This is a genomic window from Aurantiacibacter luteus (assembly GCF_001010945.1).
Lineage (GTDB): Bacteria > Pseudomonadota > Alphaproteobacteria > Sphingomonadales > Sphingomonadaceae > Alteraurantiacibacter > Alteraurantiacibacter luteus.
Window position 1 is genome coordinate 387477 of sequence record NZ_LBHB01000002.1, and the last position, 442501, is coordinate 829977.

Genomic DNA, 442501 nt, shown 5'->3' on the forward strand with positions numbered 1-442501 from the left:
CGCGTGTCCGCCGTGGTGCTGGCCGACGGCGAGGAAATCCCCTGCGACGGGGTGATCGTGGGCATCGGCATCGTCCCCTCGGTGGGCACGCTGATGGCGGCGGGCGCAGCGGGTTCCAACGGCCTCGACGTCAGCGACATCTGCCGCACCAACCTCGACGACGTCTACGCCATCGGCGACTGCGCCGCCCATGCCAGCGTCTGGGCGGATGGCGCGGTGATCCGGCTCGAAAGCGTGCAGAACGCGCATGACATGGCAACCATCGTGGCCAAGGCCATCTGCGCCAGCGACGGCGAAGAGGGCCCGGAGCCCTACACGGCCTTCCCGTGGTTCTGGTCCAACCAGTACGACCTCAAGCTGCAGACCGCCGGGCTCTCCACCGGTTACGATGCCACCGTCCTTCGCGGCGACCCGGCGGAGCGCAGCTTCTCGGTGATCTACCTCAGGATGGGCAGGGTGATCGCAGTGGACGCGGTCAACCGCACGAAGGATTACGTGCAGGGCCGCAAGCTGATCGAGGCCCGCGCGGTCGTGGAGCCGGAGCTGCTGGCGGACACCGAGGTGCCGCTCAAGGAGATGGTGTAAGGCGCCCTAGCGCCCAGTCGGCTGCCTCCGCTACAACGGGGTCGGGATCGGCGCGCAGCGCATCGACCTGCTCGGCCAGCGCCGCATCGCCCGAGTTGCCCGCCGCGATCAGGCAGTTGCGCACGAACCTGTCGCGCCCGATGCGCTTGATGGGGGAGCCGGAGAACTTGGCGCGGAAGGCCGTGTCGTCGAGCGCCAGCAGCTCGGCGAGGCGCGGGGCGAGGAGATCCTCGCGCGGGACGAAGGCCTGGTGGCGCGCGGCCGTATCGGCGAACTTGTTCCACGGGCAGACGGCCAGGCAGTCGTCGCAGCCGTAGATGCGCGCGCCCATCGCCTCGCGGAATTCGTGCGGGATCGGCCCCTTGTGCTCGATGGTGAGGTAGGAAATGCAGCGCCGCGCATCGAGGCGGTAGGGCGCAGGGAACGCATCGGTGGGGCAGGCGTGCTGGCAGGCGCGGCAAGACCCGCAGCGGTCCGGATGCGAAGCATTCAACGAAAGCTCAAGCGTGGTGTAGATTGCCGCGAGGAAGAGCCAGCTGCCGTGTTCGCGGCTGACGAGGTTGGTGTGCTTGCCCTGCCAGCCCAGCCCCGCCGCCTCGCCCAGCGGCTTCTCCATTACCGGCGCGGTATCGGTGAACACCTTGAGCTCGGTCCCCGGCCTCTCCTCCACCATCCAGCGCGCCAGAGCCTTGGCCGCCTTCTTCAGCACGTCGTGGTAGTCGCGCCCCTGTGCATAGACCGAGACCTTCGCCTGCTGCGGGCGCAACGGATCGACGTCCGGCGCATAGCTCATGCCGAGCGCGATGACGCTCCGCGCTTCGGGCCACATCGACTGCGGACCCTGCCGCACCTCGGCGCGGTCCTCCATCCAGCCCATGGTGCCGTGGTGGCCCTCGCCGAGCCAGTCGTGCAGCCGCCCCGCCCGCACGGCGTCGTCCTCGGCCGAAGCGATGCCGAAGGCGACGAAGCCCAATTCGCGCGCCTTGGCCTCCAGCCGCGCCTCGAAGGGCAGGGTATCCGGTGAATTAACCATGTTGCGCGGGCGGCTCATTCATTACTGAGCCTTAGGGCAGGCGGGATGGATATGGCGACAGGCGAATTTCAGACGATCGACACCCGTCCGCTCGCTGTCGAGGCGCGCGGCCTGGTCAAGCGCTTCGACCAGACGCTGGCCGTGGACGGAGTCGATCTCGCCATCCCGGAAGGTTCGATCTACGGCGTGCTCGGCCCCAACGGCGCGGGCAAGACCACGACGCTCAGGATGCTGCTCGGCATCATCGACCCCGATTCGGGCACACGCCGGGTGCTGGGGGCGGAGAACCCGCAGGATGTCGCCCGGCTGATCGGCTATCTACCCGAGGAGCGCGGGCTCTACCCCTCGATGAAGAGCTACGAGGCCATCGCCTTCATGGGCGCGCTGCGCGGCGTGCCGCTGGCCGAAGGCCGCGCGCGCGGCAAGGCGCTGATGGAGGAGCACGGCCTCGGCCACGCCATCGACCGGCAAATCCGCCAGCTCTCCAAGGGCATGGCGCAGACCGTGCAGCTGCTCGGCACGCTGGTGCACGAGCCGCGGCTGGTGGTCTTCGACGAGCCGTTCAGCGGCCTCGACGCGATCAACCAAGGCAAGCTGGAGGTGCTGATCCGCGGCCTCGCAGACCGGGGCACGACGGTCATCTTTTCCACCCACGTCATCGCCCATGCCGAGCGCATGTGCGAAGGCATCGCGATCATCGCCGGGGGCCGCGTGCCCTACGCGGGCAGCGTGGAGACCGCGCGCGACCGCATCCCGGCGCAGGTGCGGCTGGAAACGCGGCGGCGCGACGGCGCCTGGCGCGCGGCACTGCCCGAGGACACCCGGCAGGTCGGCGATTTCTGGAGCTTCGCCCTGCCCGAAAGCGGGGTCGAACCACTCTTGAAGGCGCTGATCGAGGGCGAGGCGGGCGTGCTTTCGCTCAGCATCGAACGCGCGGGTCTGCACGATGCCTTTGTCGCCATCGCCGGCGAGGCGGCGGCGGCGGACATGGCCGTGACCGAAGTGGGAGAGCCGGCATGAACCGCGCCGTCGCATCGGGCGGACGCCTGCCGCTGCTGAAGGCCGCCTGGGTCGTGGCCCGGCGCGACTTTTCCGCCATCCTGTTCAGCCGCGCGTTCTTCTTCTTCCTGCTCGGCCCGCTGTTCCCCGTCGTCGTGATGGTGATGGCAGGCGGCGTGGGGGCACAGGTGCAGAGTTCCGCGGCCACAGCCGATATCGGCCTCGCCATGCAGTCCGAGGACGTCGACCGGATGCTCGACGCGCGCGAGGAGCTGGCCCGGCAGCTGGGCGGTGTCGTCCCACCGATGGTCGAGGTCGCCAGCCTCGCAGCCGGCGAAGACTTCGACGCGCGGGCGACCCTGGAAACCACCGAAGGCAGCCTCGCCGCCATCGTCACCGGCACGCCCGAAGCGCCCGTGCTCACCGCGACCGAAAGCCGGGTCGCGCGCTGGAGCGGGCTCGTCGCCACGATCGGAGCCTATGCCAGCGACCCGGGCGCGCGCGCCTATCCCCCGGTTGCCACGCAGGTTGTCGGCACCAGCGGCGCGGTGGAGAATTCGGGCCGGCTGCGCACTGCACAGGGCGGGCAGGTGCTGCTGTTCATGCTCATCATGCTGCTCGCCAGCATGGTGCTCTCCAACCTCGTCGAGGAGAAGGGCAACAAGATCATCGAGATCCTCGCCGCCGCCATTCCGATGGACGCGGTGTTCCTGGGCAAGCTGTTCGCCATGCTCGGCATCTCGGTGGTCGGCATCGCCGTGTGGGGCAGCACGGCGGCGGTGCTGCTGACGGCGGGCGGGCAGTCGCTCAGCGACCTCGCCAATCCCGGCGTCGGCTGGCCCATGTTCTTCGTGCTGTTCGCGCTCTATTTCGCGATGGGCTACCTGCTGCTGGGCTCGATCTTCCTCGCCGTGGGATCGCTGGCGACCACCGTGCGCGAGGTGCAGACGCTGTCGATGCCGGCCACCATGTTCCAGATCATCGTGTTCTTCCTTGCCAGCCTGGCGGTGACCGACCGGGGCGGCTGGCTGGAATGGACGGCGATGGTCTTCCCGCTCTCCAGCCCCTTCGCCATGGTTGCGCGCGCCGCATCGGACGAGGCGCTGTGGCCGCACGCGCTGGCGCTCGGCTGGCAGGCGCTGTGCGTGGCGGTGTTCGTGCGCGCGGGCGCTGGCCTGTTCCGCCGCCGGGTGATGAAGAGCGGCCCGCAGGGCGCGCGGCGGCGCGGCGTGTTTCGCATGCTCGCCTCGGCGTTCAGGAACGGTTCGTCCCGGCCCGTGTAGGGTCACTGTCATGACCCATTCCAATGCAACCCGCCGCTCCGCCCTGTTCTGGCTCGGGGCCGCCGCCTCCGTTCCCGTCCTCGCCGCCTGCGGCGTGGATCCCGCAGCCGCGCAGCAGAGCTTCCGCGTCACCCGCACCGATGCCCAGTGGCGCGAACGGCTGACCGCCATGCAGTACCGCGTGCTGCGGCAGGAGGCGACCGAGCGTCCCTATTCCTCGCCGCTCAACAACGAGCACCGGCGCGGCACCTATCATTGCCGGGGTTGCGGCAACCGCCTGTTCTCCAGCGCGCACAAGTTCGATTCGGGCACCGGCTGGCCGAGCTTCTGGCAGCCGATCGATTCGGGCGCCGTCGGCTACAAGACCGATCGCCTGCTCGGCTATGCCCGCACGGAAGAGCACTGCGCCGATTGCGGCGGGCACCTCGGCCACCGCTTCGACGACGGCCCACGCCCGACCGGCCACCGCCACTGCATCAACGGCGTGGCGCTGGAGTTCCGTCCGGCATAACGCGCCACACGCCCAGCACACCGTTATAGCCCGCCACCTGCGCGGACCTTGCTGATGCCGCCGAACGAGGTTTTCTCCTCTTCGACGATTACGATGCTTTTGCCGGTCTCGTTGGGCTGGTAACCGGCGGTCAGCCCCTGCGCTGCAATGCCTGCGCGATGCGGGCCAGTTCGCCGTACTGTAGCGTGTTCTCGAACACGAGGCCGCAGGTGCCCTCCCGCCGCCAGCGAATCTTGGCAAAGATATCGGGCAGGCCGTCCGCGCGCAGCTTAACCCGCTGGTCGAGCGCGAGGCGGCTGGAGCAGGCGACCTTGGCGCCCTGCTGCGAAATGTCCTGGATGGTGGCGTACTCGCTGCGGCCCATGCACTCGATCTCGGCCTGCGCCGTAAGGTTGAGCCGCACCGGGCGCTTGGAAAAGCGACTCGGGCTCTCGATGATGCGGGCGATGTCGGCCTGCGAGGTGAAGCGGAACCCCGCGCGGTCCTCTTCCTGCCAGCGCAGGTCCACGCCGTAGCGATCGCCGTTCTGCAGTTCGATCACCATGTTCGCCACTTCGGGCAGGGGATGGAAGATGCGCATGGAAATGCCGTTCTCGGAAGCATCGCGGATGACGCACAGGAACTCGCCCTCGCGCGTGACCAGCTTGGCTGCGCGGATCAGCAGCGTATACCGCTGCGCCGCGCGCTGTTCGCTGGTGGCGGCGCGCACCGGCGGCATGGGCTCGTCGTCATCCCAGCGCAGAAGTTCGCCCATGTCACATTCCCCAATGCTTGCGGGGACTTGGCCGACGCTTCGATCCCCGCTTTCGATGGGCAGGCTCTAGCGATGGTGCGCCTATCAACTCGCATCCCGGCCCATCGGCAATTTCCGCAACCGGAGGTAAAAATGCAGTTAATCTCTGCCCGCCCGGGCGGCCTGGTACGGGCGGCGGGACTCGAACCCGCACGAGCAAAGCTCAGGGGATTTTAAGTCCCCGGCGTCTACCATTCCGCCACGCCCGCCCTGCACGCCTGCGCATGGCTCGCCGGTGCCTAGCGCCCGCGATGCCCACTTGCCAATGGGGTGCGTTGTCGGCGGCTGCCAGGATTAATCAAATGCGCGCAGTGCTCGCCATACGAAGTGGCGACCGCAAGCAAACGTGGTTACCGTGATTGCCGCAGTGGGCGTGCCAGCGCATGGTGCGGCGATGCTGTTTCTCTCCGTGCTCCTAGCCGCGCCGCTCGCGAACCAGGCTGTCGACAGCCAGCGCTATTCAGGCGACTGCATCTACCCGCCGGAACTCGCCAAACGCGCGCCCGAGACCTTGCTGCTGACGTGCCAGCGTGCCGAGATAACGGCCACCTCCATCGCTTTCGGCCTCGCCGGATGGGACGTGGAGACGCGGTTTCACGGGCGGTTCGACGGCAACCGGCTCGATCTGGACAGCGTGACGCTGACGAATGGGCGGACGGTGGCAGTGCGCGGGTTGTGTCAGGTTTCCTACGCCAATTCGCGGGTGTCGACGATCGCCTGCACCGCGGTTAGCGATGCGGAAGGGTCGTTGGCGGTAAACTTCGTACGCCTTGGCTAGCCGGAAAGCAGGGCTCCCGAGCCACCGCTTACGGAGGAAGAATGAGCCCGCAGCCATGCGTGGCAACTCTGTTACAGATCAGCCATGACGCGGTCTAATTCAATGCCGAACGCTTCACGAAGCCGGTCCGCGGCCGACGCCCCTGTCGGTCCTTCATCCGGCAACCGGCATCATTCCGGGTTTAGCCGCTCGCGCATTTCCTTGCCCGGCTTGAAATAGGGCACGCGCTTGGCCGGCACGTCCACCGCTTCACCCGTGCGCGGGTTGCGCCCGGTGCGGGCCTCGCGCTCGCGCGTGGAAAAAGTGCCGAAACCGCGCAGCTCGACGCGCCCCCCCTCGGCCAGCCGGGCGGTGATCTCGTCGAAGAAGATGTCGACGACCTGCTCGACCTCGTCGGGGCGCAGATCGGGGTTGTCGGCCTGGAGCGCCTGAAGGAGTTCGGACCTGATCATACCGGTTCCCCGAGTAACTGTGGGTGCGACCCCTCGATCCGCAAGGAGCCCCGGCGAACCGGGACGATGACAGGATTGTAACCTGCCAGATTACGTTGCGGAGCGCAACGCATATGCACCTTTATTAATATAATTGCATTGCAGGCCGGAGCTAGTCAGGTCCGTTCGAGCAATTCCCTCGCATCCAGACCCAGCCTCTCGATGCGACGGCGGATCGCCGGCCACTCCTCGCCGAGAAAGGTTTCGCGCTCGGCCGCGCGCAATTGCGCTGCCGCGCCTTCGCGCACGAACATCCCGACGCCGCGCTGCACGCGGATCAGGCCATCTGCCTGGAACTGCTGGTAGGCCTTGGCCACGGTCAGCGGGTTGGCCCCCTGCTCGGCGGCATAGGCGCGCACGCTGGGCAGCATGGCCCCTTCGGCATAGCGCCCGTCGATGATCGCAGCGGCGATGCGGTCGCGCAGCTTGAGGTAGACGGGTTTGCTCTCTGCCATGACAGGTGCATCAGTGCCATAATACAGCGGGGCGGGTCAAGTGCCTCGGGGGAGGTGCGAATGGCGAGCCTTCAACTTCCGTTCACCCGGTTGCGACTGAAACAATGGCTTCACATAAGCGAAACGGTCGCTAGGGTGGCGCGATTCCGGTCGCCACGGCGATCCAAGAAACACGAGGGACAGGTCACACCGATGGCTTCAGCACCGCTTCCGCACGGCGACAGCGCCGGCACTTTCCTGGGCCACCCCAAGGGGTTGTTCATGCTCTTCTTCGCCGAGATGTGGGAGCGCTTCTCCTACTACGGCATGCGGGCGCTGCTGATTTTCTACCTGACCAAGCATTGGCTCTATTCCGATGCCGAGGCGGGAGTGATCTATGGCGCCTACACCGCGCTGGTCTACATCACCCCGGTGGTCGGCGGCTATCTCGCCGACAGGTATCTCGGCCAGAGGAAGGCGGTGCAGTTCGGTGCCGTGCTGCTCACGCTGGGCCACTTCTTCATGGCCTTCGAAGGCTCGCCAGGGGCAGGCCACACGGACAATCCGGTCATCAACGTGTTCTGGTTGGCGCTGGCGCTCATCATCGTGGGCTCGGGCTTCCTCAAGGCGAACATCTCGGTGATCGTCGGCCAGCTCTATCCGCGTACCGACGTGCGCCGCGACGGTGCCTACACCATCTTCTACATGGGGATTAACCTCGGCGCCGCGCTCGGCTCGCTGCTGTGCGGCTACATCGGCGAGACTTACGGCTGGGCCTACGGCTTCGGCCTCGCCGGCATCGGCATGCTCGCCGGCCTGGTCGTCTTCGTTCTTGGCCGCGGCCTGCTGCTCGGCCGGGGCGAGCCGCCCGCCCTGCTCTCCAAGGGCCGCGAGTTCGCCATGTACGCCGTCGGCATCGGCCTCGTCGCGCTGTGCTGGGTGCTGGTGCAGTACCAGTCGGCGGTCGGCCTCCTGCTGATGGGCTTCGGCGGCCTGCTGGTCGCCTATGTCATCATCGTCGCTGTCACCAAGCTGGCCCCGGACGAGCGCGACCGCATTTTCGCCGCGCTGTTCCTGATCATCACCTCGATCATCTTCTGGGCGTTGTTCGAACAAGCCGGCTCCAGCCTCAACCTGTTCACCGATCGCCACGTCGATCGCGGCGGGGTTCCGGCATCGGTGTTCCAGTCGGTGAACGCCATCTACATCATCCTGCTTGCACCGCTGTTCGCCACGGCGTGGACGTGGATGGGGCGCAAGGGGATCGAGCCTTCGACCCCGTTCAAGTTCGGCCTCGGCATCGTGCAGGTGGGCCTTGGCTTCCTCGTCCTCGTCTGGGGCGCGGCCTCGGTGGGCGTGGACGTGCCGACCCCGGTGATCTTCATCTTCCTTATCTACCTGCTGCACACCACCGGTGAGCTGTGCCTCAGCCCCGTGGGCCTTTCGGCGATGAACCGCCTGGCTCCGGCGCACATGGCCTCGCTCATCATGGGCGTGTGGTTCTTCGCTTCCGCCACCGGCAACTTCGCCGCCGGCCTCATCGCCGCGGCGACGGGCGCCGAAGGCGTGGGCGAGGAAGCGGGCAAGCAGGTCGTGCTCGACGTCTACTCGACGGTCGGCTGGGTTGCGGTGGGCGTGGGCGTTTTTGTCCTCGTCATCAGCCCGCTGATCAAGAAGCTGATGCACCTCGACACGCTGCGCGACGACAACGTCGGCGACGACCTGCTCGGCCAGGCCGAGGGTCCGGGCGAGCCGCAGGGCGCGGGTATCCACCCCGCGACCGAGCCGCGCGCCTGACCGGGGCCGCCACAGGAAACTGACATCGGGGCCGTCGTCGCAAGGGAGCGGCGCGGCCCCATCGACCGAGGGGATTACGATGCATTCGACTGCACGCGCCGTCATCGCGCTTGCCGGGGCCGCGACGCTCGCGGCCTGCACCGCTGCGGACACAAGCTCGCCGCGCAGCGCCTCATCCGCCGAGGCGCACGAATATCCCGATACCCCCTATCCCTCGACCTACGAACGCTATCCCGGCGTGCCGACCGCCATCGTCGGCGCGACCGTGTATGACGGGCTCGGCGGGCAGATCGACAACGGCACGGTGCTGTTCGCCGACGGCGAGGTGGTGGCGGTGGGTGATGCCAGCCTGGCCATCCCGGTCGGCTACACCCGCATCGACGGCACCGGCAAGTTCGTGACGCCGGGCATCATCGACATCCACTCGCACCTCGGCGACTATCCGACCCCCAGTGTGGACGCGCATTCGGACGGCAACGAGGCGACCGATCCCACCACGCCCGAAGTCTGGGCCGAGCACTCGATCTGGCCGCAGGACCCGGGCTTCAGCCGCGCGCTCGCCAACGGCGGTGTCACCGCGCTGCAGATCCTGCCCGGCAGCGCAAACCTCATGGGCGGGCGCTCGGTCACGCTCAAGAACGTGCCCAGCCGCACCGTGCAGGGCATGAAGTTCCCTGGCGCGCCCTACAGCCTCAAGATGGCCTGCGGCGAAAACCCCAAGCGCGTCTACGGCGGCCGCGGCCGGATGCCGTCGACCCGCATGGGCAACTTCGCCGTCAACCGCGAGACCTGGATCCAGGCGCGCGAGTACATGGCCGAGGAAGATCCCGACCGCGACCTCGCGATGGAAACGCTCGCCGGCGTGCTGCGCGGCGAGATCCTCATCCAGAACCACTGCTACCGCGCCGACGAGATGGCGCAGGTGCTCGATATGGCGGACGAGTTCGGCTATCGCGTCAGCGCCTTCCACCACGCCGTGGAAAGCTACAAGATCGGCGACATGCTGCGCGAGCACGACGTGTGCTCGGCCGTCTGGGCCGACTGGTATGGCTTCAAGATGGAAGCCTACGACGCCATCCCCGAAAACGCCGCGCTGCTCTACCAGGCGGGCGCCTGCGTGGTGATCCACTCGGACGACGAGAACGGCATCCAGCGCCTCAACCAGGAAGCTGCCAAGGCGCAGGCCGACGGCGCGCGCATGGGCATCCAGATTGCCGACGCGCAGATAATCCGCTGGATCACCTTCAACGCCGCCAAGGCCATGGGGATCGACCGCTGGACCGGCAGCCTGGAGCCCGGCAAGATGGCCGACGTGGTGCTGTGGAACGGCGATCCGCTCAGCGTCTACTCACGGCCCGAGATGGTGTGGATCGACGGCGCGACCATGTACGACATGAACAATCCGCAGCTGCGTCCGGTGAGCGATTTCGAGCTCGGCCAGCCTGGCGAGGGAGACACGAAATGAGCGCGCGTTTCCTCATCGGCGCCGCCCTGCTGGCGCTCGCCGCTCCCGCCACGGCGCAGGACATGGCGATCACCGGGGCGACGCTTGCCACCGGCGACGGCTCCGACCCGGTCGAGAATGCCACCCTCGTGGTGCGCGGCGGGCGCGTGGTCGCTGCGGGGGCGGGCGTGGCCGTTCCCGCCGGAATGCAGGCCATCGACGGGCGCGGCATGTGGGTGACGCCGGGCATCTTCGCCTCGATCACCAACCTAGGCCTCGTCGATGTCGATGCGGTCAGCGACAGCAACGACGTCGACGCCGACGATTCGCCATTCTCCGCCGCGCTCGACGTCGCCCCGGCGATCAACCCGGCAGCGCAGGACATGGCCATCAGCCGCGCCGGCGGCGTGACGCGCGCGACGGTCACGCCGGGCGCGGGTTCGAGCATTTTCGCCGGCCAGGGCGCGGTGATCGATCTCGGCGCGGACTTCGACGCGGTGACCCGCCGCCGCGCCTTCCAGTACGTCGAGATGGGCGAGCGCGGCGCGCGCCTCGCGGGCGGCAGCCGCACCTCGGCCCACGCGCTGCTCAGGAACGCCCTGCGCGAGGCCGGCACCTACGGCGAGGACGCGCAGCTCACCGGCTCCACGCGCAATGCCGACGTGAACACGGGCGACGACGTGCCGCTCGACCCGCGCCTGACCGGCCGGGCAGAGCGCGACGGCGACGTGCTGCTGACCCGCTTCGATGCCGCCGCGCTGGTGCCGGTGGTGACCGGGCGGCAGAAGCTCTACGTCCACGTCGAGCGGGCGGTTGACATCCTCTCCGTGCTAGCGCTCCGCGAGGAATTCCCGCGGCTCGACATGGTGCTGATCGGCGCGACCGAGGGTTGGATGGTGGCCGACCGCATCGCCGCTAGCGGCGTACCGGTCATCGCCGCGGCGCTGAACGACCTGCCCGTCAGCTTCGAGCAGCTCGCCGCCACGCAGAGCAACGTCGGCCGCATGGTCGATGCCGGGGTGACGGTGGCCATCGCGGGCTACGGCAGCAGCGGCGACCACCCGCGCGGCCTGCCGCAGCAGGCGGGCAACATGGTCGCGCTCAGCCGCATCCCTGGTGCGACGGGCCTGACCTGGGGCGAGGCCTTTGCCGCCATCACCTCGGTCCCGGCGCGCATTGCGGGCCTCGGCGCGGGTGCCGGCACGCTGGCGGCAGGCGCGCGCGGCGACGTGGTGGTGTGGGACGGCGACCCGCTCGAGCTCTCGAGCGCTCCGGTGCGCGTCTTCATCGACGGGATCGAGCAGCCGCTCGACAATCACCAGACGCGCCTGCGCGACCGCTACCGCACGCTGGACGAAAGCCAGCTGCCCCCGGCCTACCGGCACTAGAGGCGATGGTCCCGGCGCTCACCTCGCTGATCGCCGCGTCGCTCGCCTTTGTCGGCACGCATTTCGCGCTCTCGCACCCCCTGCGCGCGCCGCTCGTGCGCGTGCTGGGGGCGACGGGCTTCATGCTGGTCTACTCGCTGGTCGCCTTCGCCTGCCTCGGCTGGATGGCCTGGGCGTTCCGCGCCGTACCGCCTCAGTTCCTCGGCGGAAGCGGGGTCGCCGGATGGATCGTCGCCAGCCTGCTCACGCTGCTGGCGAGCGTGCTGCTGATCGGCAGCTTCGCCCGCAACCCTGCGCTGCCCGCACCGGGCGCGGAGCGGCTGGCCGCCACGCGCGAGCCGACCGGCGCCTTTGCCGTCACTCGCCACCCGATGATGTGGAGCTTCGCCTTCTGGGCGCTGGCGCACATCGCGCTGTGGTGGTCCTGGCGCACCAACGTGGTCGCGATTGCCGTCATCACGCTCGCACTGCTCGGCGCACACCTGCAGGACCGCAAGAAGGCCGCGCTGATGGGCGAGGCGTGGGTCACGTGGGAGGCGCGCACCAGTTACTGGCCCCGCGTCACCGCCCTGCCGCGCGCGGGGCTGCTGCCGTGGCTGCTCGGCACGGCGCTGTGGCTGGCGGCGACATACGGTCACGTCCACGCGGCGGGGGTGCCAGCGGGGCTGTGGCGGTGGGTGGGCTGATCGCTGTCAGCGCGGCGGCGCAACGTCGGAGCGCGGTGCCACCTGTCGACACTTGGCATCGCGCTCTGCGTGCAGATCACCGAAATTGAGACTCATCGTGTAGTCGCCCGATGCCCGGTCGATGAAGATGCCGCCGTCCACTGTGCGATGAAGCACGAACAGCCGGTCGGTCACCTCGGCGATTGGGTTCCACTGCTGGCAGTCATCGGCGCAATATTGCCGCTGGGCAAGATCGATTTCATAAAGAGCGCTCCAGTCCCGGACGGAGGCTGGGGAGTGCGCAGGTCCACTGCGCTCGCTGCCTGTGCAGGAGAGCGCGATGCGATGGTCACCCGAGCCAGATTCAGCCGACACGGCGGTGCATCCCATTATGAGAACGGCAGCCAAGACGGTTGATTGCCGTCGAAAGCCCGGCATCGATCGCGTCCGAGCCCGCCGGACCGTCAAGCCCGCGCTTCCTCCACGCCCGCGCTGTTGTGCCTGAGCGCGCTCAGCACCGTTTCCACGATGTGCGGCGCGTTGAGGCCGGCCTCGTCGTACTGCTTCATCGGATCGTCGTGGTCGAGGAAGAGGTCGGGCAGGCGCATGGTGCGGATCTTCAGGCCGCCATCGGTCAGGCCCTCGTCGCTCGCCATGGTCAGAACATGGGCGCCGAGGCCGCCGATGGCCGATTCCTCGATCGTCACCAGCACGTCGTGGCTGGCGGCGAGGCGGCGGATGAGGTCTTCGTCAAGCGGCTTGGCGAAGCGCATGTCGGCGACCGTGGTGGCAAGGCCCTTGGCTTCCAGCTGGTCGGCGGCCTTTTTCGCCTCTTCGAGCCGGGTGCCGAGCGAGAGGATGGCGACCTTGCCGCCCTTCTCGTCGCCTCGCACAATGCGGCCCTTGCCGATCTCCAGCTTCTCAAGCTGTGCCGGTATCTCCACGCCGATTCCGTTGCCGCGGGGATAGCGGAAGGCGATGGGCCCCTCGTCGTACTCGGCGGCGGTGTAGGTCATGTGCGCCAGTTCCGCCTCGTCGGCGGCGGCCATGACGACGAAGTTCGGCAGGCTGGCGAGATAGGTCACGTCGAAGCTGCCCGCATGGGTGGCCCCGTCCGCGCCCACCAGCCCCGCGCGGTCGATGGCGAAGCGCACGGGCAGGTTCTGGATCGCCACGTCGTGCACCACCTGGTCGTAGGCGCGCTGGAGGAAGGTGGAGTAGATGGCCGCGAACGGCCGCATGCCCTGCGCCGCGAGGCCGGCGGCGAATGTCACGCCGTGCTGCTCGGCAATGCCGACGTCGAAGGCGCGGGTGGGGTGGGCAGCCGCGAACTTGTCCACGCCCGTGCCGCTCGGCATGGCGGCGGTGATGGCGCAGATGCGCTCGTCCGTCTCGGCCAGCTTTGCCAGCGTTTCGCCGAACACGTTCTGGTAGGCGGGCGGGCCACTGGCGGACTTGGCCTTTTCGCCAGTCACCACGTCGAATTTCGGCACGCCGTGATACTTGTCGGCGCTGTTCTCGGCGGGTGCGTAACCCTTGCCCTTGGTGGTCACGACGTGGACGAGGATCGGCCCCTGCTCGCTGTCGCGCACGTTCTCCAGCACCGGGATCAGGTGGTCGAGGTTGTGCCCGTCGATGGGGCCGACGTAGTAGAAGCCCAGCTCCTCGAACATGGTCCCGCCGGTCACCATGCCGCGGGTGAACTCCTCGGCCTTTTCGAGTCCCGAATGGACCCGGCGCGAGAGCTTGCGCGCCACCTTGGAAGCGAGGCTGCGCAGGCCGAGATACTCGCTCGAGGAGACCATGCGCGCCAGATAGGCCGAGAGGCCGCCCACCGGCGGGGCGATCGACATGTCGTTGTCGTTGAGGATGACGATGAGGCGATTGCCCGCCTGTTCGGCGTTGTTCATCGCCTCGTAGGCCATGCCGGCGCTCATCGCGCCGTCGCCGATCACCGCGATGCCGCGGCCGGGCTTGTCCTGCAGCTTATTGGCGACGGCAAATCCCAGCGCCGCGCTGATCGAAGTGCTGGAGTGCGCCGCGCCGAAGGGATCGTACTCGCTCTCGGTGCGCTTGGTGAAGCCCGACAGGCCGCCGCCCTGGCGCAGGGTGCGGATGCGGTCACGCCGGCCGGTGATGATCTTGTGCGGATAGGCCTGGTGGCCGACGTCCCAGATCAGGCGATCCTCGGGCGTGTTGAAGACGTAATGGATGGCCACGGTCAGTTCGACGACGCCCAGCCCGCTGCCCAGGTGCCCGCCGGTGGAGCCGACGGCATCGATCATCTCGCTGCGCAATTCGTCGGAAAGCTGGCGCAACTGTTCCGGCTTCAGGCGGCGAAGATCGGTCGGGGTGTCGACGGTGTCGAGCAGCGGGGTTTCCGGGCGGGAAGACGTCATGGACACAAGCTCTACACGCGAAAATCTGGCGTGTCGATGAACGGTTCATCGACAGAACTGCACGCTTCGTCGGCGGTCAGACCGCGCAATCGCTACACAGGCCGCGCAATTCGACTACCGGGCTGACTTGCGAAAAGCCATGCGCCTTGCCCGCCTCGCGCAGCGCACCCGTCAGCTTGTCGTCGTCGAAGTGATCGGCCTGGCCGCAATCGTCGCAGATCAGGAACACGCAGTCGTGGCGGCAGCCGGGATGCGTGTTGACGAGATAGGCGTTGGCGCTTTCGATGCGGTTGGCGAGGTTGGTGCGCACGAACAGGTCAAGGATGCGATAGACGCTGTTGGCGGCCACGCGCTTGCCGCGCAGCTTGCCCACGTCCTCGGCGATGTCGTAAGCGCTGGCCGGACGTTCCTGCGCGGCGAGCGTGCGAAACACGTCCTCGCGCATGGCGGTCCACTGCTCGCCCGCGCCGGTGAGCGCGGCGGAAGCTTCCTCGATCAGCTTGTCGCCGGAATGTTCGTGGTGATGATGATGCGTGGCCATGCCCCGTTACATAGGGGCACGCCGCCGCATCGGCAATCGCGGCTCAGCCGGTGCGGAAGCGCTCGCGCCAGAGCGAGGGGAACTGCGTGCGCAGCGCCTGCACCTTGGGCGCGTCCCAGCGGCGGATGTAGCCGTGGTTCGGATTGTTGAGCATGAAGTCCTGGTGATAGGCCTCCGCCGGGAAGAATCGCTCGTAGCTCTCGACCCGCACTACGATCGGGCGCTGCCACACGCCGGAGGTACCCATCTGCCTGACGTAGGAGGCGGCGACGGCGCGCTGTTCGGCCGTCGTCGGGACGATGGCGGCGCGGTACTGGGTGCCCCGGTCCGGGCCCTGGCGGTTGAGCAGCGTCGGGTCCGCGCCCACCGAGAACAGGATCTGCAACAGCTGGTCGTAGCGCACCTGGGTGGGATCATAGGTGACGCGCACGGCTTCCGCGTGGCCCGTGCCGCCGGCGCTCACCCGTTCGTATGTCGCATCGGCCGCGCGGCCGCCGTGATAGCCCGAAACCGCGCTCGAAACTCCGCGCACGTGGCTGAACACGCCCTCGATGCCCCAGAAGCAGCCGCCGGCGAAAATCGCCGTCTGCATCCCGCGCTCGCGCGAATGGCGGGTGGCGACGGGAGCGTTGAAAACCTCGTCGGCCAGCGCCGTGGCAGGCAGCGAAAGTGCCGCGCCGCCCAGCGCGGCGGCGAGAAACAGCGACTTGATCCGCATCAGGCGACTCCAAGTTTCGGCAGGATGTCGATCGCCAGGATTGTGGCGGTGATCCCGAAGCCCACGAAGAAGGAGCGGAAGAGGTCGGATTTGAGAAAGGTCATGGCGTTTGTCCGTTGGATATCCGCCCTGTCTAGAAGACGAGGCGTTACCTTCCGCTGAACCCGGTGGTTGTCGCAGGTTCAGGCGGCGGGCCCGACCTAGTGGCGGAAGTGCCGCTTGCCGGTGAACACCATGGCCACGCCCGCCTCGTCGGCGGCTTTGATCACCTCCTCGTCGCGCATCGAACCGCCGGGCTGGATCACCATGATCGCCCCCGCTTCCACGGCAGACAGCAGGCCATCGGCAAAGGGGAAGAAGGCGTCCGAAGCCACGGCGCTGCCTTGCGTGCGCGGCGCGTCCCAGCCCGCCGCTTCGGCCGCTTCCACGGCGCGCTGGGCGGCGATGCGGCTCGAGTCGCGGCGATTCATCTGGCCCGCGCCGATGCCCGCGGTCGCGCCATCCTTCACATAGACGATAGCGTTGGATTTGACGTGCTTGGCAACCTTCCACGCGAACAGCGCATCGGCCATTTCCGCGTCGGTCGGCTGGCGCTTGCTGACCACCGTGAGGTCGGCTTCGCCCACCATGCCGTCGTCGCGCGACTGGAGGAGGTAGCCGCCCGCGATGCTCTTGAGCTCAAGCCCGGGGCGCGCGGGATCGGGCAGACTTTCGACCAGCAGCAGGCGCAGGTTGGGCTTGGCGGCAAAGGCCTTGCGGGCGGCGGCGTCGGCACCTGTCGCGATGACGACCTCGGTGAAGATCTGCGTGATCGCCTGTGCTGTGGCCGCGTCGAGCGGGACGTTGCTGGCGACGATGCCGCCGAAAGCCGAGACGGGATCGCAGGCGAGCGCGGCCTGCCAAGCCTCCAGCAAGGTGTCCGCCACGGCCACGCCGCAGGGGTTGGCGTGCTTGACGATGACCACGGCGGGACGGTCGGCGGGAAACTCGGCGACCAGGCCCAGTGCCGCGTCGGCATCGTTGAGATTGTTGTAGCTGAGTTCCTTGCCCTGCACCTGCTCCGCCTGCGGCACGCCCCTGCTGGAGGGTCCGGCGGGCAGGTAGAGCGCCGCGTGCTGGTGCGGGTTCTCGCCGTAGCGCAGCGTATCGCCGCGCGTCATGGCGAGGCTCAGCGAGGCGGGAAAGCGCTCCTGCTGGTCGGCAAAGGCGAACCACTGGCCGATGGCGCTGTCGTAGGCGGCGGTGGTGGCAAAGGCCTTGGCCGCCATGCGCTTGCGGAAGGCCAGCGTCGTCGCGCCGTCGTGGCCCGCCAGTTCCTCGTAGAGACCGTCGTAGTCCGCCGGATCGGTGAGGATGGTGACATAGGCGTGGTTCTTGGCTGCCGAGCGCACCATGCTCGGCCCGCCGATGTCGATGTTCTCGATCACGGTGTCGCGGTCGGCTCCGCTCGCCACGGTCTGCGCGAAGGGGTAGAGGTTGACCACCACGAGGTCGATCGCGCCGATCTCGTGCGTGTCCATCGCCGCGGCGTGGTCCGGATCGTCGCGCACGGCGAGCAGGCCGCCGTGGATCATCGGGTGTAGCGTCTTCACCCGGCCGTCCATCATCTCGGGAAAGCCGGTCACGTCCGAGACGTCGCGCACGTCCAGCCCCGCCTCGCGCAGGGCCCGCGCGGTGCCGCCGGTGGAGACGAGCTCCACCCCGTTCTTCGCCAACCGGCTGGCGAGTTCGACAACGCCGGTCTTGTCGGACACCGAAAGCAGCGCCCGCCTGATCGTCACGTCGGTCATGTCACTTCTATCCCATTTTCTTGAGCAGCCAGGCAAAGGCCCCGCCCCCGCGCGAGGCAAGGCCCTGGATCACCAGCTGCTGTACCGGATGCGGGCGACCGTTGCCATCGACCCACAGGCTTTCCTCAATCTCCAGCGCCTCCGCGCCGGTGACGAACTGCCACAGCGCGCCGTCGGGCAGCAGGAGGCTTGCGCCCTTGCCGCCATCGGTCAGCGTCGCCTCGACGTGGCGGCCGAGGTGGAAGCGGATGGCGTAGGGCACCTTGCCGCGCTGGCCCTTGCGGCCCGAGGGGACGAGCACGTCCTCGCCGCGCAGCTCGCTGCCGTCGTCGCGCAGGATGAGAACGCGCTTGTGCAGAAGACCGAAGCGGCTGGCATAGCCATCGTGGCTGGCCTCGAGCCGCCGCGCGCCGCCACCAATCGCTGCGTCCTCCAGCTTCACCGCGCGCAGATCCACCTCGACCTCGCCGACCCCGCCGCCGAGCTTGCCGTCGAGCAGCACGGCGGTGGAATTGGCATCCCCCAGCGTCAGCGTGGAATGCGCGGCGGTGGCGCGCAGGCCCTGCTCGATGCGGATCGGCACCTGTCCGCCCGCCACGGCCGCCCCGCCGCAGTTGACGATCAGGCGATGGTCGCCGTGGCTGAACTCGAAGGCCAGCGTGCTGGCGCAGCCGTTCCTCGCATGGCGCCCCAGTGGCGGCGGCGCGGCGTCGACCTGCAGCACGGCGGGCTTGGCGACGAGCCGCTGGTAGCCCCAGCCGCGCGGGTCCTTCAGCGGGCGGGCGCGCACACCGGATGCCTCGACCAAAGCGGCGAGCCTGTCCGCGCTCACGGCATTGGCGCCCTGCCAGCTGCCGAGGCCGCCGTCGCCATGGGTCAGCGCCAGCAGCGGCGGGACCAGCATGGCCTGCACCCGGCCGATGGCCTGCGGGATCTCTTCCCCGCAGGCGCGATAACACGCGGCAAGCTCGATCAGCATGGAAATGGCGGCGATCTGCGCCACGGGCGAGCGCGACAGGACGCCGCCGTCCTCGCCCACCAGTTCGCCCAGCGCGCGGGCGAGGCCCGCCTCGCCGAACAGGCGGCGCGGCTTGCCTTCGGGCAGCAGCAGGCCGGCGGCGGTGATGGCGCACCAGCCGGCGACCTCGCCCAGGCGGTCGTCGGCCTTGCCCACGTTGCGGTCGAGCCAGCGCGCGGTCTGCTCCATCGCCGCCATCGCCCGGCCGCGCAGCTTGCCGTCCTTGCCGGACAGCAGCAGCGGGGCGTGGACCAGCCAGCCGAGCAGGCGCAGGCCCGCGTTCTCGACCCGCCATGCAGGGCCCTTGCCCACGGACTTGCCGTCGGCGGGATTGGCATCGAGCCAGGTCGCGAGCACGCGCTCGGCAACGCCCGTGCACTGAGGGCGCGGGGCGCAGGCGTCGAGGTCGCGCAGCCAGGTGAAACCGTGCACCGTGCGCTCGAACGGCGGGGTCAGCTTGGCGGTCGGGCCGAAATCGACCTGGCCGATGGGCGCCTTCACGCCGTGGACGAGGAAGTGCCCCGCGCGCAGCGCTACGCCCGATGCGCGCTCGCCCTCCAGCGGGCTCTCAACCGTCGCCAGCAGCCGCGGGCGGGCAGGCTTGCGGAAGGGCTTGTGCAGCACCGCGCCGGGCACCCCCAGGCGGTAGGCGAAGCGCACCAGCCGCTCGCCGGGCGTGATTTCGGGCGGAGCGAAGTCGGTGACGACCAGTGCACGATCGGCCGAGATGGTCTCTGGCGCCTCCACGAGGTCTTCGCCCGCGCCGTCGTCCAGCGCAAAGGCCCGCGCCTCGGCATCCTCGCGCCGACGCGCGACGCGCGCCAGCTCCAGCGTCTCGGCATTCATCCGCTTTCCCCCCGCAAGGCGGCAATGTTGCGCGCGTAATGCTCCGGCCCGCCCTTGAAGGTAGCCGAGCCCGCGACAAGCACGTCCGCGCCCGCATCGACGCAGAGCCGTGCCGTCTCGGCATTCACGCCGCCGTCGACCTCGATCAGCACCTCGTGCCCGCCCTTGTCGATCATGGAGCGGATGGCGGCGATCTTGCGCAGCTGGCTGTCGATGAAGCTCTGTCCGCCGAAGCCGGGGTTGACGCTCATCACCAGCACCAGGTCGATCTCCTCAATGAGGTAATCGAGCATCTTGGCGGGCGTTCCGGGATTGAGCGACACGCCAGCCTTGCAACCCAGCGCCCGGGTGGCCTGCACCGTGCGGTGGATATGCGGCCCCGCCTCGGGGTGTACGGTGATGATGTCGGCCCCGGCCTTTGCGAAGGGCTCCAGCCAAAAGTCCACCGGGGTGACCATCAGGTGCACGTCGAAGGTCTTGGCTGAATGCGGGCGCAGGGCCTTCACCACGTCGGGCCCGATAGTGAGGTTAGGGACGTAATGCCCGTCCATCACATCGACGTGGATCCAGTCGCAACCGGCCTCGTCGATGGCGCGCACTTCCTCTCCCAGCCGGGCGAAGTCGGCGGACAGGATCGAAGGCGAGATGAGCGGGCGCGCCATGAGTTAACGAAAAGCGATAGGGGCGCGCGAATCGCGCCTCAAGGCGGACAAGGGCGAATTACCCTTCATCGCCGGGGAAAACTCAGGGCGCAGAGCGCCTCGCGATGCTTAAGGCGCCATTCAGTGCCTTTCCGCCAGAGGCGCAGGCCAAACGCCCGCGCGCCCCTTGTGCGCAGCGGCGATCACGCAAACAGTGCAAAGCAGGATCATGAACAAGCCCATCTTCTCCACCGCAGCCGCGCTCATGGCCGCGGCCTTCGCGCTCGGCCCCCTCGCCGCCCCGGCGAGCGCGCAGCAGTACCGCAACGAGCTGCGCCATTCGTCCGCGCCGTGCCAGGGCAGCGGGCCCGCCGTGTGGCTGACGGTATCAGGCGTCTCCGTTTCTCAGGGCACGTTGCGGGTGCAGCTCTACCGCGGCACCCGTGCCGACTGGCTGGAAAGCGGCCGCTGGCTCAACCGCATCGAGGTGCCCGCGCGCGCCGGGACGATGCAGGTGTGCATGCCCGTGCCCGCCGCGGGCGACTACGCCATCGCCGTGCGCCACGATGTGAACAACAACGGCAGCACCGACCTGCGCACCGATGGCGGGGGCATGTCAAACAACCCCAGCATCAACATCTTCAACCTCGGCCGGCCGAGCGTGGACCGCACCCGGTTCTCGGTGGCGCGCGAAGTGAAGCCCATGTCGATCCGGATGCGCTACATGTGATCCGTCAGGTCTGGCGTTTCGCGCGCCAGACCCGCCACAGCACAGCCGGCCCCAGCACCAGCGCGGCGAGCGCCGGGTGGCGCTCGTGCCAGGGGGCGAGCTCCACTTTCACGCCCGAATGCCGCTCCACCTTCCAGGCGGCGTAGCGGCCTGCGCCCTCGAAGGTATGGGTCGCGCGCAGCAGCCGGGCGAGGTTCATCGGCTTGCCAAGGCGCCGCCGCACGCGCCACCAGCGCAGCACGCGGGCGCGCTCGGCCGGCGGCATCGCGGGGCGGATGATCGCGCCCTCGCACGCGAAGCCAATGCCGGCGCTGCCGAGCGCGGCGGGCAGCAGCCCGTCGAAATGCCGGGCGTTGAGCGTGAGGATGGAGTCCTCGCGGCCCGGTCTTTCCACCCGCAACTCGGCGCGGTAGGTGGCGCGGAACAGCGCGCGCCAGAAGTCGGCCTCGGTCCCGGCGTCGGGCCCCACCGCCACCGCCAGCCGCGCCGCCGTGCGCGCCGCGGCCCCGATCGCCTCCGCCACCTCAGCGCGCGCCGCGTCGTCGCGGCACCAGGCGAGCGCGGCGGGCTGCACGAAGCGCGCCCAGATCGTGGTATCCCGGCTCTCGCCCGCAGCCGCGGCGGCGAACTTGGCGAGCGTCATCGTGGCGATCTTGGCGCGCAGCGTTTCGCCGCCCTCCTCCCACTCGCGGTAGGAAACGCGCGGCCACATCCCGCGCTCCGCCGGGCCGGGCAGCAGGACGTAGAAATCGAGCACGCCCTCGCGCGCGCCGGTCCTGAGGTTGGAGCCGTAGAACAGCACCGCCAGCGCCCCCGCCTCCTCGGCCAGCCGCGCGGCAAAGGCGGTCACCGCCGGGTCGACCGTGCGAGCGAGCGCCTGCCCGACGCGCGCGGCAAGGCTCACGGCGTCACGAAACGCAGCGGCGCTCCCGCACTCAGGCGATAGGTGCCGGGCGGAAAGGCCTCTCCGTCGAGCACGAAGGTATCGCCAAGGTCGATGTCGAAGCTGTCCCCGCCCAGCCGGTGGACCCCGCGCCGCAGGGTCGCCTCGCTCGCCCGCCCGCGCATCACCGCGCCGATCCGCAGCAGCAGGCTGCGCCGAGGGTTGTCGAGCACGATCATCCGCACCTTGCCCGCCAGCCCGCGCATCGGGTCGAGCCCGGCGGGAAGATGCTCCAGCGAGGAGGCGAACAGCAGGAACCGCTCGCCCTCCGGCAGGCCGCCGAAATGCGGCACCTCGCGCCCGTCCGCCTCCGACACGCGCATCGCCGTGCCGCTGCGCCAGCCGTTGTCGCTGCTGCCGAAGAAGGCCTGCAGCACGCTCCATGCCGCGGTGAAGCCGACGACGGCGGCGTTGAAGGCGCCTAGATCGTGGCTCTTCTGCCCAAGCGCGATGCAGCGGTTGAACAGGCCGGCGCCGAAGATGAAGCCGCGCACCTGCGCGCGCGCATCGTCGCGCTGGGCGATCACCAGCGGGCGACGCTCTGTCATGCGCCCGTCCGCCATCGCGGCGAGCGCGGCATCCAGCGTCCAGTCGGTGGGGATGGCGAGGTCGATCGCCAGCGCATTGGTCTTGCCGGCAGGCAACACGATCAGCGGCGGCCAGTCCTCGCCGAAGATGCCCGCGCCGCAGGTCAGCACGTCGCGGATGGTTCCGTCGCCGCCATCGATGGCGATGCCGTCGACCTGCCGCGCGGCGAAATCGGCGAGGATGTCGATCAGCTCGCTGCGCCGGTCGGGACGCGCGACGATCACGTCGTCGCGCTCGGTCGTCGGGGCATCGGCGCTCTCGTTGCGATGGCTGCGGGCGTTGCGGATGAGGCCTACCAGCGGCCGGGCGCGGACCGGCGACGATGCGCGCTCGTTCGCGGGACGGCGGCGCACGCCCGCCTCCTCGCCAACCTGGGGGAGGCGCTCGAATGTATGAATTCCGCCGAGCATCGTGGGCTCGCCCTTACACCGCCGCAACCGTAAATGGCTATGGCGATTGTGCAGCGCGCCCGCAAGTTGTCGCCCCGGCGCAACAGCGGGGAGGCACCCTTGCCGCGTCCGGTGCCGAGGGCATCGCGTTCCGCTTGGCGCTTGCCAGCCCCGCCCGCCGCGGCGTAGTCAGCAAGCCCGATTTCCCTGCGGAGATAGCCATGCTGACCGAAACCCTGCTCGACGCCGCGCGCGGGCACGCCGATGCCATCGTCGCGCTGCGCCGCGCCATCCATGCCGAGCCCGAGCTGGGGCTGGAAACGCCGAAGACGCTGGCCAAGGTCAAGGCCGCGCTCGCCGACCTGCCGCTCGAATGGCACGAGGGGCCGGGCTGCACCGGGTCGGTGGCCGTGCTGAGAGGCGCGAAGCCGGGCAGGAGCGTGCTGCTGCGCGGCGACATGGACGCATTGCCGATGACCGAGCGCACCGGGCTCGACTTCGCCTCCACCATCGAGGGGCGGATGCACGCCTGCGGCCACGATGCCCACACCGCCATGCTGGCGGGCGCGGCGCGGGTGCTGGCGGGCATGCGCGACACGCTGGCGGGCGAGGTGCGCTTCATGTTCCAGCCGGGCGAAGAAGGCTTCCATGGCGCCCGCTTCATGCTGGAGGACGGCCTGCTCGGCGGCAGCGGCGACTACGCCCTCCCCGACGCCGCTTTCGCCCTGCACATCTGGCCCAATGCGCCGCACGGACGGCTCGAGGCGCGCCCCGGCGCGATGATGGCGAGCGCGGACATGATCGAGATCACCGTCACCGGCAAGGGCGGCCACGCCAGCCTGCCGCAGGACACGATCGATCCGGTCCCCGTCGCCGCCGAGATCGTCATCGCGCTGCAGACCATGATCACCCGCCGTTTCGCCGCGACCGAGGCGACCGTGCTCACCATCGGCAAGATCGAGGCGGGCACCACCAACAACGTCATCCCCGACAGCGCCTACCTGCTCGGCACGGTGCGCACCCTGTCGCCCGAGCGGCGCGCGGCGATGAAGGAGGCCGTGCGCGAAGTGGCCGAGAACATCGCCCGCGCCCACCGCTGCACGGCCGAGCTCACCATCACCCCCGGCTTTCCGCCCACCATCAACGACCCACGCGCGGTGGCGCTGGGCGAGGCGGTGGCCACGGATCTCGGCGGCGAGCACCCCTGGCAGACCCGCCCCGCGCCCACGATGGGGGCCGAGGACTTCTCCTACGTGCTGGAAAAGGTGCCGGGCGCCATGTTCTTCCTCGGCGTGGCGGCCGAGGGGGTGGACTGGCAGGGCTGCTGCGGCCTCCATTCCAGCCACATGGTCCTCGACGAAGCGGTGCTGCCCAAGGGCACGGCCTTCCTCGCCGGCTGCGCGACGCGGTTCCTCGAGCGCGGTTTCGACTAGCGACCCGAACGAGCTCTGCGCGATAAAGGATTGGTTGCACTCGTAACCTGTTGCGCGCAAGATTCTGTAGGCAGAGGCGACGTCAGGCCGCCCCGCCGTTGCAAGAAAGGTCGCCTGCGCGATGAGCGTCAGCCTGTTCGAACTATTCAAGGTGGGCATCGGCCCGTCGAGCTCGCACACGGTCGGGCCGATGGTGGCGGCGCGGCGTTTCGGCGAGTGGCTCTACGAGGCCGGCCTGATGGAGGCCGTGGCGCGCGTGCGGGTCGATCTCTACGGCTCGCTTGCGCTGACCGGAAAGGGCCACGCGACCGACACCGCGGTGGTGCTGGGACTGGCCGGCGAGCATCCGGCGACGATTGACCCGGATGCGGCGGACAGCATCGTCGCCGCCGTGTGCGAGAGCGGTCGCATCACACTGTTCGGCCGGCACGAAGCGTCGTTTTCGCCCAATATCGACATCCGCTTCCGCCAGCGCGAACGCAAGCCCTTCCACACCAACGCCATGGCCTTCGAAGTCGCCGACGCGGCGGGCGAAATGCTGGCGCGGCGCATCTACTATTCGATCGGTGGCGGCTTCGTGGTCGACGAAGACGAGGCGGGCATCAACTCCGCCTCGCCGATGGATGCGGGCATCCCGCACGATTTCGAAAACGGCGCGCAGCTCCTCACCATGTGCGAGGCCGAAAAGGTCTCCATCGCCGAGCTCATGCTGCGCAACGAATGCGCGCTGCGCCCGCTTGAAGAAGTCGAGGCCGGGATCGACGCCATCGCTGCGGCCATGACCGCCTGCATCGAGCGCGGCTGCCGCGAAACCGGCGTGCTCCCCGGCGGGCTGGAGGTGAAGCGCCGCGCCCCCGCCATCGCCGCCGAACTGCGCGCGCGGCAGGAGGCCTCGCTCAGCGAGCCCTTGGGCACGCTCGACTGGATCAATCTCTGGGCCATGGCGGTCAACGAGGAGAACGCCGCGGGCGGGCGCGTGGTCACCGCCCCCACCAACGGCGCGGCGGGCATCATCCCGGCGGTGCTGCGCTATTACGAGCGCTGCTATCGCGGATCGACCGAAGGCAAGCGCACTTTCCTGCTGACCGCGGCAGCCATCGGCGCGCTCTACAAGCGCAACGCCAGCATTTCGGGCGCAGAAGTCGGATGCCAGGGCGAAGTGGGGGTCGCCTGCTCGATGGCAGCGGCGGGGCTGACCGCGGTGCTCGGCGGCACGCCCGCCCAGGTCGAGAACGCCGCCGAAATCGGCATGGAGCACAACCTCGGCCTCACCTGCGACCCCATCGGCGGCCTCGTGCAGATCCCCTGCATCGAGCGCAACGCGATGGGCGCGGTCAAGGCCATCGACGCCAGCCGGCTCGCGCTGATGGGCGACGGCAGCCACATGGTCAGTCTCGACAAGGTTATCGCCACCATGTGGCAGACCGGCCGCGACATGCGCGATAAGTACAAAGAAACCAGCAAGGGCGGGCTGGCGGTGAACGTGGTGGAGTGCTGAGTCGTACCTCTGCGGCCCGGGTGGCGGCTCCTCAAGGTGCGAAAAAAACTGGCGCACCCGACAGGATTCGAACCTGTGGCCTCTGCCTTCGGAGGGCAGCGCTCTATCCAGCTGAGCTACGGGTGCCGTCGGGGCCGCGGTTAGCAAGGGTGGGCTATAGCGCCAAGCCAATTCTCGCCAGCATCGCTTTCGGAAGTCGTAACAGCGCTTCGCCTTCGCCGGTGAGTTTGCGCGCACATAGGGGTCAATGCGCTCGCATGACTAACAAACCTTTGTGACGTCCGAGTGAGCCCTAGCTGATCGAGCGCATGACTGGCGGCGAGACCTCCCATCCGCGCGCGGTACGGGTGGCCATGGCCTCGAACCCCTCGCCGCCGAGATTGCCGTAGGTGCGCGACAGCGCGAGCACCAGCCTGCCGTCGCTCGATCGCCCGGCGACGTGCGCGGAATAGAGCGTGGCGGGCGTGCCTTCGCCGAGCACGAAGGGATAGATGTCGAACCCGCAGCGCGAGGCGGGCAGGAAGCGGGTATCGGCCTGCCCCTCGATCCCCTCGAGCATGGCCAGCAAGGCAGGCGTGGGATCATAGGGGGTGTTGTTGCCCTCGTAACCGACGGCCACGCAGGCCACCTCCTGTCGCGGCACGGGTGGATAGCCACCGATTAACCGGGTGAAGGCGGCGCGCCAAAGCGCTTCGTCGATGGGGCGGAAACGCTCGAAATCGGCATCGGCGACCGGCTGCGCCCTGGCCACAACCTCGGCCGGGAGCGGCGGCGGGCCGCTGGTTTCGGGCTGGTCCGCCTGGGCATGCGACGCATCGGCGGATGCCGCCCCGGCGACGACGGCACCGGGGGTCGCCGTGCAGGCGGAAAGCGCCAGCCACGCCATCGCTCCGACCACCATGGTCCGCATCGCTAACCCCTTTTCAACCACTACCGTCCTATGCGCAGGACACGATGAACGCGCCCCAAACAGGCTTCGGCACCGGCCGCCACTCCGCCACCGCGAGCGCCACGGCCATGCGCTGGGCGGCGCTGGGCGAGGCGGGCAAGGTGGTGGCGCTGCTGGCGGGTGTCACGCCCGAGCAGGGCGGCACCGCCATGCGCAATTTCCCCGCGCTCATCCGCGACTGCGCGCCGTGGCGGCGGCGACTGGCCGACAATGGCTGCGTGGACCTTGCCGCGGTGATGGAGCCGGGCATTGCCGCGCTTCTCGCCATCAACGCCCGCGGCGCCGATTGCCGGCCCGCCGCCCTCGCGCTGTGGCGCGAATTCACGGCGGCACGCGAAGCCATGCTCGCCCTGTTGCCGCCGAGCGGCGGATTGGGACCGCGCCGGAGCGCCTGATACGGCGCGCAAGACCATGCACTGGCACGATCGGCGCTTGACCGTGTTCCCATTTCGTTCCAGTTTCGCCGCATGGATGATTCGGCAACCTCGACGCTTGCAGCACCTCTGGCCTCACCGCTTTCGCCCTCGCCCGAGGACGAGGAGTTTGCCCGTCGCTCGCGCGCGGTGTGCCGGGGCATCTGCCGCCTGTTCGCGCGCAACGGCATCTGGGCGCTGACGGAAATGCCGCTGAGGAACGGTCGCCGGGCGGACCTGATGGGCATCGATGCCAAGGGCAAGATCGTCATCGTCGAGGTGAAGACGGCGCGGGGCGACCTGCTGGGCGACGGCAAGTGGCCCGACTATCTCGATTTCTGCGACCGCTTCTACTGGGGCCTGCCGCCCGAGCTCGACAGGGCGGTGCTCGAAGGGCCCGATTACCGCCCCGATTGCTGCGGGGTGATCGTCGCCGACGAATACGACGCGGAGATCGTGCGTCCCGCGCCCAGCCACCCGCTCGCCGCCGCACGCCGCCGGGTCGAGGTGGAGCGGCTGGCGCGCACGGCGCTGCGCCGCCAGCTCGTTGGGCTGGACCCGCACTGCGGCAACTGGGGCGGCGAGCTGGCGGGCTGATTCGCCTGCCGCAGCGCCTCATCGCTCGATGAAGCGTTCCTGCAGCCAGTCGCTGACGATGGCGAGCGCTGAAGGCGCAAACGTTTCCTCTATCTCGGCATATTCGCCCGGACTGCCCGTGGTCGCGGTCTGAAACAGGTGGTTGAGCCCGGGAAGCTCGATCGCCGTCACGTCGGGATTGCCCGCCGTCGCCGCGGCAATGGCGGCGAGGTTGGCCCCGGCCGGCACCTGAAGGTCGAGCGAACCGTTGATGGCCAGCAGCGGCACGGCAATGCGGGCAAGGTTGGGCACCGGATCGTAGGCGAGGAAATAGCGGAACCACGGCGTGCCGTATTCGCTCAGCATCATGTCGGGCGAGGCGCCCGGCGGCGCGCCCATGGCCTCCATCGCCTCGGGCGTCAGCACGGCCCGCGCCGCCGCCAGCGACGCAGCCTCGTCCTCCCCGCTGGCGAGCGCGGCATAGAACCGGTCCAGCACCGGCTCGCCGCGGTCGAGCACGTCCTGCGCCATGCCCATCCGCTCGCCCACCAGCCGCCGCTGCGCCAGCAGCAGCTCGTCCAGCCGCGTGCCCGGACCCGCCAGCATCACGAGGAAGGCGACGGCGGGATTGTCCGCCATCGCGATCGGCCCGATCATCCCGCCCTCGGAATGGCCGATGAAACCCACCGCGTCGGCGCGGATGTCCGCCCGGCTGGCGAGATAGCGCGCCGCGGCATTGGCATCGGTGGCAAGGTCGGCGGAGGTGGCGCTGGCATAGTCCCCGCTCGATCCGCCCACGCCGCGATCGTCGAAGCGCAGCACGGCCATGCCGCTGCGCGTCAGGTGGTCGGCGAGGACGGCGAAGGGCTTGTGCCCCATCAGCGATTCGTCGCGGTCCTGCGGGCCCGATCCGGTGATCAGCACGGCGGCGGGGAAGGGCCCCTCGCCCTCGGGCAGGGTCAGCGTCCCGGCGAGGCGCACATCGGGAAAGTCGGGGTTGCCGAAGGCCACCTCCTCCACCGTGTAGGGGAACGGCGCCTGCGGCATCTGCGGGCGATTGCGCGCGGCCGGACCGGCCAGTTCGCCGCGCACGAGCGTCAGCGGCAGGGGATCGGTGCCCGGAAGACTCCATTCGCCGACGAGCTCGCTGCCGTCCGCCGACAGCGTTCCGCTGAACCCCTGCCCGCCCGGGGCATAGGCGAAGCTGACCTGTTGCCCGTCGCGCGCAAGGCCGGTCAGCGGCAGGCCCGTCGCCGCCTGGTCGGGCGAATCGAGTGTCGCCAGCGTGCCGTTATCCCCTGTGACCACGTTGACGACGAGGCGCAGCCTGGCCTGGTTCATCTGCAGGACGCCGCGCCAGCTGCCGTCGAGCCCCTCCACCACCGGGGCGGAGGGAAGCTCGCCCGGCGCGAAGTCGAGCGGCAGCGTCAGCCCCTGGCTGAGCGTGCCCCGCCAGCTGCCCGTCGCCGCGTCCCACGTGCCTTCCCAGCTCGCCCCGATCGGCGCGACGCGCCAGCGCAGGGTGTCGCCCTCGGCGGCGATCTCGGTCATCTCCATGAGGCTGCCCGGCGCCTGGCTGGCGGGCTCGAGAGTGCCCCGCAGCGTGCCCGCCTCGTCACGGGTAACGCGCATCACCAGCGCCACGGGGCCCTGCGGTGCCTCGACCGTGCCGTGCCAGGTTCCGACCGGATCGGGCGCGACCTCCTGTGCCGACGCCGCCCCTCCGCAGAGCAGCGCGAACGCCGCCAGAGCTGCCATTGCCCACTTCCCCAACCTGCCGACCATGCGTACCGCTCCCGAAACCTGGGCGCAGGATAGCAAAACCGCAGCCGAAGTCAGCCACCTGTCGCGCCGGGACTGTCGGCCACGCCGGCGGCTTGCTATGGCGAGGCACCATGCTCGCCGCCGTCCTCGCCTCCGCGCTCGCCATGACCACCATCGTGGCGGTGCGCTACCTCGTCACGAGCGGGCTGTTCGCCTGGGCGACGGGCAAGGTGCGGCCCGGCCACTACGCCGGGCTCGATGCGCAGATCCGGCGCGAGATCGGCTGGTCGCTGGCCTCGGCGGCGATCTACGGGGTGCCGGCCGGCGTGGTCGTATGGGGTTGGCGGCAGCAGGGGTGGACGCGGATCTATACCGACCTCGCCGACTATCCCCTGTGGTGGCTGCCGGTTTCGCTGCTGGTCTACCTGTTCCTGCACGATACCTGGTTCTACTGGACCCACCGGCTGATGCACCGCCCCAAGTGGTTCCGCATCGCCCACGCCGTCCATCACGCCAGCCGCCCGCCCACCGCCTGGGCGGCGATGAGCTTCCACCCGATCGAGGCGTTGACGGGCGCGCTGGTCATTCCGGCGCTGGTGTTTTTCGTGCCGATCCACGTCGGCGTGCTCGGCCTGGTGCTGGCGATCATGACGGTGATGGGGGTCACCAATCACATGGGCTGGGAGATGTTTCCGCGCGCTCTCGTTCATTCTCGCGCAGGGAACTGGCTGATAACGGCGAGCCATCACCAGCGGCATCACGACGAATATCGCTGCAATTACGGGCTTTATTTCAGATTCTGGGATCGATTGTGCAACACCGACAAGGGCCTGGCCGCCACGAAGGCCGCACCAAACCCCGCCGCCTCGCCGTCCTGAGCGCGCTCGCCGCGCCGCTGGTGGTGTCCGCCGCGCCGCCGCCTGCGGGCGTGGACGTGACGGTGAGCGTCACCAACATGAGGAACACCGACGGCGTGGTGCGCGCCTGCATGACGCGCGACCAGGGCCACTTTCCGCGCTGCCAGGACGCGGCGCAGGGCTATCGCACCGTCGTGCCCGCCGGCGAGGCGCGCGTGCTGGTCTTCCACGATGTCGCCCCCGGCACCTACGGCATCGCGCTGCTGCACGACGAGAACGGTAACGGCCGCGCCGACCGTGCGCTGGGCATGATGCCGCGCGAGGGCTTCGGCTTCTCGCGCGATGCGCCGGTGCACATGGGGCCGCCCTCTTTCGGTGACGCGGCCATCCACATCGGCTCTTCACCAATTCGGCAAACCATCCGCATGCGATATATGCTGTAAGGAATTCAACGCCTTGCGATAAAAGTCGCGACTATTCACCGGCGCAACTTCACCGAAAATTTACCACGTCGCGCCAAAAGGGCCCCAGCCAATCGAAAGGGGCTTTGAGGGCATGGATACTCTGCGCGGCAATTTCGGCTCGCTCGAACCGCACGACCTGGATTCGACTCCCGATGTCTACGATGACGCCGGAATCGCGCGCGACGACGACAGCGACGCGGCGGGCGATGCCACTCCTCCGCCCGCCATCGGCCAGGACGAGCGCCGGATGCAGGTGCGCGCTTACAATTTCTGGGCCGGCCTGCTCGAGGATCGCAACTTTCCCGCGATCGAGGATCTCGACCCCGCCGGGCTGCCGGATTTCGGTCCGCACTCCGTACTGCTCGATTTCACCGACGGGATCGAGAACCCCAGCATCCAGTATATCGGCGACAAGCTTGGCCACGAATGCGCCACCTCGCACGATGAGCTGCCCCGGCGCCTGTCCGAAGTGCCGCCGCGATCGCTGCTCTCGCGCATCACCGACCATTACATGCAGATCCTCGCCAACCAGTCGCCGATCGGCTTCGAGGCGGAATTCGTAAACAATGCCGGCGCCACGATCCTCTATCGCGGCATCCTGCTGCCCTTCTCCAGCGACGATGCGACCATCGATTACATCTACGGCGTCATCAACTGGAAGGAGATGGCGGGCAGCGAAGCGACCGGCGAGCTGATGCTGGAGATCGACCAGGCGCTGGACGAAGCCGCGGAGGAAACCTCGCGCCCGCTGCGCTCCACCGCCCTGACCGACTGGGCAGACGGCCCGGCGAGCCCGCTGGACGAATCCGGCGAGAACGAGGACGAGGGCGGCGATTACGCGCCGCTCGCGTTCAGCGCCCGCCCCTCGTTCGACCTGTCCGGCCAGCCGGGCAGCGAGGACATGGCCCTGGCCGTGCCGCCTGTCGAATCGATGGTCGTGGAACCGATGGCCCTCGAACCGATGGCCCTGGCCGACTGGCTGGCAGCCGCGCGCGAGATGGCGCAGGAAGCCCGCAGCGGCGAGGAGCGCACCCGCGCCGCGCTCTACGAGGCCGTGGGCCGGGCCTGGGACTTCGCGCTGGCCGCCGCCGACGCGCCTGCCGATTTCGCCGAGCTGCTGGAGGATTCGGGGCTGGCGATGCAGGATCGCGCGCCGATGACTCCGGTGGTCAAGCTCGTCTTCGGCATCGATTACGACAAGACCCGCCTCACCGAATATGCCGCCGTGCTCGCCTACGCGCAGCGCCGGGGCATGGCGCGCGGAACGCTCGGCCAGTACCTCAAGACCGTGGACGGCGGGCTCAAGAGAGTCGTCGCGGCGGAGCGCGACTATCGCCGCGGCAATGACGGCGAGGCCCCTGCGCCCGCGCGTGCCCAGCCGCGCAAGGCCATCGCGAAGAAGCTGCGCGCGCTGCCCGCGGCCCGGTTCGATGCCATCGCGCAGGACGGCGAGGAATTCGCGCTGGTGCTGATCCGCCGCACGCCTTCGGGCCACGTGGCCCTGCTCGGCGAAGTGCCGCAGGATGTCTCGCTGGTGGAAAAGGCCGCCCGTCGCTTGATCGGCTGAGGGCCGGGCGTCGGGGCAGTCACCGGGGGTGGGCATGGGACGGGCCGTCGGCTAGTCCGGCGCGCATGGTGTTCTCCCGCCGCGTTTCCACGCGCATCCAGCCCTATTTCGGCCACCGCAGCCGCACCCGCCTGACGCTGTCGGCGCGAGCGCTGCGGCAGCCGCCCGCCACTTTCGAGACCACCTCGCGCTGGCAGGCCATGCGCACCATGCTGCGCCAGTTCGCCAGCCGCGAGGTGCCCGGTGTCGCCGTGCGGCTGGTGATCGAGGGCGCGAACGGCCCGCTGCTCGATACCGCCGCGACGAGCGATGGCGAGGGCTACGTGCATTTCGACGTGGCGCTCGATCCGCCGTGGGACCTGCCCGAATATCCGCTGTGGGAGCAGGCGCACCTGCACTGGACCACGCCCGAGGGTGCGCAGCAGGTGGACGCGCACGTGCTCGCGCCGGGGCGCGCGGGGGGTCTCGCCATCATCTCCGACATCGACGACACCATCGTGGAGACCGGCATCACCGGCGGGCTCAGGAATGTGGTGCGCAACTGGCGGCGGGTCTTCGCCGAACTGCCGCAGGAGCGGGTGGCGGTGCCGGGAGCGGACACCTTCTACGGCGAGCTCGGCGGCGGGTCGGACACGGGCGACGAGACTCGCGGGGCAGAGCACATGCCGGCGACGCGGCGGCCGTTCTTCTACGTGTCCTCCTCGCCGTGGAACCTGTTCGCCTATCTCGTCGCCTTCATGCGGGTGAAGGGCCTGCCGCTGGGTCCGATAACCTTACGCGACTGGGGGCTGAACCGCGCGACCTTCGGCTCGTCCAGCCACGGCGAGCACAAGAGCGCAGCCATCGACGCCATCCTCGCCATGCATCCCGAGCTGCGCTTCGCGCTGATCGGCGACGATACGCAGGGCGACCTGCCCGCCTTCGCCCGGGCCGCGGCCGCCTGGCCGGAACGGGTGGCGGCGGTGTTCATCCGCAAGGCCGCGGCGGAGGATTTCTCCTCCGAGGAACGGGCAGCCGAAGCGGCGCTGAAAGCGGCGGGCATCCCGCTGTGGCTCGGCCAGACCTACGACGAGGGGCACGATTTCCTGCGCGCCATCGGCGTCACTCCCGGCGGGGAGACCGAACAAATCGTGCGCGTGGTGGAAAAGGTCGCCGCCGAGGACGAGCAAGCAGACGGCAGTCCCGCCGGGTGATCTTCATTTCCCGTTCAGCGCCGCCAAGGCTACAGCCGTGGTCGACACGATGACGCGGCTTCCCTCCCTTCTCGCGCGCGCGCTCGCCGTGCTCGCCCTCGCCGGCCTCGTGGCCCAGCCCGTCGCAGCTCAGAGCCAGGGCCCCTCGGTGCTGCGCGACGCGGAGACCGAGGCGCTGTTGCAGGACCTCGTCGACCCGCTGGCCGATGCCGCGGGCCTCGGCAGCGGCGCGGTCGATATCGTGCTCATCAACGATCCCAGCATGAACGCCTTCGTCGCCGGCGGTCAGCGGATCTACATCCATTCCGGCACGATCAACGAGGCCGATTCGGTGGGCGAGGTGCAGGGCGTGCTGGCGCACGAGCTCGGCCACATCACCGGCGGGCACATCAACCGGATGTCCGAAGGCATGGCCAATGCCGGGCGCATCAGCCTGCTGTCCACCCTCCTCGCGGTCGGCGCCGCTCTTGCGGGCGCGGGCGAAGCGGCGATGGGCATCATGCAGGCGGGCCAGCGCGCCGCGCTCGGCAACTTCCTCGCCTTCAGCCGCACGCAAGAGGCGAGCGCCGACCAGGCGGGCGCGCAGTACCTGTCCGAGGCCGGCATCTCCGGGCGCGGCAGCCTCACCTTCTTCGAGCGGCTGCAGAGCTACGAATTCCGCCGAGGCATCAGCCAGGACCGCGAGAACGAGTATGCCCGCAGCCACCCGATGACCGGCCAGCGCCTCGCCACCCTGCGCGAGGGATACGAGGCCGACCGCGCATGGGCCGCGCCCGACGATGCCGCGCTGCAGCAGCGGTTCGAGCGGGTGAAGGCCAAGCTGTTCGGCTACCTCGCCGAGCCCGAGCGCACGCTGCAGTATTACCCGATCTATCTCGACACCGTCCCCGCCCGCTATGCCCGCGCGCTCGCCTATCACAAGGACGCGCGCATGGACGATGCGCTGGCGGAAGTCGGCACGCTCGTCAGCCTCGAGCCGGACAACCCCTATTTCCTTGAGCTCGAGGGCCAGATCTTGCTCGAATCCGGCCAGGTGCCGCAGTCGCTGGCCCCCTTGCGCGAGGCGACGCGGCTGACCGGCTCGAACCCGCTTATCGCCTCGATGCTGGGCCATGCCCTGCTGGCGACCGACGATCCCGCCAACCTCGACGAGGCCGAGAGCGTGCTGCGCGCCGCCGTGGGCCGCGACCGCGAGAATCCCTTCGCCTGGTACCAGCTCGGCGTGGTCTACGGCCTGCGCGGCGACCAGCCCCGCGCGCGCCTGGCAAGTGCGGAACAGCAGGTCATGTCGGGCAATCCGCAGGCCGCGATGATGAACGCGCAGGCCGCCGAGGCCGGGCTGGAGCCCTACACCGCAGACTGGATCCGCGCGCAGGACGTGCAGCTGCAGGCGCGCGGCATGCTTGAACAGATGGCCGAACGCAACTAGCGCCATCCGCAATGCGAACGCTCGTCACCATCGCCCTCTCGCTCGTCGCCGGCGTGGCCGGGGCCGCCGCGTGGGACTATGCCGGCCTCGGGCCCGATCGCACGCGCGACTACCTGATGGAAAATCCCGAGGTCCTGCCCGAGGCGATCGGCGTTCTGCAGCAGCGCGAAACCGCCGCGCGCCTCGCCCCCGTGCGCGCCGAGCTGGAACAGGCTTTCCCGGGGGCCGTCCTGGGCAACCCCAATGGCAGCGTCACGCTGGTCGAATTCAGCGACTACGCCTGCGGGTACTGCCGCATGAGCGTGGAGCACGTGAACCAGCTGATCGCCGCGAACCCCGACCTGAAGGTGGTGATCCGCGAATACCCGATCCTGTCCGAAGGCAGCGCGAATGCCGCGCGCATGGCGCTCGCCGCCGCGCAGCAGGGCAAGTTCGAAGCCTTCCACAACGCCATGTTCGCCGCCGAGAGCCCGAGCCCCGAAAACATCGCCGCCGCGGCGCGCAGTGCCGGGGTCGATGTCGAGCAGGCCAATACCGCCATCGCCGCCGGCGCGTTCGAGGCGCAGTTGCAGAACAACGTGTTCCTCGGCCAGACCCTGCAGCTGTCGGGAACGCCCGCCTTCATCGTCGGCGACACCGTGCTGAACGGCGCGGTCGGGACCGAGCAGCTGGACCAGGCCGTTGCCGAGGCGCGCGATTCGTAAGGCCAGCCGCCTTCTGCGGGAGGCGCATCGTTGCGAAACCCTCTGACGCGCGGCGCCGCATCGGCTAAGGGGCAGCGCATGGCGATGCTGCCGTTCAAGCCGACCCCGTTCTTCGCGGACAAGAACCGCGCCTTCTGGCGCTTGCAGCTGATCGGCTGGACGGGTGCCTTCCTGCTGCGCGTGGTCGGCGGCATCGTGAACGGACAGGAAGCCAGCTTCTACGTCACCGTGCTGATCGAGGCGATCACCGGCTTTTCCATCAGCACCGTGCTGTCGGTCGTCTACAACCAGCTGATCACGAAGAAGGCGCTCGTGACATGGGGCGTGACGGCGCTGGTCCTGCCCGCCGCGGTGCTGCTGTACGCCTTCATCCAGACCTGGGCGATCCAGTTGGGCCGGGCCGAGCCGGGCGGCTTCACCCAGCAGCTGATCGGCTATTTCATCTTTCCCCTCGCGCTGCTCGGCGCGTGGTCGGCGCTGTATTTCGCCATCAACTTCTTCCTGCAGGTGGAAGAACAGGCCGACCGGCTGGAGCGGCTGGAAGCGCAGGCGACCAGCGCCCAGCTCGCCATGCTGCGTTATCAGCTGAACCCGCACTTTCTGTTCAATACACTCAATTCCATCAGCACGCTGGTGCTGCTCAAGCAGACCGCGCCGGCCAACGCCATGCTGACGCGCCTGTCCGGCTTCCTGCGGCACACGCTGGTGACCAAGCCCGGCGCCAAGGTGACCGTGGCGCAGGAGGTGGAGACGCTGAAGCTCTACCTCGACATCGAGCGCATGCGCTTCGAGGAGCGGTTGCGGACCGAGTTCCGCATCGAACCCGAGGCGGCGAACGCCTGCATTCCCTCCTTCCTGCTCCAGCCGCTGATCGAGAATTCGATCAAGTACGGCGTCTCCGCGCAGGAGGAAGGCGCGCGCATCAGCCTGGCCGCCAAGGTCGTGGGCCAGCGCCTGCGGTTGACCGTCAGCGACACCGGGCCGGGCCTGCAGGGCAACCAGAACGCCGCCGAGGCGGTGGCGCGCGGCACGCAGTCCAGCACCGGCGTCGGCCTCAACAACATCAATGAGCGGCTCGGCCAAGCCTACGGCGAGGACCACCGCTTCGACATCGAGACCCCGCCCGACGGCGGCTTCACCGTGATCATCGAGGTTCCCTACGAGAGCCCCGAGGAACCGGACGAGGCCGCCGCCACGCAGAAACTTCCCCGCCCCTCGCGCATTGAGGCGGGGGTGGACCGTTCTTTCGGCAACCCCCCAACCGGAGCCCCCGCATGACCATCCGCACCATCCTCGTCGACGACGAGAAGCTCGCCATCCAGGGCCTGCAGCTGCGCCTCGAGCCGTTTTCCGACATCGAGGTGATCGAGACCTGCGCCAACGGCCGCGAGGCGATCCGCGCGATCAAGACGCTGAAGCCCGACCTCGTCTTCCTCGACATCCAGATGCCCGGCTTCGACGGCTTTTCCGTGGTCAAGGGCGTGATGGAGATCGAACCGCCGCTGTTCGTCTTCGTCACCGCCTATTCCGAACACGCCATCCGCGCCTTCGAGGCCAATGCCGTCAACTACCTGATGAAGCCGGTGGACGAGGACAAGCTGGCCGACACCGTCGAGCGCGTGCGCCAGCGCCTCGCCGAAAAGCGTTCGAGCGAGGAGGCGGACAAGCTGAAGGACGTGCTGGCCGAGGTCAGCCCCGAAAGCCTGGAGGAGATCGATAGCGGCAGCGAGGAGAGCGCGGGCCGGTACGAGAAGATGATCAACGTCAAGGATCGCGGCCAGATCTTCCGCGTCGATGTCGACAGCATCGAGCATATCGAGGCCGCGGGCGATTACATGTGCATCTACACGGGCGACAATTCGCTGATCCTGCGCGAGACGATGAAGGATCTCGAACGCCGCCTCGACCCCAAGAACTTCCAGCGCGTCCACCGCTCGACCATCGTCAACCTCGACCAGGTGCGCCAGGTCAAGCCGCATACCAACGGCGAATGCTTCCTGGTGCTGGACAGCGGGGCGGAGGTGAAGGTCTCGCGCTCCTACAGGGATGTGGTGGCGCGTTTCGTGCATTGATTCATTCGCTTCAAGAAGCCGCCTCCGCGGCTTCGTCCTCGCTAGACGCGCTCCGCTTCGCTACGCGCCCGCTGCGGGCGGGCGGTCACCCTTGCGGTCGCTTTGCGACCGTGTAACCCTTCTCCGCTCATCCTGAGCTTGTCGAAGGATCGTCCTTCTTCCAGGAGCTGACATGCCGTTCGAACTCACCGGCTTCGACCTCGATGCCTTCGTCCGCTCCACGCTCGCCGAGGACTTGGGGCAGGGCCTGCCCGGCGGCGGGCGTGACGTGACCGCCGATAGCGTCATCCCGGCGGACGCGCGCTTTTCCGGCGTGATGGACAGCCGCGATGCCATCCGCGTCGCCGGGCTGCCGGTGGCCGCGGCCTTTTTCCGCGCGCTTGATCCCGACATGGAGATCACGCTGCTGGTGGAGGAAGGCGCGGCGGTGGAGCCGGGCACCGACCTCATGCGCCTCACCGGCAACGCCCGAGCCATGCTGACCGCAGAGCGCAGCGCGCTCAACACCGTGCAGCACCTGTCGGGCATTGCCACAATGGTGCGGCACTATGTCGATGCGATGGCCAATCCGGCCTGCACCCTGCTCGATACGCGCAAGACCATTCCGGGACTGAGACACCTCGAGAAATACGCGGTGCGCATGGGCGGGGGCAGCAACCACCGGATGGGCCTGTGGGATGCGGCGATGATCAAGGACAACCACATCCTCGTCGCCGGCAGCGTGGGCGAGTCGGTGCGCCGCGCGCGCGAAGCGGGCGTGGCCGACATCATCTGCGAGGTCGACCGGGTGGACCAGATCGAACCCGCGCTGGAGGCAGGGGCCACGCGGCTGCTGCTCGACAACATGGGCCCCGACACCCTGCGCGAAGCCGTCGCCCTGGTCGCGGGCCGGGTGCCGACCGAAGCCAGCGGCGGCATCACCCTCGAGACCATCCGCGCCAAGGCCGCCACCGGGGTCGACTACGTGTCGGTCGGTCGCCTGACCCAGAGCGCTCCCGCCGCGGATATCGGCCTCGACTTCACCCCTCTCTGACGCCTAGAACGGCGGCCGAAATCAGGGGAGGGTTCGCATGCGCCCGGATTCGATCAAGAAGTTCGACCTGTTCTATCTCGCCGCCATTGCCATCAGCGTGGCACAGGCGCTGCTCAACTACGATTCAATGAAAGCCGCGCTGGAAGCCGAGCTCGTCGCCGCCGACATGGCCGGACAGGCGGGGACCATGCTCGCCCTTGGCCTAGCCGTCGGCTTCGGGGTGAGCCTGCTGCTGTGGTTCCTCGTCTCGCGCGCCCGACAGGGCTGGGCACGCTGGGTGCTGCTGGCCTTCGTCGTCTACCGGGTGCTGTCGATACCCTCGGCGCTATCGAGCGGCCTGGGCTCGCTCAGCATCACCGGGCTCATCGCCGCGCTGCTGCAGGTGATCGCCATGTGGTTCCTGTTCCGACCGGATGCGCGCGCGTGGTTCGCGTCTCGCGCCACCTGATCGCCGGCCTGCTGGCGCTCGCGCTTTGGCCGCAGCAGGCCATGGCGCAGGCCTACCAGTGCCGCATCCCGCAAGGTCCGATCACACTGCCGATCGCCCAGCGCGACGGGCCCGTGCGCCAGACGCGGGTGACGGGCTATACCCTCGCGCTGACCTGGAGCCCGGAATTCTGCCGGTTCCGGCAGGACAGCGCGCGCCATGCCCGGATGTGCTCGGGGCGCGAGGGGCGCTTCGCCTTTACCGTCCACGGCCTCTGGCCCGAGGGTGCGGGCGGGCAGTGGCCGCAGTGGTGCCCAGCGCGCCGCCAACCCTCGCCGCAGGCCGCCGCCGGGGCCATGTGCATGATGCCCGATGCCGCGCTGATCGCCCACGAGTGGGCGCGCCACGGGTCTTGCATGACGAGCGACCCCGACACCTACCTGCGCGTCACCGGCATCCTGTGGCGGAGCCTGCGCTGGCCCGACTTCGACCGCCTCTCGCGCCACCGCGGCCTGACCGCCGGCGATGTGCGGCAGGTCTTCGCCGATGCCAACCCGCACTGGGAGGCGGAGGACGTGGGCCTCGTCCTCTCGAACCACGGATGGCTGACCGAAATGCGCCTGTGCTACGGCGCGGACTTCATGCCCACGGCCTGCGACGCGCGTCGCTTCGGCCCGCCGGACGACACGCGCGTCAGCATCTGGCGGGGGCTGTAGCATGGGGCGCGGCGGCAACCTCCTCGCCTTCGCGGTCCTGGCGCTCGTCATCGGGCTTGCCATCGCGTGGATCGCGGACCTGCCGTGGTGGATCGGGATCGGCCTTGCGGCGCTGTCGCTCACGATCAACGGCTGGCTCGCCTGGCGCGAGGATCGCGGCAGCTTCAACGAGTGATCGCGTCAGCGCCGCTCTGCGAAAAAGCCGCGCAGCAGCTGGGCCGCCTCGCCCTCGCCCATGCCGGGATAGACCTGCGGCACGTGCAGGCACTGCGGGTGGGCGAAAACGCGCGCGCCGTGGTCCACCGCGCCGCCCTTGGGATCGGGGGCGCCGTAATACAGCCGGGCGATTCGCGCGTGGGCGATCGCGCCCGCGCACATGGCGCAGGGCTCCAGCGTGACGTGGAGGTCGCAGCCGGTCAGCCGCTCGTCGCCCAGCGCCTCGGCCGCGCGGCGAATCGCTACGATCTCGGCATGGGCGGTGGGGTCGCTGGTGCTGCGGGTGAGGTTGTGCCCCTCGCCCACCACTGCGCCCCCGCGCGTCACCACCGCGCCCACGGGCACCTCGCCCACGGCCGCCGCCGCGCGAGCCAGCTCGAGCGCGCGCTGCATGGGCGGGGAGACGGGCCATTTCGCCATGACCTTCGCGCTACCGCGTCGCTTGACGAATCTCCACCCCCCCTGTATGCGCGCGCCTTTCCCGGACCATTGCTGTCCCGATCAACGTTTGAAACGAGAGAATTCGCCATGTCGCGCATCTGCGAACTTACCGGCAAGGGCCGCCAGGTCGGCCACAACGTCAGCCACGCCAACAACAAGACCAAGCGCGTCTTCCTGCCCAACCTGCAGAACGTCACGCTGATGAGCGAGAAGCTGGGCACCAGCCACAAGTTCCGCGTATCGACCCACGGCCTGCGCAGCGTCGAGCACAACGGCGGCCTCGACAACTGGCTGATGAAGACCCGCGACGAGAAGCTCTCCACCCGCGCCCAGAAGGTGAAGCGCGAGCTGAAGAAGGCGGCCAAGGACGCCACCGCCGCCTAAGCGCGCGGACCTTCGAGGAAACACGAAAAGGCGCGGCGGGAGCGATCCCGGCGCGCCTTTTTCATTGCGCCGCTGGCAGGGTGCGCGGGTCGAGAACCAGCTTCGCCAGCAAGGTACGCTGGAACGAGGCCGAGTTGTCGTCGGCGATCAGCCAGAGGTCGATGCGTCCGTCGCCGCGTGATTCGCTGGCGAGGCCTTCCCAGTTCTCCGGCGGAACCAGTGCATCGAGATCGACCAGCAGGCGCACCATCAGCGCATCGCCGCGCTCCAGCTCGGCAGGGTCGGCGATGCCCAGCGCGGCGGTGAAGGGCGGGTAGCCCAGCGCCAGCTTGCGCAGCAGCACCAGCACCCGCCCGTCGGGCAGCGCGGCGAGGTCTGTCGCATCGTAGTCGTGGGGAATGGAGACCGCGAAGCTTTGCGCCGCCCCTTCTTCCGTCGGATCGCCGGAAAACAGCAAACCGGTAGCCCGCGCTTCGGGCAGCACGATAAAGCGCCCGTCGGCCAGGCGCTCCATCGCCTCGGGCCCGGCGTTGCTGCCCCATTCGGTCCATTCCGGGGGCCGCCGCGCCGCCTCGAAGCGACTCGCGGCATCGTACCGCAGCACCGCGTTGGCGTTCTCTAGCGCCAACCACGTGCGCCCGCTCGCGGGATCGCGCATGGCCGCCTCGATGTCGGGAAAGGCGGAGGAGAGCGGGCCGCGATCGTCGACCCTGTCGAACCGAACGCGGCCCTCATCGCCCGATCCGGGGCGGGCAAAGGCCATGCGCATGCCGCGATCCGACCAGGCGACGAGGTCCTCGCCCGGCCCCAGCGTCACCAGCGCCGAGTAGCCGCCGAAATCGATATTCGGGCTGGCGAGCTGCCAGACGCCTTCTCGCGTGAAGCCGCCGATCGCCTTTGCTTCCGGCAGATCGTCGACCGGCGCGATGGCCAGCACCTGCGCCTGCCGGTCGGGCACATGGGTTCGCACGAAGGTCCCCGGCGCAAGGCCGAGCATCAGCGCGGCGATGGCGAGGGCGCGGCGTTTCGGCATGATGATGCGGGGCCGTGCCGCTAGGGCATGGGGCCGAGGAACAGCAGCGGATCGAGCCGCGCCTCGCGCCACTTGAGGCTCCAATGCAGGTGCGGCCCCGTCGCCCGCCCGGTCGCCCCGACGAGCCCGATGCGGTCGCCCTGCGAGACCCGGTCGCCCACGTTCACGAAGATCTGCGAGGCGTGGAGAAAGGCGCTGTTGAGGCCCGCGCCGTGGTCGATGACGATGAGCTTGCCTTCGAGGCTGAAGGGATCGTGCGCCGCCAGCGTGACCACCCCGTCGGCAGGCGCAACGAAGGGCGTGCCCGCGCCCGGCGCGATGTCGAGGCCGGAATGGTAGCTCGCCGGTTCGCCGCGATAGACGCGCTGCGAGCCGAAGCGACCGGAGATGCGGCCCGTTACCGGCCAGGCGAAGTCCTGCGTCCAGCCGTCGGTGTCCGAATTGGCCTGGCGCGCGGCCTCGATGGCGTTCAGTTCGGGCTCGCGGATGCGCCAGAAGGCATCCGTCATCCCGCCGCCCGGCGTGCGGGCGACGTTGATGTGCTCGATGTTCCAGGCGCGGGGGCTGACCGCCACGGGGCTGCGGATGGTGCGTCCGTCGGCGAGGGTGGCGATCAGCTCGGCGCTCGGCTCGGCGTCGCGGTCGAAGGCGGCGAAGAAGCGGCCCTGCGGGTCGAGCTCGAGCGGAGCATCGCCCAGCCGCGCGGACACGGTGCCACCGGGCGCGGTGCCGCGGATCCAGCCGCCCTGCGTCAGCTGCCCGTCGAACAGGAAGGTGCTAGGGCCGTTGGGCGTTGCTCGGGGCGTCGGCGTTGGCGCGGGCAGCGGCTGGACGACCTCCGCGCGCGTGGTGGCGACGGGCGCGGGCGGCGCGTCGGGGGCGGGAATGGCGGTGCACGCGGCGGCCAGCACCGGCAGCGCGGCTATGGCAATCCGCCTCACAGTTGGCCGAGCGCGCGCTTGGTCGACAGTTCGGCGCTCGCGTAGGGCTCCTGCAGGTCCACGCTCCAGTAGCGCAGCTCCTCTAGCGGCACGGGCACCCCGCTCGCGGCGCAGGTGACGAAGTGGCCGGGGCGGATCACGCGAAAGCCGTTGGGGCCGTAGACCAGCGTGGCGGGATTGTCGGAGGAGTTCATCAGCATCCCCGCAATCTAGGGGCTGCGGCCCGCTAAAGCAATTTCGGCTGCGCGTCCGTGGGCTTCGGCTGGACCGGTTTGCGGGGCGGCTTCGCCACGGGCGTGGCCTCTCCGGTCGTCACCTGCATCGTCCCGTCGGCGAACTCCAGCGTCAGCACCGGTTGCTGCTCGGCGAGCGCGCGGGTGGCGACGACCGGGTGGCCCGGCGCGCAGACGAGCGCGTAGCCGCGCTTTAGCGGCGCCTTGGGGTCGAGCTGCAGACGCAGCCGCTCCAGCGCCGCCAGCCGCGTGGCGCGCTCGCCCAGCGGGCGCGTGACCAGCGCAGGCGTCAGGCGCGTCGCGGCGAGGCGTTCGCCGGCGCGGGCGAGGCGCTGCTCTACCGCCGAGGGGCCGAGCCGCACCGCTGCCAGACGTTCGCCGAGCCGCTCCAGCCGGGCGCGCATCATCGCCGGGCGCGGGCTTGCCGCCGCCAGCCTGTCGCCGGCGCGGTCCAGCCGGGCGCGCAGGATCGCGGGCGAGAGACGCAGGTCGGACAACCGCTCGCGCCCCTTGGCCGCGCGGTCCACCAGCGCGCGGCGCAATCGCTCACCCGCCTCGTCGAGCCGCTGCGCGCGCGGTTGCAAGAGGGCTTCGGGCGTGGGCAGGCGGTCGCCGCGCGCCGCCAGTCGCTCGCGCCCCAGCTCCACCGGGCGCATCACGCACTTGCGCTTCCGGAGCGTCAGGTCGGCGAGCGTGTTCGCCAGCTCGCGTCGTACTGGCACGGCCAGCTCGGCGGCGGCGGTGGGCGTGGGCGCGCGCATGTCGGCGGCGAAATCGCACAGCGTCGTGTCGGTCTCGTGCCCCACGGCGCTGATGACGGGGATGGGCGAGGCGGCGACGGCGCGCACCACGGCTTCCTCGTTGAAGGCCCACAGGTCCTCGATCGAGCCGCCCCCGCGCGCCACGATCAGCAGGTCGGGCCGCGCCATGCCGGCGGGCAGCTGGGCGAACCCGCGCACGGCGGCGGCCACCTGCTCGGCGGCGCCCTGCCCCTGCACGATTACCGGCCAGACCATGACGTATGTGGGGAAGCGGTCCTCCAGCCGGTGGAGGATATCGCGGATCACCGCGCCCGTCGGCGATGTCACCACGCCGATGGTGCGCGGGGCGAAGGGCAGCGCGCGGCGATTGGCGAACAGGCCCTCGGCCTCGAAGCGCTGGCGGTTCTTCTCCAGCAGCGCGAGCAGCGCGCCCTCGCCCGCGATCTCCATGCGCTCGACCACGATCTGGTACTTGCTGCGCCCCGGGTAGGTGGTGATCTTGCCCGTCGCGATCACCTCGATCCCGTCCTCGGGCCGGAAGGCGAGGCGCGCGGCCGTGCCCTTCCACATCACCGCGTCGAGCACCGCGCCTTCGTCCTTCAGGCTCATGTAGACGTGGCCCGAGGCCGCGCGCTTGTAGCCCGAGATCTCGCCGCGCAGGCGCACGAAGCCGAAGCGGTCTTCCACCGTGCGCTTCAGCGCGCTCGACAATTCGGTGATGGTCAGGGGCGCGGAATTGTCGCCGTCGCGTCCGCTCGCTAGGAGGCCGCTGTCATCGTCGTCGCCGTAACTGTCGTAGGAGCCTGCCATGAACATCCTGGTGCTGGGATCGGGAGGCCGCGAGCATGCCCTGTGCTGGAAGCTGGCGCAATCCGCCGCCGTGACGAAGGAGGGCGGGACGCTCTACGCCGCGCCGGGCAATCCGGGCATTGCGGAGTGCGCGAAGCTGGTGGCGCTCGATGCGGGCGACCACGCGGCGGTGGTCGATTTCTGCCGCGAGCGCGCCATCGGCCTCGTCGTGATCGGCCCGGAAGCGCCGCTGGTTGATGGCCTCGCCGACAGCCTGCGCGCCGCCGACGTTCCCGTCTTCGGCCCCTCGCAGGCCGCCGCCCAGCTCGAGGGCAGCAAGGCCTTTACCAAGCGATTGTGCGAGCGGGCAGGCATCCCCACCGCGCGCTATGTGGAGGTGACCAGCTATGCCGAAGGGGTGGCGGCGCTGAGCACCTTTACCGCCCCCTTCGTCATCAAGGCCGATGGCCTCGCCGCGGGCAAAGGCGTGACCATTGCCGAATACAATGACGCCGCGCGCCATGCCCTGATCGACATCTTCGGCGAGGGCGAACCGCAGCCCGGCGCCAAGGCGGTGATCGAGGAGTTCATGCACGGCGAGGAGGCCAGCTTCTTCGCCCTCACCGACGGCGAGACCGTGGTGCCTTTCGGCAGCGCGCAGGATCACAAGCGCGTGGGCGACGGCGACACCGGACCCAACACCGGCGGCATGGGCGCCTACAGCCCGGCGCGGGTGCTGACCGAGGCGTTGCAGGCCGAGGCGATGGAGCGCATCGTCCTGCCGACCGTGCGCCAGATGGCCGAGGACGGCATGCCCTATTCGGGCGTGCTCTATGCCGGCCTGATGCTGACGCCCGACGGCATCAAGCTGGTCGAATACAACGCCCGCTTCGGCGACCCGGAATGCCAGGTGCTGATGACGCGGCTGGAGGGCGACCTTGCCGAGATCATGCTCGCCTGCGCCGAGGGCACGCTGGCGGGCCTGCCCGAACCGCGCTTCAGCGACGACACCGCGTTGACCGTGGTGATGGCGGCGAAAGGCTATCCGGGCACGCCCGAGAAGGGCGGCGCAATAGACCTGTCGCAGGTGGGCGGCGGGGTGACGATCTTCCACGCCGGAACCGCGCTCAGCGACGGACACCTCGTGGCAAACGGCGGCCGCGTCCTCGCCGTCACCGCCGCGGGGCGCGATGTGCGCGAAGCCCGCGACCTTGCCTACACCGCCGTCGATGCCATCGATTTCCCCACCGGCTTCTGCCGCCGCGACATCGGCTACCGCGAAATCGCCCGCGAGGAGGAGCGCGAGAGCTAGATCCCCAGCTCGTCGCAGAAAACGACGTATTCGGCATCGATCGCGTCGATCAGCGCCTTGTCCGGCGCGTAGAAATAGAGGTCGGGCGCGTCGATGTCGTCCATGAAGACCGAGAAGCGCACCGGCACGGTGCGGCCCTCATAAGTGAAGTCTCGGCGCATCTCGCGCTCGTCCTCAGGCTCGGTTTCCTCGGCGAAACGAGCGAGCGCATCGACGTCGAGCCCGATGCCCCGGCGCTCGTGCAGGCGTTGCAGGAACGGGCGCACGTTCTCCAGGTCGAAGTTCATCGACGCTTCGCAGGTGGCGGGCGCCAGCGGCTTCGGGTCCTTCTCGCCGCCGCCGCCGAACAGCTTGCCGAACAATCCCATCTCGAGCCTCCCCCAGGCGAATGTCCGCGTCAGTTTGCCTGCTGCAACGACAATGGCAAGCCCGAAGACGCAGGGGGTTTCCTACAGGTTCGCCGGCGCTCCATCGCGCCACGACCATGAAGCGCGCTCCCCTTTCGAACTTTCCCGCGCTTACGTGCAAAGTGTCAACTTCGCCCTGGCAGTCAAACCGTTGACGACATTGCCTTTTCATCCGACAGGCTGCTTGACAGTGTCAACTTCGAGGGTGCGGCCCCGGCGCGCCGTCACCCCAGCTTCTCGTCCATCAGCGCCTTCAGGTCGGCCTCGGGCCGGGCGCCGTAGTGGCTGATGATCTCGGCTGCCGCGATGGCGCCGCGCCTCAGGCACCGTTCGGCATCCTCGCCGCGAGTGTGGCCGTAGAGGAAGCCCGCCGCGAACAGGTCGCCCGCGCCGGTGGTGTCGACGACCTTGTCGATCGGCTCGGCGGCGACCTCGCTGCGCTTGCCATCGGCCATGCAGACCGCGCCCTTCGCGCTGCGGGTGGCGACGACGACGGGCACCTTGCCGTCCAGCGCGGCGAGGCCGGCGTCGAAGTCCGCCTCGCCAGTCAGCGAGGCCAGCTCGTGTTCGTTGACGAACAGGATGTCGATCAGGCCGTCGGCGATCAGCGCGCGGAAATCGTCGCCGTGGCGGTCGATGACGAAGCTTTCGCTGGCGGTGAAGGCGACTTTGCGCCCCGCGCCGCGCGCGACCTCGATGGCCCGGCGCATGGCGCTGCGCGGTTCCTCGGGATCCCACAGGTAGCCCTCGAGATAGAGCACGGCGGCGCTGGCGATCGTCTCGTCGTCCAATGCGGCGGGCGGCAGGAACTGGCTGGCGCCGAGGAAGGTGTTCATCGTGCGCTCGCCATCGGGCGTCACGAAGATCAGGCAGCGCGCGGTGGGCGGGTTGGCCTCGGTGTTGTCGGTGGCGCGCACGGGCGTATCGAAATCGATGCCCATGGCGCGGATGTCGTGGGCGAAGATGGAGCCAAGCTGGTCGTCCGCCACCTGGCCGATGAAGGCGCACTGCGCGCCCATGGCGGCAAGGCCCGCCAGCGTGTTGGCCGCCGAACCGCCCGAAATCTCGCGCGCGCTGCCCATGGCATCGTAGAGCTCGCCCGCACGCGCGGTGTCGACCAGCGTCATGCCGCCCTTGGCGAGGCCCAGTTCCTCCACCAGCTCGTCCGAAGAGGGGGCCATCACGTCGACAATGGCATTGCCGATGGCGATTACGTCGTAACGGGGAGCGGTCATGGGTTCTCCTGAGGAATTATGGGCGGCTGCGGCCGGCGCGGCGTTGACTTGGCGAAAGGCGCGGGCAATCGCAAGCGGCGATGGCAACGGTCCCCACCTCGCTTGCGCTCGGCTTCGGGCAGCTGTTCGACGGCGCGGTGCTGCGCATCCTGCTGAAAAGCGTGGCGGTGACGCTGGCGATCTTCATCGCGGTGGCCGTGGGCGGGGTCTGGCTGATCGACTGGGCGCTGGCGGGCGCGGGGCTGGAGGACACGGCCTTTGCCGGCGCAGGTCCGCTGCGCGAGGCGATCTCGCTGCTCGCCACGATCCTCGGCCTGTGGCTCGGCTGGCGACTGGTGGCCATGGCCGTGGTGCAATTCTACGCCGAGGACGTGGTGCGCGCGGTGGAGCGGCGGCACTACCCGGCCGAGGCGAGCGCGGCGCGCGAGGTGCCGTTCGGCCTCTCCATGCGCTACGCCACTCGCTCGCTTCTGCGCGCGCTGCTGGCGAACCTCGCCGCGCTGCCTGTGGCGGCCGTGCTGCTGGTGACGGGGGTGGGCACGTTTGTTGTGTTCTGGCTGGTCAACGCCGTGCTGCTGGGGCGCGAGTTGCAGGACATGGTCTGGCTGCGCCACCGGCAGGGGGAGGACGATCTCGCCCCGATCTCGCGCGGACAGCGGCTTGCGCTCGGCGGCGTCATCGCGGCGCTGCTGGCCGTCCCCTTCCTCAACCTCGTCGCCCCGGTGCTCGGCGCGGCGAGCGCGACACATCTCGTTCATCGCAGCGCCCGCAGGAGTTGACACCCCTATGCGTCTGATACCCCTCGCCTTTTCCACCTTGCTGCTCGGCGCCTGCGCCACGGCGGTGCCGCAACAGGCTCCGCCCGCGCCCGCCCGCCCGCCGCAGACCAACCAGGTCCCGCCGAGTCGTCCGCCGCAGGTGGCGAGCGCGGCAGGCTTCATCGCGCCGCAGGTGATGGAGGGGGCCGGGCTTTCCGGCGTGATCCGCGAGGGCGAACGCGCGCTCGCAGCCCGCTTCGGCACGCCGCGCCTGAACGTGGTGGAAGGCGACATGAAGAAGCTGCAATTCGCCGGGCAGGCCTGCGTGCTCGACGTGTTCCTCTACCCGCTCTCGCCGGGCGCGGAGCCGGTGGCGACCTGGGTGGAGGCGCGGCGCGCGTCGGACGGGGCCGCGGTGGACCGGGCGGCCTGCGTGCAGGCCTTGTCGCGGCGCTAGTCGGCGTCGAATTCGAGCGGCGCGGCGGCCCCGCCCTGCATCGGCAGCGGATCGCGCGGGGGTTCGGCAGGGACGGCAAGGCCGGACTCGGGCGGCTTGCGATTGGCCCGTCGTGCTTCCCTTGCCTTTTTCGCGCGATACGTCGCCGCGATTCATTGCGGAGGGGTGAAGCCCCTGCTGGGCCGGGGACGATCGCCGGTGGTGTCGTGGAAGGAATGGGTGAATTTCATGCGCCGATCATACCATGAAGCTCTCGCCGCAACCACAGGCGCCCTTGGCGTTGGGATTGGCGAAGACGAAACCGGCGGTGAAATCGTCCTCCACCCAGTCCATCGTGCTGCCGACGAGGTAGAGCACGCTTGCCCCGTCGATGTAGAACGTGCCGCCGGGCGTTGCGATCTTCTCGTCGAAGGCAGCTTCCTCGGTGACGTAATCGACCGAATAGGCGAGGCCCGAGCAGCCGCGCCGCGGGGTCGAGAGCTTGACGCCGATGGCATCGGCCGGCGCCTTGCCCATCAGCTCGGCCACGCGCCCCTCGGCGGCGGGGGTTAGCACGACGGCGGCCTTGGGGGCTGGGCGGGAGCGGGTGGCGGTGTCGGTCATAGCGTCTTCTCCCAGAACTGGGCACTGCCCAGCGCATCGGCAAGGGCGTAGTTGGCAAAGCCATGGCGCGCGTAGAGCGCCTTTGCACCCTCGTTGCCGGAGAGCACCTCCAGCGTGATCTTGCAGGCTCCGCGCGCCCGCGCCTCGTCCTCGACGGCCTTCAGCAGCGCCGTGCCCACGCCGCAGCCGCGCCGGACCGGCACTACGGCGAGGTCATGGATGTTGACCAGCGGCGCGCAGGCAAAGGTGCTGAAGCCCATGAAGCAGTTGGCCAGGCCAATGGGCGTTCCGCCCTCCAGCGCCAGCAGCGAGAAGGCGCCCGGCACCTCGGCCAGCGCGGGGGCGAGCCGCTCGCGGTGCGATTTCGGCAGCGCCTTGCCGCCGCCGTTGACGCTGCGGGCATAGCTGTCGAGCAGCATGAACAGGGCGCCCGCATCGAAGGGGTCGGCATAATCGGCCATGCGTATGCTCAGTGGCTGGCCGAGGCGGCGGGCGGCCTTCTGCTCGCGGAACAACGCGATTTCCTCGCGCGCTACGGGCGTGAAGCCGCTGTCGTCGCCGCTCTCCAGCGTATCGGCGTTGAGCCAGATCGTGCCGATCGAGGTCGCCGCGCGTTGTTGCAGGCCCTCGTCCTCGGAGGCGTCGGAGGCCACTTCGATCAGCAGCGGCAGTCCGGCGGGATCGTCGTCCATGATGCTTACCGCGTACTCACGCTCGTAGGTTTCGCGCGAGCGGTCGGCGAGTATCAGCCTTGCGTCGTCCGGTCCCGTGTCGGGCTGGAGAGGCGGCGAGCCGCTCACAGCATGCCCAGTTCCAGCCGCGCCTCGTCGCTCATTTTCGACGGGTCCCACGGCGGGTCCCAGGTCACGACGACCTCGGCATCGCGCACGCCGGGCAGGCTCATCACGCGCAGCTCGATTTCGCCGGGCATGGTCTCGGCCACGGGGCAGTGCGGGGTGGTGAGCGTCATCGTCACCTTCACGTCCGCGTCCTCTGCCACCTCGACGTTGTAGATGAGGCCCAGGTCGTAGATGTTCACCGGGATTTCCGGGTCGTAGATGTCCTTCAGCGCCTCGATCACGCTGTCGTAGATTTCTCCGCCCGGCTCTCCCGCGGGCACGCTTTCGGGCTTGGCGGCGAGGAAGCCTTCGAGATAGTCGCGCTTGCGCTCGAGCTTGGCACCCGCAGTTTCTTCCGGCTCCACCGCGTCGGAAACGCGAGCGCGCGGCGGTTTCTCAACTACCTGCTCCACTGGCGAAGGAGCGACCACGTAGTCGGTCTTGTCGTCTGGCTTGTCCATCAGCCGAAAATCCTCTTGGTGCGTTCGATCCCGCGGATCAGCGCGGCGACATCGTCCTCGTCGGAATAGATGCCGAAGCTGGCGCGGGCTGTTGCGGGGACGCCGAGATGCGCCATCAGCGGCTGCGCGCAGTGGTGCCCGGCGCGGATGGCGACGTCTTCCTCATCCAATATGGTGCCGAGGTCGTGCGGATGCACCCCGCGAATCGCGAAACTGACGATACCGGCGCTGTCCTCGGGACCGAACAGGGTGACGTCGTTCATCGCGCCCAGCGCCTCGCGCGTGGCTTTCACAAGCCGCCCCTCGTGCGCGTGGATCGCCTCCAGCCCGGCCTTGGCGGTGTAATCGCAGGCAGCGGCGAGCCCGATGGCCTCGACGATGGCGGGGGTGCCCGCCTCGAATCGCTGCGGCGCGGGAGCGTAGGTGGTGCGCTCGAACCCGACCGCCTCGATCATCGCCCCGCCACCCTGCCACGGGGGCATGGCATCCAGCAGTTCGGCCCGGCCCCACAGCGCGCCGATGCCGGTCGGGCCGTAGAGCTTGTGGCCGGAAAAGGCGTAGAAGTCGCATTCCAGCGCGGCGACATCGACCGGCAGGCGCGGCACGGCCTGGCACCCGTCGAGCAGGAGCTTCGCGCCGACCGCGTGCGCCAGATCGGCGGCGCGCCGCGCATCGAGCACGGAACCGAGCACGTTGGAGACGTGGGCGAAGCTCACCATCGCGTGCTCGCGCGTCAGCATGGCCTCGGCGGCGTCGAGGTCGATGCGGCCGTCCTCGGTCAGCGGGCAGACGTCCACCTGCCAGCCGGCGAGCTGCCAGGGCACGATGTTGGAGTGGTGTTCGAGCTGGCTCAGCAGCACGCGGCGCCCATGTCCGACAACTCCGGGGTAGCTGTAGGCGACCAGGTTGATCGCCTCAGTCGCGCCGCGGGTGAAGACGATCTCCTCCTCGCGCCCGCCGATAAACGAGGCCACCCGCCGCCGCGCCGCCTCGTAGCCCAGCGTCATCTCCGCCGAGCGGCCGTAGACGCCCCGGTGAACCGTCGCGTAATCCGCCCCGATGGCGCGCGTCACGGCGTCGATCACGACTTGCGGCTTCTGCGCGGTGGCGGCGCTGTCGAGGTAGTGCCACGGCTTGCCCGCCGCAGTGACGAGGCCGGGGAAGTCGGCCTTGCGGGAGAGGGTCGCAATCTCGCTCACGCTGCATCCCCCAGAGCATCGAGCGCCGCGTCGAGCAGCGCATCGCGCTCGGCCTCGACCGGGTGCGCGGCGTAGGCATCGGCGATGAAGGCGCGCACCAGCAGCTTGCGCGCCGCCTCGGGCGGCAGGCCGCGCGCGGCCATGTAATAAGCCGCCGCTTCGTCCATCTGGCCGATCGCGGCGCCGTGGGCGCATTTCACGTCGTCGGCATAGATTTCGAGTTCCGGCTTGGCGTTGGCGCTTGCGCCGCGCTCCAGCAGCAGGGCGCGGAAGTTCTGCGCCGCGTCGGTCTTCTGCGCGTCGCGGGCGACTGCGAGCTTGCCGAGGAAATTGCCCGTCGCACCGCCCCAGTGAACTGCGCGCACGATCTGGTCGCTGGTTCCATTGGGCTCGGCATGGGAGACGCGGGTGACGAACTCGCGCGTCGCCTCACCGCCGCCGATGGTCACGCCGCCGAACTGGAAATGCGCGCCCCGACCCAATTCCACCTCGACCTCGAGCCGGGTGTAGCTGGAGGCGCTGGCGAGGGCGAAGATTTCCGCCCGCGCGCCCTCGCCCACGGTCAGGCGCACGCGGTGCACGCCGGGGTGGCTGTCGTCGAGGAGCAGGTCCTTGCGCCGCACCTCACCGGGCGCGAGCGTAGCCTCGTGCCAGACGTCGAGATCGGCAGGCGCGAGGCGTTCGAGCTCGGCAGCATCGGCGTAGCGCCAGTCCTCGTCGCGGGTGGTCGGAAGGGCGCTCATGCCGCCAGCTCCCGGCGTTCCTTGCGGGCCGCCTTGTAGATGTCGCCGGCCGCGTCGAGGTTCAGCACGAACAGCGCCGCGCCCACGATCAGGTCGGGCCAGAAGCTGTGCCACAGGCTCGCGGTGACGAGCGCCGCCGCGATGATGGCGACATTGCCCAGCGCGTCGTTCCGCGCCGCGAGCCACGCCGCCGCGCCCAGGCTCCCGCCCGTGCCACGATGGCGTGCGAGCATGGCGGCGCACACAAGATTCACCGCCAGCGCGCCCGCGCCGATCAGCCCGAGCGCGAAGGGTTCGGGCACGCCGCCACCGCTGATCTTGAACCACGCGGTCCACAGCGCGGCAAAGGCGGGCAGCAGCGCAAAGGCCGCGAGCACGACGCCCAACTTGGCGCGCGCCGAAATGCTCCAGCCGAGCGCGAGGACGATGAGCAGGTTGACCGCCGCGTCCTCGAGGAAATCGGCGCTGTCGGCGAACAGCGCGACCGAACCAATGATCGGCGCGGCGACCACCTCGACCGCGAAATACGCGACGTTCAGGCCCGCGACGACCAGCGCGGTGCGGCGCAAGGCGTGCTCGGATGGCATGGCCAGGCTCATGCGGCCATGACCTCGTCGTAGCCCTCGTCCTCCAGTCGCCGCGCGAGGTCCGGGCCGCCGGTCTTCACGATGCGGCCCTTGGCGAGGATGTGGACGTAATCGGGCTGCACGTAGTCGAGCAGGCGCTGGTAGTGGGTGATGAGCAGCACGGCCTTGTCGGGTGCCCGCATGATGGCATTGATGCCCTCGCCCACGGTCTTGAGCGCATCGATGTCGAGCCCGCTGTCGGTCTCGTCGAGCACGGCGAACTTCGGGTCGAGGATGCCCATCTGCACCATCTCGTTGCGCTTCTTCTCGCCGCCCGAGAAGCCGACGTTCACGTTGCGCTTCATCATGTCCATGTCGAGCTTCAGCAGCGCGGCCTTGTCCTTCGCCAGCTTCAGGAACTCGCCGCCCGAGAGCGGGTCCTGCCCACGCGCCTTGCGCTGGCTGTTCAGCGCCTCGCGCAGGAACTGCACGTTGGAGACGCCGGGGATCTCGACCGGGTACTGGAAGCCGAGGAACAGACCCGCCGCGGCACGCTCGTGCGCGTCCATTTCGAGCAGGTCCTGCCCGTCGAAGGTCACGCTGCCGCCCGTCACCTCGTAGCCCGGACGGCCGCCGAGAACGTAGCTGAGCGTCGATTTGCCCGCGCCGTTAGGGCCCATGATCGCGTGAATCTCGCCCGCGTTCACGGTGAGCGAGAGGCCGTTCAGGATGGGCTTGTCGGCGACGGTGGCGGAGAGGTTCTCAATTGTCAGCATGGGGTTTCCTGTAGCCGCGCTCTTTCTCGGCACGGGCATCGCGTTCGAACTGCTTCTGTTCGGCGTGGCGGGTCTTCTTGTCGGCGATCCGGAGGCGCATCCCGGCGGTGATGCGGGCGAGCACATCGTCGATGTTGTCGAGAATATCGGCCGCCTTGATGTGCATCACCCGGATGCCCACGCTCTCGAGGCTCTTGTCGCGGCGGCGGTTGAGCGCCTCGTCGTCGCCGTCCTCGTCGATGACGATGGCCATGCCGAGGTTGTGGCAATTGAAATCGACGATGGCGCTGCCGACCACGGCGAAGCGCTTGAAGGTGTAACGGCCGAGATCCGCCTTGGCGAAACGCTCGGCCAGCGCCTTGTGCGCGGGGGAGGCATGCCGCTTCATCTCGCGCGCCCGGTCGTGCAGCGCATCGAGCCGCGACTCGCTGATCTCCCACCCGCGCCCCTTCTTCTTAAGTGCGGGGGCTTCGGCGTCGTCTGACGAATCGCGGAGCTGGAGGGTCTTGCGGTCAGTCATTACTCGCTTCCGTCAGTTCCGAGGCAAGTGTCTCAGCTTTTCTGAAGCTCTCGTCCAAAACTTGCTCCAAGGTATGAGCGGTCGCGGACGCTGCTGTGTGCTGCTGCCTGCCCTTACTATTATTGTGGCAGACATGGACCGTGGTCTTGCCGTCTTTCGGCTCATCCACCCAGAGCTGCACACTCTTGGCTAACGTGACGAGCCAATAGAGCGTCCTAACGTCCCAGCCTCGGTCGTCTCGGATCCAATCAACCCCCTGCCGGACGGCCCAGCTGTCGAGAATCGGGTCGATGCTCGAGTAATCGGCTGTGACGTAGTTCACCCCACACTCCCCTCGAGCGAAATCGCCAGCAGCTTCTGTGCCTCGACGGCGAACTCCATCGGCAGCTCCTTGAGCACCTCTTTCGCGAAGCCGTTGACGATCAGCGCCACGGCCTCCTCCTCGCCCAGCCCGCGCTGCATGGCGTAGAACAGCTGGTCGTCGGAGATTTTGGAGGTGGTCGCCTCGTGCTCGATCTGCGCGCTGGGGTTCTTCACCTCGATGTAGGGCACGGTGTGCGCGCCGCAGCGGTCGCCCAAGAGCAGGCTGTCGCACTGGGTGAAATTCCGCACGCCGTCGGCATTGGCAGCTACGCGCACCAGCCCGCGGTAGGTGTTGTTCGACTTGCCCGCGCTGATGCCCTTGGAGATGATCGTCGAGCGGCTGCCGCGCCCGTTGTGGATCATCTTGGTGCCGGTGTCAGCCTGCTGGTGATTGTTGGTGACGGCGACCGAGTAGAACTCGCCCACGCTGTCCTCGCCGTTGAGCACGCAGCTGGGGTACTTCCACGTGACGGCGCTGCCGGTTTCCACCTGCGTCCAGCTGATCTTGCTGCGCGCGCCCTGGCACAGGCCGCGCTTGGTGACGAAGTTGTAGATGCCGCCCACGCCCTCCGCATTGCCGGGATACCAGTTCTGCACGGTCGAGTACTTGATCTCGGCATCTTCCATCGCGACCAGTTCCACCACCGCGGCGTGCAGCTGGTTCTCGTCGCGCATGGGGGCGGTGCAGCCTTCGAGATAGCTGACGTAGCTGCCCTTCTCGGCAATGATCAGCGTGCGCTCGAACTGGCCGGTGTTTTCGGCATTGATGCGGAAGTAGGTGGAAAGCTCCATCGGGCAGCGCACGCCCTCCGGAATGTAGACGAAAGTGCCGTCCGAAAAGACCGCGCTGTTGAGCGTGGCAAAGTAGTTGTCGCGCTGCGGCACGACCTTGCCGAGCCATTTTTTGACCAGCTCCGGATGCTCGCGCAGCGCCTCGCTGATGGAGAGGAAGATGACGCCGGCCTTCTTCAGTTCCTCGCGGAAGGTGGTGGCGACGCTGACGCTGTCGAACACCGCGTCCACCGCCACCTTGCGCGCACCCTCGACCCCGGCGAGGACTTCCTGCTCCGCCAGCGGGATGCCGAGCTTGTCGTAGACCGCCTTGATCTCGGGATCGAGCTCGTCGAGCGATTCGATGGTCGGTTTCTTCTTGGGTTCGGCGTAGTAGAAGGCGTCCTGGTAATCGATCGCCGGATAGCCGAGCTTGGCCCAGTCGGGCTCTGCCATGGTCTGCCACAGGCGAAAGGCCTTGAACCGCCATTCGAGCATCCATTCGGGCTCGCGCTTCTTGGCGCTGATGAAGCGGACGGTGTCTTCGGTGAGGCCCTTCTCGGCGAACTCGGTCTCGATCTCGCTCGACCAGCCGTGTTCGTAGTCGGCGGCGCGCGCGGCAGCGTCGTGGGCGTCCTGGTCGCGCAGTTTCACGTCTTCGGTCATGCTGTCTCTCTTGCCTGCGCCAGCTGGGTGAGCGCTATGCTCGCGAGCGCGCCGCGCAGCGCGCCGTTCACGAGGCCTGCGTGCGGCTTCACGCTGCAATCGTGGTCGATCGCGCAATCACCTCCGTCGATGCAGGCGGTAAGCGCGATGGGGCCTTCCACCGCCTCAACGATGTCGGCCACGGTGATGGCCGCCGCCGGACGCGCGAGCTGCAATCCGCCGCCCGCGCCGCGCGTGGAGCGCAGCAGGCCCGCGGCCACCAGCTTGCTCACCAGCTTGGAGACGGTCGGCAGCGGTAGGCCGGTCTCGTTCGCCAGTTCCGCCGCGCTCACGCGCCCGCCGCCGCAATGGCGGGCGGCCGCGCTCATCGTGACGACGGCGTAGTCTGCAAGGTTGCTAAGGCGCATGCGGGCCAAATCGGAGCGAATCGCTCCAGTTTCAACCGAAAACCCCTTGTTGCGAGTCGTTAGCGTGAAGAAGCTACCTAGTTCGGGGTCGGCAAAGCCAGTTCTCCCCAATCCCTTGCTCCATTTCGTATCCATGTTCTTCCAAGACCGTCCGGCAATCCTGGTGGGTGCGATGCGTCGTCTCGATCCACAGGATCGGTCGAGCATCCCGAAGCACGCGCTCGCCGCCTCTAAGAACGGCCACTTCCGCCCCCTCGACATCGATTTTTATCATTGCCGGCGGCTCGCCCGCATCAAGCAGAGTATCAAGGGTCAATGTAGGTACGGTCAGTCTGAAACGTTCGCCGCCACCTTGCGTACTGCCCGTGAATTCGGACAGGTGGTTCGAAGCCCGGCCCCGCTGCGCGATCGTAAAAGACGCCACTCCACATGATGACGACAACGCGCAGTTCAGTACCGCGACGTTTGCGCCGTTCATGTCCACCGATCGGCGTAAGAGATTGCCTAAAAAAGGGTCTGCCTCGACCGCCACGACCCGGGCAGCCCGATTGCAGCTGAAAGCAAACACGCCGCAGTTCGCGCCGATATCCCACACAGTATCGCCGTCCGAAACGTGTGTGTTGGCCAATTCGACGAGATCGTCGTCGAAATGCCCTTTAAGGTACTTCAGTTGGGCATCCGGGCTGACATAGAGTGGAACACCATTGGGTAGACGGCGGCGCAACGTCCTCCCCCGCACGAGCCGCTCGACGAACGTTCGAAAATTCACTGACAGTCCTCGCAAATCTTGCAGCTGATACGGAGCCTATCGCAGCGCCCAACGGGCAACACAAGGCGGTCGCGGAATTGCAGGATCATTGGCGCTTTTGCTCGGCAATCCACCGATCCACTTGCTCCTCTAAGATGTCGAGCGGCACCGGGCCGTTGGTCAGCACGGCTTCGTGGAACTGGCGGATGTCGAAATCGTCGCCGAGTTCCGTCCGCGCCCGCTCGCGCAGTTCCATGATCTTCAGCTTGCCGATCATGTAGGCGGTCGCCTGGCCGGGGTAGACGATGTAGCGCTCGATGGCCTTTTCGATGTCGCCGGGCGGATTGGGCGTGTTGTCGGTCAGCCACTGAATCGCCTGCTCGCGGCTCCAGCGCCGGTCGTGGATGCCGGTGTCGACCACCAGCCGCCCGGCGCGCCACAGCTCCATGCCCAGCCGTCCGAAGTCCGAATAGGGATCGGTGTAGAAGCCCATGTCCTTGCCCAACTCCTCCGAATAGAGGCCCCAGCCTTCCGTATAGGCAGTGAACCCGCCGAAGCGGCGGAAGGGCGGCAGGTCGCCGAGCCCGGTCTGGATCGCGCGCTGCAGATGGTGGCCGGGCAGCCCCTCGTGATAGGCCAGCGCCTCCAACTCGTTGCGGCTCATGTCGGCGAGGTTGTAGAGGTTGACGTAGTAGCGACCCGGCCGCGAACCGTCGGGCGCCGGGCTGGAGTAGAACGCCTTGCCCGCACTCTGTTCGCGGAAGGCTTCGACCGGCTTCACTTCGAGCGGGTATTCCGGCAGCGTCACGAAATAGTCGGGCAGGCGGGCGGTCATCCGGTCGAGCACGCCGGTAACGTCGGCCAGGTATTCCTCGCGCGTCGCGTAGTAGAAGCGCGGATCGGTGCGGGTGTACTCGAAGAATTCCTGCAGCGTCCCCTCGAACCCCACCTGCGCCATGATCGCGCGCATCTCATCGTGGATGCGCGCCGTCTCGCGCAGGCCGATGGCATGGATCTGGTCAGCGGTGAGGTCGGTGGTCGTGTAGTACTGCAGAAGCGCGTTGTAGTATTCGTCGCCGTTCGCAAAGCGCCAGACGCCGTCGTCGGTGCTCGCCATCGCTTGCTGACGCTGCATCTCGGCGCGGAGGCGCTGGTAGGCGGGCACGGCGCTGGCCTGCCACGCCCGTTCGGCATCGGCGATGAGCGCGGCGCTTTCGGCGGCAGGCAGTTCGAGCCGCGCGACCTCGCTGCGGAAGTCCTCCAGCACTGCATTGTCGTTGCCCGCATCGAGCAGATTGGTGATGTCGGACAGCACGTAGGGATAGACCCAGCGCGGCGGCATGACGCTGTTCGCGGCGCGCGCGGCGGAGCGGGCAATGTGCTGGTCCATCAGCGCGCCGATCCCCTCGATCCGGCTGACGTAGGCGCGCGCGTCGGCGGCGCTGGTCACCGTGTGGGTGTTGATGAGAAAGGCCGGGATGCCGCTCTGTTCGCCGTTCATCTGGTCGAAGACGAACCCGTATTCGCGGTAGGGCTCGAGCAGGTCGGCGCGTGCGGCATTGGCCTCGAACAGGCGATAGGACAGCGCATCCTGCCCTTGCAGGTCAGCGAGGTCGTAGTCTGCGCGCATCCGGGCGAGATAGGCGTGCCGCAGCGCCGCCTCTTCCTCGTCGGCCTGCGCCGTGGCATCGCCCCAGCGGCCGTAGTCCTCGTCGCGGATGCCGCGATAGGCCTTGCCCTGCGGCGACAGGGCGAGCTGCGCCGTGTCGTAGGCCTCGAACAGAGAGCCGATGTCCGCCCGCGTGGCGGGGGCGACGGCCACGTCGGAGGATACAGGGACGCTTGCACAGCCGGCGAGAGCCAGCGCCAGCGCGGCGGCGGAGGTGAAACGGATCATAACTGGGCAACCCCTTCGTGTGATGAAAACATGCCTAGGGCATGGCTTCGGGCATGGAAAGGGCACGGGGTAACGCGGACAAAAGGAGGGCGGCGAGGCACCTTGATGCCTCGCCGCCCTTCAAGTGGAGAACTCATCACGCGCGAGGCGTTCCGAGCCCTTCGGGTCGCTAGGGCCCTATGCAACGATTCGACGCAAACAGATTGTAAGAAAACGACAGCCGGAGTGCTGCCAGTGCGAAGAAACAAATGTTTGCATCCGGGCCATGCGTTTTGATTGTTGCGCCGTGACCCGCCTTGCTGCCAAGCGGTTCGCCATGCTCTATCGCCTGCTGCGCCCTGCGCTGTTCACCCTCGATGCCGAACGCGCCCATCGCCTGGCGATCGATGCGCTGCGGCTGGCGCCGTCGCCCAAGCCAACGACAGCCGACGGACCGCTGGCAACGAGCGTCGCCGGGATCGCCTTTCCCAATCCGCTGGGCATGGCGGCGGGTTTCGACAAGGATGCAGAGGTGCCCGACGCGCTGCTGGGGCGCGGGTTCGGCCATGTCGAGGTCGGCTCGATCACGCCGCTGCCGCAGCCCGGCAACCCGCGGCCGCGCCTGTTCCGCCTCGACGATGATCGCGCGGTCATCAACCGCATGGGGTTCAACAATTCGGGTGCCGAGCTGGCTCATGCACGCCTGCGAGCCCGCCGGCACAGACCCGGCGTGGTGGGGATCAACATCGGGGCGAACAAGGATTCGGGTGACCGCGTGGGCGATTACGCGCTGATGGCCGAGCTGATGGCCCCGCTCGCCACCTACCTCGCGGTCAACATCTCCAGCCCCAACACGCCGGGCCTTCGCGCGCTGCAGGACGAGGGCGCGCTGACCGGCCTGCTCGATGCCGTGCTGGCGGCGCGCGGCGCGGACGGCCCGCCGGTCTTTCTGAAGGTCGCGCCCGACCTCGAGCCCGCCGATATCGACGCCATCGCGCGCATCGCCATCGACAACTGCCTGGGCGCGCTGATCGTGGCAAATACCACCATCGAACGCCCGCCGCTCGCCTCGCGCCACGCGGGCGAGACGGGCGGGCTTTCGGGCGCGCCGCTGAAGGCGCGGGCGCTGGAACGGCTGCGCGAGTTCCGAAAGGCGACGGGCGGTGCCATGCCGCTGGTCGGCGTGGGCGGCATCGCCAGTGCGGAGGATGCCTGGGCGCGCATCCGCGCAGGCGCGAGCCTCGTCCAGCTCTACAGCGCGATGGTATACGAGGGGCCTGGCATTGCGCGCACGATCACCCGCGGGCTGGAGGGGCTGATGCGGCGCGACGGTTTCGCCTCGATCGCCGAGGCAGTCGGGACCGAAGCGGCCTAGCGCTCGCCCACCAGCACCACGCCCTCGCGGCGCGGATCGTAGCCGCCGTCCACGCGCCCGCCCTCGCGAATCAGCACGCCGTGGACGCCCGAATCCTCGCCCTGTCCCGGCTGCAGGTCGATCCCGCGCTGGCGCAGACCGGCGAGGATCTGCGGATCGAAGGCGCTCACCTCCCCCTGCGGGCGGTCGCCGCGCGCCACGAGGTTGGGCTGGGCCAGCGCCTCCTGCATCGGCAGGCCCCAGTCGACCGCTGCCACCAGCGTCTTGCCGACGTAGGCAAGGATGGAGTTGCCGCCCGCCGAGCCGATGGCCCCGGCAAAGCGGCCTTCGCGGTCGAGGAGGATGAGCGGCGTCATCGAACTGCGCGGGCGCTTGCCCGGCGCCACCGCGTTGGGCGCTTCCGCGCCGTTCGCCTGCAGGGGATTGAAGGCGAAATCGGTCATCTGGTTGTTGAGGAAGAAGCCGTCGACCATGCGGCCCGAGCCGAAGATTGATTCGACCGTGGTGGTGATGGAGAGCACGTTGCCAGCCCGGTCGCGCACGATGAAGTGCGACGTGCCCGCAGGCTCCTGCGTCAGGTCGGCCATGGCTAGCGGCGCGCCAGCGGGACGCCCGGCGGTAACGCTGGCGGCCGCGCGCGGGCCGATCAGCGCGGCGCGCGCGTCGAGGTAGGCCGGATCGAGCAGGCCCGCGACCGGCACGTCGACGAAATCGCCGTCGCCGAAATAGGCATCGCGGTCGGCGTACATCAGGCGGCTGGCCTCGGCGAAGAGATACCAGGCCTGCGGATCGGCGGGGCCGCGCTCGGCGATGTCGGTGCGCTCGAGCAGGCTCAGCAGTTCCAGCATGGCCGCCCCGCTCGAGGGCGGCGGCGGGGCGCAAACGCTATAGACGCGCCACGGGGCGCAGACGGGCTCGCGCCGCAGCGGGCGATAGTTCGCGAGGTCCGCCATGGTCATGGCTCCGCCCAATGGCGCGGCGCGGGTGCGCTGGACGATTTCCGCCGCCGTGCTGCCGCGATAGAGCGCGTCGGTGCCGTTTGCCGACAGGCGGCGCAGGAAATCGGCGTAGTCGGGATTGCGCAGGGTATCGCCCGCCTGCATCCGCGTGCCGTCGGGCCTTGCGAAATAGGCGGCGGCATCGGGCTGGGCGAGCTGCGGGAACTCGCGCGCCAGAAAGCTGCCCAGTCTCGGCGTGATGACGAAGCCCTGCTCCGCCGTGGCGATGGCATCGTCGAACAGGCCGTTCCACGGCAGGCTGCCGTGCTCGCGGTGAAGCATGGCGAGCGCCGCCACCGCGCCCGGCACGCCCGTCGCCCGCCCGCTGATCACCGCTTCGCCGAAGCCGAGCGGCTGGCCGGCGTTGTTCAGGAACATCGTCCGGCTGGCCTGCGCCGGGGCGGTCTCGCGCCCATCGTAGATCGTGACCGATCCACTCGCTGCATCGTAGTAGTTGAGGAAGGCCCCGCCCCCCATGCCCGAGCTCTGCGGCTCGACCAGCGAGAGCATGGCCTGCACCGCCAGCGCCGCGTCCGCCGCGCTGCCGCCGCGTTCCAGCACCGCCATGCCCGCCTCCGCCGCCAGCGGATTGGCGGCGATGACGAAGGGTTGCACCGCCTGCGCCGGGCGCGTATCCTCGCCGGTTTGCGTCGTCGGGACTGTGGTGCAGGAGGCGAGGACCAGCGCGAGGCCGGCAGCACATTGGCGTAGAAGCGACATGGCACAGACCTTAGGCACGCAGCGCGCGGGTGGCAACGGGGGCGCAGGCCACTTGCCGCCAGCCTGCGCGAAGCCTAACGCCCGGTAACCACGAGCGGAGGGCAAAGCTCTCGCCAGGAGGATCGCCGGACGTGCAACTGACCGATATCGACAATGCGCAAAGCCTCGTCGCGCTGTTCCTGCAAAGGGCTGACCAGCAAGGTGACAAGCCGTTTCTCACCGCGAAGATCGGCGGCACCTGGACCTCGATGAGCTATGCCGAGGCCGCGCGGCAGGTGTGCCTGCTGGCCGAAAACCTGCGCGGCATGGGCCTTGGCGACGGCGACCGGGTGGTGATCGTCGCCGAGAACCGCCCCGAATGGTGCATCGCCGATCTTGCGATCATGGCCGCCGGGCTCGTCACCGTGCCCGCCTACACCACCAACACCGAGAGCGACCATGGCCACATCCTCGACGATTCGGGCGCCTGCGCCGCGATCGTATCGAACGCGAAGCTCGCCAAGGTGCTGTTCCCGGCGATCCTGAAGACCGGCAAGGCGCGCCACGTGGTGGTGATGGAGGGAGTCTCCACGGCACAGTCGGGCGCCTTCGACCTCCACCGCTGGAGCGACATGACGCGCGGCGATGCGGCTGCCGCGCGCGCGGCGGTAGAGGCACGCATCGCGCGGATCGCACGGCGCGACATGGCTTGCATCATCTACACCAGCGGCACCAGCGGCGCGCCGCGCGGGGTCATGCTGCACCACGGCGCGATCCTGCAGAACGTGGAGGCGGCGAGCGAGCTGATCGAGCGCGACCTCGGCTGGGACGACGAGCGGTTCCTGTCGTTTCTGCCCTTGAGCCACGCCTTCGAACACACCGCGGGTTTCTTCCTGCCGCTGGGCCTTGGCGGCGACATCTGGTTCTCCGAGGGGCTCGACAAGCTTTCGAGCAACCTGGAAGAGGCGCAGCCCACCCTGATGGTCGTCGTCCCGCGCCTGTTCGAGGTGCTGCGCGACAAGATGATGAAGGCCATCGCCAAGCAGGGCAAGCTGGCCGAATTCCTGCTCGGTCGCGCGCTGAAACTGGGCGAGAAGCAGGTGGCGGGGACGGACGGCCTGCTGACGAAGCCGGACGAGCTCCTGCTCTCGGTGACGCTCAGACCCAAGATCAGGCAGCGCTTCGGCGGACGGGTGAAGGCGCTCGTGTCGGGTGGCGCGCCGCTCAATCCCGAGGTCGGCGGTTTCTTCCAGGCCATGGGCCTCACCATGCTACAGGGCTACGGCCAGACGGAGAGCGCGCCGGTCATCGCCTGCAACTATCCCAGTGCCGGCATCAAGCTCGACACCGTCGGCCCGCCGCTCGGCGGTGTCGAGGTGAAGATCGCCGACGACGGCGAGATCCTGGTGCGCGGCGAGCTGGTGATGCTCGGCTACTGGAACCGGCCCGAGGACACCGCCAACGCCATTCGCGACGGCTGGCTGCACACCGGCGACGTCGGCCATCTCGACGAGAAGGGCCGAATCAAGATCACCGACCGCAAGAAGGACATCATCGTCAACGACAAGGGCGACAACGTCGCGCCGCAGAAGCTCGAAGGCATGCTAACGCTTCAGCCCGAGATCGCGCAGGCGATGGTGGCGGGCGACAAGCGGCCCTACATGGTCGCGCTGATCGTGCCCGATGCCGAATGGGCGCACGGCTGGGCCAAGGCCAACGGCGAGACCTTCGACATGGCCGCCCTGCAGGACCTCCCCGCCTTCCGCAGCGCCATCAAGGCCGCGATCGACCGCACGAACGCCGATCTCTCCGTCATCGAAAAGGTCCGCAAGTTCGCCTTTGCCGACGAGCCGTTCTCGGTCGAGAACAACCAGATGACCCCGACGATGAAAATCCGCCGCACCTTCATCCGGGATGCCTACGGCGAGCGGATGGACGCGCTTTATTGATGGCTTGTCACGCCGCCTCCGCGTCTACCCGCACGGGATAGAACGCCGGCTCGCGGCGCGACCAGGCCGGCGCGGTGGCGGCGGCTTCGCTGAGCGACTGGAGCAGCATCTTGCGTCGGCACGGGCGGATGTGCGGAAGGGCTGCGGCGCCGCAGAAGACGGCGGGCAGATAGGCCCGCGCCTGCGCGCCGAGCAGGCGTTCGTAGAGGAAGCGGAAGGCGGAGAAACCGTCGAGGCTCTCCTGCGCCAGGTCCTGCGCGGCGATGCGGACGAGCGGGCCGATGAAGCCTTCCACGTTCTCGCCGACACCGTCCTGCGGCACAAGTGCGCGCAGCTGTTTCAGTTCGCGATAGGCGAGGTATTGCTGGCGAATGGCGCGCTGGTCGCAGGCGCTGCGGCTCCAGCTCTTGAAGGCGTCGCCGCGGCCCAGCGCGATGTCGAGCGCCCGCTCGATGAAGCCGCGCTCGGCCTCGGAGAAACTCGCGAACTCGCGCATCTCGGCAATGGTCAGCGAAGCGGTCTGCTGTGTCGCCATGACGTGGCCCCCATCTGTGGTGGGGCCACTTTCGCGCAAGATGGTTAATTTAGGGTTCTTGGTCTGCAAAGCCGCCTCCGCGGCTTTGTCCTCGCTAGACGCACTCCGCTTCGCTGCGTGCCCGCTGCGGGCGGGCGGTCGCCCTTGCGGCCCTGCGGGCCGATGACGCAGGCAGCGAGGCTGTGCTTAAATCAACCCTGCTAGAGGACTGCTGGGGTCGGCGTAGCGCCTGCGCCCCATGCGGCCCGACAGGTAGGCCAGCCGCCCGGCCTCGACCGCCAGCTTCATGGCGTGGGCCATGCGAACCGGTTCCTTCGCCTCGGCGATGGCGGTGTTCATCAGCACGCCGTCGCAGCCCAGCTCCATGGCGACGGCCGCATCGCTTGCCGTGCCCACGCCCGCATCGACCAGCACGGGCACCTTCGCGCCCTCCACGATCAGGCGAATGGTCACCTGGTTCTGGATGCCGAGACCGCTGCCGATGGGGGCGCCGAGCGGCATGATGGCGACCGCGCCCGCCTCCTCCAGCTGCTTCGCGGCGATCGGGTCGTCGACGCAGTAGACCATCGGCTTGAAGCCCTCGCCCGCCAGCACCTCGGTCGCCTTCAGCGTCTCGCGCATGTCGGGATAGAGCGTCTTCGCCTCGCCCAGCACTTCCAGCTTCACCAGGTCCCAACCGCCCGCCTCCCGCGCCAGGCGCAGGGTGCGGATCGCCTCCTCGGCGGTGAAGCAGCCCGCGGTGTTGGGGAGGTAGGTGACCTTCTTCGGGTCGATGAAGTCCATCAGCACCGGCTGGCTGGGGTCGGATACGTTCACCCGGCGCACGGCCACTGTTACGATCTCGGCACCCGCCGCCTCCACCGCGGCAGCGTTCTGCGCGAAGTCCTTGTACTTGCCCGTGCCCACGATCAGGCGACTGGTGAAGCGGTGCCCGGCGACCTCCCAGCTGTCGTCGTCCGGGGCATCCTGCGAGCCGCCGCCCACGAAATGGACGATCTCCAGCGCGTCGCCATCGGCCAGCGCCGCCTGCTCGAGAGTCGAGCGCGGAGCGATCGTGCCGTTGTGTTCGACCGCGACCTTTTCGGGCGCGAGGCCGAGTTCGCGCACCAGCGCGGCGATGGTGGCGGCCTGGGTGCGGCGGGTCTCGCCGTTGACGGTGAGGGAAAGCTGGTCCGGCATGGCCTGCCAGATAGCGAGGATCAGGCGTGACGCAAGTTGAGCAGGTGGCCGCCCGCGACGAGGGTCACGCCGATGATCGTCAGGACCGCCTCGTGCGCGCCGTGCCCGGCGGCCAGCGCGCCGCCCATGAAGGTAAGCCCCATCATCGCCACCACGAAGGGCGCGGCGCGGCGGTGACGCAGGGCGCCGAGGCCGATGGCGACACCCGCCACCACCGTGGCGAGGGCGAGGCCGACCTTGTGGATCGCGGGGTCGAGCAGGAAACTCGCGCCGAGCCCCAGTCCGGCAACCAGCACCAGCGTGCCGACGCAGTGCAGCAGGCACAGCGCCGACAATATCATGCCGACGCGGTCGAGCTTGCCGCGAATCCAGGGGGCGATCTGCGCCATGTGCGACAATGTATGTAATGCTGTAACATTGCGCAAGAGGCGCATCTGTAACTTTTTCGCGCGCCTCCCCGGCCAGGCACAGCCTTCTGGTACCTTGCGGCGGGCGCGGTTTTGGGCAATCGGGCGGCCATGTCCTCCCCTGCCACAGCCGCTCCGTCAACTCGCCTCCGGCCCCGCGCGCTGGCCGCATGGCTGTTCGTCTGCGCCGCGCTGGTGCTGACGATGGTGGCGGTCGGCGGCATCACGCGGCTGACCGAGAGCGGGCTGTCGATCACCGAATGGAAGCCGGTGACAGGTGCCATCCCTCCCCTGACCCAAGCCGACTGGCAGGCGGAATTCGACCTGTACAAGGCCACCGGCGAATACCGCAACGTCACCGGCCCGGCGGGCATGGACCTGGCGGCGTTCAAGTTCATCTTCTTCTGGGAATGGTTCCACCGCCTGCTCGGACGGCTGCTGGGGCTGGTCTTCGCCCTGCCGCTGGCGTGGTTCTGGGTGCGCGGCGCGATCCCCGCAGGCTACAAGCCGCGCCTCGTCGCGCTGCTGCTGCTGGGCGGCCTGCAGGGCGCGTTCGGCTGGTTCATGGTCCGCTCCGGCCTGTCGGGCGAGATGACCGACGTCTCGCACTTCTGGCTCTCGATCCACCTTTTGACCGCGCTCTTCACGCTGGCGGGGCTCGTGTGGACCGCGCTCGACCTGAGGCAGGTGGCGCGAGGCAACGCCGTACCGGCGCGTCTCACTCGGCTGAGCCTCGTGGTGGCCGCGGTGCTGTTCGTCCAGTTGCTGCTCGGCGCTTGGGTCGCGGGTCTCAACGCCGGGCTGGTGTCCGACACCTGGCCGTTGATGTTCGGACGCTTCGTGCCCGATGCGAACTGGTCGCGCGGCGTCTGGTGGACCTTTGCGCATGACCCGTTCTGGCTGCACTTCCTCCATCGCTGGTGGGCTTTCGCCGCCGCGGCCGGGCTGATCGTGCTGGCGCGACGGGTCAAGCCGCTTGAGCGCCGCGCATCGATCGCCATCAATGCCGCGGTCGGAACGCAGATCCTGCTCGGCATCGCCACGGTGATGAGCGGCGTCGCGCTGTGGCTGGCGGTAGCGCACCAGCTCGTCGGCGCGCTACTGGTGGCAACTCTCTCCTGGGGTGCGCACGTGCTCGGCCGCCATCGCGCCTGAGGCTTCGCGCTCCCGCGCTGCCCGCTTGTCACGGCCCGCCGGTTTTGCGAATACGTGCGCGCTAGGGGCTCCCGCAGGAGAGAGGCCGGGTCATGACCACATTCGACCGACGCAGGGCCATAGCGCTCGCCCTGGCCGCTGCGCTCGCACCGGTCGCGGCCAGTCGCGGGGCGCGCGCGCAAGTCATTACCGGTCACCTCATCGCGCCGCCGGCCGCGCCGATGATCTATCGCCGCCAGGTTTCGCGCGAACTGGTCGACGGCAACCGCTTTTCCGTCGCGCGCGACTTCGCCGTGCGCTTCGAACCCTTCGCGGGAGGTTACTCGGTCCGCGGCGAGCAGCTGGCCGTCGCGGTGGAGGCTCCCCCCGCCCTCGCCCGCTTCGCCGACCTGGAGCGTCAACGTGACGAGAGTGGCCTGTTCCCGATCGCGCTCGACGCCTTCGGGCGCATTCTCGAGGAAAATGTCAGCGGCATCGCTGGCGAAGGCAGCGAGATCGAGCGCGCCTTTTCCGAGGCGCTCGCCGCGCTGAGCGCGCTCGGCCTCCCCTCCAGCGAAAGCGAGATGTGGCAACGCTTCGTCGGCGCAGTCCACGCTGCCGGGCAGGGCATCACCGCCTATTTGCCAGTCGACCTGTTCGCGCCCGCTGCCGTCCCCCGGCGCGAAGAGCAGAACATCGCCCTGCCCGGTGGGGGCGAAGGCATGGTCTCGACCATGTTCTCGGGCGAGACCGACCGCGCCACGGGCCTGATGCGCGCCGCAGAGCGCGAGGTGACGACCGAGACCGAGGGCAGCCGCCGCACCACGGTCGAGCATTGGACGCTGGCTCACGCAAGATGATGCGCTGTCGCGGCGAGGTATTATTTTACCTTCTCGCAAACGCCCGGATTTGCTTGACTTCGCGGGCCTGAATCGACAAATGCGCGCCTTCGCTGCGGGTGGAGCGGCTCTCCGGCCGATTCCCGCCCCGCCGCCCATTCGCCAGAACTACAGGATTCGAAAGCCATGAAGGCGCTCAGCAAGGTGACCCGGTCGATCAAGCCGGCCGAGGTCGAGAAGAAGTGGCACATCGTCGATGCGGAAGGCCTCGTGGTCGGCCGTCTCGCCACGATCGTCGCCAACATCCTGCGCGGCAAACACAAGCCGAGCTACACCCCGCACGTCGATTGCGGTGACCACGTCGTCATCGTCAACGCCGACAAGGTGCGCTTCACCGGCAACAAGGCCGCCAAGAAGCACTATTACAAGCACACCGGTTATGCCGGCGGCATCAAGGACATCACCGCCGACAAGGTGCTGGCCGGCCGCTTCCCGGAACGCGTGATCGAAAAGGCCGTGGAGCGGATGATCCCGCGCGGGCCGCTCGGCCGCGCGCAGATGAAGAACCTGCACCTCTACAATGGCACCGAGCATCCGCACGCCGGGCAGCAGCCCGAGGTGCTCGACGTTGCCTCGATGAATCGCAAGAACAAGGTTTCCGTGTAATGGCTACCGAAGAAACGAAGACCGCGACCGATCTCGCCGACCTGAAGTCGGTCGTCGACTCCGCGCCCGCCGCCACCGAGACCGCCGGCGATGCCGGCGAGACCGAGGCCGCCAAGCCCGCCGCTCCCACCGCGCCGCTGCGCGAGCAGGAGCTCGACGCGCAGGGACGCGCCTACGCCACCGGCCGCCGCAAGGACGCCACCGCCCGCGTGTGGCTGAAGCCCGGCACCGGCAAGGTGACCGTCAACGGCCGCGACCAGGAAGTCTATTTCGCGCGTCCGACGCTGCGCCTCGTAATCGACCAGCCGTTCACCATCACCGAGCGCCAAGGCCAGTACGACGTGGTCTGCACCGTTTCGGGTGGCGGTCTTTCCGGCCAGGCCGGCGCGGTCAAGCACGGCATCAGCCAAGCGCTGTCGAAGTACGAGCCTGCCCTGCGCAGCACGATCAAGGCCGCCGGCTTCCTCACCCGCGACAGCCGCGTGGTGGAGCGCAAGAAGTACGGCCGTGCCAAGGCGCGTCGCAGCTTCCAGTTCAGCAAGCGTTGATTTTGGGGCGCTAAAACCGGTTTCCTCGACGGAGGGAAATGCGAAGGGCGGCCCCCACGAAGGGTCGCCCTTTTCGTTTGTGCGTGCCGGAAGTCGTCAGGCTGCCTGCTGGCGTCCGACGAGCGCGTTCACCTGCCCCATCAGCTGGTCGATGGTGAGCGGCTTGGAAAGATAGCCATCGGCCCCGGCGCGGCGGATGTCCTCCTCGTCGCGGCGACCGGCGAAGGCGGTCATGGCCAGGATGGGAATGTGGCTCGTTGCCGGGTTGCGGCGGATCTTGCGGATCAGCTTGCGGCCAGAGACATTGGGCAACTGGATGTCCATCGTCACCAGATCGGGCGCGTAGTCGTCGACCGCGCCCAGCACCTGCGCGCCATCGTCCACGGTCCGCGTCTCGAACCCGTGCTGCTGCAGGACCGCCTCGTAGAACATCCGGTTCAGGAGGTCGTCCTCGACGATCAGGACCTTGGCCATGGTGCTAGGGAAAATACCCGAGGTGCGCGGGGGTTCCGCCGTCTTTGCGCCCAGTCGTCGCTGGCGCGCGACGATTTGCCCTCCAGCGGCCGGATCAGTGCACCGGCGGATCGACCGGCGGCACCTGGTTCACCGGCGCCACGGGCTCGCCGGGCGCGCGCGGCGGCATGGCATCCTCGGGCACGTCGTCGATCTGCATGGCGTCCGTCGCCACGGCCTCGAGGTTGCGCACGCAGACCTCCAGCCGCTCGCCGTCCCAGGTCAGCTCGTTGAAGCTCGGCGGGGTTGAGCGCACACGCTGCGACAGCGTGCCCGCGCCGATCATCCGCACGGGGCCGTGGACGGTCTCCTCCATGATGTCGAAAGCATCGTGCACGTGGCCCGACAGCACCGCCAGCACCGGGCGCCTCGCCAGTTCCTCGAGCGCCTTCTGCCCGTGCCTCGTCAGCGCCGTTCCGGCCGTGCCCACTTCGCGCAAGGGGTGGTGGCAGGTGACCAGCGCGCGCGTGCCCGCAGGCAACGCATCGATGGCCGAGAGGCACCGTTCCAGCGCGGCATCGGTAACCCAGCCCTTCGACCAGTTGAGCCGCGGCTGCCAGCGGCGCACGGTCTTCAACGGCACCACGGCGAGGCCCGGCAGGTCGAGTTCCGCCTCCACCACCCGCTCCACCGCACGCAGCCGCTTGTAGGGGTCGAAGAAGCGTTCGACGGGGTTGAAATAGGGCAGGTCGTGGTTCCCGACCTCGACCGTCACCGGCACGTCGAGCGCCTTGATCCAGCGCGTTGCGGCGTCGAACTCGCGCTGGCGGGCGCGCATGGTGAGGTCGCCGGTGATGGCGACGGCATCGGGCCGCCACGTAGCGATCTCGCCCACTACCCAGTCGAGCGCGCGCTTGTCCTCCAGTCCGAAATGAATGTCCGAGAGGTGAAACAGCAGCTTGCGGTCAGTCATCGGCGACCGTGGCTAGCAGGTCGACCTGGCAGGGCACCAGCCTGAATTCGGTCGGCCCGTCCACCTGGCATTGCTCGCCGTCGAGCAGGACCCCGAAGCCATCGCGCGCGGTGCTCGCGAGCACGAACCGCTCGGCCTTGCCCAGCCGGTCATGCGGGCCATCGCGGAATTCGCGCTTGGCCAAGGCCAGAGCCTGCTCGAGATATTCGCCGGCGGTTTCCGCGTGGTAGGCATCGATTTCTATGCCGGTGTCTGTGGGGGTCAGCAGCAGCAGCGGATAACCCTCGCGCTTGCCCATTTCGGGTTCGTCCACCCGCAGCATTGTGCCGTAGAGCGTCTCGGCGATGGCGGCGCGGGCCTCGGCTGCCATGTCGAGCGGGCCCTTCGAACGCATCGCCTCGCGCACGTCTCCCCAAGCCGTGCCCGGCCCGGCGAGGACCCCGGCAAAGGCGTGGCCATAGTCTGTCTCGATCACGCCGGGGCGGCGGCGCAGGGCGCGTCCCTCCGCCACGGCAGCCAGCGCATCTGCAGTTTCCATGTCGCCGAACAGGCGGTGGTAGAGAAGGTTCATCGTACCGCCGGGCAGCACCAGCACCGCGCCGCTCCAGCCAGCCAATGTCTCGAGCACGGTGTTGATCGTGCCGTCACCGGCAAAGATCGCCACGGTCTCGATCCCGGCGGCATCGAGCACCTCGGCCGTCGGCAGGTCCTGGTTGGGGAACACCGTGCGGTGCGCCACCGTGAGGCCGCAATCGGCGCACGCGTTCTCGAACAGGCCGAGGGCATCCTCGTCGTTCGAGCCCGATGCCTCGTTATTGATCAGCCAGATACTTTGCTTGCCCATCTACTGACAAAAGCGCGGGGCATCGCGGCGGTTCCCCGGTAGGCGTGCTACAGCTTGCGGGCGATCAGCAGCCAGGCGGCGGCCAGGTTGAGCAGCGAATAGCCGGCGTAGGCCCACAGCCAGTGCGCCTGCCCGGCATCGGCGGCATAGAGCGCGCCGCACAGGAGCAGGAACTCGACGACCAGGCTCGATATCCGCGCCGCCCGCAGCGCGGCCGGGTCGAGGTCGCCCAGCACCTTCGCGCCGCCCGCCATCACCGCGCGGTGCAGCGCGAAATTGCCCACGCCAAGCAGGAAGACGAGCACGAGCGCCATGTCGGCGATCCTGCCGCAAGCCCGGCGGCCCTGCAATCGCGCTCCTCGCGCTACCGGCGTTGGTGGAGCCCGGACAGCCGTTCGTCGGACGACTTGACGCTGGTCGAGCCGCTTTCCCGTCCCGTCGAGCCCCGGCTGCATGGCCCGGGCGTCCGGTCTATCTCCATGACTGCGCCGCAGCCGTTCCAGTCCCACCGGCTGCGGCGCATCCCTTCCGCGGGACCGGGAGGGCGGGACTTGCATCAATGCAATCCAAGGAGATGTCCCATGACTAACCGTATCGTACCCCTCCTCGCCGCACTGTTGTGCTCGGGCGTGATCCTCTCGCCGGCCGCCAGCGCGCAAACCGCCGCGCCGGTGGAGACCCGCATCATTGTCCACCACCACGACCTCGACCTGGAAACCGTGCGCGGCCAGACCCAGCTCGACCGCCGCCTGATCCGCGCCGCGCGCCGCGTTTGCCGGGCTGGCGACGTTATGACGGTCAGCCGCCTTCCGAGCCGCGAGGCCCGCGAGTGCTTCGAGCAAGTGATGGCGCGCTACCAGCCGCGCGTCGCCGCCATCGTCGCCGATCGCCAGCGCGGCGGCTGATCGCCGCCATCGCACGACCCCCCCCCAAGGGCGCTCCGGAAAACCGGGGCGTCCTTTTTTGCCAAGCAATCAGCGCCCCGCCATCGCCTTGACGCGCTTGAGATAGGTGCGTCCGATGCGCAGCTCCTCGTCGCCGTCGAGTTCGGCGCACCACACGCCCAGCCCCTCGTGCCGCAGTCCGCGTATGGTATCGCGCCTGAGAATGGTCGAGCGGTGAATGCGGATGAAGTGCTCGGGATCGAGCTTCTCCTCGAGCCCGGCGATGGTCTGCAGCAGCAGGTAGCTGCCGTTGCCGACGTGCAGGCGCACGTAGTCGCGTTCGGCATCGATGCGGCGGACCTCGGCGGCGTCGATCCGCAGCAGTTCGGAACGGTGCGGCACCCAGAATTCGCTCAACCAGTCCCCTGCTGCCCCTTCGCCGTCCTGCGTGCCCTGCCCACGCCGGGCCAGGGCCCGCTCGATGGCGCGCTTGAGGCGGTCGGCGGCGACGGGTTTCAGCACATAGTCGACCGCCTCGAGGTCGAAGGCCTCGACGGCGAAATTCTCGTGCGCGGTGACGAAGATGACCGCCGGACGCGGATCGGCAGCCTGCGCCGCGCGGGCTACCTGCAGCCCGTCCATGCCCGGCATGGTCATGTCGAGCAGCAGCAGGTCGGGCGCGAGCTTTTCCGCCAGGCGCAGCGCCGATTCCCCGTCGCTCGCGGTGCCGACCACGGTCAGCTCTGCAATCTCGGCGCACAGCACCTGCATCCGCTCGATGGCGAGCGGTTCGTCGTCGACGATCAGGGTGCGCAGGGTTTCGGGCGCTTCAGCAGTCATATCAAATCCGATTGCCCTGAGCTCGTCGAAGGGTCATGCGGCGGCACTCTCGCGAATCCGCAGCAGCGGCAGGCGCAGGTGCGTGGTGAAACCATCGGGCGAATGGCCGGAAACCACCGTCGCCTCGTTGCCGAAGCGCGCCTCCAGCCGCTCGCGCACGTTGGTGAGGCCGATGCCGAAGCCGGGCCGAACGTTCTCGGGTGCGATGGCGGTATGGCCGTCGTCGGAAACGGTCACGACCAGCCGCCCGTATTCCTCGCGCGCCGCCAGCGTGATCGTCACCTGCCCCGCGGAGGGCGCGACCGCGTGCTTGACCGAGTTCTCGACCAGCGGCTGTAGAATCATGCCGGGGATCAGCGCGTCCTCCAGGTCCGCCGGGATGTCGTAGCGCGCTTGCAGTCGGAGCGGGAAGCGCACGCCCTCGATGTCGAGGTAGAGCTTCTGCAGCGCGATTTCCTCGCGCAGCGGCACGTCGGCGGTGGGATCGTCGGCCAGTGAGCGGCGATAGAAGGTGCTGAGCATCTGGATCATCCGCTCCGCCCCTTCGACCTTCTTCGTCAGCACGAGTGCGCTGAGCGAGTTCAGCGTGTTGAACAGGAAATGCGGATTGACCTGGTAGCGCAGCGACTTGAGCTCGGCTGTGCGCGCGGCATTGCGGAACTGCTGTTCCCGCCGCTCGGCAAGCCGCGCCTTTTCACCGGTGAGCAGCGCGAAATAGAGCGCGCACCAGGCGAGCAGCATGAAATACCGGCTGAACGTGATCTCGATCACGTATTGCAGCGTGCTCTGCTCGATGATCTGGCTGAGCCCGGCGAGGCGCTCGGTGCCGCCATCATCCTCGCCTTCGACCACGCCGCCGCTCTGCGCCAGTTCCTGCAGCACGCGCTCGTCGTTCTGCGACTGCAGTTCCGCGAAAATCAGGCGATTGGCCTGCATGCAAAGGAGCGCGGCAGGCAGCGCGAAGACCAGCGCGGCGAGGATCTTGATCCACAGGGCGCGCGTGTCGAACGGGCGCAGCACGATCCACAGGCCGAGCGTGATGAGGATGCCGATGACGCTGGAGACGATCCTGAGGCCGAGCACGCCCGCTTCCTCCATCCCCAGGAGCTGCGAGCGCAGCGTCATGAGCAGGGCGTAGGTGATCCACAGTCCGGCGACCGATATCAGCACCGTGCGGAACGGTACGCGCGCGACCTGCGCCCGGAGGTCCTGGCTTGTCATGCCCCCTGCTACTCCGGGGGCCGCGCGCGGGCAATCGCGCCGCGCGCCGCCGGTCGAAGGCGATATGTCGTCGGTCGAACCCTTATTCGGCAGGCAGCGGCAGCAGGCCTTCCTTGCGGATCTTTTCGCGCCAGTGGAGCGGGGCGAGGGTGTGGACGTTCTTGCCGGTCGAATCGACGGCCACCGTCACCGGCATGTCCTTCACCGTGAACTCGTAGATCGCCTCCATGCCGAGATCCTCGAAAGCCACGACCTTCGCTTCCTTGATCGCCCGCGCGACGAGATAGGCCGCCCCGCCCGTCGCCATCAGGTAGGCGACCTTGAAGCGGCTGATGACCTCGACCGCGTTGGCGCCGCGCTCGGCTTTGCCGATCATGGCGAGGAGGCCGAGGTCGAGCATCATCTCGGTGAACTTGTCCATGCGCGTGGCCGTGGTCGGGCCGGCGGGGCCGACGACCTCGCCCATGACCGGGTCGACCGGCCCGACGTAGTAGATCGCGCGGCCCTTGAACTCGACGGGCAGCGCCTCGCCCTTCTGCAGCATGTCGTGGATACGCTTGTGCGCCGCGTCGCGCCCGGTCAGCATGGCGCCGTTCAGCAGCAGACGGTCGCCGATCTGCCAGCTGGCGACTTCCTCGGGCGTCAGGTTGTCGAGATCGACGCGCTTGGCCTCGGCATCGGGCTCCCACTGCACGTCGGGCCACTTGTCGAGGTCGGGCTGCGGCAGGTAGGCCGGGCCGCTGCCGTCCATCGTCACGTGCGCGTGGCGGGTGGCGGCGCAGTTGGGGATCATGCCGACGGGCTTGCCCGCGGCGTGGCACGGCGCGTCGAGGATCTTCACGTCGAGCACGGTCGAGAGCCCGCCCAGCCCCTGCGCGCCCACGCCTTGCGCGTTTACTGCGTCGAAGATGTCGATCCGCAGCTGCTCGATGTCGCTCTGCGCCCCGCGCGCCTTCAGCTGTGCCATGTCGATAGGCTCCATCAGGCTGAGCTTGGCGAGCTTCATGCAATGTTCCGCCGTGCCGCCGATGCCGATGCCGAGCATGCCGGGCGGACACCAGCCCGCGCCCATCGAAGGAATCTGCTCGACCACCCAGTCGACGATGTTGTCGCTGGGGTTCATCATCTTGAATTTGCTTTTGTTCTCGCTGCCGCCGCCTTTGGCCGCGACGTCGATGGAGACCGTGCGGCCCGGCACCATCTCCACGCTCAGCACGCAGGGCGTGTTGTCGCGGGTGTTGCGGCGGGTGAAGGCGGGGTCGGCCAGGATGCTGGCGCGCAGCTTATTGTCGGGATGGTTGTAGGCGCGGCGCACGCCCTCGTCGACGACCTCCTGCAGGCTCATCGCGCTCTCCAGCCGGCACTCCTGCCCCCACTTGACGAACACGTTGACGATGCCGGTGTCCTGGCAGATCGGCCGGTGCCCCTCGGCGCACATGCGGCTGTTCGTCAGGATCTGCGCGATCGCGTCCTTGGCCGCCGGGCCCTGCTCCGCCTCGTAGGCCTCGCCGAGCGCCGTGATGTAGTCCATCGGGTGGTAGTAGCTGATGAACTGCAGCGCATCGGCCACAGTCTCGATCAGGTCCTGCTCGTGGATGGTCACCATGTCCTGCATTGTCTGCTCCTCGCTCTTCGTCGGGGCACATAGGCCGCGCGACGATGTGCGACAATCCACCCATTGCCCCGATACCCGCCAGCAACTAAGGCGATGGCCTGTCGCACACGCAGCCAAGAGATTTCCCGACGTGACGAGCGCCCCCACCCTTTCGCCCGCCGCCGATCCGCTCGACGCAGCGGAGGCGGCAAACCTCACGTCCGATGCCGCGCGCCGGGCCATGATCGACAGCCAGCTGCGCACCAGCGGCGTCAACGCGCCCTTCGTGCTGAAGCGCATGGCCGCGGTCGCGCGCGAAGACCACGTGCCCGCGAACTGGCGCGCCAACGCCTACATCGACCGCGCCATCGCGCTGGAGGGCGGCGGCCACATCGCCGCGCCGCTGTTTTACGGCGCGATGCTGGAAGAGGCCGATCCGCGCGCAGGCGAGGCCGTGCTCGTGATCGACGGCGGATCGGGCTACCTGCCCGCGCTGGTCGAGCCATTGGCGGGCACGCTGACGGTGATCTCTCCCGACGATGCGCTGAAAGGCACCGAGGGCACGGGCGCGACGCTGCTGCTGATCGACGGCGCGGTGGAGGAGGTGCCGGCGAACCTCGCCGCGCGCCTCGCCGAGGGCGCGCGCGTGGTGACCGGCATGGTCGGACGCGGCGGAATCACCCGCCTCGCCATCGGGCGCAAGACCGATGCCGGCGTGGCGCTGCTGCCCGTCAAGGACATGGGCATCCCGCGCCTCAGCGCTTTCGACGCGCCAAAGGGCTGGAGCTTCTGACCATGCGGCATCGCGCGCGTCTTGCGGGGCTGCTGGCGGGCGCCTGCCTGCTGGCTTCGCCCGCCGCGGCGGATACACTGGAGGAAGCGCTCGCGCTCGCCTACCAGAACAATCCCACGCTGGAGGCCGCCCGCGCCCAGCTGCGCGTTACCGACGAGAACGTGGTGATCCAGCGCGCCGCGGGCCTGCCCTCGGCGAACGGCAGCGGCGGCTATACCGAATTCATAACAGGAGGCGGCGGCAACGGCCTCTCGCCCGACCGACAGGCGACCGCAAACCTCAGCCTCGGCGTGCCGCTCTACCAGGGCGGCGCGGTGCGCAACGGCACGCTGGCGGCGGAATACCGCATCGACGCGGGCCGGGCGGACTTGCGCGGCACGGAGAGCTCGCTGTTCAGCCAGGTCGTCGCCGCCTACATGGACGTGATCCTGAACGAGGCGGTCGTGGGCCTGTCGGCCAACAACGTCGACGTGCTGACGGTGAACGTCGAGGCCACGCGCGACCGCTTCGAGATCGGCGATCTCACCCGCACCGACGTCGCCCAGTCGGAAAGCCGGCTGGCGCTGGCGAGCGGCGACCTGCGCACGGCGCAGTCGAACCTGATCTCGGCGCGCGAACGCTATATCCAGCTGGTCGGCAAGGCGCCGGAAAACCTCCAGCCGCCGCGCCCGCTGGGCGACCTGCCCGCCGACGTGCAGACCGCGGTCGAGGTGGCGCTGGCCGAGAACCCGGATCTCATTGCCGCGCAGCAGCTGGCCGAGGCCGCCGATTACGACATCGCCGTGGCCGGGGCCGGTCGCCTGCCGCGGGTCGAGCTGGTCGGCGGGCCGGGCTATACGAACTATCTCGGCTCGCTCGGCACGGTGCCGGGATCGGGCGTGACGGCGGACCAGGACTCGCTGAGCCTGCAGGCGGGCGTGCGGCTGACGCTGCCGATCTTCCAGGGCGGCCGGGTCGCCGCGCAGCAGCGCCAGGCCGGAGCCCGCGCACAGGTCGCGCTGGAGCAGGTCGTCGCCGCCGAGCGCGCGGTGATCTCGCAGGTGCGCGCGGCCTATGCAAGCTGGCGCGCGGCCAACGCCATCATCGCTTCCAGCCAGAGCGCGGTCGATGCCGCCGCGCTGAGCCTCGAAGGCGTGCGCGCGGAAAACACGGTCGGCAACCGCACGATCCTCGACATCCTCAATGCCCAGCAGGAATTGCTGCGCGCGCAGGTGCAGCTCGTCACCGCGCGGCGCAACGCCTATGTCGCGGGCTTCACCCTGCTCGCCGCGATGGGACGGGCCGAGGCGCGCGACCTCGGCGTGGTGGCCGACGGCGAGCTCTACGATCCGCGCGACAACTACAACCGCGTGCGCGATATCATCTGGGACTGGCAGCGCGATCCCGCGCCGGTGGTGCAGAGCACGCGCACCGTTGACATCCCGGCGGCGGACGGTGACATTCCCGGCACCACCAGCGACGACATGGTCTCAGGCACCACAGGCACGACAGGGAACTGAATGCACCGCGACGGCGAACCCTCGGTCGAGGAAATCCTCGAATCGATCAAGCGGGTGATGGAGCGCGACCGCGCCAATGCGCCCGCGCCGATGCCTGCGCCCGCGCCCGCGCCTGCGCCGCAGGCTGCTCCCGCCACAACGCGCGTCACGCCTTCCGCCATTCCGCCGCTCGACCCGGTGGACGAGGATGAGGCCGACGAGGTGCTCGACCTCGGCGAGGCGGGCGAGCCGTTCGACATGGCCGATGACGACGGCGCGACGCTGACCAACGAGGGCGCGGCCGAGGCCATGCGCCAGTCGCTCGCCGCGCTCGCCATGCTTTCCGAACCGCCCGCGCGCCCGCAGATCGTGCGCCAGGGCGAGACCTCGCTCGAAGGCCTCGTGCGCGAGATGCTGCGACCCATGCTGGCGCAATGGCTTGATGCCAACCTGCCCGAGATCGTCGATCGCCAGGTCAAGGCCGAGATCGCCCGGATCGCGGGCAAGAAGCGCTGACCTTTCCGCGCGAATCTGCCCCTCTCGACCTGACCGCGGCCGAGGCGGCGCTGGGCAAGATCGGCGGCGACGCCGTCGAGCGCCACATCTTCCTCTGCGCGCTTTCCGAGAAACAGGCCTGCTGCGACCGTGCGACGGGCGCTGTCTCGTGGGCCTACCTCAAGCGGCGGCTGAAGGAATTGGGGCTGGCGGGAAGGGGCGGGGTACAGCGGACCAAGGCCGACTGCCTGCAGATCTGCGCCGCCGGGCCGGTCGCCGTCGTCTGGCCCGACCGGGTCTGGTATCATTCGTGCACGCCCGAGGTGCTCGAGCGGATCATCCAGGAACACCTGATCGGCGGGATGCCGGTGGCGGATTACCGCCTGTCGCCGCCATCCTGATCCATCGCGTCGAGCGAGTTCTCCACCGCTTCGTCGTGACCGGTGCCGCTGGAGAGGAACACCAGTCCCATCAGCGCCGCCATCAGCGACACCGCGAGCACGATGCCCAGTGCGGTGGCGATGTAGAAGTGGATCGAGACGTTCTCCACCTGCGTGTAGAGATAGGTCATGGCCAGCGCCGCGATCACCACCGAAAACGCCACCATGAAGCGCATCAGCCGCTTGTAGCGGGCCCAGGCGAACTGCGCGTTGTCGGCATCGTCTAGTGGGGAGGGGCGGGTCATGCCTGCCTCCATGCCCGCCCCCACCCCGCAAGGCAATCGCGCCCTTTGGACCACGGCATTTGCGCGAGGCCGCCCTGTCATGGCATGATCGGCGCGCTGGCAGCACGAGGAGAGGCGCTCATGACCATCGGCAGGATCATCGAATCGCGGGACGGAGAGGTCATCAACTGCGCGCCGGGTGACAGCGCGCTCGCCGCCGCGGCCCTGCTCGCCGAGAAGCGCATCGGCGCCATGCCGGTGATCGAAGGCGGCAGGCTGGTCGGCATCTTTTCCGAGCGCGACCTGCTCTACTGCGTGGCGCGCGACGGCGGCGACGCGCTGGACAAGACCGTCGCCGACATGATGACTTCGCCCGCCATCACCATCGAGACCGGGGCCGACGTGCTGAAGGGCCTGTCGCTGATGACCCGCCGCCGCATTCGTCACCTGCCGGTGGTCGATGGCGAACGGCTCGTCGGCTTCGTGTCCATCGGCGACCTGGTGAAATACCGCATGGACCGCATCGAGGCAGAGGCCGAGGCCATGCGCGAATACATCCACACCGCTTGAGAGCGGCGGGCCGAGACCCTACATCGCCCTCATGAGCATGCTCACCCTCAGCCCGGCCGCCGCCGCGCGCGTCGCGAAGATCGCCGAGAAACAGGGCAAGGCTGCCGTGCTGCGCCTTTCGGTGGAGGGCGGGGGCTGCTCGGGCTTCCAGTACAAGTTCGATCTCGACGGCGCGCCGGAAGCCGACGACGCGGTCAGCGAGACCGACGGCGTGCGGCTGGTGGTCGATCCCGTCAGCCTGGAGCTCGTCGCCGGGAGCACGGTGGATTTCGTCGAATCGCTCGGCGGGGCGGCCTTCCGGGTGACCAATCCCAATGCGGCGGCAGGTTGCGGTTGCGGATCGAGCTTCGGCATCTAAGGTCGGCGGCGTGAAAATCGCCACTTACAACATTAACGGCATCAAGGCGCGGCTACCGCGCCTGAAGGAATGGCTGGAGGAAACGCGGCCCGCGGTCGCCTGTCTGCAGGAGATCAAGAGCCAGGACGAGGGCTTTCCCGCCGAGGAATTCGCCGACATCGGCTACCGCGCTATCTGGCACGGGCAAAAGGCCTTCAACGGCGTCGCCATTCTGGCGGACGGGGTGGAGCCGGTGGAGGTGCAGCGAGGCCTCGGCATCGACGGCCCGAACGAGGGCGAGGGCGAGCAGGCCCGCTATCTCGAGGCCGAGGTGAACGGATTACGCATCTGCAACCTCTACCTCCCCAACGGCAACCCGCACCCCGGCCCGAAGTTCGCCTACAAACTGGCGTGGATGGAACGCCTGCGCGCGCGCATGGCGGAATTGCTGGCGGACGAGGTGCCAGCCGTCGTGCTGGGCGATTTCAACGTCATCCCGCACGACCGCGACGTGTGGTCGGTCGATGCGATGAAGAACGACGCGCTGATGCAGCCCGAATCGCGCGATGCCTATTTTTGCATGCTCGGCGACGGGTGGACCGACGCCATCGACACCCTCAATCCGCGCGGCGGGGTGTGGACCTTCTGGGACTACCAGGCGGGCGCATGGCAGCGCGACCACGGCTTTCGCATCGACCACCTGCTGCTCTCGCCCGAATGCGCCGACCGCATGGTCGCGGCGGGCGTGGACAAGGAATACAGGGGCCGCGAAAAGGCCAGCGATCACACGCCGGTGTGGGTGGAATTGAGAGATTAGGCTGGCTGCGAAGCCGCCTCCGCGGCTTCGTCCTCGGCGCTATTCGCTCCGCTTCGCTGCGCGGCACCTGCGGGCGGCCGTTCGGCCTTGCGATCGGCTGGTCGCCGACCGGATCTGGTCGCGACGCAACATCGGCCCTTGGGGCCGCAAGCGCGACCGCGCGCCCGCAGTGCAGCTTGCCTGCGCGTCTAGCGAGGAAGAACCCGTGGAGGCGGGTTCATCTATAAAATATGTGTCGGTTGATGGTCGCACGCGCCGTCATGCGCCCGGCCCAGCGGGGGCGCACGTGGGTGGCGTGGAAATACAGCGCGTCGCCCGCCGGGCTGTCCCACTGGTCGCGGTGGGCGATCCGGGCCACGGCCTGGGCGCGGGTCCAGGCGGCACCGGCGCCAGGCTCGGGGATGCGTCCGCCGCGAACGAAGCTGAACTGCGAGCGCTGGGTGACGACCGAGCAATAGTCGTCGGGAAAGGCATCGCTCTCGGCACGGTTGATGATGACGCGAGCGACCGCGAGCTGGCCTTCCAGCGATTCGCCGCGAGCTTCGAAGTAAATGGCCTGCGCGAGGCAGCGCACTTCGGGCGCCAGCGCGGAGGTATCGGTTTCTGCGACCAGCTCGGCGAGGGTGGCGGCATCGCTGGCGGCGACATCGTCCGCGGCGGCCTGTTCCGGCGTGATCTCCTGCACGGTTTCGCTGGCGACAAAACGCACCTGCGGCTCCGGCGGGGAAAGGGGTTCGACCTGTTCGAGCGGAGTCTGTTCGACTGGCTCAGCCCGATCCTGGGCCTGGGCACCGCTACCGGCGGTGACGATCGGTGTGGCAAGCAATACGGCAGCCAGCGCGCCCGCGCCGACCCGCAAGGGTGTGAACGTCATTGGTTGGTGTACTTAGGGCGGTGAGCGAGCTGGCAGGTCTGCGGTTCGCGGCGCTTTCGCGCGCGGTCACATCACCACGGTCGATCCCAATGGACCTGCAGGTCAACTCCCCGTCTGCGCGCCGCCAGCAATCGCCTCATTGCGAAAGAAGGTCGGCCTACGCTTTCGAAGTCGCGGGCCAGATAGCCGTCGCGGAACGAGAGTCAACCTTTGGCAACGGGCGGGTCGAGGAATCGTTCACCATCTCGGATGTCGATCTCGAGAATCCAGAGATCCGGATCCTGCTGCCGTCGCCGGTCGCACCAGTCGGCGAAATCGCGCGGATCTTCAATGTCTTCCGCCTTGGCGAGGACCCATTTGCGGTCCTTGCCCGGCTGTGGCATCCGCTCGTAGGCACGCAACTTTGTGCCATTTTCGCCACAGATTATTATCAAGGTTCCGGCGTCGCGTTCACCCTTCGCGATAACCGTGGCGAAGCCGCCCGCTGCCTGGACCTGCCGGATCAGGCCCGAAACCTCGAGGTGGACGGGCAGGCGCGCATCCATGTCAGGTGCCCGGCCGGCGGTAACCGGCAAGGCCCGACAACGCGATGTGCGAGCGCATGAAAGTGCCGGTGCCGCGGCCGATCTCCTCGCCGTCCTCGTCGACCAGGTGTGCCTCGGCAATGAACACGCGGCGCCTGCCGCTCACCCAGCGCCCTTCGGCCACCACCTTGCCGCTTTTGAGCGGCTTGGTGAAATGCAGGTTGAAGCCGGTGGTCAACAGGAAACGGTCGGACACCAGCGAATTGGCGGCGTAAAAGGCCGCATCGTCGAGCATCTTGAAATAGAGCGTGCCATGCGTCGCCCCGGCGGCGTGGAAGAAGTCCTCGCGCGTGGCAAAGGTGATGCGCGCCCGGCCCGCACCGATCACTTCCAACTGCGAATCGAACAGGGCGTTCACCGGGGCGGAGGCGTAGAGCGCCTCCAGCGCGCGGAAATGCGCCGCTTCGCCAGCGGCAGCGGCCGCATTGTCGTCAGGCGGCGTCACGGTCCGTCACGTTGGTGATCAGCGCATAGAGCGCCTCGGCATCGGGCGCGTCGGACAGCGCTTCGTGCATGCGTTCGTCTCGCACCATGCGCGAGATCGCCGCCAGTGCGTGCAGGTGGGTCGCGCCGCAGTTCTCGGGAGAGACGAGCCCGAACACGAGATCGACCGGCAGGCCGTCGGCGGCTTGAAAATCGACCGGCTTCTCCAGCCGGATCAGCGCCGCCAGCGGGCGATTTATGCCCGGAATGCGCGCGTGCGGGATGGCGACCCCGCGCCCGAAGCCCGTGCTCCCAAGCTTCTCGCGCTCGTCCAGCCCCTCCAGCACCAGGTCGGCATCGAGATCCCAGGCGGCAGCGAAGCGGCGAGCCAGGGTCTCGAGTATCTCTTCCTTCGACGCGGCGCTTTCGAGCGCCACGGCATCGGGGCTGAGGGCAAAATGGGTGGTCATCGGCGAAAGATCTTCGGTTGTCGCTGTCATGGCCCGGCAGCGCGCGGAAGGCGGCGCCGTGGAAGCAGCGGTTCCAGTAATTCGATCCCGATCGGCCGCGCGAGGGGCAGCCGCCGGGCGTTAGCGGGACGGTTCGACCCAGCCGATCGACCCGTCAGCGCGGCGATAGACCATATTATGTCGCCCGGTGCCAGCGTTTTTGAAGAACATCGCATTGGTATTGCGAAGGTCCAGCATCATCACCGCGTCCGAAACGCTGCATTCGGGGATGTCGACGCGAGTCTCGGCGATGACGGGCGGCGCGTCCTCGACGATCTCGGTCTCGTCTTCGGTGTCGAAGGGCGAGGCGAAGATCGTGTAGGCCGCATCCTCTTCCTGCGCGGCGCGATCATGCGCCTCGTGCCGGTCCTTGAGCCGGCGCTTGTAGCGGCGCAGCTGCTTCTCGATCTTGTCGGCGGCCTGGTTGAACGCCTCGTGCGCGTCGTGCGCCTGCCCGTGGCTCTTGAGGATCAGCCCGTGATTGACGTGGAGGACGATGTCGGCGGCAAAGGCGCTGGACGGCGCCTTGCCGAAAGTGACCGTGGAGGAAAGCGCGCGGCTGAAATGCTTGTCGACGATTGTCGTGAGACGGTCCGAAGCGTGTTCCTGCAAAGCTGCTCCGGTATCGACCTGGTGGCCCGACACGCGAATATCCATGGGCGGTTTTCCTTCCTCTTGTCGTCGTTACCCACCGATGTGGGAGCGACAGGTCAACTAGTCCAGAGGGGAGATTGCAGCGTTGCGAGAAACACTTTGTGCCGGGCCAATTCGTCGGCGGACGGAGCGTGCGGGCGCGGCGGGCGCAGTTTGCCGGTTGTGGGCCGGAATACAGCGACTTCGACGACGTTGTCGCTCGCCACATCGGCCGCCAGCTCCAGCCCGATCTGCCGTCCGCCCGTCAACTCGACATAGACCTGCGCCAGCAATTCGGCGTCCAGCAGCGCGCCGTGGAGCACGCGGTGGCTGCGATCGACTCCGTAACGGCTGCACAGCGCGTCGAGCGAATGCTTGGCCCCGGGATGGCGGCGGCGGGCGATCGCGAGGGTATCGATCATTCGGCTCTGGCACACGGCTTCGCGCTGACACCGGCCGAGTTCGTGGTTGAGGAAGCCGAAGTCGAACTGCGCGTTGTGCGCCACCAGTGGAGAATCGCCGAGAAATTCGAGCAGCTCCTCCATCCCGTCGCGGAACAGCGGCTTGTCGGAGAGGAAAGCGGAAGAAAGGCCGTGCACCCGCTCGGCCTCCATCGGCATGTCGCGCTCGGGATTGTAATAGGCGTGATAGGTGCGGCCCGTGGCGACGCGGTTGATCATCTCGATGCAGCCGATTTCCACCATGCGGTCGCCGGTGGCGGGGTCGAGGCCGGTGGTCTCGGTATCGAAGATGATTTCGCGCATGGGGACTTTATCGAGTCGGCATGGGGCTAGTGCAAGCCTGCCCGAAAGGTTGCCACCAGCGCGGCGACCTGCTGCGCGGTCTCCTCCAGCGTGGTCCCGGTGTCGATGACGTGATCGGCGCGCGCGCGCTTCTCGGCGTCGGGCACCTGCAGGGCGAGGATGCGGGCGAATTTCTCCGCCGTCATCCCGTCGCGCGCCAGCACGCGATCGCGCTGCACCTCGGCCGGGGCGGAGACGACGACGACGGCATCGACCAGCGCCTGCGATCCCTTTTCGAACAACAGGGGGATGTCGAAGACCACCAGCGGGGCATCGGCATGGGCGGCGAGGAACGCCTCTCGCGCGCGGGCAACGGCGGGGTGCACGATCGTCTCCAGCCGGGCGAGGGCATCGCGGTCGCCGAAGACCAGCGCGCCGAGCATGGCGCGATCCACGCCCGCAGGTCCGGTGCTGCCCGGAAAGGCGGCCTCGATGGCGGGAACCAGCAGTCCGCCCGGGCCCTGCATCGCGTGGACTTCGCGGTCGGCATCGAAGACCGGCACGCCCTCGGCCTCGAACATGGCGGCGACCGTGCTCTTGCCCATGCCGATGGAGCCGGTGAGGCCGATGACGTGCGGGCGGCTCACGGCGAGAGCATGGCGCGCAGCTCGGCATCGCCGTGCTCGCGCGGCGGCTTCACGCCGAAGAACCGCTCGAAGGCGGCGGCGGCCTGGCCGATCAGCATGGACAGGCCGTCGACCGTGCGGAAGCCCCGCGCGCGCGCCTCCGCCAGCAGGGGGGTTTCGAGCGGGTGGGTGACGATGTCGTAGATCACGCTGCCGGGCGGCACGTGGCTGAAATTTAGGGCCAGCGCCGGCTGCCCTGCCATGCCGAGCGGGCTGGCGTTGACGACGAGGTCGAGGCAGCCCTCGCGGTCGTCGAAGGCGAAATCGGTCGGCGCGGCGAAGTGCGAGAGCGGGGCGACGTGGTGTTCGCCCTCCGGGTCGATTTCTTCCAGCAGGGCGCGTGCCTTGGCCTCGTCGCGGCCCGCCAGGACGATGGTGAAGCCATGCTCGGCCAGCGCCGCCACGATGGCCCGCGCCGCGCCGCCGGTGCCCAGCACGCGGGCCATGCGGAACCAGTGGGTCTCGGCAAGGTCGGCCGCGAGCGGCTCCAGGAAACCCGCGCCATCGGTATTGCTGCCGATCAGCGCGCCGTTGTGGCGGCGGGTGACGGTGTTGACCGCTCCAACCAGCTCGGCGCCGATCTCCAGCCGGTCGAGCAGGGGCAAGATCGCCTGCTTGTGCGGCATGGTGACGTTGCACCCGCGCCAGTCCGGGTCGTCGCGCCGCGCGGCCACGTATGCGGCGAGGTCCGCGGGCGCCACCCGGTGCGCCTCGTAGCGCGCGTCGACGCCTAGCTTGCCGAGCCAGTGGTTGTGGATCGCCGGCGACTTCGACTGGGCGATGGGATCGCCGATGACCTCCGCATAGGCGCTCATCGCGGCAGTTCGCCGAGATCGCGCAGCGCGCCCAACACTTCGAGCAGCGGCATCCCGAGCACGGTGAAATGGTCGCCTTCGATGCGCTCGAACAGCTGCACGCCCATGGCCTCGATCCGGAACACGCCGACGCACTGGCCGACTTCGGGCCATTCGGCGGCGAGGTAGCGCGTGATGAAGTCCGCGCTCAGGTCGCGCACGTGCAGCCGCGCCTCGCTGACGTGGCTCCAGCGCAGTTGCCCCCCGCTCGAAAGCGCGGCGCCCGAATGCAGCATCATGGTCCGGCCCGAGAAGAAGCGCAGGTGCTCGGCGGCCTGCTGGCGGCTGGCGGGCTTGTCGAACCGCTGTCCCTCGACCGAGACCACCGAATCGCTGCCGAGCACCGGGTAGGGTCCGCCCGGCACCGAGAGCGCCTTGGCCTCGGCCAGCGCGCCGGCGACGAAGGCGGGCGGCACCTCGCCCAGCTCGCGTTCCAGCGCGCGCTCGTCGAGCTGGGCGGGCTGGCACATGAATTCGACGCCCGCGGCCTCCAGCATGGCGCGGCGCGAGGCGGACTTGGAGGCGAGGACGAGCATCGTGCGGCTTTCAGATGGGCTTGGGGCCGAGACGCGGCGGGATGTCGCGCGCAGCGCGCTCCTGGCACAGCTTGATGATGGCAGCCGCGCTTTCCTCGATCGAGCGGCGCGTCACGTCGATCACCGGCCAGCCGTTGTCGGCGAACATCCGCCTTGCAAAGGCGATTTCCGCCTTCACGCGCTCCTCGTCGACATAGGCGGTCTCGGTCCGCTCGTTCAGGGAGAGCAGGCGATTGCGGCGGATCTGGATCAGCCGGTCGTGCGCGGTCGTGAGACCCACCACCATGGGATGGCGCAGGCGGAACAGCAGGTCGGGCGGCGGGCTTTCGACCACCAGCGGGATGTTGGCGACCTTGAACCCGCGGTTCGCGAGGTAGATGCTGGTGGGCGTCTTGCTGGTGCGCGATACGCCCGCGAGCACGATGTCCGCCTCCTCCCAGTTCTCCCAGCCGATCCCGTCGTCGTGGGCGATGGTGAACTGGATCGCATCGACGCGGGCGAAATAGGCATCGTCCATGCGGTGCTGGCGACCGGGGCGGCCGTGCGCCTCCTGCCCCAACTCCTTTTCCAGCGCGAGCGTCACCGTCTCCAGCGCGTCGGCGTGCGGCAGGCCGAGCGCGACGCAGCGTTCCTCCAGCCGGGTGCGCAGGTCCTCATTCACCAGTGTATAGAGCACGAGGCCGGGATTGGCCTTGAACTCGTCGAACAGGCGGCCGAGATGCTGGCTGCTGCGCACCATCGGCCAGAAATGGCGGACAACGCCTTCTTCGTCGAACTGCGCGAGGGCGGCCTTGGCGACCATTTCCAGCGTCTCGCCGGTGGAGTCGGACAGCAGGTGAAGGTGCAGGCGGGTCATGTGGATATGCGGGTGCATAAACCACGGGAGGGGGCTGCGGACAAGCACTGGACCCGAATGTGCCCCCGCTGCCGGCCGATTCGCCCAGCACAAATCCGCAGGGACAGATTCTTGTCCGCAGGCTGTGGGTAGCGGGGAGAAGCTTTGCTTGACGGCGCGGCCACGCGAGTCGATGGCCCCGGAGCGCCGGGGAAACCCGGGAGGATTCCGGTGACATCGCGTTTTCCCCGCAATTCACAGGGCCAACAGAGTCCAGAATCCTTTTATAAATCTATTTATTTATTGGATTGGACCTACCCGAATGCCCGGACCGCTCCTCGATAACCTGCTCGGCACGCGGACCGAGAGGCGGCCCGTCTGGCTGATGCGGCAGGCCGGGCGCTACCTGCCCGAATACCGCGCGCTCAGGGCCGAGAAGGGCGGTTTCCTCGAGCTGGTCTATGACAGCGAGGCCGCCGCCGAGGTGACGGTCCAGCCGATCCGCCGCTTCGGCTTCGACGGGGCGATCCTGTTCTCCGACATCCTGATCGTGCCGCACGCGCTGGGGCAGGACCTGTGGTTCGAGGCGGGCGAGGGGCCGCGGCTGGCACCGCCGCTGGTCGACGGGGCCTGGCAGCAGCTCGAGGCGGCGCGCCATCACTTCGATCCGGTCTACGAGACCGTGCGCCGCACTCGCGCCATGCTGGCGCCCGAGGTGACGATGCTGGGCTTTGCCGGCAGCCCGTGGACCGTGGCCACCTACATGGTGGCGGGCGCGGGCTCGAAGGACCAGGGTGCGGCGCGCAGCCTTGCCTGGCGCGATCCGGGCGCGTTCCAGTCGCTGGTCGACGCGATCGAGGCAGCAACCGTCGAATACCTCATCGGCCAGATCGACGCGGGCGCGGAGGCGGTGCAGCTGTTCGACAGCTGGGCGGGGTCGCTCAGTCCGGCGCAGTTCGAGCGCTGGGTGATTGCCCCCAACGCCCGGCTCGCGGCGGCCATCCACCAAGCGCGGCCCGGTATTCCCGTTATCGGGTTTCCCAAGGGTGCGGGCGCGAAGCTGCCGGCCTATGCGCGCGAGACGGGGGTGGACGCGCTGGGCATCGACGAAACGCAGGACTGCGCCTGGATCGACGCCCAGCTGCCCGCTGACATGCCCGTGCAGGGCAATCTCGACCCCATGCTGCTGCTGGCGGGAGGGCCTACGCTGGACGCGGCCGTGGACGCCATCCTTGCGGCTTTCGCAAACCGTCCCCATGTGTTCAATCTCGGCCACGGGATCGACAAGGAGACGCCGATCCCGCACGTCGAGCGCCTGCTCGCGAGGCTCCGCGGCTGAACCCGCAAGAATCGGATGACGGCGGGCCTGCGTGGGCCTAGACAGCGGGCAGAATGGCTTTCCTCGCGACGATCTATTTCTGGCTCAAGGCCGGGCACATCATCTTCATGGTGTTCTGGATGGCGGGCCTGTTCATGCTGCCGCGGCAGATGATCTACATGGCCCCCGCCGCCGCTGGGTCGGAGGAAGAGGCGCTGTGGGCGAAGCGCAGCGGGCTGCTGCGGCGGATAATCCTCACGCCCAGCCTGATCGTTACCTGGGTGCTGGGCCTGCTGATGGCCGCGCAACTGGGCCTGTTCAGCGGCGCGGGCGGGCTCGGATGGCTCCACGCCAAGCTGCTCTTCGTCGTCATCCTGACCGGCTTCCACGGTTTCCTGGTGGCCAAGGCAAAGGCGATGGCGCGTGGCGAGCGACCTTTGAGCGAACGCCGGCTGCGCATGATCGGCGAAGTGCCCGGTGTGCTGCTGGCGATCATCGTCGTGCTGGTCGTGGTCAAGCCGTTCTGATTTTTCGCCGCGCCGCGCATCTGGCGAATTGACCCGACCCTCTCGCGGGCATAGACCCGCACTCACCACCGGCGAAGGATCGCCCGCGACCAGAGCGGCGATCCGGGTCTGCTTTCTCCAAGCCCCTTAGGCCTGCCGGCATCCCAACGAATACAACGGAATACCAAAGACATGCATCTCAAGGAACTGAAACAGCGGACGCCGGCGGACCTCGTCGCCATGGCCGAGGAATACGAGGTCGAGGGCGCCAGCACGATGCGCCGGCAGGACCTGATCTTCGCGATCCTGCGCGAAGTGGCCGAAGACGGCGAGGAAATCCTCGGCATCGGCACGATCGAGGTGCTGCAGGACGGCTTCGGCTTCCTGCGCAGCCCCGAGGCGAACTACCTCGCCGGGCCGGACGACATCTACGTCTCGCCCAATCAGGTCCGCAAATGGGGCCTTCGCACCGGCGACACGGTGGAAGGCGAGATTCGCGCTCCCAAAGACGGCGAACGCTACTTCGCGCTGACCAAGCTCAAGTGCGTCAACTACGAGGACCCGGACGCGGTGCGCCATCGCACCAATTTCGACAACCTCACGCCGCTCTATCCCGACGAGCGCCTGCAGCTCGACACCAAGGACCCGACGGTCAAGGACAAGTCGGCCCGCGTGATCGACCTCATCAGTCCGCAGGGCAAGGGCCAGCGCGCGCTGATCGTGGCCCCGCCGCGCACCGGCAAGACGGTGCTGCTGCAGAACATCGCCAAGGCCATCACCGACAACCACCCCGAGGTCTTCCTCCTCGTCCTGCTCGTCGACGAGCGGCCCGAGGAGGTCACCGACATGCAGCGCAGCGTGAACGGCGAGGTGATCTCCTCGACGTTCGACGAACCTGCCAGCCGCCATGTGCAGGTGGCCGAGATGGTCATCGAAAAGGCCAAACGCCTGGTCGAACACAAGAAGGACGTGGTGATCCTGCTCGACTCCATCACCCGCCTCGGCCGTGCCTATAACACCGTTGTGCCGTCCTCGGGCAAGGTGCTGACCGGCGGTGTCGACGCCAATGCCCTGCAGCGCCCCAAGCGCTTCTTCGGCGCGGCGCGCAACATCGAGGAAGGCGGAAGCCTGTCGATCATCGCCACCGCGCTGATCGACACCGGCAGCCGCATGGACGAGGTGATCTTCGAAGAGTTCAAGGGCACCGGCAATTCCGAGATCGTGCTCGATCGCAAGGTGGCCGACAAGCGCATCTTCCCCGCGCTCGACGTGGGCAAGAGCGGCACCCGCAAGGAAGAGCTGCTGGTCGAGAAGGACCAGCTCAGCAAGATGTGGGTCCTGCGCCGCATCCTCATGCAGATGGGCACGGTCGATTCGATGGAATTCCTCCTCGACAAGATGAAGGATTCCAAGACCAACGAGGATTTCTTCGCCACGATGAACCAGTAGGTCGGCCGGTCCGGCAGGGCTGCTGGCGGGCCGTCCGCCTAGCGCCCTGCGGACACGAAACTGTCCGCCCGTGCGCCCGCCCAGTCTCGGGCATAGGGCGTGCCACCCGGATCGGCGAGCAGTTCGCCCGGTTCGAGGAAGCGGTAGATGTTGTCGATGGTGTCCGACCGGGCACTGTTCTGACGTTCGAACAGGTGGCGCGGCTGGATCTGCCAGGGCGTTTCCAGCCCCATCGCCACGACCATCTCGCGCAGGGCATGAAGCGTGTGGCGCTGGAAGCGGGTGACGCGCTCCGCCTTGGTCGGCACCACCAGTCCGCGCTGACGGGTGGCGTCCTGCGTGGCGATGCCCGTCGGGCAACGGTCCGTGTGGCACTTCATCGACTGCACGCAGCCCAGCGCGAACATGAATGCGCGGCCCGCGTTGCACCAGTCGGCGCCGAGGCCGAAATTCATCGCCATGCCCGCGCCCGAATGCACCTTGCCCGCGGCCCCGATACGGATTTTGTCGCGCAGGTCCGCCCCCACGAGGGCGTTACGCGCCAGGATCAGCCCTTCGCGCAGGGGCATTCCCACCCGGTTTGAGAATTCCACCGGCGCGGCCCCGGTGCCGCCTTCGGCCCCGTCGATCACGATGTAATCGAGCATGATCCCGGTTGCGCACATGGCCTTGACCACGGCGAAGAATTCGTGCGGTTTGCCCATGCACAACTTGATGCCGACGGGTTTGCCGCCCGACAGTTCGCGCAGCTGCGCCGCCCATTCGAGCAGCCCGGTGGGCGTGGAAAAGGCGGAGTGGCCCGGGGGCGAAACGCAATCCGTGCCGACGGGTACGCCGCGCGCCTCGGCGATTTCCTCCGTCACCTTGGCGCCCGGCAAGACCCCGCCATGGCCGGGCTTGGCGCCCTGGCTCAACTTGATCTCGACCATCTTCACCTGGTCGATCTGCGCGGTATCGGCAAAGCGCGCGGGATCGAAGCGGCCGTCCTGCGTGCGGCAGCCGAAGTAGCCGCTGCCGATTTCCCATACGAGATCTCCGCCGTGGGAGCGATGATAGCGCGACAGGCCGCCCTCGCCGGTGTCGTGATAGAAATTGCCCGCCGCCGCGCCCTGGTTCAGCGCCATGATCGCGTTCGCCGACAGCGAGCCGAAGCTCATGGCGGAAATGTTGAGGAGCGAGGCCGAGTAGGGCCTGGTGCATTGGTCGCCGCCCACGTCCACCCGCCATTCGGATGGCGCATCCGCGTTGGGCACGATGGAGTGGGCCAGCCACTCGTATTCGTCGGAATAGACGTCCAGCTCGGTGCCGAACGGATGCGAATCGAGCTGGCCCTTGCTGCGGGCATAGATCAGCGCGCGTTCGTCGTGATTGAAGGGCCGCCCCTCGAGGTCGCCCTCGACGATGTAGCTGCGCAGGTACGGCCGCATGTCCTCCATCAGCCAGCGCACGCGGGCCAGCAGCGGGTAGTTGCGCCGCAGGGTGTGCTTGCGCTGCACGAAGTCCCACAGCGCCACCAGCAGCAGCGGCACGGTCAGCACCAAGCCCCAGAGCCAGTACCCGCCGGCGGTCACCAGCAGTGCGGTCAGCGCCAGCAGCAGCGCCGGCAGGGCAAAGCGGGTGACGAGTCTCGCGGATTCGCGAAGGTTGGCCCGGTTCTCCATCAGCACCGCACTCCGGGCGATGAGGGTCTGGCGCGGGAGTGGCTGGAATTCGCCGCGAACTCGCTCATATAGGGACTCCCGCTGCGCGCCTGGGGGTCTCGGCGCTCAGCCTCACTACGCGGCAGGCCCGGAAAGGTGTCCCGAGATGAAGCTCCATATCGAGATCGACTGCACTCCCGAGGAAGCGCGCCAGTTCATGGGCTTGCCCGATGTCGAGCAGGCCAATGCGATCTACGTCGATACCATCACCAAGGCGATGAAGGGCGTGACCAACACCGACCAGCTCGAACAGTATGCGAAGCAGCTGGCGCCGATGGGGCAGATGGGCCTGAAGATGTTCCAGAGCTTCGTGGACGGAGCGAGCAAGGCGTCGGGCACTTCCTCGCGGCGGCCGGGTGGCAAGACGGACGACTGAGCGCGGGCGCGTGGATACCATCTTCGCCCTGTCGAGCGGCGCGCCGCCGGCGGGGATCGGGGTAATTCGCATAACCGGCCCGGCCGCGCCGATGGCACTGATGGCGATCGCGGGCAGGGTCCCGGCGCCCCGTCACGCCACGCGGGCGGTCTTTCGCGACGGTAGCGGCGAGGCTCTCGACGATGGATTGATGCTGTTCTTTCCCGGTCCGGCCTCCGCGACGGGGGAGGACCTGGCCGAATTGCATTGCCACGGCGGCCGCGCGGTGGTCGCCGCGATAGAGGCTGCGCTATCCGCGCTGCCGGACTGTCGCCGGGCCGAGCCAGGAGAGTTCACCCGCCGCGCTTTTGCCAACGGCCGGATCGACCTTGCCGAGGCTGAGGGACTGGCGGACCTTCTGGCGGCCGAAACGCAGCTGCAGCGGCGCAGCGCATTGCAGCTGGCCAGCGGTGCGTTTTCGCGGCAGGTCGAGGAGTGGCGTGCTTCGGTGTTGGCGCTCTCCGCACAAGTCGAGGCTGTGCTGGACTTCGACGACGAAGACGATGTGGCCGAGCTTCCGGCCAGTTTCTCCACCTCGGTAAATGAATTGTCGCAAGCCTTGCTGGGCGCGCTGGACGCTCCGCACGCGGAGACCTTGCGCGATGGCTACCGGGTCGCCCTGGCCGGGCCGCCCAATGCCGGGAAATCCACGCTTTTCAATGCCTTGTGCGGGGATGATGCGGCGATTACAGCAGATACCGCGGGCACCACGCGGGATGTTCTTACGCGTCCGTTGGCGCTTGCCGGCATTCCCTTCACGCTGGTCGACATGGCCGGGCTGCGTGCTCCCGGCGACGACGGTATCGAGGCCATCGGTATCGCCCGCGCTCAAGGGGAAATCCAGCGTGCCGACCTCGTGCTGTGGCTGGGGAGGGAGGGCTCCGGTCCGGAGGGGAGCTGGGAGATCGATGCCCAATGCGACCGTCCCGAGCGCGAACCCAAGGTCGCGCCGCGTCTGCGCGTCTCTGCGGTTACCGGTGAGGGCATGGACGACCTGCGCCGCGCCCTGATCGAGCGGGCACGCGAAGAGATGCCGACCCCGGGCGCAACCGCGCTGAACCGGCGTCAGCGCGAGCGGATGGGTGAGGCGCTGGAGGCCTTGGACGGCGCCGAGGGGCTCGGCGATCCGCTTCTTGTTGCCGAGCAGTTGCGGCGCTGCCGTGCGGCCTTCGATGCCTTGGTTGGAAGGACCTCCACGGAGGACGTACTCGACACGCTGTTTGGCCGATTCTGCATCGGCAAATAGCTGTTCCACGTGAAACAACAACCGCGCAGCTAATCCTTTGACCGGGATTTGGCCGGCCACTATCTGCCACTCCATGAGCGCATTCGACATCATCGTGATCGGCGGGGGCCATGCTGGCTGCGAGGCGGCGGCCGTATCGGCGCGCATGGGCCTTGCAATCGCGCTTGTCACCTTCGGTGCTGCCACTGTCGGAGCGATGAGTTGCAACCCGGCCATCGGCGGTTTGGGCAAGGGTCATCTCGTCCGGGAGGTCGATGCCTTCGACGGGCTGATCGGTCGTGCGGCGGACGCCGCGGCCATCCATTACCGGATGCTAAACCGCTCGAAGGGGAGTGCGGTGCAGGGTCCGCGCGTGCAGGCGGACCGCAGGCTGTTCCGCCGAGCGGTTCAGGCAATGCTCGCTGCGCAGCCCACCCTCCGAATCGTCGAAGGAGAGGCAGCCGCGCTCGTCATGCAGGGCGAGCGTGTTACCGGTATCGAACTTGCCGACGGCTCCACCCTGACCGCGAAAGCCGTAATCTTATGCACCGGCACTTTCTTGGGCGGGAAGCTCTTTCGTGGCGAGGAACGGCTCGAGGGTGGACGCATCGGGGAAAATTCCGCGCAATGCCTGGCCGAGCAGCTGCGTAGGGCGAACCTGCCTATGGCGCGCCTTAAGACGGGAACTCCGCCTCGGCTGGACGGACGAACCATCGATTGGGCGCGTCTGGAAGAACAGCCTTCCGATGATGAGCCGTGGACGATGTCGCCGCTTACAGGTGCTCGTGCCAATCCGCAGGTGTTCTGCGCTATCACGCGCACCAATGCCAAGGCGCACGAGATTATCGCGGCGAGCCTCGACCGTTCCCCCTTGTTCACCGGCGCCATCGATGCGGCGGGTCCACGATATTGCCCGTCGATCGAGGACAAGATTCACCGCTTCGCCGACCGCGACGGGCACCAGGTCTTCCTCGAACCCGAGGGGCTGGGGACTCATCTGGTCTATCCCAACGGCATCAGCACCTCACTTCCCACCGATGTCCAGCTGGCGATGCTCCATGCCATGAAGGGACTGAAAGAAGTTCGGATGGAGGTGCCAGGTTACGCGGTCGAATACGACCATATCGACCCTCGTGCGCTGGGTCGGGATCTGCAGGTGCGCGCCATTCCGGGACTGTACTTTGCAGGCCAGATCAACGGCACGACCGGGTATGAGGAAGCGGCCGCACAGGGCTTGTGGGCGGGTCTGCACGCGTCGTGCGATGTGCTAGATCGCGCCCCTCCAGCGCTTGACCGCGCCAACAGCTATATGGCGGTGATGGTGGACGATCTTACGCTGCAAGGGGTCAGCGAGCCGTATCGCATGCTGACGGCCCGGGCCGAGTTCCGGCTGCGATTGCGAGCCAATAACGCAAGTTCCCGCTTGACCCCAATGGCCATTGACGTGGGTTGCGTGGGAAGCGAACGCAGGGACTGGTTCCAGCAGCGCGAATGTGAGCGTTCCACGTGGAACAAGGCTTTTGCCAACAACGTTACCTCCAGCGAATTGCACGACGCGGGTGCACCGGTGCGCCGCGATTCAGGGCGACGCTCAATATCCGAATGGCTTACGTTTCCCGGCATGAACCTGGACATCTTCTCCCCGTGGCTTCCGACGGGACTGGCGCCGCACTCCGCTATCGCGGAAGAAGTAGCGGAGGACAGTTTTTATGCGCCATACCTGGCGCGTCAGGAGGCCGAATTGCGAGACCTTCGGCAAAGCGAGGAGGTGAAGCTGGGGGACGAGTTTCCCTATGCCAATGTTCCCGGTCTCTCGAATGAAATGGTCGAGAGGCTATCGCTGGCGAGCCCTTCCACTCTTGCCGCTGCCAGTCGTGTGCGGGGGATCACCCCTGCCGCACTTGCGGCGTTACTCGTTCACGCACGGCGTCTCTCGAGAGCGGCATGATCACCACGGAAGCGCAGGCGCGATCGTTCAGCGCGGAACGTTGCGATGAGCGAGGGTTGGAACGAATAGAGCGCTTCATCGAGCAACTTCGAGACGAGAATTCGAGGCAAAATCTCGTCTCGTCCGCGAGTTTGGACCATGTCTGGCAACGTCACATCGCCGACAGCCTGCAAATACTCGACCATGTTCCACGTGAAACAGGAACGTGGCTCGACCTCGGCAGCGGTGCGGGCTTGCCAGGCTTGGTTGTCGCATTGGCGCGACCGGAGCAATCGATCATCCTAGTCGAATCGCGTAAGCGGCGGATAGAATGGTTGCGGGCCAATATCAGCCAATTCGGGCTCACGAATTGCTCAGTCGAAGGCAGCAGACTCGAGAACGTGGAGACCCGGCAGGTCTCAATTATTACTGCACGCGCCTTTGCCCCGCTGGGTAAGCTGATGGACTTGTCCACCCGGTTTTCCACACGCTCGACCTTATGGGTGTTGCCGAAAGGCCGTTCGGCAGCGCAAGAACTGGCCGAGCAGCCTCCCTACGTCCGCGCGATGTTTCACGTGGAACAGTCCCGGACCGATCCGGAGGCAGCAATTTTGGTGGGGCAAGGGAGGCCTTCGCGCACATGATCGTCATCGCGATTGCCAATCAGAAGGGCGGGGTGGGGAAGACCACCAGTGCCATCAACGTCGCCACTGCGATGGCGGCCAGCGGTTGGCGCACGCTGCTGATCGATCTCGATCCGCAAGGCAATGCTTCGACCGGGATCGGCGTAAGCGCAGCTGCGCGCGAGGCGTCCAGCTATGACGTGCTGGTTGACCAAGTGCCTGTTTCCGAATGTATTTCGTCCACCAGCATCCCCGGGCTGGATCTCCTGCCCGCTACCGTCGACCTCAGCGGGGCCGAAATCGAATTGGTCGCTGCCGAGAACCGCACCTACCGTCTGCGCGAGGCCTTGGCCGGGCATCGGGGGCACGACGTCGCTTTCATTGACTGCCCTCCGTCGCTGGGGCTGCTCACGCTCAACGCGCTCTGCGCCGCAGATACCCTGCTGGTACCGCTGCAGTGCGAGTTTTTCGCGCTCGAGGGCCTCAGCCAGCTGCTCCAGACCGTTGAGCAGGTCCAGCAACGCTTTAACCCCGATCTCGGCATTGTGGGCGTCGCGCTCACCATGTTCGATCGCCGCAACCGCCTGACGGACCAGGTGGCCGACGACGTCCGGGAATGTCTCGGCGATCTTGTTTTCAACGCGGTCATTCCCCGCAACGTCCGCCTGTCGGAAGCTCCGAGCCACGGACTGCCCGCGCTCGTCTACGACCATTCGTGCATGGGAAGCCGCGCCTACATGGACCTGGCGCGCGAACTGATCGGCAGGCTTCCAAAGGAGAGGGCAGCGGCATGAGCGACAACGAGACCGAGAACGGCGAGGCGCGCCCCGCCGCGCCCCGGCGCAAGCTGGGCAAGGGCCTCGGCGCGCTGCTGGGCGAGGCGCGGCGGGAGGAGCCGCTGGTGGCTTCGCGCCCCACTCCGCGACTGTCCGGCGGGCTCGCCTATCCGGCCGAGAGGGGGGGCGCCACGACCGATGGCCTCGCCACCATCGCCATTGCCGACATCGAACCGCATCCCGATCAGCCGCGCCGGTTTTTCGACGAGGAAGCACTGGCGGAGCTAGCCGCGTCGATCGCCAGCCGCGGCGTGATCCAGCCGGTGATCGTGCGTCCGCTGGCGAACGGGAAGTTCCAGCTGGTGGCCGGCGAGCGCCGCTGGCGCGCTTCGCAAAAGGCGCAGCTGCACGAAATCCCTGCCTTGATCCGCGACCTCGCCGATCGCGACGTGATGGCGCTCGCCCTCATCGAGAACGTGCAGCGCGAGGACCTGAACCCGGTCGAGGAGGCGCGCGCTTATCAGCGCCTCGCCGAATACGAGGACATGACACAGGCAGAGATTGCCGGGCTGGTCGAGAAATCCCGCAGCCATGTCGCAAACCTTCAACGACTGCTGTCGCTGCCCGACGACGTTCTCGATCACATCGAGACCGGGCGGCTCGACATGGGCCATGGCCGCGCGCTGATCGGGCTCGACAATGCATCGGACTTGGCGAACGAGGCTATCGCCAAGAGTCTCTCGGTGCGCGATGTCGAGAAACTCGCGCGCAAGGCCAAGGCTGGCGATACACCGGCGCAGCGCCGCGCTCGCCCGCCGCGCGACCCGGCGCAAGACGCCGACATCGCGGCGGTCGAGAACCACCTCGAGGAATTTCTCGGCCTGCCGGTGAAGATTGCCACGGACAGTGACCCACGGTCGGGCGCGGTGACTGTGCGTTTCCGCACCTTAGACCAGTTAGACCTTATCTGTCAAAGGCTTACGGGCGGCGGCATCTGACACTGCGGCGGCGCGAAAGTCGCGCCGCGCGACTTGTCCGGCTCAGGATCCCGCGATCGGGGTGAGCTTGCCCGGCTCGCGAATAGGGCGACGAATCGTGCGGCGGGCGCGCGGACGCGGGGCCGGTGCGGCCTCCTCGATCTCGACAATTTCTTCCGTCACGATGGTGCGGCAATTGGCGTCGTGGCGATGCCCGCCCATGCCATGCGCCGCGACGGGCATGACCATCATCATCTGCTGCTGGCCGTAGCCCCACGATCCGCCGCCCATCTCGTAGCGGCGCAGATAGGCATCGCAGTAGCGATCGGCCCAGATCTCGCCGCGCGAAGCATAGCCGTCGCCGTCGCTGTCCAGCGCCGAGCCGACCGCGGCCCCGGCCAGCCCGCCGACACCCGCACCGATCAGGGTGCCGGCCGTGCGGTTGCCGTCGGCGACGCGGTTGCCGATCACGCCGCCAGTGACCGCACCCACCAGCCCGCCGATGACTGCGCCGTTGCCGCCGCGCCGGTCGTAATAGCGGTCATCATCGTAGTAGCCGCCGCCGTCGGCCATCAGCAGGCGGCAGTCGGAAAGCCAGGCTTCGCGCTCGGCCAGCGTATAGGCGAGACGGCCATCGGGCGAAGCGGGCAGGTAGCGCGGATCGCGCCTTGCGTCGCCGTGCCCCTCGGCGTGGTAGGTGCCGTCCCATTCGCCTTCGTAGTGGTCGCGGTCGACCCAATGGCCTTCCCAGCCGCCCTGGTAACGCCCGTCGTAGCCGTCGGGATCGGCAGCGATGTCGTGCTCGTAGACCACGGCGCCATCGTCGTAGACGACCTCCTGCGCGAGAGCCGGGGTGGACACCGCCAGCAAGGCGGCGCTTGCGAGCAGCAGGCGGTTACGGGTCGACATCGCGGCAAATTCCCCTGTTCGGTTCGGGCAGATTACCCGTTAACCTGGAATTTACCTTGAATGTCCCGCAAATCCACGGGTTCTGGCGCTGCTGTCCCGATACGGGTCAGTGCACGCGGGGGAGCGCCGCTTAGATGCGATGGGCCAGCACGGCGGCCAGCGCTTCGATCCCGTCGCGGTCCTCGGTATCGAAGCGCGCGAGGCTGGGGCTGTCGAGGTCGATCACCGCCACCACCGCACCATCGCGTATCACGGGCACGACGAGTTCGGACCGGCTGCGCGCGTCGCAGGCGATGTGCCCGGGAAAGGCGTGGACGTCCGCCACCAGCTGCGTTTCGCCCCGCGCGGCAGCACCGCACACCCCCACGCCCAGCGGGATGCGGATGCAGGCGGGCCTGCCGGCAAACGGCCCCAGGACAAGCTCGCCATCGACCATGCGGTAGAAGCCCGTCCAGTTGCAGTCGTCCATCCACTCTCCCATCAGCGCGGCGACGTTGGCCATGTTGGCCACGCCATCGGGCTCGCCTGCGGTCAGCGCATCAGCGGCCTCGACCAGAGCGCGGTAGAATTCGGGCTTGGAAGCGGCGGCATCGGGTTTGAAATCGAACATGACACGGCCCCTAGCCGCCAAATCCGTTGCCGCCTAGCGGCGCGCGCCGTATCACCGCGGCCATGCGCATCCTCAAGAAAATCCTCATCGCCCTTCTCGTCGCCGTCGTGGTGACTGCCATCGCCGTGTGGTGGCTGACCCGTCCCGTCGAGGCGACGATCCCGCTCGACGACACTACGGGGACCGACCCCACGCTGGTCGAGCCCGATCCGCAGACTTTTCCCACCGTCGGCGTCGTCTCGCCAGTGGGCTGGGGCGAGGGCGAGGCACCGACGGCGGCGCAGGACCTGGTGGTCAATCGCTTCGCCGAGGGGCTCGACCATCCGCGCGTGATCTACACCCTGCCCAACGGCGACGTCCTGGTGACTCTCACCAACGCGCCCGATCGCCCGGTGGCGGGCGGGTTCTTCACGAATCTCGTCGCCAAGGCGCTGTTCTCCAAGGCGGGCGCGGCGGTCCCGTCCGCCAACCAGCTCGTGCTGCTGCGCGACGGAGACGGCGACGGAATGGCCGAGGAGCGCCACGTGCTGCGCGAGGCCGACCTGTCCTCGCCGTCCGGCATCGCCTGGGCCGACGGCAAGCTCTACATCGCCAATCACGACGCCATACTGCGCTTCGACTATGCGCTGGGCGACGATGTGGTGACGGGAGAGCCCGAGAAGTTGGCCGACCTGCCCGCGGCGGGCAATCACTGGATGCGCAACCTGCTGTTGAGCGACGATGGCGAGCGGCTGTACGTCGCCGTGGGCTCGGCCTCCAACATCGGCGAAAGCGGGATGGAAGTTGAGGAGAACCGCGCCGCAATTCACGAGCTCTACCTTCCCAACCTCTCCGCACGCCTCTTCGGCGCGGGGCTGCGCAATCCCAACGGGATGGCGTTCAACCCGTGGACCGGCGAGCTGTGGACCACGGTGAACGAGCGCGACATGCTGGGCTCCGACCTGGTGCCCGACTACATGACCAACGTCCCCATCGGCGCCAACTACGGCTGGCCATGGGTCTATTTCGGCGACGTGGTCGACGAGCGGGTGGAGGCGCCGATGCCGCGCTTCCTCACCGACTATAGCCGCAGGCCCGAATACGCGCTGGGCGCGCACGTCGCGGCGCTGGGCCTGACCTTTACCGGCGAAGGCAACCGGATGGGCATGGGGCAGGGCGCCTTCATCGCCCGCCATGGATCGTGGAACCGCGTGCCGCAGTCGGGCTACGACGTGGTCTTCGTCGCCTTCGACGATCGCGGCAATCCCACGGGCAAGCCGGTGCCGGTGTTGACCAACTTCCTGATCGACGATGAGCAGACCCGTGGGCGCCCGACCTGGCTGGCCTGGGACCGTACCGGCGCGCTGCTGGTGAGCGATGATACGGCGAACATCATCTGGCGCGTGCAGTCGCCCACGGCGACCCCCGGCACGGCGATCGAGCGCAACACCGGCGAACGCCTGCCGCCGCGCCGGCAATTGCAGGGCGATCCGCGCCGAGCCTTCGAGGAAGGCGCGATCCCGATGTCGGACGTGATGTAGCTAGAGCTGTCGCCCGGTGCGCCCGGCGACCTCGATGACGTAATGCCAGGCGACGCGGCCCGACCGGGCGCCGCGCCGCTTCGCCCACTCGAGCGCGTCGGCTTCATTCAGCCTGAGCCCGTAGGTTTCGGCATAACTGCGGACCATGGCGAGGTAGTCGTCCTGGCTTGCCGCGTGGAAGCCCAGCGACAGGCCGAACCGGTCGGCGAGGGCCAGCGTGTCGTCCACCGCGTCGCGCGGGTTGAGCGGATCGCCTTGCTCGGCTGCCTCGCGCGGCACCACGGCGCGGCGGTTGGAGGTGAGGGCGATACGCACGTTGGCTGGCCGAGCATCCACCCCGCCGTCGAGCCAGCTGCGCAGGTGATGCGGGGTGACGGTGTCGCCCTCGGCAAAACCCAGGTCGTCGAGGAAGACGAGAAACTCGCGCTCCACGCGCGCCAGTTCGGCGAACAGTGCGGGCAGCGTGCCCACCGCCTCGCTCGCGACCTGCACCAGACCCACCCAGCCGCCGGCCTCGTGGTCCTGCACCACGGCGGCGCGGACGAGGGCGCTCTTGCCCATGCCGCGCGCGCCCCAGAGCAGCATGTCGTGCGCCGCCGAGCCCTCGGACAGCCGCGCGACATTCTCGGTGACCGCCGCCTTCTGCCTGTCCACGCCCAGCAGCAGCTCGAGCGCCGGCGCCTCGATCCGCTCCACTCCGCGCGCGGTCTTGCCGGTCCAGACATAGGCGGGATGCGCCAGCCAGTCCGGCGCAACCGGCGGGGGTGGTACCAATCGCTCGAGCGCGTCGGCGATGCGGGCGAGCAGTTGGGCGTGGTCTTGCATCGGTGCAGGAGCTACAGGCGCTGGCGATGACCGACAAGAGCGTGACCGTGGCCGAGGCCGTCCAGCGCCTGCGCGCCGGCGAGCTCGTGGCTCTGCCCACCGAGACGGTCTACGGCCTTGCCGCGCGGGCCGACAGCGGGGAGGCGGTGGCGAAGATCTATCGCGCCAAGGGCCGACCGGACTTCAATCCGCTTATCGTCCACGTCGCTTCGCTGGCGATGGCGCGCGGCCTGGCGCATTTCGACGCGCGCGCCGAGGCCTTGGCCGCGCGGTTCTGGCCGGGCCCGCTGACGCTGGTGCTGCCGCTGCGCGAGGGCGCTGCCATCGCCCCGGCCGTCACCGCCGGGCTGCCGACCATTGCCCTGCGCCAGCCCGCGCACCCGCTCGCCGCAGAGGTGCTGGCCGGACTGGGCCTGCCGCTCGCCGCGCCGTCCGCCAATCGCAGCTACCGTCTCAGTCCGACGCGGCCCGAACACGTGCGCGCTTCCTTCGGCGAGGCGGCTCCGCCGGTGATCGACGGGGGGGAATGCACGGCGGGGCTGGAATCGACGATCGTCGCGCTGCGTCCGGACGGCGGCTGGTCGTTGCTGCGACCCGGCCCCGTCGGCGCCGAGGAACTTGCGCGGCTCCTCGGTACGGAGGAAAAGTCGCGCGGCGCGACTATCGAGGCGCCGGGGCAGCTGGAGAAGCACTATTCGCCCGGCAAGCCGCTGACGCTCGATTGCGCCGAGCCCCCGCCGGGAAGCTATGTGATCGGGTTCGGCGCTGCGGTTGGAGACACGAACCTGTCGCCGACAGGGGACCTGGCCGAGGCCGCGTCCCGGCTCTACGCATGCCTGCACGAGGCGGCGGCATCCTCTAAGGCGACCATTGCCGTCGCTCCGATCCCGAGGCACGGCATGGGCCGGGCGATCAACGACCGGCTGGCGCGCGCGGCGAAGGCCTAGTCCTCTTCCGGCTCGACCGGGATCGTGGGCAGCAGCGCATCGATCTCGGCACGCAGTTCCACGGCCTCGCGGCAGGCGCGGTCATTGCCGGCGAGGCAGCGCTCCTCTTTATCGGCGTAGTCGCCTTGCAATTCGGCGAGTCGCTCCTCGCGCCGCCGGATCTCGCGCCCGCGCTGCTCGTCGCGTTCGGACTGGCTGACGGTGGCGAGGTCGACCGCGCGGCTGGCGATCCGGACCGGGGCCGTCACCACGTCGACCGCGGTCTTGGCGAGGCATCCACCGAGGCCTGCAACCAGCAGCGGCGCGACGATCAGGATGGTGTGCTTGCGGTTCATCGGCGGGTCTCATGCATGGGGGCGTCTGGTAACCTCGCCGTGCATGGACCCACCTGTCTGAGTACGCAATGAACCTTGACGGGCGCCCCGTCAGGCGGCCTCGTCGCCCGCGGCCTCTTGCGGGATGGTGGTCAGGCGGCCCGATCCGCCGGACTTGAGCGAAACGCGCGGGCTGCCGTGGACGACGATGTCGCCCGATCCGCCGATGCGCGCCTCCACCGCGCCGTCGCAGGCGAAGCTGGCCTTGCCCGACCCGCCGATGCGAACCTCGGCAATATCCACCGCGAGCCCGGGCGAGACGAAATGCCCGCTGCCGCCGATGGCGACCTCCAAGGCTTCGCTGCGGCCGGCAAGCGCGATGCGGCCCGATCCGCCGATCTTCGCCGTGACGAGATCGCAGTCGCATTTATCGATGCGGACTTCGCCCGATCCGCCGATCGCGACCCGGGCCACGCCGGTCAGCCGCGCGGCCTCGACCGTACCGCCGCCGGCAACGGCGACCTCCCGCAGTGCCGGAATGGTGATGCCGACGGTGCACGGCGCGCCGGAGCGGCGGCGACGGATGCGCAGCGTATCGCCGTCGCGGCGGAAGCGCAGAGCGTCGATGTCCTCTCCGTCGACCATAACGACGAAGCCATCGCCGTCCGTCACGCGCACCCGGTCCTTGCCCGACAGCGCGACCTTGAGCTTCGTCGGCGCGCCGCCTTCCAGCGAGAGCGCGTCGAAGCTGCTCCAGCCATCGGCCTCGTTCTCGTTGTCGCCTTGGAAGCGAAACTTGCCGCTTTCGGCCATCGCCTCGCCAAGGGCCTGGCCGATGGTGCGGATCAGTCTATCGAAGTTCATGGCTGCCACCTCCGATTGCGTATTAGGTTACTAATACACGAAAGTGCCGCTCCGGGCAAAGCCGCTCGTCGGTGGACGGCAGCAGTTTGCCGAGGGCTCAACGCGCGGCAATCGCCTGCCCGCCGCAGACCAGCGAGCCGGAACCCGCCGACTCGACCGAACAATCGGCATCGCCGTCGACGGTGACGGTGCCCGACCCGGCGATTGTGGCGCTGACGGTCCCGTCGGAAGCAAAGGCCGCATCGCCCGATCCGCCGACCATGACCTCCGCCCTGCCGACTGCGAGCCGCGCCATGTCCGCGCTGCCGCTGCCCGCGACGACGATGTCCATGTCCTCGGCCCTGCCTGCGAGCCGCGCCGTGCCGCTGCCGCCGATGACGACGCTGAGTTCCCGCGCATCGACGCGCGCGACATCGAGCGAACCGGAGCCGCCGATCACCACGTCGGCATCGCCGGCGACGGCGAAGCTGGTCAGGGTGCCCGATCCGCCGATCACCAGTGCGGAAGGGGCGGGAATGGTCACGGTGACGGTGGCGTAGTCCTCGTCGCGCCAGTCGCCGTCCTCGCGGCCGATCACCAGTGCGTCGTCATCGATGGCGAAGCGCATGCGCTGCTTCGCCCGCTCGCTACCCTCGACGGTCACGCCGAAGCGCGTCCCTTCGACCACCACCACCCGGTCCGGCCCGCCGAGCACCACGCCCTGGGGGATCTCGGCGGGGGTTTCGAGCCGGGCGAGCGGCACGCCGTCGAAATCGCCCGCGACCACCGCGTCGTCGAGCTCGCAGCCGCCAAGACTCAGCAGCGCCGCAGCGCCAAGCCCTATCGAAAATGCCGTGCTTCCCATGTCTCTTCTCCGCCCTGTCTTGTATTCACAATACAGCGGAGCGAGCGCGCCGGCAAAGTCGCCCATCGAGGCGGCTTGGCGGTTGGCGGATACGAGAAGGGGCCGCTCGCACCCGGCGAACGGCCCCTTTTCAGCAGCGACGAGTGACGATCAGGCGTCTTCGGCGGTGTCGTAGTACTGCGGCGCGTGCTCTTTCAGCACGTCGAGGATCTTGGCGAGCGCGGTCGGCTCGTCGGTCTTCTCCATCGCCGCCAGCTCGCGGGCGAGGCGGCTGGAGGCGGCCTCGAAGATCTGCCGCTCGGAATAGCTCTGCTCGGGCTGGTCCTCGGGACGGAACAGGTCGCGGGTCACCTCGGCGATCAGCACGATCTCGCCCGAATTAATCTTCGCCTCGTACTCCTGCGCACGGCGGCTCCACATGGTGCGCTTGACCTTGGGCTTGCCCTTCAGCGTCTCCATCGCTTCCTTCAGGGTCTTGTCGCTCGACAGCTTGCGCATGCCGATCGATTCGACCTTGTTGGTGGGGACGCGCAGGGTCATGCGCTCCTTCTCGAAGCGGAGCACGTAGAGCTCCAGCTGCATCCCGGCGATTTCCTCGTTCTGCAACTCGATCACACGGCCTACACCGTGCTTGGGATAGACGACATAATCACCGACTTCGAAAGCGGGTGCGCTCGCAGCCATAAAGTAAGTCCTTTTGCGTGGGCCTGTCCCGAAAGCGCCGGCAAATGCATGAAGCCCCGCGCGCCGACGTAGCGACGTCCGGGACTATTACAGTACATGTTGCGAGAAGCGGGGACCTGCCTTCCTAATCCGCCTGCCGCCGATGCCGGCTGACAGCCGGGTAAGTATATAACAGATTCGTCTTATAAATGCCACCCCGCGCACGTCATCGGCGAATCGCGCGCGCGAGCGCGGCCCGGGAAGGGGTCAGTCCGCCGCGCCGAGTCGCTGGGCGAAGGCAGTCTCGGCCGGCGCGTTGAGTTCCGCCCCGATGATCAGGACATAGGCGCTCAGGTACAACCAGGTCAGCAGCACGACCACCGCACCGAGCGAGCCGTAGGTCGCATCGTAGCTGGCGAAATTGGCGACGTAGATCCCGAAGCCGAGCGTCAGCAGCGCCTCGCCCACCGCGAAGAACACGGCGCCGGGCAGCTGGCGGGCGGGCGGCGGCGGGCTGCGGTCGGGGGCGAAGCGGTAGAGCAGCCAGGCGCTGCCCATGGCGGCGGCAAAGACGATGGCGTAGCTGGCGATCTTGGCAAGAGTGCTCTGGAGCAGACCGGTGGCCGCCAGCGCGCCGCCCACCAGCGCAAATCCGAGGATCGCGCCCAGCGTCATGCCGAGCGCCAGCAGATTGCGCTTGACGAAGCTGCGCGAATCGGTCCGGTCGTAAGCGATGTCGAGCGCGGTGATGATGGCGCCCGCCCCGTTGCGCGCGCCGAACAGGGCGATGGCGAGGGCCACCAGCAGCCCGAGACCCGCCGTGCCCGTCGCCGCCTGCGTGGCGGATTCGAGCTGGCCGGCGATCAGGTCCGCCGCGCTACCCGGCAATACGCCGGCCAGCGCCTGGGCATCGCGCGCCACGGTCTGGGGGTCGGCGAACAGGCCGTAAAGCAGCACGATCGCGCCGAGCATCGGCACGATGGCGAGGAAGGCGTAGTAGGAGACGCCCGCCGCGACGATGCCGGCGTTGTCCTTCCCCGCCTCGGCAAAGGCGGTCTTCAGGGCGTGGAACCAGCTTTCGGAAGGGTCGGGCGCCGCGGCCTTGTGATCGGCATGCGGCGCTGGAATGTCCGGCACCTAGTCGCCTTCGCCGGGCTCCGGCGAGAAGAACTTCTCGTACTTGCCCTCTTCGCCCTTGTGCTCGTCGGCGTCGGCGGGCGGGTCCTTTTTCTCGGTGATGTTAGGCCATTCGGCGGAGAACTTGGTGTTGATCTCCAGCCACTTCTCGAGGCCGCCCTCGGTATCGGGCAGGATCGCCTCGGCCGGGCACTCGGGCTCGCACACGCCGCAGTCGATGCATTCGCTGGGGTTGATGACGAGCATGTTCTCGCCCTCGTAGAAGCAGTCGACGGGGCACACCTCGACACAGTCGGTGTACTTGCACTTGATGCAGGCGTCGGTGACGACGTAGGTCATGGCGTAGCGGGTCCTCGGGTTTCGCTTGCCCCTGCTATGGCGGCTGGATTCCTCGCGTCAAGCTCCCGGTAATGCGCGCGCGCCTCGGCCGGAGGTCCGCGCCGTTCGGGCAGGGCGTCGATGGCGACGACGCGGACGGCGTGGCCCACGGGCAGCGTCAGCACGTCGCCCGCCTTGATCGCGCAATCGGCCCGCAAGGCGCGCTGGCCGTTCAGCCGCATGTGCCCCTCACCGATCCAGCGCTGCGCCTGGCTGCGACTCTTTACGAAGCGCAGGCGGCACAGCAACAGGTCGAGCCGCATTCAGCTGGTCTTGCCGAATAATTCGGCGAGGCCGGCGAGCGCCTTGCCGGTAGCGGGCCCTGTAACGGCAGGCTTCTCGCGCCGTTCGCCGCGCCCTTCCGGCTTGCCCTTGCCCGACTGCGGCTTGCGCGGGCGATCGCCGCGGGGTGTCTTGCGTTCGGCACGCTGGGGGCGCTCGCGCGAGGGCGGCTGCATCGAATCCTTGCGCGGCGCGCGCCATGTCCACAGCAGCGGCCTCGGCGGGCCGAACATGCCCTCGGCGAGCGGCTTTGCCTCGCCCTGCCGAAACCCCGCATCGCGCATCAGCGCGCGGAAGCTTTCGGGCAGCAGGCCCATGCTCGTCGCCAGCGCCGCATCGACGAGGAAACCGTTGCGATTGCCCTCGGCTCGCCCCTCGTGCGCGGCGCGGAAGAGCTTCTCCGCCATGTCCACGCGGATCGCCTGCTTGCCTGCGTGCCGGTATCCGGCGGGAAGGTGCCGTCCGCCCTCGATGACGGCTTCCATGCCTGCCTGCACGGGTCGCCTGTCCACGCCGAGCGCACGCAGCAACTGGCGCGGCCCGGGCTTGAGCAGCGCGGGTGCGAAGACATCGAGCGAACCGATGCTGACGCCCAGCTTGCGCAGCAGCGGGCGCTTTTCCTTGGGCACGTGGGCGAGTCCCGCTTCCTCGCGCCTGACGGTGCCCGCGCGGTCGGCCAGCGTCAGCAGCAATGCGCGCACCTCGCTCCCGGCCTCGGGGTCGAGCGCGGCGGCCTCCAGTGCGGCGAGCGGTTCGAGCGGGGCGAGCTTTTGCGCCAGCCACAGTTCCAGCGCCTCGCCGAGGCGGGCCTTGTGCGCCGGATCGAGCTGGCCGAGTTCCTTGGCCACCACCACGCGCGGGCGCACGACGGACTTGCCGCGCTCGAGAACGGCGACCTTCTGCGTGCCGCGCACCAGCGCGCCGTCGGCAAGTTCCAGCTCGCCCAGCTCGTCCGTCACCAGCTTCTGCGCCTTGGCCGCGAGCAGCGCGGGCATATGCCGCTCCGCCGCCGCCAGCATAAGCTTGCGATCCTCGACGCTCGCATCGGCATCGACCACGAAGCGGAAGCCGTCGAGATGGCCGATCGACTGGCCCTCCACCGTCACCCGGCCATCGTCTTCCAGTTTCACGCGCAAGAGCCCTCTGTCCTTTCCCATCGTTCGCATCAGTACCGCGGTTCGCCTATTGACGAAACGCTCGGTCAGCCGCTGGTGCAGCGCGTCCGACAGCTTCGCCTCCGCCGCCCGGGCGCGCGCCGCCATCTCGTCGCGGGCGAGCACCCAATCGGGCCGCTGGCAGATGTAGGCCCAGCTGCGGATTGCCGCCAGCCTGCCCTGCAGCGTGTCGATGTCGCCCTGCGTGCGGCCCAGCTCCTCGATCCGCGCGGCGACGTAGTCCGCACCGATATGCCCTTCGCGAAGATCCGACCACAGCCGCGCGACGAAGCGGGCGTGGGCATCGGCGCCAAGCTGGCGGAAGTCGGGCAGCTGGCACGCCTCCCAGAACCGCCGCACCAGTCCGGCTCCGCGCACGCTGCCGGCAATATCCGGCTGTTCGGCGAGGCGCTTCAAAACGGCGAGGTCGATGGCCTCGGGCGCGGGGGAGAGCTGCTCCTCGAAGGGCTTGGCCTCGAGGTCGCCGATGAGCGTGGCAAGGCTGTCGAAGCGCGGGGTCGGCTCGCGCCAGTAGAGCTTGGTGAGCGGGGCGAAGCGGTGCTGTTCTATCGCGTAGACCTCCTCGTCGGTGAACTCGAGGGGGCGACCGCGTCCCTCGCCCGCGCCCGAGAGCGTGCCGAAGGTTCCGTCGGTCTGGTGCCGCCCCGCGCGCCCGGCGATCTGCGCCATTTCCGCCGGGTGCAGCCGCCGCTGGCGCACGCCGTCGTACTTGGACAGCGAGGCGAAGGCGACGTGGTGGACGTCGAGGTTGAGACCCATGCCGATGGCATCGGTGGCAACGATGTAGTCGACCTCGCCCGACTGGAAAAGTTCGACCTGCGCGTTGCGGGTCTGCGGGCTCAGCGCCCCCATCACCACCGCCGCGCCGCCGCGAAAACGCCGCAGCAGTTCGGCCACCTGGTACACCTGCTCGACCGAGAAGGCGACGACGGCGCTCCTCGGCGGCAGGCGCGAGAGCTTGCAGGCCCCCGCGTGGCTCAGCGTCGAGAAGCGCGGACGATCCTCCACGCTCGCTTCCGGCACCAGCGCGCGCACCATCGGCTCGAGCGTGGCGGAGCCGAGCAGCATCGTCTCTTCACGGCCCCGCGCATTGAGCAGCCGGTCGGTGAAGATATGCCCGCGCTCGCGGTCGGCGGCGAGCTGCGCCTCGTCGAGCGCCACGAAGGCGCGGTTGCCCCCGTCCCTCGGCATGGCCTCGGCGGTGCAGAGGAAATAGCGCGCGCCCGGCGGCTCGATGCGCTCCTCGCCGGTAATCAGCGCGGTCGCCGCGTCGCCCTTCAGCGCACGCACCTTGTCGTAGACCTCGCGCGCCAGCAGCCGCAGGGGGAAGCCGATGGTGCCGCTCGAATGGCCGCACATCCGCTCGATCGCCAGATGCGTCTTGCCGGTGTTGGTCGGGCCGAGGACGGCGCGGACGGCGGGCCTGTCAAGGAAGCGCGTGGTCACGGTCTGCCTGACATGGCGCGTGGCGCGCCGGTGCGCAATGGCCACTCGCTTCGCCGCAGCGGGGACTCGGCTCACCGATGTTAAGTGCAAATTTACTTTGTCGGCGCAGGGTTTGCGCGCCATGAGCACCGGCGGATCGGTGTCGCGCCGCCCGGCTGGACGGCCTCTCATGCGCGCGACGACCAGGAGGGTAGCTGTGTTCGACCATCGCGGGAGCGAGAGGCTGGAAGGGCCGGAGGGCGCGCTTGCGCTGCCCGCCGCTGCCGCCGCGCCCCGCCACATCGCCCGCACCTCCGGCCTGTCCGAACGCTTCGGCGAGTGGCGTCTGCGCGCCGCCCACGCGCTCGCCCATGCCGACCTCGCGCCCGACCTGTCGCGCGACATCGGCTCGAAACGCTGGCTGCGCGGCATGGCAACGCTGATCGGCCTCTCCGCGGTCGCCATCGCGGCATTCCCCGGCTTCTCACCCGTCGAGGCCGCCCCGGCCATGCGCATCGACGACAGGGTGCGCGACGAATTCCGCAGCCAGATGATCATGCCCCTCGCGCTCGGCGCGGACAGCGGGCGGCGGATGGGCGCGACCATGGCCGTCACCCCGCTCGCCAGTGCTCCCGAGCGCCCGCGACTCGATCTCGTCGCCACGCTGGCGCAGGGCGACGGCTTCGACCGCATGCTGCGCCGCGCAGGCGTGGGGCAGGACGAGGCGAGCCTGATCGCGCAGATGATCGAACGCGCCGTGCCGGTCGACCAGATCGCCCCGGGCACGCAGGTCGACATCACTCTGGGCCGCCGCCCCGGCCCCGAGGCGCCGCGCCCGGTCGATGCGCTGAGCTTCCGCGCCCGGTTCGACCTGCAACTGGCCGTCGAGCGCAAGGACGGTCGCCTCGTGCTCGACCCGCGCCCGATCATGGTCGATGCCACGCCGCTCAGGATCCGCGGCAAGGTCGGCCCCAGCCTTTACCGCGCCGCGCGCGCTGCGGGGGCTCCGCCGAGCTCGGTGCAGCAGTTCCTGCGCACGGTCGGCCAGCAATACGACATCGACCGCGAGATCGGCGCCGACGACGAATTCGACATGATCGTCGACTATCGCCGCGCCGCCACCGGCGAGGTGGACGTCGGCGACCTGGTCTACGCCGCCGTCATCCGCAACGGTCGCCCCAAGGTCCAGCTGATGCGCTGGGGCCGCGAGGGCCGTTTCTATGACGCGACGGGCACGGGCGAGTTGCGCGAAGGGCTGATCCAGCCGGTGCCCGGTGCCGTCACCAGCCGGTTCGGAATGCGCCGCCACCCGATCCTTGGCTACCGCCGGATGCATTCGGGCCTCGATTTCCGCGCCGCCAGCGGCACGCCAATCTACGCCGTGACCGACGGCGTGGTGAACTTCGCCGGGCGCAACGGCGGCTACGGCAATTTCGTTCGCCTGCGCCATGCGGGCAACCTGTCGACCGGCTACGCGCACATGAGCCGTATCGCCGTGTCGAACGGGCAGAACGTGCGGCGCGGGCAGGTGATCGGCTACGTCGGCTCGACCGGCCTCTCCACCGGCCCGCACCTGCACTACGAGATGTATCGCGGCGGGCAGACGATCGACCCGGCCAGCGTGCGCTTCGTCAACCGCGCGCAGCTTTCGGGCGCGGACATGGCCAACTTCCGCGAGCAGCTGGTTCGCCTGCAGCTGGTGCGCCCCGGCGCGGCCCTGGCCAGCCTCGCACCGGAGAGCGCCGCCAGCGAAGAGCCGGTGCGCGAGATCGACCGGATCGAGAACCGCCAGCGGGTGCAGTAGGCCTTCGCCGAAGGGCGAGATTGCCGCAACGCCGCTTTTCCGGCAGGGATGCGCCGGCAATGGACAGACATTTTCCCAACACCCGGATGCGCCGCGGCCGCGCGGCCGCCTGGAGCCGCGCAATGCTGCGCGAGACGGTGCTGACGCCTGCCGACCTCATCTGGCCACTGTTCGTGACGGACGGACAGGGCGTGGAGGAGCCGGTGAAAAGCCTGCCCGGCGTTTCGCGCTGGTCGGTCGACGGCGTGGTGGCGCGGGCGCGCGAGGCCGTTAGCCTCGGCATTCCGTGTGTCGCGGTGTTCCCCAATACGCCAGCCGGCCTGCGCTCGGACGACGGGGCCGAGGCCTATAGCCCCGACAACCTGATGTGCCACGCGATCCGCGCCATCAAGGATGCCTGCGGGGACGATCTCGGCGTGCTGACCGACGTGGCGCTCGACCCCTACACCAGCCACGGGCAGGACGGGCTAGTCGATGCGAAGGGCTATGTCGGCAACGACGATACCGTTGCGGTGCTGGTCGACCAGGCGCTGAACCAGGCAGCGGCGGGCGCGGACATCGTCGCCCCGTCGGACATGATGGACGGCCGGGTGAAGGCCATCCGCATGGCGCTGGAGATGGGCGGGCACCCCAATGTGCAGATCATGGCCTACGCCGCCAAGTACGCCAGCGCCTTTTACGGGCCTTTCCGCGATGCGGTGGGCAGCGGCGGGCTGCTCAAGGGCGACAAGAAGACCTACCAGATGGACCCGGCCAACGGCGACGAGGCGATGGCCGAGATCGCGCTCGACGTGGCCGAGGGCGCGGACAGCGTGATGGTGAAGCCCGGCCTCGCCTACCTCGACATCGTGTGGCGCGCGCGGCAGCGGTTCGACGTGCCGGTCTTCGCCTACCAGGTCAGCGGCGAATACGCGCTGATCGAGATCGGCGCGGCGGCGGGCGTGGGCGACCGCGACGCGCTGCTGATGGAAAAGCTCATCGCCTTCAAGCGTGCGGGCTGCGCGGGCGTACTCACCTATCACGCGCCCGTGGCGGCGCGGCTGCTCGGTGCCTGACGTTCTCGAAACCGAGCGGCTGCTGCTGCGCCCGCCGAGCGCGGAGGACCTGCCGTTCCTGCTCGCCGAGATGAACACGCCCATGGTCATGCGCTATCTCGGCGGCGAGATTTTCTTCGAAGCGGACGTGACGAGCCGTCTTCAGGCCGACATCGATGCCTTTGCGCGCCCCGACGGCTGGCGGCGCTGGACGCTTGTGCGCCGCGAGGATGGTGTGCGGGTGGGCCGCTGCGGGCTGTTCCGCGTCCGCATGGAAGCCGCGCCCGATGCCCTGCGCGGACAGCCCGAGATCGGCTGGACGCTGGCCGAGGCGTATTGGGGCAAGGGTTATGCGACTGAGGCGGCGCGCGCCGTGCTTGCCCACGCCTTTACCGCGCATCCAGTGATTTACGCGCAGACCAGCGATTCCAACGCCGAATCCACCCGCGTCATGCACCGCCTCGGCTTCACCCGCCGCGAGGATCTCGGCTACGAGGATCCCGACTATCCGCCGCGCGACAACCCCACCACGGTCTGGTCGCTCGCCGTCAAGGATTGGCAGGCGGATGTCTGACTTCCGCCACGAAACCGACCGCCTGGTCCTGCGCGACTGGCGCGAGGGCGATGCGGCGCGGTTCTTCGCCGTCACCGACACGCCTGCCGTCATGCGCTGGCTCGGCGGCCGGCTGACGCAGGAAAGCCGCGCGGCGTTGCTGACCCGGGTGACGAACTGCCGCGCCGCCAACGGCTTCTGCTTCTGGATCGTCGAGCGCAAGGACGACGGCGGCCACCTGGCGGGCGAGGTGCTGGGCTTCTGCGGGCTCAAGCGCGCCGATGCGCCGGGCAGCAGCGTTTCGGGCGCGATGGAAATCGGCTGGCGGCTGCGCGAGGATGCCTGGGGCCGCGGTTACGCGAGGGAAGCGGCGCAGGCTGCGCTGGCGCTGGCGTTCGAGCGGTTCGGGGCGGAGGAGGTCGTCGCGCTGACCGTCGAGGGCAATGCCCCGAGCCAGGGCCTGATGCGCCGCCTCGGGATGCAGCGCCGTGCGGATCTCGACTACGAGGACACGCGCTACGGGCCCGACCTCAACCCCACCATAGTCCACGCCATCACCGCCCCGGCGTGGCGGGCGGGAGCGCATGGCTGACGCGCATCCCCGCGTGCGCCGCTGGCTGTTCGTGGCGACCATCGCGGCGGGTAGCTTCCTGCTGTTCCTCGTCCAGCCGATGGTCGCGCGCATGACCCTGCCGCGGCTCGGGGGCGCGCCCAATGTGTGGAACAGCGCCCTGCTGGTCTACCAGGCGCTGCTGCTGGGCGGCTACGCCTATGCCCATGCCATCGGGCGCTTCCCGCTGCGGCGGCAGGGGCTGATCCACATCGCGGTCCTGCTGCTGGGCGGCCTGACCCTGCCGCTGGCGCTCGCCGACATCGCCCCGCCCGCGCCCGGCTGGGAGGCGCTGTGGGTGCCCTGGCTGTTCGTGCTGACCGTGGGTCCGGCATTCCTCGCCGTTTCCGCGCAGGCGCCGCTGATGCAGCGCTGGTTTGCCGCGCATCCCGCCTCGGGCAACCCCTATCCGCTCTATGCCGCATCGAACCTCGGCAGTTTTGCCGGTCTGCTGGCCTATCCGCTTCTGGCCGAGCCGCTGCTGACGATCGGCCGGCAAAGCTTCTACTGGGCCATCGGCTACGTCCTGCTGATCGCGCTGGTCGTCGCGGCCATGTGGGCGAGGCGACACGTCGCCGCCCCGGCAGAGACCGGGGAACCCGCTCCGCGCCACCGAAGCGACCGGCGCACAGTGGCCCTGTGGCTGGCGCTCGCGGCGGTGCCGTCGGGCCTGATGCTGTCGACCACGACATTCCTCACCACCGACATCATGGCGATCCCGCTATTGTGGGTGATCCCGCTCGGGCTCTACCTGCTCAGCTTCGTCATCGCCTTTGCCGCGCGCCGCGCGCTGGCGAGCCTGCTGGTCTTCCTCGCGCCGGTCGTGCTGCTGGTGGACGGCAGCCTGTCGATGTTCGCCGCGGGCAGGGCGGACCTGCTGGCGGCCACGGCCAGCGTCATGCTGCTGTTCGTCGTCGCCACCGCGCTCCACGCCCGGCTCTACGACGCGCGCCCGCCGGAGAGCGAGTTGACGCGCTTCTACCTGGTCATGGCCCTTGGCGGCGCGCTCGGCGGGCTGCTGCCCGCGCTCATCGCCCCGGTCGTGTTCGATTGGACCTGGGAGCACCCGCTGCTGCTCCTCGCCGCCGCGCTGCTGCTGCCGCTGGATAGCTGGCGGCAGGCCATCGCCGGGCGCTTCAGCCATACGCGCAGCCTGCGCCTTTTCCTTATCGCCGCGCTGGCGCTGCTGTTCGCCTTTTCTCTCGCCATGTTCCCGCCCACGCTGGCCGAGACGCGGCTCGGCCCGGGCCAGTGGGCGGCGCTCGGCGGAGTACTGGTGCTGGCGCTGGTGCTGGCCGCGCGGCGCTGGTCGTTCGTGGCGGGAGTGGCCCTGCTGCTGCTCGCCTTCGGCGGGATCGCCAACCTGCGCGTGACGGCAGAGGGCCTGCGCGAACGCAGCTATTTCGGCATCTACTCGGTCCGCACCAGGGCCGACGGCGCGACCCTGCTGATGCACGGCACGACGATCCACGGAATTCAGCGCACCGAGACCACGCCGCGCGAGCCGACCGCTTACTACGGCCGCACCTCCGGCGTGGGGCGCGCGCTGGCGCAGGCCGATGCCGATGCGCGCGTGGGCGTGGTCGGCCTGGGGGTGGGCACGCTCGCCTGCTATCGCCGGGAGGGGCAGGACTGGATCTTCTTCGAGATCGACCCCGTCGTGCGCGGCTTTTCCGACCGCGGTCTGTTCACCTACCTCGCCGACTGCGCGCCGCAGGCCGAAGTGGTCATCGGCGACGCGCGCATTGCGCTGGAAGGAGTGCCGCCCGCCAGCTTCGACGTGCTGGTGATCGACGCCTTTTCCTCCGACGCGATACCGCTGCACCTGATGACCGACGAGGCGATGGGCATCTACCTGCGCGCGCTGAAGCCCGGCGGCCTGCTGCTGATGCACGTGTCGAACAACTACATCCGCCTGCAACCCGTGGTGGCGCGCGTGGCCGAAGAGCGGAGGCTGGCAACCATGCTGCTGGCCGATCCCGGAAATCCGGCGCGCGAGGTCTATCCCTCGACCTGGATCGCGCTCTCGCCCCGCCGCGAGGCACTGGTGGCGCTGGCGCGGAATGGTAAGTGGGAGGCGCTGCCCGTGCCCCGCGGCCCGGTGTGGACCGACGACTACGCCTCCATCCTGCCCTACCTCGCCTGGGAGAACTTCCTGTGAGCACCGACCCGAGATTCCCCGGCGCGACCATCATAGCCTTCGAGGGCAAGGTGCCGCAGATCGACGACAGTGCCTTCGTCGCGCCGGGTGCGCGCATCATCGGCGACGTCACCATCGGCCCGCAGGCGAGCGTGTGGTACAACTGCGTGCTGCGCGGCGACATTCACCGCATCGTCGTCGGCGCGCGCAGCAACGTGCAGGACGGCAGCGTCTTCCACGTCGAAGGCCCGCGGCCCGATACGGAAGGCGAGCCCACGATCATCGGCGAGGACTGCGTGATCGGCCACATGGCCGTGGTCCACGGCGCGCAGCTGGCGAACCGCGCTTTCGTCGGCATGGGAGCGGTGGCGATGGACGGGTCGCAGATCGCCGAGGGCGGCATGCTGGGCGCGGGCGCGCTGCTCTCTCCCGGCAAGGAAATCGGCCCCGGCGAGATCTGGATTGGCCGTCCTGCCAAGTATTACAGGACGCAGGACGAAGCCCAGATCGCCAAGATCAGGTTCCAGACCGAGCGCTACTGCAAGCTGGCCGAGCGGCACTTGGCGGAACTGCGGGGCGGCTAGTCTTTGACCAGCGCCCTGAGCGCCGCGATCCGGTCCGCCTCGTGCACCGGCTTGTCCCAGCGGATGCGGTGGATGCGCGGGAAGCGCATGGCAAGGCCGCTCTTGTGGCGCTTGCTCTCGTGGACGCTGTCGAACGCAACTTCGAAGACCAGCGAACGATTCGTCTCTCGCACCGGGCCGAAGCGGTTGACGGTGTTCTGGCGCACGTGGCGGTCGAGTTTCTTCAATTCCTCGTCGGTGAAGCCGGAATAGGCCTTGCCGACCGGCAGCAATTCCGCGCCCGCATCGGGATCGCCGTCCCAGCAGCCGAAGGTGTAGTCAGAATAGAAGCTCGAGCGCTTGCCGCTGCCGCGCTGGGCGTACATCAGCACGCAGTCGATCAGCAGCGGATCGCGCTTCCACTTGTACCACAGCCCCGTGCGGCGCCCGGCAACGTAGGGGCTGTCGCGGCGCTTGAGCATGAGGCCTTCGATCGCCTCGTCACGGGTGCCTTCGCGGATCTCGGCAAGGTGGTCGAAATCGCGCGCGTCGAGCAACTGGCTGATGTCGAAATGGCTATCGGGCAGGCGCGGCATCAGGCCTTCAAGCCGCCGGCGCCGGTCCGACCAGCCGTGCTGGCGCAGGTCCTCGCCGTCGAGCATCAGCACGTCGTAGAGGCGGACAAAAGCGGGATAGTCGGCGAGCATCTTTTTGCTGACCGTCTTGCGCCCCAGCCGCTGTTGCAGCGCGTTGAAACTCGCCGCGCCGCCTTCCTCGCCGCCTTGGTGACTGCCGCGCACCAGCAATTCACCGTCGAGGATGGCGGGAAAGTCGAGCATCGGCAGCAATTCGGGAAAGGTAGCAGAAATGTCGTCCCCGCCGCGCGAATAGAGCCGCGTCTCGCCGCCGACGTGGACCAGCTGGACGCGGATGCCGTCCCACTTCCACTCGGCGGCATAGTCGGCGAGGTCGACGCGCAACTCCTCCAATGGGTGAGCCAGCATGAAGGGACGGAACAGCGGCATGTTCGCCGTATCGGGCGGCGGGGCGCCGCGCGTGGCCCAGTCGAACAGTTCGGTGAAGGGCGGGGCGAGCGCGTGCCAGTATTCCTCGACCTCGTCGACCGAGACCTCGAACGCCTGCGCGAAGGCGACCTTGGCGAGGCGGGTCGAAACGCCGATCCGCATTCCGCCCGTGGCAAGCTTAAGCAGCGCATAGCGGCCCGAGGAGTCGAGCCGGTCGAGCAGGCGCGGCAATTCGGCGAGCACACTGACCCGCGTCATCGCGTCCAATGCGCCAACGGCCTCGCTCACGGTGGGCGCAGGCGTGGGGCTGCCCAGCGGCTCGGGCCAGAGGAAGCTGGCCGTTTCCGCCGTGTCGCCCACGAAATCGCGGCTGAGTGTCCACAGCACAGGGTCCACGCGCTCCTTCAGCAGGTTGCGGATCGTGCTCGACTTGACCGCCTTGAAATCGAGCCCGTCGGTCAGCGCCGCGAGCGCCCAGCCGCGGTCGGGATCGGGCGCGCTGCGCAGGTATTCGGCGATCAGCCGCAGCTTCTCGTTGCGGCTGCGGGTATAGACGAGCGCGTCGATGAGGGCGGCGAATTCCTCCATTATTCAGACCGCCAGCCTTCCCTTCTCACTTTTGAAGACAAGCCGGAGTAGGCAGTATCGCCGCGTAGAAACTGGTCTCGCGGAATAGCAGGGATGCTTTTCCAAGCGCGCACTATCGTTCGCACATCCCAGAAGAAAGTTTTCAAGCTTTGGTTCTGTTTGTCAGTGATGGCTAAGAGGCGCTTATCGCGCAGTAGGTAAGCTCTTCTTCGCTCAAAAATGGCAAGGTCACCATTAGCTTCAACCGCCATATCAATAGCGATCTTTCGCCAAGCCTCCTTAAGTTCGAACCCGTCTGCTAAGCAAAATCCGAACGGCTCGTCGCTAGTACTCATTCCGGCCCTGCCTTCACCTCAATCGTCCTCATCCTCGTATCCGACCATTGCCAGCGCCCGCGCGCGGCGCTGGTGGAGCTGGTGCCAGCGCAAAAGCGCCTCCTCGCGGCCGTGAGTGATCCAGGTTTCCTGCGGGTCGACCTCCTGGATGGTGCGGGTGAGCTCGCCCCAGTCGGCGTGGTCGGAGATGACCAGCGGCAGCTCGACGTTGCGCTGGCGGGCGCGCTGGCGCACGCGCATCCAGCCGCTCGCCATGGCGGTGATCGGGTCGGGCAGGCGGCGGCTCCAGCGATCATTGAGCGCCGAGGGCGGGCAGACGACGACATGGCCGCGCATGTCGTCCTTGGTGTGGTCGCTCACCAGCCGCAATTCGCCGAGGTCCACGCCGAAATCCTCGTAGAGCCGGCACATCCGCTCCATCGCGCCGTGGAGGTAGATCGGCTGGGTGTGCCCCGCGGCGCGCAGTTCGGCGATCACCCGCTGCGCCTTGCCCAGCGCATAGGCACCCACCAGTACGCAGCGGTCGGGATAGGCGGCGAGGCGGTCCAGCAGCTTGGCCATCTCCTCCTCGATGGGAGGATGGGTGAACAGCGGCAGGCCAAAGGTCGCCTCGGTGATGAAGATGTCGCATGGCGTCACCTCGAACGGGGGGCAGGTCGGGTCTGCGCGGCGCTTGTAGTCGCCGGTGATGACCACCCGCTCGCCCGCGTGCTCGAGCAGGATCTGCGCACTGCCGAGGACGTGGCCCGCCGGAATGTAGGTCGCATCGACCCCGCCATCGAGCCGCACCGTCTCGCCGTATTCGACCGGGCGCGTGGCGCCGCCGTCGGGCCCCTCGCCGGTGCGATAGCGCAGCGCCATGATGGCGAGCGTCTCGGGCGTAGCGACGGTCTTGCCGTGGCCGCCGCGCGCGTGGTCGGCGTGGCCGTGGGTGACGAGCGCCTTGGCGACCGCCTTCGAGGGGTCGATCCAGCAATCCGCCGGCTTGACGTAGACCCCGTGCGGGTCGGGTACGATCCAGGAAAAGGGCGCGGCCATTGCCTGCTAGAAGTGGGGGGCGGGGCCTTCGGTTCCTATCCCCGCCTTTGGACCTACCGCCGCCGCTCCGCCGTGCGCCAGGCGTCGATGGCATCGTCCTGCATGAGGATACGGTTGCGCGGATCGGCCTGCCAGCTCGTTTGCGCGTCGGGTAGTTCTACGCTGCCGCGTCCACCGGGCATCGGCACGGTGACGACCTCGTCGCCCACGCGCACTTCCACCGGCATGGCAAAGGCAAGTGACGACGGCGTCTGCCACGACAGCGCGAGGGTGGAGCCGTCCTGCACCACTTCGAGCCGGGGAAGGGCGGCCTGGTAGAAATAGGCATCGAAGAACCAGCGAAGGTCGGGCGCGCCGTGCGCCTCGAGGATGCGGCGGAAATCATCAGTCGTGCGGTTCACCGGCCGTATCGTGCCGGGCAGGGGGTCCGTAGTGCCGTAGGTCATCTCGGTCAGCGCGGGGAACAGCACCTCGTCGCCTACGAGAGTGCGCAGGGTGTGCATGACCCAGGCGCCTTTGTAATAAATGTCCGTGCCCCAGCCCGCCTCGGCATCGCCGTAATCGGGATGCTCGCTGTCCGGCGGCACGAGCGGGACGCGGCTGAGGATGGCCTTGCGGTTCTCCCACATGGCGGCGTCGTAGAACATCTCGCCGCGCGCCCAGCCGAGGTAGAGCGGCTGCATCCAGGTGCCGATGCCCTCGTGCAGCCACATGTGATTGAGCGTGGCGTGGGTCAGCTGGTTGGCGAACCATTCGTGAGCGAATTCGTGCGCCAGCAGCCAGTCGTAGCCCAGCGGATCGCGCCGGAACTGGTTGCCGTAGGCGTTGATGGTCTGGTGCTCCATGCCGAGGTGCGGGGTCTCCGCTACGCCTGCCTTTTCGTCGCCGAAGGGGTAGGGGCCGACCGTCTCCTCGAAAAAGGCGATCTGGTCGGCGAGTTCGCCCAGCAGGCGTTCGGCTTCCTCGCCGTGGCCGGGCAGGTGCCAGAACATCAGGGGGATTTCGTTGCCGTAGCGGCTGGCATAGCTGCGCTCGGCAAGCTCGTAGGGGCCGATCTGCAGGGCGATGCCGTAGTTCGACGGATCGCGCGCCTGCCAATGGAAAGTGCGCGAGCCGTTGCGATTGTCGTATTCGCCGACCAGCCGCCCGTTCCCAGCCGCGACAAGCCCGTCAGGCACAGTGACCAGCAGGTCGAGCGAGGCGCTGCGATGCGCGGAATGGTCGATGCACGGCCAGAACATGTCGCAGCCCTCGCCCTGGATGCTGGTGGCGATCCACGGCTCGCCTCCGGGCGCGGTCGCCCAGGTAAAGCCGCCGTCCCATGGCGGGTTGGCGGCCACATGGGGCGTGCCATCGTAGACGATGGAGACCAGCGCGCTTTCGCCAGCCCGCATCGCGCGCGGCAGGTCGATGGTCAGCAGGCCGTCGGGATTGCGCCAGTCCGCAGCGGGGACGGGAACGTCTTCCACCTCGATCTCAGCGATGCGGTAGCGAGGATCGAGATCGAACTGCAACTGCGCGGTATCCGCGGTGGCGATGACCTTGTGAAGGACGCGCCCGGCGATACTGCGTGTGGCCGGGTCCACCGAGATCGAAAGCGATGCATGCTCGATATGCGTGGCGGCGCGGGGCCCCTCCAGCGGCAGGTCGGTCTGCGCGGTGCGTTCGGCGAGGGGGGGTGCATCCTGCGCGAGCGAGGGCGCGGCAGCGACGAACGCAACAAAGGCGAGGCTGGCGGCAAGGCGGCGTGGCGTCATGCCTCCGGGTTAGCCCGGCAGGCCGCGCCACGCCATCGCGAAAAGCCTACTCCTCGCCGCTCTGGCCGCTGTCGCCGGCATCCGAGGCCGAGGTGTCGGGGGTCTTGCCCGCGGCCTTTTTCTTGCGCGACGACTTTTCCTTGGGCGGAGCCGGGGTGAGCTCGAAGGCCGGCTTGTCGTCCTTCACGCTCACGTGCACCTCGCCGCCGCGCGCCAGCTTGCCGAACAGCAGCTCCTCGGCGAGCGGCTGCTTGATCCGCTCCTGGATCAGGCGCGCCATGGGCCTGGCACCCATCAGCTTGTCGTAGCCGCGCTTGCCCAGCCACTCGCGCGCATCGGTATCGAACTGGATGTGCACGTTCTGCTCGGCGAGCTGGAGCTCCAGCTGGAGGATGAACTTGTCCACCACCCGGCTGATCGTCTCCGGGCCGAGGTAGGCGAATGGCACCACGGCATCGAGGCGGTTGCGGAATTCGGGGGTGAACATCTTCTTCACCGCCTCTTCCGAGGCTTCCACCTTCTGCCCCGCGCCGAAGCCTATGGACTGCTTGCTGGCATCAGACGCACCCGCGTTGGTGGTCATGATCAGCACCACGTTGCGGAAATCGACGGTCTTGCCGTGGTGATCGGTCAGCATCCCGTTGTCCATTACCTGCAGCAGGATGTTGAAGAGGTCCGGGTGGGCCTTTTCGATCTCGTCGAGCAGCAGGACGCAGTGCGGGTGCTGGTCGATGGCGTCGGTCAGCAGGCCGCCCTGGTCGTAGCCGACGTAGCCCGGAGGCGCGCCGATCAGGCGAGAAACGCTATGGCGCTCCATGTACTCCGACATGTCGAAGCGCTTCAGTTCGATTCCCATGACGTTTGCCAGCTGGCGCGCGACCTCGGTCTTGCCGACGCCGGTGGGGCCGGAGAACAGGAACGAGCCGATCGGCTTGTCCGGTTCGCGCAGGCCTGCACGGCTGAGCTTCATCGCGGTCGATAGCCGTTCGATGGCCTCGTTCTGGCCGAAGACGACGCGCTTCAGGTCCTTTTCCAGGTTCGCCAGCGCGGCCTTGTCATCCTTGCTGACGGACTTGGGCGGGATGCGCGCCATGGTCGCGATGACCTTTTCGATCTCCTTGCTGGTGATCGTCTTGCGGCGGCGGCTGGGCGGTACGAGCATCTGCATCGCGCCGACCTCGTCGATCACGTCGATGGCCTTGTCGGGCAGCTTGCGGTCGTTGATGTAGCGCGCGCTCATCTCCACCGCGGTCTTGATGGCATCGGGCGTGTACTTGACCTTGTGATGCTCCTCGAAGGCAGAGCGCAGACCTTTGAGGATCTTGATCGTGTCCTCGACGGTCGGTTCGTTCACGTCGATCTTCTGGAACCGGCGCAGCAGGGCGCGGTCCTTTTCGAAGTGGTTGCGGAACTCCTTGTAGGTGGTCGAGCCGATGCAGCGGATCGTCCCGCTCGACAGCGCGGGCTTGAGCAGGTTGCTCGCATCCATCGCCCCGCCGCTGGTCGCGCCGGCGCCGATAACGGTGTGGATCTCGTCGATGAACAGGACGGCCTCGGGCATCTTTTCGAGCTCATTCACGACCTGCTTCAGCCGCTCCTCGAAATCGCCGCGATAGCGGGTGCCGGCGAGCAGCGCGCCCATGTCGAGCGAGTAGATCACCGCGTCCTCGAGCACCTCGGGCACCTCGCCCTCGACGATCTTGCGCGCAAGGCCCTCGGCGATGGCCGTCTTGCCAACGCCCGGATCGCCCACGTAGAGCGGGTTGTTCTTGGACCGGCGGCAGAGAATCTGCACCGTGCGGTCGACCTCCGGCCCGCGGCCGATCAGCGGGTCGACGCGGCCGTCGAGCGCCTTCTGGTTCAGGTTCACGCAGAACTGGTCGAGCGCGGAATCCTTCTTCTTTGCATCGCCCTTGTCGTCGCCGCCCTTGGCCTGCGCCTCGTCCTCGGCCCCGCCCGGCGAGCGGTTCTCCAGCTGCTTGCCGCCCTTGCCGATGCCGTGGCTGATGAAGCTGACGGCATCCAGCCGGCTCATGTCCTGCTGCTGGAGGAAATAGACCGCGTAGCTGTCGCGTTCGGAAAACAGCGCGACGAGCACGTTGGCACCCGTCACCGTGTCCTTGCCGGAGCTCTGCACGTGCAGGATGGCGCGCTGGATCACGCGCTGGAAACCGGCGGTCGGCTGCGGATCGGCATCCTCCTCGGTCTTCAACGACTGGTATTCCTGGTCGAGATACTGGCGGACCACGCCGGCCAGTTCCTCGAGGTCGACACCGCAGGCGATCATCACCTCGGCAGCGTCGCTGTCGTCGACCAGCGCCAGCAGCAGGTGCTCGAGCGTGGCATACTCGTGCGCACGGTCGATCGCGTGCTGGATCGCATTGTGGAGGGTCTTTTCGAGGTTCTGCGCGAAGCTAGGCATTGCAGTCCTTGGTTGGTCCCGGTGCGAAGTCCCGGGCATGGGAGGAAGGTGCGGCCCACATGGTTAACGCGGGCCTAATGGCAGCGCTTGACGGCGGATTAAGGAGGATACCTGTTCCGGCCGGCGGCCTGTCGGTGGCTTGTCGAAACCTATATGGGACGCGGCCCGCGCATTTCGAGGGGTCGAATGATCCCCCGGCGCGCGCATCAATCGGTCTCTCGCGGCTTGAACAGCGTGTCGGCGAAGCGACGGTGGTCGGCGGCCTTCGCATGGTGCGCCCTGATGCGGGCGATCTCCGCCTCCAGCAGCGCGATGCGCGCCGTCAGTTCGTCCTGCGAGTAGCTGTCCAGCTCCTCCTTCGCGAGGAGGGCCGCTGCGTCCGAGCGCATCCGGGGACGGTCGTCGTCTTCCATTGCCGGCCAGCATCATGTCGCCGCCGCTTGCTGTCAATGGGGGCGCGCCCTAGGGACGGCGGAACGCGGCGCCGGTGTGGCGCGCGGGACTCAGCAGGGGGCTCGATGGTCGACCAGTTGCCGGACAGCATGACCGTCATCGAGATTGCCGAGCCCGGCGGACCCGACGTGCTGCGCCCCGCCACGCGCACGGTGCCGCAGCCGGGGCCGGGCCAGGTGCTGGTCAGGGTAAGCCACGCGGGCGTCAACCGCCCCGACTGCCTGCAGCGCGCGGGTCGCTATCCGCCGCCCCCGGGCGCGTCGGACATTCCCGGGCTGGAAATCGCGGGCGAGGTCGTCGCGCTGGGCGAGGGCGTCGATCCGGCCGAAACGGGCCGCCGCGTCTGTGCGCTGGTGACGGGCGGCGGCTATGCCGAATACTGCCTCGCCCGGCCCGAGCATTGCCTGCCCGTGCCCGGTGCCCTGCCGATGGCACAGGCCGCGGCGCTGCCCGAAACATTGTTCACCGTCTGGCACAACGTCTTCCAGCGCGGCTTTGCCCGCGATGGGGAAACGCTGCTCGTCCACGGCGGGACCAGCGGCATCGGCACCACCGCGATCATGCTCGCCCGGCTGTTCGGAATGGACGTGCTGACGACCGCGGGATCGGACGACAAGTGCGCGGCGGCGCTTGCAGTGGGCGCGAACCACGCGATCAACTACAAGACCGAGGATTTCGGCGAACGGGTGCACGAGCTGACCGGCGGGCGCGGGGCCGACCTCATCCTCGACATGGTCGCGGGCGATTACACCCAGCGCAATCTCGATTGCCTGGCCGAGGACGGCCGGCTGGTGGTCATCGCCACGCTCGGCGGCGCCAGGTCGGAAATCAACATGGGCAAGCTGATGGTCAAGCGCCAGCAGGTCACCGGCTCGACCATGCGGGCCCGCTCCGACGTGTTCAAGGCCATGGTCGCCGACGAGATCTTCCGCGAGGCATGGCCGCTGGTCGAGGAGGGCAAGCTGCGCCCGGTGATGGACCGCACCTTTCCGCTTGCCGAGGCCGCCCAGGCCCACGCGCGGATGGAAGCGGGAGAGCACGTGGGCAAGATTGTACTGGAGGTAAAGCCATGAACACCAAGGCCTCGACAGCGCGCTGAACCGCATTTGCTTGCCCCGCGCGGGCAAAGAGCCTACATCGCACCCTGCAACGGCCGCTCCGCAAGGGGCGGCCCTATTTATTTCGGAGACATTCCCGTGGCCAACCAGCCCAAGCCTCTCATGCCGCACGCCACCGCCAGCTGGCTGGTGGACAACACCTCGCTCAGCTTCACGCAGATCGCGGACTTCTGCGGGCTGCACATCCTCGAAGTGCAGGCGATGGCGGATGATCTGGCGGGTAGCAAGTACACCGGCCGCGATCCGGTGCACTCGGGAGAGCTGACGCACGAGGAGATCGAGAAGGGCCAGGCCGACGCGAACTACGCGCTGGTCATGCAGAAGGCCCCGGTTGACGTCAGCCGCACCAAGGGCCCGCGCTACACGCCGGTCTCCAAGCGGCAGGACAAGCCCGACGGCATCGCGTGGATCATCAAGAACCACCCCGAAATCTCCGATGCGCAGATCGGCAAGTTGATCGGCACCACGCGCAATACCATCAACGCCATCCGCGAGCGCAGCCACTGGAACATCCAGAACATCACGCCCAAGGACCCGGTGACGCTGGGCCTGTGCTCGCAGCGCGAGCTCGACGCGGCGGTGGCCAAGGCGGCGAAGAAGGCCGCGGCGCAGGCTCCTGCCGAGGAGGCCACGGATGGTGACGACAGCGTCATGGCTGCCGCTCCGGCGAAGAAGGACGACCGCGAGGCCCTGATCGAGCAGCTGAAGGCCGAGCGCGAGGCGGCGGCCAAGGCGGCGGCGCAGGCCGCGCAGGAGGCCGAGGTCGAGGCCTGGCTCGAAGCCAAGCGCGAGGCCGAAGCCAACCCGGCGCCCGAACCCGGGCCCGAGTCGCTTTAAGCTTCGCTATAGCTTAAACGAAAGGGGGCGGCCTCGATGGACCGCCCCTCCCTCTCCACGAACCGGTTGGCCGGATCAGCCGGCGGCGAGTGTCATCTTGCGCTGCGCGTCCTGAGCATCGTCCTGGGCCGCGACGGGCGCGGGGCGCTGCGCGGCCTTCTTGCCGAGCGGGGCGAAGCGCCCGTCGACCGTGGCGCCCTGCTCGATGGTCAGCGTGTCGTAGGACACGTCGCCTTCGATCCGCGCGCTCTTGAGCACGACGAGGTTCTTCGCCTCGATCTTGCCGTTGACGTGGCCGGACAGGCGCGCGGTCTCGGCGCGGATCTCGCCTTCGACGCGGCTGCCCTCGCCCTGCACCAGGCTGGCGCAGGCGATATCGCCGATCACGGTGCCGTCGACATGCAGGTCGACGGTGGCTTCGATGTTGCCGCGGATGGTGACATCCGGGCCGATGACGGAAAAGGTGGAACCGTTAGCCATTGGTGCGACTCCCTGGCGTGGTGTTGGATTGAACGGCGAATCCTGCTCGGGCTTCTTCGAGAACATCGGGTGCGGTCTCCAGGAAGGGCCGCGGATTGACCGCGCGGCCGTTGATGCGAACCTCGAAATGGAGGTGGGGGCCGGTCGAGCGGCCGGTGTTGCCGATGGCGCCGATCACGTCGCCGGCTGCCACTCGGGTGCCTATCCGGGTGGCGAAGCGCGACATGTGGGCATAGCGGGTGACCATGCCCTGCCCGTGGCTGATTTCCACGACATTGCCGTAGCCGGAACGCTGGCCGACGAAGCTCACCCGGCCCTCCGCAGCGGCGTGAATCGGGGCACCGATGGGGCCGCGGAAATCGAGCCCGGAATGCATCGTCGCGCTACCGTTGAAGGGGTCGCTGCGATAGCCGAAGCCAGAGGAAATCGAGCGGATGTCGGCGGGCATGACCTGCGGGATGGCATCGAGGCCGTTTTCCAGCGCGGCCATGCGCGCAAGGCTTGCACCCATGCGGCGGAAGCGCGGATCGATCGAGCCGTCTGCCTCGGAGGCGAGACCCTCGAAGGGGCCGCCCATCGCAGCGGCGTTGGCGTTCATCACCACGCGCGGGTCGAGGCCCAGCGAGCGGATGGCAGCCTCCGTGCGCGCGGCACGGCGATCGGCGTAGAGCGTCAGCGCCTCGACCGCGGCAAGCTGGCGGGCTTCGACCTCGGCAAGGCCGACGGCCTGCGGGAAGACGTCCTTCATCATCGAGATGAGTTCGGCCGATTCCTCGGACGAATCGGACACCGTGTGCTCGGCGTCAGCGACCAGGTCCTCGGGCAGCATGTCGACGATCCCGTCGAGCATCTTCTGCCGCGCCTCGAGATCGGCAACGGTGGCGCTGAGATCGTCCGAATAGGCGTCGAAGCGATCCTCGGCGGTGGCGACCTGCGCCTCCCGCTCGAGCAGCGAGGCACGCTCGCTGCTGGCGCGATACTGGCTGAACGCCGCGCCGCCCAGCGACACGACGAAGGCGAGCGCAGCCGCACCGGCCACGCCGGCGGCGGTCATCTGCATGCGCGAGGTAACGGTGATAAAGCGGACCTGCCCTTCCGAGCGCATGAAGAATTCGCGCTCGGGAAACCAGCTCCGCAGGCGGTCGAGACCGCCAGCGACTTTGTTTTTCAAAACGACCCCATCCCATTGCGGCGGTTTTCGAGGGGCGACATGACGGCTGGCCGGCCATGCGTCGAGTCGAATACGCGCCCGTTCGGGGCGAGACGAACCGACCACGCGATGAATCGTTGCAACATTGTGAAATTTTCCACTGCCGTGCGGGAACCATCCGCCGAATCGTTAATTTCCGGCGCCCCGGCGAATCGACCTGACAGGCCGTTTTTCGACTGATACGGGGCTTGCATGAGCGCGAATACGGATGGCGGGAGTGACACCGTGGCCCTGGTGGAGCAGCTGGCAAGGCGCGGCCGGGCGGCCCAGCGTAGCCTCGCGGCGAGCGATACGGCGAGCCGCGCGCGCGGTCTGGAGCAGGCCGCCGCCGCCATCCGCGAACAGGCACCGGCAATCCTGACGTCGAATGCGCGCGACATGGAGGCGGCCAGGGCCAGCGGCCTTTCGCCCGCCATGCTCGACCGGCTCGCGCTGGACGAGGCCCGGCTCACGGCCATCGCCGATGCCGTCGCCTCCGTCGCTCGCTTGCCCGACCCGGTGGGCGAGGAAATCGACCGGCGCGAGGCGCCGGCGGGGATGACGCTGGTGCGCCGCCGCATTCCCGTGGGCCTGATCGGCATCATCTACGAAAGCCGCCCCAACGTGACCGCCGATGCCGCCGCGCTCTGCGTGATGTCGGGCAATGCGGCCTTGCTGCGCGGCGGCAGCGAAGCGGTACACAGCAACCGCGCGCTTCACGCCGCCTTTGCGCGCGGACTGGCGGACGCGGGGCTCCCTGCCGAGGCGGTGCAGCTGCTCCCCACGCAGGACCGCGCCGCGGTGGGCGCCATGCTGCAGGCGGCAGGGCTGATCGACATGATCGTGCCGCGCGGGGGCAAGGGGCTGGTGGCGCGCGTCCAGGCCGACGCGCGCGTTCCCGTGCTCGCCCACCTCGACGGCCTCTGTCACACCTACGTCCACGCCGCCGCCGACCCGGAGATGGCCGAGGCGATCGTGCTCGATGCCAAGATGCGCCGCACGGGCATATGCGGGGCGACCGAGACGCTGCTGCTCGACGCGGCCTTTCCCGCTGCCGGCAAGGTGCTCGCCACCCTGCTCGATGCCGGCTGCGAACTGCGCGGTGACGCCCGCGCCCGCGCCATCGACCCGCGCGTGGGAGAGGCGAGCGCCGAGGACTGGGACACCGAATATCTCGATGCCGTGCTATCGGTCGCCGTGGTCGACGGGCCGGAGGCGGCCATGGCGCACGTGGCCGCACACTCGTCCGGCCATACCGACGCCATCGTCACCGCCGACGATCAGGTCGCCGCGCGCTTCCTCGCCGAGGTCGACAGCGCCATCGTGATGCACAATGCCTCGACCCAGTTCGCCGATGGCGGCGAGTTCGGCCTCGGCGCCGAGATCGGCATTGCCACGGGCCGCCTCCACGCGCGCGGACCCGTCGCGCTGGAAGGGCTGACGACCTACAAATGGCAGGTTCTCGGCCATGGTGAAGTGCGTGGGGGCGAGGTGCGCGGGTAGGCATGGACCGCAACGGCCCGCTTACCGGCCTCCTGGGCGGCAGCTTCAATCCCGCGCACGGCGGTCACCGGCGCGTGTCGCTGTTCGCATTGGAGGCGCTGGGGCTGGACGAGGTGTGGTGGATGGTCTCGCCCGGCAATCCGCTCAAGCCCAAGGCGGGCATGGCACCGCTGACCGCGCGGGTGACGGCGGCCAAACGCGCGAGCCGTGCCGCGCCGATCCGGGTCACCGCCATCGAGCAGTCGCTCGGCACCCGCTACACCATCGACACCGTCCGCGCCCTCAAGCGCCGCTTTCCGAAGCGCCGCTTCGTGTGGCTGATGGGGGCGGACAACCTCGCGCAGTTCCACCTGTGGAAGGACTGGCGCGCGCTGGCTCGGGAATTGCCCATTGCCGTGATTGCCCGCCCCGGGTATGACACCGATGCCCTCGCGAGCCCCGCGATGGCGTGGTTGCGGCGCTTCCGGTTGTCCGCCGCCGCGTTTGCCAACCGGAGCGAATGGAGCGCACCTGCGCTGATAGAACTGCGTTTCGATCCCGATCCGCGTTCGGCCACCGCGATCCGCCGGGCCGATCCGCACTGGGCGCGCCGCATGGACGGTCCGCCCCCGCGGGACGAGGTGACGCATTCCCTCATTCACGAACCATCCACCGGGCACGCCGCATGATGCTGCTGTCCGCCACGGGCCTTTCGCCCAACGCCTGCACAGGAGCATGACCAGACGCGATGACAAGTCCCAGCACTCCGGCCCCTTCATCCGGCCTGTCACCTGCGTCCTTCTCGCCCATGACTGACACCCCCGACATCATCGCCCCGCTCCCCCCGTCGGAGCCCGGCTCGCTGCACGAGATGATCCTCAAGCAGCTCGACGACGACCAGGCGAGCGAGCTCGTCTCGATCCCGCTCGAGGGCAAGAGCTCGATCGCCGACCACATGGTCATCGCCTCGGGCCGTTCCACGCGGCAGGTTGCCGCCATGGCGAACAAGCTGGCCGAGCGGATCAAGCAGGAGGGCCGCGGCATCCCGCGCGTCGAGGGCCTGCCCGCCGCCGACTGGGTGCTGATCGATGCCGGCGACGTGGTCGTTCACCTGTTCCGCCCCGAAGTGCGCAGCTTCTACAACCTGGAACGCATGTGGGGTTTCGGCGAGGACGGCGAGACCCGGCAGATGGGCAGCGCGTGATTTGTTTTGCGAGCCCGCCTCCGCGGGCTCGTCCTTGCTATACGCACTCCGCTTCGCTGTGTGCCCGCTGCGGGCGGCCATTCGGCCCCTTCGGCGAAGCTCAGGACAGGCTTGCGGGCCGCTGGCCCGATCAACTTGATAACCGGGAGTTGGTGCTATTCTTCTCCGTGTCATCGCTCGCGGCAAGATCGCCCGGTCGCCCGAGGCGGAGCTGGTGGCGCGGTACGAGAAGCGGCTGACCTGGCCGGTCAGGCTGACCGAGCTGCCCGAGACCGGCGGGCGTGTGCCCGATGCGCTCACGCCGTGCCGCACGGTTCTGCTCGACGAGAAGGGCAGGGATCTTGCGTCCGAACAGCTCGCCGCCCAGCTCGAAAGCTGGCGCGACGGGGGCATCCGCGAATGCCGCTTCGTGCTCGGCGCGGCGGACGGGCATACGGATGCCGAACGAGACAATGCCGACCTCCTGCTCGCTTTCGGCAAGGCCACCTGGCCGCACCTGCTCGCCCGCGCCATGCTGATGGAGCAATTGTTCCGCGCCACCTCGATTCTTGCCGGGCACCCCTATCATCGGGCAGGATAGGCGCGTGATCCACCGCGCGCTCCTCCTCGCCATCGCGGCGCTGGCCTTTGCCGCTGCCGCCGCGAGCGCCCAGCGCGGGCCCGCCTACGGCTCGCCGGGCGATACCCGCGCCGCGCTCGCCGCCGCGCTGGAGGAACGTCGCGCCGCCGAGGCGCGCAGCGAGCGGCTCGACGCCGAGGCCGCCGCCGCCGAGGATGCCGCCACGAAATCGGCGCGCGAGACCGCCGCGCTCGCCGCGCGGATCCAGCAGGCCGAGGCGGGCGTCGCCGCCGCCCGTGCGCGCATCGCCATGGTGGAGGGCGAGCGCACCCGTTTGCGCGAGGACCTGGGCCGCGAGCAGCGCCCGCTCGTGCGTCTGACCGCCGCCTTGCAGCAGGCGAGCCGCCGCCCCGCCGCGCTCGCGCTGTTGCAGCCGGGCGAGGTGCAGGACCTGGTCTACCTTCGCGCCGTGCTCCATTCCGCCGTGCCGCAGGTGCAGGCGAGTACGCGCGGCCTGCGCGCGCGCATCGCTCGGGCCGCCCAGCTGCGCGAGGATGCGGCCGCCACCGCAACGGCGTTGCAGGCCGAGGAGAGCGCATTGGGAGAGCGGCGCGCCGAGCTGGCCGAGATCGAGACCCGCCAGCGCCTCGCGGCGCGGGCCGCTGGGCGCGAGGCCAGCCGCGAGGCCGAGCGGGCGCTGGCGCTGGCGGAGGAGGTGCGCGATCTCGACGGGCTGGTGGACGAGCTCGACCGCGCCGCCGCGCTGCGCCGCCGCCTCGCCGCGCTGCCGGGTCCGCGCTTGCGCCCGGCCTCGCCGGAACGCGCGCAAATGGCCGCCACTTCCGCTCCGGCGCCCGGGCCGACCAGTGCCGCGGGCGCGCCATCGCCCTACATCCTGCCGGTCACTGGGCGCACGCTGACGGGCTTCGGCGCGCCGCAAGCCTCCGGCCCCAGCCGCGGCATTACCATCGCCCCGCTGGCGGGGGCACAGGTCGTCGCGCCCGCGGCAGGGCGCGTCGCCTTTGCCGGGCCTTACCGGGGGTATGGCCGGATCGTCATCATCGAGCACCGGGGCGGCTGGACCAGCCTCGTCACCGGCATGGCGCGCACCGACGTTGCCGTGGGGCAGGAGATCGTCGGCGGCGCTCCGCTCGGCGTGGCCGCCCCGGCACGGCCAAGCGTGACGCTGGAATTGAGAAGGGGCGGCGAGCCGGTGAACCCCGTCCGGCTCCTTTCCTGACCACAACCGTAGTTATCTGGCGTTAAGCGGGGCCATGCGATAAGACCGGTTCGGGACCCGAGCACTGGAATCGCCACCTATGAAACTTGCCGCCACCATCCGCGCCGCCGCGCTGTGCACCGCCGTCGCCCTGCTGCCCGCCACCACGGCCGGATACGCGCAGGTCGAGGGGCGCGCCTCGCCGGAATTCGCGCGGCTGTTCGCCACCTACCAGCGGATCAAGGCAAGCTACGTCGACCAGGTGGACGACGAGGTGCTGATCCGCGGCGCCATCGACGGGATGCTGGCCTCGCTCGATCCGCATTCCGCCTATCTCGACGGCACCGCGCTCGAACGTCTCAACACCATGATCGACGGCAATTACCAGGGCCTCGGCATCTCGGTGCAGATGGAGGACGGGGCGGTAAAGGTGATCTCGCCGTTCCGCGGCAGCCCCGCCGAACAGGCCGGTATCGCCGCGGGCGACTTCATCACGCACATCGACGGACGGCTGATCTATGGGCTCGAGATCGACGATGCCGTGGCGCAGATGCGCGGCCCTTCGGGCAGTTCGATCGAGCTGACCATCTTCCGCCCCGGCCGCGACAACAGTTTCGATGTCACCGTGACGCGCGGCGTGATCGAGCTGGAGCCGGTCACCTCCGAGCTGATCGAGGGCAACGTGGGCCACATCATGGTCAACGAGTTTTCCGCCGACGTGGGCTCGGACGTGCGCAATGCCTTGCGCGACCTGCAGTCGCAGGCGACCGGGCGGCTGACGGGCCTCGTGCTCGACCTCAGGCGCAATCCCGGCGGATCGCTGGACGAGGCGGTGGCGCTTTCGGACCTGTTCCTGTCCGACGGTCAGATCGTCTCGCAGCGCGGCCGCAACCGGCAGGACACCGTCACCTACGATTCCGAGACCGTCTATCGCGGCGACGTGGCCGAGGGGCTGCCGATCATCGTGCTGATCGACGAAGGCTCGGCCAGCGCCAGCGAGATCGTTGCCGGCGCGCTGCAGGATCACCACCGCGCGCTGGTGATGGGCGAGCGCAGCTTCGGCAAGGGCAGCGTGCAGACGCTGCTGCCGCTCACCCGCGACTCGGCGCTGAAGCTGACTACCGCGCGCTACTACACGCCTTCGGGCCGCAGCGTGCAGGAAGGCGGGATCGAGCCCGACATCCGCGTGCCGCAGCTCTCCGACCCCGACGCCGAGCGCCGCCAGCGCCTGGCCCTGCGCGAGAGCGACCTGCGCGGCCACCTCGTCAACGAGGCCGGCGTGCGCGACGAGGCGCTCGAGCGCGACCGGCTCGACGACCCGCGCTTCCAGCTCACCGCCGCGCAGCTGGCCGAACAGGGCGTGACCGATTTCCAGCTCGACTACGCGGTACGGACCCTGCGCCGCACCGGCGGGGCGGTTGCGAGAAGGTAGGATCGGTTTGCAAACCCGCCTCCGCGGGTTTGTCCTCGCTAGACGCAATCCGCTGTGCTGCGGGCGCGCGTTCGCGCTTGCGGTCGGCTGATCGCCGACCGAACTTGCGCTTGCTCTGCTCGCTTGGCGCGCCAATATGGGTGTCGAATGACCGCGCCGCTTTCCCCGTCCGACAAGCTCGCCCAGCGCCTGGCGCTTGGCATACCTGCGCTGCTGCTGGCGGGGGCCTATATCTCGCAGTACGGCTTTGGGCTGTTCCCGTGCGAGATGTGCTGGTGGCAGCGCTATCCGCATTTCGCCGCCATTCCGCTCGCCTTCCTCTCCACCGTCATGGCTCCGCGCCGGGTATGGATCGCGCTCGCGGGCCTCGCGATCTTTGCCTCGGGTTTCATCGGGGCTTTCCATGCGGGGGTGGAGTGGCACTGGTGGCAGGGCATTACCGGCTGCACCGGGCAGGCCGATCCCTTCGCGCTCGGCGTGGTGCGCTGCGACGAGGCGGCGTGGCGCTTCCTCGGCATTTCGCTCGCCGGGTGGAATGCGCTCATTTCCGTCGGCGGGGCCGTGGCGATCTGGGTGCTTTTACTCGCAAGGGACCGTCGCGAGAAGGAGGCATTGGCATGACCAAGGACCGTTCGGAGATGATCCGCGTCGACCAGGCGGGCGAATTCGGCGCGACGCGCATCTATGCCGGGCAGCTCGCCGTGATGGGCGATCGCGGCCCGCACTCGGCGGAAATCCGCGTCATGGCGGAACAGGAGCGCGGCCACCGGGCCGAGTTCGACGCGCTGATGGCGCGGCGCGGGGTGCGCCCCACGGCGCTGCACCCGCTGTGGAACGTTGCCGGTTATGCCCTGGGCGCGGGCACGGCCCTGCTCGGGCCGGAGGCAGCCATGGCCTGCACCGCGGCGGTGGAAGAAGAAATCGACGCGCATTACTCCCGCCAGCTCGAGGAATTGCAGAAGGACGGCGACGATCCCGAGCTCGCCGCCATGATCGACCGCTTCCGCGACGACGAGCGCGAACACCGCGAGGCCGCGCTCGCCCACGGGGCCGAACGCGCGCCCGGCTATCCGCTGCTCAGCGCCGCGATCCGGCTCGGCTGCCGCGCGGCGATCAGGATTTCGGAAAAGATCTGAAACGCACCGGCTTCATCGCGCGTTAAAGCGGTGAAGCGCCCTCTGGCGCACGCAATTGACGAGGACCACGATGACCCGCCTGCCTGCCCTTCTCGCCGCTAGTGTGCTCGCCAGCGCCCTTGCCGCCTTGCCTGCCGCCGCGCAGGACGATTCGACAGCCACCCTCGGCGACCGGGTCAACCAGGTCATCATCTTCGGCGACGATGCCTGCCCCGTCTCCACCGGGGACACCATCACCGTCTGCGCGCGGCTGGACGAGAGCGAGCGGTATCGCACCCCCGAGCGGCTGCGCAATTCCACCTCGCCGCAGAACGAGGCGTGGAACAACCGCTTCCAGAGCCTCGAGGCGGTCGGTGCCTTCGGGCCGCTGTCGTGCACGCCCGTGGGCGCAGGCGGCGACCTGGGCTGTACGGTACAGATGATCGAGCAGGCCTATGCAGCGCGCGAGGCCGGCACCGAGGTGCGCATGGCCGAACTCGTCGCGCAGGCGAGAGAGGAACGTCTGGCCGAGATCGAAGGCGACGCCGCGCTCTATCAGGCGCGCGTGGAAGAGCTGGAAGAGGCCGAGTTCGCCCGCCGCCGTGCCGCCCAGTCGCAGACCCTGCCGGGCGAGGCGCCGCAGGGCGAAGCCGTGGTCGTCAACCCCGCCAACATCCCGCAGACCCCGCCGCCGACCGACGCGCTGCAGGACGACTAGGCGACCCGACAGGCGATCTGGCAGGCGCTCAGGACAGCGCGATGTCCGGCGCGTCTTCCTGCTTCATGCCGACGACGTGGTAGCCTGCATCGACGTGGTGCGTTTCGCCCGTCACGCCGCTCGACAGGTCCGAACACAGGTAGAGCCCTGCCCCGCCCACGTCCTCGATGGTGACGTTGCGGCGCAGCGGGGCGTTGAGCTCGTTCCACTTGAGGATGTAACGGAAATCGCCGATGCCGCTCGCCGCGAGCGTCTTGATCGGCCCGGCGCTGATCGCGTTCACGCGGATGTTCTCCGGGCCGAGATCGTTGGCGAGATACTGCACGCTCGTCTCCAGCGCGGCCTTGGCGACGCCCATGACGTTGTAGTGCGGCACGACCTTTTCCGCGCCATAATAGGTCAGCGTGACGATGGATCCGCCGTCCTTCATCAGCGGCCGGGCGCGCTTGGCGGCGGCGACCAGCGAGTAGGCGGAGATGTTCATCGTCATCAGGAAATTGTCGAGGCTGGTATCGACATAGTGGCCGCGCAGCTCGTTCTTGTCGGAAAAGCCGATGGCGTGAACGAGGAAGTCGAGCTTGCCCCAGCGGCTCTCGATCTCGGCAAAAGTCGCGTCCATCGCCTCCATGTCGGACACGTCGCATTCGACGAGGAAGTCGCTGCCGACCTGCTCCGCCAGGGGGCCGACGCGCTTCTTCAGCGCCTCTCCCTGGTAGGAAAACGCCATCTCGGCGCCGTGTTCGTGCAGCTTCTGCGCGATGCCCCAGGCGAGCGACTTGTCGTTCGCCAGCCCCATGATCAGGCCCTTCTTGCCCGCCATCAGACCCGTCATGCCCTGTCTATCCTTCGCTTGTCGCCGCCTGCGCGGCCTCTGCCTCTATCGCCGCTTCTTCCTGCGCCTCGCGCTCCAGCGCCTTGCGCGCGCGCTCGTCGGTCTGGCCGATGCGGTTGTGTTCTTCTTCCGGCGTTTCCGCCATCGCCGCGTTTAGTTCCGCGCCGGCGACCACCCCTAGTCCTACCAGCCAGAAAAAGAAAAGCGCGATCATGAAGCCGGCCAGCGAACCGTAGGTGAGATCGTAGCTGAACAGGCCGCGCAGAACTGGCGGCAGGGCGAGTGTGACGGTGATCCACCAGCCCGCCGTCAGCGCCGCGCCCGGCCACTTGGGATAGCGCTTGGTGCGATACTTGGCCGGCGTCAGCGCCAGGAACAGCAGGAAGATCGAGCCGTAGAGCCCCACCGCCGGGATCACCCGCGAAAGGGCGAGGCGGCCGATGAGGGCGTTGAGATCGGGGAAGTAGGCCTCGATCACCTCCTGCGCCGCGCCGATCATGACTTGCGCGATGAGCGAGGTGAGCAGCATGAACACGGCGCCCAGGATGATGCCGGTCGAGAGCAGGCGGTATTTCCAGAACGCTTGCGTGGGCCGCGTGCCATAGGCGCGGCGCAGGATGTCGCGGATGGTCTCGACAAGGCTGCCCACGGTCCACAGCCCGAACAGACCGCCGACCCACAGCAGCCAGCCGTTGCGGGCCTCCACCACGTTGCGCGCGACCGGCTCGATCACCTCGCCCACCACCGGCGGCAACGCGGCGAGGATGGCGTTGATGGTCGCGGCGCGGTCAGCCTCCTCGCCGATGGCGGAAAAGATGGCGGCGGCGGTAATGAAGAACGGGAAGATCGCCAGCAGCGACATGTAAGCGAGGTTGCCGGCGTGGATGAAACCGTCATTGAAGCAGCCGATGGCGACTCGCTTGACCACGGTGAAGAAGCGCGTGCCCGGCCCCACGCGGCCCTTGATCTCGTGGCCCAGCCGCTGGCGCGCGGCCTTGCGGCGCGCCTCGGGCGAATAATCTGGACGCGGGGGGCCTGAGTGCAGGTGCTCCTCGTCGTCGGTGATTCCGGGCGGCGCCATAGAGCCGGGGGTTCTGGCAGCGCCTCGGCCGTCTGTCGAGGTTACAGGAGCTTGTACCCCGCGATCAGACGCCGAGCTGGCTGCGCACCGGGCGCTCGTCGCGCCAATCGCCCAGTCTCTCGGCGAGGCCGGCAACGTCGTCCGGCAGGCTGATTTCCAGCGTCACCAGCTGGTCTCCGCGCGTGCCGCCCTTGCGGGTGAAGCCCTTGCCGGAGAGGCGCAGCACCTTGCCCGAGCTAGAACCCGGGGCGATCGTCAGCATCACCGCGCCGCCTACCGTGGGCACCTTGACCTTGGCCCCGTTGATCGCCTCGTGGAGCGTGATGGGCAGGTCGAGCCGCACGTCGTCGCCGTCGCGGGTGAAGAAGGGGTGCGGCTGCACCTCGATGGTCACCACGCCGTCGCCCATGCCGCCCGGACCCTGCTGGCCCTTGCCCTTGAGCTTCATCTGCGTGCCGCTCTCGACGCCCTGCGGCAGCGAGAGATCGATGGTCTTTCCGTCGGCGAGCGTGATGCGCTGCTTGGCGAGCGTGGCGGCATCGGTGAACGGCACGGCCAGCTTGTAGCGGATGTCGGCACCCTTGCGCGGTGGCGGGGGCGGGGGCTGGCGGAACTGGCCGCCTCCACCCATGCCGCCGCCCATACCGCCCCTGGGGCCACGCTGGGCACCGCTGCCGCGGCCGAACAGGCCTTCGAACAGGTCGGAGATGTCCATGTCCTCCGCGCCGGAGAAGCCCTGGAAGTCGCGCGGGTCGAACCCGCCCTGCGCTCCGCCGCCGGGCCGCGCGCCGCGAAAGCCGCCGCCGCCCATCCCGAAGGGCATGGCCGGGTTGCCGTCGGCGTCGATCTCGCCGCGATCGAACTGGGCGCGCTTCTCCTTGTCGGAAAGCAAGTCGTAGGCCTGCGTCACCTTGCTGAAACGCTCGGCGGCCTGCGGGTTGTCGCGGTTGCGATCCGGGTGCAGCTCCTTGGCGAGCTTGCGGTAGGCGGACTTGATGTCCTTCTCGCTCGCCGACCGGCCGACGCCGAGGGTGGTATAAGGATCGCTCATGGTGTGTTAGCTAGGTAAGCCGCGAGGTTTAGGCAAGATGGCGACAAGATGGCGCTTCCCATGGCCGCGCACGGGCGATAGGCGGGCTGTCATGCGCGAGAACGACGCCATTCCCGCCAGCGATCCCTTCGCCACGTTCGAGGCCTGGTTCGCCGAGGCCTGCGAGAGCGAGCCCAACGATCCCAACGCCATGGCGCTCGCCACCGCGACCGCGGACGGCCTACCCTCGGTCCGCATGGTGCTGCTGAAGGGGCACGGGGCGTATCTTGGCGATGGTGGCGGCTTCGTGTTCTATACCAATGCCCGGAGCCGCAAAGGTGGCGAGATTCTCGCCAACCCGCACGCCGCATTGCTGTTTCACTGGAAGAGCCTCAGGCGCCAGATCCGTATCGAAGGCCCGCTGGTCGAGGTGACGCCGCAGGAGGCGGACGCCTATTTCCACTCGCGCGCCTTCGTCAGCCAGGTCGGCAGCGCGGCAAGCGACCAGTCGCGCCCGCTGGACAGCCGCGAAACCTATCTCGAACGGGTGGATGCCATCCGCGAGGAGTATGAGGGGGCCGGCGAAGTCCCCCGCCCTGCGCACTGGACGGGCTTTCTCCTGACGCCGCACACCATCGAGTTCTGGTGCGACCGCCCCAACCGCCTGCACGAGCGGCGACAGTTCCGGCGCACCGATGAGGGCGGCTGGTCCAGCACGCTGCTCTATCCGTGAGCGAGGTGCACGATACCGCCGCCCTGCGCGCCCGGCTGACACGCAGCGCGGCCATCGCTTCGATGACGGTGGCGCTGGTCCTCGGCGCGCTCAAGCTGTGGGCCGTGTGGCGCACCAGCTCGACCGCCATGCTCGGCAGCCTTGCCGATACCGGGCTCGACCTGGTGGCTTCGATCGCCACGCTGGTGGGCGTCTGGGTCGCCTCGATGCCCGCCGACCGCGAACATCGCTTCGGGCACGGCAAGGCCGAATCGCTCGCCGCCATGTTCCAGGTGCTGCTGATCACGCTGTCGGCGGGGGCGATTGCCTTTCGCGCGGTGCTGCGCCTGGTCGAGGGCGGGACGACGCAGGACGCTGGCACGGGCATCGCGGTGTCCGTCGTCGCCATCGTAGCCACTCTGGGGCTGGTCGCCTGGCAGAACCACGTGGTCAGGCGTACCGGATCGGTCGCCATCCGCACCGACAGCCTGCACTACAAGTCCGACCTCATGCTCAACCTCGCGGTGATCGCGGCGCTGGTGCTGGACCAGTACGCGGGGTTTTCCGCGGCGGACCCGCTGTTCGGCCTCGCCATCGCGGCCTGGCTGCTTTGGGGCGCGTGGGCTGCCTCGTCCGAGGCGCTCGACCACCTGATGGACCGCGAATGGCCCGACGAGAAGCGCCGCGCCTTCGTCGCCGCCGCCGCCGAGCATCCCGAGTTCTCCAACCTCCACGACCTGCGCACCCGCACCGCGGGCACGCGCGATTTCGTGCAGTTCCACGTCGACATGCCCGGAACGATGAGCGTGCAGGAGGCGCACGACGTGCTCGACCGGGTGGAGGCGGACCTGTGCCGCCGCTTCCCCGGCACCGAACTGCTGATCCACATCGACCCCGAAGGCCACGTGGACGAACCGGACAACGAACTGGTCGAGACCGACGAGTTCAAGAAGCTGAAGGAAGCGGGCGAATGAGTGAGCGCCAAGGGTGGCCCTACTGGCACGTCGATGCCTTTGCCGACCGGCCTTTCGCGGGCAACCAGGCGGCGGTGGTCATAGTGGAGGACTGGCCGTCCGACGACACCATGCGCGACGTGGCGGCGGAGAACATGTTCGCCGAGACCGCCTTTTTGAAGCGCGACGAGAGCGGGGAGGCGGACTGGGAGCTGCGCTGGTTCACGCCGACGAGCGAGGTGCAGATGTGCGGCCACGCGACGCTCGCCTCGGGCCACGCGGTGCTGGGCGAGGCGGAGCGTGTGCGTTTCCGCACCCGCGCGGCGGGCGTGCTGGAGGTTGCGCGCGAGGGCGAGGGCTATGGCCTGTCGCTGCCTTCGAGCCGGGTCGAGGAACAAGCCATGCCCGATCTCGTCGCCGCGCTGGGCGTCGATGCGCCGTGCTTCGACGTGGTGGAAGGCGTCGAGCAGACGACCATCGTGCTGCTGACGGACGAGGCCGCCGTGCGCGCCATTGAGCCCGATATGGACGCGCTGGGGCAAATCGACCGCATGGCCATCTGCACCGCGCCGGGGACGAGCACCGATGTCGTCAGCCGCGTGTTCGTACCTGCTTGGGGCGTGCCGGAGGACCCGGTGACGGGCTCGGCGCACTCGGTGCTGACGCCGTTCTGGTGCGACCGGCTCGGCCGCGAGAGCTTCACCGCCTTCCAGGCCAGCGCGCGCGGCGGCCACCTGACCTGCCGGCGCGAAGGCGACCGCGCGATCCTCTCCGGCAACTGCGTGACGATTGCCGAAGGCCGCTTCTACCCGCGCGGGTAGAGCGCGAAGATCTCCGCCAGCGCGGCCACCAGCGCGCCGCGCTGCGGCTCCTCGGTGCGGCCCATGCGCACCACGGTCAGCTTCTGGTCCGGCGAGACGATCACGTACTGGCCGAGATAGCCGACGAGGGCGAAGGCATCCTCCGGCCCCTGCTCGGCGAAGAGCACGCTGCGCTCGGTCTCCGATGGCCGGTTGAGCCACAGCTGCGCGCCATAGTCGGGCGCGGCGGGGCTGGGCGTGCGCATGAAGTCGATCCACCCGCGCGGCACCACCTGCACGCCGCCCGCCACCCCGCCATTGCGCAGGAATTCCCCGAACCGCGCCCAGTCGCGCGGCGTCGCCCAGAAGCCGCTGCCGCCGGTCAGGGTGCCCGCCGCGTCGTATTCGCCGACCAGCGAGGTCATTCCCAGCGGCACCGCGAGCCGCGCGTCGACGAAGTCCGCCATCTCGCGCCGCCGGGTATCGGCGTCGGCATCGGGCGCGATCAGGTCGGTGGCCACGTCGGCCAGGATCACGCTCGTGGCGGTGGAATAGGCGAACGTGGTGCCCGCGTCGTGCTCCAGCATCGGTGCCTCGGCCCAAGCAGCCATGTCGCCGCGCCCGCGCCCGTACATCATCTGCACCTCGGCGGAGGTGTAGACGGGATCGGCCTGCTCCTTGTGCGTGAGGCCGGAGCGCATCTGCAACAGATGCCGCAGCGTGATCGCCCCGCGCGGATCGCCGCTGCGCCGCCAGGCGGGCACGGGCGCGGGATCGTCCAGCCGCACGCGACCGTCGGCCACCAGCATTCCGATGAGCGTGGCGGTGAGCGTCTTCGACAACGACCAGCCGACCTGCCGCACCTCCGGCCCGAAGCCCTCGGCATAGCGTTCGGCGACGACTTCGCCGCGGTACATGACGACGACCGACTGCGTCTCGCCCAGCCCTTCCTCGGTGAACAGCGCGTCGATCTTGCGCGCCAGCGCCTCGCGCGAGACGCCTGGCTCGACCACGACCGCCTCTAGCGCCTCTTCCGGTAGCGGCGGGACCGGCGGCGGGCCGTCCTGCCCGCACGATGCCAGTGCCAAGAGCATTGGCAGGGCGCAGGCGAGACGTTTATGGGAGCGGCGAGGCGTCATGGCGGCGCACTCCATCCAGCAGGACCGGGTCGATGGCAACTGCAAACCGCGCGCGTTCGGGCGCGCTGGCGAATATCCTCAAGGTGGTGGCCGTGCTCCTCGTTGCAGGCTTCGCCGTCGCCTGGTTTTATGGCACCGCCATCGCCGGATTCTCGGGCGCGGGCAGCGCCTATGCGGCCAAGACGGTGTGCTCGTGCCGCTACGTGGCGAGGCGCGACATGGGCAGCTGCGAGAGCGACCTGCCGTCGAACATGTGGGCCGTCTGGCTGTCCGACGACGAGGAGGCCAAGGCGGTGGCCGCGCGCGTGCCGCTGGTGGCGAGCGAGCGGGCGCAGTATCGCGAAGGCTACGGCTGCGTGCTGGACGCCATCGACGGCTGAACGGCCGGGCTGGCGGCCGGCTCGGTCGCGGCAATCCAGCCGCCGCCAATCACCCGCTCGCCCGCGTAGAGCACCGCCGCCTGCCCCGGCGCGACGCCGTATTCAGGCGCGGCGAAACGGATCGTGACCGGCGCACCCTCGCCCGGCACGCCTTCCAGCGTCACCGGCACCGGCTTTGCCAGCGAGCGAACCTTGGCGGTCAGCTCCGTGCCTTCGGGCAGCGCGCCGATGCGGTTGGTCTCCACCAGCCGCGCCGCGCCCGTCGCCAACATTCGCTTCGGCCCCACGCGCACCTCGGCGCTGTCCGCGTCCAGCGCGACGACGTAGAGCGGCTCCGGCTGGCCGCCGATCTCCAGCCCGCGCCGCTGGCCGACGGTGAAATGGATGATGCCGGCATGGTCGCCCAGCCGCTCGCCGGTCTCGGCGTGGACGATCGCCCCGCCGCGCGCGCCCTCGGGCCGCATGGCCTTGACGATCCTCGCATAGTCGCCGTCGGGCACGAAGCAGATGTCCTGGCTGTCGGGCTTGGCGGCGACGGTCAGGCCGAACGCCTCGGCCAGCCGCCGCACCTCGGTCTTGGGCAGGCCGCCCAGCGGGAAGCGCAGGAAATCCAACTGCGCATCGGTGGTGGCGTAGAGGAAATAGGACTGGTCGCGCGAGGCATCCTCGGCCCGCCAGAGCTCGGCCCCCGCTTCGCCCTCCACCCGGCGCACGTAATGGCCGGTGGCGAGGCAATCGGCGCCCAGCTCCTTCGCCATGCGCAACAGGTCGGTGAACTTGGGCCCCATGTTGCAGCGGATGCAGGGGATCGGCGTGCGCCCGGCGAGATATTCGTCGGCAAAGGTCTCGACCACCTCCTCGCGAAAGGCGCTTTCGTGATCGAAGACGTAGTGCGCCACGCCCAGCCGGTCGGCCACGGCGCGCGCGTCGCGGATGTCGTCGCCCGCGCAGCAGGCGCCCTTGCGCCCCGTCGCCGCGCCGTAGTCGTAGAGCTGGAGGGTGATGCCGATCACCTCCGCCGCGGTCTGCGCCGCGAGCGCGGCGACGACCGAGCTGTCCACCCCGCCCGACATGGCGACCACGATCCGGCAGTCGGCGGCAGGGCGCGGTAAATCGAACAGCGCAGCGGCGTTAACCGTGTCGGGAGAAAGGGCGAGAGCGCTCATGGCCGGGCGCGCATACACGAGGGCGGGCACTAGCGCAAAACCCGGCGGCGCCTCTCAAGGTTCGGTTAAACCGGGCTTTACCCGATCTTGACACCTCGGCCGTAAGCCGGGGGCATGTTCGAGGGGAAACCACCCGTCCCGCCCTTGGCGAACGGCACGCACACCGGCGATTCGTCCGGGGCGGAGCTGTGCGCGCTCACCTGGTCCGATCTCGTCGCCCGGCTCGCCGCGGCGCGCGATCTCAGGCGCGAGATGGCGGCGAACGACGAGAGCGGGGCAGCGAGCTTCGATGCGAGCAGCGCGCTGCACATCGCCCATATCGGCGACCGCGACACGCATACGGCCGGGCGGGGACACCAACTGCTCGTTAACCCTGATGATTTAGCCAATGGCAAAACCGACGGCTGCAATAACGGCGAACACGACGTGGATCGCCACGATGGCCGACCGAGGAACTAGATGATCGAGAACCAGAAAATCCGACCGGCCCAAGTCATCGGCCCCCTTGGGGAGCCGCTGACGATCGCCGATCTGCCTTCGCCCAAGACGAAGCGCTGGGTGGTTCGCCGCAAGGCCGAGGTCGTGGCTGCCGTCAACGGTGGCCTGCTGACCATCGACGAGGTGCTCGAACGCTACGGCCTCACGCTGGAGGAGTTCGCCGGCTGGCAGCGCGCCGTCGACCGTTCCGGCATGCAGGGCCTGCGCGTGACCCGTATCCAGCACTACCGCGACCTCTACGAACGCCAGCTGAAATACTGACCGGAGCACCTGCCGGATAACCGCCCGTCGTTTTCTAGGAACAGGTAGCCGCACCCCGCGTTTCCCCCGCTGTATCCCGATCATCGGGAGGTTTCAGAGGAGAACAGGGTTATGGGTCTTATCATTGCCATCATCGTCGGCGGTGTCGCCGGCTGGCTCGCCAGCATCGTCATGGGCCGCAACGCCTCGATGGGCATCATCCTGAACGTCGTCGTCGGCGTGATCGGTGCGCTCATCGGCAACTGGCTGCTGGCCCCGCTGCTCGGCTTCGGCGGCAGCATCCAGGAATTCGACATCGGCTCGTTCGTCATCGCCATCCTGGGCGCCATCATCCTGCTCGCCATCGTCAACCTCGTGCAGCGCGGCCGCATCCGCTAAACACGCAGGGTCGGGACGCACAACCGTCCCGACAAATTGATACAAATCGACGGAAGGGCGGAAAGTCTTGGCTTTCCGCCCTTTTTCGTTGTCCGGAAGTCACTTCGTCGGGCCCGGACGACCCCCGGCAGAAGGTTGCATTGCGCCATGCACCTTGCCCGCGCTATGGCGGTCTGGAACGAGAGCCGTCCGCAGGGGCGCGGTTCTCGATGTTTGCAAGGCATCGGGCCCATGAATTACGAAACCCGGGTGGTCACCACCGACGAGACCGACGACGGCGAGCGCGTGATCGTGAGCGACAGCGTCGTCACCGACGAGCCGCGCCCGCGCCGCAAGTGGCCGTGGCTGGTGCTCGCCGCGCTGGTGCTGGGGGCCATCGTCGCTGCCTTCATGCTCGGCTCGGGCGAGGAGGAAACCCCCTTCGGCGCCGACCAGGCCGGTGAGATCCAGTCGGTCACCGTCGTCAGCCCCGGCGCGGGCACGCTGGAAGGCACGATCAACGCCACCGGCACGCTGGCCGCCCGGCGCGAGATGCCCGTGGGCGTCGTCGGCGAGGGCGGGCGCGTCGTCTCGGTGCCGGTCGAGGCCGGATCGTGGGTGCGACAGGGCCAGGTGCTGGCCGTCATCGACCGCTCGGTGCAGACCCAGCAGGCTGCCAGCCAGCGCGCCCAGATCGAGGTTGCCGAGGCCGACGCCGCGCTCGCCCAATCCGAACTCGACCGCGCCTTGCAACTGGTGGAGCGCGGCTTCATCAGCCAGGCCGACATCGACCGCAAGACCGCCACCCGCGATGCCGCCCGCGCGCGCGTGCAGGTGGCCCGCGCGCAGCTGGCCGAACGGCAGGCGCGCAACAACCAGCTCAACATCGTCGCCCCGGCGGCAGGCCTCGTGCTCACGCGCAACGTGGAGCCGGGCCAGGTGGTGTCGCCCGGCAGCGGCGCACTGTTCGCCATCGCCCGCGGCGGCGAGATGGAACTGCTCGCGGCCGTAGGCGAGAACGAACTGGCGCAGATTTCGGTCGGGTCCAGCGTCGAGGTGACGCCTGCGGGCGGCGACCAGACCTTCACCGGGCAGGTGTGGCAGTTGTCGCCGGTGATCGACCAGACCAACCGTCAGGGCACCGTCCGCGTGGCGTTGTCCTATGCCCCGGCGCTTCGGCCGGGCGGCTTCGCCACGGCGCGCATCACCAGCGGCACCGTGGTCGCCCCGCGCCTGCCCGAAAGCGCAATCCTGACCGACGATGCGGGCAGCTACGTCTACATCGTCGATGCCGACGACAAGGTCGTGCGCCGCGACGTGACGGTCGGCATGATCACCGACGAGGGGATTGCCATCGCCTCCGGTCTGACGGGCCGCGAGCGGGTGGTGCTGCGCGCCGGCGGCTTCCTGCGCGAGGGCGAGACGGTCAGGCCCGTCTCCTCGCAATAGGGCGAGAGACATCGCGCGATGAACTTCAACAACCTTTCCGCCTGGTCGATCCGCAACCCGATCGTTCCCATCCTCGCCTTTCTCGGGCTGACGCTGGCGGGTATTTTCAGCTTCCGGGCGATGGACGTCCAGAACAACCCGGATATCGAATTCCCGATCGCCATCGTCTCGATCACCCAGCCCGGTGCCGCGCCCACCGAGGTCGAGAACCAGATCACCCAGCGCGTGGAAGCCGCGGTGCAGACGCTCGACGGCATCGAATCGATCCGCTCGACCGCGTCGGAGGGCAATTCCACGACCGTCATCGAGTTCGAGCTCGGCACCAACATCGATTCCACCGTCAACGAGGTGAAGAGCGCTGTCGACCAGATCCGCGGCGAACTGCCCGACGGCATCCTCGAGCCGCGCGTGTTCAAGCAGCAGACCAGCTCGCGCCCTATCGTCTATTTCGGCGTCGAGGCCGACGACATGACGATCGAACAGCTCAGCTGGTTCATCGACGATACCCTGACCAAGCGGCTGCTGAGCGTGCCCGGCCTTGCCGAGGTCAATCGCAACGGCGGGGTGGACCGCGAGATCCTCGTCATCCTCGACCCGGCACGGATGCAGGCGCTGGGGCTGACAGCGGCGCAGGTCAACGGCGCGCTGCGCCAGCTGAACATCAACGCTGCGGGCGGGCAGTCGGAAATCGCCGGGTCGCGCCAGTCGGTCCGCGTCATCGGCAACGCCGACACTGCCTTCGAACTGTCTCAGGCCCAACTGCCGCTCGGCGCCGGGCGCTCGGTGAAACTGGCGGACGTCGCGCGGGTCAGCGATTCCTACGGCGAACTGCGCTCGCTGGCCAAGCTCAACGGCGAGCAGGTCGTCACCTTCTCCGTCACCCGCGCCCGCGGGGAGAGCGACGTGACGGTCTACAACGGCGTGGTCGAGGCGCTGGAAGAGGTGCAGGCGGCCAATCCCGGCATCCGCTTCACCCGCCTGTTCACTGAAGTCGACTACACCAAGGCGCAATACGAAAGCTCGATGGCGGCGATGGTGGAAGGCGCGATCCTAGCCGTGATCGTGGTGTTCCTGTTCCTGCGCGACTGGCGCGCGACGGTGATCGCCTCGCTCGCGATCCCGCTCTCGGCTATTCCTACGTTCTGGTTCATGGACATGCTGGGCTTCACGCTCAACACCATGTCGCTGCTGGCGCTGGGGCTGGTCGCCGGCGTGCTGGTCGACGATGCCATCGTAGAAATCGAGAACATCGTCAGGCACATGCGAATGGGCAAGAGCGCCTACCAGGCGGCCATCGACGCCGCCGACGAGATAGGCCTCGCGGTTGTCGCCACCACCTTCAGCATCGTCGCCGTGTTCCTGCCGGTCGGCCTGATGTCGGGCATCACCGGCATCTTCTTCAAGAACTTCGGCCTGACCGTGGTCGTCTCGGTGCTGATGAGCCTTGCCGTCGCGCGCATGATGACGCCGATGATCGCCGCCTATTTCCTCAAGGCCAAGGGTCATGCGTCGCACGGCGAGGGCGCGCTGATGGACCGTTACATGAGCGTGTTGCGCTGGTCGCTCGACGACAGCGCGATGCGCCGCCGGGTCGCCGCGCTGGGCCGGGCACCGTTCAAGTGGCAGTATGGCGCGATTGCCACGCCGATGTTCGTGGCGATCACGCTTGCCGGCATCGCAGCTTTCATCGCCGTCGTCGCGGTCTGGTTCCAGGTGCAGCTTCTGGCCGACAGTATGGATGCGGGATACTGGACCGACAAGCTGTCGGTGCTGCCCGATGTCCTTGCGCGGATCATCGGCTTCACGCTGGCGGTGATCTCGATGTCGCTCGCGGTGGTCGTCGGCGGCTTCGCGGCCTGGGCGGCGGGCAGCCTGCTGCGCATTCCGCTGACATGGCTTGCGAACATGTTCGGCAGCGGCTTTTCGACCTGGTTCGTCAACCGCATGGGCCGCCTGCGCGCCCGCTTCCTCGATCACCGCGTCTGGATGATGGGCGTGGGCGTGGGCGCGCTGGCGATGACGGTATCCTCTCTTTACGTGATCCCGAAGCAGTTCTTCCCCGCCACCAACAGCGACTTCTCGCTGGTCCGCGTCGAGATGGTGCCAGGCACCACGCTCGAGCAGACCGAGGCCGTGATCGACAGCGTCGTGGCGCGCCTGCGGCAGGAGCAGGAGGTCGCGCTCGCGCTGGGTGTCGTCAACGAGGGCAGCGGCATGGTGCGGCTGGTGCTGCGCGAGGATCGTGAGCGATCGAGCCTGGAGTTCGAACGCGCCCTGTCGCCGGTGCTGCAGGCCTTCCCCGATGCCCGCATCAATTTCCAGGAGCAGAACACGCCGGGCGCCGGGCAGGGCACCGGGCGGGCGATTTCCAAGATGCTGGCGGGCTCCAATCCCGAAGCGCTGAACGCCGCCGCCGACGCGCTGGCCGAGCAGATGCGCGGCGTGCCCGGCGTCGTCGCCCCGCGCGTTGAGCTGCCGATGCAGCGGCCCGAACTGCTGATCGAGCCGCGCGCGGAACTCGCCGCCAGCCTCGGTGTCACCACCAGTGCGCTCAGCCAGGCGATCCGCATCGCCACGCTGGGCGACATCGACCAGAACGCCGCGAAGTTCTCGCTCGACGATCGCCAGGTGCCGATCCGCGTGCGCCTCGCCGAAACGCAGCGGCGTGACCTTTCGACCATCCGCAACCTGCCCGTGCCCACGGCCAGCGGCGGCTCGGTACCGCTGGAGCGGGTGGCCGACATCCGCTTCGGCATGGGTCCGACCGCGATCGAACGCTACGACCAGAGCCGCCGCGTCTTCGTCAGCGCCGACGTTGCCGACGGCTATGCCCGCGGCGACGTGACCGCGGCCATCGACAAGCTGCCGATCATGCAGGACCTGCCCACCGGGGTCTCCAGCCCCGCCGTCGGGCAGGACGAGATGCAGCAGGAATTGCAGGGCAGCTTCGTGCCCGCGCTGGGCACCGGTATCCTGCTTGTGTTCTCGGTGCTGGTGCTGCTCTACCGCCGCTTCGTGTCCCCGCTGGTCAACATGGGCTCGCTGTTCCTCGCCCCGCTCGGCGGGTTGCTGCTCATCATGCTGACCGGGCTGGAGCTGACCTTGCCGGTTTTCATCGGGATGCTGATGCTATTCGGCATCGTGTCCAAGAACTCGATCCTGCTGATCGACTTCGCACTGGAGGAAATGGACGCCGGCGTGCCCAAGCGCGAGGCGATCGTCGATGCCGGGCACAAGCGCGCGCAGCCGATCGTGATGACGACCGTCGCGATGACCGCGGGCATGGTGCCGACCGCGCTCGCGCTCAGCGCCGACGGGGCCTGGCGCCAGCCTATGGGCATGGTGGTAATCGGCGGCCTGATCCTGTCCACCGTGCTGACGCTGCTGATCGTGCCCGCCGGCTTCAGCCTGGCGGACGGCATGGAAAAGCGCCTCGGACCGTGGCTGCGCGACAAGTTCCTGACCTACAAGCCGGGCGACGATGCCGCCTCGCCGGGGCGCCCGGAGCTGCAGCCTGCCGAGTAGGCTTCCAACCGCGCTGAGGCAAGGCGCCCCGCTGCCGCCCGACCGTGCGCGGCGGATGCGGCTGACCGCGACGGCAATGCTGGTAGCGATGGCGGCGATATTCGTCGCCACCCACCCCCTGCTCGGCACCCATCCGGCCTGGGGCTACGTCAACGCCTTTGCCGAGGCGGCGATGGTCGGCGGACTGGCGGACTGGTTCGCGGTGACGGCGCTGTTCCGCCATCCGCTGGGCCTGCCGATCCCGCACACCGCGATCATCCCCACGAACAAGAACCGCATCGCCGATACGATGGCGGACTTCCTGCGCACCAATTTCCTCACGCCCGTGGTGGTCGCGCGGCGGATGCGCGAGATGAACGTGGCGCGCGCGGCGGGCGATTTCCTCGCCCAGCGCGGCGAACGCGGCGAAGGCGGCGCGGGCCGGGTGATGGCGGGCGCGGGGGCGCTGTTCGTGGAACTGCTCGAATCGCTCGATCCCGATCGCCTCGGTCTGCAGGTGAAGGCGGGGCTGGCGCGACAGGCGGAAAAGATCGAGGTCGCCCCGCTGCTCGGCAAGATGCTGCAAGGGGCCATCGCCGACGGGCGGCACCGCCCGCTGATCGACGGCTTCATCCGCTGGGTAGGGGTGGCGCTGGAGGACAACGAGGACATGGTCCGCAGGATGGTGCAGCAGCGCGCCAATGCCGTGATCCGCTGGACCGGCCTCGATGCCCGGCTGGCCGAATCGGTGCTCAATGGCCTCTACAAACTGCTCGCGGAGATGCACGTCGATCCGAACCATCCCGTGCGGGTCCGGCTGGACGAAGGGCTGGCGCACCTGGCGCAGGATCTCCAGAGCGATGCCGCTCTGCGCGCCCGGGTGGAGCAGGCGAAGAACGACCTCCTCGCCAACCCGGCCCTGTCGGACTGGTGGATGGGCGTGTGGGAGCGCATCCGCCTCTCGCTGATCGCCATGGTGCGCAATCCGGGCAACGCGATGGGCGGGCAGATCGGCGCGAGCGTGGCCGAACTCGGCGCGGCGCTGCAGACCGACCCAAGGCTGCAGGTGCAGGTCAACCGCTTCGCCCGGCGCACGCTGGTGGGCGTGGTCAACCGTTACGGGGAGCAGATCGTCGGCCTTGTCTCGGCCACGGTAAAGGGCTGGGACGCGACCACCATCACCACCCGCATCGAGCGCGCGGTGGGCCGCGATCTGCAGTTCATCCGCATCAACGGCACCCTTGTTGGCGGGTTAGTCGGCCTCGTGCTGCATCTCCTGACCGAGGTGTTGTGAGCCCTGTTGCGGGGCCCGGTGCGCCGCAGCTCGTTACCGAGCGCCTGGAACTTTGGCGCCCGGTCGCAGGCGATCTAACACAGCTCGCCGAGCTGGTCTCGCACCCGGAGGTGGCGCGCTGGCTGGGCGGGCCCCAGCCGATGGCCGACCATTTCGCCCGGCTGCTGCGCAATGCCGGGAGCTGGCAGCTCTACGGCTACGGCACCTTCATGCTGCGCCTGCGCGGCGGGGACGGGCGGATCGTGGGCAACTGCGGCGTGTTCCGCTCGTGGCGCGGGCTGGGGGAGGATTTCGACGACCGCGCCGAGGCGGGCTGGATCGTCGCCGCGGACCAAGCGGGCAAGGGCCTGGCCGAAGAGGCCATGCGCGCCGCGCTGGACTGGTTCGACGCGGAGTTCGGGCTGCCGACGGTGTGCATGATCGTGCACGGCAACACGGCATCGATCCGCCTTGCGGGCAAACTCGGCTTCACACGCACGCGCGATGCCGAGCTACCTTCCGGCGAGGCGGTGCACCTGTTCCGGCGCGAGGCGCCCGGTCAGCGGTAGGGGTCGGTCCCGTCGGCGTTGGGCCAGTTGCCGCCGGCCCATTCGAAGCCGATCGCCTGGAAGAAGAAATCGGTCATCGGCTCACCTGCCGCGTCGCGCGCGGGGACGAGGCGGCCTTCGCGCCCGAGCGCGGCGCAGACGGCTCTCTGCAATTGCACCGGCATGAGGTCGTCGCTCGACGCGCAGTCGACCAGGCGACCGCCACTGTCGACGCCGATGCGCAGCCACATCCGGCCCTCGCGATTCGGATGATCGCGATAGATGCGCTGGAGTTCGCGGGTGAAGGCGGGGATATCGGCGATGCGGGCGGGCTCGGATACGGCGGCGTGCCGCTCGAGGTCGATGCCGAGCGCGTCCAGGCGCGCCTCCACGCAGCTGTCGATCGCGGTCAGTGCCTCGTGCACCGGGCCGGTCTCGAGCACGTAGCTGCGCCCGTCGCTGCCCTCGGCGACGAAATAGCCCACGCGCTGTGCGGCGGGGATTTCGCCGGTCCCCGTCGCGACGGTGGACGGCAGGTGGTCACCCGCGAAGTAGATGCCGGGCCGCTCGCCGATGGTGGCACTCCCGACGCGGGTAAAGGTGGTGAGACCGGCAGAGGGCCAGAAGGCGGCCGAAACCTCCTCGCGCGCCTGGAGGTCGGTGCCGGCCAGGACGAACTGTGCCCCGGTGTGGGGATGCAGGCGCTGCACCTGCAGCGATACCCGTTCGCCGTTCCGCTCGAAATCGCGGATCACGCCGCAGCGTCTTTCGGAGGAAGACCGTGCCCATAACCCCACCGGGCGATACACCTCGCCGCTGGCAAAGGCCTGCCGCGTGGCGGCGGACGGCGGGCTGAGGTCGCTCTCCTGCGCGGGTGCGGCCACGGGCGCGGCGAGCGCCGCAAGGGCCATCGCGAGGCGGAAAAGGCGTTGCATTGCACCGGGCTAGCGCAACCGCCGCCCGGTGCAAAGCCCTACAGCTTGCTCGTCAGCTCCGGCACCACGGTGAAAAGGTCGCCCACGAGGCCCACGTCGGCAACCTGGAAGATCGGCGCGTCGGGATCCTTGTTGATGGCGACGATGGTCTTGCTGTCCTTCATGCCCGCAAGGTGCTGGATCGCGCCGGAGATGCCGATCGCGATGTAGACCTCGGGCGCGACGATCTTGCCGGTCTGGCCGACCTGATAGTCGTTGGGCACGTACCCCGCGTCCACCGCCGCGCGGCTGGCGCCGATGGCGGCGCCCAGCTTGTCGGCGAGGGGCGTGATGACCTGCTCGAAGGTTTCGCCGTCCTTCAGCGCGCGGCCGCCCGAGACGATGATCTTGGCGCTGGTGAGTTCGGGCCGGTCGGACTTGACCGCGTCGAGGCCGACAAATTCGCTCGAGCCCGCGCTGCCGGGCCCGGCGACGGTTTCGACAGAGGCGCTGCCGCCTTCCGCCGCCGCCTTCTCGAAAGTGGTGGTGCGAACGGTGATCACGAGCTTGGGATCGCTCGATTCGACCGTGGCGATGGCGTTGCCGGCGTAGATCGGGCGCTTGAAGGTCTTGGGCCCCTCGACGTTGATGATGTCGGAGACCTGCATCACGTCGAGCATGGCGGCGACGCGCGGCAGGACGTTCTTGCCGGTGGTCGTGGCGGGCGCCAGCACGGCATCGTAGCCATCGGCGAGGCCCGCGATCAGCGGCGCGAGGTTTTCGGCGAGGCCGTGGGCGTAGGCATCGTCCGAGGCGACGAGAACCTTGGACACGCCGGCAATTCCGGCATGGGCCTGTCCGGCCGCATCTGAGCCGGCGACGAGCACGTGGACGTCGCCGCCCAGCTGCGAGGCGGCGGTGACGGCGGCGAGGGTGGCATCTGCCACGCTGTCGCCATGCGGTTCAGCAAATACGAGGGCGGTCATCAGGCGACTCCGAGGGCTTTGAGCTTGGCGACCAGCGCGTCGACGTCGGCGACGATCTCGCCCGCCTGGCGCACCGGCGGTTCGGCGACGTGCGTGGTGGTGATCCGCGGCGCGGTGTCCACGCCGTAGTCGGCGGGGGTCTTCATCGCGAGCGGCTTGGACTTGGCCTTCATGATGTTGGGCAGCGAGGCGTAGCGCGGCTCGTTGAGGCGCAGGTCGGTGGTGACGACGGCCGGCAGCGCCAGCTTCACCGTCTCCAGTCCGCCGTCGACCTCGCGGGTCACGCTGACATGGTCGCCTTCGATGGCAACCTTGCTGGCAAAGGTGCCCTGCGGACGGTCCATCAGCGCGGCGAGCATCTGCCCGGTCTGGTTCGAGTCGTCGTCGATCGCCTGCTTGCCGAGCATGACGATGCCCGGCTCTTCCTCGGCGGCGATGGCCTTCAGGATCTTGGCGACGGCGAGCGGCTCGACCGCGTCCTCGGTCTCGACGAGTATAGCGCGGTCCGCGCCCATGGCGAGCGCCGTGCGCAGCGTCTCCTGCGCCTTTGCCGGGCCGACACTGACGGCGATCACTTCGGTCGCGGCACCCGATTCGCGCAGGCGCAACGCCTCTTCCACGGCGATCTCGTCGAACGGGTTCATGCTCATCTTGACGTTGGCGAGGTCGACCCCGCTGCCGTCCGCCTTCACCCGCGGCTTCACGTTGTAATCGATGACCCGCTTCACGGGCACGAGGATCTTCATCGGAATCGGCCTCTCGCTCAGAATCTTGGCTGCCGCTTATGTAAGGCGCTTGACGTATAGGTCAAGCAGACTTGTTCGAGCGGTTGCTCTCTGAACGACGGCCTAGGCCATTGGTGCCGCCGCGCCAACCCGGAGCGGGACGCGCCTTTCGCGAAACAACCGCGCCGCCGGGGCGTTGAGCGGCCGGGGAGATGCCATGAGCAGCACGCCGTATAGCGTCGGCGACATTCTCGATTGTCTCGAGGAATTGAGCGAGGAATGCGATTCGATCTCGGTCGAGCGGATCGTCGGCGCCTTCGGCACGCGGACTTTCGGGCCCGCGATCATGGTGCCCGCGCTGCTCGAAATCACGCCCGTCGGCGCTATTCCCGGCGTGCCGACCTTCCTCGCCGTCACCATCGCGCTGGTCGCCGGGCAGAAGATGCTGGGCAAGCGCCACCTGTGGCTGCCGAAGCTGATTGCCGACCGCTGCGTCTCGGCGGAAAAACTGCGTGTGGCCACCCACAAGCTGCGCCCTCTCGCCGGCTTCCTCGACCGGCATTTCCATCGCCGCCTGAAGGCCATGACCCGCGCGCCGTTCGCGCAGATCGCCGCGGGCGTGATCATCGTGCTGTGCCTCGCGGTGCCGTTCCTGGAAGTGCTGCCCTTCGCCAGCAGCGCGCCAATGCTCGCCATCGCCGGCTTCGGGCTGGCGGTCCTGGTGCGCGACGGGGTGCTGATGGCATTGGCGCTAGCCGCCAGTCTCTCGGCCATCGGCCTGATGGGCTGGGATTACGCCGACGGCGGCCTCAGCGACACCGAGGAGGTCGACGGCGTGGTCAAGCAGGAGACGGTCGACGCGGTGGAAGACACCGCCGCCCAGGCGGGCGCGGCCATCGAACAGGGCGGGGCCGAGGCTGCCGAGGCGGTGGGAGAGGTGGCGCAGGACGCCGCCGACGGGGCCGGCGACGCCGTGCAGGACATTGCCGAGGACGTGGCCGACTAGGCCGCCTGCTTCACCTCGGCCACGATCTTCTTGGCCGCATCGCCCAGGTCGTCCGCCGGGATGATCGGCAGGCCGGAATTGGCGAGGATGTCCTTGCCCTGCTGTACGTTGGTGCCTTCGAGGCGCACCACCAGCGGCACGTTCAGGTCCACTTCCTTCGCCGCTATCACGATGCCCTCGGCAATGGTGTCGCAGCGCATGATGCCGCCGAAGATGTTGACGAGAATGCCCTCGACCGCCGGATCGCTGAGGATGATCTTGAACGCCGCCGTCACCTTTTCCGTGGTGGCGCCGCCGCCCACGTCGAGGAAGTTGGCCGGGAAGGCACCGTTCAGCTTGATGATGTCCATCGTCGCCATGGCGAGGCCCGCGCCGTTGACCATGCAGCCGATGTTGCCGTCCAGCTTGATGTAGGCGAGGTCGTACTTGCTCGCCTCGATCTCGGCCGGGTCTTCCTCGGTTTCGTCGCGCAGCTCGGCGTAGTCGTGGTGGCGGAACTCGGCGTTCGAATCGAAGCTCATCTTGGTGTCGAGCACCAGCAGCTGTCCATCCTTGGTTTCCACCAGCGGATTGATCTCCAGCATGGCGCAGTCGAGGTCGACGAAGGCCTCGTAGAGCTGCTTTGCCAGCTTCTGCGCGGCCTTGGCGAGGGCGCCCTCCAGCTTCAGCGCATGAGCCACGCTGCGGCCGTGATGCGGCATGAAGCCGGTCGCGGGGTCCACGCCGATGGTGGCGATCTTTTCGGGCGTGTGGTGCGCCACCTCCTCGATGTCCATGCCGCCCTCCGTGGAGACGATCATGGCCACGCGGTCGGTCGCGCGGTCGACGACCATCGAGAGGTAGTATTCCTTCGCGATGTCGACGCCGTCGGTCACGTAGAGGCGGTTCACCTGCTTGCCCGCATCGCCGGTCTGGATCGTCACCAGCGTGTTGCCGAGCATCTCGCCCGCGTCGCGGCGCACGTCCTCGATCGAATGGGCGAGCCGCACGCCGCCCTTGGCCTCGGCCGGAAGCTCGGCGAACTTGCCCTTGCCGCGTCCGCCGGCGTGGATCTGCGCCTTCACCACGTAGAGCGGCCCGGGCAGTTTCTCCGCCGCCGCGACGGCTTCCTCCACGCTCATCGCCGCGTAACCGGTGGGCACGCCGATGTCGTATTTCGCGAGGAGTTCCTTGGCCTGGTATTCGTGGATGTTCATGGGGCTCTCGCCTGACAAGGGATTGGGGGTTTGCGCAGGGCCTAAAGCACCATCGCGCCGCGCTTGCAAACCCTCTCTCGCCGTATCATCTGCTTGCCCGACACATGATCGACAGCATGAGACTGGAACAGATCTGCCGCGAGGCGGGTCATATGGCGCTGCAGCGCTGGCCGGGCGCGGGGCATACGCTCAAGAGCTGGGAGAAGGCTCCGGGCAATCCCGTGTGCGAGGCCGATATCGAGGTTGACGGGTTCCTGCGCCGCGAACTGGCGCGCCTGCTGCCCGCCGCCGGGTGGCTGTCGGAGGAAACCGCCGATGCCCCGGCACGGCTCGACAAGGGTCTCGTCTGGCTGGTCGATCCCATCGACGGCACGCGAGACTTCATCCGTGGCCGCGCGGGCTGGGCGGTGTCGGTGGCGCTGGTGAGCGGCGGACGACCGCTGATCGGCACGCTGGTCGCCCCCGCGCGCAAGGAGGTATGGTCGGCGACGGCGGGCAAGGGAGCGTGGCTCAACGGCAAGCGCCTGCGGGCCAGCACGCGCAAGACCTTTGCCGGGGCACGCGTGCCGACGAACGACCTGCCGCGGGAAGACCGCGACCTGACGGCGGTCGAGCAGCCCAACTCGATCGCCCTTCGCGTCGCCATGGTGGCGGACGACCGGGCCGACCTGGTGGCGACGCTGCGCTGGGGCTACGAATGGGACATTGCCGCCGCCGCCCTCATCGCGCGCGAGGCGGGCGCGGCGGTCACCGACGCTTTCGGCAAGCCGCTCGCCTACAACAAGCGCGACCCGCGCGCCTTCGGCCTGCTGGCGAGCGCGCCGGGTATTCACGCGGCGGCGGTGGAGCGACTGGCGGAACGGGCGGAGAGGTTAGGCAGGTAGACATCAGGCAGTAGGCAGTGGGCAACCGGCTCTTACTGCCTCACAAAACAAAAGGGCCGCCCCGAAGGACGGCCCTCTCGTGTCTCTAAGCGTAACCCGATCAGTAAGCCGAGTTCACATCCGCCTGGGTAACGGGCGTGATGCGGATTTCCACGCGGCGGTTCTGCGCGCGGCCCGATTCGCTCATGTTGTCGGCAACCGGGTACTGCTCGCCGTAACCGATCGTCTCCATGCGCGCGCGGGCGACGCCGCGGCTGGCGAGGTAATTGGCGACCGATTCGGCACGGCGGCGCGACAGATCGAGGTTGTACTGGTCGCTACCGGTCGAATCGGTGTGACCCATCACGTCGATCAGCGAATTCGGATAGTTGACCATCGACTGCGCCACGCCGTCGAGCACGTTTCGCATCGAGGGCGAGATGGTCGCCTGGTTGGTGGCGAACGTCACGTCGGGGAAGGTCACCAGGATGCCGTCGCCATTCGGGGTCTGGCCCACGTTCACGCCGGTGCCGCTGGTGACTTCCTCGATCTCGCGGATCTGTTCGTCCATGCGGTAGCCGACGTAGCCGCCCGCCGCCGCGCCGATGCCGGCGCCCACGATGCGGGCCGTCTTGCCGCCGATGAGGCCGCCCAGCAGGTAGCCGAGACCGGCGCCGCCGACGCCGCCGATGGCCGCGCGCGAGATGACCTGGTTGCCGGTGTTTGGATCGGTGACGCAGGCGCTGGTGGCGCCCACGAGAGCGAGGCCGGCGACCGAGGTGACGAGGAATTTCTTGATGTTCATTGTTCTAAACCTCCAAATAAAGCGCAGACCACGGTGTTGAATCAGTTGCGAGTGGCTCGGCCTTGCCGCCTTGTAACGCCGCTTCGCGCAACGTGTTCCGGGCCCCGGTCGCGGCGAGGTCCGCAGCAAGGTTCGCAGCGCACCGCGCAGCAAGCCCCTTCGCCAGCCCCGATAAACCTGCTAGCGCCCGAGCCCTGATGTCCCCGTTCCCATGGCACTACCTCGCCGCGCTCGCCCTGCTGATCGTCCTCAACGGCGTGTTCGCCATGTCCGAGCTGGCGATCGTCTCCGCCCGGACCGCGCAGCTGCGCATGGCGGCGGAGCGTGGCAGCAAGAGCGCCGCGGTGGCGCTGCGGCTGGCCGCGGAGCCGGGCAAGTTCCTCTCCACCGTGCAGATCGGCATCACCCTCATCGGCGTGATTTCGGGCGCGGTGTCGGGCGCGACACTGGGCGAGCCGGTGGGCGAGCGGCTGGCGGCCCTCGGCATGGCGCCCGATACCGCGGTGAACGTCGGCTACGTTCTGGTCATCGCGCTGACGACCTTCTTCAGCGTGGTGATCGGCGAGCTCGTGCCCAAGCAGGTGGCCCTGCGCGCGGCGGTGCCGATCGCGCTGGTCATGGCCATCCCGATGGACCTGCTGGCCCGCGTGGCGGCGCCCTTCGTCTGGCTGCTCGACACGACATCCAACCTGCTGCTTTCCGCGCTCGGCATCCGCCACAAGGGCGATCACAAGCTGACGGCGGAGGAACTGCAGATGATCTTCGCCGATGCCACCCGCACCGGCCTGATCGAGGAGCAGGAACGCGCCATCCTCTCGGGCATCATGCGCCTCGCCGACCGCCCCGTGCGCGAGGTGATGACCCCGCGCGTGGAGATCGACTGGTTGGACGTGCATGCGAGCGAGGCGGACATGGTCGAGACCTTCGAGGCTTCGCCCCACTCGCTGCTGCCGGTGGCCGAGGGGTCGGTCGACCGGATGCTGGGCGTGGTCAAGGTGCGCGAAGTATTGGCCCGGCGGCTGGAGGGACAGCCCGTCGTGCTGGCCGATCTGGTGCGCAAGTGCGAGGTGCTGCCCGACCAGCTCGACGCGCTCGATGCGCTGAGGATGCTGCAGCAATCGGGCACCGGCATGGCCATGGTGCACGACGAATACGGCCATCTCGACGGCATCGTCACCAATGCCGACATCCTCGAGGCGATTGCGGGCACGTTCGCCAGCCACCAGGACGAAGGCGACGATCCGCTGGTGGTGGAGCGCGAGGATGGCAGCCTGCTCGTCTCCGGCGCGCTGGGTGCGGACGCGCTGGCCGAACGCCTCGGCATCGACCTTCCCGAAAACCGCGAATTCGCAACGGCTGCGGGCTATGCGCTCTATGTCCTCAAGCGCCTGCCGGCAGAGGGCGAGCACTTCACCGACCAGGGCTGGCGCTTCGAGGTAGTCGACATGGACGGGCGCAAGATCGACAAGTTGCTGGTGAACGAGGCGTGATTTGATTGCGAAGCCGCCTCCGCGGCTTCGTCCTCGCTAGACGCACTTCGCTACGCTGCGTGCCCGCTGCGGGCGGCCGTTCGGCCTTGCGGTCGGCTGGTCGCCGACCGGACCAGCCTCGCAGACAGACCCATTTCGGTCCGAAGGACCGCAAGCGCGAATGCGCGCCCGCAGGTGCCGCGCAGCCGGAGCGCAGCCCCGGCGGAGCGAACAGCACCGAGGATGTCCGCGCGGAGGCGCGGACCAAAAACAAACAGAAAGTGATTGCCGGCGTCAGCCGGGAATCACGGCCCTCGCTGCCTGACCGTCGCCTTCGGGCGCGGCGATGATCGTGCGCACGTTGTTGCCGGTGTCGACGGTGTAGGTATCGGCATCACCCACATTGGAGCGGATGCCGGGGTCGGCCTGGCCGGCCAGCTGCAGCGTGCGGGTTTCCACCGCGCTGCGCTGCGAGGGGCCGCCGAACAGCGCGTCGAGCGCCTGCTGCGAGGCCGTGCCTTCCACCGGGCGCGGGGCGCCGGGGGCGGGGGGCACGAGGTGGAAGTCGGGCGGGATGACCAGCGGTGCCTGGCGCTGCACTGCGAACTCGTCGGGCCGGTCGCGGTTGCCGAGGTTGATGCCATTGCAGGCGGTAAGGCCGATGGCGGTGAGGCCGAGCAGGGCGATGCGGGCGGTTCTGGTCATGAAGGCTCTCTAGTCTGGTCGGGCTTTGCTGTCACGGGGTTATGGGGCGCGGGACCTGCCGCGTCCTGTCCCTCGGCCACTGTCTCGCGGCTGAACAGCGCGCGAACTAGGATAATGACGACGCCGATGGTGATCGCCGCATCGGCCACGTTGAAGATCAGGAACGGACGGAACTCGCCGACATGCAGGTCGGCATAGTCGATGACGTAGCCGTACATCCACCGGTCGCGGATATTGCCGAGCGCACCGCCCAGCACGAGGCCCAGCGCGGCGATGTCCCAGCCCTTGCGCTCGCGCAGCATCCACACCGCCACGCCCACGGCGATGGCGGCGGTCACGGCGACGAGGATCCAGCGCATTTCCATGCTGGTCGCTTCGAACATGCCAAGCGAGACGCCGTAGTTGTTGGCGCGGCGCAGGTCGAAGAACGGCAGCAGCGGCTCGACCTCGTTCACCCGGTCGAGCTCGAGCACGTTCACCACGACGTGCTTGATCCACTGGTCGAGCACGAAGGTGACGACGGCAATGGCGAAGCCGACGATGCGAAGGTTGCGAAGCGAGGTCATCGGGCGGCATCCATTTCGGCGACGACGGTCTCGCAGCGGTGGCACAGGTCGCCGTCCTCCTCGACCTCGGGCAGCAGGCGCCAGCAGCGGCCGCACTTGGCGTCGTCCGATTTGGCGACGGTGACGGCATCGCCCTCGTGACGGGTGACCGCGCCGCTGATGAACAGCTCGGCGAGATCGGCGTCGGAGAAGCCTGCCGGCACGGCGGCAGCGGGCACGGCGACCTCAGCCTCAAGGCCCGAGCGCACGACTTTGTCGCGGCGCAGCGGCTCGATGGCTTCGGTCACGCGCTCGCGCAGGGTGCGCAGCTGCTCCCAGCGGGCGGCATCGGCCTCGGCGGCGGGCACCTTGGGCCATTCGAGCAGGTGGATGCTGCCGCCGTCGGGGTAACGCGTGCCCCAGACCTCTTCGGCGGTGAAGACCAGCACTGGCGCGGTGTAGCGGATCAGCGCGTGGAACAACGTGTCGAGCACGGTGCGGTAGGCGCGCCGCTCCAGGCTGCCCGGCGCATCGCAATAGAGCCGGTCCTTGCGGATATCGAAGAAGAAGGCGCTCAAATCCTCGTTGGCGAATTCGCTCAGCGCGCGGGTGTAAGCGATGAAATCGAAGTCGCTCACTGCACGGCGCAGCTTGCCATCGAGCTCGCCCAGCAGGCTGAGCATGTACTGCTCGAGCTCGGGCATCTCGCCCACGCCCACCCGCTCGCTCTCGTCGAACCCGTCGAGCGCGCCGAGCAGGTAGCGGAAGGTATTGCGCAGCTTGCGATAGCTGTCGGCCACGCCCTTGAGGATTTCCGGCCCGATGCGGTGGTCCTCGGTCGAATCGACGCTGAGCGCCCAGAGCCGGATGATGTCGGCGCCGTATTCCTCCATCACCTTCAGCGGATCGACGGTGTTGCCGAGGCTCTTCGACATCTTGCGCCCGTCGGCGGCCATGGTGAAGCCATGGGTCAGCACCGCCTTGTAGGGCGCGCGGCCGCGGGTGGCGCAGCTTTCCAGCAAGCTCGACTGGAACCAGCCGCGATGCTGGTCGCTGCCTTCGAGATAGAGGTCGGCGGGGCTCTGCAGGTCCGGCCAGCGCCCGCTTTCGAGGACGAAAGCATGGGTGGAGCCGGAATCGAACCAGACGTCGAGAATGTCGGAGACCATCTCGTAGTCGGCGAGGTCGTATTCGTTGCCGAGCAGGCGCGCGGCGTTCTCCTCCGACCAGGCATCGACGCCTTCGGCCTTTACCGCCTCGACGATGCGCGCATTGACGGCGGGATCGACGAGGTACTGCCCGCTCTCGCGATGGACGAACAGCGTGATCGGCACGCCCCAGGCGCGCTGGCGGCTGAGCACCCAGTCGGGGCGACCCTCCACCATGGCGCGGATGCGGTTCTGGCCCTTGGCGGGGACGAAGCGCGTGGCCTCGATTTCGGCGAGCGCGGTTTGCCGCAACGTCATCCCAGCGGAAGCTGGGATCGCTATGGATTCAGCTGCGTTGCCAGCGACCCCAGCTTGCGCTGGGGTGACGATCTTTGCGTCCATCGGCACGAACCACTGCGGCGTGCAGCGGAAGATGACCTTGGCCTTCGAGCGCCACGAGTGCGGGTAGGAGTGCTGGTAGTCCGCGCTGGCGGCGAGCAACGCGCCGGCTTCGCGCAGGTCCGAGCAGATCGGGCCGTCGGGGGCGTTGAACTTCGGGTTTATGACGCTGGCGCTGCGCTCGTCGGTGCGCGGTAGCCAGCCCCAGTCCTCGCGGTAGCGCCCGTCGTCGTCGACCACGAACTTCGGGCCGATGCCGTACTCGCGGCACAGCTCGAAATCGTCCTCGCCGTGATCGGGCGCCATGTGGACGAGCCCCGTGCCGCTGTCGGTCGTGACGAAGTCGCCGGGCAACAGCGGACGCGGCTCGGCGAAGAACCCTCCGAGATGGTGCATCGGGTGGCGGGCGATTGTGCCGGCGAGCGACTCCCCGATGTAGAAGTCCAGCGTGGCGAAATTTTGTTTCGGATTCTCTTGTGCGCGAATACGCGAGCGGAAGCCGTCGTATAGCTCAGTCGCAACAAGGTAGCGCCGACCGGTCGCCTCGGCGAACTCGTCGAGCCCTTCGACCAGAACGTAATCGACATCCGGCCCATAGGCCAAAGCCTGATTTACCGGGATCGTCCACGGCGTGGTCGTCCAGATCACCGCGTGCGCGCCGACCAGTTCGGGGATCGGGCTCTCGACGATCTCGAACGCCACGTCGATCTGGGTCGAGACGATATCCTCGTATTCGACCTCGGCCTCCGCCAGCGCGGTCTTCTCGACCGGGCTCCACATCACCGGCTTGGCGCCGCGATAGAGCTGGCCGCTCTCGGCGAACTTGAGCAGTTCGGCGACGATTCCGGCCTCGGCCTCGGGGGCCATCGTCAGGTAGGGATCGTCCCACTGGCCGGTGACGCCGAGCCGCTTGAACTGTTCGCGCTGCACGTCGACCCACTTGGCCGCATATTCGCGGCATTCGGCGCGGAACTCGCGCGCCGGGACCTCGTCCTTGTTGCGCTTCTTCTTGCGGTAGAGTTCCTCCACCTTCCACTCGATCGGCAGGCCGTGGCAGTCCCAGCCGGGCACGTAGGGCGCGTCCTTGCCGAGCAGCGTCTGGGTGCGGATAACTGCGTCCTTCAGCACCTTGTTCAGCGCATGGCCGATGTGGATGTCGCCGTTGGCGTAGGGCGGACCATCGTGGAGGATGAACTTCTCCGCGCCCGCACGCGCGGCGCGCACCTGGCCGTAGAGATCCTCCGCCTCCCAGCGCGCGAGAATGCCCGGCTCCTTCTGCGGCAGGCCGGCCTTCATGGGAAAATCGGTCTTCGGCAGGAAGACGGTATCCCGGTAATCTCGCTTGGTGCTCTCGGAGGTCATTTCGCGGGCGCACCTAGGAGTTTGCGCGCCCGTTCGCAATCGGCTTCCATCTGCACCTTGAGTGCCTCCATCCCGTCGAAGCGCTGCTCTGGCCGCAGGAAATGGCGGAATTCGATGTCGAGCTGCTCGCCGTAGAGATCGCCCGCGAAATCGAAGAAGAAAGGCTCGAGCAGTTCCTTTGGCGGATCGAAGGTTGGGCGCACGCCAACATTGGCCGCGCCCTGCAACCGCTGTCCGGTCGAGAGGACACGCGCGGTGACGGCGTAGATGCCGAAGCGCGGGCGAAGGTATCCGCCCAGTTCCATGTTGGCCGTCGGAAAGCCCATTTCGCGCCCACGCTTGTCGCCGTGGATGACCGTGCCGCGCACGGTGAAGGGGCGGGTGAGGAGCTCCGCCGCCGCCTCGCATTCGCCCGCCTTCAGCGCGTCACGGATGCGGCTGGAGCTGACCGTCAGTCCGCCATCGGCCACCGGACCCACAGCGCGCGCCGCGATCCCGTGCGCCGCGCCGACATCGCGCAGCACCTGCACATTTCCGCTGCGGCCTTGTCCGAAGGTGAAGTCCTCGCCCGTCACCACGCCCGCTGCGCCCAGATGCGCGCCGAGCAGGTCGGCGACGAAGCTTTCCGCCGTGGTCGCGGCCAAGGCGTCGTCAAAGGTGAAGACCAGCACCGCGTCCGCGCCGGCGGCCGTGAACAGCTCCTCGCGCTGGTCGAGCCCGGTGAGGCGGAAGGGCGGGACGTGCGGGGCGAAGTGGCGCACCGGGTGCGGGTCGAAGGTGGCGACGATCGCCGGGCGGCCCTCGGCGCGCGCCCATTCCACCGCCTCGGCGACGACGCGCTGGTGGCCGAGGTGAAAGCCGTCGAAGTTGCCGAGCGCGACGATCGCGCCGCGCAGGTTCTCGGGCACGGGATCGCGGTGGGTCAGCCTCATCGCACGTCCCCCGGCAGGATCGGCGGCAGCGGGGTGGTGTCGACGCGCCAGCGCCCGCTCGCGTCCTGCGCGTAGCTACCGGGCGGCTTGATCCCCTCGCGGAGTACACGCAGCGCATTGAGCCCCATCGCCTTGCGGATGTCCCCCTCGCTCCAGCCATCGTCCAGCAGCGCCTGCGTCACCTGCACCAGCTGGCTCGTGTCGAAGGCGGTCGTCACGCTGCCGTCGAAGTCGCTGCCGAGCGCGACGTGGTCCGCCCCCACGAGGTCGCGCACGTGGCGCATGGCGGCGACGATCGCGGCGGGCGAGGTGTCGCAAACCGCGCCGTCGAAGTAGCCTATGCCGATGACCCCGCCGGTCGCCGCGACGCCGCGGATTTCATCGTCGGTCAGGTTGCGGTTGGTGGCGCAGGTCGCCTGCACGCCGCCGTGGCTGGAGACGACCGGGCGGCGCGCCATCGCCAGCACCTCGGCCACACACCGGTGCGAGCAGTGGGCAATGTCGACGATCACGCCCATGTCCTCCATGCGCGGCACGATCTGCCGGCCGAAGGCGGTCAGCCCGCCCTTGGCGACCCCGTGCATCGAGCCCGCCACCTCGTTGTCGAAGAAATGGACGAGCCCCGCCATCCTGAGCCCCGCGTCGTAGAGCCGCTGGAGGTTCGCCGCATCGCCTTCCAGGTTGTGCAGCCCCTCCGCCGAGAACAGCGCGCCCACCGGCCGCCCGGTGGCATCGCGCTCGGCGAGGACGGCGTCGATATCGGCAGGCGCGCGCACTAGGTGCAGCGCATCGGGCGCCTCCTCGGCGGCGCGCTCCAGCTTGTGCGCGTGGTAGAGCGAGCGCTCGGCGAGCGAGGTCCAGGTGCGCGGCGGCTGCAACTGGCCCACGGCGAGCAGCGTAATGTTGTCGCGCGCATCGGCGCTGTTGCGCTCGAAATTCAGCCCGGCGGGCGACTGCGTGACGCTGGAGAAGACCTGCAGCGCGACGTTGCCGTCGATGAGGCGCGGCAGGTCCATCTGCCCGCGACCCGCGCGTTCCAGCGGATTGCGCCCCCACAGCAGGGAATCGGAATGAAGGTCGACGATAACGAGACTGGCGTGGAGCGCCCGTGCCTCATCGGAGACCTCGGGCAAGGGCGCGCCCTCGACCTTGTTCATGCTGCGCTCGGCGATGCCGGGGCCGAGCACGAAGAAGCCCGCCACGGCCATCAGAAGGGCCACGCCGAGCCACTTGAGCGCGCGCCTCATCGGCGGCGCTCGTAGGTGACGAAATCGAAGGGCGGGAAGCCGCCTGCCGCCGGGCGGCTCTCGCGCGCGACCTCGCGCCAGGTGGGATCGTCCGCGGGGGAGCGCATGGTGACATCGCCCGCCGTGTCCTCGAACACCTCGGTCAGCTCGAAGCGCGTGCCCCAGACCCACAGCAGATCGAACACCTCGGCGCCGCCGATTATCGCGACATCGCCGTCGCCCGCCAGCGCCAGCGCCTCATCCGGCGAATGCGCGACCTCGGCGCCCTCGGCTTGCCAGCCCTCTTGCCGGGTGAGGACGATGTGGCGGCGACCGGGCAGCAGGCCGGGCAGGCTCTCGAAGGTCTTGCGGCCCAAGATCATGGGCTTGCCCATCGTCAGCCGCTTGAAGCGTTGCAGATCCTCGCGGATCGCCCAGGGCACCGCGCCGTCGCGAGCGATCACGCCGTTGGTCGCCCGCGCGACGATGAAGAGCACCTGGCGCACCGCGTCACCCCAACCGCGTCAGGTGGCCCATCTTGCGCCCCTCGCGCGCCTCGGCCTTGCCGTAGAGGTGCAGGTGCGCGGCGGGATCGGACAGGTGACGCTCCACGGCGAGCGCTTCCTCGCCGATGAGGTTCTCCATCACGATCCGATCCGAAACGCTGGCCGTGTCGCCCAGCGGCAGGCCGCAGATGGCGCGCACGTGGTTCTCGAACTGGCTGGTGACCGCGCCCTCGATGGTCCAGTGGCCCGAGTTGTGGACGCGCGGGGCCATCTCGTTAAAGACTGGGCCTTGCGACGTGGCGAAGAACTCCGCGGTCATCACGCCGACATAGCCGAGCGCCTCGGCCACCCGGCTCGCCAGCGCGCGCGCCTCGTCGACCTGCTCGGCGACGATTGCGGGCGCGGGCAGTGCGGAGCGGGCGAGGATGCCATGTTCGTGCGTGTTGCGGGCGCTGTCCCAGAAGCACACCTCCCCGTCGCGCCCGCGCACCAGAATGACCGAGAATTCGCAATCGAAGGTCACGAAGCCCTCGTAGACGAGGCCGCTCTCCGGCAGGTCCAGCGCGGGGATTTCGCCGTCCGCGCCGACGCGCCACTGGCCTTTGCCGTCGTAACCGTCGCGCCGGGTCTTGAAGATGCCGGGCGCACCGACCTCCGCAACCGCCGCGCGTGCCGTCGCTGCATCGTCCACCGCGCGCCACGGGGCGGGGCGCCCGCCGAGTTCCTCGACGAAGCGCTTTTCGTTGACCCGGTCCTGCGCCACTTCGAGCGCGCGGGTGCCGGGGGCGAGCTTGTCCTGCGGCAGCGCGGCGAGCGGGCCGACGGGCACGTTCTCGAACTCGTAGGTGACGACGTCGCAGTCGGCGGCAAATTTGGCGAGCGCCTCGGCATCGTGCCAGTCGGCGCAGGTGAAGCGAGCCGAGACCTCGGCCGCGACGCTGTCGTCCTCGGGCGCATAGACATGGCACCGATAGCCGAGCTGTGCCGCCGCCATCGCGAGCATCCGCCCGAGCTGGCCGCCGCCGAGAATGCCGATTGTCGATCCGGGCGCTAGCATTATTCCCCGCTCATCCTGAGCCTGTCGAAGGATTGTCCTTCCTGTCGACCCCGCTAGAAGAAAAAGCGACCCTTCGACAAGCTCAGGGTGAGCGGAAGGTGTTAGTCCTCCGGCCTTTCCGCCACCTTGTCGGTCTGTGCCGCGCGCCAGTCCTGCAACCGCTGCGCCAGCGCCTCGTCACCAAGCGCGAGGATGCCGGCTGCCATCAAGCCCGCATTGGTCGCCCCCGCCTCGCCGATGGCGAGCGTGCCGACGGGAATGCCGGCGGGCATCTGCACGATCGAGAGCAGGCTATCGAGGCCGCTCAGGGCCTTGGACCGCACCGGCACGCCGAGCACCGGCAGGTGGGTCAGCGCGGCGATCATGCCCGGCAGGTGCGCCGCCCCGCCCGCGCCCGCGATGACGACCTTGAAGCCTTCCTCGTGCGCGGTCTTGCCGTACGCGTGCAGCCGGTCGGGCGTGCGGTGCGCCGAAACGATGCGCGCGTCGTAGGCGACGCCGAGCGCATCGAGCACGTCGGCGGCGCACTGCATGGTCGGCCAGTCGGACTGGCTGCCCATGACGATGGCGACCTGCGCGCTCACCTCAGGCATCCTTCAGGTAATACCGCTCGCCCGCCCGCATATCGGCGTCGAACTCGTAGACGATGGGCTGGCCGGTCGGGATCTCGAGATCGGTGATGTCATCGTCCGAGATGGAGGAGAGGTGCTTCACCAGCGCGCGCAGGGAATTGCCGTGGGCGGAGACGATCACCGTCTCGCCTTCCGCCAGCTTCGGCTCGATGGCTTCCTGGTAGTAGGGCAGCACCCGCTCGATGGTGAGCTTCAGGCTCTCGGCGGCGGGCACTGCGATCCCGGCATAGCGCGGGTCGCCGGAGAGGTCGAACTCGCTGCCCGTCTCGATCGGCGGCGGCGGCTCGTCGAAGCTGCGGCGCCAGATGTGCACCTGCTCCTCGCCGTGCTTCTCGCGCGTCTGCTGCTTGTCGAGCCCGGTGAGGCCGCCGTAATGCCGCTCGTTGAGGCGCCAGTCCTTGACTTCGGGGATCCACAGTCGCCCGCATTCCTCCAGCGCCAGGTGCAGCGTCTTGATCGCGCGGGTCTGCAGGCTGGTGAAGGCGAGCGTCGGCAGCACGCCCTTGTCCTTCAGCAGCTTGCCCGCGGCGCGCGCCTCGGCCTCACCTTTCTCGGTGACGCCGACATCCCACCAGCCGGTGAAGCGGTTGGCGAGGTTCCATTCGCTCTGGCCGTGGCGGACTAGAACCAAGGTACCTGGGATCAGGGTGGGCAAGCTCTCTCTCCTGTTGCGAGGCGGCGGATTAGCGGGTTTGATCGTTTTTCGAAAGCACCTCCGCGCTTTCGTCCTCGGCGCTGTTCGCTTCGCCGGGGCTGCGCTCCGGCTGCGCGGCACCTGCGGACGGCCGTTCGGCCTTGCGAGCCTGCGGCCCGGCAGCTCCATAAAGCCCGCGCGCCTGCGACTTGCGGCGGTGCAGGTTCTCACGCAGCTTGGCGGCCAGGCGTTCTTTGCGGGTTGGGATGTCGCTCATGGCCATGGCTCTGCCGCAAGGCGCGCGCCGGCTCAAGCTTGGCTTGACTTTCGCCCGTCGCGCGACAATAGCGCGCGCCTGCCTGCCAGGACCATCCCCGCGCGGGCCCGGCGCTGCTGTAGCTCAGTGGTAGAGCGCACCCTTGGTAAGGGTGAGGTCGGGAGTTCAATCCTCCCCAGCAGCACCATTCTTGATTTGCGCGGACGCCTCCGCGTCCGCGTCCTCCCTGCTGTTCGCTTCGCCGGGGCTGCGCTCCGGCTGCGCGGCAGGTCCGGGCGGCCGTTCGGCCTTGCGGACCCTACGGGTCCGTCTCCTTCCTTTTCTTGCGCAGGCCAGTGTGTTGTGCGAATAATGCACCATGCACGACGACCTTATCGATCCCGTTCCTGACATCGATCCCGAGCCGCTGACGCAGCTTTCACCGTCCTACCGGACGATGATGCGGGTGCAGGGGGTGCTGGCGACACTGCCGCTGCTGGTGGCCGGCGGTGTGCTCGCGCTGGCGGGGGACATCCCGGCTTGGGTGCCGGGCATCGCGGTGCTGCTGGTCGCGCTGGTGCTGATCGCCTACCTGCCGATGAAGCGGTGGCGGCATCGCGGCTATCATATGGCGGCGGACAGGTTGCGTGTCGTGCGCGGGGTCATGTTCCATTCCGACAGCGTGGTGCCATTCAATCGCGTGCAGCACCTCGACGTCGAGCAGGGGCCGCTCGAGCGCGCCTTCGGCATCGCGCGGCTGATCCTGCACACGGCGGGGACGCACGGCTCTTCGGTCGTGCTGCCGGGGCTCGACCACGCGGTGGCGGTGGACATGCGCGAGGAGATCCGCGCCCACGTGCGGCGCGAAATGCTGTGACCGAGGGCGCCGACCCCATCGTGATCGACGAATGGCGGCGGGTCAGCCCGCTCTCCATCGCCGCGACCTCCGCGCGCGACCTCGTCAAGGGATTGCTCCCCGCCGCCTTCGTGCTGTTCGGCGCGGCGCGCAGCGAGAACTTCGCCGCCGCCTGGATCGTCTTCCCGGTCCTCTTGGCGATTCTCGGCCTCCAGCTCGGCGTCGCCTGGCTGCAGTGGAGCCGCCAGCGCTACCGCATCGGCGCGAACGACGTGCGGCTGGAGCAGGGCGTGCTCAGCCGCTCGGCGCGCTCGGTGCCCTACGACCGCATCCAGGACGTGAGCCTCGAGCAGAAGCTGCTCCCGCGCCTGCTCGGCCTCGTCGAGGTGCGCTTCGAGACGGGCGCTGGCGGCAAGGAGGAGCTGAGGCTGGCCTACGTGCCCGAGGCCGAGGGCGAGCGGCTGCGCGAAGTGGTGCGCTCGCTCGTCGAGCACGCCGAGGAACCCGTTGCTACAATGGATGGCGAGATGGCCGAGGAAGCGCGGCCCACGCCTGCCGAAAGCGGTAGCACGCTGTTCGCCATGGGGCCGCGGCGGCTGTTCATTTACGGCCTCTTCAGCTTCTCGCTGGTGATCTTCGCCGTCATTCTCGGTGCGGCGCAGCAGTTCGATTTTCTGTTCGATTTCTGGGGCTGGGCGGACGACTTCGTCGAGGACGAGCGATATCGCGGGGCCGCCGAGGCGCTGGCCGGATACTCGCTCGCCGCGCAGGTCGCGGCGGCGCTCTACGCGGTGCTGACCGTCATCGTCGTCGGCATGGCGAGCGGCGTGGCGCAGGTTTTTGTGCGCGACTGGGGCTTCCTGCTCGAACGCACGGCCAAGGGCTTCCGCCGCCGCCGCGGGTTGCTGACGAAGACCGACGTGGTCATGCCCGTGCACCGCGTGCAGGCGCTGGTCGTTTCGACCGGCTGGCTCCGTCGACGCTTCGGCTGGCACGGCCTCAGCTTCATCAGCCTGGCGCAGGATTCGGGCAAGAGCGACCACGAGGTCGCGCCCTTCGCCAAGATGCTCGAGATTGCGCCGATCGCAGTTGAAGCCGGTTTTGCCCTGCCCGATCAGGATGTCCGATGGTGGCGACCGGCGCCGGCCTACTATTTCGTGCGCGGCCTGGCCGTGACCCTGTTCGTCTTCGTGCTGTTGCAGATCGCGGTCATCGTGGCGGCCGCCGAGGGCGCGCGCATCTGGCCGCTGCTGCTGCTGATCGTCCCCGTCGCCGCGTGGCAGGCGGTGCGGCGCTGGTACCTGTGGCGGGTGGAGCGGCACGCGCTCGATGCCACGCAGGTGCTGTCAAAGCGCGGCTGGCTGTCGCCGCGGCTGCAAATCGCCAGCCGGGTCAAGCTTCACTCGGCCGCGATCACGCAGGGCCCGCTGGGCAGGTGGCTGGGATACTGCGACCTCAAGCTGGGGCTGGCAGGCGGGACGATGGCCTTCCATGGCCTTCGGCGCCAAGACGCCTACGCCCTGCGCGCCGAGGTGCTGAAAAGCATAGTCGCCGCCGATCTCGGCAGCCTGCCGCGCTGATTATCAGCTGGGCGTGTCGGCCAGCACGTCCGCCCAGTCCGCGTGGCGGCGGAACAGTGCATCGACGTAGGGGCATTGCGGGACGATCTTGAACCCCTCCTCGCGCGCGTCGGCGACCATGCGCTCGACTAGCTTGGCCGCGATGCCCTGCCCGCGCGCCTCGGGCGGAGTGAATGTGTGGTCGGCCACCCGCGCCTCGCCCGCGGAGCGCCAGGTCAGCTCCGCCTTGCGATCGCTGCCCTCCACGTTGGCGCGGTAGGCACCGTGGGTCGTCTCGTCGGTCGCCTGGATGTCGATATCGGCCATGAATTTCTCCTTCTTGCGCCAAACGGGCGGCATGGGCATGGCGTTCCGCGATGCAGTTCCTCTCCGACAACGCCGCGCCCGTGCATCCCCGCCTGTGGGAAGCCATGCGCGCCGCCGATGCGCCGGACACCCCCTACGACACCGATGCCTTGAGCCGCGAGCTGGACGCGCGCTTCTCCGCGCTGTTCGGGCGCGACTGCGCGGCCTTGTGGGTGGCGACGGGGACGGCAGCGAACTGCCTCGCGCTCGCGACGATGGTGGAGCCGCACGGCGGCGTCGTCTGCCACCGCGAGGCGCATATCGAGATGGACGAATGCGGCGCGCCCGGCTTCTACCTTCACGGCGCGAAGCTGCTGCTGGCGGACGGCGAGGGGGCCAAGGTCACGCCGGAGAGCGTTTCCAAGGTGCTCTCCGGCATCACCCGCGGCGTGCATCAGGTGCCCGCACAGGCGCTCTCGATCACGCAGGCGAGCGAGAGCGGGCTGGTCTACCGCTCCGACGAACTGGTCGCGCTCGCGTCGTTGACGGACGCGCATGGCCTCGGCTTCCACATGGATGGGGCGCGCTTCGCCAACGCCGTGGCCTTTCTCGATTGCCCGCCTGCCGAGGCGGCCGGACCGGTCGACGCGCTTAGCTTCGGCTGCGTCAAGAACGGCGGCATGGGGGCCGAGGCGGTGGTGCTTTTCGATGTCGAGCAGGCCGAGCGGCTGCGCTATCGCCGCAAGCGCGCGGGGCATTTGCAGAGCAAAGGCCGTTTCCTGGCAGCGCAGGTGCTGGCCATGCTGGAGGACGACCTGTGGCTCGCCAATGCACGCGCCGCCAATGGCGCCGCCGCGCTGATCGCGGAGCGGGCGCAGGACCGGCTCGTTCACCCGCAGGAGATCAACGAGCTGTTCGTCCGCATGACGACGAGCGAGCGGGCCGTGCTGCGCGATCAGGGCTTCTCGTTCTATGACTGGGACGATGCGAGCATTCGCCTCGTCACCCACTGGGCCACCGATCCCGACCATGCCCGGGCCTTGGGCGAGGCCATCGCCCGGTTATGAGCAGCGCCCTGGCGGCGAAGAAGCCGCACGCCCTGCTGCGCCCGGCCATCGCGCTGCCGTTCCTGCTGATCGCGATGATCTGGGGCTCGACCTGGTTCGTCATCACCACCCAGATCGCCGCCGCGCCGACTCTGTGGTCGGTCACCTACCGCTTCGCCCTCGCCGCGCCGGTGATGTTCGCCCTCGCGCTGGCGACCCGCCAGCCGCTCGCGATGCCGGGCGCGACGCACCGGCTGGCGCTGGCGATGGGCCTGTGCCAGTTCGTCGGCAACTTCGTCTTCGTCTATCTGGCAGAGGAGCACCTGACCTCTGGCATCGTGGCGCTGCTCATCGGCCTGATGTTCGTGCCCAACGCCGTGCTCGGCGCGAAGCTGCTGGGTGAGCCGATCACCGCGCGCTTCGTGCTCGGCAGCGCGCTGGCGGTGGCGGGAATCGGCCTGCTGTTGGTGAACGAGGCGCGCGTCGCGCCGCTCGGCGGCAACGTGCTGCTGGGCACGGCCTTCGGGGTCTTCGCCATGCTCGCCGCCTCGGTCACCAACGTCATCCAGGCGCTGCCCGCGGGCAGGCGGGTGCCGATCGTCACGCTGGTTGCCTGGGCGATTTTCTACGGCGCGCTGATGGACGCCGCGCTGGCGCTGGTCTTTGCCGGGCCGCCGGTCTTCCCCGAGGCGCCGGGCTTCTGGCTGGGCACGGTCTATCTCGCGGTGGTGGGCACCGTGGTGACGTTGCCGCTGTATTACCGACTGGTGCGCGAACTGGGCGCGGGGCGCGCGGCCTACAACGGGGTGCTGGTGGTGGTCTTCGCCATGACGCTTTCGACCCTGTTCGAAGGCTATCGCTGGACGGGCCTCGCGGTGGCGGGCGCGGTGCTGGCGCTGGCCGGCCTGATCGTCGCGCTCAGGGCGCGGCAGGTGGCGAAAGACAGCTGAGAAGCCCCTCGCGGTAGGTCGGATAGCGCGGGTTCCAGCCGAACACGCGCTTCGCCTTGCCGTTCGCGACCCGCCGGTTCTCGGCATAGAAGCCGCGCGCCATGGGCGAGAGGTTCGCCTCCTCCAGCGATTGCATCTGCGGCGGTTCGATGCCCAGCAGCGAGCAGGCGTGCTCGATCACCGCGTTCTGGCTGGCGGGCAGGTCGTCGGCGAGGTTGTAGGCACCCGGCGGGGCATCGGGGGTCATCGCCGCCATGACGCCGTCGGCAATGTCCTCCACATGGACCCGGCTGAAGACCTGGCCCGGCAGGTCGATGCGGTGCGCCTTGCCTTCGGTAATGCGTTCGAAGGCGCTGCGGCCGGGACCGTAGATGCCCGGCAGGCGGAACACACGTGCACCCAGCGCCAGCCAAGCCGCGTCGGCCTCGGCCCGCGCCGTGCGCCGCCCGGTGCCGGTGGGCGCGCTCTCGTCCACCCACGCCCCGCCCGCATCGCCGTAGACGCCAGTGGAGGAGAGATAGCCCAGCCACCTGCCCGCCAGCAGGTGGTGGTAACGCGCCAGCACCGGGTCCGCGCCATCGGCGGGCGGCACGGAGGACAGGACATGGCTCGCCAAGGCCAGCGCTCCCGCTACCGCTGCGGCATCGTCGAACGCCACATCGCCGCTGCCGCCCGTCGCCGAGACCCGCCAACCCAGCGCTCTTGCGCGTGCCGCCACGCGGCTCGCCGTGTAGCCGAGCCCGAAAATGAACAGATGCGCCATCTCGTGCGTTCTAGTCGCTCGACGCAAAACCCCAAGAGCTTTAGGCCCGAATCATGGATATCGCCCGCACCCCCGCCACCCCCGACGGCAACCCCGAAATGGCCGACGCCGCCGTCGCGCCGAAGGACTTTGTCTCGATCCGCCGCGAGGACTACATGCCCTTTCCGTGGCTCGTGCCGCAGGTGGCGATGGACTTTGCGCTGGGACTGGATGAGACGCGCGTCGTCACCACCCTTACCGTGGAGCGCAACCCGGCGGCCGAGGCGAGCAAGACGATCCGCCTCAACGGCGACGAGATCGTGCCGGTCGAGGTCACGGTCGACGGCGAGGGCTGGAGCGACTGGTGCATGGACGGCGATGACCTCCTCGTTACGCTGCCGGGCGCGGCGCATACCATCGCCGTCACCACGCACATCGCGCCCGCCGCCAACACCAAGCTCATGGGCCTCTATGCCTCCGACGGCATGCTGTGCACCCAGTGCGAGGCCGAGGGCTTCCGCCGCATCGCCTTCTTCCCCGACCGGCCCGATGTGCTCTCGACCTACCGCGTGCGGATGAGCGGCGACAGGGAGGCCTTCCCCGTCCTGCTGTGCAACGGCAACCTCGAGGCCGAGGGCGAAGACGGCGAGGCCCACTGGGCCGAGTGGCACGACCCCTGGCCTAAGCCGAGCTACCTGTTCGCGCTGGTGGCGGGGCAGCTTGTCGCCAATTCCGACAGTTTCACCACTATGGGCGGGCGCGAGGTGGCGCTCAACATCTGGGTCCGTGACGGCGACCTGCCGCGCACCGGGCACGCGATGGAATCGCTCAAGAAGAGCATGAAATGGGACGAGGAGGTGTTCGGCCGCGAATACGATCTCGACCTGTTCAACATCGTCGCCGTCAGCGACTTCAACATGGGGGCCATGGAGAACAAGGGGCTCAACGTCTTCAACACCAAGTACGTGCTCGCCGACGAGGAGACCGCGACCGACGGCGACTTCGACGGCATCGAGGCGGTGATCGCGCACGAGTACTTTCACAACTGGTCGGGCAACCGCGTGACCTGCCGCGACTGGTTCCAGCTGAGCCTGAAGGAAGGCTTCACCGTGCTGCGCGACCAGCTGTTCAGCCAGGACATGGGCAGCGCGCCGGTCAAGCGGATCGAGGACGTGCGTATCTTGCGCGGGGTGCAGTTTCCCGAGGATTCGGGGCCATTGGCGCACCCCATCCGGCCCGATTCCTACCAGGAGATCAGCAACTTCTACACCAGCACGATCTACAACAAGGGCGCCGAAGTCATCCGCATGATGCGAACCATGGCGGGGCCGGAGCGCTTTCGGGCCGGCACCGACCTCTACTTCGAGCGCCACGACGGCGAGGCGGCGACCTGCGAGGATTTCGTGCGCGCGATGGAGGACGGGGCGGGGCTCGACCTCAAACAGTTCCGCCTGTGGTATGCGCAGGCCGGCACGCCGAAGGTGACCGCGCGACTGGAGCATTCGGGCGATACCGCTACGCTTCACCTCTCGCAGCACGTTCCCGCGACGCCCGGCCAGCCGGACAAAAAGCCCATGCCGATCCCGCTCAAGCTCGCGCTCTACGACCGCGACTCCCGCGAGCGCGGGGCGGAGCAACTGGTGGTGCTGGACGGCGAAGAGCTGACACTCGGCTATCCCGGCTTCGCCACGCGCCCGGTGCTTTCCATCAACCGCGGCTTCTCCGCGCCAATCGTGGTAGAGCGCGAGGTGTCGTCGGACGAACTGGTCTTCCTCGCCACCCACGACGACGACCCCTTCGCCCGTTACGAGGCGCTGCAGGAACTGGTCGTGCGGCATCTCAAGGCCGGTGCTTCCGGCACGCTGTCCGCCGAAGCGCGGCAGGAGGGCGAACTTGCCGTGGCCGACGCCATGGCTGCCGTGCTCGCCGACAGCGATCTCGACGACCTCATGCGCGGCGAACTGCTGCTGTTGCCGAGCGAGACCTATGTCGCCGAGACGATGGAGCGTGCCGACCCGGCAGTTATCCACGCCGAGCGGCAGGGTCTGCGCGCCAGCCTCGCCCGCGCGCTGGAGACGGAATTTCTCGCTCTGTACGAGCGCGCCGCAGCGGTGCCCTTCGCCATGAGCGCCGAAGCCAAGGGTGCGCGCAAGGTGAAGACGCAGGCGCTCGCCTACCTCGCCGCCGCCTTTCCGGACCGCGCCGCTGAAATGGCCTTTGCGCAGTACGCAAGTGCCGACAACATGACCGACCGGCAGGGCGCCTTGATGGTGCTGACAGGTCTCGACGTCGTCGAGCGGACCAATGCGCTGATCGACTTCTACAACCGCTACCAGGGCAATGCGCTCGTCATCGACAAGTGGTTCGCGCTCCAGGCAAGTTCGATGCACCCGCATTGCCTCGAGCACGTGAGGGCGCTGGCGGACCATCGCGACTTCACGCTCAAGAACCCCAACCGCGTGCGCTCGCTCTACATGGCCTTTGCCGCCAACCCGCACGCCTTTCACGCCGCCGACGGCGAGGGGTATCGGATGATCGCCGACCTCATCCTCGCGCTCGATCCGATCAATCCGCAGACCGCCAGCCGCTTCGTGCCGCCGCTGGGGCGCTGGCGGCGGATCGAGCCGGGGCGCTCGGCGCTTATGAAGGCGCAGCTGGAGCGTCTCGCCGCCGCCGATCTCTCGCGCGACACCGCCGAGCAGGTGAGCCGCAGCCTTGGCTGATGCACGCGAGGCGCTGACGGCAGGGGTGCTGGACGGCGTTCCGCACGCCTTCCTGACCGGCAAGGGCGGCGATGGCGAGCCCGATCCGCAGCGCCTGCTGCCGGGCGGGGCGCTGGTGCTGGTCAGGCAGGTTCACTCGGCCCTTGCCGCAACCGCCGATGCGCCCTTCGATCCGCGGCCCGAGGCCGATGCCGTGGTGACCGCGACGCCGGGCCTCGTCCTCGGCATCGTCACCGCCGACTGCGCGCCGGTGCTGCTGGCCGATACCCGCGCGGGCGTGGTGGCCGCGGCGCACGCCGGGTGGCGCGGCGCGCATCACGGCGTGCTGGAGGCGACGGTACGACGGATGGAGGCCCTCGGGGCCACGCGCGCCGGCATCGTCGCCGCGATCGGCCCGACCATCGCGCGGGACAGTTACGAGGTCGGCTGGGATTTCGTGGAGCAGTTCGAGGAGCGGCACGAGCGCTTCTTCCTCCGCGCCGACACGCCCGGCAAGTGGCATTTCGACCTGCCCGCCTACGTGCGCTGGCGGCTGGAATCGATGCGGCTGGCGGCGGTGGAGGACCTGGGCCTCGACACCTATGCCGACCCGCTGCGCTTCCACTCCTATCGCCGCGCGACCCACCGCGGGGAGCCGACCGAGGGCCGCCAGTATTCGCTGATCGGATTGCCCGCCTGACGGGGCCGCGCCGCCGCGCGGGCGGGTTGTCGCAATAGTCCGAAAAGCCGGGTTGGCAGCGCCGATTTGCTCGTCTATCAGCCGCGCCAAGCCGCCGGGTGCATCCGCGCCCGGGCGGTGCATACAGGGTTTCTTTTCGGACCGTCCCAGCCCGCTTCTCGCGGCATCGGGATCGGCAGGCAAGGCAAGGACATGGCAACCACCACGGCTACCCCCGACGAGCACGCCGTCGTCACCGATGGCGTAGCGACAGAAGGCGTGCGCCGCCGCGACTTCATCGAGATCGCCGCGGTTTCCGCCGCCGGCATCGGCGGCCTGGTGATGGTCTATCCGCTGATCAGCCAGATGGCCCCCTCGGCCGATGTGCTGGCCGAAAGCACGACCGAACTCGATGTCGGCGCGCTCGAGGTCGGGCAGTCGATCAAGGCGATCTTCCGCAAGCAGCCCGTGTTCGTGCGCCGCCTCACCGCGCCGGAGATCGAGCAGGCCAATGCCACCGATGTCGGCGAACTGCGCGATCCGCAGACGCTGGCGGAACGCACGCTGGCCGATCATCCCGATCTGCTGGTGGTGATGGGCGTGTGCACCCATCTCGGCTGCGTGCCGCTGGGCGCCGTGGAGGGCGAGAACAAGGGTGATTACGGCGGCTATTTCTGCCCCTGCCACGGCTCGCACTACGATACCGCCGCGCGCATCCGCAAGGGCCCGGCCCCGCTGAACCTGCAGGTCCCCGACTATTCGGTCAACGGCACGACGCTGGTGATCGGCGAGGCGTAAGAGAGAGACGAGTAGAGACCATGAGCTTTCCCTGGGCCAGGCAATACACCCCCTCCAACGGGCTGACGCGCTTCCTCGACGAGAAGTTGCCGCTGCCGCGCCTCGTCTACAACGCGGTCGGCGCGGGCTATCCCGTGCCGCGCAACCTTTCCTACTTCTGGAATTTCGGCGTGCTCGCCGGCTTTTGCCTGGTGCTGCAGATCGTCACCGGCGTGGTGCTGGCGATGCACTATGCCGCCAACGGCACGGTCGCCTTCGATTCGGTCGAGCACATTATGCGCGACGTCAATTGGGGCTGGATGCTGCGCTACGCCCACGCCAACGGCGCGAGCTTCTTCTTCATCGTCATCTACATCCACATCTTCCGCGGCTTCTTCTACGCCAGCTACAAGCCACCGCGCGAGATGATCTGGCTGATCGGCGTGGTGATCTTCCTCCTCATGATGGCGACCGCCTTCATGGGCTACGTGCTGCCCTGGGGCCAGATGAGCTTCTGGGGCGCCAAGGTCATCACCGGCCTGTTCGGCGCGATTCCCGTGGTCGGCGAAGGCCTCCAGGTGTGGCTGCTGGGCGGCTATGCGCCCGACAACGCTGCGCTCAATCGCTTCTTCAGCCTGCACTACCTGCTGCCCTTCGTGATCGCGGGCTGCGTGATCCTGCACATCTGGGCACTGCACATCCCCGGTTCGTCCAACCCGACGGGCGTGGAAGTGAAGCAGGAGAGCGATACCCTGCCGTTCCACCCGTACTACACCGCGAAGGACGGCTTCGGCCTCGGCGTGTTCCTGCTCGCCTACTTCCTGTTCGTGTTCTTCATGCCGAACGCGCTGGGCCACCCGGACAACTACATCCCGGCGAACCCGCTCTCCACCCCGGCGCTGATCGTGCCCGAGTGGTATTTCTACCCCTTCTACGCGATCCTGCGCGCCTTTACCTTCGACTTCATCCTGCCGGCGAAGCTGTGGGGCGTGCTGGCGATGTTCGCGGCGATCCTGGTGTGGTTCTTCCTGCCCTGGCTCGATCGAGGACCGGTGCGTTCGGGCCACTACCGCCCGCTCTTCCGCAAGTTCTTCTGGTTCGGGCTCATCCCCTGCATGGCCGCGCTGTTCTACCTCGGCGGCGCGCACGCGGAGGAGCCCTACATCATGCTCAGCCAGATCGCGACGGCCTACTACTTCCTGCACTTCCTCGTGATCCTGCCGATCGTCTCCTCGATCGAACGGCCCGATCCGCTGCCCTACTCCATCACCGAGGCGGTGCTGGGGTCGGACAAGAAGGCAGTGCTGGGCGAAAACGCCGAGCCGGTGGCCGTCTGAGCCAGCGTTACTGACTAAGGAAAGACGATAAGATGATCCGCCTTGTTGGTATCCTCGTTGGCCTCGGCTTCGCTTTCGTGGCGCTGATCTCCTTTGCCTTCGGCATCGGCCCGGCCTTCTCGGTCCTGTCCGAGCACGGCCATTTCGTGGAACCCACCGCCGAGCACGAATTCCATCTCGAGGCGCGCGAGCCGGAGGGCGGTTTCGCCTTCGAAGGCCCCGTCGGCAAGTGGGACGTGGCGCAGCTCCAGCGCGGCTTCCAGGTTTACAAGGAGGTCTGCTCGGCATGCCACTCGCTCAACCAGGTGGCCTTCCGCGACCTGACCCAGCTCGGCTATTCCGAGGCGCAGGTGAAGGCCGAGGCGCTGACCTGGAACGTACCCGGTATCGATCCCGACACGGGCGAAGACGTGATGCGTCCGGCCCTGCCGACCGACTACTTCCCCAAGCCCTATGCCAATGCCATCGCGGCGGCCGCTGCCAACCGCAATGCCATTCCGCCCGATCTCTCGCTGATGACCAAGGCGCGTCACGACGGCACGCACTACGTCTACTCGCTGCTGACCGGCTACCGCGACCCCGCGACCTTCGGCCTGACGAGCGGCGAGACGCTGCGCGAGGAATTCCCCGAGTTCGAGACCCCGGAGGGGCTGCATTTCAACCCCTACTTCCCGAACCTCAACCTCGCCATGGCCGCGCCGCTCAGCGCCAACGCGGTCACCTATGCCGACGGTACCGAGGCCAGCGTGGACCAGATGGCGCAGGACGTCGCCGCCTTCCTGACCTGGACCGCCGAGCCGACGCTGGTGAAGCGCAAGCAGACGGGCTGGTGGATCATGCTGTTCACGCTGTTCGTCACCGTGCTCGCCTGGTTCGCCAAGAAGCAGGTCTGGGCCCCGGTCAAGCCGCACCGTCGCAAGGACTGAGGCTGGCCGGCAGGCTCACGGCGTGACGCCTGACGACCTTAAGGCACTCGTCCGCACAGTGCCCGGCTTTCCGAAGCCGGGCATCCTGTTCCGCGACATTACCACGCTGATTGCCCACGGCGAGGGCCTGCGCTCCAGCGTGGATGCGCTGGCCAATCTCGCGAACGGGCTGGGTGCGAGCGCCGTCGCCGGGATCGAGGCACGCGGCTTCATCTTCGGTACGGCGCTGGCCTTGGAACTGGGCATGGGTTTCATCCCGCTCCGCAAGCCGGGCAAACTGCCCGTCGCCACGCTGCACGAGGACTACGCGCTCGAATACGGGACCGCACGGCTCGAACTCGACCCCACGCTGGTAAACGCGGACGAGCGCGTGCTGCTGGTCGACGACCTCCTCGCCACCGGCGGCACCGCCATTGCCGCTGCGACCTTGCTGCGCCGCGCCGGCGCCGTGGTGGACCACGCGCTGTTTGTCATCGATCTGCCCGAACTTGCAGGCCGTACCGCGCTCGAGGATCATGGCCTCGCGACCCATGCGGTGATGGCTTTCGACGGGCATTGATCCCCGCTTGGCGGCACTTTCGGGGAAAGACTTGGCTCCTCGCTCATTGACCCCCTGACAGGGACAGGATTTCGGGGAGCATTCATGGAACAGCAGGCGCTGGTGATCGCGCTGGTCGGCGTGCTCGGCATCGGCGCGCAGTGGCTGGCCTGGCGCACCGGCTGGCCGGCGATCGTGCTGATGCTGGCGGCAGGCTTCATCGCCGGGCCGATCATGGGCCAGCTCGGCTATCCGCTGATAGACCCGCGTGCGGCCTTCGGCGATCTGCTTGAGCCGATGGTGGCCATCGGTGTCGCGCTGATCCTGTTCGAAGGCGGCCTCAGCCTCGATTTCCGCGAACTGCGAAAGTACGGCGAGGGGGTCTGGCGGCTGGTCTTCCTCGGCGCCCCGCTTGCCTGGCTGTTCGGTTCGCTCGCCTGCTATTTCATCGCCGGTCTCGTGTGGCCGGTGGCGATCCTCTTCGCCGGCATCCTCGTGGTGACCGGCCCCACCGTGGTCATGCCCCTGCTGCGCCAGTCCGCCGTGCAGCAACGACCCGCCGCGCTGCTGAAATGGGAGGCCATCGTCAACGACCCCATCGGTGCGCTGTGCGCCGTGGTCGCTTATGAATACTTTCGCGCCACGGCAGAGACCGGCGGCACCGCCTTCGACGTTGTCCCGCAGATCGCGCTGGCGGGCGCCGTGGCCGGGGCCATCGGCTTCGCCGCCGCCTGGGTCATTGCCTACAGCTTCCCGCGCGGGCTGGTGCCCGAATTCCTCAAGGTGCCGGTGTTGCTCGTCGCTGTCGTTGGCACCTTTGTCCTGTGCAACAAGATCGAGCACGAGGCGGGGCTGGTGGCGGTGACGGTCATGGGCATTGCGCTCGCCAACATGCATGTCTCGAGTTTGCGGAGCATCCATCCCTTCAAGCAGAACATCGCCGTCCTGCTGGTCTCGGGCATCTTCATCCTGCTCTCGGCCTCGCTCGATCTCAACGAGCTGACCTATCTCAATCCCTTCGAGGTCTCGGGCCTCAGGCTCTACCTGTTCCTCTTCGCGCTGCTGTTCCTAGTACGTCCGGCGACCATCCTGCTCTCGCTCCTCGGCAGCTCGATCCCGTGGAACGAGCGCCTGTTCCTCTCGTGGATCGCGCCGCGCGGCATCGTGCTGGTCGCCATCAGCGGCCTGTTCGCGCTGCGCCTGAACGAGCTCGGCTACGGCGACGGTTCGATCCTCATCGGCCTCAGCTTCGCCGTGGTCGTGGCGACCGTCTTCGCCCACGGCTTCACCATCGACGTGGTCGCCAGGCTGCTCAAGGTAAAGGGTGCGGAGCGGCCCGGGGTGCTGCTGGTGGGGGCGACACCGTGGACGATAGCGCTCGCCGAGAAGCTGCACCAGCTCGAAACCCCGGTGCTGCTCGTCGATACATCGTGGCAGCGGCTGAAGCCCGCGCGGGCGAAGGGCCTGCCGACCTATCACGGCGAGATCCTCAACGAGGCGACCGAGCACAACCTCGATCTCAACCCCTTCCAGTCGCTGGTCGCGGCCACCGACAACGAGGCCTACAACGCGCTCGTCTGTTCCGAATTCGCACCGGAGATCGGCACCGACAAGGTTTACCAGCTGGGCGACGGGGTGGACGACGATTTCCGCGCCATCGCCGCCAGCCTGCGTGGCCGGGCGCTGTTCAAGTCCGGCTTCGGCGTGGAGGATGTGCTGGAGCGGCACGAGCAGGGCTGGATCTTCCGCCACACGCGACTGTCCGATCAGTACAAGCTCGCCGACGCGCGCGACACCCTGCCCGAGGCTGCGAACATGCTGCTCCTTCTGCGACCGTCCGGCGAGATGAAGTTCTTCACCCATGCCGCCGCGCCGGAGCCGCGCGCGGGCGACATCGTCATCAGCTTTTCCCCGCCACGCAAGGCCGAGGAACGCGGAGCCAAGCGCGCCGCTGCCTCTGCCGCGACGGAAAAGCCGCAACCGGTTTGAGGAGCAGGACATGATCACAATCCCCACCCGCAATACCCGGCATCTCGCGCCGCCGCTGGTGCTGGCCCTTTTCGCGCTGGCTGCCTGCGACGTGCGGCAGGACGGCGCGCCCGAACCCGGCCCTGCCGCGGCCGAGGAGACTGCTGCGCCGGCGCCGACGCAGACCACAACTCCCGCCGCCTCGATCATGCGCGACGACCTGCCCGAGGGCGAGGCGATGGACCTGCCGACGCAGCCCGTCGAACTGACCGTTCCGTTCCCTGACGGAGCCGACCTCAGCGACGGTGCCGAGCGGATGCTGGCGGGCATCATGAACGAGGACGCGCTCGGAGAGACTTGGCCCGTCGTGCTGTCCGGCCACACCGATTCGGGCGGCAACGACCAGGCAAACCTCAGGGCTTCGCGCGCACGTGCCGAAGCGGTCGCGGCCTGGCTGGTCGAGCGCGGCGTGGCGGACGAGCGGATCGAGGTGATCGCGTTCGGCGAACAGAACCCGATCGCTCCCAATGCCTTGCCCGACGGGTCGCCCAACGAGGAAGGCCGCCGTCGCAATCGCCGTGTCGAATTGCGCATTGCACCGCCAGTGGCTCCACAGACAGCGACCGCACGTGAAGACAATGGAAGAGATCGTACCCCATCCGCCATTTCCCCCGCGACGGCCCGGACCTCCAGTCCGGCACGAGGTCAGCAATAGCGAGGCTTGACGAAGACGAGCAGCCGGTGGCAAGCGGCACCAGAGCGCGGGTATAGCTTAGTGGTAAAGCTCCAGCCTTCCAAGCTGGCTATGCGGGTTCGATTCCCGCTACCCGCTCCACTTTCCTGATCCAGCCGCAGAAAACCGCCATTCCGGAGGCGGTAGTGCGCACACCTTCGCTTACAGCTTCTTACAGAAGCTTGGGCCTGTTCCCCAAGTAGCTCTTTTTCCGAAGCGAAGTTCGGCGCCCTGTCCAGCAGAAATGTCTCTCGTCCGCTGAGGCGCTATCGAATTTTGCCTGAAATGTTCGGCATGCTGACCCATCACGATCGACCCTGTCGACGAGAACTTCGCCACTCTCGCGATCCTTGCCATGCCGAAATGCTGTTTGGCCTACGCGTGATGCTATCGGTGTTCCTACCGACTTTGCTCGTCGCGGCGCGCATGCAGTGTTGCGTTGATGTTGACGGTGCAGGCGCTACATAGCCCCGCATGGTTGCAACGGCCTCCGAGCCGCCGCCCTGCCTGCGGAACTTTTCAGCAGAGCACCCCGTGGCGCTATTCCTCGATTTCGACGGTACGCTGGTCGATCTCGCACCTACGCCCGAAGGCATCGTAGTGAGCGATGATTTGGCTGACGGTCTGGCCAAACTATCGGACCGGCTCGACGGTCGGCTTGCCCTTATCAGCGGGCGGGTGATTGCGGACCTCGAACGCCACTGTGGCAGTCTGACGGTCGCTTGCGGGGGATCACACGGTGCCGAACTTCGCGCCGCTACCGGACAAATGTTGGTCTCGGGAGAGCCGCTACCCGCGCCTGTGCTTCAAGAGGTATCGAACTGGGCACTTCCGCGCGACATTTTGGTAGAAGCGAAAGCGTATGGCATTGCGCTGCACACGCGAACACGACCTGCTATGGAAGGCGAATGTGCGTTGTACCTTGAACAGGTCGCCCGGCGATCCGGGTTGGCGGTCAAGCTTGGCAAAAGGGTCGCGGAATTGATCCGCCCTGGCGCTGACAAGGGCGAGGCAGTCCGCCGTTTCATGGCGGAAATGCCATTTGCCGGAGCCTTGCCGATCTTCGTGGGTGACGACCTTACGGACGAAGACGGCTTCGAGGCCTGTTCGGCGCTAGGTGGGTTCGGCGTAGTAGTGGGTGACCGACCGAGCCAGGCTGCGCTGCACCGGCTCGACAATCCCAAGGCAGTCAGGGAGTGGCTTGAACTTTGACGAATGATACCTCCAATCTCGAGCTGTGGCCCATTGGCAACTGCCAGGTTTCGGGCCTCATCGACGAGGCTGCAGGGCTCGTCTGGGGCTGTGTTCCGCGCGTCGATGGCGACCCGGTCTTCTGCGCCCTGATCAACGGCGACCGGCAGGATGTCGGCGTGTGGCGGTTCGAACTGGAGGGACAGGTGAGCGCCGTGCAGCGTTACGAGCGCAACACGCCCATCCTCATTACCCGGCTGGAAGCCGACGACGGAAGCGCGGTCGAGATCACTGATTTCTGCCCTCGCTTCGAGCGCTCCGGCAGAATGTACAGGCCTGTGGCCTTCACCCGCGTGGTGCGCCCGGTGGCCGGGGCACCGCGCCTGAAGGTTCAATTGCGTCCGATGCACGATTACGGCGCGGAAAAGGCTTCGAGCACCAACGGTACGAACCACGTCCGTTACCTCGTCGGTGAACAGGCAATGCGACTCTCGACCGACGCGCCCGTGGGGTATGTTCTGGAAGGGCGCGCCTACCGCGTCGAGAGCGACCAGCATTTTTTCCTCGGCCCCGACGAGCCCTTTTCCGGCAACTTGCGAGCCGTGGTGCGCGACATGGAGGCACTGACACGCAAGTACTGGCAACTGTGGGTTCGCGGCCTTGCCACGCCGCTCGAATGGCAGGACGAAGTCATCCGTTGCGCAATCACGCTCAAGCTGTGCCAGCACGAGGAGACAGGCGCGATCGTCGCAGCGCTCACCACATCCATTCCGGAAGCTCCCGGCTCGGCTCGCAACTGGGACTATCGCTACTGCTGGATTCGCGATTCCTACTACACCGTCCAGGCTCTCAATCGTCTTGGCGCGCTCGACGTTCTGGAAAAATACCTCGCCTATCTGCGCAACATTGTGGACGCTGCCAAAGGTGGTCAGATCCAGCCGCTCTATTCGGTGATGGGCGATGCGCACCTGCATGAAAGCGAGGCGAAAAGCCTGGAGGGGTATCGCGGTATGGGGCCGGTGCGGATCGGCAATGCCGCATACCAGCAGGTGCAATACGACTGCTACGGTCAGATCGTTTTGCCCACGGCGCAAGCGTTCTTCGATCAACGCCTCCTGCGCCTGGCGGATGAGCGAGATTTCGCAAGCTTGGAGCAGGTGGGCGAGTTGGCTTGGCAAAAACACGACCAGCCCGATGCGGGGCTGTGGGAGTTCCGCACCCGAAGGGAGGTCCACACCTATTCTGCCGTGATGTGCTGGGCTGCCTGCGACCGGCTGGAGAACGTAGCGCGCTGGCTGAACATGCCGGAACGCGCCGCTTACTGGGGTGAACGTGCCACCGCGATCCGCGCGCGTATCGATGCGCAGGCATGGGTCGATAATGACAATGGCGACCCGCACTACGGGGCCAGCTTCGAGACCGATTATCTCGACGCAAGCCTGCTGCAACTGGCGGAACTACGGTTCCTGCCACCCGACGATCCGAAATTCGTTTCCACCCTCACGGCGGTCGAGCGCGATCTGCGTCGCGGCGATCATATGCTCCGCTATGCCAAAGAGGATGATTTCGGCGCGCCCGAGACTGCCTTTAACATCTGCACGTTCTGGCTCATCGACGCGCTTGCGCGCAGCGGTCGACGTGACGAAGCGCGCAAACTGTTCTCGACCATGCTTGGGCACAAGACGCGATCGGGTCTCTTGTCGGAAGACACGGATATCGAAACCGGCGAACTGTGGGGCAATTTCCCTCAGACGTATTCGCTGGTCGGGGTTATCAATTGCGCAGGCCTGTTATCCGAGAGTTGGAGCACGGTGAGGTGAGCGTAGGATGAGCCGCCTCGTCGTCGTATCCAATCGCGTCGCTGTGCCGAGTGCATACGGCGAAAAGGGTGCACAAGGCGGGCTTGCAGGCGCTCTCGATGCTGCCCTGAAAGACACGAACGGACTTTGGTTCGGCTGGTCGGGAGAAGAAGCGGCGCAACCCGGACAGATACCCAATATCCAAACCAGTGACGGGGTGACTACGGCCACCATCGACCTGTCGCCGGGCAATCTTGAAGACTATTACAACGGCTACGCGAATTCCACGCTGTGGCCGCTTTTTCATTATCGGATCGATCTGGCAAAATTCGAGCGCGAGACGGGTCGGGGCTACGAGCGGGTCAATCACCTTTTCGGCGAGGCTTTATCGCCTTTGATCGAACGGGATGACATCGTGTGGGTGCATGACTATCACCTAATTCCCCTTGGTGACGACCTGCGCCACCGGGGCCTGACCAACCGCCTTGGCTTTTTCCTGCACACACCATGGCCGCCGACGCGATTGTTGGTGTCGCTGCCCTACCATGAGCGCCTGGTGCGTTCGTTGCTGGCCTATGACCTTATCGGTTTCCAGTGCGAGGAATGGCTGACCAGCTTCCTCCATTACTGCCAGACCGAGCTGGGCGCAAAAATCGATCAACGAAGTGGTCGGATCCGTATCGAGGGGCGCACGGTGATTGCGCGGGCATATCCCATCGGGATCGATTTCGAACAGTTCACCGCCCTTCGAAATTCCGGAGAGGCGCGTCAGGCCGGTCAGCGAGTGCTTTCGAGCACGCGGCGCCGGACGGCCATGATCGGTGTGGACCGGCTCGACTATTCAAAGGGTCTGCCCGAGAGGCTCGACGGCATTGGGCGGTTCTTCGACCGCTATCCAGAGCGGGTCGGCGAACTGGTCTACATCCAGATCGCTCCGCCGAGCAGGAGCGACATCGGATCCTATCAGGACATTCGTGCCGAGCTCGAACAAAAGGCCGGCCAGATCAATGGAGCCCGCAGCCGGATCGATCTCGTTCCGATCCGGTACGTCAATCAGGGTCATACTCCGGCAGAGCTCTACGGTATATACAACGCCTGCAAGATCGGCTTGGTCACACCCTTGCGCGATGGGATGAACCTCGTCGCTAAGGAATATGTCGCGGCGCAGGATCCCGACGATCCAGGCGTTCTGATCCTCAGCCGTTTCGCCGGGGCGGCCGAGCAACTCACGGAGGCCCTGATGGTCAACCCGCAGAGCCCCGACGACATCGCCTCGGCAATCCGGGATGCGCTCGATATGCCCTTGGACGAACGCAAGGCTCGCTGGGAACCAATGCTAGCCAGCGTCCGCGATCAGAATGTCATCAAGTGGGCTGGAAACTTCGTGAACGACCTCGAGCAGGTAAAGCAGTGATCTTTTGGCCCTCACCGGTCCGCCCGCTCCGTGGCTGCCAAAGTATGCCGGCCGCAGGTACGGACGGTGAGGGCGATCAAGTGTGCGCCTTAAGGGTTTCGAGATTGAACATTAAAATCGGCAAAAAAGTTTGCCTTGATCATCCCCAATCGCAGGAAACCATCGCGCTTTCCGTCTCCTCAACCCTGCTCTCTTTCGCCTCCAAGTTGGCGCACGCGGCAAACAGCGCGCGTTTCAAAGGTTTGACGTGATTCTCTCCGCTATCGGTTCCACCAATAGGCGCCGCGTCGCTCGTCACCCGTGATTATCTCGTTCATTGTCGCCGCGTCGTAGGCGCGTCCGCCAAGCACCACGGTTTCGACCCGCTCGGTATTGCGAATGTTCTCGAGCGGATTGCCGGAGAGGATGACGAGGTCGGCGAGCTTGCCCGGCTCCAGGCTTCCGATCTCGCGGTCCATGCCGAGCGAGCGGGCGGGCACGATCGTCGCCGCCTGCAGCGCCTGCAGCGGAGTCATGCCACCGCGCACGAAGGACCAGATCTCCCAGTGCGGAGCGATGCCCGCCTGCTGGCCGTGCGCGCCGATGGAGACCAGCACGCCGCGCTCCGCAAGCCGGGCCGCTTCGCGCGCCACGTCGTCGTCGATGAAGTCGCTCTCGGGTGCGGTGGTCCGGCGCGCGTTCTGGGCGCGCAGCAGCGCCGGCGGGGTGTGCGCCATCAGCAGCGGCTGCTCGAACACGTTGGTTGCCTGCCGCCAGTAGGGATCGCCCGCCAGGCCGCCGTAGCCGACCACCAGCGTCGGCGTATAGCTGGTGCGCGACTGGGCGAAGAACTGCAGCACGTCCTCGTACATCCGCATGACCGGGATGTTGTGCTCCAGCGTGGAGTTGCCGTCGGCAATCAGGTTCAGGTCCATGCCGAAGAGCGAGCCGCCCTCGGCCACAACGAGCATGTTCTCCCGCCGCGCGGCCTCCACAACCATCTGCCGCTGGTCGCGGCGCGGCTGATTGTAGTTCTTGATGCTGGGCGCCCCTTCCGCGCGCAGGCGGCGGACGTGGTCGAGCGCGTCCTCGAGCGAGTCGATCTGCGCATAGGCATAGGGGTTGCGCGCGCCGTAGATGATGCGCCCGGTCGAAAAGATGCGCGGGGCGAGGATCATGCCCGTGCGCTGCATGTCCTCCGCCACGAACACGGGCGTGTCGCTGGAGGGATCGTGCAGCGTGGTCGTGCCGAGCGCGAGGGCCTGGACGAGGTTCCAGTTGGTCTGCGGCACCAGTTCGTCTGCGGCGTAGGAGCCGTGGGCGTGGGCGTCGACGAGGCCGGGGATGATGGTGCGGCCGGCTGCATCGATGGTCGGCGTGCCCGCCGGTCTCGATACCGATCCGGCAGGGCCGACGGCGGCGATCGTGTCGCCATCGACGAGGATCATCCCATTCTCGATGATGCCGCCGTCGGCGCCCGCCATCGTGACGATGCGCGCGCCGGTGATGGCGAGGCGACCCTCGTGCCGGTCGGCCGCGACGGTGCGCAGCATGGAAACGCCGGACTGCGGCGGGGTGAACGAAGCCCGCTCCTGGCCCTCGGCGGGCGGGGCGGAGGGGAACAGCGCCGCAAGCTCGGCGGTGTAGAGCGTCGGCCCCAGGGACCAATGCAGGCGGTCGCCGTCATTCGACCAGTGCACGTAGTCCGCTCCCGAATCCGAGACCTCGACCACCGGCAGGTTGCTCGCGCTGGCCGAGATCGTCACCGCCTGCCCGCCAGGCATCAGCGGCATGGCGTAGGCATCGTAGTTCTCGGTGAAGGCGAAGAAGCGGCCCGACGGCGAGACAGTGTAGCTCGTTACCAGTTCGCCCTTGGCATGGGTGCGCGCATCGAGCCCGTCGAGGTTGGTCGAGACGAGCGTCTGCGATCCGCCTTCCGACCCGGTCATGAAAACCCGGTCGCTGTCCGCGCCGAAGTGGGGCCGGGCCATGTCGCGACTGACCAGCACCGGCTCTCCGCCCCATGCCGCGACGCGGTAGACGCCGGGGTTGTCGCTGTATTCGGGCGCGGTGAGGAAGCCGCCTTCGGCCTTTTCGAACACGATCGTGCGTCCGTCGGGCGAGAAGTGCGGGCGGGCGAAATGTCCGGGCTGGGTCGTCACCCGGGTGGAGCCGCGACCGTCGCGGCCGACCGTGCGGATCTCGCCCAGCCCCTCGTCGGTCCAGCGCACATAGACGATGCGCGAGCCGTCGCGCGACCAGCTGGGATAAAGCTCGAAGCCCTCGTCCTCGCTCGTCAGCCGGCGAATGGCGCCGCCGCCTGCTGGTATGGTGTAGAGATGGCCCAGGCTCTCGAACACCACGGTGCGGCCATCGGGCGAGACCTCGGCGAAGCGAGCCATCGTCACCTCGACGCTGTCCTGCGCAACGGGGATGACCGGATGCGGCGCGGGCAACTGGCCGCGCGTGTCGTCGATGGCGAAGGGAATCTCCGCCGCGCCCGATCCGTCGGCGTTGATCCGGCGGATCTTGCCGCCCGCCCAGAACACGATCGAGCGGCTGTCGGGCGTCCAGTCCATATTGGGATAGAGCCCGGTGACGGCCCAGGTCTCCTGCACGTCGCGGTCGAGATCGGCGTAGATCATCCGCTCCGCCCCGCTCGTCAGGTCGCGCACGTAAAGGTGGGAGACGGTATTCTCGCGCCGCACGAAGGCCATCATCCGGCCGTCGGGTGAGGGGGTCGGCCGCACGGCACCGCCCAGTCCGGATACCGCCGTCGTCACCTCGTCCGAGGCGAGATCGTAGCGCTCGATGTTGAACAGGTCCTGGTTGGAATCCTGCGCGTATTCGAAGATCGGGCCGGGCGTGATGTTGCGGGTGTAGTAGATCGCCTCACCGTCCGGCGAATAGATCGGCTCCCCCAGTTCCTTCTGGTGCTGCTCGTTCGGGCGTTCGACAAGCGCCACGCCGCTGCCGCCCGAAATGTGATAAATCCACACCTCGCCCGTGCCGAGCGAGCGACCGGTGGTGAAGTGCTTCTTGGCGGCGATGAACTGGCCGTCGGGCGACCAGGTGGGCTGGTTGAGGAGGCGGAAGTCCTCATTCGTCAGCTGGCGTTTATCGGAACCGTCGGCATTCATCAGCCAGATGTTGTCGCCGCCCCCGCGGTCGGAGGTAAAGGCGATGCGCGTTCCGTCGGGCGAGAAGCGCGGCTGCACTTCCCACGCAAGGCCCTCGGCGATGCGCACGGGCGTGCCCCCGCCGATGGGCATGGTGTAAATGTCGCCGAGGAGCGAAAAGGCGATGGTGCGGCCGTCGGGAGAGACGTCGATGTCCATCCACGTGCCTTCGTTGACGCGGATCGGCACCTGCCTGATTGGCACGCCGGGCGGGTTATTGACGTCCCAGTCCTCGTCCGCGTCGCCGGCGGCGATGCTTTCGCCCGTGGCATCGTTCTCAGGCGACTGGCCGGGGGCGGGATCGGGCGGGGGCGCCTGGCGGGTGTTCTGATCTTCCGGCGCCTCGGTCTCCTCGACTGGATCGGGCTCCTGCGGCGGCTGCGCCTGCTGTGCGGCGCTGGCGGAAGCCAGCGCGAGGGAAGCTGCGGCGGAGAGGAATGCGAATTTACGGATCATGGTGCGCCCCGGACGATTGTCTGCGCTGCCTGCATAGCGCATCACTCCGATGGCGCAACGCACGCAAACCATCTCGGTATCAACGCACTTCGACCGGGGGCTCCGGGCAGGGAAGCCAAGACGGACTTGATCGGCACCACGGCGATACCCCCGCTATCCGGATCAATTCGTCCCGATCCAGAATTGTCAGCTTCCGAGCCTTGATGACGGCAATGCCCCTTTCTCTCAATTCCTTGAGCAGAGCATTCATGTGTACGCCGGTGACTCCAATCAATTCGCCCAGTTCGCGCTGCGTGAGCGGCATGAAGAAACTGGCATCGGTATTTCGATCGATCTGGGCGTGACGCTCCTGCATGCGCAGGATGAGAGCGGAAAGCCGCGTCAGGGCGGATGCCTGCCCCATCAGCGCCAGCCGTTCCATCAACAGCGAGCGCTCCTCTTGCGATATGAGAAACATGAGCGCGGCAAGCCTCGGACTGTGGGCGAAGGCTTCGCCGATCTGTCGCGGTGAAATACCGATCACCTCGACATCGGTCAGGGCGATGACGGTATCGACCGGGTCGCGAACAGCCAGACCTGGCAGGCCCAGGATATCGCCCGGCAGATTGGCCGTGATAAGCTGACGTGAGCCATCTTCGACAATGACGGCGCTTGCCGCCCAGCCGTCGATAAGCAGGTAGAGATCGTGCTCGTTCTCGGAACGGATGATGTCGCCGCGTTCGAACCGGTATTCGCGACCGGCAAGAGCGACCAGCTGCTGAACTTCCGAGGGGTCGAGATCGACGAATCCCGCCAACCGCGAAATGACCTTTCTGCCCCTCTCGTCGTTGATCTCCTCACCCGGCGCAATGGCCATTCAACCCTCTCAATTCATGTCGCCATATGGCATCGACTTCGTGTTCTCGTCGCCGCCACGATAGCACCGATCGGCGGGGTGCGCGGCATCATATATGAAACGCCAGCGTGGCGCTCCAGAAGCGACCTGTCCATGACATAGATCATCCCCCTCGTGCATTTGAGGCAGCCTTCGCCTTCGAGGATGTGCAACGCATCGGTCACGCTGGCGCGTCTGACCCCGAGCTGCCGCGCCAGTCCGCGATGCGTGAGCTGCAGGAAATCGCTGTCGACGCGGTCGTGCAGCATCAGCAGCCAGGCGCACAAACGTTGCCGGAAATTGCCGCAATCGCGCGCGCGTATCATCCAGCCGAGCTGGCTGGTAAACGATTGTAGGAATCGCAGCAGCGCCAGCGAAAAGGTTGCGCTGGCAAGGCAGGTGCCAAGCATGTCCTTCACCGAAATCGCCAGGGCCCATCCGCCCTCCATGAGGACGGTGGCTTCCAGATCCTCCTCCGCTGGATCGCCGAGCACGCCGCCCCAGCCGACGATGCCCTCCCGTCCGACCAGCCCGACCCCGCATCGTTGATGGGCGAATTGCAGGCAAGCAACGAGCGTGACCGGAAAGAAAACCATGTCGCGGCTGGTCCCGATGCCGCCGAGGCGCTCGCCATTCCCGCATCGCACGCGGACCAGCAAGGGTTCGAGCAGCTTGCGATCGAGCGGGCTCAACGATGCCAGAAAGCCGTTGGCCGACCATGCGGTATCGTTTTCGGATAGTTCCAGCGGCAACGCGGCCTCCCTTTCGCCGCGCGTCGATGCTCTGCCGGCTTCGAACGATTGTCGCGACCGCAATGATCTAACCGACAAATCCCCGTCGAAAGATCAACTCGTTTAAGTTCCGAGGCTTGTGGGCAACTTTTTGTACGCTGGCGTACCCAGCGCTGTGCAACGCCCCATGCCCGGTACTCTCCGACCGTTCAGCAAGAGCGAGTCTCGAGGGAGTTTCCGATGGCAGACGATAAACACATCATGGACGTGCTCGAAGCGCGGGAGGAGCGGCGCAGCAACCGTCGCGACTTGTTCCGCGGGTTCGCCGCGGCATCCGTTGCGGCGGGCGGTTTCGTTCTTGCCAGCAAGTCCAGCCCGGCCGCCGCGCAAAGCGTTTCCGATGGAGACATCCTCAACTTCGCGCTCAACCTCGAATACCTCGAGGCGCAATTCTACGTCCAGGCTGCGACCGGGTCCGGCCTGCCGGCCAACCTCCTGACAGGCACAGGCAACCAGGGCCAGGCGACCGGCGGCCGCCGCGTCACCTTCACCGACCCCGCGGTACGTGCCTACGCGCTCGAGATTGCCGCCGACGAGCAGGCGCACGTCGCCTTCCTGCGCGGCGCGCTCGGCAGTGCCGCAGTGGCCCAGCCGACGATCGACATCAGCGCCAGTCCCAACGGTGCCTTCTCCACCGCGGCGCGCGCCGCCGGACTGATCGGCCCCGGCCAGTCGTTCGATCCCTATGCCAGCGACGAGAACTTCCTCCTCGCGGCCTATATCTTCGAGGACGTTGGCGTCACCGCTTACAAGGGCGCCTCGCCGCTCATAAGCAACAAGACCTTCCTCGAGGCGGCTGCCGGCATCCTCGCGGTCGAGGCCTATCACGCCAGCCTGGTGCGCACGACGCTTTACGCCAAGGGCTTGCAGACGCCGTCGCTGATCGATGCCTCGATCGCGATCTCCAATGCCCGCGACAGCCTCGACGGACCGACCGACCTCGACCAGGGGCTGACGACCACGCAGGCCTTCGGCGGCACGGCGAGCAACATCGCCCCGCTCGACGACAACGGACTCGCCTACAGCCGGTCCGCCGGACAGGTGCTGAACATCGTCTACCTCAACAGAATGGCCGTCACCGGAGGGGGATTCTTCCCCAACGGCGTCAACGGCACCCTGCGCATGAGCGCGGCGAACTAATCGAGCGAGAGGACACGACCATGAAAGACCGCGACATCATCCTTGAGGTCATGCAGGCCGGTGCCGACCGCCGGATCGAACGCCGCCGCTTCCTGCACTACGCCGGGGCCAGCGCCGCGGCGGTATCGCTGGCCGGCTGCGGCGGCGGCAACGACGACGACATCATCGGCGGCACGCCCACGCCGACGCCCGGTGCGACGCCCACGCCGACCCCGACGCCCACCACCGCGCTGACCGATGCCGACGTGCTGAACTTCGCGCTCAATCTTGAATACCTCGAGGCGCAGTTCTACTCCTACGCCGCCATCGGATCGGGGCTGGCGAGCAACCTGCTCGACGGCGTCGGACCGCAGGGCCAGGCGACGGGCGGGCGCAAGGTCAACTTCACCGATCCGCTGGTGGCACAGTACGCCCGCGAGATCGCCTCGGACGAGCGTGCCCACGTCGCCTTCCTGCGCAGCGCGCTCGGCACGGCGGCGGTGGCGCAGCCGGCCATCGACATCGGCACGGCACCCAACGGGGCCTTCTCCTCCGCAGCAAGGGCCGCGGGTCTCGTCGGCCCGGGACAGAGCTTCGACCCCTACGCCAACGACAACAACTTCCTGCTCGCCGCCTACATCTTCGAGGACGTCGGGGTGACCGCCTACAAGGGTGCCTCGCCGCTAATTACCAACAAGACCTTCCTTGAGGCGGCGGCCGGTATCCTGGCGGCAGAGGCCTATCACGCCGGCCTTGTGCGTACGGTGCTCTACCGCAAGGGCCTGCAGACCCCGGCGCTGATCGATGCGAGCGAGGCGATCTCGAACGCGCGCGACAGCCTCGACGGGCCGAGCGACCTCGACCAAGGCGTCCGCAACCGCAGCACCCCGTTCGGCGACGGCAGCAACATCGTGCCGACCGACGCCAACGCCATCGCCTTCAGCCGGTCCGCCGGCCAGGTCCTCAACATCGCCTACCTTACGGCCATGTCGACCACCGGCGGTGGGTTCTTCCCCAACGGCGTGAACGGCAACATCCGCATGAGCGCGGCCTCCGCCTGATCCCGGACGTGAGCACTTGAAAGGAGATACCCCCATGTCCCATTCGCATGCGAGCTGCTTCAAGATCACCTGCTACAAGACGGGCAGCTATGCGCTTATGCACTTCATGGTGGCGATCACGGTCGCCTACCTGCTGACGCAAAGCTGGAAGGCGGCGCTGGCGATCGGCGTGGTCGAGCCGCTGGTGCAGACCGTCGCCTTCTACTTCCATGACCGCGCCTGGAACGGGCCCGGAAAGGCGGGAGGGGCGACGGCCGCCGAGGCGGTCGAGCTGCGGCGGGCTGGCTGAGCCGGGGAAAGCGATGCCCTGCTGCCCCAACTGCGGCTTCGGCCTCAGCGAGGACGAGCCGCTGACCTACGGCAACGTCCGTTTCGTCGACGAGGGAGAGATCGTCTTCGAAGGCCGCCGGTTGCATCTCACCCGCGGTCTGCACGAAATCGCGCGGGCGCTGATATCGGTCCAGGGCCGCCCGCTCACGCGCGGGTTCCTGGCAGCGCGGTTGCAGGACGAATTGAGCGACGAGGCCGTGGTCAAATCGATCGAGCGGCTGCGGCGCGTCTTTCGCGAACGCGACGCCGGGTTCGACCAGATCGAGACCCTGCGTGGCTTCGGGGCCTACCGTTGGCGGTTCAAGCCGGTCGACACCTCCCCGGAAACGTCAAGAGCGGTGAACTAGCTCTCTCTCGCTGGGCTCGCCGCACTGCGGGTCGCCTCACTGGGTGCCCTTGTTCGGGCTCGTGGCGTGATGCTCCAAACGGTGTTGGAAACGTCGTCGGCCACCAGCAGGCGACCGCGCGGCGCATCGAACAACACGCCCACCGGCCGCCCGCGCGCTTCGCCGTCCGCCAGGAAACCGGTCAGGAAGTCGATGGGGTCGCCCGATGGTCGCCCGCCGCTGAAGGGCACGAAGACGACCTTGTAGCCCGAGCGGTCGTCGCGGTTCCAGCTGCCATGCTCGCCCACGAAAGCGCCTTCGGCAAAGCGGCCGCCCATGCCGCCATTGGTCACGAAGGTCAGCCCCAGCGCGGCCACGTGACTGCCGAGCGCGTAGTCGGGGGAAATGGCCTTGGCGACCATGTCGGGTTTCTGCGGGTGTACGCGCGGGTCAACCGTCTGGCCGTAATAGCTGTAGGGCCAGCCGTAGAACCCGCCCTCGCGCACCGAAGTGAGATAGTCGGGCACCAGTTCCGGCCCCAGTTCGTCGCGCTCGTTGACCACCGACCACAGGCGGTTGCCCCAAGGGTCGAAGGCCAGCGCGGTCGGATTGCGGATGCCGCTGGCGTAGATACGACTGGAGCCGTCTTCGGGATCGACCTCCCAGATCACCGCACGGTCTTCCTCGGCATCCATGCCGCGCTCGCCCACGTTGCTATTCGAGCCGATGCCAACGTAGAGCCGGCTACCGTCGGGGCTGGCGGTCAGCGCCTTGGTCCAGTGATGGTTGATGGCGGCGGGCAGGTCGGTGACCTTTTCGCCCGGCGCGGTGATGCTCGTCGCGCCCTCGGTGTAGGGGAAGCGCATCAGGTCGCCCTGATTGGCGACGTAGATGGCACCATCGACAAAGGCAAGGCCGTAGGGCGCGTCGAGGTCGGAGATGAAGGTGGTCTGCAGGTCGGTCCGCCCGTCGCCGTCGCTGTCGCGCAGCAGCGAGATGCGGTCGCCGCCCTTCACCGGGCTCTTGCCGCGACCTTTGAGGATGCCGGCGATGATGTCCTTCGGGCGCAGCTTGGGCGCCTTGCCGCCCGACCCCTCGGCCACCAGCACGTCGCCGTTGGGCAGGACGAGCATCTGGCGCGGGATCTGCAGGTCCTGCGCGATGGCGGTGACGGTGTAGCCTTCGGGCACCGTTGGCAGTTCGCCGTCCCAGCCGGTTGGCGGGGCGATGGCAATGGCCGGGATCAGGCTGTCCGCCTGTTCGGGAAGGACAGGCGATTGCCCCGTCTGGTCGAGCCCCTCGGACGAAGGTGCGCATGCGGCGACTAGCGCGATGAAAGGCAGGGCGGCGAGTGACAGGCGGGTCATGCGCGGTTCTCCCGAACGACGGCCGTGGAATGGACGAGGAAGGCGGCGACCAGCGCCAGCACCGTGCAGACGATGGACATGACGAGGCCGGCCGTGCCGACTGATGCCCAGCCGTCCTTCGCATGCTGGAAGGCGTTGATTACGCCCGTCACGAACATCGCCGCGACGACGATCAGGTAGAGGGTGCTTCGTCCCCGAGCCATGCGCGCACGGCCGAAGAAGAACGAGATCAGCGCCCAGGCCAGCAGCAGGCCGGTGAAGAAGTCGGCGACGGCGATCAGCCACTGCGAGAAGTTGGTCCACTGCACGACGGCGGTGTTGAGATAGGTGATGTCGGTCGCCAGCGCGAAGGGGTAGAGTGCGACCGGAAAAGCCAGCAGGATGGCATGGATGGGGCTGGCGAGGGGTTCTGCGCGCGCTGCGTGTTCTGGCATCCGAGGCTCCGGCTGATGAGGTCGATGTCCGATCAACAGGTATCGCGGCAAAAAGGTCCGGGCCGGCGGCTTAGCCTACGAGGGCGGGCAGCGCTCCGAACAGGATGGCGACCGCGGACAGGCCGAGTGCCAGCGGCAGGACGAAGCCGCCGCCAATGTCTCTGCGCCTCCGCCAGACCAGAGCGAGCGCCGCGAGGGCCAGCACGGTGGCGACCAGCGCGATCCAGCGCGCGGCAGGATCGACGGGAAAGGCGCTGCTCGCGCCCCACAGCGCGGAGAAATGCGCCGCCCAGACGGAAAAGGCCCAGCCCGCCCCCTGCCAGTCGGTGCTTTCCTTGAAGGTGCCCGCCACCATCAGCCTCCCGGGAAGAAGCGCACGACAAGCGCGGTGAGCAGGCCCTGTAGGGCGACGTAGCCGATGAAGCGCACGACGATGTCGAGCGTGACGTTGGCCGGACCCGTCAGGAGGCCCCGCCCGCTGCGATAGCCGAGGTAGTGCGCCATGATCACCGCGATGGCAGCGCATACGCCTTGGAACGCCGCCAGCGCGAAGACCGTCGCGCCCTGCCCGCTCGCCGCCGCATCGAGCCCCGCGTCCTGCCAGCCGGTCCAGTTGAGCCAGGCCGAAGCGGCGAGCGCGCCGCTGCCTAGTGCCGCGAGCAGCCACGGACCCTGCCCCGGGAACACGCCCTTGGGCGAGCGCGCGAGCACGGCGCGCGAAGCCCAGGCAAGGCCCAGCGCCGCAGCGGCAAGGCCCGCGACGAGGCCGCTCTGCCACAGCGGCGGCGGGGCGATCCAGACCTCGGGATGGATGCCGTAGAGATAGAGGTAGGCGAACACCGCCATGAAGGCGATCATGCCCATGACGACCATCAGCGTGTTGAGCGCCCACCATCCATGGCTGGACGGCCCGGTGATGGCGACCGGCAGCACGATGCCCGCGCCCACATCCGCCTCCTCGTGCTTCAGCGGTCGGTCGGTCTCCCACAGCCAGCGAAGCACGCAAGCCACGGCCACCAAGCCGCAGACCAGCGAGAAGCCGTAGGCCTGCACTGTCAGCGCGAGGAAATGCAGCGCCGTGCCGACCGCCGCCGCCAGCGGCCAGGGCGAGGGGCCGGGCATGATCTGGAGATACTGCGGCTCGGCATTGATCGGGCTGGTAATCAGCGTCTCGCGCAGGCCCGTGGCGCTGCCGGGGAGGAAATAGCGTCCCTCCTCCACTCGCCGGGCGAGGCCGGGATCGTCCCACAGCGGCTCCCGGCTGCGGACGAGCGGGATCGAGCGCGTGGAATAGAGCCCGGTCGGCAGCCACTCCAGCGTGCCGCCGCCGTAGACGTTGCCCGCTTCCTCCTCCGCCGAGAAGCGGAAGTTGCGGAAGAGGTCGACCACGAACAGCAGCACGCCCGCCGCGATGACGAAGGCGCCCACGGTCGAAACCAGGTTCAGCAGGTCCAACCCGCGGTCCGGCAGATAGGTGTAAACCCGGCGCGGCATGCCCATGAGGCCCGTCAGGTGCATCGGCAGGAACGTGATGTGGATGCCGGAAAAGATCAGCCAGAACACCCAGCCCCCCAGCCGCTCGCTCAAGGGGCGGGCGCTGGTCATCCCGAACCAGTAGTAGAACGCGCCGAACATCGGCAGCACCATGCCCCCGATGAGGACGTAGTGCAGGTGGGCAACGATGAAGTAGGTGTCGTGCGCCTGCCAGTCGAACGGCACCATGCCGACCATCACGCCCGTCAGCCCGCCCATCACGAAGACCAGCAGCCCGCCGACCACGAACAGCGCGGGCACGGACCAGCGTATCCTGCCGCTCGCCAGCGTGGCGATCCAGCAGAACACCTGGATGCCGGCGGGCAGGCTGACGGCCATGCTCGCCGCGCTGAAATAGCCGGTGGAGACGCGCGGCATGCCGGTCGAGAACATGTGGTGCGCCCAGACGCCGAAGCTGATGAAGCCGGTGGCGATAATGGCGAGGACGTTGAGCCGGTATCCGACCAGTTCGGTGCGCGCGATGGTGGCGACCATCATGCTCATCAGACCCGCCGCGGGCAGGAAGATGATGTAGACCTCCGGGTGGCCGAAGAACCAGAACAGGTGCTGCCACAGCAGCGGATCGCCGCCGCGGGTGGGATCGAAGAACGGCCAGTTGAAGGCGCGCTCCAGCTCGAGCAACAGGGTGCCGAGGATGACGCTGGGAAAGGCCACCACGATCATCACGGCAAAGACCAGCATGGCCCAGGCGAAGATCGGCATCCGGCTCAAGGTCATGCCCGGCGCGCGGGTGCGCAGCACGCCGACGATAATCTCGATCGCGCCGGCGATTGCGGAGATCTCGATGAAGCCGATGCCCAGCAGCCAGAAGTCGGTGTTGATGCCGGGGCTGTAAGCGATGGAGGTGAGCGGCGGGTACATGAACCAGCCGCCGTCGGGCGCGAGGCCCACGAACAGCGAGCAGAAGAACAGCAGCCCGCCCACGAAATAGGCCCAGAAAGCATAGGCTGAGAGGCGCGGGAAAGGCAGGTCGCGCGCGGCCAGCATCTGCGGCAGCAGCAGCACCCCGATCGCCTCCACCATGGGCACGGCGAACAGGAACATCATCACCGTGCCGTGCATGGTGAAGAACTGGTTGTAGGTTTCCAGCGGCAGGAATTCCTGCATGGGGGCGGCCAGTTGCACCCGCATGCCCAGCGACAGCACGCCCGCCAGCAGGAAGAACAGGAAGGCCGTGCCGACGTAGTAGATGCCGATGTAGTTGTTGTTGACCGCGGTCAGCAGCTGCCAGCCGGTGGGCTTGCACCAGATGCGCTCCAGCTCCTCCAGCTCGCCCTCGGGCCGGGGGCCTTGCGTGGGAAAGCGGTCGTAGAGGGCGTGGTCGAAGCCCGTCTCGCTCATCGCGGCGTGTCCAGCCACTCGGCGATGGCGGCGACATCCTGCGCCGAGAGCAGGTCGTAGCTCGGCATCCGGTTGCCCGGCTTGATCGCCTGGCTGTCGGCAATCCAGCCCTGCAGGCTCCCTCGATTGTTGGGCAACACGCCAGCGGCCAGCGTCAGCCGGCGCGAGAGGTGCGTGAGGTCGGGTCCGGCAAGCCCGTTGGCCTCGGTCCCCGCGACGCGGTGGCAGGCCGCGCAGCCGTTCGCCATGAACAGCGCCTCTCCGTCCAAGGCGCCGCCCACCGCGCCGGCTTGCGCCGAGACCGGTGCGACGGCACCGGTGCGGCGCGCGAGGGCGGGCAGCTGGCCCGGCACATCCTGCTGTTCGGCGAGGGACGGCACGCCGAGCGGCTCCCCGGCGATGAAGCGGCGATAGTCCGCATCCTCGTGCGCGACTGCGACGAAGCCCATCAGCGCGTGCGGTCCGCCGCAGTATTCGGCGCAGACCCCGCCGAAGTATCCCGCCTTCTCCGCCTGCACCTTGAGCAGGTTGGTGCGGCCGGGGATCATGTCCTTCTTGCCCGAGAGGTTGGGCACCCAGAAGCTGTGTATAACGTCGGCGCTGCGCAGTTCGAGGACCACGGGGCGGCCCACCGGCAGGTGCACCTCGTTGGCATCGCGCAGGACGACGCGGCCCTGGGCATCGAGATATTCGACATCCCACCACCACATGTGGCCCGTCACCCTGATGCGCTGCTCGTCGCCGCGGATGGGATCGGTCAGCGAAGCGGTGAGCGTCAGGCCCCAGACCAGCAGGCCCAGCAGGACCACGCCCGGAAAGGCGATGCCCATGATCCATACGGTCTTCTCGCCGCCGATGCGCGCCTTCAGCTTCGCCGGACCGAACAGCGCGACGTAAAGCGCGGCAGCGACGATGGCGGTCACCACCGCCCCCATCGCGAACAGCGCCCAGGCGAGCACCGTCACGCTTTCGGCATAGGGTCCGGCGGGATCGAGCACCGGCGGCGGCCAGCCCCACCAGGCATCGAATACGGTCTGGGCGTCAGTCATCGGCAATACCATAGAGATAGGCGGCGACATCGCGCGCCTCGGATGGGGTGATCGGCATGGCGGGCATCGTGCTGCCGGGCTTTGCCGCGGGCGCATTGCGGACGAAGGCCGCGAGGTTGCCGGGCGTGTTGGGCAGCGCCCCGGCAATGGGCCCGCGCCCGTCGAAGGCAGTCAGATCGGGTCCGGCGCGGCCCTGCGGCCAGTCGATGCCCGGCAGCCTATGGCAGGCCGCGCAGCCGGCGGCAGCGGCCACGATGCGCCCGCGCTCCGCCGCCTTGTCGTCGAAATCGTGCCGGCTTTCGGCGGGCGCCTTGCAGGCCGCGGCCATCGCTGCCAGCACGATGGCGGCCGTCAGGTGCAGCCTTACGGAACTGGCCCTGCGCGGTAAGGATTGAGAGCGAAACGCATGACCGGACTGCCTTCCCTTTCGCCCGCCTTCGCCGTCCTGCTCGCGCTGGGGGCAGCGGGCTGCACCGATCCGGCCATCGTGCAGGACCCTTTCGAGGCCACCGGCGAGCTGATCGCCTTCAGCGGCGGAGAGGCCGGGGCCACGGGGGCCTGTTCCACCTGCCACGGCACGCAGGGGATGGGTGACAGCAATCTCGCCCCGCGCATCGCCGGGCTCGACCAGGGCTATGCCCTGCGCCAGCTCGAGCATTTCGCTTCCGGCGCGCGGCAGCACCCGCAGATGTACACCATCGCCAAGGCGCTGGATGGCGAGGCGCGCGAAAAGGTCACGGCCTACTACGCCGCCGTGGACTGGGCAGTGGCCGACGCGCCGCCGCAGCTTCGCGAGGCGGCCGATCTGTGTTCGGGCGCGGCGATCTATCACGAGGGCATTCCCGCGCAAGGCGTGGCATCGTGCGCCAGCTGCCACGGAGCGGACGCGCTGGGCAATGCCGGCAACCCGCCGCTCGCCGGGCAGAGCACGCCGTACCTCGCCCACCAGCTGGACGCCTGGGCCAGCAGCGAGCGGTACGGCGATGCGGGGGCCGCGATGACGTCCATCAGCCGCGCCCTCCATCCGGACGATCGGCAAGCGGTGGCGGCGTATGCCGCGAGCCTTGCGGGTGGTCGCGGTGATCGAGCACTTCCGGAAACATGCCTTCGAACACGTCGTCCCGGTCGATGAAGTGGTGCTTGAGCGCAGCGAGCGCATGGGCGGGCACCAGCAGCGCCAGCAGGATGACCGCCGCGACATGGATGTCCATTGCCCAGTCGAGCGCACGGAACTGCCACTCGCGCGACAGGTCGTAGAACGGCATCGGCGGGATCGGGATAAGGCCCGCGAGATACAGCGGCCGCGCCGGCTGGATGGCCGACCACATCGCCCAGCCCGACAGCGGCAGCACCGTGAACAGCGCATAGAAGATGCCGTGCGTAATGTGCGCGATGGTCGAGGGGAGACCGGGCTTGTCGGCATCGTTGATCGGCCCGGGCACAATCAGCCGCCACAGCAGGCGCAGCAGGCCGAGCACCAGCAGCGTCAGCCCGATCTGCGAATGCAGCGCATAGGCGGCCAGCTTCTCTCCGCCGACCAGGTAGCGCTGGATCCACCAGCCGGTACCGAGCTGGAAGATCACCACGACCGCCATGATCCAGTGAAAGGCCACGCCCACGGGAGTGTAGCGCCCCCGGTCGCGGTAGCTCTTCGCCCATTGGCCGAGGGAACTCATGCGGAACGGGGCGCAACGTGCGGGCGGGCATCCGCGCCGAGGGCGCGCCACAGCATGACCGAGGCCAGCAGCAGGTAGGCACCGCCCCCGCCGACCCACATGACGAGCCCCGCGACCTGCTGGTCCTCCAGCGCGCTGAGACCCCATGGCGCGGTCGTCAGCCAGTGCGGCGCGTAGAATGCCCGGCCGGCGAAGACGAGCAGCGCGCCCAGAGCACCCATCTGCACCATCTGCGCCAGCAGGGCGCCCGTGGCCGCGAGGGCCGGCGCTCGCCGCAGCGAGGCCCACCAGGCGGCGGCGCTGAGGGTAATCGACAGTTGCATCGCCCAGAAGACCAAGTCGTTCGACAGGGCCTGCGCATAGAGGGCGGGCACGTGCCAGGCCCAGAAGATCGCGGCCTGCATCAGCGTGGCGGCGGTCAGCGGGATGCGCGGAAAGGCCTTGGGCCCGACGGCCCCGACCAGCAGCGGTGCGAGCACCAGCGCAAGCGCCAGATGATGGACCGAGCGGGCGAGAAACAGAGCCGAACCCAGGGCACAAAGCGGGGTGACGAAAAGCACGATCGTGCAGCCCGTCGCGGCCAGTTGCTCGCGGAACGTGGCACGAGAGGTCGTGAAACCGACGACCAGCAGGGCCGCAAGACAGCCGAGCAGCATCCAGTCCCAGTTCCAGTGCGACAGCCAATGGGCAGGTATCGGGGCCTCGCCGCAGTAGGGATGCCAGTTATGGGTCTGGAATGCGGCTGGGTGGCTCATCCCGCCGTCCTATCGAAACCAGCGCCTCATGCAATCGCGCCAACGACCGGCCGCGAGTGAAATTTTCGCAAGATCGGCTTCACAATTCTGTTCGCCGTAGATCAAAATTCGACCCAACGCAGTATCAGGATGCGCTGATCGGTCAGCGATCATCCGCGTGATCCCTTATGTAATAGTCGATCGGCTTGAACGTGCCGCCGTTGGAGGCGTAGGCCGAGCACGCCGTCAGGCCCACGACCAGGTCCATCTCGGCGCGCAGGCGGATGAAATCGCCTGTCTTGCTGGTGGGCGGGTCGACGCGCAGCGTGCCGTCGGCGGCGAGGGGCACGTTCATGAACACGTTGAATGCGGTCGGGATATCGTCCTCGGTCACGCCGTAGGGAGCCAGCGCGGCAGCCAGGTTGCCGAAGCATCCCTGGTGCACGGGCTTGTCGGGATAGAAATGTTCAAATGTCGCGACGGAGCATGGCGTGAGGAGGAAATCGTGGGTGCCCACGGTATCTTCCAAGATCGTCAGCATGGGCCGCGAGCGGTTCGACCACAGCTGCGCGCCCGTCGTCAGGCGAATGGTCTCCTCGTAATCGAAAGTCCGGCCGTTGGAAATGACTTCGCGCACGTCTGCGGCGTTGTAGGCGACGAGATCGCTGACCTGCCCGCCATCGGGATCGAGCACCACGAGCTCCGCCCCCTTGCCGAGCGCAAAGGCAACGCCGCTTCGCGGTTCGATGCGGTGGGTCATGGCGCCCCGGCCTCTTTCGATCGCGGATCCGAGAACGGGCAACGCCAGTCGTCCCCGACCGCCCGGCCGCTGTACTGGCGCGCCTCGCTCGATTCGCCGTGCCGGGCGAGCATCGGGTTGATCGAACCGGCGAGGTCGCGGTCGCGCGTCAGGATGGCCTCGCGCATCCGCTCGTACCGCTGCCGCTCGCGCAGGCGCTCGAACTGGTCGTGGAGGTTGAACACCAGCGTGGGGTAGGGGGTGCGCCGGGCCGGGCGCGAGGCGTTGGGGTGCATGCCCACGATGAAATAGGCCTCCCCGCCGAAACTGAGCGAAAAATGCGGGTCGGCCGGGTCGCTGCTGACCTGCGGCGCATAGTGCTGCCCGCGCCATCCGTCCTTCGCTGCGAACGATTGCAGTCGTTCCCACATGGCGCGTTCGAACGCGTGTTCGTCAAGATCGAGCGGGCCGGAGAAAACCACGGCGAAACTGCGCAGGCCCTCCCGATCGGCGGCGTAGTCGCGGCTCCAGCCAAGCAGGGCATCGTGAATCGCGACATCGTTCCACGCACTGGTCAATTGCCAAGCCGTGGCGATCTTCAGCCTGCCGGTGGATAGCGCGGACTTGGCCCCGACGCAGGGGAAGCCGCGCGCCTGCACGTGCGCTTCAAGCGAGGCACGCAAGGCTTCGTGGGGAAGGTCTTCCGGCTTTCCCGGGGATTCATTTAACAGGAGCACATGCAGCAAAGCTTTCTAGGGCCGGAAAGTTTCTCCGTGCAAGAAAGATCAATTCGGCTGAGATCGACCGATCGCCATGTTGTCGATCAGGCGCGTCGAGCCCATGCGCGCTGCGACGAACAGGCGGGCATTGCCGTTGTCGGCTGCCAGCAGTTCGAGCGTATCGGCGTCGCGAAGCTCGGCGTAGTCGACGCTGGCGAACCCAGCGCCCAGCAGTGCGTCTTCCAGCGCGGCGAGGGTTTGCGCGGCGTCCTGCCCGCCGGCGATTCGCGCCGCAGTCTCGCGCATCGCCAGCGGCAGGGTGGCGGCGGCCTCGCGTTGGAGGGGCGAGAGATAGGCGTTGCGGCTCGACATCGCGAGGCCATCGGCCTCGCGCACGATGGCGACACCGTGGATGGCATCGACGTGCGGCTGCGCCAGGTCGAGGTCGCGCGCCATGCGGCGGATGACGGCGAGCTGCTGCCAGTCCTTTTCGCCGAAGAAGGCCATGTCGGGCCGCACCTGGTTGAACAGCTTGCACACCACGGTCGCCACGCCGTCGAAGTGCCCGGGCCGATCCGCCCCGCACAGTCCCGCGCTGACCCCCGCGACGCTGACGTTGGTGGCATATCCCGCCGGATACATGGCCTCCACGCCCGGTGCCCAGAGCAGCGCCACGCCCTCTGCCTCCAGCCTTGCGGCATCCTCGGCAAGGCGGCGGGGATAGGCATCGAGATCCTCGTTCGGGCCGAACTGGCGCGGATTGACGAAGATCGAGGCGACGACGTGGTCCGCGTGGCTCGCCGCCTCGCGCACCAGCGTCAGGTGCCCTTCGTGCAGCGCGCCCATCGTCGGCACCAGCGCCAGCGTCGCGGCCGCTTCTTCTGTCCCGCTGCGGGATGCGCGCAAGTCTTCCACAGCCTGGCGCAGGGCAGCGATTGTCGTGACGGTTTGCAAGGGTCCATGCCTCCGGTAGTCTTACGAAACGTGCTAGCCGCGCCGTTAACCCAGAGGAAGAGCCAGCCTTGTCCAGACCCCATCGCATCGTCTTCGCCAACGAGAAGGGCGGCACCGGCAAGTCCACCACGGCGGTGCACGTGGCGGTCGCGCTGGCCTACCAGGGCGCTAAGGTCGCCGCGCTGGACCTCGACACGCGCCAGCGCACCTTCTTCCGCTATTGCGAGAACCGCGCCGAGACCCAGCGCCGCCGCAATATCGCGCTGCCCGGACCGACCTTCGACGTCTGCCACGGCGACACCATCGAAAGCCTCGAGGAGGAGGCCGAGCGGCTGGGGGAGGGGATGGACTTCCTGCTGTTCGACACCCCCGGCCGCGACGACCCCTTCGCCCGCCACGTGGCCGCCAGCGCGGATACGCTGGTGACGCCGATGAACGACAGCTTCGTCGACTTCGACCTGATCGGGCAGGTGGACGCGGAAAACTTCAAGGTCCGCCGCCTCAGTTTCTATGCCGAGCTCATCTGGGAGGCCCGCCTCAAGCGCAGCCGCGCGCAGATTGAGGAAGGGCGGCGCGAAATGGACTGGGTCGTCGTCAGGAACCGCACCGGCTTCACCGACGCGCGCAACCAGCGCCGCATCGACCAGGCTTTGACCGAGCTTTCGAAGCGCGTGGGCTTCCGTGTCTCGCACGGCCTTTCGGAGCGCGTGATCTACCGCGAGCTTTTCCCCTCGGGCCTGACCCTGCTCGACAAGGGGCAGCTGGGCGAGCTCGGCACCAGCCACCTCGTCGCCCGGCAGGAGGTGCGCAACCTCGTCGCCAACCTGCGTCTGCCGATGCCCGCGCCTGCCGAGCCGCAACAGGCGCGCCTGCCCGAGACCGTGGCGGCCTGACGCGATGCTGCGCTTCGTCGTCCTCGCCGGTGTGGTGGTGCTGTTCTACCGCTGGATCGTGGGCCGCTGGCCGTGGGAGGCGAAGACCTCCACCCGTTCGCAGGCCCTGTTCCGCGCCCGCCGCCTGCTGGGCGTCGAGGCCAATGCGGGGCGCGAGGAAATCCTCGCTGCGCACAAGCGCCTGATCGCCCTCGTCCATCCCGACCGCGGCGGGTCGAACGACCAGGTTCACGAGGCCAATGCCGCGCGCGACCTGTTGCTGGACGAGTTGCCGCATCAGGTGCGCTAGGCTAGGCGCGAAGGGCAACTGACAAGGCCTTTCCCGCAATGTCCCATATCTTCGATTCCACCGTGCTGCGCGAATACGACATCCGCGGCATCATCGGCGAAACGCTCGGCGCAGACGACGCGCGCGCCATCGGCAGGGGCTTTGGCAGCCTGCTGCGCCGCGACCTGGGCGTGGATGGCCCGGCGCCGCTGGTGGCCGTGGGCTACGACGGGCGGGTCAGCTCGCCCATGCTGGAACACGCGCTGGTCGAGGGGTTGACCGCCAGCGGCTGCAACGTGCGCCGCATCGGCATGGGGCCGACCCCGATGCTCTACTTCGCCGAGGCGTCAGCCGAAGAGGTACAGGGCGGCATTCAGATAACCGGCAGCCACAATCCCGCCAATTACAACGGCTTCAAGATGGTATTTCGCGGGCGACCGTTCTTCGGCGCAGACATCCGGCGGCTGGGCGCGATGGCGGCCGACGGCGACTGGCTGGACGGGGCCGGAGAGGTCGAAAGCCTCGACGTCATGGATGCCTACATCGACCGCCTGCTGAGCGCGCTGGAGGGGATCGACACAGCCGCCCTGGAAGGGCTGACGGTAGGCTGGGACGCGGGCAACGGGGCGGCCGGTCCGGCGCTGGAACGCCTCGCCGCGCGCCTGCCGGGCAAGCACCACCTGCTCTTCACGGATGTCGACGGAAACTTCCCAAACCATCATCCCGATCCCACTGTCGAGGCGAACCTTGAGGACCTCAGAACCCTGGTCGCCGAGAAGCCTTGCGACTTCGGAATAGCCTTCGACGGCGATGGCGACCGGATAGGCGCGATCGACGGGGAAGGCCGCGTCGTATGGGGGGATCAACTACTGATGATCTACGCCGAGGACCTATTGGGGAAACTACCTAACTCGACCATTATCGCCGATGTGAAGGCCAGCCGCGCACTGTTCGACCATGTCGAAACCCACGGCGGCAGGCCGCTGATGTGGAAGACCGGGCACTCGCTGATAAAGTCCAAAATGAAGGAAGTTTCCTCGCCGCTGGCGGGCGAGATGAGCGGACACGTGTTCTTCGCCGACGATTACTACGGTTACGACGACGCGCTCTATGCCGGCGTGCGGCTGATCGCCGCGAGCGCGCGGCTGGGCAAGTCGGTCACGCAGTTGCGCGGCGAAATGCCCGCCATGCTCAACACCCCCGAGCTGCGCTTCCAGGTCGACGAGACGCGCAAGTTCGCCGCCATTGACGAGGTCAAGGCGCGCCTCACCGGTCCGGACGTGCCCGATGGCGTGAGCGTGGATGCAACCGATGGCGTGCGGGTGAACACGCCCGATGGCTGGTGGCTGCTGCGCGCCTCGAACACGCAGGACGTGCTGGTGGCGCGCGCCGAGAGCGAGAGCGAGGCCGGGCTGGATCGCTTGCTGGGCCAGATCGACGACCAGCTCAGGCTGTCGGGCTTGGAGCGCGGCGAGAGCGTCGGGCACTAACCCCCGCCCAGCCTCAATGCAAAAGGGGCCCGCCGCGGCGAGCCCCTTCCGGTTGGTGTTTACTTCAGCTTAGGCTTCGTTCGTCGGAGTTGTGCCGGCCCGCATCTCCGCCTGGGCGATGCGCAGGTTGTTCTGCACGTGCTTCACGCCTGAGATATCGTGCACGGCGTCTTCGGCCCGGCGCTTTTCCCAGCGCGTGTTGACGGTCCCATCGAGCGTGATCTCGTTGTTGTCGGCGGTCACCTGGATGTTGGTCGCATCGACACCCCGGTCGCGGGTCAGGGTCTCGCAGGCCTCCTCGAGCAGCCGCTCGTTCGAGCGTGTGTAGTTGCTGGGTCCACGACCGCCGTGGTCCATGCGGCGGCGGCGCTCGGCCTCGTCGTCACCGAACCAGCTCGCGATCTCGTCACCCGCACGCTCGAAGAAGCCGCGGTCGTGATCGGAACGGTAGCCGCGGTCCGAGGTGCTGCCCGTATAGGCGGTTCCGCCTGTCGTCATGCCGTAGCCACGGCCGAATTCGCTCTGGCCGTAGGACCCGGCCATCGCCTCGCCACCGAAGCTGTCGCCACGGAAACTGCCGTGCATCCCCGTGGGCTGCTGCCGCGTCTGGCGCGAGGCATGATTATCGCTTGCCCGGTCGTAATCGTCGAGAGGTGAATAGCTGGAGCGATTGCCTTGGCGTGACTGGTAGCTCTGGCTCCCGAACTGGTCGCGGTCGCGCTGTAAGGGCTCGCGCTCCATGGTACGATTGTCGTAGCGGTCGCCGTCGAAGCGGTTCGATCGGTCGGACTGGAACTGCTCTTCCTGCCAGCTCGCGCGCTCTCGCGGCATCTCCTGGTTGGCGTAGCGGTTCTGGTTGCTGTTGTAGCGGTCTGCCATGGTATGGTCCTCACCTGTCGCGAGGGAATTCTGAGCAGCCACCGGGACGGACAGGGTAGAACCCCGATGGCCGCTGGCGCGCTTCGCCGCGCCATATGTCCAATCAACGGTCGGCTGCGGTCGGCGCTCCACGGTTCGGCTTGCCTTTCGCGCAGCTTAACGAAACAACATGTTGTATTAGAAAGATAAAATATGACGAAGCGTGGCGCCGACGCGACCAGCCGTGGCCGGGCTGGACTCGCCTTCCGCCCATCTTGCGCGGGACCGCGGCAAGCCTCATTTCACCTAATGTGAATTCGCCCGCCGTCCCGCCCGAAATTGCCCAATGGTTCGCCGGTCGCGGATGGCGCGTGCGGCGCCACCAGGCCGAAATGCTCGCCGCCAGCGATGCGGGCATGCACGCCATGCTGGTGGCCGATACCGGTGCGGGCAAGACGCTCGCCGGGTTCCTGCCGACGCTGGCCGCTTTCACGCCGTCGCGCATCGCCGACGGCGCTCGGCCCGAAGGGCTTCACACGCTCTATGTCTCGCCGCTCAAGGCGCTCGCGCACGACGTGCAGCGCAACTTGCTGACCCCGATCGAGGAGATGGGGCTCGATATCACGGTGGAGACGCGCAGCGGGGATACGCCGTCGGACCGCAAGAAGCGCCAGCGCAGCCGCCCGCCCAACGTGCTGCTCACCACTCCCGAAAGCCTGCACCTGCTGCTCAGCTTCGAGGACAGCTTCACGCTGTTCGCCGGGCTGAAGCGCGTGGTGGTGGACGAGATCCACGCCTTTGCCACGCAGAAACGCGGCGACCTGCTGGCGCTCGCGCTGACGCGGCTGCAGGCCATCGCGCCGGACATGCAGCGCGCCGCGCTTTCGGCCACGCTGGCCGACCCCGAGGCGTTTCGCGGCTGGATCGCGCCGTGGGGCGATGTCGACAGCGTGGCCATGGTCGAGGGCGAGGAGGGAGCGGACCCGCAGGTGGAGATCCTGTTGCCCGAGGAGGAGCGCGTGCCCTGGGGCGGCCATGCAGCCACCTGGTCGATCGCCCAGCTCTACGAGCGCATCCGCGCCAACAACACGACGCTGGTCTTCACCAACACGCGGTTCCTGGCCGAGTATATCTTCCAGCACCTGTGGGATGCCAACGAAGACAAGCTGCCCGTCGGCATCCACCACGGCTCGCTGTCGAAGGAGGCGCGGCGCAAGGTGGAAGGCGCGATGGCGCGCGGGGAGCTGCGCGCGCTGGTCTGCACCGCCAGCCTCGATCTGGGCGTGGACTGGGGGGACATCGACCTCGTCGTGCAGATGGGCGCGCCCAAGGGGTCGTCGCGGCTATTGCAACGCATCGGCCGCGCCAATCACCGGCTCGACAGCCCCAGCCGGGCCTTGCTGGTGCCGGGCAACCGCTTCGAGTTCCTGGAGGCGACGGCGGCCAAGGAAGCGGTCGAGGAAGGCCAGCGCGACGGCGAGGACTTCCGCCCCGGCGGGCTGGACGTGCTGGCCCAGCACGTGATGGCCTGCGCCTGCGCCGCGCCGTTCGAGGAAAAGGCGCTCCTGGCCGAGGTCCGCTCGTGCTGGCCCTACGCCATGATCGACGAGGACACCTGGTCGCGCGTCCTCGAATTCGTCGCTACCGGCGGCTATTCCCTGCGCGCCTACGACAAGTTCAAGCGCATCGTGCGAGGCAACGACGGCGTCTGGCGCCTCAGCCATCCGGAACAGGCCTACCGCCACCGGATGAATGCCGGGATCATCGTCGATTCCGAGATGCTCGAGGTGCGTTTCCGCAACGGTCGCAGCCTCGGCAAAGTGGAGGAACGCTTCGCCGCGTCGCTGCGCACGGGCGACACCTTCCAGTTCGCCGGCGTCAATGTCGAGGTCGAGCAGCTCAAGGACATGGAGCTAATCGTGCGCGCCAGCAGCAAGGCGGCGATGATCCCCTCCTACGGCGGGCTGCGGATGCCGCTGACCACCCATCTCGCCGAGCGGGTGCGGCACATGCTGGTGGATCGTGCGGGCTGGGCGCGCTTCCCCGACGACGTGCGCGAGTGGCTGGAGGTGCAGGACTGGCGCAGCCGCCTCCCCTCGCCCGACAACCTGCTGGTCGAAAGCTTCCCCCACGCCAAGCGCCACTACACCGTCTACTACACCTTCGTCGGGTGGAACGCGAACCAGTCGCTGGGGATGCTCATCACCAAGCGGATGGAGGACCTGGGGCTGATGCCGGGCGGTTTCGTGGCGAACGACTATTCGCTCGCCGTCTGGGGGCTGAAGCCGGTGGAGGATCCGCGCCCGCTGCTCTCGCCCGATATCCTGACCGAGGAGTTCATCGACTGGGTGCAGGACTCGCACCTGCTGCGCCGCGCCTTTCGCGAGGTGGCGGTGATCGGCGGGCTGGTCGAGCGCCAGCACCCGGGCAAGCGCAAGACCGGGCGGCAGGTAACCTTCTCCACCGACCTCATCTACGACGTGCTCAGGAAATACGAGCCCGACCACGTGCTGATCGAGGCGGCCTGGCAGGATGCCCGCGCGCGGATGACCGACATCGGGCGGCTCGGCGACCTGCTCGACACCGCGGCGGAGCGACTGGAGCACGTGACGCTCGACCGCGTCAGCCCGCTCGCGGTGCCCGTCATGGTGATGATCGGGCGAGAGAGCGTACCGCAGGGAGCGCAGGACGACGAATTGCTGCTGGAGGCCGAGACGCTGGCCGGTGCGGCGATGCGGGTGGAAGACCTGCCGGGCCTCCCACCGGACTAGGGTTCAGCGATAGCGGTCGCATTCGCGGTGGCCGGGCGTCACGCGAATCGTGGTCGTCGGTCCCTCCACGGGGCGAAAGCCTGCGGCATTGGCGAAATGGAAGCAGTTGTCGGCGAGCCCCAGGCTTTCGACGATGGCCAGCACCTGCGCGACCCGGCCGTAGGCGGCATCGCCTTCGGGTTCGAACCACAGAGCCGGCTGCTCGTCCAGAGTGCTCGTCTGTTCGAGAATGGCGCGCAGCTGGCGCTCGTCGACCGGTTCGGCGTTCCAGGTGACCTCGCCTGCGCTGTCGATGGAGAGGCGATTGCCGACCGGGGTGAGCGGGGCGAGGGTGTCGTCCTGCAGCAATGGCAAGTCGATCGTGACCGCGTGGGTCTGCATGGGATAGGTCATAGCTGTCATTGCTGCGACGATCAGCACGACGCTGGCGATCGGGGCAGCCGAGAGGCGGCGAATGGGCTGGCCATGGTCATAGACGGGGGTGGCGAGGGGGCGCGGCATCCTAGTCCGCCTCCCAGTGCCGATACCGTTCATTGCCGGCAAAGGCGAAGCGGTGGATGTCGGCCTCTCCAACGAGATGGATGACCTGCACCGATGCGTCGTAGCTCGCGTTGGCCTCGGGCTCGAAGCGGATCACCTGCTCGGCAGGGCTGGCGGCGGCAGCGGCGAGACGGGCCTGCAGGGCGGGGCGGGACACCGGCTCGCCGTTCCATAGCACCGCGCCACCCTCGGTTACGACCAGCGCGATCTGTTCGGGTTCGGCAAAGACCTGCCGCGCGCCCGGCAGGTCGACCCGGGTCTGGTGGGTGGCGATGGGCACGCTGAGGATGACCATGACCAGCAGGACCAAGAGCACGTCGATCAGCGGCGTGACGTTCAGGTCCATCATGGGGGAGGGAGTGGCAACCGTGTGCCGGCCCAGCAGTCTTGAACGAAACGCCATCGCATCCTCCGCTCTGTTGTGACAACATAACATCACGTAATGGGAGCGCTGTCAATCTGCGGTATGGGCCTGAATGCCTGCGCGTCCTGCGCGAGCAAACAAAAAGGGCGGCCGAAGCCGCCCTTTTCGTGAGGATGTCCAGCGCGAGATCAGTTCGCGACGGGCGCGCAGCCACCGCAGTCGAACTGGCGATACTTCTCGTTGCCGACGAAGCCGAACTTGGTGACGCCCGACGCCTTGATGATGTTCAGCACGCGGGCCGACAGGTCATAGCTGGCGTTCGCTTCCGGCTCGAACTGCAGCTCCGGCTCCACCGCATAGGTCAGCGACTGTTGCAGGTTGCCGACCAGCTGATTGTCGTTGATCGCCTGGCCGTTCCACAGGATCTGGTCGGTGGGGGTGAGCACGATCTTGTTCTTGATCGGGTCGACCGGTGGCTGGTCCGGCGTGTTGCTCGGCGCGGGGAGGTCGATGTTCACCGCGTGGGTGGCGACCGGGATGGTGATGATGAACATGATGAGGAGCACGAGCAGGACGTCGATCAGCGGCGTCATGTTCATTTCCATCATCGGGCTGCCATCGTCTGAACCGCCAGACAGTGCCATGATTGCGTACTCCTAGAAAGCCTGGACCCGGTGCCGATCAGCCGTTGGGATCGACGGGGTTCGAGATGAAGGCCACGGTCGGATAACCGGCGGCCTGGATGTTGAAGATCGTGCCAGCGACGCAGCGCCACGGCGCGTCCTTGTCGCCTCGGATGTGCACCTGCGGGATGAGGTCGGGATCCTGCATGATGGCCTCGGGGCCACCGGCGCGCTGCACGATCGCATCGAGGCGGGCGAAGGCCGCGTCGTAGAGGTCCGCCGAATCCACCAGCGTGGTGTTGTTGAGGTAGATGCGGCAATCACCCTCGCGGATGGCGCCGGTATATCCCGACCGGATGGTGCGCGGGGTGCGACCCTCGGCATCGGTGGTGGTCACGGTGATCAGAAGGTTTTCCACCTTATCGTCCGATTCGCTCGAGGCGATGATCGGGATTTCGAGCTGCTCGACCGTCTGGATGGCCACCGGGACGGCGATCAGGAAGATGATCAGCAGCACCAGCATCACGTCCACGAGAGGCGTGGTGTTGATGTCGGACATCGGGGTTTCTTCACCGGATCCCAATGCAATGGCCATGTGTCTATTCCTATCTCACGTATGACAGTTGAATGCGGCGGGCGCCCGCATGCGGAGGCGCCCGCCGGATATTCGCCTGGATCAGCTCCGCGGCGTGGTCGTCGTGGTCGTGGTGGTCGCCGAGCCGGCCGGACGCGCGGTGGTAGGCGCCGTGGTCGAAGTGGCGGTCGTGGCCGTCGCCGGAGCGGTCTTGGCGGCCTTTCCGGCCTGCTGCGTCGAGGTACCGGTCATGATCGCCGGCTTCACCGCGCCGCGCGAGGTGATGTTCGCCTGCAGGTCGGTCGAGAAGCCCGCAAGCATCGCCGCGATGCGACGGTTGCGCGACTGCAGGTAGTTGTAGGCGAACACCGCGGGCACGGCGACGAGCAGGCCGATGGCGGTCATGATGAGCGCCTCGCCCACCGGACCGGCAACCTGGTCGATCGAGGCCGAACCGGTCGCGCCGATCTTAATCAGCGCGCGGTAGATGCCGATCACGGTGCCGAGCAGGCCGACGAACGGCGCGGTCGCGCCGACGGTGGCGAGGAACGGCAGGCCGCCGGCGAGCTTGGCGTTGATGGCCGCTTCCGAGCGGGCCAGCGTGCCGTGCAGCCAGTCATGCGATTCGAGGCTGTCGCTCATCTTGGAGGATTCGTCGCCGGCACGGATGCCGTCGTCGACCAGCTGGCGCCAGGCGCTGTTCTTGTCGAACTTGCCGGCACCTTCCTTGAGATTGCCGGCACGCCAGAACGCGGCGCGATTCGTGTTGTATTCCTTCATCACCCGGTTCTGTTCCATGTACTTGGTGATGAGGATGTAGAACGAGCCGACCGACATGATGACCATGACGGTGAGGATGGACCAGGCGACCGGGCCGCCTTCTTCCATCGCCTGGATGAAACCGAATTCGGTCTGCGGCGCCTCGCTGCCGGCGGCAGCCAAAAGTTCGATGAGCATGCTGAATGTCCTCTCTTAGAGAAATCTGGTGATCAATTGAGTTGGTAGACGATGCTGGTCGAGAAGGTGCCCGAGGTCGGGTTGCCTGCCCGGTCCAGCGCCGGTGTATAGCGAGCGAAACGGGTCATGCCGTCGCAGGCGGCAGCGTCCAGTTCCGGATCGGCCGGTCGGGTCACGCGGCAGCTGGTGACGCGGCCGTCGGGCCCGACGGTACCGGCGACGCCGACCGTACCCTGGATTTCGCGACGCAGGGCGCGCGAAGGGTAGTTCTCCTGGATGCGGCGAGCCCAGCGTGCCTGGCCGTCGGGCGCCGCGGCGCGCGAACGGTCCACTGCCGGAGGCGGCGGAGGCGGCGGCGGGGGCGGCGGAGCGACTGCTGCCGGCGGGGCGGGCGGCGGAACGATGCGCGCAGGCGGGGCCGGCGGCGGAATGTTCGGCTGCACCTGTACCGGCGGCGGATTGGGCGCGATGCGGATCGGCGGCGGCGGCGCGACCGGCGGCGGAGGCGAGACGACCTCTTCCGGCGGAGGTGGCGGCGGCTCTTCCTCAGGTGGCGGCGGCTCCTCGATATCCACGGTCGTCACGCGCTCGACGGCTTCCTTGAAAGCCGAGTAGGCGAGACCCGTAACCAGCAAATAGCCGATTCCGACGTGGATGAGGGCAACGATGATAATCGCGGCTATGCGACTACCGCTCATTTCTTGGTCAGCGTAAGCCATCCAGTCCCTTCACTCCGTTTTGCTTGCCGACGAAAAGTCGGCTTGTGCGACCCACAAGTTTAACACTCTGCCAGCCGCAACCTTCGATTGTCCAGCCCGGATTGCCCTTGTCGGCGCCGACCGCCGGAGCACGAATCGTGCTCCAAAAGCAACACCGGGCTTATTTTCGTTCTTTTCCGGGCTCGTTCGACGGGCTCTTAACCGCCAGATAAGGTATGGGCAAACCCTTTGTCGGTTCAGTCGCAATTCAAGGCGGCTGCCCTGTTTGCAAAGCTTGAGAAGGCGGGCAAAGGGATTTGCACCCTTTCCGCGACAGGCCACAACAGGAGAAGCCGCATGAACCCCCGTCCCCGCAAACCGCTGCTGCGCCGTCTCGTGATGGCGGGCACGGCTTCGCTGGCGGCGGCTCTGCTGGCGGCCTGCGCCGCGACCCTGCCGGGCTCCCCGGAGGAGCGCGTGGTCATGGAACTGCCGCCTGAGGCCGAGCCGACCTACGCCGACTTGGTCACCTTTGCGCTGGCCGCCGACCTCGTCGCCATCGTGACGGTGGACGAGCAGACCCGCTTCCCGCCCGAGCGCGCACCCGATGTCGCCCCGGACAAGGTCCGCCTCTACATCGAATCGCTCACCCGCAACCTGCTCGTGGGTCCGAGCGGCGTAGGCGGTTCTCTGGTCTTCGTGACCGACCTGCCGCGCGACGCCGACGGCGATGCGCCCGAACTGGAAGGCCGCGACTACGTCATTTTCGCCGATCCCGTGCGCAATCGTCCGGGCGAGGTGCAGCTGGTGGCGCGCAACGCGCTGTTCCCCGCGGGTCCGCGAATCGAGGGCCGGGTGCGCTCCATCCTGCGCGATCTCGCCGACCCCGATAGCCCGTCCGCCATCACCGGCGTGCGCGACGTGATCTCGGTGCCGGGAAACCTCGCCGGCGAGGCGGAGACGCAGATGTTCGTGGAAACCCAGAGCGGCGCGCCCGTGTCGCTCAGCGTCGTGCGACGGCCGGGGATGCGGCCGGAATGGGGCGTGTCGCTGGGCGAGATCGTCGACACCGCCGCGCGCCCGCCGGCGCGCGATTCGATCGCCTGGTACCGCTTCGCCTGTTCGCTGCCGCGCCAGCTGCCGGACGAGGCCTTCCTGCAGACCGACCGCCAGGCCCGCGCCCGGGCGCGCGAGGACTATGCCTTCGTGCTCGCCGAGCTGGGCGAATGTTCCCGCCGGTTCACCTGAAGCCGGGCTTCGCGCGGGCGAAGTTTTGCGGGGGTGGCCAACCGGGCACGCGCTGACTAGTCCGCCCTGACACGGATACGGACGGGAGCGACATGGCCGAACCTTTGCGCATTGCCCTCGCGGGCCTCGGCACGGTGGGTGCGGGGGTGATCCGCCTGCTCGCGGCCAACGGCGACCTGATCGCCCGGCGCGCGGGCCGCTCGATCGAGATCGTCGCGGTCTCAGCCCGCGAGCGCGGCAAGGATCGCGGCGTTTCGCTGGACGGATTTCGGTGGCTTGACGACATGACCGAGTTCGCCGCGCTCGACGAAGTCGACGTGGTCGTCGAGCTGGTCGGCGGTTCGGACGGCCCCGCGCTGGCCTTGGCGCGCAAGGCGCTTGCCGCGGGCAAGGGGCTGATCACCGCCAACAAGGCGATGATTGCCCATCACGGCATGGAACTCGCCGCCCTGGCCGAGGCCAACGCCGCGCCGCTCAGATACGAGGCGGCGGTGGCGGGCGGCATCCCGGCGATCAAGGGGCTGGCCGAAGGTGCGGCGGCCAACCGGATCGAACGGATCTACGGCGTGCTCAACGGCACCTGCAACTTCATCCTGTCCGAGATGGCCACCACCGGGCGCGACTTCGGCGATGTGTTGGCGCAGGCGCAGGCGCTGGGCTTCGCCGAGGCCGATCCTGCCTTCGACATTGAAGGCACGGACGCGGCGCACAAGCTCGCCATCCTCGCCGCGCTGGCCTTCGGCACCAGGCTGGATTTCCCCAGCGTCGACGTGACCGGCATCGACCGCATCCGCGCCGGCGACATCGCCCAGGCCGGCGCGCTGGGCTACGTCATCCGGCTGCTCGGCATCGCCGACTGCGAGGATGGCGCGGACACGGCGCGGCTGTTCCAGCGCGTCGCGCCGTGCCTGGTCCCCGTCAGCCACCCGCTCGCCGGCGTGACCGGGGCGATCAATGCCGTGGTGGCCGAGGGCAATTTTGCCGGGCGACTGCTGTTCCAGGGCGCGGGCGCCGGTGACGGGCCGACCGCGAGCGCGGTCGTCGCCGACCTCATCGATGTCGCGCGCGGCAACGTCCCGCCGCCATTTTCGCTGCCGGTCGCCAGCCTCGCGGCGAGCGCGCCCGCCGACCCCGGTCATCGCCGCAACCGCGACTACGTGCGTTTCATGGTCGACGACCGGCCCGGCGTGCTGGCCGAGATCACCGCCGCCATGCGCGATGCCGGGGTCTCGATCGAGAGCTTCATCCAGCAGGGCCACCCTGACGAACGGGACGGCCGCCCCGTGCTCGTCTCGATGGTGACGCACGAAGGGCCGGAGGCAGGGGTGGCCAAGGCGCTCTCGCTGCTCGACGGATCGCCAAGCATGGTCGAAGCGCCACTGGTGATGCGCCTGCTGGGCTAGTCGGCCCGCGATACCGCGGCGGCCTCCTCGACAGGAAGCGGCGCGGGAAAGGCTGTCATGTCGACCATCACCGCGCGCTCTACAGGACCGCCGATGCCCTTGGCGCACCAGCTGAGCGGCGGGGCGTGGATGCAGGGCGGCAGGGTGCTGACATCGACCGGCTCGCGCACGTCGCCATACATATCGACGGGCGGCGGGATGACCGAAACGTAGTCCTCGGTCTCGTCCCGCTGGCCGCACACCACGATATCGCCCTTGGCCCCTGGCGCGCCTCCACAATCGACCTGGGGGACGTGGACGTCGCGGTAATCCTCCAGGTCGAAGCGTCGCGCCTCCTGTGCTGCCGCGGCGGACGGGAGCAGCATCGATACCATGATGACCGCGCCACCCCTCACTCGCTGTCGGCCCGGCTGACCGCCGCCGCGGTCTCCTCGTCCAGTTCGTGCGGGAAGGCGGTGACGTCGACCATGATCGCGGGTTCCGGCGCCCAGCCCATCCGCACGCAGCCACTTTCGCACGAGGTATCCGTCAGGCCCTCGATCACGCGCCTGTCGGACCGGACCGGGCGGCGGATGACGCTGCGCACCTCCTCCGTCTCGTCGCGCCTGCCGCAAACCACGATGTCGCCGGCCGCGCTGGCGACCCTTGTGCCGGTGGCCGCATCGCAATCGGGCGGAGGCGGATGCAGGTCGCGGTAATCGGCCAAGTCGAATTCGTCGGGATGGACGCCCGAGGCATCCTGCGCCGCCAAGGGGGCCGGGACGAGAAGGGCCAGTGCGAGCGCGGCGCGCATCAGTCCTCCGACAGGTCGATGGCGACGCGCCGTCCGGTGACGGGCTCGGGCGCGATGACGGGCGGACCTTCGGCGGTGACGACGTGCGCGGCTTCCTCCTCGGTCAGGTCCTCGGGATAGATGCTGAGATCGACCATCAGCGCGGGAGGCGGGGCCCAGCCCATGCGGATGCAGACCATCTCGCCCTTCGATTGGACCCAGCACGGCGGGTCGGTCAGTCCGGGAATAATCGTGCGGTCCGACTGGACGGGGCGCGGCAGGGGTGAGCGGTAGCGTTCGGTGTCGGGAAGTTCGCGGCAGACGAGGATCGCCCCGTCCTCGCGCGCCTCGGTCTCGCAGGGGTCGGTGGCACTCACCGGCTCTTCCGGTTCGGCGCTTTCCGCGGCCGCTGTGGGACCATAGGCCTGCTGCGCCAGCGCCGGGCACGGCAGCAGCGCCAAGGCCAAAATCACCGCCAGCCATCTCGACATTGCGGCCCCCTCGACCTAAGCGAGCCGCCAAGTTGGGATGGGAGCCTGAATTGCCAATGAATTCCGCCAAATCTTCGCAAGTCCTCGACCGCGTGCTGGTGATGGAAATGGTCCGCGTGACCGAGGCCGCCGCCATCGCCGCCTCCGACCTCATCGGTCGTGGCGACGAGAAGGCCGCCGACGCCGCTGCCGTGGAAGCCATGCGCCGCGCTTTCGACACGCTCGAGATCGACGGCACCGTCGTCATCGGCGAGGGCGAGCGGGACGAGGCGCCCATGCTCTACATCGGCGAAAAGGTCGGCGGGGCGCAGGGCAAGGGGCCGCGCATCGACATCGCGCTCGATCCGCTGGAGGGCACCACCATCACCGCCAAGGCCGGGCCCAACGCGCTCGCTGTGCTGGCGGCGGCAGAAGAAGGCTGCCTGCTCAACGCGCCAGACGTCTACATGGACAAGATTGCCGTGGGGCCGGGCTATCCCGAAGGCGTGATCGACCTCGCCAAGACGCCGACCCAGAACGTCGAGGCCGTGGCCGCCGCCAAGGGCGTGCAGCCCAAGGACATCAACGTCTGCGTGCTCGACCGGCCGCGCCATGCCGACCTGATCGCCGAACTGCGCGGCATCGGCTGCGGCGTCGTGCTGATCGGCGATGGCGACGTGGCGGGCGTGATCGCCACCACCGACCCCGAAACCACCGTCGACCTCTACATGGGATCGGGCGGCGCGCCCGAGGGCGTGCTGGCCGCCGCGGCGCTGCGCTGCGTGGGCGGGCAGTTCAACGGCCGACTGCTGTTCCGCAACGACGACGAGCGCCGCCGCGCCGCCAAGTGGGGCATCGAGGACCTCGACCGCATCTACAAGCTCACGGACCTCGCGCGCGGCGACTGCATCTTTGCCGCCACCGGCGTCACCAGCGGCTCGCTGCTCGATGGGGTGAAGCGCCTGAAGCGCAACGGGGCCATGGTGATGACGACCGAAAGTGTTGTGATGCGCGCGAGCAGCGGAACCGTGCGCTGGGTGCGGGGCGAGCACCGGCTGGGTTGAGCGGGGCGCGACGAGCCGGGGCGAAGTTGACACTGTCAATTTTGCTTTCCGGAATAATCGAGCCATTCCAGCGCCTTGCGACGATTGGCTGCTTGACACTTCGTGTGGACGGCGCAGAAAATCATTGGCTTTCCCTGTGGAGAGCCGAGGGGTCTGACGGACCTGCCGGGATGTAGGAAACCGGTTTGCGCTGGAGGGCTCGCCAGCCACGCGACCTGCCTGTCACTCCGGCAGGTCGCCCCTATAACCCAGCCCGCGAAGCTCCTCCGCCCGGCCCTGCGCCACGAGATCGGCGACGGTCGCCTCGGTCCCGAGCCGCGCCAGCGCCTCGGCGGTCCACAGCTCCTCGCCCTCCAGCGGCGGCGCATCGGCAGGCGGAGCGCGCGGCTTCTCCGGCGCGGGGCCAGCCCACAGGCGCAGCGCCAGCAGCAGGCTGCCCCCGGCAAACAGCGCGATGAGCCACCAGTCCATGCGCGCATCCTAATCCCCCGCATGGCCCGCAGGCAATGTTGCAATCGGGGCCTCGTGCGCTAGGCGGGCCTCGTCATCAGCACCGCACACGAGGATTCGCTCAGCCCATGAAGATCATGTCCGGCAATTCGAACCTGTCGCTCGCCCGCGCCATCGCCGGTTACCTGGAAGTGCCGCTGACCGATGCCAGCGTGCGCCGCTTCGCCGACGAGGAAATCTTCATCGAGATCCACGAGAACGTGCGCGGCGAGGACGTGTTCATCTGCCAGTCGACCAGCTATCCGGCGAACGACAACCTGATGGAATTGCTGATCGGCATCGACGCGCTGCGCCGTGCCAGCGCCGCGCGCATCACTGCGGTCATCCCCTATTTCGGCTATGCCCGGCAGGACCGCAAACCCGGCCCGCGCACCCCGATCTCGGCCAAACTGGTGGCGAACCTCATCACCGAGGCGGGCGCCGACCGGGTGCTGGCGGTGGACCTGCACGCGGGGCAGATCCAGGGCTTCTTCGATATCCCGACCGACAACCTCTACGCCGCGCCGACCATGGCCGCCGACATCCAGGCGCGTTATGGCGGGCAGGAACTGATGGTGGTTTCCCCCGACGTGGGCGGCGTGGTGCGCGCCCGCGCGCTCGCCAAGCGCCTCGACAATGCCCCGCTCGCCATTGTCGACAAGCGGCGCGACCGGCCGGGCGAATCGGAGGTGATGAACATCATCGGCGACGTGAAGGGGCGACACTGCATCCTGATCGACGACATCGTCGATTCGGGCGGCACGCTGTGCAACGCGGCGCAGGCGCTGCTCGATGCGGGCGCGAAAAGCGTGGCCGCCTACATCACCCACGGCGTGCTGTCGGGCGGCGCGGTGGCGCGGGTCGATGCCTCGGCGCTGACCGAGCTCGTCATCACCGACACCATCGCCGCCACCGATGCCATGCGCGATTCCAGCCGCATCCGCGTCCTCACCATCGCCCCGCTGCTGGGGGAGGCGATTCGCCGCATCGCCGACGAATCGAGCGTCTCCAGCCTGTTCGACTAGCGCCTGCGCTCAGCGCCAGGGGGCCTGGGCGGTGCTGTCCAGCCTCCCGAGCGCTTCCAGTCGGCGCGCCTGCCGCGCTTCCAGCGCCAGCGCCATGATCGGGTCCGAACGGCGGGCGAACTCGCTGGGCGTCATGCCGAACAGGTCGCGAAAGTCGCGGTTCAGGTGGCTCTGGTCGTAGAAGCGCAGGGCGTGTTCCTCGGCCTCGGCGCGGTCGGCGAAACCGATGATCTGGCTCGCCATGTCGAGCGCGCGGGCGCGGCGCAGCACGCTCTTGGGCGACATTCCGAAATCGCGCACGACCACGCGTTGCAGGGTTCGGAGCGAAACGCCGAAATGCCGGGCAAGGCCCGCGAGCGCGACCGAGGGATCGCGAAAGGCCGCTTCGTCGAAGGCGATGGCGAGCGGTGCCGGAGCCTTTGCCCCCGAGGCTTGCAGGAGCGCGCGGAACCGGCCCTCCACCGCCGCGAGCAGCACCTCGGGTTCGGCGGCATCGTCGGCGGGGGCGAACAGGCTCTCCCAGTCCGCCGCGCCGGAAACGCGGCCGATGTCGTCTATCCGGTCCAGCCAGTCCGCGAGGTTGGGCCCGCCGAGCGCCGCCACGGCACCGGGTCGCAGGGCAATGCCGTAGGTGCCGATCGGCCCCGCGACCGTCAGCGGCATCCGGCGCGTCTGCGGTCCGAAGAACAGCGCCCCGCGCGAACGTATGACGGGGCCGCGGGCGGTTTCGGCCCGCCAGTCGCCCGCAATCAGCGCGCGCAGGAAGACCGTGTCGTTGAAGATGCCGGTGCCCAGAACCTGTCCGGCGGGCTGGTGCGCCAGCGTGACGAACAGGCGGGCAATCCAAGGCGAGAGGTCGGCGGCCGGCGCGCGGTTGTACGACAGGGGACGTCCATCCCTGCTGCGCCCGCTGATGCCGATAACCCCTGTCTGCGTCATCCGCCCCCTAGTCCGGGCACATCAGGCCCGGTTTTCAGCACCGTCCTGATGCGTATGCGCCTGGGTAGCGGGTTCGCTCGCCGGATCGCGCCAGGGGCCGAGCTCACCAGGTGCGAGCGCGCGCAGCACCTCGAGCCGCCGCCGCTGGCGCACCTCGAGGCTGAGGGCGAGGACGGGGTGCGGGCGCTTCTGCAATTCGCCCGGAGAAATGCCGAAGATGGCGCGCATTTCCTTGATGCGGTGCGACTGGTCGAAATAGCGGTCCTCTATCTCCGGTTCGTCCTCGGGCCGGGCGACGCCGAGCAGGGCGGCGCCGAAATCCTGCGCCCGCGCGCGGCGAAGTGCGTGCTTGGGATTGACCCCGAAGGCCTTCTTGATCACCCGCTCCACCGTGCGCTTGGAAACGTCCTGCCGGTCGGCGAACTCTTCCACCGTCATCTCGGGATTGGTAAGGCAGGCGGTCTGGAAATCGGCGACCAGTTGGGCGGGCTCGACCGCGCCTTTCACCAGCGGGCGCAGGAAGCATTCCTCGATGGCTTCCGCCCACTTGTCGTAGGTGGCATCGCGCGGCACGAGCGAGGCGACCGGCTCGCTGCGGCCGAGCAGATCGTCGAGATCGTAAACCCTGTCCAGCGAGTCGGCAGGATCGGGGAATCCGAGCAGCTGCGCCGCTCCGGCCTGGAACAGGATCGAAATGACGATCCACCTGCCTGCGATGGAAAGCGGCATGCAGCGGGTGTGCGGGCCGAAGTAGAAGGCCCTGCCGTCCGGACCCGGGTCGAGCACCTTGACCCCGTCGGCATCTTTCGCGGTCCAGGCATCGTGAAACAGGATCGTGATGCTGGGATGTTCTATTATACGCCCGCAATCGATTCGAACGCCGGCTGCGATCTCCGCTTCGGCCACCGTTATCCAGTAGACCCAGGGCTGCAAATCCGGCGCCGCAGCGCGCGAAATTGCCAACGGCGCCCCCCGATGCGTCGCCCCGGTATGCGATTTGATAGGCGGCCCGCTTTGCATTGCGCGTGTTGTTGCGTTTGTTACGTGTGAAATGCAACTTTTGTGCACCATAACGGACCAGTTTCATGATTTCCAGAAATGACATTGCCCTTGCCCAGCGCCTTGCCGATGCCGCCGGGGCGGAAATTCGCCCGCTTTTCCGCAGCGGACTGGACGGTGAGGCGAAGCAGGACGCCTCGCCCGTGACCAAGGCCGACCGCGCGGCGGAGGCGATCATGCGACGCCTGCTGGAGGCGGAGGCTTCCGCCGACGGCATCCATGGGGAGGAATTCGGGGTGAAGGAGGGCGTGTCGGGCCGCCAGTGGGTGCTCGACCCGATCGACGGCACCACCGCATTCCTTGCCGGGCGGCCGATCTTCGGCACGCTGATAGCGCTGCTGGTGGATGGCTTCCCGGTGCTGGGCGTGATCGACCAGCCGATCAGCGGGGAGCGCTGGCTGGGTGTGTCGGGGCGGCAAACGCTGTTCAACGGCGAGCCCGTCTCCTGCCGCCCGTGCCCCGACCTTGCCGCCGCCACCATCGCCACTACCGGCCCGCATTATTTCTCGGTGCCACAGGGGGATGCCTTCATGGCGCTCGCCGGGCAGACCGATCACAAGCGCATGGTGATGGGGGGCGACTGCTACAACTACGGTTGCCTCGCCAGCGGCAACCTTGATGTGGTGGCCGAGGCGGGCCTGAAGCTGCACGACTACGCCGCGCTCGTCCCCGTGGTGGAGGGTGCGGGCGGAGTGATGAGCGACTGGCGGGGCGAACCGCTCCACGCCGGCAGCGACGGAACGGTGCTGGCGCTGGGCGACCCGGCGCGGCTGGAGGACGTGGTGGAGATCCTTTCGGGCGCCGCCGGTTAGGCCCCGGCGACGACCGAGCCCTCCTCGTCGGCGGGCACCGTCTTGAAGCGCGCGGTGGCGACGAAGCCGTAGACGACCTTGGCCGTCACATCGAGCACGAGCACGGCCCAGTTCTCCAGCCCGATGGCGATGACGCCCAGCCCTTCCGGCCCTAGCGCGAAGACCAGCGGATAGACCAGCCAGACGGCGGTGAGGAACACGAGGTTGCCGCGATAGACCTGCTCCAGCCGGCCGCCCAGCCTGTCACCGATGGCGCGCACCGGGCCCCAGAGCATGAACAATACGCCGGCAAAGGCCGCGCAGGACCAGCCGAACCAAACCCATTTCGCAGTCTCGTCCGCCGAGAGCGCGGCGGCGAGACCGGTGGCGATCATGATGACGTCGAGCACAATGGCGGGCAGAATGTAGGTCGAATGACGCGGATGCTCGTGCAGGCCCGTCAGGATGAGGCCCGCGAGCAGGATCGGCGTGGTCGTGGCCCAATCGGCATAGCGCGCGAGATAGACCGGCGCCCCGTCCGGCCCGTCGATGGTGCCGGTACCCAGCCACATGGCGAGATAGGCGGTGGCGGCGATGAAGGGGACGACGGAGTGGAACTGTGCGTGGTGGCGGAATTCCTGCCGCTTGTCGCCGTGCAGGTAGATCGCGAGCGATGCCAGGGCCATGACGACGAAGCCGACGAGGAAGGGAAGCTGCTCTGCACTCATGAGCGATCTCGATATGGTTGCGCTCCGCAACGCACCTGCGAGCAGCGCGGTTCCGGCGGCGGGACAGCGCGCTTGCATTTTTTCCGCGAGCCGCTATTGGCGCGCCCTTCATCGACACGCATCACCTAGCCGGCCTGGCCACAAGGGCTGCCAGGGCTGGCCGTAGCGTGTCTCTGACCCCAACTTCTCTGGTAAGGAGACGAAAATGCCCAAGTTGAAGACCAAGAGCGGCGTGAAGAAGCGCTTCAAGCTCACCGCCACGGGCAAGGTCAAGCATGGTGTCGCCGGCAAGCGCCACCGCCTGATCAGCCACAACGCGAAGTACATCCGCCAGCAGCGCGGCACCAAGACCCTTGCCAAGGCCGACTGGGCCGCGGTCAAGGCTTGGGCGCCCTACGGGCTCGACTGAGGAGGTACTGAACCATGTCACGCATCAAACGCGGCGTCACCACGCGCGCCAAGCACAAGCGGATCCTCGAACAGGCCAAGGGCTATCGTGGCCGCCGCAAGAACACCATCCGCGTCGCCCGTCAGGCCGTCGAGAAGGCCGGCCAGTACGCCTATCGCGACCGCAAGGTGAAGAAGCGCAACTTCCGCGCCCTGTGGATCCAGCGCATCAACGCCGCCGTCCGGGCCGAGGGCCTGACCTACTCGCAGTTCATGCACGGCGTGAAGCTGGCCGGCATCGAACTCGACCGCAAGGTGATGGCCGACCTCGCCATGAACGAGGCGGGTGCCTTTACCAGCATCATCAAGCAGGCCAAGGATGCGCTTCCCGCCTGATTGTGATGCCTTTTGAAATACAGGAAGCGCCATCCGAAAGGGTGGCGCTTTTTGTTTGTCCTCACTAAGCGAGCCCGCATCATGAGCACCCAGCACGAACAGCAGGCAGAGGCGACCCTGACGCGCCTTGAGACAGTCCAGAGCGCAACCGAGGTCGAGGCCATTCGCGTGGAGGCGCTGGGCAAGGCGGGCTGGATCAGCGCGCTGATGAAGACGCTGGGCGGCATGTCGCCGGACGAGCGGCAGGTCCAGGCGCCGCGCATCCAGGCCCTGCGCGCCCGCGTAGCCGATGCCATCGAGGCGAAGAAGGCCGCGCTCGAGGCCGCCGAGCTCGAGGCGCGGCTGGCGAGCGAAACGCTCGACCTGACGCTGCCCGCCCCAACCACCCCGAAGGGCAGTGTCCACCCGGTCAGCCAGGTGATGGACGAGCTGGCGGAGATCTTCGCCGACCTCGGCTTCGCCGTCGCCACCGGGCCGGAGATCGAGGACGACTGGTACAACTTCACCGCGCTCAACATGCCAGAGAGTCACCCGGCGCGGGCCATGCACGACACCTTCTATTTCCCCGACACCGCGCCGAAGGGCGGGCGGATGCTGCTGCGCACGCACACCTCGCCGGTGCAGATCCGCTCGATGGTCGAGCAGGGCGCGCCCATCCGCATCATCGCGCCGGGCCGCGTCTATCGCAGCGACAGCGACGCCACGCACACGCCGATGTTCCACCAGATCGAGGGACTGGTCATCGACCGCGACATCCACTTGGGTCACCTCAAGTGGACGCTCGAGACCTTTCTCAAGGCGTTCTTCGAGACCGACGACATCGTCCTGCGCCTTCGTCCCAGCTACTTCCCCTTCACCGAGCCCAGCGTGGAGGTCGATGTCGGCTTCCGCTGGGATAACGGCAAGCGGGTGCTGGGCGGCAGCGGCGATGCCGAGGGGCACGGCTGGATGGAGCTGCTCGGCAGCGGCATGGTGAACCGCCGGGTCATCGAATACGCCGGGCTTGATCCCGACGAGTGGCAGGGCTTCGCCTTCGGTGTCGGCGTGGACCGGCTCGCCATGCTGAAGTACGGCATGGACGACCTGCGCGCCTTCTTCGACGGCGACGGTCGCTGGCTGGCGCACTACGGTTTCAGCGGGCTCGACCAGCCCACGCTTTCCGCCGGGATAGGAGCGGGCGCATGAAGTTCTCGCTCGAATGGCTGAAGGACTATCTCGACACCGATGCCTCGGTCGCCGAAATCTCGGCCGCGCTCAACGCCATCGGCATCGAGGTCGAGGGGATCGAGGACCCGGCCGACAAGCTCGCCGGTTTCCGCGTCGCCGAAGTGCTGACCGCCGCGCCGCATCCCGATGCCGACAAGCTGCAGGTGCTGACCGTCTCGACCGGTGAGGGCGATCCGCTCACCGTCGTCTGCGGCGCGCCCAATGCGCGCGCGGGGATCAAGGGCGTCCTCGGCCTGCCCGGCGCGGTCGTCCCGGCGAACGGGATGCAGCTGCGCAAGAGCGCCATCCGCGGCGTCGAATCGAACGGCATGATGTGCTCGGTACGCGAGCTGGAGCTCGGCGACGCGCACGAAGGCATCATCGAGCTGCCCGCCGATGCGCCGGTGGGCGCGGACTTCGCGGCCTACAACGGCGCGAGCCCGGTGTTCGACGTGGCGATCACCCCCAATCGGCCCGACTGCATGGGCGTGATGGGCATTGCGCGCGATCTCGCCGCGGCTGGCCTCGGCACGTTCAAGCCTGCCGAGGTGCCGCAGATCGCGGGCGAGGAGGCCTGCGCAGTCGAGGTCCGCACCGATGACGCCGAGGGCTGCCCGGCCTTTTACGCGCGCACGGTGCGCGGCGTGAGCAACGGCGCGAGCCCCGAATGGATGCAGCGCCGCCTGCTCGCCGCGGGCCAGCGCCCGATCTCGGCGCTGGTCGATGCGACCAATTACCTGATGCTCGCCTGTGGCCGCCCTGCGCACGTCTACGACATGGCGAAGCTGACCGGCCCAGTGGTCGCGCGGCGTGCGCGCGATGGCGAGCAGGTCGAGGCGCTGAACGAGAAGACCTACACCCTCGACGAGAGCATGACGGTCATCGCCGACCAGGCGGGCGTGCACGACATCGGCGGCATCATGGGCGGGGAGGACAGCTCCGTGCAGCCGGAGACGACCGACGTGCTGCTGGAAATCGCGTACTTCAATCCCGAGAGCATCGGGGTGACGGGCCGCAAGCTGGGCCTCGCCACCGATGCCCGCACGCGGTTCGAGCGCGGGGTTGACCCGGCGTTCCTCGACGACGGGCTGGCGATCCTGACCGGCCTCATCCTCGAGGCCTGCGGCGGCACGCCAAGCGAGGTTATGCGCGCAGGCCAACCTCCGGTCGAAGCGAAGGTCATCGCTTTCGATCCCGCGCTGACCGCAAGGCTGGGCGGCGTCGAGGTGGCGAAGGCCGAGCAGCGCCGCATTCTCGAAAGCCTCGATTTCAAGGTTGACGACGATTGGCAGGTCACCTGCCCGCCGCGCCGCCACGACATCGAAGGGCCCGCCGACCTCGTCGAGGAGGTGGTCCGCATCCACGGCCTTGACAAGGTGGCGAGCGTCGCCCTGCCGCGCGCGGAAGGCGTTGCGAAGCCCACCGCCACGCCCGCGCAGAAGCTGGAGCGCCGCCTGCGCCGCGCCGCCGCCGCGCGCGGACTGAACGAGGCGATCACCTGGAGCTTCATCTCCGAGCGCGAGGCAGACCTTGTCGGCGGCGGGCGCTGGGTGCTCGACAACCCGATCAGCGAGGACCTCAAGGTCATGCGTCCCTCGCTGCTCCCCGGCCTGCTCTCGGCTGCCCGGCGCAACCTCGACCGCGGCGCGAACTCGCTGCAACTGTTCGAGATCGGGCGGCGCTATCTGGAGGACGGCGAACATCCCTCGCTCGCCTTCGTGCTGGTCGGTGCCAAGGGCGCGCGCGACTGGCGCAGCGGCAAGCCGAAGCCTTTCGATGCCTTCGATGCCAAGGCCGTGGTCATGGACCTGCTCGAAGCCGCGGGTGCGCCGGTGGCGAACCTGATGGTGATGGGGGAAGCTGGCGACGTCTACCACCCCGGCCAGTCGGCGACGCTGCGGCTCGGCCCGAAGAACGTCATTGCCAGCTTCGGCGCGGTCCATCCCTCGCTGCTCAAGGCCTTCGACATCGACGTGCCCGTCGTGGCGGGCGGCATCCACCTGTACGCCATCCCCCAGCGCAAGAGCAGCGGCTTCGCCCGCAGCGCCTATGCGCCGCCCGCGCTGCAGGCGGTATCGCGCGACTTCGCCTTTCTCGTCGACGCGGCCCTGCCCGCCGGCGACCTGCTGCGCGCGGTGCGCGGGGCAGACAAGGCCAGCATCGTCGATGCGCGCATATTCGACGTGTTCGCCGGGCAGGGTGTGCCCGTGGGCAAGAAGTCGGTGGCGGTCGAGGTCACTCTTCAGCCGGGCGAGGCGAGCTTCAAGGATGCTGATCTCAAGGCGATCTCGGACAAGGTCGTCGCCGCGGCGGCGAAGCTGGGGGCGGAGCTGCGGGGCTGAGGGCTAGCTGCCCCAGTCGCCGCCGCCTTCGTCCGCCCAGTCGCTTCCGGTATCGAAGCCGCCTTCGGGCAGGTCCTGCCCCATCCGCGACACGGCCTCGGCCGCCTCGTTCGCCTGCGCCACCTGCTCGCGCACGTCGGCGGGCATGGCTGCGACCGCCACGGGATTGGTGGCGAACATGAGGTCGAAGGGGCGGCCCTCGATGGCGGCGGCGACGTGTTCCTGCGCGAGGCTTTCGAGCAGGCCGCTGGCGTAGGCGCCGAGCGCGTTCTGCGCGGCCGCCTTGTTCGCTTCCTCGCTCAGCACCACCTCGGTCGCCACGCGCGACCCGCTGCCTTCGGCCACCACGGTCGAGACGAACCGCGCCCGCTCCACGCCGTCCGCATCGAGCAGGGCGGTGATGATCGCGCCGTCCTCGCCCTCGAACACATGGCTGCGCTTGATCGCGCTGCCGAGCACGGCAGTCGGCAGCACGGCGGATTTCAGCGCGGCTTCCACCTCGGCGGGCGAGCGCTCGTAATAGGTGCCGCTCTCCCCGCAGGCGGCCAGCGCCAGCGCGACACCCAGAGTGAGCGCGAAAGTTCCGATGCGACCCATGGTGCTCCCCTTTCCCTGTTCCATCGCCGACCTAGCGCAGGCGGGTATAAGCCCGGTTAAGCCCCTGCTGGACCGAAGGGCGCATCGCTGGTAGCGGCGCGCGCACCATGCCGAACCCCCGCCGAACCTTTGCCATCATCTCGCACCCCGACGCCGGCAAGACCACGCTGACCGAGAAGCTGCTGTTGCAGGGCGGCGCGATCCATCTCGCGGGCGAGGTCAAGGCGCGCGGCGCGGCCAGGCGTGCCCGGTCCGACTGGATGAAGATCGAGCAGCAGCGCGGCATCTCGGTCACCTCCAGCGTGATGACCTTCGAGAAGGACGGCGTGACCTTCAACCTGCTCGACACGCCGGGCCACGAGGACTTTTCCGAGGACACCTACCGCACGCTGACCGCCGTCGATTCCGCCATCATGGTGATCGACGCGGCCAAGGGCATCGAGCCGCAGACGCTCAAGCTGTTCGAGGTCTGCCGCCTGCGCTCGGTGCCGATCATCACCTTTGTCAACAAGGTCGACCGCGAGGGCCGCGACCCGTTCGAGACGCTGGACGAGGTGGCCGACAAGCTGGCGCTCGACGTCAGCCCGCAGATGTGGCCCGTGGGCATGGGCGGCCTGTTCGAGGGGCTGCTGGATTTCCGCACCGGAGAGATCGCGCGGCCCGAGGGCAGCTCGAAGGAATATCTCGGCACCCGCGACACGGCCGAGATCCCCGGGGAATATGCCGAGCAGATCGAACTGGCGCAGGTCGGCTATCCGGAGCTCGACCTCGAGGCCTACCGGAATGGCGACATGACGCCAGTATATTTCGGCAGCGCGCTCAAGAACTTCGGGGTGGAGGAGCTGATCGACGCCATTGCCCGCTACGCCCCGCCGCCGCGCCCGCAACCCGCGGGCGACGCGCAGATCAGCCCGACCCGCGACGAGGTGACCGGCTTCATCTTCAAGGTGCAGGCCAACATGGACCCCAACCACCGCGACCGCATCGCCTTCATGCGGCAGGTGTCGGGCACCTTCAAACGCGGCATGAAGCTGACGCCCTCGGGCCTGGGCAAGCCCATCGCCGTCCACTCGCCGATCCTGTTCTTCGCGCAGGACCGCGAGATCGCCGACACCGCCGAGCCCGGCGACATCATCGGCATTCCCAACCACGGGACGCTCCGTGTCGGGGACACCTTATCGGAGAAGAACGACGTTCGCTTCACGGGGCTGCCGAATTTCGCGCCGGAAATCCTGCGCCGGGTGCAGCTGCGCGATCCGACCAAGACCAAGCAGCTGAGGAAAGCCCTCGACGATCTTAGCGAGGAGGGCGTGATCCAGGTGTTCTACCCGGTCATCGGCGGCTCCAGCATCGTGGGCGTGGTGGGCCAGCTCCAGCTCGACGTGCTCGTCAGCCGGCTGGCGGCGGAATACAAGGTGGAGGCCGCGCTGGAAGCCAGTCCCTTTGCCACCGCGCGCTGGCTGAAGGGCCCGCAGGAGAAGCTCGACGAGTTCGAACGCTTCAACCAGGGCAACCTCGCGCACGACCGCGACGGCGACCTCGTGTTCATGGCGAAAAGCCCGTGGGACGTGGGCTACCAGCAGGAAAAGAATCCCGAACTCACCTTCTCCGCCACCAAGGAGCGGTGACTTTCCGCCCCCTCGTGCGTAGGTACGCGCGATGGCAGAGTTCTTCGCCCAGCTGAGCGCCGAGCACACGGCGATGATCGAGGCGCAGCCGGTGTTCTTCGTGGCGACGGCGGCAGAAGGCGCGCGCATCAACCTCTCGCCCAAGGGGCTGAGCGATACCTTGCGGGTGCTGGGACCTGACCGCGTCGCCTACCTCGACCTCGGCGGGTCGGGCAACGAGACCAACGCGCACCTGCTGGCCGATGGCCGCATCACCATCATGGTCTGCCAGTTCGAACAGCCTGCGCTGATCCTGCGCATCTACGGCACCGGCAAGCCGGTGCTGCCGTGGGAAAGCGGGTGGGACGAGCTCGCCGCGCATTTCACCCTGTTGCCCGGCACGCGGCAGATCTTCGACATCACGGTCGAAAGCGTGCAGACCAGCTGCGGCTGGGGCGTACCGATCATGGATTACGAGCGCGATCGACAGACGCTGGTGAAATACCACGCCAAGGCCGATCCGCTCGAATGGGCGGGCAAGTATAAGCGGCGGCGGGAGAGCATCGACGGCCTGCCGGCGCGCACGACCGACCGCTACATCGCCGGAGAGTTGCCGGACTGATGCAGCTCACCTTTGCCAGCTACAACATCCACAAGGCCGTGGGGATCGACCGTCGGCGCGATCCGGGCCGCATCCTCGCTGTGATCGCGGAGATGGAGGCCGATGTCGTGGCGCTGCAGGAGGTCGACATCCGCATCGGCACGCGCGCAAGCGTGCTCGACCGCGTCGCGATTGCGGAGATGGGCTACCAGGTCGCCTCCAGGCCCACGCGGCCCGCGAGCCTCGGCTGGCACGGAAATGCGCTGCTGGTTCGGCAGGGAATCGAGGTCATCGACGTCGAGGCGGACGACCTGCCGCGCATCGAACCGCGCGGGGCGGTGCGGGCGCGCATCAATGCCGACGGGCACGAGATCTGCGTGACCGGCATGCACCTCGACCTCTCCGGCCTCAGGCGTAAGCGGCAGTTCGCGCACGTGTGCAACGCCAGCCGCGCGCCGGGCCTGCCGGCGGTGATGATGGGCGATTGCAACGAGTGGCTGCGGCCCATCGGCGGCGAGCTTGGGCTGGCGGCGCACTGGAACGTTGTCGATCCCGGCCACAGCTTCCCCTCGCGCCGCCCGGTGCTCTCGCTCGACCGGATGATGCACACGCCGCACTGGCAGGTGATGGAGGCAAGGGTGCACGCCACGGCGCTGTCGCGTCAGGCCTCCGATCACCTGCCGATCAGGGCCACGCTCGCGCTCGATTGAACGCTGCCGCTTTTTCGGGCGCGCCTGCCTGCGATTTGTGCGCCGCAGCATGAGCGGCAGTCAGCCCTGCAGGCAAACCACTGAAATCCCGTCACCCGCCTCATCTGGCACGCCCCTTGCTGTGCATCTGCGTGGCCGGGAACGACCCCGGCGCTGGACAGGGGTCAGCGATGAAGTTCGTGATAGCCATCATCAAACCATTCAAGCTCGACGAGGTGCGCGAGGCGCTGGCCGAGGCGGGCGTCGCCGGCATGACCATATCCGAGGTCAAGGGCTTCGGCCGCCAGAAGGGCCAGACCGAGATCTACCGCGGCGCCGAATATTCGGTGAACATGCTGCCCAAGGTGAAGCTGGAAATCGCCGTCAGCGACGAGCTCATGCCCAAGGTGGTCGAGACCATCCAGCAGGTCGCCAGCACGCAGAGCATCGGCGACGGCAAGATCTTCGTGCTCGATCTCGCCTCCACCACGCGCATCCGCACCGGCGAAACCGACGAGACCGCGCTGTGAGCGGCGTCCTTGGACAGAGGGGTATTGCAATGAACCGTTATCTCACGGGTGGACTGGCGGCGCTCGGTGCCACCGCGTTCGCCGCCACCGCCGCGCTGGCGCAGGAAGCCGGCGTGCCGATCGAGGCCGCGACCGAACCTGCCGCGGCCGCAGCTGTCGCCAATCCGGGCAACAATGCCTGGATGATGACCAGCACCGTTCTCGTCATGCTGATGATCCTGCCGGGCCTCGCGCTGTTCTACGGCGGCCTGACGCGGTCGAAGAACATGCTCTCCACCATGACCCAGATCGGCGCCACCGCCGCGCTGGCGATGGTGGTGTGGATCATCTGGGGTTACTCGACCGCCTTCGGGCCGGAGGGCAACGAATTCTTCGCCTGGGGCAAGCTGTTCCTGGCGGGCGTCACACCCGACAGCACGGCGGCCACCTTCTCCGACGAGGTCATCAGCGAATACGTCTTCATCAGCTTCCAAATGACATTCGCCGCGATCACCGCCGCGCTGGTGCTGGGCGCCACGGCGGAACGACTGAAGTTCAACGCGCTGATGTTGTTCGTGCCCATCTGGCTGACGGTCGTCTATTTCCCCATCGCGCACATGGTCTGGGCGGGCGGCGGCCTGCTGTTCGAGGACGGCGCTCTGGACTTCGCCGGCGGCACGGTGGTCCACATCAACGCCGGTGTCTCGGGCCTCGTGCTCGCCTACTTGCTGGGCAAGCGCACGGGTTTCCCGAGTGAGCTCTCGCCGCCGCACTCGATGACCATGACGATGATCGGCACGGGCCTGCTGTGGGTGGGCTGGTTCGGCTTCAACGCCGGGTCGGAGCTCGAGGCGGACGGCGTCGCCGGCCTCGCCATGATCAACACCTTCGTCGCCACGGCGGCGGGCGCGCTGACCTGGATGGTGGTGGAGAAGCTGGCGGGCCACAAGGGTTCGGCCCTGGGCTTCTGCTCGGGCGTCATCGCCGGTCTCGTCGCGGTGACACCGGCAGCGGGCAACAGCGGCCCGTTCGGCGCCGTGCTGCTCGGCATCGCTTCCTCGGTGGTGTGCTACTTCGCGGTCGCCAAGCTGAAGCCTGCTCTGGGCTACGACGACAGCCTCGACGCCTTCGGCATCCACGGCGTGGGCGGCATCGTCGGTGCGATCGGTACGGCGGTGGTCTACCAGCCGTTCCTTGGCGGCCCCGGCGACGGCTCGACCGCGCTTGGCGCGCAGCTGTGGGTGCAGACCTACAGCGTGCTGGTGACCATCGGCTGGGCGGCGCTGGGCACCTTCATCGTCGGCATGCTGGTCAAGTTCACCGTCGGCCTTCGCGTCACCCAGGAAGTCGAAGTCACCGGCCTCGACATCTCCGAACACGGGGAGCGCGCCTACAACTGATCCAACCGAATTGGCGGGGCCGGGACCTCCTCTCTCTCCCCCCGGCCTCGCCAACCCTCGTTCCTCCTGCGAACGTACACCTCATCACGGGCCGGGACCCAGCGCGGGTTCCGGCCCCTTTTTTGTCTTGCACCGGGCGCGACTGACCAGCACATTGCAGTGCAGCATATCCGAGGAGCCGGGCCCATGAAGATCGTCATCGCCGTCATCAAGCCGTTCAAGCTGGACGAGGTGCGCGAGGCGCTGGCCGGGATCGGCGTCGCCGGGATGACGGTCAGCGAGGCCAAGGGCTTCGGGCGACAGAAGGGCCAGACCGAGATCTATCGCGGCGCCGAGTACGCGGTCAACATGTTGCCCAAGGTGCGGCTCGAGATCGCAACGAGCGACGAACTGGCGCCCAAGATCGTCGAGACCATCCGCGAGGCGGCGAACACCGGCACCATCGGGGACGGCAAGATCTTCGTGCTCGACCTGGGCGAGGCGGTGCGCATCCGCACGGGCGAGACCGGCGAGACCGCGCTTTAAGGCACACAGCGCGCATCTTCGGCAGGGCGGTCGGAGAACCGCGCCTCGGCCATCCTGTTTCCTAAATTCAGCCTCGCTTGCGTTCCCAGCGTGCGCGGATCATGTCGGAGGTCTCGCGGCTGCCGTCATGGCTCCAGCCGGGCTCGCGCCACAGGTAGCCGAGCTTGTGCCGCCACGGCGAACGCCTCACGTCGCGGGCAATGGCCGCCCATTCGTGGAATACTGCCCTCACCACGTTGAAGTGGCCGAGCTGGTGGACGATGCCGTAGTGGATGCGCGTGTCCGCATCCTCCTCCTCGAACGTGCCGAACAGCTTGTCCCACACGATAAAGGTCCCGGCGTAGTTTCGGTCGAGGTAGCGCGGATTGACCGCGTGGTGCACCCGGTGGTGCGAGGGCGTGTTCATCACCGCCTCGAACCAGCGCGGCATGCGCCCGATGGCCTCGGTGTGGATCCAGAACTGGTAGATGAGGTTGAATCCGGCGCAGACGAGGATCATCCCCGGCTCGAACCCCAGCAAGGCCAGCGGCCAGCGAAACACGAAGGCCAGCGCGAAGAACCCGGTCCAGCTCTGCCGCAGCGCGGTCGAGAGGTTGTAGTGCTGGCTGGAATGGTGATTGACGTGGCTCGCCCAGAACCAGCGCACGCGGTGCGCGCTGCGGTGGAAGCAGTAGTAGGCGAGGTCGTCGAGCACGAAGCACAGCGGCCAGGCCCACCAGGCCCAGCCGATGGAGAACGGCGAGACATCGTGCATCCACACCAGCGCGGCCACGACCGCCGAGCCGGTGACGGCGCCGACGACCGTGCTGCCGAGGCCAATCGCCAGCGAGGTGGCGGTATCGCGCGATTCGTAGGCACCGCGCCGGCGCCGGCGCGCCCACAGCAGTTCTGCGACGACGAGCGCGACGAAGACGGGAATGGCCCAGGTGACGGGATCGAAGTCCATGCCGGCTCAGCTAGCAAACGGCGATGAACGCGCCCAGTCCGGCAGCGAGTCGACCGGCGTCAAATGCACGGTGCGCGGTCCCAGCTGCGGTGAGGCGATGCTGAGTGTATCGCCGTCCAGCGCGAGGTGCGAGCCGGGCTCCAGCACCCGTGCCACCAGCCGCCCGCCGTGAGGCACGACCGCTGCCAGCCGTCCCGCTGCGTCGCGCGCCAGGGCGCTGCGACCCTCGGCATCGAGCACGAGGGCCTGCACCGCGAATCCGCCCGGGACCAACGCCAGCGCCTCGCGCGCGTCGGCCTCGTCGGCCACCGTGCCGACGGCGGAAAAGCCCAAACAGTGCGCCAGCGCGACAAGCGCGGCGACCGCCGCCAGCGAGGCGGCGAAAATGGCCAGCTCCTGCTCCATCGTCCGTGTCGTGCCGCACCGCGCCCGCCGTCGCAAGCGTGCCCTAGTTGCGAAGATGCAACGCCCTGCAAGCGCTCGCCTTAAATCATTCGCATCGTGCCATGTTTGCGTCTATACCCCCGGGCTTGGAGTGGAGGGGAAGGTCCGCCATTCCCTGTCGGCGGGGCAAGAATCGTCCGTACCGCCGGTGGAATGTCGCAGGACGGAAACGAAGGTTCTTGGGGTTCATGGGTTACGATAAAGGGCGCCGCGGCCGCGGACGCGACAAGCGCGACGGTTTTGGCGAAGAGGGCTTCGATCCGTTCGGTGAGGGCGGCCCGCCCCCGATGGATGGCGGCTGGCGCGGCGGCGGCGACCGCTTCGGCGGTGGCGGCGACCGGTTCGGCGGCGGCGACCGCTACAACGACGATCGCGGCGGCAATCGCGGCGGCGGCTTCGGCGGCGGCAACCGTGGTGGCGGCTTCGGCGGCGGCCCGCGTGGCGGCGGCGGTGGCGGTGGCGGAATGCCCGCCCAGGTCGTCGGCACCGGCAAGGGCAAGGTCAAGTTCTTCAACGCCCAGAAGGGCTTCGGCTTCATCCAGCGCGACGAGGGCGGAGAGGACGTGTTCGTCCACATCAGCCAGGTCGAGCGTGCGGGCCTCGAAGGTCTTGCCGAGGGGCAGGAGCTGCAGTTCAACCTCGTCGATCGCGGCGGCAAGGTCTCGGCTGCCGACCTGCAGGTCGTCGGCGACGTCATCGAGGTCGAGAAGAAGAGCCCGCAGCGTGAGCTGACCGGCGAAAAGGCCGTCGGCACGGTCAAGTTCTTCAACGCCATGAAGGGCTTCGGCTTCATCACTCGCGACGATGGCAAGGACGATGCCTTCGTCCACATCAGCGCGGTGGAACGCTCGGGACTCAGCGGCATCGAGGAAGGCGACCGGTTCGAATTCGATCTCGAGGTCGACCGACGAGGCAAATACTCGGCCGTCAACCTCGTTCCGGTGCAGGGCTAGGCCCATCCGGATCGCGGGGCGGCCGAGCGTTTGACCGGCCGCCCGCTCCCGCATAGAGAGAAGTTCATTAGGCGGTCGGCCCTTCAGGGGCAGGCCGCCCTTCTCTTTTCTCGCGTGTTGGAGTTTTCGCGATGACCATTTCCCCGCTGATGCCCGTCTACCCCCGGTGCGGCGTGCGGCCCGTGCGCGGCGAGCATTGCCACCTGATCGACGAGGACGGCACCCGCTACCTCGATTTCGCCGCGGGCATCGCGGTCAACCTGCTGGGTCATTCGCACGCAGGTCTGATCGGCGCGATCCAGCGCCAGGCCGAGACGCTGATGCATGTCAGCAATCTCTACGGCAGCCCGCAGGGGGAGGCGCTTGCCGCACGGCTGGTCGAGACGACCTTTGCCGACACGGTGTTCTTTACGAACTCGGGCGCCGAGGCTGTCGAGTGCGCGATCAAGGCGGCGCGCGCCTATCACCAGCACGAGGGTAACGACCAGAAGTTCGAGCTGATCACCTTCAAGAACGCCTTCCACGGGCGCACGATGGCGACCATCAGCGCTAGCAACCAGGAAAAGATGCACAAGGGTTTCAACCCGCTGCTGCCCGGTTTTCGTTATGTCGAATTCGACGATCTGGAAGGCGCGAAGGCGGCGATCGGCCCGAACACCGCGGGCTTCCTGGTCGAGCCGGTGCAGGGCGAAGGCGGCATCCGCGTCGCGTCCCCCGAGTTCATTCAGGGCCTGCGCGCCTTGGCGGACGAGCACGACCTGATGCTGGTCTTCGACGAGGTGCAGTGCGGTGTCGCGCGCACCGGCACGCTCTATGCCTACGAGCAGCTGGGCGTGGAGCCGGACATCATGGCGACCGCCAAGGGCATCGGCGGCGGCTTTCCGCTCGGCGCCTGTCTCGCCACCGAGAAGGGCGCGCGGGGCATGACCGTGGGCACCCACGGATCGACCTACGGTGGCAACCCGCTGGCCATGGCGGCGGGCATGGCGGTGATGGATGCGGTGGCGAACGAGGAATTTCTGGCGCAGGTCCGCGCGCGCGGTGAGCGGCTGCGCGGCCGGCTCGAGCAGTTCATCGGCAACTATCCCGACCTGTTCGAGGGCGTGCGCGGGATGGGCCTGATGCTCGGCCTGAAGATGAAGGGCGAACCGCGCCCGTTCATGGTCCACCTGCGCGACAACCACCAGCTGCTGACGGTGGCTGCGGGCGACCAGACGCTGCGCATCCTGCCGCCGCTGGTGATCGAGGACGCAGAGATGAACGAGTTCATCGAGAAGCTGTCCGCGGGCGCCGCCTCATTCCAACCGGAGGATTAGCCATGCACGAGGGCAAGCCGCGCCACTTCCTCGACCTGTCCGACGCGGGCGGCAACGCCATCGCGGCGATGATAGACGATGCGCTGGTGCGAAAGCCTGCCCGGGCAGGCTGGCCGAAGGGCAAGTCCGATGGCGATGCGCCGCTTGCGGGCCGCGTACTGGCGATGGTGTTCGAGAAGAATTCCACCCGCACCCGCGTCAGTTTCGATGTCGCCATGCGCCAACTCGGCGGCAGCGCGCTGATCGTCGACGCGGGGACGTCGCAGCTCGGCCGCGGCGAATCGCCCGCCGATACCGCGCGCGTCCTCAGCCGGATGTGCGATGCCATCATGGTCCGCACGGATGATCACGCAAAGATCGAGGAAATGGCGCGTCACGCCAGCGTGCCCGTAATCAACGGCCTGACCGACCGATCGCACCCATGCCAGATCGTCGCCGACCTCTTGACCGTGATCGAGCATCGCAAGGGCCTGCCCGCGCTGGAGCTGGCGTGGTTGGGGGACGGCAACAACGTGTTGCACTCGATCCTCGAGGCTGCGGCGCTTATGAAGTTCAACGTCCGCGTGGCGACGCCTGTGGGCTACGAGCCCGATCCGGAGTTCGTCGCGATGGTCCGCGCGGCCGGGCAGCAGGTCACGCTGACGCAGGATGCCGCGGCGGCGGCAGCGGGCGCTGACGTCATCGTCACCGACACCTGGGTCTCGATGGGGCAGGAGCACGTTCACAACAAGCTCGCGGCGATGGAGCCCTACCGCGTCCATGCGGGGCTGATGGCGAAAGCCAAGCCCGATGCAATCTTCCTCCATTGCCTGCCTGCGCATGTCGGCGAAGAGGTGAGCGAGGAGGTTTTCGAGGGGCCGCAGTCGGTCGTCTTTGACGAGGCCGAGAACCGCATCCACGCGCAGAAATCCGTCCTGCTGTGGTGCTTCGGGCTGATCGGGTAGGCGCGCTTCCAATCCCCGGCGCCATCCCCATATGGCGCCCATGAACGACGCCTCTAATCAAACCCTGTCGGATCGCCTGTTCGGCTTCGCCATCCCCTCGCGCGATTGTCGGGGCCGCCTCGTGCGGCTGGACCGTGTCCTCGACGACATCCTCTCGGCCCACGACTATGCGCCCGCGCTCAAGCACTGCCTCGCCGAGGCGCTGGTGGTGGCGACGCTGATGGGCGGGCTGCTGAAAGGCGAGGGCGACCAGTTGACCCTGCAGGCCCAGGGCGAGGGCGGGTTGGCCTCGATGCTCGTGTGCGATTACCGCGACGGTGCCCTGCGCGGCTATATCGAGTATGACCGCGAAGGCGGGGCCGATATCGGTGCAAGTCCTTCGCTGGAGCGATTGTTCGGCAAGGGACATCTCGCCATCACCTTCGAGATTGCCGCGACCGGCCAGCGCTATCAAGGCATCGTACCGCTTGAAGGTGCGTCGTTGGGCGAGGCGGTCGAGACCTATTTCGGGCAGAGCGAGCAGGTCCCAACGCGCATCCGCACGGCGGTCTCATCGGGACCGGACGGATGCGTGGGTGGAGGCTTGCTGGTCCAGCACTTGCCCGAGGGCGAGGAGGGCCGCGAGCGTCTCCACGCCCGACTCGACCATCCGCATTGGGAGCATGTCGCCATCCTTGCCGACAGCCTGCGGCACGAGGAACTGGTCGATCGCGATCTGCCGTTGGAAGATCTCGTCTGGCGTCTCTACCACGAGGAGGACGAGGTTCGCGTCGTGGCAGGATCTGCAATTTCCAAGGGGTGCCGATGCAGTGAAATCCATTTCGAGGATGTCCTGTCACGGTTCCCCAAAGAGGACCGGCGCGAAATGGCGAACGAAGACGGAATAATCGTGGTCGATTGCGCGTTCTGCTCGAAAGAGTTCGCCATACAGGATTGAACGGTTCGTCGCACATGAAGTGCAACTGGTCGTTCACGTGGTTCCTGCTACGGGTACGTGATGACGAGGAATGCGATGAAGTTGCGTAATCGATTAGCCCTGCGTGCCGCGCTCGGAGCCCTCGCAGCTTCCTGCGTCGTGGTTCCCGTGGCGGCACAGGCGCCCGAACTTGGGATGCTTGGCACACTGCAGCCCGGTAGCTGGACGCTGCGGTTGCGCGATGGCAGCGCGACCCAGCGCATCTGCGTTCGGAATGGGCGGGAGCTCATCCAGTTGCGACATCGCCAGCCGAACTGCGAACGGTTCGTGGTGCAGGACGAGGCGCGCGAAGTGACGGTGCAGTATACCTGCCGCGGCAACGGTTACGGTCGCACGACGATCCGCCATGAAAGCAATGCGCTCGTGCAGATACGCAGCCGGGGCATCGAGGGCGGGGCCCCTTTCTCCATCGACGGAGAGGCACGGCGGACAGGCAGCTGCTGACGCTTCTGTGGCTTGCCCACTGCGCTCCGCGCGCCTAGCGGACCCGCCATGTCAACAACAATGCCGATCGCCGTGGTGCTGCTATCAGGCGGCCTCGATTCGATGGTCACCGCGGGGCTCGCCAGCGAGCAGGGCTTTGCGCTCCACGCTCTGAGCATCGACTACGGCCAGCGTCACGCACGCGAGCTCGAAAGCGCGAAAGCTATCGCCGACCTCCTGGGGGTGGTGAGACACGTCACGCTTCCGCTCGACCTGCGACAATTCGGCGGTTCCGCGCTCACCGACGATATCGCCGTCCCCAAGACCGGGGTCGGCGACGACATCCCCGTGACCTACGTCCCGGCGCGCAACCTGCTGTTCCTCGCCTTGACGACTGCCTTTGCCGAGAGTTCGGGATCGAGCGACATCTTCATCGGGGTCAACGCGCTCGACTACTCGGGCTACCCGGACTGCCGTCCCGAATTCATCGCCAGCTTCGCCGAAACCGCGCGGTTGGGCACGAAGCAGGGAGTGGAAGGACGACCCTTCACCATCCACGCTCCGCTCCAGCACATGAGCAAGGCGGACATCGCTCGCGAATGTGCCCGGCTGGGCTTCGATCCCGCGTGGAGCTGGTCTTGCTACGATCCCGCACCGGGAGGCGAGGCTTGCGGGCTGTGCGACAGCTGCCGCCTGCGTCGCCAGGGGTTCGCGGATGCGGGCGTTGTCGATACCACGCCCTACGCCGCCGACGCCTGATCAGCCGCGCGACAGAACGCCGCAGGCCGCCCGGCCGCCGGCGTTTCCGGTAGGATCGGTGCGATAATCGTCGGCATTGGCGTGCACGACGATGGCCGTGCCGTCCGCATCGAAGAGGTCGTTCGACACACCCGACAAGGTTCCGCGAACGACCGCGCTCATGGTTCCAGTGCCGTCGGCACCGATGGTTACATTGGGCAGGTCGCCCAAGTGCGCACCGCGCGGATTCTGGATCCCGTGCTCCGCATTGCCGGGATTGAGATGGCCGCCGGCCGAAGTGAAGTCGGGCGCAATGCAGCTACCCGTGGTGTGAAGGTGCACGCCGTGTACTCCGGGCGTCAGACCGGAAAAGCTGGCGTTCATCGTCACCTCGCCGCCCAGCGAATACATACGCATCGTGCCGATTGCGTTGCCCTGCGCATTCATCACCGTCGCGCTGCCGATCTGTTCGGCGGCATTCTCGTAGACGGTCTGGCAGGCGCCGAGCGCGGCGAGCAGCGGGATGGCGAGAAGCGACTTGCGAAGGTGGGGCATCAGAGATTGTCCTTGGCGATGGTTCGTAAGGGGTTCGACCATGCCAACGACGGAAAGCTCCGCAGGGTCCGCGTCAGTCGGAAAGAATTCCCGCCGCGACGAGCGCCGTAACCAACCCGGCGATGGCAGTGCGCGCTTCCACGTCCGTGACCGAACCGCCGGTCGGCGCAGCGATCGCGGCGGCGCGCCGCCAGGAGCCGTCGAACAGCGCCTGTTGCCCGGCGGCCTTGTCGAACAGCCGCATCCCGGCGCGCGGCGCGGCGAACACCCAGTTGCCCGACTGCCGCCCGGCAAGCTTGCCCGCCTGGCCCACCCAGGCTCCGCTCGGCGTGTCGCCGACCAGCCATGTCTCGCCGTCGACGGGCGATGTCGGCGGGGCGTTGGCGATGCCTTCGATGGCCGGATGCAGCAGGGTGTCGAGCCGGGCGAGCGCCTCGTTGACGGTGAACTCCTTTTGCGCCTGCGCGCTGAAGAGGTTCGGGAGCGCGTGGCGCGGAGTCGTGGAGGCAAAGGTGATCGGATCTGTCATGATGGCCCTCAGTTGATCGTAGTCATGAGCAGGGGAAGCGAGCGTGCGTGGGTGCCAATCTGGCGGACCCAGAGCGCCTTGCCGCCGTGGTCGGAGCGCAGCGCGCCGAGGTCTGCAGAGGCGATGACGAGCGCGGGTTCGCTCACCTGCCACATCACATCGGGTGCATCGGGATCGCCAAGGCCGACCTCGTAGGCCTCTGCCTGTTCGACCATCGGCACCTCGACCGTGCCGGACCAGGCCCAGGTGCCTCGCGCCCGGCGGGTCCAGGCGAGGGCGAGCGATCCGTCGTCTTCTTCCCGTGCCTTGGGATGAACAGGGCAGGGCGGGCGAAGGCTCGAGCCGAGGCCGGAAATCGCGTCGACGACCGGCTCCTCGTCGGAAAGACCGATGGCGGCGACGGCGGTCGCGGTCCCGAGTTCGTTGACATCGAGCGCGACCGGTCGGGCGTCGAGCATTACGAAACCGGAGCCTTGCGGCGAGCCGACCAGTGCGAAATGCTCGGTACCGCCGCGCCCGCGCAGAAGCCCGGAAAGCCGCCAGCGGCCCTCGCCGAGGCTTTGCGCGGTGGCAAACTGGACGATCTCCTCGCCCACCAGTGCCCGGTTGGCCCCTTGCGCCAGCGCCGCCAGGTCGACGCTGTCGAGCACGAAGTCGGTCGACATCAACTGCACTTCGATGTCGGATTCCCGATCGATCAGCACGCTGGCTGCGGGCCGCAGCGCGCCCAGCGTTGTGCCGACCACGCTGCGCCGCGAACCGGTCGCGCCGATGGGGAAAAGCGCGCCGTTGTTCTCTCCGTACAGCGCCGCCCCCGTCCAGCCCTGTGACGTGGAGGAAGCGGCGGCGAAGACCTGCCGCGTATCGGACGATCCGTTGCCATCCCAGGGAAGTTCGTAGGCTTCGAGCACGGTCGGTGTTGCCACGATGTCGACGGATCCCAGCACCCTTCCCGGCGCGGCGGCGGCAGCTGTACCGTGGCGTTGGGGCAGGCGCTGGAGATCGAGCTCGAGCCCGGTCTCGCGCCACTCCCAGGCCTCGACGCGCCATTTGCCGGGCTGTCCCGGAACGCTGACGATCTGTCCCGGACTGAGTGAGGGATCGATTTCTGCGATGCGATAGGCGAGCCGGTCGCGCGCCCACCCGGCCCGCTCGGCAGCAGCATCGGCGAGACGCTTTGCGCTCGCGGCTTGCAGCGCACCGGGGAAGTCGATGATGCGGTTGCGTTCGGGCGAAGCGCGCCCGCTCGCGCGTTGCAGGCCTGCCTGGTAATCGCGGTCGATGTCGTAATAGCGCAGACCGGCGGGCACACCGGCGGCGTCGGGGCGTGCGCGCTCGCGCTTGCCGGAAAGGCCGCCGAAGCCGTCGCCCTGGCGGTCGACGACCGGTGCCGGGAGGACGAGCACGGGATTGCCGACCGGATCGCCGCTCGAGATGCTTAGCCCTGCTGCACCCGCGTCGCTCGCCAGCGGGTAGGCGCGGTCGATCGTGGCGAGCGTGTCGGCAAGGGCCCCGCCCTCGTCGGAATAGCCTTCGAGGTCGTCCAGTGTGCGCCCTACCTCGCCCGCCGGCTGCGCCGGAGACACCAGCTCCGCCAGCGAAACCTGTCCGTCGTCGGCGACGATCTCGAAGGTAAGCGCGGGGATGCGGTTGCCAAAATCGGCGAGCTGCAAATTCTCGAATACGCAGTAGGCGAGGCCGCGAAACGCCGGGCACTCGCTGCCCTCGGCGCTGGCGATTAGCGGGTCGGGCAGCTGGTCGCCGGTGCCGGTGTAGACGCGCAGTGCGCCCTGCACCTTGAGGTCGCCCGCCGCCCCGCGCAGCAGGTTGCCATCGGCCCAGATGCGGCCGACCCGTTCGATCTTGCGGCTGGCCAGCGCCACGGCGAAGGACGAGGAATAGGAATAGGTTGTGGTCGACGGGCGTCCCTTGCCACCTCCGCTCTTCTCCGCGCTTTCCTTGAGATCGGTCGCCCAGATGATGGTGCCCGCGGCTCGCATGGTGCCGAAATGCCGGGCGAGCGGAGCGCCGTAGCTGGAGGTGGTGACCTTGAGTTCGGTCAGGCGCGGACCCTCACGGTCCGGCGGTCCGAACAGCGCGCCGTCAATGCGGCTGCCGACCAGTGCGCCGAGCGCACCTCCCAGGGGGCCGCCAATGGCCGTGCCGACGGCGGTAAGTACGAGAGATGCCATGCGTGGCCTTTCCGGTCAGGTGAGACGCCAGCGCCCGACGATGGGCCATGGCAGCGGCGCGGGGGTGAGCACCGTGTGGCCCAGCCCGGCGTGTGTGTGGACGAAGCCGCCGCGCACCGCGGCGACGGCGAGATGGAACTGCGCCGGTCCGGTCCGGACCATGACGACGTCACCGGGACGCAGCCTGGCCCGGGTCGCCTTGAAGCCCGCTTCGGGGAGCAGGGCGAGAAGCGGGGCGACGTCGCAGTTGCGCAAGGTATAGGTTGGCAGCGCGGGCGGCTGGCGTCCGATTGCGACGAGCGCGGCATGGACAAGGCCGATACAGTCGATACCGCTTGCCGGATCGCGACCGCGCAGGCGAAAGGGTGTGCCGACAAGTACCTCGGCGGCCTCGGCGAAAGCCCGCCTTGCGCTCTTCACCGCGACCCCGTGGGATAGCGGGCGAGCAGGTCGTTGCCCGGCAGGTGCGGTTCGCCGCGGAAGTTCGCGGCGTTGGCGAAACGCCCGGCGCAGGTCGCAATGGTGTGATCGCACCCCTCGCGAAGGTAGGCGCGGGCACCCGGCGCGATATCTGCCGACAGCGGCCGGTCGAGCACCAGCGAGCCACCATCGGCAGCAATCACCTGCATCGTAGTCCCGGTCAGCGGTCCGTCGACCCATTTGACCTGCCCGTGCAGCGCGTGGGCGGCAGGTGGGCCAGCGTCGAAGGCGACGCTGTTGGCCTCGAGGTCGAGCGCCTTCACGCCAACCAGCGTCGTGTGAAGGTTGGGGCTGAGCCCGCAGGCGGCATCGCAGAAGGCGGCACGGCAGGTCGGACTGGTTCGCGGCACGGGATCGAGTTCGAGCGCAGCCTTGGCCGAACGCAGTTCGGCTTCGAAGCTGCCGTCCTCGCGGCTCACATCGCCCAGTTCGCCGTTGAACAGGACGGCGCGATCGAGCGTCTCCCAGTCGACGAGGCCGATGGCGATGCGCGCCCCGGTGTACCGGCCGGTCTCCAGATCCTCGGCGGAAATGGCGTCGTGGGCCAGCACGCCCTGCACCTCCACCGCATCGCGGCGCAGGTCGGCGGTGCGGCGAATGGCTGAAGGGACCATGCCGGGCGCGGCGCGATAGGTCATCAAGCCGAACACGAGATCGCGGTCGTGGCTGGTGAAGCCGAGCGCGACCCCGTCGCGGCGCTTGATGCTCCACCAGGTCGCGACACCTTCCAGCTCGTTCGAGAAGAAGACATGGCTCATAGTTCCTCCCGCAATTCGATCAGCGGCACGCTTGGCGCTTCGCCCGCGCGGAAGGTGGCACCGGTGATGTCCAGCCGGTCCTCGGCGAAGCGTACCGGCACGTCGAACAGGAAGCCCGCGCGCACCGACTGGCCCGCGCCCGGCGCATCGGTGAAGATCACCGGGCCGCCAGGTTCCAGTACCCAGTCGGTGGTTGGCACGCCGTCGACGCTGACGAGCACGGTGTCGGCGCGCGGCCGTGTGATCGGGCGCTGCTGCGGATCCTCGCTGCTGCCGTAGTTCTTGCGCAACCAGAAGCTCGCCGTCAGGCCGTCGCCGATGCCGATCAGCTGATCGGTGGCGGTCGGCGTCCCGGTCAGCCCGTTGGAGCTGAAATCGAACGGGTCGGCGAGGCGGAAACCGCGCGCCGGGCCCCGGCGGGCGCGGAAGAATTCCAGCAGGACACCCAGATCGGTCTCGCCACGAATGCCGGGGCCGACGTCGTAGTGCAGCCGAGCATCGCTCCACTGGCTGTTGCGCCGCTCGTGCCCGGAAGCCGTCAGCGCGATAGATGTCGAGAATTCGGGGCTCACCCCGGCATCGCGGCCGAGCGCGAGCGGGTAGAGCAGGTCGTCGAAAGGTTGCACCTGTTTCTCCTGGTAGGGAAGGCGGACGTATCCGTCGCGGCAGACCTGCGGCAGCGCCCAGACGAAGGTTCTGACGACGCCGCGGGCCCGGGCCTCGTCGAGGCCGGCATCGATAAGGGCCCAGAACCGCTCGCGGTCGGCGGGATCGAGCACGAAGCCGGCTAGGTAATCCTGTCTGTCGAGCGGGTAGCCGAGCCGCGCCTGCACGGTCTTGTAGGCCTTGCGCCGCAGCGCCTCCGCCCCGGCGGTCAGCCAGTCGTAATCCTCGACCTGCAGCCGGTCGTAGGCAGGCCAGGCCCAACCTGTCGGCAGATTCGCGCGCCGGGCTTCGGGCGTGGCGGCATCGAGGATGGTCGGCGTGAAGGCCAACAGCATGACCTCGAGCGGGCCGCCATAAGCCGCGCGCGCGGCGGCGGCGAGGTCAGCTATCGATTCGGCGAGGATCGCGCCCGCGGCATCGAGCAGCGCCAGCTCAGCCGGGGTGGAGGCGGTGCGCAGATCGGTGATTGCGGGTACGCTCGGCACACGCGATGCGAGCACCGCGCGGGCGGCATCGTCATACAGGCAGGGCGCGCGCGTGTCGGCGGTGACCCACCACCAGGGCTCGCCGATCTGGAAGGCGACAGCCATCGAACGGGTGCGGGCGAGATCGAGGAATTTCGCCGCCACGCTTCGCAGGTACGCCATCGCCTCCGGATTGGCGGGCGAGAGCAGCGTCGATGGAGGCTCCCATCCGGTCCGCGCCGCCGTCCCGTTATGGGCCCGCTGTTTCCACGCGGAGGGGCAGTGCACATCGAGAAGCTCGTAGGACAGCGAGAGGATGGGCCGGATACCCAGCGCCTTGCACTTCACGAGGAATTGCGAGTGCCAGGAGATCGCCGGGAGCGACAACGTGCCCGCGGGATCGACGAGCAGGGCGCCGTCCGGCTGGCGCTGCAACCGGAAGAAGTGGCTCATGCCGAGGTAGTGGACGACATCTCCGGTGTAACCGAGATGGCGCAGATTGCGCAGCACCCGGCCCGGCGCGAGGTTGTAGCTGTCGTCGTATGCCGTCGCCATGCCGCTGCCATTTGCCGGCAGGATGACGTCCCCCAGCTCCAGCATGGCGCGCTCGCCGGCGACGCGGATGTTGCTGAGGCCGACGACGCCCGTGGTCGCCTGCGCGAACGGCGAGGGGTCTGCCGGATCGTAGCCCGGCGGCACGATCGAGATGAACATCCGGTCGATCGCCGCCGGGTTCACGAGGTCGCCGTCGGCCAGCCAGCCCTCGCGCAGGTTCGAGAACGGCAGGGTGACCGTGGCCCTGTTCGGCGCGCCCTCGGCGTACTTCCACAGCCGGACGAACCAGCTACGCGCATTGCCGTCTGTGTCGCGCCCTTCGATCGTCAGGGTCGGGCCGTTCACCTCGTCGAGATGTCGCACGTCCCTGCTGGTCCACAGGAAAGTCAGCGTGGTGCGCGAATAGTCGCGGTCGGTCGCATATCCCAGCAGCGGATGGTCGAAACGGTCCTCGCTGTCCCAGATCAGCCCGACCAGTTCGTTGCGATGGTGGAATTCGCAGTCCACCCGCACCGTGTCCGATCGCTGGGTGATGATGCTGGCCATTGCCGGACGCGGGAAATCGACGGTCCAGTAGTCGGCATCGAAGCGTTGCAGGAAGTCGCTGTCCTGCCCTTCGCGCTTGTCGGCGAGCCAGTATGCCATGGTCTTGGCTTCCCTTCGTTTTCAGAAATTACGCATGGCACGCGCTACGGCGCTGGCGACCTGGCGGCTCGAGCGGCGGAGCATCACCGGTCCCGAAGCTCCGCGTTCGGGCGCCAGGGCGATCGAGACGCGCACGTCGCGCTGCTGTTGCTGGCCGAAGCGGGCGCCTGTCTCCACGCGCCCGGCGCTGGTGGGGACGAAAACCTCCGGCCCGCGCTCACCCACGATGTAGGCCGCGCCGGGCGCGACGGGACCGCCGGTGGCGCGACCGGGCAGGCCGAGGAGCGAGCCGAAAAGCCCGCTCAGCACCGCGCCCATGCCGCCCGCCGAGCCACCGCCCGCTGAGCCATTGCCGCCGCCGAGCAGGGTGCCGAGCCCAGACCGGAGAGCCTGCGCGGCAATCTCGCTCATCGCGCCCAGCGCGACGGACTTGAGTTCGTCGAAACCCAGCTTGCCCCGACGGATGGCCGAGAGCAGGCTGCGTTCGAGCACGTCGCCGGCACGGGCAAAGCCGTCGGTCAGCGAGGAGTCGAGCCCGCTGCGCATCGCTTCGATGTCGCTGCGAAAGCCGCTGGTATTTGCGCGGACCTCCACCAGCAGGGTGTCGATTTCATCGTCCATTGTCTTTCCCCTCCAGAGCCCCTTCTGTCGCGTCCTGCGCCATCAGCCGGTCGAGCGCGGCGCGGTCCATGCCGGGCGATGCGGTGCCGGTGTCCTCGTGCAGGATGGCCGCGAGCTCGGCTGGCGTCGCTTGCCAGAACCAGTGCGGCGGCCAGCCCAGCAGCCGACCGGCGAGTCCCGCCAGTCGCCGTGCGCCGTGGGCGAAGGCGCCGCTCACGCGCTCCCCTGCAGGATCTGTGCGAGGAGCACGCGCAAGGGCGCCGCCGCGCGGGCGAGGCCCAGCGCCATCACCGCGTCGCCCATGTCGTCACGCGTCGTGGCGCCGCGATCGGCCAGGCAGTGCCAGAACAGCCCGGTAATCTCGGTCAGCCGCAATCGTCCCTCGCCCGCGCGTTCGACCAGCGCGAACAAGGGGCCGAGTTCCTCCTCGGCGGCGACGAGCGCGGCGAAGCTGGGGCGCAGGATTCGCGGGCTTCCGGCCACTATGATCGCGGCCTCGCCGCGTTCGGGATTTGCATTCATGCCGGAACGACGGCCCCCGAGCTTTCGAGCTGCATCGTGTAGTTGCGCTCGCCGTTGAAATCTCCCGAGTAGTCGAGCCGCTGGACGAGGAACCGGCCGCGCAGGCGCTCGCCGTCCTCGAAGCTCAGCTCGTAGTCGGCGATGGTGCCTGCAAGGGCGTGGCCGCGCACTTCGGCCTCGGCGCTGCTGCCGAGGAAAATGCCCGCGGCGCTGACCGATACCGAACGCGTGCCCGCGCCCGAAAGCAGGTCGCGCCAGCCGTCCGAGCCCTTGTGGGTCACGACCACGGCATTGCCGTTGATGGACATCTGCGTCGTCCGGAGGCCGGCGACGGTGGCGTAGGTGGGGGGTTGGGCGCCGTCCCCGATCTTGAGAAGGAAGGCTGAGCCTTTCTGGGCTGTCATTGTCTTGTCTCCGATGAAAGGTGGATCAGGCGGTCTCGAGCAGGCGGAAGCGGTATTCCATGAGCACCGCGCGGGTGTTGCGGGCGCGCTGTTCGGACCGGGCGCGCAGAAACGTCGTGGTGACGACAGAGAAGCCGTCCTGCGCCAGCGGCAGGCTCTCGATGCGGTCTTCCACCAGCGCGGCGAGGCTGCCGCTTTCGCCGGGCTCGTCGCCGCGCGTGTGCAGTTCCACCGCCACGCGCACCTCGCGGCCGCGCCGATCCTTCGCGCTCCAGTCGGTGCTGGCGCTGGCGGCGATGCCGAGCCAGGGCGGGGCAGTCCGAGCGGGCGCTTCCTCGGTGATGGTGTTGAGTGCGACGGACAGCAGCGGATCGTCCGCAAGCCAGTCGACCAGCGCCTTTCTCAGGGCCGTTTCCATCATCGTTCTCCGCCAATCAGGGGCCACAGCAAGCGGGCCTTGCGCCAGCGCCACGGGTCGGCGCGGCGAGTGCGCAGGGCGTTTTCGGCATGGGCCACGGCCAGCTTGCGAGCCCGCTCGGCAAGCCGGGCAGCGAGGCCGGGGTGTCTGCCCACGCGCGCTGCGATCAGCCCGCTCATGCGAGGCGCATCCGGCGCCACGGCTGCCACAATGCGGCGACGGCGGCGGGCGGGGCGCCGGCTCCGCCCGCGTCGCGCTCGCGGTAATGATGTGCGGCAAGCCGCACCACCCCGTGGCGCAGCCCTTCCGGCAGGCTTTGCCAGTCTGCTGCCAGACCGGCGGTGAAGCGCACGGCGACGCGGCCCTGGTCGAAGCTCGCCTTGAGTTCGACCCGCCCACTGCCGTCGGCCGCGATGTCGAGCTGGTAGGCGAGCGGGTCGACGGCCGTGCGCGTGTCGCCCGGCGCGATGGCCTCGAGCGCGGTGATGGCCCGCACCGGCCGGGTGGCGAGCCTGTGCCAGCCCGCGGCAGACGGCAGCACTTCCTGGCACAGCGCCTCGATCGGCATCGTGCGGGTAAAAACCTCGCAGGTGTCGAGCGCGGCGCGCAGCAAGGCGGTGAGCACGACATCGTCGCGCGTGGTGGTGATCGCGAGCCATGCCTTCAGCTCGTCGAGGGCCGCGCCCGGCAACAGGGCCGGCGCGATGATGGTTCGCTTCATCTTTTATATTCCTCAATCGCCGGCGGGGCATCCGCCCCTTGGCTTTCCGCGCGGCGACGCGCGACGCGCAGTCGCGCTTGCGGTCGCTGAAGCGACCGGACCGGCGCACGGCTTGACGTAAAGTGCTGCGAACGGGCGGCACAGCCGACCGCAAGGCCGACCGGCCGCCCGCAGCGGCGCAGCTATGCTGCGCGTCTAGCGAGGACGAGCCCGCGCAAGGCGGGCTCGCACTCAAAATCACGCCTCGATCTTCAGCAGCTTGATCGCCGAGCTGTCGAGCACCTGCCCGCCCACGCGCTTGGTGGCGTAGAAGTGGACGAAGGGCTTGTTGGTGAACGGATCGCGCAGGATCTGCGTGGCCGAGCGTTCGGCGATCAGGTAGCCGGCGCGGAAGTTGCCGAAGGCGATGGGGAAGGCGCCCGCGCCCACGTCCGGCATGTCCTCGGCCTCGACCACCGGGTAGCCCAGCAGGCGATCGGGCTGGCCTTCGATCAGGCCCGGCTGCCACAGGAACGCGCCGTCGGTGGTCTTGAGCTTGCGGACCTCCGAAAGCGTTGCGGAGTTCATCACCCAGCTCGCGCCTTGGCGGTGGCCGGCCTTCATCGTGTGGACGAGGTCGATCAGCCGTGCCTCGGGCGCCGCGTCGAAGCCGTCGGCATCGCCCGAGCCGATGTACTGCAGCGTGCCGAAGGTGCGCACCGCGTCACCCGCCATGCTGGTCGGCGCGGAGAGGAAGCCGCGCGGCTGGTTGATGCCGTTGCCCTTGACGAAGGCCGCACCCTCGGCGCGGGCGAACTCCATGGCGATTTCGCTCGCCAGCCACGCCTCGAGGTCGAAGGCGGCATCGTCGAGCATCGACTGGCTCGCCGCCGGATTGGCGTAGAGCTCGCCGGTGGGCGGGGCGATTTCGGCGAATTCCGGCGTGTCGGTTTCCGGACGGGCACCGGTCTCGCCGACCCAGCCCGAAGCGGTGCCGCCGGTGGTGACGAGCTTGCGATAGCCGCTGGTGCCGACCTGCACGACCTGGGCGATGGCGCGGATGGGCGAGATGTCCTTCAGCTCGCTGGCGATCATCGCGTCGATCTCGCGCGGCACGGCATAGCCGCCATCCTTGGCCACCGCGCCGCTGATCGACTTGACCTCGGTCTCGCGGCCGCGGCGCAGGTAGCCGTCGACGAAGCCCTTGACCTCGGCGCTCGGCTCGCCCGAGCCCTCGCCGATGACGGGGCGCACGGCGGCGCGGCCCATGCGGTCGAGCCGGGCCTTCACCTCGTCCACGTCGGAGCGCAGGGCCTTGACCTCGGACTCGGTCTTGTCCTGGCGGGCGACGAGATCGAAGCTCTGGGTCAGCGGATCGGCGAGCGGGTCCACCGCGGCACCGATGACGGTCTGGGAGGGGATCTGGATATCCATAGGGGGAATTACCTTTCGATGGGACATGCAAAGGCGCGCTCCAGCGCAGGCTGGAACGTCGAGGGGAATCGAACCGGCCTGCGCCGGAAAGGAATGAGGGGGTCAGGCGATCAGGTGAATCCTGGCGCCGTGCTGGAGCGGGTGGGTGACGAGGCTGACCTCGAACAGGTCGATGTCCTCCAAGACGCGTCCTGCTTCCGAGCGGCGAAAGCCCCGTGCGCGGTAGCCGAAGCTGAGACCGTTGACCGCCTTGCCCAGCAGCATAGCGACCGCGCGGCTGTCGGGATTATCGATGCTGGCGACAACGCGCAGGCCTTTCTCATCCTCCTCCGCGCGCTCGACCCAGCCGATGCGCTGGTCGGGGCGGTGCTGCCAGTAGAGCGGGATGGCCTCGCGCCGTTCGCTCAGCGTCCGGCGAAAGGCGCCTGGTTGGATCGTGTCGCGCGCGCCGTCGGGTACGTCGAACAGGGCGGCATAACCGGCGATTCTCATCGCAGCAGTTCCCCGACGCCGAGGCGCACGGCGATGCCGATCAGCAGCAGAGCGCCGACGCCGCGCACCAGCCACTCCACGGCGGCCTTCCACGCGCTGGCCTTGGCCGCGCGCCAGGCGCCGAGAAGGTCGCGCAGCTCATCGAGGTCGTCCTGCGCATTATCGTCGCCCAGCCCCAGCCGGTCGAGCGTGCGCCGCGCGCCGATCTCGCTCGCTTCCTCTACGATGGCGCGCAGGGTGACAAGATCGGTCCCGGTCGTTTGCGCTTGCACCATGAGCGCCGCCAGCATGTCCTGCCGCATCATTTCGCGTCTCCCTGCTTCAGGCCGAGCATGGCCCGCTTCTCCTCGTCCGAGAGGAAGGTGGCGGCGGTCACCTGCGCCCACAGCTTCTCGCGGTCCTCGGCGAGCGCGGCCACGCGGTCGAGATCGATGGCGAGGTCGAGGCCGGGGAACCACGGCTCCAGCCCTTCCTGCAGGCCTTCGAGAATCTTGCCCGCCAGCGGCAGCAGCGTGAGCCGCCACAGCGCGCGGTTGGCCTCGCGGTAGTTCGAGTAGGTCGCGTCGCCCGGCAGACCGAGCAGCATCGGCGGCACCCCGAAGGCGAGCGCGATGTCGCGGGCGGCGGCGGCCTTCAGCTCGGCGAAGTCCATGTCGGCGGGCGAGAGCGACAAGCTCTGCCACTTGAGCCCGCCTTCGAGCAGCATGGGCCGGCCGGCATTGCCGCCGCCCTGGTAGGCGGCTTCCAGCTCGCGCTTCAGCCGCTCGAACTGTTCGGTGGTGAGGCCCATGGCCTCGCCGCCCTCGTAGACCAGCGCGCCGCTGGGCCGCGCCGCGTTCTCCAGCAGCGAGCGGTTCCATTCGCTGGCCGCGTTGTGCACCGCCACTGCCTGCTCCGCGGCGGAGAGGCAGCCCGCGCCGTAGTGGTCGTCCGCCGGATGGAAGCTCTTGAGGTGGATGACCGAGGGCCAGCCGTCTTCGTCCTCCACCGGCAGCTCCAGCGTGCGATCGCCCAGCTTGTAGCGGTAGGCCGCGGGCCAGCCGTCCGCTCCCGGCACCACGCTGATGCGCTCTGGCCTGAGGGCGAACAGTTCGACCGGTAGCCCCGCCCCGTCACGGGCAACCTGTACGAAGCCGTTGCCGTGCAGCAGCATCTGCGCCGCGAGCGTCTCCAGCAGGCCCTGCCCGGCAGAGGTCCGCCGCACCAGCGCAGCGGCCGCCTCGTGCGTCGAGAAGAGCGGCGCGCTGCCCACGCCCTCGGCCACGATCCGCACCGCCCGCTGCGCCACCGGATTGGCGAGGTAGGCGTGGCGAACGGCACCACGATAGTCAAACGGCAACCGCGCGCCGCCGCTCTCATAGGCCCAGCCCCAGGGCGACTGGAACGCGCGGGCGATGGGCACACGCTCGCTCGCCCCGCCCTTGAAGGCGGAGCGCAGGTTTTCGAGAAATGACATCGTTATCTCCTCAATCGCCGGCGGGCCCGTCCGGGCCCTTGGCTATCCTCGCCTGAATCCCTCCGCTTCGCTGCGGGGCGGCTGCGGGCGCGCAGTCGCGCTTGCGGTCGCCGGGCGACCGGGGATTCGGCAGCATTCGGTATTAATGGGTGGGCGGCTGGCGAAGAGTTCGCTCAAAACCCCCGCACCCGCGGCGCCCCGCGCTTGCCCAGCATGAGCTCGGTCAGCGCCCAGACCAGCGCGTCCGCCCGGTCGGGCGAGCGGCCCGGGCCTTCGTAGCTGCCGCCGGTCATCAGGCCGCAGAGCTGGTCTTCCAGCTTGCCGAACATGCCGACGTGGATCACCCTGCCCGTCTCGTAGAGCGCGGCGACGGGCTCGGCGCGGGCTGCCTTGCCGCGGCTGGCGTGGACCAGCTGCACGGGCATGGCTGCGTCCACCGCGTGGAGGACGCTTCGTACCATGTCGCCGCCCTGGTTGGCCTCGGCCACCACGCGGTCGGCATTCCAGTCGAGCGCCGCGCGGGCGACCTCGCGCGACCAGCGTTCCGGGCTGGGGCGGCGGATCGAGCAGTCGGCGACCACCTTGGCGCGCCCCTCCTCGGTCAGCCCAACCACCACGATGCCGCATTCGTCCCCGCGCGAGGAGGCGGGCGGATCGACGCCGACCACCACCCGCACAAAACCCTCGAGGTTCACCTCCTCGCGGCAGCGTTCCAATAGCGTGCGGCTCCACAGCGCGCCTTCCACGTCGGTCAGCAGTTCGCCGCTCAGCTCCTGCCGGCCGATGGCGGTGTGGCCGTAACGCATGCGGATGTCGCGCACGAAGCGGTGCGGCAGGTTGTCCGCGTTGTCGAAGGTGCTGCCGCGCACCAGTGCCACCTCGCCGCGCTCCGCCTCGGCGAAGAGGCGCAGCAGCAGCGGCGTGGCGCGCGGCGTCGTGGTGGCGAGCGCCTGCGGCTGTTCGCCCAGGCGCAGGCCCATGACGAGGTTGTCCCAGGTCTCCAGCGCGCGGCCCGCCTCCCACTTGCCGATCTCGTCGCACCAGGCGTGGCTGTGCTGCGGGCCGCGCAGCGTTTCCGGCTCGCCCGCCGAATAGAGCAGGGCCTGCGCGCCGGTGGCGAATGTCAGCCGGCGGAGCGACGGCTCCCAGGTCACCCGGCGGCGACGGCGGCGCATGCAGGCGAGCACGCCGCTCTCGCCCTCCACCATCACCGCGCGCGCCTCGCCCAGCGAACTGCCGACGAGCGCGATGCGCGCATCGGCGTCCGCCGCGGCGAGCTGGCACACCCATTCCGCGCCCGCCCGGCTCTTGCCGAAACCGCGCCCGGCGCAGACCAGCCAGGTCGACCAGTCGCCTGCGGGCGGTTGCTGTTCGGGCCGCGCCCAGACCTTCCAGTAGCGTTTGAGCGCGCGCTGCTCCTCCAGCGCCAGCGAGCGGATCAGTTCGGCGCGCGCCGGCTGCGGCTGCGCGGCGAGCCAGTCGCGCAGCGCCGCGATGCTAGTCATAGGCGGGCGTCATCATGCCGTCCTCGGCCAGCAGCTTCTGCGTGGCGATCTGGCGTTCGCGCATCTTGTCGAGCTTGGCGGTGAGCGAGGCGAGGATGGCTTCCTCGTCCTCGTCCTCGTCCAGCGCGCGCTGCTGGCTCACCTCGTCGCGGTGGGCGAGCAGCAGGCGGATGGCGGCGGCATTGTCGTACTTGGTCTTCTCGGTCGGGCGCTGGCCCTTGCGCAGGCGGCGCAGCAGTTCGAGCTCGAGATTGTCGTAGCCCTCGCACAGGGCGCGGCGCCACTGGCGGGCGAATTCGCGGTCCTTGCGGCGGGCGGCATAGGCGGTGCTGGCGGAGATGCCGGCGGCCTTGGCCGATGCCGTGACATTGCTGCTTTCGGCGAGCTTTTCCAGGAACGGCGCGATCCAAGCGGCGCGTTCGGCGATCCCGTCGTTCATCGTCGACCCCTCCGGTTGCTGCGACAGGGCAAACACGAAAAAGGGCCGCGCCGGAGTTTCCGGGGCCGCCCTTCGATTCGCACCATCGCGATGTTCCGCTTCTCTAACCAGAGAGCGTCACGATGTCAATACAAAAGTGCCATATAGGTTCGTTTGTTGGACTTGCGCGGTGTGCGCCTCTGCCCTAGTGCGCCCCATCTTCCATTAAATATGGGTCACGCGCGCGATGATGGGTTGGATCCGCAGTCTCTACGACTGGACGATGGCCAAGGCCGCACACCCGCACGCGCAGTGGTGGCTGGCGTTCTTCGCCTTTGTCGAATCCTCGTTCTTCCCCATCCCCCCGCATCCGCTGCTGGGGCTGATGTGTCTTGCCGAGCCGAAGAAGGCGATCCGCTTCGCCTTCATCTGCACGGCCTTCTCGGTGCTGGGCGGCCTGTTCGGCTATGCCATCGGGTATTTTCTCTATGACGCGGTGGGGGCCTGGCTGCTCGGCGCGCTCGGCCTGACGGACAGCTTCGCGCCCGCCGCCTGCTACCTGCGCGAGCACGACTGGGAGGTGATCGTCGTCGCCGGCACGACCCCCGTGCCCTTCAAGCTGCTGACCATTACCGCGGGCTTCATCCACATGAACCTCGCCACCTTCACGCTCGCCGCCATCGCCGGGCGCGGGCTGATCTTCATGACCGTGGGCGTCCTGTTCCGCGTGTTCGGCGCCCCGATCAAGCGCTTCATCGACAAGTACCTCGGCACGCTGACCGCCGCCTTCGTGGTGCTGGTGATCGGCGGCTTCATCGCCTTTACCCAGCTCGCGGGCGGCGAGGGCGATACCGCTGCCGACGCCTGCGCCGCGGTGACCGAGGTGCAGCCCGGCTGATCGCAGCCGAGGAACGCTCCGCGCATCCTGACGGTTGAGGGGGGGACGCGGCAACAGGGGAGCGAGCATGAGAGAGGACGATGCGCGCGCCGTCGAGCTCGTGCGCGCCATTGAGTTGGAAGACCGCGAGGGCGCGCTGTTCACCCCCGAGGACCGGATCCAGGCCGATGCGAGAGCGCGCGCCGAGGCCGGTGACCTCTCGAAAAAGGCAGGGCGCGAACGGCTGCTGGCCGCCCGCGCCCAGTTCGCCGCCGCCCGCCTCGCCACGCGGCATCCGGGCATCGACAGATTGCTGGCGAAGAGTCGCTGGCCCGGCTGGCTGGGCATTGCCTTGCCGCTGCTGGCCTTGGTGCTGGGCGTGCTCGCCAACGAATTCGGCACCGACAAGCGGCTCGACCTCCTGGCCGTGCCCCTGCTCGGCACGGTGGCGTGGAACCTCCTCGTCTATCTCTGGCTGGCGTTGAGCGGCCTCATCGGAAAGCGCGCCGTCACCGGCCCGGCGCTGGAGCTGGCCGCCGAAATGTCGAGCCGCAGAAAGGGCGACTTCGAAAGCGGTTCTTCGCTCCAGCGCGCCGCCGACGGCTTCCGCCGCCGCTGGATGCTGCTGACCGCAAAACTCTCCGCCGCCCGCCTCGCGCGCACGCTGCACCTCGGCGCGGCGCTTTTCGCCGTGGGCCTGATTGGCGGCATCTACGCCCGCGCGCTGGTGACCGAATACCGCGCCGGGTGGGAAAGCACCTTCCTCTCGCCCGAAGCCGTCCACGCTCTGCTTTCCGCCATGCTCGGCCCAACGAGCGCGCTGACCGGCGTGGGCATCCCGCAGGTCGAGGGCATTGCCGCCATGCGCTGGGCGGGGGACGAGCTTTCGGGTGTCAACGCCGGTCCGTGGATCCACCTCTATACCGTCACCGTCGCCGCGCTGGTCGTGGTGCCGCGCCTTTTGCTCGCCGCGTTCGAGGGCGCGCGTGCGCTACGACTGGCGCGCAGCCTGCCGGTGGCGGGTCGCGAGGATTTCTACGTCCGGCGCCTGCTGCGAAGCGCCGGCGGGCATCCGGGCCGCGCGCGGGTGACCCCCTATGCCTACCGACCCGGCGAGGAGACGCAGCGACGCCTGACCTCGGCCCTGCGCGGCGCGCTGGGTGACGGCGCAACGGTCGCCTTCGATCCGGCGGTCGGCTACGGCGGCGAGGAGGCGTGGCTCGCCAACCATCGCGGCGACCCGGGCGAGGACTATCACCTGCTGCTCTTCACCCTGTCGGCAACGCCGGAGGCCGAGAACCACGGCGAGCTTGCCCGGCGCCTCGCAGCCGAGATCGCCCACGCACGGCCGGGCACGGTCCTCGCGGCGATCGTGGACGAAGCCCCCTTCCGCGCGCACTTCGCCGGGCAGGCGGGATTGGACGAGCGTATTACGACCCGGCTGGCCGCATGGCGCGATGTGCTCGGCCCGGCGGGCGTCGCGCCCATCGGTCTCGACCTCTCGCGCGCTGACGATCGGGGGCTGGCCGAGCGGCTGGAAGCGGCTTTGCTGCGCGACCCGGGGCTGGCGCGGTGAACCAGTCCGGCGAAGACCCGGTGGGCGAAGGAACCACCGTCAATCTCAGCCTCGTCAGTCACACCAATGCCGGCAAGACCACGCTGGCGCGCACCCTGCTGGGCCGCGACGTGGGCGAGGTGCGCGATGCCGCGCACGTTACCGATCTCGCCACCGGCTACGTCCTCGTGCAGCAGGGCGAGGACACGCTGATGCTGTGGGACACGCCGGGCTTCGGCGATACCGCGCGCCTGCTCTCGCGCCTGAAGCTGGCGGGAAACCCGATCGGCTGGATGCTGGAACAGGTGTGGGACCGCTGGCGCGAGCGGCCGCTCTGGTCGAGCCAGCAGGCGGTGAAGAACGCCCGCGACCATGCCGACGTCATTCTCTACCTCGTCAACGCGGCGGAAGACCCGGCCTCGGCCAGTTACGTCGGGCTGGAGATGGAGGTGCTCGCCTGGGTCGGCAAGCCGGTCGTGGTGCTGCTGAACCAGCTCGGCCCCCCGCGCGAGGACGTCGCCGCCGAGATGGCCCGCTGGCACGACATCGGCGAGCCCGGTCAGGTCCGCGCCGTCCTCCCGCTCGACGCCTTTGCCCGCGTCTGGGTGCAGGAAGGCGCGCTGCTCGACGCCGTCACGCCGCTGCTGCCGGAGGGCAAGCGAGAAGCGATGGCAGGCCTGCGCAGGCGCTGGGAGGAGCTCAACCGTGTCCGCTTCGATGCCTCGATGGCGGTGCTGGCCCGCTACCTGGCGGGCGCGGCGCGCGAGCGCGAGGCGATCGACGAGAGCGGCTGGCAGGGCAAGCTTGCCAATGCGCTGGTCGGCAAGAGCAAGGCGGACCGCGCGGCGATGAAGGCCATGAAGGCGCTTGGGCAGCGGCTGGCGGAATCGACCGCCACCTCGACCGACGAGCTCATCCGGCTGCACAACCTCTCGGGCAAGGCGGCGCGCAAGGTGCTGGAGCGGGTGAGCGACGACTATGCGCTATCCGCCCGCGCGCCGGAGGGCGCGGCGGGTGCGCTGGGCGGCCTCGTATCGGGCGCGGTCGGCGGGCTGGCAGCGGACCTCGCAGCCGGCGGGCTGACGCTGGGCGGCGGGATGATCGTCGGCTCGATCCTCGGCGTGCTGGGCGCGACCGGCGTTGCCAAGGGCATCAACGTGGCGCGCGGCGAGGATGGCGAGAGCGTGCGCTGGTCGGAGGATTTCTTCGAGCGCCTCGCGGTCACTGCCCTGCTGCGCTACCTCGCCGTGGCGCACTTCGGTCGCGGTCGTGGCGAATGGGCGGAAGGCGAGCACCCGCCGTTCTGGCAGGGCGTGGTCGAGGCGGAAGTGGCCGCCCGCTCCGCCCGTTTCGCCGCCCTCAGAAAGGACGCGCGAAAGGGCGAAGGCGGGGCGGATCTGGGGACAGACCTGCTGCGGGAGACCGGGCTGGCGGTGCTCGCAAGCCTCTATCCGCAGACCGTCGGCGAACTCGAGGTCAGCCCTCGAACGTCGTCTCCAGCGTGATTTCGCAGTCCAGCAGCTTGGAAATGGGGCAATTGGCCTTGGCATCGGCGGCCAGTTCCTCGAACTTCGCCTGATCCATTCCCGGCACCTTGGCAGTCGTCGAAAGTGCCGATTTGGTAACTGTGAAGCCGCCGTCGTCCTTTTCCAGGCTGACCTTGGCCTCGGTCGCCACCGAACCGTCGGTGTGCCCGGCCTCGGCCAGCTTGAAGGACAGCGCCATGGTGAAGCAGCTCGCATGGGCCGCGGCGATCAATTCCTCGGGGTTGGTGCCGGGCTTGTCCTCGAACCGGGTCTGAAAGCCGTAGGGCTGGTCGGAAAGTGCGCCCGAGCCCGTCGAGACGTGGCCTTTGCCTTCCTTGCCGAGCCCCTCGTAGCGCGCGCTGCCCTGTTTCACGATTGCCATGCGATCATTCTCCTTGTGCGTTTGGGATCACTGCAAGGACGAATGGCGCGCGGCCGCGTTCCTCATATACCTTGCGGGCGGCACCTGTTCCTTTACCGTCCGCCAAAACGGAGTTGCCAGGCGCTGGCTGCAACCGTAGCAAGTGAGCGGGATTGAACGGGGTCGATATGCTACGGAATTTTCGGTGTTTCCTGGTCACAGCACTGGCGCTGGGGCTCGCGGCGTGCGGTGGAGATGACGGAGGCAATTCGGCCGGTCCGCCGCCATCTGCGCCCGTCGCAACGGCACCGCAATTCACGTCCGCCACCTCGGCGAGCGTGAGGGAGAACAGGGCGGACAATTTCTACACCGCAAGTGCCAGCGATCCGCAGAACGATCCTGTCACCTTATCGATCTCTGGGGGTCCCGACGCGGATCGGTTCGTTCTGGGTAGTGACGGCGGCCTGCGCTTCAACACACCGCCTAACTACGATCTTCCCGGCGATGCCAATCTCGATAACATCTACGAGGTGACTCTGCGCGCCACCGCTGGCGGGGAAGCGGTCTTCCTGAACCTGGTCGTGACCGTGAGCAACGATCGTGAGGGTATCGTCGTCAAACGGGTCGTCAGCGGCATCGGCGAAACCGTGGACATGGCCTTCATCCACAACCAGACCGAACTGCTGGTGGCCGATCGCAATGGGCGCGTGCTGAAGGTCAATCCCGACACTGGTTCTGTAGTCGAGGATACTTTCGTGCGGGACAACCGGGTGCCCGGCGAAATTCTGGCCGTGGCCTGGGCATTTCCCGATGAAGTCTATCAGGAAGGCGTTTACATCGTTACCCATAGTCCGACCGAGGGACTTTGGCTCCAGGGTTTCAACGCCGCGCGCGGTCGGATGATGAAGGTGCGCCTTGGCGATCCGTGGAGCGCCCGCATCACAGCCTCGCTCGTGTCGCAGGGTGAACTGTACATCGCAATCGGAGACTCAACGGGCGCCAACGCGCAGAACTCCGCCTCGCCCTACGGCAAATTGTATCGCATTGGGCCGTACTGCGTGTATTGCGGCGCCTCGGTCCCGCTGTCCGGCAGGTTGGTGGGAACGCCGCAGCTCTGGGGCGACGGGATACAGAATCCCGGCGGTTTCAGCGTCGAATCCGACTACCTGCATCTCGCGGACCGCGGCTCGCAGTCCTTCCACGAGCTGACCCGTTTCCGACGCGACTGGCAGCCGCTCGATTTCGGCTGGCCTTTTTACGAGGGTGCAAGCGCGCTCAGTGCCAATCCGCCCGCAGCCGTCAACGGGCCGAGCATCGTCTATCGGATAGGCAGCGGGCGTGCGGAAGGAACGGGCATCACCGCAGGCATCCTGAACGACGGAAACTTTCTCGAGGAACTCGGTCAGAGCTACGTATTCGGCGACGTGCGCGGTGCTGTCTTCACCGTCAACCGCCTGGCGTTGAGCGACGGGAAACTGCATGGCGGAAGCGAGATGGAGAACCGCACGCTGGATTTCGCGCCCGATGCAGGCGCGCTGGGCTCGGTCGTGGCCTTCGCCAAGGGCCGCGGCACCGACCATTTCTTCGTTCTCGACGCCGATGGCGAGATATTCAGGGTCAGCGGGAGCTAGGGTTCCGGGTAAGATCGTCCGGCCTTAGATCCCGAACGCCTTCAGCGCGGCATCGAACACCCCCTCCAGCCCGCCGCGGATGCCCTTGCGGCGGCCCGCGGCGGGCGCTTCCTCGATGACCAGGATGCCGGTGGCGGCCTCGCCGGTGTCCCGCACCCGGTCGCGGAACAGCGGTTCGCGGCCGAGCAGGTAGGGCGGAAAGGTCTCGCTGCGCGCCACGCTGTAGGCGGTGTGCGCGGTGAAGCCGATCAGCTGGTCCTTCGAGAAGCGCCGCCCCGCCTCTGCCGCCTCGACCCGAACCCCGCGCCCGCCCTTGACGATCAGCGTCGCGGGCCCGTGGAAGACGAGGTAACGGAACTGGAAGGTCAGCCAGGCGTGCAGGCTGAACAAGCGCCACCGGCTGCGGATCTGCACCGGGCGGATCGTCGGCTGGACCACCGCCGCCAGGGCGCGCGGTTGCAACACCATGGCCGAGGCGTGAGGCAGGTCGATGCGGGCGATTTCGGCAAAGGGGTCGTCGCGCGCGGAGATGCCGAAGGTCGCACCCGCACCGCGCCCGCGTGTCAGATTGACCATGCCGCTGGCAAGGCTGGTGAGCACGTTGCGCCAGCTGAGCAGCCACTGGTGATCGAAGCGCGCGCCATCCGGGCTCGATTGCAGATAGCTCTGGCGCACGAGGATTTCCTCGCCCTCGGCCAGCGTGACCGCCAGCGAGGGCCGCGACCCGCCGCTCGCCGTCGCCACCGCGCCCATGCCATTGGGCGGTGCGATGCGGATCGGGGCCCCGCGCTCGACCAGGGGGGCGAGGCCGAAATAGAATAGCGTGCGGATCGCCAGCGGGGTTAGCAGGACGGCTATCAGCGCCAGCAGGGCAAGCTGGGCGATGTCGCGCAAGGTTCGCCCTTCGACCTCCATTGCGGGATCGGGCAGGGCGGCGAGGGCGCTTTGCCGCGCCTCGGCGAAGTCGGTGCGCGCGGCGGCCAGCGCCCGCCTCGCCGCCTGCGCCGCCTGCCGCTGCGCGCGCCAGTTGCGCTCCTTGTCGCATTCGCGCTTGCGCGCCGCCTCGAGCCGCTGCCTTTCGCCGAGAACGTAGGTTTCGATCGCGATCTCGACCGGGTTCTGGCGGTCGAAGTTCTCCACCCGGCTGGTCCACAGCCGGCAGAAGCGCGCAGCCTGATCGATGGAAGCCTGCGTGGGCATACGCGCGCGCCGCGCCTGCGCCCGGCGCGCGTCGGCAAGCGTCGCGGCCTCGGTCAGCAGCGTAATCTCTCCGTCGAGTCGTGCCCTGACGAGCTCCAGGCGCTTGGTCTCGAGAATGCGCGAGGGGCGGATCGCATCGAACCAGCCGCCGCCTGCGTCCAGCTCGGCGACGACACGTTCGCGCTCGGCCGTCGCGGCGGCGAGCCGGGCGTCGAGCGCTTCTTTGCTTGCGCTTTCGTAGCTGTCCGCGCTTTCCGCCAAGCTGGCACGCGCAGTGCCGACATCGTCCGCCAGCTCGGCGCGCACGGCCTCGAGGCTCATGGTGTCCTGCCGCAGGCTTTCACGCGAAAATCCCGCGCTGATCGATGGCCAGGCGAAGGCGAAGAACGCGATCGCCGCGAACAGCAACAGGTAGGTAAGGCCGGTCCGTCCCAACCAGGCGAGGGCGGCCTTCAAGCGCTCAGCTCTCGATGATCCCCACCGCCTTGCCCGCGCGCTCGAACATGCCGAGGATGGTCTCGACCTGTTCGGCGGAGTGTTCCGCGCACAGCGAGCAGCGCAGCAGCGTCATGTTGGCGGGCGTTGCCGGCGGCCGGGCGAGGTTGACGTAGAGGCCTTCCTTCAGCAGTGCCTCCCACATGGCCGCGCCGCGCTCGAGGTCGGGCATGATGACCGCGACGATGGCGCTCTGCGGCGCATCGGTGCCCAGCTTGAAGCCGAGGTCCGTCAGCCCGAGGTGCAACCGCTTGGAATTCTCCCACAGGTGCGCGCGCTTGTCGCCGCCGTGCATCAGTTTGCGGATCGAGGTGGCGGCGGTGGCGACCACGCTCGGCGGCAGGCTGGCGGTGAACACGTAGGGGCGGCACACCAGCCGCATGATCTCGAACTTGGGGTGGTTGGACACGCAGAAGCCGCCGACGGTGCCGACGCTCTTGCTGAACGTGCCGATGATGAAGTCGCACTGGTCGATGATGCCGGCCGCCTCGCACACGCCGCGGCCGTGCTCGCCGATGAAGCCCATCGAGTGCGCCTCGTCCACCAGCACCATGGCGCCGTTGTCCTTGGCGACCTTCACCATCTCGGCGAGCGGGGCCACGTCGCCCAGCATCGAGTAAACGCCTTCGAGCACCACCAGTTTGCCCGCGCCTTCGGGGATGCGCTTCAGGCGCTTTTCCATCGCCTCGATATCGTTGTGCTTGAACGGCACGACCTCGGCGTTGCCCAGCGCGCACCCGTCCCAGATGCTGGCGTGGCTGTCGATGTCGAGAACGATGTAGTCGCCCTTGCCCGCGATGGTGGAGATGATCCCCAAGTTGGCCTGGTAGCCGGTCGAGAAGACCATCGCGTGGTCCATGTCGTAGAATTCGCGCAGCGCCTCCTCGACTTCCTTGTGGCCCTGGTAGGTGCCGTTCAGCACCCGGCTGCCGGTGGTCCCCGCGCCGTAGTCGGCCAGCGCCTTTTGCCCCGCCGCCACCACGTCCGGGTCGAAGGTCATGCCCATGTAGTTGTAAGTGCCGAGCAGGATGGTGTCGCGCCCGTTGCAGATCGCGCGGGTGGGGCTCAGCACCTTTTCCATGACCAGGCTGAAAGGGTCTTCCACCCCGCTCGCCAGCAGCCCCTCTCGCATGGCGATGATGTCGTCGAACTTGCTGAACAGGTCCCTGTCGCCGCCGACCGCGCCGTCCGGCTGGTCGGGCTGCATCACGCCCTCGCTCACTTGTCGGCCGCCATCGCGGTGACCGCGTCGACGAGGTTGCCGTAGGTCTCGATCTCGGCCTGCTGGTTCATCGAGATGATGATGTCGAACTCGTCCTCGATCGCGGCGACGAAATCCATCACCGTCAGGCTGTCGAATTCCAGGTCGCCGGCAAAGGTCGTGGCATCGGTGATGGCCACGCCCTTCTTGTTGAACGGCTCGATGATCGAGCGGGTACGGCTGTCGACTTCGGTGCGGTCCATTGCGCGGCAATCCTCGGGTTGTGCGTTGTCGGCGCTGCATAGGCCAGCGCGCCCTGCGGCGCAAAGCCTGCCTCTCGTGTCGCTGTCAACCGCGCCGGGGGCCCGTGAGTTCCGGACAGCCGATTGCGGCAGGGTCTCAGGCGGCGGCGGCGGCGCCCGCGGCGATAAGTCCGCGCACCGCGGCCATGAACGGGCCGATGCTGACTGGCTTAGAGAGATAGCCTTCCGCCCCGGAATCGCGAATGCGCTCCTCGTCGCCCTTGCCGGCGTAGGCGGTCACCGCGAGCACCGGCACCGAAGCGAGGTCGGCATCGTGTTTAAGCGTGGCGATGAGATCGAGGCCGGAGACGTCGGCGAGCTGGATGTCCATGACCACCAGGTTGGGGTCGAAGGCGCGCGCCGCCTCGATGGCGAGGTTGCCGTCGGAAACCGGCTCCACCGAGAAGCCGCTCGCCTGCAAGACGTCGCAGAAAAGCTTCCGGTTCAGATCGTTGTCCTCGACAACGAGGATTCTGTTCGTCATTCACGCCCCCGATGCTCCCACCCCCCAGGGAGCTGTTGCTCTTCTCTCTTGTCACCTGTGGATATCTTACAATTCGTAACCAAGGTAAAGATTCGGTTTACGTTGCCTCCGAACAGGCCGGGGCATTGGCTCTCGCCGCGCTCGGCTGGATCCTGTCGGATGAGCGCCGGGCGCAGCGTTTCCTCGACCTTACAGGGCTTTCGCCGGATGGCCTACGCGCGGCGATCGGCGAGGCATCGACGCACCGCGCCGTGTTCGAATTTCTCGAAAGCCACGAGCCCGACCTGATCGCCGCCGCCGAAGCACAGGGCGTTCCGCCCGAGACCCTGATTCGCGCCGGGCAGGAGCTGTCGCGATGAGCCGCCCGCTGCTGGTCACCGATTGCGACGAGGTGCTGCTGCACATGGTCCGCCATTTCCGCGAATGGCTGGACCGCGAGCACGACATCGATTTCAAGCTGGAAGGCGACCCGTTCCTGCAATCGATGTTCCGCCGCGGGGCTAGCGAGCCGATGACCGAGGCGGAGCTGTGGGCCTTGCTCGGCAGCTTCTTCGACACGGAGATGGACAGCCAGCAGCCCATCGCGGGGGCGCTGGAGGCGCTGGCGGAGATCGGGCGCGAGGCGGACGTGGTAGTGCTCACCAACCTGCAGGACAAGCACAATGCCGCGCGCACCGAGCAGCTGCGCAAGCTGGGTGTCGAGGTGCCGGTCTTCACCAACCAGGGGCCCAAGGGCCAGGCGCTGCAACGCATCGTCGCCGAGCACGGGGCGCGCCGCGCGGTCTTCATCGACGACCTTGCCGTGCACCACAAGAGCGCCGCTGCCGATGCGCCGCAGGTGCGCCGCCTGCACCTGTGCGGCGAGCCCGCGATCGCGCCGCACATCCCCTGCGGCCTCACCGCCGGCCACGCCCACGCGCGGATAGACAATTGGGAGGCGGCCCTGCCATGGGTGCTCACCGAGCTGCACGGAGACTGACGATGGGATACGACGCGAAACTGGCCGAACTGGGCATCGAGCTGCCGCAGGTCTCGCCCGCGCTGGCGAGCTATGTCCCGGTGCGCGTCCACGGCGACACCGCCTTCGTTTCCGGGCAGCTGCCCTTCATCGACGGCGAATTGGTGGTCGGCACCGTGGGCGACACTGTCGACATGGACCGCGCCGTGGCCGCGGCGCGCGCCTGCGGGCTGATGATCCTCGCCCAGCTGCGCGCCGAGCTGGGTTCGCTCGACAGGGTGGCGCTTATCGTCAAGCTCGGCGGGTTCGTGGCGAGCGCGCCGCATTTCATCGAGCAGCACAAGGTCGCAAACGGCGCCTCCGACCTCATGGCCGAAGTGTTCGGCGATGCCGGCAAGCACGCCCGCGCCGCCGTAGGCGTGCCCAGCCTGCCGCTGGGCGCCGCGGTCGAGGTGGACGCGATCGTGGCGCTGACGGCAGGCTGACAGCCATGCCAAGTGGCTTCGGGGGCGACTGGCTGACCCGCCACGCCTATGCCCACCGCGGCCTGCACGGAAGCGGCGTGCCGGAAAACTCGCTCGCCGCCTTCGAGGCCGCCATCGCGCGCGGCTACGGCATCGAGTGCGACCTGTTGCCGAGCGCCGACAACCGCGCCGTCGTCTTCCACGACGAGGACTTGCAGCGCCTGACCGGTCAGGCCGGCAGCACCCGCCGGACCCGCGTCGGCGAGCTTACCGCCATGCGGCTTTCGGGTAGCGACGAGACCATTCCGACGCTGCGCGACATGCTCGCACTCGTCGCCGGACGCGTGCCGTTACTGCTCGAGCTCAAGAGCGTGCGCGGCGAGCACATCAGCGCATTGTGCCGTGCGGTGCGGCGCGACCTCGAGGGCTATCGCGGCGAGGTCGCGGTGATGAGCTTCGACCCGCGCATTCCCGCCTGGTTCGCGGCCCGGATGCCGCACCTCCCGCGCGGGGTGGTGATGACCGAGGAAAACGCCCGCACACTGACCGGCGCGCTGCGGCGGTGGCTGGCGCTAGCCAAGAGCCGCGCGTCTTTCCTCGCCTACGACGTGCGCGACCTGCCGAGCCGCTTCGCGACGCGCTCCGGCCTGCCGCTGCTGACCTGGACCGTGCGCAGCGGCGCCCTGCTCGATGCGGCGCGGGGGGCGGGCGCCGCGCCGATCATGGAAGGCCCGGGGGTGGCGGCCTTCGAGGAGCGTTCCTAGATTGGGCCCATGGCCGATCTCGAGCTGACCGCGCGCATCCATCCGGCCGTCGGCGCCATCGACCGCGCCCAATGGGACGCGCTGGCGGGCGGCGGTAATCCCTTCGTCAGCCACGATTTCCTCACCGCGCTGGAAGACTCGGGCAGCGTCGGTGCGGGTTCGGGCTGGCAGCCCGCGCCACTGGTGCTGGAGGCGGGCGATACTCTCCTCGCCGCCATGCCGAGCTACCTCAAGAGCCACAGCCAAGGCGAATACGTGTTCGACCACGCCTGGGCCGACGCCTGGGAGCGCGCCGGGGGCCACTACTACCCCAAGCTGCAGATCGCCGCGCCGTTCACTCCCGCCACCGGCCCACGCCTGCTGCTGGCCGACCCGGCATTGGCGGCTCCGCTGCTCTCGGCCGCCGAACGGCTCGTCGAGCAGAACGGCTGGTCGAGCGCGCACGCCACCTTTGTCGAGCCGGAACAGGTGCCGCTATTCGAGGCGGCGGGCTGGCTGGCGCGGAGCGACATCCAGTTCCACTGGACCAATGAGGGTTTCGCCAGCTTCGAGGACTTCCTCGCCACGCTCACCAGCCGCAAGCGCAAGGATTTGAGGCGCGAGCGGCGACTGGCGAACGAGGGGATCACGGTGCGCGAGCTGTCGGGCGATGCCATCCGGCCCGAGCACTGGGACGCCTTCTGGGAATTCTACCAGGATACCGGCGCGAGGAAGTGGGGCTCGCCCTACCTGACGCGCGCCGCCTTCGACCTCTTCGGCGAGCGCATGGGCGACAGGGTGCTGCTATTGCTCGCCTACATGGACGACGAACCCATCGCGGGTGCGCTCAACTTCGTCGGCAGCGATGCGCTCTACGGGCGCTACTGGGGATGCCTGCTCGACAAGCAATTCCTGCATTTCGAGCTGTGCTATTACCGCGCCATCGACGCGGCCATCGCGCGGGGGCTCAAGCGCGTGGAAGCAGGGGCGCAAGGCGGCCACAAGCTGGCGCGCGGCTATGCGCCTGTCGCCACCACCTCGATGCACTGGATCGCCGATCCCGGCTTTCGCGGCGCGGTGGCCGACTTCCTCGAGCGCGAGCGCATGGGCGTAGCCGCGGACCGCTCGTTCCTCGAAGCGCGGCTGCCGTTCAGGAAACAGGTCTGAAGGTCATTGCCGAAGGGGTTCTGTTCCGGCAATTTCACTGATGTGAGACCGCGCATCTTTGCCGCCTTCGTGATAACCGCCGCGGTCTCCGGCTGTGCGCCCGGTCCTCCGGCGCTGCCTTACCTGACAATCGGCGAATATGCGGGGGAGTGCGGTTTTAGCTGGAACGATGCCGCGATCAGGCTCGACATGCTGCCGCGCCTCGCCGAGGAATGGGAAGGATCGACGGACGTCCTGATGGTTTTCCGCTTCGATCCGGTCCCTGCGGCATGTGTGGCACAGGCCGAACAGGCGTATCGGTCACTCGGGTTTCGCCGCGTCTATGTGGTCGGCATGGCCAAGCCGGAACCCGGCGACCCTCCACTTCTACCGCCACGAAGCGCCGGAAAGGTATGGGGCTAGGCGGCGCGAGCCACGCCGCAGCGCAGCCATTCGCGCGCGCGGCGCTGGGCCTCGGAAATCTCGCGCGCGGTCATCTCGTCGGACACGTCGGCGCGGCACCAGCAGGCTTCCTCGTGCCCTTGCGTGGCGGCAAGGTTGAACCACTTGTGCGCCTCGATCAGGTCGCAGTCCACACCGTGGCTGCCGGTCGAATAGGCCACGCCGAGGTCGTAGTAGGCATCGATGTCGCCGTCGGCGGCGGCGGCGAGGCAGCGCGCGATCAGCATGTCGGCACCGCTCACGTCGGCGGCTTCGATTTTTACGAAAGTTTCGATCCTGGCGAGTTCCATGTTGGCAAGTCCCCTGTTCGTGCCGGATCCCCAACGCCCGGCTTCCCATGACCGGCAGGTTTTGACGAACGTGGCAAAGAAATGGTTAACGCGGACGGCGTTTTGTGCGTCGCCCCTCCAACAAGCGGCGGATTTGCCACGGTTTCGGCAGGCGTCGCGGCCGGCCGGGATTGCCGCTTGTGCCCTAAGGCCACCCTACGTATAGGCCCGCCCGATCGCGCTGCCTTTTGCACCGCGGCGTCGCAGACCCGCACGAAGGCGGGCGGGCGTCGGTGCAGCAGGGAAGGCCCGCGGGCTGGAGACCGGAGTATCTGATGGCATCTGCCGCGCACGACGATATCGATGTCCTCGCCAAGGCGAAGCGGGCCCTGCCGCACGATTACACGCCCAGCGACGACGAGGAGTACATGTCGGACAAGCACCTGAATTATTTCAGGGTGCTGCTGCTCGAATGGAAGAAGTCCGTGCTCGCCGCGGCCGAGGGCACCTTGCAGAACCTGCAGGACGGCCCGATCCGCGAGCCCGATCTCAACGACCGCGCTTCGAGCGAGACCGACTGGGGCATTGAGCTGCGCACCCGCGACCGCCAGCGCAAGCTCATCGCCAAGATCGACGCGGCCCTGCGGCGCATCGACAGCGGCGAATACGGCTGGTGCCAGGTGACCGGCGACCCCATCGGCATCAACCGCCTGATCGCCCGTCCGATCGCCACCATGACGGTGGAGGCGCAGCAGGCGCACGAGCGGCGCGAAAAGGTCTCGCGCGACGACTGACCCGTTCCGGGACAGCCCCTCTCGCGAAGGGTCCGGGTTAACTTTCGGTTAGGGATTTCCATCGCATCTGGCGGGGCATTCAACACGCGCCCGTCGCGCGCCCGGAAGAGGCGTTGCGCAAGGGTGCCGAAGGACGAGAGCGAGAGCGAGAGCCGTTGTGGAAACGATGAGCAATGTCGACACCCGCCAGGTAGGCCGCGACAGCCTGTTCCTGCTGGCGCAGGTGAAGGTGGACGGCAAATTCCAGCCGGGCCGGGTCAAGGTCCGCAACCTTTCCGCCGGCGGCATGATGGCCGAAGGCGAGATCGAAGCCATGCGCGGCGCGCGCATCGAGGTGGAACTGCGCGGCATCGGCTGGGTGCTGGGATCGGTCGCCTGGGTCCAGGGCAACCGCATCGGCATCGCCTTCGTCGACGAGATCGATCCCCTGCTCGCCCGCGCGCCGGTGGTGGGCTCGACGGTGCAGTATGATTCGGAAGGCCGCCGCATCGGTGCCGACCACGCCGAGCTGGGCATCCGCAAGATCTGACCTTGGCAACGGGCGACAGGGGTTTTCGTTGAAGCCCCCGCCGCTCCGTCCTATCCCCCGGCGCGGATGACCGCCCGCGCCCTCCTTGCCGCCCTCACCCTGGCGACCGCGACCCTGGTCGCAGGCTGCGGCTCGGGCGACGACGGCACGCTCGATATCGCCGTGATCGGCAGCGAGAACGAGGTCTACGACGATGGCCTGCGCCTGTCCGCCGGAGCGCAGCACTTGCGCGCGGCGACCGAGAGCGGGCTCGTCGCCTTCGACGCGGCGGGCGAGGTCGTACCCGCGCTGGCGGAACGCTGGATCGTCACCGACGACGGCAAGAGCTTCATCTTCCGCCTGCGCGACGGCAGCTGGCCCGATGGCAGCCCGATCACCGCCGCCAGCGCCAAGACCCTGCTCGACCGCGCCCTGGCCGGGCTGGAGGGCACTTCGCTGGGAGAGGATCTGGCGCCGGTGGAAGAGGTGCGGGCGATGGCCGGTCGGGTGATCGAGATCCGCCTCGCCGGTCCCGAACCCTATTTCCTGCAATTGCTCGCCCAGCCCGAACTGGCCCTGCGCCATTCGGGCGGCGGAACGGGCCCCATGGCGCTGGACCGCGGCGAGGCCACCGCGCTGCTCGCGCTCAAGCCGCCGCCCGATCGCGGCCTGCCGGTCGAGGAGGGCTGGCAGGAGGACGTGCGCGACCTGCGCATCAGGGTCTCTGACGCGCGCGAGGCCATCGCCATGTTCGATGCAGGCGAGGTCGACCTCGTCGTCGGCGGCACGCTGGGTGACCTGCCGCTGGTCGAGACCGGGCCGCTGAGTTCGGGCACGCTGCGCATCGATTCCACCTTCGGTCTGTTCGGCCTGATGGTGCGCCGCGAGGAAGGGCTGCTCGGCAACACCGGCGTGCGCGAGGGGCTGGCGATGGCGATCGACCGCGCCGACATCGTCGCGCAGTTCAACATCGGCGGATGGACCGCGACGACGCGCCCCGTCACCCCCGGCCTGCCCGGCGATCCCGGCCTGGTGGCCGAACGCTGGGCGGACGAGCCGATCGAGGCGCGGCGGGCCGAGGCGGCGGCGCGCATCGCTTCCTGGCGGCGACAGTTCGGGCAGGGCGATATCGCCGCGCCCACCCGCCTGACGCTGTGGCTGCCCGAAGGGCCCGGCTGGGACCTGCTGCTCGGCAACCTTGCGGGGCAGCTTCGCGAGGTCGGCGTCGAGCTCCAGCGCGCCCAGACGCGCGAGGCGGCGGACATGGTGCTGGTCGACCGGGTGGCCCGATACCCCGCGCCGCGCTGGTTCCTCGGCCAGTTCGCCTGTCGCCTGCGCGTGGGCCTGTGCAGCGAGAGCGTGGACGCGATGGTCGCGCAGGCCGCCGCCCAGCCCGACCCGGCGGTGCGCGCCACGATGATGGCGCAGGCCGAGGCCGAACTGACGCTCGCCAACGTGTTCATCCCCATCGCCGCCCCGCTGCGCTGGTCGCTGGCGCGCGGGCGGGTCACCGGCTTCGCGCCCAACCCCTACGCCTTCCATCCCTTGCCGCCGCTCGCGGAAATTCCCAGATAGCGTTCGAGAGGATCAGTCGCGATGGACCAGCCAGACCCCCTCAAGGCCGCCCGCCCGCAGCCGCTGGGATTGGACCTGCCGCTGGGCAGGGACGCGGCGGCCGTCCGCCGCCGGATCGAGGCGATGGAGCACGTGCTCGAGCGCAGCTTCACGATCCCCGGCCTCGGCCGTCCGGTCGGCCTCGACGCGGTCTTCGGCCTGATCCCCGTGGCGGGCGATGCCATCGCGATGGCCATGGGCGCGTGGATCGTGTGGGAAGCGCGCAACCTCGGCCTACCGAAGTGGAAGCTGCTGCGCATGGCGGGCAACGTCGCCTTCGACAGCGCGGTCGGCGCGGTGCCGGTGGTGGGCGACGTGTTCGACTTCATGTTCCGCTCGAACACGAAGAACCTGAAGATTGTGAAGAAGCACCTCGACCGCCACCATCCCGAGACCCGCGTGATCGAGCAGTAGTTTCATATGCGACGAGGCGGCGCTAGGGTCGCCTGCATGAGCGACGTCACCTATTCCTCCTACCTCGACCTCGACCGCGTGCTGTCCGCGCAGCATCCGGCGAGCGGGGCGCACGACGAGTTTCTGTTCATCATCGTCCACCAGGCGAGCGAGCTGTGGCTCAAGCTCTGCCTGCACGAGCTGGAGGCGGCGCGCGAGCTGATCGTGGCCGACACCCTCGCGCCTGCCTTCAAGATGCTCGCCCGCGTGGCGCAGGCGCAGCGCCAGCTGATTTCCAGCTGGGACGTGCTGGCGACGATGACCCCGCACGACTATTCGCAGTTGCGCCCGCACCTCGGCGGATCGAGCGGGTTCCAGTCGGCGCAATACCGGTTGATGGAATTCATCCTCGGCGGCCGCAACCCCGACCACGTGACCATGCACGAGGCGACGCCGGAGGTGGCCGCGAAGCTGCGCGCCGAACTCGCCCGGCCCAGCCTCTACGGCGAGGTGCTTCGTCTGCTGAGGCGGCGCGGCTTCGCCATACCTGACGGGCTGGTCGAGGGACGGCTTGAAGGCCCGCACGAGCCGATCGCCGAAGTCACCGCCGCCTGGGCCGGGGTCTACCGCGATCCGCAGCGGTACTGGGACCTCTACGAACTGGCGGAGAAGCTGGTCGACCTCGAATACCATTTCCAGCGCTGGCGCTTCGGCCACCTGAAGACGGTCGAGCGCATCATCGGCTTCAAGCGCGGCACCGGCGGTACGGCGGGCGTGCCCTATCTCGAGAGCGTGCTGAAGCTGGGGTTCTTCCCCGAACTGCTGGCGGTGAGGACCGAGCTGTGACGGATTTCGCTGCCGAAGCCGCGCGCCTCGATGCCGCCGATCCGCTGGCGAAGTGGCGGGCCGAATTCCTGCTCGACGAAGGGGTCGCCTACCTCGACGGCAACTCGCTAGGCGCACTACCCAGGGCGACCCCCGACCGGCTCGCCGAGGTCGTGCGGCAGGAGTGGGGCAAGGGTCTCATCGGCAGCTGGAACAGCGCGAACTGGATTGGCCTGCCGCAGAAGCTAGGCACCATGATCGCCCCGCTGATCGGCGCGGGAGGCCACGAGGTCATCGCGGCGGACAGCGTCTCGGTGAACCTGTTCAAGCTCATCGCCGCGGCGCTCGCCATGCGTCCGGGCCGCAAGGTGGTGCTGAGCGAGCCGGGGAATTTCCCCACCGATCTCTACATGGTGCAGGGGCTGGAGGCACAGGGGCTGGCCGAGCGGCGGCTGGCCGGACGCGATGCTGTCGCCGACGCCCTGGACGACGACGTCGCCCTGCTGATGCTGACCCACGTCCACTACAAGACCGGCGCGATGTTCGACATGGCGGCGCTGACCGCCAAGGCGCACGAGGCGGGCGCGCTGGTGCTGTGGGACCTGTCGCACTCTGCGGGCGCGGTACCGGTGGACCTCAACGGCGCGGGCGCGGATTTCGCCGTCGGATGCGGGTACAAGTACTTGAACGGCGGGCCCGGCGCCCCCGCCTTTGCCTATGTTGCGGAGCGGCTTCACGATGCGCTCCAGCAACCGCTCAGCGGCTGGATGGGTCACGCGCGGCCTTTCGCTTTCGACGACGACTATGCGTCCGCGCCGGGCGTCGATCGCCTGCTCTGCGGCACTCCGCCGATCCTCGGGCTCAGCGCTCTGCAAATCGGCGTCAACCTGATGGCGAAGATCGGCATGGAGGCGCTGGTCGCCAAGAGCCGCCAGCTGTCCGAATTCACCCGCGCCGCGATGGCCGGGCACGTTCCCGAACTCGTGTGCATCTCCCCGGAAGACCCGGCCATGCGCGGCAGCCAGCTCAGCTATCGCCACGACCATGCCTACGAGCTGTGCCAGGCCCTGATCGCCCGCCGCGTCATCGGCGACTTCCGCGCCCCCGACGTGCTGCGCCTCGGTTTCGCGCCGGCCTACGTGAGTTTCGCCGATTGCTGGCGCGCGGTCAGCGAACTGCGCGACATTCTCGACAGCGGAGAATGGCAAAAGCCGGAATACGCCGAACGGGCGACGGTCACCTGAGCCTTGAAGTGGCGTGCGCTCATTTTGCCGGCGCTGCTGCTCGGCGGATCGACCGCCTACATTCTCTCCGATTCCGTAGCCATGAAACTGGCCTACCAGCCGGTCCCCGCCACGGTTACGGCGCTGCAACGCGAGTGCATGTGGCACGATGATGGCGACACGGCGGTGGGCCGCAACGGCGCCAACATGGGTCGAGCACGCAAGACAGTTCGCTTCGCATGCGACGGTGCAAGACCGCCGCGCCCCGGCGGCACCCGCTACGAGGAACGCTGGACCGTCGCCTATCGCTTCCGCTCGCGGATCGATGGGCAGGATTACGAGGGCCGCTGGACCCGGATGAACCCGCCCGAAACGCTTTTCGAGGACGACCTGCGGGTCGGCGGCCCCGTCACCGTGCGCGAGCATCGCAGCCGTGCGGGCGAAGCAAGATGCGATTGCCCTTTCACGTCGCCCGGCCTTAACGGCGAGCGGGGGGACGTAATGAAGTGATGGCGAGGAGCTAGTCCTCCAGCTCGATGTCCCAGTACAGCCAGTCGCGCCAGGTTTCGTGGAGGTAATTCGGCGGGAAGCTGCGGCCCTGTTGCTGGAGCTGCCAGCTGGTCGGGCGGATGGGCTCGTACTGCAGTCGCATGCCGGCCTGCTTGGGGGTGCGGCCGCCCTTCTTCATGTTGCACGGGGCGCAGGCAGTGGCGATGTTTTCCCAACTGGTCTTGCCGCCCAATCGCCGGGGCAGGACGTGGTCGTAGGTCAGCTCCCGCTGGCTCCCGCAGTACTGGCAGGCGAAGCGATCGCGCAGGAACAGGTTGAAGCGGGTGAAGGCGGGAAACTGGCTGGGCTTCACGTACTGACGCAGCGCGATGACGCTGGGCACCTTCATGTCGAGGCTCTGCGAGTGCACCGCCCGGTCGTAGCTCGCCACGATGTCCACCCGCTCCAGGAACACCGCCTTGATCGCGGTCTGCCAAGGCCACAGGCTGAGCGGGTAATAGGAGAGCGGGGTGTAGTCGGCGTTGAGCACCAGCGCCGGGCAGCTTTCCAGCGCGCGCAGCGGGTCGCCCTCGGCGCTGCGGAAAACCGCGGTCCTTTCGATCAGATCGGCCTTGAACACGTCGTGGCACCCCTTCCGATTGACGGTGAGAATGCCATGGCACCCTTCTGCGTCAACCCGGTTACGCGCAGCCTTTCCACAGGCTTGTCCCCATGCAGGCCGCGCGGCATGGTGACGCCCGCCCATGATCGTCACCCGCTTCGCCCCCAGTCCCAACGGTTCGCTGCACCTCGGCCATGCCTACAGCGCCATCACCGCGCACGACCTGGCGCGAGAAGCGGGCGGGCGGTTCCTGCTCAGGATCGAGGACATCGACGGAGCCCGCTCGCGCCCCGAACTCGCCGACGAGTTCCGCCGCGATCTCGAGTGGCTGGGGCTGGAGTGGGACGAGGTGCCGGCGCAGAGCACCCGCCTTGCCAGCTACGAGGCGGCGGCTGCACGACTTGTCGACATGGGCCTCCTCTACCCGTGCACCTGCACCCGCGCCGAGATCGAGGCGCTCGCCCCGCGCATCGGCGCGCAGGGGGCGATCTATCCCGGCACCTGCAAGGGTCTGGCGCACGATCCGGCTCGCCCGGCGGCATGGCGGCTCGACCTCGCGGCGGCGATGGACCGTGCCGGGCCGCTGACCTGGGATGACGCGCTGGCGGGCACGCAGGCGGTCGACCCGCGCGAGTTCGGCGATGTCGTGCTGGTGCGAAAGGACGCGCCCGCCAGCTACCACCTCGCCGCCACATTGGACGATGCCGCCGATGGCGTCACGCTGGTGACGCGCGGGATGGACCTGTTCCACGCCAGCCACGTGCACCGGATGTTGCAAGAGCTGCTCGGCCTGCCGGTGCCCGGCTGGCATCACCACGAACTGCTGCTGGACGAGAGCGGGCAAAAGCTCGCCAAGACCCGCGGCTCGGGAGAGCGAGGGTTCGGGCTGGCGGCCCGGCGCATGGCGGGTGAGGACGGGCGCGCGCTGGCAGACCGGCTTCGCACGGGCGAAATGCCGTCTGGCATCGGCTTGTCGCAGTGCCTACATAGCGAGACATGAACACGCTCCTCGTCATCGTCATCGTCATCCTCGCGATCATGGTCGTGGTCTCGCTGGTGCGCGGCATCGTCGCCTTCCTGCAGACCACCAAGATCGACCTCGAAGGCGGCGGCGCGAACATGGAGGAACTCCAGATGCGCCAGAACAAGGCCATGTTCGCGCGCATCAAGTACCAGGCCGCCGCGATCCTCGTGGTGGCGGTTCTGCTGGCGATGAATAGTTGAAGTAGGGGGCTGGCAGGCACCGACCGGTCCGCGACCAGCGAACCGCAAGGGCGACCGCCCGCCCGCAGCGGGCACGCAGGCCGAAATTTTCTCTGGGCGGAGTGCGTCTAGCGAGGGAGTCGCAGACGGCGCGTAGCGCCACCCGAGCGCGGAGGCGGGAGCGAAAAACAAATGGTAAAGCTCAACAAGATCTACACGCGCACCGGAGACGACGGCACGACGGGCCTCGTCGATGGCTCCCGCCTGCCCAAGCATGCCTTGCGGCTGGAGGCGGTTGGCGCGGTCGACGAGGCGAACGCGGCGCTCGGCCTCGCGGTGCTGGCACTGGACGGCGACTGGCGCGGCGACGTGGTGCGTTTGCAGAACGACCTGTTCGATCTCGGTGCCGACCTTGCGACGCCCGGAGACGATTTCGCGCCTTCGGAGATGGTGCTGCGGATCGTGCCCGCGCAGGTGGACTGGATCGAGGGGCGCATCGATGCCGCGAACGAAACGCTCGAGCCGCTAACCAGCTTCATCCTGCCCGGAGGCAGCGAGGCGTCCGCGCGGCTGCACCTCGCCCGCACCGCCGCGCGGCGCGCCGAGCGGGCCATGACCGCGCTGGCCGAGGCCGAGCCGGTCAATCCCGCCGCGCTCGCCTTCATCAACCGGCTGTCGGATTACCTCTTCGTGCTCTGCCGCGCGGTGAACGACGGCGGCCGGGCCGACGTGCTGTGGAAGCCGGGCGCGAACAGGTAACGGGAACGCGACTCCCACGCCCGCCGTTGAGGCGGCGAAGGAGTTCACCATGACCGATACCAAGCATACCGACGCCCCCGAGAGCCAGGAACAGCGCCAGGCCGACCTCGCGCCCGAAACGCACAACGACGAACAGGACGATCACCGCAGCCAGGCGCAGCAGGTGGCCGAGGATGCGCGCAACACCGCCGTGCTCGGCAGCCCGACCGAGAGCGAGAAGGGGCCGAACAGCTCCGAGGTGATGGGCGATTCCACGCAGGACACGGTCGATCACATGCGCGACATGGAAAGCTCGGGCCGGATCGACATGGGCGCCTACGAGGGCGAGCCCAACATGGACGACAACGAGGGCAAGTACGGCGAGGCCAACAAGCTCGACAAGGACCTGCCCTCCGAAGGCGAATAGGCCCTAGGCGCCCACCTGCCCGTCGCTGAGCACCCAGAAGGCGACGAGCAGGAGGAGCGCGCCTGCCGCCACGGAATAGCTGATCAGCTTGATGTTCGGCATCTTCGGCGAATCCACCGCATGGCTCGAGAGGCGAGCGAAAGCCCGGCACGCCCGCCGCTCCGCGCCAAGAGCGAAGAGGACCGCCAAGAGCAGGAACATGCTGGCGATGGCCTTGGCCAGCCAAGGCGGGTCGAACTCGCCGAACAGCGCGCGAAAGCCCACGCCGATAGCAATGGCGGCAAATGCGGTGCGCATCCATCCCGCGAATGTACGTTCCAGCGCCATGATGGTGCGATCCTCAGCCCAGTCGGTGCGGCTCTCGGCCCAACGGGTAGATTCGTCGCGGTTGTCGTCTTCGGCGGGATCGTCTTGGGCCATGAGGCAAACCTAACGGCTGGGCGCAGCGGCGCAACCGGGCGCGCGAGCAAGGATTGTCAGTCGGCCGCCTCGCGCTTCAACCTGTAGAGCATTTCCAGCGCCTCGCGCGGGCTCAGCGCGTCGACGTCCACCTCCGCGAGCAGGTCGCGCAGGGTGTCGCACTGTTCCTCCTCGGCCTGAAAGGCGGCGGCGAACAGCGGCAGGTCGCCGAGCCCCGCCGCCAGCCCGCCCGTTTCCGCGCGCCCCTTCTCCAGCTTGTCCAGCACCGAGCGTGCGCGCTTCACCACCGCCTCGGGCACGCCCGCGAGCTTCGCAACGGCGAGGCCGTAGCTGCGGTCCGCCGCGCCCTCGGCCACCTCGTGCAGCAGGACGAGGTCGCCCTTCCACTCGCGCGCGCGGACGTGGTGGAGGCTCAGCGCCTCGCAGCTTTCCGCCAGCCGCGCCATTTCGTGATAGTGGGTGGCGAACAGGCAGCGGCAGCGGTTGGTTTCGTGGATGGCCTCGGCCACGGCCCATGCGAGCGCGAGGCCATCGTAGGTAGAGGTTCCGCGCCCCACCTCGTCGAGGATGACGAAGCTGCGCGGCCCTGCCTGCTGCAGGATTGCGGCGGTCTCGACCATCTCGACCATGAAGGTGGAGCGCCCGCGCGCGAGATTGTCCGAGGCGCCGACGCGGCTGAAGAGCTGGTCGACGAGGCCGATCCGCGCGGCCTTGGCGGGTACGAAGCCGCCCGCCTGTGCGAGCAGCACGATCAGCGCGTTCTGCCGCAGGAACGTGCTCTTGCCGCCCATGTTGGGCCCGCCGACCAGCCACAGCCGGTCATGCTCGCCCAGCGCGCAGTCGTTGGCGACGAAACGCTCGCCGCCCTTCGAGAGCGCCGCCTCGACCACCGGATGCCGCCCCGCCTCGATGGCGAGCGCCGGCTCGTCGACGATCTCCGGCTGGCACCATTCGCCTTCGCTCGCCCGCTCGGCCTGTCCCGCCGCGACGTCGAGACGGGCGAGCGCGGCGGCGGTGGCGGCCACGGCTTCGCGCCGCTGCGCCACCCGCTCCACCAGGTCCTCGAAATGCGCGTCCTCCGCCGCCTGCGCGTGGCCGCCCGCCTCGGCAATGCGGCTCGCTTCCTCGTGCAGGGTGAGCGAGTTGAAGCGCACGACGTTGGCCATGGTCTGGCGGTGGGTGAAGCCGCTCTCGGGCGCCATCAGCTTGTCGGCGTGCTTGCTCGGCACCTCGATGAAATAGCCGAGCACGCCGTTGTGGCGAATCTTCAGCGCGGGCGTGCCGGTCTCGTCGCGGTAGCGGGCCTCCATCGCGGCGATGGCGCGGCGGGCATTGCCGGAAACCTCGCGAAGCTCGTCGAGCGCATGGTCGTAGCCTGCCGCGATGAATCCGCCGTTCTGCCGCTCGGTGGGCGGCGCGGGCACCAGCGCGCGCCCGAGGAGGTCGGTCAGTTCGGCATGGCCGGTCAGCGCAGGCAGCAGGCCGTCGAGCAGCGCGGGCCGGTCGGCCTTGCCCTTCAGCACGTCGTGCACCCGCCGCGCCTCGATCAACCCGTCGCGCACCTGCCCGAGATCGCGTGGGGAGCCGCGTCCCGCCACAAGCCGCCCGAGCGCGCGGCCGAGGTCGGGCAGGGCGCGCAGCAGGCTCCGCAGGTCGGCGCGCAGCAACGGGTCGCGGTGCAACCACCCGACGAGCGACAGCCGCGCCTCGATGCTCGCGCGATCCACCAGCGGCGCAGCGAGGTCTTCCGCCAGCAGCCGTGCGCCCGCCCCGGTCACGCAGCGATCGATGGCGGCGATCAGGCTCCCGGCGCGCCCGCCCTGCTGGCTGGCGAGGATCTCGAGGCTGGCACGCGTCGCCTCGTCCATCGCCATGTGCTCGCCCGAGGCACGCGCCACGGGCGGCAGTAGCAGCGGCAGCGTTCCGCGCCCGGCGTGGTCGAGATAGGCGAGGAGGCCACCTGCCGCCGCCAGCATGGCGCGCGAGAACTGGCCGAACCCGTCGAGCGTCGCCACGCCGTGCACCGACTTTAATCGCGCCTCGCCGCCCTCGCTGGCGAAGTCCGCGCGCGGGCGCGCCACGGCCTCCAGCGGTGCCTCGGTCCAGTCCTCGGGTGCCACGCACTCGCTCGCCCCCACGCGTGCCAGCGCCGCGCCCAGCCGCTCGGGCGCACATTCCTCCAGCACCATCGCGCCGGTCGAGATGTCGACCGAGGCCACTCCGCACACGCCGCGCAATTCGCACACGGCGGCGAGCACGTTCGCCCGGCGCGGTTCGAGCAGCGCCTCCTCGGTCAGCGTGCCGGCGGTGACGAAGCGCACGATGTCGCGCCGCACCAGCGCCTTCGAGCTCGGCGTGCCCTCGCGCTTGGCCCGTGCGCGCGCCTCGTCCGGCGTTTCCACCTGCTCGGCGATGGCGACGCGGCAGCCGGCCTTGATCAGCCGCGCGAGGTAGCCTTCGGCCGCGTGCACCGGCACCCCGCACATCGGCACCGGATCGCCGCCGTGCTCGCCGCGGGCTGTCAGCGCGATGTCGAGCACCTGCGCCGCGGTCCGCGCATCGTCGAAGAACAGCTCGAAGAAGTCGCCCATGCGGTAGAACAGCAGGCAGTCGCCGGCCTCGGCCTTCAGGCCAAGGTACTGCTGCATCATCGGGGTGGGCTGGGCTGTCATCGCTTGGCATTCACGCCTAGCGGGGCGCGAAGCGATTCGGGAAGGGCAGGGCGCGGCCCTATCCCCTATCGCTCCCGCCAAAGCCTCTCTATGGCTGAGTCCGAGAGCAAGGAGAGGCGCACAGGTGGCCGAAGAGAAGACCAGCAGTTTCACGGCGCGCGAAGCGCTGTTCTACCACGAGACCATCCGGCCCGGTAAGATCGAGATCATCGCCTCCAAGCCGATGACGACGCAGCGCGACCTCAGCCTCGCCTATTCGCCGGGCGTCGCCGTGCCGGTGGAGGCCATCGCCGCCGATCCCGCCTGCGCCGCGCGCTACACCGCCCGCTCCAACCTCGTCGCCGTCATTTCCAACGGCACCGCCATCCTCGGCCTCGGCAACCTCGGCGCGCTGGCATCGAAGCCGGTGATGGAAGGCAAGGCGGTGCTGTTCAAGCGCTTCGCCGACGTCGATTCCATCGATATCGAGCTCGACACCGAGGACCCCGAGGCCTTTATCAACGCGGTCGCGCTGATGGAGCCGAGCTTCGGTGGCATCAACTTGGAAGACATTGCCGCGCCCGAATGCTTCATCATCGAGCAGGCGCTGCGCGAGCGGATGAATATCCCCGTCATGCACGACGACCAGCACGGCACGGCGATCATCGCGGCGGCGGGTCTCATCAACGCCTGCTACCTCACCGGCCGCGACCTCAAGGACGTGAAGATGGTGGTGAACGGCGCGGGCGCCTCGGCGCTCGCCTGCACGGCGCTGATCAAGTCGGTCGGCGTGCCGCACGAGAACGTGATCGTGTGCGACCGCTCCGGTCCGATCTACCCGGGCCGCGAGGGCGTGGACCAGTGGAAGAGCGCGCACGCCGTGCCCACCGACGCGCGCACGCTGGAGGAAGCGCTGGCGGGCGCGGACATCTTCCTCGGCCTCTCCGCCGCGGGTGCGCTGAAGCCCGAGTGGGTGGCGGCGATGGCCGACCAGCCGATCATCTTTGCCATGGCCAATCCCGTGCCCGAGATCATGCCGGAGGAGGCGCAGGCCGTGCGCCCCGATGCCATCATCGCCACCGGCCGCAGCGACTACCCCAACCAGGTCAACAACGTGCTGGGCTTCCCCTTCATCTTCCGCGGCGCGCTCGACGTGCGGGCGACCGCGATCAACGAGGAGATGAAGGTCGCCGCCGCGAGAGCCATCGCCGAGCTGGCGCGCGAGCGGGTGCCCGAAGAAGTCGCCGCGGCCTACGGCGTCAACCACCAGTTCGGGCGCGAATACATCATTCCGGCGCCCTTCGATCCGCGCCTGATGGAGCGCGTTTCGTGCGCGGTGGCCAAGGCGGCGATGGATTCGGGCGTGGCGCAGGATCCCATCGAGGATTTCGAAGCCTATGCGCTCAAGCTGCGCAGCCGCCTCAATCCCACCACCTCGGCGCTCACCCGCGTCTACGAGGATGCCAAAGCCAATCCCAAGCGCATGGTCTTCGCCGAGGCGGAGGAGGAGGTGGCCCTGCGCGCCGCGATCCAGTTCCGCGACTTTGGCTACGGCACGCCGATCCTGGTGGGCCGCACGGAAAAGGTGCTCGAGAAGCTGGAGGAGCTCGGCGTCGATGATCCCGAGAGCTTCGAGATCGAGAACTCGAATACCTCCGAGCACATCGAGCCGATGGTCGATTTCCTCTACAAGCGGCTGCAACGACGCGGGTATACGGAACGCGACGTGCGCCGCATGGTGAACCAGGAGCGCAACGTCTTTGCCGCCCTGCTGGTGGCGCTCGACATCGGCGATGGGATGATCACCGGTCTCACCCGCACCTACGCCCAGTCGGCGCGCGAGATCGCCCGCGTGCTCGATGCCAAGCCCGGCGCGACGCCCTTCGGCGTGCACATGGTAATCGGAAAGAACCACACGACCTTCCTCGCCGACACCACGATCAACGAGCGGCCCAGCGCCGAGCAGCTCGCCCACATCGCCAAGGAAACCGCCGCCGTGGCGCGGCGCATGGGGCACGAGCCGCGCGTGGCCTTCCTGTCCTACTCCACCTTCGGCAACCCGCCCGGCCAGTGGCTCGGCAACATCCGCGACGCCGTGGCGATCCTCGATGCCGACGAGAGCGTGAACTTCGAGTACGAGGGCGAGATGGCGCCCGATGCGGCGCTCAACGAAAAGGTCATGGCGCTCTATCCTTTCAGTCGCCTGTCGGGCCCGGCCAACGTGCTGATCTTCCCCGGCCTGCAGAGCGCCAATCTCTCGGCCAAGCTGCTGCGCGAGCTTTCCGGCGACACCACCATCGGGCCGATGATGATCGGCTCGGAAAAACCCGTGCAGATCGCGCCCATGACATCGATCGCGCCCGACATCCTCACGCTCGCCGTGCTGGCGACGGCCGGCGTGGTGGGCTGACCGAGGCTCGCCGGGCGGGTGCGCTCAACGCCTGCGGAAGCGGAAGTACCAGACCTCGTGGCCGTAGACCGTGCGGGCCTTGTGCTCGTAGCGCGTCTCGGACCAGCCGGAGGGGCGGTTGCGGAAGCCATCCGGCCCCTCGATCACCCATTCGAACGGCGCGTCCGGCCCGCTGGTGAAGCGGCGCATCACCATCAGCGCATGCCGCACGTAGACCGGGTGGTCGGTGCCAAAACGCAGTTCGCCGCCCGGCTTCAGCTTGTCCGCCATCAGCCGCACCGGCCCGTCGTTCATCATCCGCCGCTTGGCGTGCCGGGCCTTGGGCCAGGGGTCGGGGTGGAGGAGGTAAATCATCGTCAGCGCACCGTCGGGCACGCGGGCGAGAATCTCCAACGCGTCGCCGTGGTGCATGCGGACATTGGCGAGCCGCCCGCCGCCCTCATGTCCGTCGCGCACGTGCACCAGAGCCTGCGCGACGCCGTTCAGGAACGGCTCGGCGCCGATGAAGCCGTGGTCGGGCAGCAGGTCGGCGCGGTAGGCGAGGTGCTCGCCGCCGCCGAAGCCGATCTCGAAGTGCAGTGGGCGCTCGTCGCCGAACAGCGCGGTCGATGTTACCGGGCCATTCGCTGGCACGGCGATCTGCGGCAGCAGCGTCTCGACGAGGTCGGCCTGCGCGGCGCGCAGCGGCTTGCCGTGGCTGCGCCCGTACAGCCGCCCCAGCGTGGTCGGATCGCCTTCCTTGTTCGCGCTCATGGGCGCGCCTCTAGCGAGCAAGGGAGAGCTTTGCCAGTCATCGCGCAGACCCGCCGTTCAGCGTTCCGGCGCTGTAGGACAGCGGATTCGCGTCAGCCCCAGGCCGTCCACACGCCATAGGCGCTGGTGACCGTCAGCACGATGCCCACGAGGATCAGCATGAGCTTGGGGCTGAAGTGCTTGGCGGCAAAGGCACCGATGGGCGCGGCCACGATGCCGCCGATCAGCAGGCCCAGCGTCGCCCCGGCGAGGTCGGCCACGCCGAGATGGAAGATGAAGGTGGCCGAGACCGCCACGGTCAGGAAGAATTCCGCCGAGTTGACCGTCCCCACGACCTTGCGCGGATCGGCACCCTGGATCAGCAGGTTGCTCGTTACCACCGGCCCCCAGCCGCCGCCGCCCGCGGCATCCAGGAAACCGCCGACCAGTCCCAGCGGGGCGACGTGCTTTGCCACCTTCTGCTTGGGCGGATAGAACAGGCCGCGCACCAGCAGGTAGATGCCGATGCCGGCGAGGTAGATCAGCACGAAGGGTTTCACCACCGAGGCATCGATGGAGCTGAGCAGGTAGGCCCCCGTCACCCCGCCGATGACCCCGGGAATCACCAGCCGGGCGAACAGCGCCTTATCGATGTTGCCGTTCAGCAGGTGGCTGATGCCGCTGGTGGCGGTGGTGAAGCATTCGACCACATGGACGCGCTGGCTGGCGAGTGCCGGGGGCACGCCCAGCAGGCCGACCAGCAGCGTGTTGCAGATCACCCCGAAGGCCATGCCCAGCGCGCCGTCCACCAGTTGCGCGGCGAAGCCGATGAGGATGAATGGCAGGAGCGCCGTGAGGTCGATACCGAGAACTTCCATCGGGCAGGCGCTTTCGAGCAGTTGCGTCGGCCCGCAAGTAGCCGCGCGCAAATCACCCGGCGAGAAGGATTTTCTTTATCGGCACCGCGGCCGTTCCTTTTTGCGCTCAGGCGGCGCGGGCGAGCGCCGGATTGATTGCCGGGGCCACCCGGCGCTGCTCGCGGACCTCGTCCAGCAGGGCGATGAGCTGGCGCGGCCTGACCGGCTTCTGCACCAGCCGGTCGGCGATCGGGTCGCCCCCGAGCGCGGCGAGGCGGGCGATGTCGTACCCGGTCACCAGCATGGTGGTCATGCCGGGATAGTCGCGGCCGATCGCGCGCAGCAGCTGGGTGCCGTCTTCGACGCCCTCCAGCGCATGGTCGACGAAGGCCACGTCGGGCCGGCACTCGGCGAACATGCGCCGCGCGCCCGCTGCGCAGGCCGCTTCGCCGACGCCGGTGTGGCCGGCCGCGGCACAGATCTCGCGCAGCAGAAAGGTCATGATCGCATCGTCCTCGACGATGGCAACCCGCAGGCTTTCGCCCCGCTCCATAGACAATCCCCCCGATGTCGATCCCACGACTTAGTGAGCGAGAGGAAGAAGGAATTCTATCGGGAGAAGCGCGTAGCCGACCCCGCCGCGGTGGAGATTGGCCGTGACGCAGGACGCCCGGCGGCGCGTAGCCACCGGGCGTCCTTCAAAACCCCGTCCAGGGCTAGGAATTTCAGGCGGCGACCTGTTCGGCCTCCGGGTCGCGCAGCACGTAGCCGCGGCCCCACACGGTCTCGATGTAGTTGTCCCCGCCGCACGCGCTCGACAGCTTCTTGCGCAGCTTGCAGATGAACACGTCGATGATCTTGAGTTCGGGTTCGTCCATGCCGCCGTAGAGGTGGTTGAGGAACATTTCCTTGGTCAGCGTGGTGCCCTTGCGGAGCGAAAGCAGCTCCAGCATGGCGTATTCCTTGCCGGTCAGGTGGACCCGCGCGCCGTCGACCTCGACGGTCTTGGCATCGAGGTTCACCGCCAGCTTGCCGGTGCGGATGACCGACTGGCTGTGGCCCTTGGAGCGGCGGACCACGGCGTGAATGCGGGCGACCAGCTCGTCGCGGTGGAAGGGCTTGGTGACGTAGTCGTCCGCGCCGAAACCGAAGGAGCGGATCTTCGAGTCCATCTCGGCGATGCCCGACAGGATCAGAACCGGCGTCTGCACCTTGGCGACGCGCAGCTTCTTGAGCACGTCGTATCCGTGCATGTCGGGCAGGTTCAGGTCGAGCAGGATGATGTCGTAATCATAGAGCTTGCCCAGATCGAGGCCTTCCTCGCCCAGGTCCGTCTGGTAGACGTTGAAGCCTTCGGCCGTCAGCATCAGCTCGATCGCCTTGGCGGTGGTCGGCTCGTCTTCGATCAACAGAACGCGCATCTTTGGAACCCCTTTGTCCCCGTTCGGTAACCCCCGGTAAAGGGGTGTTGCCGCGAATTAACCACGAGCCTTGTCACCGAAAAAGGTTAACAATGGGTTTCACGCGTTAAGACTTTCTGGGTGAGTCCTTTGGGTGACAGTTTTGGTTTTGCGTTTCCGCCTCCGCGGAAACGTCCTCGGCGCTGTTCTCTCCGCCGGGGCTGCGCTCCGGCTGCGAGGCGCCTGCGGGCGGCCGTTCGGCCTTGCCTTCGCTGCGCTCGGTTGGGTCGCTCGCTGTTAAGAGGTTTGCGCGGAAGTCTTAAGATCGGCGGTTTTCACCCACCTGTCACCCCGGACTTGTTCCGGGGCAGCGCTTCCTTCCCCGAAGTTGACACTGTCAAGCGAGCCTCCCGCCAGAAACCGCGCATTTCCGCCATTCTCGCGCCATTCCAAAGTTGACACTCCGCCGGGTGAGCGGAAAAACTTGCGCGCCCCTCACTCCTCGTCCCAGGTCTGCGGGCCGGTCTCCACGCGCTTCACCAGGCTGCCGAACTCGTCGGGTTCGTAGCCAGAGAAGGGGTGGCTGGCGAAGGGCTCCTCGCCGCGGAAGCGGTCGCGCATGGCGAGGAGGGCCACGGTCAGCCGCTCGTCGTAGCGGCGCGAGGTGCCGACGAGTTCGCCCTTGTAGTAGTGCGGCACCTCCACCCCGTTGAGCGCGCGTTCGAGCGCCACGCTGGCGAGGCTGTCCACCCCGCACAGCAGCGCCGCCGTCCACGCCCGGTCGAACGGCTCGCCCTTCAGCCTTGCGCGCAGGGCATAGGCCGACTGTCGGCTCATCCCCACCGCCTTCGCCGCCCGGCTGACGCAATGCGTCGCTCCCAGCTCGCGCAGGAAATCCGCCTGCCGCTCGGCGGTCCAGCCGTCGTGGCGGGTGGCGGGGAGGGTGTTGGCGGTAGCCTCGGCCGGTTGGGCGGAGGCGGCAATGATGGGGGTGTGATGTGTCATGCCGCGCAGCGAGGCATGCGGCGGGGGGTGTAGGAAAGGGTTTTCTCGCAGGGTTACAGGTGACGCTCGAAATCCACGCCGTGATGCAGGACGCGCACGATTAGCACCGCATTTTCGCTTGGCAGGTAGAAGACGACATGCGCCTGCTGCCTGATGCGGCGCAGGCCCGGCGCAAGCTCGTCCGCGCTGCGACCGAGGTTCGGATTGTCGAGCAACGAGGCGAAGCACGCCTTGAATTGGTCGCGGTAAGTCCGCGTTTGTTCGATACCGAACTCGGCTATCGTGTAATCGGCGATGTCTGAAAGATCGTTCTCGGCTCGCCGGCTGAGCCGCAGCTCACGCATCGGCTGCGCGCCTTTCAGCGTCGCCCCAGATTTCGTCGAGCGTCCTCTCGCTTATGCCGCCAGTCAGCCCCTCGGCAATGGCGTCGCGGAGGTTGGCGAGCTTGTCCTGCGCCTCCTGGTCGCGGCGGACGAGGTCGCGAATATACTCGCTGTCATTGATAAAGGCACCGCGGCGGATCTGCGCCTTGATAAATGCGTCCTGCGTGTCGCTCAGGGTGATGGTCTTACGGACGACTGGCATCCCAGAAAAATATCATACTTTTGGTGCAGGCGGCAAGGATGTGGTGCGGGATGCCTATTGGAGTGAGGGATTTCAGGACTGCGACGCGGCTTCACCAAAGATGGAAAGCTGCCGTTGCATTAAGGTTGGAAAGGAAACATACCGGAGGGTATGTCCCTCTATAAAAAATCGTGGCTGTTCATGGTTTGGGTTCTCTTCGTCTTCTTAACTTTCCCAGTGTGGATGCCAACGCTGCATCGAACCTTGGGCGACTTTGGCATGCTTGTGGGATTAGCTTTCTGGCTCGGTCATGGAGTCTTGGCGCTGTTCGCATTCCGGTGTCCCGATTGCGGCCTTTCCCCATTTCAAAGCAATAAGGGCTTTTTCGCTTGGTCCACGCCTTGGCCTAGGAAGACATGCGGTCACTGTGGCCGTAGCCATAGCAACCAATCTTTCGACGGCTGAGAGGTCGAAAGCGAAAATTCAGCTTTTGGTTGGCCGAGATGCTCAAGCTGACCCTTACATACGCGAATTCGCTCACATCCCCGCCAGTTTCTTCGCCCTTCGCCGCTGCACGCTCGACCCGATCCCGATCGCCTCGCGGTATTTCGCCACCGTGCGCCGCGCCAGGTCGAAGCCTTCGGCCTTGAGCAGGTCCACCAGCGCGTCGTCGGAGAGCACCTTCTTCGGGTCCTCGGCGTCGCACAGGGCGCGGATGCGGGCCTTGACCGCTTCGGCGCTGGCGCCTTCGCCGTCGGCTCCGCCGCCCACGCCGCTGGAGAAGAAATACTTGAGCTCGAAGGTGCCGCGTTCGCAGTGGAGGTACTTGTTGCTCGTCACGCGGCTGACGGTGCTCTCGTGCATTTCGATGGCCTCGGCGATCTTCGCCAGCGTCAGCGGCTTCAGTTCGGAGACGCCCTTGCGGAAGAAGCCCGCCTGCTGCTTCACGATCTCGGCGGCGACCTTGAGGATGGTCTTCTGCCGCTGGTCCAGCGCCTTGATCAGCCAGTTGGCGTCGGCCAGCTTCTCGCTCAGCCAGCTTTTCGCTTGCCTGCTCGCCGCGCCCTGGCGCAGTTCGACGTAGTAGCCGCGGTTGACCACGAGGCGGGGCAGGGTCTCCTCGTTGAGGCGGATGTCCCAGCCATCGGTCCCGCTGGGCGTGAGCAGGATGTCCGGCACCACCGCCGCGCTCCCGCCGCCGCCGAATTTCAGCCCCGGCCGGGGGTCGTAGCTCCTGAGTTCGGCGAGCATTTCGGCGAGGTCGTCCTCGTCCACGCGGCAGATGCGGCGGAGGTGGGCAAAGGCCCCGGCGGCGACGAGTTCGAGGTTGTCGATCATCACCTGCATGCAAGGGTCATAACGGTCCGCCTCGATCGCCTGCAGCGCGAGACATTCGGACAAGGAGCGCGCGCCCACGCCCGTCGGGTCGAGCGACTGGACGACGCTCAGCGCATCCTCGACGTCGGAGAGCGGCACGCCGAGCGCCGCGGCGACCTCGCGCAGGGGAGTGGTGAGATAGCCCGCCTCGTCGAGCAGGTTGATGAGGTGGCGGGCGACGAAGCACAGGTGTTCGTTCGGGGCGCAGACGCCTACCTGCGCCTCGAGGTGGCGGGCGAGCGTGGTCTCCTCGTCGGAGCGGTTCTCGAAATCGAACCCCTCACTGTCGCCCCCGGTGGAGCCCTGCGCCGACCAGTCGCCGGTGTCGCGGTCGCGGTCGAGCGCGGTAGCGTCGATGTCGAGCGCGCTTTCGCCGTCCGCGTCGGGCGTGGCATCGTGCGGTTCCGCCTCTTTTGGCGCCTCGCGGTCCTCGGCCCGCATCTCGCCCGCTTCCAGCAGCGGGTTGTTCTCCAGCGCCTCGCCGATGAAGGTCTCGATCTCGAGGTTCGACAGCGCCAGCAGCTTGATCGCCTGCTGCAACTGCGGCGTCATCACCAGCGATTGCGATTGCCTGAGATCCAGTCTCGGACCGAGCGCCATCTGTTAAACCCCCTCCCGCTCCGTCATCAGAGCGTGAAGTTCTCGCCGAGGTAGAGGCGCTTGACGTTCTCGTCCGCCACCAGTTCCTGCGGGCTTCCGGCAAACAGCACCTGGCCGCCGTAGATGATGCAGGCGCGGTCGACGATGTCCAACGTCTCGCGCACGTTGTGGTCGGTGATGAGCACGCCGATGCCGCGGCCCTTCAGGTCCTTCACCAGGTCGCGGATGTCGCTGATGGAGAGCGGGTCGATGCCGGCGAATGGCTCGTCGAGCAGCATGATCGAGGGCTTGGCCGCCAGCGCGCGGGCGATCTCGCACCGGCGACGCTCGCCGCCCGACAGCGCCATGGCCGGGCTGGCGCGCAGGCGGGTGAGGCCGAATTCGTCGAGCAGCCGCTCCAGTTCGGCGGCGCGAGTGGCCTTGTCGGGCTCCACCATGTCCAGCACGCAGGCGATGTTCTGTTCCACCGTCATGCCGCGAAAGATGCTGGTTTCCTGCGGCAGGTAGCCGAGGCCGAGGATCGCGCGCCGGTACATCGGCAGCTTGGTCACGTCGACACCGTCCATCAGGATACGGCCCGAATCGGGGCGGACGAGGCCCATGATGGAATAGAAGCACGTCGTCTTGCCCGCGCCGTTGGGGCCCAGCAGGCCCAGCACCTCGCCCTTCGCCACGCTCAGCGAGATGTCGGAGAGCACGCTGCGCTTGTCGTAGCTCTTGGCGATGGAGACGACCTCCAGCCCGCCTTCGGGCGGCAGCGGCGGCGCGGCGGCGGCGGGCGCTTCCGCGATGCTCTGCTCCAGCGCGTCCTGGTCGAGAAATCCGCTGTCGGCCATGTCGTCCTGTGCACTCATGCCGGTTCCTCTAGCACGGCCCCGCCCGGTTGAAAGGTCTTTGCCCGAACGCCCTGGTAGGATTCGTGCATGACGTGTCCGAATGCTGGACGAGACGCATGAACGGCGCATTACCCCGCTTGCCAAGGGGGCCTCGGCTGTGCTTGTCTGCCGGCAGGGATTGGAGAGGAGACTGCGCATGGACAAGGCGGTCAACGGGACGCTTTCGCACGGCCGGCAGGCGGAAGGCCGCGGTGCGGCACGAACGGCACGCAAGCTCGACTGGCGGCGCAAGGTCAGCGACCATGTCGCCTTCGGGCTGCTGGTCTACACGGGCATGCACATCTTCTGGACGATGACCCAGCTCAAGAGCGACGGCGGCTCCATCATGCCCTATTTCGCGCTCATCGTGCTGGTCGCCGCGATCATTCCCGCGTGCCGGTGGATGGAAGATCGCTGGAACGTCCTGAGCGATGCCGAGGCCGCCGACCCGGCGCTGCGACCCGTCTTCACCCGCGAGATGGCGCTGCTGTGGATCGCCGCCGTGGGCCTGCCGGTCGCGCTGACCTACGCCTTCAAGGGCATGGCCGCGCTGTTCTGAGACCGCTCGCGCGCCTCTTCGCCGCACTCGTGCTGGCAGGGGCGCTGCTCGCCGGTCCGGCATGGGCTGCAAGCCCGCTCGAGAGCCCCGCACCCGAGGCCAGCGAAAGCGCCGCGCCCGCCGCGGGCTCGATCGATGTCGAGCGCGATCCCGCGCAGGACGACCGCATCGCCGCGCGGCTGGCCGATATCTTCGCCAATGTGCCCAGCCTCGCAGGTGTCGAGGCCAGCGTCCGCCAGGGCGTCGTCACCCTCACGGGCACCGCGCCCGATGCCGAGGCGGTGGACCGGGCGGAGGCCATCGCCGCCGGGGTGGAGGGCGTCGTGACGGTCGAGAACGCGGTGGAGCGCGACGTCTCGGTCAATGTGGGCGGGTCCATCGGCGGGCTGGGCGAGAAACTGCGAGAGCTACTGCGGATGCTGCCGCTGGTGGGCATGGCGCTGCTGGTCGCCGCGCTCATCATCGGCTTCGGCTACCTTCTCGCCTCGCTTGGGCGCGTGTGGCACCGGCTGGCGCCCAACAGCTTCCTCGCCGAGCTGATCGCGAGCGCCATCCGCTTCGTCTTCATCGTGTTGGCGCTGGTTGTCGCGCTCGACATGATCGGGGCGGGCACGTTGATGGGCGCGGTACTGGGCGGGGCGGGCGTGGTCGGCATCGCATTGGGTTTCGCCATGCGCGACACGGTGGAGAACTACGTCGCGTCACTCATGCTGAGCCTGCGCCAGCCCTTCCGCGCCAACGACCACGTGGTGATCGAGGACTTCGAGGGCCGCGTCATCCGCCTGACCAGCCGCGCGACGGTGCTGATGACGCTGGACGGAAACCACCTGCGCATTCCCAATTCCACCGTCTTCAAGGCTGTCATCCTCAACTACACGCGCAACCCGCAGCGCCGATTCGACTTCACCCTTGGCGTCGATGCCGACGACGATGCCATGGCGGCGCGGCAACTGGGGCGCGAGACCCTGCGCGGGCTCGACTTCGTGCTCGACAACCCGGCGGCGGAAGTCCGCATCACCGAGGTCGGCGACAGCAACGTGGCGCTGCAGTTCCTCGGCTGGGTCGATCAGCGCGAGACCGACTGGTACAAGGCCAGGACCCGCGCCATCGCCGCCTGCAAGGTGGCGCTGGAGGGCGCGGGGTTCGCCCTGCCCGAACCGATCTACCGCCTCCGCTTCGACCCGCGCACCAGCGCGCTGCCGTTCGAGAACCTGGGGGAGCATTTGAAAGGCGAGGGTGCCGGGAAGCCCGCGCCCTCACCCGCGCCCAAGCCTGCACCGGCCCCGGTCACCGGCCACGCCGAGGACGTGAAACCCGACGACGAGATCGAGCGTATGGTCGATGCCGAACGACGCGAGGGCGGCGGGGACCAGGCCAACGACCTGCTCGATCACTCGCGCCCGGTGGAGTGACGGTCGTGCAATTACGTGAGCTGGGATCGCTCACAGTCCAGCGAGACGCTCGTACAAATCATCCCATGCCGGGTTGATCGTCTCGATAAGCTCGATCTTCCATTCCCGTTTCCACGCCTTCATCGCCTTCTCACGCACGATGGCCGCGTGAATGTCGTCGTGCTGTTCGGCGTAAACGAGCCGGGTCAGCCCATAGCGACGGCAGAAAGCCGAGCCTTTGCCCGTGCGGTGCTGGTGGACCCGGAACGGCAGGTCTGAAGTCACCCCGATGTAGAGCACGCCGCCCGGCCTGTTCGACATGATGTAGACCCAGCCGCCCATTGCTCATCGGTAGTGTCTTGACGACAGCGATCCCAGCTTTCGTTGGGGCGAGGGGTGCGGCGATTTCACCCTTGCCCGATCTCGCCCAGCAACTTTTGGAACCAGCCCACGGAGGTATCGAAGGCCTTTCCTCCCTTGATGCGCTCGAACTCGATCACGCGCATCGCATCGCCGCCCTCCTCGTCCTGGCCGACGACGCCGCTTTCCCCTCGCAGGGCGGCTGCAACCGCCATGTCGCAGCACTGCGCGATCAGTTCGCGGTCGGCCTGGTTGGCGGGGGCGGAGCGGGAAAAGTAGCCGCTCTTCTGCACCAGCACCTTTTCCGCGCCCAAGGCTTCGGCGAAGCGGGCGGCGAACCACTGGCCGGGGTTGATCTTGTCGAGCTTGACGTGGCCGAAGGCATCGCGCGGCACCTCTTCGCCGGCGGCCTCCATCGCGCCCACGATCTCGCGCGAGCCGGCGCCCTCGGAGATGAACAGGTTGACCCCGCCGTTGGCATCCATGATCGCCTTCAGGCGTGCCACCTCGGCATCGAGGTCGAGCGCCATTTCGGGGATGTAGACGCCGTGGACGTCCCAGCGGGCGGCGGCGTTGTCGACCCACTCGACGAAGGGCGCGGTCTTGACCCATTTGTGGTGTTCGCGCGCGGTGGCGGCGGTCAGCCAGCCGCAGTTGCGGCCCATCACCTCGTGCACGATCAGCATGCGTGGATTGGCGCTGAACTCGGCGATGATGTTGCGGGCGTAGAGTGCGCCCTGCTCCGCCGCCGTCCAAGCGCCTAGCGATTGCCTGATCGGCACCACGTCGTTGTCGATGGTCTTGGGCAGGCCGACCACGGTGAGGTCATGCCCGTTCTCGCGCAGGTAGGCGGCAAGGTCGGCGGCGGCGGTGTTGGTATCGTCCCCGCCGATGGTGTGGAGGATGTCCACCCCGTCAACGGTCAGTTGGCGGGCGGCGACCTCCAGCGGGTTCTCGCCCGGCTGGACGAGCCCGCGCTTCACGCAGTCCTCGACGTTGGTCAGCTTCACCCGGCTGTTGCCGATGGGGCTGCCGCCGAAGGCGTGCAGGCGGCCGGCCGCCTCGCGGACCTGCGGAGTCGCCTCCACGCTGTCGCCCGTCAGCAGCCCCGCATAGCCGCCGACGTAGGCGATGATGCGGATTTCGGGCGCCTCGGCGGTGTAGCGTTCGATCAGGCCGCCGACGGCGGAGGAGAGGCAGGGGGCGAGACCGCCCGCCGTGAGGATCGCGACCGTCTGTTCCGCCATGCCTGTTCCCTCGTCAGCTGCCCTGCTTGTCGGCCTTGTAACGCTCGATGGCCTCGACCGTCACGCGCTTGGCCTCGGCGGCATCGCCCCAGGCACCCACGCGCACCCACTTCTCGGCCTCGAGGTCCTTGTAGTGGGTGAAGAAGTGCTCGATCTGCTGGAAGATGATGCTCGGCAGGTCCTTCGTCTCGCCCACGTCGGAGTAGTAGGGGAAGGTCGTGTCGACCGGCACGCAGACCAGCTTCTCGTCGCCGCCGTGCTCGTCTTCCAGGTTCAGCACGCCGATGGGCCGCGCGCGCACGACGCAGCCGGGGATGAACGGCGAGCGGGCGATCACCAGCGCATCGAGCGGGTCGCCGTCGGGCGAGAGGGTGTGCGGGACGAAGCCGTAGTTGCACGGATAGCGCATGGGCGTGTGCAGGATACGGTCGACGAACAGCGCGCCGCTTTCCTTGTCGAATTCGTACTTCACCGGCTCCCCGCCGGTCGGCACCTCGATGATGACATTGAGGCTTTCGGGCGGATTGTCGCCCGTGGGAATGTGTTCGATTCGCATGGATGCTTGTTCCCTTGATGGAAATCCGTGGCGGCATCCCCTCCCGCGACTTCGCCCGCGCCTTTAGGGCGAGCGTGTGGAGGGGGCAAGTGTCAGCGGCGGGCGGTAAGAAGTCGGTCGAGGCCCGCCTCGCCGGTGCCGGTGGGCTCCAGCCACGGATAGCGCAGGCCCTCGTAGTAGGGCAGCGCCACTTCCTCGATCCGCGCGCCGCGCTGGACGAGCAGTTCGACCGGGCGGCGGTCTTCCTTCGCGCGGGTCAGAGCGTCGGCCAGCGCCTCGCGGCTGAAGTCGGTGCCGTCGACCGCGACGATGGTGACGTCAGGCATCAGCCCGGCCTCGAACGCGGGCGATCCCCACAGCGTGCCCGAGACGGAGCCGTCGCTGCCGACTGAAATACCGAGCGAACCGGAGAAGTCCCCCGCCGCCCCGCTGCGCGCCTGCGCCGTCCAGGGGTTTGGCTCGTCCTTCCACACGAGGCGGTAGCCGCCTGCCTCGAGCCCCGCGAGCGGGGCGGGCTGGTTCGCGGTGCGGATGCGGGTGGTGAGGAACTGGGCCCAGTCGTGCGGGTGAACTGCGTTGAGCGCCGCGACCACGTCCTCGAAGGTATAGGGGTTGACGCTGTGCTCCCCGTCTGGCCCGGCGAAGAAGCGCAGGGCGAAATCGTCCATGCCGCGCCGCCCGCCGGTTTCGGCGCGGATGAGCTGGTCGGCCTCCAGCCAGACCAGCCCGGCCTCGCGGTAGTAATCGCGGTTGCGGCTGGCGGACGGCCACGGCCGGTCCGCCTGGTAGCCGAGCATGGGATCGTAGGTCGTGTCCTCCACGCTCCGCCACTCGCGCCCGGCCTGCATGGTGTAGTTCGCCGCCACGTTGGCGAGATAGCCCAGCACCATGTCCCTGGGCATGAAGCCGCTGCGCGCGGCGAGCACCCAGTCCCAGAAGCTCGTCTGCCCTTCGTAGACCCACAGCAGCCGCGCATCGATGGGCGTGTGGTAATCGGCGACGTCGAGGCCCGCCGGGCGGCGATACTTGCCGTTCCAGCTGTGGGTGAATTCGTGCGGCAGCAGGGTGTTGTCGTGCGCATTGCCGGCGAAATCGGACAGGTCGTCGCGCGTCTGCGTGTTCTCGCTGGAGCGGTGATGTTCCAGCCCGATCCCGCCGAGATCGTCGGTCAGCGCGAGCAGGAAATCGTAATGGTCGAAGCGAGGGCCGCCGAACAATAGCAGCGCTTCCTCGACCAGCGCCCGGTGCGCGGCGATGGCCTCGTCCTCGGCCTCGAGATCCTCCGCCTGGTCGCCGAATGCCTGCAATTCGACATTGCTGCCCAGGTCCCAGGTGCGGTGGTGCGCGCCGGCGAACAGCGGGGAATCAACCAGCGTCTCGTAGTCGGTGACGGCGTAGTGGACGGTATTGCGCTCCATCCGCGCACCGTCGAGCGCGCCCGCCGCCTGCCAGCCCTCGGGCAGGGTCACGCTCGGCTCCACCATGATGCGCGCTACGTCGTAGCCCGCCGGATAGAGCGACATCTTTTCCCACTGCACGTTGGCCATCGCCTCGGTGATCAGCGTGCGCCAGCCGCCGCCGGGGAAGGGCGAGGTGTAGGTCAGTTCCGCCGTCACCTGCGTCGCGCCCGCGGGCAGGGCGAGGCGGAAGGCGCTGGGCGCATAGGGCACGCGCTCCCAGCTCACCGGCCCCGCATCGGAGCTGAAGGCGAGGCGCGAAATGCGCTGGACCTGGCCCGATGCGGCATGGTTGCCGGGCAGCCACATGGGATAGACCAGCACCAGTTCCTGCGCGCCCGGCACGACCGGGATCTGCTGCACCGTGCGAAAGGCGCGGGCGCGGGTGTCGCTCGCATCGACGTGCAGGCGGATCGTGCCGGGATAGGGCGCGTCCTGCGAGGCGGGCAGCGGATCGCGGTCCTGCGCGGCGGCGGGCATGGCGAGGACGAGGGCGGCAGAAGCGAGGAAGGTGCGGATCATGGCAGGCCTGATGGCCGATTGCGGGCACCTGCGCAATCGCCGCGCGCTATCCCGCGCCCCCCAGCACGTTGATCGTAAAGGCGATTACCCCGATGTTGAACACGAAGGCGGCAAAGCAGTGCGCCAGCGCCACCTTGCGCACCGCGCCCGAGGTCATCTGCACGTCGGATGTCTGGAAGGTCATGCCCATGGTAAAGGCGAAATAGGCGAAGTCCCAGTAGTCCGGGGTATCGGTGCCGGGAAAGTCGATCCCGCCCCGGTCCCTGCCGTCCTCGCCCTCGCCGTAGAACAGGTGCGCGTAGTGCAGGGCATAGACGCCGTTGGCGAACAGCCAGATCAGCAGCAGCGTGCCCACCAGCTTGGCGACGCTCGTCATGTCGCCGCGCTGCGCGCCCGCCATCTCGCCGGTGATCGCCGCCATGACCACGAAGGTGAGCAGGCCCGTCAGCGCCAGCGTCGTCAGCCGTCCGGCATCGTTGGCGCGGGCGTGGGCGCGGATGGCCGCGGCGTCGTGCCCACGCAGCAGCGGCACCAGCGAGGCGAGGAAGACCAGCGCGGCGAAATCGAAGGCCATGGCCGTCCCGTCGCGCCAGTCGTCGGGCGGCATCAGGCCGCGATAGGTGAACCAGGCCGCCGCGAGGGTGGCGAGAAAGGCGAGGAAGCGCGGCGGCATCAGCCGGTTGCCGATACCGCGCGGGGCCTTGGTATGGGCGTGCGCCTCGCTCATGGACGAGGGGCCTAGCGCGGCGGGGGCGGCGAAGGGAGAGGCTTCTTGCGCCCGGCGCTTTGCGAATGCGCCGCCACGCGCTAAGCGCGCGCCCGTCATGAGCAAGAAAACCCCACACAGGACTCCTCAGGCGATACGCGGCACGCAGGACATCTTCGGACCCGAGGCGGAGGCGTTCGCGCACGTCGTCGAATCCTTCGAGCGCGTGCGCAAGCTCTACCGCTTTCGCCGGGTGGAAATGCCGGTATTCGAGCGGACCGAGGTGTTCAGCCGCGCCATCGGCGAGACGACCGACGTGGTCTCCAAGGAGATGTATTCGTTTGAGGATCGCGGCGGCGAGAGCCTGACCCTGCGGCCCGAATTCACCGCCGGCATCGCCCGCGCCTACATCACCAATGGCTGGCAGCAGCACGCTCCGCTGAAGGTCGCGACCCACGGCCCGCTGTTCCGCTACGAGCGCCCGCAGAAGGGCCGCTACCGCCAGTTCCACCAGATCGACGCTGAGATCATCGGCGCGGGCGAGCCGCAGGCGGATGTCGAGCTGCTGGCCATGGCCGACCAGCTCATCCGCGAGCTGGGGATCGAGGGCGTGACGCTGCACCTCAACACGCTAGGCGACGGCGACAGCCGCGAGGCGTGGCGCGCCGCGCTGATCGAATACTTCTCCGCGGTGCGCGGGGAATTGAGCGATGATTCGCAGGAGCGGCTGGAGAAGAACCCGCTGCGTATCCTGGATTCGAAAGACCCGCGCGACCGCAGGTTCGTGGAGGGTGCCCCGCGCATCGACCAGTTCCTCTCCGGCGAAGCGCAGGACTTCTTCGGCGCGGTGACGAGCGGGCTTGACGCTGCGGGCGTGAAGTGGACACGCGCCGAGAGCCTGGTTCGCGGGCTCGACTACTACCGCCACACGGCCTTCGAATTCGTGCCCGACGAGGGCTCGGCCGCGGCGGCGGCGCTCGGCTCGCAGAGCACGATCCTGGGCGGCGGGCGCTACGACGGGCTGATGGAAAGCCTCGGCGGCGCGTCGACTCCGGCGGTCGGCTGGGCTGCGGGGATCGAGCGGCTGGCGATGTTGGTGGGGGATCAGAGCGAAGGCCCGGCCAGCCTCATGGTGGTCGTCGAAGGCGACCAGCCCGAACTCCAGGCCGCAGCGCAGCGGATTCTCAGCGCCGCGCGACGTGTCGGCATCGATGGCGACATGATTGCCAGCGGTTCTCCGCGAAAGCGCTTCGACAAGGCGGTCAAGACCGGCGCTGCCGCCATCCTCTCGGTTTACGAGGAGGACGGTCGGATCGGCCATCGTCTGAAAGGCGAGGACGCAGCCCTCGCGCGGCTCGATCCCCTGTTCGGCTACATCGCCGAGGATCTCTCCGAGAACTAGCCCCCTCGTCATCCTCGCGCAGGCGGGGATCCAGCGCGCAATCGCGCCGCCGCCCCTTCTGGATTCCCGCCTTCGCGGGAATGACGTTATAGGTTGAAATCAATGACCATCCCCGCCGAACGCCTGCACCAGATCGCCAACCGCTTCGCCGAGCTCGAGGCGCGCATGGCGTCGGGCCAGCTCGAGGGCGAGGCCTTCGTCCAGGCGAGCCGCGACTATGCGGAGCTGGAGCCGGTGGCAAAGGCCGCCGCCGACGTCACCGCCATGCGCGAGGAGATCGCCGGGCTCACCGAGATGCTCGGCGACCCGGAAATGAAGGCCATGGCCGAGGAGGAGCTCGCTCAGCTCAAGGCCGCCCTGCCGGAGGCCGAGCGGGCGCTCGCCATTTCCATGCTGCCGCGCGATGCCGCCGATGCGCGGCCCGCCATGCTGGAAATCCGCGCGGGCACCGGCGGCGACGAGGCGGCGCTGTTCGCGGGCGACCTTTACCGCATGTACGAACGCTACGCCGCCGAGCAGGGCTGGCGCGTTGAGCCGGTCTCCATGGCCGCCGCCGACGTCGGTGGGTTCAAGGAGATCGTCGCCAACGTCACCGGCACCGGCGTCTTCGCCAAGCTGAAGTTCGAGGCCGGAGTTCACCGCGTCCAGCGCGTGCCCGTGACCGAGAGCGGCGGGCGCATCCACACCAGCGCGGCGACCGTGGCCGTCATGCCCGAGCCGACCGAGGTCGACGTCAGCGTGGACGAGAACGACCTCAGGATCGACATCTATCGCTCCAGCGGCGCGGGCGGGCAGCACGTCAACACCACCGACAGCGCAGTGCGGATCACCCACGTCCCCACCGGCATCGTCGTGGCGATGCAGGACGAGCGCAGCCAGCACAAGAACCGCGACAAGGCGATGAAGGTACTGCGCGCCCGCCTCTACGAGAAGCGCCGCGAGGAGGCCCACGGAGCCGAGGCCGACATGCGCCGCGCCATGGTCGGCAGCGGCGACCGCTCCGAACGCATCCGCACCTACAACTTCCCACAAGGCCGCGTCACCGACCACCGCATCGGCCTGACCCTGCACAAGCTCGACGAGGTATTGGCGGGCTCGGGGCTGGGCGAAGTCGTCGACGCGCTGATTGCCGAGGACGAGGCCAAGCGGCTGGCGGCGATGGATGGCTAAAGTCCCCTCCTCTTCAGAGGAGGGGGTTGGGGGTGGTGGCGTCTCGCGCCAGACGCTCCTCGATCGCGCTGCGGCGATGCGAAAGAACCCTCCCGAACCCGAGCGCCGATTGTGGGCAGCACTACGGCGCAGCGACTTGTCCGGTTTCAAGTTCAGGCGGCAGGCCGTCATCGGTAGTCGCATCGTTGACTTTTTTTGTCCGGCGAAAGGCCTGATCGTGGAGATTGACGGGGATACGCACGAAGCTGCTGTCGACGCGCGACGAGACGCGCAGATGCTGAGCGAGCACGGGTTTTTCACGCTGCGTTTCGGCAATCCGGATGTGATGGACAACCTCGACGGCGTGCTTGCAAGGCTGGCGGAAAGGCTTGGGGAGTTGCCCGAGCGATGGGCCCAGTCGCCCACCACCCCCCGGCCCCCTCCTCTGAAGAGGAGGGGGAGTGTGTCCGAAGCCATTCGCGAAGCCGCCCAGCGCCTCGCCGCCACCAGCGATACCGCGCGGCTCGATGCCGAGCTGTTGATGGCGCACGCGCTGGGCGTGTCGCGGTCGGACATGTTGCTGCGGTGCATGGCCGACCCGGCCCCAGCCGCCTTCGCCGCGCTGGTGGAGCGGCGCGCTGGGCACGAGCCGGTCGCGCATATCCTCGGCAGCCAGGAATTCTTCGGACGCCCCTTCGCCGTCACCCCCAACGTGCTCATACCCCGCGGCGACAGCGAAAGCGTGGTCGAGGCCGCATTGGCCGCTGCGCCCGGGGCCCGGCGCGTGCTCGATCTCGGCACCGGCTCTGGCGCGCTGCTGCTCACCCTGCTCGCCGAGCTGCCCGAGGCGAGCGGCGTCGGCATCGATGCCTCAGCGCCCGCGCTGCAGGTGGCGCAGGCCAATGCCGAGGCGCTGGGCCTTGCGGGCCGTGCGGACCTGCGCCCCGGCGACTGGACGATGCCCGGCTGGGCGGACGGGTTGGGCCGGTTCGACCTCGTCATCGCCAACCCGCCCTATGTCGAGGACGATGCCGAGCTCTCCCCCGACGTGCGCGACCATGAACCCGCCGGCGCGCTGTTCGCCGGGCCGGAGGGGCTCGACGACTACCGCGTGCTGGTGCCCCGGCTGCCCGCGCTGCTCGTGCCCGGCGGCGTGGCGGTGCTTGAGATCGGGCACCGGCAGGCGCGCGCGGTGAGCGAAATCGCCGCGCAAGCGAGCTTCGTCGCCAGCGTCCACCCCGACCTCGCCGGGCGCGACCGCGCGCTGGTGCTGCGACAAAAGGCTTGGCAAAGCCAGTTCGAGTAGTTACGTCGTGGACAAGGCCCGGGGACGGATGGACGTCCGGGGCCCGAACTCCGACATTTGCTGGACGAGGCGCTTACCGCCTTGCTGATGCGCAGATGATGGACGAACCGGTGCCCGCAGGCGCGCGCACCCGATATGGGGTCACGGCCCGACCGCGCGGCGGCGGGCATACGAAAGCCAGGGAAGCGACATTCCTTTGAACCAGAACCGGAACAACAATCGGCGTCGCGGTCGCGGCAACAACAACCGTGGCGGCGGTGGCGGCGGGCAGATGCAGGGCAACCGCATCGACAGCCGCGCCCGCGGCAACGCGCCGCAGATGCTCGACAAGTACAAGAAGCTGGCGCACGAGGCCTCGCTCAACGACGACCGCGTGCAGACCGAGTACTACCTGCAGTTCGCCGATCACTACTTCCGCGTCATCGCCGATACCAAGGCGCAGAAGGACGAGCGGCAGGGCCGGCAGGACGACCGCTCCGATGATCGCGACGACGAGGACGGCGACGAGGATCAGCGCGACGAACGCCAGGATCGCGGCAACCGGCAGCGGGGCGATCGCGGCGACCGCAACGATGGCCGCAGCGATGGCCGTAGCGGCGATGCCCGCGGCAATGAGCCGCGGGGCCGCGCACGCAGCCAGCCGCAGCAGGGCTCCGAAGGCGAGAGCGGCGACCAGCAGGACGAGGACAATCCCTTCACCCGCGATACGCGCGCGAACGACGATCGCCCCAAGGCCCGCAAGCCGCGCCGCCGCAAGGATGCCGACGAGGAAACGTCCGCTGACAACGGCGGCGGGCTCGATCCGGCCATGCTGCCGCCCGCCATCGCCCGCTCGGGCGGTAGCGAGGACGAAGAGGCGGCTCCGCGCAAGCCGCGCAAGCTCGCCGTCCGGCGCAAGCCCAAGGGTGACGACGAGGACGGTGCGCTCGAAGCCGTAGGCTGAGCCCCCGGGGCCGCGCACAGGTCATGGCCGCTGCCGCCCTACCATTGATCGACCGCCAGCCCGGCCGCCCGTGGCTCTGGGCGCTCGCGCTCGGCCTCGTGTCGGCCACCGGGTTCCAGCCGATCGGCCTGTGGCCGCTGGCGCTGCTGGCGATGGGCCTGTTCACGCTGCTCGTGGCCCGCACCGCAAGCTGGAAGCAGGCCGCCTGGCTCGGCTGGCTGCTGGGCTGGACGCATTTCACGCTCGGCAACGTGTGGATTGCCGATTCCTTTACCCACCAGGCGCAGATGCCCGCCGTGCTGGGCTGGCTGGCCGTGCCGCTGCTGGCGGTCTATCTCGCCGTCTATCCCGCCATCGCGGCGGGCACCGCCCGGCTCGTCGCCCGGCATGGGGCGGGCTGGGGCTTCGCGCTGGTCTTCGCCGGAACGTGGGTCGTCGCCGAATGGCTGCGCAGCTGGGTCTTCACCGGCTACGCCTGGAACCCCTTTGCGATGGTGCTGCTCGGCGGGTTCGCGCGGCCGGGGCTTGCCGCGCTGGCGCCGTGGATGGGCACCTATGCCCTTTCGGGCGTGGCGGTGTTCCTCGCCGCGGCGATCGTGTTGCTGCTGGCAGAGCGCCGCCGCCGCACGGCGCTGCTGGTAGCGGCACTGATCCTCGTGGGCATGCTGCTGCCCGCCTCCGCGCCGCGCGAGGGCACGGTGCGCCTCACCATCGCGAAGCCGGTCATCCCGCAGGCGGCGCTGAACGATCCGCGCGCGTTCGAGGCGAACTACCAGTCGCTCGCCCGCCTGTCCCCCCGCACGGACCCCGCCGACACATCGCCGCGACTGGTGCTCTGGCCCGAGAGCGGCATGGCGGACTTTCTGCAGGACGGGTATCCGCAGCGCTATTACGACCAGACCACGGCGATGGGCAGCGCCGAGTTCGCCCGCCGCCGGCTGGGCGCGACCGTGGGCGTGGGCAGCGTGCTGCTGACCGGCGGCACCGAGCTGGAAATCGGTACGGGCGAGGACGGCGCGCGCCGCGCGACAGGCGCGCGCAACGTGGTGACGGCGCTCGCCGCCAACGGCGAGGTGATCGACCGCGTGGCGAAATCGCACCTCGTCCCCTACGGCGAATACCTGCCGATGCGCGCGCTGCTCGAACCGCTCGGCCTGTCGCGGCTGGTGGCGGGCACCATCGACTTCCTGCCCGGCGACGGCCCGACGACCATCGACCTCGGCGTGCTGGGCAAGGTGAGCCCGCAGATCTGCTACGAGATCATCTTTGCCGGCCAGGTCGCCGATCGCGGCGATCGGCCCGACTACATCGTCAACCCGTCGAGCGAGGGTTGGTTTGGCGGCTTCGGGCCGCCGCAGTTCATGGCGCAGGCGCGGATGCGCGCGATCGAGGAAGGGCTGCCGGTGCTGCGCGCCACCAACAACGGCATCAGCGCCGTCATCGATCCGCGCGGCGTGGTGCGCCAGCATCTGGGGCGTAGCGAGGAAGGCACCATCCAGGCGGTCATCCCCCCCGCCGCGCCCCCGACGCTTTTTGCAAGGCTGGGCAATGTCCTGTCGCTTGTCTGGGCAGCAGCATTCCTTTTGGCAGGCTTCGTTGCCATGCGGGGAAAGGCTCGTTAGAGCCGCCCGAAATTCCCCTTAAGTTCCATTACGAGAAGGCAATCTCCAACATGCGCCACAATTACCTGTTCACGTCCGAAAGCGTCTCCGAAGGCCATCCGGACAAGGTTTCCGACCAGATCTCCGATGCCATCGTCGACTTCATGCTGCGCCACGACAACGAGGCGCGCGTCGCCTGCGAGACGCTGACCGCCACCCAGCGCGTGGTGCTGGCGGGCGAAATCCGCTGCCGCGGCGTCTACGAGAACGGCGACTGGGTCGAAGGCAAGAGGGAAGAGATCGAGGCGCTCGCCCGCCAGACGGTCAAGGAAATCGGTTACGAGCAGGACGGCTTCCACCACGAAACGCTGACCTTCGAGAACCACCTCCACGGCCAGAGCGCGCACATCGCGCAGGGCGTGGACGCCGGCGGCAACAAGGACGAGGGCGCGGGCGACCAGGGCATCATGTTCGGCTTCGCCTGCGACGAGACCGACGACCTGATGCCGGCCCCGCTCGATTACAGCCACAAGATCCTCCAGAAGATGGCCACCGACCGCAAGAGCGGCAAGGCGCCCTTCCTCGAGCCCGACAGCAAGAGCCAGGTCACCCTGCGCTACGAGAACGGAAAGCCGGTCGAATGCACGGCGGTGGTCGTCTCCACCCAGCACGCCAAGGGCTACGACGAGGGCGACAAGGAAGCCGAGCTGCACGCCTATGTAAAGGGCGTGGTGAAGAGCGTGCTGCCCGATGGCCTGGTGACCGATGCCACCGAATGGCACATCAACCCCACCGGCAGCTTCGAGATCGGCGGACCCGACGGCGACGCGGGCCTGACGGGCCGCAAGATCATCGTCGACACCTACGGCGGCGCGGCCCCGCACGGCGGCGGCGCGTTCAGCGGCAAGGATCCGACCAAGGTCGATCGCAGCGCCGCGTACATCACCCGCTACCTCGCCAAGAACATCGTCGCCGCAGGGCTGGCCACGCGCTGCACGATCCAGCTCGCCTACGCCATCGGCGTGTCGAAGCCGCTGTCGCTCTACGTCGACACCCACGGCACCGGCACGGTCGACGATGCGAAGCTGGAAGAGGCGATCAAGGGCATCGAGAAGCTCGGCGGCCTGACCCCGCGCTCCATCCGCACGCACCTGGGCCTCAACAAGCCGATCTACCGCCAGAGCGCGGCCTACGGCCACTTCGGCCGCAAGGCGGAAGGCGATGCCTTCCCGTGGGAGCGCACCGACCTGGTGGACGACCTGAAGGCCGCCGTGGCCTGATATGGAAGCGACGCCGACCACCCAGTCCGGCGTCGCCACCGATCCCGCACCCCGCACCCGCGTGCAGGCGCTCGATGCGCTGCGCGGGGTGGCGGTGATGGGCATCATCCCCATGAACGTGCTCGTCTGGTCGATGGTGCCGGCGGGTTATTTCAACCCGCGCGCCGATATCGTGGCCGGGGCCGGACCGCTCGAGGTCGTGCTCTGGACGCTGACCTTCGTGCTGGTGGAGGACAAGTTCCGCACCCTTTTCGCCGTGATGGTAGGCGCGGGCATCGCCATCCTCATCGACCGCGCCCGGGCGAGAGAGGGCGCGCATCCCTTGCGCGAACACTATGCCCGCATGGGTGTGCTGATGCTGATCGGCGTGGCGCATTCGCTGCTGCTGGCGGACAACGACATCCTCAGGAGCTACGCGGTCGCCGGCTGCGCGCTGCCCTTGTTCCTGCGCTGGCCGGTGCGACGGCTGCTGTGGGCCGTGGGCATCCTCGTGGCGCTGGAAATGGCGCTGACCTCTGTCTGGGCCGTCATGAACCTGACCACGCAGGACGCCGAAATGCGGGCCGCCATGGAAAGCTCGTTCGGAGCGGGCATCGACATGACCCCCTACCTCGACCGCGCGCGCGAGATGTTCGACGAGCGGGTCGTGCGGCGGCTGGGCGAAGGCATCAAGATGGTGCTCGGCGGTCTCGACGGGCTCAGGAACAACCTCGCCTGCATGGTGCTGGGCGTGGCTCTGTGGCGTTCGGGACTGCTGGCGGGCGAATGGCCGCGCAAACGGTTGTTGCGGCTGGCGCGGCGGCTGGCGCTGCTCGCGCTCCCGGTGCTCGTCGGCCTGGCGGCCTGGACGATCGCCAGCGGCTTCGATGCCGCCGTGGTCGCGAGCAATGCCATCGCCTTTTCCATCCCTTTCGACATGGCGCTGGGCACGGCCTACGCGGCGCTGGCGATGGCGGTCTTCGCGAGCGGCGGCGCGTTGACGGCGCGGCTGGCGGCGGCAGGGCGCATGGCGCTGAGCAATTATCTCATGACCAGCGTGATCTTTGCCGTCCTGTTCCGCGCTTGGGGCCTTGGCCTCTACCTGCAGGTGGGACGCGGGGTGGCGGATGCGCTGGTGCTGGTGCCGGTCGCCTTCATCCTGCTGTGGTCGCCGCTCTGGCTCGCGCGCTTCCGGCAGGGCCCGGCGGAATGGCTGTGGCGCAGCCTCGCGGCGCTCAGGCCCATGCCGCTGCGGCGCTGACACGCGAAAGGGCGGCCCCGCCCGGGAGCCGCCCCCATTCGCCGCGCAGGCAATGCTCAGGCGAGCTTCGCCCCGTGGTTCTCCCGCACCCAGCGCCCGACCTTGCGGCCGTACTGGGCGATGGCGTGCATGTTGAAGAAGTGCCAGCACCCCAGCACCATGACCGCGAGGCCCACCTTGGTGGCGACGAAGCGGATCGCCTCGGCCAGCGTGGTCGGCTCGGTGCCGAGGCTGATGGTCAGCAGGATGAAGCCGATGTTGACGAGGTAGAAGCCGACCACCAGCAGGTGATTGGTGCTGCGCGCCAGCACCTCGTCGTGGCCGAAGCAGTCGACCAGGAACACCTCGCCATTCACGCTGAGGGTCCGGGCCACCCAGCCGGTCATGGCGATGGCGATCACGAGGTAGGCGAGATAGCTGAGTTCGGTCATGGGTCTTCTCCTTCTTCGCTTCAGAACAGCAGGTCGTGGATTGGGTTGATCGGTGCGGCAGGGGTGGTGGCAGCGGGGCGCTGCGCCAGGCTCTCGCGCCACCTGCCCCACACGCTGCCCGCGGTAAGTCCCGCGAGCGCGCCGAAACAGCCGAGGAAAAACCCGCCGACGCCAACGAACAGGGGGTCGCTACCCTCGACGATTATCAGAGCGAGTGTCGGCAGCACGGCGCCGCCGAGAGCCCCGACCCGCTCGTAGCGCCGCCTCGTTTCGGGCGGCTCCTCCATTATCAGCGAAGTGGCCGGAAGGCCGACGAACACCATGCCGGCGCATGTGCCGCCCGCCGCGATCAGCAAAGGCAGGAGCGCCACCAGCAGTCCGTGTGCCAGTTCTCCGTCGGTCATCATGCCGATGCCGATTGGCACGGAGGCGATGAGGAAGAGCCCGCCACCCACCAGCGCCCCTCCGGCGACGGCGCGGCAGAAGGCCAGGAGCGCTGCAGGAGTTTAAGCTTCTGCTCTTTCAGGAATTACCGAAATATGGGGTCGTGCGTCGTTGGTCATCGTATGTCCTCTTCGCGCTATCGGATGTTGGTCAGCCCTTCTGGCCTCGCACCGGCACGAAGCGGGCGACCTTGCCGCCCAGCTTCATCAGCGCCACCAGCGTGCCCTTGGGCAGGCGGCGCACGTCGTCGAACCAGCCGGTGAGCGTGCCCATGAACTCGTGCATGCGGCCGATCCGCTCTGCGATATGCGGTGGCACGTCCTTGCGCCCCTCGAGCTGCGCGGCGAGGTCGGAGAGCACCAGCAGCGTCGGATCGATCTCGCGCTTCTTGCGCTCGACAGTGATGCGCATGAGCATTTCCCACAGGTCGGTCTCGGCCACGAAATGATCGCGCCTGTCGCCGCTCACGTGCTGGCGGCGCACGATGCCGTAGCCCTGCAATTCCTTGAGCGCGGTCGAGACGTTGCTGCGCGCGAGGCCGAGCGTGTCGCAAATTTCCTCGGCGTGGAGCGGGCGGTCGCTCAGGTAGAGCAGCGCGTGGACCTGGCTAACCGAGCGGTTGACGCCCCAGTGGCTGCCCATCTCGCCCCAGTGGAGGATAAAGGCCTGCGCCTCGGGGATGTCGGTGATGGCCACGGCTTCGACTCGCGTTCCTCAATTTCTGTAATTTCAGAAATACACGGTGTGCATGTCCTGTCAATCGCCATGCTTGCCAACCGCGCACTCGCGGCTAGGATGGCTGCAATGACTGTCGTGTCGGGCTGGCGCGGCGAACGGATGGGGAATTTGCAATGCCAGCCAGTGCTTTGGCTTTCGAAGCCGTCACCAAGCAATTCGGTACCTTAACCGCGGTCGATGACCTCAGCTTCGCCGTACCTGAAGGGAGCGTTTTCGGCTTCCTCGGCGGCAACGGCGCGGGCAAGACCACCTCGCTGCGTATGGCGCTCGATATCCTGACGCCCACGGCGGGGCGCATCGACGTGCTCGGCCAGCCGCCCAGCCGCGAGAACGCCGCGGCTATCGGCTTTCTTCCCGAGGAGCGCGGGCTCTACAAGAAGATGAGCGTGCTCGACACGATCGTCTATTTCGGGCGGTTGAAGCGCATGGAGGCGGGTGCGGCCAAGGCATCGGCGATGGCCCTGCTCGAACGGCTGGGCCTCGCCGACCGCGCCAAGGCCCCGATCGAGAAGCTTTCCAAGGGCATGGCGCAAAAGGTCCAAGTGGCGACCGCGCTGGTCAATTCGCCGGGCCTGCTGATGCTGGACGAACCGTTCTCCGGCCTCGACCCGGTCAACCAGGCCATGCTGGAGGACCTCATCGCCGATGCCGCGAAGGGCGGGGCGACGGTGATCTTTTCCACCCACGTCATGCAGCACGCCGAGCGGCTGTGCGACCGGCTGCTGCTGCTGGCGCGGGGGACAAAGCGGTTCGAGGGCACGCTAGACGAGGCGCGCGGCGCGCTGCCCTTCCGGCTGGTGCTGGCGGCGCGCGGCGATCCCGCCGGCCTGCCCGGCGTCATGAAGGCGACCCGCACCGGCGGTGACGGCGACTGGGGCGAATACGCGGTCGAAATGGCCGACGGCGCCGCGCCCGAAGGGCTGCTGGCCCATTGCACCGCGAACGGCGTGGCGCTCAATCGTTTCGACGTCCACCGGCCCAGCCTGCACGAGGCCTTCATCCATTTCGTCGGCTCCGACCCGGCCACGCCCGCAGGGGAGGCCGCACGATGAGGGACGTCCTGCTCGTCGCCATTCGCGAGATCCGCCAGATCACCGCGACCAAGGGCTTCTGGATCATGCTGATGGCGCTGCCGGTCGCCATCGCCGTTTCCGGCTTCGCTTCCAGCGCCTTTGCCCCCGAGGACAGCACCGCCTACACCGTGGTCGACGAGACCGGCACCATCGGCGAGGGCATTACCGAGCGGCTGGCGCTGCGCGACCGGCAGCAGGAACTGCGCGACCTCGCCGAATATGCCGAGCGCTACGACCTCCAGGCCATCGACCCGCAGGCGCCTTGGGCGGACCGGCAAGCGTGGCTGTCCGAGGCCGAAGTGCGCCGCTTCGCCGAGGCCGGCGGGGCGGAGGCGGCGGTGGAGCGGATCGCGCCCGACCTCCCGGCAGGCGTGCCGCCGTTCGAGCTGGAAGACCCCTCCTACGTTGCCGTGCCCCTGCCGGACGGCGTCGCGCTCACCGCGGCAAACGGCGAAATGGGCAGTGCGTTGCAGGCCGCTTTCGAGAACGACATCGCGGTGGACGGCAGGACGCTGCCCTACGGCGCGGTGCTCTATATCCCGCAGAACTTCGGGGAGCCGGGCGCCGCGGCGCGGGTCTATACCAACGGGCGCTCCAACCAGACGCTGATCCAGGCCTTCCGTGACGGGCTGGACGGCGCGCTGCGCGACCGGATGTTCGCCGCGCAGGGGATCGCACCCGCCACCGCGCAGGCGATCGAAGGCATGGCCGCGCCGCTCGCCGTCATCGATCCGCCGCCGGGCAGCGGCCGGACGGAGGTAATGACGCGCTCTCTGGTGCCGCTGGCGCTCGTTTACCTGCTGCTGATTACCGCGGTCACGACGGGCTCGATGATGCTGCAGGGCGTGGTGGAGGAGCGGTCGAACAAGCTGTTCGAGAGCGTGCTGGCCTGCATCAGGCCCGATGCGCTGATGCAGGGCAAGCTGCTGGGCCTCGGCGCGGTCGGCATCGTCATCGTGCTGGTCTGGGCGGGAACGGGGCTGGCGGGCGCGATGTACTTCGAAGGCTTCGCCGCCGAGGTGGTCAAACCCTCGCTCGCCGCGCTCGACGATCCGTTGCTGATCGCGGCGATGATCTTCTACTTCTTCGCCGGCTACATCGTGCTCGCCATGCTGTTCCTCGCCATCGGCGCGGTCAGCGAATCGATGCAGGACGCGCAGAGCTATCTCACCCCGGCCATCCTGCTGGTGATGATCCCGGTGATGATCCTGATGCAGGCGGCGATCGGCAGCCCCAATTCGCCCGTCGTGCAGGTCCTCTCGTGGGTGCCGCTTTACACCCCCTTCGCCATGCTCGCTCGGCTGGCGACGGGCGTGGCGACGTGGGAGATCCTGGGCACGATCGCGCTGATGGTGGCCTTCATCTGGATCGAACTGAAGCTGCTCGGCCGTATTTTCCGCGCCAGCCTGCTGAACGACGGCAAACCAACACTGAAGCGTATCGCGAGTTGGGTGCGGTCGCCGGGTAGGCAGAGCTAATCGCACTTTGCGCTTGCGATCGCAGCAGTGCCTATAATAGTTAGCTCAATGGCTAACTATTCACCCGACCTCGACCGCGTGTTCGGCGCGCTTGCCGAGCCGACGCGGCGCGGCATCGTCGCGCGGTTGTCGAAGGGCGAGGCGACGCTGGGCGATCTTGCCGCGCCTACCGGCCTTCGTCTGCCCACGGTCATGCGCCATGTCGCGGTGCTGGAGGAGGCGGGGCTCGTCGCCACGCGCAAGGCGGGCCGCCGGCGCATCTGCACCCTGCAGCCCGAGGCGCTTGCGACCGGGCTCGACTGGATGGAGGCGCAACAGGCCTGCTGGCACGCGCGGCTCGATCGGCTGGAACGTATCGTGATGCAGCAAGACAAGGACAACACCGATGATTGAAGAGACCGGTGATGAAGCCGAACGCACAATGGTGGTCGAACGCACGATTGCCGCGGCCCGGAGCAAGGTCTGGGCGGCCTGGATCAACGAGGAGACGCTGCCCCAATGGTGGGGCCCCGACGGCTTCACCTGCCGCACGAAGCGCATCAATCTCAGATCACGTGGCGAGTGGGTGTTCGACATGATCGGGCCCGACGGGACGGTCTATCCCAATCACCATCTCTACCGCGACATCGTGCCGGAAGACTCGATCGACTATGTCCTGCTGTGGGGCGAGAACGGGCCCGAACACGCCCGCGTCCACGTGAGCTTCAGCGAGCGCGACGGCGCGACGCATATCGTCATGACGATGGTCTTCGCCAGTATAGAGGAATGCCGCAAGGCGATGGACATGGGCGCGGCCGAACTCGGCCAGCAGACGCTGGGCAAGCTAGAGGCTTTCGTCAGCCGGCCCTGAAATCCTGCGTGACGCGCCCGCAGGCGGCCAGCTCCGCCTCGTGGCTCGCCTCGCGCCAGGTCTCGGCGAGCGCGGCCTCCTCCCACTCGCGCATCGCCGGGTGAGCCAGCACGTGCTCGACCCACACCTGTCCGGCGCCTACGTCGAGGCCGTAGGTCCGTACGCGGTAGGCGACGGGTGCGAAAAAGGCGTCGAGCGCGGTGAAGTCCGGCCCCGCCAGCCACGGCCCGCCGAAACGCGCGAGGCCCTCTTCGAACAGTTCGCGCACCCGCGCCACGTCGCGCGCCAGTGCCGCGTCGTGCGGTCCGGTCTCGGCGCGCACGCCGACGTTCATCGTGCACTGGCTGCGCAGTGCGGAGAACCCGCCGTGCATCTCCGTCACGCCGCACATGGCGAACGCGCGAGCCACTTCGTCGGCTGGCCAGATGCCGGCGTGCCGCTCCGCCAGGTAGAGCACGATGCCGAGCGAATCCCAGACCGTCGTCTCGCCATCCAGAAGAACCGGCACCTGCCCGGTCGGCGAAAAGGCGCGGAATTCGTCGTAGTTCTTGGGCCTGGTGAAGGGCTCGATGCGGTCGGCGAAGGGGATGCCCAGCGCCTTCATCAGCACCCACGGCCGCAGCGACCAGCTGGAATAGTTCCGGTTGGCGGTGATGAGGGTGTAGTCCATGCCGCCTCAGCTCACGTAATGCGCCGTGGTCTTGGCCGCGACCTCGTCCGCGCTCACGCCGCTTGCCAGCTCGACGAGCCGGAACGGGCTGGCGTGATCGGGGCGATGGAACACGGCGAGGTCGGTGATCACCATGTCAACGACATCGGTGCCCGTCAGCGGGAGGGTGCAGGAGGGGATGAACTTGGGGCTGCCGTCCTTGGCGGTGTGCTCCATGACGACGATGATCTTCTTCACCCCGGCGACAAGGTCCATGGCCCCGCCCATGCCCTTCACCATCTTGCCCGGAATCATCCAGTTGGCGATGTCGCCGTTCTCGGCCACCTCCATCGCGCCCAGGATGCACAGGTCGATGTGCCCGCCGCGGATCATGGAAAAGCTCGTCGCGCTGTCGAAATAGGCGCTGTGCGGCAGTTCGCTGATGGTCTGCTTGCCGGCGTTGATGAGGTCGGGATCCTCCTCGCCCGCGTAGGGGAAGGGACCGATGCCGAGCATCCCGTTCTCGCTCTGCAGCGTTACCTGCATCCCGTCGGGAATATGGTTGGCGACCAGCGTGGGGATGCCGATGCCGAGGTTGACGTAATAACCGTCCTCCAGCTCGCGGGCGGCGCGGGCGGCCATCTCGTCTCGGGTCCAGGGCATAGTCGGTTTTCCTTCGGTCGGGCGTCTTAATCGAGCGGGGCGGGAACGAGAAACCAGCCCGAGCCGAGCATCGCTTCCAGCGGAGAGGCGGCGCTCTGGTCGAGCAGGTAGGTGTAGAGGTCGTCGAAATCGGCGCGTTCGTCACCCGCGATGGCGACGAGGCAATGCGTTTCGAGCAGCGCGCGGCGGCGCGACTGGCGGGTCTCGCCGGGATAGCGCTGGACGAACAGCGGATCGCGGCCTGTGGGGTCGAGCCGGGTGGCGAGCAGCATTTCGCGAATGCGCCCGGCCTCGGTCGGCTCGCGGTCGGTCATCCACGCGATCGCCACGTTCTTGCGTCTGAGGTCGTCGAGCACGGCGACGAAGGCAGGATCGGGAGCGGCGCCCATCGCCAGCGGCACCAGCGCGCCCGCCGGATCGAGATCGACCAACACCGCGGGCACTTCCTTCTGGCAGCGTGCCCGCGTCGGGGAAAGGCTGGCGGGATTGTCGAGCAGGACCGAATAGCGCGTGCCCTCTTCCGCCAGCGCGCGTGCGGCGAATGTGTGGAGGGCAGCGAGCGGTCCCTCGTCCGGGATCGCCGCCGCCGGGGCGGGCAACTCGCTGGTCTCGAGCAGGGTGAAGCTGGCGTAGGCGGCGACGTCCACGTCGTCGGGGTCGATGGCGTTACCCTCGGCGATGGCCTGCCGCGTGCGTTCGCCGAAGATCACGTTGCGCGCGAGCAGGCCCCCGCTCGCCGCCACCGGCACGAGCGCGAGCGCCACGCAGCCCTGCAAAGCGAGGGTGGCCGCGGCCAGCAGCAGGAGGCGCGCGCGGGCAGGCAAGATCAGGCGGTCTCGCGCTCGCGCGTGGTCACGAACTCGATCTTCTTGTCGTAGGGCGCGCCCAGCACCAGCCGGTTCACGAACACGCCGGGCAGGTGGATGCTGTCGGGGTCGAGCTCGCCCGGCTTCACGATTTCCTCCACCTCGGCCACGCAGATCCTGCCGCAGGTGGCGGCGGGCTGGTTGAAGTTGCGCGCGGTCTTGCGGAAGACGAGGTTGCCGGTCTCGTCCGCCTTCCACGCCTTGACGATGGAGAGGTCGGCAAAGATGCCATGTTCGAGGATGAAGTCCTCCGGCCCGTCGCCGCGGTCGAACTGCTTGATCTCCTTGCCCTCGGCCACCTGGGTGCCGACGCCGGTCTTGGTGTAGAAACCGGGGATCCCCGCCCCGCCTGCGCGCATGCGCTCGGCGAGCGTCCCCTGCGGGCAGAACTCCACCTCCAGCTCTCCGGAGAGGTACTGGCGTTCGAACTCCTTGTTCTCGCCGACGTAGCTGGAGATCATCTTCGACACCTGCCGCGTGCGCAGCAACTTGCCGATGCCCTCGTTGTCGATGCCGGCATTGTTGCTGGCAAAGGTGAGGTTCTTCACCCCGCTCGCCTGAATGGCGTCGAGCAGCCGTTCCGGAATGCCGCACAGGCCGAACCCGCCCGCCGCGATGGTCATGCCGTCGCGCAGCACGCCGTCCAGCGCGGCCTCGGCGTCGGGATAGATTTTCTGCATGGCTGGCGTCTCCGGAAGGTTGCGGCGTGTGACCGGCGAATAGAGCCTCGGCGGCGCGATGTCACCCCGTGCCGATGGCAATGGTGCAACGCAAAACGAACTGAGTCGGGCGTTATGGTTAGGGTGCTTCCGGTTAGTCCGAGAGACGACAATCCATTGATAACAGGAGAAATTTCGCACTAGTTGCATTTCCCGCAACACCGCTTGCCCTTTTCGCACTTGCGAGATGGGCGCGATCCCAGCATATGTCTCCCTGCCTTTCAGGCATCCTCTCCCAAAACTTCCAGGCCCGGTCGGCAACGACCGGGCCTTTTTTCTTGCTCGCCCCTTCGGCACGCGAAAACGCGGCACCATCGGCCCACTCGCCTGTTTGTAATGCGAGGGAGGGCACCTTAGCTGTGCCTCTCGTATTGCAAGTTTCGAGGACAAGAGCCCGCATGGCCCAGGACAACGCCGCCGAAGACATCGAACAGGGAACCGCCCGCCTCCAGGTCGCCGCCGCACGGCAAGAGGAATCCGGCCGCGGCGTGGTCCGCATTCCGCGCTCCGCCTTCCAGGCGCTCGGCATTACCGAGGGCGACGCGGTCGAGATCGAGGGCAAGCGCGCCACCGTCTCCATCGCCGTCCCTGCCTACGAGGAGGACGAGGCGCTCGCCGTTATCCGGCTCGACGGCCTGCAGCGCGCCAATGCGGAAACCTCCTCGGGCGAGCACGTGATCGTGCGCCGCGCCGAGAGCGTGGCTGCCACGCGCGTCGTCTTCGCCCCCGCGCGCAAGGAAATGCGCCTGCAAGGCCCGGGCGACGCCTTGAAGCGCGTGTTCTTCAAGAAGCCGCTGGTCGCCGGCGACCTCGTCGCCACGCACGGCCAGCAGCCGGTGCAGAACGTGCCCGCCAACGTGCGCCGCATGTTCAACGCGCCCGCCTACGCGCTTACCGAGATCCGCCTGCAGGTTGTCTCGACCAGCCCCAAGGGCATCGTGCACATCGACGAGAACACCGAGGTCGAGCTGCGCGCCGAGTTCGAAGAGCCGCGCAGCGCGCGCGGGATGATCAACTACGACGACGTCGGCGGCATGGAGGACACCATCAAGCAACTGCGCGAGATGGTCGAGCTGCCGCTGCGCTATCCCGAACTCTTCACCCGCCTCGGCGTCGATCCGCCCAAGGGCGTGCTGCTGCACGGCCCGCCCGGCACCGGCAAGACCCGGCTTGCGCAGGCCGTGGCGAACGAGAGCGATGCAGAGTTCTTCGCCATCAACGGGCCCGAGATCATGGGTTCGGCCTACGGCGAATCGGAAAAGCGCCTGCGCGAGGTGTTCGAGGAGGCCGAGCGCAGCCAACCCGCCATCGTCTTCATCGACGAGATCGATTCGATCGCGCCCAAGCGGCAGAACGTCCAAGGCGAGGCTGAGAAGCGCCTCGTCGCCCAGCTGTTGACGCTGATGGACGGACTGCAATCGCGCGCCAACCTCGTCGTCATCGCCGCCACCAACCGCCCCGACGCGGTGGACGAGGCGCTGCGTCGCCCGGGCCGCTTCGACCGCGAGATCGTGATCGGCGTGCCCGACGAGCAGGGCCGGCGCGAAATTCTCGCCATCCACACCCGCGGGATGCCGCTGGGCGACGGCGTGGACCTGGCGGAACTGGCACGCTCCACCCACGGCTTCGTCGGCGCGGACCTCGCCGCGCTCACCCGCGAGGCGGCGATCGAGGCGGTGCGACGCATCATGCCCCGGCTCGACCTCGACGCGCGCGAGATTCCGCCCGAGGTGCTCGCCGAACTGCAGGTCGAGAAGGAAGACTTCCGCGAGGCGCTGAAGCGCGTGCAGCCTTCCGCCATGCGCGAGGTGATGGTGCAGGCCCCCACCGTGGGCTGGGCCGACATCGGCGGCCTCGGCGAAGCGGAGGAGAAGCTGAAGGAAGGCGTGGAGCTTCCGCTCAAAAACCCGCAGGCCTTCGAGCGTCTTGGCATCCGTCCGGCCAAGGGCTTCCTGCTCTACGGCCCGCCGGGCACCGGCAAGACGCTGCTGGCCAAGGCCGTCGCCAAGGAGGCGGAGGCGAATTTCATCTCGATGAAATCGTCGGACCTGCTCTCCAAGTGGTACGGCGAGAGCGAGCAGCAGATCGCCCGCATGTTCGCCCGCGCCCGCGCGGTCGCCCCGTGCGTCATCTTCATCGACGAGATCGACAGCCTCGTGCCCGCGCGCGGGTCCGGCGCGGGAGAGCCGCAGGTGACGGCGCGGGTGGTCAACACCATCCTCGCCGAGATGGACGGGATGGAGGAGCTGTCATCCATCGTCGTCATCGGCGCGACCAACCGGCCGACGCTGGTCGACCCGGCGCTGCTCAGGCCCGGGCGTTTCGACGAACTGGTCTACGTCGGTGCGCCCGACGAGGCGGGCCGCGAGCACATCCTCGGCATCCACACCAAGGCCATGCCCCTGGCCGACGACGTCGACCTCAAGGCCATCGCCGCGAAGACCGAGCGCTTCACCGGTGCGGACCTTGAGGACGTCACTCGCCGCGCCGGCCTCAATGCCATCCGACGGTCCAACGGTGCGCCCGACAGCGTCACCAAGGCCGACTTCGACGAGGCGCTGGAGGACAGCCGCGCCACCGTCACCGCGCAGATGGAAGAGGAATACAAGAAGATGAAGGGCGAGCTGAAGAAGCGCGCCATGGAGGTGCGGCCGATCGGCTTCCTCACCGAGGGCATGGTCTCGAGCACGCGCGAGCGCAAGCACGAGGACTGACGCCTCGCACCGGGCATCGGGGGGCTAGTGCGGCCCCCCGGCCTCGGGCGCCTTTTCATGGCCGCCGGGCAGTTCCAGCCGGTGGCGGATCAGTGCCTCGGGCTGGTTCTCGCGCAGCCAGGCGAGCATGTGCTCGCGCACCGCGCAGCGCAGGTTCCACACGTCGCCGATCGTCGCGGCGCTGACCGTCAGGCGCAACTCGACGCTTTCGGGATAGGCCTCCGTCACCAGCAGGTTGGCCGTGCGCTTGTCCCACAGCTCGTGCGAGGCGACGAACTGCTCGAACTCCGCGCGGATCGGGGCGACGTCGGTGATCGGATCGAGATGGAGGAAGACCGGCCCGGCCAGTTCCTCGTTGCGGCGCGACCAGTTCTCGAAGGTATCGTCGAGGAAGCGGCCCGTGGGCACGATCACCGCCCGCTCGTCCCAGGTGCGTATGATGACGAAGGCCATGTGGATTTCCTCCACCCGGCCCGTGTGCCCGTCCACCTTGACCATGTCGCCGAGGCGCAGCGGCTCGGTGATGGCGACCTGCAGGCCGGCGATCAGCGACTTGAGCGCCGGCTGCGCCGCGGCACCCACGGCGAGGGCGGCGAGACCGGCGGAGGCCAGCAGCGTCGCGCCGATGTTCTGCACCGCCGGGATGGCGAACAGCATCAGCCCGACGGTGATGAAGATGATCGCGAACATGGCCGTGCGCGAGAGGATGGCGATGCGCGTGCGGCGGCTGCGCACGGCCACGGGGTCCGCCGCGGCGTCGAGCCGCATCTCCATGGTCGCGGTCCAGGCCTTGACGATGGCGTAGATGATCCAGCCGAGCAGGGCCGGGCGCAGGAACTTCGCCAGCGGCTCCCACACCGTGGCGAGCAGCGGATCGGCCTGCGCCGCGAGCGTCACGGCAATGGCGATCAGCGCCCACTTGATGGGCGAGCGGATGCGCGCGAGCACGAGGTCGTCGGCGGGCGAATCCGATGCGCGCGCCAGGCGCGTCACCAGTGGATAGACGATGCGATAGACGAGCCAGGCGGCGAAGACCGCGGCCACCAGCGCAAAGGCGGCGTAGCTCACGTCGGTCCAGTCGATGCCCCAATCGCGCGGGTCGTAACGGTCGAACATGGCGGGCCACCTATGGGGCGGGGGCGGGGGATGCAACCCCGGCGCCCCTGCACGGGGCGCTAGTGCGCGTCGTCCCAGCTGGGTCCGTGGCCGATCTCGATGCCCAGCGGCACGGTCAGTTCGACCGCGGGGAGCGCGGCCTCCGCCATGACGCGGGCGATGACGGGACTGGCGGCTTCGACGTCGCCTTCGGGCAGCTCGAACACCAGTTCGTCGTGCACCTGCAGCAGCATCCGCACATCCGGCAGTCCGGCCTCGAGCAGTGCGGGCGTCATGCGCGCCATGGCCCGCTTGATGATGTCGGCGCTGGTGCCCTGGATCGGTGCGTTGATGGCGGCGCGCTCGCTGCCCTGCCGCTCGTTCTGCTGCTTGGAATTGATGCGCGGAAACCAGGTCTTGCGGCCGAAAAGCGTCTCCGAATAGCCCTTCGCGCGCACGCTCTCGAGCGTTTCGTGGATGTAGTTGCGGATGCCGGGGAAACGCTGGAAGTAGGTATCGATGATGTCCTGCGCCTCGTCCGCCTCGATGCCGAGCCGGCCGCCCAGGCCCCAGCGGCTGATGCCGTAGAGGATGGCGAAGTTCACCGTCTTGGCCCGCGCGCGCGTGTCGCGGTCGACCGTGCCGAACATTTCCTGCGCCGTGCGCGAGTGAATGTCCTCGCCGCTGGCAAAGGCCTCCTTCAGCTGCGGTACGTCGGCCATGTGCGCCGCGAGCCGCAGCTCGATCTGGCTGTAGTCGGCGGCGAGCAGGACATTGCCGTCCTCGGGTACGAAGGCCTTGCGGATCTCGCGTCCGATTTCGGTACGGATGGGGATATTCTGCAGGTTCGGATCGGTCGAAGACAGCCGCCCGGTTTGCGCACCGACCAGCGAATAGGACGTATGTACGCGCCCCGTTTCGGGGTTGATCGCGGCCTGAAGCGCCTCGGTGTAAGTCGAGCGCAGCTTGGTCAGCTGCCGCCATTCGAGCACCTTGTTCGCGATCGGCGCGCCTTCGCCCGCGAGGCGTTCGAGCACGCTCTGATCGGTCGAATACTGCCCGCTCTTGCCCTTCTTGCCGCCTTTGTGGCCCAGCTTGTCGAACAGCACGTCGCCAAGCTGCTTGGGGCTGCCGATGGTGAAGGGCTCGCCCGCCAGCTCGTGAATCTCGGTCTCCAGCCCCGCGGTGGTCTCGGCAAAGGTCTCGGAGAGTTTGGCGAGCGCAGCCTTGTCGACCTTGATGCCTTCGCGCTCCATGCCCGCGACCACCGGGATCAGCGGGCGGTCCACCCGCTCGTAGACGCGCGTCGCGCCTTCTTCGGGCAGGCGGCGCTTCAGCACCTGGTAGAGCCGCCAGGTCACGTCGGCATCCTCGGCCGCGTACTGCGTGGCCTTGTCGAGCGGCACCTCGCCGAAGGGGATGGCCTTCTTGCCGGTGCCGCAGACGTCCTTGAAGGTGAGCGTCGTGTGGCCGAGATGGCGCTGGGCTAGCTCGTCCATCCCGTGCCCGCCGCCGATCCCGTCGAGGCTGCGGCCCGCGTCGAGATCGAAGCTCATGATCATCGTGTCCTCCACCGGCGCGACGACGATGCCGGCGCAGCGGGAGAGGATCGTGATGTCGTACTTGATGTTCTGACCGACCTTGAGGACGGCGTCGCTCTCCAGCATGGGCTTCAGCACGGCGATGGCGGCGGCGCGGTCCACCTGCTGCGGGCGCTCGGCGAACATGTCGCTGCCGCCGTGGCCCAAGGGAACGTAGCAGGCATCGTTGGGGCCGAGCGCCAGGCTGATGCCGGTAAGTTCGGCGCGCATGGGGTCGAGGCTGCTGGTCTCGGTATCGATGGCGATCATGTGCGCGGCCTGCGCGCGCGCGGTCCAATGTTCCAGCCGCTCCAGCGTCTGCACGCATTCGTAGGCCTCGCGGTCCACCGCCGGCCACTCGGGGAGCGGCTGGGCATTGCCCGCGGGCGCGGCTGCGGCGCCCTGCTGGCTCTGCTTCGCAGGGTTGAGGTTGGTCGGCCGGTCGGGGCTGCCCGCGCCCGCGCCGAGGCGCTTCAGCAGCGAGTGGAAGCCGTGCGTCTCCAGGAAAGCGGCGAGCGGTTCGGGAGGGATGCCGTCGAGCTTCATGTCCTCCAGCGCCACGGGCAGAGGGCAATCGCACTTCAGCTCCACCAGCACGCGGCTGAGTTCGGCCATTTCGCGGCCTTCCAGCAGGCGTTCCTTGAGCTTGGAAGCCTTCATGTCGGCGGCCGAATCGAGCGCGGCGGCGAGCGAGCCGTTATCGGCAATCAGCTTGGACGCGGTCTTGGGGCCGATGCCGTAGATGCCGGGAATGTTGTCGACGCTGTCGCCCATCAGCGCCAGGACGTCGCCCAGTTGCTCGGGCGGGACGCCGAACTTGGCGACCACGTCCTCGCGCCCGATGCGCGCGTCCTTCATGGTGTCGAGCATGTCGATGCAGCCGCCCGTCGTGACGCCTGGCTCGAGGTCGCCCTCGCCGCACTGGCCGATGAGCTGCATCAGGTCCTTGTCGGAACTGACGATGGTGACGTCCCAGCCCTTGCGGATGGCGGCCTTCGCGTAGCTCGCGATCATGTCGTCCGCCTCCACGTCCGGCTCCTCGATCACCGGCAGGCTGAAGGCGCGGGTGGCATCGCGGATCAGCGGGAACTGGGGCACGAGATCCTCGGGCGGATCGGGGCGGTGGGCCTTGTAGTCGGCGTAGAGTTCGTTGCGGAAGCTGTGGCTCGACTTGTCGAGCACCACGGCGAGGTGCGTCGGCCCGTCGGCCTTGTCCAGATCGTCGGCCAGCTTCCACAGCATGGTCGTGTAGCCGTAGACCGCGCCCACGGGCGTTCCCTCGGGATTGGTGAGCGGGGGAAGGCGATGATAGGCGCGGAAGATGTAGGCCGACCCGTCGACCAGATAGAGATGTTGCTTGTCCGACATGGGCCCGCTGCTAGCACGGCCGCTGGTGCCGGTCAGCCGCAATCGCAGGATCGTTTTCGGAGGCGCGCGCCTCCATTCGCCGCATTTGCGCCACAATCCCCTTGCGCCTGCCCAAATGTGGCCTTATTTGGGCAAGTGAGCCGGTCGGAAGCCGGCTTTGGGAAAGGGCGAAAGCCCGGCCTCAATTGAAGATCGCAAGAAAGGATTTCTCCTATGCGCAAGATTGCTCTCGTCGCCGCCATCTCGGCCGCCGCCCTGTCGCTCGCCGCTTGCTCGGAATCGACCGAACAGAACGCTGAAGACGCCGTGGACGGCGCCGCTGCCGACACCGCCGCCAACGCCGACGCGATGGGCGAAGCCGTCGAAGACGCGACCGCCGATGCGGCCGCCAACGTCGACCAGGCTGCCGAAAACGTGGACGATGCCGCTGCCGCCGCCGAAGGCGAGATGCAGAACGAGTCGACCGCCGAAGCCCAGGCCGACTAATCGAGCCTGGCCTCAGCGCCAAAAAGAAGGGGCGCGACCAGCGATGGTCGCGCCCCTTTCCTTATGCCTGCCGTCCGTCTCGCAGCGGAAGGCGAGATCAGCCGCCGTTTCCATTGTCGTTGGCGGCAAAGGCCATCTCGGCATAGCCATCGTAGATCGCGCGGGCGATGGAGGCGATGCGCGCCTCGCGGTTGGGGCGGCTGCCCTGCCCGGTGACGTAGATGGCGACGGCGATGGTGCGGCCGTCGGGTGCGGTCAGGATGCCGATGTCGCTGGAGGTGTTGTTGAGCGAGCCGGTCTTGTGCGCGACCGAAACGCCGCTCGGCAGCATGGCCGGGATGCGGCGGGTGCCGGTGCGGCAGCGCTCCATTGCGCCCAGGATCACGCGGCGACTTTCGGGGCTCAGCCAGCGACCCTGATAAATGCCCGAGAGGAGCTGCACCATGGTCTGCGGGGTGGCCGAATCGCGCATGTCGATGTGATGGGCCGGGTCGAACTCGCCGTCATCGCGCACCAGCGTGGCGATGTCGCGGTCGAGGCTAAATTCGGTCAGGCCCGCGCGGCGCGCCCAGGCATTGACCGCGGAGGGCCCGCCGACGGCCTCCAGCAGCGCGTCCGTCGCCTGATTGGAGCTGCGGGTGATCATGATCTCGATCAGGTTTTGCGCCGACATGTATTCGCCGCGGCGCACCGGGGCGACGCTGCTGGAGAAGGGGCGCGAGCTCACCGGGTAGAGCATCGGGTATTCGCTCGACAGGCTGGCGCGGCCCTGGTCGACCATTTCCAGGAATGTCGCGGCAATGGCGATCTTGCTGGTGCTGGCCATCGGGAAGCGCTGGTCGCCCAGCACCGAGATAGACTGCCCGTTCGACAGGTCGATGGCCGCGACCCCGATCCGGCCCCGGCTTCCCTCGGCAATCTGCGCGATACGCTGGGCGAGAACGCTGTCGTAGGTCGGCGTGAAGTCGCGCGGCGCGCGAACCTCGGTTCCGAAGGCGCTGTCGAAAGCGCTTTCTAGGCCCTGTACCTGTGCAGCAGCGGGGGTGGAGAAAAGCGCGAGAGGCGCGAAAACCAGCGCGAGTCGCGAAATGAAGCGTCCTGTCCCGAATGTTTTCATGTCGTCACCCTGCCCACATCATGCTTTGTAATTGCTTAACGCGGGCAGGGGTGACGAGACTTGAGCGACGAACGGTTGGATTTCGCCGTCAAGTCGAAGGGTTGGCGGGAACCCGGAGGCTACAGGCCTTAGGCAGACGCCAATGCCTTTTCGATGCGGTCGAGCGGCTCGCCGGTCAGCGCCTTGTCGATTTCGCCCGCGAGCCGGTTCTTAAGCTCGACGTGATAATGGCGACGCATTTCGCCCAAGGTCTTGGGATCGGCGATGATGACGAGATCGTCGATCTCGCCCGCCTTGGCCTTGGCATTCAGCCATTCCGCCGCCGCCGCGCCGTGGGCGAGTTCATTGAGATCGGTGTTGCCCTTGATTTGCCCGGCCTTGTCCTGGTGCTTGACCCCGGCGCTGAAGTTCGTCGGATCGAGCGAAGGCTCGGCGATCTTTTCCAGCTTGGGCTCGAACGGCTGGCCGGTATTGCGCAGCACCACGAAGCGTTCTCCGTCCACGAGCGCGACATGGGCCTTGTGCGGGCATTTCATCGATATATTCTCCTTTTGCGTCGGTTGTCGCCAACCAACGGGCGGGAGGCGCGCGGGTGCCGCAAACCCGCGGGTTTTTTCGTCACTCCGGCTTGCGCAGGCGCCAGGCGAACTGGTCGGTGCGCCCGCGTATGCCCTCGTCGAAGACGCTGGCCGTGCGCGGATCGTCGGGGCGGGAGTAGATGTTGCTCTCGGCCTCCAGCACGAACCCGGCATCGGCGAGCGCGGTCATCGCCAGGTTGCGGTCCATGCGGTGGACTTCGTTCGCCGCTGCCGCCCCGCTGCCGTCGACCGCCAGGTGATCGACCACCACCAGCCTGCCGCCGGGCTTCAGGCTGTCGAACAGCATCCGGCTGACCGCGCCCGGCGTGCCCTCGGGCATGGTTTCGAGGTAGAGGTCGTGGAAATTCATCACCGTGACGATCGCATCGAGCGGCTCGGGCCAGCCGGGATCGGCGATGGGTCCACGCAGGGGAAAGACACCCACCGGATTGCCGTTGTCGTCGGAATAGCGGCGCACCGTGTCGTCCTGGTCGGCGGCATACTGCGGGTCGAAGGCAATGAACTCGTCGGGCTGGAAGGCATAGACCTTGCCCTGCCGCCCCACTGCGATGGCGAGCAGCCGCGTCACGTAGCCGCCGCCCATGATGTAATCGCCAACGACCTCGCCCCGCTCGATCTGGGCAAAGGCGAGCAGTTCGGCCGGCAAACGCGCGGCATCGCTTTCCACGTCGTCCAGCCGGCCGATGTCGGCAACGGCCTGCTGGTACCGGCTCGCGCTGTATTGCGTCGGCGCATTGGCTTCAGGCGCGGCGCCGTCGCCGCAACCCGGCAGCATCAACGCGGCGGCGGCCGCGACGAACAGTTTTGCACGCATATCGGTTCCCCTCCCTGGTCGAGGGGAGTGTGCGCTCCATCGATCGCACGCGCAAGATCATGACGTTGGCGCTTGACCTTCCCGCCCAGCGGTGGCTTGTTTCGTCCGCAACGAGTTCGTCAAATTCCTCAAGCCCTTCCGGAGCCCGCCAGACCATGATTTTCGCCCATCGCCGCGCCGGCGCGCTGTCGCTCGCCGCCATCCTGCTCGCCACCACCGCGCCCGCGCTGGCGCAGGTGCAGATTGTCCAGCCCGGTGCGCCCGGCGCCGCTCCGCGCGTGCTGAGTGAGGACGAGGCGACGCGGCTGGCGCGCAATGACGTGACGCAGGCCGACTATGCCTTCATGCAGAACATGATCGTCCATCACCGGCAGGCGCTTGACATGGCCGAGCTGGTCGACGGGCGCACCAACAACGAGACGGTGATCGCCGCCGCGGGCCGGATCAAGGCCTCGCAGGAAGACGAGATGCGCTTCATGCGCGAGTGGCTGGCGCGCTACGGCCAGCCCGAGGCCATGGCCGGCATGGGCCACATGGACCACGCGGGCATGGTCGGCATGGCCACGCCAGAGGAAATGGCCGCCCTGCGTGCCGCGCGCGGGATCAACTTCGACCGCATGTTCTTCGAACTGATGAGCGCGCACCACAAGGGCGCGCTGACCATGGTGGACGAGCTGCTGGGCCAGAACGGCACCGCCGCCGATCCGCAGATGTACGAATTCACTAGCGAGGTCAGGAACGACCAGCAGGCCGAGATCGACCGCATGAACGTGGCGCTGGGCGAGCTCTCCGCCGATCCGCGTGCGGGGCTTGCCGCCGGTTACCTCGATGCGGGACAGGCGATCAGCGGCCTGCGCCACGTCGCCTTCCTGCCCAAGCCCGCAGGCTTCTTCGATCCCGCCAACCCCGCGGGGGGCCGCGTGCGCCTGCCCGCCGAGGAACCGGCGACCACGCCCGATGCCGAGAGCGCCGAAGCGACGGGCGAGGGCGCGGTCCACGCCGGCCACGCCGCGATGGGCCATGCCATGCCCGCCGTCGCCTCCACAGCCACGGTCGAGAACACCCCCTCGCCCGCGCCCGGCGATGCGCGCGAGGCGGCTGCCGTCGCTGCTGCCGAGCCCGAGGAGCCGGAGGAGGCGCCCGCGCCCCGCTTCGCCCAGCGCGGCGGTCCGCTGAGTTTCGCCAACACCGACATGGCCTTTTCCGGCGACCTGATGGTGGCCGGCAACTATCACGGCTTCAACACCTACCGCCTCGGCGACGACGGCGTGCCCGCGCTGATCGGGTCGGTCGTGTGTCCCGGCGGGCAGGGCGACGTCTCGATCGTGGGCGACATCCTCATCATGAGCGTCGAATCGAACTCGGGCCGCGTCGACTGCGGGCTTCAGGGCGTATCCGAGGATGTCAGCCCCGAGCGTTTCCGCGGCCTGCGCGTCTTCGACATCTCCGATGTGACGCGGCCGGTGCAGGTCGGCCAGGTGCAGACCTGCCGCGGCAGCCACACCCATTCGGTGGTCGATGCCAATGACGAGCGCATCCTCGTCTACAATTCCGGCACCGCGGGCGTGCGCGAGGGCGACGAACTGCCGGGCTGCGTCGGCGGCATCCCCGGCGACACGCGCACGGCGCTCTTCAGCATCGACGTGATCGAGATCCCGCTCGCGAACCCGGCGCTCTCGCGCATCGTCAGCTCCCCGCGCGTCTTCGCCGACGACCAGGGCAACATCGCCGGCCTGTGGCAGGGCGGCGACCACGGCGAGGGCACGCAGTCGACCAGCCAGACCAACCAGTGCCACGACATCACCGTCTTCCCCAGCCGCCAGCTGGCCGCCGGCGCGTGTTCGGGCAACGGCATCATCTTCGACATCTCCGATCCCTACAACCCGCGCCGGCTGGACGCGGTGACCGACGACGGCTTCGCCTACTGGCACTCGGCCACCTTCAACAACGACGGCACCATGGTGCTGTTCACCGACGAGTGGGGCGGCGGCGGGCGGCCGCGCTGCCAGGCCAGCGATCCGCGCGAATGGGGCGCCGATGCCTTCTACGAGATCGTCGACAACCGCCTGGTGCGGCGCGGCACCTACAAGCTGCCCGGGCCGCAAAGCGACATGGAGAACTGCGTCGCGCACAACGGCTCGATCATCCCGGTGCCGGGCCGCAACATCTTCGTGCAGGCGTGGTACCAGGGCGGCATCTCGGTGATCGACTTCACCGATCCCAATAACCCGTTCGAGATCGCCTACTTCGACCGCGGACCGGTGGACGCCGACCAGCTGGCCCTGGGCGGCTACTGGAGCGCCTACTGGTACAACGGCCGCATCTACGGCACCGAGATCGCCCGCGGCATCGACGTGTTCGCGCTCGAGCCGAGCGAGTTCCTCAGTGCCGAGGAAATCGCCGCGGCCGAGGCGGCAGACATGGGCACGACCTTCAACCCGCAGACGCAGCTTCCCGTCACTTGGAGCGCCGAGACCATCCGCGCCGTGGAGGCCAGCCGCCGCGGCGGCTGACCTTCAAACGGGGCGGGGGGCATGGCAACGAGGATATCGGACATGCCGGGGAAGGACCGGCTGTTCGATTCGCTGCTGGACGACGAGGCCTTTGCGGCGGTCCTCGCCGACGTGACGCGTGCCGTGGGGGCGCGTTCCTTTCTCGGCGGGTTCACCAATCTCGACGGGTCGGTCTCGATGCTGGTGTCGAGCGGGTTCTGGCCCGATGGACTGATCGAAGCCTATTACGGCGGTTACTGCGACAGCGATCCGTGGACCGCCCGGCTGCTTTCCGACTGGAAACCCTTCCGCGCCATCGACACCCGCGACCTCCCTGAAAGGGAGATCGAGGGCAGCGAACTGTGCGAGGACCTGCTGCGACCCATGGGCGACGACACCCGCTTCGTGACCGGGGTGGCCGTGGAGGATCGCTTCGGCATCGGTTCGCTGGGCATACATCGCGGGGCCGATCAGCGCGATTTCTCCGACGAGGAGATCGCGCTCATCGACCGCGTCGCGCCCGACGTCGCTCGCGCCATGGCCATTCGCTGCCGCTTGCAGGGCAGCGAGCGCGCCATCCTTGCCCGCGACGAGACGCTGCACACCATGCGCGACGGCATCATGCTGCTCACCGCCGACGGGCGCATCCGCTACAGCAACGCCGCCGCGGAAGCGTTCCTTTGCGACGGGGGCCTGCTCCGGAGCCGAGCAGGGGTGCTCGTCACTTCGAATCGCAAGGCCGATGCGGACCTGCGGGCAGCTCTCGCCCGGGTCACCGAGACGCGCGTCGGCGGCGTTCGGCTCGCCGGGGCGGACGGCAGCTCCCTCGACGTCTCGCTGCTGCTGCTGCCTGCGCGGGCCGGGGCGGCGCGGATCATGCTGACCTTTGCCGCCGCCCCGCCGGTCGGCCGCGCGCGATTGCTGCGCGAGCTTTATGGCCTCTCGCCCACGGAGGCGGCTGTCGCGCTGCTGCTGGCCGACGGGCTCGACCCGGCCGACATTGCCGAACAACGACAGACCAGCCGCCACACCGTGCGTGCCCAACTGCGCGCCATCGCCTTAAAAATGGAATGCGCGCGGCAGATCGACATCGTGCGCCGGATCGCTGCGCTGCCGCGCCTGGGCGGCTCCGGCATTTCATAGCACTTATGGGCTATTCCGCCTCCCTCTCGATTCGGGCATAAAAAGCCTGCGACCCGAAGGGCTTGGTGCGGGACATACCGCTTCAGCCTTCTCCTCGGGGGCCCCGGTGAAAGCCAGGGCCCCCGTTTTATCGAATTGGGGGGCGGACCGTTCCGGCGGTCCGAATAGAGGGACGGGCCCGGCCGGCGTGCCGGGCCCCGACTTCCCGCCTCAGAAGAAAGTCCGCACGCCTACCAGCAGCGCAATGCCGCTTGCGTCCTCGCCCGCTGCGCGGCGCAGGTCGGCGGTGCGACCCGTCGCGGCCTCGTATTCGACCCCGACGTAGGGCGCGAATTCGCGGGCGATCTCGTAGCGCAAGCGCAGCCCGGCGGAGAGGTGCGGCAGCCCCGCGCCCACGCCGAGTTCGGGAATGTCCTGCGCGGAGAACTCGGCCTCCACGCGCGGTTGCAGGATCAGCCGCTGGGTAAGGCGCATGTCGTGCTCGGCCTCGATACGCGCGGTCACGTCGCCCCGGTCGGAGAGGAACGCGGCGGCATCAACGTGGATATTGTAGGGCGCGAGGCCCTGCACGCCCAGGGCGAGCTGCGGCGTCACGTCGGGCTTCACATCGAGGCGCAGGCCCGCCTGCAGATCGAACCACGGGGTGATCGCGTGACCCCAGAGGAGCTGCACCTCGGCTTCCTCGATCGGACCGTCAAAGCTGCCTTCACCCTCGGTCTTGACCACCAGCTTGTCGAGCGCGTCGCCGTACCAGCCCTGCGCGTCCCAGAGGTAGCCTTCCTCGCCGTCGTGAAAGCGCGCCTCGGCCCGCTCGACGAGCAGCGTGGCATAGGTGCCGCCGCCGTGGATCTCGTGGTTGCGCGCGCGGGCGACCTCCATCGCCTCCTCGCCCCAGATGGCCGCGGCGGCGTGGGCCGGGCCATCGAACGCGCGGGGCGGGGGGCCGGATGCGGGAAGGTTCGCGGTCATGGCCGAATGGTCCATCTGCGAATGGTCCATCGCGGAGTGATCGGCCGGCGGCGGCGCGTTGCGGGTCGGCAGACGAATGCGGATCGATCCCGCAGGAGGCTCCTGCGGCTCGCTCGGCGTGGGGGTAGGTGCCGGCGTCGGTGCAGGCGTGTGCTGGTGCTGCGAGTGGTCCTGCGCCATCGCAGGCATCGGTAGTGCCAAAGCAGCCAGGATAATCGCGCCCCTCACGCCGCCGCCTCCGCCGCGGGGAAGGGCCGTACGGTCACCGTCTGCATCATGCCGGCGTGCATGTGGTAGAGCAGGTGGCAGTGAAAGGCCCAGTCGCCCGGCTCATTCGCGGTCAGGTCGAAGGTCGCCGTGCTGCCCGGCTGCACCACCAGGGTATGCTTCCTCGGCTGGTTCATCATGCCAGCGCCGTTGACCAGCTCGAAGAAGTGACCGTGGAGGTGGATGGGGTGCGCCATCATCGTGTCGTTGACGAGCTTCACCCGCACCCGCTCGTCGAAGCCGAAGCGGATGGGATCGTCGGTGACGGCGTTGAAGCGCTTGCCGTCGAACGACCACATGTAGCGCTCCATGTTGCCGGTGAGGTGGATCTCGAGCTGGCGCTCCGGCATCCGGTGCGGGTTGGCATCGCGCGCGACGAGGTCGGTGTAGCGCAGCACGCGGTGCGAAACGGTGTCGAGGCCGAGACCGGGAAAGTCCATCCGGTCGACCGGCATCGGCGCGACCATGTCGATGCCGGGGCCGACCTCGACCTGCGGCGGCAGCAGCGCGGTGTCGCGCATGGAATGGTCCATCGGCTCCGATGCGTTTCCTGGCGCGGCCCCTTGCGTGGGCATCGCGTGGCCCATCGCGGCATGATCCATCCCCGAATGGTCCATCGCTGCCCCCGAATGGTCCATTGCCCCCATGCCCCCGTGCATGCCCATGTCGGCCATCGTCAGCGTCACCGGCTCGCGCAGGGGCGGCGGCGTGGCGATGGCGCCAGCCGCAGAGGTCAGCGTGGCCACGCCCATGCCCGACCGGTCCATCGCCTCGGCCACCAGCGCGTGGGTGCCCGCCTGCGGGGTCACGATGACGTCGTAGGTTTCCGCCGTGCCGATCTGGAACTCGTCGACCTCGACCGGCTCCACCTCCTGCCCGTCGGCGGCGATCACCGTCATCGAGGTGCCGGGTATGCGGACGTTGAAGAAGGTCATGGCGCTGCCGTTGATGACGCGCAGCCGCACCCGCTCGCCCGGCGTGAAGGCGAAGGAGAGGTCGTCCGCCGGACCGTGGCCGTTGACGAGATAGGTGTAGGTTGCGCCGGTCACGTCGCTGATGTCGCGCGGGTTCATCCGCATCTCGCCCCACATCAGGCGCTCCTCGGCGCTCATCGAGCCGTCGCCCACCGTCGTCATCTGGCGATTGAAGTAGTGCTCGCCCACCGCCAGCATTCGCGCGATCTCGTGCGGGTGGCGCGGGGTGAATTCGCTCAGCAGCACGACGTAGTCGCGCTCGTAGCGGGTGTCCGGCTCCGCCGCGTCGATCACCAGCGGGCCGTAGAGGCCCTGCTGTTCCTGCAGGTCGGAATGGCTGTGCCACCAGTAGGTGCCGTTCTGGCGCACCGGGAAGCTGTAGCGGAAGGTCTCGCCGGGCTTGATGCCGGGAAAGCTGATGCCGGGCACGCCGTCGTACTGGAAGGGCAACAGCAGCCCGTGCCAGTGGATCGAGCTGTCCTCCGCCAGCGTGTTGATGACGTCGATGGTGACGTCCTGCCCTTCGCGCAGGCGCACGAGCGGGCCGGGCACGCTGCCGTTCACCGCCACCGCATGACCACTGCGCGCGCCGGTGGTGAAGTGATGGTCGCCGATGGTGAGCGCGATCCGCTCGCCCGACACCTCGCCGAAGCCGCGGCGAGCATGGGTCAGCGACTGGCCGCGTGCCCAGCCAGGCACCGCCAGCGCGCCCGCGACGAGGCCGCTGCCTGCGAGAAACCCGCGCCTGCCGATCCTTAACCCGCTTGCTACGCTGCCTTGCCTTTCCTGAACGAGCGTCCTAGCTAGATACCCCCTGGGGGTATTGCAACAGGAATAGCCATGCACGAAACCGACGCCGATACGGTCAAACGTCTCTCCCGCATCGCGGGACAGGTGCAGGGCATCGCCCGGATGATCGAGAACGAGCGATACTGCATCGAGGTCCTGACCCAGTTGCAGGCGGTGAAGGCGGCGCTCGCCAAGGTGGAAAGCGCGGTGCTGAAGCGTCACGCCGCCACCTGCGTCTCGCAAGCGATCGCCTCTGGCGACGAGGCCGAGCAGCAGGCCAAGTTCGGCGAACTGATCGACCTCATGGAAAGGACCCGGCGATGAGCAAGCCCAAAGCCACCCTCTATCGCATGGTCATGCCCGGCCACACCTGCCCCTACGGGGTGAAGTCGAAGTGGCTGCTGGAGAGCAAAGGCTTCGAGGTCGAGGACCACTTCCTCACCACCCGCGAGGAGACCGACGCCTTCAAGGCCAGGCACGAGGTCAAGACCACGCCGCAGACGTGGATCGGCGAGCAGCGCGTGGGCGGCTATACCGACCTGCGCCGCCATTTCGGAAAGAGCGTGAGCGACGGCGGCACCAGCTACTGGCCGGTCGCGGTGCTGTTTGCGATGACCGCGCTGATGGCGCTGGGCGCCGCCTGGGTGGCGACGGGCGAGGCGGTGAGCGTGCTGGCGGCCGAGTGGTTCGTCAGCTTCTCGATGTGCGTGCTCGCCTATCTCAAGCTGCGCGACGTCGAGAGTTTCTCGACCATGTTCCTCAATTACGACCTGCTGGCCAAGCGCTGGGTGCCCTACGGCTACGTCTACCCCTGGGCGGAAGGGCTGGCGGGCGTGCTGATGACGGCGCACGTGCTCGACTGGCTATCGATCCCCGTCGCGCTGACGATCGGCACCATCGGGGCGGTCAGCGTGTTCAAGGCGGTCTATATCGACAAGCGAGAGCTGAAATGTGCCTGCGTGGGCGGCGATAGCAACGTGCCGCTGGGCTTCGTCTCGCTGACGGAGAACCTGTTCATGGTCGGCATGGCGCTGTGGATGATAGTCAAGATGGGAGCGATGTGATGGAAGACGGCGGAAGGCAGATGCACGGCGGCAGCTACGGGCGCTTCATGGCGATGGTGGGCACCTCCACGCTCATCATGTTCGGCCTCATGTACCTCAACACCTACACGCTCGATCACGTCTATTTCAGCGAGACGCGGTTCTGGATGATGTTCGTGATGGGCAGCGTCATGGCCGTGGTCATGCTCGCCTTCATGTGGGGGATGTACAAGAACACCGCCAAGAACTGGATCATCGTGGGCGTCGCCGTGGTGGTCTTCGCGCTGTCGCTGTGGCTGGTCCGCAGCCAGGAGAGCGTCGACGATGCCGAATGGATGAGCGCGATGATCCCGCACCACTCCATCGCCATCATGACCAGCGAACGCGCCCACATCTCCGACAAGCGGGTCGAAGCGCTGGCCAACTCCATCATCACCGCCCAGCGCAAGGAGATCGGCGAGATGGAGTGGCTGATCGACGACATCGCCAGGAACGGCAAGGCCACCACCGATGCCGAGGCCGCCGCCCGGCCGATCCCGCAGATGGAAGGCTGGCTGAACGAGGACGGCGGGGCGACGCCTTGAGCCGCGACCACGAATTGCCCTCTGGCGCGCCACGCGGTTTGCATTAGGCTTCCCACCTCATTCAGCAGAAGAGGGGGAATGCCATGAGTTTACGTGATCGCGCCGAGGCGGGAATCGAGGAAGCCGGTCTGGTCTTCGAGGGCAGTTTCGAGATCGTGCCGCGGCATTTGGGCGAGGGCGGCGGCAATGCCCATGCCGTGCAGTTCGACAACATCCTCTCACTCGTCGTCGCTAGCGGGGGCGAGGCTGGCGGTGCCGACTACGTCCTGTTCGATCGCAACGACGGCATCGCGAGCGTCAAGCTCTGGCCCACGGACGATTTCGTCTACTACGTCGAGTGTATGGTTTCGCCCAATCCGGCGGGCACGCTGATCTGGGGCGCGGCAATGGGGGCAACGCCGCCGGTTCACAGCCAGCGCGCGATCGAGACGAGCGCGGGCGGGAAGCGCATCCAGTATTTCACCACGCCGCCCTATCAGGCGGCGCCTGACGGCCAAGCCAGGTTCTGGTTCACCATGCAGGACGGCGAGCAGGGAAGCTGGGCGCTCGAACGGATTGGCGTGGTGGCTTTCCGACGCCCCTGATCCGGCGGGTCGCGCACGAAAAAAGGGCCGGAGGATCGCTCCTCCGGCCCCTTTCGTGTGCCTTATGGCGGGATGGCTTAGAAGCCGCCCATGCCGCCCATGCCGCCCATGTCGGGCATGGCCGGGGTCGACTTGTCTTCCGGCACTTCGCTGATCGCCGCTTCGGTGGTGATCAGCAGGCCGGCGACAGAGGCCGCGTTCTGCAGCGCGGTGCGCACAACCTTGGTCGGGTCGATCACGCCAGCGGTGACGAGGTTCTCGTAGGTGTCGGTCGAGGCGTTGAAGCCGAACGAGGTGTCGTCCTGGTCGAGCAGCTTGCCCGAGACCACCGCGCCGTCATGGCCGGCGTTGGTGGCGATCTGGCGCACCAGCGAGGTCAGCGCGCGGCGCACGATGTCGACACCGCGGGTCTGGTCCTCGTTGTCGCCGTTCACGCCGTTCAGTGCCTTGGTGGCGTAGAGCAGCGCGGTACCGCCGCCGGGGACGATGCCCTCTTCCACGGCCGCACGGGTGGCGTGCAGCGCGTCGTCGACACGGTCCTTGCGCTCCTTGACCTCGACCTCGGACGCACCACCGACCTTGATGACGGCGACGCCGCCGGCCAGCTTGGCGAGGCGTTCCTGCAGCTTCTCACGGTCGTAGTCGGACGTGGTCGTCTCGATCTGCGCGCGGATCTGCTCGACGCGGGCCTTGATGCCTTCTGCATCACCGGCACCATCGACGATGGTGGTGTTGTCCTTGTCGATGGTGACGCGCTTGGCCTGGCCGAGCATCGAGATGCCGACGTTCTCCAGCTTGATGCCGAGATCCTCGGAGATCATCTCGCCCTGGGTCAGGATCGAGATGTCCTGCAGCATGGCCTTGCGGCGATCGCCGAAGCCGGGGGCCTTGACCGCCGCGACCTTCAGGCCGCCGCGCAGCTTGTTGACCACGAGCGTGGCGAGCGCCTCGCCCTCGATGTCCTCGGCGATGATCAGCAGCGGGCGACCCGTCTGCACCACGGCCTCGAGCACCGGCAGCATCGACTGCAGGTTCGACAGCTTCTTCTCGTGGATCAGGATGTAGGGATCGTCGAGCTCGACGGTCATCTTCTCCGGATTGGTCACGAAGTACGGCGAAAGGTAGCCGCGGTCGAACTGCATGCCCTCGACGGTCTCGAGCTCGAACTCGAGGCCCTTGCTCTCGTCGACGGTGATCACACCTTCCTTGCCGACCTTCTCCATCGCCTCGGCGATCTTCTCGCCGACTTCGCGGTCGCCGTTGGCCGAAATGATGCCGACCTGGGCGATTTCCTGCGACCCGGAAACGGGCTTCGAACGGCCCTTGAGGTCTTCGACGACCTTGCCGACGGCGAGATCGATGCCGCGCTTCAGGTCCATCGGGTTCATGCCGGCGGCGACCGACTTCATGCCTTCGTTGACGATGGCCTGGGCCAGCACGGTGGCGGTGGTGGTGCCGTCGCCGGCAAGATCGTTGGTCTTGCTGGCCACTTCGCGCACCATCTGCGCGCCCATGTTCTCGAACTTGTCCTTGAGCTCGATGTCCTTGGCGACGGTCACGCCGTCCTTGGTGATGCGCGGGGCACCGAAGCTCTTGTCGATCACGACGTTGCGACCCTTGGGGCCGAGCGTGACCTTCACGGCGTTGGCGAGCGTGTCCACGCCCTTGAGGATGCGCTCACGCGCGTCGCGGCCGAACTTGACGTCCTTGGCTGCCATGTCTTTTTCTCCTGAATTGGGTTGAGTGTGGGGAAAGCGTCAGGGGTGCCGGCTCAGCCGATCACGCCCATGATGTCGCTTTCCTTCATGATGAGCAGATCCTCACCGTCGATCTTGACCTCGGTGCCGGACCACTTGCCGAACAGCACGCGGTCGCCGGCCTTCACATCGAGCGCGGTGATCGTGCCGTTCTCGGCGCGGGCGCCGGTGCCGACGGCGACGATTTCGCCCTCGCTCGGCTTTTCCTTGGCGCTGTCGGGGATGATGATGCCGCCGGCCGTCTTTTCCTCGGCCTCGATACGGCGAACCAGCACGCGGTCGTGCAGCGGACGAAATGCCATGGGTATGACCTCTTCTTCTCGTTCGTGTTGAATGCGATTGGCACTCTTCGTGTAAGAGTGCCAGCGGCGCGGAGATGGTCGCGCGCCTTCGCCGAGTCAATGGGTGCGAGCGGCAAAAAGTTTTGCCCCGCGGGACGGGCCGTGGCGCAGGTGCGGCTGGCCTAGGCGCTGCGCTCGCGCGCGGTTTGGGCCAGGGCCAGCGCGCGGCGCGAATGCCATCGCCACAGCAGCAGCGCGGCGGCGAAGACGAGGCCGGTCGCAAGGCCGATCCATACGCCCATGCCGCCGAGCGGTGTGGCGAGGCCGAGCCCGGCGGCGAGGCCGAAACCCGGCACCCAGTAGCTGAACACGGCGATCCACATCGGTACCCGCGTGTCCTTCAGGCCGCGCAGCGCGCCCGCGGCCACCGCCTGCGTGCCGTCGAACAGCGCGAAGGCGGCGGCGACGGCGAGGAAGCCTGTGGCAATCTCCACCACCGCGGCGTTGCCGGGCGCGGCCGGATCGACGTAGATGCCCACCAGCGCGCGCGGCATGACAAGGAACGCGGTCGCGGTAAGTGCCATGAACCCCGTGCCAATGACGATGGCCGTCCAGCCCGCGCGCGTCACCCCGACGGGATCGCGCGCGCCGAGGAAATAGCCGACCCGGATCGTCGCAGCCTGCCCCACGCCCACGGGCACCTGGAAGGCGAAGGCGGCAAGGTTGAGCGCGAGCGTGTGCGCGGCCAGCTCGATCCCGCCAATGCGCCCCATCAGGAAAGCCGCCGCGCCGAAAACGCCCGCCTCGGCCACCACGGTGACGGCGATTGGCGTGCCGATGCGCAGGATCTCGGCAAAGCGCGGCCAGTCAGGACGCCAGAAGAAACCCATGATGCGGTAGCGGTGCAGCCGCGGGTCGAAGCGGATGGCGGCGGCATACATCGCGACGATGGCGATCGAAGTGACGAAGGTGGCGATGGCCGCGCCGCGCAGGCCCAGCTCTGGTGTGCCCAGGTTGCCGAAGATGAAGGCATAGTTGCCCAGCGCATTCACGCCGATGCCGATCGCGGTGATGACGGTGGCGAAGACCGGCCGCCCCAGCGTCGCCACGAAGTTGCGCAGCACTCCGGCGACGATCATGGCCGGCGCCGACCACAGCAGCACGCTCATGTATTCGCTCGCCAGCGCGGCGATCCGGGGGTCCTGCCCGGTGACGCGCATCAATGCGGGGGTGAGCAGGCACAGGCCCATGCCCAGCGCCGACACCAGCAGCGAGAGCCACAGCGCCATGCGCATGGCGCGGCGCACGGGGCGAAGGGCCGGGGCCCTTGCGCCGAGTTCCGCCGCCATGATCGGGGCGACGGCCCCGGTGAGGCTCTGCAGACTCCAGATCACCAGGCCGAACACTGCCACCGCCAGCGAGGAGGCGGCAAGCTCCGCCGCGCCGAGGCGGGCGATGAAGATGACATCCACCGCGTAGGTCAGCATCTGGAGCAGGTTGGCGAGCGCCAACGGCCCCGCCAGCAGCATGGTCGCGCGCGTCTCGGCCTGCCAGCCGGGCGTGGGAGGATGGGCGACGGGGCGCATGTCGGTCTCGCTGCGACGCGACTCGATCTGGCCCGCACAGCCGGTCCGGATAGCGCCGGAGAAAGGCTTTGCCCATAGGGACAGCCCGGCTGGCACGGTCAGCATTGCGAAAGCAATCCGGCGGCATGGCCGTCACATGATCAAGCCTTATGCTCTTGCTGCGGCTGCGGCCGCGATTCTCGCCCTTCCCGCCGTCGCTTCCGCGCAGGAAGTGTTCGGCGGCGTCTATGCCCACGCGGTGGACACCCCCTTCACGCTGGAAACCACGGAAGGCGGCGTCGACGTGGCCGCGGGTGTGCGCTTCGGCGGGATTGAGGCGCTGAGTTTCCTCGGCAAACCCGAGCCCTACGTGGTCGGCAACCTCAATACCCGCGGCGACACCTCCTTCGCGGGCGTGGGCGTGGCATGGACCATCGGCAAGGGACCGGTCTACCTGCGCCCCGGTATCGGCCTCGTCGTCCACGACGGGCCAGAATTCCGCGTGAACCCGGCGACCGGCTTTCGCACCGACCTCGGCAGCCGCGTGCTGTTCGAGCCGGAGATCGGCCTGGGCTACCGTGTCTCCGACCGCGCCAGCGTGGAAGCGCACTGGATGCATATCAGCCAGGGCCAGATCTTCGACGGCGACCAGAACCCCGGCATCGACATGATCGGCGCGCGTATCAATTATCGCCTCTGACGGCGGGGCCGCCCGCCGCACTCGTGCGTTGGGGCGGCATGGACGGTCGACAGAGCAACCTCGATGACGCCGCGGTGGGTGAAGGCCTTATCGCAAGCCTCGACCTAACCGTCGTCGGCGCGCTCGAGCCCTATTGCGACCATCCTGCAATTAAGGCGGTAGGCAAGGCCAGCGAGCTGGCCGACCAGCCGCCGCTCATCGCCGCCTCGCTCGCGACCGTTGCCGCCGGGCTGCTGGCGCGCCGCCCTCGTCTCGCGCGCACCGGCGTCAGGATGCTGGCGAGCCACTTGCTCGCGACCGGCATCAAGACCCTGCTCAAGGACAACATCGACCGCCCGCGCCCGAAAAAGGTCGAACGCGAGGGCGAGCACGCGGTCGAGCCGGGCAAGAGCAAGGACGGCGAGGAACGCTCGTTCCCGTCAGGCCACAGCGCCGGGGCGACCGCCGTGGCCCGCTCCGTGGTACGCGAATATCCGGGCGGCGCGGGCGCTGCCTACGCGCTCGCCGCCACCGCCTCGGCGATCCAGGTGCCGCGCAAGGCGCATTTCCCCAGTGACGTGGTGGTCGGCGTGGTGATCGGCCTGGTGTCTGAAGCGCTGGTGGAGCTGGTGCTGCGCCGACGCTAGCGCGCGGTGCCCTGCGTCATCAGCAGCTCGAACTGGATGCCTTCGGGATCGGCGCCGACGTTGAGCCCTTGTACGGCGAGAACTCGCACCCGCGTATCGGGTACGCCATCGAGATCGCGTACCAGCAGGTAGCGGTAGAGCGGCATCGCGTCATCGCCCACACCGCGCGCGTCGTGCAGCTGCCAGCCATTCGCCTGCAAGGTCTCGACCAGCGCCGCTGAGGCCGCCTGCGGATCGGCGAGGCCGTTGACGGCGGTGTCGCAGGCCTCGCTGGCCACCGAATGCACACTCCAAACTCCGCCTTCGCGCGACGCGACGTGGATGAAAACCGGGCCTGGCTGCCGTCCGGCGGGGGTCGTGTCGGCGAACCGCTGGATCAGGTCTGGGGCCTCGGTGGTCGAGTGCATGTCGAGCAGTTCGGCCTGTTCGGCGCTGATCGAGGTGTAGAGCGCGGCGTGGGGGGGAAGCCTCGCCTCGCCCTCCAGCGTCTGCTCGCAGATCGTCACGGCATCGTGCAGCGCGGCGGGGAGCGGCGGCGCTTCCTGCGCGGCGGTCGGCATTGGCAAGGCGGCGAGGGCGATCGCAAGCATTCTCATGGCGATGGGATCTAGCCGGCTGCCCGTTAAGATGCGCCGAACGCAAGAAGGGCGGCACCTCGCGGCACCGCCCCCCTTGGTGATCCGGTGAAGGATCGAAGCCGTAAGCTAGTGGCTTACTTCAGTTCGACGGTACCGCCGGCAGCTTCGATCTTGCCCTTGATCTCTTCGGCCTCGGCCTTGTTCACGCCTTCCTTGAGCGCCTTCGGAGCCGATTCCACGAGGGTCTTGGCTTCGGTCAGGCCCAGGCCGGTGATGGCACGGACTTCCTTGATGACCTGGATCTTCTTGCCACCGTCGCCGGTGAGGATCACGTCGAACTCGGTCTGCTCTTCGGCAGCCGCACCGGCGTCGCCACCGGCGGCGGGGCCCGCAACCGCGACGGCAGCCGCGGCGGAAACGCCCCACGCTTCTTCCAGCGCCTTGGCGAGCTCGGCGGCTTCCATGACGGTCAGCGCGGACAGGTCTTCAACAAGCTTGGCAATGTCAGCCATGATGTTCACTCCAAATTGGGCGGGGCGTCGAAAAATGCCCCATGATGTTTCGTCTCGTATGCGAGAAGGCGTCTCTTATGCGGCGTCCTTGGCGGCGTATGCGCCAACGACACGGGCCAGCATGCCCGCGGGTTCGGCAATGGTCCGGACGACCTTGGTCGCCGGGGCATTGACGAGGCCCACGATCTTGCCGCGCAGTTCGTCGAGGCTGGGCATCGAGGCCAGGGACCTGATACCAGCTTCGTCGAGCACCTGCGTACCCATCGAGCCACCGACGATTTCCAGCTTGTCGTTCGACTTGGCAAAGTCGACGGCAGCCTTGGCAGCCGCGACCGGGTCTTGCGACCAGGCGAGGCCCACGGGACCGGTGAGGTATTCCTCGATGCCCGTGTAATCGGTGTCCTTCAGGGCGAGCTTGGCGAGACGGTTCTTCGCAACCTTGTAGCTGGCGCCTGCTTCACGCATCTTCCCGCGCAGGTCGGTGGACTGGTCCACCGTCATGCCGAGGTTGCGGGTGACAACCACCACGCCGACCTCGTTGAAGACCTTGTTCAGCTCGGCGACCGCTTCAGATTTCTGCGAACGATCCATGCCGTACTCCTTCGTTGTGGCCGGATACCCTCGCGGGCAGCCGACCGGCTCAAGTTGCCACGCGGCTGATGCCACGTGGACGAGTCCGTTGATGGGGAAGGAGGTGCGTGAACATCACGCCGACGGCGCGGCCCGTGGGCAGCGCCTCAAAACTCTTATCCCCGTCTAGGCTGGAAATTAAGGCGGCCCTATCGCCACCACCAACTGTCTCGGACGGATGACCGCCCTTGCGGTCGGTCGCCGGGGGCCTCTACGGATTTCGCGGGCCGAGTCAAGGTCCGGGAAGCCCGGTTACAGGAAGTTCCAACGAAAAAGGCCCGCCATAAGGGCGGGCCTTTCCGTCGTCTGGCCGAAGCCAGGCAATCTTACATGGCTTCGTCGGTGGCGGCCGGATCCATGGTGGTGTCGGTGGCGGTACCATCGGTCATGGTGCCGTCGGTCATCGCACCATCGGCAGCCATCGGATCGGCGGCCGGGGTCTCGGTGGCCATCGGGTCGGCAGCCATCGGCTCGGTCATCGGGGTCTCGGTGGCCATCGGCTCGACCGGGGCGGCTTCCTCGGCGCCGCTGTCGCAGGCGACGATGGCGAAGGCGAGGGGCAGAACAGCGAAAGCGATCTTCTTCATGTGAGTCTAATCCTTGGTGCCAGAAGCGGCGGCCACATTATCGCCATATTCTGTGGCCGCCGCAAGCGGGATTTGCATCAATGCGCTTTTTGCCCGCCCGCATATCCGAGCAGGTCGCCCGGCTGACACTGCAACTCGCGGCAGATCGCTTCCAGCGTGGAGAAGCGGATCGCCTTGGCCTTGCCGGTCTTGAGGATCGAGAGGTTGGCGAGGGTGAGGCCCACGCGCTCGGCCAGTTCGGTGAGCGTCATGCGGCGTTCGTGCAGGAGGTCGTCGAGCTTAACCACGATATTGGCTCCTTCATCGGCAGGCATCACACGGTTCCTTCCAGGTCTTCGCGCATGGCTGCGCCGTGGCGGAACACGCGGGCGAGGATGAAGAGGACGACGATCATGATGATGCCGCTGGGGTCGATCACCATGTCGCCGGTCCCGCCCTGTTCCTCGAACGTGCGGGCGACGAACATGCCGAGCGCGCCAAGCGGTACGGTGAGCACCTGCACGCCGAGCATCAGCCAGCCCATCTGCGACAGGCGCTGGGCATTGGCGGGCTGGAACGGGTCGCCTTCCCCCACCGTGCGCACGATCCGGACGAGTCGGTCGAAGAAGAAGAACATCAGTACGAGTATGACGAGGACGAGCGCCAGCGCGCCGGCAGCCTCCCATGCGGGAAAGAGCATCGTCGCATCGCCCATTTCGGTGCGGAGCTTGGCGTCGATGTCGTCACCCTTGACGATCAAGATCGGGATCGCAAGCGTCACCCCGGCCGCGGCGATCGCCGCCAGCCACTTGCCGATCTGCGCAAGAACCTTGCCGGCGAGCAGCAGGGGGTCGTTCAATGTGCCTTGCATGGGTCGAAACTCCTTCGGCTGGTTCACGCCAGGATGGGCGCGGCGAGCACGGCGACCTGCTGCGGCGCGGGCACGCTGACGATCGAGGCGATGCTGGAAAAGGCGATGACGACGGCGGCTATTGCGGCGAGCGAGTGGGAAGCGAAGCGGGACATTTATCGATTTCCTTGGTCTGTGTTACTGAAAATCGATATGTACGACCGGAGACATATTGTCAATCGATAATATCGAAAAACAATGCCTCGCTTATCGCTAGTCGAAACCCGCGTCTTGACGCGATGGCAAGGGTCCGGCGCTAAGGGGACAGAGTATGACCGAGGACACCGCTCTCCTCCCGCCCGATTCGGACGATGCCGAGCGTCAGCGCATGTTGAGCGCCGACATCCGGGAGGAATGGCGCGACATGGGACCGATCGCCGTTGCTGCGATGATCCCCGTGGCGCTGATAATGACGGTGCTCTCGCCCTTAATCGCCGACCTGGCGGGCTGGGTTTTCCCGATCCCGTTCCTGCTCGCCTTCTTCGGCCTGCCTTACTGGCTCGCCTATCGCCGGCGGGTGGAAAGCGACCTGCCCTTCGTCATCCCCGGTCTTGGCTCCTTTCAAGGTTCGCGGAAAAAGCGGATGCTGCTGGGCGGTGCCATTGTGGCCACGCTGGCGACCACGGCCATGCTGCTCCTCAATATGCACGCGGGCCATCTCATGCGCGCCTTGGCGGACACTCTGGGCCGCTGGCTCGGCTGACCCGTCCGCCCGACGACCCGGTTGACCCGGGCGCGCCCACGCCCTATATCGCCGCCACCAGCCGACAGCTTCGAGCAAGGTGTGCCTTTACGCGGGGGCGCACACAGGACGGAAGCCTCGGCATCTGCGTGAGACATGGAGGATCAAGGCTGCGAAGGCGGTGACCCTAGGGTCGCGTCTGTCGGCGGCCTTTCTTGCGTCTCACGCGGGCTTCACCGCTCCCGACATTTCCTGCACCGGGCCACCTGCCCGGCGCGCACACGCGAAGAAGAAGGCGTATCTCGACCATGGCGAGCAAGGCGAAAGCCCCCGAGCAGCAGGGCAGCAAGAAGAAGCGCATCCGCAAGATCTTCGGCGACATCCACGAAGTGGTGCAGATGCCGAACCTGATCGAGGTGCAGCGCGAAAGCTACGAGCAGTTCCTGCGTTCGGACAAGAGCACCGGCTACGTCTCGGGCCTGGAAAAGACGCTGCGTTCGGTCTTCCCGATTCGCGACTTCGCCGGCACCGCCGAACTGGACTTCGTCCACTACGAGCTGGAAGATCCCAAGTACGACGTGACCGAGTGCCGCCAGCGCGGCATCACCTACGCCGCCCCGATGAAGGTCACCCTGCGCCTGATCGTGTTCGAGGTGGATAGCGAGACCGAGACCCGCAGCGTGCTCGATATCAAGGAGCAGGACGTCTACATGGGCGACATGCCGCTCATGACCGAGAACGGCACCTTCTTCATCAACGGCACCGAGCGCGTGATCGTGTCGCAGATGCACCGCTCGCCGGGCGTGCTGTTCGACCACGACCGCGGCAAGACCCACTCCAGCGGCAAGTTCCTGTTCGCCGCGCGCGTCATCCCCTACCGCGGCAGCTGGCTCGACTTCGAATTCGACGCCAAGGATATCGTCAACGTGCGTATCGACCGCAAGCGCAAGCTGCCGGTCACCTCGCTGCTCTATGCCCTGGGCCTCGATAACGAGGACATCCTCGACCACTTCTACAACAAGGTCACCTGGAAGCGCGGCAAGAACGGCTGGGAAATTCCCTTTGCCGCCGAGCAGTGGCGCAATGCCAAGCCGGCCTTCGCGCTGGTCGACGCCAAGACCGGCGAGGAAGTTTTCCCCGCCGGCCAGAAGGTGAGCCCGCGTGCCGCGAACAAGGCGGAAAAGGACGGTCTCAAGACCCTGCTGATCCCGACCGAGGAAATCTTCGGCCGCTATGCCAGCGCCGACCTGATCGACGAGAAGACCGGCCGCATCTACATCGAGGCGGGCGAGGAAGTCTCGCCGGAGAATCTCGAGAAGCTCGACGGTGCCGGCATCGACCAGCTGGACCTGCTCGACATTGACCACGTCACCACCGGTCCGTGGATCCGCAACACGATGGAGGCCGACAAGGCCGAGAACCGCGAGGAGGGCCTCGAGGCGATCTACAAGGTGATGCGCCCGGGCGAGCCGCCGACGAAGGAAACCGCCGAGGCGCTGTTCGAGGGCCTGTTCTTCGACGCCGAGCGCTACGACCTGTCCGCCGTGGGCCGCGTGAAGCTGAATATGCGCCTGGGCCTCGATGCCGAGGACACCGTGACCACGCTGCGCAAGGAAGACATCCTTGCCGTCGTCAAGGAGCTGGTGGACCTCAAGGACGGCAAGGGCGAGGTCGACGACATCGACAACCTCGGCAACCGCCGCGTGCGTTCGGTGGGCGAACTGCTGGAGAACCAGTACCGCGTCGGCCTGCTGCGCATGGAGCGCGCCGTGAAGGAGCGCATGAGCAGCGTCGACGTGTCGACGGTCATGCCGAACGACCTCATCAACGCGAAGCCCGCCGTTGCCGCCGTGCGCGAGTTCTTCGGCTCCAGCCAGCTCTCGCAGTTCATGGACCAGACCAACCCGCTCTCGGAAGTGACGCACAAGCGCCGCGTCTCGGCGCTCGGCCCGGGTGGCCTCACCCGCGAGCGTGCCGGCTTCGAGGTGCGCGACGTGCACCCGACCCACTACGGCCGCATCTGCCCGATCGAGACGCCCGAAGGTCCGAACATCGGCCTCATCAACTCGCTTTCGACCTTTGCCCGCGTCAACAAGTACGGCTTCATCGAGACGCCGTATCGCGCGGTGAAGGACGGCAAGGTCTCGGGCGAGGTGAACTACCTCTCCGCGATGGAAGAGCAGAAGCACACCGTGGCGCAGGCTTCGGCCGCGACCGACGAGAACGGCCAGTTCGTGGAAGAGCTCGTATCGGCCCGCCAGAACGGCGAGTTCGTGATGGCCCCGAACGAGCAGGTCACGCTGATGGACGTCAGCCCCAAGCAGCTCGTCTCGGTCGCCGCCTCGCTCATCCCGTTCCTCGAGAACGACGACGCCAACCGCGCGCTGATGGGCTCGAACATGCAGCGCCAGGCGGTGCCGCTGGTCAAGGCGGAGGCGCCGTGGGTCGGCACCGGCATGGAAGAGACCGTGGCGCGCGATTCGGGCGCGGCGATCTCCGCGCTGCGTTCGGGCGTGATCGACCAGGTCGACGCCAGCCGCATCGTGATCCGTGCCTCGGGCGAGGTCGATACGACCAACCCCGGCGTCGACATCTACACGCTGCAGAAGTTCCAGCGCTCCAACCAGAACACCTGCGTCAACCAGCGTCCGCTGGTGAAGGTGGGTGACGAGGTGCAGGCCGGCGACATCATCGCCGACGGCCCCTCGACCGACCTCGGCGAACTGGCGCTGGGCCGCAACAGCCTCGTCGCGTTCATGCCGTGGAACGGCTACAACTACGAGGACTCGATCCTCATCTCCGAACGCATCGTGAAGGACGACGTCTTCACCTCGATCCACATCGAGGAATTCGAGGTGATGGCCCGCGACACCAAGCTGGGTCCGGAAGACATCACCCGCGACATTCCCAACGTCGGCGAGGAGGCGCTGCGCAACCTCGACGAGGCGGGCATCGTCTACATCGGCGCCGAGGTGCACCCGGGCGACATCCTGTGCGGCAAGATCACGCCCAAGGGCGAGAGCCCGATGACGCCGGAAGAAAAGCTCCTGCGCGCCATCTTCGGCGAAAAGGCCAGCGACGTGCGCGACACCTCGCTGCGTCTGCCCCCGGGCGTCGCCGGCACGGTGGTGGAGGTGCGCGTGTTCAACCGCCACGGCATCGAGATCGACGACCGTACCCGCGCCATCCAGAACGAGGAGATCGAACGCCTCAAGAAGGACAGCGAGGACGAGCGTGCGATCCTCAACCGCGCGACCTACAACCGTCTGCAGGACATGCTGGCCGGCCAGACCGCTTCGGCGGCTCCGAAGGGCATCAAGAAGGGCGCCGTGATCGACGCCGAGCTGCTGGAGAGCGTGGACCGCCACGAGTGGTTCAAGTTCGCCGTCGCCGACGATCACATGCAGGCCCAGCTCGAAGCGGTAAAGGGCCAGTACGACGAGGCTGTGAAGGCCATCAAGGACAAGTTCGAGGACCGCAAGGAGAAGCTCGAACGCGGTGACGAGCTCGCCCCGGGCGTGCTCAAGATGGTCAAGGTCTTCGTCGCGGTGAAGCGCAAGCTGCAGCCGGGCGACAAGATGGCCGGCCGTCACGGCAACAAGGGCGTCATCAGCCGCATCCTGCCGGCCGAGGACATGCCGTTCCTGGAGGACGGCACCCCGGTCGACATCGTGCTGAACCCGCTCGGCGTGCCTTCGCGCATGAACGTGGGCCAGATCTTCGAGACGCACCTGGGCTTCGCGGCCCGCGCGCTGGGTCACCAGATCGCCGAGCAGCTCGACGAATGGCGTGCCGCCAATCCCGACGTCACCGCAGCGGCCCCGCCCGCCGCGGTCGTCGAGAAGCTGAAGGACGTCTACGGCGAGCAGTACCACGAGGACATCGACAGCCGCACCACCGCCGAGGTGGTCGAACTGGCGAACAACCTGCGTGCGGGCGTGCCGATGGGCACCCCGGTGTTCGACGGCGCGAACGAGGGCGATGTCACCGACATGCTGCTGAAGGCGGGTCTCGATGCTTCGGGCCAATCGACGCTGTACGACGGGCGCACCGGCGAAGCCTTCGACCGCAAGGTGACGGTGGGCATCATCTACATGCTCAAGCTGCATCACCTGGTCGACGACAAGATCCACGCGCGTTCGATCGGCCCCTACTCGCTCGTCACTCAGCAGCCGCTGGGCGGCAAGGCGCAGTTCGGCGGCCAGCGTTTCGGCGAGATGGAGGTCTGGGCGCTCCAGGCCTACGGCGCCGCCTACACCTTGCAGGAAATGCTGACGGTGAAGTCCGACGACGTGGTCGGCCGCACCAAGGTCTACGAGGCGATCGTCAAGGGCGACGACACCTTCGAGGCCGGCATTCCGGAGAGCTTCAACGTGCTCGTCAAGGAAATGCGCTCGCTGGGCCTCAACGTCGAACTCTCCTCGCTGAACGACGGCGAGGACGAGGATGCGGACGGCTTCGGCCAGATCGCTGCTGAATGACAGGGCGCGGGCGGCCGCAGGGTCGCCCACCCCACCGCCCCTGACTTTCTCCCTTTAGGGAACGAGAAAAATGAACGAACTGACCAAATTCACCAACCAGCTGGCCAAGCCGGAAACCTTCGACCAGATCCAGATCGGCATTGCCTCGCCGGAGCGTATCCGCTCGTGGTCGTTCGGCGAGATCAAGAAGCCGGAGACGATCAACTACCGCACGTTCAAGCCCGAGCGGGATGGCCTCTTCTGCGCGCGCATCTTCGGCCCGGTGAAGGATTACGAGTGCCTGTGCGGCAAGTACAAGCGCATGAAGTACAAGGGCGTCGTGTGCGAGAAGTGCGGCGTCGAGGTGACCGTCACCAAGGTCCGCCGTGAGCGCATGGGCCACATCGAGCTCGCCGCCCCGGTCGCGCACATCTGGTTCCTGAAGTCGCTGCCGAGCCGCATCGGCCTGCTGCTCGACATGCAGCTGAAGCAGCTCGAGCGCGTGCTGTATTTCGAGAGCTACATCGTCACCGAGCCCGGCCTCACCCCGCTGGAGAAGTTCCAGCTGCTGACCGAGGACGAGTTGCTCGACGCGCAGGACGAGTACGGCGAGGACGCCTTCAGTGCCGGCATCGGCGCCGAGGCGGTCAAGTTCATGCTCATGGACCTCGATCTCGAGCAGGAGAAGGCCGACCTTCTCGAAGAGCTGGAGACCACCAAGTCCAAGCTCAAGCCCGCCAAGATCATCAAGCGTCTGAAGGTCGTCGAGAGCTTCATCGATTCGGGCAACCGCCCCGAATGGATGATCCTCGAGGTCGTGCCGGTCATTCCGCCCGAACTGCGCCCGCTGGTGCCGCTGGACGGCGGCCGTTTCGCGACGTCGGATCTCAACGATCTCTATCGCCGCGTCATCAACCGTAACAACCGTTTGAAGCGCCTCATGGAGCTGCGCGCGCCGGACATCATCGTCCGCAACGAAAAGCGCATGCTGCAGGAAGCCGTCGACGCGCTGTTCGACAACGGCCGCCGCGGCCGCGTGATCACGGGTGCCAACAAGCGTCCGCTGAAGTCGCTCTCCGACATGCTCAAGGGCAAGCAGGGCCGCTTCCGCCAGAACCTGCTCGGCAAGCGCGTCGACTATTCGGGCCGTTCCGTGATCGTGACCGGTCCGGAATTGAAGCTGCACCAGTGCGGCCTGCCGAAGAAGATGGCGCTCGAGCTGTTCAAGCCGTTCATCTACGCCCGCCTCGACGCCAAGGGTCTCTCGATGACCTTGAAGCAGGCCAAGAAGTGGGTCGAGAAGGAGCGCAAGGAAGTCTGGGACATCCTCGACGAAGTCATCCGCGAGCACCCGGTGCTGCTGAACCGCGCGCCCACGCTCCACCGCCTCGGCATCCAGGCCTTCGAGCCCGTGCTGATCGAGGGCAAGGCGATCCAGCTGCACCCGCTCGTCTGCTCGGCTTTCAACGCCGACTTCGACGGTGACCAGATGGCCGTCCACGTGCCGCTCTCGCTGGAAGCCCAGCTGGAAGCGCGCGTGCTGATGATGTCGACGAACAACATCCTCTCGCCCGCCAACGGCAAGCCGATCATCGTGCCCTCGCAGGACATGGTGCTGGGCCTCTATTACCTCTCGATGGACCGCGAAGGCGAGCCGGGCGAGGGCAAGGTGCTGGCCGACATCAACGAGGTGCACCAGGCGCTGCACGTCGGCGCGGTGACGCTGCACTCCAAGATCCACACCCGCGTCCCGCAGACGGACGAGAAGGGCAAGGAGTACATGGCGCGCGTGGAAACGACGCCCGGCCGCATGCTGATCGGCGAGTGCCTGCCCAAGAGCCACACGGTGCCCTACGAGGTCGTCAATCGCCTTCTCACCAAGAAGGAGATCGGCGACGTCATCGACCAGGTCTATCGCCACACCGGCCAGAAGGACACGGTGCTGTTCGCCGACGCCATCATGGCGCTGGGCTTCCGCCACGCGTTCAAGGCCGGCATCAGCTTCGGCAAGGACGACATGATCATCCCCGACAGCAAGGACGGCATGATCGCGGAGACCAAGGCGCTGGTTGCCGACTACGAGCAGCAGTACCAGGACGGCTTCATCACCCAGCAGGAAAAGTACAACAAGGTGATCGACGCGTGGAGCCGTTGCGGCGACACGGTGGCGAACGCCATGATGGACGAGATCCGGGCGATGCCGAAGGACGAGAACGGTCGCCAGGCGCAGATTAACTCGATCTACATGATGAGCCACTCCGGCGCCCGCGGTAGCCCGGCGCAGATGAAGCAGCTCGCCGGCATGCGCGGCCTGATGGCCAAGCCTTCGGGCGAGATCATCGAGACCCCGATCATCTCGAACTTCAAGGAAGGCCTGACGGTTCTCGAATACTTCAACTCCACCCACGGCGCCCGCAAGGGCCTCGCGGACACGGCGCTGAAGACCGCGAACTCGGGTTACCTCACCCGCCGCCTCGTCGACGTGTCGCAGGACTGCGTCATCGTGGAGGAGGACTGCAAGACCAAGAACGCGCTGGAAATGCGCGCCATCGTGCAGGGCGGCAGCGTGATCGCCTCGCTCGGCGAGCGCATCCTGGGCCGCACCGTGGCCGAGGACATCGTGAACGTCGCCACCAGCGAGGTCATCGTGAAGGCCGGCACCATGGTCGACGAGCCCATGATGAAGGCCATCGAGGATGCCGAGGTGCAGCAGGCGAAGATCCGCTCGCCGCTGGTCTGCGAGGCGGAGCAGGGCGTCTGTGCGACCTGCTACGGCCGCGACCTTGCACGCGGTACGCCGGTGAACATCGGCGAGGCCGTGGGCGTCATCGCGGCGCAGTCGATCGGCGAGCCGGGCACCCAGCTGACCATGCGTACCTTCCACATCGGCGGTGCGGCGCAGATCAACGAGACCAGCCATCTTGAGTCCATCTCGGACGGCAAGGTGGTCTACCGCGACATGCCGACCATCACCGACAAGAAGGGTCGCCGCCTGTCGCTGGCCCGTTCGGGCGAGATGGTCGTGGTCGATCCGGAAGGACGCGAGCGCGCCATCCACCGCGTGCCCTACGGCACCATGCTCATGTTCGAAGACGGGGCATCGGTGAAGGAAGGCGATCGCCTGGCGGAATGGGATCCGTTCACCCTGCCGATCATCACCGAGCAGGCCGGCGTCGTGCGCTACCAGGACCTGATCGAGGGCAAGACGCTGGAAGAGCGGGTGGACGATGCCACCGGTATCGCCCAGCGCGTCGTCACCGAATACCGCGCCACCTCGCGCTCCAAGAAGGAAGACCTGCGTCCGCGCCTGACCTTCCTCGGCGAGGACGACGTGAAGGGTTCGGGCAAGACTAAGAAGGGCGAGGAAACCGAGGCCCAGCGTTACATGCTGGCTCCGGGCACCACGCTCTCGGTCGAGGACGGACAGGAGGTTGCCGCGGGCGACATCCTCGCCCGTGCTTCGCGCGAAGCCGCCAAGACGCGCGACATCACCGGCGGTCTGCCGCGTGTTGCCGAGCTGTTCGAGGCCCGCGTTCCCAAGGACGCGGCGGTCATCGCCAAGATCAGCGGCCGGATGGAATTCATCCGCGACTACAAGGCCAAGCGCAAGATCGCGATCGTTCCGGAAGAGGGCGATCCGGTGGAGTACCTGGTGCCCAAGACCAAGGTGATCGACGTCCAGGAAGGCGACTTCGTCAAGAAAGGCGACACGCTCATTTCGGGCAGCCCCAACCCGCACGACATCCTCGAGGTGCTGGGCGTGGAGGCGTTGGCCGAATACCTGTGCACAGAGATCCAGGAAGTCTACCGACTCCAGGGCGTGAAGATCAACGACAAGCACATCGAGGTGATCGTTCGCCAGATGCTGCAGAAGGTCGAGATCACCGACGGCGGCGACACCACGCTGCTGCCGGGCGAACAGGTCGACCTGGAGGAGATGAACGAGGTCAACGCCAAGCTGCCCCCGCGCAAGAAGAAGGCGGAAGGCACGCCCATCCTGCTCGGCATCACCAAGGCGTCGCTGCAGACCCGCAGCTTCATCTCGGCGGCTTCGTTCCAGGAGACCACGCGCGTGCTCACCCAGGCCGCGGTCGAGGGCAAGAAGGACACGCTGGTCGGCCTGAAGGAGAACGTGATCGTGGGCCGTCTCATTCCCGCCGGTACCGGCGCGGGCATGAACCGCCTGCGCGTCACCGCCTCCAGCCGCGATGCCGCGATCCGCGCGCAGTACAAGAAGATGGCCGACGCCATCGAGGCGGCTGACGAGGCGGCCGCGGCTGCCAAGGCCAGCGAGAAGGCAGCTTCGGATGCGGCCATCGAGGCCGACCTGATCGCGCCCGACAGCGCGGCCGAGGAGCACGCCGCCGAGCTGGCGCAGGGCCCCGAGGCGGCGATCGGCGACGATCCGCTGGGAGCGGCCGAGGGCGAGACCCACGGCACCGACGCGGACGCCGGCGACTACCTCAACGAAGACGCCTCGGACGAGAGCGTCGACAACGAGGAAGAGGCCGTCGAAGCCGAGGAAGCGGCCGCGCCGCTGCCGGACGAGGACGACGACCAGGGCTAATCCCGCGTTCATCGCGCCATACGAAAAAGAGCCCCGGGAGTTCGCGCTTCCGGGGCTTTTTCATGGGGGTTGTCGATGATGCGCTTGCTTGCGTTTGCCGCTTTAGCTCTCGCCGCCTGCACCGGCGCGGCGGAGACGGCGGATGAGCCTCCGTCCGCCGCCTCCGGACGCGACATTACCGGCAGCTACGTCGTCGAATTCGTCAACGAAGCGGCGCCCGTCATCGGCATTGAGGGTTCCGATCCCGAGATCGCCATCGAAGCGGGCCGCATTCACTTCCAGTCGCAGTGCGTGTTCGAGGACTGGCGCTACGAGCGCAGCGGCGAGACCATCGCCGTCCGCCCGCTGCGCGCCGAGGTCGAGATGTGTGCGCGGGGTCTCGAGCCCGGCGAGGAGGCGATCATGGCGGCAGTCGGCGCAGCGGATACCGTGCGCCACGTGCCGCGCGGGCTGTGGCTCTCGGGCGCGGCTGGGACGGTGCAGCTGCGTTTCGTTCCGAGTGCCGACGACCTGGCGAGCCGCGCCGTCGATCTCTCGGGCAGCTGGAGGGTGACGGCGCTCGACGGAAAGCCGACGGCGGACCCCATCGACCTGGAAGCCGACTGGCACGGCGTGTGGTGGGAGCCGGGCTGCGCGGGGCAGGGCGTGTCCTACACGATCAAGGGCGATGCCTTCGATACTCCCCCGCCCGGCAATCCTGGCACGGTTTGCGACATCGGCTTCCCGCCCGAACTGGAGCAGGTGTGGTCGGCCATGGCGGCGGCGGACACGATCGTTTCGACGCGCGGCGGCGAGGTGGAGATCGCAGGGGACGGCCGCTCGGTGCGGCTGACGGCGCGATGAGAGGCGCGTTCCCAAGCCTCGCGCTGGCGCTCGCCGCGTGCACTGTCTCGCAGACGGACGAGATGCCGCAACCGGAGCCGGTGATGACGACGCCTGCCATGGCCGAGGACGCTCCGCCGGCCTCCGCGCCGGGACAGAAGATCGACGAGACCTATGCCGTCGCGACGCTCGACGGAGCGCCGATTGCGGGCGGCACACCCGGCCAGGCTCCGCGCATTATCCTCACCGTCGACCGCGTGCATTTCAGCTCCGGCTGCATCTATGCCGACTGGACCTACCGCCATACGAGCGGCGCGAGCTACAGCGCGCAGCGCTTTTACGAACCGGGCAGCGCCATGTGCGCGCGCGGGCTCGCGACGTTCGAGACCGCCATCGAGGAGCTGTTCGACGGGCTGGACGGCATGACCCGGCATGGCGACGGCACGGTCATCGCCACGGGCGCCGGCCACCGGCTCGTCCTGCGCCCTGTCCAAAGCGCGCGGATCGAGGGCGCGTGGCGCGTCACCGCCGTCGACGGCGCGCAGGTGGACGAATATCTCGACCTGGCGCTGCTGGTGGACGCGACCACTATCACCTTCCGCTCGGCCTGCGACGGCTACGGCTGGTTTTACCAGGCCGACGGCGGCAGCATCGCGACCGACCGCCGATTCCAGCCCGCGGCCGAATGCCTCGCCCGCGCGCGCATCCACCATGCCGTGTTCGATGTCGCCACTGCCATCGATGCGGCGACGATACTGGACCGCACCCCCGACGGCGGCTTGGTCCTGACCGGCGGGGGCCACTCGGTTACGGTCGCAACGCGATGAGGCCGGCGCTGGCGTTTGCAAGGCAATAACCACCGCGTGCTATGGGGGGCGTGGATGACTGATGAGCCGACCCCGTTTGAGCGGATGCTGTTCGAAAGCGCGCCGCCGCCCCCGCCGCACCTTGCGGCGCTAGGTCGCCGCTTCGCCGATGCCGCCAGCCCGCGATTCCGCAACTTTCGCGTCGATCTCGAAACCGTGCAGGGCGCGGCTGTCGCGGCGGGCAGGGCGGGCGAGATCGCGATGGAAGATGCGCAGATGCTCTTCCTCGATGTCGGCGAGAGCGTGTCCCTGCCGTTGGTGCACCGCTACGTCGGCGCGCACGAGACCGAGCTCGTCGCCCGCTGGCTGATGGCCCTGCCCAGCTTCCACTTTCCCGGATGGGCGACGCCGCGCAACCTCGCGGCCTTGGGCGGCATGGTGGCCTGCGACGAGGCGGCGCTGGCCGTGCGCGTCGTCCGCAAGCACCTCGAGAAAACGCAAGGGATCGCAAGGGCACGCTGGCGAACGGTCGGGGCGAAGCGACCCAAGGTCATCCCGCCCGAGATGCTGGAGCGATACGAGGCGCAGCTGCAAAAGGCACGCTGGGAACTGCCCGGCGAACTCGAAGCCGCGCGGCTGGAGATTGCCGAGCTCGAAGGCGTGGTCCGCGACCACGGCTCGCCCGAGGACAACCGCGCCATCGACGCCATGCTGGCCGAGCTCGAAAAGGCGCGCAAACGCTTCAATATCGCCTGACCTTCGCCTAGTGCGGCGGGCATGACCAGAGTCACCCGTTTCGCGCCGTCGCCCACCGGACTGCTGCACGTCGGCAACCTGCGCACGGCGCTGCACAACTGGATGCTGGCCCGCAAGGCCGGCGGGCGCTTCCTGCTGCGGATCGACGACACCGATGCCGAGCGCAGCGAGGACCGCTTCGTCGAGGCGATCCGCCGCGATCTCGACTGGCTCGACCTGACGCCTGATGGCGAGGAGCGGCAATCCAAACGGCTGGCTTTCTACGAGGAGGCGTTCGAGCGGCTGAAGGCCGCAGGCCGCGTATACCCGGCTTACGAAAGCGCGCAGGAACTGGACCTCAAGCGAAAGATCGCGCTGGGGCGCGGGCTGCCGCCGATTTACGACCGCGCGGCGCTGGCGCTGACGGACGAGCAGCGCGCTGCAAAGGAGGCACAAGGCGTGGCCCCGCACTGGCGCTTCCGGCTCGACCACGACGAACCCATCGCCTGGGACGACGGCATCCGCGGGCCGCAGAAGTTCGATGCGGCGCAGCTCAGCGATCCCGTGGTCCGCCGCGCCGACGGCTCGTGGCTCTACATGCTTCCGAGCGCGTTCGATGACATTTCTATGGGCGTGACCGACGTGCTGCGCGGCGAGGACCACGTCTCCAACACCGCGGTGCAGATCCAGATGTTCACTGCGCTGGGGGCGCAGCCGCCGCGCTTCGCGCACGAGGCGCTGCTGGTGGGGCGTGAGGGCAAGCTGTCGAAGCGGCTGGGCTCGCTGGGCGTCGAAAGTTTCCGCGAGCAGGGCTATCAGCCCGAGGCCATCGTGGCGCTCCTCGCCCGGCTCGGCACCGCGCTGCCGGTCGAGCCGATCGCGGATCGTACCGCTCTGCTGGACACCTTCGACCTCGCCACCTTCGGCCGCGCCCCCGCGCGCTTCGACGAGGCGGACCTCGCGCGCGTCAACGCCCAGATAGTCCACCAGCTGCCGTTCGAGGCGGTGGCGGGCTTCGTGCCCGAGGACTTCACCCCCGCCGCCTGGCACGCCATCCGTCCGAACCTGGAAAAGGCGAGCGAGGTGATCGACTGGTGGCAGGTGGTCACCGGCCCCGTCGAGCCTCGGGCGTTCGATGAGGAAACGCGCGCCTATCTCGCCGAGGCGGCGCAGGCGCTCGTGTGGAGCGACACGCCGTGGCAGGACCTGACCGCCGCGCTCAAGGTCGGCACCGGGCGCAAGGGCCGCGAGCTGTTCCAGCCGCTCCGCCAGGCGCTGACCGGGCGCGACCACGGGCCGGACATGGCCGAACTGCTGCCGCTGATCGGCGAGGAACGCGCTCGCGAAAGGCTCGAGGCGGCGGCGCGAGGCTGACTTCCCTACATTAGTCGCATCGAAACGGCGGTTCGTCGAAACCGAAGCGTGTTCACTTGCGCCTCATGCGGCGAACGCTAGAGCGCGTGTGACAATGTAACACAACATCTCCCGACATCAGGACTCTCATGAAAACCCTTCCGGTCGCCTTCCTCGTTTCCGCCGCCATGCCGCTCGCCCTTCACGCACAGGAGGCGCCCGAGCAGCCGACGCCCGACGAGACCGCCACCGCCGGTGATGCCGAACCCGGCAGCGATGACCTGCACACGATTTACGTCCGTGCGGCGGGGGTGGACCGGCTCGACCTCGTCGCGGGCAGCTCTGTCGTCACTGGCGTCGCTTTGCAGCGCGAAAGCGCGGGCCAGATCGGTGAGGTGCTTGCGAGCCTGCCCGGCGTCTCCGCGACCAGCTTCGCGCCCGGCGCCTCGCGACCCGTGCTGCGCGGCTTCGGCGGGGAGCGCGTGCGCGTGCTGACCGACGGCACCGGCTCGCTCGATGCTTCCTCCACCAGCGCCGACCATGCCGTCGCTTCCGATCCGCTGATTGCCGACCGGGTGGAGGTGCTCCGCGGCCCTGCGGTGCTGCTCTACGGCAGCCAGGCCATCGGCGGCGCGGTCAATGTGGTCACCAAGCGCATCCCGCCGCGCCTGCCGGACGAGACGGTGCACGTCGATGCGCTCGCAAGCATGGACACCGCCAGCGACCTGCGCGAGCTGGGCGCTTCCGTGGATGCGCCCCTAGGCGGCGGCTTCGCGGTCCATGTCGACGGCTCGCGACGGGTGACGAATGATCTCGAAATCCCCGGCTTCGTCGCCTCGCGCTACCTGCGCGCCGACCTGCTCGCCGATGCCGACGAGGAAGAGGAGGAAGGCCACTTCGAGGAAGCCGCCGAGCTGCGCGAGGCAGCCAATGCCCGCGGCGTGCTGCCCAACAGCTTCACCGAAGCGACCTCGGCCGGGGCGGGCCTCGCCTGGTTCTCCGGCAACAGCAACCTCGGCGCCTCCTTCGGCTACTACGACACCACCTACGGCGTTCCCGGCCTGCCGGGCGTGGGCCACGTCCACGGCGAGGAAGAGGAAGACCTGGGCGGCGAGGAGCCGGAGGGCGAGGAGAACGTCTCCATCGGCCTAAGGCAATACCGCGTCGACCTGCGCGGCGAGCTCGACCTCGGCACGGGCTTCCTCGATTCGGTGCAGACCCGCGTGGGCTGGTCGGACTACACCCACACCGAGTTCGAGGGCGAGGAAACGGGCACCGTCTTCGATGTCCAAGGCGTCGAGGGCCGGGTCGAACTCGTCCAGTCGCGCCGTTCGCTGGGTTCGGGCGGCTGGCGCGGATCGACCGGCGTGCAGTACTCGCACGTCGACTTCCAGGCGCTGGGGGACGAGGCCTTCGTGCCGCCCAACGTGACGGAGAGCTTCGCCGTCTTCGGCCTGCAGGAGTTCGACTTCGACGCGCTCGAGTTCGAGGTCGGCGCCCGCTACGAGAACACCTCCATCGATGCCGAGACGTTCGGTTTTGGCGATGTCTCGCGCGACTTCTGCACGTTCTCCGCAGCCGCCGGCGCGGGCTACACGCTGGCGGACGACCTGCGCGTGGGGTTCAACGTCTCGCGCACCGAGCGCGCGCCATCCTCGCAGGAGCTGTTCGCCGACGGCCCGCACCTCGCCACCCAGCAGTTCGAGATCGGCATTCCCGACCTCGTTACAGAGAGCAGCTGGGGCGGGGAGGCTTACCTTCGCGGTTCGCTCGGCCCGGTGCAGGTGAACGCGACGCTCTATCGCAACTGGTTCAGCGACTTCATCTATCTCGCCGAGACCGGGGAGGAGGAGGACGGCCTGAACGTCTTCGCCTTCCAGCAGCAGGACGCCGACCAGTGGGGCTTCGAGGCGCAGGCGACCTTTCCGCTGATCGACACCGGCAGCTTCGAGCTGCTGGCGGACCTGCGCGGCGACTACACCCGCGCAACGCTGGCCGACGGCGAGCCGGTGCCCCGCATCCCGCCGCTTAGCCTGTCGGGCGCGCTGGAGGCGAAGCTCGACCACTTCGACCTGCGCGGCGAAGTGGAATGGCACGACGACCAGACCCGCGTGGCCCCGCTGGAAACGCCGACCGACGGCTACACGATGGTGAACGCCTCGATCGCCTGGCACCCGCTGGAGGGCAACGACAACATCGTGGTGCTGGCGCAGGTGAACAACATCCTGAACGAGGACGCCCGCCGCGCGGCGAGCTTCACCAAGGACTTCGTACCGCTGGCGGGGAGGAATTTCCGGCTTTCGGTCAGAACGAGTTTCTAATCCTCCCCCAGCGGGGGAGGGGGACCATGCGCAGCATGGTGGAGGGGCGCGCGGGCCTCTGAGTGACACGTCGCGCAGAAACCGGCTGGTGCCCCTCCACCCCGCCCTGCGGGCGCGGTCCCCCTCCCCGTACCGGGGAGGATTACAACCTCGGCAGCGTCACCCCGCGCTGGCCCATGTATTTGCCTGCGCGGTCGGCATAGGTCGTCTCGGGCCGCTCGTTGCCCTGCAGGAACAGGAACTGGCACGCGCCCTCGTTGGCGTAGATCTTGGCGGGCAGCGGCGTGGTGTTGGAGAATTCCAGCGTGACGTGGCCTTCCCAGCCCGGCTCCAGCGGGGTGACGTTCACGATGATGCCGCAGCGCGCGTAGGTGCTCTTGCCGAGGCAGATCACCAGCACGTCGTCCGGAATGCGGAAATATTCCACCGTACGGGCGAGCGCGAAGCTGTTGGGCGGGATGATGCAGCAGTCGGTCTGCCGGTCGACGAAGCTGGTGGCGGCGAAATCCTTGGGGTCGACCACGGCGTTGTCGATGTTGGTGAAGATCTTGAACTCGTCCGCCACCCGCGCGTCGTAGCCGAATGAGCTGAGGCCGTAGGAGATGTTCCCCTCCCGCCGCTGCGCCTCCACGAAGGGCTCGATCATGCCGCGGGTCGTCGCCGCCTCGCGAATCCATTTGTCGGAGAGGATTGCCATGGGGAAGGGATTGCCCAAGGCGGGGCCGGGGGCAAGCGCGGCCATGGCGCTTATCCCCCTTGCCGCCACCGCGTTCAGTCCCGGCGGGTCGCGGACCACTCGTGATTGCGCGACGGCTCTTCCCGCGACAGCCGCCGGGCGATGGACCAGGTTTGCACGGCAAAGATCGCGATCAGGATCGTGCCGATCGCCCCGGCAAACAGGTCGAAGCCGGAGATCCTGCCGAACATGCCCGGACCGGGGCCGAGCACGATCATCGCGGAGGTAAAGCCCATCAGGATCAGCCGCAGTTCGGTAGGCCCGGCATTCAGCGCCGATAGCTTCAGCTCGCCCAGCACGCGCACCGAGAGGAAGGCCTGGATCGACAGCAGCAGGTAGCCCGCCAGCGCCACCAGCGCGACCTCCAGCGTGACATAGGGGCTGAGGCCGATGCCGGTGACGATCAGCGTGGTCGCCACCCCGTCGCAGCTGTGGTCGAGGAAATAGCCGTAGCGCGGCCGCTCGATCCGGCGATAGCGGGCGAGGCTGCCGTCGGTGCTGTCGCCGAACCACTGGATCACGTAACCCGCCATCGCCAGCCACAGCCAGTCCTCGTCCAGTGTGCTGAGCGTGTATCCGGCGAAGATCATCAAGGCCCCGAACAGGCCGAGAAAGGTCAGCATGTCGGGCGAAACCCAGGCGGGCATGCGCGCGCAAAGCCAGGTCAGCACGCGCCGTTCGGAGCGGGCGAGTAGGTTTTCCTGGATGCGGTCGATCGGCTGGAGGGTTGGCGACTTGTCCTGCATCATTCCACCATTATGGCCAAACCGCGTGCCGCCCCTGCTGGGGCCGCATTTACGCTTCCGCATCTGTGAAAGCGACAGGTTTGTGACCAACGGACGGAACCGCTCCCGTCAGCCCCCCGCCAGCAGCGTCGCATTCCCGCCTGCCGCCGTCGTATCGATCGTCGTCACCCGCTCTGTCGCGAAGCGCGTCACGTAGTGCGGCCCGCCCGCCTTCGGGCCGGTCCCCGACAGGCCCTCGCCGCCGAACGGCTGCGAACCCACCACCGCGCCGATCTGGTTGCGGTTGACGTAGAAGTTGCCCACCCGCGCGCGTGCCTCGACGAAGCGGCGGGTGTCCTCGATGCGGCTGTGGAGGCCCAGCGTCAGGCCGAAGCCGGTGGCGTTGATGTCCTCGATCACGCGGCCGAGGTCTCCGGCGGCGAAGCGCACGACGTGGAGGACGGGGCCGAAGTTCTCTTCCGCCAGGTCGCCGATGCGGTCGATCTCGATGATCGTGGGGGCGACGAAGTGGCCATTGGCGCATTCGGGCGGCAGGGGCAGGCGCCAGACGCGGTTGCCCGCCGCCTGCCGCGCGGCGACGTGCGCCTCCAGCTTGGCGCGCGCTTCCTCGTCGATCACCGGGCCGACGTCGGTTGCAAGCTGCGCCGGGTCGCCCACCACCAGCGCCTCGAACGCGCCGCGGATCATGGCGAGCATGGTGTCCGCCACGTCCTCCTGGATATAGGCGACGCGCAGGGCCGAGCAGCGCTGGCCCGCGCTCTGGAAGGCGCTGGCGACCACGTCGCGCGTCACCTGTTCGGGGAGCGCCGAGGAATCGACGATGAGCGCGTTCTGTCCGCCGGTCTCGGCCACCAGCGTGGCGATGGGGCCGTCACGGCTGGCGAGCGCGCGGTTGATGGCGTGGGCCGTCGCGGTCGATCCGGTAAATGCCACACCCGCGAGGCGCGGGTCGGCGGTGATGCGCCCGCCGATCTCGCCGCCGCCGGGCAGCATGTGCAGCACCTCTGCCGGAATGCCCGCCTTGTGGCACAGGTCCACGGCGAGCTGAGCGATCAGCGGCGTCTGCTCGGCGGGCTTGGCGATGACTGTATTGCCCGCGGCGAGCGCGGCCGCGGTCGGGCCGATGAAGATCGCCAGCGGGAAATTCCACGGGGAAATGGTGACGAAGACGCCGCGCCCGTGGAGGCGCAGCACGTTGCTCTCGCCCGTGGGGCCGGGAAGCGGGACGCCGGAGGTGAAATGCGCGCGCGCCTCGTTGGCATAGTAGCGCAGGAAGTCCACCGCCTCGCGCACCTCGAGCACGGCGTCGGGCAGAGTCTTGCCCGCCTCGCGCTGGCACAGGCTGATGAACTCGGCCGTATGCTCCTCGAACAGGTCGGCGGCGGCATCGAGCAGCAGGGCGCGCTTGTCACCGCCCAGCGCATCCCACGCGGGCTGCGCGGCCTCGGCGAGCTGGAAGGCCATGGCGATCTCGGCGCGGGTGGGGAGGGTGACTTCGCCCACCTGCGACCCGTCGGTGGGGCTGACGATCGGCAGCTTCATGCCCGCGAGGCCCTCGCCAGCACTCCACTGCCGCGGGGCGAGCTCGGCCAGCCGTTCGCGCACGGCGGCGCGGGTGGGCTGGTGGGCGAGGTCGAGCCCGGCGGAATTGGCGCGCCCGGGAAAGATGTCGGCGGGCAGCGGGATCGCCGGGTTGCGGCGGGGGTGGAGCGCGGCGAGGTCGGCGACGGGGTCGGTCACCAGCTCGGCCACCGGCACCTCGGCATCGGCCATGCGGTTGACGAAGCTGCTGTTGGCCCCGTTCTCCAGCAGGCGGCGCACGAGGTAGGCGAGCAGTTCCTTGTGCCCGCCGACGGGGGCGTAGATGCGGACGCGGGTGCGGTCGTTTCGCTCGGCCTCGGCCAGCGCCTCGTAGACATCCTCGCCCATGCCATGAAGGCGCTGGAACTCGAACGGCTTGCCCCCCGCCATCGCCTTGATCGCGCCGACGGTGTAGGCGTTGTGCGTGGCGAAAGCGGGGTAGAGCGCGTCGTCCGCGTCGAGCAGCGCCTTGGCGCAGGCGAGGTAGGAGACGTCGGTGCCCAGCTTGCGGGTGAAGACCGGGTAGTCCTCGTGCCCGCCCACCTGGCTCAGCTTGATCTCGGCATCCCAGTAGGCGCCCTTGACCAGCCGCACGAACAGGCGGCGGTCGTGCTTGCGGGCGAGCTTGGCGACCCAGCGGCACAGCGGCACGCCGCGCTTGGAATAGGCCTGGATGGCCATGCCGAAACCCTGCCAGCCGGCGGGGGTGCCGTTGTCGAACAGCGCGTCGTCCGCCACCAGCGCCTCGATGATGTCGAGCGACAGCTCGAGCCGCTCGGCTTCCTCGGCATCGATGGTGAAATGCATGTCCGCATCGCGTGCCTGCACCGCGAGGTCGCGCACCATGGGGATCAGCGCCGCGCGCGCGGACTCGGCGTGGAGGAAGTCGTATTTCGGGTAGAGCGCGGAGAGTTTCACCGAGATACCCGGCCCCTCGAACACCCCGCCCGGTTCCTTGGCCAGTCGGCGGATCGCGCGTTCGTAGGCTTGGCGGTATTTCTCCGCGTCCTCGAAGGTCATCGCCGCCTCGCCCAGCATGTCGAAGCTGTGGGCGAGGTTGCGGCGTCGTTCGGGCGCGGCGCGCTTCAGCGCCTCGTCGATGGTGCGGGCGTAGACGAACTGGCCGCCGAGGATCCGCATGGCCTGGCTTACCGCCTGGCGGATGACGGGTTCGCCAAGGCGCCCGGTGGCGCGGCGCAGAGTGTTGGCAAGGCCCGCATCGGCGCGCTTGCCGCCGCGCAGAACCTCGCCCGTCAGCATCAGCGAAAAGGTGGCGGCGTTGACGAAGGTGCTGTCGCTCGCGCCCATGTGCTCGGACCAGTCGACGCCCGCCAGCTTGTCCGCGATAAGCGCGTCGGCCGTGCCCGCATCGGGGACGCGGAGCAGCGCCTCGGCGAGGCACATGAGGGCGATACCTTCCTCGGTATCGAGCCCGTATGTGGCGAGAAAAGCGTCGAGGCCGGAGCTGGCGCGGGCGCGCGCGCCCTCGATCAGCCGGCTGGCGAGCGTGGCGGCTTCGCGGTGGACGGCGGAGGCGGGGGCGGCCTGTTCGAGCCGCTCGGCAATGCAGGTCTCCTCGTCGAGGCGATAGGCGGCGCGCAGCGCGGAACGGTCGATGGCCATGGCTCGCCCTTGCACCCGGTTTCAGCTGCAATCAAGCGAAGTCGACGGGGTTCGCGCGGCGGGGTATTGCGGGGCGCATGAAGGTGGTTTTCAGCCGCAAGGGGTTCGATTCCAGCGCAGGCGGCGGACCCTCGCCGATCGTGGACGGGCGCGCGCTCAGCCTGCCGATCCCGGCGGGGCGCGGCGCCTCGGCAACGACCTATGGCAGCCTGCGGCTGGGCGGTCACGCACGCCGGGCGAGCGGCGGCAAACTTTCGGGCCGCCATCGCTGCCATCACGATCCGCGCTTCCTGGCCGACGGTACCGCCATGCTCGGCCAGTGCGGTGCGGCACAGACCCACCTCGAGAACCGTGGCGTGGGCGCGGGCGATACTTTCGTCTTCTTCGGTCTCTTTCGCGAGGGCGCGGCCGCCCCGCACCACCGGATCTTCGGCTATCTGAACGTGGAGGAAGTCCTGCCGCTGACGGACGCGCCGAGAGGACGGGTAGCGGCTCTGGCGGAAGTCGGGATGCCGCACGCCATGGCGATGGAGGCCGGCAATGACGCCGTATGGCTCGGACGCGGGGCGACCAATGCCCCGGCCTGCGACGCGCTGCGGCTGACGGTGCCCGGCGGTCCGTTGACTTTGTGGCAGGTGCCGGCCTGGCTGACGCAAACGGGCCTCAGCTACCACGCTCGTGCCGATCGCTGGCTGCCCGATCATAGGCTGCAGAGCGTATCGCGCGGGCAGGAGTTCGTGGCCGATATCGGCGAGCGCGAAGACGCGCGCGAATGGCTGCGCGAGGTCATCGCGGCGATCGAAGCCTAGTCGTTCAGCGCGTTGATCGCTTCGTGGACCCGCGCCTCGATCTCGGCGCGCGGCAGGCCGGGCTCGATGACCTCGCCGAACTTCCAGGTGATCGTGCCCCGGCGCTTGAGGGTGCGATGATAGAGCGGCCCGCTGTCGACCGCGACCGGCACCACGGGCAGGCCGAACAGCTTGTACAGCGCGGCGAAACCCGATTGCAGCGGGGGCCGCGTGCCGTGGGGGACGCGGGTGCCCTCGGGAAAGATCACGATGGGCCGGCCCGCCTCTGTCGCAGCGCGCGCCTGCTTCAGCATCCCCCGCAGCGCCTTGGCCCCCTGGTCGCGCGCCACCGGGATGAGGCCGTAGGCTTTCCCCGCGCGGCCCCAGCCGGGAATGTCGAATAGCTCCGCCTTGGCGACGCCCGCCGGGTAATCGAAGGTGTGCGCCATCGCGATCGCCTCGAAGAAGCTCTCGTGCTTGATGGCGTAAAGCACGGGGCGGTCGGGGCGCGTGCCGGTCTCCACGATGGTCAACCCCAGCAGGTTCTCGCAGCACCAGTGATGCCAGTCCGACCACCAGTCGCACAGCGGCTTCACCCAAGCCGGACGCACGTAGCTCGCCCCCGCCGCGCCGAAGCTCAGCACCAGCGAGCCGGCGTAAAAGGCGATGTAGAAGGCGATGTTGCGCAGCAGCAGCATGGCAGCGTCACTTCAGCGCCTGCAGCGTCCACACCGCCAGCCACTTGTGGTATTCGAGGAACAACGTCCACAGGCTGACCTCGGAGCGGACGGCGTCGCGCAGGATGGAAATATTGGAGGGCAGCTGGTCGGCCAGCTCCGCCGCGGCACGGCGCATGTGCCAGTCGGCGGTGACGAGGCGAAGCGAGGTATAGCCGCGCTCGTCCATCCACTGCGCCGTCTCGCGCGCGTTGCCGCGAGTGTCGAGCGCGTTGAAGCCCAGCGTCACGCAGCAATCCATCAGCCGCTGCGGCACGGCGAACTCGGCTTGAAACTCGGCCGGTTGCACGGCGGGATCCACGCCGGTGACCAGCATCTGCTCCGCCGCGCCCGATTGCAGCACCTCCAGCCCGCGCGCGATGCGCCCGCCGCTGCCGGTGGGCACGACGATGGCATCGGTCCGGCTGACCGGCGCGGGCCGCGGCAAGGCCACGGCAAACCACAGGAAACCCAGGGCCCAGGCGACGAGCAGGACGGAGATCAGACGGCGGAACAAAGCGGTGCGGGCCCCCTACAACATCCGCCTGAGCGCGGATATCACGGTATAGCGCGCCGTAATAACCGCCAGCACCATTCCCACAAGCGGGATTGCGCCGACCAGCACCCAGTCCGCCGCGCCCAGCCCGCCGCCCGCGACGAGGCCGGAGCCCAGATCGGCGAACTGCTGGCCCAGCACGAAGACCGCGGCCAGCCCCAGCAGCAGCCCCGCCGCGCCGCCCAGCGCCGCGTCAAAGGCGATCTGGCGCTGGAAGATCGCGGCGATCTGACCGTCGGTGCCGCCGAGGTGGTGGATGGTCTCGATCGTCTCGCGGTTGGCGCCGAGCGCGCTGCGCGCCGAGAGCCAGACCGCCGCCGCGCTCGTCGCTGCCAGCAGCACGATCAGGCCGACCGCCAGCAGTTGCAGCGAGCGGATCGCATCGAACACGGGTGCGAGCCAGCTCGCCTGCGCGTCGATGCGGGCGGCGGGTGCCTGCCGGGCGAGGCCCTGGCGCATCTGCTCGAGCCGCGCCGCGGTGACCGGGCCGGACAGGCGCACGTCGATCAGCGCGGGAACGGGCACGCCCCCGTCCTCGGCGCCTGTGCCCAGCTCGCCCAGCCAGGGTTCGATGAGCGCGGCGAGCTCGTCATCGGGCACGCGGCGGACGGAGGCGACATCTTCGCGGTTGGCGAACCACGACAGCGCCCGCTCTGCCTGCCGGTTGCGCTCCAGCGGGGCGGCTTCGACCACCTGCACCGTCAATCCCCCGGCGATCTCGGCCCGCGCCCCGCCCGCCACGTTGGCGAGCGCGAGCCCGGCCGTGGCGGCCATCACCGTCAGCGCGATCATGATGGCGATCACCCACGGCATCGGCCCGGCGATGCGCCCGTGCTGCATCATGCGCGCGCTGTCGCCGAAGCGCGGGGCCCCCTTCCGGATGGGCGAGGGCGCGCTCACGCTTCGGCTCGCTGCTCGCGCCGCGGCGGGTAGCGCAAGGCCCCGGTGGGATCGCTGAGCCGCCCCTTGTCGAGCCGCATGATGAGCGAATCCGGAACCTTGCGCAGCAGGTGAACGTCGTGGGTGGCGACCACCACGGTCGTCCCCAGCCGGTTCAGCGCCTCGAACAGACGCAGCAGCTTCACCGCCATTTCGGGGTCGACGTTGCCGGTCGGCTCGTCCGCCACGAGGATTTCCGGCCGGGCGATCACGGCGCGGGCGATGGCGACGCGCTGCTGCTCCCCGCCCGACAGCGTCTCGGGCCGGGCATCCACGCGGTGCGACAGCCCGACCCATTCGAGCATGTCGGTCACCGGCTTCTCCAGCTTCCCTTCGCTCATGCCCGAGATGCGCAGCGGCAACGCCACGTTGTCGTAGGCGGAAAGGTGCGGCACCAGGCGGAAATCCTGGAACACCACGCCGATCCGGCGGCGGAATTCGGGTAGCGCGCGCCGTTCGGCGGTAATCACGTCCTCGCCGAACATCGAGATGATGCCGCGGCTGGGCCGCTGGGCGAGGTAGAGCAGTTTGAGCAGCGAGGTCTTGCCCGCCCCGCTGGCGCCGGTGAGGAAGTAGAAGCTGCCGGGATAGAGGGTGAACGAGACATCGCTCAGCACCTCGCGATCCGTGCCGTAGCGCAGGCCCACGTTGGCGAACTGGACGATGCTGCTTTCGGGCCCGCTCATCCTGCCCCAACTAGGGCCTTCGCCGGGCGGCGGGAAGGGCGCAGCGGGTCTGCTGCAGGTAAATATCGGACGGCGCTTGTGGAAAAGGTCGCGCGGCGGGGCCATGCGCGGGCCTGCCGCGCTTGTTGCATCGCGGTAGCGGGCGTAGGCATGGCCTTGGCAGATGATCATCCAGTGCCCCGCCTGCGCGACCCGTTACGTCGTGCCCGATACCGCGATCGGCGTGGAAGGTCGCACCGTGCGCTGCGCGAAATGCCGCCACAGCTGGTTTCAGGACGGGCCCGAGCTCGAGCTGACGCAGCCCGCCGAGCCCGAGGCTCACGCGCCCGCAGCCGAACCTCCGGCGCCCGCGCCGCGCGCCGACCTTGTCGGCACGTCGTCGGCACCCGAACCCGCGTCGCCGCCGCCCCCCGCAGCGGCTCGCACCGCTCCGATCGAGCGGGTCGAAATACCGCCGCCGCCGGTCGCCCGTCGCCGCTCGGACGAGGACGACGCCTCGCATTTCGATCACGGGCCGCCCTTCCGCCCGCGTCGCAACTGGCTAAAGATCATGACCTGGGCGGGCGCGATCTTCGCCGCGGTCGCGCTCGGCACCATCGCGGTGGTATCGTACTACGGCGTGCCAGACTGGGTGCCGGTCGAGCGCCCGACGTTCGGCGTCGCCGACCCCGACCTGCAGCTTGATTTCCCACCCGACCTGCAGGAGCGGCGGACGCTGCCCAACGGTACCGAGTATTTCGGCGCCAGCGGCACCATCACCAACATCGGCACCAGCACGCGCGACGTGCCCTCGATACTCATCGTGCTGCGCGATTCGCGCGACCGCATCGTCTACAGCTCCGAGGTCGCGCCCCCGCAGCGCACCCTCGCGCCGGGTGAGACTGTAGCGGTGAACGAGGCGGTGACGGATATCCCCCGCTCCGCGCGCGAAGTGCAGTTCGGCTGGAAACCCGAATAGCGAGCGAACTTCGCGCCAGCGCGCCAATTCCCCGCTTGCAGCCCCAAAACCCTTTTGCTAGTGGCGCCCACCTACCCGGGCGGGCCACTGGCCAGCCCCCTCTCGATGTGCGGTCGTGGCGGAACTGGTAGACGCGCAACGTTGAGGTCGTTGTGGCCGAAAGGCCGTGGAAGTTCGAGTCTTCTCGACCGCACCATCACTCCCTGCGAGCTCCGGAACTGCGGCTGCGCTCCATGCGTTGGGGCCGCAAAGGAGACATGACATGATCGGCAAGATTATCGGTGCGGCCGCGGGTGCGGCGGCTGGCAATGCGGCGCGCGGCGTTACCGGCACGAGCGGGGCCATCCTCGGCGCGCTGGCGGTGCCGCTGGCGCGGCGCATGGGTTTTCTCGGGCTGCTCGGCGCGATTGGCGCGGGCTACCTGGTGAAGCGCGCGGCGGACAAGGGCGACCTCAGCCGCGATCCGGCAAGCTCGACCTCGCGTCCGGCCACGCTGAACACGCCTGCCAACGCCATCTGACCTCGCGTCGGCACGCAGGAACGAAGCGGCCTCGTCCCACGCGGACGGGGCCATTTTCGCATGCGCGGCGGGGATAGCTCCGCCCGGCGCGCTTGAACCGAATCGGGCAGGTTCCTAGGTCGTTGGCTCTCCCTTCGACGAAAGCGCCTGCCATGACCGTCCACAAAACCCGCATGCTCATCATCGGCTCCGGCCCTGCGGGCCTCTCCGCCGCGATCTACGGCGCGCGCGCGGGGATGGAGCCGATCGTGGTGCAGGGCCTGCAGCCCGGAGGGCAGCTGACCATCACCACCGATGTCGAGAACTATCCCGGCTTCGCCGACGTCATCCAGGGCCCCTGGCTGATGGAGCAGATGACGAAGCAGGCGGAACACGTCGGCACGCGGATGATCTGGGACACCATCGTCGATGTCGACATCGCGGGCGGCGGGCCGTTCCGCGCGAAGGGCGATAGCGGCGACGAATACGTGGGCGACGTGCTCGTCATCTCCACCGGGGCGCAGGCCAAGTGGCTGGGCGTGCCGGGCGAGGCAGAGCTGGGCGGCAAGGGCGTTTCCGCCTGTGCCACCTGCGACGGGTTCTTCTATCGCGGCAAGAAGGTGGTGGTGATCGGCGGCGGCAACACCGCGGTGGAAGAGGCGCTCTACCTCACCAACCATTCCGACGACGTGACCCTGATCCACCGCCGCGACGAGCTGCGCGCGGAGAAGATCCTGCAGACGCGCCTGTTCAACCATCCGAAGATCACGCCGCTGTGGAACAAGGCCGTCGAGCGGTTCGTGGCAGGCGAGGACGGCAAGCTCTCGCATCTCGAACTTGTCGACACCGTCACCGGCGAGGCCAGCACCATTGCGGCGGACGGGGCCTTCGTCGCCATCGGCCACGCACCCGCGACCGAGCTGTTCAAGGGCAAGCTGGAAACCGACGATAGCGGCTACCTCGTCGTCGAGCCCGGCACGCCCAAGACGGCAGTGCCCGGCGTGTTCGCCTGCGGCGACGTGATGGACCACGTCTATCGCCAGGCGGTGACGGCGGCGGGCACGGGCTGCATGGCCGCGCTCGACGCCGAGCGTTACCTCGCGGGCATCGAGCTCGACCTGGAAGGCCACGCCGAGGCCGCCGAGTGAGCGAGGCTCTTTGGCTCGACGACCTGAAGGTCGGCGACAGCTTCACCAGCGGCGAGCACGCGATGACGGAGGCAGAGATCGTCGCCTACGCCAGCCAGTTCGACCCTCAGTCCTTTCACACCGATCCGGAGGCGGCGAAGGACAGCTTCTTCGGCGGCCTCGCGGCGAGCGGCTGGCACACCGCGGCGATCACGATGCGGCTGATGGTCGAGGCGCTGCCCTTCGCGCGCGGCGTGATCGGCGCGGGCGGCGAACTGTCGTGGCCCGAGCCGACGCGCCCGGGCGACGTGCTGCATGTCGAGGCGAGGATCGAGGACATCGTGCCCTCGCGCTCGCGCCCGGGCCGCGCTGCGGTGGCCGTGCATTGCCGCACGCTGGACCGGCACGGCAACGTGAAGCAGGACTTTCGCCCGCGCCTGATCGCCTGGTCGCGCGGGAGCGACCTCGGCGGCTAGAAGCGCGAGAAGTCGGGCGCGCGCTTCTGCATGAAGGCGGTGAACGCCTCGCGCGCTTCCTCGCTCTTGAGCCGCTCGCCGAACACCTTGCCCTCCGCCTGCATGACCGCGCCGAGCATGGCGGGATCGCGCATCAGCGCCTTGGTCGCCTGGATCGCGCCGGGCGGCAGCGCGGCGATGCGGCTGGCGGCCTCGGCCACTGCCTCGTCCAGCTCGCCCGCCGCGACCTGCCGGTTGACGAGGCCGAGCCGCAAGGCTTCCTCCGCCCCCATGGCTTCGCCCAGCGCCAGCATGGCGAACGCGCGGGCATGGCCCACGCGGGCGGGTAGCAGCACGCTGGAGGCGGCTTCGGGCACCAGCCCGAGCGCGGCGAACGGCGTCGTCAGCCTGGCGTCGTCCGCCGCCACGACATAGTCGCAGTGCAGCAGCATGGTGGTGCCGATACCGACCGCGCGGCCTCGCACACCCGCGACGAGCGGCTTGCCGAAGGTGCCGAGCAGGCGGATGAAGCGGAAGACGTTGGCCTCCTGCACCCGGTCCCCCGCGGCGAGGAAATCGCCGATGTCGTTGCCCGCGCAAAAATCCGCGCCCTCGCCGGTGATGGTGACGACGCGCACCGCGGCATCGCCTTCGGCCCGCTCCATCGCCTCGACCAGCGCGCCGTACATGGCGTCGGTCAGCGCGTTCTTCTTGTCCGCGCGATTGAGCCTCAGCGACAGGACGCCGCCCTCCTCTTTGACGATGACGTGTTCGCTCATGCCGTGTCCTTTCCGTGATCGGCGCGCCCGAAGTCGGGCCGCGCGTCGTCCTGTCCCTGCTCGACGATGCCCCGGCGGATCGCACGGGTGCGAGTGAAGAGGTCGAACATGGCCTCGCCGTCCTCGGCGCGGATGGCGCTGCGCATGGCTTCGAGGTCGCCCATGAAGCGATCCATCATCTCCAGCACCGCGTCCTTGTTGTGCAGGAACACGTCGCGCCACATGGTCGGGTCGCTGGCGGCGATGCGGGTGAAGTCGCGAAAGCCGCCGGCGGAATACTTTATGACCTCGCTGCGGGTGACCTCCTCGAGATCGCTGGCCGTGCCGACGATGGTATAGGCGACGAGGTGGGGGATGTGGCTGGTGACGGCGAGCACCATGTCGTGGTGGCCCGCGTCCATCACCTCCACCGTGCTGCCGAGCGCCTGCCAGAACGCGGTGAGCGCGGCGACCTTGTCCTCGGGCGCGCCATCGGGCGGAGTGAGGATGCACCAGCGCGCGGCGAACAGGCTGGCGAAGCCCGCGTCCGGCCCGCTGCGCTCCGTGCCCGCGACGGGATGTGCGGGGATGACGGTATGGCCGGGCAGGGTCTCGGCCAGCGCGCGCGAGACCCGCTGCTTGGCCGAGCCCACGTCGCTCACCACCACGTCTGCGGAAAGGCCGGGCGCCACGGCGGCGGCGGCCAGCCGCATGGCACCCACCGGCACGCAGAGCACGACGAGGTCGGCCTGGCGTACGGCCTCGACAGGATCGTCCAGCACCTCGTGCACGAGGCCCCGCTCCCGTGCCCGCTCGCGCACACCGGCGTCGGCATCGAAGCCGATGGTGCGGACGCGGGGCAGGTGCTTCTGCACCGCAAGCCCGATCGAGCCGCCGAGCAGGCCGAGCCCGATCACGGCGACGCGCTCGAAGCTCACTGGGCGCTCTCGCACAGGGCGCGCAGGGCGGCGGCGATGGCATCCATCTGCTCGGCCGTGCCCACGGTGATGCGAAGCGCGTGGCCGAGGCCCTGGCCCGGCAGGTGGCGCACGGCGTAGCCGGCATCGGCGATGGCGGCGAGCGCGGCCTCGGCACTCACCGCGCCCTCGAACAGCACCATGACGAAGTTCGCCTCGCTCGGCACGGCGCGCAGGCCGTGGTTGCCCAGCGCCTCTACGGCGGCAACGAAACGGGCGCGTTCCTTCGCGTTATGGTCGCGGCTGGCGCGCACGAAATCCGCGTCGCCTAGCGCCGCCTCTGCCGCCGCCTGCCCCGCCAGCGTCACGTTGAAAGGGCCGCGGATGCGGTTGAGTGCATCGACCAGGTGCGGCGCGCCGGTGGCCCAGCCGATCCGCTCGCCCGCGAGGCCGTGGATCTTGGAAAAGGTGCGGGTGACGAGCACGTTCTCGTTGGCTGCAGCCAGCGCCAGCCCGCCGTCGTCCTCGCCATCGGGCAGGTATTCCGCATAGGCCTGGTCGAGCACGAAGAGCACGTTCGCAGGCAGTCCCGCGTGCAGCCGCGCCACCTCGGCGGCGGGCAGGTAGGTGCCGGTCGGGTTGTTCGGATTGGCGAGGAAGGCGACGCGCGTGCGCTCACTGACGGCGGCCAGCAGGGCATCGACGTCGGCGGCGTAGTCCTTGTCCGGAACTTCGACAGGCGTCGCCCCGCAGCGCCGTGCGGCGATGTCGTAGACGGCGAAGCTGTAGCGGCTGAACAGCACCTCGTCGCCCGGCCCGGCAAAGCCTTGCGCGGCGAGGTTCAGGAGCTCGTCCGAGCCCGTGCCGCAGACCACTAGCGCCGGATCCAGGCCGTGGACCTTGCCGATGGTGGCGCGAAGGCTCGTCGAGTCCGGATCGGGGTAGCGATGCGGCGCGGGCGCGGCCTCGCGCGCGGCCAACGCGGCGGGGCTGGTGCCGAGCGGGTTCTCGTTGGCCGAGAGCTTGACCAGCGGCTTGCCGTCCTTGCCCGCGCTCCTGCCGGGGACATAGGCGTGGATCGCCGCGACGTAGGGTTTCATCTCGGGCCGGGTGTCGCTCATGGGGGCGGCGCATAGCGGGTGGCGGGCGCGATTGACAGGGGGCAGCGCCTCGCCCAATCGCCTTTTCGCCCCTATGCCGCACACCCGATGACCAAGCGCGACGCAATCACCTTCCGCTCGGCCCTGCTGCCGCAGCCTTTGCCGCTCGACAGTGGGCGCGAACTGGCGGGCGTCGTCATGGCCTACGAGACCTATGGCGAACTTAACGAGGCGCGCGACAACGCCGTGCTGGTCTTCCACGCGCTGACCGGCGACCAGTTCGTGGCGAGCGAGCATCCCGTCACCGGAAAGCCCGGCTGGTGGGAGCGCATGGTGGGTCCGGGCCGGCCCGTCGATACCGACCGCTACTTCGTCGTCTGCGCCAACGTGCTCGGCAGTTGCATGGGCTCGACCGGACCCGCCACGCAGGGGCCCGAAGGCGAGCCATACGCCATGCGTTTTCCCGTCATCACCGTGCGCGACATGGTGCGCGCGCAGGCGGCGCTGCTGGACGTGCTGGGGATCGACACGCTGCACGCGGTCGTCGGCGGTTCGATGGGCGGGATGCAGGCGCTGAGCTTCGCCGCCAACTGGCCGCAGCGCACGCGCCGCGTCCTCGCCATCGCCACCACCGCGCGGCACAGCGCGCAGAACATCGCTTTTCACGAGGTCGGGCGGCAGGCGATCATGGCCGATCCGGCATGGAACGGCGGCGACTATTACGAGGGACAGGGAGAGGGCGGCAAGGGACCGGAAAAGGGCCTCGCCGTCGCGCGCATGGCGGCGCATATCACCTACCTCTCGGAGGCCGGGCTGACCGAGAAGTTCGGGCGGCGCTTGCAGGACCGTGACGCCAAGAGCTTCGGTTTCGACGCCGATTTCCAGGTGGAAAGCTACCTGCGCCACCAGGGCATCAGTTTTACCGACCGCTTCGATGCCAACAGTTACCTCTACATCACTCGCGCGATGGACTACTTCGATCTCGCGGAGGAGGCCGGAGGCCGCCTCGCCGATGCCTTTGTCGCGGCACGCGACGTGCGCTTCTGCCTCGTCAGCTTCGATACCGACTGGCTCTACACCACCGCCGACATGCGCGAGGTCGTCCACGCGCTGAACGCCGTCGCCGCGCCGGTCAGCTTCGTGGAGCTTTCCGCGCCCTACGGCCACGACAGCTTCCTGCTCGACGTGCCTGCGCTCGACCGCGTGGTGCGGGGTTTCGTCGGATGAACGCGCTGCCCGCTGGATACGAACTGACCTTCGAGCGCATCGATGCCGTCGCGGCGCACGCCTATCTCACACGCAGCTACTGGTCGGCGGGCATCCCGCTGGCGACGGTGGAGCGGGCACTCGCCAACAGCCTTGCGGTCGCCGTGTGGCACGAGGATGCGCAGGTGGCACTGGCGCGGGTGGTCACCGACCGCGCGACCTTTGCCTACCTCGCCGACGTCTACGTGCTGGAGGATCACCGCGGCAGGGGGCTGTCTAAGGCGATGGTACAGGCGCTGCACGACCATGCCGACTTGCAAGGCCTCAGGCGCTGGTCGCTGTTCACGCTCGACGCGCAGAGCCTCTATGCTAGCCTCGGCTGGCAGCCGCTCGCCCACCCCGAGCGCGCGATGGAGCGCCACTTCCCGGACGTCTATCGATGAGTGAATTGCGCCCCGATCTCGCCAAGATTGCCGCCGAGGTGCCGCGCGGCGTGCGCGTGCTCGATGTCGGCTGCGGCGACGGGGCGCTGATGGCCGAATTGCGCGATGCCAAGGGCTGCGATGCGCGTGGCATGGAGATCGACGGCGACGCGGTCGAGCAGGCGGTCGCGCGCGGCCTCTCCGTTGTGCAGGGCGATGCCGACCGCGACCTGGTCGATTATCCCGACGCTGCCTTCGACATCGCCATTCTCAGCCAGACGCTGCAGACCGCCCGCCGGCCCGACGCGCTGTTGCGCCAGCTTCTGCGGATCGGCCAGACGGCTTTCGTCAGCTTCCCGAACTTCGCCTACTGGCGCATGCGGCTGGCGCTGCTGCTGGGGGGGCGGATGCCCGTGGTGCGGCACTTGCCGGTCAGTTGGTACGAAACGCCGAACATTCACCACCTGACGATCACCGATTTCGAAGAACTGGCGGCCGAGATGGGCGTGCGGATCGAGGGCAGCTGGTTCTTCGCCGGCGGGCGCGAGATCGGCGGGACGAACGCCAACTGGCGTGCCGAGCACGCCGTGTTTCGCGTGAGGCGCGACTAGAGCGCCTGGCCCGCCATGTGCGCCAGCGTGATCGCGGGCAGCATTCCGAGAAGGCTGGCCGTCAGAAACGCGCGCGCGGTGATCGGCGTTGCCGCGCAGCCTGCCGTCACCACGATATGCGGCACGCCGGTCAGCCGGGCGACGGCGACATAGATCGATCCCTTGCGCCCGAGATGCTCACTGACCCCGCTCAGACGCTCGCCGAAGCGCGCCTGCATCCGTTCGGCCAGCCAGCGGCGCGAGGCGAGGAACAGCAGGTGGCTGCCGACGAGCACGCCCAGCGCGACCGCGAGAATGCCTCCGATGCCCAGCAGCAGGCCGGAAATGAACGACATCGGCGCGAGCGTTCCGGGCACCGAGAACCCGGTGAAGCCGGCGGTCAGCATGGCGATCAGCACGGGCAGCACGAACGGGCCCCACGGGGTGGCGGCAAGGCTTTCCAGCAAGCCGAGCGGCAGCCAGGCGGCGATGGTGCTGTCCATGTGAACCTCATCGCATCAAATCGGGTCGGTGTCCCGGTGTGCGCCGATATTCCTGACAATTGGTTGCCGCGCCGGGACGAGCCGTGCGGATGCTAGCCGGGCGACGCCGCATCGTTCACGCAGAGCGCCGAATCCCCGCGGGCGAGGCACCACAGCGTCAGCCCGGCGGCGCGGGCGCGCTCGGCGGCCATCGAGGTGGGGAGCGAGATGGTGACGAGCCGTGTGGCGCCCGCGCGCACGGCCTTTTCGACAATCTCGTAGGAGCAGCGCGCGCTGGAGAGGATGAAGCCGCTCGCTGGATCGGTGCCGGCTGCGGCGAGCGCGCCGACCAGCTTGTCCATCGCATTGTGCCGCCCCACGTCCTCGCGCGCGTGGAGGATCGTGCCGTCGGGCGTGCAGAATGCGGCGGCGTGGGCGGCGCCGGTGTCGCGGGTGAGCGGCTGGTGATCGCGCAGGGCGGCGAGCGCGGCGAACAGCGCGGCGGGCTCGAGCGGGTCGTGCGCCGGGACGGAGGGCAGGGCGCGCATGACCGCCTCGAGGTTCTCTATTCCGCACAGCCCGCACGAGCTTTCCGCCACGCGGGTGCGCACGCGCTCGGTCAGCTTGTCGATGCCGAGCCCGGTAAGGGTGGCGCGCACGATCCAGCCCTTCTCGACCTCGGCAACGGCGATGTCGGTCACATCGGAAGGCTGCTGCGCCAGTCCCTCGGTCAGCGCGAAGCCGCGGGCGAAATCCTCGAGGTCGGCGGGCGTCGCCATCATCACGGCGTAGCTGAGCCCGTTGAATTCCAGCGCCACGGGGACTTCGGGCACCCACTGACGCTCGACGGGGAGAGTGGTGCCGTCAAAGGAATGTTGCACAGTCTCGGCCATCACCCACTCCGCTCATCCCGAGCTTGTCGAAGGATTGCTTCCCTTCGGCCCGCGACATGCAAGAAAAGACGACCCTTCGACAAGCTCAGGGCGAGCGGGTGTGGTTCACCCCGCATCCGAATTGTGCAGGTCGCCCTTCTTGGCGAATTCCGTGGCGCGGGTCTGCGGGCCGGGGTCGCCGTGTTGCTGCAGGTGATCGATCGCGGCGGCGGCGATGGGGTCGAGGCTGGAGCGGTCGCCCGCAAAGATGCCCGCCTTCATGCGCGGATCCCAGAAGCTGTCGATGTGGTCCGCCGTCGCCAGCACCGCCCTGTCGTGGCCGATGGCGACGAAGTTCCTGGCGATCTGGTTGGCCATGCGGACCAGCGCGGCGTGGGTGTCCTTCACTCGGCTGGCTCCATAGGCTCGGGCGCGATGCGGCGCGATTTCTCGGACCAACTCTCGTAGGTCTCCTGCCAGTCGGTCGGCCCGTTGCTGGGGCTGACCTGCACCGCGGTCACCTTGTATTCGGGGCAGTTGGTGGCCCAGTCGGAATAGTCGGTGGTGACCACGTTCGCCTGCGTCGCCGGGTGATGAAAAGTGGTGTAGACCACGCCCGGCGCCACGCGGTCGGTGACCGTCACCCGCAGCGTCGTCTCCCCCGTGCGGCTGGCGAGGCGCGCCCAGTCGCCGTCCTTGAGGCCGCGGTTCTCGGCATCGACCGGGTGCATCTCCAGCAGGTCTTCGGGGTGCCAGACGGTATTCGCCGTGCGGCGCGTCTGCGCGCCGACGTTGTACTGGGAAAGGATGCGCCCGGTGGTCAGCAGCAGCGGGAAGCGCGGACCGGTCTTCTCGTCCGTCGGCACGTAATCGGTGACCACGAACAGCCCCTTGCCGCGCACGAAGCCGTTCATGTGCATCACCGGCGAGCCGTCGGGGTACTTCTCGTTCACCGGCCACTGCACGCTGCCGCGCTTCTGCAGCATGTCCCACGATACGCCGGCGAAGCTGCCCGTCAGGCGGGCGATCTCGTCGAGGATTTCGCTTGGGTGGGTGTAGCTCCATTCTGCCCCCAGCGCGTTGGCGAGCGACTGCGTGACCTGCCAGTCCTCCATTCCGTTGGCCGGCTCCATCACCTTGCGCACCGGCTGGATCCGGCGCTCGGCATTGGTGAATGTGCCGTTCTTTTCGAGGAACGTGCTCCCCGGCAGGAAGACGTGCGCGTAGTTGGCGGTCTCGTTCAGGAAGAGGTCGTGCACGATCACGCAGTCCATCGCCGCGAGGCCATCGGCCACGTGCCGGGTGTTGGGATCGGACTGCAGGATGTCCTCGCCCTGGATGTAGATCGCCTTGAACGTGCCGTCGACCGCGGCATCGAGCATGTTGTTGATGCGCAGGCCCGGGTTGGGATCGAGGCTGACGCCCCAGTCCTTTTCGAACAGCGCCCGCGTCTCCCCGTCAGAGAGGTGGCGATATCCCGGCAGCTCGTGCGGGAAGCTGCCCATGTCGCAGGCGCCCTGCACGTTGTTCTGGCCGCGCAGGGGATTTACGCCGACGCCCGGCCGCCCGACGTTGCCGGTGCACATGGCGAGGTTGGCGATGGCCATGACCGTGCTCGACCCCTGCGAGTGCTCCGTCACGCCGAGGCCGTAGTAGATCGCCGCATTGCCGCCCGTGGCGTAGAGCCGCGCCGCTTCGCGCAGGTCTGCCGCGGGCACGCGGGTGACGGCCTCCAGCACCTCGGGCGAATGCCGCTCGTCGGAAACGAAGCGCGCCCAGTCCTCGTAGGCGTCGATCTCGCACCGCTCCTCGATGTAGGCGCGGTCGACCAGTCCCTCGGTGACGATGACGTGCGCCATGGCGGTCAGCACGGCGACGTTGGTGCCGGGTTGCAGCGGCAGGTGGTAGCTCGCTTCGACGTGCGGGGTGCGCACGAGATCGATGCGGCGCGGATCGATGACGATGAGCTTGGCACCCTCGCGCAGGCGCTTCTTCAGGCGGCTGGCGAAGACCGGGTGGCCATCGGTCGGGTTGGCCCCGATCACCAGCGCGACGTCGGTCTGCATCACGCTGTCGAAGTCCTGCGTGCCCGCGCTGGTGCCGAATGTCGTCTTCAGGCCGTAGCCGGTGGGCGAGTGGCACACCCGCGCGCAGGTATCGACGTTGTTGGCGCCGAACACGCTGCGGATCAGCTTCTGGACGAGGAAGGTCTCCTCGTTGGTACAGCGGCTGGAGGTGATGCCGCCGAGCGCCATGGCCCCGTGTTCGGCCTTGATCGCCTGCACCTTGCTCGCCGCGAAGCCGAGCGCTTCCTCCCAGCTGACCTCGCGCCACGGATCGTGGATGGAGTCGCGGATCATGGGCGAGGTGATGCGGTCCTGGTGGTTGGCGTAGCCGTAGGCGAAGCGGCCCTTGACGCAGCTGTGGCCGCGGTTGGCCTTGCCGTCCTTGTACGGGACCATGCGGACAAGCTGTTCGCCGCGCATCTCGGCGCGGAAGGTGCAGCCGACGCCGCAATAGGCGCAGGTGGTGACGACGGCACGCTCTGGCAGGCCGATTTCCTTCACGCTCTTTTCCTGCAAGGTGGCGGTGGGGCAGGCCTGCACGCAGGCGCCGCACGAAACGCATTCGCTGGAGAGGAAATCGTCCTCCTTCTGCCCTGCGCTGACCATGCTGGCGAACCCGCGCCCGTCGATGGTCAGCGCAAAGGTGCCCTGCACCTCGGCGCAGGCGCGCACGCAGCGGCTGCATACGATGCACTTCGACGGGTCGTAGTGGAAATAGGGGTTCGAATTGTCGGTCGGCTGAGCGAGGTGGTTCGCGTTTTCGTAGCCGTAGCGCACATCGCGCAGGCCCACGGCGGCGGCCTGGTCCTGCAACTCGCAATCGCCGTTGGCGCTGCAGGTCAGACAGTCGAGCGGATGGTCGGAGATGTAGAGCTCCATCACCCCCTTGCGCAGTTTCTCGAGCCGCGGGGTCTGGGTCTTCACGACCATGCCCTCGCCAACCGGCGTGGTGCAGCTGGCGGGCGTTCCGCGCGCACCCTCGATCTCGACGAGGCACAGGCGGCAGGAGCCGAAGCTTTTCACGTTGTCGGTGGCGCAGAGCTTGGGGATGGAGCCGCCCGCTTCCGCCGCCGCGCGCATCACGCTGGTGCCCGCGGGCACGGTGACGGCGCGCCCGTCGATGGTGAGCGTCACCTGCTCCTTCGCGGTGGAGGCGGGCGTGCCGAAATCGGGCGCGGGTTCATATCCCATGGGTCTGCTCCAGCTCCGCGAGATCCGCGGGCGTATTGATGTTCGCAGGCGCGGTGGAGGCTTTCACGGCGCGCGCCCTGGCGGCCCTTGCGAAAGCCAGCATCGAGTGGCGTCCTTCACTCTGGAGGATCGCCGAGACACACGATGCCGCGTCGTTTTTCCAATGCCCGATAACGGGCTGCGATTCAAGAAATGCCGGGGCGGGCGAAAGCAGGTCCGGCAGGTCTTGCGGCAGGCGCGCGCTGTCGACGCCGCAGGTGAGCACGCTGGCGAACCCCTCGGCCTCGGCATGGCGCAGCGCGGCGGCGATCCCGCCGAGCGGCCCCATGCCGGGCGCGGGCCAGTCGGGCAGGGTGGGGGCGGGGGCTTGCTCGCGGCCGACGACGACGACGCGGTCGCACCAGCGCGAGAGACTGGCGACGGCGCGCTCCAGCAGGGTTTCGCCGCCCAGCTCGGCCAGCGCCTTGTCGCTGCCGAAGCGGCTCGACTGGCCCCCGGCGAGGACGGCGCCGAGGATCACCCGCCGACCTTTTCGCGCAGCACCATTTTGACCGTACTCGCGTCCTCGACAAAATCGCCGGGCCAATGGCGCAGCGCGCTCATCACCGGGTAGGGTGTGAAGCCGCCGAGCGCGCAGAGCGAGCCGAACTTCATCGTCTCGCACAGGTCGGTCAGCAGCGCGATCTCGTCCGCCGCGTCGCGCGGGGCGGCCTTGGGGGCATTGTGCATGACGCCGAGCTGCTCGACCTTGTCGCGCTCCCGGCCGCCCGCGCGGATGCGGTCGATGATCTCCAGTCCGCGCACCGCGCCGATGCGGCAGGGGGTGCACTTTCCGCAGCTTTCGGCGGCGCAGAACTCCATGGCGAAGCGCGCCATTTCGCCCATGTCGGCACTGTCGTCGAATACCGTGATGCCGCCGTGGCCGATGAGGGCGTCGGCAGCGGTGAAGGTCTCGTAGTCGAAGGCGATGTCGAACTGGTCGGGGTGGACATAGGCGCCGAGCGGTCCGCCCACCTGCACCGCCTTGACCGGGCGACCGCTGGCGGTGCCGCCGCCGATGTCGTTGACGAGCTGGCCGAGCGTCACGCCGAAGCCGATCTCGTAGAGCCCGCCGTGCCTGATGTTGCCCGCAAGCTGAATCGGCATGGTCCCGCGCGAGCGGCCGAAGCCTGCGTCCTTGTAGGCTGTCGCGCCTCCGTCGGCGAGGATGTGCGGCACGGCGGCGAGGCTGAGGACGTTGTTTACCACCGTGGGCCGCCCGAGAAAGCCTTCGAGCGCGGGCAGCGGCGGCTTGGCGCGGACCTCGCCGCGCTTGCCCTCGAGGCTGTTGAGCAGGCTGGTTTCCTCGCCGCAGACGTAGGCGCCCGCGCCCACGCGCACCTCGCACCGGAACGGCGCGATGACGTCGGCGCAGAGGTCCAGCGCGGCTTCCAGCTTACGGATGGCGTCGGGATATTCGCTGCGGACGTAGATGTAGCCCTGCTGCGCGCCCACGGCCTCGCCGGCGATGGCCATGCCCTCGATCAGCGCGAAGGGATCGCCCTCCATCAGCATCCGGTCGGCAAAGGTGCCGGAATCGCCCTCGTCGGCGTTGCAGACGATGTACTTGCGCTCGCCGGGAGCCTTGCGGACGGTATCCCACTTGATGCCGGTCGGGAAACCCGCCCCGCCGCGGCCGCGCAGGCCGGAGTGGGTGACCTCCTCGACGATGGCTTCAGGGCCGATCTGCCGCGCGCGCTGCAAGCCCGCCCAGCCGCCGGTCGCCGCGTAGTCCTCGAGGCTGAGCGGACGGGTCTTGCCGGCGCGTGCAAAGGTGTAGCGGATCTGGCCCGCGAGGAACGGGTGGTCGGCGATCGCGCCCACGCTCTTGCCGCTGTCGCCGCCAAGGATGGCATCGACGTCATCGAGGGTCGCCGGACCGAAACCCTGTCCCTCGATCTCCACCAGCGGTTCGAGCCAGTGAAGGCCCCAGCTCGACACGCGGTGGACCTCGCAGCCTTTGCGCCTGAATGCCTCGGCGAGGGCATCGGCCCCGGCCGCGCGGGCGAGGGCGTCGTCGGAGATGCGAACGAGGGTCATGCGCTTTCCACCAGACGGGCCACGCTGCCCTCGTCGAGCCGCACGTGCAGGTCGTCGCCCGTGCGCGCGGCGGGGCCGGCGCTACATAGGCCGAGGCAATAGACGGTCTCGATCTTCACCCGCTCGCCCGCGGCCCGGTGCGCGGCATCGATCAGCGCCTCGACCCCGCGCGCCTTGCAGGCCTCGGCACGGCAAATCTGCACCACGGGGCGCGGTTCGGCCTCCTGCCGGAAGTCGTGGTAGAAGCTGACGACGCCGTGAACGTCGGCGCGGCTCCAGTTGATGCCCCTGGCAACCAGCGCCTCGCTCTCCGCATCGACGCAGCCGAACGCGGCCTGCACGTCGTGCAGGATCGGCAGCAGCGCGCCCTCGCGATTATGGTGGCGGGCAACGATCTCGCCGATGGTCTCGCTCTTGTCGCTCACGCCTTCAGCCTCTCGGCGTGCCATGCGACATGGTCGGCGATGAAGGTCGAGACGAAGAAGTAGGAATGGTCGTAGCCCTCCTGCATGCGGATGGTCGGCTCCATGCCGGCACGGCGGCAGGCGTCGGCGAAGAGGTGGGTTTTCAGCTGCGGCTCGAGCCACTCGTCGGCGCGGCCCTGGTCGATCAGCACTTCTGGCAGACGCGCGCCGTCCTCGATCAGGGCGACGCTGTCGTATTGGCGCCAGGTGTCGCGATTATCGCCCAGATATCCGGTCAGCGCCTTGTCGCCCCACGGGCAGTTCAGCGGGCTGACGATAGGCGCAAAGGCGCTGGTCGAGCGGAAGCGGCCGGGGTTGCGCAAGCTGACCGTCAGGGCGCCGTGGCCGCCCATCGAGTGGCCTGAGATGCCCTGCCGGTCCATGTCCACATCGAAGGCTCCGGCCACGACCTGCGGCAGTTCGTCCTCGATATAGGTCCGCATCTGGAAATTGCGGGCCCAGGGCTCCTGCGTAGCGTTCACATAGAAGCCCGCGCCCTTGCCGAAGTCGTATGCTTCGTCGTCCGGCACGTCTTCGCCGCGCGGGCTGGTGTCGGGGCAGATGAATACGATCCCATGCTCGGCGCAGGCGGCCTTATACTCGCACTTGATCATCGCGTTCTCGTGCGTGCAGGTGAGGCCGGACAGCCACCAGAGCACGGGCAGCTTCTCGGTCGTGCGGTGTTCGGGCCGGAACACGGCGAACGTCATCGGCGTGCCGGTCGCGCTGCTTTGATGCCGCCAGACTTGCTGACTGCCGCCGTGGCACAAGCTTTCGGAAAGTTTTTCGAGGGTCACATCAGTCGTCCACGTTGGTGGTAAAGGCGCAAATCTTGTTGCCGCACGGATCGCGCAGGTACGCGCCGTAAAGCTTGTTCGGCCCCATGTCGCGGCGGCCGGGCGCGCCTTCGTCGCTGCCGCCGTTGGCGATGCCCGCCGCGTGCCATGCGTCCACCTCGGATTGGGTTTTCGCGCTCAGCCCTATGGTGCCGCCGTTCGCATGGGTCGCCGCCTCGCCGTCACGCGGCGGCCCGACCGAGAAGAAGCCCCCGTCGTAGCCGCCGTAGTAGGCGCTGCTGCCCGAGCGCCCGCCGGCAATGCCCAGCGCGCCGAAGGTGGCGTCGTAAAAGCGGGCCGAGGCTTCGGGATCGTTGGTGCCGACGACGACGTGGGTAAACATGCCGCTCACGCCGCGGGCCTGTGCAGCGCGCAGATCTTGTGACCGTCGAGGTCGCGGAAATAGCTGAGGTGCAGCGGGCCGAGCGCGCCGCCGTCGCGAAGGCCCGGCGGATCCTCGATCGACTGGCCGCCGTTGGCGACGGCCACATCGTGCAGTTCCTTGACCTGTTCGGGCGAAGCGCAGGCGAAGCCGATGGTCATGCCGTTGGCACAGTCAGCCGGCTCGTCATTGATCGGCTGGGTCAGGATGAAGATGTTCTGCCCGTGCATGTAAAAGACGCGGTGGTGGCCGCCCTTGCCGACGTTGATCGATCCCTCGCGCGCGCCGAGTACGCCCAGCACCTTGTCGTAGAACGCCTTGGCACGGTCGAGATCGTTGGTGCCGAGCATGACGTGGCTGAACATCATTCGCTCCCGTCGTTCGGCGCAAAGGCGCAGATCTTGTGGCCGTCCGGATCGCGCAGGTAGGCACCGTACATCCTGCCGGGGCTCTTGGGTCGCACGCCCGGCGCGCCTTCGTCGGTGCCGCCATTGGCGAGACCCGCCGCGTGCCAGGCATCGACCTCGGCATAGCTCTTGGCCTTGAAGCCCATCGTCCCGCCGTTGCCGACGTTGGCCGCCTGCCCGTCCGCGGGCTTGGCGACGATGAAAGAACTCTCGTCGCTGCGATAGACGGTGCCATGCGGCAACGGGTGCCCGGCATGGCCAAGCGCGCCCATCGTCGCATCGTAGAAGCTGCGCGATTTCTCGATGTCGTTGGTGCCGAGAAAGGCGTGGTTGAGCATGGCGACGTCTCTCCTGTCACGCGGATCGGCCCGCGGTTCCTCCTATTTTCATCACATAGCCGAAAAATTCGGATTTATGAAAGAGACAATTCGCCTCAGTAAACTACCACGCTGCGGATGCTCTCGCCCGCGTGCATGAGGTCGAAGCCCTTGTTGATCTCCTCGAGGCTGAGGACGTGGGTGATCATCGGGTCGATCTGGATGAGGCCGTCCATGTACATGTCGACGATCTTGGGCACGTCCGTCCGCCCCTTGGCGCCGCCGAAGGCCGTGCCGCGCCAGTTGCGGCCCGTCACCAGCTGGAAGGGGCGCGTGGCGATCTCCTTGCCCGCCTCGGCCACGCCGATGATGATGCTGGTACCCCAGCCGCGGTGGCAGCATTCGAGCGCGGTGCGCATGACCTCGGTGTTGCCGGTGGCATCGAAGCTGTAGTCGGCCCCCCCGTCGGTCAGCTCGACCACCTTGGCCACCGTCTCCTCGCGGCTCATGCCACTGGTGTTGAGGAAGTGCGTCATGCCGAACTGGCGGCCCCATTCTTCGCGTTCCGGGTTGAGGTCGATGCCGAGGATCACGTTCGCGCCCGCCAGCTTCGCGCCCTGGATGACGTTGAGGCCGATGCCGCCAAGGCCGAAGACCACCACGTTGTCGCCCGGCTGCACCTGCGCGGTCTTGGTCACTGCACCCACGCCCGTCGTCACCCCGCAGCCGATATAGCAGCTGGTCTTGAATGGCGCGTCCTCGCGGATCTTCGCCACGGCGATTTCCGGCAGGACGGTGAAGTTCGAGAAGGTGGAGCAGCCCATGTAGTGGAAGATCGGCTGGCCCTTGTAGGAAAAGCGCGTGGTGCCATCGGGCATCAGCCCCTTGCCCTGCGTCGCGCGGATGGCGGTGCACAGGTTGCTCTTGCCCGAAAGGCAGGTTTTGCACTTGCCGCACTCGGGGGTGTAGAGCGGGATGACGTGGTCGCCTTCCTTCACGGACGTGACACCCGGGCCGACCTCGCGCACCACGCCAGCACCCTCGTGGCCGAGGATGCTGGGGAAGATGCCCTCCGAATCGAACCCGTCGAGCGTGTAGGCGTCGGTGTGGCAGATGCCCGTCGCCATGATCTCGACCAGCACCTCGCCCTCGCGCGGACCGTCGAGGTCGACCTCCACGATCTCGAGCGGTTGCTTGGCTTCGAAGGCGACGGCGGCACGGGTTTTCATCGGACGGGTTCTCCAGCGGGAACAGTTACGGGATCGTGGCTGCCTTCGGCGACGAGGTCGTCACCCTCGCGCTCGGGCAGCATGAGGAAGCAGACCAGCGAGGCGAGCGAGCCCAGCGCCATGATGCACGAGACGACGAACAGCTGGTCGTTCCCTAGCGCCTGGAACAGCGCGCCGGCGATGATCGGACTGCCCGCCGCGCCGAGGCGACCGATGCCGAGCACGAAGCCGGTGCCCGTGGCTCGGGCATAGGCCGGGAAGCCGCGCGCGAAGGCGGCGTAGTAGCCGCTGATGGCGGCATTGGTGAAGAAGCCCGTCAGGATCGTCGCCCACTGCCAGGCGCCGATGGTGTCACGGCCGAGGCCGAACGAGGCGACCGCCACCGAGCCGATCAGCAGCATCAGCGCGGTCGGCCATTTCACCCCGAAGCGCTGCATCACGAAGCCGAACAGCAGGCTGCCGGTGAAACCGCCGACGTTCGCCCAGGTCAGAACCGTCGCGGCGACGGGCGGCGGGTAGCCGGGCGGGTAGTCGGAGACGATCTGCACCGCGAACTTCAGGATGTAATAGAAGGTGATGGTGTGGAACATGTAGCCGAAGGCCAGCAGCAGCGTGACGGGCCGCAGGCGCGGGTTGGACAGGATGTCCGTCACCTTCGGCTTGCCCGCGGCGGGGACCGGCGGCAGGCCGTCGATCGGCGCCTTGCCAAAAGCGGCAAGCGTCTTGTTCACGCCCGCCAGATCGCCCTTGCTGGCGCGGTAGGCGGCGGTCTCGGGCACCAGCAGCCAGACGACCGGGATCAGCGCCGCGGTGACGATGGCGCCAAAATCGAAGATGCCGCGCCATCCGAAGGTGGGGAGCAGCCATTCCGACGCCGCCACGCCGCCGATGATCGCACCGAGCGGATAGCCCGCGACGTAGGCGGCGATGGCGGTCTTGCGCCAGCGCACGTTGGTGCTCTCGGCGGTGACGGCGTTGGTGGCTGCGAGCATTCCGCCGATGCCGATGCCGGTGATGAAGCGGAACGCCACCATCGAGGTGACACCCTGCGCGTGGCCGGCCATCCACATGCCCGCCGCCATGAACACGAGGCAGGCGAGCATGGTGTTCTTGCGACCGAACTTGTCCGCCGCGCCGCCCAGCAGCACCGAGCCGAAGCCCATTCCGACAAGCTCTGCCGACAGCACGATGCCGAGCGCCGCGCGCTCGATATTCCATTCGGCGGTAATGCCCGGCGCGGCAAAGGCGCTGGAGAGCACGTCGAACCCGTCGAGCGCGTTCAGCACCACCATCAGCACGACGACGATCCATTGCCGCGCGTTCATCGGGCTGTCGTTGACGACGCTGATGGGGTTCGCGCCCCCTGCCGGTGCTGCCATTTTGACTTTGTCCTCTTCCCTCGTGCGCCGACTATTCGTGAATCCGGGTCAGCATTTCCACCAGTTTCTCCACCTCGTCGTCGGTGAAGCGGCTCTTGAGCCAGCTTTCGTGCGCAGCGATCGCATTCTTTGCCTGCGCCAGCGCTGCCACGCCGGCTGCGGTCAGATGCAGTGCCTGCTTGCGTCCGTCGCTATCTGAACGCTCGCGCCGCATCAGGTCGCGGTCCTGCAGCCGATTGATGATGGTCATCGTCGTGGCGCGGTCCATCCTGATCCTGCGCCCGACCTCGATCTGTGCAATACCCGGGTGATCGTCGGCCAGCCACAGAACGCTAACCTGCTTTTGAGTCAGGCCGAGGTCGGCAAAGGTCTCGGTAAAATGGCGGTACACCGCACCGTGTGCGAGCCGGATATGAAAACCGACAATGTCGCCTAGGGCACCGATCCCGGTGTCGCCATCGACCTGCGATGCCGTGTCGGCCAAGTGTCCATTCTCCCGTCTCGCAAATTGTTAGTATAGCATACAATCTGACGCAAGGATCACTCCGTGTCGGGGGTCGGCGAATCGACATGCGCCATTCCGTAGCCTGTTGGCGGGAGCGCGCGATCGGGGCGCTCGGCGAGAGTCCCGGCACATGGGCGCAGGGACGCACCCGGTTCTCATTCAACGGGCCCTATGACCGGATAAGCTAGCGAATTTTCGTCCTTACTGGGGCGGTCTTCCGCGGTACGATCACGGGCTTGGTCTGGAGGGTGGACGGAAAAAAGGGGGCCGAAACCGAAGTTCCGACCCCCTTCTTCTTTAGGCTCCACGAGGGAGCAATGGCATTCTTGCCGATTGGCTTACCAAGCAGCCTGGAAACCGGCGCGCGCGCCAACCTCGCCCTGGTCGAAACCGATGCCGACGCCGGCCGTCAGGTAGGCGCTGTCGCTGATGCGGGCAGCGACGCTGGCCGAACCGGCGACGCGGTCGTTGTAGTAGCCGAAGCCGCCGGCCACGCCGAAGCTGTTGCTGGGCATGAGCACCGGCGATTCCATCGACAGCGCCATCGCCACACCCTCGTTCGCCGCGCGAACGCCATTGGCGCTGGCGGAAGCGAGGTCGAACAGCGTCGCGGTCTGGCCCTGCAGCTGCCCGATGGCGGCGGTGTTGGCCGCGATGCCCTGGGTGTTCGCCGCGATCAGGCCCGACTGGACGTTGATGGCATTGGTGTTGGCGGCAACGGCGGTGTTGGTCGCGGCCAGCTGTGTCGCGGTGGCGAGCGAGCTGGTGCGGCCAAGGGTGCCGTTGTTATCGGTGGTCACCACGAAGACCGTGCCGGTCTGCGATGCGGTGCTGGTGCCGAGACCGGCGATCACCACCTGCCCGGCATTGGCCGCGACCGCACCGTTGCCGATGGCGACCGAGTTCAGCCCGTTGGCCTGGGCGTTGTAGCCCATCGCCACCGACGTCTCGCCAGCGGCAACAGAATTGGTGCCGACGGCGATGCCGAGACGGCCGTTGGCTGTGGCATCAGCGCCCAACGCAATAGCACCCGCGCCGGCCGTGGCACCCACGCCGTTGCCATCGTTGTCGCCGCCGATGGCGACGCTAACGGCGCCGATGGCCGACGACTGGTTGCCCATTGCGATCGACTGGAAGCCCGCTGCGTTGGCGGCTTCACCTACAGCGAGAGAGCGGATGCCGCCCGCATCGGCGAGGTGGCCGAGCGCCGTAGCGCGTTCGGCGTCGGCAACCGAGCGCCAGCCATAGGCGGTCGCTCCCGGGCCCTGCGCCAGCGCCTGGCCGCCGACCGCCGTGGTCGAGGCACCGATAGCGCGAGTGGCGAGACCGCCGGTCGCCGCATCGCGGTTGCCGCCGATGGCGATGGCATCGCCGCCGTCGGCAAACGCTGAGTTGCCGATGGCAATCGAATTGGTGCCCAGCGCCTGCGCTGTGAAGCCGATGGCGTTCGACTGCTCGCCCTGCGCAACCGAATTGACGCCGATGGCATTCGCCAGGCGACCGCTGGCCGTGGCGTCTGCACCCACGGCGACGGCGCCCGCACCGGCCGAGGCACCGGTGCCGTTGCCATCGTTATCGCCGCCGATTGCGACGCTTACCGCACCGTTGGCCGCAGCATTGTTGCCGACGGCGATGGCCTGGAAGCCTGCTGCGTCCGCGTCTTCACCGACGGCAACTGAACGGATACCGCCTGCGACGGCAAGGTGGCCAAGCGCGGTGGCACGTTCGGCATTGGCCATTGCGCGCCAGCCGAAGGCAGTTGCTCCCGGGCCGGTGGCAATGCTCTCGCCGCCTACTGCGGTGGTCGAATTGCCGGTAGCGCGGGCGGTATCGCCGATGCTCAGCGCGTCGATGCCGTTGGCAATGCTTTCGTTGCCGATGGCGGTGGAGAAATCGGTCTGCGCATCGGCATTTTCGCCCACGGCGAGCGAGCGAATACCCTGAGCCGTCGCAAGGTGACCGAAGGCCTGCGCGCGCTCCGCAGTCGCGGCCGATTGCCAGCCGATGGCGGTCGTGCCGGCACCGGTGGCGTTGGCTTCTCCGCCAACGGCAGTGGTCGACGGGCCATTGGCGTTGGCATCTTCGCCGCAAGCCAGGGCATCTTCGCCGGCAGCGGTTGCGTTGGCGACGGTCAACGTGGTTCCATCTTCGGTAAGCACACATTCGTACCCGGTATCACCCGGAATTTCCTGGGCAGCGGCGGGGACAGCGATGGCGGCACCCGCAACGCCGACGAGCAGCGCGGAAAGCCTGGTAATCTGGGAAGTCCTCATATCCTGTTCCTCTCTATGAACCTTTATCGGTTCGCAAATAAGAGGAAGGCGCACGCAAAGGGCAATCCGGTGCTATGGCACGGAAGAATACGGCAAGCCCCTTGGCGCCGCGATCCCCTTCGCGACGGTCACCCGATGGGATGACTTGGCCTATACGCTGCAGGACGCAAGAGGTTGCGTCAACGGCAAAGAAAAAGCCAAGCGTATGATTTCGAGGCAGGAGTTAAGTGAATATGCGGGGTTAACCGCCAGGCAGGTCAGGCGATGCGCAGGTCGAGCAATGTCGGGCCGCCCGCAGCAAAACTCCATTCCAGCGCTGCATCCAGGTCGTCCACCGAGTCGACCCGCAGCGCTTCCAGGCCCATGCCCCTGGCGAGGCTGACGAAGTCGAGCCCCGCAAGATCGCAGCCGGGCACGTGGTTCATGCCGAACTCGCCGGAAAAACTGGTGAGCGCAGCATAGGCGCCGTTGTTGAGAACGACGAAGCTGACGGGGAGCTGCTCCTGCCAGGCGGTGAAAAGGCCCTGAATCGTATACATCGCCCCGCCGTCGCCCAGCACGGCAATCACCTTGTCTGCCTGCGCCATGGCGACCCCGACCGCGCCGGGCAGGCCGTATCCGAGACCGCCGCTGGCGCAGGTGTAGAAACCGCCTTCGCGAAGGATCGGCAGGTGGTCGTGCATGGGGCCGCGCGCGGTCGGCGCCTCTTCGACGATAATCGCGCCCTCGGGGCGTAGCGCGGCGATTTGGGCCAGCACGTGGGCGGACGTCATCGCAGCTTCGGGCGCGGCCATGGTCCGGGGCTCGCCGACGAAGGGGCGCACGTTGGTGCGGTGGGCGAGCTGTGCGAGGCCATCCTCGACATCGCCAAGCACTCCGATCCCGCCGGGAAGGTTGGAGAGATGCGCCGGATCGTCCGACAGCGCGCCAAGCGTGGCGTGCGGCGGCCAGTGCGGGCCCTCTCCCTCGACGTGATAGGTGAATACTGACGCGCCGAAGACGAGGATTGCGTCGTGGGGCGCGAGCATCTCGCGGATCCGGTCGCGCCATGCGGGCAGGAAGCCGGCGAACTGCGGATGATCCTCGGGGAAGGTCTCGCGCGCGGCATAGGGCGCGGCATAGACGTGTGCGCCGCATTTTTCCGCCAGCCGCACCGCGCAGGCCCAGCCGCCCGCGTTGGCGACCCCGGTCCCGAGCACGAGCGCGGGGTTCTCGGCCTGGTCCAGCAGCGCGGCGAGGCTTTCGATCCCGGTGGCGGAGGGTACGGGACATAGCGTCAGGACCGGCAGGTCGGGCAGGTCGCATGTCCGTTCCCAGTCGTCGACCGGGATGGAGACGAAGACCGGGCCCATCGGCGGGGTCAGCGCCGCGGCGAACGCGCGGGCAAGGGCCAGCGGCACGTCCTCGGCGCGCGCGGGCTCGATGGCGAACTTGACATAGGGCCGGGGGAATTCGCTCGGCCGCTCGGCATACAGGAAGGGATCGAAGGGCAGGATACTGCGCGCTTGCTGCCCGGCGGTGACGACCACTGGCGCGTTGTTCTTCCACGCGGTGAACAGGTTGCCGAGCGAATGCCCGGTGCCCGCAGCGCTGTGCAGATTGACCAGCGCGGGCCTGCCGCTGGCGCGGGCGTAGCCATCGGCCATGCCGACCACGACCGCCTCGTTCAGGCCCATGACGTAGGGGAAGGGCAGGCCCTTGAGCATCGGCAGTTCGGTGCTGCCGGGATTGCCGAACAGCCGGTCCACACCGAAGTGGTCGAACACCGCGAAGGCCGCCTCGCGGACGTTTGTCATATCTCTTCTCCCCCGGCGCGTGCCTTTTCGAGCATAGGATCCTCGTCACGCCCATAACAGATGAGCACGATCGCCATGAGGCCGACGATGACCGGCGCGAACCAGTTCACCCGGAAGAACGCGCCTGCCAGGTCGCCGCCGATGCGATCGGAAATCATCCGTTCGGCATAGGTGTTCATCCCTTGCCCACGCAGCGGCATGATGACGAGAAAATTCGAAAAGATGATCCCCCACATCGTGACAGTACGAGGTCCGGCAGCAGGTCATAGGCTGGCGGCAGCCACAACGTCGGGATTAGGAAATAGATGGTGAAGCTCAAGTAGAGGTCGCCTGCACTCTCCGCGCTGTAGGTCCAGATTTCGGCAAGGGAGTGTCAGAGCGCTAGCACCACCACCCAAATCATGCCGCGATTGCCCATGCGCGCCGCGACCCAATCCGCGAGCGGCCCGGCGACAGCCGCCCCGGCGGAGGCCAGAACGGCGCTCAGCAGCCCGAACTCCAGCCTCGCCTCGCCTCTCCACGCCCGGTCGCTAGGCCTCGTGGACCGCTTTCACCACCATGCAGGCCTTTACGCCTTCCGGCCCGTCCTCGCTGCCGTGGCCCGACCACTGCACGCCCTGGAACGGCGCGTCGGGCCCGGCTATCGCATGGGTGTTGATGCCGACCATCCCGGCCTCCAGCTGGTCGGCGATGCGGCGCTGGCGCTGCACGTCGCTTGTCCAGGCAAAGGCGGCGAGGCCGTAGTTTAGGCGATTGGCCTCGGCGATCATCGCATCTTCTCCGGCGTAGGGATTGACCAGCGCGAGCGGGCCGAAGGGTTCCTCGTTCATCACCTCGGCATCCAGCGGCACTTCGGACAGGACGGTCGGTTTGAAGAAGAAGCCCTGGTTCCCGATCCGCTCGCCGCCGGTCGCCAGCCTGGCGCCCCTGTCCTTCGCGTCGGCGACGAACTTGCCGATGGCATCGGGGCGGCGGGCATTGGCCATCGGGCCCATCTGCGTATCCTTGTCGAGCCCGTTGCCGACCCGCGTGGCCGCCAGCCGCTCGGCCATGCCGTCGCGGAAGCGTTCGAAGACGTTTTCCTCGACGATGAAACGGGTGGGTGAAACGCAGACCTGCCCCGCATTGCGCGTTTTGCCCGATGCGGCGGTGGCGAGCGCCTTGTCGATATCGGCATCGCCAAACACCAGCACCGGGCCGTGGCCGCCCAGTTCCATCGTGGTGCGGATCATGTTGTCCGCCGCCAGCTTGGCGAGGTGCTTGCCGACCATGGTGGAGCCGGTGAAGCTCAGCTTGCGGATGACGCTGCTCGAAAGCAGGTGGCGGCTGACCTCGTCGGGCACGCCGAACACCGCCTGCGCCACGTCGCTCGGCAGGCCGGCGTCGTAGAGCGCCTGCAACACGCCGAGCGCAGATGCGGGCGTTTCCTCGGCGCTCTTGAGGATGATCGAACAGCCCGCCGCGACCGCCGCGCCCAGCTTGCGGCCGGGATTGGCGAGCGGGAAATTCCACGGCGCGAAGGCCGCGACCGGGCCGACCGGCTCCCACCGCACCACGCTGCGCTGGCCGACCGGGCGCACCAGCTCACGGCCGTAGAGGCGCTGGCATTCGCCCGCGGCGAAGTCGAACCAGGCCGCGACCGCCATGCATTCCAGCTTCGCCTCGGCCAGCGGCTTGCCCTGCTCCATCGTGGCAGTGCGGGCCAGCGCCTCGGCCCGCTCGCGGATCAGCGCCGCGGCCCCGTGGAGGACGCGCGCACGCTCGGCGGCGGGAGTATAGCGCCAGCGTCCGAACCCGCGCTGCGCCGCATCGAGCGCGCGGTCGAGATCGGCGCCATCGGCCAGCGGCAGTTCGGCAAGCGTGTCGCCGCTCACCGGGTTGACGACGTCGAATGTGCGGCGCGAACCGGCGGTCACGCGTTCGCCCTCAATCATCATGTGCAAGGTGGGGTAGTCGGTCATTCACTGCTCCGGAGGATGTAGGGCGGATGATCGTGTTCGCCCTAGCCCCATGTTCCGTCGCGCGCCACAACGCCGTTTCGAATGCCGCTGCGCCGTGTTTCCGCCGGCACGGCGAGGCGTGAAGCCGGCGTTCATTTCACTCGCGTTATGGGGCGCTGCATGACCCTGTTTCCCCTCCGCCCCGTCCTGATCGCAGGCATGATCGCCGTCTCGTCCGCCGGTGTCGCCACGCCCGCCATCGCCCAGGAAGCGCCGCGCCTGTCGCTCGAACAGCGGATGCTGGTGCGCTGCTCCGCCGCCTTCGCCATCGTCGCGCGCGGGCAGGAGGCGGGCGATGCGACCATGCGCGCCTATCCCGACCTGCGCCTGCGCGGACGCGAGTTCTTCGTGCAGGCCTCGGCCCGCGTGATGGACGAGGCCGGGCTTGGCCGCGAGGCCGTGGCCGCGGCGCTGGGTGCCGAAGCCCGCGACATCCGCGACAACGGCACGCTGGCGCAGGTCATGCCCGCCTGCCTGCCGCTGCTGCCCGCTGCCTGAAAAGCCGGACCCGGGCATTCAGCCTCGCGAAAGCGGGATGCGGATAGGGGATCGGGCGTCCAACCGACCCGGAGAACGACACCATGCCCCGGCCCCTGATCGCTGCCACCGCCGCCCTTGCCGCCTTCACTGCGCCGCTGCCCGCATTCGCGCAGGACGATGCCGCCATTGCCGAGGCGGTCGAGCAGCTCGACGATCCCGCGGTGCAGGAGCAGATGTCGCTGGTTGCCGCCACGCTGGTCGGCGCGCTCATGGAAATGCGCGTCGCCCCGCTGATGGAGGCGATGGACGAGATGTCGGATGAGCCGCGCCCGCGCGTCGATCCCGATGCCCGCGTCGCCGACCTCGTCGGGCCCGAAGCCGCGGAGATGCCGGCGCGCGTGGCCGAGCGGATGCCGCGGATGCTGGGCGCCATGTCCGCGATGGCGGGCGCATTCGGCGAGATGCTGCCGCACCTTCGCGAAGTGGGCGCCCGGATGGAAGAGCGCATGAACGCTCAGATGGCGGGGCAGACGGCGCGGGACCTCCCCGAAAGCGATTGATAACAATCGCCCGGCGCTGGACCGCGCCCGCGCCATCGGGCATGGGCACTGTCCACGTATGTGGCACCTCTACCAGTTCCCTCTCTGCCCCTTCAGCCGCAAGGTCCAGCTCGCGCTGGGCGAGAAGAAGATCGGTTACGAACTGGTCACGCTCTATCCGTGGGACGCGGACGAGCGGTTCCGCCAGCTGAACCCGGCGGGCCGCGTGCCCGTGTTGCACGATCCCGATCGCCGGGTGACGCTGATGGACAGCATGGCGATCTGCGAGTTCCTCGAGGAGACGGTGGACGACCGCCCGCTGATCCTGGGCAGCGCGCGCGCCCGGGCCGAGGTGCGGCGGCTGGTCGCGCTGTTCGACGAGAGCTTCTACCAGGACATCACCGCCCCGCTGCTGTACGAAAAGATGCGGAAGCGCCTCGTCCTGCGCCAGTCGCCCGACAGCCGCGTGCTGACCGCGGCGCGGCGGCTGCTGCACGAGCATCTCGACTACATCGACTGGCTGATCGACAATCGCCGCTGGGTGGCGGGCAGCCAGCTCAGCCTCGCCGACTTCGCCGCCGCGGCGCAGCTCTCGGTGGTCGACTACCTCGGCGACATGGACTGGACCGGCCACGAAAGCGCCCACGGCTGGTACCGCGTGATGAAGAGCCGCCCCAGCTTTGCCCCGCTGCTGCGGCAGAAGATGGATGGCCTGCCGCCGCCGCGTTCCTACGCCGACGTGAATGCGTGACTTGTTTTGCGAAACCGCCTCCGCGGTTTCGTCCTCGCTAGACGCGCAGGCAAGCTGCGCCCGCTGCGGGCGGGCGGTTGCCCTTGCGGTCCTCTTGTCGCGGACCGATATATCTCTCTAGGACAAGCACTGGTTCGGGCGCGTCAGCGACCGCAAGGCCGAACGGCCGCCCGCAGGTGCCGCGCAGCGTAGCGGAGCGATCAGCACCGAGGACGTTCGCGCGGAGGCGCGAACGAAAGGATAATTATGACCGACAAGACAACCCTCACCGACGCCGAATGGCGCGAGAAGCTGAGCCCCGAGCAGTACCACGTCCTGCGCGAAGCGGGGACCGAGCGGGCCTTCACCGGCAAGTACGACAAGAACAAGGCCGAGGGCGAATACAAGTGCGCCGGGTGCGGCCAGCCGCTGTTCGAAAGCGCCGACAAGTACGACAGCGGATCGGGCTGGCCCAGCTTCACCGCGCCTGCCAACCAGCAGGCCGTGGAAATGCACCAGGACGCCTCGCACGGCATGGTTCGCACCGAGGTCGTGTGCTCGAAGTGCGCGGGCCATCTCGGCCACGTCTTTCCCGACGGTCCGGGGCCGAACGGCCTGCGCTACTGCATCAACTCCGCCGCGCTGGAATTCGAACCGGAGGATAAAGCGGGCGAGTGACCGCGCCGGGCGTTCACCCGCGATTACGATTGCCCTATGCACACCTCCCGCCCTAGGTGCCCTTGAGCGCCTAGGGGCTTCGCGAGGACATTGAGGGTCGATGGCAGGACGCCGGAGCACGGGCTCCACCAGACGAGGACAACGCAGCCGCCGCGCGCGCGCCGAGGAGCGCATGCGCGAGAGCGAGGAGCGCGGCTGGAAGGCAGGCGTCTGGCGCTGGACGAAGCGGCTGTTCGTGACCGGTCTCGTCGTCGGCCTGCTCGGCGCGCTGGGCCTGTTCACCGCGGTCTATTTCGCCGCCCGCTCCATGCCTTCCTATGCCGCGCTGAAGCAGAGCCAGGTCGGCCAGACCATCCTCGTGCGCGCGCGAGACGGGTCGGAGATCGTCGAACTCGGACCGAGTTACGGGCAGTGGATTCCGGCGGACGAAATCCCGCAGGTGATGAAGGACGCGATGATCAGCGTCGAGGATCACCGCTTCTATTCGCACATCGGCGTCGATCCCGCGGGCCTGGCGCGCGCTGTGTGGAACGCGGTGAACGAGGACCGGCAGGTCTCCGCCACCAGCACGCTGACCCAGCAGCTGGCGCGCAACGTCTTCCTCAATTCCAACCGCTCGCTCGACCGCAAGCTGCGCGAGGGCATCCTGGCGCTGGCGCTGGAATGGAACTTCTCCAAGGACCAGATCCTCGAGCTCTACCTCAACAAGGTCTATTTCGGCGGCGGCGCCTACGGCATCGACAGCGCCAGCCGCCTGTTCTTCAGCCACCCCGCGCGCGAGTTGAGCCTCGAGGAAGCGGCGATCATCGCCGGCATGGTGAAGGCTCCCAGCCGCTATTCCCCCACCGCCGACATCGACGCAGCCGTGGGCCGCGCCAACGTGGTGATCGCGCAGATGGTGAAGTACGGCGACCTCGATCCCGCCACCGCGCGCGAGGTGAACGTGGAGGCGGTGAACCTGCGCGAGACCGAGGCGCAGAACTCGATCCGCTATTTCACCGACTGGGCGCTGCCGCAGCTGGACCTGCTGCTGCCGTCGAACACCTTCGAGCCGATCGAGGTGTGGACCACGCTGGACGTGGGGATGCAGCGCGCGGCGACCACCGCCATCCAGTCCAACGTGCCGGGAGCGGGAACGCAAGGCGCGCTCGTCAGCCTCGACCGCGACGGGGCGGTGCTGGCGCTGGTCGGCGGCACCGATTACGTCACCTCCAGCTACAACCGCGCCACCGACGCGATGCGGCAGCCCGGCTCCTCGTTCAAGCTGTTCGTCTACCTCGCCGCGCTCGAGGCCGGGTACACGCCCGACGACACCGTGAACGACGTGCCGGTGACCATCGACGGGTGGAGCCCGCGCAATTCGGGCGGCAGCTATGCCGGTCAGATCGACCTGCGCACGGCCTTCGCCTATTCCAAGAACTCGGTCGCGGCGCAGCTCGGCAACGAGGTCGGCTTTTCCAACGTCGCCAGCATGGCCCGTCGCTTCGGCATCACCTCGCAGATCAACACCTATCCCTCGATGGTTCTGGGTTCGAACGAGGTGCGCCTGATCGACATGACGCGTGCCTTTGCCGCGGTATCGGCGGGTGGCAACTCGGTGGAACCCTACGGCATCACCAAGGTGACGACGGTAGACGGCGACCTGCTCTACCAGCACCAGCAGGCTACGGCCTATCGCCTGGTGCCCGACTACGTCGCGGCCGGCATCACCGACCTGTTGCAGACCGCGGTCGCCACGGGCACGGGCCGCGCAGCGCAGATCGGGCGGCCAGTGGCGGGCAAGACCGGCACGACCAACGCCAACAACGACGGCTATTTCGTCGGCTTTTCCAGCGGCATCACCACCGGCGTATGGATGGGCCGCGACGACAACGGCCGGGTGGCGGGGCTGCAGGGCGGCACCGCGCCTGCCAGCGCCTTTGCCGCCTTCATGCGCTATGCCGTGCGCGACCGGCCAGTGGAGGAGTTCGAGACCGACCTGCAACTGCCCGAATGGCAGCTCGAGCCCGACGACGAGTTCTATTACGGCGACCAAGGCGACGACGGCTATTACTATTACATCGACGAGCAGGGGAATCTGGTTGAGCCCGGTCGCACCAGCCGCCCGCGCGGGCAGGACGGCTTCGACGTCGAAGGCGAGGGCGTGAACGTGCGCCGCGGCGAGCCGCTCGATCCGCAGCCGGTGCGCCCCGGCACCCAGCCAGCGCTGCCCGGCCAGCCACAGCCCCAGCCGCGCCCGGTCCGCCGCCCCGACGTGCCGCCCGCCGCCAGCGACGACTTCCTCGAACGCGCCACCGGCCAGCGTCCGCCCGAAAGCCAGCCCGCCCAGCCGCGACGGCCGGGGGAGTAGCCTGCTTTCGTGGGAGAACCCGCCTCCGCGGGTTCATCCTCGGTGCTGTTCGCTTCGTTACACTACGCGGCACCTGCGGGCGACCGGTCGGCCTTGCGGTCGGCTCGTCGCCGACCGATTCTGGAAAGCTCCTAGGCATCACGGCCCAGGGGGCCGCAAGGGCAACCGCCCGCCCGCAGCGGGCACGCAGCGCAGCGAAGTGCGTCTAGCGAGGACGAGCCCGCGGAGGCGGGCTCGCTATCAAGATCAATTCCCCGTCAAGCGGACCGGGATGCTCTGCGGCTGGCCGCCGCGCGCCTGCACGCGCAGCAGCACCGCGCCGCGCCCGTCGCGCCGGGCCGCCTCGATGACGGCTTCGAGCGCCGCGAGTGTTGGCACCTCGCGCCCGTTGGCGGCGAGGATCATCACCCCGCGCGCCAGCCCGCGACGCGCCGCGTCGGAGTTGGGATCGACGTTGGTGATGGCAAGGCCGCGGGTATCGGCGGGGACGCCAAGCTGACGGGCGATGGTGGGATCGATCGGCAGCGCCTGAATACCGAGCTGCTCGGCCACGAGCCCGCCGCTGTCGCTTGGCTGCGACTGGCTGGGTCCGTTGTCCTCGTTCTGGAACATCTGCTGCTGGCGCAGCGTCTCCTCGCTGGGGCGGCGGCCCACGGTCACGTTGGTGCGGCGACGCTCGCCGTCGCGCACGTAGGTGACGGGGATGGTCGTGCCCGGGGCGATGTTCGCGACGATGTAGCTGAGCGTAGAATCGGGCGTGACCTCGGTATCGTTGACCGAGACCACCACGTCGCCCGCGCGCAGACCCGCGCGCTCTGCCGCCTCGCCCGGCTGCACGCTCTGGATCAGCTCGCCGCGCGCGCGCTCGATGCCCAGCGCATCGGCGATGTCGTCGTCCACCGGCTGGATCGACACGCCCAGATAGCCGCGCTGGATTTCCTCGCCCCGGATCAGCTGCTCCACGATGGGGCTGGCGGTCTCGGCCGGAATGGCAAGGCCGATGCCTACGCTGCCGCCCGAGGGCGAGAGGATGGCGTTGTTGATGCCGATGACGTTGCCCTGCATGTCGAACAGCGGACCACCCGAATTGCCGCGATTGATCGCCGCGTCGGTCTGGATGTAGCGGTCGTAAGCGCCGCTGCCGACGTTGCGCAGCACGCTGGAGACGATGCCGCTCGTCACCGTGCCGCCGAGGCCAAACGGATTGCCGATGGCGATCACCCAGTCGCCCACGCGCGCTTCGCTCGAATTGCCGAAGCGCACGAAGGGAAACGCGCTGCTGCCAGAGATCTTGAGCACCGCGAGGTCGCTCTGCGGATCGGTGCCGACGAGCTCGGCGGTGTATTCGGTGCCGTCGGCGAGGGTCACCGTCACCTCTTCCAGCGTGGCCCGCGCATCAGGCGCGACGACGTGGTTGTTGGTGACTATGTAGCCATCGGCCGACACGATGAAGCCGGAGCCGAGCGAGGTCGCCTCCTGCGTGCGCGGACCGCTCGGGCCCTGCTGGCGGCGCTGGAAGAACTGGCCGAAGGGGGTGCCCTCGAACGGGTTGGCCTGCTGCTCCACCGTGATCGACTGGCGGGTGGAGATATTGACGACGGCGGGTTGCAGCTGCGCGGTCAGGTCGGCGAAGCTGGCGGGCGCGCCGGCGCGCGGCACAACGCCTTCCATATGCATCCGGTCGTTCTGCGCGACCTGCGCCCCGGCGGGCGCGCCGGTGATGAGCGAGATGGCGGCACCGCCGAGCAGCAGGGCCGAGGTGATCGAATAGGAATAGCGCACTGGCTTCACGTCCTTGTGGTCCTTTATCTCAATTCGCATCGCGGCGATGGTCCGCTTCGCAACGCCTCCTGCCCCGCCACGGTTTCCAGCCCAAAGCGGCTGAACTTGTGTTTAACGACAGGTGTAATCGAACCCTCAGTTGCGCCCCCTGAACTGGCGCAGGTAATCGTTGCTGTCGTCCATGATGATCGAGCTCTCGCCGACGTCGGTCTCCCCCGCCTGCGCCGGGCCGAATGTGGCGCGGTAGCTCTGCATGGCGCGGTAAAAATCGTAGAACGAAGCATCCTGGTTGTAGGCCTCGGCATAGATGCGCGCGGCCTCCGCCGCGGCCTCGGCGCGGATGATCTGCGCGTCGCGCCTTCCGCCCGCACGGATCGTTTCGGCCTGCTGGCTGCGTTCGGACTGCATCCGGGTGAAGGCCGACTGCAGCGGCGTGCCGCTGGGCAGGTCGGCGCGCGCGATGCGCACGTCGAGCACCTGCGCGCCGTATTGCCGCGCCTGCTCGTCGAGCTGGTCGCGGATATTGCGCATCGCGCTGCCGCGCTCGGCGGTGAGCAGGCTGGCAAATGTGCGCCGGCCCAGTTCCTGACGCAGGACCGAGGGCAGGATGCGCGCCAGCTGGCCGCGCAGAAGCTCCTCGTTGCCCGCGCGTTGCACGAACAACACGGGATCGTAGATGCGGTAGCGGGCAAAGGCGTTGACCTCGAGCCGCTGCTGGTCGTTCGACAGCACCGTCTCGTTTTCCATGACGAGGTTCTGGATGCGCCGGTCGACGAACTGCATCCGCTCGACGATGGGGATGCGGTACCAGATGCCCGCGCCGGTGCTGCCGTAGGGTTGCGCCGGGTCGAAGCGGTTGATGACCTCGACCGGCTCACCGGTGCGGATCTTTACCGCCTGCTGCGTTTCGGGGACGATCACGACCGTGCTGAGGAGCGCGACGAGAAGCGCCGCGACCGCGATCACCGACATCCGGTGCGTCTGCCAGAAACGGTCCATTACTGGCCTCCTGCGGGCGGAGTGACGACCTGGGCGGAACCTTGCGAGCGGCGCTGCACCTCGGGCAGGGGCAGGTAGGGGGTTACCCCGCTGCCGCCCTCGATCACCGTCTTGTCGGTGCCGCGCAGCACCTGTTCCATGGTCTCGTAATAGAGACGCCGGCGCGTCACCTCGGGGGCGAGGCGATACTGGGCGTAGATCTCGTTGAACTCGGCGGCCGAACCCTGCGCGTCGGCCAGCACCTGCTGTTCGTAGCGGCGCGCATCGTTGAGGTTGCGCTCGCGGTCCTGGCGGGCAGCGAGCACGTCGTTGAAGGCCTCGATCACCTGTTCCGGCGCCTCGGTCCGCGCGACCTCCACACCCTGCACGGCGATGCCGGCGTCGTAGGCGTCGAGGATGGACTGCATGCGCTCGCGCACCCGCGCCTCCACCTCGGCACGGCCGGAGCCGGAGAGGACGGTGTCGAGATCGGTCTCGGCGATGCTCTCGCGCATGGCCGATTCGGCCACTTCGCGGACCGTCGCCTCGGGGTCGGGCAGCTCGTATTCGAACTGCACCAGGTCCTTGATGTTCCAGCGCACGAGATAGCTCAGGTCGACCAGGTTCTGGTCGCCGGTGAGGATCAGGTTCTCCCCGCCGCTGCCGATTTCCTCGAGCCGGATTTCGCCCACGTCGACGACGGTGGCGGTCTGGATCGGCCAGGGCGCGGTGAAGTTGGTGCCGGGGTTCATGGTGTAGGCGTACTTGCCGCCGAACCAGGTAACGACGCCCTGTTCGCGCGGCTGCACGAAGTGGACCGAGGTGACGGCCACCCAGACCACGGCGATGCCGGCGAGCGCGATGGGCAGCCAGCTCTTGCCGCCGGGCCTCTCGGGCAGGCGGAAGGTCGGCCCGCCGCCGCCGGGGCCGCCGGGGCGACGACGCGGACCTTCGGGGCCGCGATTGCGGAAGATGTCCTCGATATTCGCGCCGCGCCGGCCGCGGCCGGGTTCGCCCGCGTCGCTGCCGCCGCCCGGCAGCCAGGGGTTGCGCGGCCCGCGCGGGGTCTCGTCGCCTGAGCTTGGCGGCGTGCCGCCGCCCTCTCCACCATCGCTGCCGCTTCCGCCTGCCGTGCCCCAGGGATTCTTCTTCCCGGCCATGGCAAGGCCGATCCTGTCGATAAAACCGCCCAAACGTTCCATGCCCTTCTCTATAGGTAGGCTCGCGGCAAAAAACAGGGGGTGGGCCCAGCAAACTTGCTGACCCGGCGGGCGCGAGGCGCTAGCAGGCGGGCCATGAGCAGCGAAACCGCGATCCGCGCCGCCATTCCCGCCGAGCTGGCCGGTATGGTGCGCTCCGTCTCCCTGCGCGATGGCGTGGCGACGCTGGTCGTCGATGCGGGCGCGCTGGGCCGCTCCGCCGCGGCGCAATTGCAGCGCGAGCTTGAGACGGCGGTGGGCGCGCTCGAGGGCGTGGCCGAGGTGCGCGTGGCGCTGATGGCGGAAAGGCGCGAGCGGCGCATCGTGCTGGTAGGCAGCGGCAAGGGCGGCGTCGGCAAGTCGACCCTGACCGCCAATCTCGCCGTGGCCCTTGCAGGCATGGGCCACAAGGTGGGCGTCGTCGATGCCGACATTTACGGCCCCTCGCAATCCATGCTGCTCGACGCGGGCGGCAACAAGCTGCGCGCCGAGGGGCAGACCCTGATCCCGCACCAGAGCGAGTTCGGCGTCAGCTTCGTCTCGATGGCGCAGCTGATCGAGGGCGGGCGCGCCATCGCCTGGCGCGGGCCGATGGTGGGCAAGGCGCTGGCCCAGCTGATGGAGGCGGACTGGGGCGAGGCCGAACTGCTGCTGGTCGACCTGCCGCCGGGCACCGGCGACGTTCAACTCACGATGATGCAGCAGTTCAAGCCGGTCGGCGCGGTTGTCGTCTCCACGCCGCAAGATCTGGCGCTGATCGACGCGGCGCGCGCCATCGACCTGTTCCGCCAGGCGCAGATCCCGGTGATCGGCGTGGCCGAGAACATGGCGGGATACCTTTGCCCCTCGTGCGGCGAGGTCAGTCAGCCGTTCGGGCAGGGCGGGGCCGAGGCGGCGGCGCACTCGCTCGGCGTGCCGTTCCTGGGGCGCATCCCGCTGGCGATGGACATTCGCGTCGGCTCCGACACCGGCCAGCCGCCTGCCGCGAGCGAGGGTGCCTACGCCGAACCGTTCAAGGCCGTCGCCGCGCAGGTCGCGCGCTTCCTCGAGAGCGCCTGAATGCGGATCTCGCGCCGCGGTCTTCTGGCAGGCGCCGCGGCGGGCGGCGGGCTGCTCGTCGCCTGGACGCTGATGCCGCGCGAATTCGACAACCCGCTTTCGCCCGGCCCTGGCGAAGCCGCCTTCGATGCCTGGCTGAAGATCGCGGCGGACGGCGTGGTGACCGTCGCCGTGCCGCAGTTGGAGATGGGGCAGGGCGTCACCACGCTGCTGCCGCAGGTCGTGGCGATGGAGCTGGGCGCGGACTGGCGGCAGGTCGCGGTCGAGCCCGCCCCGGTCAGCGGCGCCTATGCCAACGTACCTCTCGCCGCGCGCTGGGCGCCGCTGTGGCGGCCGCTGCTGGGCACTTGGGAGGACGAGCCGGACGAACTGCTGCTGCGACGCTGGGCGCAGGACAACCGCTTCACCGCCACCGCCGAGGGCACCGCGCTCGCCGCCTACGAGGCATCGTGCCGCAACGCGGGCGCGGCGGCGCGGGCCATGCTGGCGCAGGCGGCGGCAGACCGCTGGGACGTGCCGTGGGAGCAGTGCCGGGCGGAAAACGGCTTCATCTACCATGATGCCAATCGCGCCAGCTTCGCCGAACTGGCGCTGGAGGCGGCGAGCCAGACCCCGCCCGATCCGCCGCCGCTGCTGCCCGATCCGCCCGCCGAGCTGGCGCTGGCGACGGGCGAGGATGCGGAACGCGAGCGGGTGCTGGCATGGCCCCGGCTCGACCTGCCGAGCAAGGTCGACGGCAGCCACGTCTTTGCCGCCGATGTGCGGCTGCCGAACATGGTCTATGCCGCGATCCGCCACGGGCCGCACGACCGCGCCGAGCTACTCGATTTCGACGCCTCGCTTGCAAGTGGTCAGCGCGGGCTGGTCCAGCTGGTGCGCGGCAAGCGTTGGCTGGCCGCGGTGGCCGACAATTGGTGGGCGGCGGAAGAGGCGCTGCGCAAGATCGCGCCGCGCTTCTCGGTCGAGGAGCCGGTGCAGGGCGCGGCGATGGCCGAGGCGCTCGACAATCGCGTGCGGCGCGGCGTGGGCGAGGTGATGTTCGAGCGAGGCGAGGGCGACACCGGCTACACTCCCGACCTCGCGCTGCGCTACGACGTCGCGCCGGGCCTGCACGCGACCATCGAGACGACATCGGCAACCGCCCAGCTGGTCGACGGCAAGCTGGAGATGTGGCTCCCGACGCAGACGCCCGAGGCCGCGCGCGCGGCGGCGGCGGGCGCGCTCGGCATCGGGCACGAGGACGTGATCCTCTATCCGGTCGCGGCGGGCGGCAGTTTCGACCGGCGGCTGGATAACCAGGCGGCGATCGAGGTGGCGCTGCTGGCGCGCGAGACCGGCAGGCCGGTGCAGCTGACCTGGTCGCGCTGGCAGGAACACGTCGCCAGCTATCCGCGCCCGCCCGTCGCCGCGCTGCTCGGCGCGCGGATCGCGCCCGAAGGCAGCATCATGGGCCTGCGCGCGCGCATCGCCTGCCCGCCGACCATGCCCGAATTGGGCCGCCGCATGTTCGACAACCGGACGAGCTGGGCGGCCATCGCGGAGACGGCGAACGAGGCCGATCCGCTGTCGGTCGAAGGGTTGCTGGCGAGCTACGCCATTCCCGACGTCGCGGTGACGCACGTGCCCGTGCGCCTGAAGCTACCGACCTCGCGGATGCGCGGCGGGGCGCACGGCTACACCGCTTTTTTCCGCGAATGTTTCCTCGACGAGGCCGCCAAGCGGCACGAGCGCGAGCCGCTGAGCTACCGCGTCGCCATGCTGGGGCAGGATCCGCGCATGGTCGCGGTGCTGCAGGCGGCGGCGCAGCTGGCGGCCTGGGACGGCGGCCAGCAGGGCGGCGGGATCGGTGGTGCGGGGCAGGGCCTTGCCTGCCACCGGATGGACCTCTTCGGTGCCACTGGCCGGATCGCGGTGATCGCCGAGGCCGCCCGCGGCGAGGGCGGGCTCAGGGTCCGCAAGCTGTTTGCTGCCGCCGACATCGGCCGCGTGGTGAACCGCGACATCGCCTTGCAGCAGATCGAGGGCGGGCTGGTCTTCGGCCTGGCGATGGCACTAGGCTGCGATACCGATTACGCCGACGGCCTGCCGACCAACCACCGTCTGTCCTCGCTCTCGCTGCCGAGCCTTGCCGACTGCCCGGAAATCCACGTGAGCCTGCTCTCCAGCAGCGCCGAACCCTTCGATCCGGGCGAGATCGGCGTGCCCGCCACCGCGCCCGCCATCGCCAATGCCTTCCACGCCGCGACCGGCCTGCGCCTGCGCCGCCTACCGCTGCTCTCCGCCCTTACCTGAACCGGACGCCTCTTATGACCGCCCTTCTCCCGCCCGATCATCCCCCGGTGAAGAAGGGCCGTGTCGGCGTGCTCCTGGTCAACCTCGGCACGCCCGACGCGCCGGAGACCGGGGCGGTGCGGCGCTATCTTGGCGAATTCCTGTCCGACCGGCGCGTGGTCGAGATTCCGCAAATCGCCTGGCAGCCGATCCTGCGCGGGATCATTCTCAACACGCGCCCGAAGAAGAGCGCCCATGCCTACAGGCAGGTATGGACCGACAAGGGCTCCCCGCTCGCCGCGATCACGGCGGAGCAGGCGCTCGAGCTGCAGGAGCGGCTGTCGCCCGGGGAGAGCCCGGCCATCGTGGTCGACTGGGCCATGCGCTACGGCAACCCCGCGATCCCGGACCGGCTGGCGGCAATGTTCGAGGCAGGGTGCGAGCGCATCCTGCTCAGCCCCCTCTATCCGCAATACTGCGCCGCCACGACCGCCACCGTGGTCGACAAGGCGGCCGACTGGCTGCGGGCCCAGCGCTGGCAGCCGGCCCTGCGCACGCTGCCGCCGTACCACGACGATCCCGCCTACATCCAGGCGTTGGCGAGCGACCTCGGTCGCCAGCTGGCCGCGCTCGACTTCGTGCCCGAGGTCCTGCTGCTGAGTTTCCACGGCATGCCGAAGCGCACGCTGGAGCTGGGCGATCCCTACCACTGCCACTGCCGCAAGACCGCGCGCCTGCTCGAAGAGGCGATGGCGCGTCCGGACATCCGCATGGCCACCACCTTCCAGAGCCGCTTCGGCCCCGCCAAGTGGCTCGAGCCCGCGACCGACGCCGTGCTGGAGGCCGAGGCCAGGGCGGGCACCAAGCGCCTCGCCATCGCCGCGCCGGGCTTTTCCGCCGACTGTCTCGAAACGCTGGAAGAACTGGCGATCCGCGGCCGCGAGCAGTTCATCGACGCGGGCGGCGAGCATTTCCACGTCCTCGACTGCCTCAATGCGGGCGCGGAAGGGATGGCGATGCTGGAGACGCTGGTGCGGCGCGAACTGGCGGGGTGGATCTAGAAGTCGATCGCCACGCCCTTGATCACCCAGTCGCCATAGCGCGTGGGGCTGAGCGCCTCGTCCACCACCGGCGCCTCGGGCGCGGGTGGGGGTTCGCTGGTCCAGTAGGCGGGCTTTACGAAGCTCTCGGGTCGCTGGGTCGCGCGCTTTGTCATGGGGGCAAGATGGGCGCACTGGCGCGGGCGCGCAAGGCGGACTAGAGGCACCCCATGCCCCAGATACCCGGCCTCCCCCCGCGCCGCGCCGCGCTCAAGATGCTCGATGCCGTGCTGCGGCGGGGCGAGACGATGGAGCAGGCGGGCGGGGCGGCGAACGGATTGCCCAGCTTCTCCGACCGCGCGCTGGCCCGCGCCGTCGCGGGCGAAGTGCTGCGCTGGCTGGTCGATCTCGATGCGCTGATCGATAGCGCCACGCGCGAGGTGCTGCCCTCCGATGCCAAGGCCCGCATGGTTCTGCGCATGATGCTCGCCCAATGGCTGCGGCTGGAGACGCCGCCGCACGCCGTGGTGGCGACCGCGCTGCCGCTGCTCGACGGTGGGCCTAAGCGGCTGGCGCACGGTGTTTTCGCCACGCTGACCCGCAAGGAGGCGAGTTTGCCGCACAGCCCTACGCTGCCCGCCGAAGTCGCCGCGCGCTGGGGTGAGCGGGCGGAGGCCATCGCCACGGGTCTCGCCGTTCCGCCGCCGCTGGACCTGACCCTGCGCGATCCTTCGCAGACCGCGACCGTAGCCGAGCAGCTTGGCGGCACGAGCCTCGCGCCCGGCCATGTCCGCCTGCCGCGCGGCACGGCGGTGGAGACCTTGCCGGGCTTCGATGACGGCGCGTGGTGGGTGCAGGACCTCGCCGCCTCGATCCCCGCGCGGTTGCTGGGCGCGGGCGAAGGACGCCGAGTGCTCGACCTCTGTGCCGCGCCGGGCGGCAAGACGCTGCAACTGGCGAGCATGGGCTGGCAGGTGACAGCGCTCGACAACTCAAGCCGCCGCCTCGAACGCCTGCGCCAGAACCTCGAACGCACGGGCCTTGCCGCCGCAATCGTCGAAGCCGACGCGATGGGCTGGCACCCCGACGAGCAGTTCGACGCGATCCTGCTCGATGCGCCCTGCACCGCGACGGGCACCTGCCGCCGCAATCCCGACGTGATCCACCGCATCGGCCCTCGCCAGATCGAGGCGGCGACAACCTTGCAGACGCAGCTTCTCGAGCGCGCCGCCAACTGGCTCGCGCCCGGCGGCACGCTGGTCTACGCGGTCTGCTCGCTGGAACGCGAGGAGGGCGAGGGCGTCGCCGCCACCTGCGATCTGCTCCCAGCGCCCGTCACCGCCGACGAACTGCCCGCTGGCATTCAGCCGACCGCCGAAGGCCAGGTCCGCACCGATCCGGGGATGCTGGCGGAAGAGGGCGGGCTCGACGGCTTCTTCGTGGCCCGCTTCCGCGCCTCTCAGGCGTAGGCGTAGGGTCCGCCCGCCGCCAGCGCTGCGGCATAGGCGGGACGCGCATGGATCTTCTCGAGCCAGGCGATGGTAGCCGGTCGGCTCTCGTCCAGCCCGGCGCGGTTGCGCGCGGCTTCCAGCGGGAAGCTCATCATCACGTCCGCCGCGCTGAAGGCGTCGCCGGCACACCATTCGCGGCTCGCCAGCTCGCTCTCGACGTAATCGAGATGGACGTCGATCATCGGCTGAATCCGCTTCATCGCCGGCTTGCCCATCAGCGGGATGCGCGAGAGCACGAGTTTCAGGACCAGCGGGGGCATCAGCGAACCCTCCGCATAGTGCAGCCAGAAGCGATAGCGCAGCGCCGCGTCCTCACCTTCCGGCGGGCCGAGCCTGCCGCCGGCCTTGTCCACCAGGTATTCGACGATGGCCCCGGTCTCGGCCACCACGCGGCCCCCATCTTCGATCACTGGCGACTTGCCGAGCGGATGGACGCGCTTCAGTTCCGGCGGGGCGAGCATGGTCGCCTTGTCCCGTTCGTAGCGCTTCACGTTGTACGGCAGGCCAAGTTCCTCGAGCATCCACAGCACGCGCTGCGAGCGTGAATTCTCGAGGTGGTGGACGGTGATCGTCACGCCTTGACCTTGTCGGCGAAGCTCTTGCGCAGCTTCATCAGCTTGGGGGGGATCACGGCGAGACAGTAGGGATTGCGCTGGCCTTCGCCCTCCCAGTATTCTTGGTGATAGTCCTCGGCCGGATACCACTGGCTGGCTTCCTCGATCGTGGTCACGGCGGTCTGACCCGCGTGCCCCTCGTTCCAGCGAGCGATGGCGGCTTCGGCCTCGGTGCGCTGGGTGTCGTCCAGCGGGAAGATCGCGCTGCGGTACTGAGTGCCGACGTCGTTGCCTTGGCGGTTCAGCTGGCTCGGATCGTGGGTGCCCATGAACATGTCGTAGATCTCGGGCAGGGTGACGACCGATGGATCGTAGGTCACGCGGATCGCCTCGGCATGGCCGGTGTCGCCGCCGCAGACCTGCTTGTAGGTCGGATCGGCCACGTGCCCGCCGATGTATCCGCTCTCGACCTGCTCCACCCCGATCACGTCGCGGAACACGGCCTCGGTGCACCAGAAGCAGCCGCCGGCGATGATTGCTGTCTCACTCATTCGTCAATCTCCTTTGCCCGCCCATGTGGGGACCAAGGTCGCGCTTGTCATCCACTGCGCGCGCGCTAGTTTCGCGGGCAATGAACAGGGAGATTTCCATGCGACTTGCCGCCATCCTCGCGACCGCCCTCACGCTCGGCGTGATGCCCGCGCCCGCCGCCGCGCAGGAGGCCATGCCCGGCAGCTACCAGGAGCGTGCGCTCAACATGGAGAGCGTGCTGCTGCACCCGCGCCGCGAGCGCGACCGGGCGCGCGACCAGTATCGCCATCCGGCCGAGACGCTGGAGTTCTTCGGCGTGATGCCGGGGATGACCGTGGTCGACGTGATGCCGGCGAGCGGGTGGTACACCCGCGTGCTGGTGCCCTACCTCGGCAGCGAGGGGACATACATCGGGCTCGACCCGCTGATCCGTCCCGGCCTCTCGGCAGGCTGGAACAACTACGCCAACGCCGCCACCCGCCTGCCCGAAAGCGCGACCGGCTGGGTGGGCAGCGACGGTGCGCCGGTGGTCGGCCTCAACGTCGGCGACGAGGCGGTGGCGAGCCGCGCGGGCACGGTCGACCGGGTGCTGATCTTCCGCGAGATCCACAATCTTCGCCGCATGGGCTTCCTCCACGATACGCTGGTCGCCGCGCGCACGCTGCTGAAGCCCGACGGCATGATCGGCGTGGTGCAGCACCGCGCGAACCCCGATGCGCCCGCCGACTACGTGCTCGGCAACAATGGCTACCAGCGCGAGCAGGACGTGATCGGCATGTTCGAGGCCTACGGGTTCGAGCTCGTCGCCCGCAGCGAGATCAACGCCAACCCGAACGACCCGGCGGACTGGGAAGGCGGCGTTTGGAACCTGCCGCCCAGCTTCGGCAATGCGCCGGAGGGCAGCCCGGAACGCGCCCGCCGTGCCGCCATCGGCGAGAGCGACCGCATGACCCTCCTGTTCCGCAAGCGCCCCTGATGCGGTTCGCCCTCCTCCTGGCGGGCGCCTTGGCGCTCGCCGCCTGCAACCGCGACAAGCCTGCGCCGCAACCCACGGTCGAGGAACCGCAGGTCGCCGACATCGAGGCCGCGCTGACCGATAGCGCCGCGGGCTGGAACGAGGGCGACATGACGCGCTTCCTCGACATTTACTCCGGCGATCCGCGAACGGCCTTCGTCGGCGGCGAGGAGGTGATCCACGGGCGCGGCGAGATCGAGACGCGCTACCGCGACCGCTACGACTGGTCCGGCCCCGATCCCTCCGATCGCGGAGTGCTGAGCTTCTTCACCGAGGACTTCCGCCCGCTTGGGCAAAACCATGCGCTCTATGTGGGCCAATACGTCCTCGAATACCCGGAGGGCAAACCGCCCGCCACCGGCTGGACAAGCCTGGTGTTCGAGCGCGACGAGGGCGGCCACTGGCGTATCATCTCCGACCATTCGAGCTGACTTGACGTTAAGCCTTGCCTGGTCATAGATGTTACAGTGTAACATCTAGAGGTCGCCCGCATGAAGAAGCTCGCCGTCGCCGCCCTGTGCCCCGTCACCATCCTCCCGCTCGCCGGGTGCGGGGACACGGTCTACGATCCGCGCGGGGTTGAGAAACAGGAGACGCTGCTTTCGGTCAGCGCCACCGGCTATGCCGACACGCGGCCGGACGAGGCGCAGTTCCAGGCGGGTGTGCAGAACTGGGCCGCCACCGCCGAGGCCGCCAGCCGCGAGACGCAGTCCGACATCGCCGAGATCGTCGCCGCTCTGCGCCAGCTCGGCATCGCCGAGGACGACATCCAGACCAGCGCCGTCAACGTGCAGCGCATCGACTACGGCGACCGACGCGGGCAGTTTCAGGCCTACAATACGCTATCGGTCCGCGTGCGCGATGTCGCCAAGGCGGGGCCGGCGGTGACCGCGGTGACGGGGGTGGGGGCGAACATCGTCTCCGGTCCCGACCTGCGCCTGTCCGACCCCGAGGCCGCGGCCAACTCCGCCTACGCCAACGCCTACCAGGCCGCGCGGCGACGGGCGGAAGCCTATGCAGAGGCGGCGGGCATGGAGATCGAGCGCGTGCTCTACATCCGCGACGCGGGCGGGGCGCAGGGAGGGCGCTACTTCGGCGCGGCGCAGGCGACGGCGATGGATGCGGCGGGCCGGATGCTGCCGCCGCCCGCGCCGCCTGCCGTCGCCCCGCCGCCGCCGATCCTCAACGCGCCCATGCCCGAGGAAGGCGCGGCGGTCAGCGCTACGATCATGCCGGGGCAGACGACCAGCAGCGTCGCGGTGCAAGTGGACTTCGCGCTCACCGAGAAGTAACGGCTGGCGGATGACCACGCTCACCGTCGCCGCCCTGCAACTCGCCCTCGGATCGGAGGACGAGGCCGAGAACATCGCCGCCGTCTCCGCGCTAGTCGAGGAGGCCGCGGGCAAGGGCGCGCAGGTGGTGCTGCCGCCCGAGCTGTTCTCCGGCCCCTATTTCTGCCGCGAGGAAAAGGACGCCTTCTTCGCGCTGGCGAGGCCGACCGCGGAGCACCCCTCGGTGATCGCGATGCAGCAACTGGCGGCGAAACTGGGCGTCGCCATTCCCACCAGCTTCTTCGAGCGCGACGGGCATCACTACTACAACACCCTCGCCATGATCGGGTCGGACGGCGAGATCTTGGGCACCTACCGCAAGAGCCACATCCCCGACGGGCCGGGCTACGAGGAAAAATTCTATTTCCGCCCCGGTAACGACGGCTTCAAGGTGTGGGACGTTTTCGGCGCGCGCATCGGCATCGGCATCTGCTGGGACCAGTGGTACCCCGAAACCGCGCGCTGCCTCGCGCTGAAGGGCGCGCAGGTGCTGTTCTACCCCACCGCCATCGGCTCCGAGCCAAAGGACGCGGAGATGGACACCAGCCGCATGTGGCGTCGCGCGATGATCGGCCATGCGGTGTCCAACTGCATGCCCGTGGTCGCCGCCAACCGGATCGGCCACGAGGGCAGCCAGGAAGCGGGCAACCGCTTCTACGGCCACAGCTTCATCTGCGACGAATGGGGCGACATGATCGCCGAGTACGGCGCGGGCGAAACCGGCGTGCTGACCGCCACGCTCGACCTCGACGCCGCGCGCGAGCACCGGGCGAGCTGGGGCTTCTTCCGCGACCGCCGCCCGCAGCTCTACGGCCGCATCGCCGAGGACATCTGAGCGCGCACCACACATATCTGGTGGCGCTCGGCAGCAACCAGCGCCATCCGCGCCTCGGCTCGCCCCGCGAGGTAGTGGCCGCGGCGATAGACCTTATGGACGGCGATCTGGGCGAAATCGTCGCCCGTTCGCCCATCATGGCGAGCGCACCCGTCGGCCCCTCGCAGCGCACCTATGCTAACGCCGCCCTCGTGCTGGAGGGCGATCTCGAGCCGCTCACCCTGCTACGCGAGTTGCAACGGCTCGAAACCGATCTTGGGAGAAAGCGGCGCGGCCAGCGCTGGCGCGCACGCACGATCGATCTCGACTTGGTGCTTTGGAGCGGCGGCATTGTCGCCAGCCCGGACCTCTGCTTGCCGCATCCGCTGTTCCGGCAGCGCACCTTCGTGCTCGGCCCTGCGGCCGAGATCGCCCCCGGCTGGCGCGACCCGGTGAGCGGCCTGACGCTCGCCCAGCTCAACGCCCGCTTGACCCGCCCCAAGCCCCTGCCTAGGTGACGCCGCACTGGTCGGGCCCGTAGCTCAGTAGGTAGAGCAGCTGACTTTTAATCAGCGGGTCACAGGTTCGAATCCTGTCGGGCTCACCACAGCATAACACCCCGCAAGGGTGTGGTGCTGTGGTGCGGCGCTTCAGGATCGATGCCCCGGGTTCGAAGTCGGAGCGAAGCGGAGACCGTGCAGCCGCGTAGCGGCGAAACAATCCTGTCGGGCTCACCAGCACGCGAGATCCCGCCGTAAGCGCCCGTACGCTTCTTCAGTCTTCCAGATGCACAGCGCGATCCAGTTCGCTCAGGAACGACAGCCCGTTCTCGACGTGCGCCCGCATCTCGCACTCGGCGCCGTCTGGATTGCGCGCTTCGATCGCATCGAGGATACGGCGGTGATCGCGGGCAGCTTCGCGCAGCCGTTCGCCGCGATAAAAAGTGCCGAACAGCAGGTGGTGGACAGGCGTGTTGAGGCGGCGAACCATGTCCTCGATCACCGCATTGCCCGCGCCGCGCATGAGCAGGGTGTGCCACTCGGCATTGAGCTTGCCGAACTCCTGCGGTTGTTCTGATTCAACGCACTCTTCCATCTGCCGCGCGATCTCGCCAAGGCGGGCGATCTCTTCGTCCGAGGCTTTGCGCGTGAAGTCCGCAGCACACAGCGCTTCAAGCGCGGCGCGGGCGCGATAGAGCTGGCGCACTTCGTCCATCGAGGCGCCGCGTACCCTGGCTCCGCGATACTCCTCGATCTCCAGCAGGCCTTCCGCCGCGAGACGCTGGTAGGCCTCGCGCACCTTGAAGCGGCTCCCGCCGGTCTGGCGGATGATGTCGACCTCCACCAGCCGCTGACCGGGCACAAGGCGGTTGCCCCTGATCTGCGAGCGGATCCAGTCGGCGATGTGCGAGGCGCTGGGCCCCCGCTTGGCGAGCTTCTCAATGGCGGCTTCCATTGGGCAAGACTGCAAACCGCCGACAAGATTGTCAACAATCTCGTTGTCCAAATTTCCGTTGCAACGGCGCTGGCTTGGGCAGACTAGTCGGACATTCGAGTTGTGGCCCTCGCAAAGAGGCAAACGCACCGGGGAGAGGTTATGTTCGTGAAAGCCAATTTGTCGGCCGCGCTGCTTGCACGCAGCGGTTCCGCCATCGCCATTGCCGCTGCCATGCTGGCTGCATCGAGTCCCGCCCTCGCGCAGGCCGTGACGCCTGCCCCCGTGCAGGACGAGGACGTGGAGGACGCGATTATCGTCACCGGCAGCCGCGTCAGCCAGGGCGAAGCGCCGGTGGGCGCAACGGCCGTCATCCTCGGCCAGGAAGAGATCGCGGCCTCGGGCAACGTCACCATCGACCGCGTCATCAAGGAATTGCCGCAGGTCTTCGATCTCGGCGTGTCGGAAAACTCGCGTGGTCAGGCCGGCGGGTCGGGCAATATCACCTACGGCAACAGCGTGAACCTGCGCGGCATCGGCCCCTATGCCACGCTGGTGCTGATTGACGGGCACCGGGTGGTCAACAATTCGCGCTCCACCGATCCTTCCGTCCTGCCGACGCTCGGCGTGGAGCGGGTCGAGGTCGTCGCCAATGGCGCCTCGGCGATCTACGGCTCGGACGCGGTGGCGGGTGTGGTCAACATCATTCCGCGCCGCAGCCTCGACGGCTTCGAGGCCTTCGGGCGCTACGGTTTCTCCGACGACCACGCCTTTGACGAATGGTCGGTGGGCGCGGCGGGCGGCATCCGCTTCGATCGCGGGCAGCTGATGGTGGCCTACGAGCACGTCGAGCGCTCCAACCTCAACGGCGACGACCGCGACTTCTTCACCAGCGACCAGACGCCATTTGGCGGCAACGATTACCGCGTCACCCGGTGCAGTCCGGGCACACTCGTTGCAAACGGCGCGACCTTTGCGCTGCCGGTGAACTTCACCGCCGGCACCGCGCTGCAGGCGGGCACTGCCAACCGCTGCGACGCGCTGGCCGGACAGGACCTGATCCCCGAGCAGCGCTACGACAGCGTCAACTCCACCGGCACCTTCGAGCTGACCGACTGGCTGGAAGTGTTCTACGACGGGTTCTATTCCAAGCGGAACTTCCGCCGCCTCAACGCCAATCCCTCGGCGCGTCTCACCGTGCCGCAGACCAACCCCTACTTCGTGCGCCCGGCGGGGTTCACCGGCACCAGCTATCAGGTCGACTATGCCTTCGTCGGTCCGCAAATCCCGACGCAGGAATCGTTCGGCTCTGCCGAAAGCTGGCAGATCAGCCCAGGCGTGCGCGTGCAGCTTCCCTTCGACTGGGAGCTGGAGGGGCTGGTCGCCTATGGCGAGACGCACGATTTCTCGGGCAGCTACACCGGCATCAACAATGCCGCTCTCAATGCCGCGCTCACGAGCACCAATCCGGCGACCGCCTTCGACCCGTTCGGCGGGCAAACCAGCCAGTCGGTGATCGACGGCATCTTCAATCAGATTTTTCTCGCCCCCACCGATGGCCAGCTGACCTTCTACGAGGTCGGCGCCAGCGGTCCGCTTTTCCAGCTGCCGGGCGGCGAGGTACGGGCGGCCTTCGGGTACGAACGACAGGACTTCACCGTGGACCTCGGTGTCGCGCGGGGTGCGCCGACCAATCCCATCACCTTCCGCACCTTCGATCGCACGGTGGATTCGGTTTACGGCGAGCTTCTGGTGCCAATCTTCGGTCCCGAAAACGCTATGCCCGGCTTCCAGTCGCTCGAGGTGGTCGCGGCCATTCGCTACGACAGCTATTCCGATGCCGGCGACACCACGAACCCGCAGTTCGGCATCAACTGGGAGCCGATCGACCGGCTGACCCTGCGCGGTTCCTACGGCACTTCCTTCCGCGCGCCGACGATCCCGGAGATCTACGGCAACTCCAACAACCTGTTCGTGCAGAACTACCAGAACCCGGCAGGCGGCGCGCCGCTGGTGGGTGTTGCGCTATCGGGCCCCAACCTCGACCTCGGGCCGGAAACCGCCGAGACCTGGTCGGTCGGTTTCGACTACGAGCCGATCGACGATCTCAACCTGTCGCTGACCTACTTCGACGTCTCCTACGACAACCAGGTGAGCGCCAACCTGTCGAACCTGACGATCCTCGGGCAGGAGAGTCAGTTCGCTGGCACCGGCGTTATTCTGCGCGGCGCGGCGGCGCGGGCGGAGATCCAGCGGCAGATCGATGCCGGCGTGGGCGTGCTCGGCGCTTTCCCCGGCGGCAGCCTTGCGAACATCGACGTGTTCGTGGACGGCCGTTCGCGAAACCTCGGCAAGTCGATTACCCGCGGCTTCGATGCGCTCATCAACTACCGCATGGATCTGGGTGCCAACGATGTCGTGCGTCTCAGCGCTTCGGGAACCTACCTCACCGATTACCAGGTGGCGGTGGCTCCGCAAGCGGACCTGCTCGACCAGCTCAACATCATCTTCCAGCCGCTGAAGTTCAAGGCGCGCTTCGCCGTCAATTGGGACCACGGCCCCTTCACCAGCCGCCTCTCGGCGACCCACGTTGGCGGATACACCAACACTCTCGTCACGCCCAACCAGGAAGTCGACAGCTATACGCCGGTCGACTTCAGCATCACGTACCGCATCGGCGAGGCTTTCGGCTTCGACCGGCTGAGCGGGCTGGAGTTGACCGGCGAGGTGCGCAACATGTTCGACGAGGACCCGCCCTACGTGAACCTTGCCCCGAGCGGAAACGGCAGCGGCGGCTACGATGCCACCGCGGCCAACCCCGTGGGCCGGTTCTTCGCCGTGGGAGCGCGCGTCCGCTTCTAGGCTGCGCTACACGGGTCGCATGATGATAGACGATGTCCAGATAGCCGTGCTCGGCGACCTCGTGCTCGATGAGCCCGATGCCGACCACTGGCTGTCCGGCATCGCGCCCGCGATCCGCGCTGCCGATCTCGCCATCGCCCATCTGGAGGTGCCGCACACGACCTCGGCGCACGAGATGGTGGGCGACGTGCCGGCACGCGGCGCGCCGCCGGAGAATATCGCCGCAATCGCCCGCGCGGGCATCGGGATGGTCAGCCTCGCCGGCAACCACATCGCCGACTGCGGGGCCGAGGGTATCGCCGAGACCCGTGCGCTACTCGACGCCGCAGGCGTGGCCCATGCCGGGGCGGGAGCCGATCTCGCACAGGCACGCAAGCCCGCCTTCGCCGATGTCGGCGGGCGGCGGATCGCGCTCCTCAGCTACAACTGCGTCGGGCCCGAAGCAGCCTGGGCCGGGCCGGGCAGGGCGGGGTGCGCCTATCTCAGAATGATCGCTGCCGATGGCGCGGCAGTGTCTCCCAAGGCCTGTCTCGAGAGCGTCCACCCGGAAGCTCTCGAGACTCTTTTGGAAGATGTGAACGCGGCACGCGGGGCTGCGGACTTGGTGCTGGTGGCCTTGCACAAGGGGCAGGTGCATACCCCCGCCATGCTGCAACCCTACGAGCGCGACATTGCCCGCGCCGCCATCGACGCGGGCGCAGACGCCGTCCTGTCGCATCACGCGCACATCGTTCGCGGGATCGAGTTCCATCGCGGCAAGCCGATCTTCCACGGCCTCGGCAACGGCTGCGTGGTGACCTCCGCGCTCTCGCCGCAGCAGGACCATCCGGCCCGCCGCGAATGGGCCGAGCAGCGCCAGCGCATGTTCGGCTTCACGCCGGACCCGGCCTATACCCTCGCGCCGTTTCACCCCGAGGCGGTCAATGCCTTCATCGGCCTGCTCACCCTGCGCGCCGACGGCCGTATCGAGGCCGCCATCGTGCCGGTGGACGTCGAGCCGCCGGGCCGCCCGGTGCTGGCTTCGGGCGAGCGGGCGCGGGCCATCGCCGAATATCTCGAACGCATTACCCTTGCCGCCGGTCTGCCGGCCATCGAGGTTGGCGAAGACTTCACCGTCAGGGCCGCGGCATGAGCACGGCGAAGACCCTCGTCATCTGGATCGGCGGGCTGGCGCTGCTGGCGGCGACGCTGGTCGATACGTTCGCCGTCATCGGGCGGCATGTCGGGCTGCCGCTCCACGGTTCGATCGAGCTGATGCAGGCCATCGTCCTCGTCTCCGGATCGGTCGGGCTGGTCGTGGCGACCTGGGACCTTTCGCACGCCCGCGTCCGCATCGTGGTGGAGCGCCTCTCGCCGCCCGCGCGCCGAGTGGCGGACCTGTTCTCCGACCTGCTGACGCTGGCTTTCGTGCTGGCCCTGCTGGCGGGCTCGGTATGGATCATGGCGGACCTGTGGGACGGCTACGAGCAGAGCGAGCTGGTCGGCGTCCCCTGGCTCGCGCTGCGCCTTATCGCCAACGTCTGCCTGCTCGCCTGCGCGGTCCTGCTGGCGCTGCGTCTGTTACGGCGAAACGAGCGCGAAGGCGGGGGCGGAGCATGATCTACTCGACCGCCGCCACCGGAGCCGTGGGCATCCTGATACTGTTCGCCCTGCTGCTGGCGGGCGGGCGCATCGGCGCGGTGCTGGGCGCTGTCGGCGTGGGCGGTCTTGCCGTGGTGCTGGGGCCGGAGGCCGCGCTCATCAAGGCGGGCGTCGTCGTGATCGACACGCTGACCCGCTACGAGCTCGGCACGCTGCCGCTGTTCCTGTTCATGGCGCACATCTTCTTCTCGATCGACGCCAGCCGCGACCTGTTCGACGCCGCGGCCAAGTTTCTCGGCCACCGCAAGGGCGGCCTCGCCTACGCCTCCATCGCCGGATGCGGCGGCTTCGGCGCGATCAACGGCTCCAGCCTCGCCACGACCGCCACCGTCGGCCTCGTCGCCTATCCCGAGATGAAACGCCGCGGCTACGACGACCGGCTGGCGACCGGCACCATCGCCGCCGGCGGCACGCTCGGGCAGATGATTCCGCCCTCGGGCGCGCTGATCGTCTTCGGCATCATCGCCGAGACCAGCATCGGCACGCTGTTCACCGCCGCCATCATTCCCGGCATCACGCAGGCGCTGTTCTACGCCGCGGTCGTCTTCATCCTCGTGCGGATGCGGCCCGGCCTCGCCACGACCGGCGAGCGGGCGGACTGGGGCGAGCGGCTGGCCTCGCTGAGGCGCATCTGGGAAATCCTCGTCATCGTCGCGCTGGTGATCGGCGGCATCGCCATGGGCTGGATCAGTCCGGCCGAGGCCGCCGCCGTGGGCGCGGCGGGCGCACTGGTGACTGCCATGATCCGCCGCAAGCTGACCCGCGCGGCGCTGTTCAACGCCTTTCACGAGACGCTGCGGACCACCGGCCTCATCTACCTGATCCTGATCGGCGCGCTGATCTTCTCGGTCTTCATCGGCGTGACCGGCCTCGCCAGCGCGGCGGGCGAGCTCGTCAGCGGGCTGGGGCTGGGGCAGGTGGCGACGCTGATCCTGATCGCGCTGCTGCTGCTGCTGCTCGGCTCGGTGCTGGACGGGCTGGCGCTGATGCTGCTGATGACGCCGATCCTCCTCCCCATCGTCGAGAGCACCGGCCTCACCGCGATCTGGTTCGGCATCTTCATCACTCGCGCGATGGAGATCGGCTTCGTCCACCCGCCGCTGGGGATGAACCTCTACATCATGCAGGGCGTGGCCAAGGACGTGTCGATCTCGACCATCTTCAGGGGCGTCCTGCCCTTTCTCGCCAGCGATTTCGTGCACCTGCTGATGATCATCCTGTTCCCCGCCGTGGTGCTGTGGCTGCCCGGAGTGCTCGGCACATGACGCAGATAGCCACCGCCGGCCCGTGCCTGCCGCACCAGCTGCTGCGCGCCGCCGGATGCCACGCCGGGCCGCTTGCCTTCGATCACGACCGCACGCCCACGCGGGCCGAGGCGTTCATGGAGAGCAAGTTCATGCCCTGGGCGCCGCTGGTGCTCGATCACTGGCTTGCGGGCGACTACGATCACCTAGACGCCGTGCTCTTCAGCCGCGCCGACGATACCTCGCAGCGGCTGTTCTATTACCTGAGCGAGTTGCGGCGAACGGGCCGCGCGGGCGGGCCGGAACCCCTGATCTTTGACGTGGCCAAGATACCGCGCCCGACGAGCGCCGCGCGCACCGAGACGAAGCTGCGCGAGCTGGCCGAACGGCTGAACGTAACGGCTGCGGCGCTGAATGACGCGCTCACACCTGCCGAAACTTCCATCCCGGCCAACGACCCTGTCTGTCTCGTCACCGGCACCCCCGCGCCGGACGACCGACTGAACGACGCCATCCGCAATGCTGGGTTTGCGCCTGTCGCCGAGACGCTTGCGCAACAATGGAGCGAGGATGCGCCCTGCGAGCCGGCCGACGACCCGTTCGCCGCGCTCGCTACCGCGCTCCATGCGCTCGATTCCGGACCGCGTGCCTTTGCCGATCCCGCCGCTCGCATGGCGCGCCGCATCGCCGAGACGCAGGCGCAGGCCGTCGTCGTCTGGCGCATCGAGGAGGACGAGGCGCAGACCTGGCAGCTGCCCGCCGAACGCCGTGCGCTGGAGTTGTCGGGCGTTCCGCATCTCGTCCTTACCCGGCGCGACTGGTTCGGGCGCGATGGTGCGGCGGACGAAATTACCGCATTGCTGAAAGGACTTGCCCGATGATGCCGCTCGCCGGACACAGCGTGGCCGCGCTCGGCACGATGGCGGAGCGCCCGCTTGCGCGCTACCTCGCCTCGCTCGGGGCGGAGATCGGCGGCGAGGTGGCGGGGGCGAGCTTCGTCATCGACGACCTCGGCCTCGCGGCGACGAAGGACCTCGGCATACCCGCGAGCGCCGTCCACGTTTCCGTCACCACATTCGGTTCGGGCGGACCCCGTGAGAACTGGCGCGGGGGCGAGCTGGTCGCCTCGGCCATGGGCGGTGCGCTGCGCCTGACGGGCGAGCCGGGGCAGAAGCCGGTCAAGGAAGCGGGCGATGCCTGCATCTTCCACGCCGACATGGTCGCCGCCGCCGGCGCCATGGCCGCCCACTATGCGCGCGGCTCGCACGGAGAGGGCCAGCACGTCGACGTGTCCGTCCAGCAGGTCGCCATGAGCCGAAACACCAACGGCGTCCTGGTCTGGCAGTTCGACCGCCGCAAGCTGGACCGGGCAGGCGGCTGCATCGCCTATGGCCGCGCCAAGGTGCAGGTCATCTGGCGGCTGGCCGACGGCTGGTGTTTCCACGCGCTGATGACCGGACGGCTCGGCGCGCCCGCCAATCGCGCGCTGTCGCAGTGGATGGACGAGGCGGGCTTCGACAATCCCATGCGCGAGGTCGACTGGCTGGCCTACAACCGCTCCACGCTCGATCCGGCGGTCCGCGCGACATGGGAGTCGGCCATGGCGGCCTTCTTCGCCAGTCGCACCAAGGCGCAGATCGCCGGCGAGGGACGCGAGCGCGGCATCAACGCCTGCGTGGTCAACGAGCCCGCCGACGTTTTGGCCGACCCGCATCTCGCCGCGCGCGGATTTCTCGATACGCCGAGCGGGCTCCCCGAGCGCTTCGCCGCCATTCGCCCCGGTCCTGCCGCCGCTGCCGCGCCCGCCGTCCACAACGGCGAGCGGCCCGGTCCGCTGTCCGGCGTGAAGGTACTCGATTTCGCCTGGGCGCTGGTCGGCTCGATCACCACCAAGACGCTGGGCGACATGGGGGCCGAGGTGGTCAAGATCGAGAGCCGCGCGCGCCCCGATCTCTCGCGGCTCGACGTGCAGGTCTCGGCCTCAAGCGCCGACAGCCTCGACGACAAGCCGTGGTTCGCACACCTCAACTCGTCCAAGCGCTCGCTGACCATCGACCTCAAGGCTCCGCAGGCGCGCGAGGTGATTAACCCGCTGATCGATTGGGCGGACGTCGTGGTTGAGAATTTCTCGCCCGGGACCATGGCCAAGCTCGGGCTCGGATATGATGACCTCGCCGCGCGCCGACCCGACATCGTCATGGTCTCGGGCAGCGTGTTCGGCCAGACCGGCCCGCTGGCGCAGGAGTGGGGCGTGGACGGCACCGGCGGGGCGCTGTCGGGGCGCACCTACCTCACCGGCTACCGCGACGGCGATCCGGTCATCCCCGGCGCGGTGCCCTACGGCGATGTCATCGTGCCCTACGTCATGGCGGGCCACGTTGCCGCCGCGCTGCAGTATCGGCGCGAGAGCGGGCGGGGCTGCCACATCGATGCCAGTATGTACGAAATCTGCGTGCAGCAGATGCGGCCCGCGCTGGCCGCCGCTCTCGCGGGAGAGCAGCCGCAGCGCATGGGCAATGCCGACCCGGCGGTGTTCTTCCAGGACGTGTTTCCCGCCGCAGGGCAAGATCGCTGGGTCGCCATCAGCGTCTTTTCCGCCGACGAGAAACGCCGCCTTCTCGCCATCACTGGCGAGGACATTGCCGCCTGGACCCGCACTCGCGAGGACCACGCCATCGCCGCTGAACTGCAGGCTGCCGGCCTTGCCGCGGGCGCGTTGCAGGATGTCGAGGACCTGATGGAGCGCGACCCGCAGATCGCCGGGCGCGAGGCGCTCGTCACGCTAGATCATCCGCTGCTTGGCCCTTTCGGCCACATCGCCACGCCCATCGCCTTTTCGCGCGATGGCATGGTGCCTTACCGCGCGCCCGGCATGGGCGAACACACGCGCGCGGTGGCGACCGGCATCGCGGGGCTGCCCGAAGATCGCTTCGAAGACCTGCTCGAACAGGGAATTTTCCGATGAACGCCTCGGCCAACCAGCGCAGCCGCAAGACGCTCGCCTGCACGCAGGCGGCGACGGATTATCAAAAGGCGTTCGGCAAGGAACTGCGTCGCCGCGTGGTGGAGGACCGCGAGCCCTATGCCATCGTCCAGGCCGACACCCCGCACGAGCTGTTCCACGCGATGGACATACCGATCATCACCAACCAGTGGTGGTCCGCCTACATCTCGGCCAAGCAGCTGTCCTCGCGCTACTTCGATGCCATGGTGGCCAAGGGCTATCCGGCCAACAGCTGCAAGTACTGCTCGCTTGGCCTCGCCTGCACACTGGCGAACGAGCCGGAGACCGCGCCCTGGGGCGGGCTGCCCACGCCAACGGTCATGGTCGCGCGGCTCACTTGCGACTGCATCCAGCACGTCTTCGGCCAGTGGTCGGAGGCGATGGGCAGCGAGTTCTTTCCCATGGAAGCGCCCGCCTGGACCGATGCCGATCCCGACTGGTTCGCGCACTCGCGCTCCGACTGGGAGCGGGTCTACCAGCCCGACCGCATCGCCCACATGGTGGACGAGATGCGCGACCTGATCGCGCTGCTTGAAAACCGCACTGGCCGCCGTTTCGACGAGGGCAGGTTCCATCACCTGATGGAGCAGATCAACGTGCAGGAAGGCCACATCTGGGAAGCCGCGCAGGCCATCGGCGCCGCTCGTCCGTGCCCGGTCTCCATCGCCGAGCAGATGCCCAACACCATGATCCCGCAATGGCACCGCGGGTCGGACTGGGCGGTCGCCCACGCCAAGGCCTTCCGCGACGAGGTGCTGGACCTGGTGGCGCGCGGCCACGGTGCCTCCAGCAACGAGCGGCGGCGGCTGATGTGGATCGGCGCGGGCGTGTGGCACGATCCTGGCTTCTACCAGGCATTGGAGGAGAAGATGGGCGCGGTCTTCGTGTGGTCGATGTACATGCCCTTCGCCGGCCCGGCCTACATCCGCGACCTCAAGGGCAAGCCGATGGAGGCGCTCGCCAGCCGCATCGCCAGCATGAACGAGACGCTGCACCTGCCGCCATGGATGAACGGCTGGATGGTCAGCGAGGCGCAGCGCTGCGGGATCGATGCCGCGGTGATGCTGCTGCCCCCCGACAACCGCCTCAGCCAGTCCGGCAACAAGCTGACCGCCGCGGCCCTGCGCGAAGCGGGCGTGCCGGTGCTGATGATCGATGCCGACATGGTGGATGCCAAGGTCTGGGACCATGACCGCATGGTCGGCATGGTCGAGGACTTTCTGCTGGCCGAGGGAGCGGCGGCATGAGGCTGCTCGCATCGCTCCTGCTGGCGCTGATGCTGCTGGGCTGCGCGCGCGAGGTGCCGCCCGGTGTCACCGAGCTGACCTACGCGACGCCCTATCCGCCCTCGCATCCATTCAGCAAGGCCGACCAGCGGTGGATGGACTGGATCGAGGCGGAGAGCGGCGGCTCGCTCGTCATCCGCCCGGTTTGGTCGGGCGCGCTGCTTTCGGCTGACATGTCGATGGAGGAACTGCGCCACGGCGTCGCCGACATCGGCCTCATCACCCCCATCTACGTGCGCGGCGGCACCCACCTGCTGCGCATCCAGACCGGCTTCTACAGCGGCGCGGACAGCGTCGCATCGCAGGTCGCCCTCTACCGCTGCATGGAGCGGGACGTGCCGCAGATCTCGCGCGAGCTGAGCGGGCTGAAGATTCTCGCCGTGCAGGGCGGCCTGTTGCCCGGCGTGCTGACCCGTAGGCGCGCGGTGAACAGCCTCGATGACCTGCGCGGCATGCGCATCCGCGCTCCGACCGAGCTGCTGCCGGTGCTGCGCGAACTGGGCGCGGACCCGGTCAACATGCCCATGGGCGAAGTCTACTCGGCGCTCGCCAAGGGCGTGATCGACGGCGTGATCGCCCCGCCGGATACCTTTCGCGCGCTGCACTTCACCGAGGTCGCGACCAACTATTTCGAGCTGAAGGTGCCGCGCGGCGCCTATCCGGCCCGCGCCATGGGCGCAGCCCGCTGGAATGCGCTGAGCGATGCCGAGCGCGCGCTGCTCGAACGGAGCAGCCGCGTGTGGGAGCAGGCGCTGACCGAGGAGATCGTCGCATCCGAGCAGGTCGGGCGCGACGCGGGCGAGGGCGTGGTGCGCTACACGCAGCCCAGCGCGGCGGACCAGCAAGCCTTCGACGACCTGTACCTGCGCATCGGCCGCGCCAACGCGGGCGAGCTCTCGCGCTTCGGCATCGACGGGGAGGCCGCCTACCGAGTCGCCCGGGCCAGCGTGCGCGGACGCGACCAGATCATGTGTGGAGAGAGGAATTGAACCAGCCGCTCGCCGGAATTCGCGTGGCCGATTTCAGCCATGTCATGGCCGGGCCCTTCGCCAGCCACTTGCTTCGCCTGATGGGTGCGGAGGTCATCAAGATCGAATCCGTCAAGGGCGACCAGTTCCGCAACTACGGCAGCAACCGCGAGATGCGCGGCATGTCCCCCGCCTTCATCGCCGCCAACGTGGGCAAGAAGAGCATCGCGCTCGACCTGAAGGACGAGGGCGACCGCGACATTGCCCGCCGCATCGTGGCGAAGAGCGACGTCCTGCTGGAAAACTTCCGCCCCGGCACCATCGGCAGGCTCGGCTTCGGCTACGAGGCAGTGCGGGCGGACAATCCCGGCCTCGTCTACTGCTCGATCTCTGGTTACGGGCAGGACAGCCCGCAGCGCGACTGGCCGGCCATCGACAACATCGTGCAGGCAACCAGCGGCATGATGATGCTGTCGGGCGCGGAGGGCGATCCGCCGATCCGCATCGGCTTCCCCATCGTCGATACCCTGACCGGCCAGACGGCGGCCACCGCCATCCTCGGCGCGCTGATCCAGCGGTTCCGCACGGGCGAGGGCGCCTACATCGACGTGTCCATGCTCGATGCGACGCTCTCGTTCATGACCTCGGCGCTGACGCCGTTCCTTTCCACCGGCAACACACTGCGAAGGCTCGGCAACACCGGCTATTCGGAGCTGCCGACCGCGGGTGTGTTCCGCACGCGGGACGGGCGGTTCGTCTCGCTCGGCGTGGTGCAGGACAACCAGTTCGATGCGCTCGCCCGGCTGCTGGGGCGCGAGGCGTGGCTCACCGATCCGCGCTTCGCCGATGCCGACGCGCGGCGCGGGGCCTTCGACGCGCTGTTCGGCGAGTTGGAGGCGATCATGCTCACGCGCGAGGGAGCCGAGTGGGAGCGTGTGCTGAGCGAGGCCGGCATTCCCTGCGGCCTCGTGCGCGGCGTGGACGAGGCGGCCTCGCTCTGCCGCGAGGGCAGCCTGCTGCGCTTCGCCGTGCCGACAAACGGATCGCAAACCGATGTCGCCGTGCCCAATGCCGGCTTCGCCATGACCCCCGGCGGTCCGGGCACCGAAGAGCCGCCGCCCACGCTCGACCAGCACCGCGAGGAGATACTGCAATGGCTCGCCGAGGCATGAGCGCGCGATCATTGGCGAAGCTGCTGACGGCACTTGCGGCATTGCTGTGCGCCCCCGCCGTGGCCCTCGCGCAGCCCTATCCGGATTACGCGCGGGAATCGCTTTACGTGCCCGTGCGCGACGGCACGCGACTGGCGGTGAACATCTATCGTCCGGCAACCGGCGGGCAGGTGGCGACGGAGCGACTGCCGGTCATCTTCGTCTTTACCCCCTACCGCGCCCGCATCCGCAACGCAGAGGGCGAAGTCGTGGAGACGGCGCTGAACGACAATCTCGGCCTGCGCTCGCTGCTGCGGGCGGGCTATGTCGTCGCGGTGGCGGACATTCGTGGCAAGGGCGCCAGCTTCGGCGCACGGCGAGGGTTCCAGGACCGGACCGAGGCGATGGACGGGCACGACCTCGTCCAGTGGCTTGCCGCGCGCGACTATTCGACGGGCGATGTCGGCATGGTCGGATGCAGCTATCTCGGCGGCACCACCATGCACACCGCCAGCACGGCCCCGCCGGCACTGCGGGCGATCTTCACCGGGGCGAGCGACTGGGACAAGTACGCCTTCGTGCGCCGCGGCGGCATCACCGCGCAATTCAACACCCGGCCCGACGAGCCGCTGAGCGACGACCTCGCCAGCCTGCCGGTCGATGCCGATCCCGACGGCGCGCTGCTGCGTGAGGCCGTGGCGCAGCATGCCGACAACACCTCGATGGCGGGGCTGTGGTACGGAATGCCCTACCGCGACAGCGTCTCCCCGCTGACGGGCAATGCCTTCTGGGACGAGGTGGCAATCTGGCGGTATGCCGACACCATCCGCGAAGCCGGCATCGCCACCTACATGTGGGGCAACTGGAACGACGAGCCGACCAGCGACGTCATCCTCGCTGCCGAGAACCTGGGCAGCCGTCTGCTGGTCGGCCCCGGCAGCCACTGCGAGACACCGCGCGACTTTGCTTTCACGCAGGAGATCGTGCGCTACTTCGACCATGAGCTGAAGGGCCTGGACAATGGCTTCGCCGAGCAGCCGCGCGTGACCTACTGGTCGGACGAGACGGGCGATGCCGGCCACTATGTACGCGGCGGGGAATGGCCCGGTGCGCGCTCGCAGACGGCGGCCTGGTATCTGGGCGACGGATCGCTGGCTGCACGCCCGCCCGAGGCGGGGGCGCGGACCTTTGCCGTCGACTACGACGTGGCGAACGATGCCTATTTCGCATTCTGGCCCAGTCCGCTCGACGAACACGGCCTCGTCTACGACGGCGCGCCGCTGGCCGAGCCGATGGACCTGCTGGGCTTCCCCACCGCGCACGTCACCATCGCCGCAGACCGACCTGACGTCGATGTCTTCGTTTATCTCGAAGCGGTCGATGCAGGGGGCACGGCGGAGGTCGTCTCCTTCGGACGGCTCAAGGCCTCGCAGCGCGCCCTCAGCGCCGCGCCTTGGGACAATCTCGGCCTGCCCTGGCATTCGGGGCGCGAGGCGGACGCCGCGCCGATCCCTGCCGGACAGAGCGCGACGCTCATCGTGCCCATGCTGGCGACATCGTACCACGTGCCCGCAGGCTCGCGCTTGCGGTTCGTGGTGACCGGCGCCGACCCGCGCCAGCGCAACCTCGCCGATCTCAGGCAGGATCCCGCGCCGCGCATCACGGTGACGCACGGCTGGGCCTACGGCTCGCGGATCGAATTGCCGCTGAATGTGACAGGAGACGAATGATGCGGCTCATCCTGCCCCTTGCCATGGCGGCAATGATGTTTGCGCCTGCAAGTGCCCAGCAGGCTCCCGATCCCGCCGAGATGCGTCGTCAGATGGAGGCGCGCAATGCCATACCCGATACCGCCGGCGACGGACCCTATCCCGCGGTGATCGAGGAATATGCCAGCCTGCCGGACCACGTGGTCTATCACCCGGCGGAGCTCGCGCCGCCCTTCGGCGGGAGCATGCCGGTGGTAGTCTGGGGCAACGGCGGCTGCGCGGACGACGGCAGCTCGGCGCGCCTCCACCTCGCGCAGATTGCCAGCTACGGCTACCTCGTCATCGCGCCCGGCCCTCGCCGGAGCGGCCCCGGTGCCACCCACGGCCCCGCGCCGGAGCGTCCGCGCCCGGCCGAGGGCCTGCCGCCGCCCGCCACCAGCGTCGCCGACGTGATGGCCGGCATCGACTGGGCGATCGCGCAGGATGCCGATCCGGCCAGCCCCTTCTACGGGCGCGTGGCGACGGGCAGGCTGGCAGTCGCCGGCCACAGCTGCGGCGGGCTCCAGGCTATTCAGGCGGCGGCCGACCCGCGCATCGACACCGTGCTCATTCATAACAGCGGGATCTACAATTCGGAAGCCAGCCCGATCCAGTCGATGACCGTGTCAAAGGCCATGCTGCGCGGGTTCCACCAGCCGGTGCTCTACGTGATGGGCGGTCCGAACGACATCGCCCACCCGAATGGTCTCGACGACTATGCGCGCGTCGATCACGTGCCGATCATGCTGGCAGACCTGCCGGTCGGACACGGCGGCACCTTCTTCGAACCCTACGGCGGCGCTGCGGCGCAGGTGGCGGTGGACTGGCTGGAATGGCAGCTGCGCGGCGATGCAGTCGCGGGCCGCACGTTCACGGGCGAAAACTGCCGCTTGTGCAGCGGCTCGCAATGGACGCTCAGCCGCAAGGGTTGGTAGGACACAGTCAACGAATCGCCCGCGTGGCACGAGAGGATACGACAATGCAGCAGTTTCAGCGCAAGAACCCGGTGACCGGCGACGTCGCCTCGTCCGCCCACGCGATGAAGGCCAGCGACGTGCCTACGGTAGCCGAGAAGGCGCAGGCCGGGTTCTCCGAGTGGTCGCAGATGGGCCCCAACGCGAGGCGCGCGGTGCTTATGAAGGCGGCGGACGCGCTGATGGCTAAGAAAGACGAGTTCGTCGCCGCCATGATGGGCGAGATTGGCGCCACCGCGGGCTGGGCCATGTTCAACCTCGGCCTTGCGGCAGGGATGGTGCGCGAGGCGGCGGCGTTGACCACGCAGATTTCCGGCGAGGTCATTCCTTCCGACCATCACGGCACCATCGCCATGGCCCTGCGCGAGCCGGTGGGCGTGCTGCTGGGCATCGCGCCGTGGAACGCGCCGATCATCCTCGGCGTGCGCGCCATCGCCGTGCCGCTCGCCTGCGGCAACGCGGTGATCCTGAAGGCCAGCGAGCAGTGCCCGCGCACCCACGCGCTGATTATCGAGGCGTTCGCCGAGGCGGGCTTTCCGGAAGGCACCGTCAACATCGTCACCAACGCGCCCGAGGACGCGGGCGAGGTGGTCGGCGCGCTGATCGATGCGCCGCAGGTTCGCCGCATCAACTTCACCGGCTCGACCGCGGTGGGCAAGATCATCGCGAAACGCGCCGCCGAGCATTTGAAGCCCGTGCTGCTGGAGCTGGGCGGCAAGGCGCCGATGATCGTGCTGGAAGACGCCGACCTCGACGAAGCGGTCAAGGCTGCGGCCTTCGGCGCCTACATGAACCAGGGCCAGATCTGCATGTCGACCGAGCGCATCATCGTGGTCGAGAGCGTAGCCGACGAATTTGCGCGCAAGTTTGCGGAAAAGGTGAAGACCATGCCCGCCGGCGATCCCACCGCGGGCAACACGCCGCTGGGCGCCGTGGTCGACCGCAAGACCGTGGATCACTGCCTCGAACTGGTCGAGGACGCCGTCAGCCAGGGGGCGGAGCTGCTGGTGGGCGGGGAAACCTCGATGAATGTCGTCATGCCCGCGCACCTCGTCGACAAGGTGACGCCCGGGATGCGCCTGTTCCGCGACGAGAGCTTCGGCCCGGTCGTCGGCATCGCCCGCGCGCGCGACGAGGCGCACGCCATCGAGCTCGCCAACGATACCGAGTACGGCCTCTCCTCCGCCGTCTTCACACGCGATACCGCACGCGGGCTGAGGGTGGCGCGGCAGATCCAGGCCGGCATCTGCCACGTCAACGCCAGCACGGTCAGCGACGAGCCGCAAATGCCGTTCGGCGGCATGAAGGCCAGCGGCTACGGTCGGTTCGGCGGCAAGGCCGGGATCGATGCCTTTACCGAGCTGCGCTGGATCACGATCGAGACCGAGCCGGGGCATTATCCGATCTGATGCGCACCCAGATCTGCATCATCGGCGCCGGTCCGGCGGGCCTGCTGCTCGGCCACCTGCTGCGCGCCGAGGGGGTGGAGTGCGTGGTGATCGAGCGGCAGACGCCCGATTACATCCTCGGCCGCATTCGCGCAGGCGTGCTTGAGGAAATCACCGTCTCGCTGATGGCGCGGCTGGGGCTGGACGCGCGGCTAAAGGCCGAGGGCTTGCCGCACGGCGGGTTCAATCTGGCGGACGGCGAGCGGCTGATCCGCATCGACATTGCCGACCTGACCGGCAAGCAGGTGGTGGTCTACGGCCAGACGGAGGTGACCCGCGACCTGATGGCAGCGCGCGAGGAGCGCGGGCTGGAGGTCGTGTACGAGGCCGCCGACGTGGCGCTGCACGACGTGGAGAGCGACGCGCCTTTCGTTACCTACACCAAGGAGGGCACCGAGCACCGGGTGGACGCGCGCTTCGTGGTCGGCTGCGACGGCTTCCACGGTCCGAGCCGCAAGGCCATCCCGGCGAACGTGGCGAAGGAATACCTGCGCGAGTATCCGTTCGGCTGGCTCGGCATCCTGGCCGACGTGCCGCCGTGCAACCACGAGCTGATCTACGCCAACCACGAGCGCGGCTTCGCGCTCGCCTCGATGCGTTCCGAGAGCCGCAGCCGCTACTACGTCGACGTGCCGCTGACCGACCGTGTCGAGGAATGGAGCGACGAGCGGTTGTGGGACGAGCTGGCCGTGCGCCTCGGCCCCGAGGCCGCCGCGCACATGACCCGCGGGCCTGCCATCGAAAAGAGCATCGCGCCGCTACGCAGCTACGTCTTTGCCCCCATGCGCCACGGCAGCCTGCTGCTGTGCGGCGATGCCGCGCACATCGTCCCGCCGACGGGCGCCAAGGGCCTGAACCTCGCCGCCAGCGACGTGCACTACGCCGCCGAGGCACTGACGGGTTACTTCCGCCGCAACGATGCGGGCGCCATCGCCGCCTACTCCGACACCGCGCTCGCCCGGGTATGGAAGTCCGAGCGGTTCAGCTGGTCGCTCACCCGGCTCATGCACCGCTTCCCCGAAGACGGGCCGTTCGAGCGCGCCATGCAGGTCGCCGAACTCGACTACATCGCCACAAGCCGCGCAGCGCAAACCGCCATCGCCGAGAACTACGTCGGGCTGCCTATTTAATGGATACCGAAAGCCAGGGTTAACGCATAAGCAAGCACGCGCGGGTAGACCCGCAGGCTTCGCAACAAGAGCATCGTACGCGTGCGCCAGTCCCGTCCGATTTCGCCGGCCATGAGCCGCATCCTGCTGGTCATGGCCCTCGTGCTGGTGCCGCTCTCGCTGCTCGGGGTGGGGGTGCTGATCCGCGGCGAATTCGAAGAGGTCCGCAAGCTGCGCTCCGTGGCCGAAGATACGGTCCTCACCCGCGACGAGCTGGATCAGCTGCTGGTATTGCACCTCGATGCGGAAACCGGCGTGCGCGGCTATGTGCTGACCGGCAATCCCGCCTTCCTCGATCCCTACGAGGCGGCAGTCCCGCGCCGCGACGCGCTGTTTGCCGCACTGGACGCAAAGGCCGATCCGGACGAGCGCCGCCAGCTGGACTCGCTGCTGGCGCTGTCCGATGCGAAGCTGGAGAACGCCGCGCGCAACATCGCCGACGTGCGCGCCGGCCGTCCCGAACTTGCCCGCGCCCGCATCGCCGACGGGGGCGGGAAACGGACCATGGACCAGATCCGCCGCGCGATCGCCCAACTGCAGGTGGCGGAGACCGCGCAGCTGCACGAGGTGACCAGCCGTGGCACCGGCTCGCGCAACGACGTGGAGCGCACGGTCACCCTGCTGCTGGCGGGCGTGGCGGTGCTGCTGGCCTTCGTCACCCTCCTCGTCAGCAACTCCGCGCGCCAGCGTCGCCGGGCGCTGGAGCGGGCCGAGCATTTCGCCGAGCGGCAGCGGGCCATGTTCGACGGCGCGGTCGACGGGATGCTGTGGCTCGATGCCCGGGGCAACGTGCTGCGCATGAATCCCAGCATCAGCCGGATGTTCGGCTACAGCGAGGCCGAGGTGATCGGCCGTCATAACCTCATGCTGATGCATCACCGGTTTTCGATGACGCAGTCGCTGGCCTGGCTGGAGAGCGTGGGCGAGGCCGGGGCGGACGGTGCGGGGCGGCGACAGGAATTCACCGGCAAGCGGGCCGACGGCAGCACGTTCGAGACCGAGATCGCCATCAGCCGGGTCGACGGAGAGGACAGTGCGGGCGCGCACTACATCGCCTCGATCCGCGATATTTCCGATCGCAAGCGCGCGGAACGGATGAAGACCGAATTCGTCTCCACCGTCAGCCACGAACTGCGCACCCCGCTGACCTCGATCGGCGGCTCGCTGGGGCTGGTGCTGGGCGGCGCGACGGGGCCGCTGGAGGACAAGACGCGCCGCCTGATCGGCATCGCCCACGACAACTCGCAGCGCCTGATCCGCCTCATCAACGACATCCTCGACATCGAGAAGATTGAATCCGGCAAGATGGATTTCGACATCCGCCGCATCCAGGTCGGCCCGCTGGTGCGCCGCACGATCGACGAGATGACGGGGTTCGCCGAGAAGCACGAGGTGGCGATCGCCGTCAGCTTCCCACCCTGGCCGCTGTGCATCATGGGCGATCCCGACCGGCTCGACCAGTTGCTCGTCAACCTCGTCTCCAACGCCATCAAGCACTCGCCGCCCGGCGGCAGGGTGGAGATCGCCTGCAGTCAGGACAGCGGCATGGCTCGAATCGAGGTGCGCGACCGGGGCGCGGGCATTCCGCTGGACTTTCGCGAGCGTATCTTCGGCAAGTTCGCCCAGGCCGACAGCGCCGACAACCGCGCCAGGGGCGGCACGGGGCTCGGCCTCTCCATCGCGCGCGAGATCGCCGTCCGGCACGAGGGCGCGATCGGTTTCGACGACCGCGAGGGCGGCGGCACGGTGTTCCACGTCACGCTGCCCTTGGCCAAGGACCAGTCCATCGCCGCTCCCGCCGGGGATGCGGACCTGCCGCTGGTGCTGCACGTCGACGACGATGCCGATTGCCTCAGCGTGGTGGCCAGCGCCTTTGCCGGCAGCGCCCGGGTTGTCACCGCCACGACGCTGCGCGAGGCGCGCTACATCGCCGAGCGGCAGGCCATCGCCGCCGCCGTCATCGACGTCGGGCTCGGCAGGGAGAGCGGCCTGTCGTTGCTCGACCATATCCGCGAGGCCGACCGTGGCCTGCCGATCGTGCTGTTTACCGCGCTCGACGATCCGCCCGATGCCGCGCGCGCCGACCGCTTGCTGGTCAAGAGCCGCGCCTCGGTGGACGAACTGGTCGCCGCCACCATGGCCCTGATCGAAACCCGCGAGCGCGAGGCGGCCTGATGCGCGTGCTCTACGTCGACGACGAGCCCGACATCCGCGAGATCGCCGAGATGGCGCTCGGCCTCGACCCCGGCTTCGAGGTTCGCACCGCCGGCTCGGGCAAGGAGGCGCTCGCGCTGATGGAGGCGTGGGCGCCGCAGGTCGCGCTGCTCGACGTGATGATGCCGGGCATGGACGGTCCCACGCTTCTCGCCCGCCTGCGCGAGGACGCGCGCTATGTCGCGCTGCCGGTCATCTTCGTCACCGCGCGCGCCCAGCGCAGCGAGCTGCAGACCTTTGCGACGATGGATGCCGTGGGCGTCATCGGCAAACCCTTCGACCCGATGACCCTGGCCGACCGCGTGCGCGAGCTCATCGCGTGAGCGAGGCGCTGGCGGCAAAGATGGCCGAACTGTCGGCGCGCTTCGCCGCGCAGGCGGGCGTGACGCGCGAGCGGCTGGCGGCGCAACGCGAGGACCGCGCGGCCATCGTTGCCGAGGCGCACAAGCTCGCCGGGATCGCCGCCATGTTCGGCCAGCCCGCCATCGGTGTGGCAGCCCTGGCGCTGGAGGAACGGGCGGAAAGCGGCGGCGATTACGGCGAGGAATGGCGGCAGCTCGACGCCCTGCTCGCTGAACTGGCGGCCTAGGCTGCCGAAAAGCCCTTACGCACCATCGTGCCCCAGCTTTGCTGCTTGCGCACGAACTGCCACCAGCCCTGCAGTCGCCAGACGTTCGAAAGCTGGCGATAGCCGAAATTCTCGACCACCGCGATGCCCGCCAGCACGGCCAGCTCGCGCGCCTTGGGGAAGCGGCGCAGCTGGATTTCCTCCAGCACCAGCGTCGCCATCGACAGGAAGATGCCGAGCGTGAAGGTCACCGCAAGGAAGGCCAGCAGCCAGGGCAATGCCAGCAGGCCCAGCGCCCAGAGCAGCGGCACGAGGACGTAGCCGAGGATTTCGAGCACGGGCCCGAGCACGTCGACGAGCAGAATGTGGCCGAAGCCGATCATGCCAATGCGCCCGTATCGCGGATTGAAGAGCATGCCCTTGTGCTTGACGAAGCATTCGAGCGCGCCGCGCTGCCAGCGGGCGCGCTGGCGACCGAGCACGGCCAGGCTGTCGGGGCACTCGGTCCAGCACACCGGCTCGGCGATGAAGTCGATGCGGTAGTCTCGCTTCGCCTCGCGCATCAGCTTGTGTAGCTTGATGACGAGCTCCATGTCCTCGCCCACGGTGCCGTGGCTGTAGCCGCCCACCTCCACCACCTGCCGCCGCCTGAACAGGCCGAAGGCGCCGGAGATGACGGTCAGCGCCTGCATCTTGCCGAGGCCCACGCGGGCCATCAGGAAGGCGCGCAGGTATTCGACGATCTGCACCAGCGCGAGGAAATTGGTCGGCAACCTGATGTCGGTGATGCGGCCCGCGTCCACCTTGCAGCCGTTGGCGATGCGGATGGTGCCGCCCGCCGCGATGGTCAGGTGCGGCTCGTCGATGAACGGGCGCACCACGCGCAGCAGGGCGTCGCTCTCGAGGATGGAATCGGCGTCGATGGCGCAGAACAGCGCGGTGCGCGCGCAGTTGATGCCGGCGTTGAGCGCGTCGGCCTTGCCGCCGTTTTCCTTGTCGACGACCAGCAGGCGCGGCAGGCGCGGACTGGCGTAGAAGCCGCTGATGGGTGCGTGGTTCACTCCGCTGTCGATGAAGCGGTCTACCTTCTCGAGCCCGAATTCGGCGATCATCCGCGCCAGCGTACCGTCCTTCGACCCGTCGTTGATGACGATCACCTCGAAATCGGGGTACTGCAACGCCAGCAGGCTGCGCGTGCTCTCGACGATGGACAGTTCCTCGTTGAAGGCGGGCGCGAGGACGGAGATGGCCGGGGCCTGCTCCGAATAGCGTCGCCAAAGCGTGGCGCTGCGCGGTACGGGCGGACGGGTGCCGAGCGCCGCGCCGGCATAGAGCAGCAGCACGAAGTAGAATGTCACCTGCAGCAGCCCGGTGACGATCACGACCGAGGCGATGGCCTCTGCCGAGGCGATCATCCAGGCTTGCGGGTCGGAAAGCGCCATCCAGTTCATGCCGCTCGCCCTTCCGCCAGCATCCGCGCAGCGACGTCGCGCGCGCCTTCGTCCTCGCCCTCGCTCACTTCGCGCAGGGTGTTGATGCCGCGCGGGCCCAGCCGCAGCAGCGCCTCGCTGGCGCGGTAGCGGACCCAGTAGTGCGGATCGGCGAGCATCTCGCCCAGCCGCGCCGCTGCCTGCGAGAGGCCCGCCTTGCCCGCGCTTTCGGCGGCGGAGGCGCGCACCGTCCAGTCGTTGGAATGGAGGCCGTGCACGATCGCCTCGGCGCCCGCCGGATGTCCGGTGCGACCGAGCGCGCGGTAGATGCGCGGCTGCAATTCGCGCTCGCCATCGGCGCTGCGCGCCATGTAGGCGAGCAGCGGGGCGTATTCGCCGCCGAGGTCCGCCAGCGCATCCATCGCCGCGGCCTTGGCCTCGAACGACAGGTCCTTCTCGAACAGCAGGCCGGCGACGGCCTCGGAGTTGGTGCGGGCGAGATCCTGCATCAGCGAGACGAGCAGCAGCGAGTGCTCCTCGTCGCCCACCTTCAGCTTGCGCACTACGGTGAGCGGATCGGGTGCCTCGCCGCGATGAGCAAGGGCGAGGGCGGCCCCCAGGCGCACGTCGGGGTTGCGATCGTCGAGCGCGCGGGTCGCGGCATCGTGGCACTGGTCGAACATGGCGATGGCCTCCGCGGCGGAGAGCCGCACCTGCGCCGAGCGGGCAGACAGGCGTTTCTCCAGCAGGCCGGGCACGCCCAGCGCCGCCGCACGCGCGAGCAGTGCCTCGCGTTCGGACCCGCGGGTCATCTCGGCCAGTTCGACCGTAAGATCGGTGGCGACGCGCAGATCCAGCCCGGCAAGCGGCGCGAGGCCGGCCGGATCGCCATCGAGCATCCGCGGCAGCAGCGCACGGCGCGCGGCCTCCTCGCGGTGGCCATGACGGGCGGACAGGCTGCGCGCCGCGATCAGCAGCATCAGGCCCAGAGCCGCGACCAAGCACAGCGCCAGCGAGACAAACCAGAGGTTGGTGAGCGTAGTCAAAGCGCGAGCTTCAGGCCGAGCCGGAACTCGGTGCGGTCCGCGCCGAGCGAGCGCCATTCGCGCGCCAGGCTGCCGAGGAGGGACACATCGCCGGACAGCGGAATCTCGCCGCCGCCGTAGAGGCTGGTCGTATCGCTGACCACGCCGAGGTCCGTCTCCGGGCCGGAGGCGAGGCCGACGAAGGCGCGCGTGCGCGGTGCGGGGAGCCAGTCGGCGCGCAGCGAGCCGCCGACGAGCGTGTCGCCCTCCACGAAGACCGCGCGGCCGGCGAGGGCGAGGACATAGCGTCCGCCGGCGAGATACTGCGTCACGCCGGGGCGCAGCGAGACTACGTCCTGCAAGGGAAACCGCTGCCAGGAGGCATCGAGGCTCGCCACGGTCGAAGGCGCCAGGCGCGCATCGAACCCGGCGGTCACGGCGATTTCGGGCCGGAAATCGGCGGACGGCGTGGCCGAGGCGCCGATGCGCAGCCACAGGTCCTCGCCCGCGCGGCGGGTGTATTGGCCGCCCAGCTCCACGTCCTCCAGCCCGAAACGGTCGAACCAGTGGGCTCGGGCGTCCAAGGTGTCGGACGCGCCGAGCGGCACGGACAGCGCGCCGCCGAACTCGTGCCAGTCGCCCTGCCCGTTCTCGAGGTCGCTCAGCGCCCCCTCAACCAATGCGAACCCGCGCCGTACCTCCCCCGTGGCACCGCGCCGGGCGGCGACGAGCGCCAGCCCATCACGCGCGTCGGTGTAATCCGGCGCAGCATCCAGCACGGCGGCGAACTGGCGTTCGGCCTCGTCCAGCCGGTCGAGCGAGAGCAGCGCGTAGCCCAGCTGCACGCGGGCATCGACATCGTCCGGGTGTTCGGCCAGCCAGCGCTCCAGCAGTGTGGCCGCGCCCGCGGGATCGCTGCGTCGCAGCTCCACCGCGCGGTCGTAGTCGCTCACCTGCGCCAGCGCCGGGCTGGCGACCGAAAGCATGGTCGCGGCAAGAAGCAGTGCGGCGCGCATCACTTGCCCTTCAGCAGCCGGGCGAGCCGCGCCATCAGCTCTTCGGGCATGAAGGGTTTGACGAGATAGTCGTTCGCGCCCAGTTCCAGCGCGCCGACGATATCGTTCTCGCCGCGGCGCGCGGTCAGCATGATGACGGGGGTGTCGGCGTGTTCGGGCGAGGCGCGCATTCGGCGCAGCACCTCGAACCCGTCGTGGACCGGCATCATCGCGTCCAGCACCACGGCGTCGGGCGCGCTGTCCTCCAATCGCGCCAGCGCCTCGCGCCCATCGGAGGCGCTGACCGGCTTGTAGTCGCGCTGGGCCAGGCGGAATTCGAGCAGCTCGCGCATGAGCGGTTCGTCGTCGGCGACAAGAATTGTATGCATGGTGCGATCCGGCTCAGCGTCAATTACACCGGGCTAACCGAATATGGTAAACGAGGGGTGAAGCCCCGCCTGACAATTCGCCCGCTGCGACCCGGGGCGCCGCCGCCCGGAAACGGATGCGCTTCTTGCGCTTAGGGAAGCGGACCGATAGGCACCATAGGAAGTTTCACCTGCAACGGAATTCGGCCCCATGCGACATATCGACCACCTCATCCCCGGCCATGGCGGCAGCGACTTTTCGGGCCGCACGCACGACATCTGGAACCCCTCGACCGGGGAGGTGCAGGCGCGTGTCGCGCTGGGCGATGCGAGCGTGCTGGAGGCGGCCGTCGCCAACGCGAAGAAGGTCCAGCCCGAATGGGCGGCGACCAATCCGCAGCGCCGGGCGCGGGTGATGTTCGAATTCAAGCGGCTGGTCGAGGACAACAAGCAGGCGCTCGCCGAACTGCTCGCCAGCGAGCACGGCAAGGTCGTCGACGACGCGCACGGCGACGTGCAGCGCGGGCTCGAGGTGATCGAGTTCGCCTGCGGCATCCCGCAGGCGCTGAAGGGCGAGTTCACCAACGGCGCGGGGCCGGGGATCGACGTGTATTCGATGCGCCAGCCGCTCGGCATCGGGGCGGGCATCACCCCGTTCAACTTCCCGGCGATGATCCCGATGTGGATGTTCGGCATGGCCATCGCCGCGGGCAATGCCTTCATCCTGAAGCCCAGCGAGCGCGATCCCAGCGTGCCCGTGCGCCTTGCCGAACTGTTCCTTGAGGCCGGCGCGCCCGAAGGATTGCTGCAGGTGGTCCACGGCGACAAGGCCATGGTCGACGCGATCCTGGATCACCGCGACATTGCCGCCATCAGCTTTGTCGGCTCCTCTGACATCGCGCAGTACATCTACGAACGCGGTGCGGCGAACGGCAAACGCGTGCAGGCCTTCGGCGGAGCGAAGAACCACGGCATCGTGATGCCCGACGCCGATCTCGACATGGTGGTGAACGACCTTGCCGGCGCGGCCTTCGGCTCGGCGGGCGAGCGCTGCATGGCGCTGCCCGTCGTGGTGCCGGTGGGCGAGGAAACCGCCGACCGTCTGCGCGAAAAGCTGATCCCCGCGATCAACGCCCTGCGCGTGGGCGTCAGCACCGACAAGGACGCGCATTACGGCCCGGTCGTCACGCCCGAGCACAAGGCGCGCATCGAGAGCTGGATAGACACCGCCGAGAAGGAAGGGGCCGAGGTCGTGATCGACGGGCGCGGTTTCTCGCTTCAGGGCCACGAAAAGGGCTTCTTCGTTGGCCCGACGCTGCTCGACCGCGTCACGCCCGACATGGAAAGCTACAAGGAAGAGATCTTCGGCCCGGTCCTCCAGATCGTGCGCGCCAAGGACTTCGAGCACGCGGTGCGGCTGCCTAGCGAGCACCAGTACGGCAACGGCGTCGCCATCTTCACCCGCAACGGCCACGCCGCGCGCGAGTTCGCCGCGCGGGTGAACGTGGGCATGGTCGGCATCAACGTGCCGATCCCGGTGCCCGTTAGCTACCACTCGTTCGGCGGCTGGAAGCGCTCGGGCTTCGGCGACATCGACCAGTACGGCATGGAAGGCCTGCGGTTCTGGACCAAGGCCAAGAAGGTCACCCAGCGCTGGCCCG

At 68.2% G+C, this 442501-nt stretch carries 458 protein-coding genes, 6 tRNA genes and 2 pseudogenes (2 of these 466 only partly in view); 229 read left to right on the forward strand and 237 right to left on the reverse strand.

Annotated elements, in window-relative coordinates; translation table 11 throughout:
* Window positions 1-585, forward strand: the end of a protein-coding gene (locus AAW00_RS08245; RefSeq protein ID WP_047003892.1) for an NAD(P)/FAD-dependent oxidoreductase. The gene continues 654 nt to the left of window position 1, outside the view; 585 of the gene's 1239 nt are visible here — the last part of the coding sequence; its start codon lies beyond the left edge, outside the window; the stop codon is at window positions 583-585.
* Here the strand turns inward: AAW00_RS08245 and queG are convergent.
* Complete coding sequence (queG, locus tag AAW00_RS08250) at window positions 569-1618, reverse strand: tRNA epoxyqueuosine(34) reductase QueG (protein ID WP_047004511.1); 1050 nt, start codon at window positions 1616-1618, stop codon at window positions 569-571. The genes AAW00_RS08245 and queG overlap by 17 nt on opposite strands.
* A 45-nt stretch (window positions 1619-1663) precedes the next feature.
* Here queG and AAW00_RS08255 point away from each other — a divergent pair, with 45 nt between their 5' ends.
* The 3 genes from AAW00_RS08255 to msrB (AAW00_RS08265) are packed head-to-tail and all read left to right on the forward strand — an operon-like array spanning window position 1664 to window position 4411.
* Window positions 1664-2638: an ABC transporter ATP-binding protein gene (locus tag AAW00_RS08255; protein WP_047003893.1), complete on the forward strand. Its 975-nt coding sequence runs from the start codon at window positions 1664-1666 to the stop codon at window positions 2636-2638.
* Window positions 2635-3900 (forward strand): ABC transporter permease, encoded by a 1266-nt coding sequence (locus AAW00_RS08260; RefSeq protein WP_047003894.1) that lies wholly within the window; start codon window positions 2635-2637, stop codon window positions 3898-3900. The genes AAW00_RS08255 and AAW00_RS08260 overlap by 4 nt, the downstream gene beginning before the upstream one ends.
* A 10-nt stretch (window positions 3901-3910) precedes the next feature.
* Window positions 3911-4411 (forward strand): peptide-methionine (R)-S-oxide reductase MsrB, encoded by a 501-nt coding sequence (gene msrB / locus AAW00_RS08265; RefSeq protein WP_047003895.1) that lies wholly within the window; start codon window positions 3911-3913, stop codon window positions 4409-4411.
* Window positions 4412-4541: 130 nt separating this feature from the next.
* On the opposite strand, the gene AAW00_RS08270 is transcribed toward msrB (AAW00_RS08265), so the two are convergent.
* Together AAW00_RS08270 and AAW00_RS08275 are read right to left on the reverse strand one after the other, a co-directional pair.
* Entirely contained in the window at window positions 4542-5165 is a 624-nt protein-coding gene (locus AAW00_RS08270; protein ID WP_052761849.1) for a PilZ domain-containing protein, read from the reverse strand.
* Window positions 5166-5328: 163 nt separating this feature from the next.
* Window positions 5329-5413, reverse strand: a tRNA-Leu gene (locus tag AAW00_RS08275).
* Between the two features lie 185 nt (window positions 5414-5598).
* Between AAW00_RS08275 and AAW00_RS08280 the strand changes: the two genes are divergently transcribed.
* Window positions 5599-5982: a hypothetical protein gene (locus AAW00_RS08280; protein WP_047003896.1), complete on the forward strand. Its 384-nt coding sequence runs from the start codon at window positions 5599-5601 to the stop codon at window positions 5980-5982.
* A gap of 170 nt (window positions 5983-6152) precedes the next feature.
* On the opposite strand, the gene AAW00_RS08285 is transcribed toward AAW00_RS08280, so the two are convergent.
* Window positions 6153-6434: an integration host factor subunit beta gene (locus tag AAW00_RS08285; protein ID WP_047003897.1), complete on the reverse strand. Its 282-nt coding sequence runs from the start codon at window positions 6432-6434 to the stop codon at window positions 6153-6155.
* 155 nt (window positions 6435-6589) lie between these two features.
* Window positions 6590-6928: a GntR family transcriptional regulator gene (locus AAW00_RS08290; RefSeq protein WP_047003898.1), complete on the reverse strand. Its 339-nt coding sequence runs from the start codon at window positions 6926-6928 to the stop codon at window positions 6590-6592.
* A 192-nt stretch (window positions 6929-7120) separates the two neighbouring features.
* On the opposite strand from AAW00_RS08290, the gene AAW00_RS08295 reads away from it, so the two are divergent.
* The 4 genes from AAW00_RS08295 (at window position 7121) to AAW00_RS08310 (ending at window position 12222) form a co-directional block, all read left to right on the forward strand.
* On the forward strand, window positions 7121-8704 hold the full coding sequence (locus AAW00_RS08295) for a peptide MFS transporter (RefSeq protein WP_047003899.1): 1584 nt from the start codon (window positions 7121-7123) through the stop codon (window positions 8702-8704).
* Window positions 8705-8783: 79 nt separating this feature from the next.
* Window positions 8784-10169, forward strand: coding sequence for an amidohydrolase (locus tag AAW00_RS08300; RefSeq protein WP_047003900.1), 1386 nt, complete (start codon window positions 8784-8786; stop codon window positions 10167-10169).
* Complete coding sequence (locus AAW00_RS08305) at window positions 10166-11536, forward strand: amidohydrolase family protein (RefSeq protein ID WP_047003901.1); 1371 nt, start codon at window positions 10166-10168, stop codon at window positions 11534-11536. The genes AAW00_RS08300 and AAW00_RS08305 overlap by 4 nt, the downstream gene beginning before the upstream one ends.
* Window positions 11537-11541: 5 nt before the next feature.
* Entirely contained in the window at window positions 11542-12222 is a 681-nt protein-coding gene (locus tag AAW00_RS08310; RefSeq protein WP_047003902.1) for an NnrU family protein, read from the forward strand.
* 6 nt (window positions 12223-12228) lie between these two features.
* Here the strand turns inward: AAW00_RS08310 and AAW00_RS14985 are convergent, their stop codons facing one another.
* The 7 genes from AAW00_RS14985 to rpe form a co-directional block, all read right to left on the reverse strand.
* Entirely contained in the window at window positions 12229-12591 is a 363-nt protein-coding gene (locus AAW00_RS14985; protein WP_156170015.1) for a hypothetical protein, read from the reverse strand.
* Window positions 12592-12665: 74 nt separating this feature from the next.
* A complete protein-coding gene (gene dxs, locus AAW00_RS08315; protein ID WP_047003903.1) occupies window positions 12666-14600 on the reverse strand; it encodes a 1-deoxy-D-xylulose-5-phosphate synthase in 1935 nt (644 codons plus the stop codon).
* Window positions 14601-14676: 76 nt separating this feature from the next.
* The gene (locus AAW00_RS08320; protein ID WP_047003904.1) at window positions 14677-15141 is read right to left on the reverse strand and encodes a Fur family transcriptional regulator; all 465 of its coding nucleotides are present in this window, start codon (window positions 15139-15141) and stop codon (window positions 14677-14679) included.
* Window positions 15142-15184: 43 nt separating this feature from the next.
* On the reverse strand, window positions 15185-15859 hold the full coding sequence (gene msrA / locus AAW00_RS08325) for a peptide-methionine (S)-S-oxide reductase MsrA (protein ID WP_047003905.1): 675 nt from the start codon (window positions 15857-15859) through the stop codon (window positions 15185-15187).
* A 200-nt stretch (window positions 15860-16059) separates the two neighbouring features.
* On the reverse strand, window positions 16060-17649 hold the full coding sequence (gene purH / locus AAW00_RS08330) for a bifunctional phosphoribosylaminoimidazolecarboxamide formyltransferase/IMP cyclohydrolase (protein WP_047003906.1): 1590 nt from the start codon (window positions 17647-17649) through the stop codon (window positions 16060-16062).
* A 7-nt stretch (window positions 17650-17656) separates the two neighbouring features.
* The gene (locus AAW00_RS08335) at window positions 17657-19513 is read right to left on the reverse strand and encodes a heparinase II/III family protein (RefSeq protein ID WP_047003907.1); all 1857 of its coding nucleotides are present in this window, start codon (window positions 19511-19513) and stop codon (window positions 17657-17659) included.
* Window positions 19510-20175: a ribulose-phosphate 3-epimerase gene (gene rpe, locus AAW00_RS08340; protein WP_047003908.1), complete on the reverse strand. Its 666-nt coding sequence runs from the start codon at window positions 20173-20175 to the stop codon at window positions 19510-19512. Before rpe ends, AAW00_RS08335 begins: the two co-directional genes overlap by 4 nt.
* A 208-nt stretch (window positions 20176-20383) precedes the next feature.
* On the opposite strand from rpe, the gene AAW00_RS08345 reads away from it, so the two are divergent.
* Window positions 20384-20884: a DUF2141 domain-containing protein gene (locus tag AAW00_RS08345; protein WP_047004513.1), complete on the forward strand. Its 501-nt coding sequence runs from the start codon at window positions 20384-20386 to the stop codon at window positions 20882-20884.
* A 4-nt stretch (window positions 20885-20888) separates the two neighbouring features.
* On the opposite strand, the gene AAW00_RS08350 is transcribed toward AAW00_RS08345, so the two are convergent.
* Together AAW00_RS08350 and AAW00_RS08355 are read right to left on the reverse strand one after the other, a co-directional pair.
* Window positions 20889-21788 (reverse strand): hypothetical protein, encoded by a 900-nt coding sequence (locus AAW00_RS08350; RefSeq protein ID WP_047003909.1) that lies wholly within the window; start codon window positions 21786-21788, stop codon window positions 20889-20891.
* Entirely contained in the window at window positions 21785-22768 is a 984-nt protein-coding gene (locus AAW00_RS08355) for a diacylglycerol/lipid kinase family protein (protein ID WP_162199423.1), read from the reverse strand. The genes AAW00_RS08350 and AAW00_RS08355 overlap by 4 nt, the downstream gene beginning before the upstream one ends.
* Window positions 22769-23025: 257 nt before the next feature.
* Here AAW00_RS08355 and AAW00_RS08360 point away from each other — a divergent pair, with 257 nt between their 5' ends.
* Both AAW00_RS08360 and AAW00_RS08365 read left to right on the forward strand, forming a co-directional pair.
* On the forward strand, window positions 23026-24237 hold the full coding sequence (locus AAW00_RS08360; protein WP_047004514.1) for a M20 metallopeptidase family protein: 1212 nt from the start codon (window positions 23026-23028) through the stop codon (window positions 24235-24237).
* Between the two features lie 121 nt (window positions 24238-24358).
* On the forward strand, window positions 24359-25735 hold the full coding sequence (locus tag AAW00_RS08365) for an L-serine ammonia-lyase (RefSeq protein WP_047003911.1): 1377 nt from the start codon (window positions 24359-24361) through the stop codon (window positions 25733-25735).
* Window positions 25736-25784: 49 nt separating this feature from the next.
* Here the strand turns inward: AAW00_RS08365 and AAW00_RS08370 are convergent.
* Together AAW00_RS08370 and AAW00_RS08375 are read right to left on the reverse strand one after the other, a co-directional pair.
* Window positions 25785-25861 (reverse strand) — tRNA-Arg (locus AAW00_RS08370).
* A 166-nt stretch (window positions 25862-26027) separates the two neighbouring features.
* Window positions 26028-26645: a hypothetical protein gene (locus tag AAW00_RS08375; protein ID WP_047003912.1), complete on the reverse strand. Its 618-nt coding sequence runs from the start codon at window positions 26643-26645 to the stop codon at window positions 26028-26030.
* A gap of 44 nt (window positions 26646-26689) precedes the next feature.
* Here AAW00_RS08375 and AAW00_RS08380 point away from each other — a divergent pair, with 44 nt between their 5' ends.
* Both AAW00_RS08380 and AAW00_RS08385 read left to right on the forward strand, forming a co-directional pair.
* Window positions 26690-27079, forward strand: coding sequence for a hypothetical protein (locus AAW00_RS08380; protein ID WP_047003913.1), 390 nt, complete (start codon window positions 26690-26692; stop codon window positions 27077-27079).
* 72 nt (window positions 27080-27151) lie between these two features.
* Window positions 27152-27694 (forward strand): MmcB family DNA repair protein, encoded by a 543-nt coding sequence (locus tag AAW00_RS08385; protein ID WP_082124991.1) that lies wholly within the window; start codon window positions 27152-27154, stop codon window positions 27692-27694.
* Window positions 27695-27712: 18 nt separating this feature from the next.
* On the opposite strand, the gene AAW00_RS08390 is transcribed toward AAW00_RS08385, so the two are convergent.
* Window positions 27713-29431, reverse strand: a complete 1719-nt coding sequence (locus tag AAW00_RS08390) for an alpha/beta hydrolase family protein (protein WP_162199424.1) — start codon at window positions 29429-29431, stop codon at window positions 27713-27715.
* A 137-nt stretch (window positions 29432-29568) separates the two neighbouring features.
* Between AAW00_RS08390 and AAW00_RS08395 the strand changes: the two genes are divergently transcribed.
* The 12 genes from AAW00_RS08395 (at window position 29569) to AAW00_RS14990 (ending at window position 40074) form a co-directional block, all read left to right on the forward strand.
* On the forward strand, window positions 29569-30315 hold the full coding sequence (locus tag AAW00_RS08395; protein WP_047003914.1) for a sterol desaturase family protein: 747 nt from the start codon (window positions 29569-29571) through the stop codon (window positions 30313-30315).
* A 23-nt stretch (window positions 30316-30338) separates the two neighbouring features.
* A complete protein-coding gene (locus AAW00_RS08400; protein WP_241461674.1) occupies window positions 30339-30737 on the forward strand; it encodes a DUF2141 domain-containing protein in 399 nt (132 codons plus the stop codon).
* Window positions 30738-30849: 112 nt separating this feature from the next.
* Window positions 30850-32325 (forward strand): PAS domain-containing protein, encoded by a 1476-nt coding sequence (locus tag AAW00_RS08405; RefSeq protein ID WP_052761851.1) that lies wholly within the window; start codon window positions 30850-30852, stop codon window positions 32323-32325.
* 65 nt (window positions 32326-32390) lie between these two features.
* Complete coding sequence (locus AAW00_RS08410) at window positions 32391-33518, forward strand: phosphatase domain-containing protein (RefSeq protein ID WP_047003916.1); 1128 nt, start codon at window positions 32391-32393, stop codon at window positions 33516-33518.
* Between the two features lie 49 nt (window positions 33519-33567).
* On the forward strand, window positions 33568-34947 hold the full coding sequence (locus AAW00_RS08415) for a M48 family metalloprotease (RefSeq protein WP_047004518.1): 1380 nt from the start codon (window positions 33568-33570) through the stop codon (window positions 34945-34947).
* A gap of 11 nt (window positions 34948-34958) precedes the next feature.
* The gene (locus tag AAW00_RS08420) at window positions 34959-35651 is read left to right on the forward strand and encodes a DsbA family protein (RefSeq protein ID WP_052761852.1); all 693 of its coding nucleotides are present in this window, start codon (window positions 34959-34961) and stop codon (window positions 35649-35651) included.
* Window positions 35652-35729: 78 nt separating this feature from the next.
* Window positions 35730-36929, forward strand: coding sequence for a sensor histidine kinase (locus tag AAW00_RS08425; protein WP_047003917.1), 1200 nt, complete (start codon window positions 35730-35732; stop codon window positions 36927-36929).
* Window positions 36926-37723 carry a LytR/AlgR family response regulator transcription factor gene (locus tag AAW00_RS08430; RefSeq protein WP_047003918.1) on the forward strand — a complete coding sequence of 266 codons (798 nt, stop codon included), beginning with the start codon at window positions 36926-36928 and terminating at the stop codon, window positions 37721-37723. Before AAW00_RS08425 ends, AAW00_RS08430 begins: the two co-directional genes overlap by 4 nt.
* A 172-nt stretch (window positions 37724-37895) precedes the next feature.
* Window positions 37896-38756 carry a carboxylating nicotinate-nucleotide diphosphorylase gene (gene nadC / locus AAW00_RS08435; RefSeq protein WP_047003919.1) on the forward strand — a complete coding sequence of 287 codons (861 nt, stop codon included), beginning with the start codon at window positions 37896-37898 and terminating at the stop codon, window positions 38754-38756.
* 37 nt (window positions 38757-38793) lie between these two features.
* The gene (locus AAW00_RS14275; RefSeq protein ID WP_052761853.1) at window positions 38794-39204 is read left to right on the forward strand and encodes a hypothetical protein; all 411 of its coding nucleotides are present in this window, start codon (window positions 38794-38796) and stop codon (window positions 39202-39204) included.
* Complete coding sequence (locus tag AAW00_RS08445; RefSeq protein WP_241461675.1) at window positions 39180-39899, forward strand: ribonuclease T2 family protein; 720 nt, start codon at window positions 39180-39182, stop codon at window positions 39897-39899. Before AAW00_RS14275 ends, AAW00_RS08445 begins: the two co-directional genes overlap by 25 nt.
* A 1-nt stretch (window position 39900) precedes the next feature.
* A complete protein-coding gene (locus AAW00_RS14990) occupies window positions 39901-40074 on the forward strand; it encodes a hypothetical protein (RefSeq protein ID WP_156170016.1) in 174 nt (57 codons plus the stop codon).
* A gap of 5 nt (window positions 40075-40079) precedes the next feature.
* Here AAW00_RS14990 and AAW00_RS08450 read toward each other — a convergent pair whose 3' ends face one another.
* Window positions 40080-40535: a nucleoside deaminase gene (locus AAW00_RS08450; RefSeq protein WP_047003920.1), complete on the reverse strand. Its 456-nt coding sequence runs from the start codon at window positions 40533-40535 to the stop codon at window positions 40080-40082.
* Between the two features lie 108 nt (window positions 40536-40643).
* Here AAW00_RS08450 and rpmB point away from each other — a divergent pair, with 108 nt between their 5' ends.
* On the forward strand, window positions 40644-40940 hold the full coding sequence (gene rpmB / locus AAW00_RS08455; RefSeq protein WP_047003921.1) for a 50S ribosomal protein L28: 297 nt from the start codon (window positions 40644-40646) through the stop codon (window positions 40938-40940).
* A gap of 61 nt (window positions 40941-41001) precedes the next feature.
* On the opposite strand, the gene AAW00_RS08460 is transcribed toward rpmB, so the two are convergent.
* From AAW00_RS08460 to xseA, 4 genes are read right to left on the reverse strand one after another with little or no spacing between them, the layout of a single operon-like run.
* Entirely contained in the window at window positions 41002-41973 is a 972-nt protein-coding gene (locus AAW00_RS08460) for an esterase-like activity of phytase family protein (RefSeq protein WP_052761854.1), read from the reverse strand.
* 20 nt (window positions 41974-41993) lie between these two features.
* Window positions 41994-42884, reverse strand: a complete 891-nt coding sequence (locus AAW00_RS08465; protein WP_420911623.1) for a M23 family metallopeptidase — start codon at window positions 42882-42884, stop codon at window positions 41994-41996.
* Window positions 42885-42910: 26 nt separating this feature from the next.
* Window positions 42911-43114 carry a DUF2093 domain-containing protein gene (locus AAW00_RS08470; protein WP_047003923.1) on the reverse strand — a complete coding sequence of 68 codons (204 nt, stop codon included), beginning with the start codon at window positions 43112-43114 and terminating at the stop codon, window positions 42911-42913.
* Window positions 43115-43140: 26 nt separating this feature from the next.
* On the reverse strand, window positions 43141-44724 hold the full coding sequence (xseA, locus tag AAW00_RS08475) for an exodeoxyribonuclease VII large subunit (protein ID WP_156170017.1): 1584 nt from the start codon (window positions 44722-44724) through the stop codon (window positions 43141-43143).
* Here xseA and purD point away from each other — a divergent pair.
* Window positions 44717-46009, forward strand: coding sequence for a phosphoribosylamine--glycine ligase (gene purD / locus AAW00_RS08480; protein WP_047003924.1), 1293 nt, complete (start codon window positions 44717-44719; stop codon window positions 46007-46009). The two genes, xseA and purD, sit on opposite strands and share 8 nt — an antisense overlap.
* Here the strand turns inward: purD and AAW00_RS08485 are convergent.
* Window positions 46006-46377 carry a hypothetical protein gene (locus AAW00_RS08485; RefSeq protein WP_047003925.1) on the reverse strand — a complete coding sequence of 124 codons (372 nt, stop codon included), beginning with the start codon at window positions 46375-46377 and terminating at the stop codon, window positions 46006-46008. The genes purD and AAW00_RS08485 overlap by 4 nt on opposite strands.
* Window positions 46378-46640: 263 nt before the next feature.
* Window positions 46641-47651, reverse strand: a complete 1011-nt coding sequence (locus AAW00_RS08490) for an adenosine kinase (RefSeq protein WP_047003926.1) — start codon at window positions 47649-47651, stop codon at window positions 46641-46643.
* 80 nt (window positions 47652-47731) lie between these two features.
* On the opposite strand from AAW00_RS08490, the gene AAW00_RS08495 reads away from it, so the two are divergent.
* Window positions 47732-48430 carry an EI24 domain-containing protein gene (locus AAW00_RS08495; RefSeq protein WP_047003927.1) on the forward strand — a complete coding sequence of 233 codons (699 nt, stop codon included), beginning with the start codon at window positions 47732-47734 and terminating at the stop codon, window positions 48428-48430.
* 7 nt (window positions 48431-48437) lie between these two features.
* Window positions 48438-48866 carry a hypothetical protein gene (locus tag AAW00_RS08500; protein ID WP_047003928.1) on the forward strand — a complete coding sequence of 143 codons (429 nt, stop codon included), beginning with the start codon at window positions 48438-48440 and terminating at the stop codon, window positions 48864-48866.
* Window positions 48867-49103: 237 nt separating this feature from the next.
* On the opposite strand, the gene AAW00_RS08505 is transcribed toward AAW00_RS08500, so the two are convergent.
* The 13 genes from AAW00_RS08505 to AAW00_RS08560 form a co-directional block, all read right to left on the reverse strand.
* Window positions 49104-49469, reverse strand: a complete 366-nt coding sequence (locus tag AAW00_RS08505) for a HesB/IscA family protein (RefSeq protein ID WP_047003929.1) — start codon at window positions 49467-49469, stop codon at window positions 49104-49106.
* Window positions 49466-50269 (reverse strand): GNAT family N-acetyltransferase, encoded by an 804-nt coding sequence (locus AAW00_RS15420; RefSeq protein WP_241461676.1) that lies wholly within the window; start codon window positions 50267-50269, stop codon window positions 49466-49468. Before AAW00_RS15420 ends, AAW00_RS08505 begins: the two co-directional genes overlap by 4 nt.
* Entirely contained in the window at window positions 50266-50769 is a 504-nt protein-coding gene (locus tag AAW00_RS08515; protein ID WP_047003930.1) for an SUF system Fe-S cluster assembly protein, read from the reverse strand. The genes AAW00_RS15420 and AAW00_RS08515 overlap by 4 nt, the downstream gene beginning before the upstream one ends.
* Entirely contained in the window at window positions 50769-51968 is a 1200-nt protein-coding gene (locus AAW00_RS08520; RefSeq protein WP_047003931.1) for an aminotransferase class V-fold PLP-dependent enzyme, read from the reverse strand. The genes AAW00_RS08515 and AAW00_RS08520 overlap by 1 nt, the downstream gene beginning before the upstream one ends.
* A complete protein-coding gene (locus AAW00_RS15425) occupies window positions 51965-52711 on the reverse strand; it encodes a SufD family Fe-S cluster assembly protein (RefSeq protein WP_047003932.1) in 747 nt (248 codons plus the stop codon). The genes AAW00_RS08520 and AAW00_RS15425 overlap by 4 nt, the downstream gene beginning before the upstream one ends.
* Window positions 52708-53310, reverse strand: coding sequence for a cation diffusion facilitator family transporter (locus AAW00_RS08530; protein ID WP_047003933.1), 603 nt, complete (start codon window positions 53308-53310; stop codon window positions 52708-52710). The genes AAW00_RS15425 and AAW00_RS08530 overlap by 4 nt, the downstream gene beginning before the upstream one ends.
* A complete protein-coding gene (sufC, locus tag AAW00_RS08535) occupies window positions 53307-54053 on the reverse strand; it encodes a Fe-S cluster assembly ATPase SufC (RefSeq protein WP_047003934.1) in 747 nt (248 codons plus the stop codon). The genes AAW00_RS08530 and sufC overlap by 4 nt, the downstream gene beginning before the upstream one ends.
* On the reverse strand, window positions 54040-54573 hold the full coding sequence (locus tag AAW00_RS08540) for an endonuclease domain-containing protein (RefSeq protein WP_047003935.1): 534 nt from the start codon (window positions 54571-54573) through the stop codon (window positions 54040-54042). Before AAW00_RS08540 ends, sufC begins: the two co-directional genes overlap by 14 nt.
* A complete protein-coding gene (locus tag AAW00_RS08545) occupies window positions 54566-54895 on the reverse strand; it encodes a hypothetical protein (protein WP_047003936.1) in 330 nt (109 codons plus the stop codon). The genes AAW00_RS08540 and AAW00_RS08545 overlap by 8 nt, the downstream gene beginning before the upstream one ends.
* Window positions 54892-56373 (reverse strand): Fe-S cluster assembly protein SufB, encoded by a 1482-nt coding sequence (gene sufB / locus AAW00_RS08550; protein ID WP_047003937.1) that lies wholly within the window; start codon window positions 56371-56373, stop codon window positions 54892-54894. The genes AAW00_RS08545 and sufB overlap by 4 nt, the downstream gene beginning before the upstream one ends.
* Window positions 56370-56780, reverse strand: a complete 411-nt coding sequence (locus AAW00_RS08555; RefSeq protein ID WP_047004525.1) for an RrF2 family transcriptional regulator — start codon at window positions 56778-56780, stop codon at window positions 56370-56372. Before AAW00_RS08555 ends, sufB begins: the two co-directional genes overlap by 4 nt.
* Window positions 56781-56853: 73 nt before the next feature.
* Window positions 56854-57549: an FkbM family methyltransferase gene (locus AAW00_RS14640; RefSeq protein ID WP_162199425.1), complete on the reverse strand. Its 696-nt coding sequence runs from the start codon at window positions 57547-57549 to the stop codon at window positions 56854-56856.
* An 85-nt stretch (window positions 57550-57634) separates the two neighbouring features.
* Complete coding sequence (locus AAW00_RS08560) at window positions 57635-59425, reverse strand: DUF885 domain-containing protein (RefSeq protein ID WP_047003938.1); 1791 nt, start codon at window positions 59423-59425, stop codon at window positions 57635-57637.
* Window positions 59426-59741: 316 nt separating this feature from the next.
* Here AAW00_RS08560 and AAW00_RS08565 point away from each other — a divergent pair, with 316 nt between their 5' ends.
* Window positions 59742-60779, forward strand: coding sequence for a quinone-dependent dihydroorotate dehydrogenase (locus tag AAW00_RS08565; RefSeq protein WP_047004526.1), 1038 nt, complete (start codon window positions 59742-59744; stop codon window positions 60777-60779).
* Here the strand turns inward: AAW00_RS08565 and ggt are convergent.
* Window positions 60776-62497: a gamma-glutamyltransferase gene (gene ggt, locus AAW00_RS08570; RefSeq protein WP_047003939.1), complete on the reverse strand. Its 1722-nt coding sequence runs from the start codon at window positions 62495-62497 to the stop codon at window positions 60776-60778. The two genes, AAW00_RS08565 and ggt, sit on opposite strands and share 4 nt — an antisense overlap.
* Window positions 62498-62628: 131 nt before the next feature.
* Between ggt and AAW00_RS08575 the strand changes: the two genes are divergently transcribed.
* A complete protein-coding gene (locus AAW00_RS08575) occupies window positions 62629-64425 on the forward strand; it encodes an AMP-dependent synthetase/ligase (protein WP_047003940.1) in 1797 nt (598 codons plus the stop codon).
* Between the two features lie 7 nt (window positions 64426-64432).
* On the opposite strand, the gene AAW00_RS08580 is transcribed toward AAW00_RS08575, so the two are convergent.
* The 3 genes from AAW00_RS08580 to AAW00_RS08590 all read right to left on the reverse strand — a co-directional run bounded on the left by AAW00_RS08580 (window position 64433) and on the right by AAW00_RS08590 (window position 66528).
* Window positions 64433-64960, reverse strand: a complete 528-nt coding sequence (locus AAW00_RS08580) for a hypothetical protein (protein ID WP_047003941.1) — start codon at window positions 64958-64960, stop codon at window positions 64433-64435.
* A 186-nt stretch (window positions 64961-65146) separates the two neighbouring features.
* Window positions 65147-66139 carry a sulfur carrier protein ThiS gene (gene thiS, locus AAW00_RS08585; protein ID WP_047003942.1) on the reverse strand — a complete coding sequence of 331 codons (993 nt, stop codon included), beginning with the start codon at window positions 66137-66139 and terminating at the stop codon, window positions 65147-65149.
* A 20-nt stretch (window positions 66140-66159) separates the two neighbouring features.
* On the reverse strand, window positions 66160-66528 hold the full coding sequence (locus AAW00_RS08590) for a MerC domain-containing protein (RefSeq protein WP_047003943.1): 369 nt from the start codon (window positions 66526-66528) through the stop codon (window positions 66160-66162).
* 129 nt (window positions 66529-66657) lie between these two features.
* Between AAW00_RS08590 and AAW00_RS08595 the strand changes: the two genes are divergently transcribed.
* From AAW00_RS08595 to rpsI, 4 genes are all read left to right on the forward strand, one after another.
* Complete coding sequence (locus tag AAW00_RS08595) at window positions 66658-67701, forward strand: COX15/CtaA family protein (protein ID WP_047003944.1); 1044 nt, start codon at window positions 66658-66660, stop codon at window positions 67699-67701.
* A 92-nt stretch (window positions 67702-67793) separates the two neighbouring features.
* Window positions 67794-68540, forward strand: coding sequence for a hypothetical protein (locus tag AAW00_RS08600; protein ID WP_047003945.1), 747 nt, complete (start codon window positions 67794-67796; stop codon window positions 68538-68540).
* A gap of 165 nt (window positions 68541-68705) precedes the next feature.
* Window positions 68706-69185, forward strand: a complete 480-nt coding sequence (gene rplM, locus AAW00_RS08605; RefSeq protein WP_047003946.1) for a 50S ribosomal protein L13 — start codon at window positions 68706-68708, stop codon at window positions 69183-69185.
* Entirely contained in the window at window positions 69185-69733 is a 549-nt protein-coding gene (gene rpsI, locus AAW00_RS08610) for a 30S ribosomal protein S9 (RefSeq protein ID WP_047003947.1), read from the forward strand. The genes rplM and rpsI overlap by 1 nt, the downstream gene beginning before the upstream one ends.
* Before the next feature lie 96 nt (window positions 69734-69829).
* Here the strand turns inward: rpsI and AAW00_RS08615 are convergent, their stop codons facing one another.
* From AAW00_RS08615 to AAW00_RS08630, 4 genes are all read right to left on the reverse strand, one after another.
* On the reverse strand, window positions 69830-70207 hold the full coding sequence (locus tag AAW00_RS08615) for a response regulator (protein WP_047003948.1): 378 nt from the start codon (window positions 70205-70207) through the stop codon (window positions 69830-69832).
* A 94-nt stretch (window positions 70208-70301) separates the two neighbouring features.
* Window positions 70302-71159 (reverse strand): metallophosphoesterase family protein, encoded by an 858-nt coding sequence (locus AAW00_RS08620; protein WP_047003949.1) that lies wholly within the window; start codon window positions 71157-71159, stop codon window positions 70302-70304.
* Complete coding sequence (locus AAW00_RS08625) at window positions 71152-72003, reverse strand: diacylglycerol kinase family protein (protein ID WP_047003950.1); 852 nt, start codon at window positions 72001-72003, stop codon at window positions 71152-71154. The genes AAW00_RS08620 and AAW00_RS08625 overlap by 8 nt, the downstream gene beginning before the upstream one ends.
* Window positions 72004-72050: 47 nt before the next feature.
* Complete coding sequence (locus AAW00_RS08630) at window positions 72051-72317, reverse strand: hypothetical protein (RefSeq protein WP_047003951.1); 267 nt, start codon at window positions 72315-72317, stop codon at window positions 72051-72053.
* A gap of 267 nt (window positions 72318-72584) precedes the next feature.
* Between AAW00_RS08630 and AAW00_RS08635 the strand changes: the two genes are divergently transcribed.
* Window positions 72585-72908: a UrcA family protein gene (locus AAW00_RS08635; RefSeq protein WP_047003952.1), complete on the forward strand. Its 324-nt coding sequence runs from the start codon at window positions 72585-72587 to the stop codon at window positions 72906-72908.
* A 69-nt stretch (window positions 72909-72977) separates the two neighbouring features.
* Here AAW00_RS08635 and AAW00_RS08640 read toward each other — a convergent pair whose 3' ends face one another.
* The 3 genes from AAW00_RS08640 to AAW00_RS08650 form a co-directional block, all read right to left on the reverse strand.
* On the reverse strand, window positions 72978-73727 hold the full coding sequence (locus AAW00_RS08640; protein WP_047003953.1) for a LytR/AlgR family response regulator transcription factor: 750 nt from the start codon (window positions 73725-73727) through the stop codon (window positions 72978-72980).
* Between the two features lie 33 nt (window positions 73728-73760).
* A complete protein-coding gene (locus tag AAW00_RS08645; protein ID WP_047003954.1) occupies window positions 73761-74948 on the reverse strand; it encodes a sensor histidine kinase in 1188 nt (395 codons plus the stop codon).
* An 82-nt stretch (window positions 74949-75030) separates the two neighbouring features.
* Window positions 75031-76563 (reverse strand): fumarate hydratase, encoded by a 1533-nt coding sequence (locus tag AAW00_RS08650; protein ID WP_047003955.1) that lies wholly within the window; start codon window positions 76561-76563, stop codon window positions 75031-75033.
* A 130-nt stretch (window positions 76564-76693) separates the two neighbouring features.
* Between AAW00_RS08650 and AAW00_RS08655 the strand changes: the two genes are divergently transcribed.
* Genes AAW00_RS08655 through AAW00_RS08670 form a run of 4 tightly spaced genes read left to right on the forward strand, consistent with a single transcriptional unit; the run spans window position 76694 to window position 79709 of the window.
* Complete coding sequence (locus AAW00_RS08655) at window positions 76694-77335, forward strand: protein-L-isoaspartate O-methyltransferase family protein (RefSeq protein WP_241461677.1); 642 nt, start codon at window positions 76694-76696, stop codon at window positions 77333-77335.
* Window positions 77336-77337: 2 nt separating this feature from the next.
* Entirely contained in the window at window positions 77338-78834 is a 1497-nt protein-coding gene (locus tag AAW00_RS08660; RefSeq protein WP_047003956.1) for a TolC family outer membrane protein, read from the forward strand.
* Complete coding sequence (locus tag AAW00_RS08665; protein WP_047003957.1) at window positions 78835-79329, forward strand: DUF2497 domain-containing protein; 495 nt, start codon at window positions 78835-78837, stop codon at window positions 79327-79329.
* A 29-nt stretch (window positions 79330-79358) separates the two neighbouring features.
* The gene (locus AAW00_RS08670; RefSeq protein ID WP_241461725.1) at window positions 79359-79709 is read left to right on the forward strand and encodes a (2Fe-2S) ferredoxin domain-containing protein; all 351 of its coding nucleotides are present in this window, start codon (window positions 79359-79361) and stop codon (window positions 79707-79709) included.
* Here AAW00_RS08670 and AAW00_RS08675 read toward each other — a convergent pair.
* Window positions 79685-79993 carry a hypothetical protein gene (locus AAW00_RS08675; protein ID WP_047004528.1) on the reverse strand — a complete coding sequence of 103 codons (309 nt, stop codon included), beginning with the start codon at window positions 79991-79993 and terminating at the stop codon, window positions 79685-79687. The two genes, AAW00_RS08670 and AAW00_RS08675, sit on opposite strands and share 25 nt — an antisense overlap.
* A gap of 120 nt (window positions 79994-80113) precedes the next feature.
* Between AAW00_RS08675 and AAW00_RS08680 the strand changes: the two genes are divergently transcribed.
* The 3 genes from AAW00_RS08680 to xth are packed head-to-tail and all read left to right on the forward strand — an operon-like array spanning window position 80114 to window position 81696.
* A complete protein-coding gene (locus AAW00_RS08680; RefSeq protein ID WP_047004529.1) occupies window positions 80114-80542 on the forward strand; it encodes a CBS domain-containing protein in 429 nt (142 codons plus the stop codon).
* Window positions 80543-80573: 31 nt separating this feature from the next.
* Complete coding sequence (erpA, locus tag AAW00_RS08685) at window positions 80574-80900, forward strand: iron-sulfur cluster insertion protein ErpA (protein WP_047003959.1); 327 nt, start codon at window positions 80574-80576, stop codon at window positions 80898-80900.
* Window positions 80901-80910: 10 nt separating this feature from the next.
* Window positions 80911-81696 carry an exodeoxyribonuclease III gene (gene xth, locus AAW00_RS08690; RefSeq protein ID WP_047003960.1) on the forward strand — a complete coding sequence of 262 codons (786 nt, stop codon included), beginning with the start codon at window positions 80911-80913 and terminating at the stop codon, window positions 81694-81696.
* Between the two features lie 217 nt (window positions 81697-81913).
* Here xth and AAW00_RS08695 read toward each other — a convergent pair whose 3' ends face one another.
* The 10 genes from AAW00_RS08695 to AAW00_RS08740 all read right to left on the reverse strand — a co-directional run bounded on the left by AAW00_RS08695 (window position 81914) and on the right by AAW00_RS08740 (window position 88394).
* Window positions 81914-82570: a cell wall hydrolase gene (locus AAW00_RS08695; protein ID WP_047003961.1), complete on the reverse strand. Its 657-nt coding sequence runs from the start codon at window positions 82568-82570 to the stop codon at window positions 81914-81916.
* A gap of 203 nt (window positions 82571-82773) precedes the next feature.
* On the reverse strand, window positions 82774-83115 hold the full coding sequence (locus tag AAW00_RS08700) for a DUF1491 family protein (RefSeq protein WP_047003962.1): 342 nt from the start codon (window positions 83113-83115) through the stop codon (window positions 82774-82776).
* A gap of 1 nt (window position 83116) precedes the next feature.
* Window positions 83117-83599 (reverse strand): PaaI family thioesterase, encoded by a 483-nt coding sequence (locus AAW00_RS08705; RefSeq protein ID WP_047003963.1) that lies wholly within the window; start codon window positions 83597-83599, stop codon window positions 83117-83119.
* Window positions 83586-84047 (reverse strand): PTS sugar transporter subunit IIA, encoded by a 462-nt coding sequence (locus AAW00_RS08710; protein WP_047004530.1) that lies wholly within the window; start codon window positions 84045-84047, stop codon window positions 83586-83588. The genes AAW00_RS08705 and AAW00_RS08710 overlap by 14 nt, the downstream gene beginning before the upstream one ends.
* 120 nt (window positions 84048-84167) lie before the next feature.
* Window positions 84168-84743, reverse strand: a complete 576-nt coding sequence (gene hpf, locus AAW00_RS08715; RefSeq protein ID WP_047003964.1) for a ribosome hibernation-promoting factor, HPF/YfiA family — start codon at window positions 84741-84743, stop codon at window positions 84168-84170.
* 53 nt (window positions 84744-84796) lie between these two features.
* The gene (gene dnaQ / locus AAW00_RS08720; protein WP_047003965.1) at window positions 84797-85483 is read right to left on the reverse strand and encodes a DNA polymerase III subunit epsilon; all 687 of its coding nucleotides are present in this window, start codon (window positions 85481-85483) and stop codon (window positions 84797-84799) included.
* 26 nt (window positions 85484-85509) lie between these two features.
* The gene (gene coaE, locus AAW00_RS08725) at window positions 85510-86109 is read right to left on the reverse strand and encodes a dephospho-CoA kinase (protein WP_047003966.1); all 600 of its coding nucleotides are present in this window, start codon (window positions 86107-86109) and stop codon (window positions 85510-85512) included.
* Complete coding sequence (gene aroE, locus AAW00_RS08730; RefSeq protein WP_047003967.1) at window positions 86106-86963, reverse strand: shikimate dehydrogenase; 858 nt, start codon at window positions 86961-86963, stop codon at window positions 86106-86108. The genes coaE and aroE overlap by 4 nt, the downstream gene beginning before the upstream one ends.
* Window positions 86960-87538 carry a Maf family protein gene (locus tag AAW00_RS08735; RefSeq protein WP_047003968.1) on the reverse strand — a complete coding sequence of 193 codons (579 nt, stop codon included), beginning with the start codon at window positions 87536-87538 and terminating at the stop codon, window positions 86960-86962. The genes aroE and AAW00_RS08735 overlap by 4 nt, the downstream gene beginning before the upstream one ends.
* A gap of 10 nt (window positions 87539-87548) precedes the next feature.
* Window positions 87549-88394 carry a pyruvate, water dikinase regulatory protein gene (locus AAW00_RS08740; protein ID WP_047004531.1) on the reverse strand — a complete coding sequence of 282 codons (846 nt, stop codon included), beginning with the start codon at window positions 88392-88394 and terminating at the stop codon, window positions 87549-87551.
* Between the two features lie 301 nt (window positions 88395-88695).
* Here AAW00_RS08740 and hemE point away from each other — a divergent pair, with 301 nt between their 5' ends.
* From hemE to rho, 3 genes are all read left to right on the forward strand, one after another.
* Window positions 88696-89712, forward strand: coding sequence for a uroporphyrinogen decarboxylase (gene hemE, locus AAW00_RS08745; protein ID WP_047003969.1), 1017 nt, complete (start codon window positions 88696-88698; stop codon window positions 89710-89712).
* Window positions 89713-89765: 53 nt separating this feature from the next.
* Window positions 89766-90218, forward strand: coding sequence for a CopD family protein (locus tag AAW00_RS08750; RefSeq protein ID WP_047003970.1), 453 nt, complete (start codon window positions 89766-89768; stop codon window positions 90216-90218).
* 171 nt (window positions 90219-90389) lie between these two features.
* Entirely contained in the window at window positions 90390-91646 is a 1257-nt protein-coding gene (gene rho, locus AAW00_RS08755; RefSeq protein ID WP_047003971.1) for a transcription termination factor Rho, read from the forward strand.
* Between the two features lie 38 nt (window positions 91647-91684).
* On the opposite strand, the gene AAW00_RS08760 is transcribed toward rho, so the two are convergent.
* A complete protein-coding gene (locus tag AAW00_RS08760; protein ID WP_047003972.1) occupies window positions 91685-93307 on the reverse strand; it encodes an FMN-binding glutamate synthase family protein in 1623 nt (540 codons plus the stop codon).
* Window positions 93308-93452: 145 nt separating this feature from the next.
* Between AAW00_RS08760 and AAW00_RS08765 the strand changes: the two genes are divergently transcribed.
* The 6 genes from AAW00_RS08765 to AAW00_RS08790 all read left to right on the forward strand — a co-directional run bounded on the left by AAW00_RS08765 (window position 93453) and on the right by AAW00_RS08790 (window position 99310).
* Window positions 93453-93722, forward strand: a complete 270-nt coding sequence (locus AAW00_RS08765) for a DUF6489 family protein (protein WP_047003973.1) — start codon at window positions 93453-93455, stop codon at window positions 93720-93722.
* Window positions 93723-93732: 10 nt separating this feature from the next.
* Window positions 93733-95007, forward strand: coding sequence for a tRNA uridine-5-carboxymethylaminomethyl(34) synthesis GTPase MnmE (mnmE, locus tag AAW00_RS08770; protein ID WP_047004532.1), 1275 nt, complete (start codon window positions 93733-93735; stop codon window positions 95005-95007).
* A gap of 73 nt (window positions 95008-95080) precedes the next feature.
* Window positions 95081-96934 (forward strand): tRNA uridine-5-carboxymethylaminomethyl(34) synthesis enzyme MnmG, encoded by a 1854-nt coding sequence (gene mnmG / locus AAW00_RS08775; RefSeq protein ID WP_047003974.1) that lies wholly within the window; start codon window positions 95081-95083, stop codon window positions 96932-96934.
* The gene (gene rsmG, locus AAW00_RS08780; RefSeq protein ID WP_047003975.1) at window positions 96931-97557 is read left to right on the forward strand and encodes a 16S rRNA (guanine(527)-N(7))-methyltransferase RsmG; all 627 of its coding nucleotides are present in this window, start codon (window positions 96931-96933) and stop codon (window positions 97555-97557) included. Before mnmG ends, rsmG begins: the two co-directional genes overlap by 4 nt.
* Window positions 97554-98330 carry a ParA family protein gene (locus AAW00_RS08785; RefSeq protein ID WP_047003976.1) on the forward strand — a complete coding sequence of 259 codons (777 nt, stop codon included), beginning with the start codon at window positions 97554-97556 and terminating at the stop codon, window positions 98328-98330. The genes rsmG and AAW00_RS08785 overlap by 4 nt, the downstream gene beginning before the upstream one ends.
* Window positions 98327-99310: a ParB/RepB/Spo0J family partition protein gene (locus tag AAW00_RS08790; RefSeq protein ID WP_047003977.1), complete on the forward strand. Its 984-nt coding sequence runs from the start codon at window positions 98327-98329 to the stop codon at window positions 99308-99310. Before AAW00_RS08785 ends, AAW00_RS08790 begins: the two co-directional genes overlap by 4 nt.
* Before the next feature lie 42 nt (window positions 99311-99352).
* Here AAW00_RS08790 and AAW00_RS15290 read toward each other — a convergent pair whose 3' ends face one another.
* Both AAW00_RS15290 and AAW00_RS08800 read right to left on the reverse strand, forming a co-directional pair.
* Complete coding sequence (locus AAW00_RS15290) at window positions 99353-100198, reverse strand: glycine zipper domain-containing protein (RefSeq protein WP_052761855.1); 846 nt, start codon at window positions 100196-100198, stop codon at window positions 99353-99355.
* A 130-nt stretch (window positions 100199-100328) separates the two neighbouring features.
* Window positions 100329-100808 (reverse strand): GAF domain-containing protein, encoded by a 480-nt coding sequence (locus tag AAW00_RS08800; protein ID WP_047003978.1) that lies wholly within the window; start codon window positions 100806-100808, stop codon window positions 100329-100331.
* A gap of 62 nt (window positions 100809-100870) precedes the next feature.
* Here AAW00_RS08800 and AAW00_RS08805 point away from each other — a divergent pair, with 62 nt between their 5' ends.
* Window positions 100871-102328, forward strand: coding sequence for a PQQ-dependent sugar dehydrogenase (locus tag AAW00_RS08805; protein ID WP_047003979.1), 1458 nt, complete (start codon window positions 100871-100873; stop codon window positions 102326-102328).
* Here AAW00_RS08805 and AAW00_RS08810 read toward each other — a convergent pair whose 3' ends face one another.
* The gene (locus tag AAW00_RS08810) at window positions 102329-103153 is read right to left on the reverse strand and encodes a DUF815 domain-containing protein (protein ID WP_047003980.1); all 825 of its coding nucleotides are present in this window, start codon (window positions 103151-103153) and stop codon (window positions 102329-102331) included.
* Between the two features lie 26 nt (window positions 103154-103179).
* Between AAW00_RS08810 and AAW00_RS08815 the strand changes: the two genes are divergently transcribed.
* Window positions 103180-104100, forward strand: coding sequence for an L-threonylcarbamoyladenylate synthase (locus AAW00_RS08815; protein ID WP_047004534.1), 921 nt, complete (start codon window positions 103180-103182; stop codon window positions 104098-104100).
* Here the strand turns inward: AAW00_RS08815 and AAW00_RS08820 are convergent.
* From AAW00_RS08820 to AAW00_RS08855, 8 genes are all read right to left on the reverse strand, one after another.
* Complete coding sequence (locus AAW00_RS08820) at window positions 104097-104435, reverse strand: hypothetical protein (protein WP_047003981.1); 339 nt, start codon at window positions 104433-104435, stop codon at window positions 104097-104099. The two genes, AAW00_RS08815 and AAW00_RS08820, sit on opposite strands and share 4 nt — an antisense overlap.
* Window positions 104436-104525: 90 nt before the next feature.
* Complete coding sequence (locus AAW00_RS08825; protein WP_156170019.1) at window positions 104526-105278, reverse strand: GIN domain-containing protein; 753 nt, start codon at window positions 105276-105278, stop codon at window positions 104526-104528.
* A gap of 97 nt (window positions 105279-105375) precedes the next feature.
* Complete coding sequence (locus AAW00_RS08830) at window positions 105376-106122, reverse strand: head GIN domain-containing protein (RefSeq protein WP_047003982.1); 747 nt, start codon at window positions 106120-106122, stop codon at window positions 105376-105378.
* Between the two features lie 150 nt (window positions 106123-106272).
* A complete protein-coding gene (locus AAW00_RS08835) occupies window positions 106273-106806 on the reverse strand; it encodes a CarD family transcriptional regulator (protein WP_047003983.1) in 534 nt (177 codons plus the stop codon).
* A gap of 246 nt (window positions 106807-107052) precedes the next feature.
* Window positions 107053-107922 (reverse strand): YihY/virulence factor BrkB family protein, encoded by an 870-nt coding sequence (locus AAW00_RS08840; RefSeq protein WP_156170020.1) that lies wholly within the window; start codon window positions 107920-107922, stop codon window positions 107053-107055.
* Window positions 107923-108261: a ferredoxin FdxA gene (fdxA, locus tag AAW00_RS08845; RefSeq protein ID WP_047003984.1), complete on the reverse strand. Its 339-nt coding sequence runs from the start codon at window positions 108259-108261 to the stop codon at window positions 107923-107925. It abuts the gene before it with no gap.
* Complete coding sequence (locus AAW00_RS08850) at window positions 108258-108563, reverse strand: S4 domain-containing protein (protein ID WP_047003985.1); 306 nt, start codon at window positions 108561-108563, stop codon at window positions 108258-108260. The genes fdxA and AAW00_RS08850 overlap by 4 nt, the downstream gene beginning before the upstream one ends.
* Window positions 108564-111203, reverse strand: a complete 2640-nt coding sequence (locus AAW00_RS08855) for a helicase-related protein (RefSeq protein WP_047003986.1) — start codon at window positions 111201-111203, stop codon at window positions 108564-108566. It abuts the gene before it with no gap.
* A 196-nt stretch (window positions 111204-111399) separates the two neighbouring features.
* Here AAW00_RS08855 and AAW00_RS08860 point away from each other — a divergent pair, with 196 nt between their 5' ends.
* Genes AAW00_RS08860 through AAW00_RS08885 form a run of 6 tightly spaced genes read left to right on the forward strand, consistent with a single transcriptional unit; the run spans window position 111400 to window position 117907 of the window.
* Window positions 111400-112986, forward strand: a complete 1587-nt coding sequence (locus tag AAW00_RS08860) for a M23 family metallopeptidase (protein WP_241461678.1) — start codon at window positions 111400-111402, stop codon at window positions 112984-112986.
* Window positions 112987-113045: 59 nt separating this feature from the next.
* Window positions 113046-114041 carry a porphobilinogen synthase gene (gene hemB, locus AAW00_RS08865; protein ID WP_047003988.1) on the forward strand — a complete coding sequence of 332 codons (996 nt, stop codon included), beginning with the start codon at window positions 113046-113048 and terminating at the stop codon, window positions 114039-114041.
* Window positions 114034-114594, forward strand: a complete 561-nt coding sequence (locus AAW00_RS08870) for a GNAT family N-acetyltransferase (RefSeq protein WP_047003989.1) — start codon at window positions 114034-114036, stop codon at window positions 114592-114594. The genes hemB and AAW00_RS08870 overlap by 8 nt, the downstream gene beginning before the upstream one ends.
* Window positions 114587-115165, forward strand: a complete 579-nt coding sequence (locus AAW00_RS08875) for a GNAT family N-acetyltransferase (RefSeq protein ID WP_047003990.1) — start codon at window positions 114587-114589, stop codon at window positions 115163-115165. The genes AAW00_RS08870 and AAW00_RS08875 overlap by 8 nt, the downstream gene beginning before the upstream one ends.
* Complete coding sequence (locus AAW00_RS08880; protein ID WP_047003991.1) at window positions 115158-117344, forward strand: fused MFS/spermidine synthase; 2187 nt, start codon at window positions 115158-115160, stop codon at window positions 117342-117344. Before AAW00_RS08875 ends, AAW00_RS08880 begins: the two co-directional genes overlap by 8 nt.
* Window positions 117341-117907, forward strand: a complete 567-nt coding sequence (locus tag AAW00_RS08885) for a gamma carbonic anhydrase family protein (protein ID WP_052761857.1) — start codon at window positions 117341-117343, stop codon at window positions 117905-117907. Before AAW00_RS08880 ends, AAW00_RS08885 begins: the two co-directional genes overlap by 4 nt.
* On the opposite strand, the gene AAW00_RS08890 is transcribed toward AAW00_RS08885, so the two are convergent.
* From AAW00_RS08890 to AAW00_RS08910, 6 genes are all read right to left on the reverse strand, one after another.
* On the reverse strand, window positions 117904-119499 hold the full coding sequence (locus AAW00_RS08890; RefSeq protein WP_047003992.1) for a cisplatin damage response ATP-dependent DNA ligase: 1596 nt from the start codon (window positions 119497-119499) through the stop codon (window positions 117904-117906). The genes AAW00_RS08885 and AAW00_RS08890 overlap by 4 nt on opposite strands.
* Window positions 119499-119834 carry a hypothetical protein gene (locus tag AAW00_RS14995; RefSeq protein WP_156170021.1) on the reverse strand — a complete coding sequence of 112 codons (336 nt, stop codon included), beginning with the start codon at window positions 119832-119834 and terminating at the stop codon, window positions 119499-119501. The genes AAW00_RS08890 and AAW00_RS14995 overlap by 1 nt, the downstream gene beginning before the upstream one ends.
* Before the next feature lie 18 nt (window positions 119835-119852).
* The gene (locus tag AAW00_RS08895; RefSeq protein WP_047003993.1) at window positions 119853-120872 is read right to left on the reverse strand and encodes a ligase-associated DNA damage response exonuclease; all 1020 of its coding nucleotides are present in this window, start codon (window positions 120870-120872) and stop codon (window positions 119853-119855) included.
* A 53-nt stretch (window positions 120873-120925) separates the two neighbouring features.
* Window positions 120926-122629, reverse strand: coding sequence for a M1 family metallopeptidase (locus tag AAW00_RS08900; protein WP_047003994.1), 1704 nt, complete (start codon window positions 122627-122629; stop codon window positions 120926-120928).
* Between the two features lie 46 nt (window positions 122630-122675).
* Window positions 122676-125051 (reverse strand): ATP-dependent Clp protease ATP-binding subunit ClpA, encoded by a 2376-nt coding sequence (clpA, locus tag AAW00_RS08905; protein ID WP_047003995.1) that lies wholly within the window; start codon window positions 125049-125051, stop codon window positions 122676-122678.
* A 206-nt stretch (window positions 125052-125257) separates the two neighbouring features.
* On the reverse strand, window positions 125258-125464 hold the full coding sequence (locus AAW00_RS08910) for a DUF1192 domain-containing protein (protein WP_047003996.1): 207 nt from the start codon (window positions 125462-125464) through the stop codon (window positions 125258-125260).
* 105 nt (window positions 125465-125569) lie between these two features.
* On the opposite strand from AAW00_RS08910, the gene AAW00_RS08915 reads away from it, so the two are divergent.
* Together AAW00_RS08915 and AAW00_RS08920 are read left to right on the forward strand one after the other, a co-directional pair.
* On the forward strand, window positions 125570-126577 hold the full coding sequence (locus AAW00_RS08915) for an NAD(P)H-quinone oxidoreductase (RefSeq protein ID WP_047003997.1): 1008 nt from the start codon (window positions 125570-125572) through the stop codon (window positions 126575-126577).
* Between the two features lie 147 nt (window positions 126578-126724).
* Window positions 126725-127459 (forward strand): DUF1013 domain-containing protein, encoded by a 735-nt coding sequence (locus AAW00_RS08920; protein WP_047004538.1) that lies wholly within the window; start codon window positions 126725-126727, stop codon window positions 127457-127459.
* Between the two features lie 75 nt (window positions 127460-127534).
* On the opposite strand, the gene AAW00_RS08925 is transcribed toward AAW00_RS08920, so the two are convergent.
* Together AAW00_RS08925 and AAW00_RS08930 are read right to left on the reverse strand one after the other, a co-directional pair.
* A complete protein-coding gene (locus AAW00_RS08925) occupies window positions 127535-127939 on the reverse strand; it encodes a bactofilin family protein (protein ID WP_047003998.1) in 405 nt (134 codons plus the stop codon).
* Window positions 127932-129110, reverse strand: coding sequence for a M23 family metallopeptidase (locus tag AAW00_RS08930; RefSeq protein WP_047003999.1), 1179 nt, complete (start codon window positions 129108-129110; stop codon window positions 127932-127934). Before AAW00_RS08930 ends, AAW00_RS08925 begins: the two co-directional genes overlap by 8 nt.
* 231 nt (window positions 129111-129341) lie before the next feature.
* Between AAW00_RS08930 and AAW00_RS08935 the strand changes: the two genes are divergently transcribed.
* From AAW00_RS08935 to AAW00_RS08975, 9 genes are all read left to right on the forward strand, one after another.
* The gene (locus tag AAW00_RS08935) at window positions 129342-130631 is read left to right on the forward strand and encodes a glutamate-5-semialdehyde dehydrogenase (RefSeq protein WP_047004000.1); all 1290 of its coding nucleotides are present in this window, start codon (window positions 129342-129344) and stop codon (window positions 130629-130631) included.
* Between the two features lie 2 nt (window positions 130632-130633).
* Window positions 130634-131299: a nicotinate-nucleotide adenylyltransferase gene (locus tag AAW00_RS08940; RefSeq protein ID WP_047004001.1), complete on the forward strand. Its 666-nt coding sequence runs from the start codon at window positions 130634-130636 to the stop codon at window positions 131297-131299.
* Between the two features lie 119 nt (window positions 131300-131418).
* Window positions 131419-131814 (forward strand): ribosome silencing factor, encoded by a 396-nt coding sequence (gene rsfS, locus AAW00_RS08945; protein WP_047004002.1) that lies wholly within the window; start codon window positions 131419-131421, stop codon window positions 131812-131814.
* A 157-nt stretch (window positions 131815-131971) separates the two neighbouring features.
* On the forward strand, window positions 131972-132394 hold the full coding sequence (locus AAW00_RS08950) for a 23S rRNA (pseudouridine(1915)-N(3))-methyltransferase RlmH (protein WP_047004003.1): 423 nt from the start codon (window positions 131972-131974) through the stop codon (window positions 132392-132394).
* Between the two features lie 4 nt (window positions 132395-132398).
* A complete protein-coding gene (locus AAW00_RS08955) occupies window positions 132399-133613 on the forward strand; it encodes a murein hydrolase activator EnvC family protein (RefSeq protein ID WP_082124996.1) in 1215 nt (404 codons plus the stop codon).
* Between the two features lie 79 nt (window positions 133614-133692).
* Window positions 133693-135024 (forward strand): S41 family peptidase, encoded by a 1332-nt coding sequence (locus AAW00_RS08960; RefSeq protein ID WP_047004005.1) that lies wholly within the window; start codon window positions 133693-133695, stop codon window positions 135022-135024.
* Window positions 135025-135171: 147 nt separating this feature from the next.
* Window positions 135172-135645 carry a disulfide bond formation protein B gene (locus AAW00_RS08965; RefSeq protein ID WP_047004006.1) on the forward strand — a complete coding sequence of 158 codons (474 nt, stop codon included), beginning with the start codon at window positions 135172-135174 and terminating at the stop codon, window positions 135643-135645.
* The gene (locus AAW00_RS08970) at window positions 135642-136160 is read left to right on the forward strand and encodes a demethoxyubiquinone hydroxylase family protein (RefSeq protein WP_047004007.1); all 519 of its coding nucleotides are present in this window, start codon (window positions 135642-135644) and stop codon (window positions 136158-136160) included. Before AAW00_RS08965 ends, AAW00_RS08970 begins: the two co-directional genes overlap by 4 nt.
* 70 nt (window positions 136161-136230) lie before the next feature.
* Window positions 136231-136857 (forward strand): hypothetical protein, encoded by a 627-nt coding sequence (locus AAW00_RS08975; RefSeq protein ID WP_063359814.1) that lies wholly within the window; start codon window positions 136231-136233, stop codon window positions 136855-136857.
* Between the two features lie 28 nt (window positions 136858-136885).
* On the opposite strand, the gene fabI is transcribed toward AAW00_RS08975, so the two are convergent.
* The 3 genes from fabI to AAW00_RS08990 all read right to left on the reverse strand — a co-directional run bounded on the left by fabI (window position 136886) and on the right by AAW00_RS08990 (window position 139821).
* Complete coding sequence (fabI, locus tag AAW00_RS08980) at window positions 136886-137689, reverse strand: enoyl-ACP reductase FabI (RefSeq protein ID WP_047004008.1); 804 nt, start codon at window positions 137687-137689, stop codon at window positions 136886-136888.
* Between the two features lie 7 nt (window positions 137690-137696).
* Window positions 137697-138770, reverse strand: coding sequence for a YihY/virulence factor BrkB family protein (locus AAW00_RS08985; protein ID WP_082124997.1), 1074 nt, complete (start codon window positions 138768-138770; stop codon window positions 137697-137699).
* A 64-nt stretch (window positions 138771-138834) separates the two neighbouring features.
* Window positions 138835-139821, reverse strand: a complete 987-nt coding sequence (locus AAW00_RS08990; RefSeq protein WP_047004009.1) for a DnaJ C-terminal domain-containing protein — start codon at window positions 139819-139821, stop codon at window positions 138835-138837.
* 91 nt (window positions 139822-139912) lie between these two features.
* On the opposite strand from AAW00_RS08990, the gene pdxH reads away from it, so the two are divergent.
* Genes pdxH through AAW00_RS09005 form a run of 3 tightly spaced genes read left to right on the forward strand, consistent with a single transcriptional unit; the run spans window position 139913 to window position 142286 of the window.
* Window positions 139913-140533 (forward strand): pyridoxamine 5'-phosphate oxidase, encoded by a 621-nt coding sequence (pdxH, locus tag AAW00_RS08995; RefSeq protein WP_047004010.1) that lies wholly within the window; start codon window positions 139913-139915, stop codon window positions 140531-140533.
* The gene (locus AAW00_RS09000; protein ID WP_277619340.1) at window positions 140530-141486 is read left to right on the forward strand and encodes a cation diffusion facilitator family transporter; all 957 of its coding nucleotides are present in this window, start codon (window positions 140530-140532) and stop codon (window positions 141484-141486) included. Before pdxH ends, AAW00_RS09000 begins: the two co-directional genes overlap by 4 nt.
* Window positions 141483-142286, forward strand: coding sequence for a PhzF family phenazine biosynthesis protein (locus AAW00_RS09005; protein WP_047004011.1), 804 nt, complete (start codon window positions 141483-141485; stop codon window positions 142284-142286). The genes AAW00_RS09000 and AAW00_RS09005 overlap by 4 nt, the downstream gene beginning before the upstream one ends.
* Here AAW00_RS09005 and AAW00_RS09010 read toward each other — a convergent pair.
* Window positions 142271-143404 carry a serine hydrolase domain-containing protein gene (locus AAW00_RS09010; protein WP_052761912.1) on the reverse strand — a complete coding sequence of 378 codons (1134 nt, stop codon included), beginning with the start codon at window positions 143402-143404 and terminating at the stop codon, window positions 142271-142273. The genes AAW00_RS09005 and AAW00_RS09010 overlap by 16 nt on opposite strands.
* 32 nt (window positions 143405-143436) lie before the next feature.
* Here AAW00_RS09010 and AAW00_RS09015 point away from each other — a divergent pair, with 32 nt between their 5' ends.
* The gene (locus AAW00_RS09015; protein WP_047004012.1) at window positions 143437-143784 is read left to right on the forward strand and encodes a hypothetical protein; all 348 of its coding nucleotides are present in this window, start codon (window positions 143437-143439) and stop codon (window positions 143782-143784) included.
* Here the strand turns inward: AAW00_RS09015 and mnmA are convergent.
* The gene (mnmA, locus tag AAW00_RS09020) at window positions 143751-144950 is read right to left on the reverse strand and encodes a tRNA 2-thiouridine(34) synthase MnmA (protein ID WP_047004013.1); all 1200 of its coding nucleotides are present in this window, start codon (window positions 144948-144950) and stop codon (window positions 143751-143753) included. The two genes, AAW00_RS09015 and mnmA, sit on opposite strands and share 34 nt — an antisense overlap.
* Before the next feature lie 114 nt (window positions 144951-145064).
* On the opposite strand from mnmA, the gene AAW00_RS09025 reads away from it, so the two are divergent.
* The 7 genes from AAW00_RS09025 (at window position 145065) to AAW00_RS09055 (ending at window position 152861) form a co-directional block, all read left to right on the forward strand.
* Complete coding sequence (locus AAW00_RS09025; protein WP_047004014.1) at window positions 145065-145409, forward strand: hypothetical protein; 345 nt, start codon at window positions 145065-145067, stop codon at window positions 145407-145409.
* Window positions 145410-145709, forward strand: a complete 300-nt coding sequence (sciP, locus tag AAW00_RS09030) for a CtrA inhibitor SciP (RefSeq protein ID WP_047004015.1) — start codon at window positions 145410-145412, stop codon at window positions 145707-145709.
* A gap of 111 nt (window positions 145710-145820) precedes the next feature.
* Window positions 145821-146087 (forward strand): GlsB/YeaQ/YmgE family stress response membrane protein, encoded by a 267-nt coding sequence (locus tag AAW00_RS09035; RefSeq protein WP_047004016.1) that lies wholly within the window; start codon window positions 145821-145823, stop codon window positions 146085-146087.
* A 231-nt stretch (window positions 146088-146318) separates the two neighbouring features.
* Window positions 146319-147515, forward strand: coding sequence for an efflux RND transporter periplasmic adaptor subunit (locus AAW00_RS09040; RefSeq protein WP_047004017.1), 1197 nt, complete (start codon window positions 146319-146321; stop codon window positions 147513-147515).
* 18 nt (window positions 147516-147533) lie between these two features.
* Window positions 147534-151040, forward strand: coding sequence for an efflux RND transporter permease subunit (locus AAW00_RS09045; RefSeq protein WP_047004018.1), 3507 nt, complete (start codon window positions 147534-147536; stop codon window positions 151038-151040).
* A 55-nt stretch (window positions 151041-151095) separates the two neighbouring features.
* Entirely contained in the window at window positions 151096-152313 is a 1218-nt protein-coding gene (locus AAW00_RS09050; protein WP_047004019.1) for a DUF445 domain-containing protein, read from the forward strand.
* Complete coding sequence (locus tag AAW00_RS09055) at window positions 152310-152861, forward strand: GNAT family N-acetyltransferase (protein WP_047004020.1); 552 nt, start codon at window positions 152310-152312, stop codon at window positions 152859-152861. The genes AAW00_RS09050 and AAW00_RS09055 overlap by 4 nt, the downstream gene beginning before the upstream one ends.
* Here the strand turns inward: AAW00_RS09055 and AAW00_RS09060 are convergent.
* From AAW00_RS09060 to AAW00_RS09070, 3 genes are read right to left on the reverse strand one after another with little or no spacing between them, the layout of a single operon-like run.
* Window positions 152852-153775 (reverse strand): hypothetical protein, encoded by a 924-nt coding sequence (locus tag AAW00_RS09060; protein WP_047004021.1) that lies wholly within the window; start codon window positions 153773-153775, stop codon window positions 152852-152854. The two genes, AAW00_RS09055 and AAW00_RS09060, sit on opposite strands and share 10 nt — an antisense overlap.
* 38 nt (window positions 153776-153813) lie before the next feature.
* The gene (locus tag AAW00_RS09065) at window positions 153814-154740 is read right to left on the reverse strand and encodes an electron transfer flavoprotein subunit alpha/FixB family protein (RefSeq protein ID WP_047004022.1); all 927 of its coding nucleotides are present in this window, start codon (window positions 154738-154740) and stop codon (window positions 153814-153816) included.
* Window positions 154740-155486 (reverse strand): electron transfer flavoprotein subunit beta/FixA family protein, encoded by a 747-nt coding sequence (locus AAW00_RS09070; protein WP_047004023.1) that lies wholly within the window; start codon window positions 155484-155486, stop codon window positions 154740-154742. Before AAW00_RS09070 ends, AAW00_RS09065 begins: the two co-directional genes overlap by 1 nt.
* Before the next feature lie 196 nt (window positions 155487-155682).
* Here AAW00_RS09070 and AAW00_RS09075 point away from each other — a divergent pair, with 196 nt between their 5' ends.
* Window positions 155683-156471 carry an exopolysaccharide biosynthesis protein gene (locus tag AAW00_RS09075; protein ID WP_063359815.1) on the forward strand — a complete coding sequence of 263 codons (789 nt, stop codon included), beginning with the start codon at window positions 155683-155685 and terminating at the stop codon, window positions 156469-156471.
* Here the strand turns inward: AAW00_RS09075 and sucC are convergent.
* Window positions 156468-157667, reverse strand: a complete 1200-nt coding sequence (gene sucC / locus AAW00_RS09080) for an ADP-forming succinate--CoA ligase subunit beta (protein WP_047004024.1) — start codon at window positions 157665-157667, stop codon at window positions 156468-156470. The two genes, AAW00_RS09075 and sucC, sit on opposite strands and share 4 nt — an antisense overlap.
* A gap of 104 nt (window positions 157668-157771) precedes the next feature.
* On the opposite strand from sucC, the gene AAW00_RS09085 reads away from it, so the two are divergent.
* Window positions 157772-158551, forward strand: a complete 780-nt coding sequence (locus AAW00_RS09085) for a 3'(2'),5'-bisphosphate nucleotidase CysQ (protein WP_047004025.1) — start codon at window positions 157772-157774, stop codon at window positions 158549-158551.
* Window positions 158552-158651: 100 nt separating this feature from the next.
* Here the strand turns inward: AAW00_RS09085 and AAW00_RS09090 are convergent, their stop codons facing one another.
* A complete protein-coding gene (locus AAW00_RS09090; RefSeq protein ID WP_047004026.1) occupies window positions 158652-159335 on the reverse strand; it encodes a YiaD family glycine zipper/OmpA-like lipoprotein in 684 nt (227 codons plus the stop codon).
* Between the two features lie 197 nt (window positions 159336-159532).
* On the opposite strand from AAW00_RS09090, the gene AAW00_RS09095 reads away from it, so the two are divergent.
* Entirely contained in the window at window positions 159533-160825 is a 1293-nt protein-coding gene (locus tag AAW00_RS09095) for a hemolysin family protein (RefSeq protein ID WP_047004027.1), read from the forward strand.
* 273 nt (window positions 160826-161098) lie between these two features.
* Here AAW00_RS09095 and AAW00_RS09100 read toward each other — a convergent pair whose 3' ends face one another.
* The 10 genes from AAW00_RS09100 to AAW00_RS09145 form a co-directional block, all read right to left on the reverse strand.
* Window positions 161099-161509, reverse strand: a complete 411-nt coding sequence (locus AAW00_RS09100) for a DUF3035 domain-containing protein (protein WP_047004028.1) — start codon at window positions 161507-161509, stop codon at window positions 161099-161101.
* Window positions 161506-162075 carry a signal peptidase II gene (gene lspA / locus AAW00_RS09105; protein ID WP_047004029.1) on the reverse strand — a complete coding sequence of 190 codons (570 nt, stop codon included), beginning with the start codon at window positions 162073-162075 and terminating at the stop codon, window positions 161506-161508. Before lspA ends, AAW00_RS09100 begins: the two co-directional genes overlap by 4 nt.
* On the reverse strand, window positions 162072-164963 hold the full coding sequence (ileS, locus tag AAW00_RS09110) for an isoleucine--tRNA ligase (RefSeq protein ID WP_047004030.1): 2892 nt from the start codon (window positions 164961-164963) through the stop codon (window positions 162072-162074). Before ileS ends, lspA begins: the two co-directional genes overlap by 4 nt.
* The gene (locus AAW00_RS09115) at window positions 164960-165895 is read right to left on the reverse strand and encodes a bifunctional riboflavin kinase/FAD synthetase (RefSeq protein WP_047004031.1); all 936 of its coding nucleotides are present in this window, start codon (window positions 165893-165895) and stop codon (window positions 164960-164962) included. Before AAW00_RS09115 ends, ileS begins: the two co-directional genes overlap by 4 nt.
* Entirely contained in the window at window positions 165892-167142 is a 1251-nt protein-coding gene (locus AAW00_RS09120) for a dipeptidase (RefSeq protein ID WP_047004032.1), read from the reverse strand. The genes AAW00_RS09115 and AAW00_RS09120 overlap by 4 nt, the downstream gene beginning before the upstream one ends.
* Entirely contained in the window at window positions 167139-167627 is a 489-nt protein-coding gene (locus AAW00_RS09125; protein WP_047004033.1) for a dihydrofolate reductase, read from the reverse strand. The genes AAW00_RS09120 and AAW00_RS09125 overlap by 4 nt, the downstream gene beginning before the upstream one ends.
* Window positions 167628-167631: 4 nt before the next feature.
* Window positions 167632-168684: a 5-(carboxyamino)imidazole ribonucleotide synthase gene (locus AAW00_RS09130; protein ID WP_047004034.1), complete on the reverse strand. Its 1053-nt coding sequence runs from the start codon at window positions 168682-168684 to the stop codon at window positions 167632-167634.
* Window positions 168685-168785: 101 nt separating this feature from the next.
* Entirely contained in the window at window positions 168786-169268 is a 483-nt protein-coding gene (gene purE / locus AAW00_RS09135) for a 5-(carboxyamino)imidazole ribonucleotide mutase (protein WP_047004544.1), read from the reverse strand.
* 1 nt (window position 169269) lies between these two features.
* Window positions 169270-169971, reverse strand: a complete 702-nt coding sequence (gene gpmA, locus AAW00_RS09140; RefSeq protein ID WP_420911625.1) for a 2,3-diphosphoglycerate-dependent phosphoglycerate mutase — start codon at window positions 169969-169971, stop codon at window positions 169270-169272.
* 28 nt (window positions 169972-169999) lie between these two features.
* Complete coding sequence (locus tag AAW00_RS09145; RefSeq protein ID WP_047004035.1) at window positions 170000-170233, reverse strand: hypothetical protein; 234 nt, start codon at window positions 170231-170233, stop codon at window positions 170000-170002.
* 106 nt (window positions 170234-170339) lie between these two features.
* Between AAW00_RS09145 and AAW00_RS09150 the strand changes: the two genes are divergently transcribed.
* The 3 genes from AAW00_RS09150 (at window position 170340) to AAW00_RS09160 (ending at window position 172642) form a co-directional block, all read left to right on the forward strand.
* Window positions 170340-170414 (forward strand) — tRNA-Thr (locus tag AAW00_RS09150).
* A gap of 171 nt (window positions 170415-170585) precedes the next feature.
* Window positions 170586-171083, forward strand: coding sequence for a PH domain-containing protein (locus AAW00_RS09155; protein ID WP_047004036.1), 498 nt, complete (start codon window positions 170586-170588; stop codon window positions 171081-171083).
* The gene (locus tag AAW00_RS09160; protein WP_052761858.1) at window positions 171080-172642 is read left to right on the forward strand and encodes a PH domain-containing protein; all 1563 of its coding nucleotides are present in this window, start codon (window positions 171080-171082) and stop codon (window positions 172640-172642) included. Before AAW00_RS09155 ends, AAW00_RS09160 begins: the two co-directional genes overlap by 4 nt.
* A gap of 3 nt (window positions 172643-172645) precedes the next feature.
* Here AAW00_RS09160 and AAW00_RS09165 read toward each other — a convergent pair whose 3' ends face one another.
* Window positions 172646-172948, reverse strand: coding sequence for a GNAT family N-acetyltransferase (locus AAW00_RS09165; RefSeq protein ID WP_047004547.1), 303 nt, complete (start codon window positions 172946-172948; stop codon window positions 172646-172648).
* A 50-nt stretch (window positions 172949-172998) separates the two neighbouring features.
* On the opposite strand from AAW00_RS09165, the gene AAW00_RS09170 reads away from it, so the two are divergent.
* Window positions 172999-173994, forward strand: coding sequence for a threonine aldolase family protein (locus AAW00_RS09170; RefSeq protein ID WP_047004037.1), 996 nt, complete (start codon window positions 172999-173001; stop codon window positions 173992-173994).
* Window positions 173991-174923, forward strand: coding sequence for a DMT family transporter (locus AAW00_RS09175; protein WP_047004038.1), 933 nt, complete (start codon window positions 173991-173993; stop codon window positions 174921-174923). Before AAW00_RS09170 ends, AAW00_RS09175 begins: the two co-directional genes overlap by 4 nt.
* Here AAW00_RS09175 and AAW00_RS09180 read toward each other — a convergent pair.
* The gene (locus AAW00_RS09180) at window positions 174892-175686 is read right to left on the reverse strand and encodes a Rossmann-fold NAD(P)-binding domain-containing protein (protein WP_047004039.1); all 795 of its coding nucleotides are present in this window, start codon (window positions 175684-175686) and stop codon (window positions 174892-174894) included. The two genes, AAW00_RS09175 and AAW00_RS09180, sit on opposite strands and share 32 nt — an antisense overlap.
* Window positions 175687-175739: 53 nt before the next feature.
* On the opposite strand from AAW00_RS09180, the gene pepN reads away from it, so the two are divergent.
* From pepN to AAW00_RS15000, 13 genes are all read left to right on the forward strand, one after another.
* On the forward strand, window positions 175740-178388 hold the full coding sequence (pepN, locus tag AAW00_RS09185) for an aminopeptidase N (RefSeq protein ID WP_047004040.1): 2649 nt from the start codon (window positions 175740-175742) through the stop codon (window positions 178386-178388).
* The gene (gene pgeF, locus AAW00_RS09190; RefSeq protein WP_047004041.1) at window positions 178381-179067 is read left to right on the forward strand and encodes a peptidoglycan editing factor PgeF; all 687 of its coding nucleotides are present in this window, start codon (window positions 178381-178383) and stop codon (window positions 179065-179067) included. Before pepN ends, pgeF begins: the two co-directional genes overlap by 8 nt.
* A 192-nt stretch (window positions 179068-179259) precedes the next feature.
* Window positions 179260-179844 carry a ubiquinol-cytochrome c reductase iron-sulfur subunit gene (gene petA / locus AAW00_RS09195; RefSeq protein ID WP_047004042.1) on the forward strand — a complete coding sequence of 195 codons (585 nt, stop codon included), beginning with the start codon at window positions 179260-179262 and terminating at the stop codon, window positions 179842-179844.
* A 20-nt stretch (window positions 179845-179864) separates the two neighbouring features.
* Window positions 179865-181160: a cytochrome b gene (locus AAW00_RS09200; protein ID WP_047004043.1), complete on the forward strand. Its 1296-nt coding sequence runs from the start codon at window positions 179865-179867 to the stop codon at window positions 181158-181160.
* Between the two features lie 32 nt (window positions 181161-181192).
* Window positions 181193-182086: a cytochrome c1 gene (locus tag AAW00_RS09205; RefSeq protein ID WP_047004044.1), complete on the forward strand. Its 894-nt coding sequence runs from the start codon at window positions 181193-181195 to the stop codon at window positions 182084-182086.
* A gap of 22 nt (window positions 182087-182108) precedes the next feature.
* Window positions 182109-182645 carry an adenine phosphoribosyltransferase gene (locus tag AAW00_RS09210; RefSeq protein ID WP_047004045.1) on the forward strand — a complete coding sequence of 179 codons (537 nt, stop codon included), beginning with the start codon at window positions 182109-182111 and terminating at the stop codon, window positions 182643-182645.
* A gap of 84 nt (window positions 182646-182729) precedes the next feature.
* On the forward strand, window positions 182730-184613 hold the full coding sequence (locus tag AAW00_RS09215) for a cation:proton antiporter (protein WP_047004046.1): 1884 nt from the start codon (window positions 182730-182732) through the stop codon (window positions 184611-184613).
* A gap of 10 nt (window positions 184614-184623) precedes the next feature.
* On the forward strand, window positions 184624-185307 hold the full coding sequence (locus tag AAW00_RS09220; protein ID WP_047004047.1) for an OmpA family protein: 684 nt from the start codon (window positions 184624-184626) through the stop codon (window positions 185305-185307).
* A 46-nt stretch (window positions 185308-185353) separates the two neighbouring features.
* Window positions 185354-185427: transfer RNA gene (locus AAW00_RS09225), tRNA-Gly, on the forward strand.
* A 432-nt stretch (window positions 185428-185859) separates the two neighbouring features.
* Window positions 185860-186537 (forward strand): trehalose-phosphatase, encoded by a 678-nt coding sequence (otsB, locus tag AAW00_RS09230; protein ID WP_162199426.1) that lies wholly within the window; start codon window positions 185860-185862, stop codon window positions 186535-186537.
* The gene (locus AAW00_RS09235) at window positions 186534-188336 is read left to right on the forward strand and encodes a glycoside hydrolase family 15 protein (RefSeq protein WP_047004048.1); all 1803 of its coding nucleotides are present in this window, start codon (window positions 186534-186536) and stop codon (window positions 188334-188336) included. Before otsB ends, AAW00_RS09235 begins: the two co-directional genes overlap by 4 nt.
* 7 nt (window positions 188337-188343) lie before the next feature.
* On the forward strand, window positions 188344-189729 hold the full coding sequence (locus AAW00_RS09240; protein ID WP_047004049.1) for an alpha,alpha-trehalose-phosphate synthase (UDP-forming): 1386 nt from the start codon (window positions 188344-188346) through the stop codon (window positions 189727-189729).
* 104 nt (window positions 189730-189833) lie between these two features.
* Window positions 189834-189980: a hypothetical protein gene (locus tag AAW00_RS15000; protein ID WP_156170023.1), complete on the forward strand. Its 147-nt coding sequence runs from the start codon at window positions 189834-189836 to the stop codon at window positions 189978-189980.
* A gap of 9 nt (window positions 189981-189989) precedes the next feature.
* On the opposite strand, the gene AAW00_RS09245 is transcribed toward AAW00_RS15000, so the two are convergent.
* From AAW00_RS09245 to AAW00_RS14285, 3 genes are all read right to left on the reverse strand, one after another.
* Window positions 189990-193343 (reverse strand): amidohydrolase family protein, encoded by a 3354-nt coding sequence (locus AAW00_RS09245; protein ID WP_047004549.1) that lies wholly within the window; start codon window positions 193341-193343, stop codon window positions 189990-189992.
* Between the two features lie 79 nt (window positions 193344-193422).
* Window positions 193423-194199, reverse strand: coding sequence for a Crp/Fnr family transcriptional regulator (locus AAW00_RS09250; protein WP_052761860.1), 777 nt, complete (start codon window positions 194197-194199; stop codon window positions 193423-193425).
* Between the two features lie 14 nt (window positions 194200-194213).
* Window positions 194214-194969 (reverse strand): Crp/Fnr family transcriptional regulator, encoded by a 756-nt coding sequence (locus AAW00_RS14285; RefSeq protein ID WP_052761861.1) that lies wholly within the window; start codon window positions 194967-194969, stop codon window positions 194214-194216.
* Window positions 194970-195188: 219 nt separating this feature from the next.
* Here AAW00_RS14285 and AAW00_RS09260 point away from each other — a divergent pair, with 219 nt between their 5' ends.
* The 4 genes from AAW00_RS09260 to AAW00_RS09275 are packed head-to-tail and all read left to right on the forward strand — an operon-like array spanning window position 195189 to window position 197865.
* Window positions 195189-196148 (forward strand): ferritin-like domain-containing protein, encoded by a 960-nt coding sequence (locus AAW00_RS09260; protein WP_047004050.1) that lies wholly within the window; start codon window positions 195189-195191, stop codon window positions 196146-196148.
* 20 nt (window positions 196149-196168) lie between these two features.
* Window positions 196169-197188, forward strand: a complete 1020-nt coding sequence (locus AAW00_RS09265) for a ferritin-like domain-containing protein (RefSeq protein WP_047004051.1) — start codon at window positions 196169-196171, stop codon at window positions 197186-197188.
* Window positions 197189-197222: 34 nt separating this feature from the next.
* The gene (locus AAW00_RS09270) at window positions 197223-197477 is read left to right on the forward strand and encodes a DUF2061 domain-containing protein (protein ID WP_047004052.1); all 255 of its coding nucleotides are present in this window, start codon (window positions 197223-197225) and stop codon (window positions 197475-197477) included.
* A gap of 13 nt (window positions 197478-197490) precedes the next feature.
* On the forward strand, window positions 197491-197865 hold the full coding sequence (locus AAW00_RS09275; protein ID WP_047004053.1) for a winged helix-turn-helix domain-containing protein: 375 nt from the start codon (window positions 197491-197493) through the stop codon (window positions 197863-197865).
* On the opposite strand, the gene AAW00_RS09280 is transcribed toward AAW00_RS09275, so the two are convergent.
* From AAW00_RS09280 to AAW00_RS09305, 6 genes are all read right to left on the reverse strand, one after another.
* Window positions 197862-199211: a PQQ-dependent sugar dehydrogenase gene (locus AAW00_RS09280; protein WP_047004054.1), complete on the reverse strand. Its 1350-nt coding sequence runs from the start codon at window positions 199209-199211 to the stop codon at window positions 197862-197864. The genes AAW00_RS09275 and AAW00_RS09280 overlap by 4 nt on opposite strands.
* Window positions 199208-199645 (reverse strand): DUF2231 domain-containing protein, encoded by a 438-nt coding sequence (locus AAW00_RS09285; RefSeq protein ID WP_047004055.1) that lies wholly within the window; start codon window positions 199643-199645, stop codon window positions 199208-199210. Before AAW00_RS09285 ends, AAW00_RS09280 begins: the two co-directional genes overlap by 4 nt.
* 70 nt (window positions 199646-199715) lie before the next feature.
* On the reverse strand, window positions 199716-200000 hold the full coding sequence (locus AAW00_RS09290; protein WP_047004056.1) for a hypothetical protein: 285 nt from the start codon (window positions 199998-200000) through the stop codon (window positions 199716-199718).
* Window positions 200000-202540, reverse strand: coding sequence for a cbb3-type cytochrome c oxidase subunit I (locus AAW00_RS09295; protein ID WP_047004057.1), 2541 nt, complete (start codon window positions 202538-202540; stop codon window positions 200000-200002). The genes AAW00_RS09290 and AAW00_RS09295 overlap by 1 nt, the downstream gene beginning before the upstream one ends.
* On the reverse strand, window positions 202537-203589 hold the full coding sequence (locus AAW00_RS09300) for a cytochrome c oxidase subunit II (RefSeq protein ID WP_206539326.1): 1053 nt from the start codon (window positions 203587-203589) through the stop codon (window positions 202537-202539). The genes AAW00_RS09295 and AAW00_RS09300 overlap by 4 nt, the downstream gene beginning before the upstream one ends.
* Window positions 203582-203929, reverse strand: a complete 348-nt coding sequence (locus AAW00_RS09305) for a c-type cytochrome (RefSeq protein WP_241461679.1) — start codon at window positions 203927-203929, stop codon at window positions 203582-203584. The genes AAW00_RS09300 and AAW00_RS09305 overlap by 8 nt, the downstream gene beginning before the upstream one ends.
* Window positions 203930-204277: 348 nt before the next feature.
* Here AAW00_RS09305 and AAW00_RS15535 point away from each other — a divergent pair.
* Window positions 204278-204595, forward strand: a pseudogene (locus tag AAW00_RS15535) (c-type cytochrome); the annotation flags it as partial.
* Window position 204596: 1 nt separating this feature from the next.
* On the opposite strand, the gene AAW00_RS09310 reads toward AAW00_RS15535, so the two are convergent.
* From AAW00_RS09310 to panC, 5 genes are all read right to left on the reverse strand, one after another.
* Window positions 204597-205265, reverse strand: a complete 669-nt coding sequence (locus tag AAW00_RS09310) for a cytochrome b (RefSeq protein WP_047004060.1) — start codon at window positions 205263-205265, stop codon at window positions 204597-204599.
* Complete coding sequence (locus AAW00_RS09315; RefSeq protein WP_047004061.1) at window positions 205262-206020, reverse strand: cytochrome c oxidase assembly protein; 759 nt, start codon at window positions 206018-206020, stop codon at window positions 205262-205264. Before AAW00_RS09315 ends, AAW00_RS09310 begins: the two co-directional genes overlap by 4 nt.
* Window positions 206021-206162: 142 nt before the next feature.
* Window positions 206163-206759 (reverse strand): DUF1989 domain-containing protein, encoded by a 597-nt coding sequence (locus AAW00_RS09320; RefSeq protein ID WP_047004062.1) that lies wholly within the window; start codon window positions 206757-206759, stop codon window positions 206163-206165.
* Window positions 206756-207421, reverse strand: a complete 666-nt coding sequence (gene gntA, locus AAW00_RS09325) for a guanitoxin biosynthesis heme-dependent pre-guanitoxin N-hydroxylase GntA (protein ID WP_187331014.1) — start codon at window positions 207419-207421, stop codon at window positions 206756-206758. Before gntA ends, AAW00_RS09320 begins: the two co-directional genes overlap by 4 nt.
* A gap of 102 nt (window positions 207422-207523) precedes the next feature.
* On the reverse strand, window positions 207524-208411 hold the full coding sequence (gene panC / locus AAW00_RS09330) for a pantoate--beta-alanine ligase (protein WP_047004063.1): 888 nt from the start codon (window positions 208409-208411) through the stop codon (window positions 207524-207526).
* A 68-nt stretch (window positions 208412-208479) separates the two neighbouring features.
* On the opposite strand from panC, the gene AAW00_RS09335 reads away from it, so the two are divergent.
* The 3 genes from AAW00_RS09335 to pgmG are packed head-to-tail and all read left to right on the forward strand — an operon-like array spanning window position 208480 to window position 211062.
* Complete coding sequence (locus AAW00_RS09335) at window positions 208480-209304, forward strand: division plane positioning ATPase MipZ (protein WP_047004064.1); 825 nt, start codon at window positions 208480-208482, stop codon at window positions 209302-209304.
* Between the two features lie 4 nt (window positions 209305-209308).
* Window positions 209309-209593, forward strand: coding sequence for a J domain-containing protein (locus AAW00_RS09340; protein WP_047004065.1), 285 nt, complete (start codon window positions 209309-209311; stop codon window positions 209591-209593).
* A gap of 38 nt (window positions 209594-209631) precedes the next feature.
* Window positions 209632-211062: a phosphoglucomutase/phosphomannomutase PgmG gene (gene pgmG / locus AAW00_RS09345; protein ID WP_047004066.1), complete on the forward strand. Its 1431-nt coding sequence runs from the start codon at window positions 209632-209634 to the stop codon at window positions 211060-211062.
* 69 nt (window positions 211063-211131) lie between these two features.
* Here pgmG and AAW00_RS14290 read toward each other — a convergent pair whose 3' ends face one another.
* The gene (locus AAW00_RS14290) at window positions 211132-211941 is read right to left on the reverse strand and encodes a BON domain-containing protein (protein WP_052761862.1); all 810 of its coding nucleotides are present in this window, start codon (window positions 211939-211941) and stop codon (window positions 211132-211134) included.
* Window positions 211942-212231: 290 nt separating this feature from the next.
* On the opposite strand from AAW00_RS14290, the gene AAW00_RS09355 reads away from it, so the two are divergent.
* Entirely contained in the window at window positions 212232-214691 is a 2460-nt protein-coding gene (locus AAW00_RS09355) for a ligase-associated DNA damage response DEXH box helicase (RefSeq protein ID WP_047004067.1), read from the forward strand.
* A gap of 3 nt (window positions 214692-214694) precedes the next feature.
* On the opposite strand, the gene AAW00_RS09360 is transcribed toward AAW00_RS09355, so the two are convergent.
* The 6 genes from AAW00_RS09360 to AAW00_RS09385 all read right to left on the reverse strand — a co-directional run bounded on the left by AAW00_RS09360 (window position 214695) and on the right by AAW00_RS09385 (window position 218468).
* Complete coding sequence (locus AAW00_RS09360; RefSeq protein ID WP_052761863.1) at window positions 214695-215192, reverse strand: ExbD/TolR family protein; 498 nt, start codon at window positions 215190-215192, stop codon at window positions 214695-214697.
* 1 nt (window position 215193) lies between these two features.
* The gene (locus AAW00_RS09365) at window positions 215194-215580 is read right to left on the reverse strand and encodes an ExbD/TolR family protein (protein WP_047004068.1); all 387 of its coding nucleotides are present in this window, start codon (window positions 215578-215580) and stop codon (window positions 215194-215196) included.
* 203 nt (window positions 215581-215783) lie between these two features.
* A complete protein-coding gene (locus AAW00_RS09370) occupies window positions 215784-216239 on the reverse strand; it encodes an ExbD/TolR family protein (RefSeq protein WP_047004069.1) in 456 nt (151 codons plus the stop codon).
* A gap of 37 nt (window positions 216240-216276) precedes the next feature.
* Window positions 216277-216777, reverse strand: a complete 501-nt coding sequence (locus AAW00_RS09375) for an ExbD/TolR family protein (protein WP_047004070.1) — start codon at window positions 216775-216777, stop codon at window positions 216277-216279.
* Between the two features lie 117 nt (window positions 216778-216894).
* Window positions 216895-217749, reverse strand: a complete 855-nt coding sequence (locus AAW00_RS09380; RefSeq protein ID WP_047004071.1) for a MotA/TolQ/ExbB proton channel family protein — start codon at window positions 217747-217749, stop codon at window positions 216895-216897.
* Window positions 217750-217781: 32 nt separating this feature from the next.
* A complete protein-coding gene (locus tag AAW00_RS09385) occupies window positions 217782-218468 on the reverse strand; it encodes an energy transducer TonB (RefSeq protein WP_047004072.1) in 687 nt (228 codons plus the stop codon).
* A gap of 336 nt (window positions 218469-218804) precedes the next feature.
* On the opposite strand from AAW00_RS09385, the gene AAW00_RS09390 reads away from it, so the two are divergent.
* On the forward strand, window positions 218805-219695 hold the full coding sequence (locus AAW00_RS09390; RefSeq protein ID WP_241461680.1) for a hypothetical protein: 891 nt from the start codon (window positions 218805-218807) through the stop codon (window positions 219693-219695).
* Between the two features lie 92 nt (window positions 219696-219787).
* A complete protein-coding gene (locus tag AAW00_RS09395; protein ID WP_047004073.1) occupies window positions 219788-221098 on the forward strand; it encodes a homoserine dehydrogenase in 1311 nt (436 codons plus the stop codon).
* On the opposite strand, the gene AAW00_RS09400 is transcribed toward AAW00_RS09395, so the two are convergent.
* The 3 genes from AAW00_RS09400 to AAW00_RS09410 are packed head-to-tail and all read right to left on the reverse strand — an operon-like array spanning window position 221095 to window position 222361.
* Window positions 221095-221472 carry a hypothetical protein gene (locus AAW00_RS09400; RefSeq protein WP_156170026.1) on the reverse strand — a complete coding sequence of 126 codons (378 nt, stop codon included), beginning with the start codon at window positions 221470-221472 and terminating at the stop codon, window positions 221095-221097. The genes AAW00_RS09395 and AAW00_RS09400 overlap by 4 nt on opposite strands.
* A 17-nt stretch (window positions 221473-221489) precedes the next feature.
* Window positions 221490-221891, reverse strand: a complete 402-nt coding sequence (locus AAW00_RS09405) for a hypothetical protein (protein WP_047004075.1) — start codon at window positions 221889-221891, stop codon at window positions 221490-221492.
* On the reverse strand, window positions 221891-222361 hold the full coding sequence (locus AAW00_RS09410; protein WP_047004076.1) for a hypothetical protein: 471 nt from the start codon (window positions 222359-222361) through the stop codon (window positions 221891-221893). Before AAW00_RS09410 ends, AAW00_RS09405 begins: the two co-directional genes overlap by 1 nt.
* Window positions 222362-222417: 56 nt before the next feature.
* On the opposite strand from AAW00_RS09410, the gene glpX reads away from it, so the two are divergent.
* Window positions 222418-223404 carry a class II fructose-bisphosphatase gene (glpX, locus tag AAW00_RS09415; protein WP_047004077.1) on the forward strand — a complete coding sequence of 329 codons (987 nt, stop codon included), beginning with the start codon at window positions 222418-222420 and terminating at the stop codon, window positions 223402-223404.
* A 222-nt stretch (window positions 223405-223626) separates the two neighbouring features.
* Here the strand turns inward: glpX and AAW00_RS09420 are convergent, their stop codons facing one another.
* On the reverse strand, window positions 223627-223875 hold the full coding sequence (locus tag AAW00_RS09420) for a hypothetical protein (protein ID WP_047004078.1): 249 nt from the start codon (window positions 223873-223875) through the stop codon (window positions 223627-223629).
* 107 nt (window positions 223876-223982) lie between these two features.
* Between AAW00_RS09420 and AAW00_RS09425 the strand changes: the two genes are divergently transcribed.
* On the forward strand, window positions 223983-224918 hold the full coding sequence (locus AAW00_RS09425) for a ribose-phosphate pyrophosphokinase (protein ID WP_047004079.1): 936 nt from the start codon (window positions 223983-223985) through the stop codon (window positions 224916-224918).
* Between the two features lie 9 nt (window positions 224919-224927).
* Here the strand turns inward: AAW00_RS09425 and AAW00_RS09430 are convergent, their stop codons facing one another.
* Complete coding sequence (locus AAW00_RS09430; protein WP_047004080.1) at window positions 224928-225857, reverse strand: AraC family transcriptional regulator; 930 nt, start codon at window positions 225855-225857, stop codon at window positions 224928-224930.
* Window positions 225858-225878: 21 nt separating this feature from the next.
* Window positions 225879-226790, reverse strand: a complete 912-nt coding sequence (locus tag AAW00_RS09435; RefSeq protein ID WP_047004081.1) for a helix-turn-helix domain-containing protein — start codon at window positions 226788-226790, stop codon at window positions 225879-225881.
* A 152-nt stretch (window positions 226791-226942) separates the two neighbouring features.
* On the opposite strand from AAW00_RS09435, the gene AAW00_RS09440 reads away from it, so the two are divergent.
* Entirely contained in the window at window positions 226943-227728 is a 786-nt protein-coding gene (locus AAW00_RS09440; protein WP_047004082.1) for an inositol monophosphatase family protein, read from the forward strand.
* Here the strand turns inward: AAW00_RS09440 and AAW00_RS09445 are convergent.
* The gene (locus AAW00_RS09445) at window positions 227725-228435 is read right to left on the reverse strand and encodes a bacteriorhodopsin (RefSeq protein WP_047004083.1); all 711 of its coding nucleotides are present in this window, start codon (window positions 228433-228435) and stop codon (window positions 227725-227727) included. The two genes, AAW00_RS09440 and AAW00_RS09445, sit on opposite strands and share 4 nt — an antisense overlap.
* A gap of 205 nt (window positions 228436-228640) precedes the next feature.
* On the opposite strand from AAW00_RS09445, the gene rpmI reads away from it, so the two are divergent.
* From rpmI to pheT, 4 genes are all read left to right on the forward strand, one after another.
* Entirely contained in the window at window positions 228641-228844 is a 204-nt protein-coding gene (gene rpmI / locus AAW00_RS09450) for a 50S ribosomal protein L35 (protein ID WP_047004084.1), read from the forward strand.
* A gap of 14 nt (window positions 228845-228858) precedes the next feature.
* Window positions 228859-229218 (forward strand): 50S ribosomal protein L20, encoded by a 360-nt coding sequence (gene rplT, locus AAW00_RS09455; RefSeq protein WP_047004085.1) that lies wholly within the window; start codon window positions 228859-228861, stop codon window positions 229216-229218.
* 81 nt (window positions 229219-229299) lie between these two features.
* Entirely contained in the window at window positions 229300-230403 is a 1104-nt protein-coding gene (gene pheS / locus AAW00_RS09460) for a phenylalanine--tRNA ligase subunit alpha (protein WP_082125004.1), read from the forward strand.
* Entirely contained in the window at window positions 230400-232766 is a 2367-nt protein-coding gene (pheT, locus tag AAW00_RS09465; RefSeq protein ID WP_047004086.1) for a phenylalanine--tRNA ligase subunit beta, read from the forward strand. Before pheS ends, pheT begins: the two co-directional genes overlap by 4 nt.
* A 3-nt stretch (window positions 232767-232769) precedes the next feature.
* Here pheT and AAW00_RS09470 read toward each other — a convergent pair whose 3' ends face one another.
* Window positions 232770-233363, reverse strand: a complete 594-nt coding sequence (locus AAW00_RS09470) for a hypothetical protein (protein WP_156170028.1) — start codon at window positions 233361-233363, stop codon at window positions 232770-232772.
* A 107-nt stretch (window positions 233364-233470) separates the two neighbouring features.
* On the opposite strand from AAW00_RS09470, the gene AAW00_RS09475 reads away from it, so the two are divergent.
* The 6 genes from AAW00_RS09475 (at window position 233471) to AAW00_RS09500 (ending at window position 238694) form a co-directional block, all read left to right on the forward strand.
* Window positions 233471-234991 carry a peptide chain release factor 3 gene (locus AAW00_RS09475; RefSeq protein ID WP_047004088.1) on the forward strand — a complete coding sequence of 507 codons (1521 nt, stop codon included), beginning with the start codon at window positions 233471-233473 and terminating at the stop codon, window positions 234989-234991.
* A gap of 31 nt (window positions 234992-235022) precedes the next feature.
* Complete coding sequence (locus tag AAW00_RS09480) at window positions 235023-235592, forward strand: pyridoxamine 5'-phosphate oxidase family protein (RefSeq protein WP_047004089.1); 570 nt, start codon at window positions 235023-235025, stop codon at window positions 235590-235592.
* The gene (locus AAW00_RS09485) at window positions 235592-236281 is read left to right on the forward strand and encodes an endonuclease/exonuclease/phosphatase family protein (protein WP_047004090.1); all 690 of its coding nucleotides are present in this window, start codon (window positions 235592-235594) and stop codon (window positions 236279-236281) included. Before AAW00_RS09480 ends, AAW00_RS09485 begins: the two co-directional genes overlap by 1 nt.
* 170 nt (window positions 236282-236451) lie before the next feature.
* Window positions 236452-236790: a P-II family nitrogen regulator gene (locus AAW00_RS09490; protein ID WP_047004091.1), complete on the forward strand. Its 339-nt coding sequence runs from the start codon at window positions 236452-236454 to the stop codon at window positions 236788-236790.
* A 29-nt stretch (window positions 236791-236819) separates the two neighbouring features.
* Window positions 236820-238169 (forward strand): ammonium transporter, encoded by a 1350-nt coding sequence (locus AAW00_RS09495; RefSeq protein WP_047004092.1) that lies wholly within the window; start codon window positions 236820-236822, stop codon window positions 238167-238169.
* 186 nt (window positions 238170-238355) lie between these two features.
* Complete coding sequence (locus tag AAW00_RS09500) at window positions 238356-238694, forward strand: P-II family nitrogen regulator (protein WP_047004093.1); 339 nt, start codon at window positions 238356-238358, stop codon at window positions 238692-238694.
* Between the two features lie 67 nt (window positions 238695-238761).
* Here AAW00_RS09500 and AAW00_RS09505 read toward each other — a convergent pair whose 3' ends face one another.
* Window positions 238762-239640, reverse strand: coding sequence for a sterol desaturase family protein (locus AAW00_RS09505; RefSeq protein ID WP_047004094.1), 879 nt, complete (start codon window positions 239638-239640; stop codon window positions 238762-238764).
* Between the two features lie 6 nt (window positions 239641-239646).
* Entirely contained in the window at window positions 239647-240045 is a 399-nt protein-coding gene (locus tag AAW00_RS09510) for a hypothetical protein (protein WP_047004095.1), read from the reverse strand.
* Between the two features lie 227 nt (window positions 240046-240272).
* On the opposite strand from AAW00_RS09510, the gene AAW00_RS15505 reads away from it, so the two are divergent.
* The 6 genes from AAW00_RS15505 (at window position 240273) to queC (ending at window position 245455) form a co-directional block, all read left to right on the forward strand.
* The gene (locus tag AAW00_RS15505; protein ID WP_047004096.1) at window positions 240273-241037 is read left to right on the forward strand and encodes a cold-shock protein; all 765 of its coding nucleotides are present in this window, start codon (window positions 240273-240275) and stop codon (window positions 241035-241037) included.
* A 131-nt stretch (window positions 241038-241168) separates the two neighbouring features.
* Entirely contained in the window at window positions 241169-242353 is a 1185-nt protein-coding gene (locus tag AAW00_RS09520) for an aspartate aminotransferase family protein (protein ID WP_047004097.1), read from the forward strand.
* Window positions 242354-242355: 2 nt separating this feature from the next.
* Window positions 242356-243297: an ornithine carbamoyltransferase gene (argF, locus tag AAW00_RS09525; RefSeq protein ID WP_047004098.1), complete on the forward strand. Its 942-nt coding sequence runs from the start codon at window positions 242356-242358 to the stop codon at window positions 243295-243297.
* 40 nt (window positions 243298-243337) lie between these two features.
* Entirely contained in the window at window positions 243338-244234 is an 897-nt protein-coding gene (gene hslO / locus AAW00_RS09530) for an Hsp33 family molecular chaperone HslO (protein ID WP_063265979.1), read from the forward strand.
* Between the two features lie 174 nt (window positions 244235-244408).
* A complete protein-coding gene (locus tag AAW00_RS09535; RefSeq protein WP_338151457.1) occupies window positions 244409-244717 on the forward strand; it encodes a DUF3617 domain-containing protein in 309 nt (102 codons plus the stop codon).
* Window positions 244718-244765: 48 nt separating this feature from the next.
* Window positions 244766-245455, forward strand: coding sequence for a 7-cyano-7-deazaguanine synthase QueC (gene queC, locus AAW00_RS09540; RefSeq protein ID WP_047004100.1), 690 nt, complete (start codon window positions 244766-244768; stop codon window positions 245453-245455).
* Here the strand turns inward: queC and AAW00_RS09545 are convergent, their stop codons facing one another.
* The 19 genes from AAW00_RS09545 to AAW00_RS09635 all read right to left on the reverse strand — a co-directional run bounded on the left by AAW00_RS09545 (window position 245456) and on the right by AAW00_RS09635 (window position 260269).
* Window positions 245456-245989 carry a superoxide dismutase family protein gene (locus AAW00_RS09545; RefSeq protein WP_047004101.1) on the reverse strand — a complete coding sequence of 178 codons (534 nt, stop codon included), beginning with the start codon at window positions 245987-245989 and terminating at the stop codon, window positions 245456-245458.
* Between the two features lie 73 nt (window positions 245990-246062).
* Window positions 246063-246518 (reverse strand): DUF2793 domain-containing protein, encoded by a 456-nt coding sequence (locus AAW00_RS09550; protein ID WP_047004102.1) that lies wholly within the window; start codon window positions 246516-246518, stop codon window positions 246063-246065.
* A gap of 8 nt (window positions 246519-246526) precedes the next feature.
* On the reverse strand, window positions 246527-248710 hold the full coding sequence (locus AAW00_RS09555; RefSeq protein WP_047004103.1) for a phage tail protein: 2184 nt from the start codon (window positions 248708-248710) through the stop codon (window positions 246527-246529).
* A gap of 15 nt (window positions 248711-248725) precedes the next feature.
* Window positions 248726-249130, reverse strand: a complete 405-nt coding sequence (locus tag AAW00_RS09560; RefSeq protein WP_047004104.1) for an NlpC/P60 family protein — start codon at window positions 249128-249130, stop codon at window positions 248726-248728.
* Entirely contained in the window at window positions 249127-249948 is an 822-nt protein-coding gene (locus AAW00_RS09565; protein WP_047004105.1) for a DUF2163 domain-containing protein, read from the reverse strand. The genes AAW00_RS09560 and AAW00_RS09565 overlap by 4 nt, the downstream gene beginning before the upstream one ends.
* Window positions 249945-252278 carry a DUF2460 domain-containing protein gene (locus AAW00_RS09570; protein WP_047004106.1) on the reverse strand — a complete coding sequence of 778 codons (2334 nt, stop codon included), beginning with the start codon at window positions 252276-252278 and terminating at the stop codon, window positions 249945-249947. Before AAW00_RS09570 ends, AAW00_RS09565 begins: the two co-directional genes overlap by 4 nt.
* A 21-nt stretch (window positions 252279-252299) precedes the next feature.
* Complete coding sequence (locus AAW00_RS09575) at window positions 252300-252899, reverse strand: hypothetical protein (protein WP_047004107.1); 600 nt, start codon at window positions 252897-252899, stop codon at window positions 252300-252302.
* Window positions 252889-253116, reverse strand: coding sequence for a phage tail assembly chaperone (locus AAW00_RS09580; protein WP_047004108.1), 228 nt, complete (start codon window positions 253114-253116; stop codon window positions 252889-252891). The genes AAW00_RS09575 and AAW00_RS09580 overlap by 11 nt, the downstream gene beginning before the upstream one ends.
* On the reverse strand, window positions 253113-253421 hold the full coding sequence (locus tag AAW00_RS09585; RefSeq protein ID WP_047004109.1) for a gene transfer agent family protein: 309 nt from the start codon (window positions 253419-253421) through the stop codon (window positions 253113-253115). Before AAW00_RS09585 ends, AAW00_RS09580 begins: the two co-directional genes overlap by 4 nt.
* A complete protein-coding gene (locus tag AAW00_RS09590) occupies window positions 253418-253825 on the reverse strand; it encodes a phage major tail protein, TP901-1 family (protein ID WP_047004110.1) in 408 nt (135 codons plus the stop codon). Before AAW00_RS09590 ends, AAW00_RS09585 begins: the two co-directional genes overlap by 4 nt.
* 25 nt (window positions 253826-253850) lie before the next feature.
* The gene (locus tag AAW00_RS09595; protein ID WP_338151458.1) at window positions 253851-254246 is read right to left on the reverse strand and encodes a DUF3168 domain-containing protein; all 396 of its coding nucleotides are present in this window, start codon (window positions 254244-254246) and stop codon (window positions 253851-253853) included.
* Window positions 254243-254422: a hypothetical protein gene (locus AAW00_RS09600; protein ID WP_047004112.1), complete on the reverse strand. Its 180-nt coding sequence runs from the start codon at window positions 254420-254422 to the stop codon at window positions 254243-254245. Before AAW00_RS09600 ends, AAW00_RS09595 begins: the two co-directional genes overlap by 4 nt.
* Window positions 254419-254964, reverse strand: a complete 546-nt coding sequence (locus AAW00_RS09605; protein WP_047004113.1) for a head-tail connector protein — start codon at window positions 254962-254964, stop codon at window positions 254419-254421. Before AAW00_RS09605 ends, AAW00_RS09600 begins: the two co-directional genes overlap by 4 nt.
* 237 nt (window positions 254965-255201) lie before the next feature.
* Window positions 255202-256377 carry a phage major capsid protein gene (locus AAW00_RS09610; RefSeq protein ID WP_047004114.1) on the reverse strand — a complete coding sequence of 392 codons (1176 nt, stop codon included), beginning with the start codon at window positions 256375-256377 and terminating at the stop codon, window positions 255202-255204.
* 102 nt (window positions 256378-256479) lie between these two features.
* Window positions 256480-256869, reverse strand: a complete 390-nt coding sequence (locus AAW00_RS09615; protein WP_047004115.1) for an HK97 family phage prohead protease — start codon at window positions 256867-256869, stop codon at window positions 256480-256482.
* Entirely contained in the window at window positions 256866-257174 is a 309-nt protein-coding gene (locus tag AAW00_RS09620; RefSeq protein ID WP_047004116.1) for a DUF6127 family protein, read from the reverse strand. Before AAW00_RS09620 ends, AAW00_RS09615 begins: the two co-directional genes overlap by 4 nt.
* Window positions 257171-258325, reverse strand: a complete 1155-nt coding sequence (locus AAW00_RS09625) for a phage portal protein (RefSeq protein WP_047004117.1) — start codon at window positions 258323-258325, stop codon at window positions 257171-257173. The genes AAW00_RS09620 and AAW00_RS09625 overlap by 4 nt, the downstream gene beginning before the upstream one ends.
* A gap of 173 nt (window positions 258326-258498) precedes the next feature.
* The gene (locus AAW00_RS09630) at window positions 258499-259830 is read right to left on the reverse strand and encodes a DNA-packaging protein (RefSeq protein ID WP_047004118.1); all 1332 of its coding nucleotides are present in this window, start codon (window positions 259828-259830) and stop codon (window positions 258499-258501) included.
* Window positions 259823-260269: a hypothetical protein gene (locus tag AAW00_RS09635; RefSeq protein ID WP_047004119.1), complete on the reverse strand. Its 447-nt coding sequence runs from the start codon at window positions 260267-260269 to the stop codon at window positions 259823-259825. The genes AAW00_RS09630 and AAW00_RS09635 overlap by 8 nt, the downstream gene beginning before the upstream one ends.
* A 229-nt stretch (window positions 260270-260498) precedes the next feature.
* Between AAW00_RS09635 and AAW00_RS09640 the strand changes: the two genes are divergently transcribed.
* From AAW00_RS09640 to AAW00_RS09650, 3 genes are all read left to right on the forward strand, one after another.
* Window positions 260499-261146, forward strand: a complete 648-nt coding sequence (locus AAW00_RS09640) for a YqaA family protein (RefSeq protein ID WP_047004557.1) — start codon at window positions 260499-260501, stop codon at window positions 261144-261146.
* Between the two features lie 67 nt (window positions 261147-261213).
* Window positions 261214-262701, forward strand: a complete 1488-nt coding sequence (locus tag AAW00_RS09645; RefSeq protein ID WP_047004120.1) for a DUF2868 domain-containing protein — start codon at window positions 261214-261216, stop codon at window positions 262699-262701.
* Window positions 262698-264185, forward strand: coding sequence for a DUF3482 domain-containing protein (locus tag AAW00_RS09650; protein WP_156170029.1), 1488 nt, complete (start codon window positions 262698-262700; stop codon window positions 264183-264185). The genes AAW00_RS09645 and AAW00_RS09650 overlap by 4 nt, the downstream gene beginning before the upstream one ends.
* Here AAW00_RS09650 and AAW00_RS09655 read toward each other — a convergent pair.
* Window positions 264157-264588, reverse strand: coding sequence for an OsmC family protein (locus AAW00_RS09655; protein ID WP_047004121.1), 432 nt, complete (start codon window positions 264586-264588; stop codon window positions 264157-264159). The two genes, AAW00_RS09650 and AAW00_RS09655, sit on opposite strands and share 29 nt — an antisense overlap.
* Window positions 264589-264740: 152 nt before the next feature.
* Here AAW00_RS09655 and AAW00_RS09660 point away from each other — a divergent pair, with 152 nt between their 5' ends.
* A complete protein-coding gene (locus AAW00_RS09660) occupies window positions 264741-266198 on the forward strand; it encodes a PQQ-dependent sugar dehydrogenase family protein (RefSeq protein WP_156170030.1) in 1458 nt (485 codons plus the stop codon).
* Between the two features lie 24 nt (window positions 266199-266222).
* On the opposite strand, the gene AAW00_RS09665 is transcribed toward AAW00_RS09660, so the two are convergent.
* The 4 genes from AAW00_RS09665 to AAW00_RS09680 all read right to left on the reverse strand — a co-directional run bounded on the left by AAW00_RS09665 (window position 266223) and on the right by AAW00_RS09680 (window position 269880).
* The gene (locus AAW00_RS09665; RefSeq protein WP_047004123.1) at window positions 266223-267854 is read right to left on the reverse strand and encodes a hypothetical protein; all 1632 of its coding nucleotides are present in this window, start codon (window positions 267852-267854) and stop codon (window positions 266223-266225) included.
* Window positions 267855-267858: 4 nt separating this feature from the next.
* Window positions 267859-269115, reverse strand: a complete 1257-nt coding sequence (spt, locus tag AAW00_RS09670) for a serine palmitoyltransferase (RefSeq protein ID WP_241461681.1) — start codon at window positions 269113-269115, stop codon at window positions 267859-267861.
* On the reverse strand, window positions 269112-269357 hold the full coding sequence (locus AAW00_RS09675) for an acyl carrier protein (RefSeq protein WP_047004124.1): 246 nt from the start codon (window positions 269355-269357) through the stop codon (window positions 269112-269114). The genes spt and AAW00_RS09675 overlap by 4 nt, the downstream gene beginning before the upstream one ends.
* Window positions 269358-269493: 136 nt before the next feature.
* Entirely contained in the window at window positions 269494-269880 is a 387-nt protein-coding gene (locus AAW00_RS09680) for a response regulator (RefSeq protein ID WP_047004125.1), read from the reverse strand.
* Window positions 269881-269915: 35 nt separating this feature from the next.
* Here AAW00_RS09680 and AAW00_RS09685 point away from each other — a divergent pair, with 35 nt between their 5' ends.
* Genes AAW00_RS09685 through AAW00_RS09710 form a run of 6 tightly spaced genes read left to right on the forward strand, consistent with a single transcriptional unit; the run spans window position 269916 to window position 273614 of the window.
* The gene (locus AAW00_RS09685) at window positions 269916-270239 is read left to right on the forward strand and encodes a DUF3572 domain-containing protein (RefSeq protein WP_241461682.1); all 324 of its coding nucleotides are present in this window, start codon (window positions 269916-269918) and stop codon (window positions 270237-270239) included.
* Complete coding sequence (locus AAW00_RS09690) at window positions 270236-270859, forward strand: HAD family hydrolase (RefSeq protein ID WP_047004127.1); 624 nt, start codon at window positions 270236-270238, stop codon at window positions 270857-270859. The genes AAW00_RS09685 and AAW00_RS09690 overlap by 4 nt, the downstream gene beginning before the upstream one ends.
* 2 nt (window positions 270860-270861) lie before the next feature.
* Window positions 270862-271323 carry a RidA family protein gene (locus AAW00_RS09695; protein WP_047004128.1) on the forward strand — a complete coding sequence of 154 codons (462 nt, stop codon included), beginning with the start codon at window positions 270862-270864 and terminating at the stop codon, window positions 271321-271323.
* A 5-nt stretch (window positions 271324-271328) separates the two neighbouring features.
* Window positions 271329-272066, forward strand: coding sequence for a glycerophosphodiester phosphodiesterase family protein (locus AAW00_RS09700; RefSeq protein ID WP_047004129.1), 738 nt, complete (start codon window positions 271329-271331; stop codon window positions 272064-272066).
* 9 nt (window positions 272067-272075) lie between these two features.
* Window positions 272076-273212 carry a GNAT family N-acetyltransferase gene (locus AAW00_RS09705; RefSeq protein ID WP_047004130.1) on the forward strand — a complete coding sequence of 379 codons (1137 nt, stop codon included), beginning with the start codon at window positions 272076-272078 and terminating at the stop codon, window positions 273210-273212.
* A gap of 42 nt (window positions 273213-273254) precedes the next feature.
* Window positions 273255-273614, forward strand: coding sequence for a hypothetical protein (locus tag AAW00_RS09710; RefSeq protein ID WP_047004131.1), 360 nt, complete (start codon window positions 273255-273257; stop codon window positions 273612-273614).
* Here the strand turns inward: AAW00_RS09710 and AAW00_RS09715 are convergent.
* Window positions 273611-273943 carry an SEL1-like repeat protein gene (locus tag AAW00_RS09715; protein WP_047004132.1) on the reverse strand — a complete coding sequence of 111 codons (333 nt, stop codon included), beginning with the start codon at window positions 273941-273943 and terminating at the stop codon, window positions 273611-273613. The genes AAW00_RS09710 and AAW00_RS09715 overlap by 4 nt on opposite strands.
* A 314-nt stretch (window positions 273944-274257) precedes the next feature.
* Here AAW00_RS09715 and dksA point away from each other — a divergent pair, with 314 nt between their 5' ends.
* From dksA to AAW00_RS09750, 7 genes are all read left to right on the forward strand, one after another.
* Window positions 274258-274716, forward strand: a complete 459-nt coding sequence (gene dksA / locus AAW00_RS09720) for an RNA polymerase-binding protein DksA (RefSeq protein WP_047004133.1) — start codon at window positions 274258-274260, stop codon at window positions 274714-274716.
* 166 nt (window positions 274717-274882) lie between these two features.
* Window positions 274883-275245 carry a PilZ domain-containing protein gene (locus tag AAW00_RS09725; RefSeq protein ID WP_047004134.1) on the forward strand — a complete coding sequence of 121 codons (363 nt, stop codon included), beginning with the start codon at window positions 274883-274885 and terminating at the stop codon, window positions 275243-275245.
* Between the two features lie 66 nt (window positions 275246-275311).
* Entirely contained in the window at window positions 275312-276799 is a 1488-nt protein-coding gene (locus AAW00_RS09730) for an ABC transporter substrate-binding protein (RefSeq protein ID WP_052761864.1), read from the forward strand.
* A 21-nt stretch (window positions 276800-276820) separates the two neighbouring features.
* On the forward strand, window positions 276821-277252 hold the full coding sequence (locus AAW00_RS09735) for a DUF4112 domain-containing protein (protein WP_047004135.1): 432 nt from the start codon (window positions 276821-276823) through the stop codon (window positions 277250-277252).
* 6 nt (window positions 277253-277258) lie between these two features.
* A complete protein-coding gene (locus tag AAW00_RS09740; RefSeq protein WP_082125006.1) occupies window positions 277259-278077 on the forward strand; it encodes a tryptophan 2,3-dioxygenase in 819 nt (272 codons plus the stop codon).
* A complete protein-coding gene (gene kynU / locus AAW00_RS09745) occupies window positions 278074-279300 on the forward strand; it encodes a kynureninase (RefSeq protein WP_047004137.1) in 1227 nt (408 codons plus the stop codon). Before AAW00_RS09740 ends, kynU begins: the two co-directional genes overlap by 4 nt.
* Window positions 279301-279303: 3 nt before the next feature.
* Window positions 279304-279789, forward strand: a complete 486-nt coding sequence (locus AAW00_RS09750) for a hypothetical protein (RefSeq protein WP_156170031.1) — start codon at window positions 279304-279306, stop codon at window positions 279787-279789.
* A gap of 10 nt (window positions 279790-279799) precedes the next feature.
* On the opposite strand, the gene AAW00_RS09755 is transcribed toward AAW00_RS09750, so the two are convergent.
* Window positions 279800-280408 (reverse strand): HNH endonuclease, encoded by a 609-nt coding sequence (locus AAW00_RS09755; protein WP_047004139.1) that lies wholly within the window; start codon window positions 280406-280408, stop codon window positions 279800-279802.
* Between the two features lie 124 nt (window positions 280409-280532).
* Between AAW00_RS09755 and gluQRS the strand changes: the two genes are divergently transcribed.
* The 4 genes from gluQRS to AAW00_RS09775 all read left to right on the forward strand — a co-directional run bounded on the left by gluQRS (window position 280533) and on the right by AAW00_RS09775 (window position 282758).
* Complete coding sequence (gene gluQRS / locus AAW00_RS09760; protein ID WP_047004140.1) at window positions 280533-281390, forward strand: tRNA glutamyl-Q(34) synthetase GluQRS; 858 nt, start codon at window positions 280533-280535, stop codon at window positions 281388-281390.
* Window positions 281387-281614, forward strand: a complete 228-nt coding sequence (locus AAW00_RS09765) for an HIG1 domain-containing protein (RefSeq protein ID WP_047004141.1) — start codon at window positions 281387-281389, stop codon at window positions 281612-281614. The genes gluQRS and AAW00_RS09765 overlap by 4 nt, the downstream gene beginning before the upstream one ends.
* Window positions 281615-281785: 171 nt before the next feature.
* Window positions 281786-282352, forward strand: coding sequence for a cob(I)yrinic acid a,c-diamide adenosyltransferase (locus tag AAW00_RS09770; RefSeq protein ID WP_047004142.1), 567 nt, complete (start codon window positions 281786-281788; stop codon window positions 282350-282352).
* A gap of 49 nt (window positions 282353-282401) precedes the next feature.
* Window positions 282402-282758 carry a hypothetical protein gene (locus AAW00_RS09775; protein ID WP_047004143.1) on the forward strand — a complete coding sequence of 119 codons (357 nt, stop codon included), beginning with the start codon at window positions 282402-282404 and terminating at the stop codon, window positions 282756-282758.
* A 3-nt stretch (window positions 282759-282761) separates the two neighbouring features.
* Here AAW00_RS09775 and AAW00_RS09780 read toward each other — a convergent pair whose 3' ends face one another.
* Both AAW00_RS09780 and mutS read right to left on the reverse strand, forming a co-directional pair.
* Window positions 282762-283178, reverse strand: a complete 417-nt coding sequence (locus AAW00_RS09780) for a YidH family protein (RefSeq protein ID WP_047004144.1) — start codon at window positions 283176-283178, stop codon at window positions 282762-282764.
* A 56-nt stretch (window positions 283179-283234) separates the two neighbouring features.
* Entirely contained in the window at window positions 283235-285850 is a 2616-nt protein-coding gene (mutS, locus tag AAW00_RS09785; RefSeq protein ID WP_047004145.1) for a DNA mismatch repair protein MutS, read from the reverse strand.
* A gap of 124 nt (window positions 285851-285974) precedes the next feature.
* On the opposite strand from mutS, the gene AAW00_RS09790 reads away from it, so the two are divergent.
* Window positions 285975-288239, forward strand: a complete 2265-nt coding sequence (locus AAW00_RS09790; RefSeq protein ID WP_047004146.1) for an NADP-dependent malic enzyme — start codon at window positions 285975-285977, stop codon at window positions 288237-288239.
* Window positions 288240-288263: 24 nt separating this feature from the next.
* Here AAW00_RS09790 and trmB read toward each other — a convergent pair whose 3' ends face one another.
* The 9 genes from trmB to lptB form a co-directional block, all read right to left on the reverse strand.
* The gene (gene trmB, locus AAW00_RS09795; RefSeq protein ID WP_047004147.1) at window positions 288264-288992 is read right to left on the reverse strand and encodes a tRNA (guanine(46)-N(7))-methyltransferase TrmB; all 729 of its coding nucleotides are present in this window, start codon (window positions 288990-288992) and stop codon (window positions 288264-288266) included.
* A 92-nt stretch (window positions 288993-289084) separates the two neighbouring features.
* On the reverse strand, window positions 289085-289849 hold the full coding sequence (locus AAW00_RS09800) for a sulfite exporter TauE/SafE family protein (protein WP_047004148.1): 765 nt from the start codon (window positions 289847-289849) through the stop codon (window positions 289085-289087).
* 106 nt (window positions 289850-289955) lie between these two features.
* Window positions 289956-290381, reverse strand: a complete 426-nt coding sequence (locus tag AAW00_RS09805) for a response regulator (protein WP_047004149.1) — start codon at window positions 290379-290381, stop codon at window positions 289956-289958.
* A 172-nt stretch (window positions 290382-290553) separates the two neighbouring features.
* Window positions 290554-291249: a response regulator transcription factor CtrA gene (gene ctrA, locus AAW00_RS09810; RefSeq protein WP_047004150.1), complete on the reverse strand. Its 696-nt coding sequence runs from the start codon at window positions 291247-291249 to the stop codon at window positions 290554-290556.
* Between the two features lie 474 nt (window positions 291250-291723).
* The gene (locus AAW00_RS09815; RefSeq protein WP_052761865.1) at window positions 291724-292233 is read right to left on the reverse strand and encodes a hypothetical protein; all 510 of its coding nucleotides are present in this window, start codon (window positions 292231-292233) and stop codon (window positions 291724-291726) included.
* Window positions 292234-292286: 53 nt separating this feature from the next.
* Window positions 292287-292577 (reverse strand): type II toxin-antitoxin system RelE/ParE family toxin, encoded by a 291-nt coding sequence (locus AAW00_RS09820; RefSeq protein WP_047004151.1) that lies wholly within the window; start codon window positions 292575-292577, stop codon window positions 292287-292289.
* Entirely contained in the window at window positions 292570-292818 is a 249-nt protein-coding gene (locus AAW00_RS09825) for a type II toxin-antitoxin system ParD family antitoxin (protein WP_047004152.1), read from the reverse strand. The genes AAW00_RS09820 and AAW00_RS09825 overlap by 8 nt, the downstream gene beginning before the upstream one ends.
* A gap of 516 nt (window positions 292819-293334) precedes the next feature.
* Window positions 293335-294774 carry an RNA polymerase factor sigma-54 gene (rpoN, locus tag AAW00_RS09830; protein WP_047004153.1) on the reverse strand — a complete coding sequence of 480 codons (1440 nt, stop codon included), beginning with the start codon at window positions 294772-294774 and terminating at the stop codon, window positions 293335-293337.
* A 26-nt stretch (window positions 294775-294800) separates the two neighbouring features.
* Window positions 294801-295610: an LPS export ABC transporter ATP-binding protein gene (gene lptB / locus AAW00_RS09835; RefSeq protein WP_047004562.1), complete on the reverse strand. Its 810-nt coding sequence runs from the start codon at window positions 295608-295610 to the stop codon at window positions 294801-294803.
* Window positions 295611-295806: 196 nt separating this feature from the next.
* Here lptB and AAW00_RS09840 point away from each other — a divergent pair, with 196 nt between their 5' ends.
* Together AAW00_RS09840 and AAW00_RS09845 are read left to right on the forward strand one after the other, a co-directional pair.
* Window positions 295807-296208, forward strand: coding sequence for a hypothetical protein (locus AAW00_RS09840; protein ID WP_047004154.1), 402 nt, complete (start codon window positions 295807-295809; stop codon window positions 296206-296208).
* 29 nt (window positions 296209-296237) lie between these two features.
* The gene (locus tag AAW00_RS09845; protein WP_241461683.1) at window positions 296238-297620 is read left to right on the forward strand and encodes a mechanosensitive ion channel family protein; all 1383 of its coding nucleotides are present in this window, start codon (window positions 296238-296240) and stop codon (window positions 297618-297620) included.
* Between the two features lie 30 nt (window positions 297621-297650).
* Here the strand turns inward: AAW00_RS09845 and AAW00_RS09850 are convergent, their stop codons facing one another.
* The 5 genes from AAW00_RS09850 to AAW00_RS09870 form a co-directional block, all read right to left on the reverse strand.
* Window positions 297651-297941: a GIY-YIG nuclease family protein gene (locus AAW00_RS09850; protein WP_047004155.1), complete on the reverse strand. Its 291-nt coding sequence runs from the start codon at window positions 297939-297941 to the stop codon at window positions 297651-297653.
* A 65-nt stretch (window positions 297942-298006) separates the two neighbouring features.
* Window positions 298007-299206, reverse strand: a complete 1200-nt coding sequence (locus AAW00_RS09855) for a pyrophosphate--fructose-6-phosphate 1-phosphotransferase (RefSeq protein WP_047004156.1) — start codon at window positions 299204-299206, stop codon at window positions 298007-298009.
* 13 nt (window positions 299207-299219) lie between these two features.
* Window positions 299220-299762 (reverse strand): inorganic diphosphatase, encoded by a 543-nt coding sequence (gene ppa / locus AAW00_RS09860; RefSeq protein ID WP_047004157.1) that lies wholly within the window; start codon window positions 299760-299762, stop codon window positions 299220-299222.
* Between the two features lie 92 nt (window positions 299763-299854).
* A complete protein-coding gene (locus AAW00_RS09865) occupies window positions 299855-301741 on the reverse strand; it encodes a M61 family metallopeptidase (protein WP_047004158.1) in 1887 nt (628 codons plus the stop codon).
* A gap of 46 nt (window positions 301742-301787) precedes the next feature.
* Window positions 301788-302468 carry a DUF1345 domain-containing protein gene (locus AAW00_RS09870; RefSeq protein WP_047004159.1) on the reverse strand — a complete coding sequence of 227 codons (681 nt, stop codon included), beginning with the start codon at window positions 302466-302468 and terminating at the stop codon, window positions 301788-301790.
* Window positions 302469-302565: 97 nt separating this feature from the next.
* On the opposite strand from AAW00_RS09870, the gene hisS reads away from it, so the two are divergent.
* The 8 genes and pseudogenes from hisS (at window position 302566) to AAW00_RS09905 (ending at window position 311368) form a co-directional block, all read left to right on the forward strand.
* Window positions 302566-303849, forward strand: a complete 1284-nt coding sequence (hisS, locus tag AAW00_RS09875) for a histidine--tRNA ligase (RefSeq protein ID WP_047004160.1) — start codon at window positions 302566-302568, stop codon at window positions 303847-303849.
* Window positions 303850-303951: 102 nt separating this feature from the next.
* Window positions 303952-305019, forward strand: coding sequence for a peptide chain release factor 1 (gene prfA, locus AAW00_RS09880; protein WP_047004161.1), 1068 nt, complete (start codon window positions 303952-303954; stop codon window positions 305017-305019).
* A 76-nt stretch (window positions 305020-305095) separates the two neighbouring features.
* Window positions 305096-305326, forward strand: a pseudogene (locus AAW00_RS15450) (endonuclease domain-containing protein); the annotation flags it as partial.
* Window positions 305327-305461: 135 nt separating this feature from the next.
* A complete protein-coding gene (prmC, locus tag AAW00_RS09885; RefSeq protein WP_169747304.1) occupies window positions 305462-306304 on the forward strand; it encodes a peptide chain release factor N(5)-glutamine methyltransferase in 843 nt (280 codons plus the stop codon).
* 196 nt (window positions 306305-306500) lie between these two features.
* Complete coding sequence (locus tag AAW00_RS09890) at window positions 306501-307247, forward strand: DUF4167 domain-containing protein (protein WP_047004162.1); 747 nt, start codon at window positions 306501-306503, stop codon at window positions 307245-307247.
* Window positions 307248-307270: 23 nt separating this feature from the next.
* The gene (gene lnt / locus AAW00_RS09895; RefSeq protein ID WP_047004163.1) at window positions 307271-308869 is read left to right on the forward strand and encodes an apolipoprotein N-acyltransferase; all 1599 of its coding nucleotides are present in this window, start codon (window positions 307271-307273) and stop codon (window positions 308867-308869) included.
* Window positions 308870-308919: 50 nt separating this feature from the next.
* Window positions 308920-310128 (forward strand): methionine adenosyltransferase, encoded by a 1209-nt coding sequence (gene metK / locus AAW00_RS09900; RefSeq protein ID WP_047004164.1) that lies wholly within the window; start codon window positions 308920-308922, stop codon window positions 310126-310128.
* Window position 310129: 1 nt separating this feature from the next.
* Entirely contained in the window at window positions 310130-311368 is a 1239-nt protein-coding gene (locus AAW00_RS09905; protein WP_047004165.1) for a DUF418 domain-containing protein, read from the forward strand.
* Between the two features lie 56 nt (window positions 311369-311424).
* On the opposite strand, the gene AAW00_RS09910 is transcribed toward AAW00_RS09905, so the two are convergent.
* The 3 genes from AAW00_RS09910 to AAW00_RS09920 all read right to left on the reverse strand — a co-directional run bounded on the left by AAW00_RS09910 (window position 311425) and on the right by AAW00_RS09920 (window position 312939).
* Window positions 311425-311799, reverse strand: a complete 375-nt coding sequence (locus AAW00_RS09910; protein WP_047004166.1) for a hypothetical protein — start codon at window positions 311797-311799, stop codon at window positions 311425-311427.
* A 20-nt stretch (window positions 311800-311819) separates the two neighbouring features.
* A complete protein-coding gene (locus tag AAW00_RS09915) occupies window positions 311820-312254 on the reverse strand; it encodes a hypothetical protein (RefSeq protein WP_047004167.1) in 435 nt (144 codons plus the stop codon).
* 139 nt (window positions 312255-312393) lie between these two features.
* On the reverse strand, window positions 312394-312939 hold the full coding sequence (locus tag AAW00_RS09920) for a GbsR/MarR family transcriptional regulator (protein ID WP_047004168.1): 546 nt from the start codon (window positions 312937-312939) through the stop codon (window positions 312394-312396).
* 170 nt (window positions 312940-313109) lie between these two features.
* Here AAW00_RS09920 and AAW00_RS09925 point away from each other — a divergent pair, with 170 nt between their 5' ends.
* The 4 genes from AAW00_RS09925 to AAW00_RS09940 are packed head-to-tail and all read left to right on the forward strand — an operon-like array spanning window position 313110 to window position 316382.
* Complete coding sequence (locus tag AAW00_RS09925; protein WP_241461684.1) at window positions 313110-314033, forward strand: ABC transporter ATP-binding protein; 924 nt, start codon at window positions 313110-313112, stop codon at window positions 314031-314033.
* Window positions 314030-315532: an ABC transporter permease gene (locus tag AAW00_RS09930; protein WP_047004170.1), complete on the forward strand. Its 1503-nt coding sequence runs from the start codon at window positions 314030-314032 to the stop codon at window positions 315530-315532. The genes AAW00_RS09925 and AAW00_RS09930 overlap by 4 nt, the downstream gene beginning before the upstream one ends.
* A gap of 48 nt (window positions 315533-315580) precedes the next feature.
* Window positions 315581-315925, forward strand: coding sequence for an ArsR/SmtB family transcription factor (locus AAW00_RS09935; RefSeq protein ID WP_047004171.1), 345 nt, complete (start codon window positions 315581-315583; stop codon window positions 315923-315925).
* Window positions 315918-316382 (forward strand): SRPBCC domain-containing protein, encoded by a 465-nt coding sequence (locus AAW00_RS09940; RefSeq protein ID WP_082125008.1) that lies wholly within the window; start codon window positions 315918-315920, stop codon window positions 316380-316382. Before AAW00_RS09935 ends, AAW00_RS09940 begins: the two co-directional genes overlap by 8 nt.
* On the opposite strand, the gene AAW00_RS09945 is transcribed toward AAW00_RS09940, so the two are convergent.
* From AAW00_RS09945 to AAW00_RS09960, 4 genes are read right to left on the reverse strand one after another with little or no spacing between them, the layout of a single operon-like run.
* Window positions 316369-317052 (reverse strand): glutathione S-transferase family protein, encoded by a 684-nt coding sequence (locus tag AAW00_RS09945; RefSeq protein WP_047004172.1) that lies wholly within the window; start codon window positions 317050-317052, stop codon window positions 316369-316371. The two genes, AAW00_RS09940 and AAW00_RS09945, sit on opposite strands and share 14 nt — an antisense overlap.
* Window positions 317053-317058: 6 nt before the next feature.
* Window positions 317059-317694: a CoA transferase subunit B gene (locus AAW00_RS09950; protein ID WP_047004173.1), complete on the reverse strand. Its 636-nt coding sequence runs from the start codon at window positions 317692-317694 to the stop codon at window positions 317059-317061.
* A gap of 26 nt (window positions 317695-317720) precedes the next feature.
* A complete protein-coding gene (locus AAW00_RS09955) occupies window positions 317721-318518 on the reverse strand; it encodes a hypothetical protein (protein ID WP_047004174.1) in 798 nt (265 codons plus the stop codon).
* Window positions 318519-318520: 2 nt separating this feature from the next.
* Window positions 318521-319240, reverse strand: coding sequence for a CoA transferase subunit A (locus tag AAW00_RS09960; protein ID WP_047004175.1), 720 nt, complete (start codon window positions 319238-319240; stop codon window positions 318521-318523).
* 437 nt (window positions 319241-319677) lie between these two features.
* Here AAW00_RS09960 and AAW00_RS09965 point away from each other — a divergent pair, with 437 nt between their 5' ends.
* The gene (locus AAW00_RS09965; protein ID WP_047004176.1) at window positions 319678-321993 is read left to right on the forward strand and encodes a CDC48 family AAA ATPase; all 2316 of its coding nucleotides are present in this window, start codon (window positions 319678-319680) and stop codon (window positions 321991-321993) included.
* Between the two features lie 24 nt (window positions 321994-322017).
* On the opposite strand, the gene AAW00_RS09970 is transcribed toward AAW00_RS09965, so the two are convergent.
* Both AAW00_RS09970 and polA read right to left on the reverse strand, forming a co-directional pair.
* A complete protein-coding gene (locus AAW00_RS09970; protein WP_052761867.1) occupies window positions 322018-323109 on the reverse strand; it encodes a mechanosensitive ion channel family protein in 1092 nt (363 codons plus the stop codon).
* A gap of 59 nt (window positions 323110-323168) precedes the next feature.
* Complete coding sequence (gene polA / locus AAW00_RS09975) at window positions 323169-326036, reverse strand: DNA polymerase I (protein ID WP_047004177.1); 2868 nt, start codon at window positions 326034-326036, stop codon at window positions 323169-323171.
* A gap of 213 nt (window positions 326037-326249) precedes the next feature.
* On the opposite strand from polA, the gene AAW00_RS09980 reads away from it, so the two are divergent.
* Entirely contained in the window at window positions 326250-326522 is a 273-nt protein-coding gene (locus AAW00_RS09980) for a hypothetical protein (RefSeq protein WP_047004178.1), read from the forward strand.
* A 97-nt stretch (window positions 326523-326619) separates the two neighbouring features.
* On the opposite strand, the gene bla is transcribed toward AAW00_RS09980, so the two are convergent.
* The 3 genes from bla to AAW00_RS09995 all read right to left on the reverse strand — a co-directional run bounded on the left by bla (window position 326620) and on the right by AAW00_RS09995 (window position 329052).
* A complete protein-coding gene (gene bla / locus AAW00_RS09985; protein WP_047004179.1) occupies window positions 326620-327639 on the reverse strand; it encodes a class A beta-lactamase in 1020 nt (339 codons plus the stop codon).
* A 128-nt stretch (window positions 327640-327767) separates the two neighbouring features.
* The gene (locus AAW00_RS09990) at window positions 327768-328175 is read right to left on the reverse strand and encodes a baeRF12 domain-containing protein (RefSeq protein WP_047004180.1); all 408 of its coding nucleotides are present in this window, start codon (window positions 328173-328175) and stop codon (window positions 327768-327770) included.
* An 82-nt stretch (window positions 328176-328257) separates the two neighbouring features.
* The gene (locus AAW00_RS09995) at window positions 328258-329052 is read right to left on the reverse strand and encodes a class I SAM-dependent methyltransferase (RefSeq protein WP_047004181.1); all 795 of its coding nucleotides are present in this window, start codon (window positions 329050-329052) and stop codon (window positions 328258-328260) included.
* 155 nt (window positions 329053-329207) lie between these two features.
* Between AAW00_RS09995 and AAW00_RS10000 the strand changes: the two genes are divergently transcribed.
* The gene (locus AAW00_RS10000) at window positions 329208-331565 is read left to right on the forward strand and encodes a DUF305 domain-containing protein (protein WP_047004182.1); all 2358 of its coding nucleotides are present in this window, start codon (window positions 329208-329210) and stop codon (window positions 331563-331565) included.
* Window positions 331566-331586: 21 nt separating this feature from the next.
* Window positions 331587-332687: a helix-turn-helix transcriptional regulator gene (locus AAW00_RS10005; RefSeq protein ID WP_082125009.1), complete on the forward strand. Its 1101-nt coding sequence runs from the start codon at window positions 331587-331589 to the stop codon at window positions 332685-332687.
* 210 nt (window positions 332688-332897) lie between these two features.
* On the opposite strand, the gene AAW00_RS10010 is transcribed toward AAW00_RS10005, so the two are convergent.
* Both AAW00_RS10010 and AAW00_RS10015 read right to left on the reverse strand, forming a co-directional pair.
* Window positions 332898-333836, reverse strand: coding sequence for a copper resistance protein B (locus tag AAW00_RS10010; protein WP_241461685.1), 939 nt, complete (start codon window positions 333834-333836; stop codon window positions 332898-332900).
* A 44-nt stretch (window positions 333837-333880) separates the two neighbouring features.
* Window positions 333881-335650, reverse strand: a complete 1770-nt coding sequence (locus tag AAW00_RS10015) for a copper resistance system multicopper oxidase (protein WP_047004567.1) — start codon at window positions 335648-335650, stop codon at window positions 333881-333883.
* A gap of 87 nt (window positions 335651-335737) precedes the next feature.
* On the opposite strand from AAW00_RS10015, the gene AAW00_RS10020 reads away from it, so the two are divergent.
* The 4 genes from AAW00_RS10020 to AAW00_RS10035 all read left to right on the forward strand — a co-directional run bounded on the left by AAW00_RS10020 (window position 335738) and on the right by AAW00_RS10035 (window position 337897).
* Window positions 335738-336010: a metal-sensitive transcriptional regulator gene (locus AAW00_RS10020; RefSeq protein WP_047004185.1), complete on the forward strand. Its 273-nt coding sequence runs from the start codon at window positions 335738-335740 to the stop codon at window positions 336008-336010.
* Window positions 336007-336750 (forward strand): MauE/DoxX family redox-associated membrane protein, encoded by a 744-nt coding sequence (locus tag AAW00_RS10025; protein WP_047004186.1) that lies wholly within the window; start codon window positions 336007-336009, stop codon window positions 336748-336750. Before AAW00_RS10020 ends, AAW00_RS10025 begins: the two co-directional genes overlap by 4 nt.
* Entirely contained in the window at window positions 336750-337313 is a 564-nt protein-coding gene (locus tag AAW00_RS10030; protein WP_047004187.1) for a DUF305 domain-containing protein, read from the forward strand. The genes AAW00_RS10025 and AAW00_RS10030 overlap by 1 nt, the downstream gene beginning before the upstream one ends.
* Before the next feature lie 83 nt (window positions 337314-337396).
* A complete protein-coding gene (locus AAW00_RS10035) occupies window positions 337397-337897 on the forward strand; it encodes a hypothetical protein (RefSeq protein ID WP_047004188.1) in 501 nt (166 codons plus the stop codon).
* A 77-nt stretch (window positions 337898-337974) separates the two neighbouring features.
* Here the strand turns inward: AAW00_RS10035 and groL are convergent, their stop codons facing one another.
* From groL to AAW00_RS10050, 3 genes are all read right to left on the reverse strand, one after another.
* Complete coding sequence (groL, locus tag AAW00_RS10040; RefSeq protein WP_047004189.1) at window positions 337975-339615, reverse strand: chaperonin GroEL; 1641 nt, start codon at window positions 339613-339615, stop codon at window positions 337975-337977.
* Window positions 339616-339668: 53 nt separating this feature from the next.
* Window positions 339669-339956, reverse strand: coding sequence for a co-chaperone GroES (groES, locus tag AAW00_RS10045; protein ID WP_047004190.1), 288 nt, complete (start codon window positions 339954-339956; stop codon window positions 339669-339671).
* 161 nt (window positions 339957-340117) lie between these two features.
* Window positions 340118-341626, reverse strand: a complete 1509-nt coding sequence (locus AAW00_RS10050; RefSeq protein WP_338151459.1) for an MATE family efflux transporter — start codon at window positions 341624-341626, stop codon at window positions 340118-340120.
* A gap of 31 nt (window positions 341627-341657) precedes the next feature.
* Between AAW00_RS10050 and AAW00_RS10055 the strand changes: the two genes are divergently transcribed.
* Entirely contained in the window at window positions 341658-342200 is a 543-nt protein-coding gene (locus tag AAW00_RS10055; RefSeq protein ID WP_052761868.1) for an acyloxyacyl hydrolase, read from the forward strand.
* 38 nt (window positions 342201-342238) lie between these two features.
* Window positions 342239-342826 (forward strand): phosphatase PAP2 family protein, encoded by a 588-nt coding sequence (locus AAW00_RS10060; protein WP_052761869.1) that lies wholly within the window; start codon window positions 342239-342241, stop codon window positions 342824-342826.
* Here AAW00_RS10060 and AAW00_RS10065 read toward each other — a convergent pair.
* From AAW00_RS10065 to AAW00_RS15510, 7 genes are all read right to left on the reverse strand, one after another.
* Complete coding sequence (locus AAW00_RS10065) at window positions 342823-343416, reverse strand: hypothetical protein (protein WP_047004191.1); 594 nt, start codon at window positions 343414-343416, stop codon at window positions 342823-342825. The genes AAW00_RS10060 and AAW00_RS10065 overlap by 4 nt on opposite strands.
* 122 nt (window positions 343417-343538) lie before the next feature.
* Window positions 343539-343916, reverse strand: a complete 378-nt coding sequence (gene rplL, locus AAW00_RS10070) for a 50S ribosomal protein L7/L12 (protein WP_047004571.1) — start codon at window positions 343914-343916, stop codon at window positions 343539-343541.
* 75 nt (window positions 343917-343991) lie between these two features.
* On the reverse strand, window positions 343992-344507 hold the full coding sequence (gene rplJ, locus AAW00_RS10075; RefSeq protein WP_047004192.1) for a 50S ribosomal protein L10: 516 nt from the start codon (window positions 344505-344507) through the stop codon (window positions 343992-343994).
* A 365-nt stretch (window positions 344508-344872) separates the two neighbouring features.
* Window positions 344873-345133 carry a hypothetical protein gene (locus AAW00_RS10080; protein ID WP_047004193.1) on the reverse strand — a complete coding sequence of 87 codons (261 nt, stop codon included), beginning with the start codon at window positions 345131-345133 and terminating at the stop codon, window positions 344873-344875.
* A 77-nt stretch (window positions 345134-345210) separates the two neighbouring features.
* The gene (locus AAW00_RS10085; protein ID WP_047004194.1) at window positions 345211-345447 is read right to left on the reverse strand and encodes a helix-turn-helix domain-containing protein; all 237 of its coding nucleotides are present in this window, start codon (window positions 345445-345447) and stop codon (window positions 345211-345213) included.
* The gene (locus AAW00_RS10090) at window positions 345447-345983 is read right to left on the reverse strand and encodes a DUF2975 domain-containing protein (protein WP_047004195.1); all 537 of its coding nucleotides are present in this window, start codon (window positions 345981-345983) and stop codon (window positions 345447-345449) included. Before AAW00_RS10090 ends, AAW00_RS10085 begins: the two co-directional genes overlap by 1 nt.
* Window positions 345984-346006: 23 nt before the next feature.
* Complete coding sequence (locus tag AAW00_RS15510) at window positions 346007-346138, reverse strand: hypothetical protein (protein ID WP_277619341.1); 132 nt, start codon at window positions 346136-346138, stop codon at window positions 346007-346009.
* 155 nt (window positions 346139-346293) lie between these two features.
* Between AAW00_RS15510 and AAW00_RS10095 the strand changes: the two genes are divergently transcribed.
* From AAW00_RS10095 to AAW00_RS10130, 8 genes are all read left to right on the forward strand, one after another.
* Window positions 346294-346725, forward strand: coding sequence for a hypothetical protein (locus AAW00_RS10095; RefSeq protein WP_047004196.1), 432 nt, complete (start codon window positions 346294-346296; stop codon window positions 346723-346725).
* 287 nt (window positions 346726-347012) lie between these two features.
* Window positions 347013-351185, forward strand: coding sequence for a DNA-directed RNA polymerase subunit beta (rpoB, locus tag AAW00_RS10100; protein WP_047004197.1), 4173 nt, complete (start codon window positions 347013-347015; stop codon window positions 351183-351185).
* 70 nt (window positions 351186-351255) lie between these two features.
* Complete coding sequence (gene rpoC / locus AAW00_RS10105; protein WP_082125011.1) at window positions 351256-355731, forward strand: DNA-directed RNA polymerase subunit beta'; 4476 nt, start codon at window positions 351256-351258, stop codon at window positions 355729-355731.
* Window positions 355732-355806: 75 nt separating this feature from the next.
* Window positions 355807-356574, forward strand: coding sequence for a hypothetical protein (locus AAW00_RS10110; RefSeq protein WP_047004198.1), 768 nt, complete (start codon window positions 355807-355809; stop codon window positions 356572-356574).
* The gene (locus AAW00_RS10115; RefSeq protein WP_047004199.1) at window positions 356571-357380 is read left to right on the forward strand and encodes a hypothetical protein; all 810 of its coding nucleotides are present in this window, start codon (window positions 356571-356573) and stop codon (window positions 357378-357380) included. The genes AAW00_RS10110 and AAW00_RS10115 overlap by 4 nt, the downstream gene beginning before the upstream one ends.
* Before the next feature lie 54 nt (window positions 357381-357434).
* Window positions 357435-358115 (forward strand): hypothetical protein, encoded by a 681-nt coding sequence (locus AAW00_RS10120; protein ID WP_156170032.1) that lies wholly within the window; start codon window positions 357435-357437, stop codon window positions 358113-358115.
* Window positions 358116-358136: 21 nt separating this feature from the next.
* The gene (gene gltX, locus AAW00_RS10125) at window positions 358137-359468 is read left to right on the forward strand and encodes a glutamate--tRNA ligase (RefSeq protein ID WP_047004201.1); all 1332 of its coding nucleotides are present in this window, start codon (window positions 358137-358139) and stop codon (window positions 359466-359468) included.
* A 128-nt stretch (window positions 359469-359596) separates the two neighbouring features.
* Window positions 359597-361768: a TonB-dependent receptor gene (locus AAW00_RS10130; protein WP_047004202.1), complete on the forward strand. Its 2172-nt coding sequence runs from the start codon at window positions 359597-359599 to the stop codon at window positions 361766-361768.
* A gap of 142 nt (window positions 361769-361910) precedes the next feature.
* On the opposite strand, the gene dcd is transcribed toward AAW00_RS10130, so the two are convergent.
* From dcd to putA, 3 genes are all read right to left on the reverse strand, one after another.
* Window positions 361911-362465: a dCTP deaminase gene (gene dcd / locus AAW00_RS10135; RefSeq protein ID WP_047004203.1), complete on the reverse strand. Its 555-nt coding sequence runs from the start codon at window positions 362463-362465 to the stop codon at window positions 361911-361913.
* 74 nt (window positions 362466-362539) lie between these two features.
* Window positions 362540-363250 (reverse strand): CDP-alcohol phosphatidyltransferase family protein, encoded by a 711-nt coding sequence (locus tag AAW00_RS10140; RefSeq protein WP_047004573.1) that lies wholly within the window; start codon window positions 363248-363250, stop codon window positions 362540-362542.
* 108 nt (window positions 363251-363358) lie between these two features.
* Window positions 363359-366454, reverse strand: coding sequence for a bifunctional proline dehydrogenase/L-glutamate gamma-semialdehyde dehydrogenase PutA (gene putA, locus AAW00_RS10145; RefSeq protein ID WP_047004204.1), 3096 nt, complete (start codon window positions 366452-366454; stop codon window positions 363359-363361).
* Between the two features lie 77 nt (window positions 366455-366531).
* Between putA and AAW00_RS10150 the strand changes: the two genes are divergently transcribed.
* Complete coding sequence (locus tag AAW00_RS10150; protein ID WP_047004205.1) at window positions 366532-367263, forward strand: Nmad3 family putative nucleotide modification protein; 732 nt, start codon at window positions 366532-366534, stop codon at window positions 367261-367263.
* Here the strand turns inward: AAW00_RS10150 and AAW00_RS10155 are convergent.
* The 4 genes from AAW00_RS10155 to ftsE are packed head-to-tail and all read right to left on the reverse strand — an operon-like array spanning window position 367260 to window position 370139.
* Window positions 367260-367940 (reverse strand): lysophospholipid acyltransferase family protein, encoded by a 681-nt coding sequence (locus AAW00_RS10155; RefSeq protein ID WP_047004206.1) that lies wholly within the window; start codon window positions 367938-367940, stop codon window positions 367260-367262. The genes AAW00_RS10150 and AAW00_RS10155 overlap by 4 nt on opposite strands.
* Window positions 367941-367947: 7 nt before the next feature.
* Entirely contained in the window at window positions 367948-368475 is a 528-nt protein-coding gene (locus AAW00_RS10160; protein WP_047004207.1) for a YdcF family protein, read from the reverse strand.
* A 15-nt stretch (window positions 368476-368490) separates the two neighbouring features.
* The gene (locus tag AAW00_RS10165) at window positions 368491-369414 is read right to left on the reverse strand and encodes a cell division protein FtsX (RefSeq protein WP_241461688.1); all 924 of its coding nucleotides are present in this window, start codon (window positions 369412-369414) and stop codon (window positions 368491-368493) included.
* The gene (gene ftsE, locus AAW00_RS10170) at window positions 369411-370139 is read right to left on the reverse strand and encodes a cell division ATP-binding protein FtsE (protein ID WP_047004208.1); all 729 of its coding nucleotides are present in this window, start codon (window positions 370137-370139) and stop codon (window positions 369411-369413) included. The genes AAW00_RS10165 and ftsE overlap by 4 nt, the downstream gene beginning before the upstream one ends.
* 163 nt (window positions 370140-370302) lie before the next feature.
* On the opposite strand from ftsE, the gene AAW00_RS10175 reads away from it, so the two are divergent.
* The 5 genes from AAW00_RS10175 to AAW00_RS10195 all read left to right on the forward strand — a co-directional run bounded on the left by AAW00_RS10175 (window position 370303) and on the right by AAW00_RS10195 (window position 373199).
* Window positions 370303-371097, forward strand: coding sequence for a zinc-ribbon domain-containing protein (locus AAW00_RS10175; RefSeq protein ID WP_047004209.1), 795 nt, complete (start codon window positions 370303-370305; stop codon window positions 371095-371097).
* Window positions 371098-371206: 109 nt separating this feature from the next.
* A tRNA-Leu gene (locus AAW00_RS10180) sits at window positions 371207-371293 on the forward strand.
* Window positions 371294-371359: 66 nt separating this feature from the next.
* Window positions 371360-371617, forward strand: a complete 258-nt coding sequence (locus tag AAW00_RS10185) for a hypothetical protein (protein WP_047004210.1) — start codon at window positions 371360-371362, stop codon at window positions 371615-371617.
* 152 nt (window positions 371618-371769) lie between these two features.
* The gene (gene trxB, locus AAW00_RS10190; RefSeq protein WP_047004211.1) at window positions 371770-372744 is read left to right on the forward strand and encodes a thioredoxin-disulfide reductase; all 975 of its coding nucleotides are present in this window, start codon (window positions 371770-371772) and stop codon (window positions 372742-372744) included.
* Entirely contained in the window at window positions 372741-373199 is a 459-nt protein-coding gene (locus AAW00_RS10195) for a MaoC family dehydratase (RefSeq protein WP_047004212.1), read from the forward strand. The genes trxB and AAW00_RS10195 overlap by 4 nt, the downstream gene beginning before the upstream one ends.
* Here the strand turns inward: AAW00_RS10195 and AAW00_RS10200 are convergent.
* From AAW00_RS10200 to hisC, 3 genes are read right to left on the reverse strand one after another with little or no spacing between them, the layout of a single operon-like run.
* Window positions 373196-373957, reverse strand: coding sequence for an enoyl-CoA hydratase (locus tag AAW00_RS10200; RefSeq protein ID WP_047004213.1), 762 nt, complete (start codon window positions 373955-373957; stop codon window positions 373196-373198). The genes AAW00_RS10195 and AAW00_RS10200 overlap by 4 nt on opposite strands.
* A complete protein-coding gene (locus AAW00_RS10205; RefSeq protein WP_047004214.1) occupies window positions 373954-374874 on the reverse strand; it encodes a prephenate/arogenate dehydrogenase family protein in 921 nt (306 codons plus the stop codon). Before AAW00_RS10205 ends, AAW00_RS10200 begins: the two co-directional genes overlap by 4 nt.
* On the reverse strand, window positions 374871-375974 hold the full coding sequence (gene hisC / locus AAW00_RS10210; RefSeq protein WP_047004215.1) for a histidinol-phosphate transaminase: 1104 nt from the start codon (window positions 375972-375974) through the stop codon (window positions 374871-374873). The genes AAW00_RS10205 and hisC overlap by 4 nt, the downstream gene beginning before the upstream one ends.
* A gap of 87 nt (window positions 375975-376061) precedes the next feature.
* Between hisC and metX the strand changes: the two genes are divergently transcribed.
* Genes metX through metW form a run of 3 tightly spaced genes read left to right on the forward strand, consistent with a single transcriptional unit; the run spans window position 376062 to window position 378192 of the window.
* On the forward strand, window positions 376062-377180 hold the full coding sequence (gene metX / locus AAW00_RS10215) for a homoserine O-acetyltransferase MetX (RefSeq protein WP_047004216.1): 1119 nt from the start codon (window positions 376062-376064) through the stop codon (window positions 377178-377180).
* A complete protein-coding gene (locus AAW00_RS10220; protein WP_047004217.1) occupies window positions 377177-377602 on the forward strand; it encodes a GNAT family N-acetyltransferase in 426 nt (141 codons plus the stop codon). Before metX ends, AAW00_RS10220 begins: the two co-directional genes overlap by 4 nt.
* On the forward strand, window positions 377599-378192 hold the full coding sequence (gene metW / locus AAW00_RS10225) for a methionine biosynthesis protein MetW (RefSeq protein ID WP_047004218.1): 594 nt from the start codon (window positions 377599-377601) through the stop codon (window positions 378190-378192). The genes AAW00_RS10220 and metW overlap by 4 nt, the downstream gene beginning before the upstream one ends.
* Here the strand turns inward: metW and AAW00_RS10230 are convergent.
* From AAW00_RS10230 to AAW00_RS10315, 18 genes are all read right to left on the reverse strand, one after another.
* Window positions 378189-378674, reverse strand: coding sequence for a VTT domain-containing protein (locus AAW00_RS10230; RefSeq protein ID WP_047004219.1), 486 nt, complete (start codon window positions 378672-378674; stop codon window positions 378189-378191). The genes metW and AAW00_RS10230 overlap by 4 nt on opposite strands.
* A gap of 92 nt (window positions 378675-378766) precedes the next feature.
* A complete protein-coding gene (fdhD, locus tag AAW00_RS10235; RefSeq protein ID WP_047004220.1) occupies window positions 378767-379546 on the reverse strand; it encodes a formate dehydrogenase accessory sulfurtransferase FdhD in 780 nt (259 codons plus the stop codon).
* A gap of 105 nt (window positions 379547-379651) precedes the next feature.
* Window positions 379652-379933 (reverse strand): formate dehydrogenase subunit delta, encoded by a 282-nt coding sequence (locus AAW00_RS10240; protein ID WP_241461690.1) that lies wholly within the window; start codon window positions 379931-379933, stop codon window positions 379652-379654.
* Window positions 379930-382782 carry a formate dehydrogenase subunit alpha gene (fdhF, locus tag AAW00_RS10245; RefSeq protein WP_047004221.1) on the reverse strand — a complete coding sequence of 951 codons (2853 nt, stop codon included), beginning with the start codon at window positions 382780-382782 and terminating at the stop codon, window positions 379930-379932. The genes AAW00_RS10240 and fdhF overlap by 4 nt, the downstream gene beginning before the upstream one ends.
* Window positions 382772-383302: a molybdenum cofactor guanylyltransferase gene (gene mobA, locus AAW00_RS10250; RefSeq protein ID WP_047004222.1), complete on the reverse strand. Its 531-nt coding sequence runs from the start codon at window positions 383300-383302 to the stop codon at window positions 382772-382774. The genes fdhF and mobA overlap by 11 nt, the downstream gene beginning before the upstream one ends.
* A complete protein-coding gene (locus AAW00_RS10255; protein ID WP_047004223.1) occupies window positions 383299-384861 on the reverse strand; it encodes an NADH-ubiquinone oxidoreductase-F iron-sulfur binding region domain-containing protein in 1563 nt (520 codons plus the stop codon). Before AAW00_RS10255 ends, mobA begins: the two co-directional genes overlap by 4 nt.
* Window positions 384858-385286, reverse strand: coding sequence for an NAD(P)H-dependent oxidoreductase subunit E (locus AAW00_RS10260; protein ID WP_241461691.1), 429 nt, complete (start codon window positions 385284-385286; stop codon window positions 384858-384860). The genes AAW00_RS10255 and AAW00_RS10260 overlap by 4 nt, the downstream gene beginning before the upstream one ends.
* The gene (gene fghA / locus AAW00_RS10265; RefSeq protein WP_047004225.1) at window positions 385283-386122 is read right to left on the reverse strand and encodes an S-formylglutathione hydrolase; all 840 of its coding nucleotides are present in this window, start codon (window positions 386120-386122) and stop codon (window positions 385283-385285) included. The genes AAW00_RS10260 and fghA overlap by 4 nt, the downstream gene beginning before the upstream one ends.
* A 1-nt stretch (window position 386123) precedes the next feature.
* Entirely contained in the window at window positions 386124-386504 is a 381-nt protein-coding gene (locus tag AAW00_RS10270) for a VOC family protein (protein ID WP_047004226.1), read from the reverse strand.
* A 5-nt stretch (window positions 386505-386509) separates the two neighbouring features.
* A complete protein-coding gene (locus AAW00_RS10275; protein ID WP_047004576.1) occupies window positions 386510-386908 on the reverse strand; it encodes a VOC family protein in 399 nt (132 codons plus the stop codon).
* A complete protein-coding gene (locus AAW00_RS10280) occupies window positions 386908-387288 on the reverse strand; it encodes a VOC family protein (RefSeq protein WP_047004227.1) in 381 nt (126 codons plus the stop codon). The genes AAW00_RS10275 and AAW00_RS10280 overlap by 1 nt, the downstream gene beginning before the upstream one ends.
* 95 nt (window positions 387289-387383) lie before the next feature.
* Window positions 387384-388496, reverse strand: a complete 1113-nt coding sequence (locus tag AAW00_RS10285) for an S-(hydroxymethyl)glutathione dehydrogenase/class III alcohol dehydrogenase (protein ID WP_047004228.1) — start codon at window positions 388494-388496, stop codon at window positions 387384-387386.
* Window positions 388493-389875, reverse strand: a complete 1383-nt coding sequence (locus AAW00_RS10290) for an MFS transporter (RefSeq protein ID WP_156170033.1) — start codon at window positions 389873-389875, stop codon at window positions 388493-388495. The genes AAW00_RS10285 and AAW00_RS10290 overlap by 4 nt, the downstream gene beginning before the upstream one ends.
* A gap of 31 nt (window positions 389876-389906) precedes the next feature.
* Entirely contained in the window at window positions 389907-390359 is a 453-nt protein-coding gene (locus AAW00_RS10295; protein WP_047004229.1) for a Saro_0803 family transcriptional regulator, read from the reverse strand.
* A 359-nt stretch (window positions 390360-390718) separates the two neighbouring features.
* Window positions 390719-392653: a hypothetical protein gene (locus tag AAW00_RS10300; RefSeq protein ID WP_052761871.1), complete on the reverse strand. Its 1935-nt coding sequence runs from the start codon at window positions 392651-392653 to the stop codon at window positions 390719-390721.
* 257 nt (window positions 392654-392910) lie between these two features.
* The gene (mdlC, locus tag AAW00_RS10305; RefSeq protein ID WP_047004230.1) at window positions 392911-394449 is read right to left on the reverse strand and encodes a benzoylformate decarboxylase; all 1539 of its coding nucleotides are present in this window, start codon (window positions 394447-394449) and stop codon (window positions 392911-392913) included.
* Complete coding sequence (locus AAW00_RS10310) at window positions 394446-394628, reverse strand: hypothetical protein (RefSeq protein WP_156170034.1); 183 nt, start codon at window positions 394626-394628, stop codon at window positions 394446-394448. The genes mdlC and AAW00_RS10310 overlap by 4 nt, the downstream gene beginning before the upstream one ends.
* 351 nt (window positions 394629-394979) lie before the next feature.
* On the reverse strand, window positions 394980-396410 hold the full coding sequence (locus AAW00_RS10315) for an NAD-dependent succinate-semialdehyde dehydrogenase (RefSeq protein ID WP_047004232.1): 1431 nt from the start codon (window positions 396408-396410) through the stop codon (window positions 394980-394982).
* A 159-nt stretch (window positions 396411-396569) separates the two neighbouring features.
* Between AAW00_RS10315 and AAW00_RS10320 the strand changes: the two genes are divergently transcribed.
* The 5 genes from AAW00_RS10320 to AAW00_RS10340 all read left to right on the forward strand — a co-directional run bounded on the left by AAW00_RS10320 (window position 396570) and on the right by AAW00_RS10340 (window position 401226).
* Window positions 396570-396947: a hypothetical protein gene (locus AAW00_RS10320; protein WP_047004579.1), complete on the forward strand. Its 378-nt coding sequence runs from the start codon at window positions 396570-396572 to the stop codon at window positions 396945-396947.
* A gap of 83 nt (window positions 396948-397030) precedes the next feature.
* Window positions 397031-397489 carry a hypothetical protein gene (locus AAW00_RS14295; protein ID WP_052761872.1) on the forward strand — a complete coding sequence of 153 codons (459 nt, stop codon included), beginning with the start codon at window positions 397031-397033 and terminating at the stop codon, window positions 397487-397489.
* 58 nt (window positions 397490-397547) lie between these two features.
* A complete protein-coding gene (locus AAW00_RS10330) occupies window positions 397548-398219 on the forward strand; it encodes a glutathione S-transferase family protein (RefSeq protein WP_047004233.1) in 672 nt (223 codons plus the stop codon).
* Between the two features lie 246 nt (window positions 398220-398465).
* Window positions 398466-398876, forward strand: coding sequence for a peptide-methionine (R)-S-oxide reductase MsrB (gene msrB, locus AAW00_RS10335; RefSeq protein WP_047004234.1), 411 nt, complete (start codon window positions 398466-398468; stop codon window positions 398874-398876).
* 100 nt (window positions 398877-398976) lie between these two features.
* Window positions 398977-401226, forward strand: coding sequence for a transglycosylase domain-containing protein (locus AAW00_RS10340; RefSeq protein WP_420911627.1), 2250 nt, complete (start codon window positions 398977-398979; stop codon window positions 401224-401226).
* Window positions 401227-401472: 246 nt separating this feature from the next.
* Here AAW00_RS10340 and AAW00_RS10345 read toward each other — a convergent pair whose 3' ends face one another.
* From AAW00_RS10345 to hflK, 3 genes are all read right to left on the reverse strand, one after another.
* Window positions 401473-403047 (reverse strand): Do family serine endopeptidase, encoded by a 1575-nt coding sequence (locus tag AAW00_RS10345; protein ID WP_047004236.1) that lies wholly within the window; start codon window positions 403045-403047, stop codon window positions 401473-401475.
* Window positions 403048-403143: 96 nt separating this feature from the next.
* Window positions 403144-404007 (reverse strand): protease modulator HflC, encoded by an 864-nt coding sequence (gene hflC, locus AAW00_RS10350; RefSeq protein ID WP_047004237.1) that lies wholly within the window; start codon window positions 404005-404007, stop codon window positions 403144-403146.
* Window positions 404007-405146, reverse strand: coding sequence for a protease modulator HflK (gene hflK, locus AAW00_RS10355; protein WP_047004581.1), 1140 nt, complete (start codon window positions 405144-405146; stop codon window positions 404007-404009). Before hflK ends, hflC begins: the two co-directional genes overlap by 1 nt.
* 135 nt (window positions 405147-405281) lie before the next feature.
* On the opposite strand from hflK, the gene AAW00_RS10360 reads away from it, so the two are divergent.
* The 3 genes from AAW00_RS10360 to hemH are packed head-to-tail and all read left to right on the forward strand — an operon-like array spanning window position 405282 to window position 409576.
* On the forward strand, window positions 405282-406244 hold the full coding sequence (locus AAW00_RS10360; RefSeq protein WP_047004238.1) for an Mrp/NBP35 family ATP-binding protein: 963 nt from the start codon (window positions 405282-405284) through the stop codon (window positions 406242-406244).
* On the forward strand, window positions 406245-408536 hold the full coding sequence (locus AAW00_RS10365; protein ID WP_047004239.1) for a molybdopterin cofactor-binding domain-containing protein: 2292 nt from the start codon (window positions 406245-406247) through the stop codon (window positions 408534-408536).
* Between the two features lie 14 nt (window positions 408537-408550).
* Window positions 408551-409576, forward strand: a complete 1026-nt coding sequence (gene hemH, locus AAW00_RS10370; RefSeq protein WP_047004240.1) for a ferrochelatase — start codon at window positions 408551-408553, stop codon at window positions 409574-409576.
* Here hemH and AAW00_RS14655 read toward each other — a convergent pair.
* Window positions 409573-409731: a DUF1674 domain-containing protein gene (locus AAW00_RS14655; RefSeq protein WP_082125012.1), complete on the reverse strand. Its 159-nt coding sequence runs from the start codon at window positions 409729-409731 to the stop codon at window positions 409573-409575. The genes hemH and AAW00_RS14655 overlap by 4 nt on opposite strands.
* 54 nt (window positions 409732-409785) lie before the next feature.
* On the opposite strand from AAW00_RS14655, the gene AAW00_RS10375 reads away from it, so the two are divergent.
* Window positions 409786-411024, forward strand: coding sequence for an RsmB/NOP family class I SAM-dependent RNA methyltransferase (locus tag AAW00_RS10375; protein WP_047004241.1), 1239 nt, complete (start codon window positions 409786-409788; stop codon window positions 411022-411024).
* Here AAW00_RS10375 and AAW00_RS10380 read toward each other — a convergent pair.
* Together AAW00_RS10380 and msrA (AAW00_RS10385) are read right to left on the reverse strand one after the other, a co-directional pair.
* Window positions 411015-411641 (reverse strand): glutathione S-transferase family protein, encoded by a 627-nt coding sequence (locus AAW00_RS10380; protein ID WP_047004242.1) that lies wholly within the window; start codon window positions 411639-411641, stop codon window positions 411015-411017. The two genes, AAW00_RS10375 and AAW00_RS10380, sit on opposite strands and share 10 nt — an antisense overlap.
* Complete coding sequence (msrA, locus tag AAW00_RS10385; protein WP_047004243.1) at window positions 411638-412171, reverse strand: peptide-methionine (S)-S-oxide reductase MsrA; 534 nt, start codon at window positions 412169-412171, stop codon at window positions 411638-411640. The genes AAW00_RS10380 and msrA (AAW00_RS10385) overlap by 4 nt, the downstream gene beginning before the upstream one ends.
* 80 nt (window positions 412172-412251) lie before the next feature.
* Between msrA (AAW00_RS10385) and AAW00_RS10390 the strand changes: the two genes are divergently transcribed.
* The 6 genes from AAW00_RS10390 (at window position 412252) to AAW00_RS10415 (ending at window position 415918) form a co-directional block, all read left to right on the forward strand.
* Window positions 412252-413127 (forward strand): class I SAM-dependent methyltransferase, encoded by an 876-nt coding sequence (locus AAW00_RS10390; protein ID WP_052761873.1) that lies wholly within the window; start codon window positions 412252-412254, stop codon window positions 413125-413127.
* Complete coding sequence (locus AAW00_RS10395; RefSeq protein ID WP_047004244.1) at window positions 413127-413597, forward strand: YybH family protein; 471 nt, start codon at window positions 413127-413129, stop codon at window positions 413595-413597. Before AAW00_RS10390 ends, AAW00_RS10395 begins: the two co-directional genes overlap by 1 nt.
* Before the next feature lie 60 nt (window positions 413598-413657).
* Window positions 413658-414458: an SIMPL domain-containing protein gene (locus AAW00_RS10400; RefSeq protein WP_047004245.1), complete on the forward strand. Its 801-nt coding sequence runs from the start codon at window positions 413658-413660 to the stop codon at window positions 414456-414458.
* Between the two features lie 10 nt (window positions 414459-414468).
* The gene (aguB, locus tag AAW00_RS10405) at window positions 414469-415332 is read left to right on the forward strand and encodes an N-carbamoylputrescine amidase (protein ID WP_047004246.1); all 864 of its coding nucleotides are present in this window, start codon (window positions 414469-414471) and stop codon (window positions 415330-415332) included.
* Window positions 415333-415352: 20 nt separating this feature from the next.
* Window positions 415353-415829 (forward strand): 2-amino-4-hydroxy-6-hydroxymethyldihydropteridine diphosphokinase, encoded by a 477-nt coding sequence (gene folK / locus AAW00_RS10410; protein ID WP_241461692.1) that lies wholly within the window; start codon window positions 415353-415355, stop codon window positions 415827-415829.
* Window positions 415830-415842: 13 nt separating this feature from the next.
* Window positions 415843-415918: transfer RNA gene (locus tag AAW00_RS10415), tRNA-Lys, on the forward strand.
* A gap of 167 nt (window positions 415919-416085) precedes the next feature.
* Here AAW00_RS10415 and AAW00_RS10420 read toward each other — a convergent pair.
* Window positions 416086-416766 (reverse strand): GntR family transcriptional regulator, encoded by a 681-nt coding sequence (locus tag AAW00_RS10420; RefSeq protein ID WP_052761874.1) that lies wholly within the window; start codon window positions 416764-416766, stop codon window positions 416086-416088.
* 147 nt (window positions 416767-416913) lie between these two features.
* Here AAW00_RS10420 and AAW00_RS10425 point away from each other — a divergent pair, with 147 nt between their 5' ends.
* From AAW00_RS10425 to AAW00_RS10500, 16 genes are all read left to right on the forward strand, one after another.
* Complete coding sequence (locus AAW00_RS10425; RefSeq protein ID WP_162199427.1) at window positions 416914-419607, forward strand: TonB-dependent receptor plug domain-containing protein; 2694 nt, start codon at window positions 416914-416916, stop codon at window positions 419605-419607.
* A 19-nt stretch (window positions 419608-419626) separates the two neighbouring features.
* On the forward strand, window positions 419627-420739 hold the full coding sequence (locus AAW00_RS10430) for a CapA family protein (protein ID WP_241461697.1): 1113 nt from the start codon (window positions 419627-419629) through the stop codon (window positions 420737-420739).
* Window positions 420736-421206: a TRAP transporter small permease gene (locus AAW00_RS10435; RefSeq protein ID WP_047004248.1), complete on the forward strand. Its 471-nt coding sequence runs from the start codon at window positions 420736-420738 to the stop codon at window positions 421204-421206. The genes AAW00_RS10430 and AAW00_RS10435 overlap by 4 nt, the downstream gene beginning before the upstream one ends.
* Window positions 421203-422513, forward strand: a complete 1311-nt coding sequence (locus AAW00_RS10440; protein WP_047004249.1) for a TRAP transporter large permease — start codon at window positions 421203-421205, stop codon at window positions 422511-422513. Before AAW00_RS10435 ends, AAW00_RS10440 begins: the two co-directional genes overlap by 4 nt.
* On the forward strand, window positions 422510-423373 hold the full coding sequence (locus AAW00_RS15180; protein WP_047004250.1) for a hypothetical protein: 864 nt from the start codon (window positions 422510-422512) through the stop codon (window positions 423371-423373). The genes AAW00_RS10440 and AAW00_RS15180 overlap by 4 nt, the downstream gene beginning before the upstream one ends.
* Window positions 423370-425457, forward strand: a complete 2088-nt coding sequence (locus AAW00_RS10450; protein WP_047004251.1) for a CaiB/BaiF CoA-transferase family protein — start codon at window positions 423370-423372, stop codon at window positions 425455-425457. Before AAW00_RS15180 ends, AAW00_RS10450 begins: the two co-directional genes overlap by 4 nt.
* Window positions 425454-426743 carry a 2-hydroxyacyl-CoA dehydratase subunit D gene (locus AAW00_RS10455; RefSeq protein WP_047004252.1) on the forward strand — a complete coding sequence of 430 codons (1290 nt, stop codon included), beginning with the start codon at window positions 425454-425456 and terminating at the stop codon, window positions 426741-426743. The genes AAW00_RS10450 and AAW00_RS10455 overlap by 4 nt, the downstream gene beginning before the upstream one ends.
* On the forward strand, window positions 426740-427771 hold the full coding sequence (dctP, locus tag AAW00_RS10460; protein WP_047004253.1) for a TRAP transporter substrate-binding protein DctP: 1032 nt from the start codon (window positions 426740-426742) through the stop codon (window positions 427769-427771). The genes AAW00_RS10455 and dctP overlap by 4 nt, the downstream gene beginning before the upstream one ends.
* Window positions 427768-428922 (forward strand): CaiB/BaiF CoA transferase family protein, encoded by a 1155-nt coding sequence (locus AAW00_RS10465; protein ID WP_047004254.1) that lies wholly within the window; start codon window positions 427768-427770, stop codon window positions 428920-428922. Before dctP ends, AAW00_RS10465 begins: the two co-directional genes overlap by 4 nt.
* A complete protein-coding gene (locus AAW00_RS10470; RefSeq protein WP_082125013.1) occupies window positions 428904-430631 on the forward strand; it encodes a CocE/NonD family hydrolase in 1728 nt (575 codons plus the stop codon). Before AAW00_RS10465 ends, AAW00_RS10470 begins: the two co-directional genes overlap by 19 nt.
* The gene (locus AAW00_RS10475; protein ID WP_241461698.1) at window positions 430628-431584 is read left to right on the forward strand and encodes a dienelactone hydrolase family protein; all 957 of its coding nucleotides are present in this window, start codon (window positions 430628-430630) and stop codon (window positions 431582-431584) included. Before AAW00_RS10470 ends, AAW00_RS10475 begins: the two co-directional genes overlap by 4 nt.
* A gap of 44 nt (window positions 431585-431628) precedes the next feature.
* A complete protein-coding gene (locus AAW00_RS10480; protein WP_047004255.1) occupies window positions 431629-433032 on the forward strand; it encodes an aldehyde dehydrogenase in 1404 nt (467 codons plus the stop codon).
* On the forward strand, window positions 433032-434201 hold the full coding sequence (gene pobA, locus AAW00_RS10485) for a 4-hydroxybenzoate 3-monooxygenase (RefSeq protein ID WP_047004256.1): 1170 nt from the start codon (window positions 433032-433034) through the stop codon (window positions 434199-434201). The genes AAW00_RS10480 and pobA overlap by 1 nt, the downstream gene beginning before the upstream one ends.
* A 111-nt stretch (window positions 434202-434312) precedes the next feature.
* On the forward strand, window positions 434313-436415 hold the full coding sequence (locus AAW00_RS10490; RefSeq protein WP_052761876.1) for an ATP-binding protein: 2103 nt from the start codon (window positions 434313-434315) through the stop codon (window positions 436413-436415).
* Window positions 436415-436777 carry a response regulator gene (locus AAW00_RS10495; protein WP_047004588.1) on the forward strand — a complete coding sequence of 121 codons (363 nt, stop codon included), beginning with the start codon at window positions 436415-436417 and terminating at the stop codon, window positions 436775-436777. The genes AAW00_RS10490 and AAW00_RS10495 overlap by 1 nt, the downstream gene beginning before the upstream one ends.
* Window positions 436774-437043, forward strand: a complete 270-nt coding sequence (locus AAW00_RS10500) for an Hpt domain-containing protein (RefSeq protein ID WP_047004257.1) — start codon at window positions 436774-436776, stop codon at window positions 437041-437043. Before AAW00_RS10495 ends, AAW00_RS10500 begins: the two co-directional genes overlap by 4 nt.
* Here AAW00_RS10500 and AAW00_RS10505 read toward each other — a convergent pair.
* Genes AAW00_RS10505 through AAW00_RS10525 form a run of 4 tightly spaced genes read right to left on the reverse strand, consistent with a single transcriptional unit; the run spans window position 437040 to window position 440861 of the window.
* A complete protein-coding gene (locus AAW00_RS10505) occupies window positions 437040-438473 on the reverse strand; it encodes a glycosyltransferase family 2 protein (RefSeq protein ID WP_206539327.1) in 1434 nt (477 codons plus the stop codon). The two genes, AAW00_RS10500 and AAW00_RS10505, sit on opposite strands and share 4 nt — an antisense overlap.
* Window positions 438470-439498 carry a HEAT repeat domain-containing protein gene (locus AAW00_RS10510; RefSeq protein ID WP_047004258.1) on the reverse strand — a complete coding sequence of 343 codons (1029 nt, stop codon included), beginning with the start codon at window positions 439496-439498 and terminating at the stop codon, window positions 438470-438472. Before AAW00_RS10510 ends, AAW00_RS10505 begins: the two co-directional genes overlap by 4 nt.
* A complete protein-coding gene (locus AAW00_RS14300) occupies window positions 439495-440493 on the reverse strand; it encodes a YaiO family outer membrane beta-barrel protein (RefSeq protein ID WP_052761877.1) in 999 nt (332 codons plus the stop codon). Before AAW00_RS14300 ends, AAW00_RS10510 begins: the two co-directional genes overlap by 4 nt.
* On the reverse strand, window positions 440493-440861 hold the full coding sequence (locus tag AAW00_RS10525; RefSeq protein WP_047004259.1) for a response regulator transcription factor: 369 nt from the start codon (window positions 440859-440861) through the stop codon (window positions 440493-440495). The genes AAW00_RS14300 and AAW00_RS10525 overlap by 1 nt, the downstream gene beginning before the upstream one ends.
* 190 nt (window positions 440862-441051) lie before the next feature.
* On the opposite strand from AAW00_RS10525, the gene AAW00_RS10530 reads away from it, so the two are divergent.
* Window positions 441052-442501 carry the 5' portion of a CoA-acylating methylmalonate-semialdehyde dehydrogenase gene (locus AAW00_RS10530; protein WP_047004260.1) on the forward strand. It continues 50 nt past the right edge of the window, so only the first 1450 of its 1500 coding nucleotides appear in the window; the start codon lies at window positions 441052-441054; its stop codon lies beyond the right edge, outside the window.

Excerpts from the sequence above, each read along its gene's own strand:
- queG (WP_047004511.1), bottom strand. The coding sequence starts at position 1,618 with ATGGTTAATTCACCGGATACCCTGCCCTTCGAGGCGCGGCTGGAGGCC.
- AAW00_RS08255 (WP_047003893.1), top strand. The coding sequence starts at position 1,664 with ATGGATATGGCGACAGGCGAATTTCAGACGATCGACACCCGTCCGCTC.
- AAW00_RS08260 (WP_047003894.1), top strand. The coding sequence starts at position 2,635 with ATGAACCGCGCCGTCGCATCGGGCGGACGCCTGCCGCTGCTGAAGGCC.
- msrB (WP_047003895.1), top strand. The coding sequence starts at position 3,911 with ATGACCCATTCCAATGCAACCCGCCGCTCCGCCCTGTTCTGGCTCGGG.
- AAW00_RS08270 (WP_052761849.1), bottom strand. The coding sequence starts at position 5,165 with ATGGGCGAACTTCTGCGCTGGGATGACGACGAGCCCATGCCGCCGGTG.
- AAW00_RS08280 (WP_047003896.1), top strand. The coding sequence starts at position 5,599 with ATGCTGTTTCTCTCCGTGCTCCTAGCCGCGCCGCTCGCGAACCAGGCT.
- AAW00_RS08285 (WP_047003897.1), bottom strand. The coding sequence starts at position 6,434 with ATGATCAGGTCCGAACTCCTTCAGGCGCTCCAGGCCGACAACCCCGAT.
- AAW00_RS08290 (WP_047003898.1), bottom strand. The coding sequence starts at position 6,928 with ATGGCAGAGAGCAAACCCGTCTACCTCAAGCTGCGCGACCGCATCGCC.
- AAW00_RS08295 (WP_047003899.1), top strand. The coding sequence starts at position 7,121 with ATGGCTTCAGCACCGCTTCCGCACGGCGACAGCGCCGGCACTTTCCTG.
- AAW00_RS08300 (WP_047003900.1), top strand. The coding sequence starts at position 8,784 with ATGCATTCGACTGCACGCGCCGTCATCGCGCTTGCCGGGGCCGCGACG.
- AAW00_RS08305 (WP_047003901.1), top strand. The coding sequence starts at position 10,166 with ATGAGCGCGCGTTTCCTCATCGGCGCCGCCCTGCTGGCGCTCGCCGCT.
- AAW00_RS08310 (WP_047003902.1), top strand. The coding sequence starts at position 11,542 with ATGGTCCCGGCGCTCACCTCGCTGATCGCCGCGTCGCTCGCCTTTGTC.
- AAW00_RS14985 (WP_156170015.1), bottom strand. The coding sequence starts at position 12,591 with ATGGGATGCACCGCCGTGTCGGCTGAATCTGGCTCGGGTGACCATCGC.
- dxs (WP_047003903.1), bottom strand. The coding sequence starts at position 14,600 with ATGACGTCTTCCCGCCCGGAAACCCCGCTGCTCGACACCGTCGACACC.
- AAW00_RS08320 (WP_047003904.1), bottom strand. The coding sequence starts at position 15,141 with ATGGCCACGCATCATCATCACCACGAACATTCCGGCGACAAGCTGATC.
- msrA (WP_047003905.1), bottom strand. The coding sequence starts at position 15,859 with ATGCGGATCAAGTCGCTGTTTCTCGCCGCCGCGCTGGGCGGCGCGGCA.
- purH (WP_047003906.1), bottom strand. The coding sequence starts at position 17,649 with ATGACCGACGTGACGATCAGGCGGGCGCTGCTTTCGGTGTCCGACAAG.
- AAW00_RS08335 (WP_047003907.1), bottom strand. The coding sequence starts at position 19,513 with ATGAATGCCGAGACGCTGGAGCTGGCGCGCGTCGCGCGTCGGCGCGAG.
- rpe (WP_047003908.1), bottom strand. The coding sequence starts at position 20,175 with ATGGCGCGCCCGCTCATCTCGCCTTCGATCCTGTCCGCCGACTTCGCC.
- AAW00_RS08345 (WP_047004513.1), top strand. The coding sequence starts at position 20,384 with ATGAACAAGCCCATCTTCTCCACCGCAGCCGCGCTCATGGCCGCGGCC.
- AAW00_RS08360 (WP_047004514.1), top strand. The coding sequence starts at position 23,026 with ATGCTGACCGAAACCCTGCTCGACGCCGCGCGCGGGCACGCCGATGCC.
- AAW00_RS08365 (WP_047003911.1), top strand. The coding sequence starts at position 24,359 with ATGAGCGTCAGCCTGTTCGAACTATTCAAGGTGGGCATCGGCCCGTCG.
- AAW00_RS08375 (WP_047003912.1), bottom strand. The coding sequence starts at position 26,645 with ATGCGGACCATGGTGGTCGGAGCGATGGCGTGGCTGGCGCTTTCCGCC.
- AAW00_RS08380 (WP_047003913.1), top strand. The coding sequence starts at position 26,690 with ATGAACGCGCCCCAAACAGGCTTCGGCACCGGCCGCCACTCCGCCACC.
- AAW00_RS08385 (WP_082124991.1), top strand. The coding sequence starts at position 27,152 with ATGGATGATTCGGCAACCTCGACGCTTGCAGCACCTCTGGCCTCACCG.
- AAW00_RS08390 (WP_162199424.1), bottom strand. The coding sequence starts at position 29,431 with ATGGCAGCTCTGGCGGCGTTCGCGCTGCTCTGCGGAGGGGCGGCGTCG.
- AAW00_RS08395 (WP_047003914.1), top strand. The coding sequence starts at position 29,569 with ATGCTCGCCGCCGTCCTCGCCTCCGCGCTCGCCATGACCACCATCGTG.
- AAW00_RS08405 (WP_052761851.1), top strand. The coding sequence starts at position 30,850 with ATGGATACTCTGCGCGGCAATTTCGGCTCGCTCGAACCGCACGACCTG.
- AAW00_RS08410 (WP_047003916.1), top strand. The coding sequence starts at position 32,391 with ATGGTGTTCTCCCGCCGCGTTTCCACGCGCATCCAGCCCTATTTCGGC.
- AAW00_RS08415 (WP_047004518.1), top strand. The coding sequence starts at position 33,568 with ATGACGCGGCTTCCCTCCCTTCTCGCGCGCGCGCTCGCCGTGCTCGCC.
- AAW00_RS08420 (WP_052761852.1), top strand. The coding sequence starts at position 34,959 with ATGCGAACGCTCGTCACCATCGCCCTCTCGCTCGTCGCCGGCGTGGCC.
- AAW00_RS08425 (WP_047003917.1), top strand. The coding sequence starts at position 35,730 with ATGGCGATGCTGCCGTTCAAGCCGACCCCGTTCTTCGCGGACAAGAAC.
- AAW00_RS08430 (WP_047003918.1), top strand. The coding sequence starts at position 36,926 with ATGACCATCCGCACCATCCTCGTCGACGACGAGAAGCTCGCCATCCAG.
- nadC (WP_047003919.1), top strand. The coding sequence starts at position 37,896 with ATGCCGTTCGAACTCACCGGCTTCGACCTCGATGCCTTCGTCCGCTCC.
- AAW00_RS14275 (WP_052761853.1), top strand. The coding sequence starts at position 38,794 with ATGCGCCCGGATTCGATCAAGAAGTTCGACCTGTTCTATCTCGCCGCC.
- AAW00_RS14990 (WP_156170016.1), top strand. The coding sequence starts at position 39,901 with ATGGGGCGCGGCGGCAACCTCCTCGCCTTCGCGGTCCTGGCGCTCGTC.
- AAW00_RS08450 (WP_047003920.1), bottom strand. The coding sequence starts at position 40,535 with ATGGCGAAATGGCCCGTCTCCCCGCCCATGCAGCGCGCGCTCGAGCTG.
- rpmB (WP_047003921.1), top strand. The coding sequence starts at position 40,644 with ATGTCGCGCATCTGCGAACTTACCGGCAAGGGCCGCCAGGTCGGCCAC.
- AAW00_RS08460 (WP_052761854.1), bottom strand. The coding sequence starts at position 41,973 with ATGCCGAAACGCCGCGCCCTCGCCATCGCCGCGCTGATGCTCGGCCTT.
- AAW00_RS08470 (WP_047003923.1), bottom strand. The coding sequence starts at position 43,114 with ATGCTGATGAACTCCTCCGACAATCCCGCCACGCTGGTCTACGGCCCC.
- purD (WP_047003924.1), top strand. The coding sequence starts at position 44,717 with ATGAACATCCTGGTGCTGGGATCGGGAGGCCGCGAGCATGCCCTGTGC.
- xseA (WP_156170017.1), bottom strand. The coding sequence starts at position 44,724 with ATGTTCATGGCAGGCTCCTACGACAGTTACGGCGACGACGATGACAGC.
- AAW00_RS08485 (WP_047003925.1), bottom strand. The coding sequence starts at position 46,377 with ATGGGATTGTTCGGCAAGCTGTTCGGCGGCGGCGGCGAGAAGGACCCG.
- AAW00_RS08490 (WP_047003926.1), bottom strand. The coding sequence starts at position 47,651 with ATGACCGCTCCCCGTTACGACGTAATCGCCATCGGCAATGCCATTGTC.
- AAW00_RS08495 (WP_047003927.1), top strand. The coding sequence starts at position 47,732 with ATGGCAACGGTCCCCACCTCGCTTGCGCTCGGCTTCGGGCAGCTGTTC.
- AAW00_RS08500 (WP_047003928.1), top strand. The coding sequence starts at position 48,438 with ATGCGTCTGATACCCCTCGCCTTTTCCACCTTGCTGCTCGGCGCCTGC.
- AAW00_RS08505 (WP_047003929.1), bottom strand. The coding sequence starts at position 49,469 with ATGACCGACACCGCCACCCGCTCCCGCCCAGCCCCCAAGGCCGCCGTC.
- AAW00_RS08515 (WP_047003930.1), bottom strand. The coding sequence starts at position 50,769 with ATGGACAAGCCAGACGACAAGACCGACTACGTGGTCGCTCCTTCGCCA.
- AAW00_RS15425 (WP_047003932.1), bottom strand. The coding sequence starts at position 52,711 with ATGAGCGCCCTTCCGACCACCCGCGACGAGGACTGGCGCTACGCCGAT.
- AAW00_RS08530 (WP_047003933.1), bottom strand. The coding sequence starts at position 53,310 with ATGAGCCTGGCCATGCCATCCGAGCACGCCTTGCGCCGCACCGCGCTG.
- sufC (WP_047003934.1), bottom strand. The coding sequence starts at position 54,053 with ATGCTGACAATTGAGAACCTCTCCGCCACCGTCGCCGACAAGCCCATC.
- AAW00_RS08540 (WP_047003935.1), bottom strand. The coding sequence starts at position 54,573 with ATGACTGACCGCAAGACCCTCCAGCTCCGCGATTCGTCAGACGACGCC.
- sufB (WP_047003937.1), bottom strand. The coding sequence starts at position 56,373 with ATGACCGAAGACGTGAAACTGCGCGACCAGGACGCCCACGACGCTGCC.
- AAW00_RS08555 (WP_047004525.1), bottom strand. The coding sequence starts at position 56,780 with ATGCGCCTTAGCAACCTTGCAGACTACGCCGTCGTCACGATGAGCGCG.
- AAW00_RS08560 (WP_047003938.1), bottom strand. The coding sequence starts at position 59,425 with ATGATCCGTTTCACCTCCGCCGCCGCGCTGGCGCTGGCTCTCGCCGGC.
- AAW00_RS08565 (WP_047004526.1), top strand. The coding sequence starts at position 59,742 with ATGCTCTATCGCCTGCTGCGCCCTGCGCTGTTCACCCTCGATGCCGAA.
- ggt (WP_047003939.1), bottom strand. The coding sequence starts at position 62,497 with ATGTCGCTTCTACGCCAATGTGCTGCCGGCCTCGCGCTGGTCCTCGCC.
- AAW00_RS08580 (WP_047003941.1), bottom strand. The coding sequence starts at position 64,960 with ATGGCGACACAGCAGACCGCTTCGCTGACCATTGCCGAGATGCGCGAG.
- thiS (WP_047003942.1), bottom strand. The coding sequence starts at position 66,139 with ATGCCGGACCAGCTTTCCCTCACCGTCAACGGCGAGACCCGCCGCACC.
- AAW00_RS08590 (WP_047003943.1), bottom strand. The coding sequence starts at position 66,528 with ATGGCGCAGATCGCCCCCTGGATTCGCGGCAAGCTCGACCGCGTCGGC.
- AAW00_RS08595 (WP_047003944.1), top strand. The coding sequence starts at position 66,658 with ATGTCCTCCCCTGCCACAGCCGCTCCGTCAACTCGCCTCCGGCCCCGC.
- AAW00_RS08600 (WP_047003945.1), top strand. The coding sequence starts at position 67,794 with ATGACCACATTCGACCGACGCAGGGCCATAGCGCTCGCCCTGGCCGCT.
- rplM (WP_047003946.1), top strand. The coding sequence starts at position 68,706 with ATGAAGGCGCTCAGCAAGGTGACCCGGTCGATCAAGCCGGCCGAGGTC.
- rpsI (WP_047003947.1), top strand. The coding sequence starts at position 69,185 with ATGGCTACCGAAGAAACGAAGACCGCGACCGATCTCGCCGACCTGAAG.
- AAW00_RS08615 (WP_047003948.1), bottom strand. The coding sequence starts at position 70,207 with ATGGCCAAGGTCCTGATCGTCGAGGACGACCTCCTGAACCGGATGTTC.
- AAW00_RS08620 (WP_047003949.1), bottom strand. The coding sequence starts at position 71,159 with ATGACTGACCGCAAGCTGCTGTTTCACCTCTCGGACATTCATTTCGGA.
- AAW00_RS08625 (WP_047003950.1), bottom strand. The coding sequence starts at position 72,003 with ATGGGCAAGCAAAGTATCTGGCTGATCAATAACGAGGCATCGGGCTCG.
- AAW00_RS08630 (WP_047003951.1), bottom strand. The coding sequence starts at position 72,317 with ATGGCGCTCGTGCTCGTCTTCCTGCTTGGCGTGGGCAATTTCGCGCTG.
- AAW00_RS08635 (WP_047003952.1), top strand. The coding sequence starts at position 72,585 with ATGACTAACCGTATCGTACCCCTCCTCGCCGCACTGTTGTGCTCGGGC.
- AAW00_RS08640 (WP_047003953.1), bottom strand. The coding sequence starts at position 73,727 with ATGACTGCTGAAGCGCCCGAAACCCTGCGCACCCTGATCGTCGACGAC.
- AAW00_RS08645 (WP_047003954.1), bottom strand. The coding sequence starts at position 74,948 with ATGACAAGCCAGGACCTCCGGGCGCAGGTCGCGCGCGTACCGTTCCGC.
- AAW00_RS08650 (WP_047003955.1), bottom strand. The coding sequence starts at position 76,563 with ATGCAGGACATGGTGACCATCCACGAGCAGGACCTGATCGAGACTGTG.
- AAW00_RS08660 (WP_047003956.1), top strand. The coding sequence starts at position 77,338 with ATGCGGCATCGCGCGCGTCTTGCGGGGCTGCTGGCGGGCGCCTGCCTG.
- AAW00_RS08665 (WP_047003957.1), top strand. The coding sequence starts at position 78,835 with ATGCACCGCGACGGCGAACCCTCGGTCGAGGAAATCCTCGAATCGATC.
- AAW00_RS08675 (WP_047004528.1), bottom strand. The coding sequence starts at position 79,993 with ATGACCCGCCCCTCCCCACTAGACGATGCCGACAACGCGCAGTTCGCC.
- AAW00_RS08680 (WP_047004529.1), top strand. The coding sequence starts at position 80,114 with ATGACCATCGGCAGGATCATCGAATCGCGGGACGGAGAGGTCATCAAC.
- erpA (WP_047003959.1), top strand. The coding sequence starts at position 80,574 with ATGAGCATGCTCACCCTCAGCCCGGCCGCCGCCGCGCGCGTCGCGAAG.
- AAW00_RS08695 (WP_047003961.1), bottom strand. The coding sequence starts at position 82,570 with ATGACGTTCACACCCTTGCGGGTCGGCGCGGGCGCGCTGGCTGCCGTA.
- AAW00_RS08700 (WP_047003962.1), bottom strand. The coding sequence starts at position 83,115 with ATGGATGCGCGCCTGCCCGTCCACCTCGAGGTTTCGGGCCTGATCCGG.
- AAW00_RS08710 (WP_047004530.1), bottom strand. The coding sequence starts at position 84,047 with ATGACCACCCATTTTGCCCTCAGCCCCGATGCCGTGGCGCTCGAAAGC.
- hpf (WP_047003964.1), bottom strand. The coding sequence starts at position 84,743 with ATGGATATTCGCGTGTCGGGCCACCAGGTCGATACCGGAGCAGCTTTG.
- dnaQ (WP_047003965.1), bottom strand. The coding sequence starts at position 85,483 with ATGCGCGAAATCATCTTCGATACCGAGACCACCGGCCTCGACCCCGCC.
- aroE (WP_047003967.1), bottom strand. The coding sequence starts at position 86,963 with ATGAGCGCCTATGCGGAGGTCATCGGCGATCCCATCGCCCAGTCGAAG.
- AAW00_RS08735 (WP_047003968.1), bottom strand. The coding sequence starts at position 87,538 with ATGCTCGTCCTCGCCTCCAAGTCCGCCTCGCGCCGCGCCATGCTGGAG.
- AAW00_RS08740 (WP_047004531.1), bottom strand. The coding sequence starts at position 88,394 with ATGACCCGCCTGCACCTTCACCTGCTGTCCGACTCCACCGGCGAGACG.
- hemE (WP_047003969.1), top strand. The coding sequence starts at position 88,696 with ATGCCCGGACCGCTCCTCGATAACCTGCTCGGCACGCGGACCGAGAGG.
- AAW00_RS08750 (WP_047003970.1), top strand. The coding sequence starts at position 89,766 with ATGGCTTTCCTCGCGACGATCTATTTCTGGCTCAAGGCCGGGCACATC.
- rho (WP_047003971.1), top strand. The coding sequence starts at position 90,390 with ATGCATCTCAAGGAACTGAAACAGCGGACGCCGGCGGACCTCGTCGCC.
- AAW00_RS08760 (WP_047003972.1), bottom strand. The coding sequence starts at position 93,307 with ATGGAGAACCGGGCCAACCTTCGCGAATCCGCGAGACTCGTCACCCGC.
- AAW00_RS08765 (WP_047003973.1), top strand. The coding sequence starts at position 93,453 with ATGAAGCTCCATATCGAGATCGACTGCACTCCCGAGGAAGCGCGCCAG.
- mnmG (WP_047003974.1), top strand. The coding sequence starts at position 95,081 with ATGAGCGCATTCGACATCATCGTGATCGGCGGGGGCCATGCTGGCTGC.
- rsmG (WP_047003975.1), top strand. The coding sequence starts at position 96,931 with ATGATCACCACGGAAGCGCAGGCGCGATCGTTCAGCGCGGAACGTTGC.
- AAW00_RS08785 (WP_047003976.1), top strand. The coding sequence starts at position 97,554 with ATGATCGTCATCGCGATTGCCAATCAGAAGGGCGGGGTGGGGAAGACC.
- AAW00_RS08790 (WP_047003977.1), top strand. The coding sequence starts at position 98,327 with ATGAGCGACAACGAGACCGAGAACGGCGAGGCGCGCCCCGCCGCGCCC.
- AAW00_RS15290 (WP_052761855.1), bottom strand. The coding sequence starts at position 100,198 with ATGTCGACCCGTAACCGCCTGCTGCTCGCAAGCGCCGCCTTGCTGGCG.
- AAW00_RS08800 (WP_047003978.1), bottom strand. The coding sequence starts at position 100,808 with ATGTTCGATTTCAAACCCGATGCCGCCGCTTCCAAGCCCGAATTCTAC.
- AAW00_RS08805 (WP_047003979.1), top strand. The coding sequence starts at position 100,871 with ATGCGCATCCTCAAGAAAATCCTCATCGCCCTTCTCGTCGCCGTCGTG.
- AAW00_RS08810 (WP_047003980.1), bottom strand. The coding sequence starts at position 103,153 with ATGCAAGACCACGCCCAACTGCTCGCCCGCATCGCCGACGCGCTCGAG.
- AAW00_RS08815 (WP_047004534.1), top strand. The coding sequence starts at position 103,180 with ATGACCGACAAGAGCGTGACCGTGGCCGAGGCCGTCCAGCGCCTGCGC.
- AAW00_RS08820 (WP_047003981.1), bottom strand. The coding sequence starts at position 104,435 with ATGAACCGCAAGCACACCATCCTGATCGTCGCGCCGCTGCTGGTTGCA.
- AAW00_RS08825 (WP_156170019.1), bottom strand. The coding sequence starts at position 105,278 with ATGAACTTCGATAGACTGATCCGCACCATCGGCCAGGCCCTTGGCGAG.
- AAW00_RS08830 (WP_047003982.1), bottom strand. The coding sequence starts at position 106,122 with ATGGGAAGCACGGCATTTTCGATAGGGCTTGGCGCTGCGGCGCTGCTG.
- AAW00_RS08835 (WP_047003983.1), bottom strand. The coding sequence starts at position 106,806 with ATGGCTGCGAGCGCACCCGCTTTCGAAGTCGGTGATTATGTCGTCTAT.
- fdxA (WP_047003984.1), bottom strand. The coding sequence starts at position 108,261 with ATGACCTACGTCGTCACCGACGCCTGCATCAAGTGCAAGTACACCGAC.
- AAW00_RS08850 (WP_047003985.1), bottom strand. The coding sequence starts at position 108,563 with ATGCGGCTCGACCTGTTGCTGTGCCGCCTGCGCTTCGTAAAGAGTCGC.
- hemB (WP_047003988.1), top strand. The coding sequence starts at position 113,046 with ATGGACAGACATTTTCCCAACACCCGGATGCGCCGCGGCCGCGCGGCC.
- AAW00_RS08875 (WP_047003990.1), top strand. The coding sequence starts at position 114,587 with ATGTCTGACTTCCGCCACGAAACCGACCGCCTGGTCCTGCGCGACTGG.
- AAW00_RS08880 (WP_047003991.1), top strand. The coding sequence starts at position 115,158 with ATGGCTGACGCGCATCCCCGCGTGCGCCGCTGGCTGTTCGTGGCGACC.
- AAW00_RS08890 (WP_047003992.1), bottom strand. The coding sequence starts at position 119,499 with ATGGAGGAATTCGCCGCCCTCATCGACGCGCTCGTCTATACCCGCAGC.
- AAW00_RS14995 (WP_156170021.1), bottom strand. The coding sequence starts at position 119,834 with ATGAGTACTAGCGACGAGCCGTTCGGATTTTGCTTAGCAGACGGGTTC.
- AAW00_RS08895 (WP_047003993.1), bottom strand. The coding sequence starts at position 120,872 with ATGGCCGCGCCCTTTTCCTGGATCGTACCCGACCCGCACGGGGTCTAC.
- AAW00_RS08900 (WP_047003994.1), bottom strand. The coding sequence starts at position 122,629 with ATGACGCCACGCCGCCTTGCCGCCAGCCTCGCCTTTGTTGCGTTCGTC.
- clpA (WP_047003995.1), bottom strand. The coding sequence starts at position 125,051 with ATGCCTAGCTTCGCGCAGAACCTCGAAAAGACCCTCCACAATGCGATC.
- AAW00_RS08910 (WP_047003996.1), bottom strand. The coding sequence starts at position 125,464 with ATGGAAGACGACGACCGTCCCCGGATGCGCTCGGACGCAGCGGCCCTC.
- AAW00_RS08915 (WP_047003997.1), top strand. The coding sequence starts at position 125,570 with ATGGTCGACCAGTTGCCGGACAGCATGACCGTCATCGAGATTGCCGAG.
- AAW00_RS08920 (WP_047004538.1), top strand. The coding sequence starts at position 126,725 with ATGCCGCACGCCACCGCCAGCTGGCTGGTGGACAACACCTCGCTCAGC.
- AAW00_RS08925 (WP_047003998.1), bottom strand. The coding sequence starts at position 127,939 with ATGGCTAACGGTTCCACCTTTTCCGTCATCGGCCCGGATGTCACCATC.
- AAW00_RS08935 (WP_047004000.1), top strand. The coding sequence starts at position 129,342 with ATGAGCGCGAATACGGATGGCGGGAGTGACACCGTGGCCCTGGTGGAG.
- AAW00_RS08940 (WP_047004001.1), top strand. The coding sequence starts at position 130,634 with ATGGACCGCAACGGCCCGCTTACCGGCCTCCTGGGCGGCAGCTTCAAT.
- rsfS (WP_047004002.1), top strand. The coding sequence starts at position 131,419 with ATGACTGACACCCCCGACATCATCGCCCCGCTCCCCCCGTCGGAGCCC.
- AAW00_RS08960 (WP_047004005.1), top strand. The coding sequence starts at position 133,693 with ATGAAACTTGCCGCCACCATCCGCGCCGCCGCGCTGTGCACCGCCGTC.
- AAW00_RS08965 (WP_047004006.1), top strand. The coding sequence starts at position 135,172 with ATGACCGCGCCGCTTTCCCCGTCCGACAAGCTCGCCCAGCGCCTGGCG.
- AAW00_RS08970 (WP_047004007.1), top strand. The coding sequence starts at position 135,642 with ATGACCAAGGACCGTTCGGAGATGATCCGCGTCGACCAGGCGGGCGAA.
- AAW00_RS08975 (WP_063359814.1), top strand. The coding sequence starts at position 136,231 with ATGACCCGCCTGCCTGCCCTTCTCGCCGCTAGTGTGCTCGCCAGCGCC.
- fabI (WP_047004008.1), bottom strand. The coding sequence starts at position 137,689 with ATGACGGGTCTGATGGCGGGCAAGAAGGGCCTGATCATGGGGCTGGCG.
- AAW00_RS08985 (WP_082124997.1), bottom strand. The coding sequence starts at position 138,770 with ATGGCGCCGCCCGGAATCACCGACGACGAGGAGCACCTGCACTCAGGC.
- AAW00_RS08990 (WP_047004009.1), bottom strand. The coding sequence starts at position 139,821 with ATGAGCGATCCTTATACCACCCTCGGCGTCGGCCGGTCGGCGAGCGAG.
- pdxH (WP_047004010.1), top strand. The coding sequence starts at position 139,913 with ATGCGCGAGAACGACGCCATTCCCGCCAGCGATCCCTTCGCCACGTTC.
- AAW00_RS09005 (WP_047004011.1), top strand. The coding sequence starts at position 141,483 with ATGAGTGAGCGCCAAGGGTGGCCCTACTGGCACGTCGATGCCTTTGCC.
- AAW00_RS09010 (WP_052761912.1), bottom strand. The coding sequence starts at position 143,404 with ATGACGCCTCGCCGCTCCCATAAACGTCTCGCCTGCGCCCTGCCAATG.
- AAW00_RS09015 (WP_047004012.1), top strand. The coding sequence starts at position 143,437 with ATGGCAACTGCAAACCGCGCGCGTTCGGGCGCGCTGGCGAATATCCTC.
- mnmA (WP_047004013.1), bottom strand. The coding sequence starts at position 144,950 with ATGAGCGCTCTCGCCCTTTCTCCCGACACGGTTAACGCCGCTGCGCTG.
- AAW00_RS09025 (WP_047004014.1), top strand. The coding sequence starts at position 145,065 with ATGTTCGAGGGGAAACCACCCGTCCCGCCCTTGGCGAACGGCACGCAC.
- sciP (WP_047004015.1), top strand. The coding sequence starts at position 145,410 with ATGATCGAGAACCAGAAAATCCGACCGGCCCAAGTCATCGGCCCCCTT.
- AAW00_RS09035 (WP_047004016.1), top strand. The coding sequence starts at position 145,821 with ATGGGTCTTATCATTGCCATCATCGTCGGCGGTGTCGCCGGCTGGCTC.
- AAW00_RS09040 (WP_047004017.1), top strand. The coding sequence starts at position 146,319 with ATGAATTACGAAACCCGGGTGGTCACCACCGACGAGACCGACGACGGC.
- AAW00_RS09045 (WP_047004018.1), top strand. The coding sequence starts at position 147,534 with ATGAACTTCAACAACCTTTCCGCCTGGTCGATCCGCAACCCGATCGTT.
- AAW00_RS09050 (WP_047004019.1), top strand. The coding sequence starts at position 151,096 with ATGCGGCTGACCGCGACGGCAATGCTGGTAGCGATGGCGGCGATATTC.
- AAW00_RS09060 (WP_047004021.1), bottom strand. The coding sequence starts at position 153,775 with ATGCAACGCCTTTTCCGCCTCGCGATGGCCCTTGCGGCGCTCGCCGCG.
- AAW00_RS09065 (WP_047004022.1), bottom strand. The coding sequence starts at position 154,740 with ATGACCGCCCTCGTATTTGCTGAACCGCATGGCGACAGCGTGGCAGAT.
- AAW00_RS09070 (WP_047004023.1), bottom strand. The coding sequence starts at position 155,486 with ATGAAGATCCTCGTGCCCGTGAAGCGGGTCATCGATTACAACGTGAAG.
- AAW00_RS09075 (WP_063359815.1), top strand. The coding sequence starts at position 155,683 with ATGAGCAGCACGCCGTATAGCGTCGGCGACATTCTCGATTGTCTCGAG.
- sucC (WP_047004024.1), bottom strand. The coding sequence starts at position 157,667 with ATGAACATCCACGAATACCAGGCCAAGGAACTCCTCGCGAAATACGAC.
- AAW00_RS09085 (WP_047004025.1), top strand. The coding sequence starts at position 157,772 with ATGATCGACAGCATGAGACTGGAACAGATCTGCCGCGAGGCGGGTCAT.
- AAW00_RS09090 (WP_047004026.1), bottom strand. The coding sequence starts at position 159,335 with ATGAACATCAAGAAATTCCTCGTCACCTCGGTCGCCGGCCTCGCTCTC.
- AAW00_RS09095 (WP_047004027.1), top strand. The coding sequence starts at position 159,533 with ATGTCCCCGTTCCCATGGCACTACCTCGCCGCGCTCGCCCTGCTGATC.
- AAW00_RS09100 (WP_047004028.1), bottom strand. The coding sequence starts at position 161,509 with ATGACCAGAACCGCCCGCATCGCCCTGCTCGGCCTCACCGCCATCGGC.
- lspA (WP_047004029.1), bottom strand. The coding sequence starts at position 162,075 with ATGACCTCGCTTCGCAACCTTCGCATCGTCGGCTTCGCCATTGCCGTC.
- ileS (WP_047004030.1), bottom strand. The coding sequence starts at position 164,963 with ATGACCTCCGAGAGCACCAAGCGAGATTACCGGGATACCGTCTTCCTG.
- AAW00_RS09115 (WP_047004031.1), bottom strand. The coding sequence starts at position 165,895 with ATGAGGCTGACCCACCGCGATCCCGTGCCCGAGAACCTGCGCGGCGCG.
- AAW00_RS09120 (WP_047004032.1), bottom strand. The coding sequence starts at position 167,142 with ATGAGGCGCGCGCTCAAGTGGCTCGGCGTGGCCCTTCTGATGGCCGTG.
- AAW00_RS09130 (WP_047004034.1), bottom strand. The coding sequence starts at position 168,684 with ATGCTAGCGCCCGGATCGACAATCGGCATTCTCGGCGGCGGCCAGCTC.
- AAW00_RS09145 (WP_047004035.1), bottom strand. The coding sequence starts at position 170,233 with ATGGCCATGAGCGACATCCCAACCCGCAAAGAACGCCTGGCCGCCAAG.
- AAW00_RS09155 (WP_047004036.1), top strand. The coding sequence starts at position 170,586 with ATGCACGACGACCTTATCGATCCCGTTCCTGACATCGATCCCGAGCCG.
- AAW00_RS09165 (WP_047004547.1), bottom strand. The coding sequence starts at position 172,948 with ATGGCCGATATCGACATCCAGGCGACCGACGAGACGACCCACGGTGCC.
- AAW00_RS09170 (WP_047004037.1), top strand. The coding sequence starts at position 172,999 with ATGCAGTTCCTCTCCGACAACGCCGCGCCCGTGCATCCCCGCCTGTGG.
- AAW00_RS09175 (WP_047004038.1), top strand. The coding sequence starts at position 173,991 with ATGAGCAGCGCCCTGGCGGCGAAGAAGCCGCACGCCCTGCTGCGCCCG.
- AAW00_RS09180 (WP_047004039.1), bottom strand. The coding sequence starts at position 175,686 with ATGGCGCATCTGTTCATTTTCGGGCTCGGCTACACGGCGAGCCGCGTG.
- pepN (WP_047004040.1), top strand. The coding sequence starts at position 175,740 with ATGGATATCGCCCGCACCCCCGCCACCCCCGACGGCAACCCCGAAATG.
- petA (WP_047004042.1), top strand. The coding sequence starts at position 179,260 with ATGGCAACCACCACGGCTACCCCCGACGAGCACGCCGTCGTCACCGAT.
- AAW00_RS09200 (WP_047004043.1), top strand. The coding sequence starts at position 179,865 with ATGAGCTTTCCCTGGGCCAGGCAATACACCCCCTCCAACGGGCTGACG.
- AAW00_RS09205 (WP_047004044.1), top strand. The coding sequence starts at position 181,193 with ATGATCCGCCTTGTTGGTATCCTCGTTGGCCTCGGCTTCGCTTTCGTG.
- AAW00_RS09215 (WP_047004046.1), top strand. The coding sequence starts at position 182,730 with ATGGAACAGCAGGCGCTGGTGATCGCGCTGGTCGGCGTGCTCGGCATC.
- AAW00_RS09220 (WP_047004047.1), top strand. The coding sequence starts at position 184,624 with ATGATCACAATCCCCACCCGCAATACCCGGCATCTCGCGCCGCCGCTG.
- AAW00_RS09240 (WP_047004049.1), top strand. The coding sequence starts at position 188,344 with ATGAGCCGCCTCGTCGTCGTATCCAATCGCGTCGCTGTGCCGAGTGCA.
- AAW00_RS09245 (WP_047004549.1), bottom strand. The coding sequence starts at position 193,343 with ATGATCCGTAAATTCGCATTCCTCTCCGCCGCAGCTTCCCTCGCGCTG.
- AAW00_RS09250 (WP_052761860.1), bottom strand. The coding sequence starts at position 194,199 with ATGGCCATTGCGCCGGGTGAGGAGATCAACGACGAGAGGGGCAGAAAG.
- AAW00_RS09260 (WP_047004050.1), top strand. The coding sequence starts at position 195,189 with ATGGCAGACGATAAACACATCATGGACGTGCTCGAAGCGCGGGAGGAG.
- AAW00_RS09265 (WP_047004051.1), top strand. The coding sequence starts at position 196,169 with ATGAAAGACCGCGACATCATCCTTGAGGTCATGCAGGCCGGTGCCGAC.
- AAW00_RS09270 (WP_047004052.1), top strand. The coding sequence starts at position 197,223 with ATGTCCCATTCGCATGCGAGCTGCTTCAAGATCACCTGCTACAAGACG.
- AAW00_RS09275 (WP_047004053.1), top strand. The coding sequence starts at position 197,491 with ATGCCCTGCTGCCCCAACTGCGGCTTCGGCCTCAGCGAGGACGAGCCG.
- AAW00_RS09280 (WP_047004054.1), bottom strand. The coding sequence starts at position 199,211 with ATGACCCGCCTGTCACTCGCCGCCCTGCCTTTCATCGCGCTAGTCGCC.
- AAW00_RS09285 (WP_047004055.1), bottom strand. The coding sequence starts at position 199,645 with ATGCCAGAACACGCAGCGCGCGCAGAACCCCTCGCCAGCCCCATCCAT.
- AAW00_RS09290 (WP_047004056.1), bottom strand. The coding sequence starts at position 200,000 with ATGGTGGCGGGCACCTTCAAGGAAAGCACCGACTGGCAGGGGGCGGGC.
- AAW00_RS09295 (WP_047004057.1), bottom strand. The coding sequence starts at position 202,540 with ATGAGCGAGACGGGCTTCGACCACGCCCTCTACGACCGCTTTCCCACG.
- AAW00_RS09300 (WP_206539326.1), bottom strand. The coding sequence starts at position 203,589 with ATGACTGACGCCCAGACCGTATTCGATGCCTGGTGGGGCTGGCCGCCG.
- AAW00_RS09310 (WP_047004060.1), bottom strand. The coding sequence starts at position 205,265 with ATGAGTTCCCTCGGCCAATGGGCGAAGAGCTACCGCGACCGGGGGCGC.
- AAW00_RS09315 (WP_047004061.1), bottom strand. The coding sequence starts at position 206,020 with ATGAGCCACCCAGCCGCATTCCAGACCCATAACTGGCATCCCTACTGC.
- AAW00_RS09320 (WP_047004062.1), bottom strand. The coding sequence starts at position 206,759 with ATGACCCACCGCATCGAACCGCGAAGCGGCGTTGCCTTTGCGCTCGGC.
- AAW00_RS09340 (WP_047004065.1), top strand. The coding sequence starts at position 209,309 with ATGCTGCGCTTCGTCGTCCTCGCCGGTGTGGTGGTGCTGTTCTACCGC.
- pgmG (WP_047004066.1), top strand. The coding sequence starts at position 209,632 with ATGTCCCATATCTTCGATTCCACCGTGCTGCGCGAATACGACATCCGC.
- AAW00_RS14290 (WP_052761862.1), bottom strand. The coding sequence starts at position 211,941 with ATGGCAGACCGCTACAACAGCAACCAGAACCGCTACGCCAACCAGGAG.
- AAW00_RS09360 (WP_052761863.1), bottom strand. The coding sequence starts at position 215,192 with ATGCCGCGCCCCCTCGCCACCCCCGTCTATGACCATGGCCAGCCCATT.
- AAW00_RS09365 (WP_047004068.1), bottom strand. The coding sequence starts at position 215,580 with ATGATGGACCTGAACGTCACGCCGCTGATCGACGTGCTCTTGGTCCTG.
- AAW00_RS09370 (WP_047004069.1), bottom strand. The coding sequence starts at position 216,239 with ATGGCACTGTCTGGCGGTTCAGACGATGGCAGCCCGATGATGGAAATG.
- AAW00_RS09375 (WP_047004070.1), bottom strand. The coding sequence starts at position 216,777 with ATGTCCGACATCAACACCACGCCTCTCGTGGACGTGATGCTGGTGCTG.
- AAW00_RS09380 (WP_047004071.1), bottom strand. The coding sequence starts at position 217,749 with ATGCTCATCGAACTTTTGGCTGCCGCCGGCAGCGAGGCGCCGCAGACC.
- AAW00_RS09385 (WP_047004072.1), bottom strand. The coding sequence starts at position 218,468 with ATGGCTTACGCTGACCAAGAAATGAGCGGTAGTCGCATAGCCGCGATT.
- AAW00_RS09390 (WP_241461680.1), top strand. The coding sequence starts at position 218,805 with ATGAACCCCCGTCCCCGCAAACCGCTGCTGCGCCGTCTCGTGATGGCG.
- AAW00_RS09395 (WP_047004073.1), top strand. The coding sequence starts at position 219,788 with ATGGCCGAACCTTTGCGCATTGCCCTCGCGGGCCTCGGCACGGTGGGT.
- AAW00_RS09400 (WP_156170026.1), bottom strand. The coding sequence starts at position 221,472 with ATGGTATCGATGCTGCTCCCGTCCGCCGCGGCAGCACAGGAGGCGCGA.
- AAW00_RS09405 (WP_047004075.1), bottom strand. The coding sequence starts at position 221,891 with ATGCGCGCCGCGCTCGCACTGGCCCTTCTCGTCCCGGCCCCCTTGGCG.
- AAW00_RS09410 (WP_047004076.1), bottom strand. The coding sequence starts at position 222,361 with ATGTCGAGATGGCTGGCGGTGATTTTGGCCTTGGCGCTGCTGCCGTGC.
- glpX (WP_047004077.1), top strand. The coding sequence starts at position 222,418 with ATGAATTCCGCCAAATCTTCGCAAGTCCTCGACCGCGTGCTGGTGATG.
- AAW00_RS09420 (WP_047004078.1), bottom strand. The coding sequence starts at position 223,875 with ATGGACTGGTGGCTCATCGCGCTGTTTGCCGGGGGCAGCCTGCTGCTG.
- AAW00_RS09425 (WP_047004079.1), top strand. The coding sequence starts at position 223,983 with ATGAAGATCATGTCCGGCAATTCGAACCTGTCGCTCGCCCGCGCCATC.
- AAW00_RS09430 (WP_047004080.1), bottom strand. The coding sequence starts at position 225,857 with ATGACGCAGACAGGGGTTATCGGCATCAGCGGGCGCAGCAGGGATGGA.
- AAW00_RS09440 (WP_047004082.1), top strand. The coding sequence starts at position 226,943 with ATGATTTCCAGAAATGACATTGCCCTTGCCCAGCGCCTTGCCGATGCC.
- AAW00_RS09445 (WP_047004083.1), bottom strand. The coding sequence starts at position 228,435 with ATGAGTGCAGAGCAGCTTCCCTTCCTCGTCGGCTTCGTCGTCATGGCC.
- rpmI (WP_047004084.1), top strand. The coding sequence starts at position 228,641 with ATGCCCAAGTTGAAGACCAAGAGCGGCGTGAAGAAGCGCTTCAAGCTC.
- rplT (WP_047004085.1), top strand. The coding sequence starts at position 228,859 with ATGTCACGCATCAAACGCGGCGTCACCACGCGCGCCAAGCACAAGCGG.
- pheS (WP_082125004.1), top strand. The coding sequence starts at position 229,300 with ATGAGCACCCAGCACGAACAGCAGGCAGAGGCGACCCTGACGCGCCTT.
- pheT (WP_047004086.1), top strand. The coding sequence starts at position 230,400 with ATGAAGTTCTCGCTCGAATGGCTGAAGGACTATCTCGACACCGATGCC.
- AAW00_RS09470 (WP_156170028.1), bottom strand. The coding sequence starts at position 233,363 with ATGGGTCGCATCGGAACTTTCGCGCTCACTCTGGGTGTCGCGCTGGCG.
- AAW00_RS09475 (WP_047004088.1), top strand. The coding sequence starts at position 233,471 with ATGCCGAACCCCCGCCGAACCTTTGCCATCATCTCGCACCCCGACGCC.
- AAW00_RS09480 (WP_047004089.1), top strand. The coding sequence starts at position 235,023 with ATGGCAGAGTTCTTCGCCCAGCTGAGCGCCGAGCACACGGCGATGATC.
- AAW00_RS09485 (WP_047004090.1), top strand. The coding sequence starts at position 235,592 with ATGCAGCTCACCTTTGCCAGCTACAACATCCACAAGGCCGTGGGGATC.
- AAW00_RS09490 (WP_047004091.1), top strand. The coding sequence starts at position 236,452 with ATGAAGTTCGTGATAGCCATCATCAAACCATTCAAGCTCGACGAGGTG.
- AAW00_RS09495 (WP_047004092.1), top strand. The coding sequence starts at position 236,820 with ATGAACCGTTATCTCACGGGTGGACTGGCGGCGCTCGGTGCCACCGCG.
- AAW00_RS09500 (WP_047004093.1), top strand. The coding sequence starts at position 238,356 with ATGAAGATCGTCATCGCCGTCATCAAGCCGTTCAAGCTGGACGAGGTG.
- AAW00_RS09505 (WP_047004094.1), bottom strand. The coding sequence starts at position 239,640 with ATGGACTTCGATCCCGTCACCTGGGCCATTCCCGTCTTCGTCGCGCTC.
- AAW00_RS09510 (WP_047004095.1), bottom strand. The coding sequence starts at position 240,045 with ATGGAGCAGGAGCTGGCCATTTTCGCCGCCTCGCTGGCGGCGGTCGCC.
- AAW00_RS15505 (WP_047004096.1), top strand. The coding sequence starts at position 240,273 with ATGGGTTACGATAAAGGGCGCCGCGGCCGCGGACGCGACAAGCGCGAC.
- AAW00_RS09520 (WP_047004097.1), top strand. The coding sequence starts at position 241,169 with ATGACCATTTCCCCGCTGATGCCCGTCTACCCCCGGTGCGGCGTGCGG.
- argF (WP_047004098.1), top strand. The coding sequence starts at position 242,356 with ATGCACGAGGGCAAGCCGCGCCACTTCCTCGACCTGTCCGACGCGGGC.
- hslO (WP_063265979.1), top strand. The coding sequence starts at position 243,338 with ATGAACGACGCCTCTAATCAAACCCTGTCGGATCGCCTGTTCGGCTTC.
- AAW00_RS09535 (WP_338151457.1), top strand. The coding sequence starts at position 244,409 with ATGCTTGGCACACTGCAGCCCGGTAGCTGGACGCTGCGGTTGCGCGAT.
- queC (WP_047004100.1), top strand. The coding sequence starts at position 244,766 with ATGTCAACAACAATGCCGATCGCCGTGGTGCTGCTATCAGGCGGCCTC.
- AAW00_RS09545 (WP_047004101.1), bottom strand. The coding sequence starts at position 245,989 with ATGCCCCACCTTCGCAAGTCGCTTCTCGCCATCCCGCTGCTCGCCGCG.
- AAW00_RS09550 (WP_047004102.1), bottom strand. The coding sequence starts at position 246,518 with ATGACAGATCCGATCACCTTTGCCTCCACGACTCCGCGCCACGCGCTC.
- AAW00_RS09555 (WP_047004103.1), bottom strand. The coding sequence starts at position 248,710 with ATGGCATCTCTCGTACTTACCGCCGTCGGCACGGCCATTGGCGGCCCC.
- AAW00_RS09565 (WP_047004105.1), bottom strand. The coding sequence starts at position 249,948 with ATGAGCCATGTCTTCTTCTCGAACGAGCTGGAAGGTGTCGCGACCTGG.
- AAW00_RS09570 (WP_047004106.1), bottom strand. The coding sequence starts at position 252,278 with ATGGCATACTGGCTCGCCGACAAGCGCGAAGGGCAGGACAGCGACTTC.
- AAW00_RS09575 (WP_047004107.1), bottom strand. The coding sequence starts at position 252,899 with ATGGACGATGAAATCGACACCCTGCTGGTGGAGGTCCGCGCAAATACC.
- AAW00_RS09585 (WP_047004109.1), bottom strand. The coding sequence starts at position 253,421 with ATGAATGCAAATCCCGAACGCGGCGAGGCCGCGATCATAGTGGCCGGA.
- AAW00_RS09590 (WP_047004110.1), bottom strand. The coding sequence starts at position 253,825 with ATGACAGCCCAGAAAGGCTCAGCCTTCCTTCTCAAGATCGGGGACGGC.
- AAW00_RS09595 (WP_338151458.1), bottom strand. The coding sequence starts at position 254,246 with ATGATGGAAACGGCCCTGAGAAAGGCGCTGGTCGACTGGCTTGCGGAC.
- AAW00_RS09600 (WP_047004112.1), bottom strand. The coding sequence starts at position 254,422 with ATGAGCGGGCTGATCGCAGCGCGCGTGGGCAGACACCCCGGCCTCGCT.
- AAW00_RS09605 (WP_047004113.1), bottom strand. The coding sequence starts at position 254,964 with ATGAAGCGAACCATCATCGCGCCGGCCCTGTTGCCGGGCGCGGCCCTC.
- AAW00_RS09610 (WP_047004114.1), bottom strand. The coding sequence starts at position 256,377 with ATGGATATCCAGATCCCCTCCCAGACCGTCATCGGTGCCGCGGTGGAC.
- AAW00_RS09615 (WP_047004115.1), bottom strand. The coding sequence starts at position 256,869 with ATGAGAATCGCCGGTTATGCCGCCCTGTTCGACGTACCCGACGGCGCG.
- AAW00_RS09620 (WP_047004116.1), bottom strand. The coding sequence starts at position 257,174 with ATGATGCGGCAGGACATGCTGGCGGCGCTCATGGTGCAAGCGCAAACG.
- AAW00_RS09625 (WP_047004117.1), bottom strand. The coding sequence starts at position 258,325 with ATGTCATTTCTCGAAAACCTGCGCTCCGCCTTCAAGGGCGGGGCGAGC.
- AAW00_RS09630 (WP_047004118.1), bottom strand. The coding sequence starts at position 259,830 with ATGACTAGCATCGCGGCGCTGCGCGACTGGCTCGCCGCGCAGCCGCAG.
- AAW00_RS09635 (WP_047004119.1), bottom strand. The coding sequence starts at position 260,269 with ATGAACGACGGGATCGCCGAACGCGCCGCTTGGATCGCGCCGTTCCTG.
- AAW00_RS09640 (WP_047004557.1), top strand. The coding sequence starts at position 260,499 with ATGGGTTGGATCCGCAGTCTCTACGACTGGACGATGGCCAAGGCCGCA.
- AAW00_RS09645 (WP_047004120.1), top strand. The coding sequence starts at position 261,214 with ATGAGAGAGGACGATGCGCGCGCCGTCGAGCTCGTGCGCGCCATTGAG.
- AAW00_RS09655 (WP_047004121.1), bottom strand. The coding sequence starts at position 264,588 with ATGGCAATCGTGAAACAGGGCAGCGCGCGCTACGAGGGGCTCGGCAAG.
- AAW00_RS09675 (WP_047004124.1), bottom strand. The coding sequence starts at position 269,357 with ATGGACCGCACCGAAGTCGACAGCCGTACCCGCTCGATCATCGAGCCG.
- AAW00_RS09680 (WP_047004125.1), bottom strand. The coding sequence starts at position 269,880 with ATGACGAACAGAATCCTCGTTGTCGAGGACAACGATCTGAACCGGAAG.
- AAW00_RS09690 (WP_047004127.1), top strand. The coding sequence starts at position 270,236 with ATGAGCCGCCCGCTGCTGGTCACCGATTGCGACGAGGTGCTGCTGCAC.
- AAW00_RS09695 (WP_047004128.1), top strand. The coding sequence starts at position 270,862 with ATGGGATACGACGCGAAACTGGCCGAACTGGGCATCGAGCTGCCGCAG.
- AAW00_RS09700 (WP_047004129.1), top strand. The coding sequence starts at position 271,329 with ATGCCAAGTGGCTTCGGGGGCGACTGGCTGACCCGCCACGCCTATGCC.
- AAW00_RS09705 (WP_047004130.1), top strand. The coding sequence starts at position 272,076 with ATGGCCGATCTCGAGCTGACCGCGCGCATCCATCCGGCCGTCGGCGCC.
- AAW00_RS09715 (WP_047004132.1), bottom strand. The coding sequence starts at position 273,943 with ATGGAACTCGCCAGGATCGAAACTTTCGTAAAAATCGAAGCCGCCGAC.
- dksA (WP_047004133.1), top strand. The coding sequence starts at position 274,258 with ATGGCATCTGCCGCGCACGACGATATCGATGTCCTCGCCAAGGCGAAG.
- AAW00_RS09725 (WP_047004134.1), top strand. The coding sequence starts at position 274,883 with ATGAGCAATGTCGACACCCGCCAGGTAGGCCGCGACAGCCTGTTCCTG.
- AAW00_RS09730 (WP_052761864.1), top strand. The coding sequence starts at position 275,312 with ATGACCGCCCGCGCCCTCCTTGCCGCCCTCACCCTGGCGACCGCGACC.
- AAW00_RS09735 (WP_047004135.1), top strand. The coding sequence starts at position 276,821 with ATGGACCAGCCAGACCCCCTCAAGGCCGCCCGCCCGCAGCCGCTGGGA.
- AAW00_RS09740 (WP_082125006.1), top strand. The coding sequence starts at position 277,259 with ATGCGACGAGGCGGCGCTAGGGTCGCCTGCATGAGCGACGTCACCTAT.
- gluQRS (WP_047004140.1), top strand. The coding sequence starts at position 280,533 with ATGATCGTCACCCGCTTCGCCCCCAGTCCCAACGGTTCGCTGCACCTC.
- AAW00_RS09765 (WP_047004141.1), top strand. The coding sequence starts at position 281,387 with ATGAACACGCTCCTCGTCATCGTCATCGTCATCCTCGCGATCATGGTC.
- AAW00_RS09770 (WP_047004142.1), top strand. The coding sequence starts at position 281,786 with ATGGTAAAGCTCAACAAGATCTACACGCGCACCGGAGACGACGGCACG.
- AAW00_RS09775 (WP_047004143.1), top strand. The coding sequence starts at position 282,402 with ATGACCGATACCAAGCATACCGACGCCCCCGAGAGCCAGGAACAGCGC.
- AAW00_RS09780 (WP_047004144.1), bottom strand. The coding sequence starts at position 283,178 with ATGGCCCAAGACGATCCCGCCGAAGACGACAACCGCGACGAATCTACC.
- mutS (WP_047004145.1), bottom strand. The coding sequence starts at position 285,850 with ATGACAGCCCAGCCCACCCCGATGATGCAGCAGTACCTTGGCCTGAAG.
- trmB (WP_047004147.1), bottom strand. The coding sequence starts at position 288,992 with ATGAGCGCGAACAAGGAAGGCGATCCGACCACGCTGGGGCGGCTGTAC.
- AAW00_RS09800 (WP_047004148.1), bottom strand. The coding sequence starts at position 289,849 with ATGGAAGTTCTCGGTATCGACCTCACGGCGCTCCTGCCATTCATCCTC.
- AAW00_RS09805 (WP_047004149.1), bottom strand. The coding sequence starts at position 290,381 with ATGGAGCGGGGCGAAAGCCTGCGGGTTGCCATCGTCGAGGACGATGCG.
- ctrA (WP_047004150.1), bottom strand. The coding sequence starts at position 291,249 with ATGCGCGTTCTGTTGATCGAAGACGAGCCGACCACCGCCAAGGCGATC.
- AAW00_RS09815 (WP_052761865.1), bottom strand. The coding sequence starts at position 292,233 with ATGACACATCACACCCCCATCATTGCCGCCTCCGCCCAACCGGCCGAG.
- AAW00_RS09820 (WP_047004151.1), bottom strand. The coding sequence starts at position 292,577 with ATGCGTGAGCTGCGGCTCAGCCGGCGAGCCGAGAACGATCTTTCAGAC.
- AAW00_RS09825 (WP_047004152.1), bottom strand. The coding sequence starts at position 292,818 with ATGCCAGTCGTCCGTAAGACCATCACCCTGAGCGACACGCAGGACGCA.
- rpoN (WP_047004153.1), bottom strand. The coding sequence starts at position 294,774 with ATGGCGCTCGGTCCGAGACTGGATCTCAGGCAATCGCAATCGCTGGTG.
- lptB (WP_047004562.1), bottom strand. The coding sequence starts at position 295,610 with ATGGCCGACAGCGGATTTCTCGACCAGGACGCGCTGGAGCAGAGCATC.
- AAW00_RS09840 (WP_047004154.1), top strand. The coding sequence starts at position 295,807 with ATGGACAAGGCGGTCAACGGGACGCTTTCGCACGGCCGGCAGGCGGAA.
- AAW00_RS09850 (WP_047004155.1), bottom strand. The coding sequence starts at position 297,941 with ATGGGCGGCTGGGTCTACATCATGTCGAACAGGCCGGGCGGCGTGCTC.
- AAW00_RS09855 (WP_047004156.1), bottom strand. The coding sequence starts at position 299,206 with ATGGCGGAACAGACGGTCGCGATCCTCACGGCGGGCGGTCTCGCCCCC.
- ppa (WP_047004157.1), bottom strand. The coding sequence starts at position 299,762 with ATGCGAATCGAACACATTCCCACGGGCGACAATCCGCCCGAAAGCCTC.
- AAW00_RS09865 (WP_047004158.1), bottom strand. The coding sequence starts at position 301,741 with ATGATCCGCACCTTCCTCGCTTCTGCCGCCCTCGTCCTCGCCATGCCC.
- AAW00_RS09870 (WP_047004159.1), bottom strand. The coding sequence starts at position 302,468 with ATGAGCGAGGCGCACGCCCATACCAAGGCCCCGCGCGGTATCGGCAAC.
- hisS (WP_047004160.1), top strand. The coding sequence starts at position 302,566 with ATGAGCAAGAAAACCCCACACAGGACTCCTCAGGCGATACGCGGCACG.
- prfA (WP_047004161.1), top strand. The coding sequence starts at position 303,952 with ATGACCATCCCCGCCGAACGCCTGCACCAGATCGCCAACCGCTTCGCC.
- lnt (WP_047004163.1), top strand. The coding sequence starts at position 307,271 with ATGGCCGCTGCCGCCCTACCATTGATCGACCGCCAGCCCGGCCGCCCG.
- metK (WP_047004164.1), top strand. The coding sequence starts at position 308,920 with ATGCGCCACAATTACCTGTTCACGTCCGAAAGCGTCTCCGAAGGCCAT.
- AAW00_RS09905 (WP_047004165.1), top strand. The coding sequence starts at position 310,130 with ATGGAAGCGACGCCGACCACCCAGTCCGGCGTCGCCACCGATCCCGCA.
- AAW00_RS09910 (WP_047004166.1), bottom strand. The coding sequence starts at position 311,799 with ATGACCGAACTCAGCTATCTCGCCTACCTCGTGATCGCCATCGCCATG.
- AAW00_RS09930 (WP_047004170.1), top strand. The coding sequence starts at position 314,030 with ATGAGGGACGTCCTGCTCGTCGCCATTCGCGAGATCCGCCAGATCACC.
- AAW00_RS09935 (WP_047004171.1), top strand. The coding sequence starts at position 315,581 with ATGGCTAACTATTCACCCGACCTCGACCGCGTGTTCGGCGCGCTTGCC.
- AAW00_RS09940 (WP_082125008.1), top strand. The coding sequence starts at position 315,918 with ATGATTGAAGAGACCGGTGATGAAGCCGAACGCACAATGGTGGTCGAA.
- AAW00_RS09945 (WP_047004172.1), bottom strand. The coding sequence starts at position 317,052 with ATGGACTACACCCTCATCACCGCCAACCGGAACTATTCCAGCTGGTCG.
- AAW00_RS09950 (WP_047004173.1), bottom strand. The coding sequence starts at position 317,694 with ATGCCCTGGACCCGAGACGAGATGGCCGCCCGCGCCGCCCGCGAGCTG.
- AAW00_RS09960 (WP_047004175.1), bottom strand. The coding sequence starts at position 319,240 with ATGCAGAAAATCTATCCCGACGCCGAGGCCGCGCTGGACGGCGTGCTG.
- AAW00_RS09965 (WP_047004176.1), top strand. The coding sequence starts at position 319,678 with ATGGCCCAGGACAACGCCGCCGAAGACATCGAACAGGGAACCGCCCGC.
- AAW00_RS09970 (WP_052761867.1), bottom strand. The coding sequence starts at position 323,109 with ATGTTCGACCGTTACGACCCGCGCGATTGGGGCATCGACTGGACCGAC.
- polA (WP_047004177.1), bottom strand. The coding sequence starts at position 326,036 with ATGTCGGACAAGCAACATCTCTATCTGGTCGACGGGTCGGCCTACATC.
- AAW00_RS09980 (WP_047004178.1), top strand. The coding sequence starts at position 326,250 with ATGCGCAAGATTGCTCTCGTCGCCGCCATCTCGGCCGCCGCCCTGTCG.
- bla (WP_047004179.1), bottom strand. The coding sequence starts at position 327,639 with ATGAAAACATTCGGGACAGGACGCTTCATTTCGCGACTCGCGCTGGTT.
- AAW00_RS09990 (WP_047004180.1), bottom strand. The coding sequence starts at position 328,175 with ATGAAATGCCCGCACAAGGCCCATGTCGCGCTCGTGGACGGAGAACGC.
- AAW00_RS09995 (WP_047004181.1), bottom strand. The coding sequence starts at position 329,052 with ATGCGTGCAAAACTGTTCGTCGCGGCCGCCGCCGCGTTGATGCTGCCG.
- AAW00_RS10000 (WP_047004182.1), top strand. The coding sequence starts at position 329,208 with ATGATTTTCGCCCATCGCCGCGCCGGCGCGCTGTCGCTCGCCGCCATC.
- AAW00_RS10005 (WP_082125009.1), top strand. The coding sequence starts at position 331,587 with ATGGCAACGAGGATATCGGACATGCCGGGGAAGGACCGGCTGTTCGAT.
- AAW00_RS10010 (WP_241461685.1), bottom strand. The coding sequence starts at position 333,836 with ATGGCGCAGGACCACTCGCAGCACCAGCACACGCCTGCACCGACGCCG.
- AAW00_RS10020 (WP_047004185.1), top strand. The coding sequence starts at position 335,738 with ATGCACGAAACCGACGCCGATACGGTCAAACGTCTCTCCCGCATCGCG.
- AAW00_RS10025 (WP_047004186.1), top strand. The coding sequence starts at position 336,007 with ATGAGCAAGCCCAAAGCCACCCTCTATCGCATGGTCATGCCCGGCCAC.
- AAW00_RS10030 (WP_047004187.1), top strand. The coding sequence starts at position 336,750 with ATGGAAGACGGCGGAAGGCAGATGCACGGCGGCAGCTACGGGCGCTTC.
- AAW00_RS10035 (WP_047004188.1), top strand. The coding sequence starts at position 337,397 with ATGAGTTTACGTGATCGCGCCGAGGCGGGAATCGAGGAAGCCGGTCTG.
- groL (WP_047004189.1), bottom strand. The coding sequence starts at position 339,615 with ATGGCAGCCAAGGACGTCAAGTTCGGCCGCGACGCGCGTGAGCGCATC.
- groES (WP_047004190.1), bottom strand. The coding sequence starts at position 339,956 with ATGGCATTTCGTCCGCTGCACGACCGCGTGCTGGTTCGCCGTATCGAG.
- AAW00_RS10050 (WP_338151459.1), bottom strand. The coding sequence starts at position 341,626 with ATGCTGACCGTGCCAGCCGGGCTGTCCCTATGGGCAAAGCCTTTCTCC.
- AAW00_RS10055 (WP_052761868.1), top strand. The coding sequence starts at position 341,658 with ATGATCAAGCCTTATGCTCTTGCTGCGGCTGCGGCCGCGATTCTCGCC.
- AAW00_RS10060 (WP_052761869.1), top strand. The coding sequence starts at position 342,239 with ATGGACGGTCGACAGAGCAACCTCGATGACGCCGCGGTGGGTGAAGGC.
- AAW00_RS10065 (WP_047004191.1), bottom strand. The coding sequence starts at position 343,416 with ATGCTTGCGATCGCCCTCGCCGCCTTGCCAATGCCGACCGCCGCGCAG.
- rplL (WP_047004571.1), bottom strand. The coding sequence starts at position 343,916 with ATGGCTGACATTGCCAAGCTTGTTGAAGACCTGTCCGCGCTGACCGTC.
- rplJ (WP_047004192.1), bottom strand. The coding sequence starts at position 344,507 with ATGGATCGTTCGCAGAAATCTGAAGCGGTCGCCGAGCTGAACAAGGTC.
- AAW00_RS10080 (WP_047004193.1), bottom strand. The coding sequence starts at position 345,133 with ATGAAGAAGATCGCTTTCGCTGTTCTGCCCCTCGCCTTCGCCATCGTC.
- AAW00_RS10085 (WP_047004194.1), bottom strand. The coding sequence starts at position 345,447 with ATGCCTGCCGATGAAGGAGCCAATATCGTGGTTAAGCTCGACGACCTC.
- AAW00_RS10090 (WP_047004195.1), bottom strand. The coding sequence starts at position 345,983 with ATGCAAGGCACATTGAACGACCCCCTGCTGCTCGCCGGCAAGGTTCTT.
- AAW00_RS15510 (WP_277619341.1), bottom strand. The coding sequence starts at position 346,138 with ATGTCCCGCTTCGCTTCCCACTCGCTCGCCGCAATAGCCGCCGTCGTC.
- AAW00_RS10095 (WP_047004196.1), top strand. The coding sequence starts at position 346,294 with ATGACCGAGGACACCGCTCTCCTCCCGCCCGATTCGGACGATGCCGAG.
- rpoB (WP_047004197.1), top strand. The coding sequence starts at position 347,013 with ATGGCGAGCAAGGCGAAAGCCCCCGAGCAGCAGGGCAGCAAGAAGAAG.
- rpoC (WP_082125011.1), top strand. The coding sequence starts at position 351,256 with ATGAACGAACTGACCAAATTCACCAACCAGCTGGCCAAGCCGGAAACC.
- AAW00_RS10110 (WP_047004198.1), top strand. The coding sequence starts at position 355,807 with ATGATGCGCTTGCTTGCGTTTGCCGCTTTAGCTCTCGCCGCCTGCACC.
- AAW00_RS10115 (WP_047004199.1), top strand. The coding sequence starts at position 356,571 with ATGAGAGGCGCGTTCCCAAGCCTCGCGCTGGCGCTCGCCGCGTGCACT.
- AAW00_RS10120 (WP_156170032.1), top strand. The coding sequence starts at position 357,435 with ATGACTGATGAGCCGACCCCGTTTGAGCGGATGCTGTTCGAAAGCGCG.
- gltX (WP_047004201.1), top strand. The coding sequence starts at position 358,137 with ATGACCAGAGTCACCCGTTTCGCGCCGTCGCCCACCGGACTGCTGCAC.
- AAW00_RS10130 (WP_047004202.1), top strand. The coding sequence starts at position 359,597 with ATGAAAACCCTTCCGGTCGCCTTCCTCGTTTCCGCCGCCATGCCGCTC.
- dcd (WP_047004203.1), bottom strand. The coding sequence starts at position 362,465 with ATGGCAATCCTCTCCGACAAATGGATTCGCGAGGCGGCGACGACCCGC.
- AAW00_RS10140 (WP_047004573.1), bottom strand. The coding sequence starts at position 363,250 with ATGCAGGACAAGTCGCCAACCCTCCAGCCGATCGACCGCATCCAGGAA.
- putA (WP_047004204.1), bottom strand. The coding sequence starts at position 366,454 with ATGGCCATCGACCGTTCCGCGCTGCGCGCCGCCTATCGCCTCGACGAG.
- AAW00_RS10150 (WP_047004205.1), top strand. The coding sequence starts at position 366,532 with ATGAAGGTGGTTTTCAGCCGCAAGGGGTTCGATTCCAGCGCAGGCGGC.
- AAW00_RS10155 (WP_047004206.1), bottom strand. The coding sequence starts at position 367,940 with ATGCTGCTGCTGCGCAACATCGCCTTCTACATCGCCTTTTACGCCGGC.
- ftsE (WP_047004208.1), bottom strand. The coding sequence starts at position 370,139 with ATGAGCGGGCCCGAAAGCAGCATCGTCCAGTTCGCCAACGTGGGCCTG.
- AAW00_RS10175 (WP_047004209.1), top strand. The coding sequence starts at position 370,303 with ATGATCATCCAGTGCCCCGCCTGCGCGACCCGTTACGTCGTGCCCGAT.
- AAW00_RS10185 (WP_047004210.1), top strand. The coding sequence starts at position 371,360 with ATGATCGGCAAGATTATCGGTGCGGCCGCGGGTGCGGCGGCTGGCAAT.
- trxB (WP_047004211.1), top strand. The coding sequence starts at position 371,770 with ATGACCGTCCACAAAACCCGCATGCTCATCATCGGCTCCGGCCCTGCG.
- AAW00_RS10200 (WP_047004213.1), bottom strand. The coding sequence starts at position 373,957 with ATGAGCGAACACGTCATCGTCAAAGAGGAGGGCGGCGTCCTGTCGCTG.
- hisC (WP_047004215.1), bottom strand. The coding sequence starts at position 375,974 with ATGAGCGACACCCGGCCCGAGATGAAACCCTACGTCGCGGCGATCCAC.
- metX (WP_047004216.1), top strand. The coding sequence starts at position 376,062 with ATGACCAAGCGCGACGCAATCACCTTCCGCTCGGCCCTGCTGCCGCAG.
- AAW00_RS10220 (WP_047004217.1), top strand. The coding sequence starts at position 377,177 with ATGAACGCGCTGCCCGCTGGATACGAACTGACCTTCGAGCGCATCGAT.
- metW (WP_047004218.1), top strand. The coding sequence starts at position 377,599 with ATGAGTGAATTGCGCCCCGATCTCGCCAAGATTGCCGCCGAGGTGCCG.
- AAW00_RS10230 (WP_047004219.1), bottom strand. The coding sequence starts at position 378,674 with ATGGACAGCACCATCGCCGCCTGGCTGCCGCTCGGCTTGCTGGAAAGC.
- fdhD (WP_047004220.1), bottom strand. The coding sequence starts at position 379,546 with ATGGCCGAGACTGTGCAACATTCCTTTGACGGCACCACTCTCCCCGTC.
- fdhF (WP_047004221.1), bottom strand. The coding sequence starts at position 382,782 with ATGGGATATGAACCCGCGCCCGATTTCGGCACGCCCGCCTCCACCGCG.
- AAW00_RS10255 (WP_047004223.1), bottom strand. The coding sequence starts at position 384,861 with ATGACCCTCGTTCGCATCTCCGACGACGCCCTCGCCCGCGCGGCCGGG.
- AAW00_RS10270 (WP_047004226.1), bottom strand. The coding sequence starts at position 386,504 with ATGTTTACCCACGTCGTCGTCGGCACCAACGATCCCGAAGCCTCGGCC.
- AAW00_RS10275 (WP_047004576.1), bottom strand. The coding sequence starts at position 386,908 with ATGTTCAGCCACGTCATGCTCGGCACCAACGATCTCGACCGTGCCAAG.
- AAW00_RS10280 (WP_047004227.1), bottom strand. The coding sequence starts at position 387,288 with ATGCTCAACCACGCCTTTCTCGGCACCAACGACATCGAGAAATCGCGC.
- AAW00_RS10285 (WP_047004228.1), bottom strand. The coding sequence starts at position 388,496 with ATGAAAACCCGTGCCGCCGTCGCCTTCGAAGCCAAGCAACCGCTCGAG.
- AAW00_RS10290 (WP_156170033.1), bottom strand. The coding sequence starts at position 389,875 with ATGGCAGCACCGGCAGGGGGCGCGAACCCCATCAGCGTCGTCAACGAC.
- AAW00_RS10300 (WP_052761871.1), bottom strand. The coding sequence starts at position 392,653 with ATGAGGACTTCCCAGATTACCAGGCTTTCCGCGCTGCTCGTCGGCGTT.
- mdlC (WP_047004230.1), bottom strand. The coding sequence starts at position 394,449 with ATGACAAACGTCCGCGAGGCGGCCTTCGCGGTGTTCGACCACTTCGGT.
- AAW00_RS10310 (WP_156170034.1), bottom strand. The coding sequence starts at position 394,628 with ATGAACACCTATGCCGAACGGATGATTTCCGATCGCATCGGCGGCGAC.
- AAW00_RS10315 (WP_047004232.1), bottom strand. The coding sequence starts at position 396,410 with ATGACCGACTACCCCACCTTGCACATGATGATTGAGGGCGAACGCGTG.
- AAW00_RS10320 (WP_047004579.1), top strand. The coding sequence starts at position 396,570 with ATGACCCTGTTTCCCCTCCGCCCCGTCCTGATCGCAGGCATGATCGCC.
- AAW00_RS14295 (WP_052761872.1), top strand. The coding sequence starts at position 397,031 with ATGCCCCGGCCCCTGATCGCTGCCACCGCCGCCCTTGCCGCCTTCACT.
- AAW00_RS10330 (WP_047004233.1), top strand. The coding sequence starts at position 397,548 with ATGTGGCACCTCTACCAGTTCCCTCTCTGCCCCTTCAGCCGCAAGGTC.
- msrB (WP_047004234.1), top strand. The coding sequence starts at position 398,466 with ATGACCGACAAGACAACCCTCACCGACGCCGAATGGCGCGAGAAGCTG.
- AAW00_RS10340 (WP_420911627.1), top strand. The coding sequence starts at position 398,977 with ATGGCAGGACGCCGGAGCACGGGCTCCACCAGACGAGGACAACGCAGC.
- AAW00_RS10345 (WP_047004236.1), bottom strand. The coding sequence starts at position 403,047 with ATGCGAATTGAGATAAAGGACCACAAGGACGTGAAGCCAGTGCGCTAT.
- hflC (WP_047004237.1), bottom strand. The coding sequence starts at position 404,007 with ATGGACCGTTTCTGGCAGACGCACCGGATGTCGGTGATCGCGGTCGCG.
- hflK (WP_047004581.1), bottom strand. The coding sequence starts at position 405,146 with ATGGCCGGGAAGAAGAATCCCTGGGGCACGGCAGGCGGAAGCGGCAGC.
- AAW00_RS10360 (WP_047004238.1), top strand. The coding sequence starts at position 405,282 with ATGAGCAGCGAAACCGCGATCCGCGCCGCCATTCCCGCCGAGCTGGCC.
- AAW00_RS10365 (WP_047004239.1), top strand. The coding sequence starts at position 406,245 with ATGCGGATCTCGCGCCGCGGTCTTCTGGCAGGCGCCGCGGCGGGCGGC.
- hemH (WP_047004240.1), top strand. The coding sequence starts at position 408,551 with ATGACCGCCCTTCTCCCGCCCGATCATCCCCCGGTGAAGAAGGGCCGT.
- AAW00_RS14655 (WP_082125012.1), bottom strand. The coding sequence starts at position 409,731 with ATGACAAAGCGCGCGACCCAGCGACCCGAGAGCTTCGTAAAGCCCGCC.
- AAW00_RS10375 (WP_047004241.1), top strand. The coding sequence starts at position 409,786 with ATGCCCCAGATACCCGGCCTCCCCCCGCGCCGCGCCGCGCTCAAGATG.
- msrA (WP_047004243.1), bottom strand. The coding sequence starts at position 412,171 with ATGAGTGAGACAGCAATCATCGCCGGCGGCTGCTTCTGGTGCACCGAG.
- AAW00_RS10390 (WP_052761873.1), top strand. The coding sequence starts at position 412,252 with ATGAACAGGGAGATTTCCATGCGACTTGCCGCCATCCTCGCGACCGCC.
- AAW00_RS10395 (WP_047004244.1), top strand. The coding sequence starts at position 413,127 with ATGCGGTTCGCCCTCCTCCTGGCGGGCGCCTTGGCGCTCGCCGCCTGC.
- AAW00_RS10400 (WP_047004245.1), top strand. The coding sequence starts at position 413,658 with ATGAAGAAGCTCGCCGTCGCCGCCCTGTGCCCCGTCACCATCCTCCCG.
- aguB (WP_047004246.1), top strand. The coding sequence starts at position 414,469 with ATGACCACGCTCACCGTCGCCGCCCTGCAACTCGCCCTCGGATCGGAG.
- AAW00_RS10420 (WP_052761874.1), bottom strand. The coding sequence starts at position 416,766 with ATGGAAGCCGCCATTGAGAAGCTCGCCAAGCGGGGGCCCAGCGCCTCG.
- AAW00_RS10430 (WP_241461697.1), top strand. The coding sequence starts at position 419,627 with ATGATGATAGACGATGTCCAGATAGCCGTGCTCGGCGACCTCGTGCTC.
- AAW00_RS10435 (WP_047004248.1), top strand. The coding sequence starts at position 420,736 with ATGAGCACGGCGAAGACCCTCGTCATCTGGATCGGCGGGCTGGCGCTG.
- AAW00_RS10440 (WP_047004249.1), top strand. The coding sequence starts at position 421,203 with ATGATCTACTCGACCGCCGCCACCGGAGCCGTGGGCATCCTGATACTG.
- AAW00_RS15180 (WP_047004250.1), top strand. The coding sequence starts at position 422,510 with ATGACGCAGATAGCCACCGCCGGCCCGTGCCTGCCGCACCAGCTGCTG.
- AAW00_RS10450 (WP_047004251.1), top strand. The coding sequence starts at position 423,370 with ATGATGCCGCTCGCCGGACACAGCGTGGCCGCGCTCGGCACGATGGCG.
- AAW00_RS10455 (WP_047004252.1), top strand. The coding sequence starts at position 425,454 with ATGAACGCCTCGGCCAACCAGCGCAGCCGCAAGACGCTCGCCTGCACG.
- dctP (WP_047004253.1), top strand. The coding sequence starts at position 426,740 with ATGAGGCTGCTCGCATCGCTCCTGCTGGCGCTGATGCTGCTGGGCTGC.
- AAW00_RS10470 (WP_082125013.1), top strand. The coding sequence starts at position 428,904 with ATGGCTCGCCGAGGCATGAGCGCGCGATCATTGGCGAAGCTGCTGACG.
- AAW00_RS10475 (WP_241461698.1), top strand. The coding sequence starts at position 430,628 with ATGATGCGGCTCATCCTGCCCCTTGCCATGGCGGCAATGATGTTTGCG.
- AAW00_RS10480 (WP_047004255.1), top strand. The coding sequence starts at position 431,629 with ATGCAGCAGTTTCAGCGCAAGAACCCGGTGACCGGCGACGTCGCCTCG.
- pobA (WP_047004256.1), top strand. The coding sequence starts at position 433,032 with ATGCGCACCCAGATCTGCATCATCGGCGCCGGTCCGGCGGGCCTGCTG.
- AAW00_RS10490 (WP_052761876.1), top strand. The coding sequence starts at position 434,313 with ATGAGCCGCATCCTGCTGGTCATGGCCCTCGTGCTGGTGCCGCTCTCG.
- AAW00_RS10495 (WP_047004588.1), top strand. The coding sequence starts at position 436,415 with ATGCGCGTGCTCTACGTCGACGACGAGCCCGACATCCGCGAGATCGCC.
- AAW00_RS10505 (WP_206539327.1), bottom strand. The coding sequence starts at position 438,473 with ATGAACTGGATGGCGCTTTCCGACCCGCAAGCCTGGATGATCGCCTCG.
- AAW00_RS14300 (WP_052761877.1), bottom strand. The coding sequence starts at position 440,493 with ATGCGCGCCGCACTGCTTCTTGCCGCGACCATGCTTTCGGTCGCCAGC.
- AAW00_RS10525 (WP_047004259.1), bottom strand. The coding sequence starts at position 440,861 with ATGCATACAATTCTTGTCGCCGACGACGAACCGCTCATGCGCGAGCTG.